At 41.5% G+C, this 461,373-nt stretch carries 450 protein-coding genes, 28 tRNA genes, 6 rRNA genes, 6 pseudogenes, 3 riboswitches and 1 other annotated feature (1 of these 494 only partly in view); of the genes and pseudogenes, 343 read left to right on the forward strand and 147 right to left on the reverse strand.

The genetic code is table 11. The features are described from left to right. Positions 1-133 precede the first annotated feature (133 nt). From MHI08_RS02460 to MHI08_RS02480, 5 genes are all read left to right on the forward strand, one after another. The gene (locus MHI08_RS02460) at positions 134-1,156 is read left to right on the forward strand and encodes an AI-2E family transporter (RefSeq protein ID WP_024425375.1); all 1,023 of its coding nucleotides are present in this window, start codon (positions 134-136) and stop codon (positions 1,154-1,156) included. Between the two features lie 63 nt (positions 1,157-1,219). Then, positions 1,220-1,353, forward strand: a riboswitch (cyclic di-AMP (ydaO/yuaA leader). A gap of 77 nt (positions 1,354-1,430) precedes the next feature. Next, positions 1,431-2,672: a dicarboxylate/amino acid:cation symporter gene (locus tag MHI08_RS02465; protein WP_166644710.1), complete on the forward strand. Its 1,242-nt coding sequence runs from the start codon at positions 1,431-1,433 to the stop codon at positions 2,670-2,672. A gap of 126 nt (positions 2,673-2,798) precedes the next feature. Next, positions 2,799-3,710, forward strand: a complete 912-nt coding sequence (locus MHI08_RS02470) for an ABC transporter ATP-binding protein (RefSeq protein ID WP_025093589.1) — start codon at positions 2,799-2,801, stop codon at positions 3,708-3,710. Next, entirely contained in the window at positions 3,703-4,470 is a 768-nt protein-coding gene (locus MHI08_RS02475) for an ABC transporter permease (RefSeq protein ID WP_024427365.1), read from the forward strand. The genes MHI08_RS02470 and MHI08_RS02475 overlap by 8 nt, the downstream gene beginning before the upstream one ends. Positions 4,471-4,587: 117 nt before the next feature. Continuing rightward, positions 4,588-4,923: a hypothetical protein gene (locus MHI08_RS02480; RefSeq protein WP_024427366.1), complete on the forward strand. Its 336-nt coding sequence runs from the start codon at positions 4,588-4,590 to the stop codon at positions 4,921-4,923. A gap of 98 nt (positions 4,924-5,021) precedes the next feature. Here MHI08_RS02480 and fbpB read toward each other — a convergent pair whose 3' ends face one another. Beyond that, on the reverse strand, positions 5,022-5,171 hold the full coding sequence (gene fbpB, locus MHI08_RS02485) for a Fur-regulated basic protein FbpB (RefSeq protein ID WP_065215285.1): 150 nt from the start codon (positions 5,169-5,171) through the stop codon (positions 5,022-5,024). Between the two features lie 315 nt (positions 5,172-5,486). Beyond that, positions 5,487-5,807, reverse strand: coding sequence for a thioredoxin family protein (locus MHI08_RS02490; protein WP_034283964.1), 321 nt, complete (start codon positions 5,805-5,807; stop codon positions 5,487-5,489). 184 nt (positions 5,808-5,991) lie between these two features. On the opposite strand from MHI08_RS02490, the gene MHI08_RS02495 reads away from it, so the two are divergent. From MHI08_RS02495 to MHI08_RS02525, 7 genes are all read left to right on the forward strand, one after another. Continuing rightward, complete coding sequence (locus MHI08_RS02495; protein WP_041107469.1) at positions 5,992-7,074, forward strand: D-alanine--D-alanine ligase; 1,083 nt, start codon at positions 5,992-5,994, stop codon at positions 7,072-7,074. 80 nt (positions 7,075-7,154) lie between these two features. After that, entirely contained in the window at positions 7,155-8,519 is a 1,365-nt protein-coding gene (gene murF / locus MHI08_RS02500) for a UDP-N-acetylmuramoyl-tripeptide--D-alanyl-D-alanine ligase (protein ID WP_197172316.1), read from the forward strand. A gap of 18 nt (positions 8,520-8,537) precedes the next feature. After that, positions 8,538-9,230, forward strand: a complete 693-nt coding sequence (locus tag MHI08_RS02505) for an alpha/beta fold hydrolase (protein WP_197172313.1) — start codon at positions 8,538-8,540, stop codon at positions 9,228-9,230. A 127-nt stretch (positions 9,231-9,357) separates the two neighbouring features. After that, a complete protein-coding gene (locus tag MHI08_RS02510; protein ID WP_024427370.1) occupies positions 9,358-9,696 on the forward strand; it encodes a hypothetical protein in 339 nt (112 codons plus the stop codon). A gap of 165 nt (positions 9,697-9,861) precedes the next feature. After that, a complete protein-coding gene (locus tag MHI08_RS02515; protein ID WP_024427371.1) occupies positions 9,862-11,361 on the forward strand; it encodes a DEAD/DEAH box helicase in 1,500 nt (499 codons plus the stop codon). Positions 11,362-11,478: 117 nt separating this feature from the next. Further along, positions 11,479-11,958, forward strand: a complete 480-nt coding sequence (locus MHI08_RS02520) for a PH domain-containing protein (RefSeq protein WP_024425383.1) — start codon at positions 11,479-11,481, stop codon at positions 11,956-11,958. Beyond that, positions 11,948-13,444 (forward strand): PH domain-containing protein, encoded by a 1,497-nt coding sequence (locus MHI08_RS02525; protein ID WP_342499962.1) that lies wholly within the window; start codon positions 11,948-11,950, stop codon positions 13,442-13,444. Before MHI08_RS02520 ends, MHI08_RS02525 begins: the two co-directional genes overlap by 11 nt. A 54-nt stretch (positions 13,445-13,498) precedes the next feature. Here the strand turns inward: MHI08_RS02525 and MHI08_RS02530 are convergent, their stop codons facing one another. Next, positions 13,499-14,104, reverse strand: a complete 606-nt coding sequence (locus MHI08_RS02530; protein ID WP_041116754.1) for a rhomboid family intramembrane serine protease — start codon at positions 14,102-14,104, stop codon at positions 13,499-13,501. Between the two features lie 94 nt (positions 14,105-14,198). Between MHI08_RS02530 and acpS the strand changes: the two genes are divergently transcribed. The 14 genes from acpS to MHI08_RS02600 all read left to right on the forward strand — a co-directional run bounded on the left by acpS (position 14,199) and on the right by MHI08_RS02600 (position 25,406). Beyond that, entirely contained in the window at positions 14,199-14,564 is a 366-nt protein-coding gene (gene acpS / locus MHI08_RS02535) for a holo-ACP synthase (protein ID WP_041107455.1), read from the forward strand. Between the two features lie 160 nt (positions 14,565-14,724). Beyond that, the gene (locus MHI08_RS02540; RefSeq protein ID WP_087975235.1) at positions 14,725-15,741 is read left to right on the forward strand and encodes an outer membrane lipoprotein-sorting protein; all 1,017 of its coding nucleotides are present in this window, start codon (positions 14,725-14,727) and stop codon (positions 15,739-15,741) included. Positions 15,742-15,882: 141 nt separating this feature from the next. Then, positions 15,883-17,064, forward strand: coding sequence for an alanine racemase (gene alr / locus MHI08_RS02545; RefSeq protein ID WP_342499963.1), 1,182 nt, complete (start codon positions 15,883-15,885; stop codon positions 17,062-17,064). Positions 17,065-17,563: 499 nt separating this feature from the next. Next, positions 17,564-17,845: a hypothetical protein gene (locus MHI08_RS02550; protein ID WP_003214273.1), complete on the forward strand. Its 282-nt coding sequence runs from the start codon at positions 17,564-17,566 to the stop codon at positions 17,843-17,845. Positions 17,846-17,849: 4 nt separating this feature from the next. Then, a complete protein-coding gene (ndoA, locus tag MHI08_RS02555; RefSeq protein ID WP_024425388.1) occupies positions 17,850-18,200 on the forward strand; it encodes a type II toxin-antitoxin system endoribonuclease NdoA in 351 nt (116 codons plus the stop codon). Between the two features lie 117 nt (positions 18,201-18,317). Next, on the forward strand, positions 18,318-19,148 hold the full coding sequence (locus MHI08_RS02560; protein WP_342499964.1) for an RsbT co-antagonist protein RsbRA: 831 nt from the start codon (positions 18,318-18,320) through the stop codon (positions 19,146-19,148). A gap of 4 nt (positions 19,149-19,152) precedes the next feature. Beyond that, entirely contained in the window at positions 19,153-19,521 is a 369-nt protein-coding gene (gene rsbS / locus MHI08_RS02565; protein ID WP_003214235.1) for an RsbT antagonist protein RsbS, read from the forward strand. A gap of 2 nt (positions 19,522-19,523) precedes the next feature. Beyond that, a complete protein-coding gene (locus MHI08_RS02570; RefSeq protein ID WP_024425390.1) occupies positions 19,524-19,925 on the forward strand; it encodes an anti-sigma regulatory factor in 402 nt (133 codons plus the stop codon). A gap of 10 nt (positions 19,926-19,935) precedes the next feature. Next, the gene (locus tag MHI08_RS02575; protein ID WP_041107448.1) at positions 19,936-20,943 is read left to right on the forward strand and encodes a PP2C family protein-serine/threonine phosphatase; all 1,008 of its coding nucleotides are present in this window, start codon (positions 19,936-19,938) and stop codon (positions 20,941-20,943) included. A 59-nt stretch (positions 20,944-21,002) separates the two neighbouring features. Beyond that, the gene (locus MHI08_RS02580; protein WP_024425392.1) at positions 21,003-21,332 is read left to right on the forward strand and encodes an anti-sigma factor antagonist; all 330 of its coding nucleotides are present in this window, start codon (positions 21,003-21,005) and stop codon (positions 21,330-21,332) included. Next, on the forward strand, positions 21,329-21,817 hold the full coding sequence (gene rsbW / locus MHI08_RS02585; RefSeq protein ID WP_041107445.1) for an anti-sigma B factor RsbW: 489 nt from the start codon (positions 21,329-21,331) through the stop codon (positions 21,815-21,817). The genes MHI08_RS02580 and rsbW overlap by 4 nt, the downstream gene beginning before the upstream one ends. Further along, a complete protein-coding gene (gene sigB, locus MHI08_RS02590) occupies positions 21,783-22,571 on the forward strand; it encodes an RNA polymerase sigma factor SigB (protein ID WP_024425394.1) in 789 nt (262 codons plus the stop codon). Before rsbW ends, sigB begins: the two co-directional genes overlap by 35 nt. Next, on the forward strand, positions 22,571-23,170 hold the full coding sequence (locus tag MHI08_RS02595) for a PP2C family serine/threonine-protein phosphatase (RefSeq protein ID WP_041107442.1): 600 nt from the start codon (positions 22,571-22,573) through the stop codon (positions 23,168-23,170). The genes sigB and MHI08_RS02595 overlap by 1 nt, the downstream gene beginning before the upstream one ends. Before the next feature lie 76 nt (positions 23,171-23,246). Continuing rightward, positions 23,247-25,406, forward strand: a complete 2,160-nt coding sequence (locus MHI08_RS02600; RefSeq protein ID WP_342499965.1) for a Tex family protein — start codon at positions 23,247-23,249, stop codon at positions 25,404-25,406. A 20-nt stretch (positions 25,407-25,426) separates the two neighbouring features. Here MHI08_RS02600 and cmpA read toward each other — a convergent pair whose 3' ends face one another. After that, entirely contained in the window at positions 25,427-25,561 is a 135-nt protein-coding gene (gene cmpA / locus MHI08_RS02605; protein WP_008346893.1) for a cortex morphogenetic protein CmpA, read from the reverse strand. A 99-nt stretch (positions 25,562-25,660) separates the two neighbouring features. Between cmpA and MHI08_RS02610 the strand changes: the two genes are divergently transcribed. From MHI08_RS02610 to MHI08_RS02685, 16 genes are all read left to right on the forward strand, one after another. Then, entirely contained in the window at positions 25,661-26,134 is a 474-nt protein-coding gene (locus MHI08_RS02610; RefSeq protein ID WP_087975233.1) for a SprT family protein, read from the forward strand. A gap of 199 nt (positions 26,135-26,333) precedes the next feature. Continuing rightward, the gene (locus MHI08_RS02615) at positions 26,334-27,311 is read left to right on the forward strand and encodes a thiamine pyrophosphate-dependent dehydrogenase E1 component subunit alpha (RefSeq protein ID WP_087975232.1); all 978 of its coding nucleotides are present in this window, start codon (positions 26,334-26,336) and stop codon (positions 27,309-27,311) included. Between the two features lie 20 nt (positions 27,312-27,331). Continuing rightward, positions 27,332-28,369 (forward strand): alpha-ketoacid dehydrogenase subunit beta, encoded by a 1,038-nt coding sequence (locus tag MHI08_RS02620; RefSeq protein WP_041107434.1) that lies wholly within the window; start codon positions 27,332-27,334, stop codon positions 28,367-28,369. A 17-nt stretch (positions 28,370-28,386) separates the two neighbouring features. Further along, entirely contained in the window at positions 28,387-29,526 is a 1,140-nt protein-coding gene (locus MHI08_RS02625) for a dihydrolipoamide acetyltransferase family protein (RefSeq protein ID WP_342499966.1), read from the forward strand. Between the two features lie 16 nt (positions 29,527-29,542). Then, complete coding sequence (lpdA, locus tag MHI08_RS02630) at positions 29,543-30,922, forward strand: dihydrolipoyl dehydrogenase (protein WP_342499967.1); 1,380 nt, start codon at positions 29,543-29,545, stop codon at positions 30,920-30,922. Between the two features lie 103 nt (positions 30,923-31,025). Then, positions 31,026-32,873 (forward strand): sigma-54-dependent Fis family transcriptional regulator, encoded by a 1,848-nt coding sequence (locus MHI08_RS02635; protein WP_342499968.1) that lies wholly within the window; start codon positions 31,026-31,028, stop codon positions 32,871-32,873. A 222-nt stretch (positions 32,874-33,095) separates the two neighbouring features. Further along, positions 33,096-33,170: transfer RNA gene (locus tag MHI08_RS02640), tRNA-Asn, on the forward strand. Between the two features lie 4 nt (positions 33,171-33,174). Next, positions 33,175-33,265 (forward strand) — tRNA-Ser (locus MHI08_RS02645). A gap of 9 nt (positions 33,266-33,274) precedes the next feature. Continuing rightward, a tRNA-Glu gene (locus MHI08_RS02650) sits at positions 33,275-33,346 on the forward strand. A gap of 20 nt (positions 33,347-33,366) precedes the next feature. Beyond that, a tRNA-Gln gene (locus tag MHI08_RS02655) sits at positions 33,367-33,441 on the forward strand. Between the two features lie 29 nt (positions 33,442-33,470). Continuing rightward, positions 33,471-33,546: transfer RNA gene (locus MHI08_RS02660), tRNA-Lys, on the forward strand. Between the two features lie 7 nt (positions 33,547-33,553). Beyond that, positions 33,554-33,636 (forward strand) — tRNA-Leu (locus MHI08_RS02665). A gap of 48 nt (positions 33,637-33,684) precedes the next feature. Continuing rightward, positions 33,685-33,768 (forward strand) — tRNA-Leu (locus MHI08_RS02670). A 160-nt stretch (positions 33,769-33,928) separates the two neighbouring features. Then, a complete protein-coding gene (locus MHI08_RS02675; RefSeq protein ID WP_197172288.1) occupies positions 33,929-34,729 on the forward strand; it encodes an alpha/beta hydrolase in 801 nt (266 codons plus the stop codon). A 444-nt stretch (positions 34,730-35,173) separates the two neighbouring features. Next, a complete protein-coding gene (locus tag MHI08_RS02680) occupies positions 35,174-35,551 on the forward strand; it encodes a hypothetical protein (RefSeq protein WP_241743497.1) in 378 nt (125 codons plus the stop codon). Positions 35,552-35,895: 344 nt separating this feature from the next. After that, positions 35,896-36,099, forward strand: coding sequence for a cold-shock protein (locus MHI08_RS02685; protein WP_003214229.1), 204 nt, complete (start codon positions 35,896-35,898; stop codon positions 36,097-36,099). A gap of 274 nt (positions 36,100-36,373) precedes the next feature. Here the strand turns inward: MHI08_RS02685 and MHI08_RS02690 are convergent, their stop codons facing one another. Both MHI08_RS02690 and MHI08_RS02695 read right to left on the reverse strand, forming a co-directional pair. Next, the gene (locus tag MHI08_RS02690; protein ID WP_087976933.1) at positions 36,374-36,835 is read right to left on the reverse strand and encodes a CarD family transcriptional regulator; all 462 of its coding nucleotides are present in this window, start codon (positions 36,833-36,835) and stop codon (positions 36,374-36,376) included. 316 nt (positions 36,836-37,151) lie between these two features. Then, positions 37,152-38,201: an NAD(P)-dependent alcohol dehydrogenase gene (locus MHI08_RS02695; RefSeq protein WP_197172285.1), complete on the reverse strand. Its 1,050-nt coding sequence runs from the start codon at positions 38,199-38,201 to the stop codon at positions 37,152-37,154. 195 nt (positions 38,202-38,396) lie between these two features. On the opposite strand from MHI08_RS02695, the gene MHI08_RS02700 reads away from it, so the two are divergent. Then, positions 38,397-38,798: a MerR family transcriptional regulator gene (locus MHI08_RS02700; RefSeq protein ID WP_008346757.1), complete on the forward strand. Its 402-nt coding sequence runs from the start codon at positions 38,397-38,399 to the stop codon at positions 38,796-38,798. A gap of 43 nt (positions 38,799-38,841) precedes the next feature. On the opposite strand, the gene MHI08_RS02705 is transcribed toward MHI08_RS02700, so the two are convergent. Beyond that, positions 38,842-39,570 (reverse strand): glycoside hydrolase family 16 protein, encoded by a 729-nt coding sequence (locus tag MHI08_RS02705; protein ID WP_039176748.1) that lies wholly within the window; start codon positions 39,568-39,570, stop codon positions 38,842-38,844. A gap of 271 nt (positions 39,571-39,841) precedes the next feature. On the opposite strand from MHI08_RS02705, the gene MHI08_RS02710 reads away from it, so the two are divergent. From MHI08_RS02710 to MHI08_RS02735, 6 genes and pseudogenes are all read left to right on the forward strand, one after another. After that, positions 39,842-40,414, forward strand: a complete 573-nt coding sequence (locus MHI08_RS02710; protein ID WP_024425406.1) for a TetR/AcrR family transcriptional regulator — start codon at positions 39,842-39,844, stop codon at positions 40,412-40,414. Positions 40,415-40,493: 79 nt separating this feature from the next. Next, positions 40,494-41,933, forward strand: a complete 1,440-nt coding sequence (locus tag MHI08_RS02715; protein ID WP_197172282.1) for a DHA2 family efflux MFS transporter permease subunit — start codon at positions 40,494-40,496, stop codon at positions 41,931-41,933. 193 nt (positions 41,934-42,126) lie between these two features. Continuing rightward, a complete protein-coding gene (locus tag MHI08_RS02720) occupies positions 42,127-43,020 on the forward strand; it encodes an alpha/beta hydrolase (RefSeq protein ID WP_197172267.1) in 894 nt (297 codons plus the stop codon). 102 nt (positions 43,021-43,122) lie between these two features. Next, positions 43,123-43,251: pseudogene (locus tag MHI08_RS02725) on the forward strand (MmcQ/YjbR family DNA-binding protein); the annotation flags it as partial. A 168-nt stretch (positions 43,252-43,419) separates the two neighbouring features. Next, positions 43,420-44,181 carry an SDR family NAD(P)-dependent oxidoreductase gene (locus MHI08_RS02730; RefSeq protein WP_197202773.1) on the forward strand — a complete coding sequence of 254 codons (762 nt, stop codon included), beginning with the start codon at positions 43,420-43,422 and terminating at the stop codon, positions 44,179-44,181. 75 nt (positions 44,182-44,256) lie between these two features. Next, positions 44,257-44,412: a hypothetical protein gene (locus MHI08_RS02735; RefSeq protein ID WP_197202774.1), complete on the forward strand. Its 156-nt coding sequence runs from the start codon at positions 44,257-44,259 to the stop codon at positions 44,410-44,412. Here the strand turns inward: MHI08_RS02735 and MHI08_RS02740 are convergent. Beyond that, positions 44,409-44,777 carry a UPF0715 family protein gene (locus tag MHI08_RS02740; protein ID WP_342499969.1) on the reverse strand — a complete coding sequence of 123 codons (369 nt, stop codon included), beginning with the start codon at positions 44,775-44,777 and terminating at the stop codon, positions 44,409-44,411. The genes MHI08_RS02735 and MHI08_RS02740 overlap by 4 nt on opposite strands. Before the next feature lie 277 nt (positions 44,778-45,054). On the opposite strand from MHI08_RS02740, the gene MHI08_RS02745 reads away from it, so the two are divergent. Continuing rightward, positions 45,055-46,203 (forward strand): type II asparaginase, encoded by a 1,149-nt coding sequence (locus MHI08_RS02745; protein WP_029707961.1) that lies wholly within the window; start codon positions 45,055-45,057, stop codon positions 46,201-46,203. A 35-nt stretch (positions 46,204-46,238) separates the two neighbouring features. Here the strand turns inward: MHI08_RS02745 and MHI08_RS02750 are convergent, their stop codons facing one another. Together MHI08_RS02750 and MHI08_RS02755 are read right to left on the reverse strand one after the other, a co-directional pair. Continuing rightward, on the reverse strand, positions 46,239-47,123 hold the full coding sequence (locus MHI08_RS02750; protein ID WP_268437328.1) for an alpha/beta hydrolase: 885 nt from the start codon (positions 47,121-47,123) through the stop codon (positions 46,239-46,241). Between the two features lie 56 nt (positions 47,124-47,179). Then, positions 47,180-47,632 (reverse strand): helix-turn-helix domain-containing protein, encoded by a 453-nt coding sequence (locus MHI08_RS02755; protein WP_025093559.1) that lies wholly within the window; start codon positions 47,630-47,632, stop codon positions 47,180-47,182. A 421-nt stretch (positions 47,633-48,053) separates the two neighbouring features. Here MHI08_RS02755 and MHI08_RS02760 point away from each other — a divergent pair, with 421 nt between their 5' ends. The 4 genes from MHI08_RS02760 to MHI08_RS02775 all read left to right on the forward strand — a co-directional run bounded on the left by MHI08_RS02760 (position 48,054) and on the right by MHI08_RS02775 (position 52,031). Continuing rightward, entirely contained in the window at positions 48,054-48,659 is a 606-nt protein-coding gene (locus tag MHI08_RS02760; RefSeq protein ID WP_342499970.1) for a TetR family transcriptional regulator C-terminal domain-containing protein, read from the forward strand. A 31-nt stretch (positions 48,660-48,690) separates the two neighbouring features. Continuing rightward, positions 48,691-49,887, forward strand: a complete 1,197-nt coding sequence (locus MHI08_RS02765) for an MFS transporter (RefSeq protein ID WP_034622721.1) — start codon at positions 48,691-48,693, stop codon at positions 49,885-49,887. 137 nt (positions 49,888-50,024) lie between these two features. Next, complete coding sequence (locus tag MHI08_RS02770) at positions 50,025-51,053, forward strand: acyltransferase family protein (protein WP_025093557.1); 1,029 nt, start codon at positions 50,025-50,027, stop codon at positions 51,051-51,053. A gap of 189 nt (positions 51,054-51,242) precedes the next feature. After that, positions 51,243-52,031, forward strand: a complete 789-nt coding sequence (locus tag MHI08_RS02775) for a GNAT family N-acetyltransferase (RefSeq protein ID WP_339240866.1) — start codon at positions 51,243-51,245, stop codon at positions 52,029-52,031. On the opposite strand, the gene MHI08_RS02780 is transcribed toward MHI08_RS02775, so the two are convergent. Next, positions 52,023-52,496, reverse strand: a complete 474-nt coding sequence (locus MHI08_RS02780; RefSeq protein ID WP_025093555.1) for a GNAT family N-acetyltransferase — start codon at positions 52,494-52,496, stop codon at positions 52,023-52,025. The genes MHI08_RS02775 and MHI08_RS02780 overlap by 9 nt on opposite strands. Positions 52,497-52,537: 41 nt before the next feature. Between MHI08_RS02780 and MHI08_RS02785 the strand changes: the two genes are divergently transcribed. Continuing rightward, positions 52,538-52,807 carry a YesK-like family protein gene (locus MHI08_RS02785; RefSeq protein WP_339240868.1) on the forward strand — a complete coding sequence of 90 codons (270 nt, stop codon included), beginning with the start codon at positions 52,538-52,540 and terminating at the stop codon, positions 52,805-52,807. Here MHI08_RS02785 and MHI08_RS02790 read toward each other — a convergent pair. The 3 genes from MHI08_RS02790 to MHI08_RS02800 form a co-directional block, all read right to left on the reverse strand. Next, positions 52,804-53,343, reverse strand: a complete 540-nt coding sequence (locus MHI08_RS02790) for a GNAT family protein (protein ID WP_024427798.1) — start codon at positions 53,341-53,343, stop codon at positions 52,804-52,806. The two genes, MHI08_RS02785 and MHI08_RS02790, sit on opposite strands and share 4 nt — an antisense overlap. After that, positions 53,340-53,735, reverse strand: a complete 396-nt coding sequence (locus MHI08_RS02795; protein WP_024425420.1) for a VOC family protein — start codon at positions 53,733-53,735, stop codon at positions 53,340-53,342. The genes MHI08_RS02790 and MHI08_RS02795 overlap by 4 nt, the downstream gene beginning before the upstream one ends. Before the next feature lie 68 nt (positions 53,736-53,803). After that, positions 53,804-54,427: a GNAT family N-acetyltransferase gene (locus MHI08_RS02800; protein ID WP_339240870.1), complete on the reverse strand. Its 624-nt coding sequence runs from the start codon at positions 54,425-54,427 to the stop codon at positions 53,804-53,806. A gap of 149 nt (positions 54,428-54,576) precedes the next feature. Between MHI08_RS02800 and MHI08_RS02805 the strand changes: the two genes are divergently transcribed. The 6 genes from MHI08_RS02805 to MHI08_RS02830 all read left to right on the forward strand — a co-directional run bounded on the left by MHI08_RS02805 (position 54,577) and on the right by MHI08_RS02830 (position 58,660). Further along, the gene (locus tag MHI08_RS02805; RefSeq protein WP_339240872.1) at positions 54,577-55,128 is read left to right on the forward strand and encodes a TetR/AcrR family transcriptional regulator; all 552 of its coding nucleotides are present in this window, start codon (positions 54,577-54,579) and stop codon (positions 55,126-55,128) included. A gap of 85 nt (positions 55,129-55,213) precedes the next feature. After that, a complete protein-coding gene (locus MHI08_RS02810) occupies positions 55,214-55,756 on the forward strand; it encodes a dihydrofolate reductase family protein (RefSeq protein ID WP_342499971.1) in 543 nt (180 codons plus the stop codon). Positions 55,757-55,865: 109 nt separating this feature from the next. Then, positions 55,866-56,339, forward strand: coding sequence for a MarR family transcriptional regulator (locus tag MHI08_RS02815; protein ID WP_025093552.1), 474 nt, complete (start codon positions 55,866-55,868; stop codon positions 56,337-56,339). Then, a complete protein-coding gene (locus MHI08_RS02820) occupies positions 56,323-56,946 on the forward strand; it encodes a nitroreductase family protein (protein ID WP_024425425.1) in 624 nt (207 codons plus the stop codon). The genes MHI08_RS02815 and MHI08_RS02820 overlap by 17 nt, the downstream gene beginning before the upstream one ends. A gap of 17 nt (positions 56,947-56,963) precedes the next feature. Further along, a complete protein-coding gene (locus tag MHI08_RS02825; RefSeq protein ID WP_024425426.1) occupies positions 56,964-58,016 on the forward strand; it encodes an LLM class flavin-dependent oxidoreductase in 1,053 nt (350 codons plus the stop codon). Between the two features lie 350 nt (positions 58,017-58,366). After that, positions 58,367-58,660: a hypothetical protein gene (locus MHI08_RS02830; RefSeq protein WP_056768416.1), complete on the forward strand. Its 294-nt coding sequence runs from the start codon at positions 58,367-58,369 to the stop codon at positions 58,658-58,660. A 37-nt stretch (positions 58,661-58,697) separates the two neighbouring features. Here MHI08_RS02830 and MHI08_RS02835 read toward each other — a convergent pair whose 3' ends face one another. Further along, complete coding sequence (locus MHI08_RS02835) at positions 58,698-59,261, reverse strand: XRE family transcriptional regulator (RefSeq protein ID WP_024425428.1); 564 nt, start codon at positions 59,259-59,261, stop codon at positions 58,698-58,700. A gap of 110 nt (positions 59,262-59,371) precedes the next feature. Between MHI08_RS02835 and MHI08_RS02840 the strand changes: the two genes are divergently transcribed. Next, a complete protein-coding gene (locus MHI08_RS02840; RefSeq protein ID WP_342499972.1) occupies positions 59,372-59,959 on the forward strand; it encodes a LysE family transporter in 588 nt (195 codons plus the stop codon). A 4-nt stretch (positions 59,960-59,963) separates the two neighbouring features. Here the strand turns inward: MHI08_RS02840 and MHI08_RS02845 are convergent, their stop codons facing one another. Continuing rightward, a complete protein-coding gene (locus MHI08_RS02845; RefSeq protein WP_172881622.1) occupies positions 59,964-60,515 on the reverse strand; it encodes a GNAT family N-acetyltransferase in 552 nt (183 codons plus the stop codon). 123 nt (positions 60,516-60,638) lie between these two features. Between MHI08_RS02845 and MHI08_RS02850 the strand changes: the two genes are divergently transcribed. Both MHI08_RS02850 and MHI08_RS02855 read left to right on the forward strand, forming a co-directional pair. Continuing rightward, entirely contained in the window at positions 60,639-60,824 is a 186-nt protein-coding gene (locus MHI08_RS02850) for a CsbD family protein (RefSeq protein WP_024427790.1), read from the forward strand. Between the two features lie 148 nt (positions 60,825-60,972). Further along, the gene (locus MHI08_RS02855; RefSeq protein ID WP_025093548.1) at positions 60,973-61,635 is read left to right on the forward strand and encodes an O-methyltransferase; all 663 of its coding nucleotides are present in this window, start codon (positions 60,973-60,975) and stop codon (positions 61,633-61,635) included. 36 nt (positions 61,636-61,671) lie between these two features. On the opposite strand, the gene MHI08_RS02860 is transcribed toward MHI08_RS02855, so the two are convergent. Next, entirely contained in the window at positions 61,672-61,998 is a 327-nt protein-coding gene (locus MHI08_RS02860; protein WP_342499973.1) for an AzlD domain-containing protein, read from the reverse strand. Next, positions 61,995-62,720 carry an AzlC family ABC transporter permease gene (locus MHI08_RS02865; RefSeq protein WP_342499974.1) on the reverse strand — a complete coding sequence of 242 codons (726 nt, stop codon included), beginning with the start codon at positions 62,718-62,720 and terminating at the stop codon, positions 61,995-61,997. Before MHI08_RS02865 ends, MHI08_RS02860 begins: the two co-directional genes overlap by 4 nt. 297 nt (positions 62,721-63,017) lie before the next feature. Here MHI08_RS02865 and MHI08_RS02870 point away from each other — a divergent pair, with 297 nt between their 5' ends. Continuing rightward, positions 63,018-63,893 carry a DMT family transporter gene (locus MHI08_RS02870; RefSeq protein ID WP_122631427.1) on the forward strand — a complete coding sequence of 292 codons (876 nt, stop codon included), beginning with the start codon at positions 63,018-63,020 and terminating at the stop codon, positions 63,891-63,893. 76 nt (positions 63,894-63,969) lie between these two features. Then, a complete protein-coding gene (locus tag MHI08_RS02875) occupies positions 63,970-64,989 on the forward strand; it encodes a S66 peptidase family protein (protein WP_342499975.1) in 1,020 nt (339 codons plus the stop codon). A gap of 35 nt (positions 64,990-65,024) precedes the next feature. Here the strand turns inward: MHI08_RS02875 and gltP are convergent, their stop codons facing one another. Continuing rightward, a complete protein-coding gene (gene gltP, locus MHI08_RS02880; RefSeq protein ID WP_056768426.1) occupies positions 65,025-66,275 on the reverse strand; it encodes a glutamate-aspartate/proton symporter GltP in 1,251 nt (416 codons plus the stop codon). Between the two features lie 369 nt (positions 66,276-66,644). Between gltP and MHI08_RS02885 the strand changes: the two genes are divergently transcribed. The 12 genes from MHI08_RS02885 (at position 66,645) to tsaD (ending at position 75,841) form a co-directional block, all read left to right on the forward strand. Then, a tRNA-Arg gene (locus tag MHI08_RS02885) sits at positions 66,645-66,721 on the forward strand. A gap of 11 nt (positions 66,722-66,732) precedes the next feature. Continuing rightward, positions 66,733-66,806, forward strand: a tRNA-Gly gene (locus MHI08_RS02890). A 134-nt stretch (positions 66,807-66,940) separates the two neighbouring features. After that, positions 66,941-68,489, forward strand: a 16S ribosomal RNA gene (locus MHI08_RS02895). Between the two features lie 182 nt (positions 68,490-68,671). After that, positions 68,672-71,602 (forward strand): 23S ribosomal RNA (locus MHI08_RS02900). 61 nt (positions 71,603-71,663) lie between these two features. After that, a 5S ribosomal RNA gene (gene rrf / locus MHI08_RS02905) occupies positions 71,664-71,779 on the forward strand. Together the 16S, 23S and 5S rRNA genes with 4 tRNA genes alongside form the textbook arrangement of a ribosomal RNA operon. 18 nt (positions 71,780-71,797) lie before the next feature. Continuing rightward, positions 71,798-71,874, forward strand: a tRNA-Met gene (locus MHI08_RS02910). A gap of 4 nt (positions 71,875-71,878) precedes the next feature. After that, positions 71,879-71,955, forward strand: a tRNA-Asp gene (locus tag MHI08_RS02915). 273 nt (positions 71,956-72,228) lie between these two features. Then, a complete protein-coding gene (thiL, locus tag MHI08_RS02920; RefSeq protein ID WP_342499976.1) occupies positions 72,229-73,206 on the forward strand; it encodes a thiamine-phosphate kinase in 978 nt (325 codons plus the stop codon). Between the two features lie 13 nt (positions 73,207-73,219). Next, positions 73,220-73,696 carry a tRNA (adenosine(37)-N6)-threonylcarbamoyltransferase complex ATPase subunit type 1 TsaE gene (tsaE, locus tag MHI08_RS02925; protein ID WP_034622161.1) on the forward strand — a complete coding sequence of 159 codons (477 nt, stop codon included), beginning with the start codon at positions 73,220-73,222 and terminating at the stop codon, positions 73,694-73,696. After that, on the forward strand, positions 73,677-74,366 hold the full coding sequence (gene tsaB, locus MHI08_RS02930) for a tRNA (adenosine(37)-N6)-threonylcarbamoyltransferase complex dimerization subunit type 1 TsaB (protein WP_342499977.1): 690 nt from the start codon (positions 73,677-73,679) through the stop codon (positions 74,364-74,366). The genes tsaE and tsaB overlap by 20 nt, the downstream gene beginning before the upstream one ends. Before the next feature lie 25 nt (positions 74,367-74,391). Beyond that, the gene (gene rimI, locus MHI08_RS02935) at positions 74,392-74,820 is read left to right on the forward strand and encodes a ribosomal protein S18-alanine N-acetyltransferase (RefSeq protein ID WP_024424460.1); all 429 of its coding nucleotides are present in this window, start codon (positions 74,392-74,394) and stop codon (positions 74,818-74,820) included. Next, the gene (gene tsaD, locus MHI08_RS02940) at positions 74,813-75,841 is read left to right on the forward strand and encodes a tRNA (adenosine(37)-N6)-threonylcarbamoyltransferase complex transferase subunit TsaD (protein WP_208945841.1); all 1,029 of its coding nucleotides are present in this window, start codon (positions 74,813-74,815) and stop codon (positions 75,839-75,841) included. Before rimI ends, tsaD begins: the two co-directional genes overlap by 8 nt. A gap of 269 nt (positions 75,842-76,110) precedes the next feature. On the opposite strand, the gene MHI08_RS02945 is transcribed toward tsaD, so the two are convergent. Continuing rightward, positions 76,111-78,033: an ABC-F family ATP-binding cassette domain-containing protein gene (locus tag MHI08_RS02945; RefSeq protein WP_122631704.1), complete on the reverse strand. Its 1,923-nt coding sequence runs from the start codon at positions 78,031-78,033 to the stop codon at positions 76,111-76,113. Positions 78,034-78,171: 138 nt separating this feature from the next. Between MHI08_RS02945 and moaC the strand changes: the two genes are divergently transcribed. Genes moaC through tatC form a run of 4 tightly spaced genes read left to right on the forward strand, consistent with a single transcriptional unit; the run spans position 78,172 to position 80,304 of the window. Next, on the forward strand, positions 78,172-78,663 hold the full coding sequence (moaC, locus tag MHI08_RS02950) for a cyclic pyranopterin monophosphate synthase MoaC (RefSeq protein WP_025092758.1): 492 nt from the start codon (positions 78,172-78,174) through the stop codon (positions 78,661-78,663). Positions 78,664-78,678: 15 nt separating this feature from the next. After that, positions 78,679-79,332 (forward strand): redox-sensing transcriptional repressor Rex, encoded by a 654-nt coding sequence (locus MHI08_RS02955; protein ID WP_008355687.1) that lies wholly within the window; start codon positions 78,679-78,681, stop codon positions 79,330-79,332. A gap of 27 nt (positions 79,333-79,359) precedes the next feature. After that, positions 79,360-79,539, forward strand: a complete 180-nt coding sequence (locus MHI08_RS02960; RefSeq protein WP_008355689.1) for a twin-arginine translocase TatA/TatE family subunit — start codon at positions 79,360-79,362, stop codon at positions 79,537-79,539. A 6-nt stretch (positions 79,540-79,545) separates the two neighbouring features. Next, positions 79,546-80,304, forward strand: a complete 759-nt coding sequence (gene tatC / locus MHI08_RS02965) for a twin-arginine translocase subunit TatC (RefSeq protein ID WP_073204051.1) — start codon at positions 79,546-79,548, stop codon at positions 80,302-80,304. Positions 80,305-80,342: 38 nt separating this feature from the next. Here tatC and MHI08_RS02970 read toward each other — a convergent pair whose 3' ends face one another. From MHI08_RS02970 to MHI08_RS02980, 3 genes are read right to left on the reverse strand one after another with little or no spacing between them, the layout of a single operon-like run. Continuing rightward, a complete protein-coding gene (locus MHI08_RS02970) occupies positions 80,343-80,969 on the reverse strand; it encodes an NUDIX domain-containing protein (protein WP_171464004.1) in 627 nt (208 codons plus the stop codon). Between the two features lie 56 nt (positions 80,970-81,025). Beyond that, positions 81,026-81,220 (reverse strand): YdiK family protein, encoded by a 195-nt coding sequence (locus tag MHI08_RS02975; protein WP_003213897.1) that lies wholly within the window; start codon positions 81,218-81,220, stop codon positions 81,026-81,028. Continuing rightward, complete coding sequence (locus MHI08_RS02980; protein ID WP_073204054.1) at positions 81,217-81,951, reverse strand: CPBP family intramembrane glutamic endopeptidase; 735 nt, start codon at positions 81,949-81,951, stop codon at positions 81,217-81,219. The genes MHI08_RS02975 and MHI08_RS02980 overlap by 4 nt, the downstream gene beginning before the upstream one ends. Positions 81,952-82,180: 229 nt before the next feature. Between MHI08_RS02980 and groES the strand changes: the two genes are divergently transcribed. The 5 genes from groES (at position 82,181) to MHI08_RS03005 (ending at position 86,341) form a co-directional block, all read left to right on the forward strand. Next, positions 82,181-82,465 carry a co-chaperone GroES gene (gene groES / locus MHI08_RS02985; RefSeq protein WP_024426730.1) on the forward strand — a complete coding sequence of 95 codons (285 nt, stop codon included), beginning with the start codon at positions 82,181-82,183 and terminating at the stop codon, positions 82,463-82,465. A gap of 55 nt (positions 82,466-82,520) precedes the next feature. Next, on the forward strand, positions 82,521-84,155 hold the full coding sequence (gene groL / locus MHI08_RS02990) for a chaperonin GroEL (protein ID WP_024424467.1): 1,635 nt from the start codon (positions 82,521-82,523) through the stop codon (positions 84,153-84,155). 567 nt (positions 84,156-84,722) lie between these two features. Next, positions 84,723-85,175: a MarR family transcriptional regulator gene (locus MHI08_RS02995; protein ID WP_342499978.1), complete on the forward strand. Its 453-nt coding sequence runs from the start codon at positions 84,723-84,725 to the stop codon at positions 85,173-85,175. 21 nt (positions 85,176-85,196) lie between these two features. Next, positions 85,197-85,715, forward strand: a complete 519-nt coding sequence (locus MHI08_RS03000; protein ID WP_125587199.1) for a GNAT family N-acetyltransferase — start codon at positions 85,197-85,199, stop codon at positions 85,713-85,715. 20 nt (positions 85,716-85,735) lie between these two features. Then, positions 85,736-86,341, forward strand: coding sequence for an FMN-binding negative transcriptional regulator (locus MHI08_RS03005; RefSeq protein WP_342499979.1), 606 nt, complete (start codon positions 85,736-85,738; stop codon positions 86,339-86,341). Positions 86,342-86,471: 130 nt separating this feature from the next. Here the strand turns inward: MHI08_RS03005 and MHI08_RS03010 are convergent, their stop codons facing one another. Then, on the reverse strand, positions 86,472-87,008 hold the full coding sequence (locus MHI08_RS03010; protein ID WP_025092752.1) for a hypothetical protein: 537 nt from the start codon (positions 87,006-87,008) through the stop codon (positions 86,472-86,474). Positions 87,009-87,253: 245 nt separating this feature from the next. Between MHI08_RS03010 and MHI08_RS03015 the strand changes: the two genes are divergently transcribed. Continuing rightward, a complete protein-coding gene (locus tag MHI08_RS03015) occupies positions 87,254-87,688 on the forward strand; it encodes a hypothetical protein (protein WP_041108742.1) in 435 nt (144 codons plus the stop codon). A gap of 30 nt (positions 87,689-87,718) precedes the next feature. Here the strand turns inward: MHI08_RS03015 and MHI08_RS03020 are convergent, their stop codons facing one another. The 3 genes from MHI08_RS03020 to MHI08_RS03030 all read right to left on the reverse strand — a co-directional run bounded on the left by MHI08_RS03020 (position 87,719) and on the right by MHI08_RS03030 (position 89,474). After that, a complete protein-coding gene (locus tag MHI08_RS03020; RefSeq protein WP_025092751.1) occupies positions 87,719-88,069 on the reverse strand; it encodes a DUF4064 domain-containing protein in 351 nt (116 codons plus the stop codon). 138 nt (positions 88,070-88,207) lie between these two features. After that, the gene (locus MHI08_RS03025; protein WP_087976361.1) at positions 88,208-88,675 is read right to left on the reverse strand and encodes a hypothetical protein; all 468 of its coding nucleotides are present in this window, start codon (positions 88,673-88,675) and stop codon (positions 88,208-88,210) included. Between the two features lie 124 nt (positions 88,676-88,799). Next, a complete protein-coding gene (locus MHI08_RS03030) occupies positions 88,800-89,474 on the reverse strand; it encodes a hypothetical protein (RefSeq protein WP_041108738.1) in 675 nt (224 codons plus the stop codon). Positions 89,475-89,684: 210 nt separating this feature from the next. On the opposite strand from MHI08_RS03030, the gene MHI08_RS03035 reads away from it, so the two are divergent. Both MHI08_RS03035 and MHI08_RS03040 read left to right on the forward strand, forming a co-directional pair. Then, positions 89,685-90,053 (forward strand): RlpA-like double-psi beta-barrel domain-containing protein, encoded by a 369-nt coding sequence (locus tag MHI08_RS03035; RefSeq protein WP_024424478.1) that lies wholly within the window; start codon positions 89,685-89,687, stop codon positions 90,051-90,053. Positions 90,054-90,126: 73 nt separating this feature from the next. After that, the gene (locus MHI08_RS03040; RefSeq protein WP_087976362.1) at positions 90,127-91,176 is read left to right on the forward strand and encodes a hypothetical protein; all 1,050 of its coding nucleotides are present in this window, start codon (positions 90,127-90,129) and stop codon (positions 91,174-91,176) included. 214 nt (positions 91,177-91,390) lie between these two features. On the opposite strand, the gene MHI08_RS03045 is transcribed toward MHI08_RS03040, so the two are convergent. The 3 genes from MHI08_RS03045 to gabP form a co-directional block, all read right to left on the reverse strand. Further along, positions 91,391-91,762 (reverse strand): carboxymuconolactone decarboxylase family protein, encoded by a 372-nt coding sequence (locus MHI08_RS03045; RefSeq protein ID WP_076841144.1) that lies wholly within the window; start codon positions 91,760-91,762, stop codon positions 91,391-91,393. A 275-nt stretch (positions 91,763-92,037) separates the two neighbouring features. Further along, complete coding sequence (locus tag MHI08_RS03050; protein WP_342499980.1) at positions 92,038-93,570, reverse strand: multicopper oxidase; 1,533 nt, start codon at positions 93,568-93,570, stop codon at positions 92,038-92,040. Positions 93,571-93,667: 97 nt separating this feature from the next. Next, positions 93,668-95,056 (reverse strand): GABA permease, encoded by a 1,389-nt coding sequence (gene gabP / locus MHI08_RS03055; RefSeq protein WP_024424482.1) that lies wholly within the window; start codon positions 95,054-95,056, stop codon positions 93,668-93,670. 482 nt (positions 95,057-95,538) lie between these two features. Between gabP and MHI08_RS03060 the strand changes: the two genes are divergently transcribed. The 5 genes from MHI08_RS03060 (at position 95,539) to guaA (ending at position 102,632) form a co-directional block, all read left to right on the forward strand. Next, on the forward strand, positions 95,539-96,438 hold the full coding sequence (locus MHI08_RS03060; RefSeq protein ID WP_044335634.1) for a cation diffusion facilitator family transporter: 900 nt from the start codon (positions 95,539-95,541) through the stop codon (positions 96,436-96,438). A gap of 102 nt (positions 96,439-96,540) precedes the next feature. Next, on the forward strand, positions 96,541-97,503 hold the full coding sequence (locus MHI08_RS03065; RefSeq protein WP_024424484.1) for a MoxR family ATPase: 963 nt from the start codon (positions 96,541-96,543) through the stop codon (positions 97,501-97,503). Between the two features lie 101 nt (positions 97,504-97,604). Beyond that, positions 97,605-98,690 carry a DUF58 domain-containing protein gene (locus MHI08_RS03070; RefSeq protein WP_342499981.1) on the forward strand — a complete coding sequence of 362 codons (1,086 nt, stop codon included), beginning with the start codon at positions 97,605-97,607 and terminating at the stop codon, positions 98,688-98,690. Positions 98,691-98,699: 9 nt separating this feature from the next. Further along, positions 98,700-100,904: a transglutaminaseTgpA domain-containing protein gene (locus MHI08_RS03075; protein WP_342499982.1), complete on the forward strand. Its 2,205-nt coding sequence runs from the start codon at positions 98,700-98,702 to the stop codon at positions 100,902-100,904. Between the two features lie 186 nt (positions 100,905-101,090). Then, a complete protein-coding gene (gene guaA / locus MHI08_RS03080) occupies positions 101,091-102,632 on the forward strand; it encodes a glutamine-hydrolyzing GMP synthase (RefSeq protein ID WP_024424487.1) in 1,542 nt (513 codons plus the stop codon). 79 nt (positions 102,633-102,711) lie between these two features. Here the strand turns inward: guaA and MHI08_RS03085 are convergent, their stop codons facing one another. The 4 genes from MHI08_RS03085 to MHI08_RS03100 form a co-directional block, all read right to left on the reverse strand. Then, on the reverse strand, positions 102,712-103,197 hold the full coding sequence (locus tag MHI08_RS03085) for a YbaK/EbsC family protein (protein WP_342499983.1): 486 nt from the start codon (positions 103,195-103,197) through the stop codon (positions 102,712-102,714). 109 nt (positions 103,198-103,306) lie between these two features. Beyond that, on the reverse strand, positions 103,307-104,362 hold the full coding sequence (locus tag MHI08_RS03090) for an AraC family transcriptional regulator (RefSeq protein WP_342499984.1): 1,056 nt from the start codon (positions 104,360-104,362) through the stop codon (positions 103,307-103,309). Continuing rightward, positions 104,363-106,024 (reverse strand): 2-isopropylmalate synthase, encoded by a 1,662-nt coding sequence (locus MHI08_RS03095; protein WP_342499985.1) that lies wholly within the window; start codon positions 106,022-106,024, stop codon positions 104,363-104,365. Positions 106,025-106,081: 57 nt separating this feature from the next. Continuing rightward, positions 106,082-106,346 (reverse strand) — a binding site (T-box leader). A 219-nt stretch (positions 106,347-106,565) separates the two neighbouring features. Beyond that, entirely contained in the window at positions 106,566-107,453 is an 888-nt protein-coding gene (locus MHI08_RS03100) for an AraC family transcriptional regulator (protein WP_120208711.1), read from the reverse strand. 113 nt (positions 107,454-107,566) lie between these two features. On the opposite strand from MHI08_RS03100, the pseudogene MHI08_RS03105 reads away from it, so the two are divergent. Further along, a pseudogene (locus MHI08_RS03105) lies at positions 107,567-107,752 on the forward strand (GMP synthase (glutamine-hydrolyzing)); the annotation flags it as partial. Between the two features lie 809 nt (positions 107,753-108,561). Here MHI08_RS03105 and MHI08_RS03110 read toward each other — a convergent pair. The 5 genes from MHI08_RS03110 to MHI08_RS03130 all read right to left on the reverse strand — a co-directional run bounded on the left by MHI08_RS03110 (position 108,562) and on the right by MHI08_RS03130 (position 112,385). Then, positions 108,562-108,771, reverse strand: coding sequence for a hypothetical protein (locus tag MHI08_RS03110; RefSeq protein WP_024424492.1), 210 nt, complete (start codon positions 108,769-108,771; stop codon positions 108,562-108,564). A 72-nt stretch (positions 108,772-108,843) separates the two neighbouring features. Beyond that, positions 108,844-109,314 carry a hypothetical protein gene (locus tag MHI08_RS03115; protein WP_024424493.1) on the reverse strand — a complete coding sequence of 157 codons (471 nt, stop codon included), beginning with the start codon at positions 109,312-109,314 and terminating at the stop codon, positions 108,844-108,846. Then, positions 109,290-110,138 carry an SAR2788 family putative toxin gene (locus MHI08_RS03120; RefSeq protein WP_125587204.1) on the reverse strand — a complete coding sequence of 283 codons (849 nt, stop codon included), beginning with the start codon at positions 110,136-110,138 and terminating at the stop codon, positions 109,290-109,292. The genes MHI08_RS03115 and MHI08_RS03120 overlap by 25 nt, the downstream gene beginning before the upstream one ends. Before the next feature lies 1 nt (position 110,139). Next, positions 110,140-111,069: a S8 family serine peptidase gene (locus MHI08_RS03125; RefSeq protein ID WP_024424495.1), complete on the reverse strand. Its 930-nt coding sequence runs from the start codon at positions 111,067-111,069 to the stop codon at positions 110,140-110,142. A 749-nt stretch (positions 111,070-111,818) separates the two neighbouring features. Beyond that, positions 111,819-112,385: a GNAT family N-acetyltransferase gene (locus MHI08_RS03130; protein WP_125587205.1), complete on the reverse strand. Its 567-nt coding sequence runs from the start codon at positions 112,383-112,385 to the stop codon at positions 111,819-111,821. 141 nt (positions 112,386-112,526) lie between these two features. Here MHI08_RS03130 and MHI08_RS03135 point away from each other — a divergent pair, with 141 nt between their 5' ends. Further along, positions 112,527-113,096, forward strand: coding sequence for a hypothetical protein (locus MHI08_RS03135; RefSeq protein WP_024426710.1), 570 nt, complete (start codon positions 112,527-112,529; stop codon positions 113,094-113,096). A 45-nt stretch (positions 113,097-113,141) separates the two neighbouring features. On the opposite strand, the gene MHI08_RS03140 is transcribed toward MHI08_RS03135, so the two are convergent. Then, positions 113,142-113,315, reverse strand: coding sequence for a Fe3+ hydroxamate ABC transporter substrate-binding protein (locus tag MHI08_RS03140; RefSeq protein ID WP_098676695.1), 174 nt, complete (start codon positions 113,313-113,315; stop codon positions 113,142-113,144). A 179-nt stretch (positions 113,316-113,494) separates the two neighbouring features. On the opposite strand from MHI08_RS03140, the gene MHI08_RS03145 reads away from it, so the two are divergent. Together MHI08_RS03145 and MHI08_RS03150 are read left to right on the forward strand one after the other, a co-directional pair. Next, positions 113,495-114,040, forward strand: coding sequence for a sigma-70 family RNA polymerase sigma factor (locus MHI08_RS03145; RefSeq protein ID WP_041116055.1), 546 nt, complete (start codon positions 113,495-113,497; stop codon positions 114,038-114,040). Further along, on the forward strand, positions 114,009-115,463 hold the full coding sequence (locus tag MHI08_RS03150; protein ID WP_342492281.1) for a DUF4179 domain-containing protein: 1,455 nt from the start codon (positions 114,009-114,011) through the stop codon (positions 115,461-115,463). Before MHI08_RS03145 ends, MHI08_RS03150 begins: the two co-directional genes overlap by 32 nt. Before the next feature lie 18 nt (positions 115,464-115,481). Here MHI08_RS03150 and MHI08_RS03155 read toward each other — a convergent pair whose 3' ends face one another. Next, positions 115,482-116,669, reverse strand: coding sequence for an MFS transporter (locus MHI08_RS03155; protein WP_125587207.1), 1,188 nt, complete (start codon positions 116,667-116,669; stop codon positions 115,482-115,484). Positions 116,670-116,770: 101 nt separating this feature from the next. Between MHI08_RS03155 and MHI08_RS03160 the strand changes: the two genes are divergently transcribed. From MHI08_RS03160 to ablB, 21 genes are all read left to right on the forward strand, one after another. Further along, on the forward strand, positions 116,771-117,667 hold the full coding sequence (locus MHI08_RS03160) for a LysR family transcriptional regulator (protein WP_125587208.1): 897 nt from the start codon (positions 116,771-116,773) through the stop codon (positions 117,665-117,667). 115 nt (positions 117,668-117,782) lie between these two features. Further along, a riboswitch (purine riboswitch) is annotated at positions 117,783-117,884 on the forward strand. A gap of 144 nt (positions 117,885-118,028) precedes the next feature. Beyond that, on the forward strand, positions 118,029-119,354 hold the full coding sequence (locus tag MHI08_RS03165) for an NCS2 family permease (protein WP_056767517.1): 1,326 nt from the start codon (positions 118,029-118,031) through the stop codon (positions 119,352-119,354). Between the two features lie 207 nt (positions 119,355-119,561). Further along, a complete protein-coding gene (locus MHI08_RS03170) occupies positions 119,562-119,723 on the forward strand; it encodes a hypothetical protein (RefSeq protein WP_162860200.1) in 162 nt (53 codons plus the stop codon). An 11-nt stretch (positions 119,724-119,734) separates the two neighbouring features. Next, the gene (locus MHI08_RS03175) at positions 119,735-119,914 is read left to right on the forward strand and encodes a YezD family protein (protein ID WP_024424503.1); all 180 of its coding nucleotides are present in this window, start codon (positions 119,735-119,737) and stop codon (positions 119,912-119,914) included. Positions 119,915-120,136: 222 nt separating this feature from the next. Continuing rightward, a complete protein-coding gene (locus MHI08_RS03180; protein WP_342499986.1) occupies positions 120,137-120,928 on the forward strand; it encodes a hypothetical protein in 792 nt (263 codons plus the stop codon). Positions 120,929-121,132: 204 nt separating this feature from the next. Beyond that, complete coding sequence (locus MHI08_RS03185) at positions 121,133-121,687, forward strand: DUF2179 domain-containing protein (protein WP_024424505.1); 555 nt, start codon at positions 121,133-121,135, stop codon at positions 121,685-121,687. After that, positions 121,684-121,884 (forward strand): NETI motif-containing protein, encoded by a 201-nt coding sequence (locus MHI08_RS03190; RefSeq protein WP_012009137.1) that lies wholly within the window; start codon positions 121,684-121,686, stop codon positions 121,882-121,884. The genes MHI08_RS03185 and MHI08_RS03190 overlap by 4 nt, the downstream gene beginning before the upstream one ends. A 79-nt stretch (positions 121,885-121,963) precedes the next feature. Next, positions 121,964-122,065: riboswitch (purine riboswitch) on the forward strand. Between the two features lie 169 nt (positions 122,066-122,234). After that, complete coding sequence (purE, locus tag MHI08_RS03195) at positions 122,235-122,723, forward strand: 5-(carboxyamino)imidazole ribonucleotide mutase (protein ID WP_024424506.1); 489 nt, start codon at positions 122,235-122,237, stop codon at positions 122,721-122,723. Beyond that, positions 122,716-123,858 carry a 5-(carboxyamino)imidazole ribonucleotide synthase gene (gene purK / locus MHI08_RS03200; RefSeq protein WP_111927667.1) on the forward strand — a complete coding sequence of 381 codons (1,143 nt, stop codon included), beginning with the start codon at positions 122,716-122,718 and terminating at the stop codon, positions 123,856-123,858. The genes purE and purK overlap by 8 nt, the downstream gene beginning before the upstream one ends. Then, positions 123,855-125,150, forward strand: coding sequence for an adenylosuccinate lyase (gene purB, locus MHI08_RS03205; protein ID WP_008355754.1), 1,296 nt, complete (start codon positions 123,855-123,857; stop codon positions 125,148-125,150). The genes purK and purB overlap by 4 nt, the downstream gene beginning before the upstream one ends. A gap of 72 nt (positions 125,151-125,222) precedes the next feature. Further along, positions 125,223-125,945, forward strand: coding sequence for a phosphoribosylaminoimidazolesuccinocarboxamide synthase (gene purC, locus MHI08_RS03210; protein ID WP_046314143.1), 723 nt, complete (start codon positions 125,223-125,225; stop codon positions 125,943-125,945). After that, the gene (gene purS, locus MHI08_RS03215; protein WP_003214349.1) at positions 125,938-126,192 is read left to right on the forward strand and encodes a phosphoribosylformylglycinamidine synthase subunit PurS; all 255 of its coding nucleotides are present in this window, start codon (positions 125,938-125,940) and stop codon (positions 126,190-126,192) included. Before purC ends, purS begins: the two co-directional genes overlap by 8 nt. Further along, a complete protein-coding gene (gene purQ, locus MHI08_RS03220) occupies positions 126,189-126,872 on the forward strand; it encodes a phosphoribosylformylglycinamidine synthase subunit PurQ (protein ID WP_024424510.1) in 684 nt (227 codons plus the stop codon). Before purS ends, purQ begins: the two co-directional genes overlap by 4 nt. After that, positions 126,856-129,087: a phosphoribosylformylglycinamidine synthase subunit PurL gene (purL, locus tag MHI08_RS03225; RefSeq protein ID WP_342499987.1), complete on the forward strand. Its 2,232-nt coding sequence runs from the start codon at positions 126,856-126,858 to the stop codon at positions 129,085-129,087. Before purQ ends, purL begins: the two co-directional genes overlap by 17 nt. Next, entirely contained in the window at positions 129,063-130,493 is a 1,431-nt protein-coding gene (purF, locus tag MHI08_RS03230; protein ID WP_327831409.1) for an amidophosphoribosyltransferase, read from the forward strand. Before purL ends, purF begins: the two co-directional genes overlap by 25 nt. 96 nt (positions 130,494-130,589) lie before the next feature. Next, positions 130,590-131,630, forward strand: a complete 1,041-nt coding sequence (purM, locus tag MHI08_RS03235) for a phosphoribosylformylglycinamidine cyclo-ligase (protein WP_342492282.1) — start codon at positions 130,590-130,592, stop codon at positions 131,628-131,630. Next, positions 131,627-132,196 (forward strand): phosphoribosylglycinamide formyltransferase, encoded by a 570-nt coding sequence (gene purN, locus MHI08_RS03240; RefSeq protein ID WP_095407892.1) that lies wholly within the window; start codon positions 131,627-131,629, stop codon positions 132,194-132,196. The genes purM and purN overlap by 4 nt, the downstream gene beginning before the upstream one ends. Before the next feature lie 15 nt (positions 132,197-132,211). After that, positions 132,212-133,750 (forward strand): bifunctional phosphoribosylaminoimidazolecarboxamide formyltransferase/IMP cyclohydrolase, encoded by a 1,539-nt coding sequence (gene purH, locus MHI08_RS03245; protein ID WP_342499988.1) that lies wholly within the window; start codon positions 132,212-132,214, stop codon positions 133,748-133,750. 12 nt (positions 133,751-133,762) lie between these two features. Further along, complete coding sequence (gene purD / locus MHI08_RS03250; RefSeq protein WP_046314136.1) at positions 133,763-135,037, forward strand: phosphoribosylamine--glycine ligase; 1,275 nt, start codon at positions 133,763-133,765, stop codon at positions 135,035-135,037. A gap of 111 nt (positions 135,038-135,148) precedes the next feature. Then, positions 135,149-135,343 carry a hypothetical protein gene (locus MHI08_RS03255; protein WP_024424515.1) on the forward strand — a complete coding sequence of 65 codons (195 nt, stop codon included), beginning with the start codon at positions 135,149-135,151 and terminating at the stop codon, positions 135,341-135,343. Positions 135,344-135,364: 21 nt separating this feature from the next. After that, the gene (gene ablB / locus MHI08_RS03260; RefSeq protein ID WP_056767534.1) at positions 135,365-136,210 is read left to right on the forward strand and encodes a putative beta-lysine N-acetyltransferase; all 846 of its coding nucleotides are present in this window, start codon (positions 135,365-135,367) and stop codon (positions 136,208-136,210) included. Here the strand turns inward: ablB and MHI08_RS03265 are convergent. Next, positions 136,205-137,863: a PucR family transcriptional regulator ligand-binding domain-containing protein gene (locus MHI08_RS03265; protein ID WP_342499989.1), complete on the reverse strand. Its 1,659-nt coding sequence runs from the start codon at positions 137,861-137,863 to the stop codon at positions 136,205-136,207. The genes ablB and MHI08_RS03265 overlap by 6 nt on opposite strands. 191 nt (positions 137,864-138,054) lie before the next feature. On the opposite strand from MHI08_RS03265, the gene MHI08_RS03270 reads away from it, so the two are divergent. The 4 genes from MHI08_RS03270 to MHI08_RS03285 are packed head-to-tail and all read left to right on the forward strand — an operon-like array spanning position 138,055 to position 142,039. Then, positions 138,055-139,419, forward strand: a complete 1,365-nt coding sequence (locus MHI08_RS03270) for an aspartate aminotransferase family protein (RefSeq protein WP_342492284.1) — start codon at positions 138,055-138,057, stop codon at positions 139,417-139,419. A 12-nt stretch (positions 139,420-139,431) separates the two neighbouring features. Beyond that, positions 139,432-140,118 carry a CoA transferase subunit A gene (locus MHI08_RS03275; protein WP_268422441.1) on the forward strand — a complete coding sequence of 229 codons (687 nt, stop codon included), beginning with the start codon at positions 139,432-139,434 and terminating at the stop codon, positions 140,116-140,118. Further along, positions 140,094-140,759: a 3-oxoacid CoA-transferase subunit B gene (locus MHI08_RS03280; RefSeq protein ID WP_268422439.1), complete on the forward strand. Its 666-nt coding sequence runs from the start codon at positions 140,094-140,096 to the stop codon at positions 140,757-140,759. The genes MHI08_RS03275 and MHI08_RS03280 overlap by 25 nt, the downstream gene beginning before the upstream one ends. Before the next feature lie 14 nt (positions 140,760-140,773). Further along, positions 140,774-142,039, forward strand: a complete 1,266-nt coding sequence (locus tag MHI08_RS03285) for a peptidase (protein WP_073204129.1) — start codon at positions 140,774-140,776, stop codon at positions 142,037-142,039. A gap of 32 nt (positions 142,040-142,071) precedes the next feature. Here MHI08_RS03285 and MHI08_RS03290 read toward each other — a convergent pair whose 3' ends face one another. Further along, positions 142,072-142,293, reverse strand: a complete 222-nt coding sequence (locus MHI08_RS03290) for a DUF2892 domain-containing protein (protein WP_024424522.1) — start codon at positions 142,291-142,293, stop codon at positions 142,072-142,074. A gap of 125 nt (positions 142,294-142,418) precedes the next feature. On the opposite strand from MHI08_RS03290, the gene MHI08_RS03295 reads away from it, so the two are divergent. Both MHI08_RS03295 and MHI08_RS03300 read left to right on the forward strand, forming a co-directional pair. Then, positions 142,419-144,161, forward strand: coding sequence for an adenine deaminase C-terminal domain-containing protein (locus MHI08_RS03295; RefSeq protein WP_326134683.1), 1,743 nt, complete (start codon positions 142,419-142,421; stop codon positions 144,159-144,161). A gap of 561 nt (positions 144,162-144,722) precedes the next feature. Further along, positions 144,723-145,037 carry a YerC/YecD family TrpR-related protein gene (locus tag MHI08_RS03300; RefSeq protein ID WP_024424524.1) on the forward strand — a complete coding sequence of 105 codons (315 nt, stop codon included), beginning with the start codon at positions 144,723-144,725 and terminating at the stop codon, positions 145,035-145,037. A gap of 241 nt (positions 145,038-145,278) precedes the next feature. On the opposite strand, the gene MHI08_RS03305 is transcribed toward MHI08_RS03300, so the two are convergent. Then, a complete protein-coding gene (locus MHI08_RS03305; RefSeq protein ID WP_342492286.1) occupies positions 145,279-146,859 on the reverse strand; it encodes an FMN-binding glutamate synthase family protein in 1,581 nt (526 codons plus the stop codon). A gap of 139 nt (positions 146,860-146,998) precedes the next feature. Here MHI08_RS03305 and MHI08_RS03310 point away from each other — a divergent pair, with 139 nt between their 5' ends. Continuing rightward, positions 146,999-147,229 (forward strand): hypothetical protein, encoded by a 231-nt coding sequence (locus MHI08_RS03310; protein WP_024426686.1) that lies wholly within the window; start codon positions 146,999-147,001, stop codon positions 147,227-147,229. A 23-nt stretch (positions 147,230-147,252) separates the two neighbouring features. On the opposite strand, the gene MHI08_RS03315 is transcribed toward MHI08_RS03310, so the two are convergent. Beyond that, complete coding sequence (locus MHI08_RS03315) at positions 147,253-147,618, reverse strand: DUF2283 domain-containing protein (protein WP_024426685.1); 366 nt, start codon at positions 147,616-147,618, stop codon at positions 147,253-147,255. Between the two features lie 554 nt (positions 147,619-148,172). Between MHI08_RS03315 and MHI08_RS03320 the strand changes: the two genes are divergently transcribed. From MHI08_RS03320 to MHI08_RS03345, 6 genes are all read left to right on the forward strand, one after another. After that, on the forward strand, positions 148,173-148,688 hold the full coding sequence (locus MHI08_RS03320; RefSeq protein ID WP_044335902.1) for a hypothetical protein: 516 nt from the start codon (positions 148,173-148,175) through the stop codon (positions 148,686-148,688). A 187-nt stretch (positions 148,689-148,875) separates the two neighbouring features. Continuing rightward, complete coding sequence (locus MHI08_RS03325) at positions 148,876-149,568, forward strand: heptaprenylglyceryl phosphate synthase (protein ID WP_056767551.1); 693 nt, start codon at positions 148,876-148,878, stop codon at positions 149,566-149,568. 57 nt (positions 149,569-149,625) lie between these two features. Next, positions 149,626-151,848, forward strand: a complete 2,223-nt coding sequence (gene pcrA / locus MHI08_RS03330; RefSeq protein ID WP_044335898.1) for a DNA helicase PcrA — start codon at positions 149,626-149,628, stop codon at positions 151,846-151,848. A 40-nt stretch (positions 151,849-151,888) separates the two neighbouring features. Continuing rightward, entirely contained in the window at positions 151,889-153,895 is a 2,007-nt protein-coding gene (gene ligA, locus MHI08_RS03335; RefSeq protein ID WP_342499990.1) for an NAD-dependent DNA ligase LigA, read from the forward strand. Positions 153,896-153,937: 42 nt separating this feature from the next. Continuing rightward, the gene (locus tag MHI08_RS03340) at positions 153,938-155,107 is read left to right on the forward strand and encodes a CamS family sex pheromone protein (RefSeq protein WP_239500415.1); all 1,170 of its coding nucleotides are present in this window, start codon (positions 153,938-153,940) and stop codon (positions 155,105-155,107) included. A 127-nt stretch (positions 155,108-155,234) separates the two neighbouring features. After that, positions 155,235-156,242, forward strand: coding sequence for a phosphotransferase (locus tag MHI08_RS03345; protein ID WP_163115649.1), 1,008 nt, complete (start codon positions 155,235-155,237; stop codon positions 156,240-156,242). 43 nt (positions 156,243-156,285) lie between these two features. Here MHI08_RS03345 and MHI08_RS03350 read toward each other — a convergent pair whose 3' ends face one another. Continuing rightward, positions 156,286-156,984, reverse strand: coding sequence for an MgtC/SapB family protein (locus MHI08_RS03350; RefSeq protein ID WP_169510856.1), 699 nt, complete (start codon positions 156,982-156,984; stop codon positions 156,286-156,288). A gap of 160 nt (positions 156,985-157,144) precedes the next feature. Beyond that, entirely contained in the window at positions 157,145-158,626 is a 1,482-nt protein-coding gene (gene putP / locus MHI08_RS03355) for a sodium/proline symporter PutP (protein ID WP_024426679.1), read from the reverse strand. 423 nt (positions 158,627-159,049) lie between these two features. Between putP and gatC the strand changes: the two genes are divergently transcribed. Genes gatC through gatB form a run of 3 tightly spaced genes read left to right on the forward strand, consistent with a single transcriptional unit; the run spans position 159,050 to position 162,256 of the window. Then, positions 159,050-159,340: an Asp-tRNA(Asn)/Glu-tRNA(Gln) amidotransferase subunit GatC gene (gatC, locus tag MHI08_RS03360; protein WP_024424549.1), complete on the forward strand. Its 291-nt coding sequence runs from the start codon at positions 159,050-159,052 to the stop codon at positions 159,338-159,340. 14 nt (positions 159,341-159,354) lie between these two features. Continuing rightward, entirely contained in the window at positions 159,355-160,812 is a 1,458-nt protein-coding gene (gatA, locus tag MHI08_RS03365) for an Asp-tRNA(Asn)/Glu-tRNA(Gln) amidotransferase subunit GatA (protein WP_342492287.1), read from the forward strand. A gap of 13 nt (positions 160,813-160,825) precedes the next feature. After that, on the forward strand, positions 160,826-162,256 hold the full coding sequence (gene gatB, locus MHI08_RS03370; RefSeq protein WP_024426678.1) for an Asp-tRNA(Asn)/Glu-tRNA(Gln) amidotransferase subunit GatB: 1,431 nt from the start codon (positions 160,826-160,828) through the stop codon (positions 162,254-162,256). 179 nt (positions 162,257-162,435) lie between these two features. Here the strand turns inward: gatB and MHI08_RS03375 are convergent, their stop codons facing one another. Beyond that, positions 162,436-163,281, reverse strand: a complete 846-nt coding sequence (locus tag MHI08_RS03375) for a TetR/AcrR family transcriptional regulator (RefSeq protein WP_025092652.1) — start codon at positions 163,279-163,281, stop codon at positions 162,436-162,438. Between the two features lie 131 nt (positions 163,282-163,412). Here MHI08_RS03375 and MHI08_RS03380 point away from each other — a divergent pair, with 131 nt between their 5' ends. Beyond that, positions 163,413-166,637: an efflux RND transporter permease subunit gene (locus MHI08_RS03380; RefSeq protein ID WP_342499991.1), complete on the forward strand. Its 3,225-nt coding sequence runs from the start codon at positions 163,413-163,415 to the stop codon at positions 166,635-166,637. A gap of 31 nt (positions 166,638-166,668) precedes the next feature. On the opposite strand, the gene MHI08_RS03385 is transcribed toward MHI08_RS03380, so the two are convergent. Continuing rightward, positions 166,669-167,622 carry a nucleoside hydrolase gene (locus MHI08_RS03385; RefSeq protein ID WP_076841116.1) on the reverse strand — a complete coding sequence of 318 codons (954 nt, stop codon included), beginning with the start codon at positions 167,620-167,622 and terminating at the stop codon, positions 166,669-166,671. 182 nt (positions 167,623-167,804) lie between these two features. On the opposite strand from MHI08_RS03385, the gene MHI08_RS03390 reads away from it, so the two are divergent. The 4 genes and pseudogenes from MHI08_RS03390 to MHI08_RS03405 all read left to right on the forward strand — a co-directional run. Further along, a complete protein-coding gene (locus tag MHI08_RS03390) occupies positions 167,805-168,713 on the forward strand; it encodes a diacylglycerol kinase (RefSeq protein WP_024424554.1) in 909 nt (302 codons plus the stop codon). Between the two features lie 61 nt (positions 168,714-168,774). After that, the gene (rlmD, locus tag MHI08_RS03395) at positions 168,775-170,154 is read left to right on the forward strand and encodes a 23S rRNA (uracil(1939)-C(5))-methyltransferase RlmD (protein ID WP_076841157.1); all 1,380 of its coding nucleotides are present in this window, start codon (positions 168,775-168,777) and stop codon (positions 170,152-170,154) included. A 252-nt stretch (positions 170,155-170,406) separates the two neighbouring features. Further along, the gene (locus tag MHI08_RS03400; protein ID WP_041108655.1) at positions 170,407-171,381 is read left to right on the forward strand and encodes a tRNA-dihydrouridine synthase; all 975 of its coding nucleotides are present in this window, start codon (positions 170,407-170,409) and stop codon (positions 171,379-171,381) included. Positions 171,382-171,488: 107 nt separating this feature from the next. Beyond that, positions 171,489-171,938 (forward strand): annotated as a pseudogene (locus tag MHI08_RS03405) (SMI1/KNR4 family protein); the annotation flags it as partial. A 145-nt stretch (positions 171,939-172,083) separates the two neighbouring features. On the opposite strand, the gene MHI08_RS03410 reads toward MHI08_RS03405, so the two are convergent. Beyond that, positions 172,084-172,848, reverse strand: a complete 765-nt coding sequence (locus MHI08_RS03410; RefSeq protein WP_034623071.1) for a MurR/RpiR family transcriptional regulator — start codon at positions 172,846-172,848, stop codon at positions 172,084-172,086. A 148-nt stretch (positions 172,849-172,996) separates the two neighbouring features. Between MHI08_RS03410 and MHI08_RS03415 the strand changes: the two genes are divergently transcribed. Next, positions 172,997-174,586 (forward strand): alpha-glucoside-specific PTS transporter subunit IIBC, encoded by a 1,590-nt coding sequence (locus MHI08_RS03415; protein ID WP_024424558.1) that lies wholly within the window; start codon positions 172,997-172,999, stop codon positions 174,584-174,586. Between the two features lie 17 nt (positions 174,587-174,603). Then, entirely contained in the window at positions 174,604-175,929 is a 1,326-nt protein-coding gene (locus MHI08_RS03420; protein ID WP_056767591.1) for a 6-phospho-alpha-glucosidase, read from the forward strand. A gap of 104 nt (positions 175,930-176,033) precedes the next feature. On the opposite strand, the gene MHI08_RS03425 is transcribed toward MHI08_RS03420, so the two are convergent. Next, a complete protein-coding gene (locus tag MHI08_RS03425) occupies positions 176,034-176,405 on the reverse strand; it encodes a hypothetical protein (RefSeq protein WP_024426669.1) in 372 nt (123 codons plus the stop codon). A 184-nt stretch (positions 176,406-176,589) separates the two neighbouring features. Between MHI08_RS03425 and MHI08_RS03430 the strand changes: the two genes are divergently transcribed. Further along, positions 176,590-177,027 carry an Rrf2 family transcriptional regulator gene (locus MHI08_RS03430; RefSeq protein WP_056767593.1) on the forward strand — a complete coding sequence of 146 codons (438 nt, stop codon included), beginning with the start codon at positions 176,590-176,592 and terminating at the stop codon, positions 177,025-177,027. A gap of 65 nt (positions 177,028-177,092) precedes the next feature. Then, positions 177,093-178,004 carry an NAD(P)/FAD-dependent oxidoreductase gene (locus tag MHI08_RS03435; protein ID WP_342499992.1) on the forward strand — a complete coding sequence of 304 codons (912 nt, stop codon included), beginning with the start codon at positions 177,093-177,095 and terminating at the stop codon, positions 178,002-178,004. A 10-nt stretch (positions 178,005-178,014) separates the two neighbouring features. On the opposite strand, the gene MHI08_RS03440 is transcribed toward MHI08_RS03435, so the two are convergent. Next, positions 178,015-178,221 (reverse strand): hypothetical protein, encoded by a 207-nt coding sequence (locus MHI08_RS03440; protein ID WP_087976398.1) that lies wholly within the window; start codon positions 178,219-178,221, stop codon positions 178,015-178,017. A gap of 114 nt (positions 178,222-178,335) precedes the next feature. Between MHI08_RS03440 and MHI08_RS03445 the strand changes: the two genes are divergently transcribed. Next, positions 178,336-178,983: a DUF3885 domain-containing protein gene (locus tag MHI08_RS03445; protein ID WP_087976399.1), complete on the forward strand. Its 648-nt coding sequence runs from the start codon at positions 178,336-178,338 to the stop codon at positions 178,981-178,983. Between the two features lie 33 nt (positions 178,984-179,016). On the opposite strand, the gene MHI08_RS03450 is transcribed toward MHI08_RS03445, so the two are convergent. Beyond that, a complete protein-coding gene (locus MHI08_RS03450; RefSeq protein WP_024424565.1) occupies positions 179,017-180,345 on the reverse strand; it encodes a 6-phospho-beta-glucosidase in 1,329 nt (442 codons plus the stop codon). A gap of 199 nt (positions 180,346-180,544) precedes the next feature. On the opposite strand from MHI08_RS03450, the gene MHI08_RS03455 reads away from it, so the two are divergent. Continuing rightward, positions 180,545-181,276, forward strand: a complete 732-nt coding sequence (locus MHI08_RS03455) for a MurR/RpiR family transcriptional regulator (protein ID WP_024424566.1) — start codon at positions 180,545-180,547, stop codon at positions 181,274-181,276. 17 nt (positions 181,277-181,293) lie between these two features. Here MHI08_RS03455 and MHI08_RS03460 read toward each other — a convergent pair whose 3' ends face one another. Continuing rightward, positions 181,294-182,493, reverse strand: coding sequence for an MFS transporter (locus MHI08_RS03460; RefSeq protein ID WP_342499993.1), 1,200 nt, complete (start codon positions 182,491-182,493; stop codon positions 181,294-181,296). Between the two features lie 145 nt (positions 182,494-182,638). Here MHI08_RS03460 and MHI08_RS03465 point away from each other — a divergent pair, with 145 nt between their 5' ends. Beyond that, entirely contained in the window at positions 182,639-183,118 is a 480-nt protein-coding gene (locus MHI08_RS03465; RefSeq protein WP_024426664.1) for a YbaK/EbsC family protein, read from the forward strand. A gap of 31 nt (positions 183,119-183,149) precedes the next feature. Here the strand turns inward: MHI08_RS03465 and MHI08_RS03470 are convergent, their stop codons facing one another. After that, positions 183,150-184,058, reverse strand: a complete 909-nt coding sequence (locus MHI08_RS03470) for a LysR family transcriptional regulator (RefSeq protein WP_202739325.1) — start codon at positions 184,056-184,058, stop codon at positions 183,150-183,152. A gap of 103 nt (positions 184,059-184,161) precedes the next feature. On the opposite strand from MHI08_RS03470, the gene MHI08_RS03475 reads away from it, so the two are divergent. Then, a complete protein-coding gene (locus MHI08_RS03475) occupies positions 184,162-185,364 on the forward strand; it encodes an MFS transporter (protein WP_342499994.1) in 1,203 nt (400 codons plus the stop codon). A 62-nt stretch (positions 185,365-185,426) separates the two neighbouring features. Here the strand turns inward: MHI08_RS03475 and MHI08_RS03480 are convergent, their stop codons facing one another. Continuing rightward, on the reverse strand, positions 185,427-186,506 hold the full coding sequence (locus tag MHI08_RS03480) for a DUF3900 domain-containing protein (RefSeq protein ID WP_342499995.1): 1,080 nt from the start codon (positions 186,504-186,506) through the stop codon (positions 185,427-185,429). A gap of 200 nt (positions 186,507-186,706) precedes the next feature. Further along, complete coding sequence (locus MHI08_RS03485; protein ID WP_073204211.1) at positions 186,707-186,856, reverse strand: DUF1540 domain-containing protein; 150 nt, start codon at positions 186,854-186,856, stop codon at positions 186,707-186,709. 356 nt (positions 186,857-187,212) lie between these two features. Between MHI08_RS03485 and rfbF the strand changes: the two genes are divergently transcribed. The 5 genes from rfbF to MHI08_RS03510 are packed head-to-tail and all read left to right on the forward strand — an operon-like array spanning position 187,213 to position 191,994. After that, positions 187,213-187,977 carry a glucose-1-phosphate cytidylyltransferase gene (gene rfbF, locus MHI08_RS03490; protein WP_024424573.1) on the forward strand — a complete coding sequence of 255 codons (765 nt, stop codon included), beginning with the start codon at positions 187,213-187,215 and terminating at the stop codon, positions 187,975-187,977. Between the two features lie 4 nt (positions 187,978-187,981). Next, positions 187,982-188,953: a GDP-mannose 4,6-dehydratase gene (locus MHI08_RS03495; protein WP_342499996.1), complete on the forward strand. Its 972-nt coding sequence runs from the start codon at positions 187,982-187,984 to the stop codon at positions 188,951-188,953. A 12-nt stretch (positions 188,954-188,965) separates the two neighbouring features. After that, positions 188,966-189,877 (forward strand): putative nucleotide-diphospho-sugar transferase, encoded by a 912-nt coding sequence (locus MHI08_RS03500; RefSeq protein WP_024426658.1) that lies wholly within the window; start codon positions 188,966-188,968, stop codon positions 189,875-189,877. Then, the gene (locus MHI08_RS03505) at positions 189,874-191,064 is read left to right on the forward strand and encodes a glycosyltransferase family 2 protein (protein ID WP_024424576.1); all 1,191 of its coding nucleotides are present in this window, start codon (positions 189,874-189,876) and stop codon (positions 191,062-191,064) included. Before MHI08_RS03500 ends, MHI08_RS03505 begins: the two co-directional genes overlap by 4 nt. Beyond that, complete coding sequence (locus MHI08_RS03510) at positions 191,065-191,994, forward strand: putative nucleotide-diphospho-sugar transferase (protein WP_268415995.1); 930 nt, start codon at positions 191,065-191,067, stop codon at positions 191,992-191,994. Between the two features lie 235 nt (positions 191,995-192,229). Here the strand turns inward: MHI08_RS03510 and MHI08_RS03515 are convergent, their stop codons facing one another. Next, the gene (locus MHI08_RS03515) at positions 192,230-193,468 is read right to left on the reverse strand and encodes an MFS transporter (RefSeq protein WP_172881027.1); all 1,239 of its coding nucleotides are present in this window, start codon (positions 193,466-193,468) and stop codon (positions 192,230-192,232) included. Between the two features lie 147 nt (positions 193,469-193,615). Beyond that, positions 193,616-195,655, reverse strand: coding sequence for a penicillin-binding transpeptidase domain-containing protein (locus MHI08_RS03520; RefSeq protein ID WP_342499997.1), 2,040 nt, complete (start codon positions 195,653-195,655; stop codon positions 193,616-193,618). A gap of 256 nt (positions 195,656-195,911) precedes the next feature. Here MHI08_RS03520 and MHI08_RS03525 point away from each other — a divergent pair, with 256 nt between their 5' ends. After that, a complete protein-coding gene (locus MHI08_RS03525; protein WP_034623089.1) occupies positions 195,912-197,327 on the forward strand; it encodes a DASS family sodium-coupled anion symporter in 1,416 nt (471 codons plus the stop codon). A 5-nt stretch (positions 197,328-197,332) separates the two neighbouring features. On the opposite strand, the gene MHI08_RS03530 is transcribed toward MHI08_RS03525, so the two are convergent. Next, the gene (locus MHI08_RS03530) at positions 197,333-197,680 is read right to left on the reverse strand and encodes a hypothetical protein (protein ID WP_249117564.1); all 348 of its coding nucleotides are present in this window, start codon (positions 197,678-197,680) and stop codon (positions 197,333-197,335) included. Positions 197,681-197,772: 92 nt separating this feature from the next. On the opposite strand from MHI08_RS03530, the gene MHI08_RS03535 reads away from it, so the two are divergent. Next, positions 197,773-198,000 (forward strand): hypothetical protein, encoded by a 228-nt coding sequence (locus MHI08_RS03535; protein ID WP_039177063.1) that lies wholly within the window; start codon positions 197,773-197,775, stop codon positions 197,998-198,000. Here the strand turns inward: MHI08_RS03535 and MHI08_RS03540 are convergent. Next, complete coding sequence (locus MHI08_RS03540; RefSeq protein WP_024424582.1) at positions 197,981-198,460, reverse strand: Hsp20/alpha crystallin family protein; 480 nt, start codon at positions 198,458-198,460, stop codon at positions 197,981-197,983. The genes MHI08_RS03535 and MHI08_RS03540 overlap by 20 nt on opposite strands. Positions 198,461-198,525: 65 nt before the next feature. On the opposite strand from MHI08_RS03540, the gene MHI08_RS03545 reads away from it, so the two are divergent. Then, a complete protein-coding gene (locus MHI08_RS03545) occupies positions 198,526-198,783 on the forward strand; it encodes a hypothetical protein (protein WP_003213975.1) in 258 nt (85 codons plus the stop codon). Positions 198,784-198,789: 6 nt separating this feature from the next. Continuing rightward, positions 198,790-199,023: a hypothetical protein gene (locus MHI08_RS03550; RefSeq protein ID WP_008344178.1), complete on the forward strand. Its 234-nt coding sequence runs from the start codon at positions 198,790-198,792 to the stop codon at positions 199,021-199,023. Positions 199,024-199,059: 36 nt separating this feature from the next. Here the strand turns inward: MHI08_RS03550 and MHI08_RS03555 are convergent, their stop codons facing one another. Beyond that, a complete protein-coding gene (locus MHI08_RS03555) occupies positions 199,060-200,451 on the reverse strand; it encodes an amino acid permease (protein WP_342499998.1) in 1,392 nt (463 codons plus the stop codon). A gap of 180 nt (positions 200,452-200,631) precedes the next feature. Further along, positions 200,632-201,705 (reverse strand): glycosyltransferase family 2 protein, encoded by a 1,074-nt coding sequence (locus tag MHI08_RS03560; RefSeq protein ID WP_025092666.1) that lies wholly within the window; start codon positions 201,703-201,705, stop codon positions 200,632-200,634. Between the two features lie 132 nt (positions 201,706-201,837). On the opposite strand from MHI08_RS03560, the gene MHI08_RS03565 reads away from it, so the two are divergent. Beyond that, on the forward strand, positions 201,838-203,721 hold the full coding sequence (locus tag MHI08_RS03565; RefSeq protein ID WP_056767628.1) for an ABC-F family ATP-binding cassette domain-containing protein: 1,884 nt from the start codon (positions 201,838-201,840) through the stop codon (positions 203,719-203,721). 31 nt (positions 203,722-203,752) lie between these two features. Here MHI08_RS03565 and folE2 read toward each other — a convergent pair whose 3' ends face one another. Next, positions 203,753-204,649: a GTP cyclohydrolase FolE2 gene (folE2, locus tag MHI08_RS03570; protein ID WP_342499999.1), complete on the reverse strand. Its 897-nt coding sequence runs from the start codon at positions 204,647-204,649 to the stop codon at positions 203,753-203,755. Between the two features lie 143 nt (positions 204,650-204,792). Here folE2 and MHI08_RS03575 point away from each other — a divergent pair, with 143 nt between their 5' ends. Beyond that, entirely contained in the window at positions 204,793-205,218 is a 426-nt protein-coding gene (locus MHI08_RS03575) for a MerR family transcriptional regulator (RefSeq protein WP_024424586.1), read from the forward strand. Positions 205,219-205,274: 56 nt separating this feature from the next. Next, positions 205,275-206,465 carry an MFS transporter gene (locus MHI08_RS03580; RefSeq protein ID WP_056767631.1) on the forward strand — a complete coding sequence of 397 codons (1,191 nt, stop codon included), beginning with the start codon at positions 205,275-205,277 and terminating at the stop codon, positions 206,463-206,465. A 47-nt stretch (positions 206,466-206,512) separates the two neighbouring features. Here the strand turns inward: MHI08_RS03580 and MHI08_RS03585 are convergent, their stop codons facing one another. Then, entirely contained in the window at positions 206,513-208,066 is a 1,554-nt protein-coding gene (locus MHI08_RS03585) for an ABC-F family ATP-binding cassette domain-containing protein (RefSeq protein WP_025092670.1), read from the reverse strand. A gap of 152 nt (positions 208,067-208,218) precedes the next feature. Here MHI08_RS03585 and MHI08_RS03590 point away from each other — a divergent pair, with 152 nt between their 5' ends. Then, positions 208,219-209,361, forward strand: coding sequence for a DEAD/DEAH box helicase (locus tag MHI08_RS03590; protein ID WP_056767634.1), 1,143 nt, complete (start codon positions 208,219-208,221; stop codon positions 209,359-209,361). A 37-nt stretch (positions 209,362-209,398) separates the two neighbouring features. Here the strand turns inward: MHI08_RS03590 and MHI08_RS03595 are convergent, their stop codons facing one another. Next, on the reverse strand, positions 209,399-210,403 hold the full coding sequence (locus tag MHI08_RS03595) for an NADP-dependent oxidoreductase (RefSeq protein ID WP_024426643.1): 1,005 nt from the start codon (positions 210,401-210,403) through the stop codon (positions 209,399-209,401). Positions 210,404-210,523: 120 nt separating this feature from the next. Beyond that, on the reverse strand, positions 210,524-210,901 hold the full coding sequence (locus MHI08_RS03600; RefSeq protein ID WP_024426642.1) for a YfmB family protein: 378 nt from the start codon (positions 210,899-210,901) through the stop codon (positions 210,524-210,526). Positions 210,902-211,122: 221 nt separating this feature from the next. On the opposite strand from MHI08_RS03600, the gene MHI08_RS03605 reads away from it, so the two are divergent. After that, positions 211,123-211,470, forward strand: a complete 348-nt coding sequence (locus MHI08_RS03605) for a general stress protein (protein ID WP_024424592.1) — start codon at positions 211,123-211,125, stop codon at positions 211,468-211,470. A 959-nt stretch (positions 211,471-212,429) separates the two neighbouring features. Continuing rightward, on the forward strand, positions 212,430-213,086 hold the full coding sequence (locus tag MHI08_RS03610; RefSeq protein ID WP_024424594.1) for a methyltransferase domain-containing protein: 657 nt from the start codon (positions 212,430-212,432) through the stop codon (positions 213,084-213,086). A gap of 35 nt (positions 213,087-213,121) precedes the next feature. On the opposite strand, the gene MHI08_RS03615 is transcribed toward MHI08_RS03610, so the two are convergent. Beyond that, on the reverse strand, positions 213,122-213,247 hold the full coding sequence (locus tag MHI08_RS03615) for a hypothetical protein (RefSeq protein ID WP_254968622.1): 126 nt from the start codon (positions 213,245-213,247) through the stop codon (positions 213,122-213,124). Between the two features lie 119 nt (positions 213,248-213,366). Here MHI08_RS03615 and MHI08_RS03620 point away from each other — a divergent pair, with 119 nt between their 5' ends. The 10 genes and pseudogenes from MHI08_RS03620 (at position 213,367) to MHI08_RS03665 (ending at position 228,159) form a co-directional block, all read left to right on the forward strand. Further along, positions 213,367-214,092, forward strand: coding sequence for a GTP cyclohydrolase II (locus MHI08_RS03620; RefSeq protein WP_024426639.1), 726 nt, complete (start codon positions 213,367-213,369; stop codon positions 214,090-214,092). Positions 214,093-214,124: 32 nt separating this feature from the next. After that, the gene (locus tag MHI08_RS03625; RefSeq protein ID WP_024424597.1) at positions 214,125-214,928 is read left to right on the forward strand and encodes an SUMF1/EgtB/PvdO family nonheme iron enzyme; all 804 of its coding nucleotides are present in this window, start codon (positions 214,125-214,127) and stop codon (positions 214,926-214,928) included. 4 nt (positions 214,929-214,932) lie between these two features. Then, positions 214,933-216,690, forward strand: coding sequence for a WD40 repeat domain-containing protein (locus tag MHI08_RS03630; protein ID WP_024426638.1), 1,758 nt, complete (start codon positions 214,933-214,935; stop codon positions 216,688-216,690). Positions 216,691-216,973: 283 nt separating this feature from the next. After that, complete coding sequence (gene ribD / locus MHI08_RS03635; protein ID WP_224427211.1) at positions 216,974-218,056, forward strand: bifunctional diaminohydroxyphosphoribosylaminopyrimidine deaminase/5-amino-6-(5-phosphoribosylamino)uracil reductase RibD; 1,083 nt, start codon at positions 216,974-216,976, stop codon at positions 218,054-218,056. A 112-nt stretch (positions 218,057-218,168) separates the two neighbouring features. Continuing rightward, positions 218,169-221,300 carry an exosporium glycoprotein BclB-related protein gene (locus MHI08_RS03640; RefSeq protein ID WP_342500000.1) on the forward strand — a complete coding sequence of 1,044 codons (3,132 nt, stop codon included), beginning with the start codon at positions 218,169-218,171 and terminating at the stop codon, positions 221,298-221,300. Positions 221,301-221,439: 139 nt separating this feature from the next. Continuing rightward, positions 221,440-223,035, forward strand: a complete 1,596-nt coding sequence (locus tag MHI08_RS03645; protein WP_342500001.1) for a sensor histidine kinase — start codon at positions 221,440-221,442, stop codon at positions 223,033-223,035. A 3-nt stretch (positions 223,036-223,038) separates the two neighbouring features. Next, positions 223,039-223,734 (forward strand): response regulator, encoded by a 696-nt coding sequence (locus tag MHI08_RS03650; RefSeq protein WP_342500002.1) that lies wholly within the window; start codon positions 223,039-223,041, stop codon positions 223,732-223,734. 3 nt (positions 223,735-223,737) lie between these two features. Beyond that, positions 223,738-224,715, forward strand: a complete 978-nt coding sequence (locus tag MHI08_RS03655; RefSeq protein ID WP_342500003.1) for a tripartite tricarboxylate transporter substrate-binding protein — start codon at positions 223,738-223,740, stop codon at positions 224,713-224,715. Positions 224,716-225,058: 343 nt separating this feature from the next. Further along, the gene (locus MHI08_RS03660; RefSeq protein WP_024426631.1) at positions 225,059-226,357 is read left to right on the forward strand and encodes a citrate:proton symporter; all 1,299 of its coding nucleotides are present in this window, start codon (positions 225,059-225,061) and stop codon (positions 226,355-226,357) included. Between the two features lie 177 nt (positions 226,358-226,534). Next, a pseudogene (locus tag MHI08_RS03665) lies at positions 226,535-228,159 on the forward strand (M14 family metallocarboxypeptidase). A 71-nt stretch (positions 228,160-228,230) separates the two neighbouring features. Here the strand turns inward: MHI08_RS03665 and MHI08_RS03670 are convergent. Beyond that, positions 228,231-228,716 carry a phenolic acid decarboxylase gene (locus MHI08_RS03670; protein WP_008341777.1) on the reverse strand — a complete coding sequence of 162 codons (486 nt, stop codon included), beginning with the start codon at positions 228,714-228,716 and terminating at the stop codon, positions 228,231-228,233. Between the two features lie 112 nt (positions 228,717-228,828). Between MHI08_RS03670 and MHI08_RS03675 the strand changes: the two genes are divergently transcribed. Then, a complete protein-coding gene (locus MHI08_RS03675; protein ID WP_342500004.1) occupies positions 228,829-229,386 on the forward strand; it encodes a PadR family transcriptional regulator in 558 nt (185 codons plus the stop codon). A gap of 104 nt (positions 229,387-229,490) precedes the next feature. Next, entirely contained in the window at positions 229,491-230,597 is a 1,107-nt protein-coding gene (locus MHI08_RS03680) for a nitric oxide synthase oxygenase (RefSeq protein WP_171464052.1), read from the forward strand. Positions 230,598-230,906: 309 nt separating this feature from the next. Here MHI08_RS03680 and MHI08_RS03685 read toward each other — a convergent pair whose 3' ends face one another. Continuing rightward, entirely contained in the window at positions 230,907-232,316 is a 1,410-nt protein-coding gene (locus MHI08_RS03685) for an MFS transporter (RefSeq protein WP_326134668.1), read from the reverse strand. Positions 232,317-232,433: 117 nt separating this feature from the next. Here MHI08_RS03685 and MHI08_RS03690 point away from each other — a divergent pair, with 117 nt between their 5' ends. After that, positions 232,434-233,321 (forward strand): LysR family transcriptional regulator, encoded by an 888-nt coding sequence (locus MHI08_RS03690; protein ID WP_024426626.1) that lies wholly within the window; start codon positions 232,434-232,436, stop codon positions 233,319-233,321. Positions 233,322-233,585: 264 nt separating this feature from the next. Here MHI08_RS03690 and MHI08_RS03695 read toward each other — a convergent pair whose 3' ends face one another. After that, on the reverse strand, positions 233,586-233,858 hold the full coding sequence (locus MHI08_RS03695) for an acylphosphatase (RefSeq protein WP_024426625.1): 273 nt from the start codon (positions 233,856-233,858) through the stop codon (positions 233,586-233,588). Between the two features lie 122 nt (positions 233,859-233,980). On the opposite strand from MHI08_RS03695, the gene MHI08_RS03700 reads away from it, so the two are divergent. Then, positions 233,981-234,631: an MOSC domain-containing protein gene (locus MHI08_RS03700; protein ID WP_073204264.1), complete on the forward strand. Its 651-nt coding sequence runs from the start codon at positions 233,981-233,983 to the stop codon at positions 234,629-234,631. A gap of 40 nt (positions 234,632-234,671) precedes the next feature. On the opposite strand, the gene MHI08_RS03705 is transcribed toward MHI08_RS03700, so the two are convergent. The 3 genes from MHI08_RS03705 to map form a co-directional block, all read right to left on the reverse strand. Next, positions 234,672-234,809 carry a YflJ family protein gene (locus MHI08_RS03705; protein ID WP_064497716.1) on the reverse strand — a complete coding sequence of 46 codons (138 nt, stop codon included), beginning with the start codon at positions 234,807-234,809 and terminating at the stop codon, positions 234,672-234,674. Between the two features lie 134 nt (positions 234,810-234,943). Continuing rightward, on the reverse strand, positions 234,944-235,105 hold the full coding sequence (locus MHI08_RS03710) for a hypothetical protein (RefSeq protein WP_087978305.1): 162 nt from the start codon (positions 235,103-235,105) through the stop codon (positions 234,944-234,946). Positions 235,106-235,227: 122 nt separating this feature from the next. Beyond that, positions 235,228-235,977, reverse strand: a complete 750-nt coding sequence (map, locus tag MHI08_RS03715) for a type I methionyl aminopeptidase (protein ID WP_326349923.1) — start codon at positions 235,975-235,977, stop codon at positions 235,228-235,230. A 187-nt stretch (positions 235,978-236,164) separates the two neighbouring features. Here map and nagE point away from each other — a divergent pair, with 187 nt between their 5' ends. Beyond that, positions 236,165-237,532 (forward strand): N-acetylglucosamine-specific PTS transporter subunit IIBC, encoded by a 1,368-nt coding sequence (gene nagE / locus MHI08_RS03720; protein WP_202739308.1) that lies wholly within the window; start codon positions 236,165-236,167, stop codon positions 237,530-237,532. 18 nt (positions 237,533-237,550) lie between these two features. Here nagE and MHI08_RS03725 read toward each other — a convergent pair whose 3' ends face one another. Beyond that, entirely contained in the window at positions 237,551-238,309 is a 759-nt protein-coding gene (locus MHI08_RS03725; RefSeq protein WP_041106285.1) for a DUF817 domain-containing protein, read from the reverse strand. 195 nt (positions 238,310-238,504) lie between these two features. Here MHI08_RS03725 and MHI08_RS03730 point away from each other — a divergent pair, with 195 nt between their 5' ends. Then, complete coding sequence (locus MHI08_RS03730; RefSeq protein WP_024426621.1) at positions 238,505-239,008, forward strand: DoxX family protein; 504 nt, start codon at positions 238,505-238,507, stop codon at positions 239,006-239,008. 44 nt (positions 239,009-239,052) lie between these two features. On the opposite strand, the gene MHI08_RS03735 is transcribed toward MHI08_RS03730, so the two are convergent. Continuing rightward, the gene (locus tag MHI08_RS03735) at positions 239,053-239,631 is read right to left on the reverse strand and encodes a YjgB family protein (RefSeq protein WP_342500005.1); all 579 of its coding nucleotides are present in this window, start codon (positions 239,629-239,631) and stop codon (positions 239,053-239,055) included. Positions 239,632-239,729: 98 nt separating this feature from the next. Further along, the gene (locus MHI08_RS03740) at positions 239,730-241,712 is read right to left on the reverse strand and encodes an LTA synthase family protein (protein WP_342500006.1); all 1,983 of its coding nucleotides are present in this window, start codon (positions 241,710-241,712) and stop codon (positions 239,730-239,732) included. 579 nt (positions 241,713-242,291) lie between these two features. Here MHI08_RS03740 and MHI08_RS03745 point away from each other — a divergent pair. The 7 genes from MHI08_RS03745 (at position 242,292) to MHI08_RS03775 (ending at position 250,851) form a co-directional block, all read left to right on the forward strand. Continuing rightward, positions 242,292-243,950 carry a pyridoxal-dependent decarboxylase gene (locus MHI08_RS03745; protein ID WP_342500007.1) on the forward strand — a complete coding sequence of 553 codons (1,659 nt, stop codon included), beginning with the start codon at positions 242,292-242,294 and terminating at the stop codon, positions 243,948-243,950. Positions 243,951-243,981: 31 nt separating this feature from the next. Then, positions 243,982-245,706, forward strand: coding sequence for a methyl-accepting chemotaxis protein (locus MHI08_RS03750; RefSeq protein ID WP_342500008.1), 1,725 nt, complete (start codon positions 243,982-243,984; stop codon positions 245,704-245,706). 179 nt (positions 245,707-245,885) lie between these two features. Next, entirely contained in the window at positions 245,886-246,275 is a 390-nt protein-coding gene (locus tag MHI08_RS03755; protein ID WP_024425281.1) for a DUF1992 domain-containing protein, read from the forward strand. Positions 246,276-246,445: 170 nt separating this feature from the next. Continuing rightward, on the forward strand, positions 246,446-247,882 hold the full coding sequence (gene treP, locus MHI08_RS03760) for a PTS system trehalose-specific EIIBC component (protein WP_122631765.1): 1,437 nt from the start codon (positions 246,446-246,448) through the stop codon (positions 247,880-247,882). Between the two features lie 15 nt (positions 247,883-247,897). Beyond that, complete coding sequence (gene treC / locus MHI08_RS03765) at positions 247,898-249,598, forward strand: alpha,alpha-phosphotrehalase (protein ID WP_212052959.1); 1,701 nt, start codon at positions 247,898-247,900, stop codon at positions 249,596-249,598. A 19-nt stretch (positions 249,599-249,617) separates the two neighbouring features. Then, a complete protein-coding gene (treR, locus tag MHI08_RS03770; protein ID WP_034623146.1) occupies positions 249,618-250,346 on the forward strand; it encodes a trehalose operon repressor in 729 nt (242 codons plus the stop codon). Between the two features lie 70 nt (positions 250,347-250,416). After that, positions 250,417-250,851 carry a hypothetical protein gene (locus MHI08_RS03775; protein WP_024425277.1) on the forward strand — a complete coding sequence of 145 codons (435 nt, stop codon included), beginning with the start codon at positions 250,417-250,419 and terminating at the stop codon, positions 250,849-250,851. Between the two features lie 86 nt (positions 250,852-250,937). On the opposite strand, the gene MHI08_RS03780 is transcribed toward MHI08_RS03775, so the two are convergent. Next, a complete protein-coding gene (locus MHI08_RS03780; protein WP_342500009.1) occupies positions 250,938-255,230 on the reverse strand; it encodes a multifunctional 2',3'-cyclic-nucleotide 2'-phosphodiesterase/3'-nucleotidase/5'-nucleotidase in 4,293 nt (1,430 codons plus the stop codon). Positions 255,231-255,484: 254 nt separating this feature from the next. On the opposite strand from MHI08_RS03780, the gene MHI08_RS03785 reads away from it, so the two are divergent. Beyond that, the gene (locus MHI08_RS03785; RefSeq protein WP_024425275.1) at positions 255,485-256,003 is read left to right on the forward strand and encodes a type 1 glutamine amidotransferase domain-containing protein; all 519 of its coding nucleotides are present in this window, start codon (positions 255,485-255,487) and stop codon (positions 256,001-256,003) included. Between the two features lie 106 nt (positions 256,004-256,109). On the opposite strand, the gene MHI08_RS03790 is transcribed toward MHI08_RS03785, so the two are convergent. Beyond that, positions 256,110-256,325, reverse strand: a complete 216-nt coding sequence (locus tag MHI08_RS03790; RefSeq protein WP_003214000.1) for a DUF1128 domain-containing protein — start codon at positions 256,323-256,325, stop codon at positions 256,110-256,112. A 77-nt stretch (positions 256,326-256,402) separates the two neighbouring features. After that, positions 256,403-257,758 (reverse strand): sodium:alanine symporter family protein, encoded by a 1,356-nt coding sequence (locus MHI08_RS03795; RefSeq protein ID WP_342500010.1) that lies wholly within the window; start codon positions 257,756-257,758, stop codon positions 256,403-256,405. A 173-nt stretch (positions 257,759-257,931) separates the two neighbouring features. Here MHI08_RS03795 and MHI08_RS03800 point away from each other — a divergent pair, with 173 nt between their 5' ends. From MHI08_RS03800 to MHI08_RS03810, 3 genes are read left to right on the forward strand one after another with little or no spacing between them, the layout of a single operon-like run. Beyond that, a complete protein-coding gene (locus tag MHI08_RS03800; protein ID WP_342500011.1) occupies positions 257,932-258,402 on the forward strand; it encodes a low molecular weight protein-tyrosine-phosphatase in 471 nt (156 codons plus the stop codon). Between the two features lie 20 nt (positions 258,403-258,422). After that, complete coding sequence (locus MHI08_RS03805; RefSeq protein ID WP_039177147.1) at positions 258,423-258,746, forward strand: YtxH domain-containing protein; 324 nt, start codon at positions 258,423-258,425, stop codon at positions 258,744-258,746. Between the two features lie 27 nt (positions 258,747-258,773). Next, positions 258,774-259,592 (forward strand): YhjD/YihY/BrkB family envelope integrity protein, encoded by an 819-nt coding sequence (locus tag MHI08_RS03810; RefSeq protein ID WP_212048771.1) that lies wholly within the window; start codon positions 258,774-258,776, stop codon positions 259,590-259,592. Positions 259,593-259,801: 209 nt separating this feature from the next. Here MHI08_RS03810 and MHI08_RS03815 read toward each other — a convergent pair whose 3' ends face one another. Continuing rightward, positions 259,802-260,983 carry an MFS transporter gene (locus MHI08_RS03815; protein ID WP_342500012.1) on the reverse strand — a complete coding sequence of 394 codons (1,182 nt, stop codon included), beginning with the start codon at positions 260,981-260,983 and terminating at the stop codon, positions 259,802-259,804. Between the two features lie 75 nt (positions 260,984-261,058). Here MHI08_RS03815 and MHI08_RS03820 point away from each other — a divergent pair, with 75 nt between their 5' ends. The 3 genes from MHI08_RS03820 to MHI08_RS03830 all read left to right on the forward strand — a co-directional run bounded on the left by MHI08_RS03820 (position 261,059) and on the right by MHI08_RS03830 (position 263,419). After that, entirely contained in the window at positions 261,059-261,436 is a 378-nt protein-coding gene (locus MHI08_RS03820) for an OsmC family protein (protein WP_024425269.1), read from the forward strand. Positions 261,437-261,501: 65 nt separating this feature from the next. Beyond that, positions 261,502-262,569 carry a calcium/proton exchanger gene (gene cax, locus MHI08_RS03825; RefSeq protein ID WP_034623163.1) on the forward strand — a complete coding sequence of 356 codons (1,068 nt, stop codon included), beginning with the start codon at positions 261,502-261,504 and terminating at the stop codon, positions 262,567-262,569. An 88-nt stretch (positions 262,570-262,657) separates the two neighbouring features. Beyond that, positions 262,658-263,419: a YfkD famly protein gene (locus MHI08_RS03830; RefSeq protein WP_223255680.1), complete on the forward strand. Its 762-nt coding sequence runs from the start codon at positions 262,658-262,660 to the stop codon at positions 263,417-263,419. Between the two features lie 110 nt (positions 263,420-263,529). Here MHI08_RS03830 and MHI08_RS03835 read toward each other — a convergent pair whose 3' ends face one another. From MHI08_RS03835 to yfkAB, 4 genes are all read right to left on the reverse strand, one after another. Continuing rightward, the gene (locus MHI08_RS03835) at positions 263,530-264,249 is read right to left on the reverse strand and encodes a YebC/PmpR family DNA-binding transcriptional regulator (RefSeq protein WP_264009126.1); all 720 of its coding nucleotides are present in this window, start codon (positions 264,247-264,249) and stop codon (positions 263,530-263,532) included. 131 nt (positions 264,250-264,380) lie between these two features. Continuing rightward, positions 264,381-264,782, reverse strand: coding sequence for a nuclear transport factor 2 family protein (locus MHI08_RS03840; RefSeq protein ID WP_342500013.1), 402 nt, complete (start codon positions 264,780-264,782; stop codon positions 264,381-264,383). Between the two features lie 99 nt (positions 264,783-264,881). Next, positions 264,882-265,718 carry a mechanosensitive ion channel domain-containing protein gene (locus MHI08_RS03845; protein ID WP_342500014.1) on the reverse strand — a complete coding sequence of 279 codons (837 nt, stop codon included), beginning with the start codon at positions 265,716-265,718 and terminating at the stop codon, positions 264,882-264,884. A 7-nt stretch (positions 265,719-265,725) separates the two neighbouring features. Continuing rightward, entirely contained in the window at positions 265,726-266,847 is a 1,122-nt protein-coding gene (yfkAB, locus tag MHI08_RS03850) for a radical SAM/CxCxxxxC motif protein YfkAB (RefSeq protein ID WP_342500015.1), read from the reverse strand. Between the two features lie 146 nt (positions 266,848-266,993). Here yfkAB and MHI08_RS03855 point away from each other — a divergent pair, with 146 nt between their 5' ends. The 3 genes and pseudogenes from MHI08_RS03855 to MHI08_RS03865 all read left to right on the forward strand — a co-directional run bounded on the left by MHI08_RS03855 (position 266,994) and on the right by MHI08_RS03865 (position 269,445). Beyond that, positions 266,994-267,185, forward strand: a complete 192-nt coding sequence (locus tag MHI08_RS03855; protein ID WP_012009274.1) for an SE1561 family protein — start codon at positions 266,994-266,996, stop codon at positions 267,183-267,185. 101 nt (positions 267,186-267,286) lie between these two features. Then, positions 267,287-268,078: a delta-lactam-biosynthetic de-N-acetylase gene (pdaA, locus tag MHI08_RS03860; protein ID WP_024425259.1), complete on the forward strand. Its 792-nt coding sequence runs from the start codon at positions 267,287-267,289 to the stop codon at positions 268,076-268,078. 313 nt (positions 268,079-268,391) lie between these two features. Then, positions 268,392-269,445 (forward strand): annotated as a pseudogene (locus MHI08_RS03865) (IS3 family transposase). Between the two features lie 87 nt (positions 269,446-269,532). Here the strand turns inward: MHI08_RS03865 and corA are convergent. Continuing rightward, positions 269,533-270,492, reverse strand: a complete 960-nt coding sequence (gene corA / locus MHI08_RS03870) for a magnesium/cobalt transporter CorA (RefSeq protein WP_025093503.1) — start codon at positions 270,490-270,492, stop codon at positions 269,533-269,535. A 133-nt stretch (positions 270,493-270,625) separates the two neighbouring features. Further along, positions 270,626-271,135, reverse strand: coding sequence for a hypothetical protein (locus MHI08_RS03875; protein WP_024425256.1), 510 nt, complete (start codon positions 271,133-271,135; stop codon positions 270,626-270,628). Positions 271,136-271,569: 434 nt separating this feature from the next. On the opposite strand from MHI08_RS03875, the gene MHI08_RS03880 reads away from it, so the two are divergent. From MHI08_RS03880 to MHI08_RS03970, 19 genes are all read left to right on the forward strand, one after another. Beyond that, on the forward strand, positions 271,570-272,439 hold the full coding sequence (locus MHI08_RS03880) for a DNA-3-methyladenine glycosylase (protein ID WP_342500016.1): 870 nt from the start codon (positions 271,570-271,572) through the stop codon (positions 272,437-272,439). A gap of 102 nt (positions 272,440-272,541) precedes the next feature. Further along, positions 272,542-273,927 carry a 23S rRNA (uracil(1939)-C(5))-methyltransferase RlmD gene (rlmD, locus tag MHI08_RS03885; RefSeq protein WP_342500017.1) on the forward strand — a complete coding sequence of 462 codons (1,386 nt, stop codon included), beginning with the start codon at positions 272,542-272,544 and terminating at the stop codon, positions 273,925-273,927. A 167-nt stretch (positions 273,928-274,094) separates the two neighbouring features. Next, the gene (locus MHI08_RS03890; protein ID WP_268744564.1) at positions 274,095-274,217 is read left to right on the forward strand and encodes a hypothetical protein; all 123 of its coding nucleotides are present in this window, start codon (positions 274,095-274,097) and stop codon (positions 274,215-274,217) included. A gap of 515 nt (positions 274,218-274,732) precedes the next feature. Next, the gene (locus tag MHI08_RS03895) at positions 274,733-274,954 is read left to right on the forward strand and encodes a helix-turn-helix transcriptional regulator (RefSeq protein WP_342500018.1); all 222 of its coding nucleotides are present in this window, start codon (positions 274,733-274,735) and stop codon (positions 274,952-274,954) included. Further along, positions 274,941-275,978, forward strand: a complete 1,038-nt coding sequence (locus tag MHI08_RS03900) for an adenine-specific methyltransferase EcoRI family protein (protein ID WP_024425839.1) — start codon at positions 274,941-274,943, stop codon at positions 275,976-275,978. The genes MHI08_RS03895 and MHI08_RS03900 overlap by 14 nt, the downstream gene beginning before the upstream one ends. Continuing rightward, the gene (locus MHI08_RS03905; RefSeq protein WP_024425838.1) at positions 275,978-277,069 is read left to right on the forward strand and encodes a DNA cytosine methyltransferase; all 1,092 of its coding nucleotides are present in this window, start codon (positions 275,978-275,980) and stop codon (positions 277,067-277,069) included. Before MHI08_RS03900 ends, MHI08_RS03905 begins: the two co-directional genes overlap by 1 nt. A 5-nt stretch (positions 277,070-277,074) precedes the next feature. Beyond that, a complete protein-coding gene (locus MHI08_RS03910; RefSeq protein ID WP_024425837.1) occupies positions 277,075-277,947 on the forward strand; it encodes a hypothetical protein in 873 nt (290 codons plus the stop codon). After that, positions 277,940-278,440, forward strand: a complete 501-nt coding sequence (locus tag MHI08_RS03915; protein ID WP_200864929.1) for a hypothetical protein — start codon at positions 277,940-277,942, stop codon at positions 278,438-278,440. The genes MHI08_RS03910 and MHI08_RS03915 overlap by 8 nt, the downstream gene beginning before the upstream one ends. Positions 278,441-278,612: 172 nt before the next feature. Then, on the forward strand, positions 278,613-278,930 hold the full coding sequence (locus MHI08_RS03920) for a hypothetical protein (RefSeq protein WP_342500019.1): 318 nt from the start codon (positions 278,613-278,615) through the stop codon (positions 278,928-278,930). A gap of 517 nt (positions 278,931-279,447) precedes the next feature. Continuing rightward, positions 279,448-280,032: a hypothetical protein gene (locus MHI08_RS03925; RefSeq protein WP_342500020.1), complete on the forward strand. Its 585-nt coding sequence runs from the start codon at positions 279,448-279,450 to the stop codon at positions 280,030-280,032. Positions 280,033-280,469: 437 nt separating this feature from the next. Next, positions 280,470-280,619: a hypothetical protein gene (locus tag MHI08_RS03930; protein WP_162860190.1), complete on the forward strand. Its 150-nt coding sequence runs from the start codon at positions 280,470-280,472 to the stop codon at positions 280,617-280,619. A 44-nt stretch (positions 280,620-280,663) separates the two neighbouring features. Then, positions 280,664-280,990: a hypothetical protein gene (locus MHI08_RS03935; RefSeq protein WP_024425833.1), complete on the forward strand. Its 327-nt coding sequence runs from the start codon at positions 280,664-280,666 to the stop codon at positions 280,988-280,990. A gap of 468 nt (positions 280,991-281,458) precedes the next feature. Further along, complete coding sequence (locus tag MHI08_RS03940; RefSeq protein ID WP_162860189.1) at positions 281,459-281,833, forward strand: tetratricopeptide repeat protein; 375 nt, start codon at positions 281,459-281,461, stop codon at positions 281,831-281,833. 276 nt (positions 281,834-282,109) lie between these two features. Beyond that, positions 282,110-282,520 carry a DUF6508 domain-containing protein gene (locus MHI08_RS03945; RefSeq protein WP_342500021.1) on the forward strand — a complete coding sequence of 137 codons (411 nt, stop codon included), beginning with the start codon at positions 282,110-282,112 and terminating at the stop codon, positions 282,518-282,520. 247 nt (positions 282,521-282,767) lie between these two features. Continuing rightward, positions 282,768-283,952, forward strand: coding sequence for a DUF1835 domain-containing protein (locus MHI08_RS03950; RefSeq protein WP_076839089.1), 1,185 nt, complete (start codon positions 282,768-282,770; stop codon positions 283,950-283,952). A 612-nt stretch (positions 283,953-284,564) separates the two neighbouring features. Further along, positions 284,565-286,487: a threonine--tRNA ligase gene (thrS, locus tag MHI08_RS03955; RefSeq protein WP_342500022.1), complete on the forward strand. Its 1,923-nt coding sequence runs from the start codon at positions 284,565-284,567 to the stop codon at positions 286,485-286,487. A gap of 167 nt (positions 286,488-286,654) precedes the next feature. After that, on the forward strand, positions 286,655-287,224 hold the full coding sequence (locus MHI08_RS03960) for a hypothetical protein (protein WP_342500023.1): 570 nt from the start codon (positions 286,655-286,657) through the stop codon (positions 287,222-287,224). Between the two features lie 23 nt (positions 287,225-287,247). Continuing rightward, a complete protein-coding gene (locus MHI08_RS03965; protein ID WP_342500024.1) occupies positions 287,248-288,531 on the forward strand; it encodes a hypothetical protein in 1,284 nt (427 codons plus the stop codon). A gap of 337 nt (positions 288,532-288,868) precedes the next feature. Continuing rightward, positions 288,869-289,150 carry a hypothetical protein gene (locus tag MHI08_RS03970; protein ID WP_024425245.1) on the forward strand — a complete coding sequence of 94 codons (282 nt, stop codon included), beginning with the start codon at positions 288,869-288,871 and terminating at the stop codon, positions 289,148-289,150. A 53-nt stretch (positions 289,151-289,203) separates the two neighbouring features. Here the strand turns inward: MHI08_RS03970 and MHI08_RS03975 are convergent, their stop codons facing one another. Then, positions 289,204-290,712 carry a helix-turn-helix domain-containing protein gene (locus MHI08_RS03975; protein ID WP_070326763.1) on the reverse strand — a complete coding sequence of 503 codons (1,509 nt, stop codon included), beginning with the start codon at positions 290,710-290,712 and terminating at the stop codon, positions 289,204-289,206. A 709-nt stretch (positions 290,713-291,421) separates the two neighbouring features. Here MHI08_RS03975 and MHI08_RS03980 point away from each other — a divergent pair. The 4 genes from MHI08_RS03980 (at position 291,422) to MHI08_RS03995 (ending at position 299,726) form a co-directional block, all read left to right on the forward strand. Then, positions 291,422-297,574: a SpaA isopeptide-forming pilin-related protein gene (locus MHI08_RS03980; protein WP_342500025.1), complete on the forward strand. Its 6,153-nt coding sequence runs from the start codon at positions 291,422-291,424 to the stop codon at positions 297,572-297,574. A 21-nt stretch (positions 297,575-297,595) separates the two neighbouring features. Beyond that, the gene (locus tag MHI08_RS03985; protein WP_286098990.1) at positions 297,596-298,198 is read left to right on the forward strand and encodes a sortase; all 603 of its coding nucleotides are present in this window, start codon (positions 297,596-297,598) and stop codon (positions 298,196-298,198) included. Continuing rightward, positions 298,191-298,517 (forward strand): hypothetical protein, encoded by a 327-nt coding sequence (locus MHI08_RS03990; RefSeq protein WP_286098991.1) that lies wholly within the window; start codon positions 298,191-298,193, stop codon positions 298,515-298,517. The genes MHI08_RS03985 and MHI08_RS03990 overlap by 8 nt, the downstream gene beginning before the upstream one ends. Before the next feature lie 396 nt (positions 298,518-298,913). Continuing rightward, positions 298,914-299,726 carry a leucine-rich repeat domain-containing protein gene (locus MHI08_RS03995; protein WP_286098992.1) on the forward strand — a complete coding sequence of 271 codons (813 nt, stop codon included), beginning with the start codon at positions 298,914-298,916 and terminating at the stop codon, positions 299,724-299,726. A gap of 53 nt (positions 299,727-299,779) precedes the next feature. Here the strand turns inward: MHI08_RS03995 and MHI08_RS04000 are convergent, their stop codons facing one another. From MHI08_RS04000 to MHI08_RS04010, 3 genes are all read right to left on the reverse strand, one after another. Then, on the reverse strand, positions 299,780-300,094 hold the full coding sequence (locus MHI08_RS04000) for a multidrug efflux SMR transporter (protein WP_003217878.1): 315 nt from the start codon (positions 300,092-300,094) through the stop codon (positions 299,780-299,782). After that, entirely contained in the window at positions 300,095-300,439 is a 345-nt protein-coding gene (locus MHI08_RS04005; protein ID WP_003217798.1) for an SMR family transporter, read from the reverse strand. A 274-nt stretch (positions 300,440-300,713) separates the two neighbouring features. Further along, on the reverse strand, positions 300,714-301,292 hold the full coding sequence (locus tag MHI08_RS04010) for a TetR family transcriptional regulator (RefSeq protein ID WP_039183028.1): 579 nt from the start codon (positions 301,290-301,292) through the stop codon (positions 300,714-300,716). A 176-nt stretch (positions 301,293-301,468) separates the two neighbouring features. Here MHI08_RS04010 and MHI08_RS04015 point away from each other — a divergent pair, with 176 nt between their 5' ends. The 4 genes from MHI08_RS04015 (at position 301,469) to MHI08_RS04030 (ending at position 304,452) form a co-directional block, all read left to right on the forward strand. After that, positions 301,469-302,017 carry a VanZ family protein gene (locus MHI08_RS04015; protein WP_342500026.1) on the forward strand — a complete coding sequence of 183 codons (549 nt, stop codon included), beginning with the start codon at positions 301,469-301,471 and terminating at the stop codon, positions 302,015-302,017. After that, positions 302,014-302,478 carry a DUF6884 domain-containing protein gene (locus tag MHI08_RS04020; protein ID WP_103132720.1) on the forward strand — a complete coding sequence of 155 codons (465 nt, stop codon included), beginning with the start codon at positions 302,014-302,016 and terminating at the stop codon, positions 302,476-302,478. Before MHI08_RS04015 ends, MHI08_RS04020 begins: the two co-directional genes overlap by 4 nt. Before the next feature lie 151 nt (positions 302,479-302,629). Continuing rightward, entirely contained in the window at positions 302,630-303,259 is a 630-nt protein-coding gene (locus tag MHI08_RS04025) for a rhamnogalacturonan acetylesterase (protein WP_342500027.1), read from the forward strand. Between the two features lie 152 nt (positions 303,260-303,411). After that, positions 303,412-304,452, forward strand: coding sequence for an NAD(P)/FAD-dependent oxidoreductase (locus tag MHI08_RS04030; protein WP_073204376.1), 1,041 nt, complete (start codon positions 303,412-303,414; stop codon positions 304,450-304,452). A gap of 61 nt (positions 304,453-304,513) precedes the next feature. Here MHI08_RS04030 and MHI08_RS04035 read toward each other — a convergent pair whose 3' ends face one another. Beyond that, positions 304,514-304,840: a YnfA family protein gene (locus MHI08_RS04035; protein WP_103132717.1), complete on the reverse strand. Its 327-nt coding sequence runs from the start codon at positions 304,838-304,840 to the stop codon at positions 304,514-304,516. Positions 304,841-304,976: 136 nt separating this feature from the next. Between MHI08_RS04035 and MHI08_RS04040 the strand changes: the two genes are divergently transcribed. The 4 genes from MHI08_RS04040 to MHI08_RS04055 all read left to right on the forward strand — a co-directional run bounded on the left by MHI08_RS04040 (position 304,977) and on the right by MHI08_RS04055 (position 307,414). Further along, positions 304,977-305,480, forward strand: coding sequence for a hypothetical protein (locus tag MHI08_RS04040; protein WP_342500028.1), 504 nt, complete (start codon positions 304,977-304,979; stop codon positions 305,478-305,480). 90 nt (positions 305,481-305,570) lie between these two features. Then, positions 305,571-306,596: a zinc-binding alcohol dehydrogenase family protein gene (locus tag MHI08_RS04045; protein WP_056767781.1), complete on the forward strand. Its 1,026-nt coding sequence runs from the start codon at positions 305,571-305,573 to the stop codon at positions 306,594-306,596. Continuing rightward, positions 306,593-307,120, forward strand: a complete 528-nt coding sequence (locus MHI08_RS04050; RefSeq protein WP_056767784.1) for a YfiT family bacillithiol transferase — start codon at positions 306,593-306,595, stop codon at positions 307,118-307,120. The genes MHI08_RS04045 and MHI08_RS04050 overlap by 4 nt, the downstream gene beginning before the upstream one ends. A 12-nt stretch (positions 307,121-307,132) precedes the next feature. Beyond that, positions 307,133-307,414, forward strand: coding sequence for a hypothetical protein (locus tag MHI08_RS04055; protein WP_056767788.1), 282 nt, complete (start codon positions 307,133-307,135; stop codon positions 307,412-307,414). A 22-nt stretch (positions 307,415-307,436) separates the two neighbouring features. Here MHI08_RS04055 and MHI08_RS04060 read toward each other — a convergent pair whose 3' ends face one another. Then, a complete protein-coding gene (locus tag MHI08_RS04060; RefSeq protein WP_024425228.1) occupies positions 307,437-307,916 on the reverse strand; it encodes a MarR family transcriptional regulator in 480 nt (159 codons plus the stop codon). A gap of 168 nt (positions 307,917-308,084) precedes the next feature. Here MHI08_RS04060 and mprF point away from each other — a divergent pair, with 168 nt between their 5' ends. The 3 genes from mprF to MHI08_RS04075 all read left to right on the forward strand — a co-directional run bounded on the left by mprF (position 308,085) and on the right by MHI08_RS04075 (position 312,098). After that, a complete protein-coding gene (gene mprF, locus MHI08_RS04065) occupies positions 308,085-310,655 on the forward strand; it encodes a bifunctional lysylphosphatidylglycerol flippase/synthetase MprF (protein ID WP_025093478.1) in 2,571 nt (856 codons plus the stop codon). A gap of 92 nt (positions 310,656-310,747) precedes the next feature. Next, a complete protein-coding gene (locus tag MHI08_RS04070; RefSeq protein ID WP_056767792.1) occupies positions 310,748-311,296 on the forward strand; it encodes a thioredoxin family protein in 549 nt (182 codons plus the stop codon). 334 nt (positions 311,297-311,630) lie between these two features. Next, entirely contained in the window at positions 311,631-312,098 is a 468-nt protein-coding gene (locus tag MHI08_RS04075; protein ID WP_024425226.1) for a DUF393 domain-containing protein, read from the forward strand. 36 nt (positions 312,099-312,134) lie between these two features. Here the strand turns inward: MHI08_RS04075 and MHI08_RS04080 are convergent, their stop codons facing one another. Then, a complete protein-coding gene (locus tag MHI08_RS04080; RefSeq protein WP_024425225.1) occupies positions 312,135-313,391 on the reverse strand; it encodes a transcriptional regulator in 1,257 nt (418 codons plus the stop codon). 271 nt (positions 313,392-313,662) lie between these two features. Here MHI08_RS04080 and MHI08_RS04085 point away from each other — a divergent pair, with 271 nt between their 5' ends. Next, entirely contained in the window at positions 313,663-314,250 is a 588-nt protein-coding gene (locus MHI08_RS04085) for a nitroreductase (protein WP_248351255.1), read from the forward strand. 38 nt (positions 314,251-314,288) lie between these two features. Here MHI08_RS04085 and MHI08_RS04090 read toward each other — a convergent pair whose 3' ends face one another. The 3 genes from MHI08_RS04090 to MHI08_RS04100 form a co-directional block, all read right to left on the reverse strand. Beyond that, a complete protein-coding gene (locus MHI08_RS04090; protein WP_024425223.1) occupies positions 314,289-314,444 on the reverse strand; it encodes a YfhD family protein in 156 nt (51 codons plus the stop codon). A 61-nt stretch (positions 314,445-314,505) separates the two neighbouring features. Further along, on the reverse strand, positions 314,506-314,616 hold the full coding sequence (locus MHI08_RS04095; RefSeq protein WP_017358836.1) for a YfhE family protein: 111 nt from the start codon (positions 314,614-314,616) through the stop codon (positions 314,506-314,508). Positions 314,617-314,668: 52 nt separating this feature from the next. Then, entirely contained in the window at positions 314,669-315,565 is an 897-nt protein-coding gene (locus MHI08_RS04100) for a TIGR01777 family oxidoreductase (protein WP_122632157.1), read from the reverse strand. A 94-nt stretch (positions 315,566-315,659) separates the two neighbouring features. Between MHI08_RS04100 and recX the strand changes: the two genes are divergently transcribed. Together recX and MHI08_RS04110 are read left to right on the forward strand one after the other, a co-directional pair. After that, a complete protein-coding gene (gene recX, locus MHI08_RS04105) occupies positions 315,660-316,451 on the forward strand; it encodes a recombination regulator RecX (RefSeq protein WP_024425808.1) in 792 nt (263 codons plus the stop codon). A 3-nt stretch (positions 316,452-316,454) separates the two neighbouring features. Further along, complete coding sequence (locus tag MHI08_RS04110) at positions 316,455-316,769, forward strand: YfhH family protein (protein ID WP_342500029.1); 315 nt, start codon at positions 316,455-316,457, stop codon at positions 316,767-316,769. Positions 316,770-316,792: 23 nt separating this feature from the next. Here MHI08_RS04110 and MHI08_RS04115 read toward each other — a convergent pair whose 3' ends face one another. Both MHI08_RS04115 and MHI08_RS04120 read right to left on the reverse strand, forming a co-directional pair. After that, the gene (locus MHI08_RS04115) at positions 316,793-316,966 is read right to left on the reverse strand and encodes a YpzG family protein (protein WP_008360604.1); all 174 of its coding nucleotides are present in this window, start codon (positions 316,964-316,966) and stop codon (positions 316,793-316,795) included. Positions 316,967-316,991: 25 nt separating this feature from the next. Next, the gene (locus MHI08_RS04120) at positions 316,992-317,141 is read right to left on the reverse strand and encodes a small, acid-soluble spore protein K (protein WP_003217849.1); all 150 of its coding nucleotides are present in this window, start codon (positions 317,139-317,141) and stop codon (positions 316,992-316,994) included. A gap of 116 nt (positions 317,142-317,257) precedes the next feature. On the opposite strand from MHI08_RS04120, the gene MHI08_RS04125 reads away from it, so the two are divergent. From MHI08_RS04125 to MHI08_RS04135, 3 genes are all read left to right on the forward strand, one after another. After that, positions 317,258-317,530 carry a YfhJ family protein gene (locus tag MHI08_RS04125; RefSeq protein WP_024425219.1) on the forward strand — a complete coding sequence of 91 codons (273 nt, stop codon included), beginning with the start codon at positions 317,258-317,260 and terminating at the stop codon, positions 317,528-317,530. A 299-nt stretch (positions 317,531-317,829) separates the two neighbouring features. Further along, positions 317,830-318,813, forward strand: a complete 984-nt coding sequence (locus MHI08_RS04130; protein ID WP_024425218.1) for a glycosyltransferase family 2 protein — start codon at positions 317,830-317,832, stop codon at positions 318,811-318,813. A gap of 87 nt (positions 318,814-318,900) precedes the next feature. After that, on the forward strand, positions 318,901-321,495 hold the full coding sequence (locus MHI08_RS04135) for a YfhO family protein (RefSeq protein WP_342500030.1): 2,595 nt from the start codon (positions 318,901-318,903) through the stop codon (positions 321,493-321,495). Positions 321,496-321,544: 49 nt separating this feature from the next. Here MHI08_RS04135 and MHI08_RS04140 read toward each other — a convergent pair whose 3' ends face one another. The 3 genes from MHI08_RS04140 to MHI08_RS04150 form a co-directional block, all read right to left on the reverse strand. Further along, positions 321,545-321,961: a regulatory YrvL family protein gene (locus tag MHI08_RS04140; protein ID WP_339240975.1), complete on the reverse strand. Its 417-nt coding sequence runs from the start codon at positions 321,959-321,961 to the stop codon at positions 321,545-321,547. Positions 321,962-322,030: 69 nt separating this feature from the next. Then, positions 322,031-323,194 (reverse strand): oxalate decarboxylase family bicupin, encoded by a 1,164-nt coding sequence (locus MHI08_RS04145; protein WP_061110592.1) that lies wholly within the window; start codon positions 323,192-323,194, stop codon positions 322,031-322,033. Positions 323,195-323,289: 95 nt separating this feature from the next. Further along, a complete protein-coding gene (locus MHI08_RS04150) occupies positions 323,290-323,454 on the reverse strand; it encodes a YvrJ family protein (RefSeq protein ID WP_073204399.1) in 165 nt (54 codons plus the stop codon). A gap of 166 nt (positions 323,455-323,620) precedes the next feature. Between MHI08_RS04150 and MHI08_RS04155 the strand changes: the two genes are divergently transcribed. Both MHI08_RS04155 and rsoA read left to right on the forward strand, forming a co-directional pair. After that, positions 323,621-324,223: a sigma-70 family RNA polymerase sigma factor gene (locus MHI08_RS04155; RefSeq protein WP_339240978.1), complete on the forward strand. Its 603-nt coding sequence runs from the start codon at positions 323,621-323,623 to the stop codon at positions 324,221-324,223. Beyond that, positions 324,171-324,392, forward strand: a complete 222-nt coding sequence (rsoA, locus tag MHI08_RS04160) for a sigma-O factor regulator RsoA (RefSeq protein WP_039177285.1) — start codon at positions 324,171-324,173, stop codon at positions 324,390-324,392. The genes MHI08_RS04155 and rsoA overlap by 53 nt, the downstream gene beginning before the upstream one ends. A gap of 25 nt (positions 324,393-324,417) precedes the next feature. Here the strand turns inward: rsoA and MHI08_RS04165 are convergent, their stop codons facing one another. After that, the gene (locus MHI08_RS04165) at positions 324,418-325,398 is read right to left on the reverse strand and encodes a metal-dependent hydrolase (RefSeq protein WP_163115500.1); all 981 of its coding nucleotides are present in this window, start codon (positions 325,396-325,398) and stop codon (positions 324,418-324,420) included. A gap of 191 nt (positions 325,399-325,589) precedes the next feature. Between MHI08_RS04165 and mutY the strand changes: the two genes are divergently transcribed. Next, positions 325,590-326,690, forward strand: coding sequence for an A/G-specific adenine glycosylase (mutY, locus tag MHI08_RS04170; RefSeq protein ID WP_125587601.1), 1,101 nt, complete (start codon positions 325,590-325,592; stop codon positions 326,688-326,690). On the opposite strand, the gene MHI08_RS04175 is transcribed toward mutY, so the two are convergent. Further along, on the reverse strand, positions 326,677-326,901 hold the full coding sequence (locus MHI08_RS04175; RefSeq protein WP_003217808.1) for a hypothetical protein: 225 nt from the start codon (positions 326,899-326,901) through the stop codon (positions 326,677-326,679). The two genes, mutY and MHI08_RS04175, sit on opposite strands and share 14 nt — an antisense overlap. An 81-nt stretch (positions 326,902-326,982) precedes the next feature. Between MHI08_RS04175 and fabL the strand changes: the two genes are divergently transcribed. The 10 genes and pseudogenes from fabL (at position 326,983) to MHI08_RS04225 (ending at position 336,530) form a co-directional block, all read left to right on the forward strand. Continuing rightward, on the forward strand, positions 326,983-327,735 hold the full coding sequence (gene fabL, locus MHI08_RS04180) for an enoyl-[acyl-carrier-protein] reductase FabL (protein WP_024425211.1): 753 nt from the start codon (positions 326,983-326,985) through the stop codon (positions 327,733-327,735). A 76-nt stretch (positions 327,736-327,811) separates the two neighbouring features. After that, positions 327,812-327,961 (forward strand): annotated as a pseudogene (locus MHI08_RS04185) (gamma-type small acid-soluble spore protein); the annotation flags it as partial. Positions 327,962-328,135: 174 nt separating this feature from the next. Continuing rightward, positions 328,136-328,396: a YgaB family protein gene (locus MHI08_RS04190; protein WP_056766962.1), complete on the forward strand. Its 261-nt coding sequence runs from the start codon at positions 328,136-328,138 to the stop codon at positions 328,394-328,396. A gap of 147 nt (positions 328,397-328,543) precedes the next feature. Further along, positions 328,544-329,074, forward strand: coding sequence for a DUF402 domain-containing protein (locus tag MHI08_RS04195; RefSeq protein ID WP_024425209.1), 531 nt, complete (start codon positions 328,544-328,546; stop codon positions 329,072-329,074). A 95-nt stretch (positions 329,075-329,169) separates the two neighbouring features. Next, on the forward strand, positions 329,170-330,912 hold the full coding sequence (locus MHI08_RS04200; RefSeq protein ID WP_025093468.1) for an ABC transporter ATP-binding protein: 1,743 nt from the start codon (positions 329,170-329,172) through the stop codon (positions 330,910-330,912). 112 nt (positions 330,913-331,024) lie between these two features. After that, entirely contained in the window at positions 331,025-332,047 is a 1,023-nt protein-coding gene (locus MHI08_RS04205; protein WP_056766964.1) for an ABC transporter ATP-binding protein, read from the forward strand. Further along, positions 332,016-332,993: an ABC transporter ATP-binding protein gene (locus MHI08_RS04210; RefSeq protein ID WP_080708071.1), complete on the forward strand. Its 978-nt coding sequence runs from the start codon at positions 332,016-332,018 to the stop codon at positions 332,991-332,993. The genes MHI08_RS04205 and MHI08_RS04210 overlap by 32 nt, the downstream gene beginning before the upstream one ends. Continuing rightward, on the forward strand, positions 332,968-334,554 hold the full coding sequence (locus MHI08_RS04215) for an ABC transporter substrate-binding protein (protein WP_025093465.1): 1,587 nt from the start codon (positions 332,968-332,970) through the stop codon (positions 334,552-334,554). Before MHI08_RS04210 ends, MHI08_RS04215 begins: the two co-directional genes overlap by 26 nt. A 60-nt stretch (positions 334,555-334,614) precedes the next feature. Further along, positions 334,615-335,616, forward strand: a complete 1,002-nt coding sequence (locus MHI08_RS04220) for an ABC transporter permease (RefSeq protein ID WP_107164107.1) — start codon at positions 334,615-334,617, stop codon at positions 335,614-335,616. Positions 335,617-335,633: 17 nt separating this feature from the next. After that, the gene (locus MHI08_RS04225) at positions 335,634-336,530 is read left to right on the forward strand and encodes an ABC transporter permease (protein ID WP_041087363.1); all 897 of its coding nucleotides are present in this window, start codon (positions 335,634-335,636) and stop codon (positions 336,528-336,530) included. Positions 336,531-336,559: 29 nt separating this feature from the next. On the opposite strand, the gene MHI08_RS04230 is transcribed toward MHI08_RS04225, so the two are convergent. Continuing rightward, positions 336,560-337,633 carry an aromatic acid exporter family protein gene (locus MHI08_RS04230; RefSeq protein WP_163115501.1) on the reverse strand — a complete coding sequence of 358 codons (1,074 nt, stop codon included), beginning with the start codon at positions 337,631-337,633 and terminating at the stop codon, positions 336,560-336,562. A gap of 247 nt (positions 337,634-337,880) precedes the next feature. Beyond that, complete coding sequence (locus tag MHI08_RS04235; RefSeq protein WP_212052889.1) at positions 337,881-339,176, reverse strand: glutamate-1-semialdehyde 2,1-aminomutase; 1,296 nt, start codon at positions 339,174-339,176, stop codon at positions 337,881-337,883. Between the two features lie 129 nt (positions 339,177-339,305). Here MHI08_RS04235 and bcp point away from each other — a divergent pair, with 129 nt between their 5' ends. Then, positions 339,306-339,773 carry a thioredoxin-dependent thiol peroxidase gene (gene bcp, locus MHI08_RS04240; RefSeq protein WP_073204419.1) on the forward strand — a complete coding sequence of 156 codons (468 nt, stop codon included), beginning with the start codon at positions 339,306-339,308 and terminating at the stop codon, positions 339,771-339,773. Positions 339,774-339,930: 157 nt separating this feature from the next. Then, the gene (perR, locus tag MHI08_RS04245; RefSeq protein WP_012009347.1) at positions 339,931-340,368 is read left to right on the forward strand and encodes a peroxide-responsive transcriptional repressor PerR; all 438 of its coding nucleotides are present in this window, start codon (positions 339,931-339,933) and stop codon (positions 340,366-340,368) included. A 34-nt stretch (positions 340,369-340,402) separates the two neighbouring features. Here the strand turns inward: perR and MHI08_RS04250 are convergent, their stop codons facing one another. After that, the gene (locus MHI08_RS04250; protein WP_024425201.1) at positions 340,403-340,750 is read right to left on the reverse strand and encodes a YgzB family protein; all 348 of its coding nucleotides are present in this window, start codon (positions 340,748-340,750) and stop codon (positions 340,403-340,405) included. A gap of 189 nt (positions 340,751-340,939) precedes the next feature. Between MHI08_RS04250 and MHI08_RS04255 the strand changes: the two genes are divergently transcribed. From MHI08_RS04255 to MHI08_RS04350, 20 genes are all read left to right on the forward strand, one after another. Further along, entirely contained in the window at positions 340,940-341,818 is an 879-nt protein-coding gene (locus tag MHI08_RS04255) for a nucleotidyltransferase-like protein (protein ID WP_151863193.1), read from the forward strand. Positions 341,819-342,136: 318 nt separating this feature from the next. Then, a 16S ribosomal RNA gene (locus tag MHI08_RS04260) occupies positions 342,137-343,685 on the forward strand. Between the two features lie 182 nt (positions 343,686-343,867). After that, positions 343,868-346,798 (forward strand): 23S ribosomal RNA (locus tag MHI08_RS04265). Positions 346,799-346,907: 109 nt separating this feature from the next. After that, positions 346,908-347,023 (forward strand): 5S ribosomal RNA (gene rrf, locus MHI08_RS04270). A gap of 9 nt (positions 347,024-347,032) precedes the next feature. After that, positions 347,033-347,107 (forward strand) — tRNA-Asn (locus MHI08_RS04275). Positions 347,108-347,111: 4 nt separating this feature from the next. Then, a tRNA-Ser gene (locus MHI08_RS04280) sits at positions 347,112-347,202 on the forward strand. 17 nt (positions 347,203-347,219) lie between these two features. Next, positions 347,220-347,294: transfer RNA gene (locus MHI08_RS04285), tRNA-Glu, on the forward strand. Positions 347,295-347,327: 33 nt separating this feature from the next. Then, positions 347,328-347,403 (forward strand) — tRNA-Val (locus tag MHI08_RS04290). Between the two features lie 15 nt (positions 347,404-347,418). Continuing rightward, positions 347,419-347,495, forward strand: a tRNA-Met gene (locus MHI08_RS04295). Between the two features lie 4 nt (positions 347,496-347,499). After that, a tRNA-Asp gene (locus MHI08_RS04300) sits at positions 347,500-347,576 on the forward strand. 18 nt (positions 347,577-347,594) lie between these two features. Continuing rightward, positions 347,595-347,670 (forward strand) — tRNA-Phe (locus MHI08_RS04305). A gap of 6 nt (positions 347,671-347,676) precedes the next feature. Then, positions 347,677-347,749 (forward strand) — tRNA-Thr (locus MHI08_RS04310). A gap of 15 nt (positions 347,750-347,764) precedes the next feature. Continuing rightward, positions 347,765-347,849: transfer RNA gene (locus MHI08_RS04315), tRNA-Tyr, on the forward strand. A 14-nt stretch (positions 347,850-347,863) separates the two neighbouring features. Beyond that, a tRNA-Trp gene (locus MHI08_RS04320) sits at positions 347,864-347,937 on the forward strand. 29 nt (positions 347,938-347,966) lie between these two features. Next, a tRNA-His gene (locus tag MHI08_RS04325) sits at positions 347,967-348,042 on the forward strand. 9 nt (positions 348,043-348,051) lie between these two features. Continuing rightward, positions 348,052-348,123, forward strand: a tRNA-Gln gene (locus tag MHI08_RS04330). Between the two features lie 7 nt (positions 348,124-348,130). Next, a tRNA-Gly gene (locus MHI08_RS04335) sits at positions 348,131-348,205 on the forward strand. A gap of 5 nt (positions 348,206-348,210) precedes the next feature. Next, positions 348,211-348,281: transfer RNA gene (locus MHI08_RS04340), tRNA-Cys, on the forward strand. Between the two features lie 14 nt (positions 348,282-348,295). Then, positions 348,296-348,384 (forward strand) — tRNA-Leu (locus MHI08_RS04345). 36 nt (positions 348,385-348,420) lie between these two features. Further along, positions 348,421-348,502: transfer RNA gene (locus MHI08_RS04350), tRNA-Leu, on the forward strand. A gap of 214 nt (positions 348,503-348,716) precedes the next feature. On the opposite strand, the gene MHI08_RS04355 is transcribed toward MHI08_RS04350, so the two are convergent. Further along, positions 348,717-349,652, reverse strand: a complete 936-nt coding sequence (locus MHI08_RS04355; protein ID WP_342500031.1) for a hypothetical protein — start codon at positions 349,650-349,652, stop codon at positions 348,717-348,719. 911 nt (positions 349,653-350,563) lie between these two features. On the opposite strand from MHI08_RS04355, the gene MHI08_RS04360 reads away from it, so the two are divergent. Then, positions 350,564-351,358 carry a phosphotransferase gene (locus tag MHI08_RS04360; protein WP_342500032.1) on the forward strand — a complete coding sequence of 265 codons (795 nt, stop codon included), beginning with the start codon at positions 350,564-350,566 and terminating at the stop codon, positions 351,356-351,358. A 16-nt stretch (positions 351,359-351,374) separates the two neighbouring features. Next, positions 351,375-352,079, forward strand: coding sequence for a hypothetical protein (locus MHI08_RS04365; protein WP_224929225.1), 705 nt, complete (start codon positions 351,375-351,377; stop codon positions 352,077-352,079). A 30-nt stretch (positions 352,080-352,109) separates the two neighbouring features. Here the strand turns inward: MHI08_RS04365 and MHI08_RS04370 are convergent, their stop codons facing one another. The 4 genes from MHI08_RS04370 to MHI08_RS04385 form a co-directional block, all read right to left on the reverse strand. Further along, a complete protein-coding gene (locus MHI08_RS04370; RefSeq protein WP_025093285.1) occupies positions 352,110-352,655 on the reverse strand; it encodes a histidine phosphatase family protein in 546 nt (181 codons plus the stop codon). Positions 352,656-352,717: 62 nt separating this feature from the next. Next, on the reverse strand, positions 352,718-352,915 hold the full coding sequence (locus tag MHI08_RS04375) for a hypothetical protein (RefSeq protein ID WP_034624048.1): 198 nt from the start codon (positions 352,913-352,915) through the stop codon (positions 352,718-352,720). A 475-nt stretch (positions 352,916-353,390) separates the two neighbouring features. Continuing rightward, a complete protein-coding gene (locus MHI08_RS04380; RefSeq protein WP_342500033.1) occupies positions 353,391-354,080 on the reverse strand; it encodes a DUF1963 domain-containing protein in 690 nt (229 codons plus the stop codon). Between the two features lie 18 nt (positions 354,081-354,098). After that, complete coding sequence (locus tag MHI08_RS04385; protein WP_034624045.1) at positions 354,099-354,902, reverse strand: DUF2262 domain-containing protein; 804 nt, start codon at positions 354,900-354,902, stop codon at positions 354,099-354,101. Positions 354,903-355,443: 541 nt separating this feature from the next. Here MHI08_RS04385 and MHI08_RS04390 point away from each other — a divergent pair. Together MHI08_RS04390 and lepB are read left to right on the forward strand one after the other, a co-directional pair. Beyond that, a complete protein-coding gene (locus MHI08_RS04390; protein WP_024427404.1) occupies positions 355,444-357,387 on the forward strand; it encodes an LTA synthase family protein in 1,944 nt (647 codons plus the stop codon). 155 nt (positions 357,388-357,542) lie between these two features. After that, positions 357,543-358,109 carry a signal peptidase I gene (gene lepB, locus MHI08_RS04395; RefSeq protein WP_024425343.1) on the forward strand — a complete coding sequence of 189 codons (567 nt, stop codon included), beginning with the start codon at positions 357,543-357,545 and terminating at the stop codon, positions 358,107-358,109. 41 nt (positions 358,110-358,150) lie between these two features. On the opposite strand, the gene MHI08_RS04400 is transcribed toward lepB, so the two are convergent. Beyond that, on the reverse strand, positions 358,151-359,446 hold the full coding sequence (locus MHI08_RS04400) for a homocysteine synthase (protein WP_163115687.1): 1,296 nt from the start codon (positions 359,444-359,446) through the stop codon (positions 358,151-358,153). Between the two features lie 265 nt (positions 359,447-359,711). Between MHI08_RS04400 and MHI08_RS04405 the strand changes: the two genes are divergently transcribed. From MHI08_RS04405 to MHI08_RS04460, 12 genes are all read left to right on the forward strand, one after another. Next, complete coding sequence (locus MHI08_RS04405) at positions 359,712-359,867, forward strand: FbpB family small basic protein (RefSeq protein WP_029706872.1); 156 nt, start codon at positions 359,712-359,714, stop codon at positions 359,865-359,867. 163 nt (positions 359,868-360,030) lie between these two features. Then, on the forward strand, positions 360,031-360,798 hold the full coding sequence (locus tag MHI08_RS04410; protein ID WP_342500034.1) for an ABC transporter ATP-binding protein: 768 nt from the start codon (positions 360,031-360,033) through the stop codon (positions 360,796-360,798). A 14-nt stretch (positions 360,799-360,812) separates the two neighbouring features. After that, positions 360,813-361,805 carry an aliphatic sulfonate ABC transporter substrate-binding protein gene (locus tag MHI08_RS04415; RefSeq protein WP_342500035.1) on the forward strand — a complete coding sequence of 331 codons (993 nt, stop codon included), beginning with the start codon at positions 360,813-360,815 and terminating at the stop codon, positions 361,803-361,805. Continuing rightward, entirely contained in the window at positions 361,802-362,632 is an 831-nt protein-coding gene (locus MHI08_RS04420; protein ID WP_101677431.1) for an ABC transporter permease, read from the forward strand. The genes MHI08_RS04415 and MHI08_RS04420 overlap by 4 nt, the downstream gene beginning before the upstream one ends. 17 nt (positions 362,633-362,649) lie before the next feature. Next, the gene (gene ssuD / locus MHI08_RS04425; protein ID WP_342500036.1) at positions 362,650-363,792 is read left to right on the forward strand and encodes an FMNH2-dependent alkanesulfonate monooxygenase; all 1,143 of its coding nucleotides are present in this window, start codon (positions 362,650-362,652) and stop codon (positions 363,790-363,792) included. Between the two features lie 540 nt (positions 363,793-364,332). Then, complete coding sequence (locus tag MHI08_RS04430; RefSeq protein ID WP_024425336.1) at positions 364,333-364,545, forward strand: hypothetical protein; 213 nt, start codon at positions 364,333-364,335, stop codon at positions 364,543-364,545. A gap of 115 nt (positions 364,546-364,660) precedes the next feature. Further along, positions 364,661-365,407 (forward strand): ABC transporter ATP-binding protein, encoded by a 747-nt coding sequence (locus tag MHI08_RS04435; RefSeq protein ID WP_342500037.1) that lies wholly within the window; start codon positions 364,661-364,663, stop codon positions 365,405-365,407. Continuing rightward, positions 365,385-366,851 carry a hypothetical protein gene (locus tag MHI08_RS04440; protein ID WP_212049131.1) on the forward strand — a complete coding sequence of 489 codons (1,467 nt, stop codon included), beginning with the start codon at positions 365,385-365,387 and terminating at the stop codon, positions 366,849-366,851. Before MHI08_RS04435 ends, MHI08_RS04440 begins: the two co-directional genes overlap by 23 nt. Continuing rightward, positions 366,835-367,740, forward strand: a complete 906-nt coding sequence (locus MHI08_RS04445; RefSeq protein ID WP_044333672.1) for a PqqD family protein — start codon at positions 366,835-366,837, stop codon at positions 367,738-367,740. The genes MHI08_RS04440 and MHI08_RS04445 overlap by 17 nt, the downstream gene beginning before the upstream one ends. Next, a complete protein-coding gene (locus tag MHI08_RS04450) occupies positions 367,737-368,018 on the forward strand; it encodes a hypothetical protein (RefSeq protein ID WP_024425332.1) in 282 nt (93 codons plus the stop codon). The genes MHI08_RS04445 and MHI08_RS04450 overlap by 4 nt, the downstream gene beginning before the upstream one ends. Before the next feature lie 79 nt (positions 368,019-368,097). Then, a complete protein-coding gene (locus MHI08_RS04455) occupies positions 368,098-368,754 on the forward strand; it encodes a hypothetical protein (RefSeq protein WP_342500038.1) in 657 nt (218 codons plus the stop codon). A gap of 127 nt (positions 368,755-368,881) precedes the next feature. Continuing rightward, a tRNA-Gly gene (locus tag MHI08_RS04460) sits at positions 368,882-368,955 on the forward strand. Positions 368,956-369,053: 98 nt separating this feature from the next. On the opposite strand, the gene MHI08_RS04465 is transcribed toward MHI08_RS04460, so the two are convergent. Then, positions 369,054-369,650: a hypothetical protein gene (locus tag MHI08_RS04465; protein ID WP_243837380.1), complete on the reverse strand. Its 597-nt coding sequence runs from the start codon at positions 369,648-369,650 to the stop codon at positions 369,054-369,056. 83 nt (positions 369,651-369,733) lie between these two features. Between MHI08_RS04465 and queG the strand changes: the two genes are divergently transcribed. From queG to MHI08_RS04510, 9 genes are all read left to right on the forward strand, one after another. Further along, on the forward strand, positions 369,734-370,882 hold the full coding sequence (queG, locus tag MHI08_RS04470) for a tRNA epoxyqueuosine(34) reductase QueG (protein WP_024427417.1): 1,149 nt from the start codon (positions 369,734-369,736) through the stop codon (positions 370,880-370,882). Between the two features lie 61 nt (positions 370,883-370,943). Further along, positions 370,944-371,846: an amidase domain-containing protein gene (locus MHI08_RS04475; protein ID WP_342500039.1), complete on the forward strand. Its 903-nt coding sequence runs from the start codon at positions 370,944-370,946 to the stop codon at positions 371,844-371,846. A 43-nt stretch (positions 371,847-371,889) separates the two neighbouring features. Beyond that, a complete protein-coding gene (gene trmL / locus MHI08_RS04480) occupies positions 371,890-372,363 on the forward strand; it encodes a tRNA (uridine(34)/cytosine(34)/5-carboxymethylaminomethyluridine(34)-2'-O)-methyltransferase TrmL (protein ID WP_024425327.1) in 474 nt (157 codons plus the stop codon). 443 nt (positions 372,364-372,806) lie between these two features. Then, positions 372,807-374,702 carry a PrkA family serine protein kinase gene (locus MHI08_RS04485; RefSeq protein WP_024425326.1) on the forward strand — a complete coding sequence of 632 codons (1,896 nt, stop codon included), beginning with the start codon at positions 372,807-372,809 and terminating at the stop codon, positions 374,700-374,702. 139 nt (positions 374,703-374,841) lie between these two features. After that, on the forward strand, positions 374,842-376,005 hold the full coding sequence (yhbH, locus tag MHI08_RS04490) for a sporulation protein YhbH (RefSeq protein WP_076839162.1): 1,164 nt from the start codon (positions 374,842-374,844) through the stop codon (positions 376,003-376,005). A 365-nt stretch (positions 376,006-376,370) separates the two neighbouring features. Further along, positions 376,371-377,003, forward strand: coding sequence for an HlyD family efflux transporter periplasmic adaptor subunit (locus MHI08_RS04495; RefSeq protein WP_024425324.1), 633 nt, complete (start codon positions 376,371-376,373; stop codon positions 377,001-377,003). A gap of 39 nt (positions 377,004-377,042) precedes the next feature. Beyond that, positions 377,043-378,662, forward strand: a complete 1,620-nt coding sequence (locus MHI08_RS04500; RefSeq protein WP_041109865.1) for a DHA2 family efflux MFS transporter permease subunit — start codon at positions 377,043-377,045, stop codon at positions 378,660-378,662. Between the two features lie 17 nt (positions 378,663-378,679). Beyond that, on the forward strand, positions 378,680-379,204 hold the full coding sequence (locus tag MHI08_RS04505; protein WP_024425322.1) for a flavodoxin family protein: 525 nt from the start codon (positions 378,680-378,682) through the stop codon (positions 379,202-379,204). Positions 379,205-379,217: 13 nt separating this feature from the next. Further along, a complete protein-coding gene (locus tag MHI08_RS04510) occupies positions 379,218-379,577 on the forward strand; it encodes a hypothetical protein (RefSeq protein WP_342500040.1) in 360 nt (119 codons plus the stop codon). A gap of 113 nt (positions 379,578-379,690) precedes the next feature. Here MHI08_RS04510 and cspB read toward each other — a convergent pair whose 3' ends face one another. Beyond that, the gene (gene cspB, locus MHI08_RS04515) at positions 379,691-379,891 is read right to left on the reverse strand and encodes a cold shock-like protein CspB (RefSeq protein ID WP_008349061.1); all 201 of its coding nucleotides are present in this window, start codon (positions 379,889-379,891) and stop codon (positions 379,691-379,693) included. Between the two features lie 212 nt (positions 379,892-380,103). Then, positions 380,104-381,195 carry a diguanylate cyclase gene (locus MHI08_RS04520; protein WP_041109867.1) on the reverse strand — a complete coding sequence of 364 codons (1,092 nt, stop codon included), beginning with the start codon at positions 381,193-381,195 and terminating at the stop codon, positions 380,104-380,106. A 97-nt stretch (positions 381,196-381,292) separates the two neighbouring features. Between MHI08_RS04520 and MHI08_RS04525 the strand changes: the two genes are divergently transcribed. Beyond that, positions 381,293-381,673, forward strand: coding sequence for a hypothetical protein (locus MHI08_RS04525; protein WP_024426614.1), 381 nt, complete (start codon positions 381,293-381,295; stop codon positions 381,671-381,673). 33 nt (positions 381,674-381,706) lie between these two features. Here MHI08_RS04525 and MHI08_RS04530 read toward each other — a convergent pair whose 3' ends face one another. Beyond that, a complete protein-coding gene (locus tag MHI08_RS04530) occupies positions 381,707-382,105 on the reverse strand; it encodes a spore coat protein (RefSeq protein ID WP_342500041.1) in 399 nt (132 codons plus the stop codon). 151 nt (positions 382,106-382,256) lie between these two features. Here MHI08_RS04530 and MHI08_RS04535 point away from each other — a divergent pair, with 151 nt between their 5' ends. Both MHI08_RS04535 and MHI08_RS04540 read left to right on the forward strand, forming a co-directional pair. Beyond that, positions 382,257-382,763 carry a YhcN/YlaJ family sporulation lipoprotein gene (locus MHI08_RS04535; RefSeq protein WP_342500042.1) on the forward strand — a complete coding sequence of 169 codons (507 nt, stop codon included), beginning with the start codon at positions 382,257-382,259 and terminating at the stop codon, positions 382,761-382,763. A 156-nt stretch (positions 382,764-382,919) separates the two neighbouring features. Further along, the gene (locus MHI08_RS04540) at positions 382,920-383,795 is read left to right on the forward strand and encodes a hypothetical protein (protein WP_342500187.1); all 876 of its coding nucleotides are present in this window, start codon (positions 382,920-382,922) and stop codon (positions 383,793-383,795) included. A 25-nt stretch (positions 383,796-383,820) separates the two neighbouring features. On the opposite strand, the gene MHI08_RS04545 is transcribed toward MHI08_RS04540, so the two are convergent. After that, positions 383,821-384,465 (reverse strand): spore coat protein, encoded by a 645-nt coding sequence (locus tag MHI08_RS04545; RefSeq protein WP_326350067.1) that lies wholly within the window; start codon positions 384,463-384,465, stop codon positions 383,821-383,823. A gap of 144 nt (positions 384,466-384,609) precedes the next feature. Here MHI08_RS04545 and MHI08_RS04550 point away from each other — a divergent pair, with 144 nt between their 5' ends. From MHI08_RS04550 to MHI08_RS04560, 3 genes are all read left to right on the forward strand, one after another. After that, the gene (locus MHI08_RS04550) at positions 384,610-387,990 is read left to right on the forward strand and encodes a CheR family methyltransferase (protein ID WP_342500043.1); all 3,381 of its coding nucleotides are present in this window, start codon (positions 384,610-384,612) and stop codon (positions 387,988-387,990) included. An 86-nt stretch (positions 387,991-388,076) separates the two neighbouring features. Then, entirely contained in the window at positions 388,077-390,980 is a 2,904-nt protein-coding gene (locus tag MHI08_RS04555; protein ID WP_163115700.1) for a 5'-nucleotidase C-terminal domain-containing protein, read from the forward strand. A 46-nt stretch (positions 390,981-391,026) separates the two neighbouring features. Continuing rightward, the gene (locus MHI08_RS04560) at positions 391,027-391,593 is read left to right on the forward strand and encodes a class D sortase (RefSeq protein ID WP_163115701.1); all 567 of its coding nucleotides are present in this window, start codon (positions 391,027-391,029) and stop codon (positions 391,591-391,593) included. A 37-nt stretch (positions 391,594-391,630) separates the two neighbouring features. On the opposite strand, the gene MHI08_RS04565 is transcribed toward MHI08_RS04560, so the two are convergent. Continuing rightward, positions 391,631-392,539: an RluA family pseudouridine synthase gene (locus MHI08_RS04565; RefSeq protein ID WP_342500044.1), complete on the reverse strand. Its 909-nt coding sequence runs from the start codon at positions 392,537-392,539 to the stop codon at positions 391,631-391,633. A gap of 111 nt (positions 392,540-392,650) precedes the next feature. Between MHI08_RS04565 and MHI08_RS04570 the strand changes: the two genes are divergently transcribed. The 14 genes from MHI08_RS04570 to MHI08_RS04635 all read left to right on the forward strand — a co-directional run bounded on the left by MHI08_RS04570 (position 392,651) and on the right by MHI08_RS04635 (position 409,471). Further along, entirely contained in the window at positions 392,651-392,998 is a 348-nt protein-coding gene (locus tag MHI08_RS04570; protein WP_041109882.1) for a DUF5365 family protein, read from the forward strand. A 308-nt stretch (positions 392,999-393,306) separates the two neighbouring features. Next, entirely contained in the window at positions 393,307-393,972 is a 666-nt protein-coding gene (locus MHI08_RS04575; RefSeq protein WP_342500045.1) for an HAD family hydrolase, read from the forward strand. Between the two features lie 15 nt (positions 393,973-393,987). Then, on the forward strand, positions 393,988-395,526 hold the full coding sequence (locus MHI08_RS04580; RefSeq protein ID WP_012009394.1) for a bifunctional GNAT family N-acetyltransferase/carbon-nitrogen hydrolase family protein: 1,539 nt from the start codon (positions 393,988-393,990) through the stop codon (positions 395,524-395,526). Positions 395,527-395,882: 356 nt separating this feature from the next. After that, positions 395,883-396,299: a VOC family protein gene (locus MHI08_RS04585; protein ID WP_254805884.1), complete on the forward strand. Its 417-nt coding sequence runs from the start codon at positions 395,883-395,885 to the stop codon at positions 396,297-396,299. Between the two features lie 85 nt (positions 396,300-396,384). Next, positions 396,385-397,302: an AEC family transporter gene (locus tag MHI08_RS04590; RefSeq protein WP_024425307.1), complete on the forward strand. Its 918-nt coding sequence runs from the start codon at positions 396,385-396,387 to the stop codon at positions 397,300-397,302. Positions 397,303-397,334: 32 nt separating this feature from the next. Then, positions 397,335-398,927 (forward strand): PucR family transcriptional regulator ligand-binding domain-containing protein, encoded by a 1,593-nt coding sequence (locus MHI08_RS04595; RefSeq protein ID WP_024425306.1) that lies wholly within the window; start codon positions 397,335-397,337, stop codon positions 398,925-398,927. A 255-nt stretch (positions 398,928-399,182) separates the two neighbouring features. Then, entirely contained in the window at positions 399,183-400,523 is a 1,341-nt protein-coding gene (locus tag MHI08_RS04600; protein ID WP_024426604.1) for an aspartate aminotransferase family protein, read from the forward strand. Positions 400,524-400,681: 158 nt separating this feature from the next. Continuing rightward, on the forward strand, positions 400,682-401,239 hold the full coding sequence (locus MHI08_RS04605; protein WP_024425304.1) for a glycerol-3-phosphate responsive antiterminator: 558 nt from the start codon (positions 400,682-400,684) through the stop codon (positions 401,237-401,239). Positions 401,240-401,454: 215 nt separating this feature from the next. Next, the gene (locus MHI08_RS04610; RefSeq protein WP_024425303.1) at positions 401,455-402,270 is read left to right on the forward strand and encodes an MIP/aquaporin family protein; all 816 of its coding nucleotides are present in this window, start codon (positions 401,455-401,457) and stop codon (positions 402,268-402,270) included. A gap of 15 nt (positions 402,271-402,285) precedes the next feature. Beyond that, the gene (glpK, locus tag MHI08_RS04615; protein WP_024425302.1) at positions 402,286-403,782 is read left to right on the forward strand and encodes a glycerol kinase GlpK; all 1,497 of its coding nucleotides are present in this window, start codon (positions 402,286-402,288) and stop codon (positions 403,780-403,782) included. 139 nt (positions 403,783-403,921) lie between these two features. Further along, a complete protein-coding gene (gene glpD / locus MHI08_RS04620) occupies positions 403,922-405,583 on the forward strand; it encodes a glycerol-3-phosphate dehydrogenase (protein WP_024426602.1) in 1,662 nt (553 codons plus the stop codon). Positions 405,584-405,777: 194 nt separating this feature from the next. Further along, a complete protein-coding gene (locus tag MHI08_RS04625) occupies positions 405,778-407,523 on the forward strand; it encodes a phospho-sugar mutase (protein ID WP_251181173.1) in 1,746 nt (581 codons plus the stop codon). A gap of 155 nt (positions 407,524-407,678) precedes the next feature. Then, on the forward strand, positions 407,679-408,824 hold the full coding sequence (locus MHI08_RS04630) for a GAF domain-containing sensor histidine kinase (RefSeq protein ID WP_339241026.1): 1,146 nt from the start codon (positions 407,679-407,681) through the stop codon (positions 408,822-408,824). Then, positions 408,821-409,471: a response regulator transcription factor gene (locus MHI08_RS04635; RefSeq protein WP_024426599.1), complete on the forward strand. Its 651-nt coding sequence runs from the start codon at positions 408,821-408,823 to the stop codon at positions 409,469-409,471. The genes MHI08_RS04630 and MHI08_RS04635 overlap by 4 nt, the downstream gene beginning before the upstream one ends. Before the next feature lie 400 nt (positions 409,472-409,871). Here MHI08_RS04635 and MHI08_RS04640 read toward each other — a convergent pair whose 3' ends face one another. Then, positions 409,872-410,120 carry a YhdB family protein gene (locus MHI08_RS04640; RefSeq protein WP_024425297.1) on the reverse strand — a complete coding sequence of 83 codons (249 nt, stop codon included), beginning with the start codon at positions 410,118-410,120 and terminating at the stop codon, positions 409,872-409,874. Positions 410,121-410,368: 248 nt separating this feature from the next. Between MHI08_RS04640 and MHI08_RS04645 the strand changes: the two genes are divergently transcribed. Beyond that, positions 410,369-410,632, forward strand: coding sequence for a YqzG/YhdC family protein (locus tag MHI08_RS04645; protein ID WP_335374559.1), 264 nt, complete (start codon positions 410,369-410,371; stop codon positions 410,630-410,632). Between the two features lie 111 nt (positions 410,633-410,743). Here MHI08_RS04645 and MHI08_RS04650 read toward each other — a convergent pair whose 3' ends face one another. Beyond that, positions 410,744-412,219, reverse strand: a complete 1,476-nt coding sequence (locus MHI08_RS04650; protein WP_339241029.1) for a catalase — start codon at positions 412,217-412,219, stop codon at positions 410,744-410,746. Positions 412,220-412,378: 159 nt separating this feature from the next. Next, positions 412,379-412,810, reverse strand: a complete 432-nt coding sequence (locus MHI08_RS04655; protein ID WP_024425294.1) for an Rrf2 family transcriptional regulator — start codon at positions 412,808-412,810, stop codon at positions 412,379-412,381. 183 nt (positions 412,811-412,993) lie between these two features. Here MHI08_RS04655 and MHI08_RS04660 point away from each other — a divergent pair, with 183 nt between their 5' ends. Continuing rightward, positions 412,994-414,193, forward strand: a complete 1,200-nt coding sequence (locus tag MHI08_RS04660) for a globin domain-containing protein (protein WP_034623910.1) — start codon at positions 412,994-412,996, stop codon at positions 414,191-414,193. Positions 414,194-414,269: 76 nt separating this feature from the next. Then, entirely contained in the window at positions 414,270-415,682 is a 1,413-nt protein-coding gene (locus MHI08_RS04665) for a SpoVR family protein (protein WP_268423363.1), read from the forward strand. Positions 415,683-415,728: 46 nt separating this feature from the next. Here the strand turns inward: MHI08_RS04665 and MHI08_RS04670 are convergent, their stop codons facing one another. Further along, positions 415,729-417,093, reverse strand: a complete 1,365-nt coding sequence (locus MHI08_RS04670) for an alkaline phosphatase (protein WP_268487222.1) — start codon at positions 417,091-417,093, stop codon at positions 415,729-415,731. Between the two features lie 353 nt (positions 417,094-417,446). On the opposite strand from MHI08_RS04670, the gene MHI08_RS04675 reads away from it, so the two are divergent. Together MHI08_RS04675 and MHI08_RS04680 are read left to right on the forward strand one after the other, a co-directional pair. Continuing rightward, positions 417,447-418,277, forward strand: coding sequence for a LysM peptidoglycan-binding domain-containing protein (locus MHI08_RS04675; protein WP_339241038.1), 831 nt, complete (start codon positions 417,447-417,449; stop codon positions 418,275-418,277). Positions 418,278-418,729: 452 nt separating this feature from the next. Further along, positions 418,730-420,130, forward strand: coding sequence for an amino acid permease (locus MHI08_RS04680; RefSeq protein ID WP_208946535.1), 1,401 nt, complete (start codon positions 418,730-418,732; stop codon positions 420,128-420,130). Positions 420,131-420,194: 64 nt separating this feature from the next. On the opposite strand, the gene MHI08_RS04685 is transcribed toward MHI08_RS04680, so the two are convergent. The 3 genes from MHI08_RS04685 to MHI08_RS04695 are packed head-to-tail and all read right to left on the reverse strand — an operon-like array spanning position 420,195 to position 422,015. Further along, positions 420,195-420,485: a hypothetical protein gene (locus MHI08_RS04685; RefSeq protein WP_024425288.1), complete on the reverse strand. Its 291-nt coding sequence runs from the start codon at positions 420,483-420,485 to the stop codon at positions 420,195-420,197. Next, positions 420,473-421,531 (reverse strand): anti-sigma factor, encoded by a 1,059-nt coding sequence (locus MHI08_RS04690; RefSeq protein ID WP_046310389.1) that lies wholly within the window; start codon positions 421,529-421,531, stop codon positions 420,473-420,475. The genes MHI08_RS04685 and MHI08_RS04690 overlap by 13 nt, the downstream gene beginning before the upstream one ends. Then, positions 421,524-422,015: a sigma-70 family RNA polymerase sigma factor gene (locus tag MHI08_RS04695; protein WP_024425287.1), complete on the reverse strand. Its 492-nt coding sequence runs from the start codon at positions 422,013-422,015 to the stop codon at positions 421,524-421,526. Before MHI08_RS04695 ends, MHI08_RS04690 begins: the two co-directional genes overlap by 8 nt. 371 nt (positions 422,016-422,386) lie before the next feature. Between MHI08_RS04695 and MHI08_RS04700 the strand changes: the two genes are divergently transcribed. Next, positions 422,387-422,989: a 1-acyl-sn-glycerol-3-phosphate acyltransferase gene (locus tag MHI08_RS04700; RefSeq protein WP_024425286.1), complete on the forward strand. Its 603-nt coding sequence runs from the start codon at positions 422,387-422,389 to the stop codon at positions 422,987-422,989. Positions 422,990-423,235: 246 nt separating this feature from the next. On the opposite strand, the gene MHI08_RS04705 is transcribed toward MHI08_RS04700, so the two are convergent. Then, on the reverse strand, positions 423,236-424,567 hold the full coding sequence (locus MHI08_RS04705) for a hemolysin family protein (RefSeq protein ID WP_024426590.1): 1,332 nt from the start codon (positions 424,565-424,567) through the stop codon (positions 423,236-423,238). 58 nt (positions 424,568-424,625) lie between these two features. Further along, positions 424,626-425,066 carry a MerR family transcriptional regulator gene (locus MHI08_RS04710; protein WP_034667702.1) on the reverse strand — a complete coding sequence of 147 codons (441 nt, stop codon included), beginning with the start codon at positions 425,064-425,066 and terminating at the stop codon, positions 424,626-424,628. A gap of 337 nt (positions 425,067-425,403) precedes the next feature. On the opposite strand from MHI08_RS04710, the gene MHI08_RS04715 reads away from it, so the two are divergent. After that, a complete protein-coding gene (locus tag MHI08_RS04715; RefSeq protein WP_339241045.1) occupies positions 425,404-426,786 on the forward strand; it encodes a hemolysin family protein in 1,383 nt (460 codons plus the stop codon). A 90-nt stretch (positions 426,787-426,876) separates the two neighbouring features. Continuing rightward, on the forward strand, positions 426,877-427,269 hold the full coding sequence (locus tag MHI08_RS04720) for a hypothetical protein (RefSeq protein ID WP_024425732.1): 393 nt from the start codon (positions 426,877-426,879) through the stop codon (positions 427,267-427,269). Here MHI08_RS04720 and crcB (MHI08_RS04725) read toward each other — a convergent pair. From crcB (MHI08_RS04725) to MHI08_RS04735, 3 genes are read right to left on the reverse strand one after another with little or no spacing between them, the layout of a single operon-like run. Continuing rightward, positions 427,266-427,628 carry a fluoride efflux transporter CrcB gene (crcB, locus tag MHI08_RS04725; protein ID WP_339241047.1) on the reverse strand — a complete coding sequence of 121 codons (363 nt, stop codon included), beginning with the start codon at positions 427,626-427,628 and terminating at the stop codon, positions 427,266-427,268. The two genes, MHI08_RS04720 and crcB (MHI08_RS04725), sit on opposite strands and share 4 nt — an antisense overlap. Continuing rightward, entirely contained in the window at positions 427,629-428,024 is a 396-nt protein-coding gene (crcB, locus tag MHI08_RS04730) for a fluoride efflux transporter CrcB (RefSeq protein WP_339241050.1), read from the reverse strand. 5 nt (positions 428,025-428,029) lie between these two features. Continuing rightward, the gene (locus MHI08_RS04735; protein ID WP_339241053.1) at positions 428,030-428,746 is read right to left on the reverse strand and encodes a glycerophosphodiester phosphodiesterase family protein; all 717 of its coding nucleotides are present in this window, start codon (positions 428,744-428,746) and stop codon (positions 428,030-428,032) included. A gap of 305 nt (positions 428,747-429,051) precedes the next feature. Between MHI08_RS04735 and MHI08_RS04740 the strand changes: the two genes are divergently transcribed. The 3 genes from MHI08_RS04740 (at position 429,052) to MHI08_RS04750 (ending at position 431,167) form a co-directional block, all read left to right on the forward strand. After that, positions 429,052-429,153, forward strand: coding sequence for a YhdX family protein (locus MHI08_RS04740; protein ID WP_017360338.1), 102 nt, complete (start codon positions 429,052-429,054; stop codon positions 429,151-429,153). 164 nt (positions 429,154-429,317) lie between these two features. After that, a complete protein-coding gene (locus MHI08_RS04745) occupies positions 429,318-430,406 on the forward strand; it encodes a mechanosensitive ion channel family protein (RefSeq protein ID WP_024425736.1) in 1,089 nt (362 codons plus the stop codon). Positions 430,407-430,420: 14 nt separating this feature from the next. Further along, entirely contained in the window at positions 430,421-431,167 is a 747-nt protein-coding gene (locus tag MHI08_RS04750; RefSeq protein ID WP_339241056.1) for an NAD-dependent protein deacylase, read from the forward strand. A 40-nt stretch (positions 431,168-431,207) separates the two neighbouring features. Here MHI08_RS04750 and MHI08_RS04755 read toward each other — a convergent pair whose 3' ends face one another. Next, on the reverse strand, positions 431,208-432,062 hold the full coding sequence (locus MHI08_RS04755; protein ID WP_024426585.1) for a polysaccharide deacetylase family protein: 855 nt from the start codon (positions 432,060-432,062) through the stop codon (positions 431,208-431,210). 296 nt (positions 432,063-432,358) lie between these two features. Here MHI08_RS04755 and dat point away from each other — a divergent pair, with 296 nt between their 5' ends. After that, positions 432,359-433,216, forward strand: a complete 858-nt coding sequence (gene dat / locus MHI08_RS04760; protein WP_339241058.1) for a D-amino-acid transaminase — start codon at positions 432,359-432,361, stop codon at positions 433,214-433,216. 46 nt (positions 433,217-433,262) lie between these two features. On the opposite strand, the gene MHI08_RS04765 is transcribed toward dat, so the two are convergent. Further along, entirely contained in the window at positions 433,263-433,769 is a 507-nt protein-coding gene (locus MHI08_RS04765) for a universal stress protein (RefSeq protein WP_025093324.1), read from the reverse strand. A gap of 556 nt (positions 433,770-434,325) precedes the next feature. Between MHI08_RS04765 and MHI08_RS04770 the strand changes: the two genes are divergently transcribed. Continuing rightward, on the forward strand, positions 434,326-436,083 hold the full coding sequence (locus tag MHI08_RS04770; protein ID WP_339241061.1) for an ABC transporter transmembrane domain-containing protein: 1,758 nt from the start codon (positions 434,326-434,328) through the stop codon (positions 436,081-436,083). Next, positions 436,080-438,095: an ABC transporter ATP-binding protein gene (locus MHI08_RS04775; RefSeq protein ID WP_342500046.1), complete on the forward strand. Its 2,016-nt coding sequence runs from the start codon at positions 436,080-436,082 to the stop codon at positions 438,093-438,095. The genes MHI08_RS04770 and MHI08_RS04775 overlap by 4 nt, the downstream gene beginning before the upstream one ends. Positions 438,096-438,212: 117 nt before the next feature. Here MHI08_RS04775 and MHI08_RS04780 read toward each other — a convergent pair whose 3' ends face one another. The 7 genes from MHI08_RS04780 to MHI08_RS04810 all read right to left on the reverse strand — a co-directional run bounded on the left by MHI08_RS04780 (position 438,213) and on the right by MHI08_RS04810 (position 444,497). Further along, positions 438,213-438,830, reverse strand: coding sequence for an NAD(P)H-binding protein (locus MHI08_RS04780; protein ID WP_248351350.1), 618 nt, complete (start codon positions 438,828-438,830; stop codon positions 438,213-438,215). A 286-nt stretch (positions 438,831-439,116) separates the two neighbouring features. Beyond that, positions 439,117-439,320 (reverse strand): alpha/beta-type small acid-soluble spore protein, encoded by a 204-nt coding sequence (locus MHI08_RS04785; RefSeq protein WP_024425744.1) that lies wholly within the window; start codon positions 439,318-439,320, stop codon positions 439,117-439,119. A 238-nt stretch (positions 439,321-439,558) separates the two neighbouring features. After that, on the reverse strand, positions 439,559-440,665 hold the full coding sequence (gene ugpC, locus MHI08_RS04790; protein WP_024425745.1) for a sn-glycerol-3-phosphate ABC transporter ATP-binding protein UgpC: 1,107 nt from the start codon (positions 440,663-440,665) through the stop codon (positions 439,559-439,561). A 146-nt stretch (positions 440,666-440,811) separates the two neighbouring features. Beyond that, positions 440,812-441,687 (reverse strand): helix-turn-helix domain-containing protein, encoded by an 876-nt coding sequence (locus MHI08_RS04795; RefSeq protein ID WP_339241068.1) that lies wholly within the window; start codon positions 441,685-441,687, stop codon positions 440,812-440,814. A 20-nt stretch (positions 441,688-441,707) separates the two neighbouring features. Next, on the reverse strand, positions 441,708-441,917 hold the full coding sequence (locus tag MHI08_RS04800; RefSeq protein WP_003211787.1) for a YheE family protein: 210 nt from the start codon (positions 441,915-441,917) through the stop codon (positions 441,708-441,710). 152 nt (positions 441,918-442,069) lie between these two features. After that, positions 442,070-443,428 (reverse strand): YheC/YheD family protein, encoded by a 1,359-nt coding sequence (locus MHI08_RS04805; RefSeq protein WP_342500047.1) that lies wholly within the window; start codon positions 443,426-443,428, stop codon positions 442,070-442,072. After that, positions 443,385-444,497, reverse strand: coding sequence for a YheC/YheD family protein (locus tag MHI08_RS04810; protein WP_212040216.1), 1,113 nt, complete (start codon positions 444,495-444,497; stop codon positions 443,385-443,387). Before MHI08_RS04810 ends, MHI08_RS04805 begins: the two co-directional genes overlap by 44 nt. A gap of 215 nt (positions 444,498-444,712) precedes the next feature. Here MHI08_RS04810 and MHI08_RS04815 point away from each other — a divergent pair, with 215 nt between their 5' ends. The 5 genes from MHI08_RS04815 (at position 444,713) to MHI08_RS04835 (ending at position 450,606) form a co-directional block, all read left to right on the forward strand. After that, positions 444,713-445,846 carry a DUF445 family protein gene (locus MHI08_RS04815; protein ID WP_341083411.1) on the forward strand — a complete coding sequence of 378 codons (1,134 nt, stop codon included), beginning with the start codon at positions 444,713-444,715 and terminating at the stop codon, positions 445,844-445,846. A gap of 121 nt (positions 445,847-445,967) precedes the next feature. Continuing rightward, positions 445,968-446,324, forward strand: a complete 357-nt coding sequence (locus tag MHI08_RS04820; RefSeq protein ID WP_202739216.1) for a YlbF family regulator — start codon at positions 445,968-445,970, stop codon at positions 446,322-446,324. Between the two features lie 452 nt (positions 446,325-446,776). Beyond that, the gene (locus tag MHI08_RS04825) at positions 446,777-447,643 is read left to right on the forward strand and encodes a Cof-type HAD-IIB family hydrolase (protein ID WP_039177545.1); all 867 of its coding nucleotides are present in this window, start codon (positions 446,777-446,779) and stop codon (positions 447,641-447,643) included. Between the two features lie 113 nt (positions 447,644-447,756). Continuing rightward, positions 447,757-449,256: a coproporphyrinogen III oxidase gene (locus tag MHI08_RS04830; protein ID WP_076839448.1), complete on the forward strand. Its 1,500-nt coding sequence runs from the start codon at positions 447,757-447,759 to the stop codon at positions 449,254-449,256. Between the two features lie 75 nt (positions 449,257-449,331). After that, positions 449,332-450,606 (forward strand): SidA/IucD/PvdA family monooxygenase, encoded by a 1,275-nt coding sequence (locus MHI08_RS04835; protein WP_226015049.1) that lies wholly within the window; start codon positions 449,332-449,334, stop codon positions 450,604-450,606. A gap of 37 nt (positions 450,607-450,643) precedes the next feature. Here MHI08_RS04835 and MHI08_RS04840 read toward each other — a convergent pair whose 3' ends face one another. The 3 genes from MHI08_RS04840 to MHI08_RS04850 form a co-directional block, all read right to left on the reverse strand. Then, complete coding sequence (locus tag MHI08_RS04840) at positions 450,644-451,867, reverse strand: cation:proton antiporter (protein ID WP_056766068.1); 1,224 nt, start codon at positions 451,865-451,867, stop codon at positions 450,644-450,646. Positions 451,868-451,870: 3 nt separating this feature from the next. Next, entirely contained in the window at positions 451,871-452,368 is a 498-nt protein-coding gene (locus MHI08_RS04845; RefSeq protein ID WP_024425442.1) for a cation:proton antiporter regulatory subunit, read from the reverse strand. A 64-nt stretch (positions 452,369-452,432) separates the two neighbouring features. Then, complete coding sequence (locus MHI08_RS04850; RefSeq protein WP_226015051.1) at positions 452,433-452,759, reverse strand: potassium:proton antiporter; 327 nt, start codon at positions 452,757-452,759, stop codon at positions 452,433-452,435. A gap of 181 nt (positions 452,760-452,940) precedes the next feature. On the opposite strand from MHI08_RS04850, the gene MHI08_RS04855 reads away from it, so the two are divergent. Next, complete coding sequence (locus MHI08_RS04855) at positions 452,941-453,714, forward strand: enoyl-CoA hydratase (protein ID WP_083703964.1); 774 nt, start codon at positions 452,941-452,943, stop codon at positions 453,712-453,714. A gap of 31 nt (positions 453,715-453,745) precedes the next feature. Here the strand turns inward: MHI08_RS04855 and MHI08_RS04860 are convergent, their stop codons facing one another. Beyond that, positions 453,746-453,934 carry a YhzD family protein gene (locus MHI08_RS04860; protein WP_041109960.1) on the reverse strand — a complete coding sequence of 63 codons (189 nt, stop codon included), beginning with the start codon at positions 453,932-453,934 and terminating at the stop codon, positions 453,746-453,748. 171 nt (positions 453,935-454,105) lie between these two features. On the opposite strand from MHI08_RS04860, the gene MHI08_RS04865 reads away from it, so the two are divergent. From MHI08_RS04865 to MHI08_RS04880, 4 genes are all read left to right on the forward strand, one after another. Next, positions 454,106-455,320 carry a DNA repair exonuclease gene (locus MHI08_RS04865; protein ID WP_326148550.1) on the forward strand — a complete coding sequence of 405 codons (1,215 nt, stop codon included), beginning with the start codon at positions 454,106-454,108 and terminating at the stop codon, positions 455,318-455,320. Positions 455,321-455,336: 16 nt separating this feature from the next. Then, entirely contained in the window at positions 455,337-458,123 is a 2,787-nt protein-coding gene (locus MHI08_RS04870; RefSeq protein WP_087975649.1) for an AAA family ATPase, read from the forward strand. Between the two features lie 62 nt (positions 458,124-458,185). Then, positions 458,186-459,133 (forward strand): 3'-5' exoribonuclease YhaM, encoded by a 948-nt coding sequence (yhaM, locus tag MHI08_RS04875; RefSeq protein ID WP_024425447.1) that lies wholly within the window; start codon positions 458,186-458,188, stop codon positions 459,131-459,133. 116 nt (positions 459,134-459,249) lie between these two features. Continuing rightward, complete coding sequence (locus tag MHI08_RS04880) at positions 459,250-459,480, forward strand: sporulation YhaL family protein (RefSeq protein ID WP_024425448.1); 231 nt, start codon at positions 459,250-459,252, stop codon at positions 459,478-459,480. 52 nt (positions 459,481-459,532) lie between these two features. Here MHI08_RS04880 and MHI08_RS04885 read toward each other — a convergent pair whose 3' ends face one another. Then, positions 459,533-460,417, reverse strand: coding sequence for a peptidylprolyl isomerase (locus MHI08_RS04885; protein ID WP_024425449.1), 885 nt, complete (start codon positions 460,415-460,417; stop codon positions 459,533-459,535). A 161-nt stretch (positions 460,418-460,578) separates the two neighbouring features. Here MHI08_RS04885 and MHI08_RS04890 point away from each other — a divergent pair, with 161 nt between their 5' ends. Continuing rightward, the gene (locus tag MHI08_RS04890) at positions 460,579-460,665 is read left to right on the forward strand and encodes a YjcZ family sporulation protein (RefSeq protein WP_008361129.1); all 87 of its coding nucleotides are present in this window, start codon (positions 460,579-460,581) and stop codon (positions 460,663-460,665) included. A 145-nt stretch (positions 460,666-460,810) separates the two neighbouring features. Then, the gene (locus tag MHI08_RS04895; protein ID WP_017360317.1) at positions 460,811-460,900 is read left to right on the forward strand and encodes a YjcZ family sporulation protein; all 90 of its coding nucleotides are present in this window, start codon (positions 460,811-460,813) and stop codon (positions 460,898-460,900) included. A 51-nt stretch (positions 460,901-460,951) separates the two neighbouring features. On the opposite strand, the gene MHI08_RS04900 is transcribed toward MHI08_RS04895, so the two are convergent. Beyond that, entirely contained in the window at positions 460,952-461,137 is a 186-nt protein-coding gene (locus MHI08_RS04900) for a hypothetical protein (protein WP_072368131.1), read from the reverse strand. A gap of 82 nt (positions 461,138-461,219) precedes the next feature. Next, positions 461,220-461,373: the 3' end of a DUF3267 domain-containing protein gene (locus MHI08_RS04905; RefSeq protein WP_024425450.1), read on the reverse strand. 368 nt of this gene lie beyond the right edge of the window; the window shows 154 of its 522 coding nt (coding positions 369-522); its start codon lies beyond the right edge, outside the window; it ends in the stop codon at positions 461,220-461,222.

A 461,373-nucleotide genomic window follows, 5' to 3' on the forward strand; every position in this document is an offset into this window, starting at 1 on the left:
GAAAAACCAATAAAATTAATACAAATCGTAAGACCTCTTTGACCTTTTATTATATAATTTACAGAAAGATCCGATATAATGTATATCAGATACGATGAAAAATAGACTTTAGTCCTGGCAGGTGTGTAACGTAATGACGGCATTTTTAAAATTGTTCGAAAAACCCGGTGTTAAGCGGTTTTCAGTATTTGTAGTATTAGCCACAGCATTATATCTATTAAGAGGAATGATGAATTTAATTCTTTTGACCTTCATTTTCACCTTTTTGATGAATCGGTTGGAAGAGGTCATTAGAGGCTTTTTAAATCGCTTCCTGAAAATAGGACAGAAATCGGTCATTACCATTTTGTATATTCTTCTGGCTGGTGGATTAACATTTGGCGGATTCGTTTTTGTACCAATCATCGCCAAACAGGTAGAGCAGCTATTCCATTTAGGAAAGAAAATTGCAGATCACCCACAAGATTTACCCTTCTTTGACGTCATCACGAACGTATTCGGAGATTTCAAAATATCAGCTTTCTTTGAGAAAGGGTTTAATTTCCTCTATACATACATAACCGATTTCAGCACGTTCAGTATCCAGGTCATTATGTCCTTAATATTAAGCATGTTCTTCCTGTTCGAAAAAGAACGCCTCATTCAATTCATGAACAAGTTCAAAACGAGTAAAATCTCCGTATTCTATCATGAAATTGCCTTCTTTGGACGCAAATTTTCCCGAACGTTTGGAAAAGTACTCGAAGCACAGTTTATTATTGCAACCGTTAATTGTGTGCTAACGACCATTGCGCTAGGCATTATGGGCTTCCCGCAGTTATTTGGATTAGCGGTCATGGTCTTTTTGCTAGGCTTAATCCCAGTAGCGGGTGTGGTTATCTCTCTTATTCCACTCAGCATCATTGCGTATACACTCGGAGGCGGAATGTATGTCCTGTATATTGTGCTGGTGATTGTGATTATCCATGCTATTGAAGCATACTTCTTGAATCCGAAGCTCATGTCAGCTAAAACAGAACTCCCTATTTTCTTCACGTTTATTGTGCTGATCTTCTCTGAACACTATATTGGCATTTGGGGACTTATTATCGGTATCCCAATCTTTGTGTTTATTTTAGATATTCTTGAAGTGACAAATAGGGAAGAAAGTAATTAAAAAGTTCATATGAACCTGTTTACAATTTTCTAAAAATAAGGTATAAATGGTATGAAAATATCATATATCCACACGCTTAATCCTTCTAAAGGAATGGGGGACCCATGTTTTTGGGGTGAATTTTTCTTATCTGAGAAAAAAGGACATCTCTTCGTCCTAACCCGTCAGCTAACCTCATCAGCGTGAAGAGAGTAGACAGTGGTACACGTATGGACACGCAGGCCCACGAGAAAACTCTCTCGTGGGTCTTTTTGACGAGGAAGGGGAGATTTTATTGAAGCTGGCGACAAAAATTATTATTGCCTTGTTTGTAGGTGCAATCACAGGATTGCTGCTCAACCTTTTTGCTCCAAATGTATTCAAAGTGTTAGACCCTTATTTATTTACACCTCTAGGTCAAATCTTCTTAAACCTGATTAAAATGCTGGTTGTACCCATTGTATTCTTTTCGATCACGCTCGGTGTAGCAGGCCTTGGTGATCCGAAGAAGCTAGGCAGAATCGGCGTAAAAACCATTACTTATTTCCTGCTCACTACGACTTTCGCCATTATCATTGGCATTTCATTAGCCTTATTGATTAAGCCCGGAGCCTTCGGTAATTTTGATACAAAAGCGGCTGATTATTCCGCAGAGGAAGCCCCATCAATGGCAGAAACACTACTCAACATTATTCCAACCAATCCAGTCCAATCGTTAGTTGAAGGAAACATGCTTCAAATTATCGTCTTCTGCGTATTTTTAGGTCTTGGCATAGCCATGCTTGGTAAAAAAACGGAAGGCTTGCTGAAGCTGTTTGAACAAGGAAATGAATTAATGATGTATCTTGTCGGTGTTGTAATGAAATTTGCACCGTACGGGACATTCGGTTTGATTGCAACCGCGATCGGCAGTCAGGGACTGGATGCCATGAAAGCGATGGGACTTTACTTCTCGGTCGTGTTAATTGCGCTTATCCTGCATTTCTTCCTGACATATGGATCAACCATTGCTATCTTAGCTAAACGAAATCCAATGGCATTCTTTAAAGGATTTTCACCAGCGATGGTTGTTGCGTTTAGTACATCAAGCAGTAACGCAGTACTGCCGGTATCAATGGAAACAGCGCAAAAGCGTTTAAAGGTGCCAGAGCCGATTTCAAGCTTTGTGCAGCCGCTGGGTGCAACCATTAATATGGATGGCACAGCCATTATGCAAGGTGTTGCGACCATTTTTATCGCTCAAGTGTATGGGGTTGAACTGACGCTTGTTCAAATGCTGACGGTTGTCTTAACAGCTGTTTTAGCAAGTGTCGGTACAGCAGGTGTCCCAGGGGTAGGGCTCATCATGCTGGCCATGGTGTTAAATTCCGTGAATCTTCCTGTTGAGGGAATAGCGCTGATCCTTGGCATAGACCGCTTATTAGATATGGCAAGAACCGTAGTTAATATTACAGGTGACGCAGCATGTGCGGTGATTGTTTCTGAAACCGAAAAGAAACACGAGAAAGAAGCGCCGACACCTAACTTATCACTGTAATAAGCAAGAAGGGCTGGCTGGGTCAGTCCTTTTTTTCATGGATTGATTTGTCTCGCGTGATATACTTTTAACAGAATGAGCGGCCATACATGCCGCCATAGGTTTACATCAGAAGGAGGAACCACTTTGCAGTCTGCTGTTTTAAAAGTAGAGAAAGTCGATAAACAAATTGGCCGAAAAATGATCTTGCAGGATATTTCTATAGACATTGGGCAAGGAGAAATTGTTGGATTACTTGGACCCAATGGGTCTGGAAAAACAACTTTGATTCGATTGATCGTTGGCTTGATGAAAAAAAACAATGGCAACATCATGATCAATGGATATTCACAAGATGAGGATTTTCTTAAAGCGATGTCATCTGTTGGTGCGATCATAGAAAACCCAGAATTTTATTCGTATTTAACAGGCTTTGAAAACCTTGAAATGTATGCAGCGATGCACGATGGCGTGACGGAGGAACGCATTCAGGAAGTGGTGGAAAGAGTTCGTCTTGAGGATGCCATTCATCAGAAGGTCAAAACGTATTCACTAGGGATGAAACAAAGGCTTGGGATTGCACAAGCTATTTTGCATCGTCCGAACCTGCTCATTTTAGACGAACCGACAAATGGACTGGACCCTGCAGGAATGAAGGAATTCCGGGAGCACTTACAAATGCTTGTAAAGGAAGAAGGAACCTCGGTGTTATTTGCGACGCATTTATTGCATGAGGTAGAGGAGCTATGTGACCGAATGATTATCATTCAAAAGGGACAGATCAAAGCTAGTACTCATCTCCGGGATATGGAGGGGAAAGAGCAGGTGCTGATGAATATTCAGCCAGTAGAAAAGGCGGTCTCATGGCTTGACGCACACGACTATACATATGAACGAAATGGAGCGCGTGTACTGCTTCAACTGAACAAAGAACGTGTGCCAGAGCTGAACAAACAGCTTGTGCTGGCGGGGTTTGATGTACTTGAAATGATGCCTCAAAAGCAGTCAATTGAAGAGGCTTTTATGAAATGGACGGAAGGCGGGACGACAGATGCTTAACCTCATCAAGAATGAGCATAAGAAAATCATGAAGAAAAAGATCACATTCATTGCTCTTTTATTGATCGTGGTATTTCAACTGGCCATGGCTCTAACCTTGAAACGAGTCATATCAAGCTTTGGCGGACAAGACACAGTCGCGAACTATTTTGCTTATTCCACGAACGTCGTGTTTATTTTGCAGGTACTTGCTGTTGTTATTGGCGCGACCTTAATCTCAACAGAGTTTCAGAAAAGGACGATCAAGTTTCTATTGATCCGGCCAAAAACAAGACTGCACATTTTTCTGTCAAAATACATCACACTTGTGTTGACAGTCATTTATTTGTTTGTTTTTTATTATGTTTTGGCTTTTCTATTTGGTCTTATTTTCTTCGGTACTGATTTTGATGAAAGAACGGGGCAATTATTTCAGCATACGTTTGCCGTCATTGGATCTCAGTGGGTGGAAGTGATCATGATGGCAAGCTTTGCTTTTATGTGTTCTAGTTTGTTTAGAAACAGTCTTGTTGCCCTTGTGACCTCGTTTTTTGTTTTATATGCGGCGAAATCACTTGTACCGATCATGTCTCTCTTAGAAAATCAGTGGGGGAAAATCCTCCTTTTCGCGAATACGGACTTTACTCAGTACAGCTTTCAAGGACCGCCGCCTTTTCATGGGATGAGCATTTTGTTTTCTCTATTTATAGTAGGGGCTCATTTTGTTTTCTTTATTGGATCGGCTTGGATTCTTTTTTGGAAACGTGATGTAAATGTGTAAAAATTGTGTCAAATAACAAGAAAAATTCGTGACATCTTTGTGAAAACGAGTCTGTATTTCACGATAACCGGCTGATTTTGTCTTATAATAAGAAGGAGTCATGGAGGTGGCACTATCGTGAAAAATTTCATTACGGCTTTACCAATTTTGTTGCTGCTGTCGTTTTCGTTTGTGTCTTTTGCCTTCCAGTTTGATCACCTTGTATATTTCAGACTAGCGCTGGGGATCTTTTCGTTAGCGGGTCTTTTCTTTCTGTATACACTTAAAAGAAACATGAAATGGTTCATGGTCTATTTATATGCGAGCTGGATCGTTCTTGCTGCCGTCACGACATTTGAGGAACCAGTCTTTTCTCAATTTTTCTTCGGTGGTTTAACGATGACAATGGGTTATCTCACATATATGCTCATTTATTTAGGAATGAAGCAGGACCGTGTAGCGAAAGCAAATTAAAACAAAAGCCGATAAAATCGAATAACAGATTTTATCGGCTTTTTTATTTTGTTGAAGCAGACAAAAAGAGCAGTCAGTGATGACTGCTCCTCTAATAGTTATGATTCACGCCCAGCAGCTGCAAGCTGCTTCTGGTGTTTTTTGTCGATGGTTTCGTAAATACTTTCCATCATTTGAGGATCGCGCATGATGGCCTTTTTGTTCTCTTCAATCAATTGCTGATAGGTTTTAATTTTCTTCTTAGACATGTGACTTATCGCTCCCTTATTAGAATGGACGTCTATAGGATTCCACATAGATGAAATTGATAATCATTTTCAATTAGCAACTCCATTATACAAAGACAAATGTCAGAAGTAAAGATTCAATTCAGAAAATTCACGTAACCGACATATTCCAAGCTGGTTCGACGCTGCATTCTTTCCCAGGAAATAATCTTGTCATGACTTGTCGTAAGTGAAACATCAATTTGAAACGTTTTGGCTGTGCAGCTCGTCTTATGAAGAGATTTAAAAAGAAAAAAGACATCAGCAAGAGTTTGCTGATGTCCTTCGTTTCATCAATTAAGAAACGTGCTCTTGAAGAAATTCTGTCACTTCTTCAGGCGATTTTGCATTTGCACTGTGTAAATGACCTGTTTTTTCACCATTTTTGAAAATTAACAGGCTTGGAATACCCATTACCTGATACGTTTCAGCTAATTCTGGGAAATCATCTTTATTTATTTCAAACCATTCATGGTGAGCATAAGCTTCTAGGATGTCTGGAATGAACATGTCCATTCTTGTACAGTCAGGACACCATGTTGCAAAGAATTTAACGATGACTTCTTTGTCTGATTGAATCATTTCATTGAATTGTTCAGTACTTGTGATTTTTTTCAATTTGTCACAACTCCTTTTCAATGTCATTTTAATATAAAATAAAGGCGAATGACATACAAATGCTCGGGAGGCGCTTACAACCTTTACAAATCATTTCAATTACGTAACAACAAAAATTAATTAGAGCATTTTTGCTTGAAAGTGATAAGATAGTAAAGATGAATTTTAGTGGGGGGAGTATCCATTGAAAATAAGTTTAGGATTGATTTACGGCGGAAAGTCAGCCGAACATAATGTATCACTGCAAACAGCCCTTGCAGTTACAAAAGCACTTAACACTGAGAAGTTCGATATACATCCAATTTATATTACAGAAGAGGGTGAATGGTTAAGAGGAGAAAAACTCACTGAACCAGTATCAAACGTCAAAATGCTTCAATTTGAACAGAACGCAAAGACGTTTTTACCAACTTCTTTAAATGAAAGCATGTTTCCACAGCCTGCATCGGCTGATGAGAAAATTGATGTTGTCTTCCCGTTGCTGCACGGACCAAATGGAGAAGATGGCACAATGCAAGGATTACTTGAACTGTTAAATATCCCGTATGTCGGCAACGGCGTTCTCGCGTCTGCCGCGGGTATGGATAAAGTCATGATGAAAGATGTTTTTGCACAAGCAGGACTTGCACAAGCAAAGCACCTTTCTTTCAATAAAAAAGACTACGAGAAAGCGACACCAGACAGCTTAGAACAGGTGGAAAAAGTACTGGGCTATCCATGCTTTGTGAAACCTGCCAACATGGGATCAAGTGTTGGAATTAGCAAATGCCGCAGCAAAGAAGAACTGCAGACTGCATTTGACCTCGCTTTCCAATATGATCGTCGTGTGGTCGTAGAAGAAGGCGTCGTTGGAAGAGAAATCGAGATTGGTGTATTAGGCAATGATGAGCCGAAATGCTCTGTCGTTGGTGAAATTGCGCCTAAAACAGATTTTTATGATTACAAAGCAAAATATGAAGATGGCGATACAGATTTGATCATTCCGGCGAGTGTGTCAGAGGATGAATATAAGACGATTCATGACATGGCGATTAAGGCATTTAAAGCCCTCGATGGATCTGGTCTCGTACGTGCAGACTTCTTCCTTACAGAAAAAGGTGAAGTGTTGATCAATGAAGTGAATACAATGCCTGGATTCACACCATTTAGTATGTTCCCATTACTTTGGAAACACACTGGTGTAGAGTATCCAGAGTTAATTGAAAAGCTGGTGTCACTTGCAATTGAACGTCATCAAGAAAAACAAACCATTAAAACAACTTTTTAATGTGAGCAGCAAGCAGACACTATCCTTAGGTAGTGTCTCTTTTCCTTCAAACGTGAAATGAGAAAGAGAGGCGAAAAATCATGATCAAACGTACAGTGAAACAAATCGCCCAAATGGCTGGTGGAACCCTATCTAATCAAGCTTTTGGCGAAGAGCAGATTCACGGAGTGACAACAGATACACGAAAAGTATCAAACGGCGCCCTGTTTATCCCGCTTATCGGAGAACATTTTAACGGTCACACATTTGCTTCAAAAGCAGTGGAGCTAGGAGCCTCAGCTGTTCTTTGGAATCAAAAAGAAGCCAATCCGCCAGAAGGCGTTCCAGTAATTCTTGTAGAGGATACACTAGCTGCGCTTCAACAGCTGGCGAAATCATACTTAAAAGAAGAAAACCCTCGTGTTGTCGGTATTACAGGAAGTAATGGGAAAACCACAACGAAAGACATGATTCATTCCGTCTTGCAAACAGCGTATCAAGTTCATAAAACAGACGGTAACTTTAATAATCATATCGGTCTTCCGCTCACCATTCTTGCAATGCCAGAAGGAACCGATATTGCGGTTTTGGAGATGGGTATGAGTGCAAAAGGCGAAATCGAATTTTTATCAGATCTCGCTGAGCCGGATGCGGCAGTCATCACAAATATCGGGGAATCTCATATGCAAGATTTAGGATCAAGAGAAGCCATTGCTGATGCAAAATGTGAGATCGTCAAAGGGTTAAAAGAAGACGGTATCTTTTATTACTTAGGTGATGAGCCTTTGCTTCGCGAAAGAGCAAGTTCACTCTCTCAGCGTGTAAAAACCTTTGGAGAAGCAGAGGGCTGTGATATCAAGGTAACGCACATCAACCAGCTTGCAGAAGGAACAGAATTTCAGGTCGAAGGGTATGCCCAAGGTTTTCTCATTCCTGTATTAGGGAAACATAATGTGAAGAATGCACTTGCTGCTATTGCTATTGGCCAGCATTTTGGGCTGAATGAAAGACAAATAGCCCAGGGACTGATGCAAACGAAGTTGACGGGGATGCGTCTTGAGCTGTTTAAAACAGATAAAGGAATCACTGTCATTAATGATGCGTATAATGCAAGTCCTACTTCTATGAAGGCAGCCATTGATCTAGTGGGAGATATGGACGGCTTCGCCAATCGTATTCTTGTACTTGGAGATATGCTCGAAATGGGCAGTGAAGAAGAAACGTATCATTATGAACTTGGCCGTTACATCAAGCCGGAATTTATTGATCATGTCATGACGTATGGCCGTCTAGGTGCATTCATTGCTGAAGGAGCGAAAAAATCATTCGGGGCTGAGCACGTATTCTCCTTTATGGACAAAGAGGACCTGAAGAAAAAACTAACTGAAGTGGCAGGGCCTGACGATGTTGTGCTTGTCAAAGCCTCACGCGGTATGAAATTGGAAGAAGTCATTACTGCACTATAAAAGTGAGAAGGTGACAGAATGATTGGCTGTTTATGTATCCACGGTTTTACGGGTGCCCCTTATGAAGTAGAACCGCTGGCGCAATATTTAAAACAGACGGCAGATTGGGAAGTGCAGTCTGTCACGCTTCCGGGGCATGGGGATGAGCTTCAGTTAAAAGGCATTCTTTATCAAGAATGGATAGCGACAGCTGAACTCGAACTTCTATCCCTTTATCGAACTTGTGACACCGTGTATTTGATCGGCTTTTCTATGGGCGGAATGATTGCTTCTTACTTAGCAGCGAAGTACCCAGTTGCCCGTCTCGTCCTATTAAGTGCTGCGGCTAAATATGTGAACCCAAAACAAATGATGCAAGACACAAGGCAGATGGTGAAGGAGTCCCTGTCAGGGATCATTGATACCAACCCTTTATATGATCGATATCGCCATAAGCTCACAAGCACGCCGCTGTCAGCCGCGATAGAATTTATGAAGCTGGTAAAGCAAACGAAGAATTCGCTTGAGAAGCTTCATCTGCCTGTGTTAATTGTTCAAGGTGAAAGCGACGGGATTGTGCCTGCTTCAAGTGCAGAATTTATTTATCATAAAGTCCCGTCTCGCCAGAAAGAAATGTTTTATTTGCCCGATTGTAAACATCATGTTTGTCATGAGCCATGTGCCCCGCAATTGTTTGAGAAAGTAGAACATTTTCTAAAAAAAGCAATTTAATATATAGAAAAGCTAAAATGTGGCTAAACTAATATAAATTGAATCCCACTTGTTAAAATTTGCATCATTTTTGTCGAATGAGTGACAGGCATATGGTACAATAGGAAAGAAAAGGTGGTTGATTCGGTTGTTTCAATATGACGGAAAAACCTTTATCCCGCAGTCTAATTCGAGTAACGGAGAAGTATCAGCAGGAACCATATTTCAATATCGTCAGGACGGGAATATATTAACGGGCACATATCAAGGCGGCAGTATTGTATCTGGCGTACTTGTAGGAACTGTGAATGAGGATGGAACACTTCATTTTAGATACCACCATGTAAGCAAGGACGGCAGTATGAGAAGCGGGACTTGCAATTCCACTCCAAAGCAGCTGGATAACGGAAAAATTCAACTGTTTGAAAAGTGGAAATGGATGGACGGAGATCAAAGTGAAGGTGAATCTGTCATTGTAGAACAGTAGATATATCCATTTCTGTCTTGTTGAAAAACAAATAGTGTAATGGTAAGATATAAGGTAGGGTAATTCGGGCTTTGTATATAATGGACCTGTCCTTTCAGAAAAGGGCAGTTTTTAATGATCATTCACGAGATTACTGAAACAGCAATTAGAAGGAGTTTGAATAAATTGACTATAACGTTTCAAGATTTTCAATTAAGCGAAAGTCTCATGAAGGCTATTAACCGCATGGGATTTGAAGAAGCAACACCGATTCAAGCAGAAACGATTCCTCTCGGTCTTCAAAATAAAGATGTCATCGGACAAGCACAAACAGGAACAGGAAAAACTGCAGCATTTGGTATTCCTCTGGTTGAAAAAATCGACCCAGCGTCTCCAAATATCCAAGCGATTATCATTGCGCCAACAAGAGAATTAGCGATTCAAGTATCTGAAGAGCTATATAAAATCGGCCAAGACAAGCGTGCACGCGTACTTCCTATTTACGGTGGACAAGATATCGGCCGTCAAATCCGTTCGCTCAAGAAAAATCCTCATATCATCGTAGGGACTCCAGGACGTTTACTCGATCACATTAACCGTCGTACAATGCGTCTTCAAAACGTTGAAACAGTTGTGCTAGATGAAGCAGACGAAATGCTAAACATGGGTTTCATCGAAGACATTGAAGCGATCCTTTCAAATGTACCAAGTGAACACCAAACACTTTTATTCTCTGCGACAATGCCTGCACCAATTAAGCGCATTGCAGAGCGTTTCATGACAAACCCAGAACACGTAAAAGTAAAAGCGAAAGAAATGACAGTATCTAACATCCAACAGTTCTATTTGGATATTCACGAACGTAAAAAGTTTGATACATTGACTCGTCTTCTTGACATTCAATCACCTGAGCTTTCAATTGTCTTCGGCCGTACGAAACGCCGTGTTGACGAATTGACTGAAGCACTTAACCTTAGAGGTTATACAGCTGAAGGAATTCATGGTGACCTGACTCAAGCAAAACGTATGGTTGCGCTTCGTAAATTCAAAGAGGGTTCAATCGATGTGCTTGTCGCAACAGACGTTGCAGCACGTGGACTTGATATCTCAGGCGTAACACACGTGTATAACTTTGACGTACCGCAAGATCCAGAAAGCTACGTGCACCGTATTGGACGTACAGGACGTGCTGGACGTACAGGTATGGCGATGACATTCATCACACCACGTGAAAAAGATATGCTTCGTGCGATTGAGCAAACGACTAAACGTAAAATGGATCGTATGAAAGAGCCTACACTAGATGAGGCGATTGAAGGACAACAGCAAGTAACAGTTGACCGTCTACGCACAATCATCAGTGAAAACAACTTGAACTTCTACATGACAGCTGCTGCTGAATTGTTGGAAGATCATGATTCTGTAACAGTGGTTGCAGCTGCGATCAAAATGATGACAAAAGAGCCGGATGCAACGCCTGTTCGTTTGACAGATGAAGCACCAATGATTTCTAAACGTCATCGTAACAACCGCAGCTCTTCTAAACGCAGAGACGGCGGCGGTGGCGGAGGCTACCGTGGAAAAGGCAAGAACAGCCGTTCATCTTATGGTGATAAAAAGCGTTCTTCAAATGACCGCAATCGTTCTTCTAACGATCGTCGTCAAAAGAAATCTTATAACAACTAACATACAAGAGCGAATCCTTTGCAGGGTTCGCTTTTTTTTTTTATAAGCTGAAATTGAAACTTTTTAGGCTTTGTTACGTAATATATTGATAGAAAAGTAAGAGAATGGGGGAAGAATGTGAGAAAACAGCCGCAACGTCAAATTAGTTTAAATGGTTTAAAGGTATGGCGTCTTCAAAATGGAATTATCTCATTGATTTTCTTACTCATCATCATTGGGGTATTTGTTGCCAGCTACTATTTTCAATGGCCATATTGGATTGGAGCGATCCTTTCTGGTTTATGGGTCTTACAGGTCATTTTTGGCATTTGGCTCATACCAAAAATCCGCCACCACATCTGGCGCTACGAAGTATTCGAAAATGAAATTGAAATACAGCATGGACTCATTCGCGTCACACGTGTCATTGTGCCAATGGTTCGTGTTCAGCATGTTGATACATCTCAAGGGCCGCTTTTAAGGCGCTACCGTTTGGCATCTGTTCAAATTTCGACTGCTGCCACAGTTCATGATATACCGGCGCTAGAATTAGAAGAGGCAGATGAGCTTCGTGATTACATATCTCGTTTAGCAAGGGTGACGGAAGATGATGTCTGAACCAAAACGTGTACATCCCATTTCGATGTTCATTGATTTTATATCAGATGCTGTATCCATGATCAAAAACTTCATTATCCCTTTTTTCGTGTTGATTTTTGTGAACTCGAATTCGAGCATTCGCTTTTATGCATTTATTATTCTTGGTGTGCTTCTTTTGTGGAAAGCCGTTTTTACCATTTTAGAATGGAGACGATTCACTTACCGGATGGAAGACGATGAATTTCGTGTGGAATCGGGTGTGATTACGAAAAAGAAAAAATATATCTCGTTAGAACGAATTCAAACGGTTAATACAAGTGAAGGCATTTTTCAGCGGATTTTCGGTTTAGTGCGGGTTCAAATCGAAACGGCAGGCGGAACGGATGGTCCAGAAGTGAGCCTGACCGCGATTACAAAAGCAGAAGCGGAACAATTAAAGCAGTCGATTTTCAACCGGAAGAAAAGCTTGCAGGAAGAAGAAATGACGGATGAAGCAGGTGATCTGAATGGCCATTTGACTGCGCAAAAACCTATGCAGGAAGAAATCAATGTCTCCTATCGTATGGGTGTGCCAGAATTGCTTTTGGCTGCCACCACTTCAAGCGGTATCGGTGTCATTATCTCAGGGTGTCTCGCCATCTACACGCAAATAGATGAAATTCTCCCTTTGGACGGGTTCTTCAAGCAGTTCTCTTTTTTAAGCCATGCGAGCATTGAAATCTATGCGATTTTGATATTTCTTGCCGTATTGATCGCTTGGATCTTGAGTGTTGGGGTAACAGCACTTCAGTATGCAAATTTTGCTGCAAAACGAAAAGGGAATGACATCATCATTACAAGAGGGCTCATCGAGAGACATCAAATGACCATTCCACTTGCGAGAATTCAAGCAGTGAAAATCAAAGAGAATATGATCCGTGAGCCTTTTGGTTTTGCGACCGTGATGCTTGTTAGTGCAGGAGGTTCAATTACAGAGAAAGAAACCTCTTCCGTCTTATTTCCGCTCATTCGGAAGAAAAAAATAAATGAATTGCTGTCACAATTCACCGATCATTATCATGTAGCACCAGAATCAGAGCTGAAAAAAGTGCCAAAACGTTCACTCAAACGCTACTTGATCTCATATGGTTTTGTGCCGTTACTTGTAGGTGTCATCCTGTCGGTACGCTTTCCGCCATGGGGATATTTGGGACTCATTCCGTTACCACTAGCTCTATTCTTTGGCTATTTAGCTTATAAACAATCAGGATATACAATCAAAGATTCATTGATTCAAATGACATCAAGAGGCATTGGCAAGACCACTGGCATTGTCTTGAGAAAACGAATGCAAAACTATACGATGACGCAATCTTTTTTCCAAAAGAAAGGCCGGGTCGCAAGTATTCACACCTTTGTGAAATCCTCTGCGCTGCTTGATTCCTTTGGTGTGCATCACCTTGAGGAAGAAGATGCGGCACGTGTATTTGATTGGTATTCGTATGAAAAAAATGAATCGTCTTAAACGAAAAATGTCGATCAGCTCCTGCTTGAGGAGTGATCGACATTTTTTATGAGATCAATAGCGTCTTTTTTTCGAATGGAAAAGCAGCGTAATCGGTGCTAGAATCATACCGCCGATCAATCCAAATAAGTGAGCCATGATATTGATGTTCGAATTGACGAACGTCATGATGACAGAAACAGCAAGAATCGTTAAAATCACTTGTGAATTCCCGCGGTCCATCATGTGCGGTTTAAACAGGACAAGGTATAGATAAACCCCAAACAAACCGAAGATCGCACCAGAAGCGCCAACGTGTACATACTCTAAAGGCTCCACCCAATAGGTTCCGAGATTGCCAATGAACCCTGCACCAAGATAAATGATCAGAAATCGAACCTTCCCAAGCAAATGTTCAAGCGCTGGGGCGAATAAGAAAAGGGACATGGAATTAAATAAAATATGCGTGAGACTTCCGTGAAGAAAAATAGGTGTGACGAGCCGCCACCATTCTCCAGCCGCTACACCATAATTGAAACCGACGAGATGATCCTGTCCAAGCTGTATAATAGGGATAGGAACCGCAAATATAAGCCACAGGCCAATTTGTAAAGCAAGGATCGCTGTTACGATTGGATACGATCTAATAAATTGTTGAAAGCTCTCCGTTCGAATAAACATAACAAACCCCTTTTGACTAGATAATGGTAAGTTTATAGTAACACGTTTATGAAGCGAACACTCAAATTAGTACGAGTATCATAGGAGGTACCTCATGATCAAAGGAATAGGCATTGATATTGTAGAGATCGACCGTCTTTCGCGAGTGCTCAGCAGACAGCCTCGTTTACCGGAACGAATTTTGACTTTAAGTGAACAGGACGTCTTTCGTACACTCAATGAAAAAAGACAGCTGGAATTTTTGGCAGGGCGTTTTGCGGCAAAGGAAGCTTTCGCTAAAGCATATGGAACAGGAATCGGTCAGCATTTAAGCTTTCATGACATAGACATTCAAAAAGACGATAATGGAAAACCCTTCATCAAAAGCAAGAAAGCAGAGGGAGATCAGGTTCATGTGTCCATTACCCATACAAAGGAATATGCTGCTGCACAAGTTTTAATTGAAAGGTTGTCAAGCTAGTCTGCATATTGTTTGTCCCCCCTTCATATATTGGGTAGTGCGATAAGGAAGGGCGAGTTGCTAACAGGCTTTGATGGTTCGCGGTACGCAGTTAACTCTTGAGGCGTACTGTTAAAGTCAAACAAGCGGTTTCTTCCTTTTAACACAATTAACGAAGGGGTTGAAAAGGGTGAGAAAAAGCTTTGTTTTGCTTGTAACGGGAATCCTTTTTGTACTGATTCTCTCCGCATGCGGTCAAAAATCTCAGCAGGATATCGTTGGAGATTTAAACAAAAAGGCAGAGGAAATGACATCATACAAAGCCAAAGCAAAAATGACCATTGAGACAGGAAATGACCCGCAGGAGTACCAGGTAGAAATTTGGTACAAAAAGCCGGAGCTTTACCGTGTCTATTTAGAAAATCCGAAAAAGGATCAGAGTCAAGTCATTTTAAGAAATGGCAATGGTGTGTTTGTGCTGACACCTTCATTGAACAAGAGCTTCCGTTTCCATAGTGATTGGCCGAATAATAGCAGTCAGGTCTATTTATTCGAATCACTTGTGAAGGATATTAAAAATGACAGCGCAGCTCAGTTCAAAGCGAAAGAGTCCAAGTATGTGTTCGAAACGAAGACCAATTATCAGCACAACCAAATGCTGCCTACCCAAGAGATTACCTTTCATAAGAAAACAATGGCGCCTGCCAGTGTGAAAGTGCTGGATAGCGACAAAAAGCCAATGGTGAAAGTGGAATTTTCTCACTTTGAATTCAATAAATCTTTTGACAAAGATGCATTTGATGAGAAGAAAAACATGACACTCTCTCAAATGGATGTTGCCACAAGTGCAGACCCATCTGACAGCTTTGCGGTGAAAACACCAGTTGATATGCCAGAAGGCGTGAAGAAGATGGAAGAGAAAGAAATGACGACAGATGCTGGGAAGCGTTATGTGATTACGTACGGCGGCAAGAAATCCTTCACACTCATTCAGGAAAAAGCGCGAGTAGCTGAAGCATCTACGCCTGTCACGATGAACGGCGAGCCGGTCGATCTTGGTATGACAGTAGGGGTTCTGACAGATCAATCCCTCTCATGGACATCTGACGGAGTTGACTACTTAATTTCCTCAAGTGATCTATCGAAAGAAGAGCTTTTGATGGTCGCAAAGAGTGTAGAAGGCCAGTCAGCTAAATAAATGAAGTTCTCAGGCGGAAAGCCTTGATAAATGAAGCATCAGCCCTGTGCAAGGGCTGATTTTCTTTGATTTGTTTCACATTATTCTTGATTTTTAGTATCATATGAAGGGATTGAATCATTCAATAGGGAAGTGTGACTGATGGACACAAATGCCTTTTATAGAGACACATGGGCAGAAATTAATTTAACAGCAATCAAGCACAATGTTTCACATATGAAAGATCATATCGGTCAAAATGTTCAATTGATGGCTGTTGTGAAAGCCAATGCATATGGACATGGAGATATAGAAGTGGCAAGAGCTGCACTCAAAGCAGGAGCAGACTTGTTAGCTGTAGCCTTTTTAGATGAGGCCATTTCTTTAAGAAATCAAGGCATTAAAGCACCGATTCTTGTACTCGGCGCAGTACCGCCGGAGTATGTCAAAACCGCTGTTCGATACAATGTGATCATGACTGCTTACTCCATAGAGTGGCTGAGGGAAGTCGCCCACATGGTGAAAGGGCAGATGGGACAACCCATTCGTTTTCATTTGAAAATAGACAGCGGAATGAACCGTTTAGGTGTGAAAACGTTGGAGCAAGTCAGCGAAGTAAAGAAGCTCGTCAGCGAGCATACTTATTTACAGCTGGAAGGAGTATTTACTCACTTTGCGACCGCGGATGAAAAGGATGAGAACTATTTTGATCGGCAGGTCGACACCTTTCAAACCCTGCTTCAGCCGCTTCATACGGAAAAGCTGCTCGTTCATTGTGCCAATAGTGCAGCGGGTTTAAGGTTTAAAGAAGTGTTGTTTAATATGGTTCGCTTCGGCATCAGTATGTACGGGCTGTCACCATCAGAGGAAATCAAAGATGAACTTCCTTTCAAGCTGAAAGAAGCCATGTCTCTTCATACAAAGCTTGCCCATGTGAAGCTTATTCAAAAGGGTGAGAGTGTCAGCTATGGGGCGACGTATACAGCTAATCAAGATACATGGATCGGTACGGTACCAGTCGGCTATGCAGACGGGTGGATTCGGAAGCTGGCAGGCACGGAAGTACTTGTTGGCGGAAAGCGCCGGAAGATTGCCGGAAGGGTATGTATGGATCAATTCATGGTTGAACTGAAAGAGAATCTTCCGGCAGGGGAGCCAGTCGTTTTGATTGGTGGACAAGGTGAAGAAATGGTATCAGTCGATGAAATTGCAAATAGGCTTGAAACCATTAACTATGAAGTCACTTGCTCCATTGGCCACCGCGTCCCAAGAGTATATATAGAGGACGGCAAAAGGGTGCATGTGCGGAATCCGCTGCTTCAAGGCGGGTCAAGCTTTTTCTAAGCAGCTTTCACAGGAACGATCGTCAAACTGACATCGTTCCTCAGCATGTAGACAAACCCTCGCATTCGGTGTCAGGCCTGCGTGCCGGTGCTCACGAATGTCAAATTCGCTCCGCGCCGGTACTCGTCCTTCCTAGACTGCAAAGGTTTTCTATCACGCTGAAAAGAAGACAAAGGGCTAAAATCAACATCATTTTAGCCCTTTGTCAACAATCTGAGGAACGATCGTCAAACTGACATCGTTCCTTTTTATTCGACAAAAAAGGGGTAAACATTCTCCCTTTTTTAGAGATTTTGGAAATACCGTATGATTTTCGGAAAAAAGCGTATAATGTGAAAGAGGAACTCCATTATCATCTTTGATTTACGGGTGAACAGCCGCTTCATGTTCTAATAAGAAATCATGAAAAAACAGCTTTGCTTGCGCATTGAATAATGGTATGATTAGTCTTGGAATGGATCGAAACGGTATCCGTAAGTTTTGTGGAGGTGTATGTTTTTTGTCTGAATCCAGCGCAACAAACGAAATGAAGATTCGACTACCGGAGGCTTTGATGTCTGAAATCGAACGAGTAGCAGAGCAGGATAAGGTAACAAGAAATGAATTGATCTACCGAGCGACAAAAACGTATATTCGTGAACGTAATATTCGACAAAATCGTGAATCGATGAGACGCGGCTACATGGAGATGGCGAAAATTAATCTGAATATCTCTTCAGAGGCACAATACGCAGAATTTGAGGCTGAGAATACAGTTGAGCGATTAGTCAGCGGGGGTTAAACATTTGATTGTTAAACGCGGTGATGTTTACTTTGCTGATTTATCTCCTGTTGTTGGCTCCGAGCAGGGCGGGGTTCGCCCAGTATTGGTGATTCAAAATGACATTGGAAATCGCTTCAGCCCGACTGCTATCGTTGCAGCCATAACAGCCCAAATACAAAAAGCGAAATTACCGACTCACGTCGAAATTGATGCAAAGCGCTACGGCTTTGAACGAGATTCTGTCATTCTCTTGGAGCAGATTCGTACAATCGATAAACAAAGATTGACAGATAAAATCACACATCTTGATGATGAGATGATGGAGAAGGTTGATGAAGCCTTACAAGTGAGTTTGGCTCTTATTGATTTTTAATATGGTGAGATTTGGTTGCTCTCTTGGGAGCAACTTTTTTTTGTGTTCAATTTTTATTAACGTTATAATGAAGAAAGACTAAAAAGAAGTGCTGTTTATGTACGTAGGGGGTAAAACATGTCGAATCATATCGTGTTAGCTTTTTCAAGAGAGCATCGAGAGGAATTACAAAAAGAGTGGACGGACATTTTTAGACGACTCGGAGAAAAGGAAACGGACATGATGCTGAACGACAATATGTATGAAACCATCTGTTCGGAATATGTTCAATTAATCATTACATCTCTTTCAGAAGGGTATGCTGAAGATTTTGAAGAAAAAGTCCAAACTTTTGCTTTAAAAATTGTTCAAATGGGTATATCACTTAAGTTACTGGCAAATGGTCTAACAGAAATCCGTACTCATTTATATCAAAAAATGAACGATGACAAAAATACAACAGAAGAAAGTCATGACCTCATCTGGCAAATTGATCGATTCATCACACCTATTCATAACGAGATCTTAAACCAGTATTCCATCTCATGGGAGAAAACAGTCAACCTTCAAAAAATCGCGCTGCAGGAACTTTCTGCCCCGCTGATCCCAGTATTTGAGCACATTACCGTCATGCCGCTTGTTGGAACAATTGACACAGAACGTGCCAAAAAAATTATGGAGAATCTGCTCAACGGTGTCGTCAAACATCGCTCACAGGTCGTCTTGATTGATATTACGGGTGTACCTGTCGTTGACACAATGGTGGCGCATCATATCATTCAAGCATCAGAGGCTGTGAGATTAGTAGGTGCGAAGTGCTTGCTTGTCGGTATTCGTCCAGAAATAGCCCAAACCATTGTGAACCTTGGAATTGATTTATCTCAAGTTACAACAAAGAATACCCTTCAAAAAGGAATTCAAACTGCTTTGGAAATGACAAATCGAAAAATTGTTTCATTGGAGGGATAACCCAGTGAGAAATCACCCGAAGATTCCAATCTTAAAACTATATAACTGTCTTCTGATTTCGATACAGTGGGAGCTTGATGATCAAACAGCTCTCCACTTTCAAGAAGACTTGCTGAATAAAATTCATGAAACAGGAGCAAACGGTGTTGTCATTGACCTTACATCCGTTGACATGATTGATTCCTTTATTGCAAAGGTATTAGGTGATGTGATCACGATGTCCAAGCTCATGGGAGCAAAAGTTGTATTAACAGGAATACAGCCGGCAGTCGCTGTGACGCTGATTGAACTTGGAATATCGCTTGAAGAAATTCAGACAGCACTAGATCTTGAACAAGGGCTTGAGACACTGAAGCGGGAATTGGGGGAATAGATATGAAAGACCAATCCTGTGTAAGAATATTGACGGAATGGGACATAGTCGCAGCAAGACAACTGGGGCGCAATGTTGCAAAAGAACTTGGATTTGGAACAGTTGACCAAGCAAGAATTACGACGGCCATTTCAGAATTAGCTCGAAACATCTATTTATACGCTGGTAAAGGTCAGATTTGTATAGATGAAGTGATGGAGCGCGGAAAGCGTGGACTCAAAGTCATCGCAGCCGATGAGGGGCCAGGTATCATGGATATACGTAAAGTAATGGAAGACGGATTTTCAACATCAGGCGGGCTCGGAGCAGGTCTTCCGGGCGTCAGACGACTGATGGATGAATTTAAATTAGATTCTGCACCAGAACAAGGAACGGAGATACAAGCTGTTAAGTGGCTTCGCTAGGAGGGAAACCATGGATTTTAAGGAGGTAATGGAGCAGCGGTACCATCAGCTGCTCAGTCGTTATATCAGTGATTTAACTGAAACATCGCTTTATCAAGCTCAAAAATTTAGCCGTAAAACCATTGAGCATCAAATACCTCCTGAAGAAATAGTGAGTGTTCACCGAAAAGTGATTCAGGAGCTTTACCCTGATTTGCCGGAAGATGTTTTTCATTCACTAGACTTCTTAATTGAAGTCATGATTGGGTACGGACTTGCCTACCAAGAACATTTAACACTCAGAGGCATCCAGCAAGAAATAAAATCTGAAATCGAAATTGCTGCAAATGTTCAGCAAACCCTTCTGGAAACGAAAATTCCAGAAGGAGATACCTTTGATATTGGTGCAATTAGTGTACCGGCAAAACAGATGAGTGGAGATTATTACCACTTTGTGACGGATCACGATACAATCAATATCGCGATCGCAGATGTCATTGGAAAGGGAATCCCGGCTGCGCTCTGTATGTCGATGATTAAATATGCGATGGATTCCTTGCCAGAGTCAGGGAGCGGCCCAACAAAGGTGCTGAAAACCCTGAATCGTGTAGTCGAGCAAAACGTAGACCCAAGTATGTTTATCACGATGTTCTATGGCAGCTATAATAAAGAAACGCATGAGTTTAAATACGCATCGGCTGGTCATGAGCCGGGCTTTTTCTATTGCAAAAAAGAGAACACATTTTACGATTTAGACGCAAAAGGGCTTGTCCTTGGAATCGCACCAGACTTTGACTACAGACAGTATGAGAAGCATTTGGACGTAGGAGACATGGTGATCTTATTCTCTGATGGGGTCACAGAATCCAAGTCAGAGGATGGTTTCTTAGAGCGGGAGGACATCAAAACACTCATATCAGAGCACCTATCCTATTCAGCTCAAGAAATGGTGGATGCCATCTACGCCAGCTTACTCAAACTGCAGGATTTTCAGCTGCACGATGACTTTACTTTACTTGTTCTCAAAAGAAAGGTTTAGAAAGTGAACATGCGGGTATATAAAACTTTAGGAAACAAGAATTTCGAGGTGAATGCATAATGAATATGTCTGTAAAAGAGCATCAAATAGATCAAAAAACGAAAATCAGTGTCAGCGGAGAAATTGATGTGTACTCCGCTCCTGAGCTAAGAGAAACGCTCATGCCTAAAGCTGAGGCGGGAGAGCATCTTGAAATCTGTTTAAAGGATGTTACGTATATGGATAGCACAGGTTTAGGTGTATTCGTTGGGCTGTTTAAAGCGGCTCAAAAAGCAGGTGGCACATTAAAGCTTGAGAACTTGTCAGAACGACTTGTAAGGTTGTTTGAAATCACTGGATTAAAGGACATCATTGACATTTCTGCAAAGTCAGAGGGTGGGGTACAATGAACGAATCAGTAGATCGAATCGAGATGAAAATACCGGCAAAACCAGAATATGTAGGCATCATTCGCTTGACTCTGTCAGGCGTAGCGAGCCGGATGGGCTATGCCTATGAAGAGATTGAGGACTTAAAAATTGCCGTCAGTGAGGCCTGTACAAATGCAGTTCAGCATGCCTACAAAGGTGAAGACGGCGAAGATGGAGAGGTGGCTGTTCGCTTTCTTGTCTACGAGGATCGTCTAGAAATCATTGTCGCTGACAAAGGCGGTAGCTTTGACTTTAAGCAAAAACAGGAAGACCTCGGACCGTACACATCTGCTCATACGGTGGATCAATTGGCAGAAGGAGGTCTTGGTTTATACTTAATGCAAACATTGATGGATGAAGTCGAGGTGCAAGCAAACTCCGGAGTTACCGTGGCGATGACAAAGTTTTTAAACAGGGAGCGAGTTGACCATGACACAACCATCCAAAACTATGAAACTAACTAAAGATGAAGTAGACCGCCTCATCCAAAGCTATCAAACCAATCAAGACGAGCAGGCGCAGCTCACGCTGGTCGAATGCTATACAAACTTGGTTGATATGCTGGCGAAAAAATATTCTAAAGGAAAAAGCTTTCATGAGGACCTTAGACAAGTTGGAATGATAGGTTTACTTGGCGCCATTAAACGATACGACCCGCTCGTCGGTAAATCATTTGAAGCCTTTGCCATTCCAACCATCATCGGGGAAATCAAACGCTTTTTACGAGATAAGACATGGAGTGTTCATGTACCAAGGCGGATCAAAGAGCTTGGACCAAGAATTAAAATGGCAGTCGATCATTTGACAACAGAGACACAGAAGTCACCTAAAGTCCAAGAAATTGCAGAATACCTAGATGTAACAGAAGAAGAAGTACTTGAAACCATGGAGATGGGCAAAAGCTATCAAGCACTGTCTGTTGACCAAGGCGTAGAGGCTGATTCTGAAGGAAGTACTGTGACGATTTTAGACGTTGTGGGCTCACAGGAAGAGGGCTACGAACGTGTGAACCAAAAATTGATGCTTGAGAGTGTGCTTCATGTGCTGTCGGATAGAGAAAAAGAGATTATCAATCTGACTTACTTGCAAAATAAGAGTCAGAAAGAGACAGGCGATTTACTTGGTATATCCCAAATGCATGTATCAAGACTGCAGCGGAAGGCAGTGAAAAAACTGCGAGATGCATTATCAGAAGATGCGTCTATGGAGCTAGGGTAATGAAACAGATTGAACAGCATGAGCATGTAAAAGCCATTATCTATCAATCGAATAAAGAAGGAAAGTCATGCTGCGGGGACAGTTTTTTTATTAAAGCAGATGATGAAGAACTAATTTGTGCTGTAGCAGACGGATTAGGCAGCGGCCAGTACGCCAATGAATCATCTTCTTTAGTCAGCGAAATTGTCGAAGAATATGGACATGAGGATGTGGCGACCCTCATCGACAGATGCAATCAGGCCATGAAAAATAAACGCGGGGCCACTGTGGCCATATTAAAGGTGAATTTTTCCCAGCAGCAATTTACCTATTGTTCGGTTGGTAATATTCGGTTTATCTTGAATGCACCTTCTGGCGATTATATTTATCCATTTCCGACATCAGGATACTTATCAGGAAAACCTAGAAAATATAAAACATACTCCTATCCCTACGAAAAAGGATCGATATTCATTATGTATTCAGACGGACTGAATGTGCCAAACATGCGCATGTGTTTAAAGCATGGACATTCAGTTGAAGACATTGCCAAACAGCTTGAAACATACACACAAGAAAAAAAGGACGATCTCACCTATGTACTTGGTCAGCTCACGTAAAATAGCTGACCTTTTTTCTGTTTTGCCGGTTTTTTTGATACACTAAAAGAGAAGACACAGTGAGAGGATGCAAAGTATGAAGACATCTGACTTTTTATTGAAACAAATTGCGACAGAATTAAAGCTTTCAACAAAACAAATTGAAAGTGTGATCAAGCTTTTAGAGGATGGCAACACCGTCCCGTTTATTGCCCGTTATCGGAAAGAGCAGACAGGCTCACTGGATGAGGTGCAAATTCAAACCATTTCAGAGCGCTATACATATATCCAAAATGTCACGAACCGAAAAGAAGAAGTCATTCGCTTAATTGCTGAACAAGACAAACTAACCGATGAATTAAAACAGAAAATTGAACAAGCTCATAAACTGCAAGAGGTCGAAGATTTATACCGGCCATTCAAACAAAAGCGCAAAACAAAGGCGAATGTAGCCAAAGCAAAAGGGCTGGAGCCGCTGGCGGAATATTTACTCACGCTGCCAAGCGATCAGATCGAGAAGAAAGCAGCTGCTTTTATTAACGAAGAAAAAGAAGTGATAAATGTAGAAGAGGCACTTGAAGGTGCGCAGCACATCATTGCTGAACAGCTGGCAGATGATCCTGATATGCGAAAATGGATTCGCAGTGAAACGTACCAAAAGGGCAGTCTGGTCACATCAGGAAAAGATGTCGAAAGCGATGAGAAAAACGTCTATGAAATGTATTATGATTATCAAGAGCCAATCAAAAAGATTGTTCCACACCGTGTACTAGCGGTCAACCGCGGGGAGAAAGAAGGCATTTTAAAGGCAGCCATCGAACCACCTGCTGAAAATATTCGCTTCTATCTCGACAAACAAGTTCTTAAAGGCAAACAGACGACGGCGAGACCGTTTATTGAAGCGGCAATCGATGATGCGTATAAACGCCTCATTCAGCCTTCCATCGAACGAGAAATACGAAAAGAGCTGACAGAAAAAGCAGAGGAACAAGCAATTCATATTTTTGCTGAAAACTTAAGAAAACTGCTGCTTCAGCCGCCAATGAAAGGGAAACGTGTACTTGGCGTCGACCCCGCATTTCGGACAGGCTGTAAATTAGCTGTCGTAGATGATACAGGCAAAGTCCATCATATTGGCGTTATTTACCCGCATCCGCCCGTGCAGAAAAAAGCGGAAGCGAAACAAAAAGTGAAAGAGATCATTCAATCATCAAACATCGAAGTCATTGCGATTGGAAACGGAACAGCCTCAAGAGAGACAGAACAATTCATTGCAGACTTGATTCAAGAACTGGATCAGCCGGTGTCTTATTTGATTGTGAATGAAGCAGGAGCAAGTGTTTACTCCGCATCAGCACTTGCGCGAGAAGAGTTTCCAGATCTGCAAGTCGAAGAACGAAGCGCCATCTCAATCGCTAGAAGATTACAAGATCCTTTAGCAGAGCTTGTGAAAATTGATCCGAAGTCTGTTGGTGTGGGCCAATACCAGCATGACGTCAGCCAGAAGCAATTAAACAGCTCGTTAACCTTTGTGGTAGAAACAGTCGTCAACCAAGTCGGTGTAAACGTCAATACCGCCTCACAGGCGCTGCTGCAATATGTATCAGGCCTTTCAAAAGCTGTCGCAGGGAATATCATCAAGCGCCGCGAAGAGATTGGGAGATTCACAAGCAGAAAAGAATTGAAGGATATCCCAAGGCTCGGAGCTAAGACATATGAGCAGTGTATCGGCTTCCTTCGCATTACAGATGGACAAGACCCGCTTGATCGTACAGGTATTCACCCTGAGAGCTATAAAGAAACAAAACAGTTTTTACGCATGATTAACATGACGCCAGACGACCTTGGCACAGAGCAGTTAAAAGAGAAAATTGCTGAGGTTAAACTGGACAAAGCAGCCCAGCAGCTAGACATTGGGACAATTACACTTCAAGATATCATTGATCAGCTGACAAGACCTGAGCGTGATCCGCGGGATGAAGTACCAAAGCCGCTGCTCAAGACAGATGTGTTGAAATTGGAAGACTTGAAGCAAGGAATGGAGCTGCAAGGAACGGTGAGAAACGTTGTAGACTTCGGCGCATTCGTTGATATTGGTGTAAAGCAGGATGGGCTTGTGCATATTTCCAAGCTAAGCAACCGTTTTGTGAAGCATCCGCTTGATGTTGTATCAGTTGGTGACATTGTGACCGTATGGGTGGACTCTGTTGACCAGGCAAAAGGTCGTGTTGCCCTCTCCATGCTGAAACCAGAGTAAACAAAAAAACGAGGCGCACCTTAGGATGGGGTGTGCCTTGATGTGACTGAATGTTTTTTTCTATAGAAGTACCAGCATTGATTCAGCAATTTGATTTGATAATGATTTTTCTCATAAAATGCCTTCTGCATCTGATTTTTCAGCCAGTTGGGCATCGCCCATTCCTCCTTTGATCGAAACAGTGGATGTACCTTCAATGTATGCATAGGGGAAATTGTCCCGTTCGAGGTTTTTATAGAAAGGAACGATCTTGATTGAACGAGAGAGAGTTACAGCAGTTAACAGAGCACATTTCCCAGCAGTTCTTTGGCAAGGCATTCCGCCATCAGGCTGTTTTTAATGACCGTCTAAAAACGACAGGCGGGCGATATTTACTTGGTACACACAACATCGAACTGAACCGCCGATACCTAGAGGAGCATGGGCGAGAAGAATTAATCGGGATCATCAAGCATGAGCTGTGTCATTATCATCTGCACCTTGAGGGAAAGGGCTATCAGCATCGTGACCGTGATTTTAAAGCCTTATTAAAACAAGTAGGAGCACCGCGTTTTTGTACACCGCTAAAGACCATGCAAAATAAGCGCCGTGCGGAGAAACGCCATGAATATATTTGCACAGGATGCGGCCGGTCTTTTATTAGGAAAAGACGGTTTGATACCTCTCGTTATGTATGCGGCGTCTGCAAAGGGAAATTAAAGTGGCTGCGCACAACCGATTCATTGTGATAAGCATTCCTCTATGGGGATGCTTTTTTTGTTCCAATAGATGTGTGGACATATTGAGACAAAATGAGACGCATGTCTCATTTTGTCTCTTTTTTCATCGGTGTGATTCGGTCAAATCCTAAGTGTTCATGCGTCGTCATGTTGGCACGATTTTTGCTTGTATAGAAGTGCAAGCAAAAAAGATAGGAGGTTTTACCAAATGGAAATGGCATTGACTAAAGAAAAAGCCGTATGGATGTATCAAAAGATGCAGGAAATCCGCCAATTTGAAGACCGGGTGCACACGCTTTTTACAAAAGGAATTTTGCCGGGGTTTGTCCATCTTTATGCTGGCGAAGAAGCTGTTGCCGTAGGAGTCTGTGCTCATCTGAATGAAAAAGACAGTATTACAAGTACACACCGGGGCCACGGCCACTGTATAGCGAAGGGCTGTGATCTAAAAGGAATGATGGCAGAAATCTATGGGAAAGCAACAGGTCTCTGTAAAGGCAAAGGCGGATCCATGCACATTGCAGATTTTGATAAAGGAATGCTTGGTGCTAACGGAATTGTTGGAGGGGGCTTTCCTCTTGCGTGCGGGGCAGCCCTCACAGCTAAATATAAAAAGACAGAAAATGTAAGCGTTTGCTTTTTTGGGGATGGTGCAAACAATCAAGGAACTTTCCACGAAGGAATCAATCTTGCGGCCATTTGGAAACTGCCTGTCATTTTCATTGCAGAAAACAATGGGTACGGGGAAGCGACACCATTTTCCTATGCTTCAAGCTGCAAATCAATTGTGGATCGAGCGGCCGGTTATGACATTCCTGGGATTCAAGTGGATGGAAAAGATGTGATGGCCGTTTATCAAGCCGCAGAACAAGCAATTGAACGAGCAAAAAATGGAGAAGGTCCGACATTAATTGAATGCATGACATATCGAAATTATGGCCATTTCGAAGGAGACGCCCAGCGTTATAAAACCAATCAAGAAAAAACAGAACACCAAGAAGAGAGAGATGCGATCGCTCTTTTTAAAAATGAATTGATCAAGCAGCAGCTGCTGACGAATGGGGAGCTATCAAATATTGAAGCGGCTGTAGCAGAAGCGATAGATGAAGCCGTTACATTCAGTGAAGAAAGTGAATATCCAGATCAGACCGAATTATTGACCGACGTATATGTTTCGTATCAATAAATCAGAAGGGGGAGAGAAAAATGACAAGAGAAATCAGCATGTCTAGTGCATTAAATGAAGCGATTAAACTTGCCATGAGAAGAGACGAGAATGTCATTTTAATGGGGGAAGATGTTGCTGGAGGCGCTCATGTCGATCACTTACAAGATGATGAAGCATGGGGCGGTGTGCTTGGTGTAACGAAAGGAATCGTTCAGGAGTTTGGACGTGAGCGAGTCCTTGATACACCGATTAGTGAAGCTGGCTATGTAGGTGCGGCCATGGCAGCTGCTTCCACAGGGCTAAGGCCAATTGCAGAACTCATGTTTAATGATTTTATCGGTACCTGTCTAGACCAAGTGCTAAATCAAGGAGCAAAATTTCGATACATGTTTGGCGGAAAAGCAGAGGTACCGATCACGATCAGAACGACACATGGGGCGGGTTTTAGAGCAGCTGCCCAGCATTCACAAAGCTTGTATGCGCTATTTACAAGCATCCCTGGATTAAAAGTAGTGGTGCCTTCTTCGCCATACGATGCCAAAGGATTGCTGCTGGCAGCCATCGAAGATCAGGACCCTGTCATCTTTTTTGAGGATAAAACGCTTTACAATATCACAGGAGATGTTCCAGAACGATACTACACGCTGCCGCTTGGCAAAGCAGATGTGAAAAGAGAAGGCTCAGATGTGACCATTTTTGCAGTAGGCAAACAAGTTCATACAGCACTCGAAGCGGCAGAACAATTAGCTGCACGTGGAATTGAAGCGGAGGTGATTGATCCAAGAAGCTTGTCACCGCTCGATGAAGAGGCCATTCTAACTTCAGTAGAAAAAACAAATCGGCTTGTCATTGTAGATGAAGCAAATCCAAGGTGCGGAATTGCCGCAGATATTTCTTCTTTGGTTGCGGACAAAGGATTCGATTTACTTGACGCTCCAATCAAAAAAGTGACGGCTCCTCATACACCAGTTCCGTTTTCACCACCGCTTGAAGATATCTATTTGCCGACACCTGATAAGGTTGTGAACACCGTCTTAGAGATGGTTGGAAAGAGTCATGACAAGATCTTGAACTAAAGAAAGGAGAGAGGGAGATGGCTGTCGAGGTTGTGATGCCGAAATTGGGCATGTCAATGAAAGAAGGAACGGTATCTGTCTGGAATAAAGAGATCGGAGAAACTGTAAATAAAGGGGAAAGCATTGCAAGCATCAACTCTGAAAAAATTGAAATGGAGATCGAATCACCTGCTGAAGGAACCATATTGGATATAAAAGTGCCTGAGGGAGAAGGTGTACCGCCTGGCACGGTCATCTGCTATATCGGTGAAGGAAATGAACAGATCGAGGAAAAGAAAGAAAAAGACCTGCCGCCAAAACAAAAGAAAGAGAGAAAGAAAATCTCCCCTGTGGCACGTAAGATTGCTCAAAACGCTAATCTGGACATTCATACATTAGTGGGAACAGGTCCAGATGGGAGAGTCACGAAAGCGGATGTGCTTCGGGCACTTCCTGATGAAAAAGAAAAAGAAAAACAACACAATGACCCATCAAAGCATCAGCCAGTCAGCATGATGCGGAAAACCATTGCCTCGCGAATGATGGAAAGCCTGCAAACAAGTGCACAATTAACAATAACGATGAAAGCGGATGTGACAAAGCTGACAGCATTACAGTCTGAGTTGAACGAAACAGCTGGAGCACGACACGATATGAAATTAACCATGACCGATTTTGTAGCCAAAGCAGTGGTTCTTTCCCTGCTAGAGCATCCTGCAATGAACAGTCAATATCAGAATGATAGAGTCGAAACTTTTGAGTATGTTCATCTTGGAATCGCTGCTGCTTTAGATGACGGTCTGGCAGTGCCTGTTATTCGGCATGCCGAAAAACTTTCACTTATTGAGCTGGCGAAGAGCATCAAATCGTATGGCAAAAAAGCACGTGAAGGCAAACTTCTCCACGATGAAATTGAAGGCTCTACCTTTACAATCACTAATCTAGGCGCCTATGGTGTGGAACATTTCACCCCGATTTTGAACCCGCCGGAAGCAGGTATTCTTGGCGTTGGAAAAACGGATCACATGCCTGTTTATCATGGGAATGAATTATGTAAAGGGACGATCCTGCCACTCAGTCTGACCTTTGATCACCGCGTGCTGGACGGAGCGCCGGCATCACAATTTTTATCAACTGTTAAAACGTATTTAGAAAATCCAGTATCCATTCTTTTATAGGAAGAAGGTGAAATGAATGACGCTTGTCATTATAGGAGGCGGGCCAGCAGGATATGTGGCGGCAATAACAGCCGCCCGTTTTGACAGAGAGGTTGTACTAATCGACCAAGGCTTGTTAGGAGGTACCTGCCTGAATGAAGGCTGTATTCCAACGAAAGCACTTTTGCAAAGCGCCGATATGTACGAGCATGTGAAATCAGCTGGACATTTTGGAATTGAGCTTCCAGGGAAGAAGCCTATCATTCATTGGGAGGCCGTTCAAAAGCGGAAGCGGTCAGTCGTCAAGCAGCTGACTGATGGGGTTCGTTATTTGATGAATAAAAACAAAATCAGCGTGTTAAATGGGAAGGCATCATTTCTTTCAGCACATGAGCTATTGATAGAAAGTGAAGGGAAATCTGAAATCATTCAGGCAAAACAAATCATTATTGCTTCAGGATCAAAACCTGCTGCTTTACCTTTCGCCCCATTTGATAGAGAGTGGATCATTGATAGTAAGGATGCGATGACGCTCCCTTCAATACCAGATTCGCTTTGTATCATTGGTGGAGGGGTGATCGGCTGTGAGTTTGCAAGCATCTTTAGCCGAATGGGATCAAAGGTTGTCATGGTGGAACAGGCAGCACACATTTTACCTGAAGAAGATCACGATACAGCTAACTGTCTTCAAGATCAGCTTCAAAAAGCAGGTGTGGAAATTTTGACATCAGCAGCAGTCAAACAGCTAGATGCAATCTCAAAAAAAGTGGTGGTTGAGAAAGATCATGGGGAGCGCTGTGAAATCAAGTCCGATCATTGTTTAGTCGCCATTGGCAGAAAACCGAGGCTGGGAGAGCTGAATCTTGAGCAGATCGGCATTGAATTTGACAGGAACGGCATCTGTGTGAATGAGCATATGCAAACCAATCTCCCGCATATCTATGCGTGCGGTGATGTGACAGGCGGCGTTCAGCTTGCTCATGTTGCTTTTCATGAAGGAACGATTGCGGCATCACATGCATCAGGTGAAGATGTAAAGGTCAATGAACAAGTGATTCCAAGGTGCATCTACACGTCTCCAGAAATCGCTAGTGTCGGTTTAAATGAAGAGAATGCTAGAAAACAATATGGGGAGATTCGAATAGGGAAATTCGCATTTTCTGCAAATGGAAAAGCATTAATTTTAAATCAGCCAGCTGGTCAAGTAAAGGTCATTGTTGAACGGCAATATCAAGAAATTTTAGGTGTATCCATCATCGGACCGAATGCAACAGAACTGATTGGACAAGCGGCGGTAATGATGCATACAGAGCTGACAGCTGATACATTAGAGCAGTTTATTGCGGCACATCCGACACTCTCTGAGGCGATACACGAAGCCTTGCTGCAAACAAATGGACGAGCGGTGCACTGCTGATAGAGAAACTTTCTATCCAAATAACTTCCTGGGTCAGCCAATAATTGAAAGCGTTTTTATAATTATCTATAATGGATAAAAAGCCCCCAGAGGAGAGGATGGAATGAATCCGACGCCTTGCTATTTAAATACTTGGAAACGTTTTGTTCGTGAAGGTTTGCTTGATAGATCTCGTCTGGATAAGAGAGTGATGGAGTCATGGCACAGATGTAAACAAGCAAATGTGAACCCGTATTTAGATAAAGGACAGTCGTTGTTAGAAAAGGAATTATTCAGTATTCAAAAAAAGAAGTACTCACTATTTCTAAATGCCGCTCTTCCTTACTTAAATAAAATCAGTCAGCAATTAAAAGAATCTGACATGATGGCTTTACTCATCGATGCAGATGGTTATGTGCTAAGTCTGACAGGAAGCCAAAGGACGCTGGTAGAAGCGAAAAAAATAAACTTTATGGAGGGTGCGCGCTGGACCGAAGCCGATGTGGGGACGAACGCTATTGGAACGGCACTAGTCATTGGGGAAGCTGTAGCGATCAACGGAACTGAGCATTTTTCAGTCGCTTCCCACCATTGGAGTTGTTCAGCGGCCCCTATTCGTGATGCAGACGGCACGATCATAGGAGTCATTGATATCTCCTGTATGGCGGATCAAAGGCATCCTTTTATGCTTGGAATGGCTTCAACAGTTGCATATGCCATAGAGAGAGAAATTCAGGTCCAGCAAAAAAGGAAAGAGATGGAGCTGATCAGTCATTGTCTCCAGCAGGTAGAAGCGGACGAGCCGTATGTTGTCTGTAATGAGAAAAAGCAGATTGTTTTGGCAAGTAAGCCGATTAGAGACCGATTTTCAGACTGGTATGGAATGGATGTTGAGCTGCTCATGGACGATACATTTGTTACACGGGACAAGCAGATTATTCAGTCAGAACAAGACGGAAAGCTGCTTGGGATGTCTTTTTCTCTTGAAGAAGCAGCGAAGAGCAATATAACCGTTTCTTTTGCTCAATTTCCCGGGGAATCTGGAACAAGTACGACATTTCAGCAGACGCTCAGCGAATTGAAACGAGCGGCACAAACAGATGCAAATGTCTATATTTGGGGAGAAACAGGTACAGGGAAAGAACTGGCCGCTCGAGCGATTCACTTAGCTAGTGAAAGACATAAAGGACCGTTTATTGCCGTGAATTGCGGAGCCATACCTGAAAGCCTGTTAGAAAGCGAACTATTTGGTTATGCGGAAGGGGCTTTTACAGGGGCAAAACGTCATGGAGCAAAGGGGAAATTTGAACAGGCGCATAAAGGAACGCTCTTTTTAGACGAAATAGGCGAAATCCCTTATGCGATGCAAGTGGCGCTTCTTAGGGTCATTGAAGAAAGAAAAGTCGTACCGCTCGGCGGGACACACGAAATCCCTTTGGATATTAGAATCATAACAGCGACACACCGGAATATGAACGAACTGCTGAAGGAAGGAAAAATACGTGAAGATTTGTATTACCGTCTTCATGTTTATCCAATCAACATCCCGCCGCTTAGGGAAAGAAAAGAAGACATTGTTGATTTATATCGTTACTACCAAAAGAAACACCAATGGAATGCAGCATTTCCTGAATCATTTTTTCGTAAGCTGGAAGCGTACCACTGGCCAGGAAACATACGAGAGCTTTTTAATCTGTTTGAACATATAAGGGTACTGTTTCCTAAAGGAGGATGGATTGGTGAATCGCAATATGCGGCGGTATTAGAGACGATGGATCAGAAAAAGCAGAAGCTGCATCTACCAGAATATACAGAGAATCCAAAAGAACTCACGCTAAGGGAACGCATTCAAAAGCAAACAGTGATAGAAGCACTGCACAAAACGAAAGGTCATGTGACAGAAGCAGCGAGGCTGGCAGAGGTGCCAAGAAGCACCTTTTATAAGTGGATGCGGAAGTATAAGCTGTCATGAACCCATAGGGAGCGGAGCAGCAAGGAGGCCTTGGTCTTTAGTTAGAGGTCGGGGTCTTTCTGTCGTGTCTAAACAGAAAACAAAAAGGAAGGAAGAAAGGCTTGACTGTTATATTAGTATATGTTAAATTATAAAAGCCGTCGCTAATGAGACAGGAATGAAACACTTAAAAATTCTTGACACATTTTTCTGGCATAGATATAATGAAACATGTCTTATTATTCCGCAGTAGCTCAGTGGTAGAGCTATCGGCTGTTAACCGATCGGTCGTAGGTTCGAGTCCTACCTGCGGAGCCATAATGGAGAAGTACTCAAGTGGCTGAAGAGGCGCCCCTGCTAAGGGTGTAGGTCGCGTAAGCGGCGCGAGGGTTCAAATCCCTCCTTCTCCGCCATTATTGTATGGCCCGTTGGTCAAGCGGTTAAGACACCGCCCTTTCACGGCGGTAACACGGGTTCGAATCCCGTACGGGTCATGTTTTGTTTTTTGATTCGTTGGGCTATAGCCAAGCGGTAAGGCAACGGACTTTGACTCCGTCATGCGTTGGTTCGAATCCAGCTAGCCCAGCCATTTTTTATATGTTTTTCTGCATAGCAGATGAGCCATTAGCTCAGTTGGTAGAGCATCTGACTTTTAATCAGAGGGTCGAAGGTTCGAGTCCTTCATGGCTCACCATTGTCACGCGGGTGTGGCGGAATTGGCAGACGCGCTAGACTTAGGATCTAGTGTCTTTATGACGTGGGGGTTCAAGTCCCTTCACCCGCATTGTTTTTTCAAACAGTGCACTTATGAATATATGAGCACATCATACACGCGGTCGTGGCGGAATGGCAGACGCGCTAGGTTGAGGGCCTAGTGGGTGAATAACCCGTGGAGGTTCAAGTCCTCTCGGCCGCATCTAAGAAACCAAAGGTTGTAGACCTTTGGTTTTTTTGTGCTTTCTAATTAGTTTGAACAGTGATATATGACAGTTTACGGTGATAACAAGTTCAGTGAAAAAAGAATTTTTCTAAAATTGTGATAAAATATTGAAGAGTAGGAAAGGGGAAATAAATACATGTCAATTTATCATAAAGTCATTGGAGAAGGATATCCTATCGTGATATTGCATGGTTGGACACTTGACCATCAAGTAATGTTACATGCATTGGAACCGGTATTCGAAAAACGAAGCGGTTGGAAGAGAATTTACATAGATTTACCAGGTATGGGACGTTCAAAGCCACATCCGTCTATCCAAAACTCTGATGATATGCTAGAAGCGATATTGCGTCTTTTGGACGAGATTATCCCTGATGAACAGTTTATTGTTTGTGGTTATTCATATGGAGGGTACATAGCCAGAGGTATCGTTCGTTCACGTCAGGAAACTGTTCGTGGATTACTGCTCGTGGCGCCAATGACTATACCAGAATTCGATGAAAGAGTCGTACCAGAGGCGACGGTTTTAAAAAGTGACAGCAGCTTCATAACACAATTGTCTTCAGAGGAGGCAGATGAATTTTGCTCCATGGCCGTTGTGCAAGGAAAAACGGAATGGGAGAGGTTTCGAGATGAAATTTTACTTCCTTCTAAACAAACAAATCATGTCTTCATCAACAACATTCATCAAAATGGTTATGGTTTTACCTTCGATATTTCAACTGAACTTAAGTATCCTACGCTCATTATCACAGGGCGCCAGGACAATGTAGTCGGATACCACGATGCATGGCGGCTGATCAAAGATTATCCAAGAGCCACTTTTGCGGTGCTTGATATGGCTGGTCACAACCTACAAATTGAACAACCCGATGTATTTAACTCATTAGTCCATAATTGGTTAAACAGACTTGAATCGGAAAATGTAAAGAAATAGATTATCTTGTGCAAAATATGTGCAAATCGGAGTCAGGGGTGAATAACCCCGTGGAGGTTCAAGTCCTCTCGGGCATCTCTAAAAAATACCAAGGGTCGTGTACCTTTGGTATTTTTTTGTGTGCTCTTTTACTATAAAGAGATAACAAGATACAGCAATTGTATGCTAAGTGGAAATATGCCCGATCATTTTAATATAAATTTCTCTTTTGAATGAACGATGCCACATCAGATTATCTTAGGTGTGAAATCATATTGCGACTTTAATTAATATCCTCTAAAGAATCGTTGACAATCATGATGCGATTGTTGTCCATAAAAGAACTGAATAAGCTTTTTTATTAAGAGTTTCCTTTCGTCGTTTATATTGTAAAATAAAGGTTATAATGAGATAATTTGATAAAAATAAATTAAGTCGCATAAGATCAACCAAAGGAGTTATTACATGATAAAAAGGTTTTCTCTAGTTTTACTTACTCTCATGATGTCTATAGTTGTTTTGCTAGTGGCTTCCAAAAATTCCCCTGGGGATAATGTCATTTCATTTGATCAGCCTCACATCTTAATAATATCAATTGTAATAATGGTATGTTTATTCATTCCTCCGTTAGTGATGTCCTTTTTCAGTCACTTGATTGTGAGAACTATATCTAGTGTATACCAATGTTTTATTGTTCTATCTTTTCTGGGGCTCATTCCAATAGGATTTCTAATTCCAGATTTTTTAACAATTGTTGTTTCTGTTGTAGGAACTTTAGCCAGCGTAGCTAGTCTTATAGTAACTTTAAGAATTGATAGGAATAAAGATGCTAATCTTAACTAAAATAAAAATGATATCAATTTTCTAAGAGTACAGTAATGTTTCGTTATTCCTTACTTTTAAATAAAGTGAAAGTTGTCTGAAAAATGGATTGACGTTATAAACTTGTTTATTCCTTCGGATTGAACACCTTTTTTTAAAGTCAGAGAAGAACAAAATTGAGTATGATCGTTGATTTTGTTCTTTTAAATCCTAAATTGCAATTATTTCCGATTCATGCTACAATAAGAATAATTATTTTTGTTCGGCGTAAAGGATAGCATGAAGAAAGACTTTTCGTCTTGAGGATACTTTGGGCAAGGATAGTATAATACATTGTGTGGTATACGCACGAGGAGGCAACAAACATGGAACAAGGTACAGTAAAATGGTTTAACGCAGAAAAAGGTTTTGGATTTATCGAACGTGAAGAAGGCGACGATGTATTCGTACATTTCTCAGCTATCCAAGGTGACGGGTTCAAATCTTTAGACGAAGGTCAAAAAGTAACATTTGACGTAGAGCAAGGTTCTCGTGGAGCTCAAGCTGCTAACGTTCAAAAAACTGCTTAATCTTCATTCTTTTAAAACAGGTTCTCTGTAGAGAGCCTGTTTTTTTATGCTTTCACGCATTTTTTCAATAAAAAACCCTACTCAGCATACAAGTAGGGAGATGTTACAAGGTAATCGTAAAAAAATTCATGCTTCAAAGGTTTATCAACAGTATAGCATATTGGATTTACAATATGCGGAATTTGCCTAAATAAATTCTTTTTTTAAATAAAATGAAGGGTGGACATGTTCTTAGAGAACGTGTATTCAAAAATGGTGAGCGTGGAAGAGATTCTTAACAAAAACTTTTTATTTGTTTTTCTGTAATCCCTTTGATGACTTCTAATTCACTTAGCAAAAATTCATGGGCATCATCCAGCATTTTCTTTTCACTAGCATTTAGTGCTTTCTCTTTCTTCATACGCATAAGATCACGCACAACTTCAGCACCATCTTGGATGTTCCCCGTTTTTATTTTGTTTGTATTAATTGTATGCCGTTCTTTCCACGTCAGTAATTGATCTGATTTGCCATGCTGGAAAATGTGCATCACATTCTTTAAAGCCAGTATATCTGTAACAGGTCTTATACGTGAACCTGACATTTTTCGTGTTGGAATCATTACTTTCATATGACTGATTGACATTTTAATCACATAATACTGCTGTTTTTCATCAGAAAATTCTTTTTCTTCTATTGCTTCAATTATACCTGCTCCGTGCATTGGATAAACAATGTTATCACCAATTTGAAACATATTACCCACCTCCATATATTGTATCTACTTTAAGGGTACCACACTTGGAGGTTAAATAATCAAATTTTTAATAATAACATGTTTATTTATTTGTTGTCAATAAATTTGGTTCTGAAAAAGTGGGGTTATTTTGTGGTAATTTTTTTAATTTGAACATATCCTCCGCGCTATAAGAAAAACAGGATATCCACAATTACAGCTCGGACGCCAGCCTTTATATCCGTATCCAGTCATTCAAACGTAAACAGCTGTTTATGAGGAAATCATGGTTAAAAAAAGACCAGCCATTGAGCTAGTCTTTCAAAAAAGAATCCGATCATAATGTAGAAATATCAATCACAAACCGGTAACGCACATCACTTTTCAGCACCCGTTCATACGCTTCATCAACTTGATTAGCGTTGATGACTTCAATTTGTGGTGTGATGTTGTGAGCAGCTGCGAAATCGAGCATTTCTTGTGTTTCTTGGATGCCGCCAACGAGTGAACCAGCAATGCTGCGGCGGCCGGAAATTAATGAAAAGACGTGGAATTGATCCGGCTTAGGCGGTGCACCGACGTTCACCAAGGTTCCATCTACACGGAGTAAGGACAGATAGGCATCCACATTAATGTTGGCAGAGACTGTATTGAGAATGAGGTCATACTGACCGGCTAGTGTCTGAAACGTTTCAGGATCACTTGTAGCAAAATAGTCTTTTGCGCCAAATGATAGTGCTTCTTCTTTTTTATTCAAAGAGCGGCTTAAAACCGTTACTTCAGCGCCAAGTGCGCGTGCGAATTGAATGGCAACATGGCCGAGCCCGCCCATTCCGACGATAGCAACCTTTTTGCCAGGGCCTGCCTTCCAGTGCTTTAATGGTGAATAAGTTGTAATGCCAGCACAGAGAAGAGGGCTTGCGGCATTAAGTGGCAGTTGATCAGGAATGCTGACGACAAATCGTTCAGTCACGACAATTTTTTGACTGTAGCCGCCATAAGTCGGCTCCCCGTCATAGTCACGGCTGTTATACGTTTGGACGACCCCTTTTGTGCAATACTGCTCGTCTCCATTTTGACAATATTCACAGGTGCCGCATGAATCCACAAAGCAGCCAACGCCTACACGGTCTCCGATCTGAAACTTTGTCACATCATCCCCTACAGCTGCAACGACCCCAGTAATCTCATGACCTGGAACCATCGGGAAAATGCCGCCGCCCCATTCATCAAAAGCGCTGTGGATATCTGAATGACAGATCCCGCTAAATTGAATATCAATTAAAATATCATGTGGACGAAGCGCTCTTCGTTCAATGGTCGTCCGTTCAAAATTCGCTTTTGCATGTGATACACTTAAAACGTTTGATTGGTGCGTCTGACACATTCTTGATCATCCTTTCAAAAATAAGATACGATTCTTTCTTCTATACTGTACGTCTTAAAGTGAACTCTAAGTCAATAGAAAACCCTCTTCAGGCTTTTAATAAAAGAATTGAGCCAAAAGCATCTTGCTTTCTTTTTTATAATGGAGATGATGAGGAAAGGGAGATCGGAAGGTAAGAGAAAGAAGGAGGGCATAATGAAAATAGCACAAGCAGCCAAACAGCTCGATTTATCCACTGCGACACTTAGATATTACGAAAATATTGGTTTGATTAGGGAAATCAAACGTGATGATCATGGGATTCGTGATTATACAGAGGATGATCTTCAATGGATTGAATTTATCAAGTGTATGAGAAATGCTGGGCTCTCGATTGATGCGCTTAGAGAATATACAGCCTTATTTTTTGAGGATGATGATCATACGTTATCTTCGCGAAAAAACATTTTGGTCAATGAACGAGAAAGACTCGTCCAAAAACAAAAGGAAATCGAAGAGACCATTAAACGGTTGGATTTCAAAATAGAAAGTTATGAAGATATTATCCACAATCATGAGAAAAAACTCGCTCATCAGCTGAAAACTCATTCTAATTAAACGAAGAAAAACCTGTGACAAGTCACAGGTTTTTTTGATAGAGTTATCTTTTTGTGTAACGCACCCAGTTATAATGTGCATGGAGCGGGGTAACACCGTTGTAGGAACCAAGCCATTCATCGACACCTGCACCATTCCACAGGTTCATCATAATTTTCCCTGGTGTTTGAGGAATTTGTGTGGTGGCGGTATGCTTTAATTGTCCATCGACATACCATTTGATGGAGTTTGGCTGCCAGTCAAATGCATACGTGTGATAAGAGTTCGCTGCATCGAAACCAAGGTTGACGATCTTTTCATGATTTCCTACACCATTGGTATAGTAGTTAAACTGTACCTTTGTCGTATCTTTTCCTAGAAATTCAATGTCAATCTCATCCCAAGGCGTGCCATCAGTCGGTCCCGTATAAGTGAAGAAAGAAGAGACGATTCCCACATTTTTGGCGGGCTTCATGTTGACTTCATATAGCCCATAGCCGTACGTTTGAACGGAGCGGTTTTCTCCGCAGTCAAACTTGTTATAGGAGGGACTTGTGAGTGATAAACGCATTTCACCTGCTGAGGTCATCGACACATTATTTGCACGCCACGTACAGTTAAACATGTTTCCATTCGAGTATCCATCGGCTTTTTGCCATAACCCCGTATTATAGTTGTTAAAAGGTTCATAAAACGATCCACCCGTTTGTGCCGAGGCACCCGCTGTAAATGTGGACAAACTCAAGACTAATCCAGTGACAACCAGCATCAACATTCGTTTCATACGGTACATATTCGCATTCTCCTCTCCTTTTATGGAAGCGCTTTCTTTATTGATCATACATGATTCTTTCAAAAGGGAAAATCGGTCTAAATAATGATAAACAGTGTGCATTATTTAATAGAATTGAAAGAAGGATCATAAGTAAAAAATAATGATTGACATTGCGGACAGTTGTCCGTAAGATAATATCGGGATAATTGTCCTAAGAAAAACCTAAAGTGTTTTGATTTAACACATAGAGATAAGTGTCATGTGGATGAAGGTAAAGAAGGTGAGCATGGTGGAAAAAGATATTGGGGAGGAAATTGAAGAGATCGCATTCTCCTTGTTTCAAGAATTTGGTGTAGAAAATGTCAGCATGCATAAAATTGCGAAAACAGCTGGTGTTGGGCAGGGCACTTTATACCGCCGCTACGCCAATAAAAGTGATTTGTGCCTTTCTATCCTTGGGGAGAGATTTGAACAGCTGATCCCAGCTTTGCATCTTTACTTGAGCAAAATAAGTGATCAGCCGGTCCGTGAACGTTTGCGCTACGTTCTCGAAGAAATTCATCTGATCGTCGGTCACCATTTAGACTGGATTCGAATGCTCACAATCTCTGGGAATTTAGAGCAGACAAGTAAAGTGTATGAGAGTCATTACAGTCAATCACTTAGACAAATCATTCGTGATTTGCTTGAAGAAGCGAGAGAAAAGGGAGAAGCGAACATACAGGATATAGAACTGACAACGTTATGTATGTCCTCTCCAATGACGCCTGAGCTCATGTTTTATATACATGAATCTGGCTATTCAATCGAAAAAATTGCTCAATTTGCTGCAGAAAAACAGATTTTATCCGTCTTTCAATAGACATGAAAGTGGCTCATTTCTGACCACCCTGACTTCCTAAGGTTCATCTAAATTGAAAAAGAAAAGGAGCCAACTTAATATGAACAAACAGAAAGCAGCAGCTTCTGAAATTCGAACGCTGCCCATTATTATTTCTTTTATCACAGCTGGATTTATTGGCCTGTTCAGTGAAACGGCATTAAACATGGCGCTGAGAAGTTTAACGTTAGACTTTGGAATTGAAGCGACGACTGCTCAGTGGTTGACAACAGGATATTTATTAACACTTGGTATTCTCGTACCGATTTCAGGACTCATTCTTCAATGGTTTACGACAAGACAGCTTTTCATTACATCGCTCGTCTTTTCAATCATCGGAACATTTATTGCAGCGGTTGCGCCGGTCTTTAGTATTTTAATGGTAGCACGTGTCGTGCAGGCAGTCGGCACAGCATTGCTTCTGCCGTTGATGTTTAATACGATTTTGGTCATCATCCCGCCTCATAAACGAGGCAGATCGATGGGGATTATTGGTCTTGTGATCATGTTTGCACCAGCTGTCGGCCCGACCGTCTCTGGACTTATTCTGAAATCGTTGACATGGCATTGGATTTTCTGGATTTCACTTCCTTTATTAATTGCTGCACTCGTATTTGGTTATATCTTTATGCAAAATATTACAGAACCAACAAGACCGAAAATCGACATTTTATCAATTGTGCTTTCAACCATTGGTTTCGGCGGAATTGTGTATGGCTTTAGCAGTGCCGGTGAAGGCGGCGGCTGGAGCAGTATGCACGTTATTGTTGCAATCGTAGTTGGTGTCATAGGGATTCTTGTGTTCTCTTTAAGACAGTTGAACATGAAAGAACCAATGCTGAACTTAAGCCCGTTTAAATATCCGATGTTTGTCATTGGGTTACTTCTGATTTTAGTGTGTATGATGGTGATGCTGTCTGCTATGATGATTTTGCCATTGTATCTGCAAACGTCCTTGGCGCTTTCTACATTTACAGCAGGTTTAATGCTATTGCCAGGTGGAATTATCAACGGACTGCTATCCCCAATCATGGGTGGTTTATTTGATAAGTTTGGTCCAAAATGGCTTGTTATTCCAGGTCTTGTCATTGTCGCAGCGACGATGTTTGGCTTTACGAATCTAAGTGTGAATACGTCGATTGGATTCATTGTAACCCTTCATATTGCATTAATGATCGGAATTGCGATGATCATGATGCCTGCTCAAACAAATGGATTGAATCAGCTGCCGCCAGAGTTATATCCGCATGGTACAGCGATTATGAATACATTGCAGCAGGTGGCAGGAGCCATTGGTACTGCGATCGGTATCTCGATCCTTTCATCAGGAGCCCGCAGCTTTATGGAGAATGTGTCTGATCCCGCAAATCCTATGAATCAGCTGCTCGCCTTTACAAATGGCGTCCAGCATGCATTTATCTTTGCAGTGATCATGACGATCATCGGTTTGATTATTGCCTTCTTCATTAAACGAGTGAAGGTAGAACAGCAAGTATCATAAGAAAGATGAAAAGCACTGAGGACATAGAGCCGCAGTGCTTTTTTATTTGCTCAATGCTTGTTTCAAAGAGAGAGAAAAAGGGGAGATAGGTAAAAAGTGAACAAATGAAAATTGCTGCTGGTTTAGTAGGAGGAAAAGAGGAAAAGGAAACGAATGAGTAACTAAGAAATGAATAAGATAGGAGTCTGAGATCATGAACTTAGAAGAACAAATCAAAATCGCTGCTTCATTACGCCAGCCATCTGAAGATTCATTAGCGAGTCAATCGGAACTAAAGCCAGTAAATCCTCCTGAAGTGAACAAAATGGAATATGATATTCCAACAAGTGCTGGCGAAACAAAGGTGTGGGTATTTAAGCCAGTGAACACATCCAAACATATGCTTCCTGTTTTTGTGAATTTACATGGCGGCGGATTTATCATGGGCAGTGCTGAAATGGATAATCCATGGTGTCCAGTCATTGCAGACCGGGCGCAATGTATCGTTGTCAATGTCGAGTATCAGCTTGCACCCGAGCACCCTTTCCCAGCCGCTCTTCATGAATGCTACGATGTACTGAAGTGGCTGTATGAACATCCTGATGAGCTTCAAATCGATCGGAATGCATTAGCCATTGGCGGACATAGCGCAGGAGGAAATTTGGCAACGGCTGCTTGTCTATTGAATATTCAAAGAGGAAATACACTTCCAATTGCCTATCAAGTGCTTGATTATCCGCCGCTTGATCTAGCCACTGATCCAGCACAAAAGCCAGCGTTTGAAGAAGCGATCCCAGTTGAATTGGCGAGACTCTTTAATTCCTTCTATCTGCAAGGCCAAGATCCGCATAATCCGCTCGTTTCTCCGGTTTTTGCAGATCGTTCATCCTTAGCACAAATGCCTCCAGCTCTCGTCATCACAGCAGAGAGGGATTCGCTGGCTGAAGAAGCCGAGCAATATGCTGCCAAGTTAAAAGAAGCTGGAGTAGACGTCACGTACAGACAATTTAAAGGCGTTCCACACGGCTTCACGCACGCCGGAGATTTAGCCATCGCTGAAGAGGCTTGGCATCTGATGGGGGATCAACTAAAGAAGGCGTTTGAATAAAAAAGCAGAGTGATTCAAAAGCACAGGAGACAATGGGCCTGTGCTTTTATTACTGTTTCTGAAAAAGAAAAGTGAATGTAAAAAGGGTCAGATATCTTTCCTCAAGGAATTATCCCTGGCTACTATATGAATAAGACTCATTGAAATTCCATTTACCTTGATGCAGACATTCCATCCTCATTTGTAGTGGAGTTAATTGAACATTCCTACCAATTGGTTTTTCAAAAATGAACAAAAAAATCTCAACATGACATCCTCCAAAATGATTCAAAAGGAAGTGACTGAGGAGCTGTATCTCAGTTAGACATAATGGCCCTTTGACTCTCTTCAAAATTGACTTGAGCGAAACGCTGTCGTTATAATTTAACCAGTTAGAAGACACGAATAGGGGGATATAAAATGGGCTATACAGTCATTACAGGAGCAAGCTCAGGTATTGGATATGAGGTGGCTCTCGCCTTTGCAGCACGAGGGGAAAATCTTATATTAGCTGCACGCCGGCTTGATAAACTCCAAGAATTGAAGATGAAGATTCATGATCAATATCCCGATATCAAAGTAGTCATACAGTCAGTCGATTTAACAAACATAGAGCAAGTGTATTCATTTTATGAGTCATTGTCAGATTATGAGCTGGATACGTTCATTAATAATGCAGGGTTTGGTCACTTTGGCTCTATAGGAGAACAAGATTTAAGTAAAATTGGGGATATGCTTCATCTGAATATCGAAGCATTAACGATTCTATCCACCTTATTTGTTCGTGATTATGAGCAAGTAGAGGGAGCGCAGCTCATTAACATTTCTTCACGAGCCGGCTATACAGTCGTCGGCAATGCGGTCACCTATTCAGCAACGAAGTTTTACGTGAGCGCCTTTACAGAAGGGCTGGCCCTAGAGTTGAAAGGAAAAGGAGCCAAATTACAGGCAAAAGTATTAGCGCCATCCGCGACAGAATCAGAATTTGCAAAGCGTTCATTGGATGTAGACGAATTTGAATATGAAGGCAATTTCAAGAAATATCATACATCAAAAGAAATGGCAGCTTGTATGCTTGAGCTTTATGACAGTGAAAAAACAGTCGGTATCGTGGACGGAAAGACATTCGAATTTGAATTAAAAGATCCGATCTTTTCACACGCTGGTACAGTTATGAAATAAAGGTTCCATCACTGAGGTAGATATCCTCAGTGATTTTTTATGGTGTGATTGACTGTGTGGTCAAGCATAGGAGGAATGTATCAAGTGAAGGCGATGAAGCATCACAAAATTGCCCTTCATTACTATACAGAACAGGATTTTGTACGTCCTAGGAAGATCGCTCAAAATGGATACCGATTAGATGAGAAAAATGCTTTAAAGAAACTAATGAAAAAAACACCTTCGCGTTAGGTGTTTTTTTCATGCATTCTTTGATAAAACAAAGAATCACAAGTCCAGTAGATAAGACTGCTCATGATGATGATGGGTAAAGACGCCTTACTCCCAATTCCATCAATAAAAAAGAGCATGACAACCATTGCAATCAGTAAATACGCAGCTAAATAAAGAGGATGGAAAGCCTTTGGCTGCAAAGAAAACAATAACTGCAAAGGAACCGCAAAAACGAAATAAAAAATAAAAAAGATAGGAATATAAAATATCAGAAACGCAGGCTCAGCTTGAATAGGTGGAAATAAGCAGACAAACAAGCCGAGTAAAATAGAGCTGATGAATAGTGTGATTAGGATTTTGTAAAAGGGTTGAAGCGAATGCAAAATGTATACTCCTTTTTTGTAAAATTTACTATATTTTATCATAAATTCATTATCAAGCGTCGGTTATTTTTAAAGTACGCCACCTTCAATACTCAACTTAATTACAGCAAAATTAGGTAATAAGAATTGAATAAATCATTAATATAACGCCCTTTTTACCTTTATTTGGTTCTATATCTTTGGCCTCATGTCGATGAATGAAGGTATGGTATAAAGTAAAGCCTATAGAAAGAGATTTAGCCATGAAATCCATCAAATGAGGAAAAGAGATGATCCAATGAACATGACAAAATGGTTAGGTGCTGTCCTTCTTTCTGTTTTATTATTGGTGACAGCAGCCTGTGCGAACACAGGCACTCAAGAGAATACTCAAAGCGAAAAAGAAAACGTATCCAATGAAACAAAAGAGAAAAACAAGGCGGTTGAAACAGGGAATAAGTCCTTATCAAATATTAAGGTATTAGCCACGGGCGGGACGATTGCTGGCAGTTCAGACAGTGATACAGATACGACGGGCTATAAATCTGGTTCACTCGGCATTGATAAAGTCATTGCTTCCGTTCCACAGCTGAAGGATATTGCAAATGTCACGGGTGAGCAGGTTGCGAATGTCGGCAGTGAAAATGTTGATAACGCTCTTCTTTTAAAATTAGCCAAGCGAGTGAATGAACTATTAAAAGATGATCAAGTGGATGGCATTGTCATCACGCATGGAACAGATACACTTGAAGAAACAGCTTACTTTTTACATCTGGTTGTTAAAAGTGATAAGCCTGTGGTGGTCGTTGGCTCAATGAGACCAGCATCGGCAATCAGTGCGGATGGCCCGCTCAACTTGTATCATGCAGTGAAAATTGCATCAACCAAAGAAGCAAAGGGCAAAGGGGTCATGGTCACATTAAATGACCGAATTGCATCAGCTCGATTTGTTACGAAAACAAACACGACTACAACCGATGCCTTCAAGTCACTTGAGCAAGGATACATCGGAGAAGTTACTGGTGAAGTGGTGTCCTTTTATAACGAACCGACAAGAAAACATACGACTGAAAGTGAATTTGATGTATCAAAGATAAAAGAATTACCGCAAGTCGATATTTTATATGGCTATCAAAATGATCAAAAATATATGTATGATGCAGCAGTAAAAGCAGGTGCGAAAGGGATTGTCGTCGCTGCAGTAGGAAATGGAACGATGTCAACAGAAGCCATCAAAGGGGCAACAGATGCAGTGAAAAAAGATGTGGTTCTTGTGAGATCAAGCCGTACGGGTAATGGAATTGTCACCCATGAAAAAACGGATGATGAACATCACTTTGTGTCGTCTGATTCATTAAACCCGCAAAAAGCACGTATTCTGCTCATGCTGGCACTAACGAAGACAAAAGATCCAGTTAAAGTGCAAAGGTATTATGAACAGTATTAACGGAGAAAAAGACCCGAAAGACATCGGGTCTTTTTTCATGCATTTTCAGCACGCTCCTTTAAAGAGAGTAAAATATCTCGCCAAATATCGTCTACATCAGTAAGAAAGTGCCCTGCTTGATCGATATAATGGGTTTTGACGTTTGGAATCGCCTGAGCTATTTTTTCTATTTCTACAAATGGAGCCATTGTATCTTCTTTTCCATGCCATACATCAACAGGGATTTGAATATCTTTCATATCGAATGCCCATGGTTTCGAGAGTAAAATGGGTTCACGAATACATTCATCCACCGATTGACGAGTCGCTTCGTATAAATGGGTCATCATCATCTCTAACTGCTCATCGGTTTGAAGGAATTGCCGATCCCACGGATGTAAATGCTTGTTCCCGTTTTTGGCCAGCTTCTTAAATTTCTCTGGTTTGTTCTCAATCATTTTCTTCTGGGAACGATAGCTTGCTTTCAATAGCCAAGGAAACTTCTTACTAAGGAAAAAAGCCAATTTGTTTTCTTTCAGCATACTTTTAGGCGGTTTCCCGTTCTGAAAAGGGGTTGTACTTGAGATCAGTGCAGCTGAAAGGACGCGCTCCGGCAATTGATAGGCACAACCAGCAGCGAATGCGCCGCCTCCAGATACACCCATCACTGAAAAATGTTGAATACCAAGATCATCTGCCACTTCCAGCACGTCTTTTGCCCAGTCTAAAATTGTACGGTCAGGTAGAGGGGTAGATAAACCAAATCCAGGTCGATCAACACAGATGAGACGAATGCCGAGTTCTTGAGAGATTGGATCATCATCTAAAAACATCACTCTTGATCCAGGTGTCCCATGAAAAAAGAATACTGGAAACCCCTCAAGATCACCGTATTGAGTCAAACCGACGTACCGGCCATCTTGTAAATGAATGCTTTGCATATTTTCATCCCTTTAATAGTTTAGATAACTTAAATGTTGATGAGAGAAACACCGTATTAAGGCGCTTCTTTTGCAATCTGATAGATTTTTTCGTATAGAGATAGTAATGTTTTTAAATCTTCTTTTGGAAGCTTTGCATAATATTTTTGTATAAGGTGCAGTTGAATGTCTTCCGTATTCTTGTGATAGTCATGGCCCTTTTGAGCAAAATCAACAATGATTTCTCTTCGGTTATGTGGATTAATTTCTCGTTTGACATAGCCGAGCTTCTCAAGCTTTGATACAAGCTGGCTAGCTGCGCTGGCAGAAATCGAAAAGTAATCAGCTAATTCATTGATTGTTCTCGTTTTCGTGCGCAATAGCTCAAGTGTCAGCTCTTGTTTGGCTGATAAATCTGCATACTCATGTTTTAAAAATCGCTGATACTCTTCTACATAAATTGAGCCTAGAGCATTCGAGTATTCAATGATCTTTTTACCGTAATGAATGATTTCCTCATCCAATGACATCACCTCTTTTCTATTATAGGCAATCTTTATATTTAAGTGAAGTTAAATATAAAGAAAAGTTAAATGAATGACGGATATACTGAAAGGGAGATCATCGGTATATCCACTTTTTCATCAAAAAGGGACAAAGAATACTTCCCATGATTCCCGCACATTCATAAAAAGTCGTTGGCTTGAATTTGAACACGTAGTACGCCAAAGTAGCCATGAAAAGGTCGCAGAAAAAAATACGTATAAGTCCTTTTTGGTGATAGCGCAAATGACTGTTCTGTTTGTTTTCACATGAATCACTCCTTATGAAGTCCAATGCCTTTTTCATTGTATTATGAGGAAAATCCATTTATAATAAAAAAAATAAACCAACTGGTCGGTTTTATTTTTTCCGTATGAAGAAATGCAGGGTAGAAAGGGATTGTGACACATGACAAGTTCACAAAGCGGGGCTGGAAAGAGTGAGAAGACGAAGCAAAAAATCGTCACAGCTTCTCGTGATTTATTTGCGAAAAAAGGATATTCAGAAACATCCGTGCGCGATATTTTAGAGGCTGCTGAGGTGAGTAAAGGCAATCTCTATCATCATTTCAAAGGAAAAGAGTTTTTGTTTCTTCATATTATGGAAGAGGATCACCGTTTGATGATGGAAACGTGGCATGAGGAGAAGAAAACACAGCACCGGGCTGTCGATAAGCTCGCTGCATTTGCAGAGATGCTCAGTCAAATGGGCATTAACTACCCATTAATGAGAGCGAGTGAGGAATTTTGTGCCAGTGCTTTTACATCAGACGAAGTCATGGAGCGGCTGAACAAGATTGATGTCGATTTTGATGATGTGATGAGAGATATCTTACTTGAAGGAAACAAAGATGGCAGCTGGTCGATCCAGCATGTGGAGTCAAAAGTGAAAATATTACTTTCCGTTTTTTATGGATTAGACGTGTTATATAAAAATGACACCATTGAGCAGAAGAAAGAGTTACAAAAAGAGGCGATCTCATTGTTTATTCACGGAATCAACCATCATGAGTAACAAGTGAGTCAGTAAAGGGGAAACAAACATCATGCAAAAACCGATTCGTGAGCAAAAAGCAGTACTCGTGATTTTATTAAGTAATATATTTATTGCGTTTTTAGGCATCGGTCTCATTATTCCTGTCATGCCGCTATTTATGAATGTCATGCATCTAACAGGGAGTACAATGGGATACCTTGTGGCGGCGTTTGCCGTTGCCCAGCTCATCGCATCACCTATTGCAGGGAGATGGGTAGACCGCTACGGAAGAAAGATTATGATTGTGTCTGGGCTGTTTCTATTCGCGTTATCAGAACTCGTTTTTGGTCTTGGAACACACGTGTACGTCCTGTATGTTGCAAGGCTTCTAGGCGGTATTAGTGCGGCATTTATTATGCCGGCTGTCACTGCATATGTCGCAGATATTACGACCGTTCAAGAAAGATCAAAGGCGATGGGCTATGTCTCTGCGGCCATTAGTACCGGTTTTATCATCGGCCCGGGAATTGGCGGGTTTATAGCAGAATACGGCGTACGCCTGCCATTCTTCTTTGCGGCAGGAATTGCGTTTATTGCCGTCATTTCGTCTATGTTTATGCTGAAGGAGCCTTTAACAAAAGAAGAGCGAGAGAAGCAAATGAATGAAGTGAAAGAATCGACTTTCTTTAAAGATTTGAAAAAATCAATTCATCCAAGCTACCTCATCGCCTTTATCATTGTGTTTGTCCTCGCATTTGGACTATCTGCATATGAAACAGTCTTTAGCTTGTTCACAAATCATAAGTTTGGATTTGGTCCAAAAGATATTGCCGTCATCATTACCGTCAGTTCGATTGTGGCAGTCATCATCCAAGTACTTGTGTTTGGTAAACTGGTAAATGCCCTAGGAGAAAAAAGAGTCATTCAGCTATGTCTGATTATCGGGGCTGTCCTTGCTTTCGTTTCAACCGTTGTTTCAGGCTTTTTGGTTGTTCTGATTGTCACATGTGTCATTTTCCTTGCGTTTGATTTATTGCGTCCAGCATTAACGACCTTCTTATCCAAAATCGCTGGCAACCAGCAAGGATTTGTCGCAGGGATGAACTCTACCTACACAAGCCTAGGTACGATTTTCGGGCCGGCACTTGGCGGCATTTTATTCGATCAAAATATTCATTTCCCATTTTTATTCGCAGGTGTTGTCTTATTTCTCGGATTAGGCTTAACCCTTATTTGGAAGGGGAAGGCAACGGTTGAATCTGATTAGATTAGGGGCTCTAACTAGGGCTCTTTTTTTGTTCCTTTTGGATAGATTTTTGAAAATAATCACAAGGTCCCTGTTGATAAGGTGTTATTCATGTTAATCTAATACATGTTTTACCAAATACAGGAGGGGGATTTTCAATGCAAATTAAAGAGATTTTTTTTATTCGGTGTATCTCGTGTTTGAGTGTTGTGCTCATTCATGCAATAGCCATTTTATCTAGTCCTCACTCATCATCGATTCTTGTAGCACTACTCATGTTCAGTACACCGAGTTTTATTTTCATTTCTGAATTTTTATTGGCGCATGCTTATCCAAATGGTACACCTAAAGGATTTATGTGGAAGAGAGTGAAAGCCATCTTTTTCCCATTTGTATTTATTGGGATTGTCGATGGGTTTATGCATTCGGCATCGTTAAATGGAGGGGCAGCTGACTTTTTTAAAAGAGCTTCAGCAAATGTCTTATTGGGAAATTATATTGGTTATTTTGTTCTGATTATTTTTCAATTTTACTTTTTGCACATGTTTTTTCACAAAATTGCTAAGCGTACCTCAGCCAAATGGGTATTGCCGATCTCCTTTATCATCACAGTTGGTTATTTAAGTGTCATGAACCTCGTCAAAATCCCACAACCTCAATTACCTAATCCAATGTTCGGCTTAGAATGGATTCCATTTCCAGGGTGGTTATTCTATTTTTGTTTAGCCTATTATTGTGGAGTGAATTATCAGCAGTTTATCACAAGACTTCATCGTTTTAAGTATGCCGTGTATGGACTTGTTTTGATTTCCGCAGCGACCCTTCTAAGCAATTCATATGTAGGCTTTTTCGAGCCTTCTTCTAAGAGGCCAGACGTTGTTCTTTATACAATCAGTATTGTCTTCTTATGTTTTCTCTTGTTTTCTAAAGTGAAAAGCGTTCCACCTTTCGTAGCTGTCATTAGTCAATATTCATTCACCATCTATTTGCTTCACGGGTATTTTCTAGGTATCTCTGTGTTGCTATGGGGACAATTAAAAGATTATCCATTCTTTGTAGGGACAATCATAATATCAGCACTAGCAATTGCTGGATCTATCCTATTGTCATGGTTAGCGAATCATTATAAATATGGCTATATGTTTGTCGGTAAAATCAACAGAACGAGACGAAAAACAGTCGCTTAACCCTGATATGGAAGGGGAAAGTGACAGAAGAAGCATGAGTAGAATAATATCATCCAGAATGTAAGAGACCTTTTAAATGAGGTCTCTTTTTTAAAAAAATTGCGCCTTTGATGCAAAATCCCTTTTTTGGCAAAGAATTCTCTATGTCAGCTGCTTTTTCTTTATAATGGAAGGATAGGAGGGAGCATCGTGCATCTATTGAGGCAGCAAAAGGCACCATTAATGAAAAAAGGAATTAGACAGATCGATCCGGCATATCCAGTGTTTGTAGATGCGGTCATGGATGGCATGATACAAGGACATCTTTATGTAGATGATGAAGTGCATCCGCTTGTTTATTTTCTCGAAGCTTCATGCGGCATTTATTATGTAGCAGGAAGGAGTGAAGCGGAGCTGTTATGCTGCTCAGCCTTCATTGTGGATGTGTACGAAAGGCAGAAAAGACAAAACGGCCGATTCACCTTATTTTCAGCAAATCCATTAACAGATGCAATGATGAAAAAATGTCTTGGGTTACATCTGAATGAAATGGAAAGACATGCGTACGTTTATTCACAGGCATATTCTCATGCCACTCAGCCTCATCCAGGCTATAGAGTAGAGCGGACAAATGAGCAGGTGATGACTGCAAGCAGTGCTTTCCCTTCTAGCTATTACGAAGCCTATTGGGGAGAAACAGCTCGTTTTCTATCAAAGGGAATCGGGATTGCCATTTTAAATGGAGAGAACGTGGTAAGTGAATGCGTCTCTATTTTTTCAAGTATGGATCGTGCGGAGATAGATATTTGGACAGATGAGTCTTATCGCGGAAAAGGTTTAGCGCTGCTGTCAGCTCAGCATATGATCAGCACCTGTCTTGAAAAAAAGAGGACACCGCATTGGGATTGCGATGTCCATCACCTAGCTTCAATCAAACTGGCAGAGAAGTTAGGCTTTCAGAGGCTCAAAACCTATCGATTGTTTTATGGTTCAAGATGAGAAGGTTTTGAGATACCAAGCATCCATTGCAGAATGCTCAGAGCCTTCAAGCGGTTCTGAAAGAAGAGAAAAGCCATATCGCTGATAAAGGCCTATAGCTGCTGTTAATTCCCGGCGGGTTTCTAAATAACACGCTTCGTAGTATGCAGAGGCATATTCCAGCGCCGTATCCATCAGTTTTTTGCCCGCACCTTTTCCTTGTGCTTTTGGACTTAAATAAAGCTTTTGTAATTCACATACTCCCTTTGTAAATGGAGCAATCCCTACACCGCCCACAATCTCACCCTGCTCTTCAGCAATCCAATAGGCTGCATGAGTCAATGATTGATAGTATTCGAAAAGCTGGTCAAGTTGGGGATCAGTGTAGGCTGTTCCTTCAATCGCTAGATTCGCTGATTCTAGTGACTGGCGGATAATCGCTGCGATATACGGGTTGTCTTTTTGCTCAATGGGTCTAATGTTCATTTGAAGTACCTCCATTGTTATGGGTTAGGAGTTGATATCACATGTTCTGGCTGCAAACCGCCTTTTTTACAATCGTTGTCTTGTGTCTCTCATGGTGGGCAGGGAAAAGACGCCGGCAGCGCCATGCGGGGTTCATTGTCCCAATATGCTTGATTTTATTTGGTTTGGTTTTATTGATTGTTAGTTTTTTTATTGGCAGATGGGAAGGCATGGTGCTTAGTCTAGCGAGTATCTCTATCGTTCTCTCTTCCAGCATTTGTTTAATCATCGTCACTGGAATTCAATTTTTTAAAAAAGATGACCCTTCTTAAGCAGGAGCATCTGTATTCATCATGTTTTTATATTCTTCACGAAGGATGCCCATGATGATGACATCTGAGTATGTACCGTTGAAATAGAGCGCTTGGCGTCTTTTTCCTTCGTATTGAAATCCGGCTTTCTCATAGCTTCGAAAGGCCCTTGGATTGTGGGAAAAGACTTCAAGCTCAAGACGGTTGAGTTCTAATGTGTCAAAGGCAAATGCTTGAACCATCCGAACAGCTTCAGTGCCATAGCCTTTTTGAAAATGCTCTGGCCCGTGAAGCGCAATGCGGAAGCTTGCCGTATGATTGATTGGATCAATGTCCACAATCGCCGCATCTCCAATCATCTCTTTCGTGTCTAGCAAACAAATGGCGAAATCTCGTCTGCTGTCATCCTGCAAAAAGCGAGTATAGGCGGAGCGAATTTCTTCTAGTGTGAACGTTTTGCGTGTGCCAGTCATATAAAGTGTTTCTGCATGCTGGCATCCTCTTTGAATACCAGGATAATCTTGCTCTTCAATCGGTCTCAAAAATATACGAGTCATGACGGATCACCCTCCTCTATATATCGAGAGATTTCAATTAAATTCAGATCAGGATCACGGATATAAACAGATTCAATTGGACCTAATGTACCTGTGCGTCTGACCGGCCCCTCTTCAATGGGGACCACTTGCTTCCGGAGGTGCAGCAGCAAACTGTCCATGTCTAAATCGGTGATAAAGCACAAATCATGAGATCCAGGAAGAGGATGAGCCGCTTTTGGCTCAAATTCATGACCAGCTTCATGGAGGTTGATCTTCTGTAAACCAAAACGAAGCGCTTTACGGCCTTCACCAAAAGTTTCTTCCTTCATCCCTAATACGTTTGTATAAAAGCGAATGGTGTCCTCCATATGTTGTACAGTCAACACGATATGATCAAGTCGTCGTATCATCAGTCTCTCCTCCAAGTATGATCATTGATTGAACTGACTCTATTATATCATCACCTGAAGAGGATACCTTATTTAATCACGGTTTTATAGCTCCAGCTTTCCAAGGACATTTCCTTTCCGCGCAATACCCTTTCATCAAACTCCATCCAGCCATTTTTCCGGTAGAACTGACGATTGGCCTCGTTGTGTGTCATCAGTGTAAACAGTCCGCCGCCTTGCCGGGCGATAAAGGGAAAAAGGCATTGCTTTAACATGCGGCTTCCGAGTTTTTTTCCTTGCTGGTCTTTTGCCACGACAAGTGCTTCTAAATACCAGTAAGGCTGCTTTAAGGAAGAACATGCCTTTTTCGCCTCCTTTAACACACGGAACACATGCTGAATCGCCGATATACCGCCAGTGAAGAGCAGCTTTAACCCACCTGACAACACATAATCCATGACGCCTGGTTCAGGAAGTCGCGGATGCTTTAAAAGGGCAGCAGACACAATTTTCTCGTCCTCAACCCCGACCAAACAGATTTGATGCTGAAAATACACCTTTGTATTGACCAAATGCAGCTGACGAGCGAAAGCAGAACGGTTTGAGACCTTTTCACATAATAGGTCAAAAAATGAATAGTCCTGAAACGAATCATCTAACAACTCTGCCACTTGAGGCAGTTCATCCTCTCTAGCAAGTCTGAAATGAAACATAAGATGGCCCTCCTTTACTGAACATATATAGATTATTGAACATGTGTTGATTATAATAAGAAGTAAACCAATCGAACATCGGCAATGGATGAGATCCTGTTCATAAATAGACATTTGGCGCCTGATTGTTCAACAATGGAGGGGATGTCATGAAGGACAGACGAACAATCAAAACAAAAAGAGCCATTCGGGAAAGCTTCCTTGAACTGTTAAAGAAAAAGGAAGTGCAGCAGATTACAGTATCAGAGCTATCAAGGAAAGCAGATTTAGGCAGGGGAACTTTTTATTTGCACTATCAAGATGTGTTTGATTTATATGAACAGCTTGAGAAAGAACTATTCGATCAGCTCGGGGGGTTATATGATGAATCCTTTCCAAGTCAGGATCCTCTTGATATGCTTTCTTTTTTAAACAAAACGACGGAGTACTTGAAAGAGAATCAATATATGTTGACGTTATTTGTAAAACCAAATGGCCCAACGACAAACCAATTCAAAGCCTTTTTCAAAGAAAAAATCATGAAAGAGTGGCAGCTTGATCAGCGGCCGATTACAGAGAATGAGCAAATAGAGGCCTCTTTTGTCGTGTCTGGGGTCGTGGGTGTACTCGAGGAATGGATTCATGAAGAAATGACCATTGATGCCGGCAAGCTCGCGCATAAATTATACGAGCTTCTCGTCAAGGTGGAACAGGAATCGTAAAAAGGGAGAAAGTTATGTAGCCTTTGTCTTTTCTTTTTGATAAAATAGAATATATGTTCTTATTTGAAGTGAGGGAGTGGTGGGATTGAGTGAGAAAAGGAAGCTGCTTTTTTATGGGGCGATGAGTATCGATGGATATTTAGCGAGAGAGGATCACCGGCTCGATTGGCTGATAGGGACAGAGGGCGAAGAAGAAACGAGCTATGACACCTTTTATGCGTCAGTCGATACGCTGATTATGGGGCGCAATACATATGAACAAGTTCTTCAGCTGTCACCAGATGAGTTTCCTTATGAAGGAAAGACATGTTATATCATGTCACGTACTTTACAAGACAGTCTGGAAGGAACCCATATCATTCGCGAAGATATCTTATCATTTGTGAAAAAATTAAAGAATGAAACAGGCCGGAATATTTGGATTGTTGGCGGCGGGGGACTGCTTCAATCTTGCATACAAGCAAGATTGGTTGATGAGCTTTTTCTTCAAATCGTACCTGTCATGATTGGAAGAGGAATTCCTCTCTTTTCGCCGGCGGATCTGGAATCCAAGTTTTCATTACAGGAAGTAAATCAATATAAACAAATTGCTGAAATGCATTTTATCTTAAAAGAAGAGGATCACTGAACCAAGGTGGTCTTTTTTTTTATGAAATAAACTCGTTGACAAGAAAATATCCTAGTGTTAGGATAAATTTATCTTAGTTTTAGGATTTCTTGAAAAAGGAGTAGTTGCCATGGTGCAGCATGATCATGAATTAGATTTAAGGCTATTCCGCGTGTGGATGAAAGCCTATCAAGCCCTTTTTACAAATATCCAAAAAGACATTGAACGTTATGATATCGGATTTGAGAACTTTCAGATCCTTGAATTGCTCTACAGTAAAGGGCCTCAGCCTGTTCAAAAAATTAGCGATATCCTCTCAATCCCAAGTGGAAGCATGACATATGTCGTGAACAAACTAGAAAAACAAGAACTGGTGAAAAGGCAATGTGCGCCTTCAGATAAGCGGGTATTTCATGTATGGCTGACGGAAAAAGGGAAGCAATTGTTTGACGATATTTTCCCTAAACACACAGAGGTCATTTCGCAAAATCTAGCCTTTATTGAAAAAGAAGAAAAAGAGCAGCTCATTGAATTACTGAAAAAAATCGGTTTAGGTGCAAAACAACTTCGCGAAAAGGGGAAACAAGATGACACTCAGCTTTGATACGTTGGTACGTGAAAGACGATCCGCATCAAATTTTTTGCCAAATATCTCGATTTCGAGAGAAGAGCTTAACAGCATATTTGAAGAGGTCAAGCTGGCACCATCCGCTTTTAACTTGCAGCATACACAATATGTCGTCGTCCAAACAGAAGAGCTGAAAGAACAAGTAAGAGAAGCGGCATTTGGACAATATAAAGTGCACTCTGCTTCAGCAGCGATCATCGTACTCGGAGATCCAAAAGCTTATGAGCACGCAGGGAACATATATGAAGGCCTAAAAATGCTAGGCATTATCAATGCGCAGCAATATGAAGAAATGGTCAGAGAGACCATGAGCTTTTATGTGCAGAGAGGAGCCGATTTCCAGAAGGAAGAGGCGATCCGCAATGCTTCCTTATCTGCCATGCTGTTTATGCTTGCCGCTAAAAATAAAGGCTGGGATACTTGCCCGATGATCGGTTTTGATCCCGAAGCAATGAAAAAGGTATTAAACATTCAATCAGATTTGGTTCCTGTGTTAATGATTACACTCGGAAAAGAAAAAGTAGAGAGCAGACAAGCGAGAGGCTATAGAAAGCCAGTTTCTGAATTTGTGACATATTTATAAGACAGGGGGTTCCCATTATGGAACTAGGAATTAGTACATTTGTTGAAACAACACCCGATTTTCAAACAGGAAAAACAGTCAGTCACGCACAGCGTATTCGAGAAGTAGTAGAAGAAATTATTTTAGCAGATCAAGTCGGTCTCGATGTATTTGGCGTAGGTGAGCATCACCGTGAGGATTTCGCCGCATCGAATCCAGCTGTCGTCTTAGCGGCTGCAGCCACACAAACAAAAAATATTCGTCTGACAAGTGCTGTGACAGTTCTTTCATCAGCAGATCCTGTTCGTGTATTTCAGGATTTTGCAACGCTGGATGGACTATCAAACGGACGTGCAGAAATTATGGCAGGCCGTGGTTCATTTATTGAATCATTCCCTCTCTTTGGCTATGACCTGGACGACTATGAAGAATTATTTGAAGAAAAGCTTGATTTGCTGTTGAAATTACAGCAGTCAGAGCGTGTAACATGGAGCGGAAAGCATCGCCCATCCATTCAGGATGTTGGGGTGTACCCAAGACCTGTTCAAGATCCGCTTCCAATCTGGATCGGCAGTGGAGGAAACCGTGAATCTGTCGTACGTGCTGGATTACTAGGGTTACCGCTTGTACTTGCCATTATTGGCGGAAGTCCTAGACAGTTCGCACCGCTCGTTCAGCTGTACAAGCAAGCGGCAGTGCACGCTGGACATGACCCTGAGAAATTAACTGTAGCATCACATTCTCATGGATTTGTTGCGGCAGAAACAGACCTGGCAGCAGATCAATTCTTCCCATCTACACAGCATGTGATGAACACATTAGCGAGAGAGCGCGGCTGGGGACCTTATACTCGTTCTACGTTTGATGCAGCGAGAACTTTAGAAGGGGCGCTGTATGTAGGAGATCCAGATACAGTGGCAGAGAAAGTCATTCACCTTAGAAAAAATGTAGGCATCACACGTTTTATGCTTCATGTACCGGTTGGTTCAATGCCGCATGATCAAGTGCTGAAAGCCATTGAGCTATTTGGAAAAGAAGTGGCTCCTAAAGTAAGAGAAGAGGTTGCCCGCTGGGAAGCAGAGCAAAAATAAATAAAAAGGCCGATCAAGAGAATAGGCTTGATCGGCCTTTTCTTATGCTTAAGGATCAATAACACATGGTTTCACTGTAGGGCATGAAGCAGCAGAAGCAAGTGGTGTGGTCGTCAAGGTGAAGAGGAAAACAAGTTGAAAACAGATGAGCCATTTTTTCATGAAATCACCTCCGTTCACAATTGTTTCACTAGATTGAGATGAGTATAAATGCATAGAAGTATGTAACGCACTCTATCCAGCATAAGACAATGATATCATAATTTTCAAAAAAATGAAAAAATAAACTTACAAAAGTTCTAAATTATGGTATAGTTTATACGTTCAACAAAAAAGGGAGGGATTTTTTTGTGAAAAAGGTCATGTCTTCTGTTTTGGTTGGAGCAATTGTCTTAACGGGTGCTGGGGTCGCAACTGCTCCAGTGGAAGCAAAGGAGCAAACAAACAGTGAAGTAACGGCTCAGGCCAGTCGAACTGTTTCAGTAACAAGAACATATACGACATCAAACATCCCAGAAAGTATTGTATATGCAGAGGATGGCTGGGTAGGGATTTTAAAACAAACCTCTATTGAAGAATTAGGATTAGGAAAATATAGAGTCACATTTACTGGAACAGTGGTACGCGATCCGGGATTTAATTAAATAAAACGCAAAGCTGACAGGTGGACAAGCCAGCCTGTCAGCTTTTTTCATGAGGATAATAAAGAATCATTTGCATCCGTACCATTTGTTCTCCGGTTTGTTTATACGTGTGCGTCCGGTCCGCTTTAAAACGAATAGAGTCTCCGGCTTTTAAGGTGTATTGTTCATCACCAATGGATAAATCAAGGACTCCCTCAAAAACAGTGATCAATTCCTCTGTTCCCCCAATGTGTTCACTCGCACGAAGCGACCCGCCTCGATCAATTTCCACTCGGTACATTTCAAATTTCCCCCGGTCGTCAAAAGGGAAAGTCGTGTATACACGATATTTTCCATCATCTTCAGTTAAAACCTGTGCATCTTCTTTGCGTACTACCTTGATTTCAGGCTGTGGTGCGTGAATGAGCTCACTAAAAGATACCTTTAATCCGTTGGCGATTTTCCACAAAGTCGTGATGGTAGGGGTCGATTCTCCTCTTTCAATTTGTCCAATCATCGTCTTGCTGACACCAGTTAATTCTGCCATCTTTTCGAGGCTTAATTTTTTTTGATCTCTAAGAAGCCTCACATTTTTAGAAATAATCGATTGTACGTCTTCCATGAAAAAAGCTCCTTTCTCTATTTACTTTATAAAGACCGAACGTTACAATAAAACGTAATGTACGCAATAAAGTAATTAAAGTCTAAATAACGTATAAGGGGGGCGGCATTTTGATTGTATCCATGTTGTTCTATGCTTTTGTTAGCAGCTTTACCCCAGGGCCCAACAACATCATGGCCATGGTCTTTACAAATAAATATGGGGTCAAGCAAACATTTCGATTTTGTTTAGGTGTAGGTATCGGATTTCTCGTCATTTTGTGTTTGAGCTGCTTCTTTAATCTCATCCTTTATCAAGTGATGCCGAAAATAGGCTGGGTTATGGCGTTCATCGGAGCTGCATACATGATTTATTTAGCGGTCAAAATCATGAAAAGTAAAGGCGGGGATGACGAAACACTTGATCGCTACAATCATTTTATCCCTGGTATGATGCTGCAATTTATCAACCCAAAAGCGATCTTGTATGGATTGACTGTGATTTCAACATTTGTTTTGCCATACGGACAATCTAATATGCAGTATGTCATATGGACGCTGATTCTCGCACTCATTGGCTTTCTCGGTACATTCAGCTGGAGCTTATTTGGCTCTTTGTATAAGCGTTTTTTGACTGCTTACGAAAAACCGTTCCAGTATGTGATGGGGCTGCTTCTGATATACAGTGCGATTTCGATGATATGGGGCTATGTGATGTAAGTAGTCAGGAGCTTGGCCGCTGTCTGCCCATCACAACAGTATCATAATATAATCCGTCACTCAGCCGTTTATCGTTTTTTAATACGCCTTCAATCAAAAAGCCGTGGTTCTCATATAACCGAATGGCTTTTTTGTTCGTTTCAAGCACATGAAGGGAGATCTTCTGAATGCCCTGCTGATCTGCCCAGTCGATTGAAGCGGCTAAAAGCTCTTTCCCGATGTGATAGCCCCAAGCATCTTTCTGGATGGCGACGCCAAATGTCACTTTATGAGCAGAGCGCTTGAGTGAATGGCCCTCGCATCTTGAAAAACCAACAATTTTTCCTTCAATAGCAGCGACCAAAAATAAATGCCGGCTTTGCTTGCTATCCTCTTGAATCAAAGCCTCAAATGCTTTTTCATCAAGAAAGGCTTCGCCCGGTTCACGGTCTAAATATTCTGTTTCACCATCGATTTTCAGTCTGAGAGCTGATAACTGTTTGGCATCGGCTGCTGAAGCGGACCGAATATGATAGGTCAACCCACGAACTGTGAATATTTTTTCAGAGATGATCATGAAATAGAACACCAACCCTTCTTCTAATGTCTATCATACCTGAAACGTGTACATCGCACACTCAGATGTTTTGTATCTTTCAAAAAGGCTAAATGAATAGTATCAAACGTGGAGGTGGAACAAATGAGTAAAGAAAAAGGACATATGGATAAAGCGAAAGGAAAAACAAATCAAGTCAAAGGTCAAGTCAAAGAAAAGCTTGGTGAAGCAACCGATCATCAAAACTTGAAAGCAGAAGGGAAAAAGGATCAAGCAAAAGGAAAGCTTCAAGATAAAAAAGGGGATGTCAAAAATAAGCTGAACGAGTAGAACCGAAACAAGTGCGTTACTTCATGTATTCCTCATCACATGTCTTTCATCAAAAAAATGAATAGATGTGTGAAAAGAATTGATTATACGTTCTCACGATCATCATGTAGACTTGAGAGAGAAGACATAATCAAGGGAGATGGATGAAATGGAGCACGTGTGGGGAAAAGTTGACGAGTATATCACAGACAAGTTGATTCCTAAAGATGATGTATTGGAGCAAACCCTTACTCATAATAAGCAAGCGGGTCTGCCAGAAATTGATGTGTCACCAGCCCAAGGGAAAATGCTTTATTTATTAGCAAAAACGAAGAATGCAAAGCGCATTTTAGAAATCGGGACACTCGGTGGATACAGTACTATTTGGCTGGCCCGTGCTCTTGAAGAGGATGGGGAACTCATCACATTGGAGGCTGTCAGCCATCATGTACAGATCGCACAGCAAAACATCAGCAGAGCGGGCTTATCAGAACGGGTGAGCATTTTGGAAGGAAAGGCATTAGATACGTTATCTCAGTTAAAAGAGAAGGCTGCGCTTCCATTCGATTTCATTTTCATTGATGCAGATAAACCGAACAATCCGAAATATCTGAAGTGGGCGTTAGATTTCTCGAAAAAGGGAACAGTCATTATTGCAGACAATGTCGTCAGAAATGGTGCAGTCCTTCATGACTCTGATGAGGATGAACGAGTACAAGGAACTCGTGAATTTTTCGATTTACTCAAACAAGAGCCGAGAATAGAGGCAACAGCGATTCAAACTGTTGGGGAAAAAGGTTATGATGGATTTGTATACGGAATCGTCAAATGAAACAAAGCTTAACCACATGTGGTTAAGCTTTTTCTTTTAGAAAAACCATCTAGCAGCGCCCATCAGCATGACGCCGACAAGAACAGTAAGTGACAGGCTTTTTGTCCAAACAGCAATGAGTACAGTAGGAGTCAAGACAGCAAGATACATCCAGTGAATGGTGACGCCTGTGCCTGTTGATGTATGGATGAAGAGATGCTCTGCAATCAAAGCTGTAAAGATACAAATAGGGATAAACGATAACCATTTCAGCACCACTTCAGGCAGCTGAATACTCCGTACAAATATAAAGGGGACGACTCTCGGAATGACGGTGACGATCATACAACCAACAATGAGCCATAACATAAAGCTGCTAATCATTTATCTGTCACCACCCCAATAGTTGCGACAAGTACAGTTGCTATGAGAACAGCCACATGTGATGGAACAAAATGAAGCAGAACAAACATAGCAATGACCATATACAACACAAGCGACAGGCGATGAGTTAACTTATTTTTGGGTACTGTCTGTAACGAAAGGACTAACAGTGCAGCAAACATCGCTGATAAAGCAAAATCAAGACCAAGCGCTTCAGGATTTGAAATCCAATGTCCAAAAATGCCGCCAAGTATGCAGGCCGCAATCCAGCATAAATACGCCGTTAAGTTCAGTCCGTGCATCCACCTGTTATTCAGCTTTCCTTGCTGCGCTAATTTATTTATCGCTACACCGAAGGATTCATCAGTCAGCAATAGACCGAATCCTATATTTTGTTTCACAGAGTAGCGTGTGAAATGAGGAGCAAGCGTCAGGCTGAGCAATAAATGCCGCAGATTGACAATAAATGTGGTGAAAATAATAGCGGAAAGGGGACTCCCTGTTACAAGCAGTGCACAGATAATAAACTGTGAAGCACCTGCGTAAATAAAAATTGATAAAAGCGCAATATCACATATACTTAACTGTGCGCTAATTCCAACAATTCCGAAGGCAAACCCAATACTCATATAACCGAGCAGGGTTGGCACACAATCTTTTATTCCCTCGAGAAACGGTTCATGTTCCGTGCTGGGAATGTGTTTCCTCGCTTCAATATCCAACGTCCTCTACTCCTTTTCTCCGTGGCCACCTATAGTTTTACTTACTATATGAAAACGAATTCAGCATGTCAATACCCGTTTATCTTCTATTATATGAAGAAAAATGGTGACAAAAAAGGATTGAAGTCAACCAGAATTTGTTATAAAGTAGTCTGAAAATAAAAATAAATGAGGTGACGACAATGCTATGGAAGCCTTTATTTGAACATGATGTACCAAACACCCTCCGTCCATAACGGAGAGTGATCTCCGTTTGTGGATATGGCGATCAATATATCTAGTAACGGAGGGGAAAAGATGAAGGAAAAATATATAGGCGCCCTTTACCTAGCAATCGCTGCAAGTATTTGGGGCGGCATGTACGTTGTTGTCAAAGTAACAGTAGCGGTGGTTCCGCCGCTTGAGCTAGTATGGATGAGATATGCTGTAGCAGGAATCGTGCTGGTATGCACCATTTGGCGCTTGGGCTATTCCTTTCGATTAGATAAAAAAGATATCCCGCTTGTTGTCATGATCGGATTGATCGGAAATTTCCTATCAATTGTGACCCAAGAAATTGGCACCATGTATACGTCGGCACAAATGGGGGCTGTGATTACATCTGCGACCCCTGCTTTTATGGTGCTGTTTGCGTTCTTTCTATTAAAAGAAGCCATGACTGTTCGAAAGTGCGCATCCATCCTGCTTGCGACAGCAGGTGTATGGCTCATGATTGGACCAGTCGCAGTGCAAACAGATGAATTTGTTGGCGGTCTTTCATTAGTTTTCGCTGCTTTAACTTGGGCACTGATGTCTGTTTTGCTGAAACGAGTTCCAGGAAAATACCCTCAAGTCGTGACGACCACATATGCGATCATCATTGCATTCATTGTCTTAACACCAGCTGTTTTATTTCGCTTACCTCATCTAGATGTGGAGCAGATGGCAAGGCCAGAGATTTGGGGCGGCATTCTCTATCTAGGCATCATCTCAACAGCTCTAGCATTCTTTTTGTGGAATAGAGGGCTTCAATTGATGGATGCCTCGAGCGGCGGTCTGTTCTTTTTCTTTCAACCGATCGTAGGGGCAGCTCTCGGCTGGCTGCTTTTAGGTGAAGAGATGGGGATACGCTCATTCATTGGGATTCTATGTATCTTTGCAGGAGTCTATACTGTACTGCGTCAAAAGGAATAAGAAGAGATGTCCCTTATAAAAGGGGCATTTTCTTTAAAATGGGCAGGGAAGAGAGTAGAGGTTGGGGGGAAGCAGAATGATACAATTTCCGCATTTGCAAAAAGGACAAACAATTGGCGTTACAGCACCTTCCTCAGGTGTACAGCCATCTTTACATAACATGTTTCAGCTTTCATGTGAACGAATGAAAAATAGAGGCTACGATGTCATATGTGGAGAGACGGTCTGGCAGCAGGAAAAGGCAAAATCTGCGCCTGCGATAGAACGAGCAAACGAACTTCAGTACATGATGACATGTGAGGAGATTGATCACATCATCCCGCCATGGGGAGGACAGCTGCTTATGGAAGTGTTAGAGCACCTTGATTTCTCATCGATGAAAAAAAAGTGGATTCTTGGTTACTCAGATACGAGTGCACTTCTGCTGGCGTTAACATTAAAAACAGGCATTGCCACAGCGCATGGACCGAACTTAGTCGATCTTCAGGGAGAAGATCTTGATCAAACGACTGTTATGTGGGAGGAAGTACTTTCAACAAAAGAAGAAATGGACATAAGCCAGTTTTCTTCATCTATGTATCAAAAGGAATGGCAGCGTGACGATCCGATTAAACATGTCTTTCATTTAACAGAATCGACCGCTTGGCATACGGTTGATCAACAAGAAAAGATGGTAAAGGGCAGACTGCTGGGTGGCTGCATTGATGTCATACGTCATTTAGCAGGGACACCTTATGGGGACGTCAAAACTTTTCAGAAAACATTCATAAAAGATGAACCGATTCTCTGGTATTTCGAAAACTGCGAATTAAATGCTGCAAGCGTGAAGAGATCGCTTGTTCAATTAAAACTAGCAGGTTGGTTTGATCACTGTTCAGGTATAATGTTTGGGCGTAGTGCTGTAAATGTGCCTGTTGAAGGGTATCAGTATCAGGATGTATATGAAGAATTACAAAAGGAATTACAAATCCCCATTTTTTACGACATAGATTGTGGGCATGTCCCGCCGCAAATGACGCTGATTAATGGGGCATATGCAGAAGTACAGTTGCATCCTCAAGGAAAAGCCGTACTAAAGCAAACATTTTTAGCATAAAAAAGGAAAGGGCGAACCCTTTCCTTCATATCACATTACATCCCTTTTGTTTCTTCACCTGCTTTTGGAACTTCCCACGCCGACTCACGGAATACTTTTTCCCATTTAGATACGACAATACATGCAACGGCATGCCCTGGAACATTCACGCCTGTTCGTGCCATATCCATAATTCGGTCAACACCGGCTATGATGGCAACGCCTTCTGCGGGAAGACCGACAGCATGAGCGGTTGCCAAAAGAACAACGAGTGAACCGGATGGCACAGCTGCAATACCTTTACTCGTTAACACAAGAACAAGCATCATTAAAAGCTGCTGTGACAGACTCATGTCGACACCAAACGCTTGTGCAAGGAATACGCAGGCAACCGATAAATATAAACTTGATCCGTCACAATTGAGAGAAAGACCAGATGGAATCACAAAGGAAACGATTCTTTTTGGACACCCGTATTTCTCCATTCGTTCCATCAATTGAGGAAGGACAGTTTCAGTACTCGTAGTAGAGAAGGCAACAAGGAACAAATCCCAAATCATTTTTAATACTTCGAAGTAGTTAAAACGGAAGATCAGTGCGACCAGAGGGAATAAAGCAAAGAGAATAATGAATAATCCTAAAAATACTGTTCCGACAAGCTTCATCATTGGGATTAATAAAACAATGCCATATTGGCCGACAGAAGCAGCCATTAATGCAAGAACCCCAATAGGTGCTGTCACCATCACCATCTGTGTGAGCTTAAACATAATTTGTGCCACTGATTCAAAGAAGGCGAGAACAGGAGCAGAGGCTTTACCGATTCCGCTTGCCGCTACACCAAATAAGATGGCGAAGAAAATGACAGCAAGTAAATCATTCTGAGCCATAACATCGACGATATTGGTTGGAATGATATCTAATACCATTTGTTTAAAGTCAACGACCTTCTCCGTATAACCATCTAATTCCCCAATATCTTTCTTAGCTAATTTAGAGAAATCGAGGCCAACGCCAGGCTTTAGCCCATTTGCCAATAATAGCCCGATCCCAAGAACAATGGTTGTGATGACCTCAAACCAAATGATCGTCTTTAATCCAAGGCTGCCCATTTTCTTCATGCCGCCGCTGCCGGCTGCACCAATAACAATGGTAGAGAACACGATTGGAACAACGATCATTTTAATCAGCCTGATGAATCCATCTCCAATTGGCCTGAGGGCCATTCCGAAGTCAGGGAAGAAATGGCCGATAAGAGCTCCTATCACCAAAGCGATCATGATTTGAAAAGCGATAAACTTTTTCATCATCTCCTACCTCCTTTAAATGCTTGGAAAAATATTAAGAATTTTCCAATAAATAAAAATTCTATGTGGCCATGTTTTGTCCTCCTTTGTATTTAGAAAGATTTTATTTAAGAATCATTGGAATTATGAAGAAAGAGAAGAAAATAGGGCTATTACATGTCTATTGATCTAAGAAAAAATCAATTTTAAAAAACATGAAACTTTTTTAGAAAAATGTATTGACCCTTTTATATGATTCATGGTATATTTTTATTCGTCGCTGATGACGTATTTGAAACAGAGACGTTCACACACATGCGGCAAACAAATTTTAAAAAGATGTTGACTTAAGAAAAACGATATGTTAAGATAATTAAGTCGCCTGATTAAGCGCCCGTAGCTCAATTGGATAGAGCGTTTGACTACGGATCAAAAGGTTAGGGGTTCGACTCCTCTCGGGCGCGCCAATACAAACCACGCGGGTGTAGTTTAGTGGTAAAACCTCAGCCTTCCAAGCTGATGTCGTGAGTTCGATTCTCATCACCCGCTCCATTTTTGAACATGATCTTTGAAAACTAAACAAGACAAAACGTACCTGTTAATTCGAGTTTTTATAAAAAAATCCTATGATACTTCATAGGTAGTCAGTCAAACGCTGATGAAAAACAAAACTTCGGTTTTGTACTTTTTCGGAGAGTTTGATCCTGGCTCAGGACGAACGCTGGCGGCGTGCCTAATACATGCAAGTCGAGCGGACAGAAGGGAGCTTGCTCCCGGATGTTAGCGGCGGACGGGTGAGTAACACGTGGGTAACCTGCCTGTAAGACTGGGATAACTCCGGGAAACCGGAGCTAATACCGGATAGTTCCTTGAACCGCATGGTTCAAGGATGAAAGACGGTTTCGGCTGTCACTTACAGATGGACCCGCGGCGCATTAGCTAGTTGGTGGGGTAATGGCTCACCAAGGCGACGATGCGTAGCCGACCTGAGAGGGTGATCGGCCACACTGGGACTGAGACACGGCCCAGACTCCTACGGGAGGCAGCAGTAGGGAATCTTCCGCAATGGACGAAAGTCTGACGGAGCAACGCCGCGTGAGTGATGAAGGTTTTCGGATCGTAAAGCTCTGTTGTTAGGGAAGAACAAGTGCGAGAGTAACTGCTCGCACCTTGACGGTACCTAACCAGAAAGCCACGGCTAACTACGTGCCAGCAGCCGCGGTAATACGTAGGTGGCAAGCGTTGTCCGGAATTATTGGGCGTAAAGGGCTCGCAGGCGGTTTCTTAAGTCTGATGTGAAAGCCCCCGGCTCAACCGGGGAGGGTCATTGGAAACTGGGAAACTTGAGTGCAGAAGAGGAGAGTGGAATTCCACGTGTAGCGGTGAAATGCGTAGAGATGTGGAGGAACACCAGTGGCGAAGGCGACTCTCTGGTCTGTAACTGACGCTGAGGAGCGAAAGCGTGGGGAGCGAACAGGATTAGATACCCTGGTAGTCCACGCCGTAAACGATGAGTGCTAAGTGTTAGGGGGTTTCCGCCCCTTAGTGCTGCAGCTAACGCATTAAGCACTCCGCCTGGGGAGTACGGTCGCAAGACTGAAACTCAAAGGAATTGACGGGGGCCCGCACAAGCGGTGGAGCATGTGGTTTAATTCGAAGCAACGCGAAGAACCTTACCAGGTCTTGACATCCTCTGACAACCCTAGAGATAGGGCTTTCCCTTCGGGGACAGAGTGACAGGTGGTGCATGGTTGTCGTCAGCTCGTGTCGTGAGATGTTGGGTTAAGTCCCGCAACGAGCGCAACCCTTGATCTTAGTTGCCAGCATTCAGTTGGGCACTCTAAGGTGACTGCCGGTGACAAACCGGAGGAAGGTGGGGATGACGTCAAATCATCATGCCCCTTATGACCTGGGCTACACACGTGCTACAATGGACAGAACAAAGGGCTGCAAGACCGCAAGGTTTAGCCAATCCCATAAATCTGTTCTCAGTTCGGATCGCAGTCTGCAACTCGACTGCGTGAAGCTGGAATCGCTAGTAATCGCGGATCAGCATGCCGCGGTGAATACGTTCCCGGGCCTTGTACACACCGCCCGTCACACCACGAGAGTTTGCAACACCCGAAGTCGGTGAGGTAACCTTTATGGAGCCAGCCGCCGAAGGTGGGGCAGATGATTGGGGTGAAGTCGTAACAAGGTAGCCGTATCGGAAGGTGCGGCTGGATCACCTCCTTTCTAAGGATATATGGAGCAGCGTACGTTTTCGTCTTGTTTAGTTTTGAAGGATCATTCCTTCAAAACATGTCTCTAGCGAGACAGGATTGTTCTTTGAAAACTAGATAACAATAAGTAATACATTCACATTGAATGCAATGCAAAGTTCATCACACATAGTGATTCTTTCTAAAGTAAGAAATGGTTAAGTTAGAAAGGGCGCACGGTGGATGCCTTGGCACTAGGAGCCGATGAAGGACGGGACGAACACCGATATGCTTCGGGGAGCTGTAAGCAAGCTTTGATCCGGAGATTTCCGAATGGGGAAACCCACTGCTCGTAATGGAGTAGTATCCATACTTGAATACATAGAGTATGAGAAGGCATACCCGGGGAACTGAAACATCTAAGTACCCGGAGGAAGAGAAAGCAAATGCGATTCCCTGAGTAGCGGCGAGCGAAACGGGAACAGCCCAAACCAAGAGGCTTGCCTCTTGGGGTTGTAGGACACTCTATACGGAGTTACAAAGGAATGATATAAGCGAAGAGGTCTGGAAAGGCCCGCCAAAGAAGGTAACAGCCCTGTAACTGAAATGTCGTTCTCTCCAGAGTGGATCCTGAGTACGGCGGAACACGTGAAATTCCGTCGGAATCCGGGAGGACCATCTCCCAAGGCTAAATACTCCCTAGTGACCGATAGTGAACCAGTACCGTGAGGGAAAGGTGAAAAGCACCCCGGAAGGGGAGTGAAATAGATCCTGAAACCGTGTGCCTACAAGTAGTCAGAGCCCGTTAACGGGTGATGGCGTGCCTTTTGTAGAATGAACCGGCGAGTTACGATCCCGTGCAAGGTTAAGCAGAAGATGCGGAGCCGCAGCGAAAGCGAGTCTGAATAGGGCGCATGAGTACGTGGTCGTAGACCCGAAACCAGGTGATCTACCCATGTCCAGGGTGAAGTTCAGGTAACACTGAATGGAGGCCCGAACCCACGCACGTTGAAAAGTGCGGGGATGAGGTGTGGGTAGGGGTGAAATGCCAATCGAACCTGGAGATAGCTGGTTCTCTCCGAAATAGCTTTAGGGCTAGCCTCAAGGTAAGAGTCTCGGAGGTAGAGCACTGATTGGACTAGGGGCCCCTACCGGGTTACCGAATTCAGTCAAACTCCGAATGCCGATGACTTATCCTTGGGAGTCAGACTGCGAGTGATAAGATCCGTAGTCGAAAGGGAAACAGCCCAGACCGCCAGCTAAGGTCCCAAAGTATACGTTAAGTGGAAAAGGATGTGGAGTTGCTTAGACAACCAGGATGTTGGCTTAGAAGCAGCCACCATTTAAAGAGTGCGTAATAGCTCACTGGTCGAGTGACTCTGCGCCGAAAATGTACCGGGGCTAAACGTATCACCGAAGCTGCGGACTGTTCTTACGAACAGTGGTAGGAGAGCGTTCTAAGGGCTGTGAAGCCAGACCGGAAGGACTGGTGGAGCGCTTAGAAGTGAGAATGCCGGTATGAGTAGCGAAAGACGGGTGAGAATCCCGTCCACCGAATGCCTAAGGTTTCCTGAGGAAGGCTCGTCCGCTCAGGGTTAGTCGGGACCTAAGCCGAGGCCGAAAGGCGTAGGCGATGGACAACAGGTTGATATTCCTGTACCACCTCCTCACCATTTGAGCAATGGGGGGACGCAGGAGGATAGGGTAAGCGCGGTATTGGATATCCGCGTCCAAGCAGTTAGGCTGGGAAATAGGCAAATCCGTTTCCCATAAAGGCTGAGCTGTGATGGCGAGCGAAATTTAGTAGCGAAGTTCCTGATTCCACACTGCCAAGAAAAGCCTCTAGCGAGGTGAGAGGTGCCCGTACCGCAAACCGACACAGGTAGGCGAGGAGAGAATCCTAAGGTGATCGAGAGAACTCTCGTTAAGGAACTCGGCAAAATGACCCCGTAACTTCGGGAGAAGGGGTGCTTCTTAGGGTGTTAAAGCCCCGAGAAGCCGCAGTGAATAGGCCCAGGCGACTGTTTAGCAAAAACACAGGTCTCTGCGAAGCCGTAAGGCGAAGTATAGGGGCTGACGCCTGCCCGGTGCTGGAAGGTTAAGAGGAGCGCTTAGCGTAAGCGAAGGTGCGAATTGAAGCCCCAGTAAACGGCGGCCGTAACTATAACGGTCCTAAGGTAGCGAAATTCCTTGTCGGGTAAGTTCCGACCCGCACGAAAGGCGCAACGATCTGGGCACTGTCTCAACGAGAGACTCGGTGAAATTATAGTACCTGTGAAGATGCAGGTTACCCGCGACAGGACGGAAAGACCCCGTGGAGCTTTACTGCAGCCTGATATTGAATGTTGGTACAGCTTGTACAGGATAGGTAGGAGCCTTGGAAACCGGAGCGCTAGCTTCGGTGGAGGCATCGGTGGGATACTACCCTGGCTGTATTGACCTTCTAACCCGCTGCCCTTATCGGGCAGGGAGACAGTGTCAGGTGGGCAGTTTGACTGGGGCGGTCGCCTCCTAAAATGTAACGGAGGCGCCCAAAGGTTCCCTCAGAATGGTTGGAAATCATTCGCAGAGTGTAAAGGCACAAGGGAGCTTGACTGCGAGACCTACAAGTCGAGCAGGGACGAAAGTCGGGCTTAGTGATCCGGTGGTTCCGCATGGAAGGGCCATCGCTCAACGGATAAAAGCTACCCCGGGGATAACAGGCTTATCTCCCCCAAGAGTCCACATCGACGGGGAGGTTTGGCACCTCGATGTCGGCTCATCGCATCCTGGGGCTGTAGTCGGTCCCAAGGGTTGGGCTGTTCGCCCATTAAAGCGGTACGCGAGCTGGGTTCAGAACGTCGTGAGACAGTTCGGTCCCTATCCGTCGCGGGCGCAGGAAATTTGAGAGGAGCTGTCCTTAGTACGAGAGGACCGGGATGGACGCACCGCTGGTGTACCAGTTGTTCTGCCAAGGGCATCGCTGGGTAGCTATGTGCGGACGGGATAAGTGCTGAAAGCATCTAAGCATGAAGCCCCCCTCAAGATGAGATTTCCCATTCCGCAAGGAAGTAAGATCCCTGAAAGATGATCAGGTTGATAGGTCTGAGGTGGAAGCGTGGTGACACGTGGAGCTGACAGATACTAATAGATCGAGGACTTAACCTATATTCTAATGTGAAGCATGAACATTGTTATCTAGTTTTGAGAGAACATTCTCTCCATCAGGTTTGGTGGCGATAGCGAAGAGGTCACACCCGTTCCCATACCGAACACGGAAGTTAAGCTCTTCAGCGCCGATGGTAGTTGGGGGTTTCCCCCTGTGAGAGTAGGACGCCGCCAAGCTTGTTATCTTTATATCATCGCGGGGTGGAGCAGTTCGGTAGCTCGTCGGGCTCATAACCCGAAGGTCGCAGGTTCAAATCCTGCCCCCGCAACCAAAATGGTCCGGTAGTTCAGTTGGTTAGAATGCCTGCCTGTCACGCAGGAGGTCGCGGGTTCGAGTCCCGTCCGGACCGCCATTTTTATGACTTGTAAACGAAAACGTATAGTTTCGTTTTTTTTTATGTCTTTTTCTTTCTAGAAGTACCCAAGATGCAATGAAATGATATGTGTTTGGCTACACTATAAGAAAGAAAAGATAGATTATTTCAACTCAGCCTGGTTTTTTCACACCAGGCTTTCTTTATATCATTTTTAGTTGGAACTGAGACTTATATTCGCTACACTAATACTAACTGTGTTTGACCTCATGTCTACTTAACCAATTGATTGCAAGAAGGGGCTGTCTTTTTATGGATGAATTTGATCTTATTCGCCGAATCACACCTAAAGATACATATCAGCGCTCTTTGATCATGGGCATCGGTGATGATGCAAGTGTTTATCAACCTCATTCACATTGTGAAGAGGTCGTTTGTGTTGATACAATGGTGGAGCATGTTCATTTTCGTTTTGACTTTTCAACACCATTTGAAGTTGGCTTTAAAGCACTGGCAGTCAATGTCAGTGACATCGCTGCAATGGGAGGGACCCCAAAATATTATCTTGTTTCAATTGCGATCCCGCCTCATGGTGATGAGACAATTGTTACGGAGCTTTACGAGGGAATGAAAGCGTTGGCTGACTCCTATCATATGGATTTGATTGGTGGAGATACAGTGGCCACCCGCAGTGACTTTGTCATTACCGTGACGGTCATTGGTGAGGTTTCAAAGGGAAAAGCTTGTTATCGTCACAGTGCTCAGACTGGAGACGTTGTCTTTGTCACAGGTGAACTTGGTTCATCAGCTGCTGGGTTATCAATCTTAATGAACGAAGCAGCCCCTTCTAAGGCGGTCGATGCTGATTTTTTTCTTCAGCGTCATAAAATGCCTCAGCCTCATATTGCTGCTGGACACATTTGTTCAAGTTTCCCGCGGGTCACCTTGAATGATGTGAGTGATGGATTAGCGAGTGAGTTGAATGAGATAGCCGAAGCGAGCTGTGTGATGATCGAGATAGAAGCTGATAAGCTTCCAATTCATCCTAATTTACAGGTGCTGCGCAAAGACTGGCTTGAATGGGTGTTATTTGGGGGAGAAGATTTTGTTTTAACTGGTACGATACCAGAATCTGATTGGGAAAGCTTTGAATCGCAATGTCAAAAAGAAGGCATTCAGATCACACGTATTGGACAAGTCAAAGATGATCAAGCAGCCAGTGTTATGTTAAAAGACAATGATCAACAAACAATGTTAATGAAAAAAGGATATAATCATTTTAAGAAATGAGGTGACATCAACGGTGAAATTAACATGGACGACAAAAGGTGCGGATGAGACGAAACGAATTGCCGCTGCATTGGCCAAACTTGTGATGCCAGGCGATGTATTGACATTAGAAGGAGATTTAGGTGCAGGTAAAACCACTTTTTCAAAAGGTTTTGCGGAAGGCTTAGGAATTACCCGTATCGTCAACAGCCCCACCTTTACAATTATTAAAGAATATACCGATGGCAGACTGCCACTATATCATATGGACGTGTACCGCATGGAAGATGCAGAAGAAGAGATCGGCCTCGAAGAATATTTTGAGGGTGAAGGTGTATGCTTGGTTGAATGGGCACATCTTATTGAACCTCAATTGCCTTCTTCCTATTTAAAAATTGAAATGCTGAGAACAGAACGTGAAGAAGAACGGCATCTCACGTTTGATGCAAAAGGGGAGCGTTATGAGACCCTTTGTAAGGAGATGAAAAAATTTGACCATACTGGCCATTGATACATCAAACCATACACTAGGAATTGCTCTTGTAAGAGACTTCACTGTAATTGGCGAGAGCATCACATACTTAAAAAAGAACCATTCCGTCCGAGCGATGCCCACTGTTGAAGCATTGATGAAAGAATGTGGTGTATCACCAAGCGAACTAAGCAAAATCGTTGTAGCAAAAGGACCTGGTTCTTACACTGGCGTTAGAATCGGTGTTACCATCGCAAAAACACTTGCGTGGACGCTGTCTATCCCGATATCAGCTGTTTCGAGTTTAGAAACACTTGCGGCAAATGGCCAATATTTTGATGGGTATATCTCACCTCTATTTGATGCGAGAAGAGGACAAGTTTATACCGGACTATATACGTTTGAAAAAGGGTTGATCAAAGAGGTCGAATCAGATCAAAATATCTTGCTCACGGATTGGCTTCATGAACTGAAGCAGACAGGAAAGCCTGTTCTATTTCTTGGACAAGATGTGCACCTTCATGAAGAGAGCATTCGCTCCATTTTAGGAGAAACGGCTGTACTGGCAGAGGGGACAGTTCATAACCCAAGACCTTCAGTGCTTGCATTTTTAGGCGCAGATCGTCCTGCTGAAGATGTCCATCAGCTTGTTCCTAACTATATTCGTTTGGCAGAAGCGGAAGTGAAATGGCTTGAAGGACAAAAATAATCTTCACATAGCAGAGATACGACAAATGACAGTAGCGGATATTCCAGAGGTGTATACGATTGAAGTGCATTCGTTTACAGCGCCTTGGAAAAAGGAATCGTTTGTCTATGAGATTCTTCATAACCAATACAGCCATTATTTCCTCATTGAAGAAGATAAGCAGCCTGTTGGGTATTGCGGGGTCTGGATTGTCATGGACGATGCACAAATTACGAACATTGCGATTCTCCCTGAGCATAGAGGAAAAGGCTACGGGGAAGCATTGCTTCGATATGTCATGGAATTTTGCAAAGAAAAAAAGACAGATCATCTTTCTTTAGAGGTGCGGGTTTCGAATACACCAGCACAATCCCTCTATGAAAAGCTCGGTTTCAGACCAGCTTCTATTCGAAAGAATTATTATACGGATAATGGAGAAGATGCATTAGTCATGTGGGTGAATATAAATGAGTGAACAAACAGATCGATTCATATTAGGTATAGAAACAAGCTGCGATGAAACAGCTGCGTCCATTGTCAAAAATGGAAAGGAAATCGTGGCGAATGTGGTCGCCTCGCAAATAGACAGTCATAAACGATTTGGCGGAGTTGTACCCGAAATTGCTTCAAGGCATCACGTGGAGCAAGTCACCATCGTATTAGAAGAAGTGATGGCACAGGCGGGTATGAGCTTTAAGGATTTAGATGCGATTGCTGTCACAGAAGGACCTGGCCTCGTCGGTGCCTTGCTGATTGGTGTCAATGCAGCAAAGGCACTGAGCTTTGCCCATCAAATTCCTCTTGTTGGTGTTCATCATATTGCAGGGCATATTTATGCAAACCAGCTTGTTGATGAATTGGAGTTCCCATGTTTAGCTCTTGTTGTCTCCGGCGGACATACTGAGCTTGTTTTAATGAAGGAGCATGGATCTTTTGAGGTCATCGGAGAAACTTTAGATGATGCAGCTGGAGAAGCGTACGATAAAGTGGCCCGGACGATGGGTCTCCCGTATCCAGGCGGACCTCACATTGATCGGTTAGCGCATGAAGGGAAGCCGACAATTAAGCTTCCTCGTGCATGGCTTGAAGAAGGGTCTTATCACTTTAGCTTCAGTGGTTTAAAATCAGCTGTGATCAACACCTTACACAATGCGTCACAAAAGGGAGAAACGATTGCCCCAGAGAATTTGGCCGCAAGTTTTCAAGCAAGCGTCATTGAGGTGCTTGTTGGGAAAACATTGAAAGCGGCTGAAGCCTATGGCGTGAAGCAGGTCGTTCTAGCTGGAGGAGTCGCTGCCAATAAAGGACTAAGAAAAGCTTTAACCTCAGCATTTACGAAGCTGCCAGAAGTGAAAGTCATTATTCCGCCATTATCTCTTTGCACAGACAATGCAGCCATGATCGCTGCCGCTGGAACCATTGCGTTTGAAAAAGGAATCAGAGGCGATATGGCGATGAATGGCCAGCCAGGGCTGCCGCTAGTCTCATATGAATAAAAACTCCTGTGGATGACAGGGGTTTTTATTTTTTATGAAAGCGATTTATTCACATGTAAACGTTATATATCCACAATTGTTAGAAAATTTCGTTTTAAAATGAAGAGGGTGTGTATAAACACGATCTTTTTTGTGGATATGTGATTAAAACTCTGTGGATAAAGTGGATAAGTCTAATGTATTTAAGAATAATCAAGAAGTTATTGTGGGTATCATTGTGGATAATGAATTTTCTTTGAAAGAAAAAAGAGTACCTTTTAAGGCACTCTTTAAGCTTCTGACAGCTCTTCCCACTCCGCAAAAAGTGATTCCAGCTCTTGATTGAGTGTATCATTTTCTGTTTGAATGGCTTGGACCTTCTCGTGATCTTGAAAAATATCAGGATCACATAGCAGCTGTTCATTTTCACCGAGCTTGTCTTCGACGACAGCAATGCGTTCTTCAATTTCTTCGATTCTGCGCTGCTTTTGTCTTTCTTTCTTTTTCAGTTCTTTTTCTTCCGCATAAGAAAGCTTTGCCTTTTCTGCTGGCTGTGCAGCTTGTTTTTTAAGCGGCTCATTTTCTTGAAGTGCTTCCAGCTCTAATTGTTCATTTTTCTTTTCAAGATAGTAGTCATAATCACCGAGATATTCTCTTGTTTCTGTAGGCGACAGCTCAAATACTTTCGTAGCAAGACGATTGATAAAATAACGATCATGCGAAACAAATAAGATGGTTCCTGGATAATCGATTAGTGCATTCTCTAAAATTTCCTTACTATCTAAGTCCAGATGGTTTGTCGGCTCATCGAGAATAAGAAAATTGGCTTTTTGGAGCATCAGCTTTGCCAGTGCAAGGCGTGCTTTTTCTCCACCGCTTAATGCATGGACAGGCTTTAAAACGTCATCACCGGAAAAAAGGAAGTTTCCTAAACATGTCCGAATTTCTTTTTCATTCATATGAGGATAGTCATCCCAAAGCTCATTGAGCACTTTTTTCGAGGATGTCAGTTTGGCTTGCTCTTGGTCATAGTAGCCGATCGTGACATGAGATCCAAAAGTGATGTCGCCTTTTACTGGTGTTAATGTGTTCGTTAACGTTTTTAAAAGGGTTGATTTCCCGATCCCGTTAGGACCAATGAGTGCCACACTATCCTCGCGTTTAATCTGAAAAGAAAGAGAGGATAGGAGCGGTGTTTTTTCATCATAACGAATATCGAGATCATGTACCTTCAGCACATCATTGCCGCTTTGTCTCGTAATATCAAAATGAAAGTTTGCGGATTTCTCGTCACCTAAAGGCTTATCTAAACGATCCATTCGTTCGAGCTGCTTGCGTCTGCTTTGAGCGCGCTTTGTAGTTGAAGCTCTTGCCAGGTTGCGATCCACGAAATCCTGAAGCTTTGAGATCTCTTCTTGCTGCTTTTCGTATAGTTTCATATCCCGCTCGAGCTGCTCTGCTTTCAGCTCAAGATACTTACTATAGTTCCCTGCAAACTTTTTCATCGAAGTTCTTGAGACTTCATAGACGTGGTTTACGACTTTGTCTAAGAAATAGCGGTCATGGGACACGATGAGAATGGCACCTGTATAATTTTGCAAATACTGCTCCAGCCATGATAAGGTATCAATATCTAAATGGTTGGTCGGCTCATCCAGAATTAAGAGTTCTGGTTTCATTAATAAGAGCTTTCCAAGCGCTAGACGGGTTTTCTGACCGCCGCTTAAGGATTGGACGGTTGTCTCATCTTCAAAATGACTAAAGCCGAGTCCATGAAGAATGGAGCGGACATCTGCTTCATATTGATAGCCGCCCTGATCTTTAAATTCCTGCTGCAGCCTGTCATAGGTTTTCATCAAGGCATCCAGCTCAGAACCTGTGGAAGAAGCCATTTTCTCCTCAATGGTTCTCATTTCTTGTTCCATCTCTTTTAAATGATCAAAAACCGATAATAATTCGTCCTTTAACGTACGTGTAGACGTTACATCGGTATGCTGTGCTAAATAGCCGATCGATAGGTCTTTTGGTTTGATGATCTCACCTTGCTCGTAAGACATTTGACCGGCAATGATTTTCAAAAGCGTGGATTTGCCTGCGCCGTTACGACCTACAATGGCAATGCGATCCCTTGCTTTGACTTCCAATTTTATATTCGTTAAAACGGTATCAGCGCCAAACGATTTGGACAGCTGATTCACTTGTAGAATCATCATGTAACTTCACCTCTGCTATAATATGTTAAGTGTAGCTTATCAGCAGTAAACCGGCAAATGTTACATACAATCGCCATATTCAAATGAAAGACAGATAGGAAAAAATAGTGTATCATTTGAGTGAGGGAGCGTTGAAAGATGAGTCAATTTAGCCACTTTAACGAACAGGGAAGAGCAAAGATGGTCGACATTAGTGACAAATCGTCTACAGTGAGAACCGCCGTTGCTGTTTCAAGCGTTCGTATGATAAAAGAAGTGTTTCATAAAATAGAGCAACGTGAAATTGGAAAAGGAGATGTGCTGTCTGTTGCACAGGTTGCTGGCATCATGGCAGCAAAGCAAACATCTACCATCATTCCAATGTGTCATCCGCTTGCATTAAAAGGCGTGGATATCTCCTTTGATTGGGAGGAAGACGGAAATGCGCACATCCTGAACATACAAGTACAGGTAAAAACAAAAGGAAGTACGGGTGTGGAGATGGAAGCGCTCACTTCTGCTTCAGTATGTGCACTGACCGTTTACGACATGTGCAAAGCGATTGATAAAGGCATGATCATCGGTCCTACCTATCTAATTGAAAAGACAGGCGGGAAAAACGGTGATTTTCACAGAGCATCTGATATTTAAGTTGGAGGACCTTATATGAATATAGATCAGTCAAAAATTCCACAAGCGACAGCCAAACGTTTGCCGCTATACTACCGTTTTTTAAAAAATCTGCATGCATCAGGAAAACAAAGGGTGTCATCAGCAGAGCTTAGTGATGCAGTCAAAGTGGATTCTGCTACCATTCGCCGAGATTTTTCGTACTTTGGTGCACTTGGGAAGAAAGGGTACGGCTATAATGTCGATTATCTCTTGACCTTCTTCAGAAAGACCCTTGACCAAGATGAAATGACCAATGTCATGCTCATCGGTGTCGGGAATTTAGGGACTGCCTTTTTACACTATAATTTCATAAAAAATAATAATACAAAAATTTCAATGGCTTTTGACGTCAATGAGAGTAAAATAGGAAGTGAGATAGGCGGCGTGCCTGTCTATGATTTGGATAAGCTTGAAGAGCATGTTCAAGAGGTAGGAGATATCCCTGTTGCGATTTTGACAGTACCTGCCGTAGCAGCTCAATCCATTACAGATCGTTTGATTGCCCTTGGCATCAAAGGAATCCTTAACTTTACGCCGGCTCGATTGAATGTGCCGGAACACATTCGAATTCATCATATAGATTTGGCGGTTGAACTTCAGTCTCTTGTGTATTTCTTAAAGCATTACTCTGTTACGCAGGAGGACTGACGAAAAGGGGTAAAGGGGGTGGAGCAAATGGGTCCAATCGGTCCTGGGAGTTTGATTCTGATTGCGATTGTAGCGCTCATTATTTTTGGGCCGAAAAAGCTTCCTGAATTAGGAAGAGCAGCAGGAGATACATTACGTGAATTCAAAAATGCCACAAAAGGCTTAGCTGATGATCAGGAAGAAAAAAAGAAAAAAGAAGATCAGTAGAATAGGATGAGCTTCATGAATGTCAAAGATATGCCGCTTATGGAGCATATTGTGGAACTGCGAAAACGTTTAGTGATCATTGCGATGTTTTTTGTTGCCTTTATGGTGGCTGGTTTTTTTCTCGCTAAGCCGGTCATTGTGTATCTACAAAATACCGATGAAGCGGCAACACTCACGCTGAACGCATTTAAGCTTACAGATCCACTGTACGTGTTTATGCAGTTCGCATTTGTCATTGCTTTGGTTTTGACGTGTCCCGTTATTTTATATCAGCTGTGGGCGTTTGTGAGTCCAGGCTTATATGAGAAAGAAAGAAAGGTGACACTTGCTTACATTCCGATTGCACTGCTTTTATTTTTGAGCGGTGTGGCTTTCTCTTATTTTATTTTGTTTCCGTTTGTCGTCGACTTTATGATGCGAATGTCGAATGATTTAAATGTAGAGCAAGTCATTGGGATTCATGAGTATTTTACATTTCTGATGCAGTTAACACTTCCATTTGGCTTTTTGTTTCAGATGCCCGTCGTGTTGATGTTTCTCACAAGACTTGGCATCATCACACCGATGTTTTTATCAAAAATACGGAAGTATGCCTATTTTGTCCTCCTTGTCATTGCCGCACTCATTACACCGCCAGAGCTTGTTTCTCACCTCATGGTCACCTTGCCAATGCTCGTTTTATACGAAGTGAGCATTATCATTTCAAGAGTGACCTACCGCAAAATGCAGCAAACAGAGGAGAAAGAAAGTCATTATGTCTCATAAAAAAGCATCATGATCCTATGAGGATCACGATGCTTTTTCTATTGTGAAAGAAATTGATCGATCGCATGAAAGAGGTGCTCATAATAGGCGGGCTCATGCTGGACAAAATCATGAACACCCACTTCGATGCTTTCCTCACGTCGTTCTTCGTTTGCATCAACTTGAAAGCCCTCGATTCGAATTCTTTCACATGTTCCTGTCAACAGCTGCTGTGCATCAAGCAGCTTGGCTCTGTACAGACCAGCGACTTCTTCTTTCTGTAGATAAACTTCCATGTACTTTTCTTGATACATATAAAGGTACACATGGCAGAACTCACGGTCGATAAACGAAGGCATATGGATTTCATCCTGTATGACACCTGCAAAGGTGAGGTCCTCAAAATGGATGGAAAGACCAAGCTCTTCTTCTACCTCTCTTAAGCCATCAGAAGGCTGTTCATCTGCGAGAAGATGGCCCGCTGCGGTGATATCAAACAAAGAAGGAAAATCCTTTTTTGCGGGACTTCTTAGCTGAAAATAGAGATATACGGTGCCATGCTCTTTTTTAAGAAGCCAAAAATGAAATGTTTCATGCCAAAGACCTTGGGCGTGGACATCTGAACGAGCGGCAGCTCCAATCGTTTCATGTTGATCATTGAAGATGCGAAGTTTTTCATGTTCCATAAAGATACATCCTCCATAAAAAAACCATTTTCCAACCGCGGAAAATGGTTTTTGATTTATTTTTGCTGCTGTTTTTTGAGTTTGACAGAGAAGGCAAACATTTTAAGCGCGATATTGATATTATAGGCCGCAAACACCATCAGCAAAATGCTGTAAAATGACCACATGTCACCTGGGTTTTGAATGGCCATATAGGTGAAAGCGACACCTACGGCAAAATAAATGATGCCCCATACGACTGGGTTTCTCATGAGAAAAAGCCTCCAATAATCATTTGCATGGTTTGAGATTGTTCTTCAATCATTTTTTTCACTGGCTCAATCTGCACAAGAACAACAAGTGAATTCATCAGCATATGAGCGCCGATTGGAACAATGATTCGTTTTGTTTTCGCATATAAAAAGGCAAATGTAAAGCCCATTGCAGTATAGAGCAAGATATGAGCAAAATCAGTGTGGACAGCGGCGAAAACCACTGAGCTGACAAGTGCCCCAATGAAGAAATTCGTTTTTTCATAAATGACTCCAAAAATGATTTTTCGGAAAATAATTTCTTCAAGTATTGGTCCAATCAGGGCGATGACAATGACAAGCCAAGGAACGGCATCCATAATGGATAAAATGGCTTGAGTATTTTCTGATTCACGGCCAATGCCAAATGCATATTGTTCAATCGCCCCCGCAATCGATTGTGCAAAGAGAGAAAGAAAGAAACCGCCAATGATCCATGCGATAGCAGAACCAATTGAAACTGGCGCTTCATTTCGCAGTGAAGCTTTTGGGACGGTTCGAAGGATGAGCAGAATAATGATCAATCCGATACAAAAACTGATGATTGTCCACGTTCCTGATAATTTTGAAAGCTCTGTTTGAGTCATCGGTGATTGAATGAATCCCAGCCATTTCATAATGAGCACATAAGGAAACGCAGAAACCTGCACCAATATATACGTTAAGATGATGTACCAATATTGTTTTTTCAAGTAACGAAAACCCCTTTACTAAAAGAACTAGATTTATTGTAACACAAGTCTCCTTTTTCGATGAAAAGGAAAGAATGTGAGACCAAAAAAGATCGTGAAAGCGTAAAAATTTTTAAAGGTTTTCACTTGAAATTGCAGAAGACATTCTTTATTATAATAAATGTGTTAGCACTCGCTGGTGATGAGTGCTAAAAAAGACTACATATAAAAATTGAGGAGGTTGTTTCTTATGTTAAAGCCATTAGGCGATCGCGTAATCATTGAACTCGTTGAATCTGAGGAAAAAACCGCTAGCGGTATTGTTTTACCGGATTCTGCAAAAGAAAAACCGCAAGAAGGTAAAATTGTTGCAGCAGGTTCAGGGCGTGTACTTGAAAGTGGTGAGCGCGTTGCGTTAGAAGTAAGCACAGGCGACCGCATTATCTTCTCAAAATATGCAGGCACTGAAGTGAAATATGAAGGCAAAGAATATTTAATCCTTCGTGAGAGCGACATTTTAGCTGTTATTGGTTAATCACATAAAAAACATTGAGATAAATTTTTAAAAAGACTGAGGAGGTTTCGTTATTATGGCAAAAGATATTAAGTTCAGTGAAGAAGCACGTCGCGCGATGTTACGCGGTGTAGATGCACTTGCAGATGCTGTAAAAGTAACTTTAGGACCTAAAGGACGTAACGTGGTTCTTGAGAAAAAATTCGGTTCTCCACTTATCACAAATGATGGTGTAACGATCGCAAAAGAAATCGAATTAGAAGATGCATTTGAAAACATGGGTGCAAAACTTGTGGCTGAAGTTGCAAGCAAAACAAACGACGTAGCTGGTGACGGTACTACGACTGCAACAGTTCTAGCTCAAGCGATGATCCGTGAAGGTCTGAAAAACGTAACAGCTGGTGCAAACCCTGTTGGCGTGCGTAAAGGGATTGAAGAAGCAGTGAAAGTAGCACTTGAAGGCTTGCACGAGATTTCTAAACCAATCGAAGGCAAAGAATCAATTGCTCAAGTTGCGGCTATTTCTGCAGCAGACGAAGAAGTCGGCAGCCTAATCGCTGAAGCGATGGAGCGCGTTGGCAACGACGGAGTTATCACAATTGAAGAATCTAAAGGTTTCACAACTGAGCTAGAAGTGGTTGAAGGTATGCAGTTTGACCGCGGATATGCTTCACCATACATGGTGACAGATTCTGATAAGATGGAAGCAGTTCTTGAAAATCCTTACATCTTAATCACAGATAAAAAGATCACAAACATTCAAGAAATCCTTCCTGTACTTGAGCAAGTTGTACAACAAGGAAAACCATTATTGCTTATTGCTGAAGATGTAGAAGGCGAAGCACTTGCAACTCTTGTTGTGAACAAACTTCGTGGTACATTCAACGCAGTAGCAGTAAAAGCACCTGGATTCGGTGATCGTCGTAAAGCAATGCTTGAAGACATCTCTGTTCTAACTGGCGGAGAATTAATCACAGAAGATCTAGGACTTGACCTGAAATCAACTGAAATCGGTCAGCTTGGCCGCGCGTCTAAAGTTGTTGTGACAAAAGAAAACACAACAATCGTAGAGGGCTCAGGAGATTCTGCTCAAATCGCAGCACGTGTGAACCAAATCCGTGCTCAAGTAGAAGAAACAACTTCTGAATTCGATAAAGAAAAATTACAAGAACGTCTTGCAAAACTAGCTGGCGGCGTCGCTGTCATCAAAGTTGGTGCTGCAACTGAAACAGAACTAAAAGAGCGTAAACTACGCATCGAGGATGCACTGAACTCAACTCGTGCAGCAGTTGAAGAAGGTATTGTATCCGGTGGTGGTACAGCACTTGTGAATGTATACAACAAAGTCGCTTCAATCGAAGCAGATGGTGATGTTCAAACAGGTGTAAACATCGTTCTACGTTCTCTTGAAGAGCCAATTCGTCAAATCGCTCACAACGCAGGTCTTGAAGGATCCGTTATCGTTGAGCGCTTGAAAAACGAAGAAATTGGCGTAGGCTTCAACGCAGCAACAAACGAATGGGTAAACATGATCGAAAAAGGAATCGTTGACCCAACAAAAGTAACTCGCTCTGCACTTCAAAACGCAGCTTCTGTAGCAGCAATGCTTCTAACAACTGAAGCAGTCGTTGCTGACAAACCAGAAGAAGGCGGCTCAGGCGGCGGAATGCCAGACATGGGCGGCATGGGTGGAATGGGCGGCATGATGTAATCAGGGTTTCAAAACCTTGTTATATCAACGTCTGAAATTAACTATAGGAGAAGGCCTTTCATCAGTTTGCAAAACTGTTGGAAGGCCTTTTCTTCCATATTAACAGTCATTTGAGTATAGATATTCCTCATAGTATGACTAACCTTGTTGATTAAATAGAAACTTTGAACGGGGGAAAATCCGTCTTTATGCTGCATTTGCAAGGACTATAATAGAGAAAAAACCACTGGTTAGTTGCTATCAATGTTTACACAACCTATAGTAATAGGATCTTTTAAAAAGGTAAAATTCTAATTTTAAACTATGTGGACTCTAACGAATAATGGCTAATAAAACTGGAGAGGTTATGTTATAAAAAGAGGCAGCTGCATAAAGGGAAATTATCTTCTAGCAACGAATATATCGTTATTTTTGTAACGATTACCACTATTATAGGAACGAGGGAAATGAAGAAAATGAAAAGAACACTTTCTAAATGAAGGTGTTTTTTTATTGTGTTTACAACAAAAATAAACTATAATGTTGTTGTGTATTATGTTGTAAATGCAATAAAAGGAGTCATGATAAATGAGAGAGATTTTACGAGAGATTGGCGTCATCGCTCGGGCGCTTGATTCTATAAGTAATATTGAATTTAGAGAGTACGATTTAACGAAGGGGCAGTATTTGTATCTTGTGCGTATTTGTGAGGAGCCTGGTATCATTCAGGAAAAGCTGGCGGAAATGATTAAAGTGGATCGAACTACGGCTGCTCGGGCTATCAAAAAGCTAGAACTGCATGGGTTTATTGAGAAAAAGAATGATCGTGTGAATAAAAAAATCAAAAAGCTGTTTCCAACTGAAAAAGGGGAAGCGGTCTACCCAATGATTAAACGAGAACATGATTATTCGAATCAAGTGGCGCTGGATGGGTTTTCTAAGGAAGAAGCGGAACAGATTTATGAGTATCTTCTCAGGGTGCGAAAGAATATAGAAAAGGACTGGGAAGGTGTGAAAAAAGGGATAAAGAGAGACTACTAATAAATAAGGAGGGGCGACTTTATGACCGTCACTTTCATTCGGTGCAATGAACAACATGTAAAGGAGCTTCAGAAAATTGGAACCGATACATTTATAGAAACCTTTCTAGATCAAAACAAAGTGGAACATATCGAAGCGTACGTGAAGACAGCTTTTCACCTAAACCAGCTGTTAAAGGAATTACAGCACCCTTCTTCACAGTTTTATTTTGTTCAAGTGAATGGGGAAGTAGCTGGTTATTTGAAGATCAATATGGATGATGCCCAATCAGAAGAGATGGGGAGTGAAGCGTTAGAGATTGAAAGAATTTATATCAAGCAGTCCTTTCAAAAGCAAGGATTAGGCAGATATTTAATCGATCAAGCCATTGAAATTGCGAAAAATCATCATAAACAGGATGTTTGGCTTGGGGTGTGGGAGCACAATAAAGCGGCCATCGCTTTCTATCAAAAGCTTGGGTTTGTTCAAACAGGGGTGCACGCTTTTCTCATGGGGGACGAAGAGCAAATGGATTTCATTATGACCAAAACATTGAGCTGATCAAAAAGGAGGAAGGGTACATGCATATCCCATCATTTTTTCGAGTGAAAGATATGGAGAAAATCAAATCATTTATTCAATCTCATTCATTTGCTACAGTTGTGACGACAATGAATGAAAAGCCCATTGCGACACATATTCCAGTGAGTTTTCATCAAGTTGGAGATTCGTATGTGATCTCAGGGCATATGGCGATTGGGAATCCTCAGTGGAAAACGTTTGAAGAGAGCGAGAAGACGCTCGTCATCTTTCAAGGCCCGCATGTCTACATATCTTCTTCATGGTATGAAAAAGAAGCAGTACCAACATGGAATTACCAGGCTGTTCATGTTTATGGAAAGGCGGAACTGCTTGAAAAATCGGAACTGGTTAAGGAATTAACCACAATGCTGGAGACATACGAAAGTCACAGAGAACAGCCGGTGCTATGGGATACGTTGTCTGAGGAACTGTTAGAGAAGCAAATGAAAGGCATTGTAGGCTTTAAGATCATCATTGATGAAGTTCAGGCTGCTTTTAAATTAAGCCAAAATCGCCACGAAAGGGATTATATCCGCATCATTGAACAGCTGGAAGCAGAGGGTGAAGTGGAAATGGCTGAGGAGATGAAAAAGAGTTCCATTTAAGAGACTTCTCGAAAGTTTAGTTAATAAAAAGAATGAAACGTTACTTATAAACAAAAACACTTTCTTCTAGGAAAGTGTTTTTTAGTGGTGATAAAAAAAGCCCTCATCATTCAAGGGCATGAGTGAAAGTTTATTTTACTTTAACTGTGAAAGTCACGTCTTTACTATTCATGTAATCTTCAGTTGTGACATTTCCAAATTTCAGCTTTAATTCTTTGATGTTTTTGACGTTGATCTCTTTGCCTTCAGGAGCTAAGAATTGAATAACACCATCTTGTTTAACGCCACCTTCAACTTCGCCACCAATATCACCGTCAGTCATAAACATATTCGCATCTAATTGCATGCTTCCAGCTACAACTTTTCCTTGATCTGGATAGAAGTTTAGAACTTTATCTGTCGTATTTTCGATATTCATTCCAACATTGATTCGATCCTTCATAATTTTAATCTCGCCAAGGTTTACTTTCATTCCTTGAGCCGTTGTTTTGTGTTTGCTCGCATTTATTTTCTTTGAACCATCGTCTTTTTTGTTTTTTGATTGTGTTTTTGTGCTTGTAGACTCTTTTTCTTTAGATGCACCTGTAGACACATCTTCTGTTGAGCCGCAAGCAGCCAGTGTAAATGTTAGCCCTAAAGCTAAAAATAAAGCATAGAATTTCTTCAAAATGAAAATCCCCTTTTGTTTAATTTATATAAGCGCCATGTGCTTATACATTGACCACGACTATTATAATAGGACAAAAGTACTTTCAAATCAACAAAAAATGATAAAAATAGAAAATAATTGTTTTGGAGTGTTTTTTTATAAACCAGTTAGCTTAAAATTACATAAAATCCACTTCTTGTGACTTAAAACGAACTTGAATTTCCTTATAATAGAATTATTATAAGGGATTGGGAGTGATTGAGATGGAAGGTTCGTCAATCAAGACGGTTAATAGAGAGGATCAACATGAATTCTTGTTTCTGAATATATCTTCAAATACAGTTGGGGCTCTTTCAAAGGAATCTGCTGAGAGGATTCTAAGTGGGAGGGATACCGATGAAATACACCAATTGATGTATGTTCCTATTGAAAATCATGAAGACCTCAAATGGCTGATTCATTCTTTGCATAAAGCTATCATGGATGAAAAAGATGTACGTGTCGTTCTTGAATTGGCTGATCTACTCTATTTCTTTGTTGTCCCTGCTTACAAAGAAGAATTGATGAGCCAAGAAGATTTGTCACACATGGTGAATGATATATTATTTATGTTGGATCTTTGGACAGATGAAAACATAATAGAGTTAGTTGATGCCATTCAATATGAATTACAAAGAGTAGAGAGAAAAGGCTTGTAGAGCAATCTCTACAAGCTTTATTCTCTATTCTTATGCAGTTGTGTTATTGACGACAGGCTCTTTTCTAAACACGCCCATGCAGCCTGCAATGATGATTAATACAGCTGGAAGGATGAAGAACATAGAAATAGAAATAATGCCGCCTACAGCAGATACTAATAATAAAATTCCACCAAGCTTTGCTTTTTTCTTTACAATGACAGATGAGACAATGGCAAGAATAGAGAAAAGCATTGCTGCCCAGCCTAATCCTGTAATTTCACTCGTGCCTGAATCGCTAAATGCTGCATCGATTCCTCCGAAAGCAAGAGCGAACATTGCGCCGAAAAATCCAAAAATACCTCCAATTAAACCTAAAACAAATTCAGTTGTTCTTTTCATGATACTTTCCTCCGTTATGTAAATAAGAATTATTGGTACTTAAGAACCAACACAATCTTACTAATCGGCATTCTTTTCATAATGTTAATAGTTTTGTTAAAAAAAAGAAGAAAATCCATAAAGGATTTTCTTGTCTATTTATTGGGCTCTTTCCCAAGTGATTTTTGTTTCATTTGTTGTTTTCTTTCCTTTTGCGAGCACTTTGCCGTTTTCTTGTTTCACGGTGATGTTTAGGTCATAAAAGGAATAGAGGGCGCCGAGGCTGTCATTTTCCGGTTTATGAAGATTGTTTTCTTTTTCAGTTGATGCTCCAATGGCCAGCGTTTTTGCAAAGTTTAAACCGATGACTTCAGCGTAATCACTATTGGTATCAGAGGAAGCCGTTACGTTTAAAGAAATGACTTTTTTCTTTTGATCCACGGTGATGTCAGTGTCTTTGATAAGTTTAGACTGCTCCATTACTTCTTTTGTTTCTTTTTGAATGCGCTCATTAATCTTTGGAAGAGCTTTAGTTTCTGTTTTTTGTTCTTTTGTCGTATTTGAGCAAGCTGCTAGAATGGAGAGACTTGCAACTAGACTCATGAAAACAAGTAGACTTTTTTTCACGTTCGTTCTCCTTTTTTCGTCGAATGTTGTATGTTTATGTTACCACGAATCTTTGTTTTGATTAAAAGAGAAGTGTTGATAAGCTGTGAACAATAAAAAGCACCCAATGGAGGGTGCTTTTTTCTTATTGTGCTGAAAGGCTTGTACTTAATGGGATAGAAGAAATGACGGTGAATTTAGGAGCTGCGGCACCGGATTCTAAATTTTTACGTAAAAGTGACGATTTGATTGACCCGTCCCAATTTTTATAGACACTTCCTGATGTATTTGCGCGAAGCTGTACATTCGAAAAGCTTGCTTGTGAATAGCTGTTTGTTCCATTATCCTGTACGCCATGTACCATTTTGACAACATCAAGGTTTTTCAGACGGCTAGGGTTGTAAACAGGCTGCTTATAGCGCAGTTTCCCATTGACATATAGTGACACCGTGCCATCACCATTGTTGATGAGCTTTAAGTTGACACGTGCGCCATCTTTAATACTTGAATCGTATTCGCTGTTCCAGTATTTACTGCCGCCTTGTGAGCCGCTGCCCAGAAAAACTTTATAGCCAGAAGACGTTTTTGAAATACCGCTCTCTACAACAGCAGAGCCGAGACCGAGATACCAGTCTGCATAGCCATTTTTAATGGTGGCAGTTTTGGGCAGGACAATATCAGCAGAGATACCTGACCACTTGGCTTCATCTGTTTGCGTCACAATGGCGCCGTGACGAGGACTAGCCGCTGAAGCAGGAAGACTTGAAAACATCAAAACGAAAGCCAAACTTACAATCAAAACGGTGAACCACTTTTTCATGAAAATTCCCCCTTAAATTTGATTCTCTTTTATTATATAAAATGAAAGAGGGGGGGCTCCTTACAATGTTCTGGCTGATTTTGGCGGTATTTAGGAACTTAATCGGTCATAAAGTGGTCAACTTGTATTTGAATTGTAATGTGTCTGTAAAATAACTGGGTTCATCTTCATGTATAATGAGTGCAGAAACCAAAAACGGAGGATTTTTTAATGAATAAAAAGCTTATCACGACAATCGTAACAGTAGCTAGTTTATTTTTAGCATTTAGTTTCTCACATGGAGCAAGTGCAAAAAAAGTAAGCGGCAATATTACTTGGTACAATGGTGTCGGCAAAAAAGGCGCAGATGGAAAAAAACTCGGTCATTGGGATGCAGCAACTAAAATGGGCTTTGACGTACCGAAAAAAGGTACAAAACTAAGAGTGACAACAAAAGCGAAACCACATAAAGTGATTACAGTATATAAATATGATGTAGGCAGAATGCCAAATGCTGTACTAGACGTAAGTCCAAAAGCATTCAAAGCACTTGGGTATAAAACAAGTAAAGGTGTCGTAAAAGGGCATTACACTTATTAATACATAGGCATTTAAAGAAGCGGGAAAAGTTCATTTTCTGGCTTCTTTTCTTGTAGAGAGGGTCTGAAAGGCAATGAAAAAATCAACATGGTGGATCATCACAGTCATTGGCGTCGCAGTGATTGCGGCAGTTATTTTCTTCATGATGAAGCCTGGGCAAGAGGCAAAACATGCAGGGAAAGTCAAAACAAATCAAGATGCAAAAGACGAATTGCTCGTTTCATTTACAGATCAAAAGTTAAACAATACTTATTACTTGCATGATCGGGCGCTTCATACGGAGAAACTGACAGCATATCCTTCGATTGCTTATGATTCTACGAAACAAGTTTTATATTACACGTATACAGATGAAGACACGCAAAAGGTGAGTATTCGGGAATTAAATGTGAAATCTGAAGAAGAAAAAACACTGTTTACGAGTGATGATTCCATCGACAGTATGAGGCTGTCTGGTGATGGAAAGAAGTTATTTCTAAGGTATAACAAGGGTTCTGGAGAGCAATTTTTTGTCGCGTCTTTTGATTTGAAAACACACAAAATGAAGGAGCTGTATCCAGAAAAAAGCAAGGATGATACGGTGAGTTCTTTTGCATATGATCCGACTTCAAATGATTTGGCGATCCAGCATTATTCTTTAAAAGAAGATTATCAAAAAACCGATGAAGCAAATGAAAAGGGCAGAGATCCTGAACCAACAACCATGAAGATCACCCTTCAAACAGGTGAGAAGGGGAAACGCATTGCACGCATCTCACAAACGATCAATGATATTTCATTTTCTCCAGATCATAAGAAATTGATTTATACAGAAGTAAAGGTTCGTAAAGAAAAAGAAATATCCTCGATTAAGATGCTTGATGTAGAAACAGGAAAAACGGCGACACTCGTTAAAAATAGCCAGGATGTTCATATTTTAAGTGCTGCACAGCCGCAATTTTCTACGGACGGGTCGTCTGTTTATTTCTTAGGTGTTGCAAAAAACGCAGAAGAATTAAAGGATGACACTGGACGAAAGGCGAAGGTAAGAACGATTTTTGAATACAATATGAAGAAGAAAACGGTGGAAGCCGCTTGGGAGAAGGATGGCGGAATCGTTAACAATTTCACTGTCAATCGATAAAGGAAACGTTCAGTTATTTATATAACTGGACGTTTTTTTATTTTGTCTCTTGAAATGCTGGAGAAATGGTGGGTCTATAGATGGAAAATCAATTTTTAAGCAGTGATACGAGGGCTATTTTCATATTTTGCTTATGTGACAGAGAAAAAGGAAAAGAGTAATATGAGTGAACATAAAAAAACGAGAGGATTGATGACATCTCGTTTTCTCTGTTTTATTTGTTTTCATCTAATAAGTTTTGAAAGATAAACAGGGCGTTAATGGAGTGAGGGAAGCCAGCAACCTTTGTACAGTGTTTAATAATCTCCATAATCTCTATGACAGAAAGTCCGATATGTAATGCTTGTTGAAAATGAGTCTTTAAGTCTTCATCACAATTGCCTTTTGTGATGAGGGAAGATAATGTGCTGATGGCCTTTTGTTTTTCATCTAATATGAAGTGATTGAATTCTTTTTGTTCACTGAGTTCAATGGTTAGTTGTTCAATGTTTGACCGAATGCTCTCGTTCTCATGAATTGAAAGCTTCTCTCTGTTACCTGCCGCTGTTTCTTGTTTGACCTGGCAAGTCTCTTTTTCTTCATTCAAATTGAACTCCTCCGTTTTTTATCGCAATTTTCCATTTGTTCGTTCATTATGGCTTATGTGCCTTTTGATAGATGTAATGGGTATATAGTAGTATTATCGGTTTGCTGCGTCAACTTTTTAAGTATGGAATGCTCTTCAAAGGAATGATTCATGCGATTTATTTTTCCATTTTGAAATGGATCATAAAAGGGCTAATGAATAGATGTCCGTTAGCCCTTTTGTAATCAGCAGTTTCATACAAGTTCTACGCTTTTAGCGGAAGAGTGGTTTCATTTTTACTGGATGATATCCATCGGCCTCATCATGTCATAATCTTCATGCTCTAAAATATGACAATGCCACACATATCGGCCGCTGTATGGAACAAATCGAGCAACGATCCGAATGACTTCACCTGCATGCGCCTGAATGGTGTCCTTGTAGCCTTGTTCATGTAAAGGAGGCGCTTCGTTTGGTCCTGTATACACAATTTCTCCTGTCGATTGATAGACTTCTGTATCAAATGGCCTTCTGTCTAAAACCCTAAATTGAACAAGGTGCAAATGAATAGGGTGTGTCCCCCTGGTTGGATTGACGATAGACCAAATCTCTAGACTGCCAAGACGAGGATTTTCTGTGACAGGGTCATTCCAAAATTGGTTATCGAGCAATAGGATAGGGCGGCCATATTTATCCTGCGTGCCGGTAAGTGTGAGCGTACGCTCTCTATCAGCTCGACTTGGCCGAAGCGGTGGCAGGGGTTTGAAAATCGGACGTAATGTTTTAGGTACTCTCCCTTTTAGTGGACGTATGACCTTGAATTGCATAATGTTCGCATCTGTTTCAGGATTCACATCCTGTCCGCAGCCGGCTGTATTTTTGAGAGTGATCGTTTTGTTTTCATAAGCTGAAAAGTCGATGATGACATCGAAACGTTCAGCAGGTGCGATGCTAAAGGATTGATGGCGAACGGGTCTTGGCAAAAAGCCACCATCGGAACCAATTTGCAAAATTGTAGCGTCGTTATCTAGATGCAGCTCGTAAGTTCTAGTATTGGACGCATTTAAAATACGAAAACGGTATTTTCGCGGCTCTACTTCTAAATATGGCCATACTTTTCCATTGACTAAGATCGTTTCTCCACAAAAAAAGGGCACAATGGATGGGTCTGGTATGTCACTGTCCTCTGGCGTATCGTTTGGTCTGCTAGGATAAAACAGTGAGCCATCCTCCTGAAACGTCCGGTCCATAATCATTAAAGGAATGTCATAGTCATCTTTCGGCAGCTCTAAGGACTTTTCAAATGCATCTGAGATCAAATAAAACCCAGCTAAACCGGCGTACACATTTAGTCGTGTCAATGCCATCGCATGATCGTGATACCATAATGTGCAGGCTTGCTGATGATTTGGGTAGACGTAAGTCTCTCTTTCAAAAAAAGGGCCGGTTGCTTCAAAGTCCCGTGAAAACCAGGCCTCTGGGTAGCCGTCACTGCTTGCTGGTGTGACACCGCCATGCAGATGAACGACTGTTTTCACCTCTGGTTCATCGTGATGACCGGAGTGGATGGTGTGATCGACAGGCAGAAAATGTTTCGATGGCAATTTGTTCATCCATTTCACTTTGACCTTTTCATTTCGATTGGCTTTAATGGTTGGACCAGGCAAGCTGCCATTATAGGTCCATAGCTTGGTTGGGGGCAGGTCTCTATGAACTTTTAAGAATACCTCCTCCATAGCAATCTCATAATACGTTTGTCTTGGGTTCTTTTTGACGGGCTCCGCGACTTCTGGAATTGGAAGCTCGTCAACAAATTTTTCTAGGTTCATGTTGACTAATCCTCACTTAAATTCAATTTGATACAGTATAAGTGCGGACATCCAAATAGGTGAATAAAATAAAAAAACCCGCTTTTCAGCGGGAGAATTACGGGTGTTTATTTTCAAGCGCCGCATTTGCAGGCACTTTTTTATTCGGTTTAAAGATGAAATAAGCAGCCAGTACGCCAAAGGTAATGATACTCGTCAAAATGAGCTGTGGCCGCATGGATTCGATAAACAGCATCGATGCCAAGATGGCGCAAATGACCAAAATGGTAAAGTACGTGAGGTATGGGAACAGCCACATTTTGATTTTGAGCTGTTCTGGATTTTCTTTTTCGATTTTGCGTCGCATTCTTAATTGTGAAACGGCAATGACCAAGTAAACAAGAAGAGCAATGGCGCCAGATGCATTGACTAAGAACAAAAAGATGGTTTCAGGATAAAAGTAGTTCATCATGACGGCAATGTAGGAAAAGAAGGTACCTGCGACTGTAGCCGCTACAGGAACACCACGTTTGCTGATTTTCATAAAACGTTTCGGTGCTTCGCCTCTTTCTGCTAATGAATAAAGCATTCTGGACGTTGTGTACAACCCGGAGTTTAAACAAGATAAAACAGCTGTTAAGACAATGACGTTCATGACTTGAGCGGCTGATGGAACACCAATGTATTCTAATACCGCAACGAACGGGCTTGTTAAAATACTTGCGGAATTCCAAGGAAGCAAGGTGACAACGACAGCAATTGATCCGACATAGAATACGATAATACGCCATACAACAGAGCGGGTGGCTGTCGTCACAGATTTGACTGGGTCTGCTGATTCACCGGCCGCTATGGCCACAATCTCCGTTCCCATGAAGGAAAAGATGACGACGACGATTCCGAGTAACACAGAGCTGAATCCATTTGGAAGAAAACCGCCGTTCCCTGTTAGATTGGCAAGACCTGAAGTATGATGACCGCCAAAACCAAAGATAAATGCAAAACCAATGAGTAGAAAGAGAATGATGCTGACGACTTTAATTAGTGAAAACCAATATTCAAATTCGCCAAAAGATTTAACAGAAAAGATATTTGTTAATGTTAAGAGGATTGTGAGGATAAGACTTGTGAGCCAAACAGGTGCATCTCCATACCAATATTGAATAATGGCAGCACCGGCAATGGCTTCGATGGCGATGACGATCACCCAGAAGAACCAGTAAAGCCAGCCGATTGTAAACCCGGCCCATGGACCGATGGCATCGCTCGCATATTGTGAGAAAGAACCGCTTGTCGGATAGGCACATGCCATTTCTCCAAGCATTCTCATAATAAAGATCACCAGAAGTCCGGCAAAAGAATAGGAAAGAATGGATCCAGGGCCTGCAGAATGAATGACAGCGCCGCTACCAACAAATAGCCCTGCCCCAATGACCCCAGCAATGGAGATCATCGAAATATGTCTTGTTTTAAGGTTTTTTTGAAGACCGTTTGTCATGTTGGACATTTCTTTACCTCCAAACATTTCTCATGAATAGAGAATTTGTTTTTAGAATATTTTAAATTTTATCATACTGAATTGTCATTCAGCATTGGACAGGTTATCAAACTGACATTTCAAACCTCTTAACATGATGTTAAAAAGTAGAAAGGATTTGAGAGATTATGTTCCCTCTTTTCCCTCTGTTTATTTTTAAAATAGCATAAAAAAGGAAGGAGGGAAGTTGTGTCTCGAAATAAAATTATTCTGATAATTTACCAGAGAAGAGTGATCTGACGATATGTCCATTTCGAAGAGAAATGGAAAAAGGTTGATAGGAGTAGGTCTTGGGGTCATTTGACCTTATAAAAATAAGTTTACTTAGGTCAACACATTTCTATTTATCCTATTTTGCTGACATAAGCGAATCATGTTGCTGTAGACCCACACGGGCTTTGCTTTGTAAGATAAATAATAGAAAAGTGATGTGTGAGGAGGCGCGGTTCAACATGGAGCGCTATAACGAATTAAGACAAGGTGAAACAGGTGCTTGGGTCAGCATCATTGCCTATGTGATCTTATCTGCGGTCAAACTCATTATTGGGTATGTGTTTCATTCAGAGGCCCTTTCGGCAGATGGATTGAATAACACGACGGATATTATTGCATCCCTTGCTGTGTTGATTGGGCTGCGTATTTCTCAAAAGCCGCCTGATGAAGATCATCCGTATGGTCATTTTAGAGCGGAAAATATTGCGTCTCTTGTGGCTTCCTTTATCATGATGCTTGTTGGACTCCAGGTTTTGCTGAGTGCAGGCCAGTCGCTCTTCTCATCTGAGCATCAAACGCCGGATATGATCGCGGCTTGGACGGCAGCAGGAAGTGCTGTTGTGATGTACGGTGTGTATATTTATAACCGCAATCTGTCCAAACGAATTAATAGCCAGGCTCTTCATGCGGCAGCTGCTGATAATAAATCAGATGCGTATGTGAGTATTGGCACATTTGTAGGAATCATGGCTTCTCAATTTCAGCTGGCATGGATTGATACGCTAGCAGCCTTTGTCATTGGCTTAATTATTTGTAAAACTGCGTGGGAGATTTTCAGAGATGCCTCTCATTCGTTAACAGACGGTTTTCATATCAAAGATATGTCTAAATATAAAGAGACCATTGAAGCAACACCAGGAGTAGGCGATTTAAAGGATATAAAAGCGCGTTATCTTGGAAGTACAGTCCATGTGGATGTAGTGGTTGAGGTCGAGCCTAACTTGAACATAGCAGAAAGCCATGATATTGCAGATGAAATTGAACGCAGAATGAAACAGGAGCATGATATTTTACATTCTCATGTTCATATGGAGCCAGCAAGTAAGTCAAAAGAAGAGAAGAAGTCTTTCCCATCGTGAGAAGGCTTCTTTTTTATACGTGCTGATGTTATATGCAAATGCGCGTTGTATGGTAAAGTTAGACTATATGAAATTTGACAGAAACGTGATAGGAGGATCAGGATGGCATTTGATGAACCGATGCATTCAGATTTACAAAAAATCGTAGATAACATCAATAAAGTCATGGTTGGGAAAAAAGACATTGCGATATTAAGCCTTGTTGCGATTTTGGCGAAGGGGCATGTGCTGCTAGAGGATGTGCCTGGTGTAGGGAAGACGATGATGGTTCGTGCTTTGGCAAAATCCATTGGCTGTGAGTTTAAGAGAATCCAATTCACTCCTGACCTTTTGCCTTCAGATGTAACAGGTGTGTCGATTTACAATAAAAAGACGAATGAATTTGAATTTAGGCAAGGACCGATCATGGGCCAGATTATTTTAGCTGATGAGATCAACCGGACCTCTCCTAAAACACAATCAGCATTGCTTGAAGCGATGGAGGAAGGCAGTGTCACAGTGGACGGAGAAACGATGCCGCTTGCGGATCCTTTTTTCGTCATGGCGACACAAAACCCAGTGGAATATGAAGGGACTTATCCGCTGCCAGAAGCGCAAATGGACCGGTTTTTATTCAAACTGCAGATGGGATATCCGACCATGCTCGAGGAGCTGGAGGTGCTCAACTTGCAGGAGAAGCAATCCCCGATTGATACGCTCCAAGCTGTCATGACAAAGGAACATATCCATGCGTTGCAGCAGGCTGTTCAGACCATTCATGTGGATGCATCCATTAAAGAATATATTGTTGAAATTGCTCAAGCGACGCGTAAACACCCATCTGTTTATCTAGGTGTGAGTCCAAGGGGATCGATCGCCTTGATGAAAGCGGCACAGGCGTATGCACTTTTGAATCAGCGCGATTATGTGATTCCTGATGATGTACAGTATTTGGCGACTTATACATTACCGCATCGTATGATTTTGACATCAGAAGCGACATATGAAGGGAAGAAGGCGGAGACACTGCTGCGGCAAATGCTTGAGCAAATTGGCGTGCCAGTTCAAAAGTCGATGACTCAATGAAGTCACGTCATCGTGTAACAATTTCATTATGGTTAAGGGTGATGATGCTCATCATTCTCACTGCGGCAGCCTTTTGTTATGCCATGTTTCAGGGAGGGTTTGTGAGCTGGTTCCTTTTTTATGCATTTTTACCATATGCTTTGTATGCTTTGCTGTTTGCACTTGTTCCGCTTCGCGCGACAGCCAAGAGGACACTACAGCAAACACGCTTAAAGGCGGGGGATGTGCTGTCCGTTGACCTTGAAATCAAGCGGACACATCCATTTCCGTACGTTTACGTCATGATAGAGGATGCTCCGCCAGATACCTTTCACTTACAGGAACAGATTGAAATGAAGCAAATGCTTTTTCCCTGGTTTCGGAAAACATGGCGATTTTCCTATCAATTGAATGATGTCATGCGGGGAGAGCATCATTTGACAGCCGTTAGAATCAAAACGGGTGATATGTTTGGGTTTGTTGAAAAAGAAATCATCATTCCGTTAGAGAAAAAGCTGCTTGTCTACCCAAAAGTGCTGGATATCCCTGTAGAGCCTGCTGAGTCAGTGAGTGAAAATGGAGGCAAAGCGGTTCACTCGTGGTTCAATGAACCGGCCCATGTGACAACAGGCGTACGGGAATATCAGCAAGGAGACCGTTTTGCTTGGGTGGACTGGAAGACGACGGCCAGAAGAGGCCAGCTGATGACGAAGGAATTTGAACAGAATCAAGCAAAGGACCTTGTTGTGTTTGCTGATTTTACTGATCAAGCTGTTTTTGAAACAGTCGTCTCTATTGCGGCATCTGTTCTTCAAACGGCTGTGAAAAAAGGAGTGCCGTCAGGTCTTGTCCCTCTAGGAGATCAGCATGCCTTTCGAGTCGATCAAGGAGAACTTCATTTACAGGACATGCTTTATTATTTAACAAGGGTGCAGCTTCAGCCTTCCCGCGCACTAGAATATAAACCGTTAGCAGCGAGTGAGTACCAGCACTCAGGAAAATATGTCGTCACGGGTCAGCTGCAGGAGGAGCTTGCGGCAAGTCTCTTTGGAAATCGAAACAGGAAGAACATCACCGTGCTTTTAGTGAAGAAAGCCGTTGACCATTTCACGACAAAAGAAAAACAGCTTGTAGACCGGCTCAAGGCCTCTGGAATACGCATCACCCTTTTATTTGAAGACCGGCTGCACGAAAGAACTGTGAGGTGACAAACATTTATGCTGCATTCGCATCTGCGGCAAAGCCGTTTTGAATTGTTCATCTATTATGCTGTAGCTTTTCTGCTGCTATGGGAGTGGCTTCGTCCGCTTCAAGATTTTACAGAGACGAGCCATACGTCTTATTTCATCATTTTTATCGGGCTTACGTGTTTGTTTACGTTCTTTCGTCTGAAGTGGTATGTGACGTTTCCTATTTGTGCTGGACTGATTTTGCTCGCCTTATATTTGATCTTTTATCAATCAGCGCCAGGTTATCCGGCTGCTTTGTTTGCTGATATCAAGGATAATATCACGTTAATGAGTATGGGCATGTGGAGTGATATGTACCCGTCTTTCCGCACATTGTTGTTTTATATTTTGCTGTGGCTGCTTGTCTACTTGCTACATTATTGGGTGGTCTATCAGCAGCGTATCTTTTTCTTTTTACTGATGACGATTGTGTATGTCACGATTCTTGATACGTTTACGCCATATGATGCGACTTTTGCAATCGTTCGTATTATGGTATTTGGCTTTTGTTTGCTTGGGTTGCTGTATTTTGATCGACTGCGTTCAGCTGAGGGCGTTCGGGTGTCACAGAAAACACGTCTAAAGTGGTTTTTGCCTATGCTGGCGCTTGTCCTTCTATCAGCGTCACTGGGTGCTTCTTTGCCAAAGTCTGATCCGAAATGGCCCGATCCTGTTCCGTTTTTTAAGGCGGTCACGAATCAAGATGGGACAGCCGGGCAGAATAAAGTGGGATATAGTGCAGATGATTCGGCGCTAGGCGGACCGTTTAGTGAGGACCGCACACCTGTTTTTAAATGGAGCGGAAAGGAGCCATCATACTTTCGTGTAGAAACAAAAAGTATTTACACAGGAAAGGGCTGGGAGGATGCTTCAAATGATACGAAGCCTACTCGGCTAAAGGACGACACTGTGCCGAATCGGTGGTTTACTGAGCGAGTGAAAACAGAGGAGCATGAAACAAGAATTGATATAGAATCGGATTATCGATTTAATCATGCTGTTTATCCTATTGGAACGATCATGCTGACGCCAATGGAAAACATTCCGCTGCAAATCATGGGCAAAACGGAGAAAATTGTCCCGTCTATGCAAAACCCACCCAAAAATTTAGGGAACTATCAAGTCAGCTTTTTATCTCCTACATTTATTCTGGAGGATTTGCAGAGAATCAAAGTACCGACAAAGAAGCAGGTGAATCAGCAGGTTGGCCGTGAATACTTGCAGCTTCCATCTTCACTTCCAGAGCGTGTGAAAACTTTGGCAAACAGCTTAACGGAAACGAAGGACAATATGTATGATAAAGCCAAAGCAATCGAGGATTATTTAGGATCTGCGAAGTTTTCATATGAAACGCAGAATGTCGCTGTGCCTGGTCGTAATGAAGATTATGTGGATCAATTTTTATTTGATACGATGATTGGCTATTGTGATAATTTTTCAACATCTATGATTGTAATGCTTCGATCGATTGGGATTCCGGCGAGATGGGTGAAAGGGTATACGTCTGGCCAGTTATATGAAACACAAATGGATGGAAACAATGTGTATGAAGTGACCAATAACAATGCGCATTCATGGGTAGAGGTTTATTTTCCAAACAGAGGCTGGGTCACCTTTGAACCGACAAAAGGATTTACAAACCCAGAGACTTTTACGAATGAAGCTGTTTCAAGCGATCAAACGGATGATCAAAAAGAAGAAGAAGATCAGTCTAGTTCTGATGCAAGTGAAGATCAGCAGCAAGACCAGCCGAAGCAGCAGGAGACAGAGCAGCCGGCACAACCAAAGGAACAAACAGCGCAGGCAAAGCCAAATATGGTGCATGTTGGTTGGGTTATAGGTTATGCGGCAGTAGCTATTGTCCTGCTTGGTTTCATCAGCTGGATGCTTTATCGATTCAGAACAAGATGGCTGCCATTCTTTATTGTAAGAAAGGTGAAACGTCTGCCAGAGGATGAAGCATTCTTCTATGCGTATGCAGCTCTATTAAAGCAGCTAGGGCGCAGAGGAATCGAGAAAAAGCCAGGTATGACGCTAAGAGAATTCGCTTCGTTGATTGATGAGAAGAATGGAGATCATCATATGTCAGAGCTGACGCAGCTTTATGAACGTGCGCTCTACCGGCGAGAGGATGCCTCGGCGCTTTGGCAGCAATCGGCAAAGTTATGGGAAAATTTAATAAACAGGAGATAGTCTTGACCGCGTACCTTCCTGTTGTTAGAATAGGTGAATATTAAAACCTTCTAAAATACATGAAATTGAAGCGTTCGGATGTGAGTCTGGGCGCTTCAAAAGCGTGATTCACACTGAGAGCAGGTTTTCTCCTCTCATTTTTTCTGTGCGTTTATAAAAAACTATATTGGACATAGAGGTGACACCATGACAAATTTAGTAAATGAAATGATTTTGGTTCTCGATTTCGGCAGTCAGTACAATCAGCTGATCACACGCCGTATTCGTGAATTTGGTGTGTACAGTGAGCTTCATCCGCACACTTTAACTGCTGAAGAAATTAAAGAAATGGCACCTAAAGGAATCATCCTTTCTGGTGGACCAAACAGTGTTTATGATGAAGGATCTTTCCGCTGTGATGAAAAGATCTTTGATCTAGACATTCCGGTTCTAGGCATTTGCTACGGCATGCAGCTCATGACTCACTATTTAGGCGGGAAAGTAGAAGCGGCCAGCCAGCGTGAATATGGAAAAGCAGATATCCATATTAACGGAACACCTGCTTTATTCAAAGACCTTCCGACTGATCAAGTCGTTTGGATGAGCCATGGTGACCTCGTTGTTGAAGTACCAGAAGGCTTTACAGTCGATGCAACAAGTGCACATTGTCCAAACTCAGCCATGAGCTTAGCTGAGAAGAATTTCTATGGCGTTCAATTCCATCCAGAGGTTCGTCACTCTGAGTACGGAAATGACCTATTGAAAAACTTTGTCTTCGGCGTGTGTGATTGCGATGGCAAATGGTCAATGGAGAACTTCATTGAAATCGAAATGCAGAAAATCCGTGAAACAGTAGGCGACAAGCAAGTATTGTGCGCACTAAGCGGCGGTGTGGATTCATCTGTTGTGGCGGTATTGATCCACAAAGCCATCGGCGATCAGCTGACATGTATTTTCGTTGACCACGGTCTTCTTCGCAAAGGCGAAGCAGAAGGGGTTATGAAAACATTTAGCGAAGGTTTCAACATGAACGTGATTAAAGTAGATGCGAAAGATCGTTTCTTAAACAAGCTAAAAGGTGTGTCTGATCCTGAGCAAAAACGTAAAATCATCGGTAACGAATTCATCTATGTATTCGATGACGAAGCGGACAAGCTAAAAGGAATCGACTACTTAGCACAAGGAACACTTTACACAGACATCATTGAGAGCGGAACAGCAACGGCACAAACAATCAAATCTCACCACAACGTAGGCGGTCTTCCAGAAGACATGCAGTTCGAATTGATTGAGCCACTCAATACGCTATTCAAAGATGAAGTCCGTGCTTTAGGTTCAGAGCTAGGCATTCCTGATGACATCGTCTGGAGACAGCCATTCCCAGGTCCAGGACTAGGTATCCGTGTACTAGGTGAAATTTCTGAAGAAAAACTAGAAATCGTCCGTGAATCGGATGCGATTCTACGCGAAGAAATTGCCAATTTCGGCCTTGAGCGCGACATCTGGCAATACTTCACGGTTCTCCCAGACATCCGCAGCGTAGGTGTCATGGGTGACGCAAGAACATACGACTACACAATCGGTATCCGTGCTGTTACTTCTATTGATGGTATGACGAGTGACTGGGCAAGAATCCCTTGGGACGTGCTTGAAAAGATCTCAACTCGTATCGTCAATGAAGTGAAGCATATTAACCGCGTGGTGTATGATATTACGAGTAAGCCGCCTGCTACGATAGAATGGGAATAAATGTAAAAGAGCTAAAAACCTTTGTGTATCAAGGGTTTCTAGCTCTTTTTTATTTTTAACTGCACTTTTTCCTTCCGTTTTAATGTGTTAATGAATCATTCCATCCCTTACACACATCAATCCATTGTGAATAACCGGAGTATTTTTCTAATTGCTTTATTGTGAGTTCAATAGCACTGTTACTGCTTCCGCAGGCTGGATAGACTGTCTCAAAACGTTTTAGTGAAATATCTAAATAAACAGAAACGCCATTCTTTATAGCAAAAGGACATACTCCGCCAATTTCATGACCGACCAAGTCAACAACCTCATGAGGAGAAAGCATTTTAGCTTTTGTTTTAAAATATTCCTTGAATTTTTTGTTATCAACTTTTGCATCGCCAGAGGTCACAACTAAAATAGCTTGTCCATTTACTAGAAAGGAGAGTGTTTTTGCGATTCTTTCAGGTTCGCAGCCCAATGCAGAAGCAGCCAAGTCTACGGTGGCACTAGATACTGAAAACTCTTGAATTCGAGTATCCATATCATATTGTTTAAAATAATCTTTTACTTGTTTGATTGACATGATGATTTCTCCTTTTTATTTGTATTGATTTGACATTTTCCCGTTTTTAAAATTGTACTTTTAAAGTACAGTCTCTCCAGGTATTAATACAATAGAGTCATTATGATCATTATCTATTATTTAATCGATATTGATGTGGTGTTAGGTGATACTTTCTCTTAAATAAACGAATGAAATGCTCTACATTTTGATAACCAACGGCTGCCGCAATATGATCTACTTGTGAATTGCTGCCAGTGAGCATTTCGCAGCCTTTTTCCAATCTTATTTCTTGTCGAATCTCACTAAATGATTTGCCAAGCTTACGAGCTATATATTTTGACAGGTAAGACTGTGAAAGGTTAAATTTCTCTGCCATCTCCTGGATGGTGATATGCTCACAACATTGCTGAATATATTGGAGCATATCAATAATACGTATATCACGATATTGTTTGACCTGATTTACGTTCATATGACTTGGTTTGAATCTTAATAAGAGACATAATAATATCTCAAACAAATTATTCATAATCAACTGGTAACTAGGGAACCGATTATAATTTTCTGTAAATAGTTGAAGAGAGCAATCTAGCAAATGTTTATCCAAGTGACTATGGAAAATAAGAATATTTTTATTTTCTTTTATATACAATGCATTCAAAAAGAATTCTGAAATGACATTGTTTCCTTTTAACATTTTAAAAAACACTCTTTGAAAAGTACTCTTACGGATCATGATTTGCATAGCGATTGTATTCTCCATTACAATTGGCTTGTGTATGGTGTCAGGAGGAATAAAGGCAATATCTCCTGATTTCAAAGTCATTTTTTTATCTTCCACTTCTACATACATCTCATTTTCCAGAACATAGATTATTTCAAAGAAATCATGGATAGCCGACAATTGAGGCATAAAACGGCTATACTTTCTCACTTCGATATCTTTCTCCTGACCTAACCACATGGTATCTTCCTTTTCAAATTCGTTCTGCCCTTTTTGCAAAAATTCTTCTATATATATTTGCTTATGCATTAAATTGTGTTTATCATAATCCTTCAAAAATAATTGCAATGATTGATTGTCATGCTTTTTCTGTTGGTATTGTTGATAAAAGATTTCTTGCTCGTTATATTCTCTTAAATATTGCATCACTTCATGTTTTTCAAGTTTATCTTTTTCCATCTACATCCAAACCTCTAGTTTATTTACTGCAACCACCAGGGCTTTCACTGTTGCTTCTATAATATCTTTATCAATTCCAGCACCCCAATGCATGTTTCCTTGATATGAAATTCCAATCTGTGCACAGGCTTGTGCTTGAGAATCCTTGCCCAAAGAATTCTGCTCATAGACTTCCAAAACATACTCGAGATGAAAATATGCTTTTAACGCATTACTGATGGCATCTAAACTTCCAGTGCCAGTTCCTTGTATTTCAATTTGTTGATCATCTCTCAGCAAAGTTAAGGTAACTTCCTGCTTCTCTCCTTTATGAAATTGATAATCAAGCAGCTGGAAATGAGGGTGATAATCAACATACTGTTCTTTAAAAACATGATATATTTCTTCGACAGACAATTCCCTACTTGTCTGATCAGATACTTTCTTCGCTTCATAACCCATGGCTTCATTCATTTTATATGGAAGTTGAATGCCATAATTTGTTTCTAGTATATAGCCTATGCCGCCTTTTCCAGACTGGCTGTTGATTCGAATCACATCTGTTTGATAATTCCTTCCCAAGTCAACTGGATCTACTGGGATATAAGGAACGTCCCATTTATCAACATTATTTTCCTTTCTATATTTCATACCTTTAGATATCGCATCTTGATGTGACCCAGAGAATGCGGTGAAAACCATCTCGCCAGAATATGGCTGTCTCTCAGGAACAGTGATTCTTGTTAGTTTTTCATATTTTTTACGAATCGCTTCTAGGTTATTGAAATTCAATTTTGGATCATAACCTTGTGAATACATATTCATCGCCAAGGTAATCAAGTCAACGTTCCCTGTACGTTCACCGATACCAAATAATGTACCTTCGACTCTTTCTGCGCCAGCTAGAACACCAAATTCTGCATCACTCACCCCAGAGCCGCGGTCATTATGAGGATGAACAGATAATGTCACACTGTCTCGGTAAGACAGATTTTTGTGTATATACTCAATCTGACTTGCAAAGATATGAGGCATTGAATATTCAACTGTTGTCGGAATATTGATGATGGCTTTATGAGTTGGTGTCGGTTTCCAAATATCTAAAACACTATTACAAATATCTAACGCATAATCAACTTCTGTTCCTGGAAAGCTTTCTGGACTATATTGAAAATAAATATCACTATTTGTTTTTTCGGCAAGTTCTTTTACTAAAATAGCTCCATCAATGGCAATTTGTTTAATTTCATCTTTTGTTTTCTTAAATACTTGTCTGCGCTGCGCTTCTGAAGTCGAATTATATAAATGAACAATCGCTTTCGGTACTCCCTTAATGGCTTCGAAGGTTCGGCGGATAATATGCTCTCTCGCTTGTGTGATCACCATAATTGTGACATCGTCTGGAATCATATGATGATCAATCAGTGTCCGTAACAGCCTAAACTCCGTATCAGAAGCAGCTGGAAATGCGATCTCAATTTCTTTAAAACCTATCTCTACTAATAACTGAAACATTTCCAATTTTTCTTCTAAGTTCATAGGAATAGGTAATGCTTGATTACCATCCCGCAAGTCCACACTGCACCATATCGGAGCACTTTCTAATGTTTCTTTCTTCACCCAATCATAAGTAAGCTTCGGTGGCAAAAAGTATTTCTTTTCGTATTTTTTGTGGTTAAACATCATCGATTCCTCCTAGAAAATAGAATATAAAAAAAGCCTTTCATCCCCAAGATTTAACTTGGAGACGAAAGACTTCTTCTTACGCGGTACCACCCCTGTTTCATGATAAACAAACATTATCATGCCCTTATTCGGATATAGATTGTTTGATCTTATATCCTTCCCATATAACGGTGGGGTGCCGACCTTAACTACATCAATACTTTTCATTTCACTAAGGCTACTCTAAGGTGAGTTCCCTGCTTTTTTGTTATTGCTTCTCATCAGCCAGCAACTTTCTGAAAACATTTCGGCAAGTACTATTCCTTATCATCGCATTCTCATTTTTCTGATTTTTTCTATTATACCAAGTCTACAAAAAAGAGATAGGGATAGGGATATCTTATTTAATTGATTTTTTTTGTTCTATGGGTGCTTATCTTTAATCCTCTTCACCAAATAAAATTCCGAGGCCACAAATAAAGGTGAGTGAATTCATAGCGAACAATAAAATCGCACCAATTTTTTTCATGGCAATGAACCTCCTCTTAAATTCAGTCTGCTAGCTTTCAAAATTTAAATTCACTGGTTCATCCTCTAAATGATCCACAGTATTTTGTTCTGTCACTGGCACACTTTCATCTACAATTTTAAAACTAAGTTCGTCCATCCAAATGTGACCTTGTCCATGTAGTAATATGCCAAACGCAATGACTTCACTTTTGACTGGAACATCCAATACTACACTAAAATGATTCCAGCCGTTTGTTCCTGTAATGGGGCGGTTCATCATGTTGTCAAACGCAAGAACTTCACCTGAAGAATGGTCAATCCTCATCCATAAACCAGCTGAACCTTTCACATCTTCGCTTTTGACAAAAGCAGAAAATTGAAGGCGTTCTCCACGGTAACGATCAGACTTAATTTGCTGCATCAATGTCGCGAAACCTCGAGCTTTTTCATCCTTGGATTTCAGGTAAGCTGAGGTAGTACCACTGTGTACAATTCTGCCATCCAGACCTGTTTCATAATCAGATGGTGTTTCTCCCGTCATAATCCAGCCAGTAGGTGTGTTCTTATTTGCAGCCATATTCGTTTCCTCCTTATCAATGACATTCCTTAGTAATCTCCGATAACGTGCGGGTGACATATCATATATCTTCTTAAAGGCTCTAGTGAAGGATTCCTGTGAACTAAATCGATACTGCAATGCAATGTCAATCGCCCGTTGATCCGTATGAATTAAATCCTTCGCCGCTTGGGTCATCCGACGTTCCCTTATATAATCGACAACTGACTTCTTAATCACTTTCTTGAATATACGGTGAAAGTGAAACCTAGAATAACCAGCGTGTTTCGCTAGAGTTTGAAGCGGTAAATCATCTTTCAGATGCTGTTCAATATAATTCAATGTTTCTTGAATCGTTTTCTCATGTTCTTGATAGGACAACCGAGCACCTCCTTGCCTTACGAGATTAGTATAGCGGAAATGCTTTTTAGGAAACTTGACTTTTTGTGCTGTGTTGTAATTATAGAATGGACCTTTTAGTCCTAGGTTCAGTAGGACTGAGTATCTGTGTACTGGGTGGAGTTTCTGAAGAAAATCTAGAAATCATCCGGGAATAAGATTTAATTCTACTCGAAGAAATTTCCATCTTAGGCTTTGAGTGAGACATCTGACAATATTTTGAGGTTCTCCCAGACATCCACAACAAAGGTGCCATGGATGACGCCAGAATATACGACTAAACAATTGGTATCGGTGCTATCACTTTGATTAATTACAGTTTCAGCAGAACTGCAAAAAATATTTAATTAGATAAATGTAGGTTGAGGGATATTGAAGGAAAATCAGATGTGAAGGGGATACAATGAATGAACAACTTAAAATTATTATTGATCTCATAATTAAAGCAGATAATACAATTGAAAAGAATATCATATTCGAAAAATTTTTTAATAAATCAGATCATATAAAAATATTCAAATATTAATGAAAGTTTTAAAAATAGGGAAATTAACGGTTATAAAATATTTCTCCTGACTATACAAAAATGTGGATTCTTGATAGTAATTATATTGGAGGGGATTACCGAAAATAAAAGTTGGTAAAGTTGTACATTTTGATTTGAATATTTTGACGTATTTAAACAGGTTATTAAATGATTATAGACAAAATATTCAGAAGAATGAATTTCTCGATTATCTAAATTTTTTTAAAAATAATCAATTCAATTATAATATTACTACTGCATTAATGGAACGCTCAATGTCCGATATAAGTGGTGTTGATAAGAATATTTGGAGGGTACTCTAAAAAAACTGTTGAGCCCATTTTAAATACAGTTTGGGATATTTACCATGTAAGATTAATAGAACAATCTTTTTTTATAGATAATAGTAATAAGGAAGAGATATTTTTATCATAATTTCAGTTCAAGAGATGATGCTTTTAATGAGTTATCTAAAATAAATCAAATAAAGGTTTTTGTAATTAATGATGGAAGACCGCTTGCAATTCGAGATATAGGTATAAAAGATATTTGTAACGACGAATTTTACAATGAGCTTTCATTCTTCATTTTTATTGCTATTTTTGGGCATTCTTCTCTGTTTTGATTTATTAGCCATATCGATCCTACAAATATAGACATCCCAAACATCTTTAAAATAAAACTTGTCAAAAATGTATATCCTTCGATTTCAATACCTAGCATAATTGTGGCTATTATGATTCCTATAAAACCAGCTAAGAAATATAAAATCAAAAATACACCTCCTCTAAAAACATCCTACTAAAACATTGAAAAGAACCCCTAACCAGGAGTTCCTTTCTCTATTCAATATTTTCTTAATGGGATATTTCCAATAAAGTTTTTTAGTGAAATTTTATAATGTTGTTCAATGTCACGTCCAAGGTTTTCATGTAATACCTTCATTTGTTCAATTATATAATTAAGATCGAATACATTATATAACTGTTGAGTTTCCCAAATAGTGGTGAGTCGAGCCTTATTATCAAATGGTATTACTGAAATAATGGGGTCGTCTTCCTCATACTCCATTGTGTAATATCTATACTCTGTAACTTTGTTTTTTTTCTTTATCTTTTTAATCCAGTCGTGCAAAGATGCATAAAATTCTAATAAGGCGATATTTTCTTCAAAATATACTTCGCCATTTATAACTATTTTAAACTCTCCCTCTACTCTTAGAGCTGTTGATGGATCTTTCTTCATGTTCTTTGGAATATCTTTCTCATCAGATGTGAACATATAATCAAATTCTACTTGATTGGATAAGCTGTCCATATTTTACCATCCCAACCTATAACTATTTTTATTTTTGTCTCACCTTTTGTTCCGATTTTCTTTTTCAGATTTGCAGTGATGACAAAGGATAGTTTTTTATTATTGTTTATAGTAAACGAAACATTTTTAGATTGTAAAGCTTCTTTTATCCATTTATTTACTGTGCTCTTGCTTTTGGTATCAAATTTTCTGTATCTACCTTTTGCATTACTAAGATGTTTGTTGCTAACAGAAAACTTAGAAACTTTTTTTATACCTTGTTTAATTACCTGTTTTTTAAAAGTTTTTATTATTAGCTTCTTTCCGTATTTTTTAATAGCATATTGAATACCAAACCTAGAAACAATTCCAACTATTATTGCTGGAACAATTGATGACTGAGCTTCTATGGTGCTAACTTTATACTCTTTTCCTGTTTCATCATCCACAAAGGTTGCTGTAAAATCATTTCCTTCAATCTCTTCAATTAACACGTTGAATTTGTTAGTTTCTTTTTCCCCATTTTCTAACTCTGTAATACCATCAACTGTGATTTCACCTGTCTCATGATTAATTTTCATGTCAGTTTGGACATTCATACTCTCAGCTTCAAGCTGAGTAGATATATTAACTTCATCTAGGCTTTCCTTAACTTCCATTAACATATCTTGTTCTAGCTCTATCCCCAATTCTTTTTCAACATTCACTTCATATTCTTTACTAGCATTCTCTTCTATTCTTAAAGCATCAGAATTAATTTCGCCTGATTTTGCACTTGCAAATTCAGGAACAACTCCACACAAAAACAATGTTAACACAAGAATTTTTATTAAAACCTTTTTCAATCTAATTCTCTCCCTTGTTACAAATAATCATCCCATTGCCATACTCTCTGTCATAACCTAGCTTTCCAAGATCAACTGTATTTTTCTTGAGTGTTTGATGAACATTCTCTTTAGATTTGTATTTTTTAGAATACAAACAGCCTATAGCACCTGTTGCAAACGCAGTTGCAAAGGATGTACCTTTTACCTTTGTATATCCTCCGTGTATATCAGTTGTTTTAATATTTACTCCAGGCGCAGAAAAGTCAATTTTTCCTTTTGCTGAAATTGGATCAATTTTTAGTTTTTCGTTAAGTGAGGATATCGATAAGACGCCTTCATATTTTGCAGGGTATTCAACAGTTAGACCTAATGTATTTCCAGAAGCAGCTGTAATTGTTATATTGTTATCTAAAGCAATTTTTATAACATTTCGTAATTCATCGTAGTCTTTTCCAAATCCGAAACTTATATTAATTATGTCTACCTTTTGCTCAATACACCATTTAATCCCTTTGACAACATCTTCAACTTTTCCTTTGCCATTTTTATTTAGTACCTTGACATCATAAATAATGGGATTCTGTGAAATACCTTTTATTTCTTCACCAGTTGCAGCGATTATTCCGGCAATTGCTGTACCATGACCATAATCATCTTCGATAGATTTTTTTGGTTTAATAGCATTGTACTCATAAAAAGTTAAATCTTTAAACTCTTTATGTGACTTATTAATACCGCTATCAAGGATAGCAATTTTGACATAATTCTTATGATTATTAGGTTTTTCATGACCTATAACTTTATATCCCCATAGCAGGTCTTTTTCCTTCTCTGTCTTGTATGATTTACTATTATCCTCAGAAACATCGCCAGATAGTCCCCAACATAATACAATTGCAAGAATCACTAGGCACGAAACAAATAGTAATAAGGCTTTTGACTTTTTCATTCAAGCTTCCTTCTCACATGCAGTATTTAGAATTAATACAGAATATACCTCCCTTCCCTTTTTATGAAATACAAGAATATATTAACCTATATTTATTTTGATGTAAATGTTATTTAAGGTAATATATCCTTATATATTTAAAATTTCCCATGCGTGTACTACTGTAAATATGCCAGTTCTTCTTCTTGACTCGTTTACTTAATAATTATCTATGATTTTTTTGATTAAAAATGTTTTGCCACTGCCAACTATGACCTGATAACACAATGAGTTTATTCATTACTTGTTGTAACCTCACTCCAACTCCACATGTCCAACGTTCTCCAAAATTGAAAGCGAAACAAGTAAACGTAAAAATAATGTCACTAAAATAGATTTTGAAAATGAAAAATCTAAATTAATCAGTGAAATTGCAAATGGACAAAAGTTCTTTTTTTGGAATATGAATTATTCCAACTAAAACAGATTAAAGAATAGGCTATTTTTATTTGAATCTTGTACTTAGAAAAGAAAAGTAAGTGAAATAGTGTAATTACTTAAGTGTGGATCTGCATTTTGTTCAAAAATTTTTACTATTACTGATACTATAATTATAGAAAGGGTGTTGAATATTGCTGGAATTGTAAGTAAATTAGAAGGGTTACCATGCAAAGAAACTCTAGTCATAAACTTGACTAGAGGTTTCTTACTGGGTAATTGTGCAATTTTAATTCATTCACTTTAACGCTTCTGTTTAAAAATCATTCAGTTTATTTGAAATCCCTCTTCAAAATCGAATAAATAAACACATCATCAAACCCATTCTGACCAAGATCATACTCCCTTAATAAACCCTCTCGAACAAAATCAACATTCTCCAATAATTGAACAGAGGACGTATTTGCTGGATCAATAATCGCTTCAATCCGATTCAGATACATTTCCTGAAACCCATATCGTAACACCGCAGCAATTGCTTCGCTCATGATGCCTTTTCTCCAATGATCGTGGTGTAATTCATAGCCGATTTCCGTGCGGCAGTGCTGTTTTTCTAGGTTGAGAAAGCCGCAGCTGCCGATGATCGCAGGATCATCTTTTAGAGAAATGCCCCAGCGGATGCCTGATTGTTCTTTGAAGATGTCGTGATACCACTTGATTTCTCCTTTTGTGTCTTCAATCGTTTCATGAGCATCAATGCCCATGTAGCGGCACACGGTTTCATTGGATAAGTAGATGTGCATATCCTCAGCGTCTTCGATTGTTGCTTGTTTTAAGATTAGTCTTTCGGTATGTATGGTTGGAAATGATTGCGGGAATATCAGTTTATGTCTATACATATTTTTCTCCTCGTGCAATTTTATTTAAATTATACCTGTACTGGTCGATTTTGTGTAATGCTTTGGTATAATATGTGAGAATGTGATTGCGGGGATAATTCACAAACAGAATTCGATTAAAAGCAAAAGAGGATAATTGAAATGGGTATTTTTCTAATTATGATCGTCATCGTGATGATCATCGTATCTTTAGCGATCTATTTGTTTAAAAAGGGAATCATCCATTCTAAAGTGTTAGTGATTGTAGGTTCTGTTTTAGGAGGAACCGCACTATTTGTTTGGGTGGCTATGTTTTTTAATTTTCACTCTGTATCTTTAACAAATGAATCGCTAGGTCATTTTAAGATTGGTGAAAAATTTGAGAGAGATCATACTTTTGTGGAGAATACTCAATTCTCCCATCCTAAACAGAGGGTCTATATGGAAAAAGAAAATCAAGATTTTGTAGTATCAGTTGATCAACATCATCGAGTTACATCTATTTACAATCAGTCAAAACAGAAAAAACTCAAAACATCTAAGGGAATCACTATTGGAGACGATTATTCATCTGTGCTACAAACATATGGAGATCAATTCAAGAAGCTCTGGTTTGTCGAAGGGTATAGCAAAGGTATACAATATCAAGATCAATCAAACGGTATCATTCTGGAGTTCTTTTTCAATGACAATAAACTAGCACTCATTGAACTTCGTAGTAAGCGGAAATAAAAAAGTAGAAAGTAAAAACAAGCATTTCAATTGAAATGCTTGTTTTTATGTTTCTTTTCCATAACATGTCTTACAATAAAAAACCCCTTCATTCCTGAGCCAAGCCTTTACCTCTGTCATTCCTTTTCTCTTTGGATAGGTCAGCTTGACGTACACTTCTTCGTTTCCTTCTATCTTTTTCTGACAGCTAGCACACGTGGGTTCTTCAAATAGAAACAATCGACTTACTCCTTTTTGTACATATTTCTTCCATTATATCAAATGTTCGACATGTTCTTTGCGGCTCGTTCTTCACTTTCTCTATTTTTATCCGACATATGCTAAGTAAAAGAAATTTCCATTTGTTGAAACCGTTTGAAAGAAAGCTTGCTCTAACAGGTGTAGGAGGTGTGAGTGTGATGAAGCAAGTGCGTCTAATTAAAAAAGCACAAAAAGGGAATGTCCCGGCATTTGAGAAATTAATGCTGATGTATCAAGAGCGTTTATATAAAACAGCTTTTCTCTACACAAGAAATAAAGAGGATTCGTTAGATGCTGTTCAAGAGACGGTATTTAAAGCGTTTAAGCATCTATCTGGTTTGAAAGAACCGGCTTATTTTTCTAGCTGGCTGACGAGAATTTTGATTCATACAATTTTTGCGATGAAGAAAAAACAGCAAGATGTTGTTCCGTTTGAACAGCAACACGAAAGCGTGGAGCGTCATGATTTTTTGGAAGACAAGCTCGATTTAAAAAATGCACTTGAAGTGTTAGATGAGCAATACCAGGTGGTCATTCAGTTGTTTTATTTTCAAGATTATTCAATTTCGATGATTTCTGAGCAGATGGGTGTGCCTGAAGGAACGGTTAAAACTCATTTGTATCGAGCAAGAAAGTTATTAAAGCAAACATTGGAGAAGGAGGAGAGTGTCGATGAAACGAAAAGAAATGAAAAAGCTTTATGATGAGATTGATGTACCAATGGTTGAAGTAACCTCTGCGATTCGCCAAGCAATAGGAGATGTAAAAGCGGAACAGAAAAGACATTGGTTCAAATGGAACTGGAGAACGCCAATATACTCTGTCATTGTTCTCATCGTCCTCATCGTCCTTTATTTTTCTTCAGGTTTTCTTTTTCCTTCTCTTAATACAGCAATGGCACGTGTACCGATTATTGGGCAGTTTTATATGATGTTTCACGATAAAGTAGGAATGTCTCTTTTTCAGAGTGATTTGGTGAAGCATGTCAATGAAGGGGCTGAATCAAGAGGGGTGACTGTGAAAGTAAACAGCGTGTACTATGATGCCGGGCGGCTTGTTTATACGTTTACGGTGGAGAATCTCCATACAAAAGAAGATTCTGTATCGTTCAGAGTGAATGCAGAAAAAATCGATGGAAACTTCCAACTTAATTATGATAAAACAGAGTTGAAAAAATTAAAAGATGGCCGCTATGTTGGGCAGACGGAAGTCTATACAAATGGACAAACGATCAAACAAGGTCAGCAAGTGCCACTCGTCATTTCAAAAATTGGAGATATTGTAGGGAATTGGCGTTTTGAATTACCTGTAGTGAAGCAAAAAACCACTTTATTAGCGGGACAAAAAGACGTGTCTATTTTAAATGGACGTTATCAAATAAGAAACGTAAAGGTAGAAAATGGAGTGAAAGGCTCTGCTATTCAATATGCCATTGATTACAATGGTTTTGCCAAAGATGATAGAGTTAGTATTGATAGAATGAAGGATAATTTAGGGAATGAGTATGAGCTTGAGATTGGAACCGTTTTAAGAAAAAAACAACTGACTTCTGACAAAACTAGAAAAGATCATTTGACAATTTTGAATCAGCCGATCAATCCAAAGGCGACTGAATTGACATTTTACACAGATGTGAGCTACGAACGAGAATACAGCCACATCATTCCTCTCAAGACAAAGCTGCCTGTTCAGTTCAAAACAAAACACCATGGCATCGGAATCAAAATCATTAAGATAGAGCAAAAAGACCGTTCTGTGATTGTTGATTATCAATTTACTGGAGTAGATCAAAAAGAATTAGATCAGGATGTGATGGAGAATATAGGTGAATTCATTGGATTAGGCGATGTTGAAAAGATGAAATCATGGCCCGATCCACAAGCAGACTATGAAAGCGGATATTACTTGAAGGGGAACCATGCGAAGATGACGAATTTAAAGACAGCTTCCATGCAATCCACCTTTGAATTTGATGATAAGAATTTAGAAACTTTATCATTAAAGCATTTTTCTTTTAAAGAATATGGGCTTTACCTTGATTTGTCAGAACTGAATATGTTGGCACCACAGAAAGCAATAAAGGTAACCATTCCAGTCAAAAAAGAAACTTCAAAAGCTAGTCAATAAATAAGAGAGCGAACATGGTTATACATGTTCGCTTTTTGTCTGCTGTTCCGCCAGTCGATTACGGTTGAACGAATACCTAATCAACATCAACGCCACAAAACTAGCTAACCCGCCTATCCAACTTAAATTAGTCACATTTGTATACTGTATAATCACGCCGCCCATTGACGATCCAAGCATCATGCCGATGTTCATAATCGCTGTATTAAAGCTCAGCACGGTTTCTGATGCTTGGGGTTTAAGGGAGATCAGATAAAATTGCTTCGCTGGTGTTGTTGTCCATGTGGCGATGCCCCAAATGGCGAGTGTGATCAAGACGCTAATTGTAGAGAATTGCGTAAAGAATAAGGCAAAGAGAGCGAACATCTGGATCATGATGCTGATCGAGATGGTTCGGTTTGGTCCCCATTGATCAACGGCGAAGCCGCCAAAGCGTGAGCCGATAAAAGCAGAAATGCCTAAGACGAGCAAGGCCATGCTTGTCATTTCAAGTGAAAAGCCGGCGGTCTGTCGCAATAAAGGAGAGATATAAGCAAAGACCATCGTGTAGCCTAAGATCCAAAGGGCGGTCGTTGCTAAGCCGCTGATCACTCTGCGGTCTTGAAGAATGTGTAATTGCTGCTTTAAAGGTAGATGTGAATGTCCCTCTATGCGTGGCAGCAATTGATAAAGAAGCAAGAAGAGACAAGCAGTACCTAGTGCAATGATGAGAAAAATATAGTGCCAATCCACATGACCTGATAGAAATGTCCCAATAGGCACACCAAGTACGAGTGAAACGGTGAATCCAGTGATGACAGTTGCCATTGCACTTCCCTTTTTTTCTGGCGGGGCGATCTGCGCTGCATAATTCGTGGCGACGACAATATATAAACCGCCGCTCATGGCCATGATGACACGAGAGAGCAGGAGCAGCACAAAATGATGGCTGAAAAAGGCGAGCATATTGCCTAAAATAAACACAAAAATAGCTGATAACAAAACCTTTTTTCGGTTCAGTTTCGATGTTGCCATGACTAAAAAGAGAGCGCCTACTGCATAAAAAAGAGAATAGACGGTGATGAGCTGACCGGCAGCAGGAATGGAGATGTGTAAATCAACAGCAATGATATCTAGAATGCCAGACACGACGAATTCTGACGTGCCTGTGACAAATGAACCGACAGCTAAAAGAATAATCAATAGCTGATGAGATGTGTTTTTCATTTTTGAACCCTTCCTTCATGTTGATACGTTGTCTTTAGTTTAAATTCCGTGCTAACATAAGTAAAATTGATGTTTTTCATGAAGGAGATGAGTAAATACTCATGAGCTTTGTTCGCTTTGATATTATCGCAAAAGTTGTGGAGCTTGGCAGTTTTACAGCAGCAGCTGAAGCATTAAATATGACGCAGTCAGCTGTGAGTCATGCAGTGGCGAATTTAGAGTCAGAGTGGGGTGTGTCTTTATTCATTCGTGACCGAAAAAAGGGCATTATGCTAACGGACATTGGTCAAACGCTTCTCCCGCATATTAGAGAAGTGTTAAATAGAGTGGAGAAAATCCAGCAAGAAATTGCGTTAACGAAAAATATTGAAACAGGTATGATTCGTATCGGCACATTTGCCAGTGCCTCTGCTTGTTTATTGCCTAAACTGCTTGTGAGCTATCAGAAAAAACATCCGAAAATCGAATTTAAATTCTATGAGGGAACGTATGAAGAAATATTGGAGTGGCTGGATTCTGGCATCATTGATGTTGGATTCGTTGTAAAAGGTCATGCGGATGAAGCCTTTGATTTAATGCCGCTTATGAAAGATGAGATGGTCGTCGCCTATCACCCAAATCATCGATATGAACAGCAGCCCATTGTGGATATAACAGATTTGGCGGGTGAACCATTTATTATGCCGACTGGCATGTATCAATCACATGTAGAGGATATTTTTTCAGAGGCGCAAATGAAGCCGGCTGTTTTATTTGAAGTTCATGATTGTACGACCATTGCCCGTATGGTCGGGGAAGGACTTGGTGTCACGATAGGTCCGGAGTTGTTTTTAAAAACGCAGCAGCTTGTGCATATTCGCCAGCTGAATGTCTCTCATCATCGTGAGGTTGCGCTCGCCTGTCCGTCGCTCTCTCAAGCTTCGCCGGCAGTGAAAGAGTTTTTCCATGTAGCCGAAGCGGTTTTTGCAAAAGAGAAGGATTTGGGGAAGGGTGTATAAAGAACTAGCTGTGAATTTCCAAATTCGTGTAATAAGACGAATGAAGCGGACATTTCTTTGAAAAATGTTCGCTTTTCGTATTGTGTTTTAAAAATGAAGTTGGTACAATAGACACAGAAATCAAATAGATAGAAGTCGTATAATCGCGGGGATATGGCCCGCAAGTTTCTACCAAGCTACCGTAAATGGCTTGACTACGTCAATTCACACTCGTTTGATATAAATCATGCATTGTTCTTGTTTTATGTCACAGTCTGAATTCACATATGTAGTCAAGCGTCCCAAAATTGTTGGGGCGTTTTTTATTTGACTAGTGAATGGGGCAGGCTAAAGCAAAAGGACATGAAGGGAGTCAGTTGGCTTGAAACAGTTTTTTCAGTTTGATGAATTAGGTACGAATTACCGCAGAGAGATCATCGGTGGTTTAACCACATTTTTGTCGATGGCTTACATTCTGTTTGTTAATCCGATCACACTTGCATTAGTGTCTGTGCCGGATTTTCCAGATAAATTACGAATTGATCAGGGGGCAGTCTTTACAGCGACGGCGTTAGCTTCTGCTGCAGGGTGTATTCTGATGGGATTGATCGCCAGGTATCCGATTGCGATTGCACCCGGTATGGGTCTGAATGCGTTCTTCGCCTTTTCGGTTGTACTTGGCATGGGCATCAAATGGGAAGCTGCACTTTCAGGTGTGTTCGTTTCAGGTTTGATTTTCGTTGCTCTTTCTTTAACAGGTTTCCGTGAAAAAATCATCAATGCCATTCCGGCTGAGCTGAAGCTGGCAGTTGGTGCAGGTATTGGTTTGTTCATTACGTTTGTTGGTCTTCAAGGCTCTGGCATTATCGCCAATAATGATAATACACTCGTTTCGATTGGAAATATTCATAGTGGTCCGGTTCTGTTAACGGTGTTTGGTATCGTAGTGACTGTTATATTAATGGTTCTTCGTGTGAATTCAGGTGTCTTCATTGGGATGCTTGTGACTGCTATTGCCGGGATGATTTTTGGTCTTATACCAGTACCGTCTCAAATTGTGGGAAGTATTCCAAGCTTGTCTCCAACCTTTGGTCAAGCCTTGATTCACTTACCAGAAATATTCTCCATTCAAATGCTTATTGTGATTTTAACGTTCCTTTTCGTTGGATTCTTTGATACAGCTGGTACGCTTGTGGCTGTGGCAACACAGGCTGGTTTAATGAAAAATAATGAGCTGCCACGTGCAGGAAGAGCACTCTTGGCGGATTCTTCTTCAATCGTTGTAGGTTCTATTCTTGGTACATCTACAACAACGTCTTATGTTGAATCTAGCTCAGGTGTTGCTGCTGGTGCGCGTTCTGGTTTTGCAGCTGTCGTCACAGGGATTTTCTTCTTGCTGGCGATGTTCTTCTCACCGCTTTTATCCATTGTTACACCTAATGTGACAGCACCTGCTTTGATTATTGTTGGTGCACTGATGGTTGCTCCGCTGGCGAAGATTGCATGGGATCGTTTTGAAATTGCGGTACCAGCTTTCTTAACGATGATTATGATGCCACTGACTTACAGTATTGCAACAGGTATTGCGGTTGGCTTTATTTTCTACCCGATTACGATGATCTTTAAAGGGAAAGCCAAAGAAGTGCATCCAATCATGTACGGATTGTTTGTCATCTTTATTCTATATTTTGCTTTCTTAAATCATTAATTGAACATCCGAAACAGCAGCTCATGGAAGCTGCTGTTTTTTTGTTAAAAAAATCAAAACATAGTTGACTTATAGGAATTATGTGTTTATGATAAAAAGACATAATTCGCTGATTGGATCACCAAAGGCGCTTTGATTTCCTTTTTAATAGAAGGTTTCAGGGTGCCTTTTTTTCTTGCAGACATTCAAAAGGGGAGGAGATGTCTTTTGTCACGCTGGCTTCGACAGGTGATTGAACGAAAAAAGCAGGTGCTGATTCAAAAGCTCCTTTTATGGGGGCATGAAGAAGGGCAGGAAGCACTCATGCATTACACGATTCATGAGCTGGAAAATGAGGTTCTCTATTTAAAAGAGCGAAAACAAAAATAGGGGGATGAGCGATGGATGAACAAAAGCTGAATTATATTTTATCTGCCTTAAAAGGGATCGACTATGGATCAGTGGTCATCACCATTCATAATGGACATATTACACAGGTTGATACGACCAAGAAGACTCGGTTCCCCGCTCATCAGGAGAATCTCCGGGTTCAGCAAGGAAAGCGGAGTCAATATCGTTGATCATGAATTTCAACATTGATAAAAAGCTGATGGAGGCCGTCAGCTTTTTTGTTTTGTCTTATTTTCTCTCCATTTTAAAACCTCTGCTGCCTTTTATCCGTCTATTCGTATGAACGTCAAGGAATCTTGACTGAATAGAGAGACTCCGCTACTTTAAGAGGAGTCATCCGAACAGTTCATGCACTTTTAGCACTGTAAGGATTGGATAGGAGTTGATATGAGATGTTAGAGAAAGATCAAGATCAGGGGACATCTGAAAAGAAAAACGAAGAGTCATCAATAGATCAAGAAACAAGGCAATCCCGCCTCAGCCGCAGCGCTGCAAAACGAGGAAGAACCTCAAAAACAGCGGATGATGAGCGCTCAGCTATCCAGCGTATACTGCAAGGTGTAGGAGGCGCGTTTAAGCGGTATGGTTCATATGGACTGGCGATGTTAAAATCACCGAGCCGGGCCATTAATCAAGCGGAAACATTGCGTATGAAGTACGCCTGGATCTCGATTGTGTTATTCAGCGTGTTTTTTGCTTTAGGCAACTATGTTCAATTAAAGGCGTCAAAGACCCGTTTATTAGGCTTTGGCATTCATTATTCTTTTGGCGACGCCTTTTTGAGAGTGGCAGTCTTTACACTCATTGTGTTGACATTGATGATGCTTACCGTCTGGCTGCTCGGAAAGTACATGCTAAAAGGCAACATATCACTGAAAGAAGTGATCATGAAGTTTGGTGCTGCGCTTGTGCCGGTGTTGGTTTTATCCATCCTTTGGCTTGTATTTGCCATGCTGAATATTCCATATGTGACCGTCATAATATCTGTGATGATGTTTGTCGGCCTCCAGTTGATTGCGATCGTGCTCTTTCGCTCGATTCAATCGGAGCATGATGCCGAACGTGGAGATTTGATGTATGCGGGCTGGGCCTTTTTATTGGTTGAGCTTGTTATCATCGCGCTGCTCTGGGGCATAGTCGGGGAGTATTTGATTCCATCACTTGTTCCTGTTCGATTTGGATAAAACACAATGAAAACCTCCTTTTTTGAAAAAGGAGGTTTTCATGTTGAGAAGAGAAAAAAACGGGTAAACTCTTGGTAACAAACACCATCCTTGTTGTCGAAAGATATATGTGTTTTGATCGCGTAAATTTGATTGTATCAAGGTATGTTCTCTAGTAGAATATGGGGTGCTTTATTTGATTTTTTAGTGCAGGGGGTTCGAATCGTGCTTCAACAACTTTTATCCAATGCGTTCACCATGGTTTTAATCATTTTAGTGATTAATATTGTTTATGTTTCTTTTTCCACCATGCGTTTGATTTTAACGATGAAAGGCAGACGGTACGCAGCTGCTTTTGCGGGTACGATCGAAATGCTCATTTATGTCATTGGGCTAAGTATCGTTTTAGATAACTTAGATCAAATACAAAATGTCATTGCGTATGCGCTAGGTTATGGGATGGGGATCATTGTCGGGATGAAAATTGAAGAGAAGCTGGCACTTGGCTACACAACTGTTAACGTGATCACAAAAGAATTGGATGTCGATCTCCCAAGACAATTGAGAGAAAAAGGATATGGTGTCACCAGCTGGGTAGCAGGCGGTCTTGAAGGAGACCGGACAGCATTGCAAATTTTAACACCGAGAAAATATGAACTGCAATTATATGAAACGATTAAGACGCTGGATTCAAAGGCGTTTATCATTTCATATGAGCCCAAATCGATTCACGGCGGCTTCTGGGTGAAGGCTGTGAAGAAAAGGAGAATTAAAGAATGACCGCAAAACCAAAGAAGAAAAAATTCTATGTGGAAGACAACATGACGATTGATCAAGTGTTGTCCCAGATGGCAGCGGAAGGCTACTCGCCTGTCCGTCGAATGGAGGAACCGATTTTTCAAGAAAAGAAGGAAAATGGGTCGATTCAGATCATTCCGATTGGGAAAAAAATCGTATTTGAAGGAAAAATAGTCTAAATCCGAACATTAAAACGACGACTTCATAGATTGTTCGATAAATCCGTTGACATCATGAACATCCGTTGTTAAGATAAACATGAAATCAAAACACGAGCCTCATATAATCTTGGGAATATGGCCCATAAGTTTCTACCCAGTTACCGTAAATGACTGGACTATGCAGGATAGTGAACAAAACTGACATGGCGTTTCAAAAGCGAACAGCGCTTACCATGGCCCGGTTTGTGTTGCTTCCTAACATTGCAATACAGACCGGGCCTTTTTGTTCGGCGTTTGACAAGCTGCTTAGGTTTGGGAAGCGTGTCAAACGATACAAAATCGAATATCAGCTTAAAGGTGGGGACAAAATGAAGCCGCTTGTAGGTGTCATCATGGGAAGTACATCTGATTGGGAAACAATGAAAAATGCGTGCGACATCTTAGAGGAATTAAACATTCCGTATGAAAAACAGGTAGTATCCGCACACCGGACACCTGACTTGATGTTTGAATATGCGACTGAAGCAAGAGGTAAAGGACTAAAGGTCATCATTGCCGGTGCTGGAGGCGCAGCACATTTACCGGGGATGGTCGCAGCAAAAACGACACTGCCGGTCATTGGTGTGCCTGTACAATCAAAGGCACTAAACGGGCTGGATTCCTTATTATCCATTGTTCAAATGCCAGGCGGTGTACCAGTTGCTACAGTAGCCATTGGCAAAGCCGGTGCAACAAATGCAGGCCTTCTTGCCGCACAAATGATTTCAGCATTTGATGAAAAGGTCGCAGCTCGCCTTGAAGAAAGAAGAGAACAGACAAAACAGACTGTACTAGAAAGCAGTGATCAGCTTGGCTAAGCAGACCATTTTTCCAAACGCAACCATCGGGATCATTGGCGGCGGACAGCTTGGCAGATACATGGCTGTCAGCGCAAAGCAAATGGGGTACCGGGCAGCAGTTCTAGACCCAGTTGCACAATCTCCTTGCGGACAGGTTGCCGATAAAGAAATCACAGCCGCATATAGTGACCTTGAAGCGATTCGAAAGCTGGCAGACATCAGCGATGTGGTGACTTATGAGTTTGAAAATATTGATTATGATGCACTCAATCAGCTGAAGGAAGAAGCCTATTTACCACAAGGAAGCGACCTTCTCCTTTTAACTCAAAATCGTGAGACCGAGAAAAAAGGAATTGTAGACGCAGGCTGTGAAGTAGCGCCTTACCGCATCATTCATGATGAAAAAGAGCTGGAAGACGCAGTGGACGTGCTTGGTTTGCCAGCCGTGCTGAAAACATGCAGAGGCGGCTACGACGGAAAAGGACAGTACGTCATTAAAGAAAAAGAACAGCTTCAGGAAGCAGCTGCACTGCTCACACATGGAACTTGTATTTTAGAAAGCTGGGTTCCATTTCAAATGGAGCTCTCGGTGATCGTCACTCGTTCTGTTCATGGAGAGATTGCAGTATTCCCAGTCGCTGAGAACATTCATAAGCATAATATTTTGTTCCAAAGCATTGTGCCTGCAAGGGTAGAGAACCGCATTCAGGAGAAGGCGAAAGAATTGGCAACAACACTAGCTGAAAAGCTGGGGCTGGTTGGTACTCTTGCTGTAGAACTGTTCCTGACAAATGACGGAAAGCTGCTCGTCAATGAACTGGCACCGCGCCCGCATAATTCTGGTCATTATACACTCGATTTATGTGAGACAAGTCAGTTTGAACAGCACGTCCGCGCTATATGTGGTTTGCCGCTTGGCGGTACAGCCCTTTTATCAGAGGGAATGATGGTGAATTTATTAGGCGATGAAGTGGACATTCCAAAAGAGCATCCTGAGCTTCTCAAAGAAGCGAAGCTTTATCTATATGGAAAGCATGAAGTAAAAGCCGGCCGCAAAATGGGGCATATGACGTTTATGAAACAGCTCGATGATGAGTGGATGACAAACATCACAAAGATATGGACTGAAAGAGATGGAGGAAACGGGAAATGATCGAACGTTACGCACGACCAGAAATGTCAGCAATCTGGACAGAGGAAAACAAATTTAATGCATGGCTTGAAGTAGAAATTCTCGCTTGTGAAGCTTGGGCAGAGCTTGGCGTCATTCCGAAAGAAGACGTTGTGACAATGCGCAAAAATGCAAGCTTTGATATTGGACGTATTTTAGAGATTGAACAAGACACGCGCCACGACGTGGTTGCCTTTACGCGTGCTGTCTCTGAATCTCTAGGAGAAGAAAGAAAGTGGGTTCATTACGGATTAACATCGACAGACGTAGTGGATACGGCGCTTTCATATCTATTAAAACAGGCGAACGATATCTTGCTCAAGGACATTGAGAGATTTGTTGACATACTAAAAGAAAAAGCAAAAGAGCACAAATATACCGTCATGATGGGCCGTACACACGGTGTACACGCTGAACCGACAACATTTGGCCTGAAGCTTGCTCTTTGGTACGAGGAAATGAAGCGTAACTTAGAACGTTTTAAACAAGCAAAAGCTGGCATTGAATATGGCAAAATCTCTGGAGCTGTTGGCACATATGCGAACATCGACCCGTTTGTTGAGCAATATGTATGTGAGAAACTTGGCATCAAAGCTGCACCAATTTCAACCCAAACCTTGCAGCGTGACCGCCATGCAGATTACATGGCTACTCTTGCTTTAGTCGCAACGAGCATTGAGAAATTTGCTGTTGAAATTCGTGGTCTTCAAAAGAGTGAAACACGTGAAGTAGAAGAGTTCTTTGCAAAAGGACAAAAAGGATCATCAGCGATGCCGCATAAGCGTAACCCAATCGGCTCTGAAAATATGACGGGAATTGCCCGCGTGATCCGTGGATATATGCTGACAGCTTACGAAAATGTACCGCTTTGGCATGAGCGTGATATTTCTCATTCATCTGCTGAGCGCATCATTTTACCAGATGCAACGATTGCACTGAACTACATGCTCAACCGTTTCTCAAACATCGTGAAAAACTTAACGGTTTTCCCTGAAAATATGAAACGCAACATGGACCGCACACTTGGCTTAATTTACTCACAGCGCGTTCTTCTTGCATTAATCGATACAGGCATGGCACGTGAAGAGGCATATGACACGGTTCAGCCAAAGGCAATGGAAGCGTGGGAGAAGCAAGTACCGTTCCGTTCATTAGTAGAAGCAGAAGAAAAAATCACGTCACGCTTAACACCGGAACAAATCGCTGACTGCTTCGATTACAACTATCATTTGAAAAATGTCGATATGATTTTCGAACGTCTAGGTCTTGCGTAAGAAATGGGCCGCCTGCTTGCCAGGCGCCCAATCCTGAAAATTGCCAACATTCAAATTAGGAGGCCAACCTGAATGACTGTGAAACAAGAACTTCTCTACGAAGGCAAAGCGAAAAGAATCTATCAGACCGATGACGAGCATATTTTATATGTCGAATATAAAGACTCAGCTACAGCATTTAACGGCGAAAAGAAAGCCGAAATCGAAGGCAAAGGCAGACTGAACAACGAAATTTCGAGCTTAATCTTTCAAATGCTGCATGAGAAAGGAATCAACAATCACTTTGTGAAACGCCTTACTGAAACAGAGCAGCTCATTCAAAAGGTACAGATTGTTCCGCTTGAAGTGGTTGTACGAAATGTAGTGGCAGGCAGCATGTCAAAACGCCTTGGCATTCCAGAGGGAACGAAACTGGACACACCTTTGATTGAGTTTTACTACAAAGATGATGCGCTCGGCGATCCGCTCATTACAGAAGATCATATTCGCATTTTACATGCAGCGACACCTGAGCAGGTCGAGGAAATGAAACAGATCACAAGACAAGTGAATGAAGAGTTAAAGCAAATCTTCTCAGACTGTCATGTGAATTTAATTGATTTCAAGCTTGAATTCGGAATAGATCACGAGAATCGTATTTTGCTAGCTGATGAGATTTCACCTGATACGTGCAGGCTTTGGGACAAAGATACAAACGAAAAGCTTGATAAAGATGTGTTCAGACGAAACCTAGGCGGCTTAACGAATGCATACGAAGAAATTTTCAAAAGACTTGGAGGCCATAAACATGTATAAAGTGAAAATTTTTGTCAGCTTAAAAGAGAGCGTTCTTGATCCTCAAGGAAGTGCCGTGCAGCATGCTTTGCACAGCATGTCTTATCAGGAAGTAAAGGATGTCCGTATCGGGAAATACATGGAGCTTGTCATTGAAAAATCAGATCGTGATTTAGACACAGTCGTCAAAGAAATGTGCGAAAAATTACTTGCCAACACGGTGATTGAAGATTACCGCTATGAGGTGGAGGAGGTTGTCGCACAGTGAAGTTTGCAGTGATCGTCTTGCCTGGCTCTAACTGTGATATCGATATGTACCATGCGATTCAAGATGAGTTAGGTGAACAAGTTGAATATGTATGGCACGACGAAACGAGTCTTGACGGATTTGACGGTGTACTCGTACCAGGCGGTTTCTCTTATGGGGATTACTTAAGATGTGGTGCGATCGCCCGCTTCTCAAACATCATGCCGGCGGTGAAAAAAGCAGCTGAGGAAGGAAAACCTGTTCTTGGTGTTTGTAACGGGTTCCAAATTCTTCAGGAGCTAGGTATTCTTCCGGGTGCGATGAGACGAAATAAAGACTTGAAATTTATCTGTCGTCCAGTTGAACTCATTGTAGAAAACAACGAAACGCAATTTACAAGCGGTTATCAAAAAGGCGAATCCATTACGATTCCTGTAGCGCACGGTGAAGGCAACTTCTACTGTGACGAAGACACTTTAGCGAAGCTCATTGAACGCGGCCAAATCGCTTTCACTTACGGAGACGATATTAACGGTAGTGTGAATCGTATTGCAGGTGTAACGAATGAAGAGGGCAATGTACTCGGCATGATGCCGCACCCTGAGCGCGCGGTTGATTCATTACTAGGCAGCGCAGACGGACTTAAATTGTTTCAATCTATCGTGAAAAATTGGAGGGACACTCATGTCACTACTGCTTGAACCAAGTCACAAGCAAATTAAAGAAGAGAAATTGTATCAGCAAATGGGATTGAGTGATGAAGAATTCGCTTTAATCGAATCCATTATTGGCAGGCTGCCAAACTACACAGAAACGGGCATTTTTTCTGTCATGTGGTCAGAGCATTGCAGTTATAAAAACTCAAAGCCTGTTTTAAGCAAATTCCCGACAAAAGGAGAGCACGTCCTTCAAGGTCCTGGGGAAGGCGCTGGAATCGTTGATATTGGAGACAACCAAGCGGTTGTATTTAAAATCGAATCACATAACCATCCATCTGCGATTGAACCGTATCAAGGAGCGGCGACAGGTGTCGGCGGAATTATCCGTGATGTATTCTCCATGGGTGCGCGTCCAATTGCTGTATTAAACTCTCTTCGTTTTGGTGAACTGACTTCACCGCGCGTGAAGTACTTGTTTGAAGAAGTAGTGGCAGGGATCGCAGGCTATGGAAACTGTATCGGAATTCCAACAGTCGGCGGAGAAGTTCATTTCGATCAAAGCTATGAAGGCAACCCGCTCGTAAATGCGATGTGTGTTGGATTAATCAACCATGAAGACATCAAAAAAGGGCAGGCCAAAGGTGTCGGCAACACGGTCATGTACGTTGGTGCCAAAACGGGCCGTGACGGAATTCATGGTGCAACATTTGCGTCTGAGGAATTTTCTGATGAATCAGAAGAAAAACGCTCAGCAGTTCAAGTCGGCGATCCATTCATGGAAAAACTGCTACTTGAAGCGTGCCTCGAAGTCATCAAAAACGATGCACTCGTTGGAATTCAGGATATGGGAGCGGCTGGCTTAACAAGCTCAAGTGCGGAAATGGCGAGTAAAGCAGGTTCTGGTATCGAGATGAATCTAGATCTCATCCCGCAGCGTGAGACAGGCATGTCAGCATATGAAATGATGCTCTCTGAATCTCAAGAGAGAATGCTTTTGGTTATTGAAAAAGGCCGTGAACAAGAAATCATTGATATTTTTGAAAAATACGATCTTGAAGCAGTATCAGTCGGTCATGTGACAGACGATAAAATGCTTCGCTTACTTCACCAAGGTGAAGTGGTATGTGAGCTTCCTGTTGATGCACTTGCAGAAGAAGCGCCGGTTTATCACAAACCGTCAAGTGAGCCTGCATACTATCGTGAGTTTTTAGAAACAAAAGTTGAAGCACCTGCTATCACAGATGCAGCCGACACGTTAAAGCAGCTCCTTCAGCAGCCGACAATTGCAAGTAAAGAATGGGTTTATGACCAATATGACTACATGGTTCGGACAAATACAGTCGTTGCACCAGGCTCTGATGCGGGCGTTTTAAGAATGCGCGGAACGAAAAAAGCCCTTGCGATGACAACCGATTGTAACGCACGTTATCTGTACCTTGATCCAGAGGTCGGCGGGAAAATCGCAGTCGCAGAAGCAGCACGTAACATTGTGTGCTCAGGCGCTCGTCCGCTTGCAGTAACAGATAACCTGAACTTCGGTAACCCAGAAAAACCAGAAATTTTCTGGCAAATTGAAAAATCTGCTGACGGTATTAGCGAAGCGTGTCGCAAGCTAAGCACACCAGTTATCGGTGGTAACGTCTCTTTATATAACGAATCAAATGGAACAGCCATTTACCCAACACCAGTCATTGGGATGGTTGGTTTGGTGGAAGATACAGCTCATATTACGACGCAGTCGTTCCAGCAGGCTGGCGATGTGATTTTCGTCATTGGTGAGACGAAGGAAGAATTCGCAGGCAGTGAGCTTCAAAAGATGACAGAAGGCCGTATTTACGGAAAAGCACCAGAAATTGATTTGGATGTAGAGCTCACTCGTCAGGAAGCCCTTCTTGCTGCGATTCAAAACGGACTTGTTCAATCAGCTCACGATGTGTCTGAAGGCGGTCTTGGTGTTGCACTTGCTGAAAGTACATTTGGAACAGACGGTCTTGGCGCTCATATCCAAATTGATTTAAACAGCGAAGCTTCATTATTCAGTGAAACACAGTCACGTTTTGTCGTCACAGTGAAACCAGAGCATCGCGAAGCGTTTGCTGCGGCTGTCAAAGATGCGAAAGAAGTTGGAACGGTCACAAATGATGGGGTATTCACTGTCAAAAATCAAGAAGGACAACAATGGATTCATGCAGCGGTCAACGAGCTTGAACGCGCATGGAAAGGAGCGATCCCATGCTTGCTGAAATCAGAGGCTTAAACGAAGAGTGTGGCGTCTTTGGGGTTTGGGGACACGAAGAAGCCCCGCAAATCACATATTACGGATTGCATAGCCTTCAGCACCGAGGACAAGAGGGTGCGGGAATCATTGCAACAGATGGTGAAAACCTGACGGCACATAAAGGCCTTGGACTGATTACGGAAGTCTTTCAAAACGGTGAGCTAAAGGATTTGAAAGGAAAAGGTGCGATCGGACACGTTCGGTATGCGACAGCAGGCGGAGGCGGCTTTGAAAATGTGCAGCCCCTCTTCTTCCGCTCGCAAAACAACGGCAGTCTTGCCCTTGCTCATAATGGGAACTTAGTGAATGCAACGCAATTAAAGCAGCAGCTAGAGAACCAGGGGAGTATATTCCAAACATCTTCTGACACTGAAGTGCTTGCTCATTTAATTAAGCGCAGCGGCTATGTTGAATTGAAAGAGCAGATCAAAAATGCTCTGTCCATGCTTAAAGGCGCATATGCTTTCTTAATTATGACGGAAACAGAAATGATTGTGGCTCTTGATCCGAACGGCTTACGTCCGCTTTCACTTGGTATGCTTGGGGATGCGTATGTTGTTGCTTCTGAAACATGTGCATTTGATGTTGTCGGTGCCACGTATTTACGAGATGTAGAGCCTGGAGAAATGCTGATCATTAATGATGAAGGCCTGAAATCTGAACGCTTCTCCATGAACATTAACCGCAGCATGTGCAGCATGGAATACATTTATTTCTCAAGACCTGACAGCAATATCAATGGCATCAACGTGCATAGTGCGAGAAAGAATCTTGGCAAAAAGCTTGCCGAGGAAGCGCATGTCGAAGCGGATGTCGTGACAGGTGTACCAGATTCGAGTATTTCTGCAGCGATTGGATATGCCGAAGCAACAGGTATTCCATATGAGCTCGGTTTAATTAAAAACCGTTATGTCGGACGGACCTTTATCCAGCCGTCTCAAGCATTGCGTGAGCAGGGCGTGCGCATGAAGCTGTCAGCTGTGCGCGGGGTCGTCGAAGGAAAACGTGTCGTGATGGTCGATGATTCCATCGTACGCGGAACTACGAGCCGCCGCATTGTGACGATGCTAAGAGAAGCGGGTGCGACGGAAGTCCATGTCCGTATTAGTTCACCGCCAATCGCACATCCTTGTTTTTATGGAATTGATACGTCCACACATGAAGAGCTGATTGCTTCTTCTCATTCAGTGGAAGAAATTAGACAGGAAATCGGTGCAGACTCCATTGCATTTTTATCTGTAGACGGTTTAATGGACGGGATTGGCAGAAAGTATGAGGATCCGCAGCGCGGTCAATGTTTAGCATGCTTTACTGGGAAATACCCGACTGAAATTTATGAAGATACTGTTCTTCCGCATGTGAAGGAAACAGCACTGACGAAATAATCGAATAAAGGAGCAGCAGTCAAGATGATTTGATATGCTGCTCTTTCATTCTGCTGAAAATAAATGGAAGAGAAGCAGCTAAAAGGAGTGAATGGGATGTCAGAAGCATATAAAAACGCCGGTGTCGACATCGAAGCAGGATACGAAGCCGTCAAACGAATGAAAACACACGTAGAACGTACAAAAAGAGCAGGCGTCATGGGTGCTCTAGGCGGATTTGGCGGTATGTTTGATTTATCTGAGCTGCCATACAAAAAGCCCGTTCTTGTCTCAGGAACAGATGGTGTCGGAACAAAATTAAAGCTTGCCTTTTTAATGGATCAACACGATACGATCGGTGTTGATGCCGTGGCAATGTGTGTGAACGATGTGCTGGCACAAGGGGCAGAGCCGCTCTTTTTCTTAGATTACTTAGCAGTTGGAAAAGCAGATCCGATAAAAATTGAATCAATCGTCAAAGGTGTGGCTGACGGCTGTGAGCAGTCTGGTTCAGCGCTTGTCGGCGGAGAAACAGCAGAAATGCCGGGTCTTTACACAGAAGATGAATATGATATTGCTGGTTTTTCAGTAGGCGTCGTTGAAAAGGATGAAATCGTGACAGGAGAGAGCATCAAAGAGGGGCACTTGCTTATCGGACTCAGCTCAAGCGGAATTCATAGCAATGGGTACTCTCTCGTTCGTAAAGTATTGCTGGAAGACGCTGGTCTGGATCTACATCAAACGTATGAACCTTTTACAAGACCGCTTGGAGAAGAGCTTCTTGAACCGACCAAAATTTATGTGAAGCCTGTTCTCAAACAAGTGAAAGCCGGCAAGATTGACGGCATGGCACATGTGACAGGCGGCGGCTTTATTGAAAATTTACCGCGTATGCTGCCTGAAGGGCTTGGCGTTGAGGTTGATAACGGCTCATGGCCAGTACCGCCAATTTTCTCCTTTATTCAAGAAAAAGGACAGTTAAAGGCAGAAGAAATGTTCAACGTGTTTAATATGGGCATTGGTTTTGTCTTAGCGGTAAAAGAAGATGACCTTGTCGAAGTGATCAGAGGACTTGAAGAAGACGGAGAGAAAGCATTTCTCATCGGCCGTGTTCAAAAAGGAGAAGGTGTCACATTCGGCGGTGGAAGCCTCTCATGAAGAAGTTTGCGATCTTCGCCTCTGGAAGCGGGACGAATTTTCAAGCCATTATTGATACATTAAAAAAAGAACAGTGGCAGGCAGAGGCCGCCATTGTGATTTGTGATAAACCGGGTGCAAAGGTGCTGGAGCGTGCTGAGAAAGAGGGCATTCCCTCCTTTGCCTTTACCCCGAAGGCTTTTCCGAATAAAGCCGCTTTTGAACAAACGATCATTGAACAGCTTAGGCTGCATGAAGTGGAATGGATTTTCCTTGCTGGGTATATGAGACTGATTGGTCCGACATTACTTGAAGCATTCAGAGGGAAAATTGTCAATATCCACCCGTCCTTGCTGCCAGCCTTCCCAGGGCTGGATGCCATTGGACAAGCCTATCAAGCAGGCGTCAAAGTGGCGGGCATCACCGTCCATTTTGTCGATGAAGGCATGGATACAGGTCCGATCATTGACCAAGCGTCGATTTACATCGAACAAGGGGAAGAGCTTGAATCGATTGAAAAAAGAATGCATGAACTAGAACACACACTATATCCAAAAGTGATCAAATCACTTTTAGAATTATCTTAATGAGGTGACGAAGGCATGACGATCAAACGCGCATTAATCAGTGTTTCCGATAAAACGAATCTTGTACCTTTTGTGAAAGAATTAACAGAACTTGGCGTTGAAGTGATTTCAACTGGAGGTACACATAAGCTTCTTCAAGAGAACGGCATTGATGTCATTGGAATTTCAGAAGTCACTGGATTCCCTGAAATCATGGACGGACGACTCAAAACACTTCACCCGAACATTCATGGCGGGCTTTTAGCAGTGAGAGAAAACGATGAGCATATGGCACAGATTGAGAAGCATGGCATTCAGCCGATTGATCTTGTTGTCGTGAATCTCTATCCATTCAAAGAGACGATCTCAAAAGACGATGTGACGTATGAAGAAGCGATTGAAAACATTGATATTGGCGGACCGGGAATGCTTCGTGCAGCATCAAAAAACCACCAAGACGTCACAGTGATTGTCGATCCTCGTGACTATGATACAGTCATCCAGCAAATCAAAGAAGGCGGCGTGTCACTCGAGAAAAAATGTGAGCTCGCTGCAAAGGTATTCCGTCATACGGCTGCATACGATGCTCTGATTGCGGATTACTTAACAAACTTTGTGGGCGAAACAGAGCCAGAACAGTTCACTGTCACGTTTGAGAAAAAACAATCCCTTCGTTATGGAGAAAACCCGCACCAAGCGGCGACTTTCTATGAAAATGCACTTCCAGCCAAAGGTTCTTTGGCTACTGCAAAGCAATTACATGGAAAAGAACTTTCCTATAACAATATTAAAGATGCAGATGCAGCACTCCAAATCGTACGTGAATTCACGGAGCCGGCAGCTGTCGCTGTGAAGCATATGAACCCGTGCGGCGTTGGTACAGGAGAAACGATTGCAGAAGCATTTGACAGAGCATTCAAAGCAGATGAGACGTCTATTTTTGGCGGCATTGTGGCACTTAACCGTGAAGTAGACAAGCAAACGGCTGAGGTGCTGCATACGATTTTCTTAGAAATTGTCATCGCCCCATCGTTCAGCCAAGAAGCACTTGACGTGTTAACAGCGAAAAAGAATCTTCGTCTATTAACATTAGATGTAGAAGCAGATCTTGGGAAAAAAGAAAAACAGCTGACAAGTGTCCATGGCGGACTGCTTGTTCAGGATATTGACACGTACGGCTTAGAGGAAGCAACGATTTCTATTCCAACGAAAAGAGAACCAACAGAAGACGAATGGAAAGACTTAAAACTTGCTTGGAAAGTAGTCAAGCATGTGAAATCAAATGCCATTGTCCTTGCGAAAGATCAAATGACAGCAGGAATCGGTGCTGGTCAAATGAACCGCGTGGGCTCAGCTAACATTGCAATTGAGCAAGCTGGTGAAAAGGCAAAAGGAAGCGCACTAGGCTCTGATGCATTCTTCCCAATGGGCGATACAGTGGAAGCTGCTGCAAAGGCAGGCGTCACAGCGATCATTCAGCCAGGCGGATCTATTCGTGATGAAGAATCGATTCAAAAAGCAGATGAATACGGCATCGCCATGGTCTTCACTGGCGTTAGACATTTCAAACATTAAGGGGATGACAGTGTGAACGTATTAATTATCGGCAGAGGCGGAAGAGAGCATACCATCGCATGGAAAGTGAATCAAAGTGAACTTGTCAGCCAAGTATTTGTCGCACCCGGCAATGATGGAATGACAGATGCTGCGAAGCTTGTACCAATCGACGAAGGCGATCATGAGTCATTAATTCGTTTTGCAAAAGAAAACGAAATCGGCTTAACCATTGTCGGTCCAGAGGTCCCTTTAATCGCAGGTGTCGTTGATGCATTTGAAGAAGCAGGTCTAAAAGTATTTGGACCGAATGCAAAAGCTGCGGTCATTGAAGGCTCAAAGGAATTTGCAAAAGACTTAATGAAGAACTACGATATCCCAACAGCCGCTTACGCTGCCTTTACATCGTTTGAAGAAGCAAAGGCATATGTGGAAGAAAAAGGTGCGCCGATTGTCATTAAAGCAGACGGGCTTGCCGCAGGAAAAGGCGTCACAGTGGCTATGACGCTTGAAGAGGCGGTCGATTGTCTGCATGATTTCTTAGAGGATGAAAAGTTTGGCGATGCAAGTGCATCTGTTGTCATCGAAGAATTTTTAACAGGCGAAGAATTTTCACTCATGGCCTTTGTCAACGGAGAAAAGGTGTATCCGATGGTGATTGCGCAGGATCACAAACGGGCCTTTGAAGATGACAAAGGGCCGAATACCGGCGGGATGGGCGCTTATTCACCAGTTCCGCAAATTTCAGATGAAGTGGTTCAGAAAGCCGTGGAAGATGTTGTGAAACCGGCAGCTCGCGCGATGGTGCAGGAAGGGCGTCCATTTACAGGCATTTTATATGCAGGTTTAATGCTGACACCAGAAGGCTCAAAGGTGATTGAATTTAATGCACGCTTTGGCGACCCTGAAACGCAGGTGGTTCTCCCTCGTCTTGAATCAGATTTAGTCCAAGTATTCCTCGATATTCTTGATGGAAAAGATGTGGACTTACAGTGGAAAGACACTGCGGCTGTCAGTGTGGTTCTTGCATCAGAAGGATACCCAGAAGACTATGCAAAAGGCACACCGATCGGTGCCTTGCAAACGACTGTCTCTGATGTCGTGACCTTCCATGCAGGAACAAAAAAAGAAAACGATCAATTCGTCACAAATGGCGGACGTGTAGCGAATGTGACCGCATTTGACGACACATTTGAAGCGGCAAGATCAAGAGTGTATGAAGCGGTTGAAGAAATCATACAGCCAGGTCTATTTTATCGCCGTGACATCGGTGCCCGTGCACTGAAGGCTGCGGGGAAAAACGTTTAATCAAAACACCTTTCTATCTGATGAGATGGAAAGGTGTTTTTTGTTCATGAGAAGGGATGCCGGCGGAATATGAAGAAGTAGTATGGGATGACGAGTTTATGAGGAGGCAGCATGGTCATTCAAGGAATTATTCTATTTGCAATCGTGTTACTTATTTTATTTATACTGTTCTCAAATCTCATCATGTATGAAGCGAGAAAGCAAAACAAAGCCAAAAAAGGCTCAGCCATTCGGTATATGATCATGTCGATTTTTTCTGGTATCGTCATTGTTTCATTTTCCATTTGGATTTTTTTTATTAGCTGATTTATAAGAGAGGATGAGTATATGGTGCAATTGAAGGAACTTGCGAACAAGCGTTTTTCTGCCTCGATCTGTATTGATTCATTTAATGAGCGAATCCGTTTGGATGACTACAGCGGCAGGGTGCGGGATGTGATTCAGTCGGTTCTTCAGGAAGCGGCAGACTCCAAGGCTTCTAAGGTCATTGTGAAAGTCAGGCGTGAGCATATGCCTCTTTTTTTAGAAAAAGGCTTTCGGCTTGAAGGCGTGTTTTCTCATTATTTTCTTGGAAGTGATGCGTACGGCATGTCGCTCTTTCTGACGGAGGATCGAATGAACAGCCCGTATTGGCTGAAGGAAGATGAAATTGTTGCGTCTATTCAGGAAAAGCCTCTCAAAAAAGACCAAGGCACGTGGCAGGATGAGTATGTGATGCGGAAAGCGGATACGCAGGATATTCACAAGCTGGCAAAGCTCTATGATGCCGTTTTTGAAACGTATCCTACGCCAATGAATGAGCCAGATTACATCCAAAAGGTGATGGAGGAAGGGACCGTCTTTTATGCCGTTGAACATGACGGTCACATTGTGAGTGCAGCATCCGCTGAAATCAATGCGCCGTATGGTCATGCGGAATTAACAGATTGTGCGACCCTTCCATCATACAGAAAACTAGGATTCATGCATCATTTGATTCTAGCACTCGAAAAAGAACTTCAATCCATGCACATCTATGTCTTTTATTCTCTCGCACGTGCACTGTCCTATGGAATGAACCAAGTGTTTTATCAGCTCGGCTATACGTATACCGGGCGTTTCCAAAACAACTGCTATATTTTTGACAAAATTGAAGATATGAATCTATGGGTGAAAACGCCGAATGAATCATGAAATGGTTCTCATCTGATCAAGCAGACCAGATAGGCGGTACGCCATGATACTGAGCTGCAGCTTCATCCGATCATCTGTTGATTTGAGGCTGCAGCCTGTTCTCGTTTCAATTTGTTTCAGCCGGTAGCTTAATGTATGCCTGTGAATAAACAATTCTCCCGCAGATTTTTGAATATTTTCATTGTGTGCCAAATACACTTCGAGTGTATGGATCAGGTCAGCGCCCTGTTTTTTCGTATAAAGCAAGGGACTTAACAGCTCCACGTAAAAGTCATGCAAATTCATACCGGCTTCATTCATTTCAAGCAGCATCCCGTATAAGCCGAGCTTTTGATAATGAATGATGCATTCGTCTGTCTTTAAAAGCGGAAGAAGCCTTGCTGCATACTGCGCTTCCTTCGCGCTTTTTGAAAAGAGACCGATCTGGTCATAGGCTCTCCCAATGCCAATCACAATCGGGTGGACGGGAAAAAAATAAGACCAAGTGCTCCGGCACTCTTCTGCTGCACGATACCACTCCGCTTCTTGAAACGCTTTTTTTCCTGCTGGTGTAAGAACAAAAATGGAATCGAGCCTTGTCTTAAGTAAAAAAGGAATATGTCTGCGTTCAAATATCGATGTGAGTAATTGAGATAGGCGCTGCATCATTTGGTGATCGAGCTGTGTGTGCTGATGCTGAAATTGAAAGTAGATGACCACCTGCTCATCGCTCATATCGTATTGCAACTTTGTTGCCTGTTCAACCACATAGCTTTCTTCTGTGTATTGCTGCTGCAAAATATCATCTAACAAATGACCTTGCATTTGGTTTTCTGTATCTTGAATGGCTTTTTGCTTCAGCCATTCAATCGCATACACCGCCCCAGCATGCTCGATGGCAATCGCGTCGAGATGATGCCACGCATCCTTTTTCTTTAAAGATACAATAAATCCGAAAATATCGCCCATCGCAATCACTGGACATGCAGCGAGGACAAACGCACCGCACGTGTCATAAACGAGCCTTCCTTTCTCCTCAGCCTGCTTGAGAAGAGGCGTCGTTTCGATTGGTTCATGATCTGTCAGAAAGCCAAAAGCAGGAGAGTACGTCACTTCATCTTTGATGAGATGAGCTGCTGTTTGATGTAAAAAAACATCAAGCACAACGATGTTCGCCGAAGTGAGATGTGCCAGCTCATCTGTAATTTGCGTGACATTTTTATTGCTGACATTTAAATGGGTCAGTCTTTGGTGAATGGCTGAAGAATATTTAAGCTGATGGAGCTGGCTGCTGACGATTTGCTCTAGGACGGCTTTTGTAATGTCTGAAAAGTTGACATGTGAAGGAATCTCGATGAGTGGAATGCCGCTGTTTTTAGCAGCTTCGATCAGTGATGCCGGAATTTCCGTTAAGTATACGCCTTTATAAATCGCAATGGCCGATAGACGTTGAGATTGAATCAGCTCCTCAAGCCGGGTGCGCCTTTCCTGATTGTCTGCAAGTCCAAAGCCGGTTGTGACGAGCAGTTCCCCTTCTGAAAGCCTTGAAGTATCTTCGATAATTTCCACGATGGTCACCCACTGAATGAGGCGGTCTAGTCCATTTTCCCCAGCAAGCAGCTTTGTTTCCTTCATGATATCGAGCGAGAGTGCATCTTTGACGAGAATCGCCATAGACTCATGACCTCCTTTTGAACACTCTTATACACGATGTATAAAAAATGCGTGTGAAATTCGGGCATGTGGCGAATGGAGGATGACTGCCCTCTTGATTAAGCTAATCTTATAACAAGTATACAAAATTTTCTTGCGATTCATGAAAAAAGAAAGATGCAGCTGCTGACGAGAGAGGGAGGAATGACAAAGTGGAGACCCGGGATTACTTAATCAAACCGATGTTGAATCAGCATTATCCTGTGGCTGTGAAAGGAGAGGGGATTTATTTATATGATCGGGACGGGAAAAAATATTTAGACGGCTCATCTGGTGCTGTCACGGCGAGTATTGGACATGGCATACGGGACATCATTGATGCCATGACAGAGCAAGCGGAAAAGGTGAGCTTTACGTACAGATCACAATTCACAAATGAACCAGCAGAAGAACTTGCCTATGAATTGAGTACGCTCTGCCCAGGGAACCTGAACTGGTCTTTTTTTGTCGGAAGCGGATCAGAGGCAACAGAGACCGCCATGAAAATTGCCATTCAGCATTGGCAGGAGCAGGGGAAGGCTGAGAAGAATCACATCATCTCAAGATGGATGAGTTATCACGGCATCACACTCGGTGCGCTGTCGATGTCAGGACATATTGCAAGGAGAGAGCGCTTTGAACCACTGCTCGAAAAACACCCGGTGCTGTCTTCGCCATACAGCTATCGTTCGTGGCTGCCAAAGGAAGAAAGCAAGCAGGTCGAATGGTATGTACAGGAATTTAAAACCGTCATCCAGCGTATAGGAAAAGAGAGGATTGCGGCTTTTATTGCAGAGCCGATTGTTGGAGCAGCGGGCGCGGCGCTTGTTCCGCCAGATGGATATTTTCAGGCGATGAAGCGAGTTTGTGAGGAAAACGATATTTTAATGATTGCAGATGAAGTCATGACAGGCTTTGGACGAACTGGGAAAATGTTTGCCATGGAACATTGGGGCGTCGTACCAGATATTATGGTACTCGGAAAAGGCATGAGCGCCGGCTATTCACCGATTGCGGCAGCTGTCTCAGCGGATCATGTGATTGCACCGATTCTCAGCGGTTCGGGCTCTGTGATGGCAGGCCACACTTATAGCGGCAATCCGCTTTCAGCAGCCGTCTCACTGGCTGTCATTCGATATATGAAAAAACACCAGCTTTCAGAACGAGCTGATCTGTCTGGCCGATATTTAATGAATGCTTTAAAGAATTTGCAAACAAATCATTCCATCATAGGAGATGTGAGAGGAAAGGGACTGCTCATTGGCATTGAATTTGTCGCAGACCGATTATCGAAAACACCATTTCCTGCCCATGCTCAAATGACACATTTAGTTGTGGAGACGGCCAAACAAAATGGTTTGCTTGTTTACCCAGCAAGCGCTGGAGAGGATGGCGTAGGAGGTGCAGCGGTCATGATCGCACCGCCGCTTTCTATTACGCAGCAGGAGATGGATGAACTGATTCATTTATTCGGGCAGACAATGACGCAGGTCGAGCAAGAAGTCATCAATCGAGGGTTTTTCCCATCTGCCATGTAGGGAGGAAAGAGGATGAACAAAACAGCGAGTCTTGATGAAGTGATCACCCATTTTAAGGACGGAATGACCATTATGTTTGGCGGGTTTGGCGGTGTAGGCTCCCCGCCATCATTGATCAATGCCATCCTAGAAGCCAATATCAAAGACCTGACATTGATCGGAAATGATGCAGGCTTCCCGCAAATCGGTGTTGGCAGGCTGATCACAGAAGGAAGAGTGAAGAAAATCATTGCCTCTCATATTGGCTCAAATCCAATTGCCGGGCAGAAAATGCAGGCAGGTACACTAGACGTTCTTTTTTACCCGCAGGGCATTCTAGTAGAAAAGATCAGGGCAGGCGGCATGGGTTTAGCGGGCATTGTGACAGATGTCGGCATGGATAGCCTCAATCTTGATGAGAAACAATTGGTTCAGCTGGATGGAAAGAAGTATATTCTTGAGCCTGCACTGACTGCGGATATCGCGATTGTGAATGCCCTCAAAGCAGATGAAGCAGGCAACCTGATTTTTGATAAAAGTGCACGGAATACAAACCCGATTGTGGCGATGGCAGGAGACTGGACCATTGCGGAAGTAGAAGAGATTGTGCCTGTGGGCGGGCTTCATCCAGAGGAAATCGTCACGCCAGGCGTATTTGTGAACCAGATCGTGCAATCAAAAGGAGTGAACTGGACATGGGCATGGGAGACATCGATTTAAGACACCGCATAGCCAAACGCGCGGCACAGGAAATTGAAGATGGCATGATTGTGAATCTTGGGATCGGCATCCCAACCCTTGCGGCTGATTACATTCCAGCGCATTACAACGTTTGGCTGCATGCAGAAAACGGCATTATGGGGGCAGGCGCTTCACCAGTACGAGGGGAAGAAGATCCGAATTTGTGCAATGCCGGGGGTTTTCCCATTACGTTAACAAAAGGCGGATCATATATGGACAGCACAACTGCTTTTGGCATCATTCGCAAAGGGATGCTGGATATGACCATTTTAGGTGCACTTGAAGTCAGCAGTCATGGGGATCTTGCCAATTGGATTGTGCCAGGGAAACGAGTGCCGGGTATGGGTGGAGCCATTGAACTTGCGCAAAAAGCGAAAAAGGTGGTGGTTGTGATGAGCCACCTTGATAAACATGGACAATCTAAGATAAAAGCAGCCTGCACGCTGCCCTTAACTGCTAAGTCTTGTGTAGATCTGATTATTACGGATATGGCAGTCATTGAGGTCAAATCACAGCTGCTCATTTTGCGTGAAGTCATGCCGCCGTTTCAGCCGGAAGATGTCATGAGGGCGACAGAGGCGCCGCTCATTTTAGCGCCTGATGTCAAATCTGTTGTGTAGAAAGGATGACCGACTTGCAGCCAACCACACGTATCAGAAACTGGATGAAAGAGCATAAGGAGGAAGCCGTGACGCTTCTTCAGCAAATGGTGCAATGTGACAGCACACAAGGAAATGAGCAAGAAGTACAGCAAATCGTAGCAAATAAACTTTCTGCCATTGGCTTTGATGTTGACGTATGGGACATTGGCGGGGATGACTTGCTGAACCACCCGTATTTTTATTCCCCGAGGCGTTCCTTTAAAGGGAGTCCCAATGTCGCCGGACGATTGAAAGGTAAAGGCGGCGGCAAATCTATTTTATTAAATGGGCATGTCGATGTTGTCCCGGCAGGTGATCACAAACAATGGACATATCCGCCCTACAGCGGGCATATCATAAACGGGAGACTTTATGGACGCGGGGCAACAGATATGAAAGGTGGAAACGTTTCTTTACTCTTTGCACTTGAAGCACTGCATGCGCTTCAGATTCCGCTGAAGGGAGATGTCGTGTTTCATAGTGTTGTCGAAGAAGAGAGCGGCGGCGCAGGCACCCTTGCAGCCATACTGAGAGGATATACAGCAGATGCAGCCATCATTCCAGAGCCAAGTCATATGAAAATCTTTCCGATTCAGCAAGGATCTAAATGGTTCAGACTGCATATTAAAGGAAGGGCTGCTCATGGCGGAACAAGATATCACGGCGTTTCTGCTATTGAAAAGAGCACGATAGTCCTTTCACATATAGCGGCACTTGAAGAAGAAAGAAATCAGCGAATCACTGAGCCGCTGTTTCAGCATATCCCAATCCCGATCCCAATCAATATCGGGAAAATTCAAGGCGGTGATTGGCCATCCTCCGTAGCAGACCTTGTCACAATGGAAGGCAGGCTCGGGGTGATGCCGGGTGAAACGGTAGAACAGGCAGAGAAGGAATTAGAAAATTGGATGGCAGGACTCGGAGAAAAAGATGAATGGTTTCAAGAGCATCCTGTTGAGGTCGAATGGTTTGGTGCAAGATGGCTTCCGGGTTCAATCGATACAGATCATCCGCTTTTAGGTTTATTGAAGGAACAATATGAAGCGGTCATGAAGCAGCCGCCGAAGATCGAAGCCGCCCCTTGGGGAACGGACGGCGGATTACTGTCACAGGCGGCTGGTATTCCGATCATCGTGTTTGGACCTGGAACAACGGAGCTTGCCCATTTTCCGAATGAATCCATCGACATTGAGCATGTGATTGAAGCAGCAGAAATTATTGCAGGTACAATAGTAGAATGGTGTGAAGCAGCGGAATGAGATGAAAATGATCACAAAAAAAGAAGGCTGCCTTACTCAGCCTTCTCTTTATGTGTGTCCTGCTGCTCACACATATATGTCACTGGACAAAAACGAAGAATGCCAGATCCTAGTTTCATACCGCCAAACATGATGCCCAAAAGCAGCATTTTACTCCATGGTTTTCTAGCATATAAGGATCCAGCCACAGTACATATTGTCATTCCGCAGGCAATTCTAATGAGAGCTTCCATTAAGCCGAGATTAGGTTTCATTGAAGGTGAATCTCCTTTTTTAAATTATTTTAAGTGTGATTTCAAGAAATTGTAACGTTTCATTAATGCGTAACGTAGTTCGTTATGTTACGATAGGGCTAATACAAATGAAGGAGAGTATGTGAATGTCCGAACGTACTTTTAATTGGAGAAACAATGACATCCGCACACAAATCGATGTAGTCGACTCAAAATTAGTTCCAACACTCCTTTTAACGAATGGACTCGTGCTTAACCCGTTTTTGAAGCAATGGGTGAAGGCAAATATTTGGATACATGATGATCGAATTGTTTATGTCGGAGCAGAGCTTCCTCAAAATAAATCAGCTAAACGTGTGATTGATTGTGAAGGGAAATACATTGTGCCTGGGTATATAGAGCCTCACGCGCATCCGTTCCATATTTATAATCCCCAATCACTTGCAGAATATGTGTCTCAATTTGGCACAACAACAATGGTCAGCGATAACTTATTTCTTCTTTTGCAAAGCAATGAAAAGAAAGCGCTTTCCACTCTATGTGAATTAAAAAAGCAGCCATTTCAGTATTTCTGGTGGTCCAGATACGATCTTCAAACGGAAGTCAGATATGAAGATGAGATGCTGCCAGTCAACTACCGGAAGGAATGGATTGATCATCCTGACGTCCTCCAAGGCGGCGAATTAACAAGCTGGCCAAGATTGATGGACGGTGATGATCTCATTTTATATTGCATGCAAGAAACGAAGAAGCAGAGAAAACGAATTGAAGGGCATTTCCCAGGAGCTTCTGAGAAAACGCTAACAAAAATGAAGCTGTTTGGCGCGGACAGTGATCATGAAGCGATGAATGCGGACGATGTGTTAAAACGCTTGTCCCTTGGCTATCATGTTTCATTGCGGCATTCTTCCATCCGCCCAGATTTAGTGAACATTTTAAGAGAACTGCATGAGCGTGATTTTAGACACTATGACCACTTTTTCTATACAACAGATGGTGCTGCTCCTCACTTTTATGAGGAAGGCATGATTAACCGTTTGATTTCGATTGCTCTTGAAGAAGGCGTGCCGATCATTGATGCGTATAATATGGCGACATTTAACATTGCAAAATACCATCAAATCGATGATTTATTAGGCGTTGTTGGCCCAGGCCGGCTGGCTTCTATAAATATTTTAGATGATCCAATGAACCCAAATCCTGAAACGGTGATATCTAAAGGGGTTATTCTCAAATTAGATGGCGAGAACCAGCATCAATTCCAAGAAACAAAATGGGAAAATGGCGGGCTTCTTCCATTAGATTTAAGCTACGACCTCACGATGAGTGATTTGCAATTCTCTATGCCGCTAGGTGTCAAGATGAGAAATGCCGTCATCATGGAGCCTTATACAGTGGAAATTGATAACTCAATCAACCAGCTCTCATGTGACCATGATCAAAGCTTCTTTAGCCTGATTGACCGAAAAGGCGAGTGGCGTGTGAATACGATGCTAAAAGGGTTCGCAAATAAAGTGCAGGGCTTTGTTAGCTCATTTTCGCTCACCGGTGACATTTTAGTGATCGGGAAAAATAAAGAAGATATGATGCTGGCACATAAGCGGATGAAAGAAATTGGCGGAGGAATCGTACTCACAGAGAACGGGAAAATTTTGCACGAAATCCCGCTGCAATTATCAGGCTGTGCATCGGCTGAACCATTTGAGACTGTTCTTCAGCAGGAACAAACATTACGCGAGCTGCTCATTGAGCGCGGCTATCCATTTGACTGCCCAATTGATACACTTGTCTTTTTCCAAAGTACACATTTGCCGTATATTCGAGTGACACCAAGAGGAATATTTGATGTCATGAAAAAAACTGTACTCTTTCCGTCTATAATGCGTTAAAATATAACAGAGTGGAGCTGTATCATCTTTGCTGCATTTCTGACTGCTGTTATAGGGCAGAAGTGAGCCATGGTTCTCTTCACTGCCATGTAAGTGATCATGATCTTATGTGGAGCTGTTGACAAAGCAGAGGGCTTTGACATGACGAATGAAGTACTCTAATTGTAAAATGAATTTGCCGGTTACGCTGACCGGCCAACATATTTTGAATAACCCGAGCAAGGCGGGGCGCATATTTGTGGTCTCGCCGAGCTTTCTGCAAAGCCTGTATATGAGGGCAGAAGACCTAACCAAGCAGAAGTCATCTTTATACTGGAAGCAAACAAGTTTGTCAGATTGTCATACAAGGAAAATGACAGAACTTGTCGAATTTGTTTACGATAAAGAAGCTTCGGCTTACGAAAGAACCTGACGGCATTTTCAGCGTAGAACCAAACCTGTCATGATCTGTTCAAAGCTCATTGCTGAGGTTTTAAAAAAATTAGTCAGGAAAGATACCGCTTTCTTAGAAGAAGATCGTGCGAAGCGGTGTGGCAATAGTAAAGGAGAAGATGTATTAAGATGCAAATTGATAAATTAAGGGGCAAAAGCTTAGATCAGTTATTCAACTCCATCTTATCCCTTAAAGACCTGGAAGAATGTTATCGATTCTTTGATGATTTATGTACCATCAATGAAATCCAATCTTTATCACAGCGTCTTGAAGTAGCGCGTATGCTTCGCGAGGGAAACACGTATCATAAAATCGAGACGGAAACAGGTGCAAGCACTGCAACTATCTCACGTGTTAAACGCTGCTTGAACTACGGAAACGATGCCTATACGATGGCTCTTGACCGCGTAGCAGAACAGCAGGAAAATAACGAAACAAAATAAAGCAGCTTTCACTGTAAACAATCCTTTTTACGAAAAATGGACTTGTTTGCAGTTTTTTTATGAAAAGGCGGGCAGGGGCTGATAAAGTGCCCCTGTTTTTTACTTTAGCTCGCCCATAAACCATCTTTCTCCCTCATAGGAGATGCCATCTTCGCTTGAGATGATTTCCTTAAACTCTACTGCTTGCTAACTTTATACGAAAATGTCAATAAAAAAAGGTGCGTTTCCGCACCTTTTCGAGCTAGACAGATGGCTGTGTGCCTGAGAACATCGGCACTTCGCTTGTCTGGCCATTCTCTTGTCTAAAAATAATATGTTTTTCATTAAAATGAATAGGCGATTCTATTCCCGCAGCTGCGGATAAGTTAAACAAACCTTCTCTAAGAGACAGGATATAATTGCACACTCGGTATTTTTTTTCTTCAATCGATAAACCCTTTTGCAGCTTTGGATCAGTCGTGGCGACCCCGACTGGGCATTTATTCGTGTGGCAGACTTGGGCGCGAATGCATCCGACTGAAAACATGAGACCTCTGGCAATATTCACAAAGTCAGCTCCCATTGAAAGGGCAATCGCAATTTTATCAGGCGAGAGAAGCTTGCCAGAAGCAAAGAGCTTCACCTGATCTCTGACACCGTATTCTTTCAATATTTGATGAACCATGGGGAGTGCCGTGAAAATCGGAAGCCCTGCGGAATCTGCCAATTCATGAAAGGACGCCCCTGTACCGCCTTCTCCGCCATCCACTGTAATGAAATCAGGGTGTTTCCCGCTTTTTTTCATATAGCTGGCAAGCTCTTCAATATTTTCTTTATGTCCGACAACAAGTTTGATTCCAACTGGCTTTCCGCCTATGCTCCGAAGCTGTTCAATGAAATCAAACATGTCAGGAATGGAGTGGAACATCTCAAAGCGGTTTGGGCTGTCAATGGATTGGTGAGGCGGTAATTTACGGATATTCGCTATTTCTTCCGTCACCTTTTCGCCGTCAATATGACCGCCGCGTGTTTTTGCTCCTTGTGCCAGCTTGAGTTCAAAGGCTTTGACTTCCTCGTGTTCGCTTTTTTTCTTGAATTCTTCAAAGGAAAATGCGCCATCCTCTGTTCTAACGCCAAATAAACCGGGCCCAATCTGGCAAATGATATCTGCGCCGCCTTTGAGGTGATAAGGAGAAAGCCCGCCTTCACCTGTGTTCATCCACGTCCCACCGGCTATTTTTAATCCTGAGGATAGAGCTGTAATCGCCCTGTCGCCTAAGGAGCCGTAGCTCATGGCAGATTGACCGATCAGTCCTTTCACATGAAAAGGCTTTTGACATGTGTGTTCGCCAATGACTTGTACATCCTCTTGATGGAGAAAGTAAGGATTTGCTTCGACTTCTTTGAAATGTTCACTTCTTCGCAGTAAATTGTCTTGATCAATCTGATACACTTTTGTTTTGATTTTTTCAGATTGATCGATTCGTAGTTCATCTCGCTGCTTTGGAAACAGGACGTTTCGAATGTAATAGCCTGGCTTGTCAAAATCACGTTTTGATCCAAAGCCCATTGTCCGGCTTTTGTACTTTCCAGACATGACCGCCTGCTCGTATTCTCTTCTTGAGAAGGGCAGCTCCTCTCGGTCATTCAGAAACAGATATTGGCGAAGCTCAGGTCCTATTTTTTCAAAAATAAACCGCAGCTTTCCAATGACCGGATAATTTCGCAGAACTGAATGTTCCTCTTGTTTTTCATCCCTCATCCAAATCCAGATCAATAGAATGATTGGAATGATCAAACAAATGACTAGCAATGCGCCGATGACAATTAAAGTTGTTGTCACGAAGATCCCCTCTTTTCTCTTTCATTGCTGTTGTTATTCCACTTTTTAATGAAAGAGAAACCACACCAGCATATTGTGACGTTTAGAAATGAAAAGGCGGGGTAACTTACAAATAAGATCATAAGGGGAGGGAACATACATGAATAAGCGTCCAAATGCGTATGTACTTGCAGGATTAGGGGTTGGAGGAGCTGTGTTATTAGCGGTAAAAAATAAACAGCATCTGAAAAAATGGGCAAGCATGTTCCGGTCAGATGAAAAGATTCCTGAAAAAGCCGGCCACCCAGATCCATTAGATATCCAAGACAACAAAATGGTCGACGAAGGGGCCATGACATCCGTCCATTATTTTAATGAAGCGAGACAATAGTTTGAAAAAACCGTTTTGAAAGATCAAAACGGTTTTTTTCTTGTGATGTTATAGCGAAGAGGATCGACAATAGTAAAACCGATCAGCCTATTGTGATCAGGTGTTGAGAATTGGAATTCAACGCCTGACAGTTGATAGGTTGAGAGAATTTCCTGATTCGTCAAACGTAAAGAAAGATCATCCTCATAAACCGGTACGTTCCGCAGCACTTCGGATTCTTGTGCAAATAACTCCAAGCCAGCCACTCGGCCCTCTTGATCGATATCTACATTGACACATTCATTGACATCTAATTCAATGGTTTCTTTGATTTTCATATGCTCCGCTTGCGGGGTGATATAGATGTATCCGATGTCTATATTTTGTTCATATGTGATCGTTCTTTTCAATGGGGTCACCTGCTTCATTTTAATTTTAACTGTAGCTAATTAACGAGATTTGAAATTATGAATGGGTATCGAAGATAAATTAAAGAATATCAATTATTATAATAAACTAAAATTAAGAACATAGCAGGATGTGCAACGAATGTATATTTGTATATACTTTAATGGGATAAATTAACTATATTGGAGATGAATTATAAATGGCGGATTTGTATTTTTTTGAAAAAATGTCTGAACTGAGCCATATAGTACTTGTGTTGTGCGCATATGCTTTTTATTGGAGACTGAAGAAAACTAGAAATGAGAGGAAGCTCACTAATTTTGAACTTTTTATAAAATATTTTATTTTATTTGGAGTATTAACTTGGGGAATCTCATTTGTGGTTTTAACAGTCTTATAATTCTGCGAAAAAAGTAGCACTATTTATGTAAAAACAAATTATTTCTACCTTAAAACGAAAACCAAACTAACACTATATTTTATTATCAAAAATGACCATAAAATCAAATTTATGGTTTTTTGTTAGGTTATTTTAAGAAAAAGGGGAGTTTATACATTGAAAAAATTATTTGTATTCACATTGGCTTTATTACTTTCTATTGCAACAATAGTGCCAGTAGCATCAGCTGAAAATTCAGTAAATCCTGAGGCTGGATTGAAAGGGTTAACAAAAGAACAAATTGAAAAATCTGTAGCTGAAATAGAGTATATCTTTACTGAAATTCTAGTTTTTGATGACGAAGTAGGTTATGTTGTTAACGAAAAGGAATTAGAAAAAGCTTCATACCCAGTTTATCAAAAAGAAGGCATGATCGCTTTTGCGAACTATATGAATCAACAAAAAGGTATTGCTACTACACAAAAAAACACTGTTCAACGTTGTCTTGAAGATGCTCTTGGTATAACCAAGGGGGCTTTAAATCAGGTTCAAAAGGCTATTGAAAAAGGTGAATGGTTAAGTGTTCTAGGGTTCCTAACTTTAACTGGAATTGCGGTATCACCTCCTGTATTATTTGGCTTTTTCTTGCTATGTGGTGCACCAACAGCACAAGTTGCTCCACTTGAAAAATAAAAAAACTGTGTTCATTTATTAAGAAAGCAGATGCTTAGCATCTGCTTTTTTGTTTCTAAATCTTTAAATCACGCCACCCATTTTCAAAAGAATGAAACTTTTAGCTAAAGGAGGTTACCCATTTTTTGCGGCCTTTGATTTTGTTATAATATTTAAATGGAATGAAACGAATGGAGGAACGTTTTTCATGTATGATGTTACCGAGTGGAAGCATGTCTTTAAACTCGATCCAAATAAAGAAATTTCTGATGAACAGCTAGAAGCGATTTGCGAATCTGGGACGGATGCCATATTGATTGGTGGAAGTGATCATGTGACAGAGGACAACGTGCTTCAATTGATGTCAAAGGTCCGCCGGTTTCTAGTGCCATGTGTGCTCGAAATCTCCACACATGAGATGATTGTGCCTGGCTTTGATCTGTATTTCATCCCAACCGTCTTAAACAGCTCTCACCCTGACTGGATTGTTGGGCTTCATAAAGACGCGATGAAGGAATTCGGTGATTTGATGTCAATGGAAGAGATTGTGCCTGAAGGTTATGTCATCTTAAATGAAGATTGTAAAGCGGCCAAGCTCACAGAGGCAAATACAGCGCTTGATATCGATGACGTCAGGGCATATGCAAGAGTGGCAGAGCATTTGATGAAGCTGCCCATTTTTTATCTGGAATACAGCGGAACGCTTGGAGACATAGAGCTTGTCAAAGAAACAAAAGCAGTGCTTGATGAAACAGTTCTTTTTTATGGCGGCGGCATCGAGAACGCTAAGCAGGCAAAAGACTTCTCCCAGCATGCAGACGTCGTGGTTGTAGGAAACGTCATTTATGACAATTTCAAAGAAGCATTAAAGACAGTGGATGCAGTCAAAAAGTCATCATAGTCAAATAAGACGAAACGGGTTAAAATAGAACGTAAGTTCGAATTGGCGGTGAATGGAATGAATGAAATATCGAATCATCTATTAGAAGGGCTGAATGACGCACAGAAAGAAGCAGTCAAAGCAACAGACGGTCCTTTATTGTTGATGGCAGGAGCAGGAAGCGGGAAGACACGGGTGCTCACACATCGAATTGCCTACTTAATGGCAGAAAAGCATGTGGCTCCGTGGAACATTTTAGCGATTACATTTACAAATAAAGCAGCACGTGAAATGCGTGAACGTGTCCAAGCTATTTTAGGGCCTGGCGCTGATGACATCTGGATCTCTACGTTCCACAGCATGTGTGTCCGCATTTTAAGACGTGATATTGACCGCATTGGTGTGAATCGCAACTTCTCTATTTTAGACACATCTGACCAGCTTTCAGTCATCAAAAACATTTTAAAAGAACGGAATATCGATCCTAAAAAGTTCGACCCGCGCAGTATTTTAGGATCAATCAGCAGTGCAAAAAACGAACTCATTGACGCAGAGGAATACACCAAAACAGCTGGTGATTTCTATGATCAAGTGGTCAGCGATGTCTATACAGATTATCAAAAGCGTTTACTCAAAAACCAATCACTCGACTTTGATGATTTAATTATGATGACAATTCGTCTGTTTGAGCGCATTCCTGAAGTATTAGAGCACTATCAGCGGAAATTCCAATACATTCATGTGGATGAGTATCAGGATACGAACAGAGCACAGTACATGCTTGTGAAACTGCTCGCGCAGCGCTTTCAAAATATATGTGTTGTCGGTGACTCGGATCAGTCTATTTATCGCTGGCGCGGAGCGGATATTACAAACATTCTCTCCTTTGAAAAAGATTATCCATCCAGTGAAGTGATTCTGCTTGAGCAAAATTACAGATCGACGAAACGCATTTTGCATGCCGCAAATACGGTCATTCAAAACAATGCAAACCGGAAGCCGAAAAATCTTTGGACAGAAAATGATGAAGGAGCGAAGATCGCCTATTACCGTGCAGATAATGAATTCGGTGAAGGACAATTTGTCGCAGGAAAGATTCGTCAGCTTCATCAGAGCGGAAAGCGCAAATTATCCGATTTTGCGATCCTTTACCGGACAAATGCCCAGTCTCGTGTCATAGAGGAAACGTTAATGAAAGCCAACATTCAATACAACATTGTCGGCGGCACGAAGTTCTATGACAGAAAAGAGATCAAGGACATTTTGGCATACTTACGCCTAGTGGCAAACCCAGATGACGATATTAGTTTTGCGCGAATTGTCAACGTACCAAAGCGCGGAATCGGTGCGACATCTGTTGATAAAATTGCAGCATATGCGGAGATGAATGACCTGTCTATGTTTGAAGCACTTGGTCAGGTGGATTTCATTGGACTGAGTGCACGGGCAGCCAATGCGCTTGATGAGTTCAAACAGCTCATTGATCAAATGACGAACATGCAGGACTATTTATCTGTCACTGAATTAACAGAAGAAATTCTAGAGAAAACAGGCTATCGTGAAGCGCTGAAGCTCGAAAAAACGATTGAAGCACAAAGCCGCTTAGAAAATATTGACGAGTTTCTATCCGTCACTAAGAACTTTGAAGAACAAAATGAAGACAAGTCACTTGTGACCTTCCTGACAGATCTCGCCCTCGTCGCAGACATTGATAAGCTGGATGAGAATGAAGAAGAAGATCAGGATGCCGTCATCTTAATGACACTTCACGCCGCAAAAGGTCTAGAATTCCCTGTTGTTTTCTTAATGGGAATGGAGGAAGGTGTCTTCCCGCACAGCCGTTCATTAATGGAAGATGCAGAGATGGAAGAAGAGCGCCGCCTCGCTTACGTAGGCATCACACGGGCTGAAGAAGAGCTTTATTTATCAAGTGCGAAAATGAGAACACTTTTCGGCCGGACAAACATGAACCTTGAATCTAGATTCATTCGAGAAATACCAGCCGATTTATTGGACAACCTAAATGAGAAAAAAGAAACAAAAACACCGTTTGGCCAAACAAGAGAAAGACCGCAAAGACGGGGACCTGTCTCACGTCCGCAAACACAAACGATTCAAAACACAGGCGGCGGCAGTATTGGCTGGGCTGTGGGCGATAAAGCGGCCCATAAAAAATGGGGCGTTGGTACGGTTGTCAGTGTGAAAGGCAGCGGAGACAGTACAGAGCTTGATATTGCGTTCCCAAGCCCTACAGGCATTAAGCGTCTTCTCGCAGCATTTGCACCAATCGAGAAGCAATAAACTGATAGGACAAAACGGATGAATTGAAAGGAAGAAGCAGATGGATAAAGAAGCAGCGAAACGCCGGATCGAGGAACTGCACCAGATTTTGAATCAATACAACTACGAATATCATACACTTGATCGTCCAAGTGTTCCTGACGCTGAATATGATGCGCGGATGCGTGAGCTGATCTCTCTGGAGGAAGAACACCCTGACTTAAAAGCAGTGGATTCACCTTCACAAAGAGTAGGCGGCGCTGTTTTAGACGCCTTCCAAAAAGTGCGTCACGGCACACCGATGCTCAGCCTTGGGAATGCGTTTAATGAACAGGACCTTCTTGATTTTGACCGCCGGGTTCGTCAAGCAGTCGGTGACGATATCGCATACAATGTCGAGCTGAAAATTGATGGACTCGCTGTTTCTCTCCGTTATGAAAATGGCGTGTTTGTCCGAGGAGCGACACGCGGAGATGGAACAACGGGGGAGGATATTACTGAAAACCTCAAAACGATTCGTTCCATCCCGCTTAAAATCAAACGCCCTCTGTCGATTGAAGTGAGAGGCGAGGCATTTATGCCAAAACCTTCTTTTGAAGCATTAAATGAAAAAAGAATACAAAACGAAGAAGAGCCGTTTGCAAACCCGCGTAATGCGGCTGCAGGTTCACTTCGTCAGCTTGATACGAAAATTGCAGCGAAACGAAACCTTGATATATTCGTCTACAGTATAGCGGAGCTTGATGAAATTGGTGTTGAAACGCAAAGCGCAGGACTTGATCTTCTCGACGAACTTGGCTTTAAAACAAACAAAGAAAGACGGATGTGCCAAACGATTGAAGAAGTCATCGACCTTATTGAAACATTAAAAGTAAAGCGTGCCGATTTTTCATATGAAATCGATGGAATTGTCATTAAAGTCGATTCACTGGCTCAGCAGGAAGAACTCGGCTTTACAGCAAAAAGCCCGCGCTGGGCGGTTGCGTACAAGTTTCCGGCTGAAGAGGTCGTAACGAAGCTGCTTGATATTGAACTAAGTGTCGGGCGAACAGGCGTGATTACACCAACAGCGATTCTTGAGCCTGTCAAAGTAGCAGGGACGACAGTGCAGCGTGCATCTCTTCATAATGAAGATTTGATCAAAGAAAAGGATATTCGCTATTTTGATCAGGTGATTGTGAAAAAAGCCGGCGATATTATTCCTGAAGTCGCAGGTGTCCTTGTCGATCAGCGTACAGGCGAAGAAAAGCCGTTTCACATGCCAACTGAATGTCCAGAGTGTCATAGTGAGCTGGTGCGAATCGAAGGCGAAGTGGCCTTGCGATGCATCAATCCAGAATGTCCTGCCCAAATACGTGAGGGACTCATTCACTTCGTTTCCCGTAATGCAATGAATATTGATGGGCTTGGCGAGCGGGTCATTACACAGCTCTTCAAGGAACAGCTAGTCTCTCGTGTATCAGACCTTTACCGTTTAACGAAAGAAGAGCTCATTCAGCTTGAACGAATGGGCGAAAAATCTGTCGACAATTTACTGCGCTCGATTGAGCAGTCGAAAGAAAACTCTCTTGAGCGTTTACTATTTGGACTCGGCATTCGATTTATTGGTTCAAAAGCGGCAAAGACCTTGGCGATGCATTTCGAAAACATCGATCAATTAAAGCAAGCAACGAAAGAACAATTACTTGAAGTCGACGAAATTGGTGAAAAAATGGCTGATGCCGTCGTTACGTACTTTGAGAAAGAAGAAATACTCGATCTGCTAAACGAACTAAAAGAGCTTGGAGTCAATATGACCTATACAGGACCGAAGCCGGTAAAAGCAGAAGAAAGTGATTCCTACTTTGCAGGAAAAACCGTTGTGCTGACAGGAAAATTAGAAGAAATGGCTCGAAACGATGCAAAAGCAGCGATCGAAGCGTTAGGCGGCAAGCTGGCAGGTAGTGTGAGTAAAAAAACAGATCTAGTCATTGCCGGAGAAGCAGCGGGGAGTAAGCTGACAAAGGCAGAAGAACTCAATATTGAAATTTGGGACGAAGCTAAAATGCTCGAGGAGCTAAAGAAATAAGAGGAGTGTTTTCTATTGAAAAAGTTGTTATTGCTGCTGACAATGCTCACACTGGTATTGTCAGCGTGTGCACCTTTTGGGGGAAAGGAAGAGGAAGAGGTCACACAAAAAACGGATGAAACGAAGGAAACAAAGGAAACAGCCATCATCCCGATGTACAATATCTCAGACTCCTATTACAAAATGGTACTGCCGTTTAAACAAGGAGCTGCGAGAGGTTTAACAGCGGAGCGTCTCAACACACGCTTGGACATTGATGAATTTGAAACAGGACTCATGCGTCTTGCAACAGAGTCATTTAATACTAACGACTATCTTTTCCAAGAAGGACAGCATTTAGATGAGGACACCGTTCTCAGCTGGCTGGCACGCAAAAAAACAGGCAGTGATCTGAAAAAGGCAGAAAAAGAAGATAAAGACTTTAAGAATCTAGGCTTAAATCCTGCTCTTCCAAACTCAGGTTCAACAAAGTCTAAAAATGAAAATAGTCCCATCTACTTAGCTTCCATGCTAGAGCATAATTACTTAATTCGAAAAGACAAAAACAGCTTACAGCTTGGCGGAGTTGTCATTGGTCTTGCACTGAACTCTGTTTATTATTACCGTGAAAAGATCGGTGACCCGCAGCAAGAGGTGACCATCGATTCATCGAAAAATTCAAAGAAACTTTTGGCAGAGGGTGAAAAAATCGCTGAACAAGTGGTCAAGCGCATTCGTCAAATGGACGGACTGCAAAAAGTGCCTGTCATGATTGCCCTTTATAAGCAAGCACCAAAATCATCTATCGTTCCAGGTAACTTTATCGCCAAAACGGATGTGAAAGCAGGCTCCGCTGATATCGGAAATTGGGATACGATCAATGAGGAGAATGTATTCTTCCCTTCAGATAATGCGAAAAGCAGCTACAAAGATGATTCAGAGCGATTTGACCGCTTCAAGACAAAGGTCGAAGACTACTTCCCGAATTATACTGGTGTTGTAGGAAAAGGCTTTTACAAAAACGGCAACCTGCAAAAAATGAAAATCGAAATTCCAATGCAGTTCTATGGAAAAACGGAAGTCGTAGCCTTCACACAATATTTAACCGGTGAAGTCATGGATTACTACAAGAGTACCAATATCGAAATCAACATTACATCTTCTGATCAACAAGAAGCCTTGATTACGAAAAATGCTGAAGACAAAGAACCGACTGTTCATATATATGACTAAATAAGAGGGATTTCCAAACTCTTGTCAAAATATTAGGAGAAACCAAGAAGAAAGGCAGGTATGTTGATGCTCGTATAATGCTGATTACCGTCAAGAACATTTAAAAAGACGATAAAGGAGAATCAGCATGCATAAAGAAGTAAAAGCACGATACGATGAACAGAAAGTCTTAAAGAAAGCGGCTCATTTGTATGACTTTCAGCTTGACCAAGTCACATTTCTAGCCGATGCAGAAAATTATGTGTATGAATATAAGGCAATGAATGGGGAGAATTATATATTAAAAATCACCCATACCATTCGTCGTTCACCCACATATATTTTAGGAGAAATGGACTGGATTCGATTCCTGGCTCATCATGGTATTTCCGTAGCAAAGCCGATTTCATCAGCAAGAGGAAAAGACGTTGAAACCATTCCTGATCAAGCCGGAGGCGCATTTTTACTTCGTGTGTATGAAAAAGCACCAGGGAGAAAAGTGAATGAAGGAGATTGGAATGGGAAGCTGTTTGAAGCGTTAGGGTCCTATACAGGACGAATGCATCAAATAACAAAACGATATCAAGTAAAAGATCCTCTTTATAAGCGTCAAGAGTGGTATGAAGAGGAGCAATTAAAGCTGGATCAATATATTCCGTCTGATCAAACGGTTGTTTTGCGAAGAAAAGATGAACTGATGCAAAAGCTTCACCAGCTCCGAATTTCGAAGGATGTGTATGGGCTGGTGCATGCTGATTTGCATCATGGAAACTTCCATTATCATCAAGGAGAGATTATCGCATTCGATTTTGATGATATTGGATATCACTGGTTTATCAATGATATTAGTATTTTGCTATACAATGTTCTTTGGTATCCAGTGATTCCATATGATGATAAAGCTGAATTTACGGCAGAATTTATGAGTCATTTTCTAAAAGGCTATCGACAGGAAAATGAGCTTGATGACGCGTGGCTGGCAACAATTCCTGATTTTCTCATGCTGCGTCATATGCTTATTTATGGGCTTTTACATCAAGCATTTGATCTCCAAACAATGACTTCTGACCAAAAAGCCATGCTGTCATGTTTTCGAAAGGAAATTGAGCAAAAAACACCAATTACTCCTTTTGACTTTCAACAGCTGGCCCGATAAAAGAAACCCCTTGCTGTGTCAAACAGCAAGGGGTTTTTTATGACTACACCGTATCACACTTCACGCCAACGACGCCTTCTAGATCTTTAATATCAAAGTACACATCGGTTGTATAGCGGTCTTTATGCACACGTACGCGTACTTCCATGATCGGATAATCCTTTTCCTTTAAATCATCAATTCGAACAGAATGAATACGGATATTGAGGGCTTTCATTTCTTTTAAAATATCGGTCATGCGGTTTCGATCAGAAAGAGACATTCTGATGCGGATTTCTTTTTCCTGCAGGCGAATCGGTCCGATCCGCTGGAAGAGCCATGGTAGAAATTCAACACTAATGAGAATAAAGAAAAGACTGAGGAAGGCTTCTTTATAAAACCCTGCACCTGTTGCAACCCCAAGTCCTGCTGCTCCCCAGATCATCGCAGAAGTCGTGAGACCTGAGATGACATCATTGCTTTTTCGAAGAATTACACCTGCTCCAATAAAACCAACACCTGATATAATTTGCGCCGGTAACCTGAGTGGGTCCATTTGAAGCTTAGAGACTCGAGGGAAATTGTAGGCTGCATCAATGCTGATGATGGTTAAGACGCAGGAGCTGACAGCAATGACAATACACGTTTTTAAGCCGAGGGGCTTTTTCTTCAGCTCTCGTTCAAGCCCGATAATCAGACCGATTAAGGTGGCCACGGCTAATTTTAAGACTGTATCCCATTCAATTGTCCAAAACATGCGTATCGCTCCTTCACTTCATGTACGTTTCACAACATGTATATGATCTTCTCACAGCCCATATGGCTGCACAACTCTTATTTTATTCAGTTTCTGAAGAAAGAAAAGCTTTTTATTTTATTTAAAAAGAGAGTCATCCGCATAGGGCAGATGACTCTTCAATTCTTTATTTTGTTTCTTCCTCAAGATGATCTTCCATTTTGTTGAAAAGCTGTTTTGATGCTTTTGACGGCTTACTTGTCAACAAGCTCACAATAATGGCAGCTAATCCACTAAGCGTAAAGCCTGGAATCATTTCATAAATACCTGTCGCATGGTTGAGGCCAGTTGTAATCCATGTCAGAACCACAACCGCACCAACGATCATTCCAACTAGGGCACCGTGATGATTCATTCGTTTCCAGTATAGGCAAAGCAAGATGACTGGACCAAATGAAGAACCAAATCCTGCCCACGCATAACCGACAAGGTCAAGAATGGTATCACTTGGGTTAAGTGAAAGGCAGAGAGCAATCACAGCGACAACGAGTACAGACATCCGGCCAATCATGACGAGCTCTTTGTCTGATGCTGTTTTTCTAAAGAACGTTCTGTATAGATCCTCTGTCATGGCACTTGCTGTGACAAGCAGCTGAGACGAAATTGAACTCATAATCGCAGCTAAAATGGCAGAAAGTAAAAATCCAGTGATATATGGATGGAACAATACTTTAGAAAAGACGATAAAGATGGTTTCAGGGTCAGCAAGGTTCATACCCGTTTCATGAACATAGGCAACACCCACTAAACCGACAGACAGTGATCCAATCACTGAAATAATCATCCAGCTCATTCCGATTCGGCGTGCTGGTTTTAAATCTTTAACGGACGTAATGGCCATAAAGCGCACAATAATATGCGGCTGTCCAAAGTAACCTAGTCCCCAAGCAAGGAAGGAAATAATGCCAATGACGCTCGTTCCTCTAAAAATATCAAGCAATTTAGGGTCAATCTGTTGAATATCTTGGAATGTAGCAACAGGTCCGCCTAATTGTGTAAAGGCAACGATCGGCACGAGCACTAATGCTAAAAACATGATAGCTCCTTGGACAAAGTCCGTTAAGCTCACTGCCAAAAATCCGCCGAACAATGTATACAAAATGACAATACTTGACGTCAAAATCAGTCCAAACATGTAGTGAGCACCGAATGCTGACTCAAATAAACGTCCGCCTGATACCATCCCAGACGATGTATACAGCGTAAAGAAAATTAAAATGATGACGGCTGAAACAGCTTTTAATAAAGCAGATGAACCTTTGAAGCGTTTATCAAAGAAATCAGGAATCGTAATCGCATCATCCGCAATCTCTGTATAAGAACGTAAACGAGGTGCAAGAATGAGGTAGTTCAAGTAAGCACCAACGATTAAACCAATCGCAAGCCAGGCTGTCGATAAACCCGTTTTATACATTTCACCTGGCACACCCATCAGCATCCATCCGCTCATGTCGGCAGCACCTGCTGAAAGGGCTGTAACGAATGGGCCAAGCCCGCGTCCGCCAAGCATATAATCATTTAAATTATGTGTTTTCCTGAATGCATACCAACCAATGGCAAGCATCCCGATAAAATAAATAGATAAGGAAATTGTAACTTCAATACTCATTTTGTGTTCTCACCTTTTTCGTATTAATTTGACATCACCTCAATCAAAATATACAGAAGTGCGAAGGCAGCTTTTTTGCTTGACTGTCCCGCTCACTGCTATGGTTACTTAACCTAACAGAGTATTCCCAAGTGATCAACCTGCCTAAACCTCTTCATTTTGAAGAAAAAATGTACCGATCGATGATAAGAATCAATATGTAAGCGATTACAAAAATAAACAAAAGTAAAAATTTTCTGAAAAATAAAAGTCGCCTGATGAATATTTCTTTTATCGATTTGATTATAAAGACGGTTTCAAGGGAACGAACCTTTCACGGCACCTGCGTAAAGTTGCTTTAGAACAGTAAAATTTGATATGATAAAGTGTATATGACTTATGATCATGACCACGAGTACGCATCATTTTTGGAGGTGAACCTGCATGTCAAGAATTTCAATAGAAGAAGTCAAGCACGTTGCCCATTTAGCAAGGCTTGCGATTACAGAAGAAGAAGCTGAGATGTTTACAGAACAGCTTGATAGCATCATTTCATTTGCAGAGCAGTTAAACGAGGTAGATACGGAAAACGTTGAACCTACTACACACGTATTAAAAATGAAAAACGTCATGAGAGAAGATGTTCCGAATAAAGGTCTTTCCATTGAGGCAGTCGTCAAAAACGCGCCTGATCATAAAGACGGCTATATTCGTGTGCCATCAATTTTGGACTAAAGGAGGCCCGAGACATGTCACTGTTTGATCACAAAATTTCTGAATTAAAAGAGCTTTTACATAAAAAGGAACTGTCTGTTTCTGATTTAGTGGACGAGTCTTATAAACGAATCAATGAAGTAGACGGAAAAGTACAAGCATTCCTTGCACTGAACGAAGAGAAAGCACGTGCGTATGCAAAGGAATTGGACGAGGCAGTTGGTGAAAAGGACGAGCTTGGCCTATTGTTCGGTATGCCGATCGGTGTGAAAGATAACATTGTTACAAAGGATTTGCGTACTACAGCTTCAAGTAAAATCCTGCAAAACTTTGATCCAATTTATGATGCAACCGTTGTGAACCGCCTAAGAGACGCTGAAGCAGTCACAATCGGTAAATTAAATATGGACGAATTCGCAATGGGGTCTTCTACGGAGAACTCAGGCTACAAAGCGACGAAAAACCCGTGGAATTTAAACACTGTTCCAGGCGGATCAAGTGGTGGATCAGCAGCTTCTGTTGCGGCAGGTGAAGTACCGTTCTCACTTGGTTCAGATACAGGCGGTTCTATTCGTCAGCCGGCATCTTTCTGCGGGGTTGTCGGTCTTAAGCCGACATATGGCCGTGTATCCAGATACGGATTAATCGCATTTGCTTCATCATTAGATCAAATTGGTCCGATTACACGTAATGTAGAAGACAACGCATATGTTCTTCAAGCGATTGCAGGTGTCGATCAAATGGACGCAACAAGTGCAAATGTCGATGTCCCAGATTTTCTTTCTTCATTAACTGGCGACATCAAAGGCTTGAAAATTGCTGTGCCGAAAGAATACCTTGGCGAAGGCGTTGGCGAGGAAGCAAAAGAATCTGTTCTTCAAGCGTTAAAAGTATTAGAAGGACTTGGTGCTTCGTGGGAAGAAGTATCTCTTCCGCACTCTAAATATGCGCTTGCGACTTACTACTTACTGTCTTCTTCAGAAGCATCTGCAAACCTTGCTCGTTTTGACGGCATCCGCTATGGCTACCGTACAGATAATGCAGACAATCTCATTGATTTATACAAAAATACTCGTTCTGAAGGCTTTGGAGACGAAGTGAAGCGCCGCATCATGCTTGGTACATTCGCGCTAAGCTCAGGATATTACGATGCGTACTATAAAAAAGCACAAAAAGTCCGTACATTGATCAAAAAAGACTTTGAAGATGTTTTCGAAAAGTATGATGTCATTGTAGGACCAACAACACCGACTCCTGCATTTAACATTGGTGAAAAGACAAGCGACCCGCTAACCATGTATGCAAACGATATTTTAACGATCCCTGTTAACCTTGCAGGCGTTCCAGGAATCAGTGTGCCTTGTGGATTTGCAAATGGCCTCCCGTTAGGACTGCAAATCATCGGCAAGCACTTTGACGAAGGAACAGTGTACCGCGTGGCTCACGCTTTTGAGCAAGCAACAGATCATCATAAAGCAAAACCTGAACTGTAAGGGGTGAATCAGAATGAACTTTGAAACGGTAATTGGACTTGAAGTCCACGTAGAGCTAAAAACACAATCGAAAATTTTCTCAAGCTCGCCGACACCTTTTGGTGCAGCTGCCAACACGCAAACAAGTGTCATCGACCTTGGATATCCTGGCGTATTGCCTGTACTGAACAAAGAAGCGGTGAACTTTGCGATGAAAGCGGCCATGGCGCTGAACTGTGAAATCGCAACAGATACAAAATTTGACCGTAAAAACTACTTCTATCCTGATAACCCAAAGGCGTATCAAATTTCTCAATTTGATAAACCGATCGGTGAAAACGGCTGGATTGAAATTGAAGTAGAAGGCAAAACAAAACGAATCGGTATTACGCGTCTTCATTTGGAAGAGGATGCTGGGAAATTGACGCATACAGGCGACGGTTACTCACTCGTCGATTTCAACCGTCAAGGCACACCGCTAGTTGAAATCGTATCTGAGCCAGATATTCGCACACCAGAAGAAGCGTATGCTTACTTAGAAAAATTAAAATCCATTATTCAATATACAGGCGTTTCTGACTGTAAAATGGAAGAAGGCTCACTTCGCTGTGATGCCAATATTTCTCTTCGCCCAATCGGCCGTGAAGAGTTTGGTACAAAGACAGAGCTCAAAAACTTGAACTCATTCGCTTTCGTACAAAAAGGCCTTGAATTCGAAGAAAAGCGTCAAGAGCAAGTATTGCTTTCTGGCGGCTTGATCGAACAAGAAACCCGCCGTTATGATGAAGCGTCTAAAAAGACGATCCTGATGCGTGTCAAAGAGGGATCTGATGATTACCGCTACTTCCCAGAACCAGATTTGGTGGAACTGTACATTGATGACGAGTGGAAAGAACGCGTAAGAGCATCAATTCCAGAGCTTCCAGACGAGCGCCGCAAACGCTATATCGATGAGCTTGGACTCCCTGCATACGATGCAATGGTACTCACGCTGACGAAAGAAATGTCTGATTTCTTTGAAGCGACCATTTCAGAAGGTGCAGAAGCGAAGCAAGCATCGAACTGGCTCATGGGTGAAGTATCTGCTTACTTAAACTCTGCTCAAAAAGAGCTGAACGATACAAAGCTAACGCCGCAAGGACTTGCTGGCATGATCAAGCTCATTGAAAAAGGAACAATTTCCTCAAAGATTGCGAAAAAGGTATTCAAAGAGCTCATTGAAAATGGGGGAGATGCAGAAACAATCGTCAAAGAAAAAGGACTTGTCCAAATTTCTGACGAAGGTGCGCTGCTTAAACTCGTTACAGAAGCACTTGATAACAACCCGCAATCCATTGAAGACTTTAAAAATGGTAAAGACCGCGCGATTGGCTTCTTAGTCGGACAAATCATGAAAGCATCGAAGGGCCAAGCTAACCCGCCGATGGTGAACAAGATTCTCCTTGAAGAAATCAAAAAGCGCTAAATCGCAAAAAACCGCCTTATGTAATAGGCGGTTTTTTTTTGCTTGAAATGACAGGGTCTTATCATAGATTCAGACCACCGCCGTATATCAATTTAGAGAATCTTTTCTTATAATGAAGCATAAGCGAAAGTGCACATTCGAAGGGGAAAGGTGAGCTAAATCGAAAACAGCACGTCATGTTACTGAAGAAACAGCTTCAATTGCTCCACTGCTCTTAGAACAGCAGGGTCCTCACACTTTTCTAAATTCGTCAGCATCCCTTGGATGACTGGCTTACGAGGTTCAGCTTTTGCCAGCTCTTCTTCAATCACTTCAATGGATACAACAGTATCATCTGAAAGCAGATGCTCAAGCTTTAACGAACGAAGCTCCTCTTGAAGGGAAGCAGCACTCGGCGCTTCATCATCCCAAATGGTTTGCTTCAAAATCGGCTTCGTCTGAGAACGAAGCAAGCCGTGGACCAGATCATCAAACCGTTCGAGTATAAAGGATGAGAGCTCATCAAATGATAATTGCATTTGATCCTGTAAAAGCAGAACCTGCACATATGATTGGATAATGCCTTGGATCATGACTGACAGGTCAGTTACATATGGTTCGATCTCCTGTCCATAAGTGGTCAAGATGGAAATTTGAATTTCATCGTTCATTTGCTTTTTCACAGTTTTTGAATACTTTTTAATCTGCTGGTTTTCCGGAATAATGTTCTCGCTGAGGATCAGAATGATAAAATCCTTGTTCTCAGCAAAATGCTGGAACTGTTCAGCGATTTGTTTCTGAAAGATCTCTCTCGGCGCGAGATGCTGATTCTCTTTTCGAATCATTTCGATAGTTTGCATCGAAGTGTCGATATAATATTCAAACGCTCGGTTGAAAAGCTGTTCTTTTGATTTGAAATGTAAATAAAATGCGCCTTTTGATATTCCGCATTCATCTGCAATTTCCTGAATGGTCGTAGAAGAAAAACCCTTTTTCGCAAACAATTGGATGCTTGCTTTAATGATTTTTTCTTTTTTTTCGTTCATGAAATAAGGCCCCTTCAGCTTTAGAATGTTACGTCAAACGCAAGTGAAATGGTTGACGGCATTGTATATCACCGTTTATTATGATATAGAATGACCAGTCAGTCAATACATAAAGGAAAATGGAGGATATAATGAATTCGATCATCAATTTTGTATTAAAGAATAAGTTCGCTGTATGGCTCATGACGATTATCGTAACAGTTGCTGGTCTATATGCCGGATTGAATATGAAACAAGAATCAATCCCGAATATCAACACGCCAGTCATTACGGTTTCTACAACGTACCCTGGCGCAACGCCGGACGAAGTATCAGATAAGGTGACAGATCCAATTGAAAAATCGATTCAAAACCTCAATGGGGTCAGCGTGGTCACTTCTAATTCATTTGAAAATGCATCATCCATTCAAATCGAGTACGATTACAACAAAGACATGGATGAAGCAAAAAAGGAAATTGAAGATGCGATTAGCAATATCGATTTCCCTGAAAATGCAGAAAAACCTAAAATCGCACGCTTTAGTATTAATGCGATTCCAATCCTAGCCCTAAGTGTCTCTGGTGATAAAGAATCATTACAAGACCTTACACAAAAAGTAGAAAATGATCTCGTTCCTTCACTTCAAGGATTAGACGGTGTCTCTTCTGTCGAAACTTCAGGACAGCAAATCAAAGAAGTAGAATTTTCGTTTAAACAAAAGAAATTGAAAGAATACGGTCTAGATGAAGATACCGTCCAAAACATGATCAAAGGCTCTGATGTGAATGTACCACTAGGTCTATACACATTTGGCAACAAACAAAAATCAGTTGTCGTGGACGGCAATATTTTAAGCGTCAAAGATTTGAAAAACATGCGTATTCCAGTCACACCAAGTGCAGGCGGCGGTGCGGGAAGCGCTGGAGCTGGAGCACCTTCTAGCGGTTCAGAAAACCCAGGTGCGCAAGGTGCGGAGCAGCAGGCTGGAAGTGCAAGTCAGCAGCAAGCAGCAGCTCAGCAGCCAGCAGGTGGAGGTGCAGCAAGCAGTCAATCTGTAGAGCTGCCGACGATCAAGCTATCTGAGATAGCAGATATTAAAGTCGTAAAAGATGCAGAATCGATCTCTAGAACGAATGGAAAAGACAGTATCGGTCTGCAAATTGTCAAAGGCTCTGATGCCAACACAGTGAGTGTAGCAGAAGAAGTGACAAAAGAGCTTGAGAAATTCAAAAAAGACAACAAAGGCATCAAAGTAAGCACCACATATGATCAAGCAGAGCCGATTAAAGAGTCTGTCAGCACAATGCTGAACAAGGCGATCATCGGAGCAATCTTTGCGATCATTATCATTCTATTGTTCCTGAGAGATATCAAATCAACATTAATCTCGGTCATTTCCATACCGTTATCTCTGTTGATTGCTGTTTTAATATTAAATCAGCTGGATATCACGTTAAATATTATGACACTTGGTGCCATGACCGTCGCCATCGGGCGTGTTGTCGATGACTCGATAGTGGTCATAGAAAATATCTATCGACGAATGGCGTTAAAGGATGAACCGTTAAAAGGTAAGGCACTCGTCAGAGAAGCCACAAAAGAAATGTTTATCCCAATCATGTCTTCGACGATTGTGACAATTGCAGTATTCTTACCGTTAGCATTAGTAGGTGGAATGATTGGTGAACTATTCATCCCATTTGCCCTAACAATTGTGTTTGCGTTGCTTGCTTCACTGCTTGTCGCTATTACAATTGTTCCAATGATGGCACACAGTCTATTTAAAAAGAATCTCTACGGCACAGCGAAAAAAGTAAAAGAGCATAAACCAAGCAAACTTGCTGGCGGTTATAGACGTGTACTTAATTGGACACTCAACCATAAATGGATCACATCAGGAATTGCCATTCTTATGCTTGTCGGAAGCTTATTCTTAGCACCACTTGTCGGTGTCAGCTTCTTACCACAGGAAGCAGAGAAAACGGCCATGGTAACATATACACCTGAACCTGGACAAACGAGAGAGCAAGCAATTGATGAAACGAAAAAAGCTGAAGAATATTTGATGAAACGTGACCATGTCAATACAGTTCAGTATTCACTAGGCTCTTCAAATGCCATGACCGCAAGTGTTGGCGGTAACTCTAACGGTGCATTATTCTTCGTACAATATGATGATGACACGCCAAACTTTGATAAAGAAAAAGACCGGGTGGTCAAAGCCCTTCAAGACAAAGCGTCTAAAGGGGAATGGAAATCACAAAACTTCTCATCTGCTGGTGCAAATAATACCGTGACATACTATGTGTACGGGGACAAAGCAAGTGATATTGAAGGCACAGTAAAAGATGTTGAGAACATCTTAAAAGATGAGAAAAACCTGAAAAATGTCAGCACAAGCTTATCTGAGAAATACGATGAATATACGTTTAATGCAGATCAAGAAAAACTAGCGAAACTAGGTCTAACTGCTTCACAAATCGCTCAAGCAATTGCACCTCAAAATAGTGAAACAACACTGACGAAAGTCACAGAGGACGGCAAAGAACTTGATGTGAAGCTTCAAACGGAAAAAGATGAATATAAGAGCAAAAAAGATTTAGAAAATAAAAAGATCACCACACCAACAGGGCAAGAAGTCCGAATTGGTGATGTCGTCAAAGTAAAAGATGGTACGACTGCAAATACGGTGACAAAACGTGATGGAAAAATCTACGCAGAAGTGTCTGGTGACATGACAACAGACGACGTCTCAAGTGTAACGCAGGATGTTCAGAAGAAAGTCGACAAGCTTGATCTAAAATCTGGCGTAACGATTGACACAGGCGGCGTAAGTGCGGATATTGAGGAATCCTTTACACAGCTGGGCCTTGCAATGCTTGCAGCGATTGCCATTGTGTATCTCGTTCTCGTCATCACATTTGGCGGAGGTCTTGCACCATTTGCGATTCTTTTCTCCCTGCCATTTACGATTATTGGCGCACTGCTTGGATTGTTTATAGCAAAAGAAACCATCAGCTTAAATGCCATGATTGGATTGCTCATGCTGATCGGTATCGTTGTAACTAATGCCATTGTCTTGATTGACCGAGTGATTCATAAAGAACAAGAAGGTCTCTCAACAAGAGAAGCGTTACTTGAAGCAGGTACAACAAGATTACGTCCAATCTTAATGACGGCACTTGCGACAATTGGTGCACTGCTACCACTCGCATTAGGATTTGAAGGCGGAAGCCAGATCGTATCAAAAGGACTTGGTGTTACCGTAATTGGCGGCTTAACAAGTTCTACACTTCTCACATTGGTTATCGTTCCAATCGTGTATGAAATGTTAAGCAAGTTTAGACGTAAGAAAAAGTACGCAGAAGAAGAGTAAGAGGAAGCCCCGCCAATGAGCGGGGCTTTTTTTATGTTGAAATCTGACAAACAGCTTTTCTCATAAGCTCTTCAAATGCGTGGAAAAAGGCATCACGATCGACATGGTCAATCACTTGAATTGATTTTCCATCTGGATGCTCTTCAGTGCGACCTTGTCTAGGCGTTTCGGTATAAACGATTGCGTTCACTTCTTTTGAACGGGTAAATGATGTAGAAGCAAGAGTAATCGTTGTTAGCACGTCCCATAAGTAGTAAGTCGAGTTCGTTTCATGATGAATGAGCGGGGGACAAAAGGCGTAGCACTGTCCGATAAAATCTATTCCAATATAAGAACGAAGAGAAGCCCAGCGCTGACGTACATCAAGTGTAAGCGGGACTTGATTTGTACTTTCAAGCGCGACCATTTCAATAGGAAACGGTTCCTGAAAGACAGTGCTGACAGCATAAGGGTCCCAAAAGGCATTCCATTCTGCTGTCCCATCATGCTCGGGCTCTTCAACATTGCCTTTTTCAAGGAACGTTCCACCCATCCACACCAATTTTTCAATTCTATTAGAGATCGAAGGATCTTCTTCTAAAGCGCGTGCAAGATCTGTGAGCGGACCAGTAAAGAGCAGGGTGACAGGTTCTTTTGCCTTCTTAACCGTTTCAATCAGGTGAAGGTGTGCTGGCAGCTTGGACACTTTTGTATCAACAGTGCCTTTTTCATTTAAAATTGGCAGAGCATCTACATAAAAAGCATGCATACGCCACTCCTTCGGAAATGGATTGACGCCTCTAGAAGTTGAAGCAGCAACTTCAATTTCATAAGGACTGAAGCGATCAATGATTTTTTGAGATGCACTGAGAGCAGGCTCTAAATAACAATCAGCAGGAATCACAGACATTCCAATGACTTTCACATGTTCCATTTGAAGGAGAAGAAATAAAGAGACGAGATCATCAACACCGCCGTCATGATTAAAATAGACAGGCTTTTTCATCGCATATCATCCTTTACAGTGTTTACCTTTATCTTATCAGAATGCTTTCTTGCTGAGGGAGGTTGGCTAGGAGATTTCACATAATTAGGTGGTTGTTTTGTTGCCATTTTCAAATCTCATAGTATAATTAAAGGTTGTTAGTGGTGAAAATAGATTGCATAATGAATATAGGATGATGATGAATGAAACGTGCTCGAATTATATACAATCCGACATCTGGGCGTGAACTCTTCAAGAAGAATTTACCGCAGGTTTTGCAAAAATTTGAACAAGCTGGCTATGAAACTTCTTGTCATGCGACGACATGTGCAGGAGATGCCACGCAAGCAGCAGAAAAAGCCGCACAGAGAGATTTTGATTTAATTGTAGCAGCAGGTGGAGACGGCACGATCAATGAAGTCGTCAACGGACTAGCACCGCTTGAAAAAAGACCAAAACTAGGAATTATTCCAGTTGGAACGACAAATGATTTCGCAAGAGCACTTGGAATTCCACGAGAAGGTGTTTTGAAAGCGACAGATGCCATTATTGAGGGTGTAGCAAAGCCGCTTGATATCGGTAAAGTCAATGGCCATTATTTTATTAATATTGCTGGCGGCGGCCGGTTAACAGAGCTCACCTATGAGGTGCCTAGTAAGCTGAAGACCATGCTTGGACAGCTTGCTTATTATTTAAAAGGCATGGAGATGCTTCCTTCTATCCGCCCGACAGAAGTCGAAATTGAATATGACGGCAAATTGTTTCATGGAGAAATCATGCTGTTTCTTGTTTCACTCACAAACTCAGTAGGCGGCTTTGAAAAACTAGCGCCAGATTCCATTTTAGATGATGGGATGTTTGACCTGATTATTCTAAAGAAGGTCAATTTAGCAGAAGCCATTCGAGTGGTTAGTCTTGCTCTTAGAGGCGAGCATATTCATGATAACAATGTCATCTACGCAAAAGCGAATCGCGTGAAGGTAGATGTAAAAGATAAAATGCAATTGAATTTAGATGGTGAATACGGCGGCATGCTGCCAGGTGAATTTGAAAACCTGTATCGCCATATTGAATTTATTGTGCCAAAAGCAACAGCTGAAAAAATAGGGTGAAGACTGAACTTGGTTCCTTATGGCGGCCAAGTTTTTCTTTGCAAATGAGGTGATAAAATTGGTGAAAATGAAACCGCCTGTTGAAAAGAATGAATACTACAATGTAACCTTCGAAGACTTAACGCATGAAGGTGCAGGTGTAGCGAAAATTGAAGGATTCCCTGTCTTTGTACCAAATGCCCTTCCTGACGAACAAGGGCAAATCAAAGTCACACGAGTCAAAAAAGGATTTGCTTTTGGACGACTCATGGAGCTGACAAAGGAAAGTCAGCACAGGCAAGATGCGCCATGTCCCATTTACAAGCAGTGCGGCGGCTGTCAAATTCAGCATATGAGCTATGAAGGCCAGCTGCTATTCAAACAAAAACAAGTAAAGGACGTTTTAGAGCGGATCGGCAAGCTTGATATGAGCCGTGTAAAAGTTCATCCTGTACTCGGCATGGAAGACCCTTGGAATTACCGAAACAAAGCACAAGTTCCAGTTGGCGAACGGGAAGGCGGACTTGTTGCAGGATTTTATCAGCAGCGTACCCATGAAATCATTGATATGGAAAAATGTTTGATTCAACAGTCAGAAAACGACGAAGTGGTACAGGCAGTAAAAGACATATGCAATGCGTTTGGCATCAAAGCATATAACGAAGAGCGGCACAAAGGCTGGCTGCGTCATGTGATGGTTCGCTACGGTATTGCAACAGGTGAAATGATGGTTGTGTTTGTGACTAGAACGGCTGACTTTCCGCAAAAGCAGCAGGTGATTGAGCAGATTATAGCACGCTTCCCACATGTTCGGTCAATTGTGCAAAACGTGAATTCAAAGAAAACAAATGTCATTTTCGGAGACGAAACAACCGTTTTATGGGGAGAAGAATACATTTATGACACGATTGGCGACATCAAATTTGCCATTTCAGCTCGTTCGTTTTATCAAGTGAACCCAGCCCAAACAAAGGTGCTTTATGACAAAGCGCTTGAATATGCAGAGCTGCAAGGCGAAGAAACCGTCATCGATGCCTACTGCGGAATCGGTACGATTTCCTTATTTCTCGCACAAAAAGCAGGCAGAGTATATGGGGTTGAAATTGTTCCAGAAGCAATTGAAGATGCAAAACGAAACGCTGCCTTAAACGGAATCAATAATGTTGAATTCGCAGTCGGCGAAGCAGAAGCGGTTATTCCGAATTGGTACAAAGAAGGCATCAAAGCAGATACATTAGTCGTTGATCCTCCAAGAAAGGGCTGTGACGAAGCATTACTTGACACCATTTTAAAGATGAAACCAAACCGAGTTGTTTATGTATCCTGTAATCCTGGGACGCTTGCTCGTGATTTGCGTATTCTTGAAGATGGCGGGTATGTGACGGAGGAAGTGCAGCCGGTGGATATGTTTCCGCATACCAACCATGTAGAATGTGTAGCAAGTCTTGTGATTAATCAGTAATGTATTGAGACATCCCGATTTCGTGAAAAACATCGATATCGGGATGTTTTTATTTTTGTATGTTCAATCGGCACTAAAAAATGATATTTGGAAGTGGAATTTATATTTTTATCCCGTAATTCATTACCAAATGTCCTTTTTTGCAATTTTGCCCGGTTCATATTAAAGTATATAATGATAAAAATTGCTGAAAGAATTTACAGAAGGACATGCCCTAAAAGGCGCTATGTCATGAGAGGAATTGGATGAAAGATGAGTAAAAATTTCTGGCGTGATTTACCGCGGCCATTTTTTATATTAGCACCAATGGAAGAAGTGACAGATGTTGTGTTTCGTCATGTCGTGAGTGAGGCGGCGAGACCGGATGTGTTTTTTACAGAGTTTACGAACAGTGAGAGCTATTGCCATCCTGATGGCATTCAAAGTGTGAAGGGGCGTTTAACGTTTACAGAGGATGAGCAGCCGATTGTTGCTCATATTTGGGGAGACAAGCCTGAGAACTTTAGACAAATGAGCATTGGAATGGCGGAAATGGGATTTCAGGGGCTTGATATTAATATGGGCTGTCCTGTTCCAAATGTCACGCAAAACGGGAAGGGAAGCGGCTTGATTCTTCGTCCAGACGTTGCCGCAGAGCTGATTCAAGCAGCAAAAGCTGGGGGATTACCTGTCAGCGTCAAAACAAGACTAGGTTTTACTGAAGTCGATGAATGGCGCGGGTGGCTTAGACACATTTTGGAGCAAGATATTGTGAATTTATCGATCCACCTTCGCACAAGAAAGGAAATGAGCCAGGTGGATGCTCATTGGGAGCTCATTCCTGAGATTAAAAAACTTCGTGATGAAGTAGCACCTGATACGCTTTTAACAATCAATGGTGATATTCCAGATCGTCAAACAGGCTTAAAACTTGCTGAACAGTATGGAGTGGACGGCGTGATGATTGGGCGCGGGATTTTCCATAACCCATTTGCTTTTGAAAAAGAGCCGAAGGAGCATACAAGTGATGAACTGCTCGGTCTTTTAAGATTACATCTTGATCTCCATGATCAATACTCATCACTAGGTTTGCGTCCATTCAAGGCACTGCACCGTTTCTTTAAGATTTATGTAAAAGGATTCAGAGGAGCGAGTTTCTTGAGAAATCAATTAATGAACACATCATCAACAGATGAAGTGCGTGCCATGCTGGATGAGTTTGAAGCGAGAAATCAAGAACAATCATGACCAACAAGAGGAGGGGGAACCCTTCTCTTTTTTTATTGAATAGGACTATTAAACTAGTTCACTTAAATGGTAAAATGAGATAGAAATAACAATTGGAGGTATTTTATTTGAAACCATTTTGGGATAAAGATAGAGAAAGCGAAGAAACATTTAAGAAAATCAATGAGAAAGGCATTGCAAAAGCGGAAAAGAAGCTAGGCGTCATCCTGCCTGATACATATAAGCAACTGATCCTCGAACAAAATGGCGGGTATACATTGCATAACGCTTTTCCAACGGACCAGCCGAATGGATGGGCAGAGGATCATGTATCATTTGATCATTTAAGAGGAATTGCCAAAGACGAAGGCATTATGGATAGTGATTATTTAATAGAAGAATGGGAATTGCCTGAGGGACTTGTGCTCATTTGTGGGGATGGTCATACGTGGATTGCATTGGATTATAGAGAAACAAAGGAGCATCCGCCGATTCACTACTTTGATTTAGAAGATGAGACGGATTTTAAATTAGCGGATTCGTTTGATGAACTGATTGCTGGGCATTATACTGCTGAATAACATGAAAAGGAAAAGGCAGCCGCGAGTAGATATATTTCATTAAAACCGTTGTTATATAGTATTTTTTGAGAGAGACAAAAGAGTCTCTCTTTTTTTTTGCGAAGCAACATTGAATCTCTCTCTAAAACTGTATCTGTTATGTTTAAGTCTTATTATTCAATTGGTTCACTTTCCACTCACTAAATTTTCTGACGATAATATCTGCCACAATGTAAAATGGCAGAAAGCTGGAGTTGTCCACTTTGTTATATAAGTGAAACGGGGTGCTGCTTACATAGATATTAAACATGGCATTTTGTGCAAGGAGGTTATTCCTTAATGTGGTCATGCTGATAAATTTGATATGTCTCGTTTTCACCAATTGAATGATTTCATCTAAATTCTTCGATTCACCCGATAAGGAAATGATAAATAAAAGGTCATCCTCACCAAATTCAATGATTCCATCTGTTAAGTCCCGCTTGCTTCGTAATACTTGAGATTTCTTATGCAGTGACCATAGCTGCCGCTGTACATCATTGGCTAAATCAAGCTGTGCTGTTCCTGTCCCATAAATATAAATATACGGTGCGCGATCAATCAGTTGATTTAATTGATGAAAGTCGAGCTGCTCCATATATTTTCTTGTCTGCCGGATATCTTGATCAAGCAGCTGCATTAAATCCTGTGTTGTCTCTTCAGTGAAAGCATTTAATTTCACATAAGACTTTAAGTCACTGTAGCCGTCGAACCCTATTTTCTTAGCAAGCCGATGGATGGATGAGATGGAAGTATGAGCATAACGGGCAAGGTCCTGAATTTTCATTGTCTTCATTTCTTCAAGATGATCATGGATTGTTTTAATAATGTGCAGGTCATTCTTGTTTAAATCTTCGAAGTGTTTATTAACCAGCTTGTCCAGTATCATGCGATGTGCCCTCCAACATGAAAATATTTTCTTCCTGTGAAAATATAATCTAATGTTACAACTTGATTTCTAAATACGTCAAACCTATTGGTTTTTGTAAGCGCTACCTTTACAGTGATGTTATGGATCAAGCAAAGGGGTTATGCTTATGAATGCAATCAAGCGGTTTGGCAGTGCTATGGTAGTTCCTGTACTTTTATTCGCGTTTTTTGGTATTGTTGTCGGCCTCGCGACTTTATGTAAGAATCCAGCGATTATGGGAGAAATGGCTGGAGAAGGTACGATGTGGTACAAGGTTTGGTCACTGATTGAAAGCGGGGGATGGACGATTTTCAATCATATGGAATTAGCCTTTGTGATTGGATTGCCCATCTCACTTGCAAAAAAAGCGCAAGCACGTGCGACGCTCGCAGCTTTGATGATTTATCTTGTATTTAACAATTATATTCATGCTATTTTGACACTTTGGCCGTCTACTTTTGGCGTTGATTTATCGCAAGGTGTCGAGAACGTAGCGGGTGTAAAAGAAATTGCGGGTATACCTACGCTGGATACAAGTATCATTGGTGCGGTGATGATATCTGGAATCGTCATTTGGATCCATAATCGTTTTTATGATCAAAAGCTGCCTGAAATGCTTGGGATTTTCCAGGGGCTTGTATTTGTTGTCATCATCGGATTCTTTGTGATGATTCCTATTGCTTTTATCGTTGCTTTTGTATGGCCCTATGTTCAGCAGGGGATTCAATCTCTCCAAGGGTTCATGGCACAGTCTGGTTATATTGGTGTCTGGCTGTTTCATTTCTTGGAAAGGGTGTTAATTCCAACAGGACTTCACCATTTTATTTATACACCTTTTGAGTTTGGTCCAGCGGCTGTAAATGGGGGGTTAAAACCATATTGGATTGCTCACTTAAATGAATTTGCGTCCTCCACTTCCGATTTGAAGGATCTTTATCCATACGGATTTTTATTGCATGGGAATATTAAGATGTTTGGCTGTTTAGGGATAGCTTTAGCCATGTATTTTTCAACACCGAAAGAAAACAGAAAAAAGGTTTTGGCATTGGTATTACCCGCCACATTAACAGCGGTATTTGCCGGAATTACAGAACCGCTTGAATTTACATTTCTATTCCTCGCGCCTTATTTATTTGTGATACATGCACTTCTTGGTGCGACCATGGTGACAATCATGAATATGTTTGGTGTTGTCGGAATGATGGGTTCCGGGCTTATTGAAATAGCTGCATTGAACTGGATTCCGCTCTCTTCAAATCATGGAGGGACTTATCTGATTCAAGCGATGATTGGACTTCTTTTTACAGCAGTGTATTTTGTCATATTTAGATGGATGATTGTGAAATTCGATATTCCATTACCAGGACGAAAACATGAGGAGGAGACGAGGCTATATACAAAACAAGATTATGAGAATGCTCATAAAAAAGGTCATGAGCAAAAAGAAGCGCCCGTTTATGCGTCTGAGTATGAAGAGAAAGCCGTGTATTTCTTAGAAGGCCTTGGCGGTAAAGAAAACATTAAAGATGTGACAAACTGTGCCACGCGTCTGCGTATTACAGTGATTGACCCTAGCTTGGTGAAAGATAGGGACTACTTTACAAAGAATAAACTGGCCCACGGCATGGCGAAGAGTGGTCAAAGCATTCAAATCATTGTTGGCTTAAGTGTACCGCAAGTAAGAGAGTCCTTTGAGACAAAACTTTCATTAGATTAAAAAAGGAGCTGGATATGATGAAAAAATTTAATATTACCATCGCTGGAGGCGGAAGTACATTTACACCGGGGATCATTTTGATGCTGTTAGACTATCTAGATGAGTTCCCAATTCATACAATTAAACTCTATGATAATGATGAAGCTAGACAAAAGACGATTGCAGATGCATGTGAGATTATGTTAAAAGAACGAGCACCAGAAGTGCGATTACTGGCAAGCACGGATCCAGAAGAAGCCTTTACTCAAGTCGATTTTGTGATGGCACATATTCGTGTCGGCAAATATGCAATGCGAGAATTAGATGAAAAAATTCCATTGAAGCATGGAGTCGTCGGACAGGAAACATGCGGCCCAGGCGGAATAGCTTACGGAATGCGGTCCATTCCAGGTGTATTAGAACTTGTCGATTATATGGAAAAATACTCACCTGAAGCTTGGATGTTAAACTATTCGAACCCTGCAGCGATAGTCGCAGAGGCAACACGTAAGCTAAGACCGAATGCCAAAATTTTAAACATATGCGATATGCCAATTGGCATTGAAGAATTAATTGCAAAAAATTTAGGCTTATCTTCGCGGAAAGAACTAGAAGTCGATTACTATGGTTTGAATCATTTTGGCTGGTGGACAGATATTCGAGATAATGCAGGAAATAGCTTAATGCCTGAGGTAATTAAGCATGTAAGCCAGCATGGTTATGCAACAGATGGAACATCTGAGCTAGAACAGCAGAAGAGCTGGAACAGCACATTAAAAAAGGCCAAAGATATTCAAGCGCTTGATCCAAAAACGGTACCGAATACGTATTTAAAATACTATCTATTTCCAGATGAAGAAGTGGCACATTCAAATATCGAGTTCACGCGTGCCAATGAAGTGATGGAGGGGCGGGAAGCTTTTGTTTTTAGTGAATGTCAGGCCATCATTGATAAAGGAACTGCAAAGGAAACAAAGCTGACCATTGATGAGCACGCTTCCTATATCGTTGATTTGGCACGAGCCATTGCTTTTAATAAAAAGGAACGGATGCTGATGATCGTAGAGAACAATGGCGCTATTAGGAACTTTGATCCAACAGCCATGGTCGAAATTCCTTGTATTGTTGGCAGCAATGGTCCAGAAAAATTAGTAGTTGGAGAGATTCCAAGATTCCAAAAAAGTCTCATGGAGCAGCAAGTTGGCGTAGAAAAACTAGTAGTAGAAGCATTTGAAGAAGGGTCGTATCAAAAACTATGGCAGGCTATCACATTATCGAAAACGGTGCCGAGTGCTAAAGTAGCAAAAGATATTTTAGACGACTTAATTGTGGCAAATCAAGCATTTTGGCCAGAGTTAACTTAACACGAGAATAAGCAATATGGGCGTGACAGCGCTCATATTGCTTATTTGTTTTTTCAACTGATGTATTGTAAAATGCCTCCTTACCAAAAGGGGGCCGCCATTCCTTACTCTGCGCTCTCCTCAACCTCACGGCTATCCTCTGTTTCACCAATATAAATAGGGCCGTTTGCGTGGTCGATTCGGATTGGCCATTCGTACGGAATTTGAAGACGTCTAGCAATGGCTCTCCAGAATTTTGTGGAATCCATTTCGAATTCTTGAAAGTCTTTTAATAAGTCTTTGTAAGACGAGCCATCAAATTGAATGAACATATCTTGAAGGCGCATGAACGCGACATGTCTCACTTCAAGTGCTGCTGCGGCATCCATTTCTTCTTCTGTTGCTTCTCCGATAATTGTACCTGCGGGCGGAAGCATGTCGTATACGTTAAATTCCTCTTCTTCTTCGTGTGCTGCATTGTGCTGTTGATCTGACATTTTTCTTCACTCCTTCTAGTTCTCAATCAAAACTTTCTTTCGTGCTTACTTCTATTATCGGAAGGAAATGTGAAATGTGGAATGAAAAGTGGAGCAGATTCACAACTCTTGCTTTTTTCTCTTGAATCATCTATGATCAATTACAGATATAAAAGGTCTATAATAGATAGAAAGGAGTTTCCTCATGAAATATTCTAAAGCAACCAACTATGCGCTGCATACGATGGTGTTTTTAACTCTTGCGCCAAAGGGTAAAGCGATTGGCGTTGAGCCTCTTGCTAAGATGCAAGACCTTTCATCAACTTATTTATCTAAAATTTTAACAAAGCTTGTGAAGGCGGGATTGATTGAATCAACTCCTGGTGCAAAGGGAGGTTATACCCTTATCAAACGAAAGGAGGACATTTCGTTTTTAGATGTCATTCAGGCTGTAGAAGGACAAACGAATTTATTTCGCTGCTCCTTAGAGCATGACTCCTTTATGCCTCATGATGGCTGTTTGATTGAACAAGTTATGCAGGATGTTGAAACGAAAATGCAGGAGACATTAAGTCAAAAACGGTTAATTGATATTGCGAGCCAAATTGAACAGACAGAAAAAAATCCATTTTTCAACATGTGATTTTTTTGAACTAATTATAGATATTAAGAGTCTTTAAAATCTTGAATAGAAAAGGAGAGATTGATATGTTATTAGATTGTGCCATTATCGGAGGCGGGCCAGCCGGATTAAGTGCAGCACTTGTTGTAGGGAGAGGCAGAAAGCAAGTCATTGTATTTGATGATGAGCTGCCAAGAAATCGAGTGACGCAGGAATCACATGGATTTATTACAAACGATGGAATGACACCGTTTGAGATCAGACGAGCGGGAGAGGCAGATCTTCAAAAATACCCTAATATCAAAATCAAACGAAGTCGAATTGTTGATATACAAAAGAAAGAGGAAAGATTTACGTTACTAACACACGAGAGAGATAGATTCGAAGCGAAAAAAATCATTTTGGCAACAGGTCTTCAGGATATACTGCCAGAGATCGAAGGAATTCATGATGTGTACGGAAAAACGTTGTTTAGCTGTCCTTTCTGTGATGGATGGGAATTAAAGGACAAAGCACTTGCCCTTATTGCAGAGAATCAGCGAGCCTTGCATATGGCTAAGCTTCTTTCCAATTGGACAAAGGATTTGATCGTGTTTTCGAATGGGCACGTGTTGGCTGAAGAGGACAAGGCACTTCTGACCGCACATTCTATTCAAGTCATTGATGTGCCAATTGTGTCGATTGATCATGACAATGGGCAGCTGCGCTCTCTCCAGCTTGCAAATGGGGAGACAGTGAAAAGGGAAGGCGGTTTTGTCGCAAGTGAATTCAAGCAGTCAGCCCCATTTGCCGAAAAGCTTGGCTGTCAAATGACGAAGAATGCGGGGATTGAAACAGATATCCTTGGACGTACAACCGTCAGTGGTATCTTTGCGTGTGGGGATAATCTAGGCGGTCCTGCTCAGTTAGTTCTCGCAGCAGCAGCTGGAAGCCAGGCAGGAATGGGTGTCATTCATGAACTGGTGCAAGAAGAGTTTCAAGAAAAAACATCTCTATGAAAAGAGATGTTCAGCGATGAACGGTTTTCCGTTTTGCTAAGACGTGAGCTGTCCATTCAAAAAGTGCGTAGATGACAAAGAAGATCAGGATCCAGCTGCTGACATCGACCCATACATTGGTGATCTGAATGATGTTTGCCTGATCAAGTCCAGCCTGTATCCACATGGTGATCAGTGCTGTAAGGAACACTTGTAAAAACCATTTTGATGTTTCCAATTGACCACACCTCCATCTCTTTCTATCATATAAGAAATGACAGTTTATTTCCAATTTGTTTTCCTATATGTTTCAACGGTAAAATGAAAAATAAAACGAGTGAAAGGAAAGCAAATGAGTGATCAAACAAATATGTTTCTAAAAAATCATTTTCCTCATCTTATCCTCACGCCGCCTCTTTTTTATGAGTGGCCTATTGGGCTTCGGTTTGAAGTGGCAGATTGGTCATTAGGAAAAGAATCGATTGTATTAGAAAAAGCGGGAGATCGTGCTTTAGAGATTGTGAAATATGCTTTTGATCCAGAAGACGAGATGCTGCTTGTGACGGATGTGTATACAGATCATAAACATGAATTAACGAAGCGTAAGCTCCATGTCTATCAAAAATATGTGCATCGGCAAGTAAGGAACAGATTGCGTCACGAGCTTTTGACTTATGTACGTCCAGAAATAGAAGATTCACTGACATTAGAGAGATTTACACTCAAATGCCAGCTGCAAGACATTCGATTGCGTCCGCTTCTCCATGCGATGTGCCAGGAGGACTTCTATGCACCGAATCAAATCTTGAAGGGAAAACTGGGGTATGAAATTTACTTAATGAATCTCTCAAAAAAAATGATTTTTCACTTATATGATGATCGAGGCTGTGATCTCATTGCGGCAGATGCTGAGCGTCTACGCCCAGTCTATGAAGGCTTACAGCACTTGCTATTAGACTATGATCGTCCTAAGATGGACCGGCTGTTTGCAGCCAAATAAAAAAACCGCACTTTCGACAAGTGCGGCTTCTTTTTATGCTTCTACTTTATTGAAGAACTGTGGCAAATATTCTTTGTGTGCTTCTAGCATTTCATCTAGGATGCTTTTTGCAATGGCATCTGATGGGACAAGCGGGTTGATGGTCATTGCGACAAGAGCTGTGTTGTAATCGCCTGTCACGGCTGCTTCAGCAGCTACACGTTCAAAGGATTTAATTTGAGAAATAAGTCCTTTGACAGCGACCGGCATTTCACCAACAGCGATTGGTTTAGGACCGTCTTTTGTGATCACACAGTTGAGTTCAACCGCAGAATCATTTGGAATGTCACTAATAGCCCCGTTATTAATGGTGTTTACAGGCTGAATGTCATGCTTGTCGTTATAAATGGATGCAATCAAGTTACAAGCCGCATCACTGTAGTAGGCACCGCCTCGTTTTTCAAGCTGTGGCGGCTTGATGTCGAGATCAGGGTCTTTGTAAAGCTCGAACAAATCATTTTCTAATGCGCGGACGACTTCAGCACGAGTTCCTTCATTTGCTGCTGCTTTCTTTTCCTCAGCCAGCATATCACTTGTTTTGTAGTAGTAACGGTGATACGGACAAGGAATGACGCCAAGCCCTTTTAAGAAATCAGCATCCCACGGAATCGCTTGAATGTTGTTCATCGACATGCTGGAGTTTGGATCAGCCATGTCTTCAATGACTTGATCCATGATGCTTTTGCCATCTAAGAATACATTGAGTCCAAAGACCATATGGTTTAATCCAGCAAAGCTGACTTCGACTCTGCTTGCGTCGACACCAAGCCCTTTGGCGATTCCCATGCGAATGCCGATCGGCACGTTACATAAACCAACGACTTTACGATGGTTTGAATAACGAAGAACGGCTTCAGTGACCATACCAGCTGGATTTGTGAAATTCACAAGCCATGCATTCGGGCAAAGCTCTTCAATATCTTTGACAATATCAAGAATGACAGGAATGGTGCGAAGTCCTTTGAATAGGCCTCCTGGACCATTTGTTTCTTGACCAATGACATCATATTTTAAAGGAATGCGTTCATCTTTCATACGTGCTTCAAGAAGTCCGACACGGAATTGTGTTGTGACAAAATCAGCATCTACAAGTGCTTTTCTGCGGTCTAATGTTAAATGAACCTCGATTGGAAGCCCTGCTTTTTTGACCATGCGTTTTGCAAGGTTTCCGACGATCTCAAGCTTTTCTTTTCCCGCTTCAATATCAACGAGCCAAAGCTCGCTAATCGGAAATTCATCGTATCGTTTAATAAATCCTTCTACAAGCTCTGGTGTATAGCTTGATCCTCCGCCAATTGTGACAACCTTTAATCCTTTTGCCATGTTCTGCACCTCCGAATAATGTAACGCGCAATGTTATAATAGAGAAAAGTCTTTTTTCTTGTTTGTACATCTTTAGCTTATCGTGAGAGCATCGTGTGCGTAAATGACTTCAGTGTCTTTAGGCAAGGGTGCCCTATTTAGAGATTTGTTACATAAAAGAAACACATTGTGACATGTTGTTGGAGAAAGGGGAAGTCAGATGTTTTCAAGTGAGGTCATTTCCAGCTTTAATGAACTAGAAAGCGCTTTATACCGATATATCATGGAAAACAGTGAAAAGGTCGTGTACATGAGAATTCGAGATCTTGCAGATGCTGCACATATTTCCACCTCGTCTGTCCTTCGCTTTTGCCGAAAAGTAAATTGTGAAGGCTTTTCAGAGTTTAAAGTGAAGCTCAAAATGTATTTAGAATCAGAGCAGACACCTTCTTTAAAAAGTACACAGCACTTTCTATATGAATTTATTGAACGAACATTGAAGGGAGACTTTGAGGGGAAAATTAAGGAGGCAGCAAAGCTCATTGCTGAGGCAAAAAATGTGCTGTTTATTGGGACTGGCAGTTCTGGCATTTTGGCGCAGTATGGGGCGAGGTACTTTTCAAGTCTTGAGAAATTTTCATTTTACATCAATGATCCGTTTTTTCCGATGAATATGCAGTATTTAGACAATAGTGTCACCATTGTGCTGTCTGTATCAGGAGAGAACAGTATTACAATTGATCATATTTCGAAGTTAAAAAGAGAAGGCAGCAAGATCATTAGTATTACAAATAACCAGCACTGCACGATTTCGCGCATTTCAGATTTAAATATTGCCTACTACGTCACAGATGAACGGGTCCACAGAGCCAATATCACCACACAGACGCCAGTTGTGTATATTTTAGAAGCCATGGCCCGTGACATGTTTGCGATGTTAAAAGAAAAGTAAAAGAGCCGCTGCATACATCAGCTGCTCTCTTTTTTCTGCTTCATAAAAGCAAGGATGGCAATGCCGGAACAAACGAGGACAAATAGACCGCCCAGCAAATACACAGACCTCGCCCCGTATGCATCTGACATCAATCCAACAAAGAAAATAGACAAACCGACAGATACAGAAGAAAGAACGTAGTGAGCCGAATACACCTTTGATAAATCACGTACTGGCGTTTCCGTTTGAAGAATGGTTTGCTGCGAAACATCTCGGATTTGGTAGGCAGGCCCCATCAAAATACAAAGCAGCAAAGCAAGCCATGGGAGGCTGTTCAGTGAATAGACAATGGTCAGCACTGCATAAATGAATGAACCACCTGCCATAAAGAGAAGAAGCTGCTTTTGAATGAACCGGCTTATCCACGCAGCCAAAAGCCCGCCTATGATGGCACCAGTATAATAAGCGGCATTGATAAATCCCCACCATTCCTCACCTTGCTTTAAATCATGTGTGACAAAGGCAAGCGTAATCGCCCCGATCCACACAGCACCCGCAATATTTTCACAAACATCCATAAAGGTCAGGGTGCGCACCGTTTTATTTCTCCAAATGATCGTCCAGCCATCTTTGAAGCTGTTCATCTTATTTGCTTTTCGAACCGTCTCTTCTTGCTTGAGAACAGGAAAGACAGGGATGAATAATAGATAAGACAACACAATCATGACACAGGTAATCCACATTAAATAAAATGGCCCAATCCATAGGACGAGCATTCCAGTGAACGAATAGCCGGCGATTTGAATCATTTGATGAAAAATGGAGGCTGTACTGTTTGCTTTCACAAGCTGATTTGCTGGTACAAGCATCGGCATGATGGCCTGCATTAAAGGACTGATGAACCCGCCTGTGAGGGAAATCAAAATAAGCGCACTAAACAGCCAGACCATATGCTGCTGAAACAAATGAAATTGGGCTGTAAACACGATGAGCATCCCAAGACGTAAAAGCGGGACCCATTTCAATAGCCGGCCAGCTTGAAAGTAATCGGTTAAAACAGGAGAGAAGAGCCCAGCCAATAGCTGGCATATTGTTCTAATCAGCGGAAATACAGCCGCATAGGCAACAGATTGTGTATCTTGATAAATGACAAACGTGATCGTCATCACAAATAAAATATCACTCAGCATGAGAAGGCTTTTACTGCTTGTATAACACCAAAACTTGTTTCCCATATCAAACCGGCTCCTTTCCAAAAACAAGTTCAGTATAGCATGGTGATGGTGTGTCCAGAGGCTTTTCATTGAAAAATACATCTTAAGGATGAGAAGATTGTGATAAGCTAAATGAAGGACATTGTAAGGAAAGGGGTTCAATCGATTGAAAAAATTACCGGCACATGACTTTTTGGACAAACATGGCATCCCATATGAGGTCAAAACATTTTCTGCCGAAACAGAAAAGGGAGCAGCAAATGTAGCGGCAGCTCTTGGTTTTCGTGAAAGACAAATGATTAAAACATTGATTTTTGAAACAGGAGAAGGAGAGCAGCTGCTTGTGATGGTTGGCGCTGATCAGCATATTAAGTCAGGGAAACTCAAGAAAGCGGCCGGCTCCCGTAATATTAAAATGGCTTCACCGGAGAAGGTTCTTGAAGTGACGGGCTATCGAATTGGTTCGATTCCGCCGTTTTGCTGGCAGCCAGAAGGATTCCGCACCATTATTGAGGCTTCGTTATTAGAAGAGGAAATATTAGGTGTTGGGGCAGGCGAATGGGGAAATGAAATCCTCATCACACCAGAACAATTAGTGAAAGCCTCAAAAGCTGTACCGTTTGACATCGTGCAGCCAGCCGAATAGAAAAAAGTGCCTGTCAGAAGCAGGCACTTTTTTAATTGGTAGCAGGCGTAGTAAATGGACCGATACCTTTCATTTGCAGGAAGGCATCAACGGTTCTATTTTCTTCAAGATCATTCGCCCGTTTGCACACAACAACCGGTCTGACGATCTCAATGCCTTCAATGTACACGCGCCCAATTTCTTGCCGCTTGAGACTGCCATGAACCGCATCACGGGGAACAAGTGTGATGCCATATCCAGCTTTGATCATTTGAATCGCTTCATGAACACCGCTGAATTGTAAATCAACGGTCGGTTTTTTGATTCCTTTCGAGGTAAAAAGAGAAAAGAGCTTATCTCTTGTGGAACTGCCTTCTTCACGCATCAAAAAAGGCTCCTGACTCAGGCGCTCCAGTGGGACGGTTTTTCCGTTTAACGGATGGTCTGCCGGCACAATAAAATCATAGCTTAAATTCGTTAAATGAGAAGTGAGAATCTCCTCATGGTGCAAATCCTCGATCACGGCGATGGCCACATCTGATTCATATTGAAGTAGGCTCTCTAAAACCTGAGCGGAGTTTCCACTTTTTAATTCAATTTCTATCTGTGGTGAAGATGTTTTAAAAGCAGCAAGCCAATCTGGCAGTAAAAAGTTAAGTGGGACATAGGTAGAAGCGATGCGGAGCCGCCCCTTTTTTCCGTTTTGTAAAAGTGTGATCTGATATTCTACTTCTTTTTCAGCCTCGAACACTTGCCGGGCATAAGGGTATAGAATTTTCCCCATTTCCGTAAGTGTAATGCCTCTGCCATTTCGTTTAAAAAGACGGAAACCGATCTCACTTTCAATGCTTCTAAGCTGAGCCGTCACAGCTGGCTGTGTCAAAGATAGCACGTCTGCTGTTTGTGTAACGCTTTTTGTCTCTGCGACCTTTGCAAAAATCCGAAGGGCATGTAAATTCAACTTTGCACCACCTATCAATTATTTTGATGGTTTAATCAAAAACATTCATTAGATTTATTATAAGGCATCCCTTATTGTAAAGATAGCGAAGGGGGAAGGGAAAATGGATCATCGTCAAAAGCAAGTGGTGTCAATATCGCTTATCACAGCATTTGCACTGATTGGAGATTCAATGCTTTATATTGTGCTTCCGATCTATTGGAAAGAGATTGGTTTATCATCTATTTGGGAGGTGGGGCTGCTGTTGTCCATTAACCGATTCATCCGCATCCCGCTAACACCTGTTGTTTGGTGGCTCTATCGGTTTGTCCCAATGAAGACTGGTGTATTGATCGCTATTTTGATTGCTTCAGTGACCACGATGCTATATGGTGTGAGCGGTTTTTGGCTGCTGCTGATTTGCCGCTGCGCTTGGGGGCTGGCATGGACGTTATTGCGTATGAGTGGAATGAGATTAATTGCTGAGATGGAGGAAAGCTCTCAAGGGCATTATACGGGCATTTATAATGGGCTTTACCGGCTTGGCAGTTTATTCGGCATGTTATTTGGCGGAATATTCGCCAGCCTGATCGGCTTCCAGTCCATGACGCTTGTTTTTGGTTTACTCACATTACTAGGAATCATTTTTTATGTCTCTTTGGATGAGATTGAAAAGGGAGAAGAGGGGCAGGTGTATCAAGTCATCAAACAGAGGTGGCTTGCACGGGATGTTGTAAAAGTATTAATGACAGGTATGCTGATCGCACTTGTGATCCAAGGGTTATTCGCATCAACACTCAGTCATGTCATTGAAGCAAGGATCGGTCATGGTGAATTTGCTCTGTTCGGCTTTGTTATCGGAGCTTCGGCTTTAAGTGGAATCATTCAAGCGCTCAGATGGGGGTGGGAACCATTTGTAGCACCGAAAACGGGCAGATGGTTTGATGGGCTTGTGATGAAGGAACGAACGCTTTGCTGGATGTTTCTTTCATTTGGAGGGCTCAGTTTTCTGGCGGTCATGCTGAAGGTAAGCGGCTGGTTTCTTGTGATGCTGCTTTTGATCCAGCTGCTCTCAACAATCTTAACGACATTAACGGATACGCTTGCTTTTCAAAAAGCGTCTGCTCAAACAGATAAAAACCGCTTCCTCGCAAGCTATTCCTTTGTCCAAGATATGGGAGCGGCTCTAGGACCCTTGTGCGGATATACGATGATTCAGTTTTTTGGATCAAGCAGCGTCTTTTGGCTGATGCTCATCATAAGCTTATTGCTTGTCAGCATGTGGGCAAGAGGCAGGGAGCTGCATGTTTCTTCTGATCCAGCGTAATAAATCAAGCGTTATACAAAAAACTGCCTCATGCGCTGTATGCAAGAGGCAGTCGTGTTTTTTTATTCTAGATCTGAATCATAGGCTTTTTGCGTCAGCTGGCTGACCACCTCTTTTAGCCCATTTGGTTTATGAAACTCAACAGGTGTGCTTCCTTTTTCGAAGAGGATTTGATCTGCTTCAACGAGCACGACATATCGATTGTTGAGCTTTGCAATATGGATCGAGTGGCCAAAGTCTGCTAGAAGACCTTTGATCTCCGTTTCGCCTAGACGCATTTTCATTGTGATATCAGGCGTTTGTTCAACAATATGGGAGGCCGCTTGTGTGACCTGCTCTGTATCGAGTGTTTCTCTAATTTCTCGCTTTTCACTCGCTTCCCATATTTCAAGATCCTCTTCAAACTGCTTTAATTCTTCACTTTCATCCTGTAATGTTTCAAAAACCTGTTCCTGTACCATATTCATGACCTGTGATTTCATGATTTCAGGCATGGATTCACCGTATTCGACGAATTTCAAAAAGTCCTCAAAATAACGAGCGTGTGAGGATTGGTGAATTTTCACTTCAGCTTCCTCAGTCATGCCTTCTTCTGGCATAAACGGGTATTGAATCGATTTCATGTTTTTTGTCGTAATAGCCATTTCGACTTTTCTAATCAAGGTAGATGTATCAGCGATAGAAGCCACTTTTTGTTCGAAATCGCATTTCATAATAAAGACAAAGGAATCATCGAAATACTTTTTAGGAACAGCAGAAGCAACTAAAAAAACGCCGCCTCTGACAGCACTTGTATCTAAATATGTGCGAACAAACTGTTCACTGCATTCATTAAACAATTCTTTTGTATCTGCAAATCTCGTTTGATGAAATAGGTTGTAGTTTGGATTTGAATCGAGCTCATGACCAGGCTCTACAATAAATCGGCCAATTTTGGTCGGTACTTGTTCAGATTTAGGGTGTCGGTCCACTTTTCGTTTGACGATTTTTTTCAGTTCACCGTCTAAAAAGTCCTTCAGCTCACTTTGTTCAAATTCTTCTTGATCTAGTGTTTGATAATGTTTAAATCGTTTATTTGCTTGTTCATCTTTGCCTTCGATTTCCACGACAAAGAATGATAGAAAACGTATCGTAAAATCCATTGATTGGTCACCACTTTTTCTTCTTCGGATATGTTGAGTATAGAAAAAGGAGTGAAAATCGTCAACGAATGGAGAAATATCGTGTCATTATTTCCCGAGAAATGTTTATTGAAAAACACTTGATAATAATTATCATTCTTGATAGAATGGTAAAAGAAAAGAAGGAACCTGCCAGTTCCTTCATCTCAGAGAAAAATAGATTATTTTGTTTCAAATGTTTCGCAATCAGTTTCAGCGTTGCGAGTCACTTCAGTCATCGTGTTTTTACCAATTTTAATGGTAGAAGCGGTACAGCTGTTTTCAGCCCAAAAACGGCAAGAGTTCACTTCACAAAGAACGTTTTGTGCCAAGGGAATTCACCTCCGTAATTCATATTGAGAATGAAACAAGCTGCCACTTGAATTCATTCAATCTAGTAGTCTCTTTGTAGAAAGAGGCTGTTTGTGCTGGTTATGCACATGTTTATCATACCATCTACCCTGAAAATATACAATTTAAACTTTGGAAGAGCGAGAATATGAATCTCGCTCTTTTTTTATTTGTAAAAATAGTTAAATGCTAGGTGGCACACTCTCTCATTTCGACATATGAATAGAGTAGATTCAAAACCTGATGTCGGACAAAGTATGGGGGTACATGTACTGATTTTCCGCATAAAGATAGGGTTTTTAATCAAAAAATCTTCATAGAGAGATGAGGGGAGAAGATGAAAGCAGTCATTCTCTGCGGAGGAAAGGGAACGAGAATGAGTGAGGTCACACAAGCGCTTCCTAAACCACTTGCTATGATCGGAGATCGGCCTATTCTATGGCATATTATGAAAATCTATCAGTATTACGGTGTAGACGAATTTATCCTATTGCTTGGATATAAAGGAGAGAAGATCAAAGAGTACTTTCTGAACTACGACTGGCAGCATCACAGCATGCAGCTCGATATGGCGACAGGAGAAATGAAGCTTTTAGGGAAAAAGGAGAACTGGAAAATCACCTTTTTAGATACAGGTGAAGATACGATGACAGGCGGACGTTTAAAGCAGGCACAGGATTACATTGGTGATGAGACCTTTATGATGACGTATGGTGATGGACTGGCCAATATCAATATGTTTCATTTGCTGAAACGTCATCAGGATCTTGGAGCAGCTGCGACTGTCACAGGCATTGAAAAGAAGTCCCAGTACGGGACACTGAAGGTGTATAACGGGATGGCACAATCCTTCTCTGAGAAGACAGACAGTATCGGGATGATCAATGGAGGATTTTTTGTGTTGTCTCCAAAGGTATTTGATTATTTGACAGATGATGATCAATGCGTGTTTGAAGCGGAGCCTCTTCAAAACCTGGCGGATGATGGAGAGCTTGCCGTTTATGAGCATCACGGATTTTGGACAGCAATTGATACGTATAAAAACCTGAAGGAAATCAACGACATGTGGACAGATGGAAAACAACCATGGAAGGTTTGGTGACAGCATGAGCGGATTTTGGAATGGAAAGAACGTATTTGTAACTGGATGTACAGGGCTGTTAGGGAGCTATCTCGTTAAGGAATTGGTTGATCAAGGGGCAAACGTGACTGGACTTGTGCGTGATCAGGTGCCTCGATCGAATTTATATCAAGGCAGTCAATTTGAAAAAATGAATGTGGTGCAAGGCGCATTAGAGGATATGCAGACGATTGAACGTGCGTTAGGAGAATATGAAATTGACACCGTCTTCCATTTGGCTGCCCAAGCCATTGTTGGGGTCGCAAATAGACATCCTGTTTCTACATTTGAAGCGAATATTTTAGGGACATGGAATGTACTGGAGGCTTGCAGAAGACAGCCGCTGATCAAACGAGTGATCGTGGCATCAAGTGACAAAGCCTACGGTGATCAAGAGCAGCTGCCATACGATGAAGACATGCCGTTAAACGGGAAACATCCGTATGATGTTTCGAAGAGCTGTGCAGATCTCATTTCTCATACGTACTACAACACATATGGTCTTCCGGTTTGTATTACACGCTGCGGTAATTTATATGGAGGCGGAGATTTGAATTTCAACAGAATCATTCCGCAAACCATTCAGCTTGTGTTAGAAGGAAAGGCGCCGGAAATTAGAAGTGACGGGACATTTATTCGTGATTATTTCTACATTGAAGATGCAGTGAAGGCTTATTTGCTGCTAGCTGAGAAGATGGAGGAAAAAGGGCTGGCGGGAGAAGCCTTTAACTTTAGTAACGAGATTCAGCTGACAGTGCTTGAGCTTGTGGATAAGATTTTAAAGGCAATGGGAAGTGAACTGAAGCCTCGTATTCTCAATCAAGGAACACATGAAATTAAGCATCAATATTTGTCAGCAGAGAAAGCGAGAAAGCTGCTTGATTGGAAGCCTGATTACTCCATTGATGAAGGCTTAGAGAAGACGATTGAATGGTACCGCGAATTCTTTCAAAAATAGAGGTGTAAATAGATGAACAGCATATATTGTACGGTTCTTTCAAGTGGAAGACTTTATCAAGCCATTGCGTTTTTCTTATCGTTGAAGCAAGTAGAAGATGATGCTGTCATCAAGACGTTATGCATGGATGATGCTGCATTTGATTTGCTTCATCAAATGAATTTTCCGCATGTGGATCTTGTTCATGTACGGGAGCTCGAAACACCAGAGCTGCTGGAGAAAAAAGAGGAACGGGATGCATCGGAATATTGCTGGACCCTAAAGCCGATTTGGATTGAGTGGTTATTTGAACAGGAGCAGGCAGAGAGCGTGACCTATCTTGATGCGGATTTGTTCTTTTATGAGAGCCCTCAGGTGATTTTTCAACATCAGCCGAATGCTTCTGTTTTAATTTCGAGAGGGGATATTGTCATTCCAAGCTTTGATGCAGAGGAAGTGAAGATGCTTCAGAAGCTTTTAGGACGCTATAACTCAGGCTTTCTGCATTTTAAAGGAGATGAAGCCGGACGAAAATGCCTCAGCTGGTGGAAAGAAGAATGCTTAAAAGAATGTAAAAATGCACCGGGAGAAGGCAAGTTTGGCGATCAAGGATATCTAGATCATATGCCGAGACTGTTTGACAAAGTAGAAGATATTGAGACAAAAGGCGTGAATATTGGTCATTGGAACTATGGGCAGCATTCTTATCGGGAGGAGAATGGACGTATTCTTCTGGAGGATGGGCACCCGCTCATTTGCTATCATTACAGCGGCTTTCGGATTGTGAGCAAGGATGAGATGCAGCAAATTCATGAAAAAGGACGAAATGACCTGCCGTTTTTCCAAGAAGCCTATCGGCAAGTGCTTCGCCATGTGATTGAATCTGTGGAGCAGGTCGATCCGCTGTTTAACGGCTATGCCAAACGGGAGGAGGATGACGCATGAACGAAAAGCCAAAGGTAAGCGTCATTATTCCAAGCTATAATGCCAAAGAGCGTTTAGAAGGAAGCCTTTTTTCCTTAACGCTTCAGGAAACAGATATTCCATTTGAGGTCATTGTTGCCGATAATGGCTCAACGGATGGCACGATGGAAATGCTCGAGAATATTGAGGTGAACTTCCCGTTTAAAAAGGTGCGTATTCCTGTCAATCAAGGGATTGCAAAGGGGCGTAATCATGCCATTCGCGAGGCGGAGGGAGATCTGCTCATTTTTCATGACAGTGATATGCTGGCAGAACCGAGATTTATTCAAAAGCATGCAGAGGCTCATGCTGACAGGGAGGATCTTGTCATTTGCGGTGTGTGCTGGAAGCGGATTTATCGCTATTTTTACAAAGCGTTTGATAAGGATCATATGAAGCGGTTGAAAAAGCAAGGACTGTATAAACGGAAAATGGAGGACAAAACACCTCTTTTATCATTGGAAGAAGTCGAAAATGGTGCATTTTTAGAGAAAAGCTTCGATTTGCAGTCTGAGTTTATTGATATTCTGAAAGACATTTTGGAAACGTACCACTATGATTTAGGTTCTTATGAGCTGCCATGGCGATTTTTTATTACAAATAACTCCTCTGTTAAACGTAAGCATGTCATGGCACTAGGGATGTTTGATGAAAATATCGTTCGGTACGGATTTGAGGATTATGATTTAGGGATTCGATTGAATCAGCTTGGTCTCTCCTTTGAATTGCGAGAGGATATCATGAGTGTGCATCAAGAGCATCCAAGTAATTTAACGTCATTTGATGACATCAAATACAACATTTTGTATATGTGTGAGAAGTATAACAATATTGATTCCATTGATGTCCACTTGGCTTTCTCTGGTCCGTTTTCTCACACTGTGACAAATGATATTGTGAAAGAAGTTCGGCAGCTGCGTGAGAATCCAGCATTTGATGACCTGTTATCCTATTTTTTAGAGCTGCTTCATTTGATCACAGAACGGAATGTAGGCATCAAACGGGATAAAAAAGATATGCTGACAGCCAAGCATGTTCCGTTGAAAAAGCTGGCAGAAGCGGCGCAGCTTGCACGTGAGGAGTATGGCTGCATGGTGCTTGTAGAAGCCATTCAAGGGCTGACGAAAGAGCTGTTGCGCGTTGATTTGTTCCAAGTGGATGTGTTGTAAATGGCGTCTTATCACTTTACAACCATTGTGTCGAATACCCATGTTTTTAAGCTTTTGGCACTGATTCATTCGCTTGAACAAAACGCCCATGCCTTCAAGCTGTCCGTTTTATGTGCAGACCCTTTGGCTTATAAAGTATTAAAGGAGTTCCCTCATCCGCATGTTCAATATGAACAGCTTGAGGACATTGAAGATGATACGCTGCGAAAGGCAAAAGAAGATCGAACGTTTCATGAGTATTGCTGGACATTAAAGCCTGCTTTTCTGCTCAAAAATCTTGAGTCCTCAGATGCGGATTATCTTGCCCATCTGGATACGGATTTGTATTTTTATCATGATCCAGAGGCGATTTTTGCAGAGAATCCAAGCGCTCATTTATTTTTGACGGATCATATGAATTCCAAGCGGTTCTATCATTTTTATGAGTTGTCTGGCCGCTTTAATACTGGGTTTGTAGGCTGCCGTAACACAGATGTTGCCAAACAGGCAGTCACGCAATGGAAAGAAAACTGTCTTGCCCATTGTACAGTAGAAATGGATACAGAAAAAAAGACGTACGGAGATCAGCGGTATGTGGAAAGATGGGTTGATGATTTTGAAGGGGTTCATATCGTTGCATCTAAAGGAGCCAATGCGGCGATTTGGAACATTGAAAACTACAAGCTTTCAGTTGTAAAAGGAGATATGTATCTCGACGAATGTCCACTCTTGTTCTATCATTTTTCTGCCTTTACGATCATTGACGAGAATACCTTTAACCTTAATTGGTATTACTATATGAAAGAACAGAAGCTTGTGGATCATTTGTATATTCCGTATGCGGACTTGGTTCATCAAAAGATTAAACAGGTGCAAAAGGTATTTCCAGAATTTAAGCAAGGATTTATTGCAAAGAAGCATGTTCCTGACACGCATTTTTATGAGAGATGAAAAAACCGCTCATTTATTGAGCGGTTTCAGCGTGTAGACAAACCCTCGCATTCGGTGTCACTCCTGTGCGCTGGTGCTCACGAATAACATATTCGCTCCGCAAAAGTAGCTGTCCTTCCTAGACTGCAAAGGTTTTCTATCACGCTGAAAAGAAGACAAAGTGCTAAAATACACATCATTTTATCCCTTTGTCAACAATCGGAAAAAACCGCTCATTTATTGAGCGGTTTTCTTTTTATGATTCATTCCATTTGGAGATGGTTTGGTCGCTGGGAAGTAAGAAGGCTAGGATGCCTAATATCGGTAAAAAGGCAACACCGATCATGGTAGGCGTTAAGCCGAAGGCATCAATGAATGAGCCGAGGGCAACCGATCCGATTGCACCCATACCAAACGCAAGCCCAACAGTTAAACCAGACATTGTGCCAATTTTCCCGGGAAATAGTTCTTGGGCATAAACCACGGTGACAGAGAAGCTTGATGTCAAAATGAGCCCAATCAGCCCGAGTAAAACATAAGCAAAAACCGGTCCGGCAAATGGCAGCAGCAGGGCAAGCGGGAAGGATGCCAATAAGGAAACTAAAATGACGTTTTTCTTGCCAAAGCGGTCTGCAAGCGGCCCGCCTAAAAATGTCCCAATTGCACCTAGAATGAGAAATAAGAAGATATAAGTCTGTGATTCTTTAATCGTCAAACCGTATTGTTCAATCGCATAAAATGCATAGAAATTCGAAATGGCATTTCCATACCAAGAGCGGGCGAAGATGAGAAAGACGATAATGCCAAGTGCAATGAGTGCTGATTTACGATGAATATCAGATCTAGCAGCTTTTGCAGGTGTTTTTTTCGCTTCGGCCCGAATGGTTTGAAGCCTTCCTGCGTACCATCTTGAAATATAAAGAAGGAAACCAACCGCCAACATTCCAACAATCGTAAACCAAGCCACGCCTGTCTGACCGAGCGGGACGAGCATTAATGCAGCGATAAGCGGAGCAAAGGCTTGACCTGTATTCCCGCCTACTTGATAGATGGACTGGGCAAGTCCTCGTCTTGGACCAGCTGCCATGTTGGCAACACGGGAGCCCTCTGGATGGAAGATCGCAGAGCCGAGTCCGATGAAGACAACGCAAAGCAGAATGGTGGCAAACGACGGAGCAAACGCGAGTCCGAATATACCGACAGCACTTGAAAATAAAGCAATCGGAAGTGCATAAGGCATCGGCCGTTTATCTGTGTACCACCCAATAGCTGGCTGCATCACGGAGGAGACCATATTTAATGTAAAAGCAATCAGCCCTAATTGTGTAAAGGTCAGCCCCATTGAGCGTTCCAAAATAGGGAACATCGCAGGAATAACGGCTTGTAATGTGTCGTTCAGCATATGACAAATACCAATAATCAATAAGATAGGATAAACCGTTGAGCCGGTAACAGAATGTTGAGGTTTATCCTTTGTACGAGCAGCAATGGCCAATGAGACTTCCTCCCTTCATTTATCTGTTTTCTGATTTTTTCATTCTTCTCATTTTATTCATAAGGTGAACTATAAAACAATAGCAAATTGTCATGATTTAGAAAAAAAGAGACACAAGCATTTGATTGAGCTTGTGTCTCTAAAGAGTTATTTGTAAAAAGAAGCAATGACAGGCTTCATTTTTTGAACGACGAGTCCGCTGCCGCCGCGGTTTTTCACCCCTTCGATCATGCCGACGAGGACGTAATCTTCTTTTTTAGGATTAAACGCAAGTAAAAATCCATTTTCAGTGCCGTCTGTTGCACCTTGTTTGCTTTTTAATTCTGCCGTTCCCGTTTTAGCGGCAATATCCGCTCCTTCGATTTGTAAGGAGTGGGCTGTTCCGTTTGGACTGGTCACGACCTTAGTCAATGCATCTTTCACTGTGTCTGCCGAGCCTTCTTTGATGATTTGTTTTGGTGATGCTGTTTTTTCATCTTGAATCACTCGAGGGTAGACAAGCTTGCCTCCTGTAGCAAATGGAGAATAGGCATGTACTTGTTCAATCGGTGACATGAGTAATTCGCCTTGGCCATACGCCGAGTCAGCCAGTAAGATATCCGATTGAATACCATCGTTTGATACTTGTGCAGGCTTCATTGTAAATGGCATGTGTAAGTCTTCGCCAAATCCAAATGCTTTTACTTTTTTCTCGTAAGTGTCTTTGCCGATTTCGAGTGCTTCCTGTCCAAAATAAATATTGTCTGAGTACACAAGGGCATCGACCATATTTACTTTTTCTTTATCGTGAACACGTGTGATGCGATAATTTCCCCAAGATTGATCCTTTTGCCATTTCAGTCCATGAATGGTACGCACTTTGTCGGGCTTTGTGACACCTGTTTCCAGCCCAATGGCGGCTGTAATGGTTTTGAATGTGGATCCTGGTGCATACCGGCTCGCATATCGAGCTTGGAATGGAAGGTCTGGATTTTCACTGTATGCCTGATATTGCTTAGGTGTAATCCCGTTTGTCATGAGATTGACATCGTAGGAAGGGGCGCTGACAAGCGCTAATAGATCACCTGTTGATGGATTCATGATTGTGACGGCCCCTTTTTCACCTTTCAGCTGATCATAGGCTTTTTTCTGTAAAGAAGCATCAATCGTCAGCTTCACTGTTTTTCCATCTTTTCGAGCTGATTTTTGCAATGTTTCTTCAATGCCTGTTTCATCATGGACAATGAGAATGCTTCCGCCATCTTGTCCGCGTAAGTTTTTGTCAAATGTAAATTCAAGGCCGGTTTTGCCGATGATTTGATCCGCCTTTAATGCTGGATTTCTTTTGATATCATCCGCATTTGCTTTTCCGACATATCCGGTGAGATGGGCGGCGGCTTTGTTATATGGATAGTAGCGCATTTCCTTCGTTTGATAGGTAACGCCATTTACGTCCTTCGGAATTGGCTTTTGTTTTAACATCGATTTGAGCGGGACAAACGTGTCGTCTGTGACCCATGCTTGTTTCAGCTGATTGTTGATGAGTTCTTCCTCTATATCAAAAGCTTTGCTGATCTTTTTGATATTGCGTTCTTTTTCTTCTCCTGTTCCGAGCTTACCTGGGATGACGCCAAGTGCGTTTCCACCAGTTGTTTCTGCGAGCGTACGTCCTTTTCGGTCGACAATGTTTCCGCGGACAGCAGGGTCAGATTTGACCTTGATGGTATCTCCTTTTTCCATTTGCGGGAAGATGAGATTTGGTTTCCAGTCCACTTTCCACTTGTCATCTTCTTCGGTGAGAATGCCCTTGTAAGACAGCTTATGCAGCTTGCCAAGAGACGTTTTCATCGTTACATCATAGGAGAATTGATACCCATCTCCTTTGTCCTGTTTTTCAACGTTGAGCTTTGAAATGTTCAGATCATAAGCACCAATGCCGTTGAAAATATTGTCGTATTTTTCGGCTAGTTGTTTTTTTGAAAAGTCATTGGCTTTCAAAGATGTACTTGTCACCTCATCTGCCAGCTTCGTAAAGTCTTTCTTCTCCATATGTTTCGTAAAGTTTTGAGCGGCTTTTAAAGCCTCTTTTTCTTTTGAGAAAAGAGTATCTTTTAAGAAAAAGAAAGCAGCAGCAACGACGATGATGCTAAGAAGAGGGATGATGACTTTTTTCTGTTTCCAAAATGATTTTTTTTGATCCGTATACAATGAAAACACCTCAATTTTTTGATTAGATCCTCTATATTTTACAGTGATTGGTCGTGATTTGTATAGTTTCTCCTATGAAAATAGACCAAGGGATCATGTCATGGTTTGGGTAATGGGAGTAAAATAACAGCTATTTATGATGAAAGATATCTTCATTTTTTCTTATGATTTAAAGGATTTCTTAAAAGATCCTCGAATGTTAGAAAAAATATGACAAGCGCTTTCATTAGGGGGAATTGTTATCGTTTATAAAAAGGTGAATTTGATTGGACTTGTTCTTGGACCGACACTCTTTTTGCTCGTTCTTTTTCTCATACCTGAAGATGAATTGACCTATGCTGCGAGGGTAGTCTTGGGCATTACAGCTTGGACGGCCACATGGTGGGTGACTGAAGCACTGCCCATTCCTGCTACATCTTTATTGCCCATCATCTTGCTGCCGACACTTGGCGGGCTTTCTATGGAACAGGCATCAAGGTCTTATGGAGATCCGATCGTCTTTATGTACATGGGAGGATTTATGATCGCAATTGCCATTGAAAAATGGAAATTACATAGAAGAATGGCCTTACACATTTTAAGAGTGATTGGCACAAGAAGTGACCGCATTGTCTTAGGTGTCATGATCGCGACTGCTTTTTTATCTATGTGGATTTCGAATGCAGCGACAGCACTGATGATGCTGCCAGTGGCACTTGCAGTGATTAAAGAGGTCAAGACAAATGAAATCTTATCTGGTCCATCTCTTGATCGATTCAGTAAAAGCATCTTATTGTCAGTAGCGTATTCTGCGTCAATTGGAGGTTTGGCGACACTTGTCGGATCTGTGCCAAATGCGGTGTTTGCTGCGATGTCAAAAAAACTGCTAGATCGAGAGATTATGTTTTTCGAATGGTTTTTGTTTGGTTTTCCAGTTGCGATGATTTTGCTTATTCTCTTATTTTTGTATTTGACGAGGGTACAGTTCAAGGTAGAACACAAAGGTGAAATGAGTGCAGCGTTCATTCAAAAGGGATTAGAGGATTTAGGAAAAATGAAAAGAGAGGAAAAATGGGTATTTGTTGTTTTTCTCATGACGGCGTTCTTATGGATTTTTAAGCTCTTTTTGTTTGGAGGGATGACCGTATCTGATACGTCTATCGCCATTTTCGGTGCCATGCTGTTATTTCTCATTCCAGCAACAAATGGAGAGAGAATATTAGAATGGCAGGATATGAAAGAACTGCCGTGGGGACTTTTGCTTTTGTTTGGAGGAGGGCTTTCGCTCGCTACGGGCTTTGCAGAAACCAATCTAACAGGATGGATCGGAGAAAATTTACGGCATTTAAACGGGCTTTCGTATATCATGCTGTTGATTATTTTAACGGGAGCGATTCTGCTTATGACTGAAATTATGTCTAATACGGCTGTTGCCAATATGATTATTCCGATAACGGTAGGGCTTGGTCTTGCGATTGGAATCGAGCCATATGGGTTAATGGCCGCGGCTGCTTTGGCTTCCTCCTGTGCGTTTATGCTGCCGATTTCCACACCGCCAAACGCCGCTGTCTTTAGTGCGGACGTGCTGAAAATATCTGATATGGTCAGGGCGGGTTTTTGGTTAAATATCATCAGTATTGTGGTGATTGTTCTTGCGGTCTATTTCTGGCTGCCGGTCGTGCTGAAAAGCTGAGCGTCTTAAGAAGAGGAAGGCTTTGATCGAATTGAGACAATCGGTGTTTTTGTTTCTTTTGGCTTCGGTGTTTGTGTAGATTTTTTGAAGCATGTGTCCTTTGGTGTGTAATAGGTTGCCCCAATATTGAGCCTGCCTTGAAGCTGGTCAATAGAAAGCTCCCCAAATTCTAAATGATAATCAATTTTGTCCACGCGCAGGGATTCAATATGGATGTGTGTATCCTCTGAGACAGGAGCAGCTGGTGCAGACATTTTTTGCTCAAGAGCGGCGAGTCTTTTTTCTAGCTCAATGACAGATGGGGATGGATTGGATTCAGTTTTTTTAAAGAGTGATTGAATGAAATGTTTCAAGTAGACCACAACCTTTTCTTCCGCCTTACTCTAGTCTATGGAAAAGCTATCTGATATATACTTATAGAGATGACAAGAAAGGGGAGACGCATATGCTGCCTACTCAGATTCACATTGCTCATATGAAAACGAATTCGATTGGCACAGGATCATCTATGACGTTTGGCTCGACGTTTGTTCGCAATCATTGCAGTACGATCAAACGAAACAATGGCTTTGGGGAACAGAATGCTGATGGCGTGATCACGATCCTGCCAATTGAAACAATTGATGATCGTGATCAAATAGACGCAGTGAGTATCAATATTCGTCATCTATGATGATAGCCGTCGCTTTTCCTTCATCTTTTTGCAGGCGGATGTAAAGTACACCGTCTTTAAAGGCAGCATTCATTTGACCGAGAATCATTTCTGGAAGGCGGATTTTCTTTTCAAACGGACCATACTTCCCTTGTTTTTGGCGAAAGTCCTGCTCGTTAAAAAAGGAAAAACGCTGTCCTTTCACAACCAAATATTCACCATATGATAACACCTGAACATCTTCCTTTCGGTAGCCAGGCAAGTAAATTAAGTATTGAATTTCTGCATGGGTTTCCACCATGTCGATTGGAGGAAACGACGCATCTGATCCCCGCTGATCCTGCTGTGTGAATGTAAATGGAGATGGACCGTTTGCCATAAAGGGGGATCTTTGCTCATCATCGAAGATCATTTTCCAAAAATCATCTCCATGCATTTGCTGGGCAATATCCATCCACTGCTTCATTTTTTCGAAGTCCATGTGAAGACCTCCCGTTAACATACTTGATGGGTGCTTGCATATACCTATAAAAAGGAGGTTTATCTGTGGTTCAACCAACTCCGTATATCAATATTAATATTTTCATGTTAAAAATTAATTCCTTTGAAAATGCGTCGGCGGTGAATGTCGGACAAAATTTGTTAGCAGAGTGGCAAAACTCAGATAAAAAAAATCAGGGTTATGGACAGAATTTTGGAGATGCCAGCGGTTTTGTCGGTACAAAAAGCCATGTAGATGATCGAGATCAAGTGGACTCACCTGCCTCTTTTTCGCCAGCAGCTAAACCCATTCAAAGGAAGTGACGTGTGATGTTATTCTCACCCTCAGTCGTCAATGTCGGTGCTTTTAAAATCAATGCAATGGATCGGGGTGCATCACTGACGCTAGGACCTTATCAGCAGATTGATTATTTTCTCTCGATGAAATTGAATCAAGGTTTTGGTGAGGACAATGGAGATTGTTCACCGCTTGTCATTCCGATTTCAAGCGTGTTAGATCCAGATATGGTGGACTCAAATTCAGTCAAAAACAGCGTGATTTAAACAAAAAAAGAGACCGGGAATCCCCGTGTCTCTTTTCTAATGTGTTTCATTAAGATGGCTTTTTCGTCTTGCATAGGTGAAATAGACAACAACACCGATGATGATCCAGATGAGGAAGGCTCTCCATGTTTCCCATTTCAGTGTGAAAGCCAAGATCATACAAATGACCGCACTAATTATAGGAAGGACAGGGACAAAGGGTACTTTAAAAGCTGTATTCATATTCGGATGTTTTTTCCGGAGTACGATCACAGCGATAGAGATCACCGTAAAGGCCGCAAGTGTACCGATGCTGACTAAATTAGCAAGTGTTGATAAGTTGACGAATCCAACGATACATGACGCAACAGCGCCTGTCAGCCAAGTGTTGGCAACCGGTGTCTTAGATTTTGGATGAACGTTTGAAAAGATTTTTGGCATGAGTCCATCTCGGCTCATGGCAAAGGTTAAACGAACCTGAGCGTAGACAAGTGCAATTAACACTGTCGTAATCCCGATAATAGCACCTGCGGATATAATGCCAGCGACACTATTCAGGCCAACCACTTGAAGAGCAAAAGCGACAGGATCACTGACATTCAGTTTCGTATAGTGAACCATGCCAGTTAAGACGAATGAAACCCCGATGTATAAAATCGTACAAACACCGAGCGCACCGATGATTCCAATTGGCATCGCCTTTTGCGGGTTTTTGACTTCTTCAGATGCATTAGCGATTGCATCAAATCCAAGGTAAGCAAAAAAGACAGTTGCCGCTCCAGCAATCACGCCATGGAAGCCCATTGGCATAAACGGTGTCCAGTTTTCAGGTTTGACGTAAGCAAAGCCTGAAATGATAAAGAGAAGGACGATGGCAATTTTGATCAGCACAATAATGTTATTCAGCTTTGTACTTTCTTTGACGCCTCTTGAGACGATAAAGGTGATGAGCAAAATAATGAGTGCGCCTGGAAGGTTAAAGACGGCCCCATCAGCAGCTCCAGGTGCAGCTGATAAAGCCTTCGGAATGTGCAGACCGAATCCGCTGAGCAGTGATTGAAAATAGGACGACCATCCACTTGCTACAGCAGAGAGGGCAATAACATATTCCAGCATGAGGTCCCAGCCCATTAAGAAGGCAAGAAATTCCCCAAGTGTTGCGTAGGAATACGTATAGACGCTTCCTGACACAGGAATGGATGAGGAGAATTCAGCGTAGCAAAAAGCAGCAAGGGCGCATGCGATCGCAGCCAAAATAAAAGATATAATAATCGCAGGTCCCGCATCATTTGCCGCAGCAACCCCCGTAATGACAAAGATTCCAGTCCCGACCACACAGCCAATGCCAAGCAAGATTAAATCAAACGTATTCAACGAACGGCTGAGCCGCTTTGTTTGACTTTCAAGCATGAGCTGGTCGAGAGATTTTTTTCGAAATAAAGAACTCATGTTGACCTCCTAATGGATAAATCTTTTCGTAAGACGAATGTTAGTATATGCGCAAATGACAATTTAGTCAATTGGTTGAAAAACGCTTTAAATCACTAAAGTGTTAAACGTCACAACCGAATAAGTATATAAAAAGAGACATCCGCCGTGAAATCGAAGGCGGATGTGGTGACAGACGATCTATGTCTGTTCAGCAAATATTTTTTCATTGTACAGCACACTTGGATGAGTTGGATGATGGGCGGAGGAGGCATGGTGATGTATTTTGGCTTGCTCCAGGTCGCCGAGCTGATAATAACAGTAGCAAAGCTGAAGGTGAGGATACCACGTTTTATATTGTGTAAGTGTGAAGGCTGTTTCGTTTTCAGGAGCCTTCAGCGCCTGCTCATACCAAAAGATGGCCGCCTGATGTTTATTTTGTATTTTTAGATGATCCCCGATCCGGCAGCAAAACTCTGGCCGGGGCTGATCATATAAGAAGGATCGTAATAATGAGGATAAGGCCGCTTCCTCGAAACCTACCGCATAATAGCAGTCCGCTAAATATTGGCATGTGCGAATTTCATCCTCAATCCAGCACTGTTTTGTGTTTAAAAATTCATGATAAAAACGAATCGCCCTGACATGCTGACCGTTGTCCCTTAATTCATTGGCAAAATAAAAGAGATCTCGGGGCGTCATGTCCTCTCCTTTTGCCAGCATGTTTTCATAAATTCGCAAGTTGCGCCCAGGCTCACCAAGAGTTGTTTTCTTGCGTTTTTGATGTGTGACGGCGATATCTGCTGGAAAGATGTTTCCATACACTTGAAGAAACTCATGAACGGCCCCATACCACTGAAAGTTCAACGAACGCTTCACAAGGCGATTTCTTCTATATTTGAAATTGACCTGACCGTCTTCATCGAATCCCACATGATAAAACATCGAAACGGCATCCACCGAGGGATCAAGTGTCTGCTTGAGCTGAAGCAGTTTTTGGCGGTCTTCTTCAAGCAGAACATCGTCAGCATCGAGCCATAAAATATACTCTTTCGCTGCATGTGAGAAAGCAAAGTTGCGTGCTTTTGCAAAATGCTGCACCCATTCAAAATCCAGTACCTTTGCTGAAAAAGAATGAGCGATCTCCTTCGTTTGATCTGTTGATCCCGTATCAACGATGATCATCTCATCGACAATGTCTTGAACAGAAGAAAGACAGTCCGCCAGCACTTCCTCTTCATTTTTCACAATCATACATAAGCTAATGGTTATCATCTTTAGATCACCTCTTCATAGTGTATCGAGCATCAAAAGGAAACATTCTTTTCAGCAGCGGGTTTTTTAAAACTAGTTTTCTGCTACTGGCTGATTTAAAATAAAGGAAGAATCTATGTAAGGGCTGATAAAATGAGTTTATTGAATGTTGAAGGATTATATAAAACCTATGGCGAGAAAACGCTGTTTGATCATATTTCGTTTCATATAGAACCGAAGGAGCGCATCGGATTGATTGGACCAAATGGTACAGGGAAGTCAACGCTTCTAAAGGTGATCGCAGGACTTGAATCTTTTGAGGAAGGTGACATCACGAAAGCAGGGACACTTGATATCGAATTTCTTGAGCAAGATCCTGAAATGAGCGGAAATGAAACGATTCTTGACTACATTTTTTCAGGAACGGCACCAATGATTCAAACGATGAAGGCGTATGAACAGGCACTCGCTGATTTAGAGCATGACCCGCAAAATGAGGCAAAACAAGAGGCGCTGATGCGCATGCAAAACCGAATGGATCAGGAAGACGCTTGGGATGCGAACCTTTCAGCCAAAACGATTTTGACAAAGCTTGGCGTGAAAGATGTGAGCCGCTCTGTACATGCATTATCAGGCGGACAGAAGAAACGTGTCGCCATTGCTAAAAATTTAATTCAGCCTGCAGGTTTGCTGATTTTAGATGAGCCAACCAACCACCTTGATAATGCCACCATTGAATGGCTTGAAGGATATTTAAGCCAATATAGCGGTGCTGTCATTCTCGTGACGCACGATCGTTATTTCTTAAACCGGGTGGCCAATCGAATTTATGAGTTAAATCAAGGACAGCTTTATACGTATAAAGGAAATTATGAAGTCTTTTTAGAAAAAAGAGCGGAGCGGGAAGCAGAGGCTCAGGTAAAAGAAACGAAGCGTCAAAACTTGCTTAGACGAGAGCTTGCATGGCTGAGACGAGGAGCAAAAGCAAGAACGACAAAGCAGAAAGCACGAATCGGCAGAGTCGAAGAGCTGAAGGATCAAAAAGGGCCTGATGCGAAGGGAGAGCTTGATTTTGCCATCGGCTCGCACCGCCTAGGAAAACAAGTGATCGAGGCAGAAGACTTATCGATTTCATTTGCTGGCCAGACCCTTGTGGAGCGGTTTACAGATTTAGTCGTGCCGGGTGATCGTATCGGATTCATCGGACCGAATGGAGTCGGCAAAACCACTCTGCTGAACTGTTTAGCGGGTAAAATCGAACCGACTTCTGGACAATTGACCATTGGACAAACCGTTCGTATTGGCTATTACACGCAGGATCACAAGGAAATGAATGATGAGCTGACCATCATTGAGTATATCAAGGAAACAGCTGAGATTGTCAAGACGTCTGATGGCGCCATTGTCACAGCAGAGCAGATGCTGGAGCGCTTCCTTTTCCCAAGATCGATGCAGCGGACGTTTATCCGTAAGCTGTCAGGGGGAGAACGCCGCAGATTGTATTTATTGAAGGTCTTAATGGAAGAACCGAATGTTCTCTTTTTAGATGAGCCGACGAACGACCTTGATACAGAGACCCTCAGTATTTTAGAGGATTATTTAGAGCAGTTCCCTGGCGTCGTCATCACCGTGTCCCATGATCGTTATTTCTTAGACCGAGTGGTTCACCGTCTGCTTGTCTTTGAAGGAAATGGCCGCATTTCACACTTCCAAGGTGCTTACAGCGATTATATGGAACAGGAAAAAGAGCAGAAGCGGACAGAGACAAAGCCTGCTGAAAAACAAGTAGAAGCTGCGCCGAAAAAGAGAAAAAAACTTTCTTATAAAGACCAGCTTGAATGGGACGGGATTGAAGACCGGATACAAGCATTAGAAGAAAAACATCAGCAGCTCGAAGCCGGCATTGCGGAAGCAGGCAGTGATTTTGGGAAAATTCAAGAGCTGATGGACGAACAAAAAGCCGTTGCGGAAGAACTAGAACAAGCAATGGACCGCTGGACAGAACTGTCGCTTATGATTGAGGAATTAAATGAATAAAGAAGTGGAAATAAAAAACCTGTAGAGCGATCTACAGGTTTTTTTGATAGGAGCATTTGGCATACGCATCATGCTGGTGGATGGATTCCTCATTACGGCACTCGACTTGAAAGGATTTAATCCATGGCTGCTCATATAATTCGATGGCAATTAATCTTGTGATATCTTCTACAAAGCGCGGATTTTCATAAGCCTCTTCCGTCACTTTCTTTTCATCAGGTCTTTTGAGCACGGGATAAAGCGGTGCGCTCGCATTGGACTCAATGATATGTAAAAGAGCGGCCTTGATGTCGTCAGGATGCGATGCTTGTTCAAACAATCCTACTAGAATGGAAACAGATCCGCGCTGATTATGTGCACCATATTCACTGATTTCCTTGGAACAGGGACATAATGTCGTGACCTGTGCATCACAGCCGACGTGACAGGTCCATCCGTCCTTTTCATGAAAATGGACGTCATATTTGATAGTCGCATGCATCAAGCCTGACTGACCGGTGACTGGGCTCTGTTTTTCCATGTACCATGGAAAGGCAACTTGAACGGAAGCAGAGGGCTGATTCATTCTCCGGGCGAGCGCTGCCGTCAATTCTTTTAGGGCATTCACATCAAGCGGCTTGCTGCTCTCATAAAACGAGTGCAGCTGTTCAGTGAGACGGCTCATATGAATGCCTTTTTGATGAGCTGGCAGGGAAGTACTCAGTGAAAATTCAGCAGTAGTTGTCTGGCGCTGTGGTGCTGTTTTAGATACGATATGCACCGGATAGGACATGCGGCAGATCCCGACTTGTTCAAGATGAAAATAAAAGTCCTGCTCTGTTTTTTGAATGTCCGTCATGTTCTCTTTTTGCCAAGGCTTTGTGCCAAGACTTGGCGGTACAGATCCGAATAGCTGGTGCCGTTCTTCTTTAGATAGAAATGAGCGCATATAGTACCTCCTTTAAATCGTAATAATTACTATTTATTTTGCGATAAAACAGGGAGGAAATCAAGGGTTAAAACTTTGACGTTTACGTTAAGGTTATAAAGGTGTATAATAAAACATGAATTGATGAGCAGGAGGCACTGGTGATGGAATGGATGAAAATTGATCAAGTGGCGAAAAGAAGCGGACTAACAAAACGGACGATTCGTTTCTATGAAGAGATTGGTTTATTATCAGCACCAAAGCGGACAGAGGGCGGAGTCAGACTTTACTCAGAGGACGACATGGAAGAGCTAGAGAAAGTGATGCAGGCAAAAGAGGTACTCGGCTTTTCTTTACAGGAGCTTCAATCGTTTATGGAAATCGGAAAGCAGCTAGAGCTGAATAAAGAAGGCTACTTGCTGTCGCTTGATCCGAAGGAACGATTAGAGAAGCTGTTAGATATTGAGGCGCAGCTGACTGTGCAGCATCAATTGATTTCAAAAAAGCTTGAAACCATTCAATCCTTTAAAAAGGATCTTGAAGCGATGAAAGAAAGAGCGGCTCATGCAATTGAGCAATTACAAAAATAAACACCTCTGCGTGTTTATTTTATTTTGTCAACATTTGAAGGAAAGGTTCTGATGGAATGAAGGAAGAAGAAGTGTTGAAACAGCGTACAAGTCTGCTTAGGCAGCCAAAAGCCGTTTGGGCTGTTGCCTTTGCGTGTGTGATTTCGTTTATGGGAATAGGACTCGTGGACCCGATTCTGCCAGCCATTGCATCGCAATTACATGCATCTCCAAGTCAGGTGTCTCTTTTATTTACAAGCTACTTACTTGTAACCGGCTTTGTGATGTTTTTCACCGGCTTTATTTCTAGCCGGATTGGTGCGAAATGGACATTATTAGTAGGACTCATTTTTATTATTGTTTTTTCTGCTTTAGGAGGTACTTCTTCAACGATTAATGAATTGATTGGCTTTAGAGGCGGATGGGGCATTGGGAATGCTTTATTTATTTCAACTGCACTCTCTGTCATTGTCGGTGTATCTGTTGGAGGAAGTGCGAAGGCCATTATTTTATACGAGGCAGCATTAGGTCTTGGGATATCGGTTGGACCGCTGCTTGGCGGTGAGCTTGGAACAATTTCTTGGCGCGGGCCTTTCTTTGGCGTTGCCGTGTTAATGCTCATTGCACTTTTAGCGATTACCTTTATGCTTCCACCTATGCAAAAGCCGCAGAAAAAAGTGAAATTTTTCGAGGCTGTCGGGGCGTTAAAATATAAAGGACTTTTAACGATGGCATCTGCCGCTTTCTTATACAATTTCGGTTTCTTTGTGCTTTTAGCGTATTCACCATTTGTGCTCCATCTTGATGAGCATGGACTTGGTTATGTCTTTTTTGGTTGGGGGCTATTCTTGGCTGTGACCTCTGTCTTCTCAGCGCCGGTCATTCATCGCAAACTTGGGACATTGACTTCACTTGTGGTTCTGTTTGCTTCGTTTGCTGTGATCTTATTCGGCATTGGGGTATGGACGTCTCATGTTGTGGTCGTGATATGCGGAATTGTCATTGCTGGGGGAATTCTCGGTATGATCAATACAGTGCTCACAACAGCTGTGATGGGGTCAGCACCGGTTGAACGTTCAATTGCTTCATCCTCTTACAGTGCTGTACGGTTTATTGGGGGCGCGATTGCTCCTTGGATTGCCGGAGTTCTCGCTGAATCGTATACAGCAAGTACACCTTATTATGTCGGGGCTGCTGTTGTTCTTCTAGGCATGATTATTCTGCTCCTTGGACGTAAGCATTTGGTGAATATCCAAACAGGTCATTAATTAGAAAAAGGCCTTATATCTTTTGAAGATATAAGGCTTTTTTGTCGTTATAATACTTTTGTCGTCCAAGATTCGCAATTCCAAGTTTCGGTTGCCACATCTTGATAAAATTCAGGTTCGTGAGAAATCAATAAGACGCTGCCTTTATATTCTTTTAAGGCGCGTTTTAGTTCTTCTTTTGCATCGACATCTAAATGGTTTGTCGGCTCATCGAGAACAAGTAAGTTGGTTTCTTCGTTGATCAGCTTGCAAAGACGGACCTTTGCTTTTTCTCCTCCGCTTAATACAGACACACGGCTTTCAATATGTTTTGTCGTTAATCCGCATTTTGCAAGAGCGGCTCTGACTTCGTATTGCGTGTAAGAAGGGAAGGTGCTCCATACTTCTTCAATACAAGTATTGCTGTTTTGCTCTTTTACTTCTTGCTCAAAGTAGCCAATATGCAAGAATTCTCCACGTTCCACCTCACCAGAAATAGGTGTGATTTCCCCAAGAAGACTTCGGAGCAGCGTCGTTTTTCCGATACCGTTAGCACCGTACAGCGCAATTTTTTGCCCGCGTTCCATTTTCAAATTCAATGGGCGGGAGAGCGGTTCATCATAACCGATGACCAAATCTTTCGTTTCAAATATCAGTTTCCCAGACGTACGTGCCTGTTTAAAGTGGAATTCTGGTTTTGGTTTTTCTGCTGCCAGTTCAATCATATCCATCTTATCCAATTTCTTTTGACGGGACATCGCCATATTTCTTGTGCTGACACGTGCTTTGTTTCTTGCGACAAAATCCTTTAGTTCAGCCACTTCCTGCTGCTGTCTTTTATAGGCTGCTTCAAGCTGCTGCTTCTTAACTTCGTACACTTGTTTAAATTGATCATAATCACCAACATAGCGCGTGAGCTCTTGATTTTCAACATGATAAATCAAGTTGATGACACTGTTTAAAAACGGAATATCATGTGAAATGAGGATAAACGCATTTTCATACTCCTGTAAATAGCGCTTCAGCCATTCAATATGCTGCTCATCCAAATAGTTGGTCGGCTCATCGAGAAGGAGAATTTCTGGCTTCTCTAACAGCAATTTTGCTAGCAGGACCTTCGTACGCTGACCGCCGCTGAGCTCCGTCACATCACGGTCCAATCCGAGATCCGTTAAGCCAAGACCTCTTGCAATCTCCTCGACCTTAGAATCAATGATATAGAAATCATTGTTTGTCAGTGCGTCCTGAATGACGCCAACTTCCTCTAACAGCTTTTCCAGCTCATCAGGATCGGCTTCACCCATTTTGCCATAAATGTCATTCATCGCAGCTTCCATTGAAAATAAATAATGGAATGCATCCTGAAGGACTTCACGGATCGTTCTTCCTTTTTCTAGCACGGTATGCTGATCAAGGTAGCCGACACGGACATTTTTCGCCCATTCGACTTTTCCTGCATCTGGCTCCAGCTTGCCAGTAATAATATTCATAAACGTTGACTTTCCTTCACCGTTGGCGCCGATTAAGCCGACATGCTCGCCTTTTAATAAACGGAAGGACACTTCGTGGAAAATGGCTCTGTCGCCAAAGCCATGACTTAAATCTTTAACAGATAATATCATTTTTTACACCTCAAATAGATTCAAAACGGCTAGTGCCTCTCATGATTATATCGAACTGTCCGGCTCGATAAAAGCATCAAAAGAAAAATTGCGTTTCAAAGCTGATTTTGAGATACTAAAGGATAGATTGAATGAGGATAAAGGAGATCGACATGACGGAAAATTGGGCATTTTTGAAAGAAGCAAAGCCATTTATTCAGGAAAATTTTCAAGCGGCTGGCTTCGAAAAACCAACAGCTATACAAGAAAAAACAGCAGAGTGGATTACGGAGAAGCGTGATGTGATCGCAGAATCGCCAACTGGAACGGGGAAGACACTTGCGTATGTACTGCCGCTTTTAAATAAAATTGATGTCAATATCAAGCATCCGCAAGTCTTAATCTTGGCACCTTCAAGAGAGCTTGTGATGCAAATCTTTGATGTCGTGCAAGAGTTCAAACAAGGATCAAACATCAAAGCGGTTTCCTTGATTGGTGGAGCGAACATCAAGAAGCAGCAAGAAAAATTAAAGAAACATCCGAACATCGTTGTGGCGACACCGGGCCGAGTACAAGAATTAATCAAAATCAAGAAACTGAAAATGCATGAAGTCAAAACGATTGTATTAGACGAAGCAGATCAGCTTCTTGTGCCAGAGCATATGAAAACGATCCAAGGGATCATTAAGTCCACATTAAAAGAAAGACAAATCCTTTGTTTTTCTGCAACGTTGAAAGAAGAAACCGTTCAGCTGATCAAAGAAATGACATCTGAACCAGAAGTATTGAAAATTGCTAGAAGCGAGGAAGAAGCGCAGAAAGTGAGTCACTATTATCTGTTATGTGATCAGCGTGACAAAGTGAAACTGCTGCAAAAGCTATCACGGCTTGAGGACATGCAGGCGCTCGTTTTTGTGCGTGACATTACGAACTTAAGCATTTATGCAGAGAAATTAGCGTACCATCATGTCGACCTTGGTGTCCTTCATAGTGAGGCAAAAAAAGCTGAACGTGCTGTGATCTTGAAATCATTTGAACAGCGTGAATTCTCGCTCCTCCTTGCAACAGATATTGCAGCAAGAGGAATCGATATTGATGATCTACCATATGTGATTCATGCAGATATGCCAAATGAAGAGGGCTACATTCACCGTTCAGGCAGAACCGGACGCGCAGGAAAAGAAGGCGCAGTCATCAGCCTTGTCACACCTCAAGAGCAATCAATGCTGAAAAAAATGGCGAAAAAGCTGAATCTTTCGCTTGAAGAAATTGTGTATAAGCAAGGCCAGCTGCACCTTGCGCCCAAGCAGGCATAAGAAAAGGACCCTCCATTATTGGCAGGGTCCTTTTTTGTTATGAAATTTTGACAAGCTGTTTTCCGACATTTTCCCCTTTGAATAGTCCAAGGAATGCATCAGGAATGTTGTCAAAGCCTTCAATGATTGTTTCTTTATATGTGAGTTTGTCTTCTTTTACCCATTGTGCGAGATCCTTCGCTGCCTCTCCAAAACGATCTGAATAGTTGCCAACGATGAAGCCTTGCATCAATGCGCTTGTTTTGATGAGTTTTGTTTGCACACGCGGCCCGATGTCCTCGCTTGCGCTAATATTATAAGAAGAAATGGCGCCGCACACTGGAATGCGTGCAAAACGGTTTAAATGATTCATCACCGCATCTGAAATCTCGCCGCCTACATTGTCAAAGTACACATCAACGCCGTTAGGACAGGCTTTTGCAATGGCATCATCTAAATCATTTGTTGTTTTATAATTAATCGTTTCATCAAAGCCCAATTCTTTTAAATAAGCGAGTTTATCATCAGATCCGGCAATTCCAACGACGTGTGCGCCTTTGATCTTAGCGATTTGTCCTACAACAGAACCAACAGCTCCTGCGGCTCCAGAGATGACAACCGTCTCGCCTTCTTTTGGCTGGCCAATCGCAAGCAGGCCGAAGTAAGCGGTTTGCCCTGGCATGCCCAAAATGCCTAAATAATAGGACAATGGCGCAATGGACGGATCAATTTTAGTCAGAGATTCAGCTTTGGCAGTGGAATATTCTTGCCATCCAAGGAATCCAAGGACAAAATCACCCTTTTCAAATTGAGGCGATTTCGACTCAACGACTTCTCCGACGACACCGCCCTGAATCACTTCATTTAGCTTGAACGGAGGTGTATAGGATTTTGTATCCTGCATTCGTCCTCTCATATAAGGATCTACAGAAACATATTTCGTTTGAATCAAGACCTCTCCATCTTGCGGCACAGGTATATCTACTGTTTCAAAATGAAAAACATCTTTTGTAGGTAATCCTTTTGGACGTTTAGCTAATTGAATTTGCTTTTGTTGACTCATGTAAAATCCTCCCTTTCACTTACAGCCTAGATTTACATTAACATGATGCTTCTTTTCGTTCAAAACATACGGTCTTTTCAAAACACACACAAAAAAGCAGCCGCCATCTCATCGAAGGGACTACTTTTTCTGAAAAGATACAGAGAGGAGCGGCGGGAGACAGCCAAACAGCTGATACACATCCGCATCACGTTCTTTTAACAAATATTCGTTTGCATTTTGCATGGAGGCTTTCATCATATCGCGCGTCACAAAAGGAAAAAGGATATTCAAGTATGAGGACAACATGTCTTGTGGATCTTGTTCAATTGACTCGATATCTCCAATGTTAATAATGATGGAAAAGAGATAATCAATGGAGATGTGAAAGTGCTGTTCGGCAAACAATGTAAGCGGCTTTGTATTTGCTTCTTCAGGATTCCACTTTTGAAAAAGCTGTTTCACCAAATCACTGACAACCCAAGCATTAAACTGCTGCTCCGCTGAAAAGTAATACATCAGCTCTCCCTCATTTCTAGCCTCCAGTATAAGAATTGTACAACAAATCAACAGGATTGAACATAATAATTCAGAAAATTTAGTCATTTTTACAGGCTTTTTGTCAAAAATAAGTCGATAGACATGGTACGTCGATCAAGCAATTTGGATGTGCTCGTGGAAGGTTTAATGTCAAAAGTGACGGGTAAAAGATTCGTAAGACGTTAAAGGAGGAATATAAAATGAAACCTGTTGTAAGAGAGTATTCAAATGATGAAACACTTCAAAAAGATGTAGAGCAATTAAAGGCACTCGGTGTTGCAAGAGAGGACATTTATGTTCTGTCCCATGACGATGACCGAACAGAGCGTATTGCAAGTAATGCAGATGCCAATACGATTGGCTCAAGAGAAGTTGGACTCAAACATGCGGTTGGGAACATCTTTAGTAAAAAGGGCGATGAGCTCCGCAATAAAATTCATGAAATTGGTTTCTCAAAAGAAGAAGCTGAGACATTTGAAGAACATTTAGACGAAGGGAAAGTCCTTCTCTTTGTCACAGATCATGAAAAAGTGAAAAACTGGGCGTAAACGCCAACCGAAAAAGCCTCTTACTTTTGTAAGGGGCTTTTTTTCATGCTTCCATGTCTGAAAGAGAGACATATATCTTTTTTACGATATTAAGTAAATACAGAAGTATGGAATAAATAGTAAACTCTCTAATTGAAAATGCCGTTATACCAATGAAAATCAAGAAGAATCAGAAAAAATAGTCGAAATATCACAAAAAACCATTCGGGAAATAATCATTGTATCTTTCTATTTTGATTTAAAATTAAATAAAAAACTTGTGTAATTTAGTAGATAAATTTCTTAGTTCTATTGGTTTAAGTTGTATTTTTGTGTAGAAATAAGTGTTTTAAGGTCAAAAAACCACGAAAATTACCTGTATTTTCAATTAGAAAATTCATTTTAATGTTTAGGAAATAATTTGTTGACAAAATAAACTAAAAACAATATATTTGGCTTAATCCAGTCATTATGGAATTAGTTGTTAAATTTCCGGCAGGTTTATTCGAAGCATAATCTAGTGAAAGGGGGTGGCAAGAACCAAAGCGTAAGCGCCTCTTAGATACAAAAATGTCTACTAGAACTGAACAAATCGTCGTTTACTTGAAGAAAAAATGATCGCCATTCTAAACAGTAGATTGATCTTTCTACTAAAAGCACAGTGTAAGAGATTGTCCAAAAGACGTTAAGTCCTTATAAAAAAGAGAAAGCGGTTTCAATAAGAAATGTGAGTTGATCGAACGGTAAAGGAGGTGAACTCATATGAAAAAAAGAGAGAACAAGCTGAGGCGGTGCGGCCTTCGAACGGCTGCATATGAGGATGAATGCTGAAAAAGAAGAGTGAACATGTGGGGTGCTTCTCTTCTTTTTCAGAAAAACAGATTTTCCTAAAAAATCCATCTTTCATTTTAACATAAGGTTTTTGGCTTGAAAACCACCTTTGCCCGAAAAGAAGATTGTGAATTGAAGGAGGTTTCATGATGAAAAAGGCTTTGTACCATGAAGACAGTGGATTGTATTTAGAAAAGATGCGCATGGCATTCCAAGAGCATTATGAGCAAAGAACAGATATGTGGTCTACTGATCCATCCTTAACAGACGCAGCAGTGATGTCATTAAAGGCATGGCGTTCAAGGGAAAAGAATGCACTTGCTTCTGTGCTGGATATCGGGTGCGGCAACGGCCGTGCACTAGAACATTTAAGCGGGCTTTCCGCATATGTCGGTATCGACCTGTATGAGCATGAGGAGTGGGAAGGATTACAGAAAAGAGAAACAGTTCCTGTCCATTTTGTTCATCAAGATTTTATGTCATGGTCCATGGATCAGGGACGCGGGATGCAGTTTGATTTAATTTTAGATCATGGCTGCTTTCATCATCAACATCCTGATGATCATGAACGTTATTTAAAACAGGTCTCTTCTTTACTTCATGAAGGCGGTGTCTTTTCACTTGTTGTCTGGGGAGAACAGTGGAAAACAGGATTAATCGGAGAAGATGGCCGTTTCCATTTTTCATTTTCAGATTCTCAGCTTGGCGAAAAAATTTGTACATCAGGTCTTGAGCTTGTATCCATATCACCGTTACAAGCGAAGGCTGGAATAAGCCAGCATCATGTCATTGCCGTCAAAATCTAGTACAAAGGTGAGTGATTCAAAGCTAGCAGAGGAGTTCATGGGAAGAAAGAGCGTCTGCCAATCAAGAGCGTTTGCTGCTCTGACAGAAAATAAAGCATATGAACCAAAATTTCTGCTCCTTTGTACTGGAAAAGGACAAGGTCTAAAACGATGAGAGACATCGCACATCCATTTCCTTCTGCGGGAGCACACAAGCTGAGGGGTGCGTACACATATTCATCACTCCATCACTGCGCTATGGGAGTCGATTTGGGTGCAGTGATGAATAGGGGGGAGACTAATGAACAAGTTTGTAGATGAATTACAATCAATGATTCATCATTTTACCTTTCAAGATAAACACTATTTGCTCGTGGGGCCTGTGAATTTGCCAATTTCCATTCAACATGAAGAAGTGCCATTTAAGTGGTATGCCTTCGCGCCTGTTGAACGGGATACAAAACCAACGATCGAATCGATTGTCCAAATGAGTACCGCGCAGCAAACCTTTTCCTCTTGTCTCTTATTTGGCGACTTTGAAAATGAACGGCCGCCGCTTGTGCGAATCCATAGTGTCTGCCAAACAGGAGATGTGTTTGGGTCACTGAAATGTGATTGTGGTCCACAGCTTGCATTATCGCTGAAGAAAATCACCGATTACGGAAAAGGCATGCTTGTGTATATGGCCAATCAAGAAGGTCGGTCTATTGGGCTGATGGCAAAAGCGTTGACGTATAAATTACAGGAGATGCAGCTGGATACTTTTGAAGCCAACCGCCTGATCGGCTGCGGGGATGATGATCGGCATTACGAGGAAGCAGCAGCTGTTTTGCACTATTTAAACAAAGGAAAACCATTGCATTTACTAACGAACAATCCAGATAAAGTCGATTCTATTGCAGCTTTCGGTCTTCCTGTTTTGCGGTTTGATCATACGGTCGAAGCCTCTCTCTACAATGAAGCCTATTTAAAGGCAAAAGCAGCCTCAGGGCATATGGTCGATGAGAAGAAATTAATTAATCAATAGACGAGTTTATTGAAAGAAGGCGGGAGAAAAGCGTGAAACCTGATATCAATTGGATTCAAATCCCAAGCGGCTATGCAACGATTGGAAGTAATGAAGAAGATATGAAAAAGGCAGCAGAATTCTGGAAGGACAAGCTGCTCAATCCAACCTACGGCCGTGAGAAAAAATTTCAAAAATGGCTGTACAAAGAATTTCCGTCCTATCAGCCGTATATCAACGAATTTTTTATCTCAGATACGGTCGTCAGCAATGAACTGTATCAAAGCTATTGTGATGAAACAGGCCAGACATACCCGGAGAGTTTAACGAACGAAGAGCTTGGCGGGGGAAAAGATCATCCAGCTTGGGGCATGGACATTGAGGATGCCTTCTCGTTCTGTCAGTGGCTGAGCGGGAAACTTGGGATTGATGTTTCGATTCCTACTGAAGAAGAATGGGAGTATGCTGCCCGGGGAAACACGAGAAATCAATACCCGTGGGGAGATGAGTTTGATCCTTCTTACTGCAATACGCACGAATCAAATATTGAAAAAACGACGCCTGTCCGTCATTACGAAAAGGGCCGATCCTTATTTGGTCTTTATGATATGGGAGGAAACGTCGAGGAATGGGTCAACACCAAATATCACGTTTATGAAGGCGGCATCGAGGTCGTCGATGATTTAACGGAAACACTCGGAAGTGACTACTACATTTTAAAAGGCGGCTCTTTCGCAAGAGGCGGAGATTTATGCAGAGTCGCAAGAAGACACGGGAAGCACCCAGATCCTGTTTTTCGATTTACTGGTTTTCGTTTAGTGACTCGTCAAAAACAACATATAAAGGTGGGAGTGTAAAACTATGCATAGAGGACCAATTACATCTGTTTTATCAACTCAGCACGACCAAATTGTTTACACTGGCGGCTATGACCGCTGTATTTATCAGTGGAACCGGGCGACGGGAGAAGGAACGTTTATTGGCAGTCACGAGCATATCATTAACTCTTTATCTCTTTCTGAAAACGGAAAGTATTTAGCAAGTGCATCGTCAGACTATACCATTCAATTGTATGATACAGGCACACATACCCGAATCCGCACGTTGTTTGGTCATGCAGATGATGTAGAAGCCGTCGCTTTTGCGAAGCAGGATACTTTACTTGTATCCGTGTCCAGAGATAGAAGATGCTTAGTCTGGGATATCGAAACGGGCGCTATTTTAAGAGAATTCCATGGCCATAGCAAAGATGTATTAGCTGTATGGATACATGGTGATAAAGCTTATACAACAGGTGATGATGGATATGTCCTTGTATGGCTGTATGAAACCGGAGAAATTGTAGGGGAAATCGGCCCGTTTGATTATGAGCTCGATACAATCAGCGGCAGCAATCAAAAAGAAGTATTCGCACTTGGCAGAGATGATGGCACTGTTATTATTTACGATGCAGCTACTTTACAGGAGAAGAAAATCATCAAAGCCCATTTACAGGGCGTCAAGCGCGTGAATTTTTCTCCAAGCGGCAATTACTTGCTGACAGCAGGCTACGACCATTTAATTAAGCTGTGGAATTATGAAACAGGTGATTTAGTCGATACACTGCTGCCTCATAAATATCAGTGGGAGCGCTCACTTGTCTGGACAGAGGATGAGAAGTCAATACTAGGGGCCAGCTTTGGAAAAACATATTGTGAATGGTCGATCGAAAAGGGCAAAGTCATATCAGATGAGATCGAAATGGCGACACCATCTATCAATGATATTGCGCTGACTGATGCGGGTGATATTATTACCGCATCTGATGATGGAAAATTCAGAAAAAATGGGATTGAAATCGCCAAATCGACGGGCGTTTTAACAAATGGAGTAGCTGTTGCACGGGATGGAAGCTATTATGCGTGGGGAGATCATGCAAGTCAGGTGCATATTGTTCATGAGTCATTAAAGCAAATGGTTTCGTTTGATCTTAACACAGGTCCGGTCAACAGCGTGTATTTTCACGAGGAGGATCGTCAATTTTATATTGGAACTTATGGCGGTTATGTCCATGTCATTTCGACAGAACACTTAAAGGAAATCGGCCGTTCCAAAGCACACGATTGTGCGGTTAAAGCATTAAAGGTAGAAGGAGATCTTATCATCACAGCAGCAGTTGAAGGAACCATCTGTCTTTTAGATAAAAAGAGTTTGTCCTTAAAAGCGGAATACATTGGTGCGACAGAGCTGTTAAATGATGTCTTTATTGATAGTAAACGAGACCGTATCGCCATTGTCAGCCGCGACAAGAATGTGAGATTGTTTGATTTGCATACAGGAAGAATTTTAGACCAGCATAACGAACACCAGTATTCGATTAAATCGGTCACAGTCACAGACTCAGGCTATATTGTAAGCGGTGATTATTGGGGCTATATCGTTGTGTGGAATCCAGAGCTGGATGTCAACACCGGCCCAATTAGAATTGCCCAAAATGGGATTAGTGCCATCAGACAATTAGGCAATGATGTATATGCAAGCTCATATGACGGCGGGATTTATCACGTTCGAGAAGATGGGACGCATACCGAAGTATTACGCTTATTTGAACAATTTCCGAAAGAAGTAATCTCTCATTAAGAAAAAGAATGTAAGCGGGGGATTCTCATGATAAGTGTTTGCAAGGAACATATGAAAAAAGGTCTGTCTGTACTCAATTGTCCGCATGTGCTCCTCATTAATAAATATGAATGTCGCAAATGCTGTTTTTGTATACAACGAGCATCTTATAAACTTTTTTATTCCTTGCCTTACTATGATCGATCTGAAAAGAAACGGATGGAAAAAATATAGCACATGAGAATAGAACTCCTTCATTCCCTGAAGGAGTTCTTTCCCTTGAAAGAGAGGAAAGGAGACTTACATGAAAGACGATGTTTTTTATATGAAGCTAGCGATTGCCAACGCAAAGGCCATGAAAGGACAAACCTCGCCAAATCCGCTTGTCGGGGCAGTGGTAGTCAAAAAAGGTGAGATCGTTGGAATTGGTGCTCACATGAAGGCGGGCGAGCCGCATGCTGAAATTCATGCGCTGCAAATGGCAGGAGATAAGGCGAAGGGGGCTCATCTATATGTGACGCTCGAACCTTGTTCGCATCATGGAAAAACAGGCCCTTGCTCAGAAGCCATTATAAAGAGCGGGGTGAAACGTGTGGTCATTGCCACTAGGGACCCAAATCCACTTGTAGCAGGTAAAGGGGTCACGATGTTGAAACAGGCAGGGATAGAAGTAGAAGAAGGGGTATGTAAGCGGGAAGCGGACAGCTTAAATCTTCCTTTTTTTCATTCGATACAATCAGACCTTCCTTATGTCATATTAAAAACAGCCATTTCGTTAGATGGGAAAATTGCAACAGCTCATCAAGAAAGCAAATGGATTACAGGGACAGAAGCGAGGAATGAAGTGCAGCAATTACGTCAAGAAGCAGATGCTGTGATAACAGGCGTTGAAACCATTATTCAAGATGATGCAGGTCTTATTGTAAAAGATTCAATCGTGACACAGCCCATTCGTGTCATTTTAGATTCCACATTAAGGATTCCGCTTCATGCGAAATGTTTAAATGATCATATGGCAGAAACCATCATTTGTACCTCAAACAAGTACGATCAAAAAAAATACCATCAACTGGTGCAAAAAGGACATCAAGTATTTGTCACAAGCGGAGAAAATCGGACAGATCTTCATGCGGTGTTACGTATGCTGAAAAGGCGCTCTGTGATGTCGGTGCTTGTAGAGGCGGGAGGCAGTGTGAGCGCATCCTTTTTAGAAGCGTCACTTGTGAACGAAGTCATTATTTATATGGCACCATTATTAATTGGAGGGAAAGATGCACCTACTTTCTTTGAAGGAGAAGGTACGAAATCATTAAAAGAAGCCATCCGTCCGGTAGATATGGATTATAGTATGGTAGGAAAAGATTTAAAAATGACGATGAGACTTTAATGAAAGAAGGACCTTGTGCATAAAGTGCAAGGTCTTTTGATTATTTTAAAAAAATAAAAGTGTACATACACCTTTCCCAGTCATGATGAATACGATGGATGGGGGTGATTCCATGAAAAGATGTAGGCAATGTGGTAAGACATATCCAACTCATTCGACAGACCACTACCAAAAAGGAAGCTGGTATGATGCGTATAAGGATGATGGCTGGGAATGTGATAGTTGTAAAAAAGGGATATCAGAAAAGCCTAGGAAACCAGTAAAAAATCCTTGCTGCGGAAAAGATCCTTGTGTTTGTGTGATTCAAGGTCCGCCAGGCGGGAGAGGAAGAAGAGGCCCAGCAGGTCCAGCGGGTGCAGTGGGTCCAGCGGGTCCGGCAGGCCCAGCAGGTCCAGCAGGTCCAATCGGTCCAACAGGCGTAGGTTTAACAGGCATCTTGGCATTTGATCCAGCAGTAGCACCAACCTACCCAGTAGGGCAAGTGGTGACATACGATGGCAGTACGTACGTCGTCAATTCAGTACCGCCATTAGGTACACCGGATACGTCGGCAGATTATACATTATTAGCTGCAGCGGGGGAAACAGGTACAGGGCCAACAGGTGTCACAGGAGATCCAGGTCCAACTGGAGCCACAGGAGCCACCGGCGTGGGTTTAACTGGGGTTGTACCGTATGATGCTGCAGCAGCACCAGGATATCCATTGGGGCAAGTGGTGACATATGAAGGTGGAACGTATCTTGTGAATACAGCATCACCAACAGGTACACCAGATACATCACCAGATTATACGCTTTTAGCCGCTGTAGGCGCGACTGGCGTTACAGGCGCTACCGGTACGGGAGCAACAGGAGAAATTGGTCCAACCGGAGCAACCGGCGTCACGGGAGCAACAGGAGAAATTGGCCCAACCGGAGCCACTGGTGTTACAGGAGCGACTGGAGAAATTGGCCCAACCGGAACTACTGGCACAGGAGTCACAGGAGCAACGGGTACCACCGGTGCAACCGGAGCAACCGGTGTCACAGGAGCAACTGGTGATACGGGAGCCACAGGAGCCACCGGTGCCACAGGGATTACAGGAGCGACGGGAGTAGGTCTAGCCGGCGTCACAGCGTTTGATCCAGCGGCAGCGCCGACATATCCAGTAGGTCAAGTGGTAACATATGAAGGAGGAACTTACCTCGTCAATACGGCGCCGCCAACAGGTACACCTGATACGTCACCAGATTATACGTTATTGGCCGCTGCAGGAGCGACTGGCGTTACGGGAGCAACAGGAGAAATTGGCCCAACCGGAGCCACTGGTGTTACGGGAGCGACGGGGGAAATTGGCCCAACCGGAGCTACTGGCACAGGAGCAACAGGGATCACAGGCGCGACAGGAGCAACTGGTGCAACCGGCGTCACAGGAGCAACTGGTGCAACTGGGATAACTGGTGATACAGGGGCAACAGGAGTGACCGGAGCGACAGGTGTCGGTTTATCTGGAGTTGCAGCGTTTGATCCAGCAGTAGCGCCAACCTATCCAGTAGGTCAAGTAGTGACATATGAAGGTGGAACATATCTGGTCAATACAGCGCCGCCAACAGGCACACCGGATACTTCTCCAGACTATACGTTATTAGCAGCCGCAGGCGCGACAGGTGTCACGGGAGCGACAGGAGCAACTGGGATAACCGGTGATACAGGAGCGACCGGAGCAACCGGCGTCACAGGAGCCACCGGGGTAACAGGAGATACGGGTGTAACCGGCGTCACAGGCCCAACTGGAGCAACTGGGATAACCGGTGATACAGGAGCGACCGGAGCAACCGGCGTCACAGGAGCAACCGGCGTCACAGGAGCCACCGGGGTAACAGGAGATACGGGTGTAACCGGCGTCACAGGCCCAACTGGAGCAACTGGGATAACTGGTGATACAGGGGCAACAGGAGTAACCGGTGTAGGATTAACTGGTATTCTGACATTTGACCCAGCAACAGCGCCAACCTATCCAGTAGGTCAAGTGGTGACATATGAAGGTGGAACCTATGTTGTGAATACAGCGCCGCCAACAGGCACACCGGATACTTCTTCAGACTATACGTTATTAGCAGCCGCAGGCGCGACAGGTGTCACGGGAGCGACAGGAGAAACTGGTGCAACCGGTGATACAGGAGCGACAGGAGCAACGGGCGTCACAGGAGCCACCGGAGCAACTGGGGCAACGGGTGATACAGGAGCCACGGGAGTCACGGGTACAGGAGCAACCGGTGCAACTGGATTAACTGGAGCAACGGGCGTCACAGGAGCCACCGGGGTAACAGGAGATACGGGTGCAACTGGAGTAACCGGAGCAACTGGGGTAACGGGTGATACAGGTGCGACTGGAGTCACAGGTGATACAGGTCTCACCGGAGCAACTGGAGTAACCGGAGCAACAGGCGCCACGGGAGTGACCGGTGCAACTGGATTAACTGGAGTAACCGGAGCGACCGGTGTCACAGGAGCCACGGGAGCCACAGGTTTAACCGGCGCAACCGGAGCAACTGGAGTAACAGGAGCCACGGGAGCCACAGGTCTAACCGGCGCAACCGGAGCAACTGGATTAACTGGAGTCACCGGAGTTACAGGTCTAACCGGCGCAACCGGAGTTACCGGCGCAACGGGTCTAACCGGTGCAACAGGCGCCACGGGAGTCACAGGTACAGGAGCAACAGGCGCCACCGGTCCAACAGGAGTGACAGGATCGAGTGCGATCATTCCGTTTGCTTCAGGTACACCTGCTGTCCTGACAACAATTGCAGGCGGTCTCGTTGGAACATCCAGCTTGATCGGATTTGGTAACTCAGCGACAGGTGTCAGTATTTTAGGCGGAGTGATTGATTTAACCGGCGCTGCAGGCACTTTACTCAACATGGCGTTCTCAGTTCCTAGAGCCGGAACAATCACATCATTTGCCGGCTATTTCAGTACGACAGCTGCTCTTTCTTTGCTTGGCACAAGTATTACGGTCACAGCTAGTTTGTTTGCTTCACCAACACCAAATAACAGTTTCACTCAAGTAGCGAGTGTCACTTTAGCACCAGCTTTAACCGGTGTTTTAACGCTGGGTGCAATTGCAAATGGTATTGCGACTGGTCTAAATGTACCAGTCACACCTGAAACACGATTGCTTGTTGTATTCTCCGCATCAGCTACAGGTCTATCCTTAGTGAATACCGTAGCAGGCTATGCGAGTGCTGGTTTATCGATCACGTAATAGGCATACAGGGACGACTCGATTTTGAGTCGTCTTTTTTGTTTGAAAGAATTTTCTCTTAACTTAGTAAGAAAAAATGATATCATTTTCTTAGAGTCTATTCGGTGAATCTACTGAATTAGGGGTTGTAGCGGTGAGAATGGGCAAAAGGAAAGTCACTTTACAAACGAAAATTTTGGGGTTAATTATCGGGCTTTTGCTTGTTGTCATTGCATTATTAACCATTTGTTTTGGTTTTTTGCAGACATCAGAAAGGCAGGGGCAAGCTGAACAGCTGGCGGTGCAGACCGCTAGAACGATATCATATATGCCGCCCATTAAAGCATCGGTGGCTCTATCAGCGTCCCAAAATGAAGAACAGGCAGTGCTTGAGCAAATGAAGGAGCAAGTAAGAGCTCATGCCATCTTCATTACCAATCGAAAAGGAAAGGTCCTTGTTCATACGAATCATGAGGACGTAGGAAAAACCATCAGTGTTTCGGAAGGAAGAAGTACTCTCTTATTTGGAGGAACCTCCATATCAACTGATGATTCTAATGGTGAAACCGTTGTCAGAGGCAGTGCACCCATTATGAAAGAAACAGAGGGGCATGAAGAAATTATCGGCACAGTCACCGTCGAATTTTTAAAAAAGGAAATTGATCAAGCGACAGCTCATCAGCTATTGAAGCTTAGCTATATTGCCCTTCTCGTGCTTTTGCCTGGCATATTCGGTGCGATTTTTTTAACGAAGAGTATTCGCAAAGATACATTAGGGCTTGAGCCGCATGAAATTGCTTCGTTGTATCGAGAAAGAGAAGCGATGCTGCTCGCTATAAAAGAAGGGATCATTGCGTTTGACCAGAAAGGCGCGATTACGATGATGAATACATCAGCTGAGCACATGCTGAGCGTCTCATCAAAGCTGCCTCTTCATATTGATCAAGTCTTGCCAAATGCCAAACTTCTTCTCTATTTAAAGGCAGAGACGATTGAACCTAACATCGAAACCGTCGTCAATGATAAAACCTATGTCTTAAATGTGAAAAAAGTAATGCAGGATCATCGAGTATTCGGAGGGATTGTGAGCTTCAGAGAGAAAACAGAGCTGACGAAGCTGCTGGATACATTAACAGAGGTCAGCCAATATTCAGAAGACCTAAGGGCCCAAACGCACGAATTCTCAAATAAGCTGTACGCCATTTTAGGCCTGCTTGAGCTGAAGCAAGTCGATGAAGCCATCGACTTAATTAAAGAAGAATATCATCTGCAAAACCGTCAGCACGATTTACTCATGAAGCAGATTCGGTCTCCTAAAATACAAGCCATCTTACTTGGCAAGTTAGGGAAAGCATCTGAGAAGAAAGTCCATTTCCATATTGATGAAAATAGCTCACTTGAGCCGCTCCCAGCTCATTTAAGTTTATCTCACTTTATCACCATCATTGGCAATCTCGTAGACAATGCTTTTGAAGCTGTATTAAATAAGGAGAAGCGTGAGGTTGACCTGTTCATCACAGATATTGGGTTTGATATTATCATAGAAGTGTCAGATTCAGGTGATGGGGTGAATGAAGAAGAACTGTCACAGATTTTCACAAGAGGCCATTCGTCAAAGGGAGAAGGACGAGGCTATGGGCTTGCGAATGTGAAAGAAGTATTGGACGAGCTTGGGGGCTGGATTGAAGTTGCGAACCAAAAAGAAGGCGGTGCCATCTTCACTGTATACATACCGAAAGGCACAAAGGGGGAATAGATGGTGATTAAGGTACTCATTGCGGAGGATGATTTTCGAATCGCTGCCATTCATGAATCTTATATTCAAAAGATAGAAGGATTTAAGGTCGCTGGAAAGGCAAAGAGTGCAAAAGATATGTGGGAGGCGCTCCAGAGGGAACAAGTGGATCTCATTTTGCTTGATGTGTATATGCCTGATGAGCTCGGCACAAACCTGCTGCCGCTTTTAAGAGAACGCTGTCCTGAAGTAGATGTGATCATTATCACGGCTGCAACGGAAACGACGCTTTTAAGAGATGCGCTTCATTACGGAGTGGTTCATTATTTAATCAAACCGGTGACCGCACAAAAGTTTGCACAAGTTTTAACCGAATATAAAGAGAAGAAAGACATCATCAATTCAAAGGATGAAGTCAATCAAACGATGATCGATCTGTTTTTTGGGCAGATGCAGGAAGAGCCAAAACAAAGGGATGACAGAGATCTCCCCACAGGCATCAATTCACTGACCTTGGATAAAGTGAAAACATTGATGGTATCAGAGAATAGCGGAATTACAGCAGAAGAACTCGGGGAAAAGATGGGCGCATCACGTACAACTGCGAGACGGTATGTAGAGTATCTCGTGACAACAGGGGAATGCCGGGCAGAGCTTGCATACGGAATCATTGGCAGACCTGAACGTAAATATTATCCTGCCAAACAAGCGGAGTCTTAAAAGATGAAAAAAGGAATACTTTTTGTAATCATGCTCTGCCTTTGTATAACACTCACCTTTAATGAAAAAAAAGCCGGAGACTCTTTCCTGCAGCAAAGCTCCTTATATATTGTGGTGTCGGGTGTACCAGAGGGGGGATTTGACCAAACGGCTCAGGTGATGAAATCAGTGCTTGAACAAGAGAAGCTGGTGAACCGGCCTGTGAACATTCTTTATCAAAGAGGCGGAACGGTGGATAAAGGATGGACATACATGATGGAGCGGGAAGCCAACTATATCAGTTTAAATTCAAGTTTATTGTTAAGCCGTAATTTACTTGGCAGCAGTAACGTGACGATGAATGATGTGACACCGCTGGCAATCCTTGCAGAAGAGTGGCAGGTCGTCGCAGTCCCGATGGATTCTCCTTTTGCAAATGGGAAGGAGCTGTTACACGCCCTCAAGAAAAAACCAGATTCCTTAAAAATTGGGTTTGCCCCTGACTTTGGAAATGATGATCAAATCTCATTCGCCCGGGCAGCAGAAATGGCAGGGATTGATCCCTATCGCATTCAATTTTTGAAATTTGACAGTGCAGATGATTTATTTCAGGCGCTCATCAACCATGAAGTGGATGCAGCAACGACTACCATTACAGAGGTTCGTCATGATTATGAAAAAAAGAGGCTGAAGCTCGTAGCGACGACAACCAGCCAGCGCTTAGATGGATTTGAAGATGTGCCGACATGGAAAGAGCAGGGCATTCCGCTCATCTTTTCCCATTGGCGCGGTGTGATGGGTCCTAAACAAATGAGTCAGCATGACATTCGTGAATGGGATCAGCTTCTTCAAAAAATGACGAAAACGAAGTCATGGAAAAAGCGATTAAAGCAAAAGGGCTGGACAAGTCGTTATATGAACAGCAAAGAGGCAAAGATCTTTATGGAGAATCAATTAAGGCAATATGAGCAATTGATACAAGGAGAACAAGCGGTCGAGTGAGACCGCTTCCAGCGTGTAGACAAACCCTTGCATTCGCCCGCATTCCTGCGTGCCGGTGCTCACGAATCTCATATTCGCTCCAGTACTCGTCTTTCCTAGACTTCAAAGGTTTTCTATCACGCTGAAAAGAAGACAAAGGGCTAAAATAAACCCTTTGTTTTTTTCATGGAATCAAAAAAGCCCAATGTTTGAACAAAATGAACAAAAAGCATTTATCGACCGAAAAAGAATTAAAATTCATAATATTTACTTCAATTCTCACCTCAGATATGATGACAAAAAGGGTTGGAAATGGGATACCAACACATTAATGAAAGCGTATACAACACAAGGGGTGAACAATATGTTAGCAATCTTAGGATTTCTTATGATGATTGTATTTATGGTTTTGATTATGACGAAACGTATGTCTGTTTTAACGGCATTGGTGTTAACACCGATTGCATTTGCTCTTATTGCAGGTTTTCATTTTACTGAAATTTCAGACATGATTGTCAAAGGCGTGCAGCAAGTCGCACCAACAGCGGTCATGATCATGTTTGCGATTTTGTACTTTGGCATTATGATTGATGCGGGTTTATTTGATCCAATGGTGGCAAAAATTTTAAAAATCGTTAAAGGCGATCCATTAAAAATCGTGGTCGGAACAGCTGTCCTGACGATGCTTGTTGCACTTGATGGTGATGGAACAACAACGTATATGATTACAACAACAGCGATGCTTCCACTATTTACGCTGCTTGGCATCCGTCCAATTATTTTAGCGGGTATTGCCGGGGTTGGCATGGGAATTATGAATACAATTCCATGGGGAGGAGCTACACCTAGAGCGGCAAGTGCACTTGGCGTTGACCCTTCACTTTTATTTGGACCGATGATTCCAGTCATTGGTGCAGGGGTTCTCAGTATGATTATTGTTGCTTATTTTCTTGGAAAAGCCGAAAGAAAACGCCTTGGTGTGATTGAACTTGACCAGCCGATTCATGCAAATGAAATGGCAGCGGCACTGCAAGATGACATCAAACGGCCGAAGCTTTGGTGGTTTAACCTGGCGCTGACTTTGTTATTGGTGCTGCTGCTTGTATCAGGTAAAGTCAGCTTAACTGTTCTATTTGTTCTTGCTTTCTGTGTGGCAATTATCGTGAACTATCCGAACTTAGATCAGCAGCGTGAGCGAATTGCCGCTCACTCAACAAACGTTTTAGCCATTGCTTCGATGATTTTTGCGGCAGGTGTTTTTACAGGTATTCTAACTGGAACGAAAATGGTCGATGAAATGGCGATTTCGATTGTATCTGCAATTCCAGAGCAGCTTGGCGGCTTTATTCCAGTCATTGTCGCATTAACTAGCGGGATCTTTACTTTCTTTATGCCGAATGATGCATACTTTTATGGCGTACTGCCGATCCTATCAGAAACAGCGGCAGCATACGGTGTCGATAAAATTGAGATTGCGAGAGCCTCTATTATTGGTCAGCCGATTCATATGTTAAGTCCACTTGTTCCATCGACTCATTTACTTGTTGGACTTGTTGGCGTATCACTGGATCAGCATCAGAAATTTGGGATGAAATGGGCGGTGCTGGCAGTCGTCGCTATGACCGTCGTGGCGGTTCTCATTGGGGCCATTTCCATCTGGTAAATAAAAAAGTGTCTGCTGCGGGCAGGCACTTTTTTTAGGTCATATTGCCGGGCAGGCTCCATTCATTTGCCCTAGACAAAGATATGCCTGTTCCTCCAAAAGGTTTATTTTTGAAAAATACTGACACTTTTTCTGTTTTTTTCTTTATAATGCAAATCATTGAAGGGAGAGGATAGCATGTCCAAACGAAAAGGCACGATTCTTTTTGCTGCTGCATGCCTCTTGGCAGGCAGTTTGTCGATGGTGAGCCCAGCTTCAGCTCATGCAGAAACCCCTTATTATGGAAAGAGTTATGAACAGCCGGCTTCAGTGAAAAAGCTATATCCTAAGCCTGGCGAGACGTTTGAAACCCCTGCCTTTCAGAAAAAAGGAGAAGCATTTACGACACAAGAAGAGCTTCAAGCTTTCTTAAAAGACATTGTCCGCAAAAGCCCATATGCCACTCAGAAACAGATTGGAACATCCATTGAAGGCAGGTCCATTCCGGCCCTGTACTTTACAAAGGATCGCTCCATTACTCCACTTTCAAAAAAGCCAACCATCTGGCTCCAAGCACAAATACACGGAAATGAACCAGCCTCCGGTGAATCTGCTCTCGTCATTGCAAAACGATTAGCAGGTGAAGAAGGAGAGCGTATACTCAATCATGTCAATATCATCATTGTTCCAAGAATCAATCCTGATGGTTCTTATGCGTTTGACCGCAGACTGGCAAACGGATTAGACGGAAACCGTGATCATATGACATTAGAATCTCCAGAACTGTCAGCCCTGCATCAAGAATTTAATCGGTATGCGCCAGAGGTAGTTATTGATGCCCATGAATACGATGTGGGTCAAAAGCAGTTTGAAAATATCGGTTCATCAGGCGCTCTCAAATATCATGATTTGCTTATTCTTTCAGGGAAGAATTTAAACATTCCTGAAAGCATCCGGCTGACATCAAATGAGTTATACGTTAATGGAGTTCGTGAAACGCTGACGAATAAAGGATTTTCTAACGATTTGTATTATACAAACACAAGAGGAAAGGATGGAAAGATCGACATCTATGAAGGTGGTACGGATGCGCGAATTGGCCGTAATGCCCTTGCACTTTCGCCAGCCCTGTCATTTCTTGTAGAAAGCAGAGGGATTGGGATTGGAAGAGAGGATTTTGCCCGCCGCGTCGCTGCGCAAGTAGCCACCCATGAAAAAATCATTGAGACCACGGTGAAACATGCGAAACAGGTGAAGCAGCAAATGGTGACGGAGCGGTTGAAGCTGGTCAAAAAAGGACTGCAGCCAAATGATGATGATCAAGTGGTCATTCAAGATGATTTCCAAGCACCTGTCAATGACTCGCTGGAAATGGTTGATATTGAGAAGGGACAAACGACTCAAGTTCCTGTACGCTTTCATAGTGCGAGCGATGCTGTTCCTGTTTTAACAAGAGAACGGCCGACAGCTTATCTCATTCTTCCGGGGCATGAAGGAGTAGAAAAGAAACTCAGAACATTAGGATTAAAAAGTGTCACATTGCCGGCTGGCATGAAAGTGCCGGTACAAGCCTATCAGGTGACAAAGCGAGAGGAAAAGAGCAAAACAGATATTCAGCTTGAAACAAAACTCGTTGACAAGAAACGTCAGCTGCCAAAAGGAACAAAGGTATATGTCACGGCACAGCCGCAAACCAATTTGCTCTCACTTGCCCTTGAACCAGAATCAAAGGTATGTCATCAGGGTTTATTGCTTCAAAAACAGGTGATGAACTGCCAGTCTATCGTTTCGTGCTTCCTCAAAAGACGTTAGGCATTCAATAAAAAAAGGCTAAAATAAAGATCATTTTAGCCCTTTTTCACCAATCTAAAGCGGCACTAGGCGTGCCGCTTTTTTATTTTCGTCCAGCTCTTATTTCATCTGTCATGCCTTCATATGGGGCTTCTGCGATAATGGTTTCGTCATTCACACCTGCATGATGGATATACGTAATGTCCGCAAATTCTGGGACAACATATTTCGGATAGGTTTCGTATTTTTCACGAGATTCTTTCATGAGATCGATGTAGTCATTTTGATAGCAGACGGTGATGTCTGGACGTTCATGCACCCATTTAGGGAAGAAGATGACGCCATGCATGCGTTTTTCTTCAGGCATAAAGTTCAGAGAGACGTCTGTCCCAGTTGGTTCTGTCCAAGAGACTTTGTATACGCCTTTTGTCAGCTTCACAATATTTACTTCTTGATCACGGACCCAGCGTCCTCCAACCATTCCGCTATGAATGCGGTAATCAATGGTGTGATCGTTTTTAATGTAAATCTCATATTCCCAGCCATTTTCATACGTATAAATCATATGAAGTCCAACGAATTGATCCATGTTTATTCCTTCTTTCATTAGAATGATGTTTTTTCAAACATGTTGTGATTTACATGTTTATTTTAAAGTCTATGATATACTATTGTCAAAGAATAAGCGTTGGAGGCCCATCATGAGAGTACTAAAATATGCCATTCTTGGCTTGCTGGATCAGCATGAGCTGACGGGATATGATATCACGAAACATTTTAAGGATTCCCTTGGACAGTTTTGGAGTGCGAAGCACAGTCAGATTTACCCTGAGCTGAAGCGTCTCACAGAGGAAGGGTTTATTGAATTTGATATTCACATACAAGGAAAAAAGCTGGAGAAGAAGGTCTATCAAATCACAGCGGCAGGAAAAGAAGAATTGCGTCAGTGGTTAAGAACAAAAGATCCGATTCCGGAAACAACAAAGGATGAATTCATGCTCAAAACATTTTTCATCTCCTCCATGGACAAAGAAGAAGCGGCTGACCTGTTTGCCTATCAACTTTTAGAGCGCACCAAGAAAGTAGATGTGCTGGAACAAAAGCTGCACGCTTTGACAGAGGAAGACCCTTCTGCTGGATCACTGCATTCAGCGCAATTTGGGCATTACTTAGTGCTGACAAGGGCAATCGAAAGGGAAAAAGGCTATGTACGCTGGCTCCAAAAGACCCTTAAACGAATTGATTCATCTATGATCTAAGGACAATGGTCGGATGATTTGATAAAAAATGGTTTGAAACGAGTGAATTTATCAATAGAAACCGCTACAATGGATATATTCGTATTAAAGTGAGGCGAGTATGTTTGAGTAATCAAGAAGCGTTGTGGAATGAAGCAGAAGCTTTTATTTCTGTATGCTATGAAGAATTAAACAAGTCAAATGAAGAGAAAGCAGCACGTCTGCATGAAATAAAAAAAGAAATTGAGTCTGAAGGAATTTATACGCATACACTAGAGGAATTAGCTCACGGGGCGAAAATGGCATGGCGCAACAGTAACCGCTGCATTGGCCGTTTGTTTTGGTCGACCCTGCAAGTGCATGACTGCCGGCATGTAAAGACAGAGGATGAGGTGAAGGAGGCGCTCTTTCATCATATTGAGTATGCGACAAATGGCGGGAAAATCAAACCGTCCATTACGATCTTTCCCCCAGAGAAAAACAGACAGAAGGAAGTCGTCATTTATAATCATCAGCTCGTTCGTTATGCAGGCTATGAAACGGAATACGGCATCATCGGCGACGAGGCATCTCTTGAATTAACAAAATTATGTGAAGAACATGGCTGGAAAGGGGAGGGCACACATTTTGATATTCTGCCTCTCATGTTTCAGCTTAAAGGTCAGCCGCCTGTTCTGTATGAGCTTCCGAAAGAAATCGTCCAAGAGGTAGAGATCACCCATCCTGAATATGATGGATTCCGTGATTTGGGACTAAAATGGTATGCGGTCCCGATTATTGCTGATATGAAATTAGAGATTGGCGGTATTCATTACAATGCTGCACCATTTAATGGCTGGTATATGGGCACAGAAATTGGCGCACGTAACCTAGCGGATGAAAACCGCTACAATATGCTGAAAAAAGTCGCTTCTCTTTTAGGACTGGACACAACCAAGAATTCGTCCCTTTGGAAGGATAAAGCCATTGTCGAATTGAACGTGGCGGTTCTCCATTCTTATCGCGAAGCAGGGGTAACCATTGTCGATCACCATACAGCAGCACATCAATTTAAGCAGTTTGAAAAACAGGAAGAAAAGGCTGAACGCAAGCTGACCGGGGACTGGACATGGCTGATTCCGCCAGTATCACCAGCTGCTACCCACATATTCCACAAGCATTACGACAATACCATTGTGAAACCAAACTATTTTTATCAGGAAAAGCCCTATCACAGGACAGAAAAAGCCTAGCGAGAGCTATATGTAATTCCATAAAAAGATGTCTTTTATCATAATACATGTGTCCTCTCATATGATGTTGAACATTTAAATTGATTAAAACAAAAGGGATAGATATCTATCCCTTTTTATTTATTTATGATGACCACAAAAGATCTCTTCCTTACTACAACAATGGGCGAAAGTTTGCGCTCTCGCATTCCACTTCTGGATGACTTTCTCACCCTGAGGCTGTTTATCCTTTTGCATTCCCTGCCAAGTTTGCTCCCATGAGGACCATTCCTTGATATTAACAGTTGTTATAACATTCAACTCCAATTTTTATTTTTTGTTTGAATTGCTTGTACTCGGTTCATCCAATTGCTCAGAATATCTGAGCCGCAGACTTATAAATACTAAGACCAATGCAATGACCGTTAGGAAAACCCCCAGCAATCGGAATCCTGTAAAGGTGAACGCACCTCCCATAATGATACCTGTCAACAGTGAAGATAAAATTGTACCCAAGTATCTTGATGTATTAAATAAGCCAGATGCTACACCTGCAATTTCTTTTGGAGAGCTTTTAAACAAAGCTGCCTGCATACCAACAGCGTTTAGCCCGTTGCTAAAACCGAATGCGGCTAACGCCAGGCACACACTGATGACTGGTGAACTTTGCGTCCATGTCACGATCCACACTGCCCCTACTACCATCAGTAATGAGGATACAATCAATGCAGGTCTGGGTCCTGATTTACCGACCCATTTCCCTGCTATTGGCGAAGCTATAATCGAGCTCAAGCCCAAGGTTAACATAAGAATCCCTGTCTGGAATTCACTGATATGACGTACCATTTGCAGGTATGATGGAATCCCAAAAAAGAGTGAATAATAAAGGAAGTTAACTAGCAAGTATTGTATATTGACCCAAGTCATCCCTGGATATTTGGCGAAGGTGCGTAAAGGAATAAATGGCGACACTGTTTTTAGCTCATGTCGCACGAATATTCCCACCGCAACGAGCCCGATTAGCACAACAACGATATTCCACATAGAGAAATGCCCAGATGACTTCGCTGCCAGCAAGCCAACTAGAAGGGCAATCAGACCCACCGCAAAGAGCAGAATTCCTGGCACATCAATCACACCCAGTAATTTTCGAAACGACATGTCACATGAAACCGTTGCTGCTGGTTCATCATTAGGAATCATTTTCCAAGCTAATATAAAGCTCGCCACTACAAACGGGGTATTGACGATGAAGATCGCTGGCCAGTCCCACCATTGAATAAGTACTCCTCCGGCAAAAGGTCCTATAGCTGCCGCACCGGATAGGAAAATTGATAAACCTGCTAAAGCATCTGATTGCTTTTCTGTAATATGAATGCGTACTATAGCTGTTCCAACTGCAATCAGCATACTAGTTCCGATGGATTGTACGATTCTGAACACAATAAGCCATCCGAAATTTGGAGAAAATGGAGCCAGAATAGAAGAAACTAAGGATACAACAAGACCAGCCAGAAATATCTTCCTCCGGCCGAATAAATCACTAGCCTTCCCCATGACAGGTTGGGCGATAGCACTAGCGATATAAAATGAAAACACAATCCAGGAAACAGCAGTAAAATCAATGCTATACACATGTTGCAACCTAGCAATAGCAACAGAAATCATTGATGAATTTAAAGGGTTTAATAATATTCCAAGTCCAACGGATATCATTAACCATCTGCTACGAGAATTCATTTTTTCTCCCCCTTTAAATTTGTTACATTGATATCTTACTTGGCATTTTACATTCATTCCAACGCATTTAAAGTTATGATATCATTGACCAAAAGGAATGATTGGAGAGAAAATGAAATGGAACTCCTTCAACTACAATATTTTCTAGAGGTAGCTCGATTAGAGCATGTAACTGAAGCTGCACGAAGCCTCCACGTTACGCAATCGTCGCTAAGCAAAACGATTCAGCGTCTGGAAGAAGATTTAGGGGTGCCTTTATTTGATCGCACAGGCAGGAAACTGCGTTTAAATGAATTTGGCAACAAATTCATTCGTCGCGCGGAAAGGGCTTTGTTTGAGTTGGAACAGGGAAAACAGGAGATTAGCGATTTGTCTAGAGGAGAATCTGGCACACTAAAGCTTGCGGTAACCACAGCAAGCACTTTGCCTCAGATTATGCGAGAGTTTCGTAAAAAACGTCCTAATATCCAATTTCATGTGCAAATGCTGACCACACTGGAAATGGTCACGCTTTTACATCGAGGCGAAGTCGATTTTTGCTTGTCGTCCTCTCCTTTTCAAGGGGAAGACATCGAATGTCAAGTTGTCTTTGTTGATCCCATTCTTGTAGCAGTTCCTAATGGGCATCGACTGGCAGACCGAACTAGCGTATGTTTAACAGAACTTAAGGATGAATGCTTTGTCGGTATGAAAAGAGGATACGGCACTCGTGATTTAGTAGACTCTGTATGCAAATCGGCTGGAATTGACCTTAAATATGTGTATGAGGGCGATGAACCTACACGTTTGATCAGTCTTGTAGAAGCTGAAATTGGACTTGCCTTCATACCAAGCACAGCAAAAATATCATGGGGAAAGATTAAATATTTGCAAGTTGAGAATCATGAACTTGTACGTGATATCGCTTTATTATGGCATACAAGTCGATACATGACGCAAGCTTCATTGGAATTCCGTAAAGTAGTTCTAGACTATTTTGAGGCAATATCGAACCAGTCCAATTAATCTTATGCATGACTCGTACCGATTCGATGTTTTTACGAGGTCTAAGTCCCAACCAGCCTCAAACATATTTCTACAAGTAGATGGTGATGAACAGTTTACTTGACGGAATCAATGTCCCACGCCTCCGTACGTTCTAGCCTGGCTACTGATAGATTAAATCTAAATAAAAAAAGTTCAACCAGAAAGTTCTGGCTGAACTATATAATACGAAAGTTCCGTCTAACTATCATGAATAGGAATAATGTTTACATATAGCTAGGTTTTTTATGACCGTATTCGAAAATCCTGATAATGAGCAAGCTCGGTGAGCGGCTCCATTTGCATGTCGGTGACTTTTGAAAAAGGACTTCCTTTCCGGACAGTCTCTAAGAAATCAATCACTTTCTGCTGCTCACCCTCTACCTTTAACTCGACATGACCTTCATCTGTGTTGCGTACCCAGCCTTTCATTCCACGATTGACGGCTTCTCCCTGAACAAAATAACGAAAGCCGACTCCTTGCACACGTCCTTTTACAATGGCGTGATAATGAATCATGGTCATCTCTCCTTTTTTCACATCGTACCATAGCCTGCATCTGATCTTCACGCCTCGACTATGATTTGATTGTCAAACGATGTAAAATAAAGGTCAGTAGACAACCAAAGGAGATGGCCATCGTGGGACAAAAGAGATACGACATAGAAGGAATCCAAGTGGGACAACCTATCATTACATATGCGAATGGAAAAGAAATCAAAACAGCCATCAACAAAAGGCGCATTCATGAGCCTGTGTATTTAAGTCAGATCAATTTTGAAGGAGATGGTCAGGGGGATTTGGTTCATCATGGGGGTTATGATAAAGCCGTCTGCGTCTTTCCGTATGATCATTATGCTCACTTTGAACAATTTTTAGGGGTACCATTACAGGAAGCTGCCTTTGGCGAGAATGTAACAGTACGCCAGCTAGTCGAAACGAATGTGCATATTGGCGATGTGTTTCAGCTTGGAGATGCATTTGTTGAGGTGAGCCAGCCAAGACAGCCATGTGTGAAATTGTCTCTTAAGCATGGCAACATGAAGCTTGTAAAGGAAGTGCAAAAAACAGGGTATACAGGCTTTTATTTACGTGTATTGAAAGAAGGCATGGTGCCGCCTGATGCATCGCTTGTACTAGTAGAAAAAGCGTCCCATCACATTACGGTCCATGAGGTCAATGAAGTCAAATATCGTCAAACAAGTCCAGAGAGACTGAAAGCCGTTCTTGAAGTAGATGCTTTAGCAGATGTGGTGAGGAAGTCTTTAGAAAAACGAATTCAGCACATTTAAAAAAAGCCGTACATCATTAAGATGTACGGCTTTTCAGCGTTTATGAGCTGCGTTTCTTTTGCTCAAGAAGATTTGCAAGGAAATATGTTTTTAAGCTTTGAAGCTTTCTTCCTTCATGCTTAGTCACACCAAGCTTCTTTAATTCTTCGACATACCAGCCTTTGCTACCATAATGCATGATAGAAAACTCCTTTCAATTGAAACTGCCTGCATTGTAACATCTCAAAAAAGGACGTGAAAAGCGTGCAGGTGTCAAGAAATGAAAACTGATTCTATCTGCCTATGATCCATGTATATGCTGGAAATATTGATTTATGAATTTGGCGGGTTGAGGGTAACGAGGATCATGCCGACCGTCATAATCATGATGACAACACCAAGATAGGTCATCATGGATTGTTTTTTCTTAATCCCTACAACCGTTAAGATAATACTTTCGATGAAAAAGATAACACCTATGATGATGAACCACATATCAAATAAGACCCCTTTCGCATATCTTTGCCTATTTTACCACAGGCATTTTTGTTTAGTCGTGACAGATTCGTGAAACGGGCATGAAAAAATCCCCTCCAGTGGAGGAGGGGACCCGCTGCTTACAGCTTTGTTAAAATAATCGGTTCGTCTTTAGTGATCACAATCGTATGTTCAATCTGTGCGACTAGACTTTTATCTGGTGTTTTAAATGTCCAGCCATCATCAGCCTGATAAATCGATTCAGCATTTGTTGAAATGAAAGGTTCAAAGGCAATGACTGTGCCATTTTTAAACAAAGCATTATCGAATGGATCATAGTAGTTCAAGATATGGTTAGGTGCTTCATGCAGATTCTTCCCAATGCCGTGTCCTGTCAGGTTTTTAATGACGGTAAATCCTTGTTCTTTCGCTGTATTGTAGACCGCACGGCCAATTTGGTTTTGTCTTTTACCGGCTTTTGCATGCTTTAATCCTTCAAGGAACGCATCCTCCGCACACTTACATAATGCTTCAAGACGAGCATCACCTGTACCTAAAACAAATGAAATGCCTGTATCGGAATAATAGCCGTCCAGTTCTGCTGAGATATCAATGTTCACGAGGTCGCCCTCTTGTAAAATGGTTGTTTCACTAGGGATACCGTGTGCAACTTCATCGTTCACGCTGATACAAGTGGTACCAGGGAAGTCATATTCCTTTTCAGGTGCTGAATTGGCCCCATGTTCTTCTAATATTTTTTTCCCAATCAAATCTAATTCTTTTGTAGACATGCCTGGTGTCGCTTGGCTTTTCATTTCTTCTCTTGCCAAAGCGACAATTCGGCCGACTTTTTTTAAGGCTTCTAACTCATGATCATGTTTGACAATCACTGTTCATTCCTGCTTTCTATATCTTCATTCTATTCAATAGCTTACCACATTTTACGCAAAAAGAGTAAAGAGCGGAATTCAAATGAATGTGGACAAATTGGTATAGATAACTAGACGTGCATATGATATATTTTTTATGAACATCATGAATGATTTGGTCATGATGATGACAAAGGGGGGAAATCAGATGGTGTTTCAGTTTTTTCAAAAGCTAGGAAAATCATTTATGCTTCCAATCGCTGTACTTCCAGCAGCAGGGATTATTTTGGCCATTGGGCGGGAGGATGTATTCAATATCCCGTTTATTCATGCGGCAGGGAATGCAATTTTTGCGAACTTGGCTTTAATTTTTGCAATGGGTGTAGCGATTGGTATTTCAAAGGATGGGAACGGGGCAGCGGCATTATCAGGAGCGATCTCTTATTTTATTTTGTCAGCCGGTACAACGTCGATTAACTCAACCAACAATATGGGGGTATTGGGCGGTATTTTATGCGGGCTTTTGGCAGGTTATGTTTACAATAAATTTAAGGATACGAAACTGCCGGAATACTTAGGTTTCTTTAGCGGAAGGCGGCTTGTGCCTATAATGACCGCACTTTTCACCATTCTATTAGCAGCCGTTTTCGGTTATGTATGGCCGCCGATTCAAAGTGTAATCAATGATTTAGGAGAATGGATTTTAAGTCTAGGTGCAACAGGTGCAGGGCTGTTTGGTTTCTTTAACCGATTGCTCATTCCATTAGGACTTCACCATGTCTTGAATAACTTATTTTGGTTTCAATTCGGTGAATTCAGCGGGGCAACAGGGGATTTAGCGCGATTCTTTAAAGGAGATCCAAGCGCGGGTGTCTTTATGACCGGATTCTTCCCAGTGATGATGTTTGGTCTGCCAGCGGCATGTCTAGCCATGGTTGTAACTGCAAAACCTGAGAAACGAAAAGCAACAGCTGGTCTGATGATTGGGATGGCACTTACATCATTTATAACAGGGATCACTGAACCAATTGAATTTTCTTTTATGTTTTTATCACCCCTTTTATATGGTGTCCATGCTATTTTGACGGGGCTTTCGCTTTTTATTGTGAACACTCTTGGGATTCATAGCGGATTTGCCTTTTCAGCAGGTGCGATTGATTACGTCTTAAGCTTCGGTATTGCGCAAAAACCGATCTTGCTTCTTGTAGTAGGAATCATTTATGGCGTCGTGTACTTTGTCGTTTTCTATTTCCTCATTAAACTATTAAAGCTGAAAACACCAGGCAGGGAAGATGATGACATGGAAGATATCGCAGCGGATGATGCGGTGACGGCAGGAGGAGCGAGTGTGCTCGTAGAGGGGCTTGGCGGCAAAGACAATATCACCACGATTGATCATTGTGCCACACGTCTTCGCTTAACAGTAGAGGATACTAATTTATTAAATGAAGCTACATTGAAAAAAGCAGGTGCCAAAGGGGTGCTGACTTCTGGAAAAACATCCGTACAAATTATTATTGGAACGAATGTAGAATTTGTCGCAGATGATCTCCGTAAGGAAGTCGATCGAGATTAAAAAAAGCGTTCAGCCAGGTCAAATGGGCTGAACGTTTTTTTGTTTACGCTGTTCGATCACTAGCACAATACTGATCACAACGAGTAAGAACCATGAGCTAATTTTCCCTAGATGAACAATGGACCAAGCATGCTGCTGATTTGGATATTGCCATGCGCCTAAAAAGGTGGTGACATTTTCGGCAATCCAAATAAAAAAGCCAATCAGGAGAAATGAAACAACAAGCGGCATTCGAAAGGAAGATGGACCAACCTGAAACGAAACCGACGTTTTCCGAAACACAACAACAAGCAGACATGTCAGCCACCACCTGACATCATAGAGCCAGTGATGCGTAAAGAAATTGAGATAAATGCACAAACTGATGCCAATTGAAAGAAATGGATGAGGCCAGTCGGCCACTTTTACATGAAGTCGTGAAAATGCCTGATAAATATAACTAGCCACACTTGCATACATAAAGCCGCTATAAAGTGGAACCCCAAATATTTTTGTATAAGCTTCTTCTGGATAGGACCAAGAGCCCATATGTACTTTATACACTTCTAAACAGATTCCTATGAGATGAAATAGACAAATGACCTTTAGCTCCGCCCAAGTCTCCAACCGCAGCGTCAGCATCAGGATCTGAGCTGCGATGCAAAGCAGTAGAATGAAATCATACCGGTGAAGAAAAGGAATAGACACCGTCTTTGATAGGGCAAGCGCCGCAAAGATCATGACGGGGAATAGACATGAGATGGCCTGTAAATAAGCAAAATGAAATAGTGTTTTCATACAAAATTAAACCCCTTTTTATTGTCTGAAATGACTTAGACGGTTTTAGCAAGGGAAAAGTTTACCTCAACTAGATATTCATGAACAATTTGTGAATATATATGTGAAAAAGATCACAAATTAGATATAGAATAGTATAATAAGATCATAAAGAAAATATGAAATATTTCACATAATTTAAAAGGAGGCATCATCATGTTTACAAAATTCTTACAAACGAATGTATGGGCAGCCGTTATCCTTTTGGCAGCAAGACTTTATATCGGATGGACTTGGCTGACATCTGGTATTGGAAAACTAACAGGTGGATTTGATGCATCAGGCTATTTGCAATTTGCGATATCTGAACCTGTCGTCAAAGATGGTCATCTTGTGTATCCGTTCTATGTATGGTTTTTAGAAAATGTCGCTTTGCCAAATGCCGGACTATTCAGTGCCATGGTCATGTGGGGAGAAATCTTAGTAGGCCTAGGATTAATTGTTGGATTATTCACAACAACGGCAGCCTTTTTTGGAAGCGTGATGAATGTCTCTTTCTTACTAGCTGGAACCGTCTCTGTGAACCCGCTGCTTCTTCTGATCGCAGTCTTCATCATGGCAGCGAAAGGAAATGCCGGAAAACTTGGTCTTGATTATGTAGCAGGTCCAGTCCTCAAACGAAAACTGAAAAGAAAACCGCAGTTAGAAGTGGCATCATAATAAAAGAAAAGCATCCTGAGTAAACGCTCAGGATGCTTTTTTATTTAAGAATCGGCTTTAATGAGGTTGATATGCAGGACGGTGAGCTCATGCTGACTCATATCTGGATCATGGCCTACTATAAATTCGAGTTCATAATCACCGGTTTGATACACATATTTTTTCTCTTTTGTCTGCGGAATGGTGCTCACTGAATCCGCTGGTCCAAGCTGTTTCTTTAGTAACGAAGGGGTCATACCGCCGATATTTGTTTCTTTTTCTACATTTGTACCGAAATAACGGATTTCATCAATTTTGCCTTTTGCATCATAGTGAAAAGCAAATCCGGGATTTCCCATTTCCGCATGATACAAATCAAAGCTGCTTTGACCTGTTTCTGGATATGGATTTCCGAGCTTATGATGAACGTCTTTTTTTGTTTGAACGCCTATTTTCAGGCCCTTCGCATAGTAGGGCATTTGTCCTTTATGTGCCAGCTTATAAATACTGTTAAGCGCGGCTTTTGGACCTTGAGGAACGGATTGCTCTGCGGCCATGGCGTGTGCTGAGACAGCAGGGTTGAAACCGAATAGGGCAGACGAAGCAAGTGAGGCAGTCACGACAAAAGCTGCTGTTTTCTTCATGATAAATCCCTCCTTCTTCTCCTATACCCGGTGCCATCATGATCAAACGTGAAAAGAACCAGCTGATCAAGGATCGGCTGGTTCTTAGCATGAGAACGTTATTTTGAAGAAGAGCTGGATTCATCTTTGGCGGAAGAGGAATCCTTTTCATCCTGTACTTTCTTTGTATAGTCATAGTCGTTGCGGTCAATCGGTGTAAAGCCTTTAGGCTTGTAGAAACGGAGTAAATCTTCGGTGACAATCTTATCAGATGTCTCCAGCATCTTTTTCACCGTTTCATTTTCTTGTGATGCCTTGTCAGTTGGCTCGATTTTCTCGCCTGTTTTGTTGCTGTAATAGTTATTGCCTACTTTTGTGTAGTCCTTAGACACGAAGTCACCATTTCTAAATGGCACAAGCTCTTTAAAGTTCTTCGATAAGATATCAGAACCAGACATTAAATAGTTCTTCGTATCATCGCCAAGCAGGTGCAGAAGAGTTGGTGCGACATCGACTTCACCAGAGTATTTATGAATCTGTCCGCCTTTTACGCCAGGAACATGGATAAAGAGCGGCACACGCATGAGCTGCGCATTTTCATAATCTCCGATTTTTTGCCCTGTCACTTTTTCCATCGCTTCATTATGATTTTCAGAAATACCGTAATGATCTCCGTACATAATGACGACTGTGTTGTCATAGAGACCTGACTTTTTCAAATCGTTGAAGAACTGTTCAAGCGCTTCATCTAAATAATGAGCCGATTGGAAGTAGTTATCTACGACAGAGTCACCGAAATCACCAGGTTCGAAATCAGTATCACCTTCATCCATTCCAAATGGGAAATGGTTCGATAATGTAATGAATTTCGAATAAAACGGCTGCTTCATGTTTTTAAGGATTGGCATGGATTCTTTGAAGAACGGTTTGTCTTTCAGTCCATAGTTCTTCGTATCCTGCTCGTTCATATCGTAGTACTCAGAATCGTAAAATCTGTCATATCCAAAGGATTTAAACATTTCATTACGGTTCCAGAAGGTTTTCGTATTGCCATGGAATTCTGCTGACGTATATTGATCCTTCTTCAAAATACCAGGAAGTGCTTGATATGTGTTTTGCGCTTTGTTAATAAAAACAGAGCCCTGTGATAATGGGAATAACCCAGTATCCATCATAAATTCAGCATCAGACGTTTTTCCCTGTCCTGTTTGATGGAAGAAATTATCAAAGTAAAACGTTTTGTTGTCGTGTGCCAATGAATTAAGGAATGGCGTTACTTCTTTTCCATTCACCTTATAATCAATGACAAAGTTTTGCAGAGATTCAAGAGAAATTGTAATGACGTTCATGCCTTTCGCTTTCCCGTAATAAGCAGGGTTAGGATCAGCGCTGTTCGCTTTTAAATAGTTCTCTACATCTGTCACGTCATTTGAATTTGCCAGAGCACGCTGGCTGTTTGATTTCACATTTTGAATGGCATCAAACACAGTAAAGTTATAAGCACCTAAATATTTAACTAAATAATTGCGGTCGAACGATCTTGATAAAAGCTCTGGACGATCGATCTCTGCAGCCACTAAGTTTAAAACAAAGATCACAACAGAGGACACAAGGACGAGTCTAAACGATTTTGACTTTTGAACAGGTACAGTGGCTGTACTTGTTTGCTGCTGCCTTTTCATGCGGACTGCAAGTACAATCAAAATGATTGTATCAATAAAGTAAAACACATCAGTCCAACGCATGAGTGAAAATGCACTATCACCTAATTGTCCGCCATTCGTTCCTGCCTGCATCACTGTAGGCAGCGTGATAAAGTCATTGAAGAATCGATAGTACACGATGTTTGCGTATAGTAAAAAAGACATGAAAAAGTGAATCACAATGATAGCGGCAGGCTGCCATTTTTTCTTGAACAATAAAGCAAAGCCAAGAAAGAACAAGCTGGAGCTAATAGGATTCACGAAAAGCAAAATATGCTGAAGCACATTTGATATACCAAGTTTAAATTCGATTAAATACGCTGAATACGTTTTGAGCCATAGTAAGGTGGCTGCAATCAGAAAGAAGCCGAGACCTCTTTTTTGAATAAATGTTTTCATATAAACACTCCTTTTCTCCGTTAAACGGAAGAGGCGGAACGAAAGAAAACGAACCATTAGAATATACCACGAAATGCACAAATAGAAAAGTCATAACCGGTGAAGAGCCTTTGCAAGCCTGTCCGAGTAATAAAAGGAGAGAAAATGAAAATATTCGCCCGTCGAAAAACTTTTTATGAAAATCGACCTATTATTGACAGAAAATTCAGCAATTTTCCAGTTGCTATATCAATAAAACAGGTAAAAAGATACAAGTCTAAAGAATTAATTTGATTTCTACAATGGTCATTTAGAGAGTATTTCCATTGTTTATTAATGTTTATGCAGGTTAAACAAAAAAAATGAGCCATGTAATGGAATAAGACGATGGATAAAAATTCCTCCTATACGATATATCAATATATTTTTGTGTTTCGTGAACATAATGGTTTTCATGTGTTTTTTAAGGGTTTCATTTATTTTAATTAGTGAACAAATTATCTAAATATACTTAAGTGAACATATCGAGACTATAAACTTCTGAATTGGGGTCGATATAGACAGTGACAGGAAATCTTCCATTGAAAGGATTGATAGTATATGACTGTACGAGCAGAGAACCTCGTTCAGAACTGGTTTCCGAGTGAGGACGGAAATGCAGGAGAGCGTAAAGAACTCATCAAATTGATGGAGCAGATCATTTCAGGGGTCGATGACCTGAAAGATCCCAACCGTGCACACCTTAAAGGTGAAAAGAATCGTGGGGAGGACTTTTACAAAAAGCTCACCGAAACAAGTCAAATTCCGATGAACGGCCAGCAAGCGGAACTTGTGAATGAAGAATTACTGAAGCTTTTACATAACCATCCATACCACACCAAGTATTTCTTCACGAACATTTTGCCAATGGCAAGTACACCAGGAATTTTAGGCATGCTGACAGCTATGCTGGTAAACGGAAACAACCTTTGGGATGTTTATGGACCAGCAGGTGCGGAAGCTGAGGTCAGAGTGGTCTCAATGATGTCTAAGCTCATCGGATATGATCCAAATATGAGCGGGGGATACACAACATGGGGAGGTCAAGGAGCGATTTTTTCAGGACTTCGTTTAGCGATCGCAAAAGCTGCGCCGGAGTCACTGCGAAAAGGAGTTCCACAAAATCTTTATGCGTTTTGTTCTGATGCTGCACATTACAGCTTATTTAAGTCAATGGAAGCAACAGGACTTGGCACAAACAACTTAATCAAAATTAAGACGAATAAAGATCATTCAATGGATATGGAAGATTTGCGTTGTCAAATGGAACGTGTTGCACAGAGTGGCGGGATTCCCGTTTATATTGTGGCAACAACCGGAACAACAGATGCCATTGCAATTGATGATGTCAAAGGGGTACGTGAAACAGCAGAAGCGATTGCTGAAAAGTATGGTCTGAAGGTGCCGCATATTCATGCAGATTCGGCGCTGGGTGGATTCTTTGCTTTCTTTAACGAGTATGATGTATCAGAAAACCCGCTGCAATTCTCAGTCGGTGTTCTTCGTATGCTAAAAGAAATCAAAGCGAAATTCCAGCATCTTTCACTTGCAGACTCGATGTGCTTTGATTTTCAAAAGCTCGGCCAAACACCTTACACATCCAGTTTATTCTTAGTGAAAAACGCTGCTGACTTAAAGCGTTTGGACCTGGAAGAACAAGAGACGCCATATGTTGGCCATAGAGGCTACGGTGAATACCATACGGGTTATACGCTTGAGTGCTCAAGAATGGGAAGCTCGATCAGTATGCTGAGTGTGCTCTTAACGTTTGGGGTTGAAGGCTATCAGCGCTTGCTCGGTCAATTCTTAGAAGTGAACCTTGCCTTCAGAGAAGCACTTAGTCGAGAAATTCCGCAAGCAGAAGTCGTGAATGATGACAACGTCGGAATGGCTACATTATTTAGAATTTACCTAGACGGCTCACCGCGTTTTCAAGAAGAGATTTCTGGCGAAGCGACTTCAATGGAAATTGAGCGAAACAATGAATTGAACAAAATGCTGTTTGAAAAACTTGGAGAGAAAAGAGACGAGATGTTCTTTGGCGATACAACGAAGTTTTTACTTGTCAACTCAAAAGAAGGCCAAGAATTCTATCTAAGTGTTAGTAAGTTTTTTGTCATCTCACCTTATACGTTACCAGAGCATATCCCTCATATCGTATCTTATTTAAAAGATGTGATTGCATCTGTTTGTGGACAATTTGAAAATGTACATGCTTAAATCAAATCTGAGAGTGGAGATGTAGGAAAAAATGGCGAAACAAAGGAAATTTGGAGGATACACGATATCCTCTAAAATCATGTCAGTCGTTACCGTAACATTACTCGCAACCGTTGCATTATTCGTTCTAACCTTTTATCTAGTCAGCCAGGATTTATCATCACAGTTATTAAAGCAATTTGATTATCGATTAACAACAGATATTGATACCGCCAAAAAAGAAATCGATAACATCGATGGAAACGTGCTCAGCATTAGCGGGAAGGATGATCCCATTTATGCCGAGATCAAAACGAAATTCACAGAGCTTCAAAAAGATCATACGCTTGAGAACTTATACGTGTTATCTAATAAAGGCGGTAAAGAAAGAATTATCGTATTAACTGGAGAAGACAATGATTTTGACCAGGATTATGCATTCTCAGATGAGATGAAACAAGCTCTTTCTGAAGATAAAATGGTCAAAAGTGATATTTACAAAGATTCATTTGGTACACATAAATCAGTCTTTTTGCCAATTAAGGATTCAGGTGGTGAGCTGACAGGGATTTTAGGCATTGATTTAGATGCGTCTGTCGTGCCTCAAACAACGCAGAAGTTGATGATCTATATCACAGTGGCATCTGCCATTGTGCTTATCGGTGGATTACTCTTCTCATACTTCATGGGAAGAAAGATTGCAAAACCAGCACGTTCCTTGATGGAATCAGCGAATCGAATTGCTGACGGTGATTTAACTGGTATGGTAGAGGTTGAAAGTAAAGATGAGATCGGCCAGCTTGCCGCATCCTTCCAAAAGATGCAGGGACGGATTAAAGAGCTCATTTCGAAAATCTCAAACTCATCTAGTGAAGTGTCGAAAATGTCTTCACAGCTTCGTACGGTGACGACTGAATCAAGTCAAAGTGCGCAGCAAGTATCAGAAGCCATGACGAATATGAGTGAAGGAATCAATGATTCTGTCGCAAATATCACGGATTGTACGACATCCGTTGCTGAGATCGATACGCAAATCGAAGGCGTCACAAAAGAAGTTGATGAAATGAAATCTGTTTCATCTAACGTACAAGAGCAGTCAGAATCTGGTCAAAAATTAGTGAACCATGTGCTTGATCATCTGAATATGCTACATGACAAGATGACCAACTCAAAGCAGGCAGCAGAAGAATTACAATCTCATTCAACGGAGATTGAAAGTGTCATCTCAATTATTACGGACATTTCAGCCCAAACGAATCTGCTTGCACTGAATGCTTCAATTGAAGCGGCACGTGTTGGAGAAGAAGGAAAAGGTTTTGCTGTTGTGGCAGATGAGGTGCGCAAGTTAGCTGAGCAATCAGCGGATGCGGCTAAAACCGTTTCAGACCTTGTCATCGGCACACAGGAAAACAGTCAGCGCGTTCTTGAAAGTGTAGAGGAAAGTAGTAAAGCAGTGGAAGAAGGACGTGAGCAAATGGAAGGCACGTCACAAAATTTCGCTTTGATTTACGACGGTGTATCTCAGTTTTCAAGAAGAACGAACAATTTGCTTGCTTCTATTAAGCAAGTTGAGCAAGCATATCAAACGATTTCTACATCGATTGAGCAAATTTCTGTTGTATCAGAAGAACATGCAGCCAGCTCTCAAGAAGTGGCGGCAGCAACAGAACAGCAAAGTGCTGGTATGCAGCAAATTTCAAGTGCGATTGAACAGCTCTCTGACATGTCAGAGGACTTAGCACAAATGGTCTCAACCTTCAAAGTCGACAATAAATAACGAGAAAGGGCTAAAATATTTTAGCCCTTTTTCTCTTTTCAGCGAAGAAGGGACGAGCACCTGAGCGCAGGATAGACACCGAATGCGAGGGAGTGTCTAGATGCTGAAGCTGGCTCTTGTGAGAGAGCCAGCTTTTTTGCTATGCTTAATCAAATACTTGCGGCGAAAGGAGAAACGCTATGGATTTTGCGCAGAGATTATCAGAAGAACGGATCAAAAAAGCGATGGATAACGGGGCTTTTGAAGGATTATCTGGCTTTGGGAAACCTCTGCCAAAAGATGATGCTGCTCATGTACCAGAAGAACTTAGAATGGGCTACCGCATCATGAAAAATGCCGGATTTGCTGGGGAAGAAACAGCGCTGAAAAAAGAACTCATGACTGTCAAAGAATTACTTCAATCAAGCATAGATGGAGAAGAAAGAAAGAAACTGTCTCTTATCTGTGAAGAAAAACAAAAACGTCTGGATGAACTTACATCTAAGCGCCAAACTTTTGCCCGCCCAGCCTCCTCCTTTTACAAAAATAAGGTCTACGAGAAATTAACGGAGCATAAAAAAAGAGGATGACACGCTGCCTCTCCCTGAGCACATTGAGGGAGCTTTTTTATGTAAGCGCTACATTTTGTTGTTGACTACATGTATATACAAATATAAAATATAAAATATAAAGTAACATGTATATACAAGTTTTTTGGTTCTTTTTTCTTATATAAAAAAACGATCTCGGAGGGGATAGTATGGCTGATTATCAGGCAGCAGCAGATCAGATTGTGAAAGCCATCGGCGGCAAAGAAAATATTGATCAAGCGACACATTGTGTAACAAGGCTGCGCTTTGTGCTGAAAGATGAAGGCAAGGTGGATGAGAAAGCACTTGAACAAATTGATGAAGTGAAGGGATCTTTCTCAGCGAACGGTCAATACCAAGTGGTTATCGGCCAAGGGGTCGTCAATCGAGTATATGCCGAAATGGTCAAAAGGACGGGGATTGGGGAAGCCACAAAAGAAGACGTCAAGCGTGCCTCTGATCAAAAATTAAATCCATTGCAGCGTGCTGTGAAAACGCTTGCGGATATCTTTATACCAATTCTTCCTGCCATCGTCACAGCCGGTTTATTAATGGGGATTAATAATATTTTAACAGCTCCTGATATTTTCTTCGATCAAAAATCGATTGTGGATGTGTATCCGGCATGGGCTGATTTAGCGAATATGATCAACTTAATTGCAGGCACTGCCTTCACCTTCCTGCCAGCATTAATTGGCTGGTCAGCTGTGAAGCGGTTTGGGGGAAATCCGCTTTTAGGAATGGTCCTTGGACTGATGCTCGTACATCCGGACTTGTTAAACGCATGGGGCTATGGAGCGGCTGAGAAGACCGGTGACATTCCTGTTTGGAACTTGTTTGGACTTGAAGTGCAGAAGGTAGGCTATCAAGGACAGGTTCTTCCGATACTCGTCGCCTCCTATTTACTTGCAAAGCTCGAATTATTTATCACAAAACGGACACCTGAAAGTATTCAGCTGTTAGTTGTTGCACCGATTACGTTATTAGTCATTGGATTTTTATCATTTATCGTCATTGGACCTGTTACCTTTGCAATCGGTAATGTTTTAACATCTGGACTTGTAGCCGTATTCCAGCAATTCGCAGCACTTGGCGGTCTATTATACGGCGGACTGTATGCAGCATTAGTCATTACAGGAATGCACCATACGTTCCTTGCTGTGGATATTCAATTGATTAACTCAAAGCTGCACGGCACGTTCCTATGGCCAATGCTTGCACTGTCCAATATCGCACAAGGATCAGCTGCACTGGCAATGATGTTTGTCTTAAAAGATGAAAAACAAAAAGGACTTTCGCTGACATCAAGTATTTCTGCTTATTTAGGAATTACCGAACCGGCGATGTTTGGGGTCAACCTGCGTTATCGATTCCCATTTATTTTTGCACTGATCAGCTCAGGATTAGCCGGTATGTTTATCGCCTCTCAAGGGGTGCTGGCAAGCTCAGTTGGTGTTGGAGGCATTCCAGGAATTTTCTCCATTATCCCGAAATATTGGGGTGCATTTGCAATTGGAATGGTGATTGTACTCATCCTCCCATTCATCGGTACTCTTTTATATGCAAAACTAAAAAAGAAGAAGGATTTTTCAGAAGAACTTAACTAGTGGTGGTGAAGGAAATTGAATCAGCAATCAAATGAACCATGGTGGAAAAAAGCGGTGGTCTATCAAATTTATCCGAAGAGCTTTTTAGATACAACGGGCTCTGGTACAGGGGATATCAATGGCGTGACGAAAAAGCTTGATTACATTAAAGAGCTTGGGGCGGATTGTATTTGGCTCACGCCAATGTATGAGTCCCCGCAGCATGACAACGGCTATGATATTAGTAATTATACAAAAATCCACGACATGTACGGCACAATGACAGATTTTGAACGCATGCTGAAGGAAGCGCATGAGAGAGGAATACGAGTCATCATGGATCTAGCCGTTAACCATACATCCATTTTCCATGAGTGGTTTCAAGCCTCGCGTGAGTCAAAGGATAACCCATACCGGGATTATTATATTTGGAAGGAGCCAAAAGCGGACGGATCTCCGCCGAATGATTGGCAGTCGAAATTTGGCGGCCCAGCCTGGGAGTTTGACGAAGTAACAGGAGATTATTATCTTCATTTATATGATGTCACTCAGGCGGATCTCAATTGGGAGAAGGATGAGGTGCGCGGGCAAGTATATGACATCATGCACTTCTGGTTTGAAAAAGGAATTGATGGGTTCAGGCTGGATGTCATCAACAACATCTCAAAGGATCAGCGCTTCTTAGATGACGCCGGACAATCTGTGCAAGGCGACGGCCGCATGTACTATACGGATGGGCCGAGAATTCATGAATTTCTGCATGAAATGAACCAGGAGGTTTTTTCGAAATACGATAGCATGACAGTTGGAGAAATGTCTTCAACGAATATCGCAGACTGCATTCGGTATACAAGACCTGATCGGCAGGAGCTGGATATGACGTTCAATTTCCATCATTTAAAGGTGGATTATCCAAACGGCGAAAAATGGGCGATCGCACCATTTGATTTTCAAGAATTAAAGTCGATTCTGTCTGAATGGCAGACGAAAATGCATGAGGGCGGCGGCTGGAATGCGTTGTTCTGGTGCAATCATGATCAGCCGCGGATCGTCTCAAGGTATGGTGATGATGACACGTATCATCAGCAATCAGCGAAGATGCTGGCGACCACGATTCATCTGATGCAGGGGACTCCTTATATTTATCAAGGTGAGGAAATTGGCATGAAGAATCCTCGCTTTGAGGACATTTCGTCTTACCGTGATATCGAATCACTCAATATGTACGAAGTCATGCTTGAAAAGGGAAAATCAAAGGAAGAAGCACTCGCCATTTTACAGGTCAAGTCAAGAGATAATGCAAGAACACCAATGCAGTGGACCTCAGAGAAGAATGCAGGTTTCTCAACAGGAACACCTTGGATTGAGCCAGCCCATAACGACATTTCGGTCGAAGCTGCGTTAAAAGACCGGACGTCCATTTTCTATCATTACCAAGCCCTTTGCAGACTGCGTAAAGAACTTGATGTGATCACATATGGCAGCTTCTCCTTACTTTTAGCAGAAGATCCAAAGATTTTTGCTTATGTTAGAGAAAGCAAGGATGAGAAGCTCCTCGTGATCAATCACTTTTATCCAGGGGAGGCGGACTTTACGCTTCCTGATGAGCTTGTGCAGGCTGTAGATGAGATGGAGGGGCAAGTCCTGTTATCCAATTATGAGGATGTGCCGGCACATATCAAGGGATTTACGTTGCGCCCATATGAGTCAATCGTTTATCATTTAACCAAACGCTAGAAAATGGGGCGGAGGGAAAATGAAAGAGAATAAGTTTCGAGTGATTTATGATCAGCTCGCAAGACGAATTGAGCAAGGTGAATGGCAGGATAAAGGCATCCTCCCATCAGAACATGAGCTTTCTATCATGTACGACACGTCCCGGGAGACGGTGAGAAAGGCATTAAATATTCTTGTACAAAATGGCTATATTCAAAAAATCCGCGGAAAAGGCTCTGTATTGCTGAATCGGGAGAAAATGCAGTTCCCTGTATCAGGTCTTGTCAGCTTTAAAGAGCTTTCTCAAACGCTTGGCCGAAAGACAGTCACAACGGTTCATGAATTTGGCTTAATTAAACCGGATCAGTATATTCAATCTCAGCTGAAAATTGATGAACAGACAGACGTTTGGAAAGTCATTCGATCTCGTAATATTAGCGGGGAAGAAGTGATTTTAGACAAGGACTACTTCTTGCAAAAGCATGTCGAAGTCTTGACTAAAGACATATGCGAAGGATCAATCTACGAGTATATTGAGGGAGAACTCGGTGTATCGATCAGCTATGCTCAAAAGGAATTTGTGGTAGAGCCATGTACAGAAGAGGATGCGAAGTACCTTGATTTGAAGGGATTTGACCATGTTGTCGTGGTAAAGAATTATGTGTTCTTAGAGGATACGAGTCTATTTCAATACACAGAAAGCCGTCACCGATTAGACCGCTTCAGATTCGTCGATTTTGCTAGAAGAGAAAAAACGGACAGAGCATAGGCTCTGTCCGTTTCAATTTTTGGAGAAGCGGGGATATACAACGACAAGATCATGATTTATAGGAGGAAAAATGATTAGACTGAATCGACCACTAAAATTAAGGGATTTAGAAATTTTTAGCGTGATGAAAGATCATCGAATATTATGTTACGTGATTATTGAAGATACTCGAAAACCGTTTACGGAAGAAGATCGAAAACTAGAGCCATTATGTTATATGGATGAAGAAGATATACAAGCGATTTTGAATGTGTTTCATATTTCAATTATTAATGATGAAAAGTTAAGTGAAGAGGATTTAACTCTTGTAGAGGATTATTTTGCTGATTTTGTGAATAATACGAACTTAACGAATTTTATTATAAGAGATTATGTTCAAGAGGATTTATATGCCATCGATGATGAAGATGATATCACGTTCTTCAATAGAATGCTGCGTCATATAGGATCAGATAATGTGAAAGAATTTGATAAGCGCAATTGGATTTATTTATCCCAAGATTGAGATGAAAAGAAGACAAAGGGCTAAAATCAAGATCATTTTAGCCCTTTGTCAACAATATGAGGACAGAGCATACGCTCTGTCCTTTTTTAGGATGATACATTTTTTCTTGTACGCTTGCGCTGGTAGTAATATAGGATACCGCCTAAGGCAAGCATAAGAACACCAATCAATACAGCTGTATACATCATCGTTGCTGTATTAGGCAGTGTGCCGCCTGGGAGTCCGGTTCCATCTTGGTTTGGATCTGTACCTGTACCTCCGCCTGGCGCTGAAGTTCCGCCGTCTCCGATAGTTTGATCTGGCGTTGTTCCAGCTGCCCCGCTTTGGTTGAGTACGGTATATTCGCTGAAGTGTTCAGTTTGACCTGATACGACCCCATTTTCGAACGATCCGTTACTTGTTTTGGCATAACGGTTTTTCTTGCGGTCTACATAATATACACCAGGTTTCTTCGCCTTTTGAGGCTCATCTAATGTAAAGGATAGTGTGACAGGATCTTTAAAGGTAGAAACCTTTTTTTGATCTTGTTTGATTTGGAAATCATACGTATCCGTTAATGCATTTTTCACCTTATTCGTCTTTTTCATCCATATATCTGCGCTATTTTCGGACAAATTAGAGAGCGGTAATACGAGTCCCACTTTGTCATGATAGATGGTGACGTTTGGATCTTGCTCTCTTTTCCTCAGCTCGGCTACCTGCGCTTTTGATAGAGACAATTGAACGTTTTTCGCTTCGCTTGCTTTGTCTAAATAGAGCAATGCTTTGTTTGTATGCTGCACATACGTTTGGAATTTCTCATCATCTTGAATGTCATAGGCGCCTTTTCCTTTCGCACGCGGAAGGAACACTTCTTTCACTCGATGATCGATGACAGGAGAAATATGCCCGCCGTCTGCCTGTTCAATTTGCTCTTTGAAGATTTCATAGTCAACATAGCCTAAGTCTTCGCCGTGAGAAGCTTCTGTAAAGACGCTGTAGCCATCTCCGCCTGTGCCGACAAATGCGTTTGTCGCCACGCGGTATGTTTTCTGATCATCAATGTCTGTTAGTTTGCCGTTTTGGTCTTTCAGTTTGACATCAATGAGTCTGCTGCCAGCTGGTTTACTCAGCGTAAACGTATATTCAATGCCGGCTACATGAGGGAATGCGCCGCCGCCTTCCTCAATGCCTGAAAGCCCTTGTTCGAGTGCTTTCTTAATTTGGCTGCCTTTTAAATCTGCGACATAGAGTGTGTTTCCGAATGGCATGACCGTTAAAATATCACCTAATGTGATATCTCCTTTTTCAATGCTGCCTCGAATACCACCGCCGTTTGTGATGGCAAGATCAGCACCAGCAGATTCTTGTGCTTTTTTCAGCATACCGTCAGCAATAAAGTTCCCAAGGTTCGTTTCCTTCGCACGGACATGCTCGCGTTGTCCATCTAAGAGGACATCGGTAGACCCGACTTTTTCCGTTTTTAAATCTTGAATATCTGCCTTGTACTGATCGAGGATCGCTTTTGCATCGGCATCTTCTTTGACAGAGTCATCGATGGTGATGAGGTCAAAAGAAGATTCCTTTGGCTGTACGACTCCTTTTTGATTAAAGGCCACGTCTACTTTTCCTAAGAATTGTCCGTAGTCTTTTACCTGTGCGACAATCGTTGGTTCTTTCTTATTGACGACCTTTAATTTTTCAACAAGGGTGTGCGTGTGACCGCCAATGATTAAATCAATACCGTCTACTTTTTGAGCAAGCTCAAGGTCACGGTTATAGCCAATGTGTGTTAAAGCAATGATTTTGTTGATTTTTTCTTTTGTTTGAATCGTGTTGACTGTTTCTTTTGCTTTCTTGTATGCATCCTTGAATTGAATGTTAGGACCGCTGCTGGATGTAATGGCCGTGTCTTCAGTGGTTAAGCCGAATACAGCCACTTTTTCACCGTTTACATCAAGCAGGATGTATGGGTAAATCCCAGCTTCTTTTTTCTCACCAGCTTTAAATGTCGCTGGCTTTTTCACTAAGCCGCTCAATTGTTTTTCCTTAGAGACATCAACGTTTGATGACACAATCGGGAATGCAGGCTTTTCAAATTGATGACGGTTTTTCGCATCTACATCTGATGCATCACCTGTCAGGAATTGACGAAGAACAGAAGGACCTTTGTCAAATTCATGATTACCAAACGTCATGGCATCATATTTCATTAAGTTCATCAGTTTTAGGTCGGCAAGTCCTTGCCATTTTGTGAAATATAGGTCACCAGAGAAGACATCTCCAGCATCTAATAAAATGTTGTTTTTGCTTTCGGCTCGAACTTCTTTAATCTTTGTTGCACGTCTTGCCGCATCATCAAGGTGTGCGTGTGTATCGTTTGTATGCATCACCGTTATATTCCAGTTGTCTGATGCAGGCGGTTCTGTTGTGCCATCCTCTTTAAAGGCTAGCTTGTACACGCCGAGACCATCTGTGCTGGCGTTACGAACAAAATCAACGCTGCTTGATTTTTCAGCAAACGGCTTAGCTAAAAGAGAAGATTCGAATGTGACTGTTGCGCCCTTGACTGGTGCAATGGACCAGTTTTGATCCGCACTTGGATTGATGGTTTTTTGTTCGATAATATAATCCATCAGCACTTGGCGGTTCTCATCAGCTGAGGCAAGCACCACTTTATCTTGCGTCAGATGCGGGAAGCCCCCGCCGCCAGAAGCTCGATAGTTGTTCGTTACGACTAAAAATTCTTGATTGTCAGAGACTGGTTTCCCATTGTAGGACAGGTTTTTGATGCGGTTTGCATTCGCATTAACAAGAGTGCCTGTTGTGCTGTACTTAGCAGGCTGCGTCACATCGACTTGATAGGTGACACCATCAATCACATCAAAGTTATACGAGCGGTATTCTTCGTTTAAAATAGGCTGTTCATTTGAATCGTTTGGTTTGATCTGATTAAACTGTCCGGCAGACATCTCGAGCCAGTCTTTTACTTCGCTGCCTTTCAGTTTGACAATCTGCACGGTGTTATCGTAAAGGTAGAGATCGCCGATGTTTTTAATCGCTAAATCTCCTTTTGCGATATTCGTATAATAATTCACACCGTTTCGGCCGCCGGCTTTAAACGGGGCGCCTGCAGATAAAATCGGTAAGTTTTTGTATGACGTGTCCTTCATTTTTTCTTGTGCATACCATTTTTGTGCATCTGTCACAATTTGAATAGAAGGGTCATCCATCACTTGAGCAAAAAAGCTGTTAATGTCTGCTTCTGTTTTACCAACAGGTTTTCTCACATACTCAAGTGTGTTTTGATGCGTTGTTTGAATGGCATCTTTCACAGTGCTGTTTTGAGAGGTGACTCCTGCAACAGATTCAATCTTTCCTGTTCCATCTGTGACCTTCCATTTGCTGCCGTCAGGCTCTAATGTTAAATCAATGACTCCGAGGTAGCTTCCCCAGTTTTTTGACATGACGACTGGAATACCGTTGATCGTTCCTTTTGAGACATCGAATTTGTCGACGCCGCTATATTCAGCGCTTGGGAATGTGCCGTGCTGATGGCCGGACACGATCGCATCGATGCCTTTCGTTTTTGTGGCAAGGTCAAAGATCATATTTTCTGACCCTTTAGGTGAAGCGGTTTTTTCAATTCCTGTATGGGCAAGGGCGACGATGATATCTGCGCCTTTTTCCTTCATTTCAGGAATGGTTTCATTGGCAGATTCGACGATATCCTGCACTTGAACTTGTCCATCTAAATTCTTCTTATCCCACGTCATAATTTGTGGTGGAACGAATCCTATGTAACCGACTTTCACAGTTTGGGAAGCTCCGTTTGCATCTTTAAATGTTTTTTCTTGGATCACATAAGGCGTAAAACGGTGTTCTCCATTTAACTTTTTGACGTTCGCATTGACAATCGGGAAGTTAGCCCCGGCAATAGTACCATCAAGAAATGATAATCCGTAGTTAAATTCATGATTGCCAAGTGTTCCTGCATCGTACTTTAGTTTGTTGAGTGTATGAATAATGGGGTGAACCTTTGTTTGATTGATGATACTGTCTTTTTCATTTTTGTAAACGTATTCTCCAAGAGGGGTTCCTTGAATCAGGTCTCCGTTATCAACAAGGAGTGTATTTGGATTTTGTGAACGGTGCTTTTCAATCAGCTCGGCTGTTTTTGCCAAACCAAATTCATTTGTTTCTTTGTCGCTGTAATAATCGTAATTCATCATGTTCGCATGAACATCCGTTGTGGCTAAGATGCTGACTTTTACGGCATCGCCGTTTTCTATTGCTGCATGAGTAGGTACTGCTGGGAGAATGAGACTAATCATCATAATGGAAGTGAGCAGAATAGACAGGTTTTTCCTTCGTTTAGACCTATGTGCTTGCTTCTTCACCTGATCTCCGCCTTTCTAATTTTTTTGACCACAATACCTATTGTAGAAATGTTTCGTTAACTTTTGTAGTTATTTTTTGCAGATTATTGTAAAGATAACATAAATCATACGAATTACCTTGTTGAGGAAATATAAATAAGTCTAAATGCTTATTTTCATCGTAAGGGGTTATCTGATCGGGATAGGATGTTTGATTTCAATGTCCCCGGGTATAGTGTGTAGTGTAAACGATAATCAAGCAGGAGGGTTTCTACATGGGTAAGAAAATTGCAGTTGTATTAACAGATTACTTTGAGGATGTTGAATTCACCGAGCCTGCAAAAGCCTTTAAAGATGCAGGCCATGAGATCACAGTCATTGAAAACGAAAAAGGAAAAACAGTGAAAGGGAAGCAAGGAGAAGCAGAAGTGAGAGTGGATGCGTCCATTGATAACGTGAAGCCTGAAGACTTCGATGCACTTCTGATTCCTGGCGGGTTCTCACCAGACATTCTGCGTGCAGATGACCGCTATGTTCAATTCACAAGAGCATTTATGGACGAGAAAAAACCAGTATTTGCGATCTGTCACGGACCGCAATTGCTCATTACAGCAAAGACACTGGAAGGCAGAGGCGCGACTGGCTATACATCCATTCAAGTAGATATGGAAAACGCAGGCGCAAAATTCAAAGATGAAGAAGTTGTTGTTTGTCAGGATCAGCTTGTGACAAGCCGTACACCTGATGACATTCCAGCATTTAACCGTGAATCATTAAAACTGCTCGCAAAATAAGCAGTTTTGACAGGATAAACAAAGCCAGCACTTTGCGGGGTGCTGGCTTTTTCTGTGCATGGATGGAAGAAAGCGGCGTAAACCGAATCCAGTTTCCTTTGCACGATTATTTTCTTAAGTTTTTTAGCTCGCTTGCGATGGCTTGCATTTCACTTGGGCTGAATGAAGATTTTTTCATCACCATTTGGTGTAGAAATTCAATATCTTCGTACTTGTCTGGACTGAAGTCCTCGGCTTTGATGACTCCAATGTTCAGCATATTTAACTTTTGCGAAATGTCTTCAATCAGCTGATTGACTTCAGCCGCTTTTTGCTCTGACAAGGGCGGCACGTCCTTTCCTGCATATGTGTTGAATAATATGTCTATTTTAACAGAAAAGCAAAAGAATAAAAGGGCTATTAAGACGACACTGAGATGTTTTTCTCCTTTTTCTCCTGCTTGATCTTATCAATGATTCGTTTAGATTCAAACACGACAACCCCTGACAAACCGATGAGGCCGATTAAGTTAGGAACAGCCATCAGTCCGTTTAGCATATCCGCTACGCCCCAGACGAAATCATTCTTAAATACGGCACCGAAAAAGACAGCAATAACAAACACAACACGATAATACATCACATATGAATCTTTCGCCAAATATGTAAAGCATTTTTCGCCATAATAAGACCAGCCAATAATGGTGGAATAGGCGAATAAAAGTAAGCCGATTGCAACAATGATTGAGCCGATTGGACCAAGGAAATGAGCAAAGGATAACGAGGTGAGTGCATCACTTTTTTCTGTGACGTACATATCGGCCATGACAATTGTGATCCCTGTAATAGAACAAACAATCATCGTATCAATAAAGACTTGCGTCATTGACACAAGCGCTTGACGAGCAGGCATATCTGTTTTTGCAGCAGCAGCAGCGATTGGTGCAGAACCGAGACCCGCTTCATTGGAAAATACCCCTCTCGCCACACCCCAGCGGATTACGGTTCCCATCGCACCGCCTGCAACGGCTTGGCCTGTAAATGCATCCGTAAAAATGAGCCCGACGGCACTTGGGACAAGATCCGCATTCATGACAAGAATGATCAGTCCGCAAATGACGTAGAATAAAGCCATGACCGGTACAAAAATAGCCGTCACACGGCCAATGCTTTTAATCCCGCCTAAAATCACGAGGGCAGTAAAGACCGTAATGATAATGCCGGTGATCCATGTTGGAATCTGAAAGGTTGAATTCATGACACCAGAAATCGAATTTGACTGCACTAGATTCCCAATCCCAAATGCAGCCGTGGCGCCAAAAATAGCAAACAGCACCCCTAGCCATTTTTGCTTCAAGCCATGCTCCAAATAGTACATCGGCCCGCCGGACATTTCCCCTTTTTCATTTTTGACACGGTATTTCACTGCGAGAACAGCTTCAGCATATTTAGTCGCCATTCCAAAGAACGCTGCAAACCACATCCAAAACACAGCGCCTGGTCCGCCGGCAATGACAGCAGAGGCGACCCCTACAATATTTCCCGTTCCAACCGTTGCAGCAAGGGCTGTCATTAATGCTTGGAAGTGAGAAATATCACCTTCTGATGTCTTATCTTGCTTTGAAAATGCCAGCTTAAGCGAATAGGGGAGCAGCCTAATTTGAATGAAGAGCACGCGAAAGGTAAGGTAAATCCCTGTCCCCACGATCAAAAACAAAAGCGGCGGTCCCCATAATACATCATTGATACTGCTGACAATCTGTTCTACCCATCCCATATGTATCCCCCTTTATTTGTTTATTTCTCCTAAAGTGTCACCTTTTTTTGTATAATGTGTCAATGCCGATGGGAGTTTTTCTTGCAAAGTTTTCAAAAGAAAAAGGGCTTGATATGATAGAGAAAAGGTTTTCGAAAGCAGTTTCTAGGGAAAAGATAGGAGGAGAATGAAGGATGATTCATGTATTATTCGTATGTCTTGGCAATATTTGCAGGTCACCGATGGCAGAGGCCATGTTTAGAAAACGAGTAGAAGATGAAGGACTAAGCGAGCACTTTGTCATTGATTCAGCAGGCATTGGCGGCTGGCATCAAGGCAGTCCTCCGCATGAAGGAACACGAAAGCTGCTTGATGAAAAAGGGATCAGCTATGAAGGGATGTCCGCAAGACAAATCATAGGTGAGGACATCACAGCATACGACTATATCATTGCGATGGATGCTGAAAATGTAGGGGCACTTCGCAGTATAGCCGGTTATGGGAAACATCACTTTATTGGCCGTCTTCTTGACTTTGTTGAAGACGATGATCGAGATGATGTGCCAGACCCTTATTACACTGGAAACTTTGAGGAAGTACATGATTTAATTGAAACAGGAATTGATCGTTTTTTGACGTATGTAAAGAAAGAGAAACACCTTTAACTGAAAGGAGATCAGACGAGATGGAAGAGAAAAATCAAATCATGCTTCGAGGAGCTGTGATAGGAGCAGCTTGCGGCGCACTGCTGACATTATTTCATCGGCCAACGAGAATTGCGCTTAAAGACAAATGGGATGACTGTCAGGAAAAGCTGGCGGAATACCGTCAGGAGCCAGCCAGAATTTCTGCTTGCGTGAAAGAAAAAATGGAAGAAACGAAGCAGCTGATGCGAACAGTCTCAGATGATTTGTCATTTTTAAATGAACAAGTCAATCAGTTAAAGGAAACAACCCCAAAAGTATTAGAGATTATTGAAGAAACAAAGGATCACTTTCGATCGAAATAGAAAGATTGATCATTGGAGATGAGGCGTATGGGTTTTATTAAAGCGTTAATTGAACGCTTTTTGCTGCATGAAGGACCGGCAAAATCTGCTGAGCTTGCTTACTTCTTTTTGCTTTCATTATTTCCGTTTCTCATCTTCGTGCTGACGCTCGTTGGATATTTGCCGCTGACGTCGAAGGATGTCCTAAGCGTCATCTCTGGTTATGCGCCAGAAGGAGCGCTTTCGATGATTGAATCCATTGCCGAAGAGACACTGAACAGCCGTAACGGCGGATTGCTGTCATTCGGGATTATTGCCGCCCTTTGGTCTGCATCTAACGGGATTAATGCTGTCGTCAGAGCATTTAACCATGCTTACGAAGTTGAGGAAAATCGTTCCTTCATTCTCGTACGTTTAACATCAATTATCTTAACCATAGCAATGGTTCTCACGATTATTTTTGCCTTAATGCTGCCTGTCTTTGGAAAAGAACTTGGCTTATTTCTCGCTAAATTAGTCGGGCAGTCAGATGCCTTTCTCACCATTTGGACGGCCATGAGGTGGATCATTAGCCCGCTGATTTTATTGATTGTGTTTACAGCCTTGTACTATTTCGCCCCAAACATTAGACTGAAATTGAAATTTGTTCTGCCAGGCGCCATTTTTGCCTCAATTGGATGGATTTTGGTGAGCATGCTGTTCTCATTTTACGTAGGCGAGTTTGCGAATTACAGTGCGATGTACGGAAGTATTGGGGGAATCATTATTTTAATGATCTGGTTTTACTTAACCGGCATCATGATTATCCTTGGCGGCGAACTCAATGCGCTTTTACATAAGCGTAAAATTGCACCAGGCAAGGTGTGAAGAAATCCGGGCATCCTAAAGAAGAACGAACATGTTCAATCTTGATGGATGGGGGAATCACATATGTCCAAACAATCGAAAAAAGGCGGAAGCAACACGAAACAAAACAAAGGCCATCAGCCAAAGCACAAAACAAGCGGCAGTGCAAACGGGCAAAATGGTTATCATTAAATGAAAAAACTCCTCTGCATAGGTGCAGGGGAGTTTTTTTAATTAGAAATGGATTCATTGGGACTTTCCACCACTGCCTGCGTTCTCCCAAATCGAACGCAGCAAAACACAAATAATATGACGATGCTGACAAGGTAAAGTAAATTCATTCCTTCAAACGTTTGCACAAAGAATCCTCCGAGTACTGGCCCGAGAATACTGCCTGCACTAAACGCCATTCCGCACATCAAGTTCCCGGCGGGAAGCAGATGCTTTGGCAATAAGTCGGTCATATAACTGATGCCAAGTGAGAAGGTAGAGCCTACAGCCATTCCTGCAATAAAGAAACAGATGGCTACAGCCAAAACGGATTGAATGAAAATCCCTGCCAAAAGGAAAAAGAATGATCCAGCGAGTGTCACACATAAAATGATGCGGCGCCTGCCAAACCGGTCACTGAGCATCCCAAGAGGAAGCTGAAAGACAATGCTCCCAATGGCAAACGCAGGTAAAATAAATGCAACCGCATCTACTGTCACACCGCTTCTTAGCGCATATACAGGGAAGTTACTATTAAGCGTCGTTTCTAAAAAGCCATAGCAAAAAGGCATCATAAAGGCGACCCAGCCAAATTGAAAGGCCTTTTTGAAGCGCTTTAAACTGTTTGTCTGCTCTGACGTTTGCACTTCGCCTGTATCTGGATATGTATTTTTTAAAACAAACACAAGCAGCCAAATACATAAACTAACGGCACCAGAAACAATAAAAGGCAAGGCTGGATTGATCTCAATGAGCGGCGTTAAAAAAGGGCCGGCGGCAAAACCGAGTCCAAATGATAATCCATACAATGAAATATTTCGTCCGCGATTTCTTGATGATGAAGCATAGGTCACCCACGTCTGTGTAGAGAAATGCAGCATATGGTCACCAATCCCGATCATGAGCCGGAGGAAGAACCAGACGACATAAGATTCAAAAAATACAAAGCTAAACAAGCTTAAAAAGACAGCGGCGCCTCCAATGACGATTAATGGCTTAAATCCAAACCGGCGAAGCGGTGCTTCCATAAAAGGAGACGCAAGCAGTACACCGAGATATAAGCCTGTGGCATGCAGTCCGTTTAACGTAGGAGAAGTACCGGCATGTTCAAAGATAATGGAAATGACAGGAAGTAATGCCCCCTGTGAAAAACCAGATACGGATACAAGTAAAATTAAAATCATAAAGTGAATTCTCGACATAAGATGCTCCTTACAAGTTCATGCTTTCATCGTACAATGTAACCATAGGGGTTTCAATAGAAAGGTGGAAAACGAATGACGCTGACATACAAAAAAGATCATTGGATCGCACATATTGAGGACAGGCAGCTGCCTATTTCAGGAACAGAAGAACTGGGGTTCCGCCCATCTCAATTATTCACCTCAGCCATTGCAGGCTGCTTTGGAGAAATGCTTATTCATGTATGCCGTAAAAAGCGAATATCCTATGAAGGGCTGACGATCACACCTGAAACGACAAGGGCAGGGGCTGTAAACAAAATTTCCTGCATTCATTTACATATCTTATTTGAAGACATCAATACATCTGATGAACAAATCGATAAAGTGATCACCCTTGCATTGAAGCATTGCTCAATGGTGCAGTCTGTGAAAGGGAGTATTGATATCACTTTCTCACACGCGCGAATCTAAAATGTATACGATGCCGGCACTCACGAAAGAATAACAGTCAGACATATGTAAAGGAGAATGGCTGTATGAATCGTTTGTTTCTTGTAATTGTCGCAATCGGTGTTCCGCTATCGGTGATTGGCAGTTTTCTTCATTTCCCGCAGGTCATCATGTTTGCCGTTTATTGTATCGCCATTATTGGTCTTGCTAGTTTTATGGGAAGAGCCACAGAAAGTCTTGCCATCATTGCGGGACCTAGAATTGGCGGACTTTTAAACGCCACATTCGGAAATGCAGTGGAATTAATCATATCGTTTTTTGCCTTAAAGCAAGGACTGACGGCCATCGTACTTGCTTCATTAACTGGATCAGTCATCGGAAATTTACTGCTTGTGGCGGGGCTGTCTTTTTTTGTTGGCGGATTAAAATATAAGCGCCAAGTGTTCAATGTCCATGATGCAAGGCACAATTCAGGCTTGCTCATGTTTGCCATCATTGTAGCGTTTGTCGTTCCAGAAGTGTTTTCGGTGGAGATGGCAGAGAATAAACAGTTTGTTTTAAGCATTGGGATCAGCATTGTGATGATTTTGCTTTATGTTGCAGCGCTTTATTTCAAACTAGTCAGCCACCGCGGTGTTTATGTTGCCAAGCAGGAGAGTGGGCAAGGTGAAGCGGAGACGGAAGAAGAAACACCTGAATGGTCTGGGAAGTTTGCCACCGTGATTTTGCTGCTTTCGACGATCGCAGTTGCGTACATTTCAGAGCGCCTTGTTCATACATTTGATACGGTAGGAGAACAGTTTGGCTGGAGTGAGCTGTTTATCGGTGTCATTATTGTGGCCATCGTCGGCAACGCAGCAGAACATGCCTCAGCTGTTATCATGGCGTATAAAAACAAAATGGATGTAGCAGTGGAAATTGCCTTTGGCTCCACGCTTCAGGTTGCCATGATGGTCGCGCCAATCCTTGTCATCAGCTCGCTATTTTTTGATAAGCAGATGCCGCTCATTTTCTCCTTGCCAGAGCTCATTGCGATGGCATCCTCTGTGCTGCTCACGGTGATTTTATCAAATGATGGGGATACAAACTGGTTTGAAGGCGCCACATTACTCGCTGCCTATTTTATTATGGCGATTGGATTTTTCCTTTTATAATCTTTTGTGGATAAGGGACGTCTTTGCGGAAAATACTATGGAAAAATGAATGAGAAAGAGTGATGATATGAAAAAGATGCTCCGCATCATGTTTGTTGTTCTCTTATCCTTAAGTTTTCTATACAGCTTTCCAGCGGAGGCGGCAAAGCCATTTAAAGTGCCATCCTCTGTCGCCAGTATCTCCAAGGAGAATACGTATCCAAACGCGTCACAGGATCAGCCGCTGCTCCAGCCGAGCGAGCTGACGGCTGAATTGTTCAAAACAACAAGTGTACCGATTGAGAATACTCATTTGATTAAAATGCTGAATGAATCCAGCATTTCAGGGACGCCATTAGCTGTTGGATACCGTGCGACCATTTTCCTCGGGAGATGGGCGCTGAGCTACGATTCAAACGAAACGGTCGCCAACTGGGAATACAAAAAAGTGAATACGAACCACATTGATAACAGAGGTGGCAACAAAACAGCCATTGGAAAATACGTTCAAAAGCAGCAAGTGAAAGTAAGCGGCGGGCTCACCGCAAAGGTGCCGAACCCAGAAGATGTGAAAACATTAATGATGCAAAAAGCGATTCAAAAAACAAAGCTGCCTCTCGCTTTTGACACCGTGATTGGTGCAGGAACAAAACGAGATCAGTCATACCACGTCTCTCCGAAAAAAGCAGCATCGCTTCATGCCTATGCACCAGCGATTAACGAAAAAGGTAAGGTCACATACGGAGAAGTGTACCTTGTACTAAAAGGAAATAAACGAAAACTCGTCGTAAAAAACGTGACCTCACAAGGAATCGGCGCTTGGATACCTGTTCAGGATCACTTGACGTTTGGGTTTCAAGGGATGAATTAATCTCCTTATCAATAGGAGAGACATTAACGCTTTATCCATGATTTTTAAAGAAAATAAAAAAGCCATAGTAGAAGTTGAATGAACTCAACGACTACTATGGCTTAAATTTTTTATTCCCCTAAATCCACATTATGATAAACCTGCTGCACGTCTTCAAGCTCTTCTAAAACATCGATCAGTTTTTCAAATTGTGCTTTTGATTCATCATCTAATGTCACTTCGTTTTGCGGGAGCATTGTGATTTCAGCGACAGTGAATTCTTCTACGCCGGCTTGTTTGAATGCTTCTTGTACTTGATGGAATTGATCTGGTTCAGCGTACACAATCACCGTTTCATCTTCTTCCATGATGTCACGTACATCAATGTCTGCTTCCATTAAAAGCTCAAGCGTTTCTTCTTCGCTTTTCCCTTCGACACCGATGACAGCTGTTTGGTCAAACATGTAAGCAACAGAGCCGCTTACGCCCATGTTTCCGCCGTTTTTCCCAAATGCTGCTCGAACATCTGAAGCTGTCCGGTTCACGTTATTGGTGAGGGCATCAACGATTACCATTGATCCGTTTGGACCAAATCCTTCGTAGCGCAACTCATCGAAGTTCTCTTCCGCACCGCCTTTGGCTTTTTCAATGGCACGGTCCACAATATGTTTTGGGACACTATATGTTTTTGCACGTTCTAGGACAAAACGAAGTGCTTGGTTTGATTCTGGGTTTGGCTCACCTTGTTTGGCTGCCACATAGATTTCACGCCCGAATTTTGCGTAAATACGACTTGTACTGGCATCCTTTGATGCTTTCTTTTCTTTAATGTTGTTCCACTTACGACCCATCTTATTCACTCTCTTTCACTTAGAAAATACACAGTATGAGGGTCCCCATGCTGCATGAAATCATTCTGCTATCTATTATACATGAATCAGTCAAGAGGATAGAAGTAAGAGGGTTGAAATGAAGAGAATTGTTAGCTGATGTGCCCCAGCTGTTCAAGCATTTCATGTTTTTCGTGAGCCCGAGTCAGCTCGTCGCACCAAATGATCCTGCCATCTGATAAAGTGAAAAGAGCTGTGACGTCTATTAAACCACCGTCTCCGCTTGCGAGATCAACATGTACCGTGTAACGAAAACACGCTTGCTGCGTTTCTTCATCAAATAACACATCATGAAAGGTGGGGATCACAAGCTGTGTTGTCATTTCTTTTAATGTGGATAGATGCTTTTTAAATTCATCAAGCGTGGACACCTTTCCATCTGTCACTTGCTGATAGTCAGGTGAAAAATAAGCCTCCACCTTTTTTGTATCGAACTTGGTTAATACCTCTTGATACATCTCCTTGATGAAAGAAATTGCTTCTGTTTTTGTCATTCCATACATCCTCTCTATTATTAATCGGTTAACTAAATAACATTATAATTAACCGGTTAACAAAATACAAATAAAAAAATAACCCCATATAGAATGAGGTTATTTTGCAGGCTGGGGATAAGCGAGATCCTCAAGCAATTTGACATCATGCTGATGAAGTTGCTTGATCATTTCTTTTCGCACAGCGAGAGCGGCTTCGAAGTATTTTTCGTCTTCGACCATTCCCTTAACTGTGATTTCAATCCCGCGATTCAGCTTATTCAAGCCCATAATTCCATGAACCTGAAAGGGTTCAATGGCGGTTTGGAATTCATCTTTTTTAAGAAAATCATGATGCATTTGATTTAAATTGTCACATGCTGATTCAAGTGCTTGAAAGGCGATATCAGGGTTTTGATTCGCACTAATTAACACAGATTCCGTAATCCGCATGTAGTGCATGTTATAGTTTTGGATTTGCCGGATATCCCCGTTAGAAATGGTTAACAGCTTGCCGCTCCATTCTCTAATTTGCAGAGAGCGGAGACCAATCTCTTCAATGGTTCCATTAAAGAGGTTATTCACCGTCACATAATCCCCTTTATGAATCTGGCGTTCATAGATGAGAAAAATGCCTGCTAAAATATCACGAATGAGCGTCTGGGCACCAAAACCGATGACGATCCCAGCGACACCAGCACCCGCAAGAATTTTCCCAAAGTCATGAAAGAAAAGAGAAATGACATAGAGCACAAAGCAAATCGACGCGGTGTACTGCGTGACCGATTTCACCAAGCTCTCGATCGTTTTCTTCTTCTTGTCCTCGATAAACTCAGTTCGTTTAAAGAAAATTTGAAGGGCTTTGTTAATCATAAAGACGGCAAGCCAAAGAACGAGTCCAACAAGGAGAATTTCAATATATTTATTTTTGACCACTGTCAGAAATGTATCATCCATCTATCGGTTACCCCCTGGCTGTTCGAGAAGTAAAATCAACATCTTGATAATAGCTGTTTTTCACTAGAACATTCGGACCTAGGCATTGCACGCTTGGGCAATGACAATTCAGTTCTTTTGCTAATTTCGTGTCCATCCAGCGTGTATAGGCTGATTGCAATGTATCAGTTGCAATATTTCCAAGCGGCGGTGTATCGCCAAAGTCTGTCACAATAATATTCCCATCAAAAATATTCACATTCAACCGTGAGCGTCCATCAGGGTCATTTCGCACCGTGACATTTTTCTCCTGGCGCAATCGGTTAAGGAGACGCTGGTCTTCTTCATCTGGGCTGCATGAATAAAATGGCAGGGTGCCAAACAGCATCCATGTGTTTTGATCACGAATATCAAGCAGCTGATGAATCGCATTCCGCATTTGCGGAAGCGTCAAAGATTCAAGGGCGCTGGCGAAATCACTTGGGTACATCGGGTGAACTTCGTGGCGCTGGCATTTCATTTCCTCGACGATTTGCCGGTGGATGTGTTCGATATATGGAAGCGTGCGCTTATTCAGCATGGTTTCAGCGGATACGGTTACACCCGCTTTGACAAGTGCCTGACTATTTTCAATCATGCGGTTAAATAATTTCTCGCGCTGCTCAAAGGTTGGTTTTCGATCCATCATGGCAAAACCGACCGTTGCAAACTCTTCGACAGTGCCCCAGTTATGTGAAATGTGAAGGACATCTAAGTATGGAATAATTTCTTCATACCGCGCCAAATCAAGGGTTAAATTTGAATTGATTTGTGTACGGACGCCGCGTTCATGGGCATACTTTAATAAAGGGACGACATATTCCCGTACAGATTTAAGAGAAAGCATGGGCTCTCCGCCTGTAATACTAAGTGAGCGCAGAAGCGGAACTTCATCTAAACGGCGAAGTAACAAATCAATCGGCAGCGCATTCGGATCCTTAGGCTGTAAGGTATAGCCGACCGCACAATGCTCGCATCTCATGTTACACAGCGTTGTTGTCGTAAATTCAATATTTGTCAGCTTCATTTCTCCGTAATCCTGCACATCGAGATAGGCTTCCCAGGGGTCGTATGCAGGTGTAATCGGACGAAGTGCTGTTTTTTGGTTCATGGTATCTATCTCCTTTTCATTCGGGCAAACGTAGACCCGCCAACAGTTAATTTTAAGCCTCATCACGGTTATACGCAAGGGGGACACAATTGATTTGCAAGGGAAAAAAAGATAAGCTATAAACAAATGCTAAAGGGAGTGTATCGATGGGTAAGGCAGCAGACAGCAAAGAGCAGCAGGTTGATTATTTAAAGAACCGATTAGATATGTTTATGAATGTGATTGATTCATTAGATCCCGAATCAACAGACGTTGAGGATATAGACAGACTGATCCAGATGATTGACGACCTGGAAGCGAAATATGAACGGTTTAAAAACGATTGGAAGGAAGAATAGCTCGCGTGATGCGGGCTTTTTTCTTTAAATTGGCAGGTGAATCGGTGTATGAGTCTCGGTCTTATTCTGCACAATAGAAGAAAAACCGGGAAGTGACGTAAATGAAAAAATACATGCTGATCTGTTTATGTGCGCTTTTTGTTTCCATGCCTCTCTCAGAAGCGGAAGCCGTGTCTAATAAGCCCATCCACTGGGGATTTGCGAAAAGCAAAGAGCACAGGCCGCCGGATGCGGGCAAAGAATTAACGGCACTCTTAAAAAAGTATGATGCCTTCTATTTAGGCAACACGAAAAAGAAAGAGATTTATTTTACCTTCGACAACGGCTATGAAAATGGGTACACACCCAAGATCTTAGACGTGCTGAAAAAACATCAAGTACCAGGCACCTTTTTTGTGACAGGTCATTTTGTAAAGGACCAGCCCGGGCTTGTCAAACGTATGGCAGAAGAAGGTCATATCATTGGCAACCATTCCTATCATCATCCAGATTTAACAACAAAAAGTACGAAAGAAATCAAAGAAGAACTGGACCGTGTCAATGAAGCTGTGTACAAAATCACAGGAAAACAAGATAACCTCTACCTTCGTCCGCCGCGCGGTGTGTTCAGTGAAAGGGTACTAAAAGAAACAAAACAGCTCGGCTACCAAACTGTTTTCTGGTCAGTAGCGTTTGTAGACTGGCATATCCATCATCAAAAAGGAAAACAGTATGCTTATGATCAAATGATGAAGCAGGCGCACCCAGGTGCCATTTACTTACTTCATACCGTCTCAAGAGACAATGCCGAAGCGCTGGATGATGCCATCACCGCTCTGAAAAAACAAGGATATTCCTTTAAAAGTCTAGACGATCTCATGCTTGAAAAGGTATGGCATCTGCCACAGTTATAGAAAGAAGCCTGCAGAAGATCTGCAGGCTTCAGCGTGTAGACAAACCCTCGCATTCTTTGTCAGTTCTGCGCTTCGGTGCTCACGAATGTCAAATTCGCTCCGCTCCGATGCTCGTCCTTCCTAGACTGCAAAGGTTTTCTATCACGCTGAAAAGAAGACAAAGGGCTAAAATCAAGATCATTTTAGCCCTTTGTCAATAATCAAAAAGCCTGCAGAAGAGGGACTGACCCCATAAAGTGAGACAAATAAAAACACCTTTAAATTGAAAAATCGGGTATAGCATATCTGAAAACAATTTGGAGGTGTTTTTTGTATGGGAAAAAGAGTTAGTTATCCGATTAGTGTAAAAGAAGAGGCCGTTCAAATGAGGTTAGCTGGAATCCCGACAAAAGAAATCATGGACAAGTTAGGAATTAAGAATAGAACACAAGTGAAAACGTGGATGAAATGGTATCGCGAGGGTGAAATCCATCGATTTCATCAACCAGTTGGAAAGCAGTATACCTACGGGAAAGGAAGTGAAAAGAGAAGCATTCGTGTCGATTTATGATGCGGTAAAAGACACAGTAAGTGTAAGAGCATTCTGTCAGATGTTTGAGCTCGCAAGATCAACATTTTATCGTTGGAAAAAACAAGATCTCCTGTCAAAACAGCAAGTGTTAATTGACCTCATATCGTCGCTTTGTGAGTCACACCAATATACGTACGGTTATCGTAAAATAACGGCCCTACTGCGAAAAGAAAGGAGAATAAATCATAAGACAGTACAACGCATTATGCAAACCTACGGTTTACAGTGTCGTGTGAAAATAAAAAAGCGTAAACAGACTGGTCAACCTTACTATATTGCAGAAAATCACTTAAAACAGGATTTTACTGCGACAAAGCCACTTGAAAAACTGGTGACAGATATAACGTATTTGCCATTTGGTCAAAAACCACTTTATCTATCCAGCATAAAAGATTTGTATACTAGTGAGATTGTGGCTTATACGATTGGTGATAAACAGGATGTTTCTCTTGTTTTAGATACATTGAAGCAGTTACAGACATTACCTAAAGGCTGCGTACTTCATAGTGATCAAGGTTCGGTCTACACTTCTTATGCTTATCAAAAGGAGATAAAGGAAAAAAGCATTACCATGAGCATGTCCCGGAAGGGAATGCCCGCTGATAATGCCCCCATAGAATCCTTCCACTCCAGTTTAAAAACAGAAGGATTCTATCTCCACCACCTGACAAACACTACAACAGCCATTGTAGAAAAAACGGTCAGGGAGTATATTGATTATTATAACAATATCCGAATTCAATTGAAATTAAACAGCCAGTCACCAAAAGAGTTTCGGCAACTGGCTGTTTTATAAAGGTGTTTTGATCCCTGTCTCAAAAACGGGGGTCAGTCCCAGATCTGCAGGCTTTTTGATTATTTTACGATGAAACAAAAGAGGGTACTATTTAAAAATCCTAAACCACCCTTTATGTTTAAACCACAAAAGCATCCCTGAGACGAGGAGACCCATGAAAATCAGCACGCCAAAATAGCCGTATTTCCAGTGTAATTCAGGCATGTTGTCAAAGTTCATTCCGTACACCCCAACAATAAAGGTCAGTGGAATAAAAATGGTCGACACAATGGTCAATGTCATCATGATCGCATTCATCCGGTTGGAATTCAGCGTCTGATAGCTGTCTCGTAAATCGGCTGTCATATCACGGTTTGACTCAACAATTTCGGTTAGTTTTAATAGATGATCATAAATATCATTAAAATACGCCTGGCGGTTTGTATCGCTTTTCATCATATTTGTGTTCACAATACGATATAAAAGGTCCCTCATCGGGATAATTGTTCTTCGCAGTTTGAGTAAATCTGAGCGAATACCAAATACTTCGTTCATCAACGTGCCATACGTTTTATGCCCTTCTTCATCCTCAATTTCATTCAGCCTGTCTTCAATTTGATAAATAATAGGGAAATAATCATCAACAAGCTGATCAATCAGCATGTAGGCAATATGCTCAGGTCCGCTGTTTCTCGCTTTATCAGACCCTTTGAGCTTTCGAATCACACGTTCAACGTACGGCGCTTCCTTCAAATGAAAGGTCACGATATAGTTTTCACCAACAAACAGATCGACTTCCTCAGAACGAAGCGTTTTTTGATTAAGGGCATGCAGCACGAAAAACAAATACCCTTCATAAAAATCAAGCTTGGGCCGCTGTAAATAATGAAAACAATCTTCGATCGCAAGCGGATGGAAATGAAAATATTCCTTTAAAAGCGCTGCTTCCTTTTCCGTTGGCGCATGAAAATCAATCCAATACCAGGCGATATCGGGGCTTGAAAGCTGCTGCAATGTTGCATGTTCAATCAAGTCGCCGTTTTTTGTCACTGCAAGTTTTCTCAGCATGTGCACCCCTCCAGACTTGCATTATATCATGAAGCAGCGCCGGTGAACTTATACGTTTTCTTCATAAAAAAAGCCGATCTCATTTTTGAGATCGGTTCAATGTGCGTGTATGATTGATGGATAAAACCGAGAATTAAGGACGACGGAAGTTGACGAAACCACCATTACGGTCGAACCAGCCTCTAAATGCCCAGTTGATGTAGCCGCCGTCACCTTTGTTTGTGAAAGATCCATTTTCGAATACCCAGACTCCGTACGTAATACTTCCGTATTTCACAGTAGCAAACGTTTTGACGCCGTTGAAACGAGTCTCATAACCTTGGCTTAAGTTAAATACCATGACATTGTATTTTGCGCCAGCAGCATAGAAAGCAGACTCCATTAATCCTTTCACAAAGCCTTCACGGTTTGTGTTAGCATTTGCAGCATTGATTAATGCATTCGCAATACCAAGTACGTCAAAGTTAATATTAACGTTTCCTGCAGTTGTAGATGCTTTACCTTCAGCAGCTTTGTTTAAAACGGTTTGCTGTAATGTAGTAGAAACAGGTGCTGAAGTTTTTGGCTCAGCAGCGTCAGCGAATACTGGCAGTGTCGAAGAAACAGCAGTGGCAAGAGCAACAGAAAGAATTGTTTTTTTCATTGGTCGGATCTCCTTTGTTTTAAAATTTTGGGTCTTCTTTTTTGTAAAATGTGAAACTAAGTGAAGCCGGTCATCAATGAGGTAAATATGTTCCTGCAAGATAAAACAAATGATTGCCTAATCCGCTAATTTCTTTGTTCACCTCCTTGATATGTCATAATTATACAAATATTTTTAGAATGGAAGATATCACCCAGAGGTTCTATTTCTAATTTAAGGAAAATGAGCCTAAAATGTTGCAGGATGCTGTCGAATTTTAGCTGAATTCGACTAAAAACTTTCATCTATCCAAAAGGAGAATGACCACAAATAAGGAAGATATAACTGATAAATTCTTGTACTCTTTATGTTTAAAAGTATTCAATCTAGAGAATCATTCATGCAAAATGAAACAATCACATCTGCGTATGTTTGCAGAAAGGAAGAGGACATGTATGTGGGAAAAACAGCTGGCGGTAGAACCGCCGTATCATTTCGATCAAGTGCTTAGACGCTTATCAAGTGATCCATTAAAAGCAGTCGATTTGAGTCAAAGAGAAATCAAAGTACCGATCAGATTAGAGCAAAAACCGTACGTGGTCATCGTTCAAGCTACTGGAACAAAGGATGCGCCTATGTTTCGGGTGCGATCAAACGGTCCAGAGGAACCCGTTCTTTCTGAGGTGAAACGGATATTTGGCATGGAGCATCAATTACACATGATTCAAGACCATTTTTCTCAAACCAATCTAGCGCCCATTTTTGAGCAGCATATCGGAACGCCGCTCATGCTTGATTTCCATTTATATCATTGTTTAATGAAATGCATCATTCATCAGCAGCTTAACCTTTCGTTTGCTTACGAGCTCACGAAACGATTTGTCCATACGTACGGCGAGCAAATAGAAGGTGTATGGTTTGATCCTTTACCAGAAACCATTGCCTCTCTTGAAACAGATGATTTGAGAAAGCTTCAATTTAGTCAACGAAAAGCAGAATATGTCATCGATGTATCGAAACGAATTGTGAGCGGCTCACTTTGTTTAGAGGAATTACACGATTTATCCGATCTGGAGGTGGAAGAGCAATTGCTTCCGATTAGAGGGATCGGCCCTTGGACGGTTCAAAATGTGCTCATGAATGGGCTTGGAAGACCAAATCTTTTCCCGATGGCAGATATCGGCATTCAAAACGCAATCAAACGGCACTTCGACCTGCCTGAAAAACCGACAAAAGAAGAGATGGCAGCGCTAAGCAAGGAATGGACACCATATTTAAGCTACGCTTCTTTATATTTATGGAGAAGCATTGAGACAGATAAATAAATGAAAGGAATTTTCTCTCTTTGTCTAAGACGTGATATACTAATGAGATGGAATAAAATGAAGACAACCTATCAAGGGTTCAAATAGAACGGAGAGAATAAAGTGAAAGAAAAACAGCAAGGTGCCCTTTTACAAAAGGGACAGCAGTTCCCGCTTACCATTAAACGCCTTGGCATTAATGGTGAAGGGGTCGGTTATTTTAAAAAGCAAGTGGTCTTTGTCCCAGGCGCGCTTCCAGGTGAGGAAGTGGTAGTTGAAGCAACGAATGTCCAAGCAAAATATGCAGAAGGCACAGTCAGAAAAGTGCGAAAGCGCTCCGAGCATCGAGTCAAACCGCCATGCCCAGTATACGAAGAGTGCGGCGGCTGTCAGCTGCAGCATTTGGCGTATGAGCAGCAGCTAAATGAAAAGCGTGATATTGTCATTCAATCAATGGAGCGCCATACGAAGCTATCGGTTGAAAAGCTTGATATCAGGCCAACGATCGGTATGGAAGACCCGTGGCATTACCGAAACAAAAGTCAGTTCCAAGTAGGTCGCTCTCACAGTGGAGACATCATTGCAGGACTTTATGGACTAAATTCCCATAAGCTTGTACCGATCAAGGAATGTATCGTGCAGCATCCAAAAACGAACAAAACAACAGGCGTTGTCCGCAAAATTTTAGAGAAATTCGGCGTATCGGTCTACAATGAACGGACAAGAAAAGGTGACGTACGCTCGATTGTCGTGCGTGTTGGCTTTGAAACAGGTGAAGTACAAGTCGTTCTTGTCACATCAAAACCTGAATTTCCAAAGAAAAAAGAAATCGCCGAAGCCATTCAAAAACGTCTGCCAGAAGTGACGTCCATTATGCACAATATTAATGGTGAAAAAACGTCGGTCATCTTCGGCCATAAAACATCTCACCTAGCTGGAAATATGGTCATTCAAGAATTTTTAGGAGACGTCTCCTTTGAATTGAGTGCTCGTGCTTTCTTCCAATTGAATCCAAAGCAGACGCTAAAGCTTTACGATGAAGCGAAAAAAGCGGCCAAACTGACTGGAAAAGAAAAGGTTGTCGATGCGTATTGCGGCGTTGGGACCATTGGGATGTGGCTCTCAGATGGCGCCAAAGAAGTACGAGGAATGGATGTCATCAAAGAATCGATTGATGATGCCAAGAAAAATGCCAAAAAACACGGCATGAAAAACGCGACCTATGTAACAGGAACAGCTGAACATTGGCTGCCAAAATGGGTCAAAGAAGGCTTCCGTCCTGACGTCATCGTCGTCGACCCGCCAAGAACAGGCTGCGAGCGCACCTTCTTAGACACCGTCAAACAAGTCAAACCAAAACGCTTTGTCTACGTCTCTTGCAACCCATCCACACTAGCAAAAGACCTTCAATACATGTCAAAAGACTACAAAATCGAATACATGCAGCCAGTTGATATGTTTCCGCATACGGCGCATGTCGAGGTGGTAGCATTAATGTCTAGGAAATAAGTACATCAGTAATAAAAACATTGATATAGCAAGGTTTATAGGGTTTCGCCTAAGTTTATTTTAAATGAATAAACGGGTGGAACCCTTTTTGTTATTGGGGTTTAATTGGTTGAAATTTGGGGTTGAGTTGACAGATTAGATTTTGGATAGGGGAGTTGACAAGATGAATGGATGATAAAAGATGTATCGGTGTTGAGAGGTTGCTCAATGTGGGAGAACATCAAGAACATTATGTTTTAGAAAACAATCATTCAGCGGTTATTTCAAAAGAGCGATTTGAAGCGGTATAAAAGAAAAAGAAGAAGAGAAGTAATGCTGTGAAGACGAAAGATGGCGTAAAAAAGAAGAGGCATAAGTATAGTTCTAAGCAGTAAATAAAGAAGGGATGTTTAGGGAAATTATAGGGGATATAGTGTTCATAAAAAAGCGTAAATGGTAGTACCAAAACAAACGAGAGATATTTATTTATGCTTTATATTAAAACAAGTAACCCAGGTAAAGCAATTCATCTTATACCAATTACAAACGACAATATATATACACATAGTGAAAGTTGCGGCAGGATGGTTCAAATATATGGAACTTTTTCGAAAGGTCAGAATTTGTTACGAATGATAGTCTAAGAAAGAATAATCATTGAGTTTGTAAAATAAACTCAATAGAAATGGAACGTATGTTTTGTTTGTGGTATAATTATAGCAGTGTTTGATAGAGGGAAAGTAACGTTAACGTTAATATTTATCATGTTTATGTTGAATAAAATTGATTTATGGTATTATATACGATGTGTTAAGGGGGAGAGACGATGGCAATTAGTTACAAACCTTTATGGCATTTACTTGTAGAAAAGGGAATGAATAAAGAGGATTTAAAAAGAAGAGCTAATATAACAAGCAATATAATTGCTCGTATGGGGAAGAACTCTTATATTAATTTGGAGTCTATAGAAAAAATCTGTTTAGCATTAGATTGTAAAGTTGACGATGTAGTGTCTATATATAAGGAGGACGAAAATGAAACTGAGTAACTCCAATACATATTTAAATAAAGCAAAGCATACAGAAAATAATAACGAATTTTATACGACTTATGAATCAATAGAAGATGAATTAAAATATTATACTCATCATTTTGAAGGAAAATATGTTCTGTGCAATTGTGATGACCCATTCGAATCAAATTTTTCAAAATACTTTTTGAAGAATTTTAATAGATTAGGTTTGAAAAAATTAGTCACTACTTCTTATGCATTCTCAAATTTGGATGTAGATAGAAGTGCATTATATGATAATAATGGAAATCTACTAGAAAAGGGTAAAGGTTATGTAATGATTATTACGAGAGTACCTAAATATATTACATCCGAGTCTAGTGATGAACAATTGATTAATTGGCTTAAAAAAAGAAAATCTATAAAACAACTAGATGGTGACGGAGACTTTAGAAGTAATGAGTGTATTGAATATCTTAAAGAATCAGATATAATTGTAACTAATCCACCATTTAGTTTTTTCAGAGAATTAATATTGTTAATTCAAAAATATAACAAACAATTTTTAGTTATAGGTAATTCAAATGCATTAATGTATAAAGAGATATTCCCTTTAATAAAAAATAACAAGGTATGGCTTGGTGCAAATTATGGTGATATGTCATTTAGAGTTCCTCAAAATTCAGAAGAGCGAAAAACAAGGTTTTGGATTGATGAAGAAGGGCAAAAATGGAGAAGTTTAGGTAATGCGATGTGGCTTACAAATTTAGATTTAGATCGAAGGCATGAGAATTTAGAATTGACGAAAACTTACAATCCATTTGATTATCCAAAATATGATTCATATAACGCTATTGAGGTGTCTAAAGTTGCAAACATCCCTATCGATTTTGATGGAATAATGGGAGTACCAATTACTTTTTTAAATAAACATAATCCTGATCAATTTGAAATTATAGGTGAAGCAAATCACGGATCAGATAATGAATATGATTTTTTTAAACCAACAATTAATGGACGAGAAATATACAAGCGTGTACTTGTAAGGAGAATACAATAGTGGGACAAATTGAAGAATTTAGAATGTTAGATTTATTTAGTGGGGCGGGTGGAGTCTCCTATGGAATGGAGAAGAACAGCATGTTTAAAACTGTTATTGCTCTAGACAATGATGCTGTTGCTGCCAAAACGTTCAAAAGAAATATGCCTGATTCCAAGGTAGTAGTCGGTGATATAACTGATGAAAAAATAAAGAAAGAAGTAATTACTTTTTCAAGAAAATTAGGAGTAAATATGATTATTGGCGGACCCCCATGTCAAGGGTTTTCTAATAAGGGAAAAAAATTAGGTTTAGATGATTCTAGAAATTTTCTGTTTAGAGAATTTCTGGAATTCGTTGAGTATCTTGAACCTGAGGTCTTTGTGATTGAAAATGTAAGGGGTATTTTAACTACATCGAATGGCTGGTTCAGGAATCAAATTATTCATAAGATTAACGATTTAGGTTATTATGTTAATTATGGTATCTTAAACTCTAGAGATTTTGGGGTTCCACAGTCCAGAGAAAGAGCATTTTTTATTTGTTCGAAATCGAAAATGATGAGACTGCCTAAAGAGACAACTAGCAAGCATAGAACAGTAAGAGATGCTATTGAAGACTTGGCATATTTAAATTCAGGAGAGGGAGATGAAATATCAAAATATGTCACAGAACCTTTAAGTTCTTATCAAAGATATATGAGGAAAGACAGTGAGTACTTATTTAATCATAAAGCTTCAAATCATAAACAAATCGCTATAGAAAAACTAAAGATGATTCCACCGGAAAAAGGGAAGGAGTATCTTCCGAAAGACATGCTAGGTAAACAACTGTTCAAATCTACTTGGGGTAGGTTGAAATGGGATGAGCCTTCTCCCACAATAGATACTAGGTTCGACGCAGCATCCAACGGAACTAATAATCATCCTTTTTTACATAGAGCGATAACTCCAAGAGAGGCAGCTAGATTACAATCATTTGATGATAGGTTTATTTTTTTGGGTGCTAAAGTTCATATCCGTAAACAAATAGGAAATGCAGTACCACCTTTGTTAGCAAAAGCAATTGCCGATCAAATTAGTAAAGAATATTTAGATATAGAAGAGGAGTAGATGATGTGAATGCACAAATGGCATATTTGATTGGAATGGTTTTAGGGAATGGGGAAATACAGCGCACTAATAGAGAAACTACAATAACTATTGATATTCCGTATAAAAACCTAAAAGACGATAGTGGACTTGAAGTATCCGTATATGTAGGCTCTAGTTTAGTGGACATCCGAGGAATTATTGAACCACTAATTGGTCGTGAGTTAATTGTAACTGAAGATAGACATTCTACAAAATTATCTTTTACTAAGAATAATGAAGATTATGCTATACGAGAAATCATGAGGTATGTAGGAAGTGGTGTACATCATAGAAATATGACGATGTCTGATGAGTTATTTCTTATTTCTAACGATGAAAAATTAGAACTGCTTAGAGGTATCGCAGACGTAACAGGTCACATTAGAAGAAGTAATAATGCTTTTGGTCAACCGGGTGCTCATAGAGTTTATATTGAAATCCCTGGTAATTGGTCAATGGTTATTTCGATTGCTAATATGCTTAAAGACTTAGACATCCCTGTACAGACAATTAATTTTGGACACCCAAATTTTAGGGATGGACAATTAAAAAAGTATAATGAAGGAAAAGTAGATTATTGGAAAAAAGAACATCAATTAAAAATTTTTGCAAATGAATTCATTCCGGTTGGTTTTAATATTAAACATAAACAAAGAGCTTTAGAGCAGTATTCTAATGAATTATTAGATCACATGGGACCTACACAAACACATAAGTTTTATTGGGAAAAAAGTAGACGTAACCAAAATAAACCAATCCATCCAGGTGAAAATGATCCTAGTTTACCTATAGAGATTCGAGGAATACATTTTAATTCATGGCAAGATTTAGCTAAGGCATTAGGTTATCATGAATAATGTATTGTTAGAAAAGGATTTGTATCCTTACATGTGTGTATGGTTACAACAAAGACTTGAAGATAAATTTAAGAATGAAAACTGTTCAATTATTGTAGAAGATGTTTCTACAATTAATCTGGATACAGCATTAAATACTTATGGAGTTTTGGAGTTTTATCCTAATATAGTAGGTTTAGGAATTCAAATAGATGTGTTAGGAATAGTTAAATGGCAACATAAAGCATCATTGTTTTTTATTGAAGCAAAGAAAACACATTTAAATTTGCATGATTTAGGGCAATTATGGGCTTATTGTAAGCTTTGTGATCCAGATGAAGCTTTTTTATTATCATCAGCGGGGTTAGGAAGCTTAAGTAAAATTTTAAATAATCTTAAAAGAACGGATTTATTATCTTTTGGAGAAGGAAAAATTATTAAACACATGCAAGTTGGTAAATGGGATACTATTAGAAATACGGTTGATAATAACTCTTTAATACCTAAAATATAGAAGGGTATTTGTATTATTTAAGTTTGGCTTAATGGTAGAAGTATTATATAAATGTTGGATATGTGAATAATGGATAATGATTGTGCCTATTAATAAATTCAAAACCCTTTATGATTACTATATAATAGACATAAAGGGTTTTTTTACTATACATAGAAAAAGGGTCTTGTTCATGGGGTTAGAACATTCATTTATTAATTATGTGGAAGTGGAGTTTTATAATGAGTTGTTTGACGCTCTTCAGGACTTCATTTCTAACCATTCAGATAGATTAAACATTCGTCTGAATATAGTTGAAGAAATTGTTGAGATTGAATTATCAGATATAGTAATTCCAGGATCAATTACTGCCTTCGATATGTTGATAGAGACTTACATAGAAGTAAGTGATACAAACAAGAGAATTGTAGATGAGCGAAAAATAGGAGAACAGTGGTTTATTTTAGAATGCTTAACGGATATGGAAAGTAATTTCAAAAATTTAAAATAAAACAGATTGAAGTATATAATCAAAGAAAAAATCGTACTAAAGTCAACAATAAATTATCGGAATATTTTGTACCTATAATCAAAAAAGAATATTTTGAAAAAGTAGCTGAAGATTTTCTGAAAGAATATTATCCTGAATCATTGATAACGCCTATGCCGATAGAACCGATTTTATTCGCGACAAAAATGAACTTAAAAGTGCTTAATAGAAAAATTATAAAAGATGGTAGTGTATTTGGTCAAATATATTTTAAAGACACGAAGACTTCATTTTATGATGGGGGCACAAAAAGTTATATCAAAGAATATATAGAATCTGGTAGTGTTGTAGTTGATCACGAATGTTATTTTTGCAGAATTTAGGTTCCTATAATAATACGATTGTTCATGAATGTGTCCATTGGCATCTCCATAAAAAGGCGTTTATTTTAAAAAGTCTTTTCGATGAGGAGATTACAAAGATTAATTGTAAATTTTTAGGTTGAGTCAAACGGAACGAGAAAGAATATATTGAGTGGATGGAATGGCAGGCAAATAGTTTAGCGCCTAAGATATTAATGCCTTTGAATATGTTTAAACAAGAAGCACATTCAATAATACGAGAATTAATGGATGAAAATAAGACTAATGATTTACTAGTCATAATAGAAGAAACCATTGATAAATCAGCTGGATTTTTTTGGGTATCTCGTTTAGCAGCAAAAATTAGAATGATTGATGCAGGATATGAGCAAGCAATGGGGGCTTTTAATTTCATAGACGGAAGATATATTCCAACTCATAGTTTTAAAAATGATACACTAGAAAGAAATCAAACTTTTTCAATTGGGGCAGTTGATGCGGGAATATTGTCGCTTATTGATGCAAACTTTGGTGGTCGTTATGTTTACATAGATTCCCACTTTGTATTAAACACTCCCAAATATGTAGAAAAAGATTTATTCGGTAATTTAACATTAACAAATTATGCGAGACACAACATAGGCGAATGTTGTTTAGTAACTTTCCAAGACATTGTAAATAAGATAATTGTTTATTCATCTAACGAGATAGGATTTCATTTGAAATGTGGCATTACATTAAGAGATAGGATTGAACGTTGATGGCACACCCACCTTTTGGTTATGAAATTGTTAACGGTGAATTTTAAGTACATGAGTTTGAAGCAATTCAATTAAAGCAATTAATTCAATCGTATCTTGCTGGAAAATCTTTAAATATGAAACTAAAGGAATAATAAATGTAGAAGTTGGATATAAGTTATCTTGGTATAGTTGGGGAAGAAGTGAAAAAAATATTAATCAAACAAAAAGAATGACCACAGAAGATCTTTTAAGAAAAGTATTTGTATATATATTCCTTGCTTGAAAAAATAGATGAAGAAGAAACGGCTTATTTTATTAGAGAAAAGCAAAGGCTAAAAGAGGAAGAAGAACGATTATGTTGAAGGAAAAGCGAGACAATGAATACACAAAAACACAGCAACTCATAAACAATTCCTTGAATTACTTCTATTCTGAATTAGTTCAGGAGTATGTTGGTGCTGAAATTGATGACAGTGGAATATGAATGGGCAATGAGAAAGGCGAATTGGATTCGTGATTCGGAAAAATATCCTCATGAATTGTTAACAGAGAAGGAAAAAGAAAAACTATTTAACAAGAATACCAACCGTACGAACTTTTGGTGACGAGTTTATTTTTAAGGGAGAAACGAAATGAGTTTATTAAAAAGATGTTCAAGAAAAAGAAAGAAAATCATAGTAAACCAAATAAAGATTTAATAGATGGTTTATCGATAAAATTATCAACAGATGAAAATGAAGTTGTAGTAACTTCATCGCTGATTGGAACAATAACTGGTAGTAAACTAATGATTTTTAAAGATACGGGTGAGGTGTTTTATGTTGGAAAGGGGAGAGGAAATCGCTATAAAGAATATCACGATAGAGCATATGTTGCTGAAAAAATAAAAGAACTATTTGATACAGAATCAAGATTTGTTGCAATAAACTTAACGGAAATAGAAGCAGTAGAGCTCGAAAGCAAGACAATTGACTAATAGAATCACCCCTTTGTTATCAAGGCGAGGGAATCGTTATGATAGGAGCCCTAATACCCCTACTTTTGAATTTGAAAAAGCCCCTGTTTTATACGCGACTGAAATTGATGAACATTATTTTGGGAAGTCTTATAGAGAGTTTGACAAGGTGACTGAAGAAAATTTAAAAGCGGTTATGTTTATAGAGCGTAGTATTCGGAACGAGGTTGAAACGATTTATGGTGGGAAGTGAGAAGATATATTGATGAAGCAACACAATTGTTAAGTATACATGGAAATAGATTATTGAAAACTCAATTTGCAAAATCGGTTACTGCATGGATATAAATTGGAGATGAGGATGTTTATAATTATGAAATTGACCAAGAGAAGGCAGTAGAAAGAATAGAAAGAAATGTACCTACTTACCATTTAGTTGACGTGTGGAAATTTTCAAAAAATAAATATGGAGATATAGAAAGTTTTGAAGTGAAAAATAAAATTGAAATCAAACCTTTTCATAACAGAACTCCACTAAGTGAAATTAAAAACTTAAATAACTGGGAAAAAGGTTTTGATGAAGGAATGCCTTATTGGGAGAAAGGAGATGCAGAAAGAAAAAATGGAAATATTGAAAAAGCAATAAGTTTATTTGATAAAGCTAGATATCATGGATATGAAGCATCTGCATTATACAATTCATATGCAATGGCTTATCGTAATTTAAAAGATTACGATAATGAGATAGCAATTTTGGATAAACCAATTAAAAGGTTTAGTGTAGGAATTAATGAAATAGTCATTCAAAAATGGAAAGATCGTCGAGATAGAAGTATTGAACTTAAAATGAAAAACAAACTATAATTTCTTTGACATGTTTCCACGAACGTACAAAATAGTCGATGTATTTCCGCATACGAGCCTTTTGCTAAAAATCGCAAATACATCAATTCTATCAACTCGTCCCATGTGGAGACGTTGTATCAATGGTTAGAGTGTAAAAAAGTGAAGTGAATAAAGACTGTCCGTGATTTGAATACTGGTGTCTAGCTGGTAGGATAATCACGGATTTTTTTATATACTGATCCGTAGGTGTCGATCAGAGTTTTAATCATATGAATGAGGTAGAGGAGAATGGAAATGAGTCAATTCGAGATTCTAACAAAATACATACCGATGCTCCGCGAGGATCATATCGGAGAATGGGTGATCGATCAAGAAAATGATGGAACAGCTGAACGCCCAATCCAGATGCCTTTTGTCCATTATTCCGAAACGGTCCAACGCTTTATCGAAGATGTCTATACCTTTGCGGAACAACATCAAGAGGTGGAGCTTATCCGCTACAGAGAAATCCTCAAAGAAAATGGCATTGAAGGTGGATTGAACGATATCGAGAATGTGGACATCTCAAATTTAAATGCGCAGTGTGTACTTGCTCTCATCATGGGAGATATGAGAGCTGAGCGGTTTTGCGAGGGTGCCGTATTCAATTTCTTTAAAAGTGAAAACATGTTGAAGTGTCTTGAAAGATTGGATTGTTTGGAGTAAGAGCGGCGGTGAGCGGTTTATTTCAATTATTGATGCGATAAAAATTGAAAAAGAAGATGAACGTATAAAATTCATTTTACAAGATTTCTGTATTGTCCTGATAAAAGTCATATTTGCTTTATTACTTCTGTAATACCTGAGATCATCTCCTGGTCATACTTTTGAATGAAATTGACTCGATAGAATTGACGCAAGCACCATGAATAGGTGAAGATGAAATAAACTGTAAGATAAAGGGAGTCGAATAATGATACATATCATATTTGGGGCGGCAGCTGCCGGTAGTTTAAAACAAGCAATACGTGAAATGAAGCAAGATCAAATAGATAATATTATCGCTTTTGATGATATTTATTCGATTGGACCACTTCTACATTTACACGAACATGAAGGACAAGCGAACCGTATAGAGTGGCTGCGTAACGTGATGTCAAATGAATTTGGCTATTTTGACGACATGGTTAACGATCAGCACAGAATGCTGCAGCAAATAAAAGAAATAAAAGCTGGCAGTCGTATACTCATCTGGACAGGCAGTAATGCCCATGAGCAAATTGGCTTGCGATATGCCGTCTATTTATTAAAAGAAAAAAGGGTTGAATTGTCTGTAATCAATACAACGACAGCATTTGATCAGCTGTTCAATACGAATACAAGAAGAATGATCCTTCGACATTCCGGAGAAATCACATCTGAAAAATTTAAAATTTTGTATGAGAGTAAAGAGCATATTCACCCAGTGACAAAAGAAGAGAGAGAAAGATTACAAAATGAATGGCTTTCACTTGCTAAAGAAAATCATACGCTGCGGATATGGCAAAAAGGACAAATGATCAGCGTACCAGAAGATGAATTTGATGCTTATTTAGTGAAAATGGCTAAGCGGCTTCATCAGTCCGCGCCAGAAGAGGAGTACATCGTCACTCCACGTCTAATAGGAGAAGTCATTGGTCATTTAGATCAGTATATCGGCGATGATTTTATTGAATATCGACTGAAGACATTAATTGATCAAGGGATTTTTGACATGAAAGGAAAACGAACTTCCATGCGTTATTACTCGTTTAAACTGACAGAGTTCGGTCAGCACTTCAAAAAATGGGTGTGCTGTCGAGAGTTTGTAGATCATCCCTTTGTGAAAATTGAAGGAGATTACGGTGGTGAACCTTTTCATTGCGGGCATTGTCAATGTCATTTAGAAAGAGATGATGTACCAGTAAGCGATACCCTTTTCTCAAAGATTTGGAATTGGGTCATACAGTATGGCCGCTGGTTTGACGAAGAGACCGATGATTTACTGCCAAATGGCGTAGACATGGAAAGGAAGTTTAATCAAGAAGGAGAGCGAATCACGAAAGAAGTGAAACGTGAATTATCTCCTGCGTATCAAATTGAATACAGCCCAAGTGAATACGCGCAATATTACATTTAAAGAATGAATTTCGTTATCACTGCACAAAATAATCCTTTACACAATCCATCATCTTCATGTAAGATATGGAGAAATTAAAAGCGAAGAAAAGGACATGAGCCATTTTTACTGGTTACCAGAGAGGGAAGTCACGCTGAAATCTTCCTAACACAGAAAAATTGTCTTACCACCTTTGAGCTGTATTGGGGAAATCACAGTATCCAATATCGTCTACGCCACGTTACGGCACCAGAGCCATAAAGCGAATACGCGTTATGGGAATTTGGGTGGAACCACGGATTACACATTCGTCCCTTTATGAGGGATGGGTGTGTTTTTTTGTACACTCCTATAGGATTATTGCTTTGAAAAGGACATGAGCAGCTTTTATCGGTTACCAGAGAGGGAAGTCACGCTGAAATCTTCCTAACGCAGAAAAGTTGTCTTACCACCTTTGAGCTGTATTGGGGAAAATCGCAGTATCCAGTACCGTCAATGCCACGTTACGGCACCAGAGCCATAAAGCGAATACGCATTATGGGAATTTGGGTGGAACCACGGATTACACATTCGTCCCTTTACGCGGGATGGGTGTGTTTTTTTATTTCAAAAAATAGGAAAGGTGTGTCGGTTATGAGAGAAAACATGGTGAAGATTCAATTTCCAGATGGAAAGATAAAGGAGTTTCCCGCAGGTACGACTGTTGCAGATGTTGCCTCCCATATTAGTCCGAGCTTAAGAAAAAAAGCAGTGGCAGGTAAGATCAATGATCAAATGGTTGATTTAAGTGAAAAGCTATACAGCGATACTCGGCTGTCTATTGTCACACTTGATTCAAAAGAAGGGCTTGAAGTGATGCGCCATACATCTGCCCACGTATTAGCCCAGGCTGTGAAAAGGTTATATGACAATGTCACACTGGGGATCGGACCGGTCATTGAAAATGGATTTTACTATGATATGAAGCTCAATCAATCATTAAGTGTAGAGGATTTAGCAGAAATTGAAAAAGAGATGAAAAACATCATAAATGAGAATCATCCTATCCAAAGAAAAGAGGTCTCTTACAAAGAAGCTGAAACGCTGTTTGCACATGATCCATATAAGCTGGATATTTTAAAAGATTTACCCTCTCAAGAAGCCATCACGGTATATCAGCAAGGAGAATTTGTAGATTTATGCCGCGGGCCGCATGTACCTTCTACAGGGTACTTAAAGTCATTTAAACTAACACGTGTTGCAGGGGCTTATTGGCGTGGAGACAGCAATCAGGATGTATTGCAGCGAGTGTATGGTGTGGCGTTTCAACATCCAAATCATCTAGCTGATTATCTTCATTTCATGGAAGAAGCAAATAAACGTGATCACCGGAAATTAGGGAAACAGTTATCTCTCTTTATGTTTTCAGAAGAAGCGCCAGGTATGCCGTTTTATTTACCAAAAGGTCAGATTGTCAGAAATGAATTAATGGCCTTTTCAAGAGAAGTGCGAGGCAAAGCGCAATACGAAGAAGTGAGTACACCGTTTATGATGAACCAAGAGCTTTGGGAAAAGTCAGGGCACTGGGACCATTATCATGAAAATATGTATTTCTCGGAAGTAGACCATACAAGCTTCGCTTTAAAACCGATGAACTGTCCAGGGCATATGCTCATGTTTAAAAACAGCTTATATTCATACAGAGACCTTCCGATTAGAATGGCTGAGTTTGGTCAGGTGCATCGTCATGAATTTAGCGGAGCGTTAAATGGATTGTTCAGGGTCAGAACATTTTGCCAAGATGATGCCCATATTTTTTTGCGAGAAGATCAAATTGAAGCTGAAATCAAACGGATTTTTCAATTAGTTGATCATGTGTATCGGACGTTTGGGTTTGAGTATTCAGTCGAGCTATCCACTCGTCCAGAAAAAGCCTTAGGGGATGACGCTATTTGGGATATATCCGAAACAGCGCTAAAAAATGTGCTTGATCGTCTAAAGGTCGACTACCAGCTAAATGAAGGAGATGGGGCATTTTATGGCCCGAAGATCGATTTTCATATAAAGGATGCCTTGCAGCGGAGCCATCAGTGCGCCACAATTCAGCTGGATTTCCAAATGCCAGAGAAATTTGATTTAACATATATCAACGAAAAAAATGAAAAGGTTCGGCCAGTTGTGATTCACAGTGCCATTTTTGGTTCTCTAGATCGTTTCCTAGGCATTCTCATCGAGCATTTTGCGGGCGCTTTCCCATTATGGCTAGCTCCAGTACAAGTACAAATCATCCCTGTCTCAACTGTCCACCTTGATCACTGCTTAGAGGTGCAGCAGCAATTAAGAAGTATCGGAATAAGAGCTACAATCGATGAGCGGGATGAAAAACTTGGCTATAAAATGAGAGAAGCACAAATGCAAAAAAGCCCTTATATCGCGGTCATCGGCGATAAAGAAAGGCAAGAAAAAACACTGAATATTAGACAGCACGGAGAAAAAACGTCAAAAGAGCTGTCTATTGAGGACTTTAAACACATGGCAGCTAAGCAAATAAAAGACAGATCGGCTGCTCAGATATGATTTGATATTAAAAAGGATGAGACGTTCATTGAATGATGGGCGTCTTTTCATTTGCAGAAAAGCTGAATCTGTAATGGAAAGGGAAAATATTGAAACATTTTTTCGGTAAAATCGTAATAAAGATAGAGCGTTCAACAGAAACCGTTTAAAACGGAGAGGAGTATTGCATGGAACAAGCAGCACTGAAAAAGATGAGGACAAAACAAATAATCGTCTCTAATTTAATAACCGGCATCATGATCGTCGCTTTTTATATCTTGATTCAACTGTCTGACATTCGATTTACACATTTCTTTCTTTGTTTAGGAATTATCATGCTCTTTCTAAGTATTTATGGTTTTATTAAAAAAGGATCAACAAAGTCTTTCATTCCTATTTTTGAGCAGATAGCCATTTATGAAAAAGAAAAATTGGGAGAAGAGTGGGAAAAAGAAAAGAGGACAGAAAATATTTCGAGAGTGGTATTGAGTGGTCTGATGTTCTTCCAGTCATTTAGTTTCCAAGATGTAACGATTCCATTCTTAAGCATACAGCCTATACTTTTACTTTTCTTATTATTTGTAACTCTAGCTCTTATTAATGTAAGCATGCTTTATCGCTTTAGAAAAATCGACCGATCGACGGAAGCGCATGGATTAAAAAGCTTTACAAAGGAATCAAACATGATGGCAATGGCTTTAGGATTATTATCAGTGATTGTCATATTCGGATTTATCGTCATCTTTTTTCTTCCATAAAACAGAATTTTGAGGTGAAACAAATGAATGCAAACATTCAACAACTGATCGATCAGACAAAGGCGAAATTTGGTTTAGATCTTTACTATTTAAAAAGACACAGTTTTCATCGCTACGTCAATATGTTCAATGAAACGGTTTATACATTGAATATGGAATGGTTTCCCTCTCATGAAGCTGAACCCGAGGACGATGATCTAAACCCGGACGGCACAGCTGTGATTGACGTGAACTTAAATACAGGCCAGATTGAAACGGTCATTTTTGTCATGGACAAAACCTTCGCGAAGAATGGTGTCACATTTAAGAGGCCTTATCCAGCTTATGTCATTCAATGGATCGAACAAGAAACAGGGTTGGTCTATGGTGAGCATTTTCATATGCATCAAAAGGAGAAAGGGGAACTTTTTTTCGAAGAAGCGATAGATGGTGTGAAAGTGACGCCTTCAGGCAGAATCGAAGTGAAATGGGATGAATATGGGCAGCTCATTCACTATATACATCGAGGGCCATTTATGGCAAAAAAAAGACTAAAAACTGAAGAATATGTGCTTTCCATTGATAGGATCGAAAATTTAGCCCAGCAGCAAGTGCAGCGGTTTGATTGGCCATCCTTCGAGCAGAATCGAATCCGCCCTATATATGCGTTAGAAGAAATCTATGTGAAGAACGATGGAACAGGAATGATACCGTTTGAAATTGGACGTGAAGAAACGCATTGTATACATATGCATCAGGTCATGGAGTGGAATGAACCGTTAAACAAAGCCTTTGAAAAAAAGGAAATCGATATAAACGAGGACATTACGGCTGAACAAGCCTTCTCACAGGAGCCTTCACCAGATACATTCCCGATCTCAAAAGAAGAGCAGGCTGCGTGTATAAAAGCGGTTCGAACCTTTTTGGCACAAAAATATTCAAAGGATACAGGGAAGTGGGTGCTAAAAACACTCCACCGCGACCATGGCTGCATCGAAGCGATATTAAAAACGAATGAGCAAGAAGGCTGTGATTTTATGGATAAGATCAAGGTCTTCATTGATGCCGGCACTTTTGAAGCCGTTAATTACATAGACAAAAAAGAGATGTTTCAAGTATGCGGGATACTCAATCCATCTCAAACAGCTAGTAAAATCACCATATCTCAGAAAGAAGCCTTTGAAACATTGAGAGAACGCTTCGAACTTACACCCATCTATGTCTATGACGATGTGCAAAAACAATATGTTTTATGCGGAAAGCTCGACTGTCATGAAGGCGTTGATGCAGTGAGCGGTGAAGTGTTCTCTTTGACAGACCTTTCATAACTTCTAAAAGAACAGTGAGCAACTGTTCTTTTTTATCCCATTTTCCTCTTTTTAGAATAAAAATGGAATTTTGTAGAAGGAAGTTGTCGTTTCATCACGAAAGAAACAGATAAGAATATGATCATAGGTCCATCGGTTGGAATTCGTATTTCAAATAGTAAACGTCATACATATTGAAAACCCATTGCAGTAAAGTTGATCTACAAATCTTTTAGAAATGAAATCATGTCTCTAGTAGTAAGCGAAACTAGGCGGACTAAAATCATAGGATGAGTTGAACATGTTTGTTTTTAGGTAAGCTTAAAGCCATAAATAGAAGAAAGTGAGGATATCTACCTTGAGTACATTGGAAGTGTTTCGTCAGTTTTTGGTTGACCATTATCCTGCGTTACAAGATGAGCTTTGGCTGAAAGATGTTGATACCCTTCGAATTTCTCCTATTCTTCATCCTTTTCTGAAAAGCAAGCTGCCAGAAGGAATCGAAAAATTCACTTGTGTCCTATTCACGCAGCAGACAGATCAAACCGCTGCACCGCTCAAAGTCTACCTTTTATTAGATGAATATGAGCAATCGCTTTACGCCATTGATTTGATGAATGAACAAATAGCGCTTCATTAATACAGAAGCAAAAAAGCTGCTTGAGAGCTCCTCAGCAGCTTTTCTTGTGAATATTAGTTTGTCATATCAACCAATCTTGAGTGCAAGTTGTCCAATTCTTTCTTTGTTGGAAAAGAGCTGATCAGCAGCGTAGGCCGTCCTAATTGATTAGGAAGCTCAGTATCGGTCACAATCATATCAATCCCAAGTCGATCCATTGTCAGTTCATTTAATGTATTTTCTGGACTTGTGAAAATATGAATGAGAGGAGGCAATCTTAATTTAATTAAATCCGCAATCAACAAGCTATGATTATAACCTAATGTTGAAATGACAAAAATGTTCAACACGTTTCTCCGATCCATTTCCAAATGAACAAGCCCCCTCCAGTTAGAAGTAATGATACGAATCAATTCTCGTTCATTTTTCACTAAAGAAGCAAGTATATCGTCTGTTTTTAGCTCTTGGATGATATGAGTAATCCTCGAATAGAAGTAAGGAAGCTGTTTTTTTACCTCTGATAAATACCTCGATTTCTTTTTGAAAAGGAATCCATCTCTTACGGTAATTTCCCTAGAATACACATAATATTGGAGAAGAATCAGTGTCATCGCCTTGCGATTAGCCACCTCTTGATGAAAAATCAACTCCAATTGATTGATAAAGGAATGAATGGCTTCGAAGAGGTGTGGTGTATGCGATTGAAAGAACATCAATTTTTCTTCGACAGTTTCAATTGATTTATAATGGCCAATAGCTGGTTCAATCAATAGTAAAAAGACAAATTCGTGACGATCCAACGTAACACCAAAAGTGTCCTTTGTCATTTGGCAAACGTGTTCTTCCAAGTTTTTGATTTGATTATAGATACCTTTAGCTGTAGATGTTTGTTTTTCCTTATCCAATGAGTACCTATAATTGCGTCGTATTGAAAAATTTTTCCTCACTCGGTGTATGGAAACGGCGAGCCATAGGCAAAATTTATCTATAGCCACATCAGGTAGATTGACTTCGAGCACCTGAAAAAGCTTATGTAAAAAATCAACTGCATCTTGCTTTTGAATATCATCGAATGGCCAAAGCCTGCTCCCATAGACTTCAAACAAAAATTCCACAAAAAATTGACGAATCTCCTTCTCATTTCCATGGAACTGCATACTATCTGGTCGTAACTCAATGTCATACGAGATAAGAAGCGAATTGATTTTATGAATGGTGTTATACAATGTGGATCTACTGATATTCAGCGTGTCCATCCATTCATAGAAAGACCTGTTTTGTTCAAAGAAAACGCCGTCAATCAATCGAATTTCAATCGTATCTTTTAGAATTTCTTTGATATAGTAGTCGACTCGTATCGTCTGTGTATAACAAATGGATATGCCTTGTCTTGGCTTTATGTGGATTAACGGCTCTCCGTTCTCTGTTTGGAACGACTTCATTTGTTCTAAATCGCTTTGAATGGCACGAACGGAACCGATATTTTCATTCGATATCTCTTGAAGGCTCCACCACTTATCTTTTGATACAAGCAGTTTTAAAATTTTTATCCATCTCTTTGATTTATTATCAATGAGCTCCATTAAACAACTAACTCCTTCCCTTGGCTTGCCTCTATATGATGAAGTTCACTTAAAGAACATTTGATTTTCTAAATAGGCATAAAATGATTTTAATGTTTAGGCTAAATCGTTTTGTCTTCACTTTTCATGATAAAAGAGAAAAAAATTAGACGAAAACAAATGTTATTCCCTGATTCTCCATATATTTCTTTTAAAAGGTGATAAGTAAGCCATGAATCCTATAAAAATGGATCATTTTAGATATTTAAGTTTATTTTATTGCTGTTGAAACGGTAAATGTAAGAATAAAACGCAGCAGATTTTTGATTACCATATGAAAGGGAGTAGAAAGGAATGCGATTTATATAATGCTGAACTGACTCACCTTACATACGATATGATACATGCTTGTTTCATATGAACGAACCATATGTGAATACATGCTTATATATGCATGTACACATCGTTTATTGTTCATTCCAGTATAAATATAAAAATTCACATTTAATCTTTTCACGATCCTCTCACTATTCCCCATTTCTATAGACCCCAATCCATTTACTCAATCCACTACTCATGATGACCTTACAAGCTCATGATTGATCAACTCATTTTATTCATAGGGTCTTAAGGTGCAATTTTTAGAAAATATTGATCAGAAGCGGGGTGATTGATCTGACAGTATACTAATGATTTTTTTATCGTTGTTGAAAATTAATTTTAGAAAAGGGTGGATGTATTGAAAAGAATATTGTCGCTGGCACTCATTACAGTGCTAGTCATACAGTCTAGTATATTAGGAGTCTTGCCTTTAGCAGGGGCACAAGCAAAAGAAATTCAAGAAAACATTTATGGGGATATTGAATTTGCTGATAGCGAAGGCAATAAGTTATCAAGCATGGAAGATCAGCAAGTAAGAAAGGCCACTGTGCATTGGTCTATAAAAGGAATTGATCTAAAAAAACAATATCCGTATGTTCTCACTCTTCCTTCAGCCATCCAGGTAGAGAAGGAGCAGAAGGAACCCATTACTGTGGGTAACATACTTGTTGGCGAGTATACCGTTTCAAAACAAAATGAAGTGACGGTGAAATTTAAAGAAGATGTTGAGATCGATCCAAATTTAGAAGGATCAATTGACATCGATGTCACCAGTATAACTCAGCAAGAAGAGAAAACAAAGCAAAATAAGGGTGAAGAAAGCCTTCCAAAAGATGACTCAATCTCATCTGAGAAAGATAAAGCTTCTAACAATCAAGAAGCCGCTCAAACGAAACAAAACGATGAAGATGAATTACTAAAAAACAAAGTGAGCGTATCTAAGCGTGCAGGGCTGCAAAGTGTTTCAAAACAAACGCTGATACAAGAAAATCTCCTCACTGATGCGAAATTAATCTTTGAAGATCAGGAAGGAAATTCAGTTGAGAAACCTGATATCAACTCGCTGATTTCCATTAACTATGAGTGGGCCATCCCGAACGGTCATAGCTATAATGGCGGGGATGAATTCCATTTCAAGGTTCCAGAGGAATTAGTGATTTATGAAAAAATCGATCGTCTTGAGATGAAGTTTAATCAGGCAACCATTGGTTATTTTTCTGTAGATGAGAGCGGAAATGCCTCCATCGAATTCACTGATTTTATTAAACAATATTCAAATATTCATGGAACACTTCAAGTGTGGACGCAATTAGATAAAAAAACTGTCATTACTGAAGAAAAAGAAGTGGTCATTACCCCGATTGAAGGAAAGGATAAAATATCAATCCCGATTCAATACATTCCAAATGGCCCAAACGTCTCTAAAAAGGGAGAACCAAATCGATCTTACAATGCTGAAACCATTCAATGGACAGTAGATTTTAATATGGATTTAGAAGATGTGAAACAAGCGAAACTGTTAGATCCGATTCAAGAAGGTCAAGCGTTGAAAAAAGATTCAATTAAGCTTTATCGTATTGATACAAAGCTAAATGGAGAAACATCGATTGGTCAGCTGCTTGACGAAAACCACTACACAATTGGCCAAACAGCAGATGGTCAAGATTTCACGATTGAATTTAAAGATGACGTTCATCTAGCTTACCGTTTAATGTATGAAACGGATATTACGAATCAGGATCAATCTGCATTTCGTAATAAAGCATCCCTTGTTTCTGGTGATAAAGTGATCAGTTCAGCAGAAGGAACAGTGAATGTGACAAGAGGCAGTCCTTTAAATAAAAAAGCCGCGCACTACGACCCAGTCACACAAACAATTACATGGGAAATTCGTTATAACTATAACGAAAAAAAGATTGCTCAAAAGGACGCTTTGTTAGAAGACTTCTTTAACGGCACACAGGCGCTGATATCTGATTCCATTCAAGTCAAAGAAGTCACAATTGATCAAAATGGCAACGAAGCTGGAACAAAAGCGTTTGAAAATTATGTGGTTCAACCTCAAAAAAAGGATGAACAAAACGGGTTTACCTTGCAATTCAATCAAGATATTCAATCAGCTTATCTCATCACCTATCAAACAAAAGCAACCGAGCGAATTTTTGAAGCTGAAGAGATTATCAATACGGTAACAGCTGGCAAAGAGAGCAAACAAGGGAAGCAAAGAATTGACCAGCAAATCCTAACGAAAAATCATGGAACACCGAATTACAAGACCAAGACCATTCCATGGCGTATCACCTTCAACAAAGATCAACAAACGATGAACAATGTGATATTAAAAGATACGTTTACAAACGAAGGATTGACGCTGCAAAAAGATAGTTTAAAAGTGACGACAGGTAATACAGTGCTTGAAGAAGGCACAGATTATCAAATCGTTGAACATGCAAATGGATTTGATATTCAATTTACGAAAGAAATAAAGACAGAACATACCGTCACATATACAACGTCTTTTGATTATGAAAAAAGAGCAGATAAAGATCAAAAGAACTTGCGTAATCATGTGAAGCTCGAATGGGTAAATGAAGATGGCAAAGATTTGACGAAGGAAAATCAATCTGTCTTCACGCCTGACACATACACGCAGTCAAATGGCTTCAAGAACGGAACTTATGATGCAAAGAAAAAAGAGATCACATGGAATATCGGTGTGAACTATAACTTGAAACATCTAGAAGAGGCGAAAATCGAGGATTTCATTCAAGGAAACCAGCGTTTGCTTAAAGATTCAATCATCGTCTATTCGCTTGATTTACAAGGCGGGGAAAATGGAGCAGAAGAAAAAGAGGTATTAGCGAAAGAACATTATGACATCAAATTCCTTGAAAATGAAAAGGGAGAAACAGGCTTCGAAGTGATTTTCAAAAAAGCCATTGATTCTCCATACAAAATCACGTATCAAACAAGTGTTGAAGGAATGGATTTAGTACAGAAAACCTACGATAATAAAGCGACCCTTTATGATGGGCAGACAAAAGAATCTGATGTGAATGCAGTGGTGTCCATTCCAAATGGGGGGAAATACACGAGCAAATCAGGAAATCAACAAGGAAAAGTCATTGATTGGAAACTGAATATCAACTTTGGTCAATCAACAGTTCAAGATGCGACGATTATAGACCATCCAAGCAGTAACCAAGCCATAATAGAAAACTCATTTCATCTCTATTCGACGACAATAGATGAAAAGGGGCAAGTGACAAAAGCAGAAGAGCTGGAAAAAGGGAAGGATTATGAGCTAGACCTTGAATTTGATCCAGATTCTTTTCAAATTAAATTTAAAGAAGAAATCACAAGGCCATATATTTTAGAATACCAATCTCTCATTTTAGATAAAGTGGGAAGTACACTTCAAAACGAAGTAACGTTTAGAGGTGAAAATGTAAAAGAAATCAAAAAGGAATCCGAAGCCTCAATTGTGGTCAAACGCACCGCTGGCATGGGAGATGGCACAGGATCGATTGGTGCTTTAACCGTTAAAAAGGTAGATGCGAGTAGTGGAAAAGCGCTAAAAGGAGCAAGTTTTTCTCTGACAGATGCTGCGAGCGGTATCGTCATTGGTACAAAGACAACAGATGAAGAAGGAGCTCTTCGATTTAATCGTCTTCTGTATGGTGATTATATCGTGACAGAAGAGAAAGCACCTGATGGTTATATTAAAACCAAGGAACCGATCCATGTCACGATTGATCAGCCTTACGAATCAGGAGATCAAGCGAAAACAGGAAATAGCATGACGGTGCAGAACCAAGAAATCCGCCAGCATGTCAAGTTAACGAAAAAAGACAAAGAGACGGGTGCAGCATTAGAGAATGCAGAATTTGAACTGAAAAATGAATCTGGAGAGACCGTCCAAACCGATTTGAAAACGGACGAAAAAGGAGAAATCCTTTTCAAACATCTTGAGCCAGGTTCCTATTATTTTGTGGAGACAAACGCACCGAAAGGCTATCAATTAAATCAGCAAAAATGGCCGTTCACCATTAAAGAAAATCAAACAGAAACAACGACTGTCACCGCAGTAAATGACATCATCAAAGGATCTGCAGAATTGAGCAAAATAGGTGAAGGCGGAGAGAGACTAGAAGGTGCACAGTTCAAGCTCTTAGATCAAGACGGGCATGAGTTAAAAGATTCGCTTGTCACAGGAGAAAATGGCAAGATCACGATAAACGAACTAAGGCCAGGTACGTATCAGCTCATTGAAACAAAAGCACCAGATGGTTATGTATTAGATGAAACGCCAATCAAATTTGAAGTACCACTTGATCCAAAGGAACCAGTCGTCATTTCGCAAAAGAACCTATATGAAACAAGTGCATTAGAAGTGTTAAAAGAAGGGGAAGATGGCAAGAAACTTCAAGGTGTTCGATTTGAAGTCTTGGATCAATATGACAAAGTTGTGCGTAAAGATTTGACAACAGATGAAGATGGGAAGATTTTGGTCGACAACCTCAAACCGGGCAAATATCAGCTCGTGGAGACAGAGAGTGTTGATGGTTACCAAAAGAATAATAAACCTTATCCTTTTACCATCGAAATCGCACAAAAAACACCAGCAGAGATCAAAGTGATCAATGATCTCAAAACTGGATCTGTTCAGCTCACGAAGCTCGGTGAAAAGGATGATGTGCTTGAAAGAGCAGAATTTAAGCTTGTAGATGCAAATGGAAAAGAGATAAAAACAGGTCTCGTCACTGATCAGAACGGGAAGATCATCGTCAACGATCTGAAACCTGGAACCTATCAGTTTGTTGAAACGAAGGCTCCATTCGGTCATGAGCTTGATGAAACACCTGTCACTTTTGCTATTCCATTTAACCCTGAGAAGCTGGTTAGTGTGACAAAAGAAAATAGCCGCACTACAGGCGGAGTGCTGCTGCACAAAAAAGGCGAAGATGGGAAATCATTAGAAGGAGTTGTCTTTGACCTATCTGATGATAAAGGAAAGATAGTGGCAGGAGGAGAAGGAATCACAACCAATCAGGATGGAAAGATCACCTTCGCAGGGCTAAAACCTGGAACCTATCAATTTGTTGAAAGAAAGAGTCTTGAAGGCTATGAATTGAGTGCGAAACCACTTGTCTTTCAAGTTGAATTAGGTCAAAAAGAGTTGATTCAAGTGGAGGCAATCAATCAGCTCAAGAAAGGTTCTGTTGAACTCACAAAAATAGGAGAAGAAAAAGAAAGATTGAAAGGCGCAGAATTTACCCTTTTCAATGACGATGGTAAAGAATTGATGTCAGGTTTAACAACCAACGAGAAAGGCATCATCACTGTCAACGATTTGAAACCAGGCGCTTACCAATTGGTTGAAACGAAGGCTCCTTTTGGACATAAACTAGATGCAGAACCAGTAGACTTTAAGATTGATTTCAATCCAAAACAACTGGTGAAAGTGACAAAAGAAAATATTCGGACGACAAGTGCTGTGCAGCTTCAGAAAAAAGGAGAAGATGGTCAGTTACTCAATGGAGTGACCTTCGATCTGCTTGATGAGCACGATCAACGTATAAAGAAAGACTTAAAGACAGACAAAAATGGTCAACTAACAGTCGATCAACTGAAGCTAGGCACCTATCAATTTGTCGAAACAGCAAGCATTGCCGGCTATGAATTGGATCAGACACCTGTCTCATTTACGATTCGTTTAGGTCAAGACAAACCAGCAAAAGTAGAAATGATCAACAAACTGACGCCGGGAGCAGTGGAACTGACCAAAATCGATGATGAGGGACATCCGCTGGAAAATGCAGAGTTTGCTCTTCTGAGTAAAGAAGGAAAAACGTTGAAGAAATCACTTGTAACGGATCAAAAAGGAAAGCTTCACATCAACGATCTAAAACCGGGAGAATATCAATTCGTTGAAACGAAAGCACCTCATGGTTATGAATTGGATAATAAGCCGATCCTGTTCACAATTGAGAAAAATCAGCAGAAGCCGCTTCAATTAACAGCGAAGAATCACTTGATCTTAGGAAGTCTGCGTATTATAAAGGTAGACCAGCAGACAGATAGAACCTTAAAAGGGGCAGCCTTTGACATTCGTACAAAAGCCGGGAAAACCATAAAATCTGTGACCACAGGAAAAGACGGAGAAGCGATTGTCAAAGGGCTTAAACCTGGAGAGTATATACTCACAGAGACGAAAGCACCAGATGGTTATGTAGCTTTAAAGAAGCCGCTCGCTTTTACAATTCAAATGGGCGAAGTGGAGATCAAGACAATGATTGTAAAAAATGCACCAGTGAAGAATGAAGAGGAACACACGAATCCTCCAGCCTCAGATAAAGGGGATCAGCATCCGCCTCATGACTCAAACGGTGAGCTGCCAAAGACTGGAGAAGAATGGCTGCGTTACTTGATGTATGCAGGGATTTTACTAGTAGTGTCTGGAACTGTTCTTCTTGTTATCAGAAGAAGAACCATTCAGTAAAAGGAAGGAACGAGTGTATTGATGAAAAAAAGAACCTTATTAGGCAGCTTTTTGGTGGTCACGGGGCTGATGCTCATCTCCGTTCCTTTTCTATATGAGTGGCGAACTTCTCAAGAGACAGCAGCAATGGAGCAGGCATTAAAGATGATTGAAGAAAATGACAGTGATGCCCTTTCTTCTATTCCACATTTAACTGTGTCAGAAGAAGACCTGCGAGATGTGATGGAGCTAGAGATCCCGTCAATTGATTTAAACGAAAAAGTGCTTCCTGTTACATCAAAAGAAAATTTAGGTATAGCACTGACTCAAATTAAATCTCATCAAATGCCAGGTGAAGGGAATTTCACGATTGCAGGGCATAGAGGGTATAGAGGCGATCGTCTTTTCCGTCAGCTGCCAGAGGTGCCTAAAGGAGAAAAAGTTGTCTTACATCATCAAGCTGAAACATACGAATATAAAATTGTCAGCTCAGCTACGATAGACCCGGCGGATGTGGATGTACTAAAGGATCGTGGGAAAAATGAACTGACATTGATCACTTGTACACTTGATGGTCAAAAACGATTTGTCTTAAAAGGAATACGAATCAACGCTTCAAAGGGTGAGCAGCCATCGGATGTATAACATCAACATAATAAATGATGGATGCAATGGAAAAGCAGTGCTCACGACCGATATGTTACACCAATTGTTATCAGAGCATTATCCAACTTTAAAAAACGAACGTTGGGAAGTTGATGTAGATACAATTCGGTCTTCGCCTATTCTTCACCCTTTATTAAAAAGAAAGCTGCCAATTGGTATTGAAAAATTCACCTGTGTTTTGTTCACGCAGCAGACAGCAGCTTTTGGAGAGCCTTTGATTGTGTACTTTTTATTGGATGAGAAAGGCGAATCGATTTACGCAATGGATCTCTTGCTCGAGCAGCAAGACACCCATTAAACGAGAAATAAAAAAGGATTAACGGGTTCGATTTTAAGGTGGGTAAATAAAATCAGTCATATCATGAGGACTCTAATTCGTATATGAATTAGAGTTCTTTTATTTGTTTATATATAGTCGTTTTACTAACTTTATAATCTACTAAGAAGTCCGCTTCCTAGCAGATAGTCTCCAATGACTGCTTCATATTTTAGATGATAAAGATTTTATAAAATGGATTGAAAACAGAGGTCATAATCACGATTGGCGACCAAAGAAGATCATCTAGTTTTTATCCCTTTCCCTGTTTCTTCAGAAGAAATATCAGAAAGTGCTAAAGATAATCATGTGTTGACTCCAAAATACTGATAAAATTTATTTAGATTATTCCTTAATTATAGGTATGGAGGTAAAAGCATGCGAAAAGAAGACCCCCAATATATTTTTCGTAATGATGCACGACCAGAAGTTGTTCATGATTTAGCCGATGTAGATGAAAATTCCACTGAGTTGTTAATCACAGGAAAAACAAAAAATATTGAAAGATTGGAATCTTTTTCTAACCTGATGAAATTGTGGATTTACAAAGTGAACCAAAAGGATTTCAATACGATCTTGAGCTTAGTTAATCCAAAAATGCTCTTTGTGCATGAACTGAGAGTAGAAGATTTATCAATCATCAGTTCTCTTAAAGATGTTGAAGTATTGGCACTAGAATGGAATACAAAGGCACATAGTTTATGGGATTTATCAAAAAACACGTTTTTAAAATCTTTATCCATAACAGATTTTTCAAAGTTGAATGACATAGCCCCTTTGCAAAAAAACACTGGTTTAGAATTGTTACAATTGTCAGGCGGGATTTGGAATACATTAAATATACATACTCTTCAACCTTTAAGATACCTCAAGAATTTAAAATATCTATGCTTATCAAATATAAAAGTGAAGGACGAGTCTTTGGAGCCGATATCGGAATTAGAGGGACTCAAGGAACTTGAAATTTCGAACCAATTCCCGACAGAAGAATATGCCAGGTTATCCGTCACCCTCCCAAATACGAAGTGTGATCGTTTTGCGCCATACATCTTTTTATCAAGTCCTATTGTAGATAAAGATGTGATGGTGATTGGAAAGCGAAAACCGAAATTAAATTCAAAAGTTGATGGGGAAAAGTTGCAAAAATACGAAGAACAATTTAAAGCGTACCAAGAAAAGTATATAAATTAACTGAAAAAGCAATGGAAAATTAATTCCATTGCTTTTTCTTTCTTGTTATTCAATCAAGCAAACAACTTCAGCCCAACCACTCCAATGACAATCAGCAGCAAGCTGAGTATACGAATCATGTTTTTTGGCTCTTTAAATAGAATCATATTAAACAAGACAGAGCCCGCCGTTCCAAGTCCAATCCAGACCGTATAGGCAACAGATACTTGAACGGAAGAAAACGAGGCGTATAAAAACAAAAAGGATAAGGCAAACCCGCCAACAAATAAAATGCCTGTCGTGATTTGCTTTTTCTTACTAAACATATTGAGGCCAATGGTTCCGCCGATTTCGCAGGCAGAGGCCAACAGTACAAAAAACCAGCCCATTTATACCGCTTCTCCTTTCTGCTCATGGGCATCTCCATCAGACACTTTCAGTCCAATAATCCCGAGAATTAAAATGCCCATAAATAAGAGCTTTTCTAATGAAAACGAACCGCCGAACAGCGCATAATCCATCAAAGATGTCCCTATCGTTCCAACTCCGGCAAACACGGCGTACACGGTCCCTGTCGGCAGCTTCTCGCAGGCTTTCATTAAAAAGTAAAAATCAACTGGGATCAGGCAGATAATGATCGCCCATTCCCACACAGCATCAGCCCTATTTAAACCAAACACCCAAAGTAATTCGAATAAACAAGTGAGTGCAACATACATCCAGCTTTTTTTCATTGTATTTCCTCCTAAAAACTTAAAAATGACGATTCGTCATTTTGAAACCGAAAAAGAGCGTACAGCAAGTGCTGTACTCAGATTGTCGACAAAGGGCTAAAATGATCTTTATTTTAGCCCTTTGTCTTCTTTTCAGCGTATAGAAAACCTTGAAGTCTAGGAAAGACGGCTACTTTTGCGGAGCGAATTTGACATTCGTGAGCACCAGCGCGCAGGACTGACAAAGAATGCGAGGGTTTGTCTACACGCTGCGTACAGCAAGTGCTGTACTAAGTTAAGGTGTCTCTATGCCAAGTGCGTAAAGAAGAAATTGCTTCACCTCTCGCTTTTGAATCAGAACCTCTTCTGTATCTGTTTCCGTAAATAAGTACATTTGCTCAGCAGACGATTCGAGTAAACCGATAATGAATTTCGCCGCGTAATGACAGTTCAAATTCGCACGGACTCGTTTGTCCTGCTTTGCTTTTTCTAGAAAAGCAGCGACCCATTTGTAAATCGGCTCATAAATATCTTCCCATTCCTTTAAATGCTCGGTGGCGGCTAAGCCTGAATAGGTGAGGGCAAGGACATCACGGTATTGCCTTGTAAAAGCGAAAATGAATTCAACAAGCGCATCTGCTTGATCGAGGACATCTGCATGCTGAGTGAATTCCTTTTCGATCGCAGGGACCATTTGAGCGATCAGATGTTCAGCGATCGCAGGCATGACGGAAAGCTTTGAAGGAAAATATAAATAAAACGTTCCTTGTGCTACTCCTGCTGCTTTCACAATATCCGAAATGGTCGTCTTTTCAATGCCTTTTTCTTTAAACGCATCAATCGCAGCAAGCATAATCTTTTCTCGTTTCGACATATCATCACCGACCTTAAATGACTGAATGTCATTCAGTTTAGCGAGAAAATGACGATTTGTCAATATGGTTTTCTCTTCATTGAATGTGAGAATAAGTGATGAATAGATGCGGGCAAGCCTGAATAAGCTGTAAATATGGTCAAGCATCATCATGTGAGAAAGGGGCAGCTCTCAGTATGACATCCAGTGCTATGTTTTCCATTGCTTATTTTCTCCTGCTCGTCCCGCTCTATTTACATATGAGGTACAGACAGGCAAAAAAGCACAATCGTTTTATTTATTTACGGACAGAATTGGTCCTTGCCAGTCTGTTTATTTATACGAATGTTTTATTATATTTGACGGTCTTTCCAAATCGTTTTTCCGCCCCAAGGGATCAGGTGAGTGTCAACCTCATGCCGTTGCAGTCCATTTATCAAAATCTTCACGCCTACCATCACGGCTATCCAAATCTTGTCTTTTTAAACTTAGCAGGCAACATATTGTTATTTGTACCACTCGGGTTTTTTCTATATCAAGCCTTTCGAACCATGCGCTGGCAAAAGGCGGTTCTTGGGGGCTTTCTCCTGTCAACCATGATCGAATTGCTCCAATGGATGTTCTCTCAATCTGGTATCATTACAAGAAGCAGTGATATTGATGATATTCTCTTAAATACACTTGGCACAGCGCTAGGCTGTATCGTGTATCAGATTTATCGAAAAAGGAAGGAGAAAATCAAGTGAAGCGAGTTTGTATCATTCCATGTGGCGCGAAGAAAATTTGGGATGTCGATCCAGAAGCAGGGAGCCAGCCAGCGAACCATGTCTATTTAAGTCCTCTGCATCAGCGTACGAAAAGCTATGCTCAAACGTTCTTTTCAGACTGGATGATCTTATCAGCAAAGCACGGGTTCTTAAAGGCAGATGATATCATACATGAAAATTATGATGTGGCTTTTGGTACACCGCATGCTAAGCAGATCACACGAGAAGAACTGAGCCAGCAATTTCATCAAAAAAATCTTTTCGCATATGATGAACTGGTGGTACTAGGTGGAAAGAAATATCGAAAAGTGATCGACCCTTTATTACAGCCTCATCAAAAAGCAAATTATCCGCTGGCTCCATATAAAGGAATTGGCTACATGCTTCAGGCGTTACATCAAGCAGTGGAATCAAAAATAGAACTTCCGCCGCATATTTAACACATTCACATCTACCGGTAAGCAGGGTTTTGATCTTTAAAAAGAGAATAATTGAAATAGCGATGCTGATTGTTTCATATCTTTTCAGCAGCCACTAGCATACTTGTATGCTTGGGTAAATTGGCTCAATGAAAAAGGGAGGCGTATGAACATGACAACCATCTATTTAGCTGGTGATTCGACCGTTTCATCTTATCCAGATCGTCCTGTTCAAGGAGGATGGGGAGAGTTTTTACACCGCTATACAGCGCAAGGGGTGAACGTCGAGAATCGTGCCATTGGTGGAAGAAGCTCAAAAACATTCATTGAAGAAGGACGCCTTGATGACATATTGGTTGACATTCAGCCAGGAGACTGGCTTTTCACGCAAATGGGGCACAATGATGCTTCCAAGGAAAAGCCTGAGCGGCATACAGATCCTTTCACAACGTATAAAAGCTACCTGTCTCAATATATTCATGGAGCAAGAGCAAAAGGGGCAACACCACTTTTATTAACGCCAGTCGGCCGTTTTCATGAAAAAGACGGAGAATTTATCAATGATTTTCCTGATTACTGTGCCGCTATGAAAGAATTAGCCGATGAAGAAGAAGTTCTTCTCGTCGATTTAAATACCGCAAGCCTTCAGTTTTATCAAATTTCCGGCATAGAGAAAACGACCTCTTATTTTATGCTGTCAACAGGAATTGAGGATCGCACGCACTTTACAAAAGAAGGCGCAGATGCGATTGCAAGACTTGTTTCTCTTGAATTAAAAGACCTTGGTTTAACCATTGTGTGATGGATGACAGGACGAGTGAGCGCTCGTCCTGTTCTTTTTTGCAGAAAGCTATTGATTCCCCTCACTAGAGTAGACTACAATAGATACATATGATAATGAGAATCAATATCACTGATAAATAGATCATTCGATGGAAAACTGGAGGGACTCAAATGACAGAGCAGCTTGAATTGTTTGACGTCACCATTATTGGCGGCGGGCCAGCAGGCATGTACACCGCCTTTTATAGTGGGATGCGGGACTTAAAGACGAAGGTACTTGAGTACAACGAAAGCCTTGGCGGAAAAATCCTTCTCTATCCTGAAAAGGTCATTTGGGATGTCGGCGGTTTGCCGCCAACAAGAGGAGAACAGCTGATACAGCAGCTGGAAACACAGGCGAAAACATTTGAACCAGAGATTGCACTGAATCAAAAAATCACGTCATTTGAGCGAGATGAACATAATCACATCATACTGACGGCTGAAAATGGTGATCGTCATTTGACAAAGACCCTCATATTAGCGATGGGTCACGGCATTCCAGTTCAGCGGAAACTTGAAATCGAGCATGCAGACCGCTATGAAGTGACAAACCTTTATTACACTGTCCAGGAGCTCAAGACATTTGCAGGGAAGCGGGTTGTGATTTCTGGAGGCGGCGACTCAGCGGTTGACTGGGCCAATGCCCTTGCACCGATTGCTGAAAGTGTCACCGTCGTGCATCGCCGTGACATGTTTGGCGGACATGAGAAAAACGTCGCCAACATGAAGGCAACTTGCAAACGAATTTTAACCCCGCATGAACTAACAGAGCTGCATGGTCAAGGCGACAAAATTGCTGCGGTCACCATTCAAAACATAGAGACAGGTGAAAAAGAACGAATCGAAACAGATGCTGTGATTGTCAATCACGGGATGAAAGGCGATTTAAGCGTGCTATCAGAATGGGGCCTCAAGCAAGGTGAATGGGGACTGATCGAGGTCAATGAAAAAATGGAAACCAATTTACCGGGCGTCTATGCGGTAGGCGACTTGTGTACACATAAAAGCAAGGTTCGCTTAATTGCCGGCACGTTTGTTGATGGAGTCAATGCACTGAATAGCGCAAAGCTTTACATCGAACCAGAAGCTGAAAAAGTGGCATACGTTTCCTCTCATAATGAACGCTTTAAAGAGAAAAACAAAGAATTACAAACAGCTGGAGCTCGTTAAATCATTCAAATAACATAGCAAAGTGCTGCCCGTATGTGGCAGCACTTTTTATATGGGTCCATTAATTGCGAGGCGCAAATAACATCACACTGACTCCAGCCAAACAGATCAAAGCACCCATCCAGTCATATAGATCAGGTGTTTTTCGATCGACCCACCAGCCCCAAAACACAGCAAGAATGACAAAAACACCGCCATAGGCAGCATAAACCCGTCCGAAAGTCGGGAACTGCTGAAATGTTGGAATGATGCCATATACAACCAAGATGAGGCTGCCGGCGATCCCGAAGCTGACAGGTTTTGCTTCACGCAGCCAAAGCCATACCAAATAGCCGCCGCCAATTTCTGCTAAACCTGCTAATAAAAAAAGAACAATCGTCACCATCATATACGGACACTCCAATTTCTCCAATTTACACCCTATTATGACATGAGGAAAGAATGCGTTCTACCTCAATTGAATGGATAGGAGCGAAGGGGAACATTTCGGCAAATGAAACGTAGTACATATGAAGGTGAAACACATGAAAACATCCATAGAAAAAGACCTATTTCTCTTATCAGTCAGACACGCATGTATTGCCATTTATTTTCTTGTGATCCCATTTGTAGTCCCAATTTTTTATCACCCATCTCCTTTATCGAGTGCGCTTATTGCACTTTTTATAACTCATAACTTAGCAGAAAGTATCATTTGGTTCTACAAATCGAGAAAGATTAGAAAGCACCAGTCTGGCGATCTATCAAAACGCGGGCATGTCTTTAGCCAGCTCGTGCAAAGAGTTGAACAGCTCCTTATCCTCAGTTTTGTCATTGTATTGATCAATGAATGGATACAAGGAAGGGCGGATCTATCTACACTCTCATTCACTCTTTTTCTATTGATCATCGTTTTTCTACAGCACGTCCAGTTTTACTACGTTCAGCTATTTTTTAAATCCAACAGCTGGTTCACTTATGTTCCTTCTTTGCAAAAAGCACGTCCTTCCTACATGGCGAGGGAGCGAAAGGCCCTGAAAAGGTTATAAATGTGCCATCACTCGTTTGATCCAGCCATAAACATCAGAAAATTATGATAAAATGTGGAAAGAAAGAATAGAGAAAGGGAGTGCGAGCGAGTGAAAGCAGTTGGACTATTGGAGTATTTGCCGATTGAGCATGAGCAAAGCCTGATGGATCAGGAGGTCGAAAAGCCTAAGGCGTCTGGAAGGGATGTACTCGTGAAGATAGAGGCTGTGTCCGTGAATCCAGTTGATACAAAGGTGAGATCACCGAAGGATCAGAAGGAAGAAAAACTGAAAATTCTTGGCTTCGATGCAAGCGGTACGGTTGTTGAAGTGGGCGAAGCGTGTACATTGTTTCAGCCAGGTGATCACGTATACTATGCGGGAGATATTACGCGTCAAGGGTCGAATAGTGAATATCAGCTTGTGGATGAACGTATTGTGGCGAAAAAGCCTGCCAATCTGTCCTTTGCAGAAGCAGCCGCGATGCCCCTTACAACAATTACGGCTTATGAGGCTTTATTTGACCGGATGCATATGAAGCGGAATGCTGAAGGTTCAACCTTGCTGATCATTGGTGGTGCAGGCGGTGTTGGGTCTATCGCCATTCAACTAGCCAAATTAGCGAAGGCAAACGTGATCGCTACCGCATCAAGACCAGAAACAAAAGAGTGGTGTCTGTCATTAGGTGCCGATCATATCATTGATCATCACCAGCCGCTTTTAGCGCAGCTCGAGGAAAAAGGAATCGGCGAAGTGGATTTTATTTTATGCTTAAATGATACAGATGGACATTTCAAAGGCATGGCAGAAGCGATAAAACCGCAAGGCACGATCTGTACCATTGTCGAAAACGAACACAACCTAGACATTCAATTACTCAAAAATAAAAGTGCGGCATTTGTATGGGAATTCATGTTCACACGCCCTATGTATGAAACAGCGGACATGATCAAACAGCATGAGCTTTTGACAGAGGCGGGTGAGTTATTTGAGCAGGGAAAAATAACGCATACCTTAACAAAGGTTCTCAGTCCGATCAATGCTGCTAACTTAAAGCAGGCACATCAAACGCTTGAGCAAGGAAAGATGATTGGAAAATTTGTACTTGAAGGATTTGAGAGAGGAGAGAGCGTATGACGTCATTACAATATCCGATTGGCTTATATGAACCGGTTGAAACAAAAACGAAAGCACAGCTTGAAGCATGGATTGATGAGCTGGCTGCAATCCCCGAAGAGTATGAAGCGGTGACCGCACCGCTGACAGATGCTCAGCTTGATACACCTTATCGGCCGGGAGGATGGACTGTTCGTCAGCTCATTCACCACGTAGCAGACAGCCATCTAAATGCATACTTACGATTCAAGCTTGCTCTCACAGAAGATACACCTGACATACGTCCATATGATCAGGAGGGATTTGCCTCACTTCCTGACAGCAAGGCGCCCATCAGTTTATCCCAGCCTTTGATCAGCAGTTTGCATCGCAGGTGGGTCACTTTACTGCGGGGAATGTCAGAGGATGACTTCAACGCTTCTTATTATCATCCATCCGATCAACAAACGGTATCCTTATATGATGCAGCAGGAATGTACGTCTGGCATTCAAAGCATCACCTTGCCCATATCACGGAATTAATCAAAAGAAATCAGTGGAATTAAAGGAGTAAACGCATGTCTGGAAGAAGAATTGTCGGCGCCATGTTTATCTGTATGGCGGCATTGTTTTATATAGCGAAATATGCTCTTTTGGAGATACGCTATAGTAACAGCTTAGGCTCAGAAAGAACGATTGAGGAACTTGAACAGCTGATTCCTGGCGGTACGTGGATCATCATTTTTTTCCTCATCATTGGCTTAGCCTATCTTTTATGGGATGACAGGGAAGTCATTCGTAAAAATCTTTTCACACCAGATCGACAAGTAGAAGAAACAAAAAAGACGGACAACAAGTGACCGTCTTTTTCCCTTTTCATGTTTAGCCGCGTTCAGGACGCAGTGCTTTTTCTAAGATAGCAAGGCCTTCATTGACTTTTTCTTTTTCCTCGTCATTGAGCCGCTGCAGGGAATTTTTGATTTTTTCGTGTCCTTTTTGATAAATACTTCTGAAAATATTTTTCGCTTCCTCTGTCAGTTCTACGACAATGATTCTCCGGTCACGCTCAGAGTGCTTTCGCACGACAAAGTTAGACTGTTCTAACCGGTCAAGCAGACCTGTCATATTGGACAAAGAAGCGCCCATTTTTTCAGCGATTTCGGATACTTTGAGAGAGCCATGGTTATTGAGCAGCATGAGCACCTTCATTTGAGGCATACTCATATCAAGCTTCATCCATTCAGAAACATCTCCAAGACCTGCAGCTGTGAGCACTTTCATATAAAGAACCCATGTCTTTTTTTCTTCTGGAGATAGAATCTCTTCTTTTAATACGGTGGTGTCATGAATATTATATTCCACGCTTGTTCACTTCCTTTAAGCGGCTCTTTTTCTTTATATTACTGATTTTTACTTCTAATTGAAAGGTTCGTCAAGCTTTTGAATGTTAAACTGCATGAATCAAGTGGTATTTGTTGTATAATAATGTTCAGTTGAAATAATGAAGCAACCTAGAAAGTTGGGAAAAACATGTGGAACAAAAAAACGGGTATGACGATCTTAAAAATGCTTTTTCCGATCGTCATTATCCTTGTCTTGATTTTTGTCGCGAAGCAGGAGCTGAGCGGACTTTCCATTAAAAAGACGTTTTATATTATTGACAGCTTGAACCGAATGGACTTGTTTATTCTTGTCTTTCTTGGACTTGTCGCGGTTTTATCGATGTCCTTATACGATTTTATTTTACGAAAAAGCCTTGATATGCCCATCAGCGGCTGGAAAACGATACGCATTTCATGGATTGCGAACTCCTTTAACAGTGTTCTTGGATTTGGCGGTCTATCAGGAGCAGGGCTTAGAACGCTTCTCTATAAGGAGTACATAACAGATACGAAAAAATTGCTGAAAGGCATTGCCCTTTTGACTTCCTCTGTCCTTTTGGGCTTATCTATTTTCAGTGATTTGATCTTGGTCAGGGTGCTTCCTGTTGAAAGTATTATCAGCCAGGAGCCGTGGCTATGGGCATTTGTCATTATCTTTGCCTGTATTGTACCGATTTATATCGTCATGGCATCCATTCGAAAAAGCTCGATCGAGAGCGGTGAAAATGGACTAAAGCATCCAATTTACGCTTATATCGGTGCATCGTTTTTAGAATGGCTGGCAGCTGGACTTGTCATGTACATGGCTGTCGTCTCTATGGGGATGAATGTCGATGTCCGAATAGTCTTAGGTGTATTTGCGATTGCGTCAATCGGCGGTTTAATCAGTATGGTTCCGGGCGGATTTGGTTCGTTTGACCTTATCTTTTTACTGAGCATGCAATACATTGGTTTTGATAAAGAGATGGTGCTGACGGCGCTCGTCTTGTACCGCTTCGTGTACTCGATTTTCCCGTTTATCTTAGGGCTTTGTCTAGCTGCTTACGATTTAACGGGAACGACGCTTAGACGTCTTGAAGGCAATCCGAAAATGGCACCTGCCATTGAAACGACGAACGTTTTAATTGTTTTGCACCGTGCTTTATTAATCCGTTTATTGTACGGATCTTTATCGATTTTAACCTTTGGAAGCGGCTTGCTTATCATGGCATCTGTTGTGCTTCCAGTCGATCGATTAGGTGTGATTACCAGCATTCCACGCTTTCTGTTATCAGGATTTAATGGTCTTTCTTTAATGTTCGGAATCATTCTGATGATTTTGTCCATTGAAGTGTATAAAAGAACGAAAAGATCATACGTGCTGACAATGATCTCTTTAGCAGGCGGTTTTGTGTTTACTTTGTTAAAGGGGTTTAACCTCAGTTTGATTTTTATTTTGCCAGTCATCATGGCTGTGTTTTTCTCTCTTCGAAATCAATTTGTAAAGCAGCAGGCACCTTATTCCTTGTATCAGTTTGTGGCGGCTGCCGCTGGTTATTTATTCGTGCTCTTTAACTATAATGTTATTGGCAACTTTATTTGGACAAAAATTGGGCATTTCTTGAGTAAGGATTACTTGGTGCATAATGAACGGCATATCACGATGACAAGCATGATCGCTCTCATCGGTGTCCCGCTTTTCTTCTTCATTAGTAAACTGATCTTTAATAAGAAAGCATTTCCGATTGGAGAAAAAGCAGATGAGGAAAAACTAAAAACGTTTTTAGAAGAAAAGGGCGGAAATGCCCTCAGTCATCTTGGCTTTTTAGGCGACAAAAAACTATTTTTCTCAAGTGATGGAGAAGCAATGCTTCAGTTTGGGCGAATTGGCCGCTGCGTCATTGTGCTCGGAGATCCATCTGGACGTGAGGCGTCTTATCCGCTTGTACTTGAAGAGTTTTTACAGGAGACAGAAAAAGCCGGCTACCGCGTCGCTTTTTATCAAGTAGAACGAGAAGGGATGGCTCTTTATCATGACTTAGGCTTTCACTTCTTTAAGCTTGGGGAAGAAGCCATGGTCGATTTAGAAACGTTTACTCTGTCAGGTAAGAAAAAATCAAATTTACGAGCTGTGGCGAATAAATTTGAACGAGAAGGCTACACCTTTGAAATGCTGGAACCTCCCTTTTCAAATGAGTTGATCTCAACCTTAAAGCAGATTTCTGACAGCTGGCTCGGAAAGAAAAAAGAAAAAGGATTTTCGCTCGGTTATTTTCAAGAAGACTATCTTCAAAAAGCACCGATTGCGATTCTAAAGGATGAGCAAGGGCAGATCATTTCCTTTGTATCATTGATGCCGATGTATCAAGAAGGGGAGATTTCCATCGATTTAATGCGTCATATGCATGATGCACCGAATGGGATGATGGATGCGCTGTTTATCCACCTATTTCAATGGGCGAAAGAAAGAGGCTACAAATCGTTTAACATGGGAATGGCACCTTTATCGAATGTGGGGACGTTCCATCAGTCCTTTCTTACGGAGCGTTTGGCGAGTGTTATTTTCAACAATGTCAGATACATGTACAGCTTCAGCGGTTTACGGTCATTTAAACAGAAATATAAGCCTGAATGGCGCGGGAAATATTTAGCGTATAAAAAGAATACGTCACTGCCTGTCACAATGGTACTTGTCACCAAGCTGATCGGGATGGACCCAAATCGAAAGCGCCGTCCATAAACCAAAAGACCTTTACCTTTCACTAGGTGAAGGTTTTTTTAGACAAAAGAATAGCAAAAGTGGTAAAGTTGAAGGGTAAGGGGGATGTTCATATGACATTAAATGAATGGTTTACAAAGGGATTAGCTGAACGTACATATGTACACAACATGGAGAAAAACCGGGAAAATCTGCTCACGGTGTACAACCAGTATGCAATTCATCAAAAAGAAAAAGAGCTGCTCCAAAAGCTGCAAAAGAAAAAGCTCAGAGCACTTGTCATCACAGCGGATTGGTGCGGAGATGCGATGGTCAATGTTCCAATTTTCATGCGTATTGCAAATGAAGCACTCATTGATGCGCGCTATTTCATTCGAGATGAGCATCTAGACCTGATGGATCAGTATTTAACGAACGGGACCGCAAGATCGATTCCGATTATCGTCATCATTGATCAGGAGGGGAATGAAGTGGGCAAATGGGGACCTCGCTCAGCAGAGGCGCAGCGCTTTGTCGACGAGAAAAAACCGGACAAAGATGCACCTGATTATGAAGAAGCTTTTCAAGTATTTGCGAAAGAAGCCGCACATCACTATACGACAGACCGCTACTTATGGAAAGATATTGAGAAAGAAATAGTAGAAGTTTTGGCAAAAATATAAACCAAAAGACTACTTCGCCGCAATGGGAAGTAGTCTTTTTTTATCTTGTTTTTGCGTTTTACCTACAAAACCACCGCATAAAGATGTAGAAAACCGCAGAATTCTATCAAATACCGCAGAAAACCGCAAAGCACCACGATTTTCCCAACCACTTTTAGTTGAAAAACCTCATATTATGCTATGAAATCAATGATTTTGCCCTTATCCAAAGGCTCATATAACGCACAACGGTTGGCTTTTTCCCAATACAAGAGGCCCAGCAACTATAGTAATCTAGTTGTAATCTCCTTTGAACGAACTAAAAAAATGATGGAAAAGGACAGGCGATCAATTTATGAAAAAAATTATTTATCTCGATCAAGAAAAAAAGAAGCTCGCTGAATCGAAAAAAAGAGAACAGCGTTCCATTAAATCACTGAGGCTGCTTGTGTTTTATGACGGACAAAGCCCTGCATGTGCAAAAACGATTGATGTGTTAAGATCACTCGATTGGAAAAATCGGATTCACTTTGAATCCTTTAGACACTCGCAGCTGCTCAGGCTGAATAAAATCAGTGAAGAGAAGGCGGAAAAACGAATTGTGTCTATTTCCCTAGCCAAAAATCAAAAGAATTCAGGGATTTATACTTGGCTGCGTATGGCCTGCCATATCCCTGCTTTATGGGGAACGGTCCCATTCATCGTGCTCAGCATCTGGCTTGGCTTTGGACAGCATGCGTACGATTTCTTTGCAAAAAGACGGTATATTCATTCTGTCAAACGGGTGAACCATCATGACACAGATCAACAAGAGACCATTTAATAAATAGAAAAAGCATGACCTTCGATCGGCAGAAGGTCATGCTTTTTTGTAATAGGGAAGATATACTGTTAAATGATCGAGCAATTTCTTTGTATAGGACTTATAGGCCTGCTCATCAAGCTCAGCACCTGCATAGGTAAGCAAGGTCCTAAGAGCAAACAAATATTCACTGTGCAGCTCATTGTGTTCAAAGTAAGGAAGGGCTGCTTCGACCAAATAGGTTTTCAAATCAAGAGGGTTTTCCTCAATCATCAATTTATAGATTTTGATCATATATAAACAGTTTGGCTGAATACGAGGCTGTTTTAACAGCTCGTGTATGTAGGGAAGTGCTTTTTTGCGGTCATATTCAGCATATAGTGTCGCAATTTCATATAGCGTTTCACAGTAACGATCTTCTATCTGTTCTTGATTAAAGTAATTGAGTGAATCTAGTAAATAAGGCACAGCTGAAGAGAAATCACCTTCACGTTTTAAGAGCACCCCGTAATAAAAATAAGCGGACATTTTAATATAGGCATCAGGATGAAGGGACGTGTGCAAAATCACTTCCTTTATATATTTCTTCGCAGTTTGATAGGCTTTTAGTTCAAGTGAGATCACGCCGTGAATGAGTGTACAGTGAATAATCCGCTTGAAATTGTTCTTTTGTCTATATAAATCCATCGCTTGATGTGTCGCTTCAAGCGCATCACCCAGCTGTCCCATGTTTCCAAGGGCTTTTGCATAGTGATAATACAAATCACTTTGTTCGACTGAAGCGTAGGAAAAGCAGCTTTCAAGCTTTTTGAGCCCATCTTCAAGCTGACCAATTTTAATTTGATGAATGCCGTCAAGATATTCAAAAATTTCTTTTTCCGTTTCAATAAAGGTTTTTTCGAATTTTTTGAGCACGCGGTGTGTTTTTAAGGCAAGCGGCTGTTTGTCCGTTAATAAATAAAATTGAAATAAAGACAAATGATACTGAATGCCTAAATCGAGCGAAAAGAACTGCTCCTCGTGCTGAATGATCATTTCTGCATTTTGTTCAGCCTGATCGAGCGCATAGAAGTACATATTCATTTGAAACTCATCCAAGAGTGACAGCAGATGACGCGCCTTTTGTGACAGCTTTTCTTGGCTGATGCCAAGCCGTTCAAGCAGCAAATTGATCGTATCTTGATTGGCCTCCTTTGAGCCATTTTCAATTTTACTTAAATGAGAGACAGAACAAATTCCTTCTGCCAATTCAGATTGGGTCATATTTTGTTTATAACGGTAGAGTTTAATGATTTGTCCAATATTGATTTTCATTCCATCCAGAAGTCTCCCTTCCAATCATGGTTGAAAGCCTTTTGACAAAAAAACCAGATCAGACAAAATGGGAATACTTGAAAATCATTTCATCATCTTGGCTTTTTTCTCAAAATTTGTTTAAAACGTAATATGATTGTAACATTACTTGAAAAAGTCAAACAACTATTTAGACGGGGAGGAGTGATACTTGATTTGCAACTGCACGCGATGATGTTTATAATGTGAATGAGAATCAATTTCAATTAAGTTGATTGAAAGGATGACATATATGCCAGAAACGAAACAACAAACAGACGCGTTAACGGTTCGAGACGCTGTCAGATATAGACGATCGATTCGAAAATTCAAAGACATACCGGTGACGATTGAGCAGCTTCAGCCGCTATTAGAGGATGCAGTCTATGCACCGAACCATAAAATCACGGAGCCGTGGCGCTTTTTATATGCGGTGACGGATGAAGCGAAAGCGACTTTTGTAGAGCGCTTTATTGCTTTCTTTCAGCGCAACAACCCAGATGCAAAAGAAGAAAAAATCAATCAATACAGAGAATACTTTTCTAAGGTTCCAGCGCTTTTACTTGTCGTGCTAAAAGAAGACGAGAACCCTGTCGTGAGAAATGATGATTTTGCCGCTGTCAGCGCACTTATTCAAAATCTTCAGCTGCTTGCGTGGGATCAAGGGATCGGTATGGTATGGAAGAGCGGACGTATTTTATACGACAAAGGCTTTCAACAAGACATGGGATTAAAGGAAAACGAACGGTTTGCTGCGATCCTTCATATAGGTTATCCAGAAGAGGTGCCAGAGGAAAAATCACGCCAGAAAGCATCAAGTCTTCTTACTGAAATCAAATAAAAGAAAAGCAGACCGCTGAATAAGGTCTGCTTTTTTACTTATTGTTTTTTGGCGCGCTGATCGGCCGCTTTCATACGTGCCATTGCTTTTACGTCATTCGGATCTGCAAGTTCTTTGGAAAATTCAACATATTCGCCATCCGTCTCTTGTGCTGCGAGCTCGTGGTTGGATTTTTTGTGTTGGTCTTTTTTCAAAGCCTTTCCCTCCTTTACAAGATCACTTTAGTTATGTGCTTGTTGGAGGGGAATATCCGTCTTATTTGTTTCTTTTTTCTGCTGCTCTTTCCGCTTTTTTGAATTCCTGCTGATACAGGACTTCCTGGGTTTTCTTCAGCTTCGAAGTTGGCTGGTGTTCTTTTTTCTTCATCAAAATCGCCCCCTCATATCATTTCTAATAGGATGGGTGTTTTTGACAACATTTATTCCTTAGAATGCAAAATCGCTTCTTTTAGTTCAGGGTGCAAAAAGTCATAAGAAGAGAGCAGTGCTTTTTTTGGCAGAGCACGCTGACCTTCTAAAACAAGTAATGACATTTCACCAAGGGCTGTTTTGATCACAAAAGATGGTACCTTCAGCCAATGGGGGCGGTGAAGGGCAGAAGCAATGGTTTGTCCAAGCTGTTTCATTTGAACTGGATTCGGTGATGTCACATTGAGCGGGCCTGAGAGGTCGTCATTATGAATCGCATAAGCAATGAGATGTGCCACATCCTCAACATGAACCCATGAAACCCATTGCGAGCCAGAGCCGATTGTCCCGCCGGCAAACAGCTTGTAAGGAAGTGTCATCAGCGGCAGTGTACCTTTTTCGCCTAACACGACGCCAAAGCGGGTGTAGACTGTACGAATGCCGAGTGCTTCAATTTTTTGCGCCTCAGCTTCCCAAAGTTTTGATGTATGACTTAAGAAATCAGTATCTGCAGGAGGTGACTCCTCCGTAAAATCTCCTGTTTGAGAAGTGCCATAAATCCCGACAGCACTTGCTTGAATCAGCACAGATGGCTTTGATTCCTGCGCTTCTATAATGCGTCTTACCTCTTGTGTTGATTTGAGACGGCTGGAGAGGATGCCTTCTTTTGCCTTGTCTGTCCAGCGTGTAAAAATGGATTTTCCAGCAAGGTTAATCCATACATCGATGGCAGGCAATTCATGCTCAGGCGCAGCACCTTCAGTCAGCCACTGCACATAATGTAAATGATTTTGTTCGGATTCCTTTGGATTTCTTGTTAAAATATATAGATGATGTCCCTCAGCAGCGAGCACTTTTGTGACATGCTGGCCGATAAAACCGGTTCCTCCGGTAATGGCGATATTCAATTGACATCTCTCCTCTCATATACATACCTATATCTTTCACGATTTTGAATCAGAAGAAACATCCTGACTGTTTTGGAAAAGGAGTGATCACAGGATGCCCTATATTACAAAAATTTCTGCTCAGAAAAACAATACCGAGCGGGTCAACATCTTTCTTGATGAAAAATACGCCTTTAGCGTTGATTTAGATGTGCTCGTCCAGCATGATTTGAAAAAAGGAAAAGAGCTGGACGAAGCAGATATCATTGAGATTCAATTCGGTGATTCAGTGAAAAAAGGATTTCAGCAGGCCGTTGATTATTTATCCTACCGCATGAGATCAGTGAAAGAAGTCACCGATTATTTAACGAAAAAAGAAATCCCTGCACCTGCTATTAGTGAAATTATACACAAATTGAAGCATTATAAGTATGTAAATGATCTTGAATTTGCAGAAGCCTATGTCAGCACCCACCGGAAAACGAACAGCAAAGGACCGTCCGTCCTAAAAAAAGAATTGAAGCTCAAGGGGATAGATGATGACACGATTGAACAGGCGTTATCGCAATACCCTGATGACCTACAGCTCGAGGAAGCTGTAAAGCAGGTTCTCAAGCTTGTCAAAAAAGAAAAAAATCGTTCTGCAAAAGAGATCGAGCAGCGCATCAAGCTGCAGCTGCAACGAAAAGGATTTTCGTTTGAGATCATTGATAAAGCCCTTCAAGAAGCCTATGATGGACAAGAAGAGGAAAAGGAAGAAGAAGCCCTCCTTTATATGCTGGAGAAGGCAAAACGCAAGGTAGGGTATGACGGATCATTTGAAAAGAAGATGAAAGTAAAGCAATTTTTGTTCAGAAAAGGCTTTGATCTTGATACAATTGATCACGTTTTAGACAAAGGGGAATGACAGATGGGAAAACGCTATAGTGAGATGACAGAATACGAATTGAAGCAGGAGATTGCCGCCCTTTCTGAAAAAGCACGAAAGGCTGAACAGCTTGGCATTGTGAATGAATACGCAGTTTTAGAACGGAAAATCGATATGGCAAAAGCCTATTTATTAAATCCAGCTTCGATTCAAACGAAAACAACTTATCAAATTAAAGACACAGAAGAAGAGTTTTATGTAGAATATTTAAATGGCGTTTTTGCGTGGGGATACAGAGTATCGGCTCCAAATAAGGAAGATGCCCTGCCGATTTCAATGCTGACGCAAAAGGACTGATCCAAAGAGATCAGTCCTTTTCTTTACTTAGAACGCTGTTTACGGACGTTGTTCTGAAGTACGATGTCGTGCTGCGTTTGCTGCGTTTCTCCGTTGACCTGAGAGGCAGAATGCTTTGCATTTGCCCATGGTTGAGGGTAAGCGGTTGTCCTTAATTGAACAAAGTCTGCCATATACGATTTCCCATTTGAACTCATATCTCAAGCACTCCCTTTGGAAAAATTAGCGTTTCCCTGATGCCCTCATACGTTCCTGTGGACGTGTATTCGTTTCACCATTCGGCCGTTTAGACGCATAAGCATCTGTAGCGCCTGGTTCGCCTTCAAACTTGTGATTTACCTGATTTGGAAAGCCTTTTGCTTTATTACGCATATCGATTCCCTCCAAACAATACAAATCATTTGCGTCTTTTGAAGACGTAAGGGTAGTATATGAAAAAAGAAGTTTTTTTAAAAAGGCACATTCTGCTAGATGAAGGAGGAACAGGCATGGAACAATACTTTGAGCGATTAACAGAACAACTTATGGAAAAAAACAATATGCTGACATATGACGAAGCACGTACATGGGTAGAGCTGCTTTGGAGTGATTTTGAAACGACTTATGCAAAGGCTGGCCGCAAGTATAAAGGACAGGAAACAACAGAACGAATTGTCCAAGAGTGGATCGAGAGCTACGGTGCGCAGCTGCATTTATTTCAAAATAAACAATCAAAGGCAAATGAGCATCTGCAACAAAACAATCGAGGGCTGCTTCACTAAAAGGTTGCCCTTTTACTTCCATTCATCTTTTTCAATAATAAGGAAAATATACAAATGACCAAATAACTTTATGAAACAATACCCAGTCTGTGATCGAAATTACAGGCTTTTTACAATGATTAAACTTAAAATTACATTAAATTCATCCTGCTGAAAATCACTGGAAATAAAACTCTGATATAATGAAACGATTGAAGAGACATGTAATTTATGGATAATAAAAAAGGGTTTCGTTTTCTGACAAAAAAGGAATAATGAACATATCAGACTATGTGAAAAAAGTGAAGAGAAGGTGCGATATGGAACGGGAACTGCTCTCTGTTATAATTCCTTCTTACAATGAAGGTGAAAACATCAGACGAATCTTTGAGGCACTCGAGGAAGAGTTTCGCGATTTTCATTATGACTTTGAAATCATCTTTGTAAATGATGGAAGCAAAGACAACACGCTTCAATACATGAGAGAGCTCTCTCGCAAAAGTGCAAAGGTTAAATATATTTCCTTTTCGCGTAACTTTGGAAAGGAAGCCGCTATTTTGGCAGGTCTTGAACATGCAAAAGGAGCAGCTGCGATTATTATGGACGCCGATCTGCAGCACCCGACGTATTTAATTCAGGACTTTGTCAGAGGGTATGAAGAAGGCTATCATCAAGTCATTGCCAAACGGAATCGTAAAGGTGACAGCAAGCTGCGCTCTTACCTGTCATCCATGTACTATAAGGTGATGAACAAGGTAGTAGAAGTGGACTTGCGTGATGGCGTCGGGGATTTCCGTTTAATTTCACGCCAAGCCATCGATGCACTTCTCCAGCTGAAAGAGGGAAATCGTTTTTCGAAAGGGCTTTTTTGCTGGATTGGGTTTGAAGAAAAGGTCATCTATTATGAAAATGTAGAAAGACAGCATGGTGATACAAAATGGTCACTGAAGAAATTATTTAACTATGGCATAGATGGCGTCATTTCCTTTAACAACCGCCCGCTGCGAATTTGTTTTTATACTGGCATACTGATCTTATTTCTCTCATTGATTTACATCGTGGCCACCTTTATTCAAATCGTCAGAACGGGCATTATGGTGCCGGGTTATTTTACTTTGATATCGGCTGTGCTGTTCCTCGGAGGTGTCCAGCTTTTGAGTCTAGGCGTGATTGGAGAATATATTGGCCGTATTTATTATGAAACGAAAAAGAGGCCGCATTATTTAATCCAGGAATCAAATGTGATGGAACAAGAGACAAGCTCAAAGGAACAAGACCGAGTGTTAACACAGTTATTTAAATAACGTGGAGTCAAATAACCGGCAAGCACGAATCGCTTGCTGGGTTGTTTTGTTTCAAAGAATAGTGGATCTTTTGTGGAAAGGATTTAGATGATGAAACGTAGATGGATACTGATAGGAATGTGCCTCATTCTCGCTTTATTAGGACACTCCTTTTTCTTATATGAATATACGCAAGGGCGGTACATGACAGGAGATGGAGACGGGATCTCGCAAATGCTCCCTTTTAAAAAGCTGCTTTACGATGAATACGTCAAAGGGAACTTCTTTTATTCCTATCAATTCGGTCTAGGCGGCGGTACATATACGCAATTAGGTTATTATTTCACAACGTCGACTGTCTTTATGGTCACGGTCGCTGTCGTCTGGCTGATGAATGCGCTCCAGCTTATCCAGTCAACGGACATTCATTTCTGGGCAAATGCCGTCATTTGGCTGAGTGTGATCAAGCTGACGCTTATTCTTTTCATCGCTTACCGTGTGCTTCTTTCAATGGTTCAGCATAGGCTGAGCGCATTAACAGGAGCCGCAATTTACGGACTGTCTATTGTGTATTTTCGGCATCAAACGTTTTGGGAGTTTTTCACCGACAGCATGATGTGGCTCCCGCTTCTTGTGCTTGGGGTTGAGCGGATTTTTAAAACAGGTAAGCCGGCTTGGTTTATTGTGAGTTGCAGCCTGATGCTCATCAACAATTTTTACTTTGCTTATATTCATTTTATCTTTTTAGCGATCTATCTTGTCTTCAGATATATCATCAAGCTTCGAAGTGAGGAGAACGGGTGGAAGGTGTTCTGGACGCTGGCGGTCTCTACGCTGTTATCCTTTGGTATCAGTGCTGCCTTTTTTGTCCCGTCTGTCTATGGATTTCTTCATAATATAAGACCGCCATATGATCAATCTATACCTTGGTTTGATCTGCATGATCATCTGCTGTTTACAAGCAGGGTGTATTTATTACCTGTGATTTTTCTCATTTGTATGTTCCTCGTTCCGCTTTACCGGAACAGGTGGTTTTTCATGTTTACATCGATCAGCGTTCTGCTCATTGTTTTTCACTACAGTCCAAAGATGGCGAGCGTGTTTAATGGTTTTTCAGCACCGCAGTACAGGTTTGAATACATTCTTGCCTTTACAGTTGGAGCGGTCGTAGCCATCACCATCAAGCATTTCTCGCAAATTGAGTGGAAGTGGAAAAAGCGTGCGGTCTTAGGTGCTTGGATCGTGTTTCTTCTCGCAGTCATCTTATCAGAACGAGCAAAGGGAAATATGGATGTTGTTGTATTTACAGGCATAGGACTGCTTGTGATCAGCTTGTTTTTCCTTGTGATTCATGCGGAAAAACGCCAGCACCTTCGTCTCTTTTCAGCTGTGCTCATCGTTGTCAGCTTACTGACAGCAGGCGTGTACCAGCAGGGCTACTTATCTGAAAGAAGCAATATTAAGAGCGTGTCAGATACGTATCTGAATAGTGAGGCGTATGCTGGACATGAGCAAATGAAGCTCATTCAGCAGATTCAAAGCCGCTCTTCAAAAGATCCGCTTGCCCGGATTGACTGGATGAATGGCGTGCGCAACAACACCCCGTTATTTGAAGGCTTTCAAGGCATGAGTGCGTATTCAAGTATATTGAATCAGCATTTGCTCAATTTCTACTGGAATGACCTGCAAATCGATATGGGACGAGAAAGTGTCAGCCGTTATGCAACAATGGGGGACAGGGCGAATTTATACAGTCTGACCTACGGAAAGTATTATATGAGAGACAATACGATGCCTTACTCACCGCCAGCTTATTTTAAGCCAATATTGGAAAGCGAGCATTATAAAGTGTATGAAAATACACGGCCGCTGCCATTTGCAAGAACAACAAGCGCCGTTTATTCAGAAGAATCCTTAAAGAATGCCTCAGCACTTGATAGAGAGCATGCGATGCTGCAAGGTGTGATTTTAGACAAAAAAGGAAACGCTGAAATTGAGCACGCGCCAGATCGAGTCAAGGATACAAAGATTCATACGGAACAAGCCGTATACGAACACGGCGTGCTTGATGTATACGGAGAAACAGGCGGTCTGAATATCACGCTGCCAGATGATATGGCCCGCGCTGGAGATGTGTATGTGAGCTTTTATGTGAAGCGGACAGACCGGAACGAAGGATTTCAGTTATCCGTTGACAACTACGTCACCTCACGAAAAAGCAATACATCCATCTACAAAACAGGCGTCAATGAAGTGACGATTCGAGTCCCTGCGGAAAAAATTCTTTCCATTCGAGTACCAAAAGGGACGTATGAACTCGATCAACTGAAGCTGTATCAAGAGCCTTACCGCATCCTAGAAAAGGCATATGAAAAAGAAAAACAGGATGATGGCAGCCAGCAAGTAAAGCTCGAAAACAACCGCTTTACGATTTCATATGATAACAAACGCGGCGATGATTATATGGTTCTGCCAGTACCATATGAAAAAGGCTGGGAGCTCACAGTAAACGGACAGCAGACCGATATTGAACAAGCCAATTACGCCTTTATCGGTTTTCCAATAGAAAAAGGTAAAAACGAGATTGTGCTAACCTACTATCCGCCTTATATCAGAATTCTCGCGTTGATTTCACTCGTCAGTTTGATCGTTGCGATCCTATATGCACGAAGAAAACACAAGAAACACCACTTTTCATCATAAGTGGTGTTTTTTATCTTCCAAGGGCTGATCGATTATATGAAGCAAATCACTAAGCTTCTTTCTCAAACGAAAACGCATAATCAAACAAAAAATGAAACAACCAAAGACTGAGAGCAAAGAGAATTTCCTCAGAAGTAGACAGTAAAATGCCGCCTACCAATTCATCTGATAAATAGACAGCACCCCAAATAAACAAAAGATGAATTGAAATGGCATAGAGAACGATGGAGCGTTTTTTGGAACGGCACTTTCTAACAATCCTCATGAGCACATGCTCCACATGCTCAAAGGATATCCCAAGTAGCACATAGATGCCCATAAATAAAAGCATCGATAAAATCGATTGATAAAAAGCACCCGTTAAATGAAAGAACAGTACACAAAACAACAAAAATATGTAACAGACAGCCGACGCCGCCATGAGCCATTTCAGCCCTTGCCATAAAGCATGAACAGATTGCTGCATAGTTGAACAAACACTCCTTTACATGAAGATACCTGCAAAAAGGACAGCCTTTTTGCAGGAAGTTATATGTTAATCCTCTTTTTTAGGCGCAGCGATCACAGGATGTTTTTCAGTATCAAGCAGTTTTAAGAAATCTTCACCTTGATCTAAATGATCAAGAACAAGCTGTTTCGGTGTGACCGCAAGCCACTGATTCAGTGAGATATCTGCATAATGATCGCTCTTAAAGATTTCTAAGAAATAAAGCGGTTCGTCGCCTGTATTTTCTACATAATGCCCCATCGCAAATGGGACATATCCAACGTCTCCCGCCTGATAGTTGAAAGTTCTTGCATGTCCATCAGAAGCAAATACCGTCATTCGTGCTTTTCCAGAAATGAAATATTGCCATTCATCCGTATTTGGATGCCAGTGCAGCTCACGAATGGCACCTGGATCAACTTTCACAAGAGCGGATGCAATCGTTTTAGATGCTTTGAAATTGGTAGAGTCCGCAATCCACACTTGTCCGCCGCTTGATGTAATCGGCTCCTGTTTTAACAGCTCATATTTAAAGGAATTCGGGACTTCTCCTTGCTCTGTTTTCACCTTGTCACATTCAAGGGAACCAGGAATTCCTTTTTGGAAAATATACTTTTCTTTCTCTGGCAGCTTGTCAAATTGCTCCTTTGTCATACCGAAGTTCTTGAGCACGACTTCCTCTGGCGTGTGGGCAAGCCAATCGGTTACTTGGAACGTACTATTTTCTGAGAATGACCCATCATCAAACACAAGCAAGAATTCAGCTCCCGGTTCAAGTGCTTGGATAGAGTGCGGCAGGCCAGAAGGGAAGTACCACAAATCACCCTCAGTCACATCCTCTGTAAAATTGCGCCCCTCTGCATCAACCGATGTAATCCGGGCTTCCCCATAAATCATGTACGCCCATTCCGCTTCCTTATGCCAGTGCAGCTCACGAATCGCACCAGGCTTTAGCCGCATATTGACAGATGCAAGACTTTTAGAGATCGGCAGTTCGCGGACTGTTACCTCGCGGGCGTAGCCACCTTTTTCTAAACGATTGTGTGTATCAGAAAAAGAATATTTCAGATTGGAGACCGTTCCATGATCGGTTTCTGGCGGCGTGAGCATATCTGGATTTTGTCTGTCCCGCTCGAGATTACGTGGAATTTTGACCGTTGCTCCTTTTTCTCCTCGAATCGGCTGTGGTATTCCATTTGGCTTTTCACTCATGATAAAATCCCCTTTCAACATCGTATTGTGTGAGGTGACTAAAAGACCTTTCATTTCGCCCTCGTTTTCATAAGGTGAAACGAATCAAGCAGATGTCAATCTGATTCATCATTTTTTTGAGCAGCGACTAATCGTTGGATGAGCTTGCTTAATTCATCAAACTTTCGTTCAAAGCGTGTCAGCAAGTAAACCGTCAAAATGGCAGGGAAGCCAGCCTGACCGAGCTGCTTCAACCATTCCTCTGAAAAAAAGGTCTCCATTTGTCTCACCCCCCAGCGGATACTCGTCTTCTATATAAGTGGTATGAAAGAAGAAAAAGGAAAGCAGAGGGGGATAAAATGAACCATTAGACCCGTTTCACGAAGTTTACTTTTTTTAACTTTTGTCCACTTAATGCTAGTAGAGGGAACAAAGGGGAGGATGCACATGGATTATCGGCTGTTATTGAAAGCAAAATGGAAGGAAATCATTGATCACCCGCTCATTCAGCAGTTTTTAAGCAACCCGAAAAACGAGCAGCTGCTCCGGCAAGTTATGGCAGAGCCAAACGAGGAAAATGCCAAAAAACTAGATTCCGAGTTCAAACAGTTCTATCAGAAAATCCGCATCATCAAGTATATCTCCACAATGATACGCATCTTTTCAGTCGACTTTGACAAACGAGTAAAAAAGAAACAGCAGCGTTTTCCACTCATACTCGATCATCCTGATACGCAAGAAGTGAAAGACCCTGTTCAAACAGATACGTATGAAGCCGTGCTCTTCAACCAGCAAGACTTAGGGGAGCATCTGCAAGACCAAACACTGTACAAGGCCTACCAGCAGCTCACAGACAAACAAAAAATGGTCTTAACCCAAATCTATGTCGAAGGCCAAACGATGAAAGAAATAGCCGATCAGTTAGGAGAAACAAGACAAAACATCTCAAACATTCACAAAAAAGCGCTCAACAAACTAAAAGAAGAAACAGGGGGAGATGTCCGTGCACGAAGACAAAATGACCAATGGAGAAATGGAAGAACTCATTGAAACCTTCACACCCATGATCAAAAAGAAACTACAAAACACGGCATATCAAGAAAGAGAAGACCTCGAACAAGAACTCTATATCAAACTCATCGAAAAAGTAGACCGGCTGATTTACCAAGAAGGACCTGGATTTTGGGAGTTTATTGTGGAATATATGACGAAGTTGTAAGAGTAAAACACAAAAAAAGACTCGCTCACACAGAGCCGAGTCTTAATTTTTTTTGTAGTTTTTCTTCACTGAAAATCCAGCCGGTATAGGAATTTTTGATTTGGTGGTCCATGTCGATATGGCAGATTGCGACAAAAGGATAATGACCTTTGCTTCGGTAGCGCAAATCAATGAACCGCACTTCATAATGATCCTTGTATTTATCTACTTCCCACCGATAGACAGGGGAGAAGGAGAGAAAGGCTGAAATGTTTTCATCTTGTTTGGCAATTTTCATAATTTCAGTATCAGGGACAGGCACACGGTTAAAGGTGTCTAAAATGACGACTTCTCCATTCATGCTGCGCCCAACATGGAAAGAGGATTTACATTTCACGGCAATGCGCCATTGCCTGAACTTCATTGTAGGCGAAATAATAATCTCTTCAATTTCATCGAATCGTGCACGCAGCTGACGTTTAATCTGAAGCTGCATGATCACCCTGACGATATAGTAACAGAATATCACCGCATACAGTGTAATGAACGTATAACCGGGATGTCCGCCAATCGCCCAAACGATAATGGCGACAAGGTGTGTAAAAAAGATAAACGGATCAAACGTATTAATGATCCCAAGAGCGACCCATTTCTTCGAAAATGGACGAATGGCCTGCGTGCCGTATGCGTTGAAAATATCGACAAACACATGAAGCACAACAGCTAATAGTGTCCATAACCAAAGGTGAAGTAAATTCGCCCCCGGCACAAATGGGAATATTACGGCCGGAATCAGCAATGACCAAAACAGTACAGCCGGAATGGAATGTGTAAATCCTCGGTGATTTCTTATATAAACCGCATTATTTTTTAGTTTTAGCACAGTATCAATGTCTGGTGCTTGGGAGCCGGCGATGGTCGCGATCATCACGGCGTGTGCCATGTGTGGATCTGCGCTGACGGCTGGATCTAAAAGTGCAAGTCCCCCAAGAGAAATGCCCATTACTACATGAGTACCAGTGTCCAATTGATTACCTCCTAGTTGTCATGCTTAGGAACAATCATACAAAGTATACGTCTCCAATCAAGACTATGTGCAAAATCACTTTTGCTTTATCCCGATTTAATGTAACATGTTAACGTATCTACAAACAGTATACAACAAATAAGGTTCTATTCAGAACGTTAGCCCTCGGTCCAATAAGAAGGAGTATAGATATGAAAGATATTCAAGAAAAGCTGGACCGCAAAGATATTGCGGGCTTTCAGCATGATTTAATTGATTGGTATGAAAAAGAACAACGAACATTGCCATGGCGTGAAAATCAAGATCCATACCGTGTCTGGGTATCAGAAGTGATGCTTCAGCAAACGAGAGTAGATACGGTCATTCCGTATTTCAACCGGTTTATGGAGCAGTTTCCGACGGTGAAGGATCTCGCTTTAGCTGATGAAGAAAAGGTCATGAAAGCATGGGAAGGTCTTGGCTACTACTCAAGAGTGCGTAATTTACAGGCAGCTGTGAAAGAAGTATATGAATCCTACGGCGGTGTTGTCCCTAATACGAAAGAGCAATTTTCAAAGCTCAAAGGTGTAGGCCCGTATACGAGCGGCGCAGTGCTGAGTATCGCCTATAACAAGCCGTATCCTGCGGTAGACGGCAACGTGATGAGGGTCATTTCTCGTATTTTGTCCATATGGGATGATATTGCAAAACCAAAAACGAGAAATGTTTTCGAATTTGCGGTCGATCAGCTCATTTCCCGGGAAAAGCCGTCAGAATTTAATCAAGGGCTGATGGAGCTTGGTGCGCTCATTTGCACTCCAACTTCCCCTGCCTGCCTCATTTGCCCTGTAAACATGCATTGCTCGGCATTCGAGGAAGGCGTTCAGCATGAGCTCCCAGTGAAAAGCAAAAAGAAAAAGCCGACTGCGAAATCAATGGCAGCAGCGGTGTTATTTGATGACGCAGGCAACCTATATATTCATAAGCGGCCAAGTACAGGCCTCCTTGCGAATTTATGGGAATTCCCTAACATGGAAACAACAAAGGGAAGAAAAACGGAAAAAGAGCAGCTCATTGATTTCTTAAAAGAGGAGGCGGGTGTACAAGCGGAGCTTGGTGATCTAGAAGGCACCATCCAGCATGTATTTACCCACCTCATCTGGAATATTTCTGTTTTCTTTGGACGAGTTACCTCTGTATCTGATGACACGAAGCTGAAAAAAGTCACAACAGAAGAATTTGAGGCATATGCTTTGCCAGTCTCACACCAAAAAATTTGGAAGCTGGCACTTGAGCAGCCTAGTCGTATTTAACCGTTGTCCCGTGGGTATAATCAGCTTCATTTCTGTGCAATCCCCCGCGGTCTTCGATTTCAGAAATGATTTCTCGATACTTAGATTGCCCTTCTTCATTCAAATAAGGTAAAATTTGTTGGAAAGCATGATGAAAGTAAGCAAGCTCAGTATCTTTCCATTGATCCTTGGACATCATGCCAAGCTGGCTTAAATCGCGTCCGACATACATGAATGTAACCTCCTAATAGGAACTTTCCTATTAGTGTGAAGCGAATGAACGAAAACTATTCAAATCAGGAGATGAACCATAATGAGTCAACGTAAATGTGCATTAATTACAGGAAGCAGCAGAGGGGTAGGGAAAGAAGTTGCCCTTCGCCTCGCTGAAAAAGGATATGACATTGTCATTAACTATGCGAGAAGCAAAAAAGCCGCACTTGAAACAGCGGAAGAAATTGAAGCGATGGGCGTTAAAACATTGGTTGTCAAAGCCAATGTAGGCCAGCCTGAGAAAATCAAAGACATGTTTCAACAAATTGATGAAACTTTTGGCCGTTTAGATGTATTTGTGAACAACGCGGCATCAGGTGTTCAGCGTCCAATTATGGACCTTGAAGAAAATCATTGGGACTGGACGATGAATATCAATGCGAAAGCTTTGTTATTTTGCGGACAAGAAGCGGCGAAACTAATGGAGAAAAACGGCGGCGGACATATCGTCAGCATTAGCTCTCTTGGCTCTATTCGCTACCTTGAAAATTACACAGTAGTCGGCGTATCAAAAGCAGCACTAGAAGCTTTGACACGTTACCTTTCTGTAGAGCTGTCACAAAAAAATATCGTCGTCAACGCAGTATCAGGCGGCGCGATCGATACCGATGCACTCAAGCACTTCCCGAACCGTGAAGAGCTTTTAGAAGATGCGAAGAAAAATACACCTGCCGGCCGAATGGTGGAAATTAAAGACATGGTCGACAGCGTGGAATTCCTTGTATCAGGCAAAGCAGACATGATTAGAGGCCAGACGATTATTGTGGATGGCGGACGTTCTTTGCTTGTTTAAAAAAAATCATGAATAGGATGTACACCTTCTGCACAAATTAATGTGCGTGGAGGTGATAATGATGGATCAACAACAAAACAAAACAAACGCGCAACAAGTGAAGAAACAAAACCAAGCTTCTGCACAAGGCGGTCAATTTGGTACTGAATTTGCTAGTGAGACTGACGCACAGCAAGTAAAAAAATACAACCAAAAAGCTGAGCAAAACAAACAACAAAACAGCTAATCACTGAAACAAAGGAAAGCACTTCATATACGAATGAAGTGCTTTTCTTTTTGCCTCTCACCACCATCCGACAAAACCTGTAAAACCTCTACATAAACAGTCAAAGGATTTCTTCCTTCTTTCAAGAAATGGTATACAGACAAAAAGTGGATTCGATGAAAAGGGAGGAGTTAGATGTCTGATTTCGATCAGCTTGTAAAAGAACAAATGCAGCTCATGGATCAGCTGCTCGATGTGCAGGGAGAACTCGATCTATGCTTAGAAACAGAAAAACAATTGCTGCAGGATGAAAAAAAAGAAGAGTGGCATAAGCTTTGTGATCAGATCAAACAGAAACGTGAGGAACTGCAAAAAGTGCAAACCTTATTTACAAAACAGACAGAAGAGGTCATCAATTCATATAAACAGATGGAAAAGAGTTCTAGCGTGATGTAAGTCAGTGTGCCGTTCAATTGGGTTGAATGGCTTTTTCATTTCATTTTTTAATGATGTAACGGTATAATATAATAGAGACATGTTTAGTTGGGAAATTAGGTCTTTGGACTGTTAGGTTTGTTTGTTATAGAAAGTAGGGGAGAAAATATGGGCTATCCCAAGGAAGGAGAAACCATCCAAATTCAAAGCTATAAACATAATGGCTTGATCCACAGGATTTGGAATGAAACCACCATTCTGAAAGCAACGGAATTGTGTATCATTGGTGCAAACGACCGTACAATGGTGACTGAATCCGACGGCCGTACTTGGATGACGAGAGAACCGGCTATTTGCTATTTCCATGCAAAACAATGGTTTAATGTAATTGGGATGCTTAGAGATGATGGGGTATATTATTACTGTAACATCAGCTCTCCTTTTGCGACAGATGATGAGGCAATTAAGTATATTGATTACGATTTAGACGTCAAAGTCTTTCCAGACATGACGTACAATATTTTGGATGAGGACGAATATGCAGATCATAAGAGGCAGATGAATTATCCAAAAGAAATCGATAGTATCTTAAGAGAGCATCTGAATACATTACTGCATTGGATTCACCAGCGGAAAGGTCCGTTTGCTCCTGAATTTGTGGATATGTGGTATGAACGTTTTTTACATTATACAAAATAAGCAAGAGCATCAAAAAACCTGTTTGGCTTTTTAGGCTAACAGGTTTTTGACTGCGTACGGATAAGAGGCACTGATAGATTGGGAAGGAGATTTACATGGGGGTCATTAAACGCTACATGGCTTTTGTAACACCGTATAAAAAACAGATTGCATTGACAATGGTGATCGGAATGATTAAGTTCTCGATTCCCTTAACCTTGCCTCTGCTTTTAAAGTACGTCATTGATGATGTCATTCAAGGCTCGGGGTCAGCTGAAGAAAAGACATCAACTCTACTGATCATAATGGGAATCATGCTCGTATTATTTTTAGTGTTGAGACCGCCTGTTGAATACTATAGACAATACTACGCACAGTGGACAGGCAGTAAGGTATTATTTGATATTCGGGAGAAGCTGTTCTCGCATATTCAAAAGCTAAGTCTTCGTTATTATGCCAACACGAGAACAGGAGAAATTATTTCAAGAGTGATCAACGATGTGGAGCAGACAAAGGAATTTGTCATCACAGGGCTCATGAACATTTGGCTGGATATGATGACTGTACTGATCGTGATCGCTATTATGTGTACACTGGATCTGAAGCTCACCATCGTGTCTGTCATTATTTTTCCGCTATACGCGTTTGCAGTAAAGTATTTTTACGGACGGCTTCGTAAGCTGACAAAAGAGCGGTCACAGGCGCTGGCTGAAGTGCAAGGGCATTTGCACGAGCGTGTTCAAGGAATGCCGGTCATTCGCAGCTTTGCGATTGAAGAATATGAACAAGAGAATTTTCATGATGAAAACAAAAATTTCTTAAACAAAGCAATCAATCATACGAATTGGAATGCCAAAACATTTGCTGTCGTAAATACCATCACTGACATTGCGCCGCTGTTAATCATTGCATTTGCTGGCTACACCGTAATTAACGGGTCGCTTTCGATTGGGACCATGATCGCCTTTGTCGGCTATATTGACCGGATGTACAATCCGATTCGACGTCTCATTAACTCATCCACGACGTTAACCCAGTCCGTTGCATCAATGGATCGGATCTTTGAGTTTATTGATGAGCCATATGAGGTCACAGACCGGCCAAATGCAAAAGAAGCCAATCATTTAAAAGGAGAGGTAGAGTTTAAAAATGTGTCGTTTCGTTATGAACACACGCAGGAAGAGATTCTGCACAATATCTCCTTGAAAGTAGAAAAAGGACAAACAGTTGCCCTTGTAGGAATGAGCGGTGGAGGGAAGTCGACACTCGTCAGCTTAATTCCAAGGTTTTATGATGTCACAAACGGGTCACTTGAAATTGACGGCATTGATATAAAAGAGTACAAAGCAAGAAGTCTTCGAAATCAAGTCGGAATGGTGCTGCAGGATACATTCCTATTCAGTGACACGATTAAAGAAAATATTGCGGTTGGTGACCCAGAAGCATCTTTTGAAAAAATCGTGTCGGCTGCAAAAGCGGCAAACGCCCATGATTTTATTATGTCTCTTCCTGAAGGATATGACACGAAAGTAGGAGAACGGGGCGTGAAGCTGTCAGGCGGACAAAAACAGCGGATTTCCATTGCAAGGGTATTTCTTAAAAATCCACCGCTGTTGATTTTAGACGAAGCGACGTCTGCACTTGATTTAGAAAGTGAGCATTACATTCAAGAAGCGATGCAAAAGCTGGCAAAGGATCGCACAACTTTTATTGTCGCACACCGATTATCAACCATTACACACGCTGACCAAATTGTGGTCATGGAACAAGGCGAAATTGTGGAAAAGGGAACACACGAAGAATTAATGAACCAAGACAGCCACTATCGTCATTTATTTACCATTCAAACATTAAATTAGTAGAAGCCTATCCGATTCTAGCGGATAGGCTTTTTTATGCTTGTCAAAAACATGACATATTTCCCAGCTTGTCTCAATACAATTTTAAAAAGTATGACGGGGTGGTGAATATGTGAAAGAACAAGACGTGCTGCTAGATGTCAAACAGCTGTCCATTGCGTTTCAGCAGAAAAAGCAAAAAGTGCCCATCGTCCATCACATATCGTTCTCGATTCAAAAAGGGGAAACGTTAGGGATTGTGGGCGAATCTGGCTGCGGGAAAAGTATCACAAGCATGTCATTAATGGGATTGAATCAGCAAACCGAAACAACGGGTGAGGTTCATTTCGAAGGGCAAAATCTGCTGTCACTTTCAGAGAAACAGTGGCGAGAGATAAGAGGAAATGACATTTCGATGATTTTCCAAGAGCCCATGACCTCTCTGAACCCATTAATGACCATCGGCAAACAAATGACGGAAGCCCTTTTCACACATCAAGCAATCGGTCAAAAAGAAGCAAAAGCGAAGGCAGTTGATCTTCTTGAAACAGTTGGGTTGAAGCAAGCGGAATCGTTACTTAAAAAATATCCACACGAATTATCAGGCGGTATGCGCCAGCGAGTCATGATTGCGATGGCAATGCTTTGTCACCCAAAGCTCATGATCGCTGATGAACCAACAACTGCACTTGATGTAACCATCCAAGCGCAAATCCTTCGTCTGCTCAAAAAACTGAACGAAGAAATGGATACTGCTATTTTATTTATTACCCATGATCTAGGCGTGGTGCGGCAAATATGCCAGCGAGTCATGATTATGTATGCCGGTCGAATTGTAGAAGAAGGAACCGTTGACCGTATTTTTCAAAAACCTCTGCATCCCTACACGAAAGGTCTTTTCGCCTCAGTCCCATCGTTTAAAGAGAAAAAAGAAAAACTCATCTCTATTGCAGGTCATGTGCCTAAGCCAGGGGCCATCCGGTCCGGCTGTCAATTTGCACCACGCTGCCCATATCAAATGGCGCAATGTCTTGAAAAAGATCCAGCCTTACAATCCATTGAACAGAATCATCGCGTGGCATGTTTTCTAATGGAAGGAGGAGAAGACACTGAGTCACCCACTCTTGCAAGTGAATCAGCTGACAAAACGGTATGACACAGCCGCTTTTTTTTCTAAACATAAACAATCGACTTTGGCTTTAAATCAAGTGTCCTTTCACGTGAAGGAAGGAGAAACGCTTGGCATTGTTGGTGAATCAGGCTGCGGTAAATCAACACTTGGCAAAAGCCTAATGAGATTGACTGAACCGACGTCAGGCTCTATTCAATTAAAAGGGCAGGAGATCACCCTTCTAAAAGAACGAGACATGCGTTCCTTAAGAAAAGATATTCAAATGATCTTTCAAGATCCATATGCTTCTTTAAATCCAAGAATGAAAATCAAAGATATTTTAGAGGAACCACTGATTGTCCATCAGCATGGGACGAAAGCAGAAAGACGGAAACGGGTAAAAGAGATGCTGCACATTGTTGGATTTGATCCTTCCTACGGGGAACGTTATGCGCATCAATTCAGCGGCGGACAAAGGCAGCGTATCGGTATCGCAAGAGCACTTATTACGCACCCAAGTCTTGTCATAGCCGATGAACCAGTTTCGGCTTTAGATGTATCCGTTCAAGCGCAAATTTTGAATTTGATGCTTGAATTACAAAAGACGCTTTCTCTGACGTATTTGTTTATTTCTCATGACCTTGGGGTTGTCAGGTATATGAGCGATCGGATCGCCGTCATGTATGCTGGGCGCATTGTCGAGATGGGGCCTGCCGAGGATGTGTTTCACAGCCCGCTTCATCCCTATACATCGCTGCTTCTGAAATCCATTCCACATATGGATCACGTACTAGAGGCGCAAGATGTGGCAGCAGAAGAGACCACAATGACGGAACGCGGTGGCTGTCCTTTCTACAAAAGGTGTCCAAAAAGATGGGAGAAATGCCTGAAAGCAGTTCCTGCTTTGTATGAGGAGGCACCGGGGCACGCGGCCGCGTGTTATTTATATCAAAAGGAGGAACACAATGAAGAAGACATGGTTATTCAGTAGTTTCATTTTTGTGCTGGCACTGGCGCTCTTTTTAGGGGGATGCTCGTCTTCACCGACATCAGAAGAAAAGGCAACAAAAGATACCCTCGTATTTGGCAGAGGGGGAGATTCCACTTCACTAGATCCAATCACAACAACAGAAGGCGAAACCTTTAAGGTCACAGAGAATATATTTGAAAAGCTTTTGAATTACGGTGAGAAAGACACGACCATCCATCCTGGCCTCGCAACAGAATGGGATGTTGCAAAGGACGGAAAATCATACACGTTCTACTTAAGAGAAGGTGTGAAATTTCACGATGGCACAGACTTTAACGCAGAAGCAGTGAAATTCAATTTTGAACGCTGGATGAATGGAGACGCAGAAAAGTTTCCTTACTATGGTATGTTTGGCGGCTATAAAAAAGATAAAGGGCATGTCATTAAAGACATCATCGTCAAAGGCGAGCATGAAATTGAATTTCAGCTAAAGCGCCCGCAGGCGACATTCCTCAAAAACATTGCCATGTCACCATTTGGCATCGCCAGTCCAGCCGCAGTTGAAAAAAGCGGCGATTCATTTAGAGAAAATCCAGTGGGGACAGGGCCATTCAAGTTTAAAGAGTGGAAGCAAAACGACCGTATCGTGTTAGAAAAAAACGAGGATTATTGGCAGAAGGATAAACCAAAGCTGAATCAAATCATCTTCCGCTCCATTCCAGAAAACTCTGCTCGTTTAAATGCCCTTAAAACAGGCGAGATCGACTTAATGGATGGCGTGAATCCGTCAGATTTAGATGGCATTAAAACTGACAAAGCACTCCAGCTCATTGAAAGACCATCGATGAACGTAGGCTATATCGGACTGACCGTCACAAGAAAGCCGCTTGATAACAAGCTGGTTCGTCAGGCACTCAATTATGCGGTCGATAAAGAATCGATTATTGAGTCATTTTATGGCGGACTTGCTGAGCCAGCAAAAAATCCATTGCCGCCAGCTTTAGAAGGCTACAATGACGACATTGAGCCATATCCGTATGATCCAGAAAAAGCGAAAGAACTATTAAAAGAAGCAGGCTTCCCTGATGGCTTTCGCATCAAGCTTTGGGCGATGCCTGTACCGCGTCCATACATGCCAGATGGAATGAAGGTAGCAGAAGTCATTCAGTCAAATTTTGAAAAAGTAGGCGTCAAAGCAGAAATTGTGACATATGACTGGGCGACCTATTTAGATAAAGCAAGTAAAGGGGAAGCAGATGTGTTCTTATTAGGCTGGACAGGGGACAATGGCGATCCTGATAATTTCATTTACACACTGCTGGACAAAGACAGCATTGGCGGTAACAACTATACATTCTTCGAAAACGATAAAATGCATGACATTCTTATTGAAGCGCAAACAGACACAGATCAAAAGAAACGAAATGAGCTGTATAAAAAAGCGCAGGAAATCATTCATGACGAAGCGCCTTGGATTCCATTGGTGCATTCGATCCCAATGCTTGCCGCTTCTAATGATTTAAAAGGCTATCAGCCGCATCCAACTGGTTCAGAAGCTTTAACTGACGTGTATTTCGAATAAGCAAATAAGGGAGATCATGTATCTCCCTTATCAAACAAAGATAAAGGCGGTGAAAGCTGTTTGTTTGCTTATTGTATGAAGCGGGCAGGAATGCTCATCCCAGTACTGATCGGAATGACATTGGTCGTGTTTTCAATTATTCGTTTTATACCTGGAAATCCAGCGCAGGTCATCTTAGGACAGCGGGCAACGAAAGAGGCAGTAGAACAATTAACGATCCAGCTCGGTTTAGATCAGCCATGGTATGTTCAATACGGTCATTATATGCTTGGCCTTTTAAAAGGGGATTTAGGGACTTCCATTCGAACAGGAGCGGCTATTGCCCAGGAAATGAAGCCTTACTTATTTGCGACGTTAGAATTGACCTTTTTTGCCATGGTGCTGGCGATTGTTGTGGGAGTAAATGCCGGAATCATCAGTGCCTGGTTTAAGCATTCTTTCTTTGATTATGCCGCGATGTTTATTGCACTCATCGGAGTGTCCATGCCGATTTTCTGGTTAGGCTTAATGGGGCAGTGGCTGTTCTCGATCGAATTAGGTGTTTTGCCGACAACGGGTCGAGAAAACGTAAGGAATCCAGTCGAATCGATTACGTATATTCATACACTGGACACGCTTTTGCATGGCCGGTTTGATCAATTCGTTGACAGCATCAAGCATTTGATCTTACCAAGTACAGCACTCGCCACAATCCCTGCAGCGATTATTGCGAGAATTACAAGGGCAAGTATGCTGGAAGTGCTTCATTCAGACTTTATTCGAACAGCAAAAGCAAAAGGAGTACGTTCATTCTTCATCATTTATCAGCATGGTCTGAAAAATGCGCTCATTCCGATCTTGACGATTATTGGTCTTCAGACAGGCCTCTTGCTTGGTGGAGCGATTTTAACAGAAACCATTTTTGCTTGGCCGGGGATTGGCCGGTATATATATGACGCCATCAGTTATCGTGATTACCCAGTCATTCAAACAGGCATTCTCGTCGTTGCGCTTATATTTGTCCTAATCAATTTCATTGTGGACATCTTGTATGCGGTTATTGATCCAAGGATTAAATATTAGGGAGGGAGAGTGACAATATGGAAGCACAAAAAGAGCTTGACTCACCTCAGCCAAAAGATGAACGCCCTCAATCATTGATTCTTGAATCGATGAAGCAGTTCTTTCAGCACAAGCTGGCGGTCATTGGCAGTGTGATTGTCTTTTTATTTCTCATCCTAGCGATCTTTGCACCGCTCATTGCTCCTTATGGAATCAATGAACAATCACTCGGTGAGCGATTTAGTGCCCCTTCAGCTGCACACTGGTTTGGTACGGATGATTTCGGTAGAGATATCTTTTCAAGAGTTGTGCATGGAGCACGGATATCCTTATGGGTCGGCTTTTTCTCGGTTCTCGGGTCTGTCATTTTAGGCACACTGCTTGGATTGATAGCAGGCTATGGCGGAAGAGTGCTAGATGCTGTGATCTCTAGACTGTTTGATATTTTACTTGCTTTTCCTAGCATTCTCTTAGCGATAGCTATTGTCTCCATCCTAGGCCCCTCCTTACAAAATGCCCTTATTGCCATTGCGATTATTAATGTCCCAACTTTTGGACGGCTCGTTCGTTCAAAAGTACTGAGTATTAAACAAGAAGAATACGTGCTAGCAGCAAAGGCGGTTGGGATGTCACACCGCCGCATCGTGCTGCGCCACATTCTGCCAAATAGTATGGTGCCGGTCATCGTACAGGCGACGCTAGCGATCGGAACGGCAATTATTGAGGCAGCGGCTTTAGGCTTTTTAGGATTGGGTGCACAGGCGCCAAGTCCAGAATGGGGGAAAATGCTAGCCGACGCGAGACCTTATCTCGTTCAAGCCCCTTGGACATTATTCTTCCCAGGGATAGCAATCATGCTGACGGTTCTAGGCTTTAACCTGATGGGGGATGGATTAAGAGATACACTAGATCCTAAAATGAAGAAAATAAAATAAGACCGATTCTAGGAATCGGTCTTTTCTGTTTATGCTTCTTTTTCTTCTGTCTCAATTTCACTATCTTTTGGGTGATACGTCTGGAAGCTTGTAATCAATGTATCTAAATGCTCTAGCTCATCACGGTATTCGATGATGCTGGACATGACATTCAGCATGTTGTAATCGAGTAAGTCATTTTCTTGGTTTTGCTGATGCTGAATAAATGATTTCGTTAACGTCTCAAGGCGAAGAGAGCATTCATTTTGAAATTCATCGTCCTGCGGCTTCATTTTTCCGACGAATTTCATCAAGGTGCGCTCATGCCAATACAGTAAATAATCAATTTCATCCGTTAAGCTTTCCCTGAAATGCTCTGGCATCAAATGAATTTCATTTTCTAATTTATGAAGCTTTTTCAGTAAATACAGAGCACGATTTGATGTCATAATGGCCTGTCTGAACAAAACAAGCTTTCTTGATTTGACATAGGTGGTTTTCTTTAAATAGCTTCGTTCCTCTTTGTATAACAAGTAAATATGATCTAATTTGATCATGCGTTCTTTTATTTGATCGATGTCATCCTTTAATGTGGAATGATCAGTAGACTGTCTGGAGGTCAGACGGATCCATTTTAAAATCTCCTCCGTATTTTCCATAATGTGATGAACAAGCTTTGTTTCATACTTTGGCGGCAGGAAGATTAAATTCACTAAAAATGAAGAAAGAACTCCTAACACCACAGTAGCTGTTCGAATTAAGGCAAAGGAAAGGAAATGATCCCCTGCACTTTCTAAAATCGCAATGACGGTTACAAGTGCAATTGGAATGGTGTGTTCAATTTTCAGCTTTAAATTAATGGCGATGACCATGACGGCGGTTAAACCGATAATGACTGGTCCTGTGCCAAAAAGCAGACCGAACGTAATGGCAAGCCCTGCTCCAATAATATTGGCTTGCACTTGATCAACAATGGTTAAAAAAGATCGATAAATTGATGGCTGGATAGCAAATACAGCTGCAATTCCCGCGAAGACGGGCGTTGGCAACCCAAGCCATGTTGCCAGGTAAAGCGCGAGTACAATGGCAATACCAGTTTTTAAAATACGGGCTCCAAGTTTCATTGGTTTTGTCCCTGCATTCCTTTCTTTTCGATAATAGATGATCACTCGTCATTTATCATTCATATTTTGATGAAACAACTAAGTAATATACAGCGGTCTTCCGAAATATTCAAGTGATTTTTGAAAGTTCATGAAAACATCTAAAGAAGGTATTGAGAAGAAATGTAACAGATTCGCACGCTTTTGACAAACAAGAGTTGGTCAATAAAAAAACAGGCGCATGTTTTTACGCCTGTTTTGGACTTCATTATGATTGTTTTAGCTGTGCAAATGCATGATCTACTGCTTTTAGCGTCTCAGAAATATCTTTTTCAGTATGTGCGATCGTTAAGAACCAAGCTTCATATTTAGAAGGAGCGAGGTTAATGCCTTGGGCGAGCATTAATTTGAAGAAACGGGCAAACATTTCGCCATCCGTATTTTCAGCCTGCTCGTAGTTCACAATCGTTTCTGTTGTGAAATAAATTGTGAGCGCTCCTTTTAAGCGATTCACTGTAATATCTACTTGATGCTTTTTGGCACGGGCTAAAATCCCTTCTTCTAACATAGCGCCAAGCTGATCAAGACGCTCGTAAACACCGTCTTCTTTTAACACTTCCAAGCAGGCAATACCTGAAAGAATGGATGCAGGATTTCCTGCCATTGTGCCAGCTTGATAGGCTGGTCCAAGCGGGGCAACTTGTTCCATAATTTCTTTTTTACCGCCGTAAGCGCCGATAGGAAGTCCGCCGCCAATAATTTTTCCTAATGCAGTGAGGTCAGGTTTTACTTGAAGCAAGTCCTGTGCACCGCCATACATAAAGCGGAAAGCGGTAATGACTTCATCATAAATCACCAGTGCGCCTTTTTCATGTGTGAGGTCATTGACCTGCTGCAAGAAACCGTCCTTAGGCTCTACGATGCCGAAGTTCCCGACAATTGGCTCGACAAGGACAGCTGCTACTTCATCACCCCAGCGATCTAATGCTTCTTTATAGCTGTCAATATCATTAAATGGAACGGTAATGACTTCATTAGCGATACTTTTTGGTACGCCCGCAGAATCAGGTGTTCCTAAAGTGGAAGGACCAGAGCCTGCTGCCACAAGCACAAGATCAGAGTGGCCGTGATAGCATCCGGCAAACTTAATGATTTTTGTTCTGCCTGTATATGCGCGTGCCACTCGAATCGTTGTCATCACCGCTTCTGTACCTGAATTGACAAAACGAACTTTGTCCAAAGCAGGCATGGCTTCCTTCAGCATTTTAGCAAAAGTGACTTCATGTTTCGTTGGTGTTCCGTAAAGGACACCTGTTTCAGCCGCTTTTGTGATGGCTTTTGTAATATGAGGGTGGGCGTGTCCTGTAATAATTGGACCGTATGCTGCCAGGTAATCGATATAGCGGTTTCCGTCAACATCCCAAAAATAAGCGCCTTCTCCTCTTTCCATCGCAACGGGTGAACCTCCGCCTACTGCTTTATATGAACGAGACGGGCTGTTGACACCTCCAACAATGTGCTCCAGCGCCTCTTGATGTAATTTTTCTGATTCTGTGAATTTCATAAATAGCCTCCTATCTCAACGTATCACGTCGTCTATCATTATTTTAACATGCCGATGCAAGCGTCCTTAGTTGAATATCCTTTCAAAATTGGATAGGCTAATTAAAAAATAGGTTGGAGGGATTGTGTCATGACAATCGAAGTAGGGCAGCAAGTACCTGACATTGAATTAACCGGTGACAACGGGGAGAAAGTAAAGCTTTCTGATTTTAAAGGAAAACATATTGTTCTTTATTTCTATCCAAAAGATATGACACCAGGCTGTACAACAGAAGCATGTGATTTCCGCGACCGCCATCAAAGCTTTGCAGAATTAGATGCTGTCATTATCGGTGTAAGCCCAGACAGTCAAGACAAGCACCAAAAGTTTAAAGAAAAACATGATTTGCCGTTTATGCTTCTTGTAGACGATGAACAGAAATTGTCTGAAGCCTTTGGCGTATGGAAGCTGAAAAAGAACTTTGGCAAAGAATATATGGGAATCGAGCGTTCAACGTTTCTAATTAATAAAGAAGGCACGCTTGTGAAAGAATGGCGAAAAGTAAAGGTGAAAGACCACGTAGAGGAAGCGCTTGAGGAATTGAAAGCTCACGCTTAATATCCTCACAGGATGAGATCGGCAGTCATGCCGGTCTTTTTTGTAAAGAAGAATAGGTAAAAAAGAGGATTGTAATTGACAAAGTTTCGGCTCTGGGGGTACACTATTTATAAAGATTATAATATAAGAATATTTTTGAAGAGAGGTGCATGATGAAATGGCTGCTCACGAACTAAAAGACGCTTTAGATGCTCTAAAAGAAACCGGTGTTCGAATTACTCCGCAGCGCCATGCCATCTTGGAGTTTCTCGTAAATTCTATGACTCACCCAACCGCGGACGATATATATAAAGCACTTGAAGGAAAATTTCCAAACATGAGTGTCGCAACGGTTTACAACAATTTACGAGTCTTCCGGGAATCTGGATTAGTAAAGGAATTAACGTATGGTGATTCCTCAAGCCGATTTGATTTTGCGACATCTGACCACTACCATGCGATTTGTGAAAACTGCGGAAAAATCGTGGACTTTCACTATCCTGGCCTTGATGAAGTTGAACAGCTTGCATCCCATGTGACAGGCTTTAAAGTCAGTCATCATCGCTTGGAGATCTATGGAACTTGTCAAGAATGTGCGAAAAAAGAAAATCATTAATGAAAAAGCTGACCGTTTAAATGGTCAGCTTTTTTTATGACTTTTTTCGATTGTAGGATTCATCAAACTCTTTACCTTCTAATGCTGGATCAAGTGTAAGCGGCTCTCTGCAATGCATGCACATGTCCACCCGCCCAAGCACTTTTGTTTCCTTTTCACAGCCTGGACAAACGACACGTACTGCCTTCGTAGAAAGCATACCAATCCAAAAGTAAACGGCTGTACTTAATCCAATCGATAAGACGCCAAGCAGCATAAAGAAAGTCGACAGCCAGATCGATTCCTTGAAGAACACACCGATATACATGATCAGAAAGCCAACAAAAACCAAACTAAGTGCAAATGTTCTGATTTTATTAATCTTACTGGAGTATTTCGCCATCCCTAGTCCCCCTTATCTCCAATATAGCACATTTTACCTTTCCCTTTGAATTAGTTATAGAGTTTTGTGAATAAATTGCTTATAATGATTCAATGATCTTTTTTCATGTATTGAAGGAATTTTGATTCTATGAGGAGAAATACATAGCATTAGAGAAGAACTTTACACCCGAGTATTGGAGGAATCACTATGGAAAATCTTCTCCGTCCTATTTATCAAGAGAGAGCAAGCCATCCAGACACATTAGCTGTGATTATAGTAGAAAGAAGACATAAAGTATCTTCTGAGACGGATAACTTTGATGCAGCACTTTTAGTCATCGTAAAAGAAGCGGAAGAGCCGTTATTTATCAAGCACTATGAATCCGATCACCAAACAGCTTCTTTAAACGTTGTCACAGATGATCAACTGAAGGAATGGATTACCCTCGGTACTAACCGCCGAATCATCGATTGGATTTTGAATGGCAAAGTCCTGTTTGATCGAAATGAATATATCTTCAACTTAATTGATGAACTAAGTACCTTCCCGTTTTCAAACCGCAAACTCAAAATCGGTTTAGAATATGGCAAGCTCATTCGCAGATATATAGAAGGAAAAGCATTTTTTGAGTCAAATCAATTCCTTGATGCATATAATTCCATTGTGCATGCCCTGCATCACTTAGCACGTATTGAAGTAATTGATAAAGGCTTCCACCCAGAAGTGACCGTTTGGAACCAAGTGCGTCATATGGAGCCGGAAGTATACAAACTTTATTCAGAACTGATTGAAAGCCATGAAAGCCTGCATAAACGTTTGGAACTTTTATTTTTAGCAAATGATTTTTTGATCCATTCAAAAGCAGAAATTGGTGCCGCTCATTTGCGTCATGTCATGGAACAGAAGGATATATGGCTTTTTGGTGAGCTTCTTAAACACCCTGATCTAAAGTATTTCACGCCTGACCTTAGCGTTATGATTGATTTCTTTGTGGAAAAAGGAATTGTTCAAGTGGAGCCGATTGAGACAAAGGGACAAAAAATCTATCATCGAGGATATTTTGTGAAAAAAGATATTGACGCATGAATATTATGATGGTATATTATTAAACGTCGCTAACGAGCAACTGAGTTGCTTTGAAAGAAAAGCTGACAAAAAGAAATTCTAAAAAACGCTTGACGCACACGGTGCTCAAATGTTATATTAAGAAAGTCGCCTCTGAGCGATAACGAAGATGATCTTTGAAAACTAAACAAGACAAAACGTACCTGTTAATTCGAGTTTTTATAAAAAAATCCTATGATACTTCATAGGTAGTCAGTCAAACGCTGACGAGGCAGGAAATGATCACATGCTAAGTTCGCTACATCGTGTAGCAAAGCATGTGTGATATGCATCCTGCATACCTCGGAGAGTTTGATCCTGGCTCAGGACGAACGCTGGCGGCGTGCCTAATACATGCAAGTCGAGCGGACAGAAGGGAGCTTGCTCCCGGATGTTAGCGGCGGACGGGTGAGTAACACGTGGGTAACCTGCCTGTAAGACTGGGATAACTCCGGGAAACCGGAGCTAATACCGGATAGTTCCTTGAACCGCATGGTTCAAGGATGAAAGACGGTTTCGGCTGTCACTTACAGATGGACCCGCGGCGCATTAGCTAGTTGGTGGGGTAATGGCTCACCAAGGCGACGATGCGTAGCCGACCTGAGAGGGTGATCGGCCACACTGGGACTGAGACACGGCCCAGACTCCTACGGGAGGCAGCAGTAGGGAATCTTCCGCAATGGACGAAAGTCTGACGGAGCAACGCCGCGTGAGTGATGAAGGTTTTCGGATCGTAAAGCTCTGTTGTTAGGGAAGAACAAGTGCGAGAGTAACTGCTCGCACCTTGACGGTACCTAACCAGAAAGCCACGGCTAACTACGTGCCAGCAGCCGCGGTAATACGTAGGTGGCAAGCGTTGTCCGGAATTATTGGGCGTAAAGGGCTCGCAGGCGGTTTCTTAAGTCTGATGTGAAAGCCCCCGGCTCAACCGGGGAGGGTCATTGGAAACTGGGAAACTTGAGTGCAGAAGAGGAGAGTGGAATTCCACGTGTAGCGGTGAAATGCGTAGAGATGTGGAGGAACACCAGTGGCGAAGGCGACTCTCTGGTCTGTAACTGACGCTGAGGAGCGAAAGCGTGGGGAGCGAACAGGATTAGATACCCTGGTAGTCCACGCCGTAAACGATGAGTGCTAAGTGTTAGGGGGTTTCCGCCCCTTAGTGCTGCAGCTAACGCATTAAGCACTCCGCCTGGGGAGTACGGTCGCAAGACTGAAACTCAAAGGAATTGACGGGGGCCCGCACAAGCGGTGGAGCATGTGGTTTAATTCGAAGCAACGCGAAGAACCTTACCAGGTCTTGACATCCTCTGACAACCCTAGAGATAGGGCTTTCCCTTCGGGGACAGAGTGACAGGTGGTGCATGGTTGTCGTCAGCTCGTGTCGTGAGATGTTGGGTTAAGTCCCGCAACGAGCGCAACCCTTGATCTTAGTTGCCAGCATTCAGTTGGGCACTCTAAGGTGACTGCCGGTGACAAACCGGAGGAAGGTGGGGATGACGTCAAATCATCATGCCCCTTATGACCTGGGCTACACACGTGCTACAATGGACAGAACAAAGGGCTGCAAGACCGCAAGGTTTAGCCAATCCCATAAATCTGTTCTCAGTTCGGATCGCAGTCTGCAACTCGACTGCGTGAAGCTGGAATCGCTAGTAATCGCGGATCAGCATGCCGCGGTGAATACGTTCCCGGGCCTTGTACACACCGCCCGTCACACCACGAGAGTTTGCAACACCCGAAGTCGGTGAGGTAACCTTTATGGAGCCAGCCGCCGAAGGTGGGGCAGATGATTGGGGTGAAGTCGTAACAAGGTAGCCGTATCGGAAGGTGCGGCTGGATCACCTCCTTTCTAAGGATATATGGAGCAGCGTACGTTTTCGTCTTGTTTAGTTTTGAAGGATCATTCCTTCAAAACATGTCTCTAGCGAGACAGGATTGTTCTTTGAAAACTAGATAACAATAAGTAATACATTCACATTGAATGCAATGCAAAGTTCATCACACATAGTGATTCTTTCTAAAGTAAGAAATGGTTAAGTTAGAAAGGGCGCACGGTGGATGCCTTGGCACTAGGAGCCGATGAAGGACGGGACGAACACCGATATGCTTCGGGGAGCTGTAAGCAAGCTTTGATCCGGAGATTTCCGAATGGGGAAACCCACTGCTCGTAATGGAGTAGTATCCATACTTGAATACATAGAGTATGAGAAGGCATACCCGGGGAACTGAAACATCTAAGTACCCGGAGGAAGAGAAAGCAAATGCGATTCCCTGAGTAGCGGCGAGCGAAACGGGAACAGCCCAAACCAAGAGGCTTGCCTCTTGGGGTTGTAGGACACTCTATACGGAGTTACAAAGGAATGATATAAGCGAAGAGGTCTGGAAAGGCCCGCCAAAGAAGGTAACAGCCCTGTAACTGAAATGTTGTTCTCTCCAGAGTGGATCCTGAGTACGGCGGAACACGTGAAATTCCGTCGGAATCCGGGAGGACCATCTCCCAAGGCTAAATACTCCCTAGTGACCGATAGTGAACCAGTACCGTGAGGGAAAGGTGAAAAGCACCCCGGAAGGGGAGTGAAATAGATCCTGAAACCGTGTGCCTACAAGTAGTCAGAGCCCGTTAACGGGTGATGGCGTGCCTTTTGTAGAATGAACCGGCGAGTTACGATCCCGTGCAAGGTTAAGCAGAAGATGCGGAGCCGCAGCGAAAGCGAGTCTGAATAGGGCGCATGAGTACGTGGTCGTAGACCCGAAACCAGGTGATCTACCCATGTCCAGGGTGAAGTTCAGGTAACACTGAATGGAGGCCCGAACCCACGCACGTTGAAAAGTGCGGGGATGAGGTGTGGGTAGGGGTGAAATGCCAATCGAACCTGGAGATAGCTGGTTCTCTCCGAAATAGCTTTAGGGCTAGCCTCAAGGTAAGAGTCTCGGAGGTAGAGCACTGATTGGACTAGGGGCCCCTACCGGGTTACCGAATTCAGTCAAACTCCGAATGCCGATGACTTATCCTTGGGAGTCAGACTGCGAGTGATAAGATCCGTAGTCGAAAGGGAAACAGCCCAGACCGCCAGCTAAGGTCCCAAAGTATACGTTAAGTGGAAAAGGATGTGGAGTTGCTTAGACAACCAGGATGTTGGCTTAGAAGCAGCCACCATTTAAAGAGTGCGTAATAGCTCACTGGTCGAGTGACTCTGCGCCGAAAATGTACCGGGGCTAAACGTATCACCGAAGCTGCGGACTGTTCTTACGAACAGTGGTAGGAGAGCGTTCTAAGGGCTGTGAAGCCAGACCGGAAGGACTGGTGGAGCGCTTAGAAGTGAGAATGCCGGTATGAGTAGCGAAAGACGGGTGAGAATCCCGTCCACCGAATGCCTAAGGTTTCCTGAGGAAGGCTCGTCCGCTCAGGGTTAGTCGGGACCTAAGCCGAGGCCGAAAGGCGTAGGCGATGGACAACAGGTTGATATTCCTGTACCACCTCCTCACCATTTGAGCAATGGGGGGACGCAGGAGGATAGGGTAAGCGCGGTATTGGATATCCGCGTCCAAGCAGTTAGGCTGGGAAATAGGCAAATCCGTTTCCCATAAAGGCTGAGCTGTGATGGCGAGCGAAATTTAGTAGCGAAGTTCCTGATTCCACACTGCCAAGAAAAGCCTCTAGCGAGGTGAGAGGTGCCCGTACCGCAAACCGACACAGGTAGGCGAGGAGAGAATCCTAAGGTGATCGAGAGAACTCTCGTTAAGGAACTCGGCAAAATGACCCCGTAACTTCGGGAGAAGGGGTGCTTCTTAGGGTGTTAAAGCCCCGAGAAGCCGCAGTGAATAGGCCCAGGCGACTGTTTAGCAAAAACACAGGTCTCTGCGAAGCCGTAAGGCGAAGTATAGGGGCTGACGCCTGCCCGGTGCTGGAAGGTTAAGAGGAGCGCTTAGCGTAAGCGAAGGTGCGAATTGAAGCCCCAGTAAACGGCGGCCGTAACTATAACGGTCCTAAGGTAGCGAAATTCCTTGTCGGGTAAGTTCCGACCCGCACGAAAGGCGCAACGATCTGGGCACTGTCTCAACGAGAGACTCGGTGAAATTATAGTACCTGTGAAGATGCAGGTTACCCGCGACAGGACGGAAAGACCCCGTGGAGCTTTACTGCAGCCTGATATTGAATGTTGGTACAGCTTGTACAGGATAGGTAGGAGCCTTGGAAACCGGAGCGCTAGCTTCGGTGGAGGCATCGGTGGGATACTACCCTGGCTGTATTGACCTTCTAACCCGCTGCCCTTATCGGGCAGGGAGACAGTGTCAGGTGGGCAGTTTGACTGGGGCGGTCGCCTCCTAAAATGTAACGGAGGCGCCCAAAGGTTCCCTCAGAATGGTTGGAAATCATTCGCAGAGTGTAAAGGCACAAGGGAGCTTGACTGCGAGACCTACAAGTCGAGCAGGGACGAAAGTCGGGCTTAGTGATCCGGTGGTTCCGCATGGAAGGGCCATCGCTCAACGGATAAAAGCTACCCCGGGGATAACAGGCTTATCTCCCCCAAGAGTCCACATCGACGGGGAGGTTTGGCACCTCGATGTCGGCTCATCGCATCCTGGGGCTGTAGTCGGTCCCAAGGGTTGGGCTGTTCGCCCATTAAAGCGGTACGCGAGCTGGGTTCAGAACGTCGTGAGACAGTTCGGTCCCTATCCGTCGCGGGCGCAGGAAATTTGAGAGGAGCTGTCCTTAGTACGAGAGGACCGGGATGGACGCACCGCTGGTGTACCAGTTGTTCTGCCAAGGGCATCGCTGGGTAGCTATGTGCGGACGGGATAAGTGCTGAAAGCATCTAAGCATGAAGCCCCCCTCAAGATGAGATTTCCCATTCCGCAAGGAAGTAAGATCCCTGAAAGATGATCAGGTTGATAGGTCTGAGGTGGAAGCGTGGTGACACGTGGAGCTGACAGATACTAATAGATCGAGGACTTAACCTATATTCTAATGTGAAGCATGAACATTGTTATCTAGTTTTGAGAGAACATTTTTAAAATATCTCTTGATTTATTTTCAATACATAGTATAATATTTTTTGTCACTAAATTGTCTGGTGATGATGGCGGAGAGGTCACACCCGTTCCCATACCGAACACGGAAGTTAAGCTCTTCAGCGCCGATGGTAGTTGGGGGTTTCCCCCTGTGAGAGTAGGACATCGCCAGGCTTTCTTCATTCCGCAGTAGCTCAGTGGTAGAGCTATCGGCTGTTAACCGATCGGTCGTAGGTTCGAATCCTACCTGCGGAGCCAATTTGGAGAGCTGTCCGAGTGGCCGAAGGAGCACGATTGGAAATCGTGTAGGCGGTAACCCCGTCTCAAGGGTTCGAATCCCTTGCTCTCCGCCACAATTTACATAATAAAGGGCCCGTTGGTCAAGCGGTTAAGACACCGCCCTTTCACGGCGGTAACACGGGTTCGAATCCCGTACGGGTCACCATTTTTATAGAATATATACCAGCATTTTTTATTCGGAGGATTAGCTCAGCTGGGAGAGCATCTGCCTTACAAGCAGAGGGTCGGCGGTTCGAGCCCGTCATCCTCCACCATATCTTTTATATCGTCGCGGGGTGGAGCAGTTCGGTAGCTCGTCGGGCTCATAACCCGAAGGTCGCAGGTTCAAATCCTGCCCCCGCAACCAAAATGGTCCGGTAGTTCAGTTGGTTAGAATGCCTGCCTGTCACGCAGGAGGTCGCGGGTTCGAGTCCCGTCCGGACCGCCATTTTTCAAAAGAATACTTGGCTCGGTAGCTCAGTTGGTAGAGCAACGGACTGAAAATCCGTGTGTCGGCGGTTCGATTCCGTCCCGAGCCACCACTATTTGCCGGTGTAGCTCAATTGGTAGAGCAACTGACTTGTAATCAGTAGGTTGGGGGTTCAAGTCCTCTTGCCGGCACTGTTTTTCAAATGTGGAGGGGTAGCGAAGTGGCTAAACGCGGCGGACTGTAAATCCGCTCCCTCCGGGTTCGGCGGTTCGAATCCGCCCCCCTCCACCATTTTTTATTTTCATAGGGGCATAGTTTAAAGGTAGAACAGAGGTCTCCAAAACCTCCGGTGTGGGTTCGATTCCTACTGCCCCTGCCAATTATACTTTATGATTCATTACATCTATGGCGGTTGTGGCGAAGTGGTTAACGCACCAGATTGTGGCTCTGGCACTCGTGGGTTCGATTCCCATCAATCGCCCCATTTTATTATTGGGCTATAGCCAAGCGGTAAGGCAACGGACTTTGACTCCGTCATGCGTTGGTTCGAATCCAGCTAGCCCAGTTGATGTGCGGAAGTAGTTCAGTGGTAGAACACCACCTTGCCAAGGTGGGGGTCGCGGGTTCGAATCCCGTCTTCCGCTCCAATAATGGCGGCATAGCCAAGTGGTAAGGCAGAGGTCTGCAAAACCTTTATCCCCGGTTCAAATCCGGGTGTCGCCTTTTTTGAAAAGACTGCCGGGGTGGTGGAATTGGCAGACACACAGGACTTAAAATCCTGCGGTAGGTGACTACCGTGCCGGTTCAAGTCCGGCCCTCGGCACCATTGTTTTTAATATAAGATGCGCTCTTTAATGATCATGCCGGTGTGGCGGAATTGGCAGACGCGCACGACTCAAAATCGTGTTCCTCACGGAGTGCCGGTTCGACCCCGGCCACCGGTATCAAAAATGCATATAGAATTAAGGCCTCAACTTAAATGTTGGGGCTTTTTTCTTTGTCTTTAATACGACAAAAATAATAACGTAGGACGTAACTTCGTCAAATTGAAATATAATATCATTCGGAGTTTATGGACTCTTCTCCAAACCGGTAAGAGTATATTCTGGTCAATTTTTTATAATTATTTTTCTACTAGTGTACCGATTATTAGGATAATTAAATAAAATTAGTAAGCCTCCAAACAGCACCAATAGGCATTGAACATACATACATTTCTTTTTCATTAGGGCTAAAACGTATACATGTAGGCATATTCAAGCCTTTTATAATGGGAGGAATAAAACGACAGTCTAAGGGCTTTTTAAAAGATTGATCTAAGTCTAATTCTAAAACTGTGCCCTTTAATGGTTGAGTTACGTAAAGTTTAGATGATGTTTTATTAAAATGCATACCCCCAGCCCAATCTAAACCAGTAAATAAAAGGTTTTTTTCTTGCTCAATCAAGTCTAGATAATTATGATTTTCACCTTCTGGAATTGTATAGATATGTCCGAAGAGTGAACAACTTGCTAATAAATAATTTGGTTTATCAATTGCTCTTAGAGGATGTGAATCAGGATCTGGATCTCCACCATCCTTCCATCCTGCACAAGCTATGGAAAAATTCCGCCAATTTTCTGGCCAAGATTTTAAGGGGGTTAATCCTTCAAGACCGGGCATTAAATTAAAAGGAATTCCCTTAATAATTGTTTTTTTGTTATTAAAATCACTAATATCAACAATTTTTAAAGTATGGGTTCCTTCTCTTTCTGTAACAAGAATTTTATCTTTTTCTTTAACTAAACTATATGGTGAATTTGCTGTGGTATAGTTATTTTCGTTTGTCACTAAACCTCCAGAACTTATCTCAGAAATACGATTTCCCCACATTTCTGATATTAAAATTCTCCCATCTGATAATGGTAAAATACTTGATGGTCCCTGTAAGTTTGAAGCGAATGGTTGTACATCTTTGAAGTCACCACCATCAGTAATATCTTTCACTTCACCAGAAGTGTGCTCCGAAACTAAGAGTCTGTTATCATTCGTCCATTCCATATGTGAAGGTGTTCTTAAATTTACTGCAAATAGTTCAAGTTTTGGGATTTTCAAATAAATTTCTCCTTTTAATTGATAAAATTATTATTAGTGACTAGCAGATATATTATGTAACAAATTATTAAGAAGTGTTTTTTATAACTTAAAACTAAAATATCCTCGTTTTTTACTTTGTAAATTCTTAAGAAAATCAAATATCATTCATTAATAGGATTTACATAAATTCCCATTTTATTTCCCTAACTGATTCTAGTTTGATGTTGATGTAAGAATGGATAATTTTATTCTATAATTTAATTATTGGAATGCTCTGATAAAATGAATGGGGGAAACTAAATATAAAAGAAACTCAGAACATAAGTAGCTAATGGCGGAAAGTAAAGTAATTTATAAAATTGTAGACGAGTCTAGGGAAGAATTGGAGAGGCAAGAGAATTTGAAGCGAAGCTAATAAAATATTATAAGCGGCTTGGGCAAGCAAAGTTTAAGAAGGTAAATTACACGTTTTTGAAGACCAAAGGCATAATTGTCAGTAGTCGTGTTAACAAAAAAAATACCATAGTCCGACATTGGTTGGAGCTGTAGATTTAATAAGCATTTTAATTTTTTACGGGGCTCAAAATCGTGTGCTTCATTGAGTGACGGTTCGACACCGCACACCGTTATCAATTAAAAGTTTCATTATCGGTATTTAACCGTCAACCTAACGTTTCCCATTCTGGTAAAACGTTTTTTGTGTTTAAAATGGGATGGTTAGATAGAACATATCAACCTATTAGAAAATAGAGAACATGATATCTTTAGATGATTCAAAATATTTGATAAGATACAATTAGCGATCTAAAGACAGTTGGATCTATAAGATATTTGCCCGGGAAATAACCTAGCAACTGAATTGATCATTGTGGGCAAACATACATCTTTAGCTGACATCAACATTGTGACCCAGTTTGAGGGGAGAATTTATGAAAAAACAAAATGATCATGAGGAGTTATTGACAGGAGGAAATGTCTCAAACGTATATCGTTCGGGAGATACGGTTCGTCGAGAAGTAAAGTCAGACAATATCAATATACGAAAGCTGCTAAAGCATTTAGAAAAAAAGAATTTCTCCTATGCTCCAAAGTTTTTAGGGGTTGATGAAAAAGGTAGAGAGATCTTGTCTTTCATTGAAGGCGAAGCTGGCCATGATCCCTTAAAAGAATACATGTGCTCTCACCAAGCCTTAAAAGAAATAGCGAGAATGCTTAGACTGTATCATGATGCTGTTTGTGATTTTCCCATTTCAGACGATTGGGAACGAATGGACAATACGCCTAACAACATAGAGGTTGTATGCCATAATGATTTTGCTATGTACAATATCATTTTCAATAACGAAAAACCAGTAGGAATTATTGATTTTGATGTAGCTGCTCCTGGTCCAAGGCTTTGGGATATCGCATATACTCTGTATACATGTGTACCTATCAGTAGGTTTTTTCGCACTAAAACAGAAGATATCGTGAACTATCATTCATCAGAACATGCAGACCATATAAAGCATAGAGTGAAACTGTTTTTTGAATCTTATGGGGAGGAAATAGCAGAAGATTATTTGGATATGGTGCTGTTGCGTTTAAAAGGGTTATGTCAGTACATGAAACGAAAAGCGAGTGAAGGGGATATCGCTTTTCAAAACATGATTCATGAGGGGCACCTTGAGCATTATCAAAAAGACATTCAATTCATTCATGAACATAGAAAAGATTGGATGTAAAGAGGCGGCGTTGTTATTGCAAACGAATACGATATTACAGACCATGATTGAAGACGAGGGATCACATGATTATCCTCTTTTTAGACAGTACTGTGTGAAAAAAGAACAGGGCCTGCGTAAAGATGCGCTAAAAGTTCTTCAGGCCTTTATTGAAGAGATGAAAGAGAACGATTTTGAAGTACAGCGTTTATTTGTTGCTTGGCTGTTTGAGAAGATTGAACGGTTTGAGGATGGTCATCATTTGCTTGTGTATCCATTGATAATTGGGGTAATTCAGCCTGTTCTGCAAGAGTGGGAGAAGGTTGACCCAATGGATGTGAGACCATATCGCTGGCAGGGCTTGTTTGTACATCAGGGAGAAGGGCTGCCCTATTTATTGAAAGCGCTAGAGTTTGGAGGCAGCAGTGAGCAGCGTGTCATTGTTCAAATTTGCGAAACCTATTTATCGGCTTTATGGTATTCGTTTCATCATATACATGAAGATCTTTATTTAAGCACCTATGAGAAAGACCAAGAGCGAATTCAAGGTATTGAAGATGTCATGATGCTGATTGAAGATAAGAGGATTCGTACTAATGTTGAAAAACAAGCAGCCTATTATGATCAGCTTTTATCGGACTGGAAGAAATTTCAGCAAACGGAGACAAGAGGCTTCATGAAATGGTGTGCGGAGCGTAAGAAGCCGTATGAGTGGGTAGAGGCTTTTTATTATCAACAATAGATGAGGAAACGGCAGAATTCATTCTGCCGTTTATTTATGCCATATTCGCTTTGCTTCTATATGATCTGGACTAAAATATTTCAGGGTATATACATCTGGATTGCTTAGTTTCTCCCACTCTTCGAATCCAATTGTTGAATCGGCGTGTTTAAGAAGCAGGCTCATGATATTGCCATGTGTGACGAATAGGGTATGATCTGTTTCTAATTTTATTTGTTCGTGGAGTGCTTCTACAATACGATTCATAGCTTCTTGGCTCGATTCTCCGCCTTCACAGGTCATATGTAAGTCTGTAAAACTGAGCTTTAGTTTCTCATACCAATCGTCTATTGGTTTGCTGCTTAATACACGTTCAGAGAGGCGCTGATCGATTTTTATCTCGAGCTGTTTTGCATGAGCAAGAGGCTCAGTAGTTTGGATCGCTCGTTTATAAGGACTTGAGATAATTTGATTGAGATGAATGCTGGAAAAAAACTGTGCCAGTTCATGAGATTGAGTGATGCCTTGTGGTGTTAAAGCTGCATCTTTAGATTGTCCATCTGCTTGGCAGTGTCTGACGATATAAAATGTTTTCATTGGATACACCTTTCATTGAGTATAAAAAAATCATCCAGTATTGGATGAGGATTTACGAAGGTCTAGGTAAGCTTGTTCGTATCTGTTTCTTTATAGGGATCTGTGAGCTTGGAGGTCAGGTCTAGATTGAACAAAAAATCATCGACGGTGTCTGTGCCAAAGGGAAGTGTGGAGAAGTCGATTGGGATGCTGTCTTCTTGCTTTTCTGAAGTGATTTGCTGTACAGGCTGCTTTTTTCTCCAGTTCTTAAACAAGCGCATGTGAGGCCCCCTTTTCTTTGAAAAAGATGGATTTATACATAATATACGGGGAGAGTTGTCCAGGCGTCAAATGTTTTCTTCAAAAGGAATGATTCAATTGATAAACAAGAGCCACAGGAAAGTGCGGCTCTTGTTGTCAGTTTACATTGCATGCTGTAATGCTTGTAGTAATTTACGTTCGCATCTTAAGTTGTAGCGCTTCTTATGGAGTTTCTTCGTTTTAAACCTGCCTATGACACGTCGAACATCGGGATGATAAATGATGAGGTCCCTGCAAGTTTGATCATGTAATAGAGCTTGAAACCAGCTATATTTTTTGAGATGTGCTGCGTTCCTCGAGATATCCTCTTCATCCACTTGTAGAAAAGGGATATATATAGTAAGTGAAAAGATGTCTATAATGAATCCCATTTTGCTTCCTCCTTTCATATGATTCATTACGCTTAGGAGAAGGCAAGGTTTCATTCAATAAACGTTAAAAACAATCCCAATGCATTAACCATTCTTTTAATTCTTTGTTGTAATAGAAATACATCGTGCCGTTATCACCAATCATGAAACGAGGTTTTTCTTCTGAGGCGATTTGCAGCATGAATTCGCCTTGTTGTTGATGGGGCGGGGATTGAATATACGCCCCATATCCACCGATTTTTGTGAACGAATAATTTGTGTATTGATTAAAGAAGTGGTTTGTCGCTTCTTCACTTTCGTTTACTTCTGATAAATCGACGTATGACCATGCTTCTTCCCAGCAAGGAAAGTCCCTTTGCTCACTTTCGTTCCATTGGATTTGAAAGGGTTTGAGTACTCTCACTTCTTCAGGAGTCTCAGCTACTTCTAAACCTTCGATTGATGCATATTCAATGAGCTTCCAGCCTTCACCGTTTTTGGTGATATCAATCGGAAGTGTTTTCTGATTAAGAAAAATTTGAATCAGCTTACATTCATTGAAGCCGTTCATTCCTCCTGGCACTTCTGGTAAATAAATTTGTAAAATCGGAATCATGGCCCCATCTTGATCTGTCGGCCAGCCTTGGTTAGGATCGATGAAAAAATGGCCGGCAAACCAGCTGTGTATAGCTGGATCAGGACGGAAGCCGCCAATTTTGGCGATGGCTGGCGTTTTCCCGATTAGATTTAATTCTTGAAAAGCTTTGATTTCCATGGGTTATTCCTCCAGCCTTTAGCCTGCAATGTGTGCATCATGAAATGTGCCATTTATATTTCCTGTGACAATAATGACATGACCCCAAAATAAATCACCGTCATGATAGTAGACTTCAAACTCTCCCTCAGGGTAAACATGCAGGCTTTCAAGTGAAATGCGGCTTATAAATTGATTCAGTGTGAGTTCTTCTTGCTTTTCAGCTGATTCGTCTTGTTCCTGCCAATCCTTTGCTAGATCTATCAGCTGATTCGCGGCAAATGATTTAATAGAAGAATCCCATTTGGCTTGCTCTTGCATAAGTTGGTTTGCTGTTCGAAGAGAGTCATTTATTTTTTCATCTTCTTCGAGGTTGAAGTAGAGAAGGCACTCTTCATTGCTCCATTGGATCGTCTTTTCAAATAAGTCTAGTCCTTTCACTAACTCAAAGGTGCCAAGTGTATCATCATGATAATACACAGGCTTTTGGGCTTCTTCTAAAATTTCTTGAAGCGCTTGATCCTGTGTATCTGTATTGATTAAAGATACAAGCATGAATTCACCTTCGCCTTTTCGAACCTGAAGTGTAACGATTGATTCTTTATGTAATTGTGCCTGTTTTTCCCTTAATCCCTCGTCATCTGTTAGCCAGCAAAGTCTTACATTTTCGGTTATGATATGACCGTTTTCTTTCCAAGCAATCAGTGGAATAGAAGCGGTCCAAAGAGGTGCCTGGCCTGCTTTTCCTGCCCCTACGCCAGAAGGTCCTGTAACAGCAATGATAGTGACTACATCTTCTGAAAATCTCTCTTCAAAAGTGTTGATTTGTTTGTTAATCTTCATGTGATGTCCTCCAGCCTGATTTTTTTGTCATGAACATATAAGTGTTGTGATCAAGTTCTACCTCTTTATCACACCGCACATCAGTAGGGGAAATCAAGCTTTTTTTGTTTAAAACTGTTTTTTTAGGGAGGTACATGGATTAATGGAGGTTGAGTCACAATAAAAGAAGCAAGGATCGAATTTTGTATAAATTTGGGTAAATGAGTCGAAAAGCCTAGGTTATTCTTCCTTTTCTTTATAATTACTTTGACACGAATAGATGAAAAAAGTAAAGTAATACTGAGTGATTTACAAAACCTTCTTCATCCACTAAAACATGAAGTGTGCGTAAATTTAATGTAAATGGATATTTTTCCTTTTATTTACTCGTATTTTTTTTGAAACTTATGATGCTTCTCATTCGTTATATTAAAGGAGCGCATGTATCCGGCGGAGACAGAGCATCGGCATGCTTGGCGAAGAAGATTTACATTTGCAAAATGAATGTAAATTTTTTATGATTTCATTTATATCAGAACGATGATAAGAAAGAAGAGGTTTTATGAAAAAAATATTTGCAAACAAATATAGCTTTTTTGTTTTGGCTGTCCTTTTATTTTGGGCTAAATCGTACACAGCCTACAAAATGGACTTTAATTTAGGAGTAAAAGGTTCTTTTCAAGAGGGGCTTCTCTTATTGAATCCATTTAGTTCAGCCATCGTGTTTTTTGGACTTGCTCTCTTTTTGAAGGGGCGTAAATCTGCCATTGTTTTAATTGTTATTGATTTTATTATGACCGCACTTTTATATGCAAATGTAGCGTATTACCGTTTCTTTGATGACTTTTTGACTTTCTCAACAATGAAGCAGGCAGGAAATCTTGGGGGAGGCATGACTGGCGGTGTGCTAGCAAGCATTAAGCCGCATGACCTTTTATACTTCCTTGATATTATCATTTTGATTGCGATTGTCATTTGGAGACCAGAAGTGAAGAAGTTCCAAATGAAAAAGACGTTTGCACTGCTGATTGTAGCTGCAGGTATTGGACTGTTCTTTGTAAACCTTCATTTGGCTGAAAAGGATCGTCCAGAATTATTAACGAGAACCTTTGATCATAAGTATGTTGTCAAATACTTAGGTGTTTATAACTATACGATTTATGATGGGGTACAAGCAGCACAAAACGCAACACAGGTAGCCAATGCAAGCAGTGAAGATTTAACGGATGTTGTGAACTATACGTCATCTCACTATGCGAAGCCAAATGCAGAGTATTTTGGTAAAGCAAAAGGCAAAAACATTATTAAAATTCATTTAGAAAGCTTCCAGTCTTTCTTAATTGACTACAAATTAAATGGAGAAGAAGTGACTCCATTCTTAAACAAACTGGCTCATGGGAAAGACGACTTTACGTATTTCGATAACTTCTTCCATCAGACAGGTCAAGGGAAGACATCAGATGCTGAGCTGATGATGGATAATAGTATGTTTGGCTTGCCAGAGGGAGCAGCATTTGTGACAAAGGGTGAAAATACCTTCCAATCACTACCTGCCATCCTAGATCAAAAAGCAGGCTATACGAGTGCAGTACTTCACGGGGACTATAAATCTTTCTGGAACCGTGACACGATTTATAAACATATGGGAATTGATCAATTCTTTGATGCTTCCTATTACAACATGGATGAAGAAAACCTTGTGAATATGGGTCTGAAGGATAAACCGTTCTTCAAAGAATCAATTCCAATGCTAGAATCAATGAAAAAGCCATTTTATGCACATTTAATGACACTGACAAATCACTATCCATTTAATTTAGATGAAAAAGATGCGACAATCGCTAAGGCAACAACTGGCGATAAAACAGTCGATAACTATTTCCAAACAGCAAGATATTTAGATGAGTCATTAGAGCAATTCTTCAAAGACTTGAAAAAATCAGGTATGTATAAAGACTCAGTCATTTTATTATATGGTGACCATAACGGTATTTCTGAGAACCATAACCGTGCAATGAGTGAAATTCAAGGGAAAGAAATCACTCCTTATCAAAATGCACAAAACCAGCGTGTTCCGCTCATGATTCGTATTCCTGGTAAGAAGGGCGGCGTGAACCATACGTATGGTGGTGAAGTCGACGTTATGCCAACACTTCTTCACTTACAAGGTATCGATTCAAATGAATTCGTGAATTTTGGAACAGACTTATTCTCTAAAAAGCATGATGAGACTGTTGCTTTCCGTAATGGAAACTATGTGACACCGAAATACACACTTGTCGATAATACCGTTTATGATACGAAAACGGGTAAAGTGGTGAAACAAAATAAAAAGACAGAGGCGATTAAAGCCCGTGTTGATAATCAGTTAAGTCTTTCAGATAAAGTGCTCTATAGGGATCTTCTTCGATTCCATAAGTTATCTGATTTCAAACCAGTGAATCCATCGGATTATTTCTATGGTAAAGCAAACAAAGAAAAAGAAGCGGATTCTTCTGCTAACTAACTGAGTTTTGGGCAAGCACAGAAAGGTGCTTGCCTTTTTCTCTCTCTTCGCTTGATTTGTTGGCAAAATATGTTTATATTTAGGGAGAAACAAGCGTGACGCCGGCTGGCAGCTGGTGACACACATTTCGTCCTTGGGGAATTCAGGAGGAGCTTATGACAACAAATACAAAAACACAAAAAAAGAAATCAGAATTATGGGGCTGGATCAAAGCCATCTTAATCGCATTTATTGCTGTTTTTATCATTCGGAACTTTTTATTCGCGCCATACATTGTCAAAGGATCTTCCATGTATCCGACATTGCATGATACAGAGCGGGTGTTTGTGAATAAAACGGTTGATTATTTCGGTGATTATAAACGGGGACAGATCATTGTTCTTGATGGGGAAGACCGCAGCACTCATTATGTCAAACGATTGATTGGTTTACCTGGTGATAAAATTGAAATGAAAAATGATCAGCTATATGTTAATGGAAAAAAAGTGGCGGAGCCTTACTTAGCGTCAAACAAAAAGAAAGCAGCTGCAGATGGCACTTTGCTGACACCTGATTTTGGCCCTCTGACTGTTCCAAAAGGAAAGTACTTTGTCATGGGGGACAATCGCCAAAATTCAATGGACAGCCGCAACGGCTTAGGTCTTTTTACAAAGCGTGATATTCAAGGAACTACCTCATTTGTATTTTATCCTTTCCAAGACATTCGCTTACTCAATCATTAATAAACAATAAAAAAGCACACAGCCGTGTGCTTTTTTCTATGTCATTCAGACTGACTTTTTGTAATCGCCTGTTCAAGATCTGCAAGAATATCTTCAATCGCTTCTGTTCCAACAGATAAACGAATGAGCTCTGGTGTGACACCTGTCGCTTTTTGTTCTGCTTCGCTTAATTGCTGATGCGTTGTGCTGGCAGGGTGAATAATGAGGGATTTAGAATCGCCCACGTTTGCGAGATGGGAGAAAAGCTGCACAGAATCAATGAGCTTTTTACCTGCTTCGCGTCCACCTTTAATACCGAATGTGAGGATTGCGCCTTGTCCTTTTGGTAAATAGGTTTGAGCAAGCTCATAGGATTCGTGACTTTCAAGACCCGGATAGCTTACCCAATCGACAAGAGGGTGATCCTGTAAGAATTGTGCTGTTTTCAAGGCATTTTCACTATGCCGCTCAAGACGAAGATGTAATGTTTCTAAGCCTTGCAGAAGTAAAAATGAGTTGAATGGCGACAGAGCTGCCCCTAAATCACGTAAGAGCTGTACTCGTGCTTTTGTGATATAAGCTGCTTCTCCAATCGCTTCTGTATATGTCAGACCGTGATAGCTTGGATCTGGTTCAGTTAGTCCTTTGAACTTATCGCTGTCAGCCCAAGGGAATCGGCCGCTATCAACGATGACGCCGCCAATTGATGTACCGTGACCGCCAATAAATTTGGTTGCTGAGTGGACGACAATGTCTGCACCAAACTCGATAGGTCTTAATAAATAAGGGCTGGCGAGCGTATTGTCCACAATAAGCGGGATATGATGCTTGTGTGCAATGGCTGAGATGGCTTCAATATGTAAAATGTCGCCTTTTGGATTTCCAATGCTCTCTGCATACACTGCCTTTGTTTTGTCTGTGATCGCCGCTTCGAGTTCTTCAAGGTTGGATGAATCGACGAATTTTACTGTAATTCCAAGTTTTTTGAGTGTATGGGCAAATAAATTGTAGGTGCCGCCATAAAGACTGCTTGAGGAAACGATTTCATCTCCGGCTCCTGCAATGTTTAAAATAGAATAAGTCGTCGCTGCTTGTCCAGAAGAAACAGCAAGTGCACCAATTCCACCCTCAAGCTCAGCGATACGCTTTTCAAATACGTCATTTGTAGGGTTCATAATACGTGAATAAATATTTCCCGGTTCCTGAAGACCAAATAAATTCGCTGCATGCTCACTGTCTCTAAAACCAAAGGAGCTCGTTTGGTAAATAGGCACGGCTCTTGAATAGGTCGCTGAATCAAGCTCCTGACCTGCGTGAATGGCTTTTGTTTCTAAACGAAATGGACGTTCCTCTGACATGTGTAAATCCTCCTTTTGTTAGATAAAACCAACTGTTTTGATAAGAAATATTTAATAAGACTATAAATCTTGTTCCCTGCTCGGTCAATCATTTTTTAGATAAATCTGAAAAAACAATAAATATAGTTGACAGGTAGGAATAGTGTGTATTAACATGAGCATACTGAAAACACGAACAAGAATGGCTGATCGGTCAACCGAAGGCTCTATCACTCAAGCATGAGTGAAGAGCCTTTTTTTATTTGAAAAAGAAAGGATGATGAAAATGGAAAAAAAGAAAAAACGAAAAAAATACAGAAAACACATGGATCTCACACTAGACATATTGATTGAGCGGAACAAATATGAGATTTACAGCAGCAAGGAACGAATAGAAGCGATTTACGATCGGATCGATGAAAAACATACAAGGACAAAATAACCATTTTATAAATTTGAGTTGATTTATGGGATTAATATGATTTAGGATGGTGCTAACAAATCAATATGATTAGCTGATCGGACAACGCGAAGGCTCTTATCTCTTTTTTGGGATAAGGGCCTTTCTGTGTATTTATCTGATCGCAAGAGGAGTGAAGGCTTCAATGACGATTTCAATTGATATTGTGGATAAATCCTTTTGGAAAGACAAACAGTCCATTCGGGTACTTGAAGACTTAAGATTGAGCATCATTCCTGGTGAATTTATAACAGTAATAGGTCCGAGCGGATGCGGGAAAAGTACGTTGCTAAAAATCATAGGCGGGCTCGACACAGCGTATGATGGGCAAATTTTGATAGGAGACAGACAGGTCACAGAACCAGGAATGAAACAGGGCTTTATCTTTCAGGAACACCGCCTGTTTCCATGGCTGACAGTCGAAGAAAATATAGCGGCCAATTTCAATTTAAAACAACAGGATGTACGCCGCAAAGTGGATGAACTGATTGAAATTGTTCGTTTAAAAGGATTTGCACACGCTTATCCACATGAGCTCTCCGGAGGAATGTCGCAACGGGTTGCCATTGCGAGAGCACTCCTTCGTGATCCGGAGATCTTATTGCTGGATGAACCATTTGGTGCGCTGGATGCATTCACACGAAAGCACTTGCAGGATGTACTGCTGGACATTTGGAAGGAGAAAAAAACAACAATGATGCTTGTTACCCATGATATTGATGAATCGATTTATTTAGGAAATGAAATTGTGCTAATGCAAGCGAGACCTGGCCGAATCCATAAAATTCTTCCTGTGAACCTGCCTTTTCCGCGTGATAGAACGTCAACCGCTTTTCAAAGCTTAAGACAAAAGGTGCTTTCAGAATTTGAGAAAACAGATGAATTGTTACTAACTGATGGATCAGGGATTTAGGGAGGGGAAATCGCATGAAAAAGAAACAGATGATCGTTATCTTTTTGACTCTTCTGCTTGTTTTAGCAGGGTGTGATCAAGCAGCAGACGGCTCAGAAAACAAGGTGAAAGAAATTAGGATTGGGATTCAGCAAAGTTTGAGCCCGCTGCTTTTAGCAAAGGAAAAAGGGTGGTTTGAACAATCATTTGAAAAAGAAGGAGTGAAGGTAAAGTGGGTGGAGTTTCAAAGTGGTCCTCCCCAATTTGAAGGACTTGCTGCAAATCAATTAGATTTCTCGCAAGTTGGAAACTCACCTGTCATAGCAGGTCAGGCAGCGGGTATTGATTTTAAGGAAATTGGTTTATCTCAGGATGGGCTGAAAGCGAACGGTATTTTAGTGAATAAGAACAGTAAGATTCAAAAAGTAGAAGACTTAAAAGGGAAAAAAATTGCTGTCGCTAAAGGCAGCAGTGGCTTTGATTTTTTATACAAAGTATTAGATCAGGCAGGTTTATCTGCGAAGGATGTTCAGATCATTCAGCTTCAGCCAGATGAAGCGATATCAGCATTTGAAAATGGGTCCGTTGATGCTTGGTCGATCTGGGAGCCGTTCTTATCACTTGAAACGATAAAGAAGGGAGCAAAGCTGCTAGTGAATGGGGAAGCGACCGATTTATATTCTCCAGGTTTCACACTTGTTCGAACTCAGTTTGCTGATCAGCATCCTGAACTAGTAGTGAAATTTTTAAAGGTATATGACCATGCGGTGAAGTGGCAGAAAGCACATCCAGAAGAGGCTGTTACTCTATATGCGCGTTTAAAAAATTTAGATAAGAAGGTCGTTACACAAGTATTAAACAATACGGAACCACTCAATAAGCCCATTTCGAAGAAGATCATCAATGCTCAGCAGCATACCGCTGATTTTCAATATAAAACAAAGGCGATCCAGCGGAAAATTGATGTCAATCAGGTTGTAGATAATTCGTTTATTGAAAAAATGCTGAAAGAGGAGATGGATGAATGAAAGCTATTTTGAATCCGGCTTTAGCATCTAAAATCGAGCGGACAAAGAAAAAAAGGAGAAAAGCTTCTTCTTTATATAAGTTAAAGGGACTGGTATTACCTGTTCTACTTATTGCGGTTTGGCAGATCATAGCTGGTTCTCAAATCGTTTCTTCCACTGTACTTCCTGCGCCTGTCTTGATTGCAGAATCTTTTCGAGATTTATTTCGTTCTGGTGAACTGTTTGGTCATCTATACATCAGCCTTTATCGAGCGATATGTGGATTTTTACTTGGGGGAGGCTTAGGTCTTTTGCTGGGTGTATGCGTAGGGTTTTCTAAAAAAACAGAGCAGTATGTAGATCCGACGTTGCAAATGCTGAGAACCGTTCCGCATTTAGCGGTCACTCCTTTATTTATCCTCTGGTTTGGCTTTGATGAAACGGCAAAAATTTTATTGATCGCACTTGGGGCTTTTTTTCCGATTTATATTAATACTTTTCTAGGTATTCGCAGTGTAGATAATAAGCTGTTTGATGTGGCTCGCGCCTTAGAGTTTAATCTGTATCAAAGCATCACAAAGCTAATTTTACCGGCTGCTCTTCCTCATATTCTTCTGGGTGTGAGGCTGTCATTAGGAATTGCTTGGCTTGGTCTAGTGGTAGCTGAGTTGATGGGTTCAAGCAGCGGCGTCGGCTATATGATTATGGATGCAAGGCAATTCTCTCAAACGGATAAAGTGTTTGTAGGAATTATCATCTTTGCAGTAGTAGGTAAGCTGACAGATTCATTTGTACGTCTGTTAGAAAAGCGTCTGCTCAAGTGGCGCACTAGTTATCAAGGTGAATAATAATAGGGGGCGATGTCATGAATATTTTATGGTTTATTCCAACGCATGGAGACGGCCGTTATTTAGGATCAGCGAAAGGGGCAAGACAGGCAGATTATCCATATTTTAAACAAATTGCTCAAGCTGCTGATCAGCTTGGTTATACAGGGGTCTTGCTGCCTACTGGGAGATCATGTGAAGATCCATGGCTGACGGCAGCTGCTTTAGCTGCGGAAACCACTCATTTAAAGTTCCTCGTGGCTCTTAGACCAGGGCTGATGCAGCCGTCTGTTGCTGCTAGAATGACTTCTACATTGGATCGTCTTTCAGGCGGGAGACTGTTGATTAATGTGGTAGCAGGGGGAAGTAAAGAGGAGCTTGAAGGGGATGGGCTGTTCATTTCTCATGTTGAACGCTATGAGGCAACAGAAGAATTTTTGACAATTTGGAAGCGGTTATTGAATGGAGAAAATGTACAATTTCATGGCAAACATCTACAAGCGGAGAATGGCCGTCTGTTATTCCCACCAGCTCAAACACCCCATCCACCAGTCTTTTTTGGCGGATCATCATCAGCAGGAATTCAAGCAGCCGCCAAGCATACAGATGTCTATTTAACTTGGGGCGAACCGCCTGCACAAGTAAAAGAGAAAATTGCACAAGTGAAGAAACAGGCTGAAAAGGAAGGAAGAACGTTGAAGTTTGGCATTCGTCTTCATGTGATTGTGAGAGATACCGAAGAGGAGGCATGGCAGGCAGCGGAACATCTGATTCGTCATTTGGATCAAAAAACAATTGATGAGGCGCAAAAAGTGTTACAGAGGATGGACTCAGTAGGTCAAAGACGAATGGTGGAATTGCACCAAGGGAGGAAAGACAAACTTGAAATCAGCCCAAATCTTTGGGCAGGCATTGGTTTAGTACGCGGCGGTGCAGGAACAGCACTCGTCGGAGACCCGCAAACAGTAGCAGAACGTATCCTAGAATATGAGTCTCTAGGCATTGATACATTTATCTTTTCTGGATACCCGCATCTAGAAGAAGCTTATTATTTAGCAGAGCTTGTTTTCCCGCTCCTTCCATTCAAGAGATCAGGAGCTACAGGACTCTCTGTGCCAGCTGGTGAAATCATTGGGAACAATCATTTCCCAGATGCAGCCTCTGCTGCTAGTTCCTCATAAATATGAAAAAGCAAAGCAGTCTGCGAAGGCTGCTTTGCTTTTTTTCATAGAATAGCGGGAGTCTTATGTTGTGTACTGCTGAACAAAGTAAGGGCTTTTTTCCCAATCGCTTTTCTTGTATATACACATTTATAGAGTCAAGAAAAGAAGGGAAATATGCCCACTCTTTTATCAGAATGATCAGTAAATATTTCATAATTGGCATTATTGCGACATAAAATCAGGACTTTTTTATCTGATATATCGGGGGAATTCTTTCTATCTCACAAAAAAGAAAGAATAAATATGATAGATGATAAATATGGACTATTTGAAAAAAAGGAGAAAAAAGATGGTGCAAATGACATTAAATGGGTTTTGTGGTTCTTATGGGGTGTCAAAATCTAGTAAATAAGAGAGGGTTTAAACAGATGAAAGGGAATAATTGAATAAAAAGTCACGTTTTAATCAAATGTATGTTCGGTCAAAAATGGGATGTTCTGTAGATGTTTGGAGTGTGACGCCTATGATACGATCATCATAAGCTGGGAGGTGAAAAGTATGACTTATGCAGCGCCGCAAGTTGACTATTCCACTATGGAACCTGCTATTATGGACCAAGCTTGGTTCTTAGTATTTGTTGCTGTTCTTCTTGGATTGGGAGCAACAGTCGTTCTAGGAGCAGCAGTTTGGTGTATCGCAAACGGCAAGGGTAGCTTTACAGGAGCCGTTCAGTGGGAAAGTGGCTTAAAAGTCAAAATTGAATGTAAGTAGCTATACTTAGGATTCATCTTTTTACTTCTTAGATAAGACACCAGGGCTAAACCGTCTGTGGCGGGCGGTTTAGCCTGATCTGTTTTTAAAGAATATGCAGACACTTGGAGGTTATATGTTTACGATCGAGAATTTAACCAAGACGTATAAAAATAACGTGACTGCTGTCAATGATTTTCATTTAAAGATCGACCCTCATCAAATCGTTGCTGTTGCTGGACCGAATGGTTCGGGTAAAACAACGATGATTAACTGTATACTCGGCATTATTAAGCATACAGAAGGAAGGATTCATTTGCAGGGCGTCACTAATGATGAACCATCCTTTAAAAAACAAGTAGCCTATGTTCCAGATGACCTGCTGCTCCCTGAAGCATTGACTGGTGCTGAATATTTAGATTTTGTTTCTTCTATGTATGAATGTAAAACAATTCACAGAAGAAATCAACTAATTGAACTGTTTGATATGGACTCGGCTTTATCAAGACCAATCGAAACCTATTCACATGGAATGAAAAAAAAGACACAGCTGATTGCTGCATTTATGCTTGATAGTCAATTGGTGATCATGGATGAGCCCTTTAGAGGACTTGATATTGAAGCGGTTATAAACACAAAGAAACTGATGAAGCGGTATGCCGAGCACCATGGTGCGATCTTGCTTTCAACGCATGATATGCTTTCAGCGGAAGAGCTGTGCCACAAAATCGCCATTATTTCTAAAGGAAATAAAATGGATGAAGGGACGGTCTCAGCCTTAAAGGAGAAGTATCAATCAAGCACACTGGAACAGGTGTTTCTGAAAGCTTCAATGTTAAGTGATAGGGGTGCACATTTTGATGAAATCATTAATCATTTCTAAAATGATGCTTAAAATGTGGCAGCAGGAGATGTATAAGCTCTTTGATACTCAAACGAAGCGAATCATTGTGGTCTTATTCTTTTTGTTTGCCGTCACAATGGGAGCCATTATCGGATACAGCTTTACAGGTGTCTTTATGAAGGCTTTCTTAAATGGAGATGAACGTTCACTTGGATTACTTGTCGTGTCAATGGCGATCAATGCCTCTATTTTTACAAGCTTGTTATTCGTTTTGATCAAGGTCAGAACACCTGAACAAGACCGGTTTTCTATGCAGCTCAGCTGGTTCCCGCTCTCTACCTTTCAGAAAAGTTTTGGATACTTCATTCCGATGGTGACAGTGGTGGCAGGGCTTGTTTTATTTTTTATCGGCATCCTGCTTTTACCTAATTTTATTGCCCAGGGAATAGGTATTTTCTTTATCTTCACTTTCTTTTTGATGGTGCTTTTGCAGTCGCTTTTTGTCTTAATGCTGCTGCAGTTTATTTACAATATCACTTATTTACTTGTTTTGAAATTAAGATTACCGTTGCAAAAATTTGCAGCGATATTTGTTTTATTGGCACTGGTTGTCACGTATGGATTGACGCACTTTGATATTAGCCAAATTCAGCAATCATATATTCAGTTTGATTATCATTTGATGTATTTGACAGCACCGTTTTTCTTAGCCGCACAAGGAATGCCTCCTGAAGGGGTAAATTATGGGATCTTGATTCTGCTCATCCTCTTATCGGCAGGCGGCGCATTTGTTTCTCTTGCGATGATGCCGATTATGGCAGAGAAAAAAGCGTTAACCTTTTTACACAAGTTGCCATTCTCTTCTTCAAAAAAGTGGTCACTTATTGTGAAGGAAATGAAATCACAGGTGCGAAATGAAGAAAATATTTTAAATTTTCTTATTCTCCTTATTGTGATCTTATTCGTTCGTTATCAGTTTGGATTCCGATTTGAAGAAGAAGCGTTTTTTGTTCTTTGCGCTCTTGCTGGATTAACAGCCTTCAATTCGTTTGGCAATGATAAACGAATGCTGGGCATGTATAAAACATTTGGTCTGAGATCGTGGGAAGTGGCTTTGTATAAGTTTATCGGCCTTCTGCTCGTAGGTGTACTGCAAATTGTTTTATTCATGCTGACAACGCTGACGCTTCCTGATCAGATTTGGCACGCATTGATTGGTGCCGCTGTGTTATGCAATGCGACTGCGCTCTTTTATATGGTAGGTATTTTACTTCCTCTTGATCGAAACAATCCCTATACAGGCATTTTTTCATTTGGAGCGCTTATTTTACTCATGATTCCGATTGTTTTTATTGGAAACTATGTCATAGGGGCGTCGAGTCAAACGCTTCAATGGCTGCTTGTGGCTGCATTTGAGGGTCTGCTCATCTTTGCCATATACAAAGGTTTTTCATGGAGGTATTCACATGATTCAACTTCTTAACAATAAGCTAAAGATTGAGCGGGTACCGGCACTAGCGCCGTATGTGACCTTACAAAAGAGGCATCTCACGGATACGCAGTATGGAAGCACACTCCCGATCAATGAAAGTGCCTATCATATGTTAACGAAAGTGGACGGTAAAAGAACAGAAGCGAGTATTACCGCAGAGCTCGCCGATTTGTTTCAGGTCGATGAGTCGGTGATTGCTCGTGATTTTTATCAGCTGATGACGGGATTGAATCAGCATCACTTGCTGTCTATTCATTATCATTCACCATATCGGATTGTGACAGCCTGCTGTCAATTTTTCAAGCAGTATCAAGTCAAAATGAAGGAACGATTTGATTGTACTGGTCACTCGTTCCTTCACATTTTTGGGACGGCTTTGCTCATGGTGACGCGAAAAATCATCTTTTTCTGGATGCTTTTCATGGTCATGGCAGGGATCGCTTTTTTATTCATTCCTGATCCGTCGATTGCAGCCATTGCGATTTATTTTACGATTATTTATTTCGGGTTAATTACCGGAACCGCCTTACATGAGGCGGCACATGGCTATGCGCATCGAAAATTTGCAGGACGGGATGGTCCTCAAGGCTTTTTTGCGAGTGACATGATGTCAGTGAAGTTTGTAAGGCCCGTATTAGATCCATTTCAGAAAAAGCAGGTATGGATTACGCTGCTTGGACCGCTTGTTCCCGGTGTGATTGGCGCAGCAGGCATCATTGTCACCATTTTATTTCTAAAAGAAAACCCGGTTTCGACAGCTTTTTTCATCTTTTCAATCACGTATTTTATTCAATTACTCTATCTTCTTCCGTTTATGGGGGATGGTAAGTCCATTATGAAGCAGCTATTGCTTGGGGGAATGGGAGGACAACGATCATGAACGTTCAGGCGATGAAACAAGGCGCGATAGTTGGTAGTTTTCTAGGATTCTTAGGCTTTCCGATGCTGACAATCGGTGTACTGTTCTATCATTTATTTCAATCAAAAACGAATGATGCTTTATTATTTAACAGTCTCGCTTTTGAGATGGAAGGCTCGTCCGCATTTACTTTTCAGATCAAGCCAAACTTTTTTATTTATATGATGGTGATTTTTGCTGTGAGTTTTCTCATTGTGGCATTCCTATCAGCCATGAAACAGAAAAAAGCAAAAGGTTAGGAGAATTCTCCTAACCTTTTTTTGTGTTCCGACCAAATTTTAGTATAATAAGAAATAAAAAACATCAAAGGGGATCACAATGGTTAAAAAATGGAGCATTCTTTTATTCACAGTTTTTCTATTAGCAGGATGCGGCGAGAAGGCCGAAGAAACCACGACAACCGAAAAGACGGTTTCGACAATAACAACAGATCCTGCCACTAAAAACCAAGTAACCATCGAACAAATGAAACTCTCAAAAAAAGAAAAAAACTTACTAGAAGCAGCAACGACTAATGAAAAGGTGGCTCTGACACTGAAAGGATTAACGAAGAAGAATAAGAGTATTACGTTTATCGGGAGTCATTACAAAAATGGACGATTAGTGAATAAGGAAGCATCATCTGCTACCTTTACTTTACACCAGGATGGAACCGACCAAACGGTGAATGTACTTCTTCAATTACATCATGAGAAAGATACATATGAATCACAATTTAGTATTTGGTCAAATAAAAAGAATGATGGAATGACGAAAGCGACATCAAGCTTTCCGTTCAAAGTAAGTGACTATGTATTTTCTGCACAATCTGAAACTGTCAAAGTTGCTTCTGGAGGAAAGGCACTGATTGCGTATACAGCGGCAATGGGGAAGGATGGAAGTTCACCAATGCTTGAGGAAATTCAGAAGAATCCAAAGCAAGCGCTGAAAAATAAGTCACATGCATACTTATTTTATATCCAGCTAGATAAATAACTATCGTAATATATACGGAGAATATGAAGTTTTTTGACGAAAAATCTTCATATTCTCTTGACGAATTGTTAAGAAAGTTGTAACATAATAAAAGTCAAAGCGATGACGTTGCTTTTAAAAGATTGATGCGGGTGTAGTTTAGTGGTAAAACCTCAGCCTTCCAAGCTGATGTCGTGAGTTCGATTCTCATCACCCGCTCCAATACATAATTTTGTTTATAACGCAGTATTTCGTTTCTTAGATAAACGAAGTGTTGCGTTTTTTATTATGTCAGTATAATGTGAAAAAGCACTGTGAGGCTACAGTGCTTTTTCAATGAGTTCATATTTGCTTTCTCCGCCATGTATTTGTACAAACATCTTCGTCAAGGATTGAATAAGAGCTTCACTCTTTTCCCGGGAAATAGATGGCGGGAAAAGGATGATTTGAAGAATGTTCTTTGTGTCTTGAGAAATTTGTGCTTTACTTGCTTGAGAAAATAATCCATTCAGTCCTGCGCTGTCCTGCCATTCGATGTGACCAGCCTCATGTTTTGCCAGTGAAAGCGGTCCTTTGATGCGATCGGCATCTAAAGTCAGGATAGGTAAGAAATATTTTAGTGAGAAAAATATCGACAAATCCTGTACGGAATTGGTTGAGTCAATAAATTGTTCCTTTTGGATGTCAGAAAGAAGTGGAAGGAAAGGAACGTCTTTTAAAATATCCGTCCATTCTTTGATGGCTGGTACTTCTTCTAAAACTTTATCTTCGTATTCAAAAAATAAAGATTCTTGAAACAGGCGTAAGCGGCCTTTTAACATTTGAGGTGATGTACCCACTTCAATATGCGAATATTCAATCTGTCCAACATGGATAGACGGGTTTTGATGATGAGAAATTTCCATATGTATCTTCACAGTGACTCACTCCAATCGGTCATGATACACTCGTATTATACTGAAAACAACAGAAGAAACAAAGAAAGGAGGTTTGCAAGGTGATTCATGTTGGAGAATTAAAAGAAGAATTGATTCAATATGCGAAAGAAATTGGTGTCGATAAAATTCGATTTGCAAGTGCCGACACATTTGATTCATTAAAGGACCGCCTCATCTTACATGAATCGTTAGGGTATTTGTCAGGCTTTGAAGAGCCTGACATTGAAAAAAGGACAAACCCTTCTTTGCTGCTTCCGAAGGCCAAATCAATTGTTGCGATAGCGCTCGCGTATCCTTCCAAAATGAAAGATGCTCCTCGAAGTACAAAGGATGCGAGACGGGGGATTTTTTGCCGGGCTTCATGGGGAACGGATTATCATGTTGTGCTGAAAAAAAAGCTTGATATGCTCGAAGAATTTTTGCGAAGCAAACATGTTGATATACGGACAAAATCAATGGTGGATACAGGAGAATTGTCTGATCGTGCTGTAGCAGAACGTGCTGGCATTGGTTTTAGTGCAAAAAACTGTATGATTATCACGCCAGAGTTTGGATCTTATGTGTATTTGGCTGAAATGATCACAAATGTCCCATTTGAACCGGATGAGAAAATTGAAGACCAGTGCGGAACTTGTAATAAATGTGTGGATTCGTGTCCAACGGGTGCGCTGGTGAATCCAGGACAGCTGAATTCTCAGCGGTGTATTTCATTTTTAACGCAGACAAAAGGCTTTTTACCTGATGAGTTTCGTTCGAAAATAGGGAATCGATTGTACGGGTGTGATACATGTCAAACTGTCTGCCCGATCAATAAAGGAAAAGACTTTCATCTGCATCCTGAAATGGAGCCAGACCCTGAAATTGCGAAGCCGCTGTTAAAGCCGCTTCTGACGATCAGCAATCGTGAGTTTAAGGAAAAATACGGTCATGTTTCAGGTTCATGGCGGGGGAAAAAGCCCATTCAGCGGAATGCGATTTTGGCACTCGCTCATTTTAAAGATACATCTGCCTTACCAGTATTAATTGAGCTGATGCACAAGGACCCAAGACCGGTCATTCGGGGAACGGCTGCATGGGCAATTGGCAAAATTGGCGATGATCAGCAGCTCCCAGAGCTGGAAAAGGCCCTTGAGCGGGAAAGTGATGAAGAAGCGAAAGAGGAGATTGTGAAAGGGATTGAGCTCCTGCAGACACCTTTAAATACTAAATAACATCCCTGTGAACATAGAATGAACCAAACAAAGATTTTAAAAAATGTTTGGTGGTGTCTGTGTGAAACAATTATTAGAGAAAACTTTAGAAGACAGGCTGGCGTATTTAATCAATGACCGTGCAATCAAACAGCCGCAGCTTATGTCTGATGTGGAAGCAGTAGAGCGGAAAAAAGAGCTTTTTGCTAGAAGACGGGTTGAGATTGTGAAGGCGAAAGCAAAAACAAAACTTCTCGATTCAGCCATTCAAGATGATGGGGCTCAGCATGTGCAGTACCTTGCTCATCTCACATATGTATGCAAGGATGTAGACGATTCTTTTTATTTAGAGGAACAGGTGGAAAAAAGAGAAGCGTTTCTTTATAACAACATGCTTGTTAAAGATCGGATGATGTTAGAAGAGCGGCAAAGCGAAGAGCATATGGATGAGCGCTTTCAGACCGAAGATCAATTTGGGAGAGCCTTTCATTATGACCGGCGGGCTGCCGTGAAGTATGCGGAGACATATTGGAATAAACGGAATCCAGCCTATAAAAACTTTGAAGATAACTGTACAAATTTTATTTCACAATGTTTGAAAGCAGGGAATGCGCCAACGAGAGGGTATCCGAACCGCGGGTCTGGCTGGTGGGTGCGTCCGCATACGTGGAGCTATAGCTGGACGGTGGCTCATTCGATGAAAAATTATTTAGCGAATTCAAAAGCGGGTTTGAGAGCAAAGAAACTCAAAGAAGCGCACGAGCTTCAAATTGGTGATGTCATTTGCTACGATTTTGAAGGTGATGGAAGGTATAATCATACAACCATTGTCGTTGATCATGACAAAGGCGGAATGCCTCTTGTGAATGCACAGACGTATGACTCCCGCATGCGTTATTGGTCATATGAGGATTCGACTGCCTATACGCCTGCTATTCGATATATGTTTTTTCACATTTTGGACGATGCCGCGAAGGATAGTTAGTGGTATAATGTTGAGCGGAAAAGAAAATTAGAGGTGAACTTTTTTGGGACTTCATGTCGTTTTATATCAACCAGAGATTCCAGCTAATACTGGAAATATTGCGCGTACATGTGCAGCAACAAATACAACCCTTCATCTGATTCGTCCGCTTGGTTTTTCGACAGATGACAAAATGCTGAAGCGTGCAGGACTCGATTATTGGAAATATGCCAATGTGGTCTATCATGATTCACTTGATGAATTGTTTGAGGCACATCCGAAGGGGCAATTTTTCTATATCACTAAATTTGGCCAAAAGCCGCACACAACATTTGATTACTCTCAGCTGGATGAAGACTATTTCTTTGTGTTTGGAAGAGAGACAAGTGGATTGCCGAAAGATTTGATTGAACAAAATATGGACCGTTGTCTTCGTTTACCGATGACAGAGCATGTTCGTTCTCTGAATCTGTCGAATACGGCAGCCATTCTTGTATATGAGGCACTTCGCCAGCAGCAATATCGCGATCTCACATAAGATCATGATAAAAGCCGAGATACTGAACTCGGCTTTTTTATGTGAAATCACTTTTTTTAACATGTTGAAAATGAAAAGGATGTTCCGCAAATGGAACATCCTTTTTTTCATTTACCAGGCTTGCCTTCGTAGCCAGCAGTGAAAATGGATACTAAAAACGTAATGATGACGCCCATCATAATGACCGTTCTCATATAAGCTCCCCCTTATCCCTTTGTTCCGTTCGCTGCCTGTTTCATATGATGTGAAGTTCACCTTAAAAGCAGGAGAAGAAAATCATTTTTCTCCTATTTTTCCTTTATTATGAAGGGTCTTGCGGATGGTTGTCAATTCAGTTTGCCAATTCGTCATTTTGAAGAACGAAAGCATGTAATAGGACGCCTCCGCATAGATTGTAAAACAGTATCTGATTTCTAGCTTCAATCTTGAAAGAGGAGGTTCATATGGATATTTTAAAGAAAATCGAACAGCACAGAGAAGAAGAGCAGCGTCTCAAATGGGAAGGCACATTCAGCGATTATTTAGACATTATTAAGGAAAATCCACTTGTCGCTCAATCTGCTCATTCTCGCGTTTATCATATGATTAAAGACAGCGGGATTGAAGAGGAGAATGGGGTCAGAACCTACAAATTTTTTGATCAGGAGCTGTTTGGGTTAGAGGAATCACTCGAAAGATTAGTAGAGGAATATTTTCACCCTGCTGCAAAGCGGCTAGACGTCAGGAAGCGTATTTTATTACTGATGGGACCAGTAAGCGGGGGGAAATCGACGCTTGTCACTAGATTGAAAAGAGGACTTGAAGAATATTCATTGACAGATCATGGCGCAGTTTATGCGATCAAAGGCTGCCCTATGCATGAAGATCCGCTTCATCTCATTCCGCAAAATCTGCGGGAGGATTTCTATAGAGAATATGGGATTCGTGTGCAGGGGAATTTGTCGCCTCTGAACATGATGAGACTGGAAGAGGAATATGGCGGCAGAATTGAGGATGTAAGGGTCGAGCGGATCTTCTTCTCTGAAGATAAACGGACCGGCATTGGTACCTTTAGTCCGTCTGATCCGAAATCTCAGGACATTGCCGATTTAACAGGCAGCATCGATTTTTCAACCATTGCTGAATTTGGATCAGAGTCAGATCCCCGCGCCTACCGCTTTGATGGAGAACTCAACAAAGCAAACCGAGGGATGATGGAGTTTCAGGAGATGTTAAAGTGTGATGAGAAATTTCTCTGGCACCTCCTGTCATTAACACAGGAAGGGAATTTTAAGGCAGGAAGATTCGCCTTGATTAGTGCAGATGAATTGATCGTCGCCCATACGAATGAAACCGAGTACCGGTCGTTTATTTCAAATAAAAAGAACGAGGCGCTCCATTCAAGAATTATTGTGATGCCAATTCCTTATAACTTAAAGGTCACAGAAGAAGAACGCATTTATCATAAAATGATTTCAGAAAGTGATGTCTCAGATGTGCATATTGCCCCGCATACGCTGAAGGTAGCAGCAATGTTCTCCATTTTGACGAGATTGAAAGAGCCGAAGCGTTCTGATATTGATTTGGTGAAAAAAATGCGTTTGTATGACGGAGAAAGTGTCGAAGGCTTCCAATCAGTCGACATTGATGAGATGAAAAAGGAATTTCATGACGAAGGGATGAGCGGAATTGATCCGCGGTATGTGATTAACCGAATTTCATCTACCATCATTCGAAAGAATATGGAATCGATCAATGCACTGGATGTCCTTCGCTCCTTAAAAGAAGGGCTCGATCAGCATCCGTCTATCTCCAGCGAGGACCGGGAGCGTTATTTGAATTTCATTTCAGTCGCGCGAAAAGAGTATGATGATATTGCGAAGAAGGAAGTGCAAAAGGCATTTGTGTATTCCTATGAGGAGTCTGCGAAAACGCTGATGGATAATTACTTAGATAATGTCGAGGCATACTGCAATAAAAACAAGCTGCGTGATCCGTTAACGGGTGAAGAAATGAATCCTGATGAAAAGCTCATGCGTTCAATTGAAGAGCAGATCGGTATTTCTGAAAACGCCAAAAAGGCATTTAGAGAAGAAATTCTAATTCGTATTTCGGCTTATGCGAGAAAGGGAAAACGCTTTGATTATAATTCGCATGAGAGATTGCGGGAGGCCATTCAGAAGAAGCTGTTTGCTGATCTAAAAGATGTGGTGAAAATCACGACATCGACGAAGACACCGGATGAACAGCAGCTGAAGAAGGTCAATGAAGTAGTGGCTAGATTAATTGATGAGCATGGCTATAATTCAACAAGTGCAAATGAACTTTTAAAATATGTAGGCAGTCTTCTGAATCGTTAATATATGAAGGAGGCATTATTGGCGCATCAGCACCGGTAATGTCTTTTTTAGAAATGATCGTCAACTTGGATGACGAGCAGCATAGGATAAAGGAATCGATGGTTAGAAGAATTGTGCAAATAGGTGAGGAGGGGGATGGATGTCCCGGCAAGAAAAAAGTCAGTTTATTGTGTCTCAGGAAGACTGGTCCCTCCATCGAAAAGGCTATGACGACCAGCAGCGTCATCAGAAAAAAGTCAAAGAGGCGATTAAAAACAATTTGCCGGATCTTGTCACAGAAGAAAGCATCATCATGTCGAATGGAAAAGATGTTGTGAAAATTCCGATCCGTTCATTAGATGAATATAAAATTCGGTATAACTACGACAAAAATAAACATGTGGGTCAAGGCGATGGAGACAGCGAGGTTGGCGATGTTGTTGCGCGTGACGGCTCAGACAGCAAGCAGGGTCAAGGAAAGGGGCAGGGTGCTGGAGATCAAGCTGGTGAGGATTATTACGAAGCAGAAGTCTCATTAATGGATCTCGAGAAAGCACTGTTTCGTGAACTAGAGCTGCCAAACCTCAAGCAAAAGGAGCTTGACGACATCATTGTTGAACAAATTGAGTTTAACGATATTCGCAAAACCGGGTTAACAGGAAATATCCACAAAAAACGAACGATGCTGTCGGCATTTAAACGAAATGCGATGACAGGCAGTCCTTCCTTTTATCCAATCTACCCAGAGGATATCAAGTATAAAACGTGGAATGAAGTGACCAAACCAGAGTCGAAAGCCGTCGTTTTGGCGATGATGGATACGAGCGGAAGTATGGGGCTTTGGGAAAAATATATGGCGAGAAGTTTTTTCTTTTGGATGACACGTTTCTTACGGACAAAGTATGAGACGGTCGATATTGAATTTATTGCCCACCATACAGAGGCGAAGGTGGTAGACGAAGAACATTTCTTCTCACGGGGTGAGAGCGGGGGGACCATTTGCTCGTCTGTCTATCGAAAGGCACTAGAGCTCATAGATGAACGATACCCGCCGTCGAGATATAATATTTATCCTTTTCACTTTTCTGATGGTGACAATTTGACCTCAGACAACGCCCGGTGTGTGAAACTTGTTTCTGAAATCATGAAAAAAGCCAATTTATTCTGTTACGGTGAGGTCAATCAATACAACCGGCATTCTACGTTAATGTCAGCATATAAGCACATTCAGGATGAGAAATTTAAGCATTATATTTTGAAGCAAAAATCAGACGTTTTTCTCGCACTAAAAAAATTTTTTCAGCAGGAAGAAGTTCATTCATAACGAGCACATTTGAAAAAACCTTTCAGCATAAGGGCTGAAAGGTTTTTTGTGTGGAGAAGGAAAGGATCGCCAAAAAAAAAAGTAAAACTTTCTCTTTGACATTTCAATTTTCATTTATTAATATTTAATCTTGTTAAATATAAGTTTTTCAAAAAAGATGCCGATCGTCTTTTCTTCTTTTTCTGCTCTTTGCTCATAAGTGAACAATAAGTATAAATGGGCTGCACACCATGATAGGGGCGGGAGTAGATGAAGGGAAAAGGACAGATTGTTGAGCTTGTTTCATATTCTGTCAGATGATGGGCATTCTAAGTTTGCTAAAGCAGATGACACTATATTTTTATACATGAAAGGAGAAACAAAACATGAACAGAGGGCGTTTATTGCTAACGAACATTATTGGCCTTATTGTGATTCTTGCCATTATTGCCGGAGGTGCTTATTACTACTACGAAAGCACAAACTTTGTCAAAACAGATGAGGCAAAAGTGACAGGTGACATGTATCAAATTACAGCACCAGCAGCTGGACAAATCAAAGGCTGGGATATCAACGAAGGTGACGAAGTTGAAAAAGACAGCACAGTTGCAAAAGTTGAAGGACAAACAAAAACAAACATTAAAGCAGTGGCTGATGGCACATTAGTCAAAAAAGAAGTACAAAACAATCAACAAGTGCAGCCTGGTACAGTTCTTGGTGAAACAATTGATTTAAGCAAGCTTTACATCACAGCAAATATTAAAGAAACAGATATTAAAAACATTGAAAAAGGCGACAAAGTCGACATCGTTGTAGATGGAGATCCTGATACAACATTTGAAGGAACTGTTGAACAAATTGGTTATGCGACAAACTCAACATTCAATATGCTGCCAGCAACGAATTCAAGTGGTAACTATACAAAAGTAACGCAAAAAGTAGCAGTGAAAATTTCAATTAAAAATCCATCAGACAAAGTGCTTCCAGGTATGAATGCTTCTGTCAAAATTTCATCTTAATGATGATTGATATCAAAATATGAAAGGAGGTTGTCTGAGATGGCAAATCAACCTGCAGCGACAAAACAGGGAACAGGCTCCTTGTCTTTACTGATCATTTTAATGGCCGGTTTGTTCGTAGCGATTTTAAACCAAACGCTTTTGAACGTAGCCATGCCCCATTTAATGACAGAATTTAATGTGAGTGCAACGACGATTCAGTGGCTGACAACAGGCTACATGCTTGTCAACGGTGTGCTGATTCCGTTGTCTGCGTTTTTAATCACACGTTTTGGACAGCGCAGCTTATTCCTAGTGGCTATGATCTCTTTTACACTAGGTACATTTATTTGCGGTATTGCGCCAAACTTTTCAACGATGCTTATCGGCCGTTTGATTCAGGCTGTCGGCGGCGGTATCTTACAGCCGCTCGTCATGACAACAATCCTTTTTATTTTCCCTCCGGAAAACAGAGGGAAAGGAATGGGGATTTTTGGTCTTGCGATGATGTTTGCTCCTGCAGTAGGACCAACATTATCTGGTTACATTATTGAACATTATTCTTGGCGTATTATGTTTTATGGACTTGTGCCAATCGGTGCGATTGTCATTATCGCGGCTTTCTTTATGTTTAAAAATATTGTAGAGCCTAAAAAAATCAAGCTGGACAGTCTTGGTGCGATTCTTTCAATCGTCGGTTTTGCTTCCCTTCTATACGGAGTGAGTGAAGCAGGAAGTGATGGTTGGACAGATCCGATCGTCTTATCTACGATTATTATTGGTGCGATTGCGATCATTCTCTTTATTTTCCAACAGCTGAAAGCTGATAATCCAATGCTTGATTTCCGTGTATTTAAATACAGCATTTTCTCATTATCAAGTGTCATTAACATCATTATTACAGTTGCCTTATATACGGGGATGTTCTTACTTCCGATTTATCTGCAAAACCTCGTTGGGTTTACGGCATTGCAATCTGGGCTATTAATGCTTCCAGGGGCACTTGCGATGCTCATTATGTCCCCGATTTCAGGAATCTTATTTGATAAATTTGGACCTCGTCCGCTTGCCATTGTGGGGATGCTCATTACCGTTGTCACGACATATGAGTTTACAAGGCTGACCATTGATACTTCCTATAGTCACATTGTGCTCATGTATGCAGTACGTGCATTTGGTATGTCACTCTTGATGATGCCGGTTATGACAGCAGGGATGAACCAATTACCGCAGCACTTAAACAGCCATGGTACAGCGATGTCTAATACATTAAGACAAATTAGCGGTTCCATCGGTACGAGTTTGATCACAACGATTTATACGAATCGGACGACATTCCATTATTCCAATATGGCGGATCAAACAAATACAGCGGACCCGTTCTTTATGAATTCATTCCAGGCGGCTGTATCGAATGTGATGCATCATATGGGCATGACAGCAGAAGCTGCACAAAAATATGTATCCACCCAGCTCTTTACAAAAGCACAGGTTGATTCAAACGTGATGGGCATCAATGATGCTTACATGTGGGTGACATTATTCTGTGCGGCTGGTGTTATTCTCAGCTTGTTCCTGCGAGATGTTCGTAAGGATAAAAAGCGAAAAGAACAGCAGCATAAGAAACAAGAAATATCACTGCTTCCAGCACCTAAGGAAGCTAACCAAGATGCAAGATAAGTGTGGAGGGACCGTACATGAAAATTTATGTTGTATACGATAGTGAAGGTGACCATACAAAAGCACTTGCAGAAGCGATTGCAGCAGGCGCGGGTGAAACAGAGCAGGCTGAAGTATTCATTGATCACGTGAAAGATGCGGATATTCGCAAGCTCGATCAAATGGATGCGATCATTTGGGGCTGCCCTGGTCACTTTGGTACCATTAGTTCTGGGTTAAAGACATGGATTGACCGTCTCGGCTACTTATGGGCAGAAGGAAAACTAATCGATAAAGTCGGTGCTGTTTTCTGTACAACTGCTACAACACACGGCGGTTTAGAAATGACAATGCATAATTTGATCACACCAATGTTCCACCAAGGAATGCTTGTTGTCGGCCTTCCTGGAAATGTTCCAGAGAATGCTTTATACGGCTCTTACTATGGAGCTGGTGTGACATGTCCGATCGATTCAGATGAATTGATTTCGACTGAAGGCATTGAACTTGGAAAAGCACTAGGAAGACGTGTAGCATCAGTCACTGCATCATTTAAGCGATAAGGAGAGGGTTCTTTTGGCGACGGTTATTGTAGCGTTAGTAGCTGCTGTTCTAGTCATTATTGGATTAGTAGCGTTCAATGTCAGACACGCATCAGCCGATAAGGAAGAGATCAAAGAAGATGTCTCCAATCAGCCTGACGTGCCGCATAGCGAGCCAGAAGCTGTGGCGAGACATGTAGAGCCTGAAGTTGAAAAAAAAGCGTCAGAGCCTTCTCAAACGGATGATGCTGCGTCTGGCGACGATTTCTATAGACAGGCGCTTCAAAAGTTTAAGCAGCCAGAACCACCTGTCAAAGAAGAAGAACCAGAGACAAAAATGAATGATGACATGTATCGTTCTGCTTTGCAGAAGCTAAAGCAGAAGGACAAATAAAAAAGAGAACCCCTCATCAGGTTCTCTTTTTTTATGGCACAAAAAAACCGCCGGCAGAAGCCGGGCGGTTTTCCTTCACTCTATAAAGTGCTAAAAGAGCAGATGCTCTTAAATTACGCTTTGTTAACGTTAGCAGCTTGTGGTCCACGGTTACCTTCAACGATTTCGAAAGAAACTGATTGACCTTCTTCTAAAGTTTTGAAGCCTTCGCCTTGGATAGCAGAGAAGTGAACGAATACATCGTCTTGACCTTCTACTTCGATGAATCCGAAACCTTTTTCAGAGTTGAACCATTTTACTTTACCTTCTAACATGAAATTTCCTCCTAAAGCGATCTTAACGCTTAAATTCACTATTCTTGCTCTTACACAAACTTCAAAGACGAAAACTCTTTCAAAACTTTCTTCATTAAAGATGATACGAACAAAAATAATTACCTTTACTTTACCAGTGTTTGCGGGAAAAAACAACTGTTATACGAAAACTTTTTTAAAAATAATTAGCGCTAACAAATTGAGGAAAATGCCTATGTCAAATGGTCTTTTTTTCTCTCTGAAAAGCTCACTTGATTTCGGCCAGACTCCTTCGCTTTATAGAGCTCCTGGTCAGCTATAATCGGTAATTGCTTGATGTCTGCACCAATTCCTTGAGAATAAGCACATCCAATTGATACCGTAGTGTGGATAGACAGACCGTTTTTTAAATAAATCGGCTGATCGGCTATTTTTTTTCGCAAGCGTTCTGCAATCTGCCATGTTTTTTCAATTGTACAATTTGGTAGAAGGACAGCGAATTCTTCACCGCCAATCCGACCAATATAATCAGAGCTTCTTGTGTTTTTAATCAGCCTTGTACCGATTTCTTTTAAAACAATATCTCCCTCATGATGCCCATATTGATCATTGATGGTTTTAAAGTAATCGATGTCTAGGTAAATAAGGGACATTTGATGGATAGGCTGCTTCAACTTTTTAGTAAAAGCATCACTTAATACCTCATCGAACTTCCGTTTATTTAAAACACCTGTTAAAAAGTCATAATGAGCCTGGAATTTATACAAATTTAACAGCTGATATGCTTTTGTTTGATGCTCAATGACATAAAAGTTAAACAATCCAGCAATATATGAGAAAATCCAATAAGTAGAATGCAGCTGAAATGATGTCTCATGCACGATCAAGATGAACAGGCTTGTGGCAACCACATTACCAATCGTAATGGATAACAGCATTTTCACAACATGATTCATATGACGCTCTGCAATCAAAAAAGAAGCGGCTGCGATAAACATCATGGAAAAAATATTGATGGAAGAAGCGATATTGGCATCAATTAATAATCGGCCAATGATCACAACAAAAGCTGCAATCATTGTTTGGGCGATGCCTCCATAAAAGGCCGTTAAAATAAGGGGAATATGTCTTAAATCGATGATCGCTGGTCCTGTTTTAATAGAGAAGAACATTAAAAGGACACCGAGTAACCCAGAAAGCATGCCTTTGCATATTTGTCTGAGCAAGGTATCTTCTTTCTTCAGAAAATTCTCTTTAAACACAAGTATAAATAAGTAATGGAAAGTGACAAGAATTGTTAAATTAATAAAGAGGTCTCTTAGCAAAATAGAATCACCTTTTTAAAATTACTAAAATTTGTTGCAAAAGAAAAGGGGAAAAAAGATAATTAATAAAAATTTTAATGATGAGGAATTGAAGAAAATGCGAGGAAAACGCTTTCCAGATCAAACGGACTGGCTTTCTTTTTTTGAAAAAATGCCAGATGCCGGATTTGAAAAAGAAATGCCGGTTGAATATCAAGATTTGACTTTTCGGTTCGAGAATCAGGAGGAGCGATTTGTTGTGAACATGTCGCTTGCTATGAAGGAGTTTAGCTTAAACGTCGTTCGAAAAAAGACCGAATCCGTTTTAGGAATATATGATTTTAAAACAGTGCAGCATGTAGAGATAAAAAAAGATCGGAAGGAAGAAAAGGAGCTTTTGCTGATATTAGAGCATCATGACGACTTCATCACAACAATCGAAATCACATTTCTACCTTCCTTTTGTCTTATGGTCAAAGAACATTTTTCAGGAGAATAAACAGGAGCCTCTTTTATGAAGGCTCCTGTTTTATTATTTGTGCTCGATGTCATTGATGACTTGCTGGATCGATTCATCATCCATCACATTCATCACACTTTCATCAATGTGAAGAGATTGCGCATAAGACTCTCTTGGCTGATGAGTTTTTGATGGTGATTGGTGCTGGTTCGTTTGATTTGGCTGGACAGCTGTGAATGCCTGCTTGATCATTTGGCCAACTTCACCTGTTCCTTTTGATTCCTTATGTGAGCGGGACTCATGGCGAGATGAGTTTTGGTGCTGATGGTTTGCGCCTTTCATCATTGAAGACATATTCATTTGTGTCATGCTTTTCAGTCTTCTTCGTAAAACCGGGGAGAATAATGCAATGATTGCTGTTGATACTGCGATCATTGCGCCAGTGCTCATACCTTTTCTTTTTTTAAACAAACGAATCCCTCCATTTGATCGTGATGATCTTTCATCAAGTTTAGGATGACCAATCACAGCTGAATTATGAATTCATTTTGCGGAAAGAGAGGATATGTGCATAAAAAGCCGGCTGGATGAAAAACCTATGAGCAAAAGGAGGGAATAATTGATGAATAAGAAATGGATGCTATCTTTACTGCTCGTGCCAACATTAATCACCGCTGGGTGTGGAATGAACAACCAAGGCGATGAGCGTAGAGGAACAATGAAAAGGCAGTATGAAAATGTCACATATAAGAATGACAACATGAGACAGGATCAGCAAGATGTTCAAACACCTCAGAAGGTCAAAGTGGCAGATAAGGCGTCAGAGCTTGTAGCCAATATGTCTGGAGTGAAGACAGCAAACGTGCTTGTCACAGGAAAAAATGCATTTGTTGCCGTTGTACTTGAAGGCAATAAAAGCGGTGATGTGACGGACGATCTGAAAAAGAAAATTTCAGACAAAGTCAAATCAACGGATCAACAAATCGACAACGTGTATGTATCTGCTAATCCAGACTTTGTCGATCGTATGCAAGGTTACGGAAAACGCATTAATAGCGGAGAGCCGATTTCAGGATTTTTCGATGAATTTACTGAAACAGTTAGACGTGTCTTCCCTGAATCAAAATAGCTACGACAAAAGCCGTATGTCATATGCGGCTTTTTTGTTTGGAACCGCACCTCGCGCACCTGACTGCATAAAGTAAAAAATATATCACCTCTTGTTGATCTTTGTTTCTTCATAGAGAGAGAAAGAGGGTGCAGGATGAATTCAGGTGGGGAGCAAATGAAAGCAGGGCCGTCATTGATTCATAAAAAACTTGTAGGCGGGATGATTGCAGCAGGTCTGATTTTTTATGCTTTCACCGCGTACTTGATTTATGTTGCGTTTCAGCTGACAGGACAATATTTAGAGCAGCAGTCTTCTCCTAAAACGGTTATCACGGAGGGACTCAATAAGCAAGTCTATGAACATATTAGAATCTACTATGCAGAGGAAGAGGATGCTTTTGTTGATCTGACCATAGAGGCCATGAAACAGGCAAAGAAGAGGACAGCGTCAGTGTTTCAGTTTGAAGCTGACAGACCTTTAGACGTTATTTATTTTGATGATAAAGAGACGATCGAACAAATGGCTGGAATTAAGCATATAACCGGATTTTACTCCGATCATGATCAAATGATTGGGTTATATCCAGATAAACGGGAAGCATTATTGAAGAAAGAGACACTGCCTTTATACTTTTTCAATACGCTTTTTATTCATGAGTATGCTCATTTTGTTTTCTATGAAAAGGTCCATTCATATGAAGTATCTCCAGGCATTTTTCCGCTTTGGTTCCACGAAGGAACAGCAGAATGGACGGCCTATGACGTGTTAAATGCTACGTCTGAACGCTTCGACGTGATTCCTTTTCAATCTCTTCATTCTGATCAAGACTGGCAGAACTCCCGGGTGACATATGAGACAGATGTCTATTTACAAAGCTACTATATAATCTATGAGCTGGTGCAGCTTTACGGACGAGACATCATACATGAGATCATGGAGGAAACTGCAAAAACGGGCCAATTTGCTAGCGGCTTTGAACAGGCGACGGGGGAGAGGCTCACAGATTTTGAAGAACAGTTTAAAGCGATGTACCAAAGAAAAAACGGCTGACCAAAGAAGGGGGTCAGCCGTTTTTTTAATGAAGAGGCTTTTGTTGATCGGCCTTGCTAGAAGGCATTTGAACCTGCCCCTGAAGCGGTGCAAAAGCTGACGTCATGGCTGTCATGTCTTGTTTGGAAAGCTGAGGAACTTGATAGTAGCCATGCTTGTTTTGATACAAGAAAATTTCATAGGCCATTTCGATAAAGTTCGGAATCTGCGCAGCAAGCACACGTCTGACAACAGGGTTTGTAACTTCTAATGCGGACATGGAAAGTAACCCAGCGTGTGATTTGACTAGGCTGAGCATATGTCCTGTGATGCCTAAGTCTTTTACATCCTGTAATGACTGATTCGGCTTCTTCGGCTGAGTAGGTTTGATTCCGTATGTCACTTGTGTGTGTTCTTTCATCATATAAGTAGCGGTTTCTTCACTAGGCTTTTGGCCTGTAGAAAAACAATCTACAGTGACATTGTACTGGGATAAAACGAATTGATATTGTCGATCCAGGATGTCGGATAATGCAGGATCTTGAATAAATTGCCGCAGGATCATATATTGATCCAAAATATTAATGGTGCCGGCTAAAATTTCATGTAAATCGAATAACTCATGCCCGCCATGGTTGAGTTCAGGCTGCTGAGCGTTTCCTTGAAACATTGGCTGTTGATCGTTTTGCATTGAGATTCCTCCTTTTGTTTATACAATCTGTTTTAATGTGAGGATGTTTTCACGTTTTCATGCAAAAAACATTATTTACAATTAGAGGGTTTTCTTTCTTTTTGTCGAAAAAAAGTATCAGACGAATGAACATGGGGGTACCAGATGCAGGACAAAATCATTAATCGTTTGATAGAAGACGAACATGTGCAGGCACCAGTGATCGGCATCGGTGTTTCGCCGTTTGAACAGCATCATCTTGAGGCTTTTTTTCAATCGTTGCCACCTGAATTAAATGCCTCTTTTATTGTTGTGCAAAATCATGTGACAGGCGATTGTATCACAGATTTAGAAGCACTTGTTTTACCGATTGGCTACCGGGCAAAAACGATTAAACATGGTGAGAAAGTCATGAAGAAGACCATCTATTTTTGTCCGCAGCATGCGGCTGTGACGTTAACAGAAGATCATCGGCTTCATGTATCAGAGCAGCTGCCAACAAACAAGGCATGCTCTGTCGACTCGCTTTTTAAGTCACTTGCCAGTGTTCAAAAAGAAGAAGCGTTTGCGATCTTTTTTCAAAAAGGTCATTGTGTGGGGAGTGGATTGCTTCGGTTGGTTGAGCAAGGCGGTACAGCCTTATCATGCAGTGAGGTAGAGAGTGGTTTTGACAGCATGTATCATCACACATTCAAAAATCCATCCACCCTTGCAGCTTATATGGCCAATATCATCAATGTCCCGCATGTGGATGAGACGGATCCAGCTTTACTTAGAATCATTGAACGTCTCGAAATGTATAAAGGGATTGCCTTTTCAACCTATGAAAAGAAAAGGCTGCTTTCTGTTATTCAAAAACGCATGCGCACTGCAAACGAACCGATGTCATTATTAACAGAGTACGATCGTTTATTAGAAAGAGAACCAGATGAGCTTGACCGTCTGCATGCCCAGCTCCTAAGCGGCACGACTGCTTTCTTTAGAGATATGGGGGCTTTTCGAGTATGTGAACAGAAGGTGATCCCGTCAATCATTGACCATTCGATGAACAACGGGAAATCTCGGTGCCGAATTTGGATTGCGGGATGTTCGACAGGGGAAGAAGCTTATTCTTTTACGATTTTATTTTTAGAAGAAATGAAGCGAAGAGATGTGTCCATTGAACTTCAAGTCTTTGCGACAGATATCAACCGAAAAGCCATTCAAATAGCTAGTAAAGGTCTTTACTCGATAGAGTCTATGGCAAGCATACCGGAAAAATGGCGGGCGCGATATTTCGAAAAAAAAGGTGACGCTTTTATTGTGAAGCAGTCGCTTAGAAAACATATTGTTTTTGCTCCTCACAATTTATTGATTGATTCACCTTTTATCCACCTCGATTTTATCAGTTGCCGAAATGTTCTGATGTACTTTGAGCCAGAAGTACAAAAACGAGTATTATCCCGATTCCAATATGCTTTAAAAGATCAAGGGGTGTTAATCTTAGGTCCAAATGAAACTGTTCCCAATATTCCTCGATTGTTTCAATTGTTCAATGAGAAGTGGAACATTTACACCTATTCAAATGTTCCTGCATCTAGTGTCCCTTGGGTATATGACGCTCGTGATGCCGAGTTAAAAAAGCGAGCTGCACAATATATGGAAGAAGTGAGCGAAGAATATGACGCATGCATGGTGATCAATGATTGTGACAAAATTCTGGCGATGTCAAATGGGGCCTATTCCTTCTTAGACCATGCAGAGGTGTCAGATCAATCATGTGAATATGTCACACCTGATTATTTGAAAGAGATGTTGAGTCAAACCTTTCAAAAGGTGTGGACAGACGAGACAGAGCTGGTGTTTCAGCATGTCCTCATTTCGGAAAAAGGAAAAAAGCAGTATGCGGATTTTATTGTAAAGAGTTTTGATCACCGTTTTAAAGGGGTATACGTCATTCTCATTCGAATGAATGAGAGAGGGAAAATTCAAAAGAACAGCAGGGAAAAAGGGATGCCAGATCAGAATTCAGTTTATCAGCAGCGTATTGTCGATTTAGAAAATGAACTCAATGAAATTAAACAAAAAGAGCAGGAGGCAAGGGCTCAATTAAAAGTGAAAAACACGCAAATAGCGGAGCTTGAGAAAAAACATGAACATTTTATTAATATCATAAACAACTTAAGGGTAACAAGGGAAGAACTGTATAGACCTTCTGTTAAGCCTCAGCTTGCGACGTTGTTTGTGGACCGGGACATGAATATTCGCTATTACACTCCTACAGCCGCCTCTTTATTTACTTCAGCTCAAATAAGGCAACAGCAATCCTTTCAGGCGATGGCTAAGAAGCTTACGCAGGAAACGCTCTATCATGACATACAATCGGTTATCTCGGACAGGCGCGTCATCGAACGAGAAATTGAAACGAATGAAGGAGAACAATTCACTGTACACATCACACCTATCTTTGATCAAGATCATGAGGGAGCGGTGATGACGTGGATTAAAATGACGGAAATGACAAAAATCAAACAGTCACTCCATCTAGCGGTAACAGCACTGGATAATAGCCATATCCATATTGTTGTTGCAACTGAGGAAGGGGTCATCCAATGCGTGAATCAGCGTTTTTGCCAGTTTGTACAGCAGCATGAATATGACCTGATCGGCAAAGATATTTTTTCTGTCTATCATTCGCTGTGTCAATGTGATGATTTAGAAAAGCAATGGGACGTTTGTTTAAAAGAAGGCAGCTGGACTGGTGAGCTGTACTTTCAGGATTTATCAGGACGTGAACGATGGGAGAGGGTCTCTTTACACCGAATTGATGATCCTGACAAAATGCAGTCAACCGTGATGCGGATTTCAGAGGACATTACCAATCAAAAGCAGTCAGAGAAGATGCTGATGAAGTCAGAGATGCTGTCCGCAGTTGGTCAGCTTGCAGCCGGCATCGCCCATGAGATACGGAACCCGCTGACGTCGTTAAAGGGATTTTTACAGCTGATGATTCAAAGTAAGAAATATCAGAAGGATTATGCAGATGTGATGATGTCTGAATTTAATCGGCTTGAAGCGATTATTAATGAATTCCTTGTGCTCTCTAGAAGCAAATCGGTGAAATTTGAGCCGGTACATGTCAATCTTCTGCTTGAAGAAGTGATCATGGTCGTTGAATCACAGGCGGTTTTAAAAGGCGTGTCTATTCAGAAGAATTTGTCTCCTTCGCTGCCAAACATTCAAGGTATACCGAATGAGCTGAAACAAGTTTTCTTAAACATTCTTAAAAACGGTATTGAAGCGATGGATGGTGTGACAGGTGTTATTCAAGTCACATCCGTATTGGAACATAATCAGATGATGCTGATCTTTGAAGACCAAGGAAAGGGCATACCAGAAGACGAAATAGGGAAACTGGGTGAACCTTTTTATACAACGAAAGAAAAAGGGACTGGCCTTGGTTTAATGATGACGATTAAAATCATTGAAAGCCATGGCGGCAGCATTCGTTTTGAAAGCAAAAGCTTTGAGGGGACACGAGTGATTATTACGTTTCCAATGAGCTGACAGACATAAGATTTACAAGAAATCCATCTACCATCAATATTTACTTAGTACACTATGAGAGATAAAGCTCGGAAGGGGAGGGTCTAATGAAACGTGTTCGATCCATTCGAATGATCTGCTGTCTGGTTTTAGTGATCTTTAGTCTGCAATCCATACTGCCTGGCATGATCACATCAGAACAAGCCATTGCGTCTGAAAAGAAGGAAACGGTTTGGAACCAAAAGAAGTCAATGAAAATCAAGAAAGCCCGTCAACTGATCGGAGAGACGGTGACGGTGAGTGGAATTGTGACAGCAGACCAATCGGCTATAGGCAATGGGAAACTGTCAACGTACATTCAAGACAAATCAGCTGGAATCAATATTTATTCAGCACAGCCCAACAATTTCCCAGAACTAAAAGCAGGCATGAAGGTGACAGTAACGGGGAAGATCACGTCTTATAAAGGACTGATTGAAATTGTGCCGGATCGAGACCGTCTGAAGATCGATGGTGTGAATCAAACTTTGCCAAAGCCGAAGCGAGTCTCCGTGAAACAACTAGAAACGGATCAGGCACGTAAACATGAAGGTAAACTTGTGAAGGTCAAAGGCTATGTTGAATCAAAACCAGAGCAGCCGGCTGGCGGTGGATACAATGTCGTGATCATTGATAAAAAATATCACAGCACCATCCTTAGAGTGATGGTGGATACAAGTGCCATTGATGAAGTAAAGACAGGGAAATGGTATGAGTTTACAGGATTGTTAAGCAGATATGATACGCTGCAGGTGCTTCCAAGACACGAGGGTGATGTCAGTCTGCTGAAACGCCAGCTAAAGCCGCCAAAAATGAAGAAAGAATACGAGGCAACGGTTGATCGGGTGGTAGATGGAGATACGATTCATTTAAAGAAGCCTGTGCTTGGTACAACAAAGGTGCGCTTTGTGAATATGGACACGCCGGAAACGTACCATAAGCCAAAAAATGAATTAGATCAAAACCAGCTGCGTTTTGGACAAAAGGCGGCGGACTATTTAAATACGCTTCTTTCAAGCGGAGATAAAGTCACATTAAAGATTGGTCCTGAAGCGAAGGACGGCTATGGACGTCTTTTAGCTCAAGTGAAAACCAAAAAAGGGGTCAATACGAATTTAGAGCTTGTGAAAAAAGGATATGCCCCTACGTATTTCATCTGGCCGGTTGGAGATGAAAAGGACTATCAGACGTTCCAAAAAGCTGTCAAAGAGGCAAAACAAAAAGGGCTGGGCATATGGAACGAAGCGGACCCACTGCTGGAACAGCCGTTTGAATTTAGGGCACGTGAACAGAAAAAAGGACTGACACGCTACGTCGGTGATTCATCAGCAAAAACCTACGTATCGCCTGGCAGCTGGAAAGAAATCGCTGTAGATAAACGCATCTTTTTTGCTTCAAAAGAAGAAGCAGAACGGGCTGGCTATCAGCCGGCAGAGGAAGCTGGGGAAGTCCCATTAACCATTTTAAGCATGAATGATTTACACGGAAAAATTGATCAACAATACGAGCTGGATCTAAAAGGTGATGGCAACAAAGGAACGTATGGACGGATGGATTATGTGGCGGCTTATATGAAACAAAAACAAGCAGCCCACAAAAATACGATCACAGTCCACGCCGGAGATATGATTGGCGGCAGCTCTCCAATATCGTCTCTTCTGCAGGATGAACCAACTGTTGAACTCATGGAGAACATTGGCTTTGATGTTGGCACGGTCGGCAACCATGAATTTGATGAAGGGGTGGACGAGCTATTACGTATCATAAATGGCGGAGATCATCCTAAAGGCACAAAGGGATATGACGGACAGAATTTTCCGCTCGTTTGTGCAAACTGTGAATACAAGGATACAGGTAAACCACTTTTACCTGCTTATGAAATCATGGATGTCGAGGGAATTCCTGTAGCATTTATCGGTGTTGTGACAAAGTCAGCCGCAGGAATGGTGATGCCAGAAGGGATTAAAGACATTCAGTTTACAGATGAAGTCAAAGCCGTAAATGAAGCCGCGAAGGAATTAAAACAAAAAGGGATCAAAGCCATTGCGGTCTTAGCTCATATGACGGCCTCTCAAAATGGAGATACCATCACTGGAGAAAGTGCGAAGCTGGCTAAAGAAGGCGATGATGAAATTGATGTCATCTTTGCGGGGCATAATCACGAAGTGGTAAACGGAGAGGTCAATGGGAAATTAATTGTTCAAGCCTTTGAATATGGGAAGGCCATTGGCGAAGTCAATGTAACACTTGACCGCAAAACGAAGGATATTGTCAAAAAGAGTGCAAATATCCAGTATGTAGACCAGTCTGGTATTGAAAAGGACAAGGAAGCAGCCGGCATCTTGGCTCATTACGGGAAAGAAGTTGAGCCGATTATTAGTGAGGTAGTTGGAGAAGCTGGTGTCAAAATGGAAGGCGGCTATTCAAATGATGGAGACACGCCGCTCGGTAATTTGATTGCTGATGGTATGAGGTATTCTATGAAAAGTGATTTTGCCATGATGAATGGCGGCGGCATTAGGCAAAACCTTGAAAAAGGGCCGATTACGTGGGGAGATCTGTTTAATATTCAGCCTTTTGGCAACGTCTTAGTTAAACTTGAGATTAAGGGGAAAGACTTGGCTGAGATCATTGAAGCGCAAATTTCTCCTCAATTTGGACCAGATTATAGCATTTCGGGCTTTTCATATTCCTATGATCCGGTAACATATAAAGTAGTCGATTTAAAGCTGCCAGATGGATCAGACGTTGCGCTCGATCAAACATATACACTCACGGTGAATAACTTTATGGCAACTGCAACTGGCAGTAAGTATGCACCGATAGGAAGGCTGGGGAAAAATCCTGAAACAGGTCCAGAGGATTTAGAAGCCACTGTCGCTTTTGTGAAGAGCTTTGAAGGAGCTTCCATTGTGTATCAAAAAGAGGGACGCATTCAAAAAGCAAAACAAGAAGAAAAAGCAGCAAGCTAAAGAGCGTATCATCTAAGAGAAATGTAACAGGTAAAGGAGTTTAAGCATGAAAAAGTGGCTTGCACTTACTGTGATGACAGCAGGAATTGTCTTGCTAGGCTGGGGAATTTGGCAAATCGCCTCTACGCACCTTCAAACAGCACAATCATTAGAAGACGCGAAGAAAGCGGTAGCGGACGATCAAAGGATGTCAAAGAAGCAGTTTTCTCCTGAAGTGGGGAAAGCCTCTGGCATTCTGACGATTCCGAAATTAAAAGCAGACCTTCCCATTGTCGAAGGGACAGATGCGGATGATCTTGCCAAAGGAGTCGGGCATTACAAAGGCAGTTATTACCCTGATCAAAAGGGACAAATCGTCCTATCTGGCCATCGTGACACGGTATTTCGCCGGACAGGTGAATTGAATATTGGCGATCAGCTGAAAATCACTGTGCCGTATGGTGAATTTGTTTATAAAATCACACATACGAAAATCGTGGATCAGCATGATACATCCATTATTACTTTGCAGAATAAAAAGGAAGAGCTGGTGTTAACGACATGCTATCCATTTCATTTCGTCGGCAATGCACCAGAGCGGTACATTATTTATGCCAAAAGAGCATCTGTCTAATGAAGAAAGAGCCTGCTTATCAAAAGCAGGCTCATTTTTAATGAATGATCTCGTCCATGAGCTGAGCCATATCTAGTGGAAGCGGTGCTTCTATGCTCAGTTGCTCACCTGTAAAAGGATGTGTCATGTCTACTTGTTTGGCGTGAAGAGCGCATCTGTTGATATAAGCACGAGCGCCGCCATAAAGTGAATCCCCGGCTAAAGGATGCCCAAGACTGCTAAGATGGACACGAATTTGATGTGTTCTTCCGGTCTCAAGTTGCAGCTTGACGGCTGTCATTTGCAGGCGTTTATTGATGTCCATGACCTGAAAGTGAGTGACAGCACTTTGACCAGTAGGAGAGATTCTTCGTCTGACAGCATGATGCTTGTCACGGCCGATCGCTGCCTCGATAGTGCCTTTCTTTTTCTTGAAAAGTCCTTCTGCGATAGCGATGTAGGTTCGGCTGATCGTTTTTTTAGAAAGCATTTGATCAAGCACAGCATGAGCTAATCTGTGTTTGGCAAAAATGACCGTGCCGCTTGTGTCTTGATCGAGTCTGTGGATATGTCTCACTCGCTTTTCCTCGCCATTTGCTTGAAAATGAAAGGCCACAAGGTTTGCCAGTGTGCCCGTTTGTCCCTTTTCATTCGGGTGCGTTGGTCGTCCAGCGGGCTTTTGCACAATCAATAAGTGCTCGTCCTCAAAGAGCACCTCTAATTCACCATATTCTGGCGTCACATCACTTTCTTCCGTTTCAAATAAATCGATCAGGATGTGATCGCCTGCACTGACTTTTGCCGCGTGATGGGCAGGCTTTTGATTTAAACGTATTTTTTGATGCTCCATCCAAAAATGGATAATCGGTTTTGAGGCCGACACGGCTGTTTTTAAAAACTGACTCAGTGAAGTGTCATGATGCTGCTCACCTGCTTTTAGCGAGAGCGTGTGTCCGTTAATGTTCATGATATCCGTTCCTCTCTCTTTGGGTATATATAGGAAACACTTACCTTGGCGAACGCCTTTTTTTCTGTGCTATTCTGAATGGAGAACTAACGACAGAGAGGTAGATGCCACGTGAGAATAATGAAAGCTGCGACAGACATGCAAGAGCAGGCAATTGAAGAAATATCAAAGGATGTTGAAGATCTTCTATCCCATGCTGTCGGTGAAAACCCAGCTGCGCGTCAACAAGAACGCCCGCTGACCTTTGTTGAAGGGGTTTATAACGGAACGATGGACGATGCTTTTCGTATTTTATCGGGACTTCAGCTATTACATACCATTATTGTAAAACCTAAACGCCATATTACAAAGCGTGATCGTGAGCTATTCGAGCGAAATCGTGATCAGGTCAATGCATGCGGCTTTTCTTTTCCGTTTGATTTAGACGATTTTGCCAGCCGCCGTCTTCAAAATGCGTAAAAGTTGGTGTGAACTTCCTTGTTAACTTACAAGGCTGCCGCACATACTATTTTTAAGGGAACGGAGAAACCTTAAGATCTGTAATACCAAACCCGCTCTTTTTCAACATTGCCTATTTCTCCACGAATCGGAGCGCTTGGATCTCTTGCAGAATAACCGAACACGGGTAGGAGCCTGACAAAATGGTACAGGCTCCTTTTATACATAATTATTTTAGCAGACATTCATCTTTGAAAGTCAATTTTATTCACGATATGATAGCATTGAGTATCATATTAAAGACTTTCGTAAAAAAAGGAGTGGCCTCGTTGGTAAAGGCGATTATATTTGATTTTGACGGATTAATTTTAGATACAGAAACACATGAATATGAAGTTTTACAAGAAATGTTTGCAGAGCATGAGTCGGAGCTGCCTCTTTCTGTATGGGGCAACGTCATCGGGACGCAGGCAGGCTTTAAGCCTTTTGAATACTTAGAAAAGCAGCTAGGAAAGACGCTCGATCATGAGGCACTCACAGCGGACCGGCGTTCTCGTTTTCAAAAGAGAATGAAGGATGAATCAGCACGACCTGGCGTAGAAGCTTATTTACAGGCAGCGAAGGAGCTTGGGATCAAGATTGGACTTGCTTCCAGCTCAGACTATAAATGGGTGTCTGATCACCTGAAGCAAATTGGTCTTTTCGATTACTTTGAATGTATCCGCACGTCAGATGATGTGGAAGAAGTCAAACCTCATCCAGAGCTTTATTTGCAAACCGCAAGCTGCTTAGGTGTAGAGCCAAAGGATTGTGTGGCATTTGAGGATTCAGTGAATGGATCAATTGCTGCCAAACGAGCAGGCATGAAATGCGTCATCGTCCCAAACAAAGTGACGAGCACGCTGCAGTTTAAAGAATATGATGTCAGATTAGAATCCATGGCTGAAATCGAATTGCTCCAGCTATTCCATCAGCTTGAAAAAGAGGATCAGTAAGGGGGCAAAAACATCATGGCAGAAAAACTCGATTTAACGCGGTTTGAAAAAAGAATGGTGATCCGTAATATCCGGGAAGAAGATATTGACCGAATCATCGCCTTGCAGGAGGTATGCTTTCCGGGCATGGACCCTTGGAAACGAGAGCACCTTGAAAGCCATCTTGAGCATTTCCCAGAAGGTCAGTTTTGTGCTGAATTTGAGGGAGAAATCATTGGCTCTTGTTCAAGTTTATTAATTAACTTTGATGAATACGATGACCGTCATACTTGGCAGGACATCACAGATGATGGGTACATCACTAACCATAATCCAGATGGGATGAATATGTATGGAATTGAAGTGATGGTTAGTCCTGAATACCGCCGCATGAAAATTGGCCATCGTTTATATGAAGCAAGAAAAGACTTAGCGAGAAGATTAAATTTAAAAAGCATCATCATTGGCGGACGCATCCCGAATTATCATAAATACCAAGAGGAAATGACGCCTCGTCAATATGTGGAGCAGGTCATGCTTCACCAAATTTATGATCCTGTTTTATCTTTTCAGCTGTTAAATGAGTTTAGCCTCATGCGGATCAATCCGAATTACTTGCCGGATGATAAGGCATCGAGCACATATGCGACGTTAATGGAATGGAACAACGTCGATTATCGTCCGCAATCGAAGAGATATTATAAATCGGCATTCCCAGTTCGTATTTGCGTCATTCAATATGCGATGAAACAAATTCATTCCTTCGAGGAATTCATGAATCAGGTGGAGTATTATGTTGATGTCGCATCAGATGCGTCAGCTGACTTTGCCGTATTCCCAGAAATTTTTACAACGCAGCTCATGTCTTACTTAGAGGAGCGCTCCCCAAGTCTTGCAGTGCAACGGATCACAGAATATACCGAGGATTACATTAATTTGTTCACAGACCTTTCTGTGAAGTACAACATTAACATCATCGGCGGATCCCATTTCGTTGAAGAGGAAGGGAAAATCTACAATATCGCTTATTTATTTAGACGTGATGGAACAATTGAAAAGCAATATAAGCTCCATATCACACCGAATGAAAGAAAATGGTGGGGGATTTCAGCAGGTGATCAAGTTCGGGTATTTGATACAGACTGCGGTAAAATTGCGATCCAAATTTGCTACGATATTGAATTTCCTGAGCTTGCTCGTATTGCAGCTGATAAAGGAGCGAAAATTATTTTTACTCCGTTCTGTACAGAAGACCGCCAAGGCTATTTAAGAGTGCGTTACTGTGCACAGGCTAGAGCGGTTGAAAATCAGATTTATACCGTTATCTCAGGAACAGTCGGAAACCTTCCGCAAACCGAAAATATGGATGTCCAATATGCACAGTCAGCGATTTTTGCCCCATCAGACTTTGAATTTGCAAGAGATGGGATTGTAGGTGAGTGTAATCCGAATATAGAAATGGTTGTCGTTGGCGATGTCGATTTAGAAATTTTAAGAAGACAGCGGCAAGATGGAACGGTACGTCAGCTCAAGGACCGAAGAAGAGACGTGTACCATATTGAATATAAGAAATAATGAAAGGAAGCGCCTGTCACAAGGCGCTTCAGCGCGCAGACAAACCCTCGCATTCGGTGTCAGGTCTGCGCTCCAGTGCTCACGAATGTTTCATTCGCTCCGCTCCGGTGCTCGATCTTCCTAGACTGCAAAGGTTTTCTATCACACTGAAAAGAAGCGCCTATCACAAGGCGCTTCTTTTTGTTGACATTTTTTAAGAGACATAGTAGCAGCACGAGCGCTGCTACCTGTTCAAGATTCATCATCATTTTTTGCCTACATAAGATGGAGAGCTTATTTTTTTATGTGATAAAGGGATGCCGGAGCAAAATCTGAATATACTGAAAGGAGATCATGTGTTCAAAAAGGAGAGGAACATGGGACGACAAGCTAAACATTTATATATCAATTTGCCGGTAAAGCATGTCAAGGAATCAAAGGCTTTTTTTGAGCAGCTGGGTTTTGAGTTTCAAGAGCAGCTGACGAATGATCAGGCAGCTTGTTTGGTCATTGGTGACACCATTACGGTCATGCTGTTAACCCATAAGCATTTTCAAACCATCTCAGAAAAACAATTGGTGGATGCAAGGCAGGGATCAGAGGTCATTGTCTCTATGCGGGTTGATTCACGAAAAGAGGTCGATGAGCTTGTCGAGCAGGCGATGGCAGCAGGCGGGTTACCGTTTAAGGAAAAGCAGGATCATGGGTTCATGTACGGTTGGAGCTTTCAGGATCTTGATGGTCATTTGTGGGAAGTGTTCTATTTGGATGAGGAGAGAAGCGGCCTTTCATAAGGTCGCTTCTTTTTTATTGTTTAACAGTGGTATGATTATGAGGAAACAAAAAATAGGAATTCATCTAGAGAAAAGTAGGTGCAGCATGGAGTTTTTACTTGTCTTACTGCCAGTGTTCGGTATTTTCCTTATCGGGTATATTGGGCAGAAGGCCATTGGTTTTGACATACATACGCTCTCATCAATGTCTTTATATTTAATGTCACCATTTCTTGCGTTTGAAACCTTTTATCAAAACAAAGTGTCGATGGACTATGTGTACCTATCTATTTTTGTCGTCGGACTTTGTCTTTCACTTGTTTTATGTGTCTTTATTTTATCTCGTATTTATGGTTATTCGAAGGAAATGTATTGTGCCATGATTCTGTCGTCAGCATTTATGAACAATGGGAATTACGGCACGCCTGTTGTCCTGCTTGTCTTCGGAGCAGCAGGTTTAGATATTGCCATCGTATTAATGGTGCTGCAGCAGCTTGTCATGAGTACGATCGGTATGTATTATGCAGCAAAGGGCGGAGAGGATGCAGGGGATGGGAAGGTCGTGCTGAAAAAAGTGCTGCGTATGCCGGTTGCATATGGGGCACTCCTCGGTCTATTATTTCAGCTGATGGATCTTACACTACCTAAAGAGGTGATGACGGGTGTCCAGCTTGTGGGAGATGCCGCCATACCGACGATTATGCTTATTTTAGGCATGCAGCTCGCCGTCATTTCTTTTAAGCAAGTGGATTATCGCAATATTTCTTATGCTGTATTGCTGAAGCTGTTTATCTCACCACTCATCGCATTTGGCTTTACACTCATTTTACCGGTAGATGATCTAGTGAAACAAATTATGATCTTAGTTGCAGCCATGCCGACAGCAGCAAATACCACCCTGATGGCTGTACAATTTCGAACGAAGCCTGAGTTTGTCTCAAGCACGACATTTCTCAGTACCGTTTTAAGCATCGTGACATTACCAGTTTTATTATGGATTTTATCTATGCACCCTCTGGGATAGGGGATAGGCGGCAAACAAAGGGGGACATATCAATGAATGCAGATGTTCATTTTCAAGTGAGTGATGTGTTAAAAACAAAGTATTTTGCCCATGCAAAAGTGTTAGCAGGAGAAAAGGGATTGTTTCGGCAGGTCAAATGGGTCCATGTGCTAGAAGTGCCTGCTGTAGAAGATTTGTTAAATGGGGGAGAGCTCATATTAACCACAGCCGCAGGCTTTCATGATCAATTGGATGTGTTTCAAGCATTTTTAAAACAGCTGATCGATTCTGGTGCGGCAGGCTTATGTATTGAATTTGTTCCGCTCAGATTCGATGTGCCGGAAGAACTGATTGCATATGCAGAAGAAAGAGATTTTCCGCTGATTTTGTTTACAAAAGAAGTGAAATTCGTCAACATCACACAGCATCTCCATACGATGATGATTGAACGCCAGTATCAAATGATGGCTGATTTAGAAGCACTATCATCAAAGCTGAATGAGCTTTTGCTGACTCCCCATCCGCAGATGGATATTTTGGATCAAGTGTATCAGCACGTAAGGGGCATTCTTTTACTCATTCCTGTTCAGGGGGAGCCGATTATTTTATGTGATTCCTCCAAACAAACCGAAGAGATGGTCATGAATTATTTACAGTTTGCTTCCTTGCCAAAAGGATACGAAGTGACCAAAAAAGAAGTGCTTGCACTCAAGCAGACATTTGCAGACCTTGTGCTCATTCATCAAACAAACACACTCTCAGAATTCGAACTGCTCGTAATGGATAAAGGGGCAAATGCTCTTGCCCAGCAAACGCTAAGAGAGCTTTATACAGAAGAGCTGAAGAAGACAAAAGAGAACGAATGGCTGCAAAAATGGTTCCAAGAAGAGCATACAGAAAGAGATATTTTAGAGCATCTTGAAGAAACAGAAGGATTGAAAAAGCCAACCGGCTGTGTGGTGATGCTCTTTCAAAAGCATCATCAAATCGAAGAAATCGCAGGAAATCTTTATTTTCTCGTATCTTGCCGCTCTATCTTTCAGCGAGCGGGTTTCCATTTGATTCCTTATGAGCATCAAGGACAAACCTTGTTTATTTTATTGAACACGAGAAAGAAGGAGGATTGGAAAGAGCGTGCAGAGAGGGCTGCGAGCGATATCAAACAATTGTACGAGCGCGAGCAGCCCCGCGGAACTGTGATCAATTTTGGCATCGGTCCATATTGTGAACAGTTTCAGCATATGAGAAAAAGCTTTCAAGCAGCCAAAGAAGTGCTGCATTTAAAGAAAGTGATGCCCCAGCGTGTGGAAAGCCCATTTTATCAAGATTTGCATATGCTCCGTCTCATGCCTGTCATGAAGGAAAGCGGACTGCTTGAATGTATGGTGAAAGAGTATTTGGAGCCTGTCATTTTATATGATAAGCAAAATAGCGGCAGACTTTATCAAACGCTGAATATCTTTTTACAGACAAACGGTTCTAAAAAGGAAACTGCAAGCCAGCTCTATATTGTCAGGCAGACGCTTTATCATAGACTAGATAAACTGCAAGCATTGCTTGGCGAGGATATGATGCAGGCACCGAAACGACAGGCGCTTGAATTTGCGATTCTTGCATATGAATTCCTGCAAGGAAATGACCGTTAACGAGGTATGTTAGATTTGCTAAGCATCCGAGTAGAGTGTCTTACGGTTCTTTTCAATCAGTTGACGATCTGTCTAATGTAATGGGCCCGGCCCCTTTTTTATAATGAAAGTAATGGTTGGTTCTCTCTTACGGGCGGCCTAGTTTCAGTTTCATATGCCTCCCTTTTCAGCCATATAATGAATAGAGGGGCAATGTGCTGCTGAACCGGTTTAAGCTTCTTTAATGATGAAAACGGATACATGGGGGTCGGGAAGATGAAAATACATGAGCAGGCTCAAAATCTTCAGGCGAAAGATGATCAGTTGATCTGGCATCATATGAAAGGGACAAACAAGGAAAATGAAAGCATGGTCATTCACAAGGCAGAAGGCGCATGGGTGACTGATATTCATGGGAATCGCTATTTAGACGGGATGTCAGGTCTTTGGTGTGTAAATGCCGGTTATGGCAGAAAAGAGCTTGCAGAAGCGGCATATGAGCAGCTAAATACAATGCCTTACTATCCGCTGACGCAAAGCCATGTGCCAGCGATTCAGCTGGCTGAAAAGCTAAATGAATGGCTTGGCGGGGACTATGTCATCTTCTTTTCTAACAGCGGTTCTGAAGCCAATGAAGCCGCTTTTAAGATCGCCAAACAATATCATGCGCAAAAAGGAGAGAGCACAAGAACAAAGTTCATCTCCAGGTATCGGTCGTATCACGGTAATACCGCAGCAGCTCTTGCTGCAACGGGGCAGGCGCAGCGTAAATATAAATATGAGCCATTAGGTCAAGGCTTTATCCATGTCGCACCGCCTGATATGTATCGTCATCCTGAGGATCAAGAGACTTTGGCAAGTGCAGCGGCAATCGATCAAGCCATGACGTGGGAACTAAGTGAGACCATTGCTGGGGTCATTATGGAACCGATTATTACAGGCGGCGGTATCTTAATGCCGCCAAAAGGGTATTTGAAGAAGGTCAAAGACATCTGTGAGGCTCATGGAGCGCTTCTCATTGTGGATGAAGTCATCTGCGGCTTTGGCCGGACAGGGAAGCGGTTTGGTTTTATGCATGAAGATGTAAAGCCGGACATCATCACAATGGCAAAAGGGATCACAAGCGGCTATTTACCTCTTTCTGCAACGTGCGTGAAACGAGAAATCTATGAAGCCTACGCAGGGGAAGATACGTATGACAGGCTGCGCCATGTAAATACATTTGGCGGTCACCCTGCTTCTTGTGCGGTGGCCCTTGCCAACCTAGAGATCATGGAAACCGAGAAATTAGTAGAACGGTCTGACACACTTGGGCAAGACATGCTTGAACGTTTGCAAGAGTTAAAAGAGCATCCATTTGTCGGTGATGTCAGAGGGAAAGGCCTGCTGTTTGGTATTGAACTTGTTCAGGATCAACAGTCTAAAAAACCGGCTGATCCACAGGTGGTCGGTCAATTGATTGCAGAATGTAAAAAACGCGGACTGATCATCGGGAAAAATGGTGATACGGTTGCCGGCTATAATAACGTTGCCCAGCTTGCACCGCCGCTAAATATAACAGCCGAAGACGCTTCATTTATTATCAACACGCTAAAAGAAAGCATGGCACAGTTATAGCAGAGAGATTTCTCTGCTTTTTTCTATGGGAAGAGCACATACATTAAGATCTGCTAGGTGCAATCGGCATTGGATACACTAGGTGTATTGAAAAATAGAAGAGATTCTATTACTGTTAGGAGAAGACTGAACCAATACACTATAGAAGGAGACGGCATATGAGTTTTCATGATCAACCCATTCTACCTGCTGTTCGCAATATGAAGCAATTTGAGGAATTTTTAAAAAGTCCATTTACATATGGGGTCTTACTTGATGTGCATTTAGGCCGGCTAAAGGGCATTATGAATGAGGCAAATGCCCATCATAAAAAAATGTTTGTCCATGTCGATCTCATTCATGGGATCAAACATGATGAGTATGGAACGGAATTTATTTGTCAGGAAATGAAGCCGGCAGGAATTATTTCTACTAGGTCTTCTGTCATAGTAAAAGCCAAGCAAAAAAAGGTATATGCCATTCAGCGAATGTTTTTACTTGATACAAGTGCGATGGAAAAAAGCATGGAGTTCGTAGGAAAACACCGCCCAGATTTTATTGAAGTATTGCCAGGGGTCGTACCGGATTTAATTACAGAAGTGCGCGAGCGAGCTGGGATTCCAATATTTGCAGGCGGGTTTATCCGTACAAAAGAAGATGTAGAAAGAGCGCTTGAAGCGGGAGCTACAGCTGTGACAACATCGAATACAGCCCTTTGGAAAGCGTTCCAAAAGTGAAAAAGATAAAATGTGAAAATTGATTGACAACGTTTTCATCCTCTGATACTATAGCACTAAGTTAATATCATGTGATGGAGAAACGGAGATCCACAACAGCGCTTTACTAGGTGACAAATGACCCTGATGTAAAGTATGTTTGTTGTGGATCTTTTTTCTTTATCTTTTTTTACACATTCATAGGGGATGGCAACTGAACCAGAGGAGGAATTTTCATGACACCATTTTGGGGTGAAGTCGTAGGTACAATGCTTCTCATTATTTTTGGAGGCGGTGTATGTGCGGCAGTCAATTTAAAGAAATCGCTCGCATATCAGTCCGGCTGGATTGTAATCGCTTTCGGATGGGGATTTGCAGTAGCCATAGCAGCTTATGCAACAGGTGGAATCAGCGGAGCTCATTTGAATCCAGCACTAACAATTGGGCTTGCGCTAGAAGGAAGTTTTCCTTGGGCTGATGTACCAATGTATATTGCCGGCCAAATGCTTGGCGCATTAATAGGAGCTATTATTGTCTTTTTACATTACTTACCGCACTGGAAAGCAACAGACGATCCAGGTGCAAAGCTGGGTGTATTCTCAACTGGTCCTGCGATTCCGCATACTTTTGCAAACGTACTTAGTGAAGTCATCGGTACATTTGTATTGGTTCTAGGAATCTTAGCGATTGGTGCAAATAAATTCGCAGACGGAATCAATCCGCTGATTGTTGGATTCTTAATTGTCGCAATTGGTCTTTCTTTAGGTGGAACAACTGGTTATGCAATCAATCCTGCACGTGATTTAGGTCCGAGAATTGCACATGCGATTCTGCCGATTCCAGGTAAAGGTCCATCGAATTGGAAGTATGCTTGGGTGCCAGTCGTTGGTCCAATTTTAGGCGGCGCATTTGGCGGTGTTTTCTACAATGCAGCTTTTAAAGCGAACATCACACCAGCCTTTTGGATTGTAAGCGTTATTTTAGTTGTGGTATTGTTAGGACTCTATGTCTCTACGAAAAATCAAACAAATGCTGTAAATGAAAGTATGTAAGGGGAGGAAAACACCATGGCAAAAGAAAAATATATTCTCGCTTTAGATCAAGGGACAACAAGCTCAAGAGCGATCTTATTTGATCAAGAAGGCAAAATTGCACATACAGCTCAGAAGGAATTTAATCAATATTTTCCGAACCCAGGCTGGGTAGAACATAATGCAAATGAAATTTGGAGTTCTGTTCTATCCGTCATTTCAACTGCTTTAATTGAATCAGGCATTGAAGCAGATCAAATCGCCGGTATCGGAATTACGAACCAGCGTGAGACAGCTGTTGTTTGGGATAAACATACAGGCGCACCCGTTTATAATGCAATTGTTTGGCAGTCTAGACAAACGTCTGGCATTTGTGAAGAGTTAAAAGCGCAAGGACACAATGAAACGTTTAGAAATAAAACAGGTCTTCTCATTGATGCTTATTTCTCAGGGACAAAAGTAAAATGGATTTTAGACAATGTAGAAGGTGCTCGTGAGAAAGCAGAAAATGGCGACTTGCTGTTTGGCACAATTGATACATGGCTTATTTGGAAGATGACAGGCGGTCAATCACACGTCACAGATTACTCCAACGCGTCAAGAACGTTAATGTTCAACATTTACGATCTGAAATGGGATGAAGAATTACTTGAGATCCTTGGCGTACCTGCTTCTATGCTTCCAGAGGTGAAACCATCTTCACACATCTATGGTGAAACAACAGACTATCACTTCTTCGGCAGAAATATCCCGATTGCAGGAGCGGCGGGAGACCAGCAGTCTGCACTATTCGGTCAGGCTTGCTTTGAAGAAGGAATGGCGAAGAACACGTATGGCACAGGATGTTTCATGTTGATGAATACAGGGGAAAAAGCAATTAAGTCGGATCATGGTTTATTAACGACAATTGCATGGGGCATTGACGGTAAAGTTGAATATGCTTTAGAAGGAAGTATTTTCGTAGCTGGTTCAGCGATCCAGTGGCTGCGCGATGGACTGAGAATGTTTAAAGACTCAAAAGACAGCGAAGCCTATGCGGAGCGCGTTGAGTCAACAGATGGCGTATATGTCGTTCCAGCATTTGTTGGTCTAGGCACACCATATTGGGACAGTGATGTCAGAGGCGCTGTATTCGGATTAACACGCGGTACTTCTAAAGAGCACTTTGTCCGTGCAACGTTAGAATCACTTGCTTATCAAACGAAAGATGTTTTAGATGCGATGGAAAAGGATTCAAACATCTCATTAAAAACTTTGCGTGTGGATGGCGGAGCTGTAAAGAATGATTTCTTAATGGGCTTCCAAAGTGATTTGCTGGATGTACCAGTAGAGCGTCCAGAAATTAATGAAACGACGGCACTCGGTGCGGCCTATCTTGCGGGAATAGCAGTTGGCTTCTGGAACGACCGTTCAGACATTGCAAAACAATGGAACCTTGACAAGCGCTTTGACCCTAAAATGGAAGAGGACAGCCGTGACTCGTTATACAGCGGGTGGAAAAAGGCTGTAAAAGCAGCTCAAGCTTTCAAATAAACCAAAAGTATGGTATACTTCAAGTAAGTTAATAGAACGGTTGGAGAACTGGAGAGACCGCAGGCACCGAAGTGTAGAAATACGCTTTGGGTGTTTGCGGTCTCTTTTTCTTTACCGTACAACATGGGAGGAACAAGAGATGACTTTTTCTAGCTTAGAAAGAGAACAAATGCTTCAGGAAATGACAAAAAAACCATATGATGTGTTTATCATTGGTGGGGGTATAACAGGCGCTGGTACAGCACTTGACGCGGCTTCACGCGGAATGCGTGTCGGTCTTGCAGAAATGCAGGATTTCGCAGCAGGTACGTCTAGCCGCTCAACGAAACTAGTGCACGGCGGACTTCGTTATTTAAAACAATTTGAAGTAAAAATGGTCGCAGAGGTCGGTAAAGAGCGTGCCATTGTATACGAAAATGGTCCTCATGTGACAACGCCAGAATGGATGCTTCTTCCGATGCATAAAGGCGGGACATTTGGTAAGTTTTCAACCTCTATTGGACTGAGAGTGTATGACTTTTTAGCTGGCGTAAAGCATAGCGAACGCAGAAGCATGCTAAGTGCGAAAGAAACACTTGAAAAAGAACCGCTTGTCAAAAAGGACGGCTTAAAAGGCGGCGGCTACTATGTTGAATACCGTACAGATGATGCACGCCTCACAATTGAAGTCATGAAAGAGGCTGTGAAATTCGGAGCGGAAGCGGTCAACTATGCGAAAGTAAAAGAATTTATTTATGATAAAGGCAAAGTGGTTGGTGTTGTCATTGAAGATGTCATGACGCAGAAAACATACGATGTGTATGCGAAGAAGATCGTCAACGCGACAGGTCCATGGGTAGATCAGCTGAGAGACAAAGACCACTCAAAAGAAGGAAAACACTTACAGCATACAAAAGGAATTCACTTAGTATTTGACCAATCGGTCTTCCCGTTAAAACAAGCGATTTACTTTGACACGCCTGATAAACGTATGGTCTTTGCCATTCCAAGAGAAGGCAAAACGTACGTTGGAACAACAGATACAGTGTACAAAAAACAGCTGGAGCACCCGCGTATGACAAAAGCCGATCGTGACTATGTCATCCAAGCGATTCAGTACATGTTCCCTGACCTCAATATTACAGAAAAAGATGTAGAATCCAACTGGGCCGGTCTTCGTCCGCTCATTCATGAAGAGGGCAAAGATCCTTCAGAAATTTCTCGTAAAGATGAAGTGTGGACATCATCTTCAGGCTTAATCACCATTGCTGGCGGTAAATTAACAGGCTACCGTAAAATGGCTGAGCATATTGTCGATCTAGTACGTGATGGATTGAAACAGGAAACGGGCAAAGATTACGGACCATGTAAAACAAAGCATATGCCAATCTCAGGCGGCCATGTAGGCGGATCTAAAAACATGGCAGCCTTTGTTCAAGCGAAAACAGCAGAAGGCGCATCTGTTGGTTTAACAGAACCGATTGCACAAAAACTAGCTGAAAAATATGGTTCAAACGTCAGCAGTGTCTACAAACGAGTAGAGCAGCTTCAAGGGGAAGCAGACAAACGAAACATTCCAGCATATGTGCTGGCAGAGCTTGTCTATGCGATCGAAGAAGAACTAGCTGTAACACCTGTCGATTTCTTCTTAAGAAGAACAGGAAGCCTATTATTTAATATCAATTGGGCAAAAAAATACGCACAGCCTGTTGTTGACTACATGGCAGAGCGTTTTGGCTGGGATGAAGCAGCAAAACAGAAACATCAAACAGAATTAGATCAACTATTCCATGAAGCAGTCGTACCGCTTGATGCTGAATAAAAAGAAGACAAAGGGTTAAAGCAAGATCATTTTAGCCCTTTGTCAACAATCTCAAAGCCGATCATGTATCGGCTTTTTTTATTTGTGCAACATTTTTTCCAACTGCTAATGATATAGCATGACATAAAGGATGATTCCATATAAAATAACAGTAGATGTTATTTTATTGATGATAAGAGCTGGGGAGGACGACCATGAGTTGGAAGACGAATTATGAGCGATGGATCAATGAGAAGCACCTGGATACTGAATTAAAGGAATGGCTGGAGACGCATCAAGATGACCACCAGGCACTTGAAGACTGTTTCTACAAAAACCTTGAGTTCGGCACTGGAGGAATGCGCGGTGAGATTGGTGCAGGCACGAACCGAATGAATGTGTACACTGTTCGTAAAGCATCAGCAGGTCTTGCTGCGTATATTGCGAAACATGGAGAGGATGCAAAAAATAGAGGCGTCGCCATTGCATATGATTCACGCCATAAATCGCCTGAATTTGCGATGGAAGCAGCCAAAACACTTGCTTCACAAGGCATTCAAACGTACGTATTTGATGAATTGCGTCCGACACCAGAGCTCTCCTTTGCGGTTCGTGAACTGCATGCATTTGCTGGAATCGTCGTGACAGCAAGTCATAATCCACCAGAATATAATGGCTATAAAGTGTATGGTGAAGATGGCGGGCAGCTTCCTCCATTTGAAGCAGATCAAGTCATTCAAGAAGTAGATGCAATTGAAAATGAACTGTCGATTTCAGTTGACTCTGAAGAAACGTTGAAACAGCAAGGGCTGATCAAAATAATCGGAGAAGAAATCGACCATGCTTATATTGAAAAATTAAAAACCATTAGTGTGCACCCTGAGCTGGCACATGAGGTCGATGTCAAAGTCGTGTTTACTCCGCTTCATGGGACAGCCAATCACCCTGTCAGAAACGGGCTGCAGGCTCTTGGATATCAGCATGTCACTGTTGTGCCTGAGCAGGAAAAACCAGATCCACAATTCTCAACAGTGACCTCGCCGAATCCAGAGGAGCATGCAGCATTTGAGTACGCCATCAAGCTTGGTGAAAAACAACATGCAGATATCCTTATTGCCACAGACCCAGATGCTGACAGGTTAGGCATTGCGGTCAGAGATCACGAAGGAGAATTTACCGTCTTAACAGGCAACCAAACAGGCGCTCTGCTGCTCCATTATTTATTATCTGAAAAACAAAAGCTGGGTCAGCTGCCGCCTCGTCCCGTTGTGATGAAAACCATTGTTACAAGTGAGCTTGGGCGCGCTGTAGCATCAGCTTTTGGTGCCGACACGATAGACACACTCACAGGCTTTAAATTTATTGGAGAAAAAATTAAGCAGTTTGAAAAGAGCGGAGAATACACGTTTCAATTCGGTTATGAAGAGAGCTATGGCTATTTGATCGGTGACTTTGCCCGAGATAAAGATGCGGTGCAAGCGGCACTTTTAGCCGTTGAAGTCGCTGCTTTCTATAAAAAGCAGGGCAAGTCCTTGTACGATGCGCTTGTCGATATTTTCAAGCAGTTTGGATTTTACCTGGAAGGATTAAAGTCGTTAACCTTAAAAGGAAAAGAAGGAGCAGAGCAGATTTCAGCGATCCTTCATACCTTTAGAACAAACCCGCCAGCTGCCATCGCAGGGCAGCGCATCACAGTGATTGAGGATTATCAATCAAGTCAAAGACAACTTGTGGCTGAAAAGAAAGAGGAAACCATTCACCTGCCAGCATCAAATGTGCTGAAATACTTCCTTGAGGATGGTTCATGGTTCTGCTTAAGACCTTCCGGCACTGAGCCTAAAGTGAAATTTTATATTGCAGTCAAAGGCACGTCTTTAACAGATAGTGAAGAAAAGTTAAAGCATTTGTCAGAAGAAGTGATGAAAGTCGTTTATGATATTGTGGAAGAAACAGCGAAATAACGAAAGACAAGGCCATCGTGTATGAATACATGATGGCTTTTTCTCAGCCAAAAGGATGAGAAGAAATCATTCTTTTGGAGAAAGAGCTACGAGGGGGCTCATGGTATAATGAGCGTAATGAGAAGTGAAGGCTGCAAATGCCGGGGGTAAACAGTATGGGAGAATACCAAGAGAAGGTTGAAACATTAAAAACGTTAAAAGAAATTGCTGAAAAGCTAAATGAAGGCATGGAAATGAAAGAAACGCTCCATGAAGTGCTCCATATGCTGATGGATGTCACAGGCTTTCATTCAGCATGGATTTATTTTATAGAAAAAGACGGGTCATATGAACTGATGGCAGAGGTTTCCTTACCTGAAGCACTCGCAATGCATCAAAAGCAGCTCATGTGTCAAAATGATTGTTATTGCATCAACCGTTACACAAAAGGCACACTGCAATCAGCCACAAATATTATTAATTGCAAACGGATTGAAACGGCGATTGAAGAAAAGCTTGGGGATACAGAAGGAATTACTCATCATGCGACCGTACCGCTACAAGCGTGTAAGCGTACGTTCGGCTTATTAAATGTGGCAGCAAAAGGAAAAGTCACGTTTACGCAAGAAGAGCTGAATTTGCTTGAAAGCATTGCACTTCAAATTGGCACTGCCATTCAGCGGATGAAGCTTGTGCAAAATGAACAGCAGCACGCACTTTTGGAAGAAAGAAACCGGCTCGCACAGGACTTGCATGATTCTGTCAACCAAATGCTGTTCTCTGTGAGTCTGACGGCAAAGGCTGCACGGCAAATGACAAGCGATCAGAATTTAGGAGAAATGATTGATTTTATTCAGCATTTGTCACAAGACGCTCTGATTGAAATGCGGTCACTCATTTGGCAGCTGAGACCAAGAGGCCTTGAAAAGGGGTTTACGACAGCAATTGAAGAGTATGCACAGCTTTTAGGATTACGCTGCAACTTATCTTTATTAGGCTGTATAGAAATGGATCATTCACACAATGAAACTTTGTTTCGGGTATGTCAAGAAGCACTGAATAACTGTCAAAAACATGCGGAAGTAGAAGAAGTCGAGGTCAAGCTTGAGCAATCAAAAGACACGTTGGAGATGAAAATCATTGACCACGGAAAAGGTTTTCAATATGACGAGCAGATGAGCCTTCCTTCACTTGGGCTGAAAGGGATGTCTGACCGCATCCAAAGAGCAGGTGGTACATTTTGTATCTATTCAGAATTAGGTAAAGGAACCACGATTCATGTAAAAGTGCCATTTTCACAAGAAAGGAAGGGATCGTCATGAGAGTTGTCATTGCAGATGATCATCATATTGTGAGAAAAGGGCTTGTGTTTTTCTTGCAGACACAGCCTGATGTGGACATCGTTGGTGAGGCGTCCAATGGGCAAGAGGCATTAGAGGTTGTCAGAGAAACTCAGCCTGACATTGTCTTAATGGATTTGTCTATGCCTGTCATGAATGGCATTGAGGCAACGAAACAAATGACGCTGGAAATGCCTGACTCCCGCATTGTGATCCTGACAAGCTATGCGGATAAAGATTATGTCATTCCCGCCATTCAAGCAGGGGCGAAGGCCTATCAATTAAAGGATGTGGCACCAGAAAAACTGCTATCAACCATGATTGAAGTACAAAATGGCACCTATCAGTTAGATGGTCATATCACGACCTTTCTCGTGCAGCATCTGACAGAGCCAAAAGAGCAGAAATGGGCATTGATGAAAGAGCTCACCAATAGAGAGCGAGATGTCTTATTTGAGATTGCAAAAGGCAAAAGCAACAAAGAAATTGCCTCATCGCTGTTTATTTCTGAAAAGACTGTCAAAACGCACGTATCCCATGTATTATCAAAATTAGAGCTGGCAGATCGAACCCAAGCGGCTCTGTATGCAGTGGATTATCAAAAAAATCAGCCAAAAGAGCTGCTATGACAGACTAAAACTTTTAAGCGCACATTCAATTCAGTGAATTGAATAAAGAGTTGGTTATTTGACGTGCCCTTTTGCGTAAAAAGAGAAGTATGAACAGCCTAATTTCTAATAGAAAAACAAATAAAAGACTTGATGAGAGTATGCTCATCAAGTCTTTTTTTATTCTAAAGGAGGTGATGAGCTGGTCAATCAAAGGTGAATGTAAAATCTGAGGGGATCAAGTGGAGGCATATGAATTAGTAAGTGATGACAAATTAGAGCTTTAATAAGCTTGTGATCCATACATTATCTCTAACGCTTCCGTCTATTTCATATCAGCCACTTTATGTTCCCAGCACTGAGCACTGCTAATTGTATGGAAAAGGGAAGGGCTAAAAAAATTCATTTTAGCCCTTTTTCTTTATGTGTACATCGGTTGTGAATAAACTTCAGCAGCAGCAGCCTCTGAAGCATGGTCAATGTACTGGAGGAGCCCATATAAACATTTTTCAACATCTGCATCGTTCCGGTTAAATTGATACGCATGTAGGAAATGCTCAATACGTTTCGAGAGCAAATCATCTTGCGTACGTACCATAAGAATAAGTAAATTATCCCATTGCGAGCGATGCGTATAATAAAGTGCTTTATCATAATCCGCCACATTCATTAAACCTTCTCCTTTCCCTTGAGAAGTCCTCATTAGTTTGCTCGGATCATATCGACTTTTTCAGGGGAAAAGTTGGTGTCCGCATCAATCGTGTACCGGGAATTATAGGCTGAATAATTGCTTCATGTATGAAAAAGGACCGGCCAGCTAAACCTAAACAAAACATATATGAAAGTGAGTTCAATGATATCATGCAGCCGAAATTGTGGATGCTTATTGCAGCAGGAATCGTTTTGCTTGGCAGTTTGATGATTCATCCTGCATCAAAAGCAGCGGTGCAGCCGTTTGAAAATTGGGAAAGACTTGCGTACACAGCGTTGCAAGATGAATATAAAGGTGCCGCTTTAAACGATTATCATTACATTGGCCGTACACAAGTAAATGATGAGCAGACAAAAGATGTGTTTCGCGTCACTGTAAAGGAAGGCTCAACTCGCTTTGCCGCACATGCAGAAATTTATTTTCATCCGGTGACCGGTCATTTGATTAGTATTAACGTGTTTCGATTATAAAAAAGCCCCTTTTTTTGTAAAGGGTGCTTGAGGCGTTCAGTCATAAAAGACAAAGGGCTAAAATAAAGATCATTTTAGCCCTTTGTCCAACAATTTTTTTTCGAAATGGAATTACTTCATGCTACCTTGAAGATAAGCGCGAATATCCACACCAAGTGAATCTGCTAATCGCTGGCCGTAATCTTCATCGGCACGATAGAAGTTGCAGATTGCAAGTAATTTTGTTTGGTCATTCACATCTTTCAGATCAGCTGTTAGGTTTTTAATCAATGCTTGTTTCTCTTCTTCAGAGTAGCTTCGATATTTTTCTCCAGCTTGTTTGAAATCGTTCGGTTTTTCAATTTTTTGTCTCACCATACGGTCACCGTGAAGAACTGGCTCACTTTCTTTGTAGTGAGGGTTTTCTTTTGGCTGATCGTCATAACGGTTTGGTTCATAGTTAATATGACCGCTTGGACGAGTCGTTGTCATAAAGCCATCCTGCTGGTTATTGTGTACAGGTGCATAAGGGCAGTTAACCGGAATGCGCATGTAGTTCGCACCAAGACGGTGGCGCTGCGTATCAGGATATGAGAACAGACGGCCTTGAAGTAGTTTATCTTCAGATGCCTCAATTCCTGGAACAAATGCACTTGGCGTGAAAGCAGACTGTTCTGTTTCAGCAAAGAAGTTCTCAGGATTGCGGTTGAGTGTCATGCGTCCTACTTTTTGAAGCGGGTAATCTTCCTCGCTCCACGTTTTTGTTGGGTCACATGGATCATAATCAAGGTCATCATAATCGCTAAGCGGCATAAGCTGAACATATAAGTCCCATGCTGGGAAGTTGCCTTTTTCAATGCGGTCATATAAATCTCTTGTCGCATGCTGGAAATCGTTTGCTTGAATTTCCGCTGCTTCTTCCATAGATAAGTTGCGAATACCTTCAGAAGGTCTCCAGTGATATTTCACATATTTTGCTTCGCCGTATTTGTTCACCCATCTAAATGTATGCACACCAGAACCGCGCATTTCAGCGTAGCTTGCAGGGATTCCTTCGTCAGAGAAAAGCCATGTGAGCATATGAGTGGATTCAGGCGTTAAAGTCATAAAATCCCAATAACGGTCAGGATCTTGAATATTGGTTACAGGATCTGGCTTGAGAGAGTGAACCATATCAGGGAATTTCAATGCATCACGAATAAAGAAGATCGGCAAGTTGTTACCAACGAGATCATAGTTGCCTTCTTCTGTATAAAATTTGACAGCAAAGCCGCGCGGGTCACGCAATGTTTCAGGTGAACCTTTCGGATGAATAACGGTAGAGAAGCGAACAAAAACGTCTGTTTGTTTTCCTTCTTCACTTAAGAAGGCTGCTTTTGTATGTTTCTCCATGCTGTTTTCTACTTCAAACACACCGTAAGCGCCGGCGCCTCTTGCATGAACGACGCGCTCTGGAATACGTTCACGGTCAAAGTGTGCAAGTTTTTCAATCAAATGGTAATCATCAAGAAAGGTAGGTCCGCGGTGACCAGCTGTTCTTGAGTTTTGGTTATCGCCAACAGGCACGCCTTGGTTCGTTGTCAAATTTTTATGATTTGAATTTGTCATTCTTTTCTCCTCCTGTAAACAAAAAAGTGTTTTCTAGCAATCTATATACCCTAATTATATTGAATCAAACATGATAGTCAATATTTATTTATAATAATTTTAAATAAATTATTATTACAAGAAGGTAAAGAAAAAGACGAAAGAATAAATTCTTTCGCCTTAAAGCAGGAGCTCTCTAAGAGCATCTTTGTTTTGTGTTAAATCGTTTAGTGTGTATCGGTCTAGAACGCTTAAATAAGCAGTGAGTGCTTCATGAAGTACATGCTTTAATGAACAAATTGGGGAGATGATGCAGCTGTTTTTCTTTGGATCAAAGCATTCAACCATGACTAAATCATCCTCTGTATAACGGACAACCTCTCCAATATTAATGCTTTCTGGGCTTTTTCCAAGCCTGATCCCGCCATTTCTTCCGCGAATCGTTTCCACATACCCGCGTTTTCCAAGATGATAAATCACCTTCGTCAGATGATTTTTAGAAATGCCATAAACATCGGCGATCTGCTGAATATTTGACAGTTCATTATTTTCTCTCGAAGCTAAATAAATGAGTACCCTTAATGAGAAATCTGTGTAATTCGTAAGTTTCATTTTGACGACCTCTAAACCTAATAGAGTTTTGTATCATCGTAACACATTTTAGACAAAAACTGTTCGAGAAAGTGTAAAATGTGACAACATTTAAAACATGTATTATAAATATTGCTTTTAGAGACTGTCATCTATTACGATAAAGATGTATTTAAAATACTTCTTTTGAAAGAAGGAATGACGATGTTATCTAAAGATCAAATGAATGCAATAAAGCAATCAGCTCCTCTACTAAAAGCCGAGGGAACCAAGCTTGTCACTGTTTTTTATCAAAATATGATTCGCCAGCACCCGGAGCTGCTCAATCAATTTAATAAAACAAATCTGATGAACGGAAGTCAGCCAGAGGCACTTGCTGCGACACTATATCAAGCTGCACTGCACATTGATCGGTTAGAGGAATTACTTCCTGCGGTCAAACAAATTGCCCATAAGCATGTCAGTGTCATGGTCAAAAAAGAACAATATCCAATTGTCGGATATCACCTGATTGAAGCGATGAAAGAGGTGTTTGGCTTAAGAGAAGAAGATGCCACTTTATTAGCTTGGAAAGCTGCATATGACATCATTGCGAATATTTTCATGACCATAGAAGCAGAAATGATGGATGAAAATGTGAAACAGACAGGCGGATGGGCAGATGTGAAGCCGTTTGTGATTAAGAAAAAGAAGCAAGAATCTCCATCGCTTATCTCTTTTTATTTAGTACCAGAAGATGAATCAGAGCTGCCAATGTATAAAGCAGGCCAATACATTACGGTTCAGGCAGATATGCCAGGAGAAGCCTATATGTGCAGCAGACAATACAGCTTATCAGACGAGCATCATCCATCTTATTACCGTATTACAGTGAAGCGTGACGGTCATGTGTCTACATTTTTGCATGATGAAATGGAAGAAGGGGACGTTCTTCAAGTGAGTATGCCGCAGGGAATGTTCTGTTTGCAAGATGACATAAAAGAGCCTGTTTATTTCATCAGTGCTGGGTCTGGTGTCACACCAATGATTGGTTTAGTGAAAACTGCCGCACAAAACAGCCAGACATTCACGATGATTCATGCAGATCGATTAGAGGATGTAAACGCTTTTGAAAATGAGTTTGAACGCGTTCTAGCTTCAGCTTCCTATGGACGCATCATCCTATGTAACGAACAATTTGCGCAGTCTGGAAAGGGTGAACTCGTTGAGAAAGCGGCTTCCCGCATTGACCGTCCATTTCTTCAATCGGTGATCGGAGAAGGGAAAGGCCAATTCTATCTATGCGGTTCCCCGGTGTTTACACAGGAGATCATTCATCATCTAAAAGAGCTGGGAATTCCAGCACAACATATTCATTTCGAATCATTCGGCGGGCAATCCACGAAAGAAATAGAAGTCGTCTAAACGATTGGCGGAACATCATGTTTTTTTATATACGCTCATATAGTAGGGATAAGTCCGATGAGGAGGGATGGTTTCCTTGAGCGTATCTGAAAAACGTCTTTTACAAAGAGCGATTGATGAAATTACAGAAATTGCAGAAGGATTTGGTCTAGATTTTTATCCGATGAGGTATGAAATCTGTCCCGCGGAAATTATTTATACGTTCGGTGCATATGGAATGCCAACACGATTCAGCCACTGGAGCTTTGGGAAGCAATTTCATAAAATGAAGCTTCATTATGATTTAGGGTTAAGCAAAATTTATGAACTTGTCATCAATTCAAATCCTTGCTACGCCTTTCTACTTGATAACAATACGCTTGTTCAAAATAAATTAATTGTGGCTCATGTATTGGCACACTGTGATTTCTTCAAAAATAATTGCCGTTTCCAAAACACAAAACGAGATATGGTCGAAAGTATGTCAGCAGCGGCAGAGCGGATCAAAGAATATGAGCATATCCACGGGACAAAAGAAGTCGAGTCCTTTTTAGATGCCGTATTGGCTATCCAAGAGCATATTGATCCGTCCCTTGTTCGATCAAAATTAAGCTGGAATATGGACGATGAAGAAAGTGAAGATAATAAACCAAAACGTCAAACGCCTTATGATGATTTGTGGGGAATGGATGAGCCGAAAACGCGTGAGAAAAAGAAAACCGTTAAGCAGTTTCCGCCAAAGCCGGAAAAGGATCTTTTACTCTTTATTGAGGCGCATTCCCGCGAGCTGGAGCCGTGGCAGCGGGATGTCCTTACCATGCTGAGAGAAGAAATGCTCTATTTTTGGCCGCAGCTGGAAACAAAGATTATGAATGAAGGCTGGGCATCGTATTGGCACCAGCGGATTATGCGGGAGCTTGATTTGGATTCAAGTGAATCGATAGAGTTTGCGAAATTAAATGCAGGTGTGGTGCAGCCATCTAAAACAGGCATCAATCCTTACTATTTAGGGCTGAAGATTTTTGAAGATATCGAAGAGCGCTATAACAACCCGTGTGAAGAATTAAAAAAAGCAGGGGTCACAGAAGGATCTGGCCGCAGTAAAATGTTTGAAGTCAGAGAAATTGAGTCAGATATTTCCTTTATTCGAAACTACTTAACGAAAGACCTTGTGATGAGAGAAGATTTGTACTTGTTTCAAAAGCAGGGGAGAGACTATAAAGTCATTGATAAAGAATGGAAGGCGGTTCGTGATCAGTTAGTCAGTATGAGAGTGAATGGCGGCTTTCCGTATTTGACCGTGATCGATGGCGACTATTTAAAAAATAACGAACTTTATATCAAGCATTGGTATGAAGGCATTGAACTTGATCTGAAATACTTAGAAAAAGTCCTTCCGTATTTATATCAGCTGTGGGGAAGAAGTGTGCATATCGAGTCCGTTCTTGAAGGAAAAGAAGTGATGTTTTCTTATGATGGAAAAGGGGTTCATAGGAAATATCTTGCATGAAAAAGACAAAAAAGATGTCTCTTAGCAGACATCTTTTTTGTCCATTTTATTGGTTTTTCAGCAGTTTGAAAATGTGTTTTGCTTGATCGGTATTTTCCATTAGACCTTTTAGCTGCTGGCTTGTTGGGCCATACGCAAAGAATGGAACTTCATCACCGGTATGGCCAGATGTTGTCCAGCCTGTATGTGATCTTGTATTGATCACTTCTTCAATCGCATCATCAATTTTAACAGTATCCTTTGTTTCAGCGGCCTTTTGAATAGATGCTATTTCTTCTTTTGTGAAATCAAGATTGATATATTGTTTCAGGGCTGACTCGACAGGCATGCCGCTGACAATTTTGTTTGCGATAAAGTCAGGCGTTTTTTTCGCTGCTTTTACCGGTTGGTAATCCCAGCTCCCTGAACCGTCTGCTCCGAAGGAAAGTCCGCCAGTTGAATGATCCGCGGTCGTGATGACTAACGTGTTTTTATCCTTTTTCGCAAAACGAATCGCTTCTTCAAATGCTTTTTCAAAATCCTTCATTTCGCTCATCGCACTGACAATATCATGATCATGTCCAGCCCAGTCAATTTGACTGCCTTCGACCATAAGGAAAAATCCTTTTTTGTTTTTAGACAGCTGTTTGATGGCTGAGGATGTCATGTCTTGCAGGGAAGGGGTCGTTTGATCACGATCAATGGCTTTATCGAGACCTCCATCAGCAAAAATGCCTAATACTTTTTCATTTTTGTTTTTTTGTAAGGCGGCTTTATTGGTGACATAATCATAACCGGCTTGTTTGAATTCCTTCGTCAGATCACGATCCTTTCGGACAAAATCGACAAGTCCTCCGCCAAGCATGACATCGACTGTATGTTGTTTTCCGATTTTCTCATCGAAGAAATCATCAGCGATGGCTGCTGTGTTTTTCCTAGACACATCGTGAGCGGCATACGCAGCAGGTGTAGCATTTGTTAATTCAGATGTCACGACAAGACCCGTCGATTTTCCTTTTCGTTTGGCTTCTTCTAAAACGGTTTTTAGTTTTTTGCCGTTTTTGTTTACACCAATGGCATTGTTGTATGTCTTTTTACCAGTTGCCATGGCTGTACCAGCTGCTGCTGAATCGGTAATGTTATTTTTAGAGTCGTCAGGGTATGTTTTGTGCATGCCAGTGAGGTAAGGGTCAAACGCTGTTTGCTTTGAAAGGTCACCGTTGTGTTTAAATGAGCGGTAAGTTGAAAGATAAGGTGTTCCCATGCCATCTCCAATCAGCACGATCACATTTTGCACGTCATTTTTCGGCTTCTTTTTAGCCTCAGCTTTGTCAGCTTGTCCAAATTCAATCCCTGAAAAAATGCCAATCGATAGCACAGATGCTGCTGCCACTGCAGCGATTTTCGTTTTCGAGCTTTTCAACACACTCATTCATTTTGCCTCCTCATTGTTTATGTATCGCTCTTACGTTTACAATGGTAGAGCAGAAGTGTGGATTCCTTTTTACAGCACCGTAAAGTTCACTTTAAAATTGTAAAGGTCCACTTTACATAGAATGAACTAAAAAGAGAAATGAATGTATCATTTATCCATGACAAGATGCGATTATTTTGTCATGATTGTGTAATAAAAATGAAATAAAAAGAACCCTAAAAAAAAATAAATTTTGCCGAATTAATAAGCATAATGTCGTAGGAAGTCAAGACTATTTCTTCTGGTATTTGATCCTTATAATAGGGAGTAGATAAAAATTCGGATCAGATAGATACATACAGGAGGAACAAATGAAAAAACAATTGATCACAGCTGCAAGTGCAGTTCTACTTGGGACGATATTATTTGCCGGAGCTGCCTCAGCACAATCAGTAAAAGTTCAAAAAGGTGACTCTCTTTCTGTTCTAGCGAAAAGATACAAAACAAGCGTGAGCAAAATTAAATCAGACAATAAGCTGAAATCTAACGTGATTTATGTTGGACAAACCTTAAAAGTGAATGGCACTTCTTCGAAAAAAGCAGTGAAGACATCAAAAACAACAACAAAAGTAAAAACGGCTTCAGCAACTGCCACTCATAAAGTTGTCAAAGGTGATACATTATCTAAGATTGGCAAAAAATACGGGATGACTGTGAAAGAGTTGAAATCGTTAAATAAACTTAAAACAGACCTCATTAAAATCGGGCAAAAGCTAAAGGTGAAAAAGACGTCTAAAGTAAAGACGAAACCTGTGAAAGAAAAAACAGTCTCTACTTCTTCCTTAAACACGTCTAAGCTTATAGCAGATGCTAAAGCGCAAAACGGTACTCCATATAGATGGGGTGGAACGACACCGAAGGGCTTTGATTGCAGCGGATTTATGTGGTATATCATTAACAAACAAAAAAAGATTTCAAGACAAACAACTGAAGGTTTCTGGGGATCGATGAAAAGTGTATCCAAACCGAAGGCTGGAGATTTTGTCTTCTTTACAACGTATAAATCAGGTCCATCTCACATGGGTGTCTACCTTGGAAACAATAAGTTTATCCATGCTGCTTCTGACGGTGTAACGATCAGTGATATGACATCAAGCTATTGGAAGCCTATTTATCTTGGAGCGAAAACATTTGTAAACTAATTCATTTTAAGAGACTGCTATGAAGCAGTCTCTTTTTTCATATATCATTTATGCCGCAGAACTGGTCTTTTTCTCATAGATCACTATCAGTCTTAAGGCTTTAAAATAACATAATTGTGGACCCGCTTTTAAAAAAAGGGTCTTATTTTTGTTGAATAATAAGTATATGAAAAAAATATAATCTTCCATGTTGTATAATAAATAGAGGGAGACAAACTATCAATTGAATAAGGATTGAAGAAAATCTAACCGTTTTATTGACAATATTTTCGTTGATATATAAGAATTTTCACTCTATTTTTAAAAAAAGTGTTTTCATTTTTTAATTTTCATATATAATAATTTTACGCCACCAATTTATTGTGCTAAATTTAATCTAAATATTCAGAAAATATTGTGAATTATATGAATGTGGCGTCTTTAGACTGATACTAAGTTTTGGGAGTGATGGTATGAGCAATTCATTGTTTAGAAAAAAGAGCATTTCAGAGCTCATTGCGGCAACACAAGGGGAAAAAGCATTAAAAAAGGAATTGGGTTCATTTGATTTAACCATGCTGGGCATTGGAGCCATTATCGGGACAGGGATATTTGTTCTAACAGGTACAGGAGCCGTCACTGCGGGGCCAGGACTTGTGCTATCATTTGTCATCGCAGGTCTTGCTTGTTTGTTTGCAGCACTGTCATATGCGGAATTTGCTTCCACAGTGCCTGTATCAGGGTCTGTGTATACATTTACGTACGCATCAATGGGGGAATTTCTAGCATTCATCATTGGATGGGATTTAATATTAGAATATATGCTGGCCGCTAGTGCCGTTTCAGCGGGCTGGTCAGGCTATTTTGTGTCTTTTTTAAATGGGATAGGGATTCATATACCAGTTGAGTTAACAGCAGCACCAGGTGGTTTAAAAGGGCAAGTGACATATTTTAATCTTCCAGCATTTATTATTTTAATGGTCATCACCTTCCTGCTGTACTTTGGTATTAAAGAATCAAAACGAGTCAATAACATCATGGTTATTATGAAAATTGCTGTGATTCTGCTCTTTATTTTAGTCGCTGTGAAATATGTAAAACCTGAAAACTGGACACCATTCGTACCATTTGGGACATCAGGGGTCTTAAGTGCAGCAGCCCTAGTATTCTTTGCATTTATTGGGTTTGATGCAGTTGCTTCTGCGGCAGAGGAGACAAAAAATCCATCACGCAACCTGCCTAGAGGGATTATTACTTCCTTATTGATTTGTACACTGCTTTATGTCGTTGTCAGTGCGATTATGACGGGCATTGTTCCTTTCATGAATTTTGAAGGAGTATCACATCCAGTGTCTCTCGTTTTACAAGTAGCCGGACAAAACTGGGTGGCTGGTATTGTGGATGTCGGAGCGATTCTAGGGATGACAACCGTAATGCTTGTCATGCTGTACGGCCAGACACGCGTGATGTTTGCCATGTCTCGTGATGGCTTGGTGCCAAAGGTATTATCAAAAGTTCACCCAAAGCATAAAACACCTTACATCAATACACTGTTCTTCGGTACATTGTCAGCATTAATGGGTGGATTTATTCCACTTGATGAGCTGGCAAGCCTAGTGAACATCGGGACACTTTCAGCATTCATTTTGATTTCAGTGGCGGTCATTGTGATGAGAAAAACGCAGCCGGACTTACCACGAGCTTTCAGATGCCCAGCAGTTCCGCTTATTCCGATCTTGGCTATTCTATCTTGCGGATTGCTCATTTATAAGCTGGGTGCAATTACCTTTATTCGTTTCTTAATCTGGCTTGCCATTGGGCTGGTTGTGTATTTCTTATATTCAAGAAAGCATTCAGAATTGAATAAAAAGTAAATGAAAAAAGCCCATGCTGCTTGGCATTAGTCAAGTAACACGGGCTTTTGCTTTTGAATGCTGATTAAAAACCTAACTGAAGATCGACATCGATTGATACGATGGCATAGACACAAACAATGACAAAGATATTCAGTACGACACCGAGGAAACCTGGACCCGTACGGCCTTTTTTAATGAACAGTTCAATAATGCCAAATGGAACTGCGGCCATTGCAAAAGGAAGCATTTGAAAAGAATAAAATGTCACGTTGCTGATAATGGCGAGGTTTAGCATGAGCAGGGATAATATCGCTGTGCCGACAGAAATCCAGCCAAATACATTATGCTCTTTAAAAATTCTTACCAATTCCATAATTCCACCTCGCTCACTTTTGCCGTTTTAATGCGTTTTGTCTTTACAAATTTCTCAATTTCTTTAGAAGGTCCAGTGACCACAGAGCCATAAACGGTGACGCCATTTTGATCGATATAGCGTATACGATTAGACAGATCAAGATCAGGTCTGCCAGAGATCGTTGTTGCCCATGTCGGGTGCTGATTAACATAAGCAAGGGCATCTTTGAATTGATCTACCTCAGTTTTTGATGTGTGCTGAAGCTCTTTTAAAAATTCAGAGTCCTTCCCAGGAAAGCCGATTGGCCGCTGATTTCCACTTAATGAATCCTCTGTTTTAATCGCATTCCACAGCACTTTCATATCGTATTTTTTAGCAAAGGAATAAACGTCCTTTGGTGTGTAAGCTCTGTCATAGGATACATACACTTCACTTACTGTTCCTTCAGGAAGCTTGTCTAACGTAGTGAGTGTTTGTTTTTTTGAGGCATCTGCCTGCGCCGAAGGATGGGTAAAGAAACCCTCCGTTTCGCGTGCGCTGTCACCATAATAAGAGATAGTAGGCTGCTTTAATTTATCGAAAAACATCTCGATTTGTTCACTGCCAATGGCTTCTGTTTTATTGCCAATTTGCTTTTGCAGCTTCAATTCGGTGTTCATCCCAAAAAGCTTGACCTGACCTTTTAAATCCTTCATATCAATGGCCACGTTTGGTTTGGTCAAAGCGACGGTGACAGCGGCAGTTTCCATGAAGTGATTGCCTTTGCTCTCGGCTCCGCCAACGCCGTAGTATAAATAACTTCCTAATGTACAAAGCGGTAAAATAATGAGTGTCGATATGACAGCAAGTACGGAAATACGTAAATATGACTTTCTTTTTCCGTATTGTAAAATGGCTTTTTGCTTCTCAGGACTGATGGAAAAGTCTGTCCAATCCGAGTCGTTCAGTTCCTGGCTTAAGCGTTTTTCGTTTTCTTCAAGCTCTTCCTCAAACGCTATCATTTCTTCCTCATTCATCTCACCATTATTATATTGTTCCCATCGCTTGTTAAACTCTTCATTCATCATTAACACCTCTGTTGTAAAGTGCTTTTAGGCGCTGCCTTGCACGAAATAAAACACTTTTGAAATTTGCTTCAGTAATATTCATGACCTTGGATGCTTCCTTGTAATTTAGTTCTTTTAAATAATACAATGTCAACGCTTCCTTGTAGTTATCTGGAAGCTGCTCTAAATACATGGTGAGGACTTCCTTTATTTCAACCTGTTCAGCAGGGCTTTGTACAGACGTTTGTAAAAGACCGCCAATGAGGTCATCCGATATGGTCACTTCTTTTTTATGTTTCCTGACATAATCAATAAAAGCATTTCGTGCCACCTGAAATAACCAAGGTTTCACTTTGCTATGGTCGTAGGAATGAATATGTATATACGCACGCATAAAGGTTTCCTGCAATAAGTCTTCTGCCAAATGTTTGTCTTTTGTCATGGAGAGCAGAAACCTGTAAACATCGTTCATATACATTTGATAAATTTCATCGATCGTCACTGATTTTTCTCCCCTCTATGTTATACACGCATAAGAAAGGCATAAAGTTGCACGAAACTTCTCATTACCGTACATTACTCATCTCTTTCGCCGAATCAAAATCATTTCTCCTTATCATAGCGAAATTTGCATCATTTATAAAGTATTTTCAATAGAACAAATCAGGAAAAAACATCGAAAAACGACAAAATTGGACACAATTCCTATTCTATTCTCCCCTAAAACCTTGTGCTTGAATACAGTCAGAACGTTCATTTTTAAACGAAAAAAATAGGGAGGACTGGACTGTGTACAAATTTTTAGTACCAGGTAATAAAAAATTTGTTATAATAGAGACAAATCCTTCATTCTTCAAACAAAGGAAGTGCACTATGTATAAATTTTCAGGCTATACCGTCAAACTATTATTTGGTCTCCGAGGTGGAATCAAAGTATATCAAAAAGAGAATCTGCCAACTGATCGGGGGTTTGTCATTGCTTGTACACATGAGGGTTTTGTGGATGTTCTTGCATTAGGCGCAGGAATTCTTCCGTTTGAGATCCACTACATGGCGAAAAAAGAATTGTTTGCAAATAAATGGATCGGTGGATTTTTAAAAAAGATTCATGCCTTTCCTGTTGATCGAGAGAATCCTGGGCCAAGCAGTATTAAAACGCCCATTAAATTATTAAAAGAGGGAAAGATCGTTGGGATTTTCCCAAGCGGAACACGTACAACAGAGGATGTTCCTTTAAAAAGAGGGGCGGTTACCATTGCGCAGCTCGGTAAAGCACCAATTGTTCCAGCCGCATACAAAGGACCTTCAAATGCGAAAAGCCTTTTCAAAAAAGGGAAAATGCGCTTAATCATTGGTGAACCGATTGAGCTGTCTGAATTTGACCATCTGCCGCCAAAAGAAAGATTAGGTGCCATGACAGAAGTATTAAATACAAGAATCAAAGAGCTAGAAGCTCAATTAATGGAAAAGGCATAAGAAAAACGACCGCTTGCTTAGGCAAGGGTCGTTTCAGCGTGTAGACAAACCCTCACATTCGGTGTCAGTCCTGCGTGCCGGTGCTCACGAATACTCAATTCGCTCCGCTCCGGTACTCGTTCTTCCTAGACTTCAAAGGTTTTCTATCACGCTGAAAAAGAAGACAAAGGGCTAAAATAAAAATCATTTTAGCCCTTTGTCCACAATGTGAAACGCCCACTTGCTTAAGCAAGTGGGCGTTTTTTGTTACGAAGCGCCTTCTTCAGCTGCTTCTAATAATTGTTCATTTAACTTTTTTACTTCGATGTATGCCACATGGTGTCCATCGACTTCATTAATAATAAATTCATAGCCTTGTTCACGAATGGCGTCATTTTTCTCTACTTCATATTTCTGAGTAAGGAACCAGCCGCCGATTGTGTCGACCTCTTCATTATCAAGCTGTGTACCTAATAGCAGGTTGACTTGATCAACAAGAACCTTGCCATCAAAGATGTAATGGTCTTCTCCAAGTTTACGCACTTCATTGATTTCATCAATGTCGAACTCATCACGAATTTCACCAACGATTTCTTCAAGGATGTCTTCAACGGTCACAAGACCTGCTGTACCGCCATATTCATCTGATAAAATGGCCATGTGTACACGTTCACGCTGCATTTTGAGCAGTAAATCATGAACAGGAACCGTTTCAATCACATGAATAATCGGATTTACAAACTTTTCGATCGTATCGCTTGTAGAGCACTCACCGCTAATGCAGGCAGTGAGAACCTCTTTAATGTTAAGAACACCGATAATGTTGTCTTTGTCGCCATCTTCAATTGGATAACGTGTATATTTCTCTACCTTTGTTACCTTCAGCATTTCCTCAATGGTAATATCATACGGGAAGCTGACAACTTCGGTACGAGGAATCATAATTTCTTTCGCCAGACGGTCATCAAATTCGAAAATTTTATTTACATATTTGAATTCAGACTGGTTAATCTCGCCGCTCTTATAGCTCTCTGATAAAATAATCCGCAATTCTTCCTCAGAGTGCGCCATGTCATGCTCAGATACTTGCTGAAGACCGAACGCTTTCGTTAACAAACGAGCAGATCCATTTAATACCCAAATGAACGGGAACATCACTTTGTAAAAAATCATCAGTGGTCTAGCAAAAAGAAGGGATACTTGCTCAGCCTTTTGAATGGCGAGTGTTTTCGGTGCAAGTTCTCCAACGACAACGTGTAAAAACGTCATGATACTAAACGCGATAATAAAAGTGACAATAGAACTAGCTGATTGAGGAATGGACAGCTCTGCAAAGAGCGGCGCAAGCATATGCGCAATTGTTTCTTCCCCTAACCAACCAATACCAAGGGCGGTAATGGTAATACCAAGCTGACAGGCTGAAAGGTACTCATCAAGGTGAGTTGTTACATGCTTGACAGCAACTGCTGTTTTATTACCTTCTGCGATTAACTGATCAATTCTTGAGCTTCTTAAGCGAATGATCGCAAACTCTGATGCAACGAAAAACGCGGTTAAAGCTATAAGTAAAGCAACTATGAGTAAATTAACTATGTCCAATTAAGGCCTTCGTTCTGACTTTGAGAACGAAGGTAACACCTCCTGTTTAGTGAAAATTTTAACTTAACAGCAGTAAAAATGATTGGACAGCCGTCATTTTTTCAGGAGTAAGCTGCTCTTTTAGTTTTTCACGTTGTTCTGGCTGAAGCTGCTTACAACGCGCCAAAATGCGGTCCATATGCTCATTCATCCGATCGATATCAGAGGTTAAATGGACAAGTTCATCATGATCTTCCTTTTGAGAAGGGAATTGTTCATCTAATCTGGATTTGATGTCAGAAAGAGCCAATCTCTGCTGTTTGCAAAGAACGATTAATTGTAATCGTTTTAAAGCATATTCATCGTAATAACGATAATTTGAGCAAGATCTAACAGGCGCAAGCAAACCTAGATTTGTATAATAATCTACAGTTCGTTTCGTCACCTGTGCAATCTGTGCTAGTTCACCAATACGATACTTTTTCTCAGCCCCATCTGAACATCTCCTCCTAACCGTCACGTTATAGTTTATGAAAATAGTTTAATATAATTCTAGTCTGAAACACAAGTTAATTGTTCATATTTCCTGCCAATAAGAAGAAACAGAGGAGGATTTCCCTCGATTTAGTCAGTCATGTCAAAAACAGCATGATGATACAGGAATTTTCAGATTATTTATGGTAAGATAAAATGAATACCGTTTCATATATATGTAGAGAGGCGGAATTTTACGTGAACCGGAGGTGGTTAAGTGGGGCCCTCAATGTAGTCTTATTTAATCAGTTAACCGTTTTGCAAAACATAACATCATCAATCAGGAGGTGACTCCTTGTTCTTCTAAGAAAGAGCAAGGTTAAATGGACGATATTGTTAATCTGAGTATAGTCGGTGTTTTGATTGCTTTAACAGCTTTCTTTGTTGCATCTGAATTTGCCATAGTAAAGGTGAGAAGTTCAAGAATTAATCAGCTTGTTGCCGAAGGGTCCAAAAAGGCCATCATGGCGAAAAAGGTGACATCAAGGCTAGATGAATATTTGTCAGCCTGTCAGCTCGGTATTACAGTGACATCCCTTGGTTTAGGGTGGATAGGTAAGCCGGCTGTGAAAGAACTTTTGGTTCGGGGTTTTGGTTTGACAAACATTCCTGATTCAGCAATCAGCCTGATCTCAGCAACACTTGCGTTCTCTATTATTACCTTTTTGCATGTAGTTGTAGGTGAGCTTGCACCAAAAACGCTTGCCATTCAAAAGGCGGAAAAAATGACACTATGGCTGTCAGGCCCGCTGCATGCATTTTATATCCTTATGTTCCCTTTCATTTATGTGTTAAACGGGTCAGCCCGTTTGTTAACTAAAATGATGGGCATCGATATGGGGTCTGAAAAAGAACATTCCCATTCTGAAGAGGAACTGAAGATTTTATTATCTGAGAGCTTAAAAAATGGGGAAATCAACCCATCAGAATATAATTATATGAACAAGATTTTCGATTTCGATAATCGAATTGCCAGAGAGATCATGATACCGCGGAGAGAAATTTGTGCGATTCCAGAAGATATGCCGTTAGATGATATCCTCGCTATCATGACGCAGGAAAAGTATACACGTTTCCCTGTGTTTTTAGGAGATAAAGACCATGTTATCGGCATGCTGAACAAAAAGCAGCTCTTTGCAGATCTTGTGTATCAAGGGGAAAAAGATCAACTGAAAATTCAAGATTATATATATCCAGTGATTGAGGTCATCGACACGATTCCTATTCAGGAGCTTCTCGTCAAGATGCAGCGTGATCGAATGCATATGGCGATCTTAACTGACGAATATGGCGGAACGTCTGGACTTGTCACAACGGAAGATATTTTAGAAGAGATTGTCGGTGATATTCGAGATGAATTCGATGAAGATGAGCAGCCAGTTATTCAAAAAAGAGCCGATCATCATTATGTTTTAGATGGCAAAGTGAGATTGGATGAAGTTCAAGATTTGATCGAGATCTCTTATCATGATGAGGAAATTGATACAATCGGCGGACTCATCTTAAAAGAGAATATTGATATCAGAGAAGGACAATCCGTCTATCTTGATGATATTCGAATGAAAGTGCTGGAAATGGATGGACGCTACGTTAAAAAGATCGATTTGAAAAAAGGCGTCACATCGTCAGAAAAAGGCAGTGCACGCACTGGACTTGATATAAAGGAGCCGCTGCTAGTAAACGAAATGACCTTGAGCGAAAAATAAGCTCAAGGTTTTTTTAGGTATTTAGTCTCTTTTATACGAATGTATGTTCGATATATAATAAGAACAAACGTTCTATAGAGGGGGATGGACATGCTTTGGTATGAAACAGCAAGTATCACGGAGAAAAAAACCTCAATGAAACGAATTGAGTTTCATTTAAAGAATTTCAAAAATTATCAAGCAGCAATCTTAAATATCGAAAGGCAGCTTGAAAAAAGAAGCCCGCATCATCTCGACCACATGACACGGAAAAAGTTAGAAGAGCAAAAAAATCAGTATGAACTCATCGTTGCTTGTATTGAAACGGCATTAAAAGAGTTGGACGAAATAGAGCAGCAGCTCATCGATTACAAATATTTTCGAGATTGGCGGATGGCAAAGTGTGCAATGGAAATTGGCTATAGTGAAAAAACACTCTTTTTGATGAAGCGCCAGCTCATGGATCAGCTGCTCATCAGCTTAGCCGCCATCACCAATATTTAAAGATGCTGTCCTATTTGATAAAACGCAGCAAAGAGACATAAAGATCCGATGATTGTGACCAATAAGTAGACAGCAAGTTGTCCAATTTGCCGCTCATGCAGCATGGACGCAGCCTCTACACTAAATGTAGAGAAGGTTGTAAAACCACCGAAAAACCCAGTACCTATGATCATTAGCAGCGGATCACTGTCAGTCACTGTACCTGTCAGTAAACCTAAACCGGCAGCGCCGAGTAAGTTGATGAGAATAATACTATACGGAAAACGAGTATGAAACTTGGTTTTCTGAATCGATTGACTGAGGAAAAAACGAAGGGCACTGCCTATCCCGCCGGCAACAGCTGTATAAAATACAATCATTTATCTGTTTCCTTTCGGCTGCTCATCTTGTTGAAAGAGGCGCTGAGCGGTGATCAGTCCACATAAGGCAGCGCCCACTCCAGCAATCACTGAGATTAGAATGTACATGATACTTGATGTGAACAGTCCATCCTGTAATAAGAGAACCGTTTCTTTAGAAAAAGTGGACATTGTCGTAAAACCACCGCAAAATCCTGTTCCGATCAAAGCAGCAAGATATTGTTTTCTTTTCCGAAACATAAAATACCCTGTTGAAAAGCCAAGAAGCAGACTGCCTGTCATGTTTTCAATCAGTGTTGCATAGGGGAATGTCTGGCTGACAACGGATTGGCTAAGTTCATATCTGCAAAGAGTACCAACCAATCCACCGATAAATACGGCGAGATATGCTTTCATTTACATCATTTCTCCTTTAGAAAAAATGGCGGGTGATCCGTCACCACTCCATCAATGTGGTATGTTTTCATCCTGTCGGCTGTTTTTTGATCTTTCACTGTCCATATAAAGACATCCATTCCAAATGAGTGGATGCGATCAATCCACCATCTGTTGATCATCGTTTTCTTCATATTAAGGCAATCCGCAAAGGAGCTGTACTCCGCTAATTTCCTTTTCGTCAGTTTAAAGGCAGAGGGTTTTATAATAAAAGCTGTTCGAAGAGAAGGGGCGTAAGCTTTGACTCTTTGAAGTGCATTGGCATCAAAAGATTGAACCATGATGTGACGGGAATAGGCAAACCGGTTGATGATGTCGACAACTGCCTTTTCAATCCCAATCTGCTGTTTTGGATGCTTGATCTCAATCAGTATCCCGACACGCTGACTGTATCTTTCAAGAATTTCCTGTAAGGTGGGAATTCGTTCGTTGGCGTACTGAGAATCAAACCAGCTTCCTGCATCCAATTTCTTCAGCCGATCAAGTGTATAACCTTTCACTAAGCCGCTTCCGTTACTCGTTCGGTCAACAGTATCATCATGGATGACGGCTACGTGCTGATCCAATGTCAGCTGGACGTCTAGCTCAATATAATCCGCACCCTGCTGAACAGCTAAATCAAATGCGGCGATTGTATTTTCTGGGGCAGCGCTTGAAGACCCTCTATGCGCGATAATATACACATGCTCCAGCTCCTGACATAAGTTCTGGTCTTATCATATCAAATTTTTGCTGTTTTTCCTTCTTTACTATATGGTACGAGGGAGAGCTGTATGTAATGGAACATGGCATATGGTGAGAAAGCATCGTGTATGAAAGGCGAAAAGTTGCAGGAATATCCCAAGCTCTTATTGAGTAAATCTGAACTACATCATTTTTTCTTCGATCAATTTTGTCCAAATCGTCAGCGTTCGTCAAAATATTAGTGCTTTCGTCATGTTGACTGAAAATTCTGATGTTTTATAATGATGAAAAGGAGGCGAGATGATTGGGTAAAGGGAGAATTAGAGTGGAAGAACGTATTAAGGCCGAAACGGATGCTGAAATGTTTAAAGCGACTCTCCTTGATCAGGCTCAGAAGAAAAAGTAGTTTGCTGCCCGTCGATATGTCTCTAGCCAAAATTTCATATTTGAACTTCATGCCTCGGGATCAGTCCCGAGGCTTTTTATGTAGAGGTCAGACATTTAAGAGAGGACATGAACGAAGGTTATATTATAAACTAGAGAGGATTGTTTTAAAGGAGAGAGACAGACATGTTTACACAAAAATGGATGGATACATATTTTACAGTAGATATTGCGATCCAAATTGGTATTAGCCTTTGTATTTTATTGCTTTTTTTATTGCTTCGGAAAGTATTTACGAAGTATTTATTTCAGCTTTTGTTTAGGCTGACGAATCGGTCTAAAACGGAGGTCATTAACCAAATTGTTGTGGCATTTGAAAAACCAGCCAGGCTGTTTTTCGTGGCACTTGGTTTATATTTTGCGTTAAGACAAGCGCCATACTTTGAGCATCATATGGATGTCATCATTAAATTGTATAGATCTTCTATTATATTGATGCTGACGTGGGGGCTTTGTAATTTAACCGCTGCATCTTCTTTCTTGTTTCAAAAGGTCAATTCGAAATTTGAATTAGATATGGATGATATTTTAGCACCATTTTTATCAAAGGTACTTCGCTTCATTATTATTGCACTGAGTATTAGTGTCATTGCACAAGAATTTAATTATGACGTAAATGGACTTGTGGCAGGTCTCGGTCTAGGTGGTCTAGCCTTTGCGCTCGCCGCTCAGGATACAGTGGCTAACTTTTTTGGAGGGATTGTTATCATTACAGAGAAGCCTTTTACGATGGGCGACTTTGTGGAGACACCAAGTGTTCTTGGGACTGTGGAGGACATTACATTTCGAAGTACAAGGTTTCGAACACCTGCTGAAGCCGTCGTGACCGTTCCGAATTCTACGCTTTCAAAGGAGCCAATCACAAACTGGACAAGAATGAATAAACGTCAGATTACGTTTTCTGTTCGCGTTTCCTACAATACACCAAAGGAAAACATTGATCAGTGTATTAAGCGTCTCAAACAGATGCTACACGAGCATGATGGGGTGCATAAAGAGACGATTATGGTAAATCTCGATGTACTGGCAGACAGCTATTTGAACTTGTTTTTCAACTTTTACACAAACACGACAGCTTGGTCTGAAAACCTTGATATTAAGCAGGATATTAACTATCGCATCATAGATATTTTCCACGAGGAAGGCGTAGAATTTGCTTTCCCTGGTCAGGCCATTTATATGAAACAAAAAGGTGAGAAGCAGCTGGGTGAATAAAGGAGGAATGGTGGGTGGACCAAACAAAGGTGGATGTGTTAAGAGAGAAATTATCGCAGGCTTCACATATCACAGTACTCTCAGGTGCAGGTATGAGTACAGAATCGGGTATTCCTGATTTTAGATCAACGGGTGGTCTGTGGACAGAAGATACTTCCCGCATGGAGGCGATGAGCCGGTCCTACTTTTTATCAAACCCTCATCAATTCTGGCCAAAATTTAAAGAATTGTTTCAAATGAAAATGAGTGGAGAATATGAGCCAAATAGCGGGCACACCTTTTTAGCCAGCCTTGAGCAACAAGGGAAGCATGTGGATATTTTTACCCAAAATATTGACGGTCTTCATAAAAAGGCGGGAAGCCAGCATGTATATGAACTCCATGGCTCCATTCAAACGGCCACTTGTCCATCGTGTCAGGCGGTATATGATCTGCCTTATTTATTAAAAGAAGAGGTGCCGATCTGTCAAAGGGTTACCTCAGACGGCAGTACGTGTGGACGTGTGCTAAAAACAGATGTTGTCCTATTTGGCGATATGGTCAAACATTTAGACCAAGTGGAGACATCACTTCAGAAAACGGACATGCTCATCGTCATGGGGACTTCCCTGGAGGTAGCGCCAGCAAGGTATATTCCAGAAGATGCAGCTCATGATCCTTCCATCTTCATGGTGATGATGAATTTGAGTGAAACAGAATTCGATCCGCTTTTTGATCTTGTCTTTCATGAGCGAATTGGCGATCTCGTGAAAGCTTTATAAATCATTAAAAAACCCGCATCCTAAAGGTGCGGGTTTTACTTTATTGCTGCAGCGGCTTCATTGTTTCATCAAGGACTTCAAATGTATAGCCCTTTGCCTTTAGCTGCGTAATTAAGCTGCTTAAGTATTTTGCCGTCGCCGGCTGATCATGCATTAAGATGATTTTTGGTTCTTTTGGATTTTTTGTCTCCAGCACTTGCAGCTGATTTAATACCTCTGGTACATATTTTGAGCTTTTATATTTCCAATCAAGACTGTCAATGGTCCAGTCCCAGTAGACAAAGCCTTTTTGTTTTAAACGTGCTTTTTGCTGATCGGTTAAATTTGGGGTGCTGCCATAAGGTGTTCTCACAAGATGGGTATACTCACCTGTGACAGAAGCCAAAATGCGCTGATCTTCCTTCATCTCGTTAACAGGAGAATCTTTTTTTTGATAAAAGCGTTTCACATCATGGGTGATGCCATGGAGCCCTAATTGATGACCTTCTTGATGAAGTCTTTTCACAGCTGCCGGGTGTTCTTTAATCTGCGGTCCGAGCATAAAGAATGTGGCTTTCACTTGATGCGCTTTTAGCACATCTAACAGCTGATTTGAAGTCGCTGATGGACCATCATCAAAGGTTAAAAAGATCGTTTGATCCGTTATATGTTTATCTGAATTGATCTTAAAATGTGCATCTAATGTTTTCCGAGAAGCATCTTTTGCTTTCATACTAGTGCTTGTGTCTCTAAATTGACTGCTCGCAGATAATTTCGCCGGCTGATCTGCTGCCTGCATATTGGTTTTGGACATATCCCAAATAAAAAAGAGGATCAGTGTCAGGATGACAAAACCAATCGCCTTTGAGAGCAGCATTGTGTTTGAAGGTGTCTGTTTTTTTTTAACCCGTTGCATTACAATCGCTCCAATAAATCAAAAATTTGTGTCGAATCATGTAGTGGATTCTGTCTTTTTTCGCTGTTTTTTGTCGTGTTTATATGGAGTAAGTATACAGGAAAAAAGAGCCTATGAATATAGAAGATGCTAAAAAATTGGAATCTTTTTGGTTATCAATCTATATTTGTTACAATGAAAGGTTATCCATTTCATATGATGTGAAATAATTCTGAATAATCATTGAAACGAACCCATTTATCCGCTAAGATAGCATCAGATTCAACCATTATTGCAAAGCGAAGGGGAGATTCCATATGAAAATATTGTACAATGGAGATTTCATTGAAAAAAAGGATGCACATATTGATATTGAGGACAGAGGCTATCAATTTGGTGACGGAGTCTATGAGGTCATCCGTGTATACAATGGTACTTTGTTTACGTTAAAGGAACATACAGAGCGTCTGTTCAAGAGTGCAAAGGAAATTGGCATTCATCTGCAAGGTACAGTATCAGATATGGAAGAAAAGTTACAACAGCTCGTCGCTCACAATCAATTAACAGATGGCGGTGTGTATATTCAAGTCACGCGGGGTGTCGCCCCTCGTAAACATCAATATAGTGATTCTCTTACTCCTCAAATCACGGCATATACGTTCCAGGTGAAAAAGCCTGTTCAAGAGCAGAAAGCTGGGGCAAAGGCCATTTTATCTGAGGATCTTCGCTGGTTAAGGTGTGATATCAAAAGCTTAAACCTTTTATATAACATCATGGAAAAGCAGAAAGCATCTGAAGCTGGTGCGTTTGAAGCAATCCTTGTGAGAGACGGTTTTGTGACCGAGGGAACCTCCTCGAATGTATATGCCGTGATTGATGGCGTGATTCGTACTCACCCTGCAAACAATCTCATTTTAAACGGCATTACTCGTAGAAAGCTGCTGGAGGTATGTGAGGAAGAAGGGTGTACTGTTGAAGAAACTCGTATAAGCAAAGAAGAACTGCTGCGCGCTCAGGAAATTTTCATCAGCTCGACGACAGCTGAAGTCATTCCGATTGTTGAAATAGATGGCGAGCCAGTAGGGGAAGGCGTTCCAGGCAAGTTGACAAAGCGCGTACAGGTAGGCTTCCAGCAAAAAATTAACCATGAAAGTGAAGCATCGATCTCTTCATAAATAAAAAAAGGCTGTAAACCAATGTTTACAGCCTTTTGTGATGCATTTATTTCACAATAAGCACAGGTATATCTGATTTTGCTGATAACTTTTCACTCACACTGCCAAACAGCATTTTTTTCAATCTGCTTTGGTCACGTGCTCCCATGACGATGAGGTCTGCTGATATTTCCTCCGCATATTCGATAATCGCTTCCGCTGGTTCTCCCTCTACAATTTCAATGGCAGCCTCAAACTGCTCCTCATTTAAAAGCATTCTTGCTTCCGCAACGACCTCTTCTGTATGGTCTTCAAAAATCAAGGGACTTTGCTGTTCATCATGAGGTACATATACAGGGGGTGTTTGAAGATCTGCCGTACCGCCGCCGATATAAGCTCCGCCAGTCATTGGGCGCGGCACATCAAACACCTGTCTGTCTGTTTTGCCATCATGTGCATAGGTAACGGTCAGCTTGGCATGTAAGGTTTTAGCTAAAGCGATTGCCTTTTTTAATGCTTTCTTACTGTCTTCATGTCCATCAAACGCAACGACCATCCGATCAGCTTGAAACAATGTCCTCATTCCTTTCAAAAGGAGTCTTTACACTCATGGTATACCCGTTAATAGAAAAAGATACACATGAAGGAGAATGATTTTTGTTAGAAAATTTCATTTATTGAAAAATATTTATTGACAAAATAGTGACAGCCACTATAAGATAAAAAAAGATTCAAGAGCCAAAAGGAGGAAATGTCATGTGCAACATTGGAAGAATGAAATCAAACTGCATGAATGGGTTGATTCACGTGACAATTACACCTTCATTGGTCATGGAAAAGGAACTCGTCTGTTCCAATTGATCGGATGAATCAAGGCGTATGTTGCGTATTTGTCAACATGCGCCTTTTTACATGACGAAAAGAGGCGTACCAGCCAGCTGGTGGCCTCTTTTTTTGTTGAATTCATTTCGCATTTCGAAATAAAGGGATGAAAAACAACAAGTAAATGAAGAGGAGTGAAAGCATGTGAACATGCCAAAATCAAGACAAATGACAAAAGCTCAAAAAACGAAACAAGGTGACTTGCAGGAAAATTTAGAAAGCGGCTAGCTTGAAAAGGAGAGACAAACATGTTTTCAGTATTTGCGAAATTAGGCTGGTTCTTTAAACAAGAGTGGAGGCGTTATACGATTGCTATTACGCTCCTGCTCATTGTGAATGTGCTTGAAATGCTGCCGCCAAGATACCTTGGCCAGGCCGTTGATGACATTCGTTCTGGTCAATTTACAACATCCAGTATTGTGTTTTATGTGACCATTTTTTGCTTACTAGGTGTCGTCGTCTATACACTTACATATTTTTGGATGTATCAGTTATTTGGCGGCGCAAATGTCATGGAGCGTGTGATGCGTGGGAAACTGATGCGCCACTTGCTTAAGATGACGCCTACTTTTTATGAAAAGAAAAAAACCGGCAACTTAATGGCATTAGGTACAAACGACTTGAATGCTGTGGCCTTAACAACAGGCTTTGGCGTTCTGACCTTGGTTGATTCCACTGCTTATATGCTGATGATCTTCTTTACGATGGGGCTGACGATTAGCTGGAAATTAACCTTAATGGCGATTATTCCTATGCCGCTGATGGCGCTCTTGATTGCGTTTTATGGAAGCAAAATCCATGAGCGCTTTACAGTCGCTCAAGATGCATTTGGAGATATGAACGATCGCGTTCTTGAATCAGTGGCAGGTGTCCGGGTCATTCGGTCTTTTGTGCAGGAGAAACAAGATGTCGAACGCTTTCGAGAAATGACAGATGATGTATTTCAAAAAAATATGCGAGTGGCGATCATTGATTCTTTGTTTGAGCCGACAGTGAAATTACTTGTGGGGATCAGCTACTTAATCGGAATCGGCTACGGAGCCTATCTCGTGTTCCAAAGTGATTTAACCATTGGGGAGCTTGTTGCATTTAACGTCTATCTTGGCATGATGATCTGGCCAATGTTTGCGATCGGCGAATTGATTAATATTATGCAAAGAGGAAATGCGTCGTTAGACCGGTTAAATCATACACTCAGCTACAAGCCGGACGTAACAGATGCTGCTCAGCCGAAAACGTTACAAGAGCCTGGAGATATTGAGTTTGATCATGTGACATTCAGATATCCAACCTCATCTAAAAATAATCTCATTGATGTGTCCTTTACCGTTCGAAAAGGACAGACGATTGGGATTACAGGCAAAACAGGAAGCGGCAAAACGACCATTGTCAAACAGCTTCTGCGCCAGTACCCGGCAGGTGATGGGCAAATCTTGCTATCAGGTGTTCCAATCCAAGACATTGAATTAGATCAGTTATTTCAATGGATCGGATACGTACCTCAGGATCATATTCTTTTCTCAAAAAGTGTGGAACAGAATATGCGCTTTGGTCATCGGGACGCGAAACAAGATGAGTTAGCACAAGCAATCAAAGATGCTTACTTTGAAAAGGATCTACGCCTTCTGCCAGAAGGTTTGGAGACCATGGTTGGGGAAAAAGGTGTTGCGCTGTCAGGCGGACAAAAACAGCGAATATCCATTGCACGTGCTTTATTAATTGATCCAGACATTTTAATTTTGGATGATTCATTGTCTGCGGTAGATGCAAAAACAGAAACCGCTATCCTAGAAAATCTAAGACAAAACCGTCATGGCAAAACGACGTTTATTACGACTCATCGCCTATCAGCTGTTGAACATGCGGATCTCATTCTTGTCATGGAAGAAGGACGCATTGTCCAAAAAGGCACTCACAACGAGCTCATCCAGCAGGATGGGTGGTACAAAGAACAATTTTTGCGTCAGCAGCTGACAAATCAGCTGGAAGGAGGGGATGAGGCATGACAACAGGAAGAAGACTCCTTGCCTACGCACTCCTATATAAGAAAGTACTGTCTGTTGCCTTAATCTTTCTAATGATTGCAGTTGGTGCTGAGCTGACAGGACCGTTTATTGGGAAGAAAATGATTGATGATCATATTTTAGGTGTAGAAAAACCGTATGTCGAGGTCAATGAAAAGACAGATAAAACCGTTTATTACCAGGGAAATAACTATATACGAAGCGATCGATTAAACAATGGACTGGATTCTGGAAAGCAAATCAATGTGGTGCAAGTCGGATTCGGCTACTATTTTGTGAATGAGCCGATTCGTTTTGATGGAAACAGAAAGATATCGGGAGATCAGCTCACCATTGATAATGGGAAAGAGCGTGAGACCTATGAGGTACAGCGTTTATCAAAAGAAGAGATTTTTGCTTTTTATCAGCCAGAAATCAGTGGTTTGGTGCAGCTTGTTCTATTTTATCTAGGGCTGCTCATCGTTGCGATTTTCTTTCAGTATGGGCAGCATTACTTGCTCCAGAGGATTGCAAATCGAATTATTCAAAAAATGAGGGTAGACGTCTTTGAGCACATCCAAACGCTGCCGATCCGATATTTTGATAATTTACCGGCTGGAAAGGTTGTCGCGAGAATCACCAATGACACGGAAACCATTCGTGACCTATATGTCACAGTCCTTGCTAATTTTGTGACGAGTGCCATTTACATGATTGGGATTTACATTGCCATGTTTTTATTAAATGTGAAGCTGGCACTCATTTGTTTGGTTGCAGTACCGATTATTTTCCTATGGTCGATGACTTACAGAAAGTTTGCATCCGTGTACAATCACCGAATTCGTTCGATCATCAGTGAAATCAATGCCAAGTTAAATGAAGCCATTCAAGGGATGACAATCATTCAAGCCTTTCGTCATGAAAAAGCGACGCAAGAGGAATTTGATGAGCTGAACAACAATCACTTTCGATATCAGCGAAAGATGCTGCATTTAAATTCACTTCTTTCACATAACTTGGTTAATTTGCTGCGAAATTTAGCATATGTGGCGCTCATTTGGTATTTTGGCGGTGCGTCGCTAAGTGCGACAGGCATTGTGTCCATTGGTGTGCTCTATGCGTTTGTCGATTATTTAAATCGATTGTTCCAGCCGATTACAGGCATTGTGAATCAGTTCTCTAGGTTGGAATTAGCAAGGGTTTCATCAGAAAGGGTTTTCCGATTATTAGATGAACCAGGAACAGAAGTGGAAGAACCTGTTCGGAAGAAGCTGGAGGGACACGTTCAGTTCAAAGATGTCACCTTTGCTTATAATGAAGGGAAAAATGTTTTAAAGAACATTACGTTTGAAGCGAAGAAAGGTCAAACGGTTGCACTTGTGGGGCATACTGGTTCTGGGAAAAGCTCGATCATGAACTTGCTGCTGCGTTTTTATGACATTCAGCAAGGAGACATTCTCATAGATGGAGAAAGCATTTATGATCAGTCGCGTCAAACGCTCCGTAAACAAATGGGCATTGTGCTGCAAGACCCGTATTTATTTTCTGGAACGATTGCCTCCAATGTCAGCTTAGGGAATGAAGACATCAAAAGAGAAACGATTGAATCCTCATTAAAGCAAGTAGGTGCCGCAGAGTTATTGAAGCACCTGCCAGAAGGCTTTGATGAACCAGTCGTTGAAAAGGGAAGCACCCTTTCCTCAGGGGAACGTCAGTTGATTTCATTTGCGCGCGCATTAGCGTACGATCCAGCGATTTTAATTTTAGATGAAGCCACCGCGAACATTGATACAGAAACAGAAGCGATCATTCAGCGGGCGCTTGATGTAGTTAAAGAAGGACGAACAACTTTTGTGATCGCTCACCGATTATCCACTATTAAAAAAGCCGATATGATCTTGGTGTTAGAAAAAGGTGAAATCGTCGAGCGTGGCAGTCATGAACAACTCATGCAGCAAGAAGGGCTGTATGCACAAATGTATGAACTGCAAAAAGGTGCTGTTGCAAACAGCTGATGAATAGTAGAAAAAAAGAGCCTCATTCAATTGGAAGAGGCTCTTTCCTTTGCATGAAAAAGTCGAGGGTTATGTCCTCGACTTTTACTGGTTATATTGTTTGGACAGGCATCATCATCAATAAGCGATGCCTACGCGTTGATGTACAAACTCCTTCGAATTTAACTGCTGATATAAAAAGTGTGCGGTATCTTCAACTGAAATTTTCTTTCCATCTATAGGGAGAAAATCTTTCTCATAGCGATATGACCGTGTCACTTCTCCATCTGGTAAATAGGTTGGACAAATAATGGTCCAATCTAGATCAGTCGATTGAAGGATTTCAAACGCTTTCGCATGCTCTTTAGCTGCTCGGGAAGTGGTCCGCTTTGATTCATTTGTTTCAAAACGGTAAAGCTCCGGCTGCTGCCTTGCTTTTAAAATACCTGCTGTACCAATTGTAATAATTCTTGATGTATTTGTTTGCTTCATGGCTTGTACGATATGCTCCATTGAAACAGATAATGTATCATCACCATCTGTTGATAGACAGCTCACAACAATATCTGCTCCTTTGATTGTCTCAAGCACATCTTCTCGATTTCTTGAATTGCCGGTGACTTGAAACATACCCGCAAGCATTTCTTCTCGGTTTGTCCGAATCAATGAACGAACTATGTAACGTTCATCTACTTGAACGAAACGAAGAAATGCTTGTCCTACACGTCCATGAGCACCGAAAAGAGCTATTTTCATCTGTTCGATCCCTCCACTACATACTATAAGTGAAAAGAACCCAAATTGGTACAACTTTTATGTGATGCTTTTTTTATAAAGATGAAAGGACCGAATACTATGAGCATATTCACATAATAGAGAGATCCCTACAAATTGTAAAAGTTCTAAGTTCATACCAGAAAAAATGTCCATGAAGATCCGCTCCTTTCTACTACATGATATGAGCTGAAAGGAGTTTGGTGAGGGATAAAAAACAAAAAAAGAAGACACCATAAGAGGTGCCTTCTATGATCCAGATATGAAATTAAGCTTTTGTTCCGCCAAGGTTTTGTTGAGCGAAAGACACAAGACGTTTTGTAATTTCTCCACCAACTGAACCGTTAGCACGAGATGTTGTTTCTGCTCCAAGATTTACACCAAATTCAGAAGCGATTTCGTATTTCATTTGATCGATCGCTTGCTCTGCTCCAGGAACTAGTAATTGGTTTGAACTATTAGAATTAGCCATGATGTGATTCTCCTTTTTGTATATGATTTGTTTTTTTTTGGTTGGGTTTGCTGGAATCGCACCAGCGAAATGATCAAGTCATTTGCCACTTGGCGAAACCCAATGCAGTAACTGCTTTGTACTAAGTATTATGGTTATTTCCGAAAAAAACATACGAAAAAAGAACATGGTAAATGTTGTGTTAACATACAAAAAACCATCACCCAATGATGAGTGATGGTGCTGCTTATATATCTTTTTATTCTGCTGAGCGAATGCGCAGCTCTGTATCCGAATCAAAGAAATGAGCTTTGTTCATATTAATCGCAAGAGGGATAGATTGTCCGGCCTGTACATCGGTACGAGAATCAACACGTGCAATAAACGATTGACCATCGATAGAAGAATAAAGCATCGTTTCTGCCCCCATTAATTCAGCTACTTCTACGTCAGCATGAATTTTTGTGCCTTCAGACGCCTCTATAAATACTGGTTCATCGTGAAAATCTTCTGGTCTGATGCCTAAAATGACATCCTTTCCAATATAGCCTTGGCTGCGTAATACTTTCATTTTTCCTTCTGGTACACGAATATGAGTTTTTCCAACCGCAATGGCACCGTCAGAGAGCTTTCCTGTAAAAAAGTTCATCGCAGGTGAGCCGATAAATCCACCTACAAACACATTCTCTGGGTTTTCATATACATCTTTCGGAGCTCCTACCTGCTGAATAAAACCATCTTTCATGACAACAAGGCGTGTTGCCATTGTCATGGCTTCAGTCTGATCATGTGTCACATAGATAAATGTCGTTTGCAGACGCTGATGAAGCTTAGAAATTTCAGCACGCATCTGAACACGGAGTTTTGCATCTAAATTAGAAAGCGGTTCATCCAAAAGAAAAACCTTTGCATCACGTACAATCGCTCTGCCAAGTGCAACACGCTGTCTTTGACCTCCAGACAGTGCTTTTGGTTTCCTGTCTAAATATTGCTCAAGCCCTAATATTTTAGCGGCATTTCGAACCCGCTCATCAATTTCTGCTTTTGGAAACTTCCGAAGCTTTAATCCAAAAGCCATATTATCGTATACATTCATATGAGGATATAATGCATAGTTTTGGAAAACCATTGCGATATCCCGGTCTTTCGGTGCTACATCATTCATCCGTTTTCCATCTAACAGAAAGTCTCCTTGTGATATTTCTTCTAGACCTGCAATCATGCGAAGGGTTGTTGATTTTCCGCAGCCTGATGGACCAACAAACACAATAAATTCTTTATCTTCTATATGTAGATTAAAGTTGTCTACTGCTGTTACCTTGTTATCGTATACTTTATAAATTTGATTGAGCATCATTTCAGCCATTAGATGTCAGCCTCCCCAGTCCCTCTTTTTTGAAAGCGCTTTACTAGTAAATAAAGTGTATAAAATGAGGAAGAGTCTGTAAATGGACAACGTGCACAACATCCTATTTTCATTTTTGGGCAGGGTGCTCATCTTTCGTTCTTTCTTTATGAAATATCAAGTAGAGTCATCATCAAATAAGCAGCTGATGCTTCTGGAAAATGTCGTATATCTAGCCCAGTGCGCTCAATAAATTTATCAATTCGATATTGAAGACTGTTTCTGTGAACATATAATGCTTTTGCTGCTTTGGATGCGTTTAAATTACATTGCATATAGGTCATGAGAGTGCGGTAAACATCTCGGTCAACAATCGCTTCTTTAAAAGCATCTGATATAGCATGAGAGAGGACAGATGCATCATAACAAATGAACGATGGTAGGCATTGATAAAATGTGGCAACCCCTGATCTAAGCTTTTCTCGCTGCATGTGGCATACAAAGAGCTGTTGTTCATTTAATAATCTCATCTGTAAATGGTCATTTGGCAAATGCAGCTGCCCTTGTATAAAGACTGAGTCTGTTAAAAAATCACTTGTAATGGCCAGAGACAAATCATTTAATTGATCTAATTGACTATTTTCTGATGTAGCGTTTGGTTGAATCAGCATAGCTGTTTCAGGGCCTGTCCATATGAAATGAGTATGTTCGAGGCTGTTATTAACAGCCTCTTTTATTTGCTGTCTTTGTTCTTCTTGATGGATCATTTGAAAATAATAAACACGGACGGGATGTTGGACAGTTAGTGGTTTGTTTTCAAAAAGATAGCTGAACCATCTTTGTTCACCCTCGGTTTGTGCTTTTTGAAATAGATCAATCGGTGTAAGAAAAGAGTTGAGAAGAAGTGTTTCTCTTGCTGTAAGCTCCGATTTGTCTACTCCAAATATTTCGCCTTCGTCTGTTTGATACCAAAGAATTTGTTTGTCATGAGTAGGTGTACTGATGATATGGTCTCCGTAAACAAGTTTTAACTTTTCTAACATGGCGGGGCTCCTTAAACAGTTTAATCATAGACATGGAATAGCATTAATTCGTGGATTTCTTCTTTTAAGGTTGGTTCAACTTCATGGGGCGGAAGCTGAGAGCCCCATTCAATATCACCTGTTTTGTGGTAGATGCCTTCATAATGCGCACCATTGTGGAAAAAGGATATTTTCCAGCCTGGCAATTGTGCTTTTTTAAAAAGAGGTTTCCATTGAAAATGAGAAATCATATCATCATTGCCTCCTTGCTTTTATTGATGAAACAATAAACAAACACGACAACACGGAAACAACCTTGAACTTGATTTTATTGTATCTCATCTCATGAAAAGAGCATAGAAAAAGCATAAATTTAAGAGCACGACATGTGGCAAAAGTGTAGTCAGTAGACGTTCGCGTGATTTGAAGTGGTGAGTGCCGTTTCTGAAAGGTAAGATGCGTAACCCATGATTCTTTTCCCAATCAGCCATTCTGATTTTTTCAAAGAGCCATGCTGGAAAATCTCTCGGCCAGGGCGGGAATTGGCCTCAAACATCCAAATGGCGCCTGTTTGATCAATGCCTAAGTCAAAACCGATTTCACCAATATGCCCGGTCATTTTTTTATCTATTACTTGGCTAAGCGTGATGGCAGTATGAGAAAGCTGCTGTAAAATCTGCAAACGTTTCGTTTCTTCTGGAAAGACAGCATAAAGTGTTTTCACCGTTCCGCCGTGTAACTGGTGAGTTGTGATGGTGTGATCTCCAGAAATTTTTGCTGCTGCTGCTGTGACTGTCCAATCACCGTCTTTATTTTTATTCGTATGAACTCTGAAATCCATCGGCTGATTGTCTATTTGAAGAAGCTCAATGCCTTGTTGTGCAATAAAATCATGAATTGCATGATCTTTTCGCAGCCTTTGAACAAACTGATCTATTGAATCATATGGAATAGACCTTCCAAAATTTGTGCATACAGTGATTCTGTGATTTTCCTTTTTTAACTGATAAATACCGTCTCCATGACTTCCGTTCGTCGGTTTTAAGTATATAACTTGATGCAGGTGGAGAAGTGTTTCAATTTTACTTAGAGCGTCCATGGGATCTAATTGTACAGAATGTGGGAGAAAGGACCATGTTTTTTCATCTGTTAATAGCTGTTCATGAATCTCCCATTTATTAAAAAAGTAAGGATTGAACCAAGGGATATCATAGTCTTGGGTGAGTTTTCGCTTCGTTTCTTGAATGAGTGCTGACTGAGCAGCTTTTCTATTTGGAAGCCGGTCATAAATGACTGACGGCAGGGGAAGCTGTTTTTTAACCCATGAATCTTGCTGGTACAACAATCCTTCTACAATTCCTTTTTCCCAATCAATAGAATGTGACCCAAAAAGATAGGCAAAACCAGCATGCTGTCTGAAAGAATGCAGCAGTTTGATAAAGAATTGTGATCTTGTTCCTAATGGCTGCGTGCTTTGCTCAAAACCTGCAGTGAAAATGCCCATCAACGGCCCTATAAAAAGTGTATGGTCAATGATGATCACATCAGCTTTTGATTGGTAAGGAATCAGTAAATCTCTGTATAGATCTTCTGATAATAATATTTTCTTTGGATGCTGATGATAGGAAATGTTGAAGCCATCAACTAAACGAGACCCTAGAGCAAGAGAATAGATGGCCTCTTTCTGTTTATAATGGTCTGGAAGATGAATTGTTTTTTCACTTGTGAGGTGTGGGGCGATGATGCAGCGATTTTTGTTCATAAGAAACCTCCTTCGGTTGAGACATCATCGATTGCGCATGTTCAAGAATGGTACGAATCAACTGATGTTCCTTTTCAGGGTAAGCTTTTAAAAAAGCGGATCGTCCTGGCTTTGATCTGACATTAGATATGAACAGCCTGCCTTCACTTGTATGAAGCAAGTCTACTGCGAATTCAAAGCAAGGAGAGTAGGTTTTATCTATATAAGCTGGAATTGATGCCTGAATGGACGCAAGATCGTCTAAAAGGAGCTCCTTGATGTGTGGCTGCAATGTATGTAGATAGTGTTCAAAGCCTATCACAGGATCTGATTTTTGTGTAAAACTTAAAAGACTATTTTCTGCAGGTGATTTTGTGTGAATCCCCATGCGTTTCCATTGATTTTGTGAATCTTTCATAAGAAAAATCCTGATTTCATTGAATAAAGGTTCTTTTTGATCACTTGTGTTGAAAAATTGAAGGAAATACCGGCCTGCATATTTTTGGCACCAGCGCTCCATCTCTGACGCGCGAGAAAATGTAATGGTTTGATTGGAACTTAGCTGAACGGTGAATGTTGATTTGCCATCAAAGGAAATGAAGTAAGTAGATGCTGCGTGCTGCTGGGAGAGAGGCTGCATTCTATAATAACCGCCAGCCCCGCACTCCCTTACCATATTGATCAGGTCTGAGGGCTCTTTTAATAAAGAGCATCCAGGTAAATATGGCTGTAAAGCAGAGAGGAGACGGAGCTGCTCAAATAGCACCATTTTATTTGAAATGCCGGTATTCAAAAAATCTGTTTTTGGATACTTTTTTAGCCATTCCATGATGGGTTTTGCTTTTTTAGATTGTGCGTCATGCCGGTAAAGACATCGATCGTAAATCAAGTCGGGAATCGGAAACTGTGCGTCGGCAAACCCTTGGTCATTCATATATGTTTGACCTTGTATCAAATTTGAAGCCGGCTTTAAATCAAGTGGTGTAAAACGAACAACCTTTAAACGATAAGAAGAGGCAGCTTTGGCGAGCTGACGTGTAAATGCCTCTTCATACTGCGGAGAAAGGGTTACAATACCTAATGTTTTCATTAAAAAACACCTTCTTTTCAACTTCTTTTTTTACCATTCACAAAAACGTTTTTTTATGATTTTACATAAAGCTTGCGCTCCTTTATCATTACGACAGATCGCTTGATCATATGTCTCGCTGCATACTTCATTTGCTTGGGAACTTGACAACAACTATAATACGTATAGATCAAAACAATAAACATCGGGTGTTGTTTGAAAGGTAGATGACGACTTTGAATATATTCACAACGTTTATCTTTATGATTGTTATCGGCGCAGTCATAGGAGCAGCGACAAACCATCTTGCAATTAAAATGCTTTTTCGGCCTTATAAACCATATTACTTATTCGGAAAACAGCTTCCATTTACACCGGGGCTTATCCCTAAAAGAAGAGACGAAGTAGCCAAGCAGGTTGGTGTCATGGTTATGGAGCATTTGCTCACGCCAGAAGGTATTCAAAAGCGATTTGAATCATCCGAGGCAAAGCAGGAGATCCTGCGTACAGTCCATCGATATATTGACAAAGGCGCAAATATGGAGATAACCGTATTCTCCCTGCTAGAAAGGTTCGGCGTTATAGAGGCTGATGTCAAAGCAGATAAATGGCTCCATCAGTGGTCTGATCAGAAGCTCAAATCACTGCTTGAAACATATAACCAGCAAACTTTATCTGAATTGCTCCCTGTAGAAGTGGAAAACAAAATATCATCGAAAATTCCAGATGCAGCAGATTATATTTTAAAGAGAGGCATTCATTATTTTGAAAGTAATGAAGGCAAAGCAAGGCTCGGCAATATGATTGATGATTTCTTAAAAGAACGGGGAATGCTTGGCAGTATGGTCCAAATGTTTCTAGGGAATACAAGCTTAATTGATCGTGTACATCCCGAAATCATCAAGTTTTTAAGAAACGCAGAAACAAAAAGATTTTTATCCGATTTGCTTGTTCAAGAATGGGACAAGGTGAAGCAATTTTCTCTTCATGAGCTTGATGAAAAATGGAATGTGAAGGAACTTATTTTTAGTGTGAAAAACCAATTGCTTTCTCATTTCTCTACAAAGCTGATATTAGACAAACCCGTCGGGATATATGTCAGTGCTGTCGCGGATGATCTTAAAACACACTTTGCGCCAGTGTTGATTGATAAGGGGATCGGAGCGGCTTCAAATGCTTTAGAGGGTCTGCTTGCAAAGCTGCAATTTGAAGATATCATTCGTGAACAAATTGAACTTTTCCCGCTTGAAAAAATGGAAGAGCTTGTAGTCAGCATCTCCAATAAGGAGCTGAAGATGATTACATTTCTAGGTGGTCTTTTAGGCGGGATGATTGGTGCTATCCAGGCTGTTTTTGTGGCGCTATTCTAAGACAAGCTATAGAAATTTTAATGAATTCATTGTATATATGTGAAACGAAAGCCATAGTTTGTTATAGTGGAGTGGTGTCCGCCGATCATATCGGTGATAACGGATAGAAAGGAGACATAACATGTCTGTAAATCTTTATGATGTTGCATATGACCTTGAAAAAGCATTGCGTCATAGCGAAGAATATTCAAATTTAAGAAATCTTTATGATGAGGTAAACGCGGATGATTCCTCTAAAAGAATGTTTGAGAACTTTCGTGACATTCAAGTAAACCTTCAACAAAAACAAATGACTGGTCAAGAGATCACACAAGAAGAAGTGGAGCAAGCTCAAAAAACAGTTGCTCTTGTTCAGCAGCACGACAAAATCTCTCAGTTGATGGAAGCAGAACAACGTGTGAGTGTTCTTATCGGTGAATTAAATAAAATTATCATGAAGCCACTTGAAGAGCTTTATGGGAATCCAGAAGAAAACTAATGGAAAGGGCGATGTCATTCGCCCTTTTTTGTTTTATCTTTTCTCCTCAATATCTTTTAAAAAAAGGTTGTCGAAGCACATAAATTCTGCGATAATACTTATATTGAAAGTGCTTTCAAAAAGGCGCTCTCAAGGGACAATTGGGTGCGTTTCACTTGGGATTTATGGCGGTGAGCCAAACGAGAGAGAAGCGCTTCTGGGAGAAACGCAAAGCATCATAAGGGGATCTGATATAAGCAATGCTTTGGTGTGTAAATGATAAGGGGATCATGGGGAGCTTCATCACTCCATTGTAACGCATCCAAACCATACATAAAAAAAAGCCTAGGGGTAGGCTTTTTTTATTTATCCATCTATTCATAACCTGGGGCTCTTTCAACTGCATGTTCTAAAGCACCAAGCTAGGGCATATCCTCATCGTAAGTACAGTCATCAAGAAGGGGGATGCCTCAGTGTCAAAAAAACTACTTGCACTCAATATAGATGGGACGTTACTTCGTTCCAATGGTAAAATCCATTCTGCTACAAAAGAAGCTGTGGAATATGTAAAGAAAAAAGGGGTTTACGTGACGATTGTCACCAACCGGCATTTTCGTTCCGCTCAAAAAATTGCCAAGGCGTTGAAGATTCCAACATCAACCCTTGTGACGCATAGTGGTGCATTTATCGCCGATAAACTCGATGAGCCGCTTCATGTGAAAAAATTAACGGAAGAAAAGACATTTAATCTTGTGCAAATCCTTGAAAGCTTCGATTGTAATGTCCGCTTGCTGCATGAAAAATTCTCGATCGGCAACCGGAAAAAAACGCAGTCTCAGCTGATGGGAAAGACGCTCATTCATCCGTCTGATCCAATTTTCTATCCTGTCCAATTTGTTGAATCGTTAAGTGATATGCTGATGGATGAACCAGTCAGTACTCCAGTGATTGAAGTATATTCGACCGCGGAGCTTCAGCCTGAGATTCACAGGACCATTCAACAAGCATTCCCATCTGTTGATCTTATTAGGATCAGTGATGAGAAAATGAATATTGTATGCAAAGGGGTTTCGAAGGAAGCGGGACTTTCTCTTTTAACCTCTGCACTCGGTTTTACTTTAGAAGATACGGTCGTCATTGGACATGGAACAGATGACATTCCAATGCTTGAATTGGCTGGTTTAGGCGTTGCTATGGGAAATGCCCCCAATGATGTCAAGCGTAAAGCCGATTGGGTGACGCGCTCGCATGATGAGCAGGGTGTGGCTTATATGATCAAGGAATACTTTAGAATGCAGCAAAGAGAAGGATTTTTACATCAATTCGATATTAAGAGATAATAAAGTGAAGGCCCTGTCCATCAAGAAATGACAGGGCCTTCGTCTGTTCCCGTCATTGCTTTTCCTACATGAATTTTGTAAAATGAAACAAGTTTGAAGATAAAGGTGATATGATGCGAATTTTAATTAAAGGGCTGTCAGATGAACGATTTCATCGCCCGCTTGTCAATATAGCTAATTTATTTGAAGAAGATAGTGAAGTGATGTTTGAACCAAGTGAATTGGATGATGGTTTGATCATGGAATTTAGCTGGAAAGAAGAAAATGGCATGGTGGAAGCATCTGGCCATATCGATGGATCAGACATCACCAGTCGTTTTTCGCGGGATGTCCCAGAGAGCTTGAACGATAAGGAGCGCTGGAAACAAATCAAAAACACAGTGCTGTCTGTTTATTTACACTTGCTTCAGGAGCACACAGGAATGACACAAAAGTGGGGGATTCTCACGGGAATACGTCCGACGAAATTACTTCATAAGATGCTGAGAGAAGGCATGTCAAAGGAAGATGCACATGCGGCGTTAAAGCGTGATTACTTGATTCATGATGACAAAATCAATTTGATGCAGGAGATTGTCGACCGTCAGCTTAAAGCCATTCCAGATCTGTATGACCTTCAGCAGGAAGTGAGTATTTATATTGGCATTCCTTTCTGCCCCACAAAATGTGCTTATTGCACGTTCCCTGCTTACGCCATTAAAGGACAAGCTGGCAGAGTGGGAACGTTTTTGTTTGGTCTGCATTATGAAATGCAAAAAATGGGCGCATGGCTAAAAGAACATGGGATCAAAGTGACGACTGTTTACTTTGGCGGAGGCACGCCAACGAGCATCACAGCGGAAGAAATGGACTTGCTGTATGAAGAAATGTATCGCTCGTTCCCAGATGTGAAGCATATACGGGAAGTGACTGTCGAAGCAGGGCGTCCTGATACGATTTCGCCTGATAAGCTAGAGGTGCTAAATCGCTACAATATTGACCGGATTAGCATTAACCCGCAATCGTATGAGAATGAAACACTAAAGGCTATTGGCCGGCATCATAGTGTGGAAGAAACGATTGAAAAGTATCACTTATCAAGACAGTACGGCATGAATAATATCAATATGGACTTAATCATTGGATTGCCGGGAGAAGGGCTCAAAGAATTTCAGCACTCCTTGCAGCAGACTGAAGAGCTCAAGCCTGAATCTTTGACTGTGCATACACTCTCCTTTAAAAGAGCATCTGAAATGACGCGCAATAAGGAGAAATACCAAGTAGCAGACCGAGAAGAAATCACACGTATGATGGATGAAGCGGTCACTTGGACGAAATCACATCATTATCACCCGTATTATTTATATAGACAAAAAAATATTTTGGGAAATCTCGAAAATGTCGGGTATTCATTAGATGGGCAGGAAAGTTTGTATAATATCATTATCATGGAAGAAGTACAGACAATCATTGGCATTGGATGCGGTGCAGCAAGTAAATTCATTGATCCACGATCAGGAAAAATTACGCAGTATGCCAATCCAAAAGATCCAAAATCGTATAATGACCGCTATGAACACTATACAGAAGAGAAAATTCAATTCCTTGAATCATTATTTGTTTCTCACGTTTAAACACTGCGATAACGCAGTGTTTTTTTCATTTGTAAAAGGGTATATAAGTGATAAAAAGGTAAAGCAGGTGTACATATGATAGATGTGATCGGAATTGGGATTGGGCCCGCCAATTTAGGGTTGGCCGCTTTGTTAGAGGAGTATGAGGATGTCTCATGCTGTTTTTTTGAACAAGAGTCTGAGTTTGCTTGGCATCCTGGTATGCTGATCAAAGGAACGGATTTGCAAGTTTCCTTTTTAGCAGACCTTGTCACAATGGCGAATCCAAGGAGCAGGTATACATTTTTAAATTATTTACATGAATCAAATAGACTTCACCGGTTCTATACATTTGAACAGTTTGATATCCCGCGGAGAGAATTCAATGAGTATTTATCATGGGTAGCAGGAGAATTAGACAGCTGTCAGTTTGGGATGAAGGTAGAAGAAGTGACGGACTGCCAAGATGGCTACCTTGTGAAAGTCAGACGGCTGAAAGATGGATCGCTTTCTGAGTATCGTGCAAAGCATGTCGTGTTAGGCACAGGAAGCAAACCGATGATTCCAGTCGATGTGCCTGAAGCAGCATACCCATATGTGACCCATAGCAGCCGTTATTTAGATCAGCAGAAAGCACTTCATGAAGCTGAGTCGGTGGCGGTAATCGGCTCAGGGCAGAGTGCAGCTGAAATTTTCTTAGACCTGCTTCAGCATCAAAAGAAAGGGCAGCAGCTTTCATGGTTTACGCGTTCTAGTGAATTTAGAGAGCTGGAGACAGCAGAACTTGGCCAAGAGCTTTTTACACCAAAGTATGTCGAGTATTTTCATTCGCTTCCTTATGAAGAACGTATGAACACATTGCCTAGGCTGACAGGATTAAGAAATGGCATCGATGCATCGACGCTTTCTCGCATTTATCAGGAGCTGTATCATCGCTCCGTTTCAGGTGAAGAGCCATCTGTGCTCATTCAGCCAATGACCGAGCTTGAAGCGATTCAAAGAGGAGAGCATCAGCCTTTGGAGCTGCACCTCAAACAGTGGCAGCTGAAGAAAGAAAAAAGCATAACTGTAGATCATGCTGTATTGGCTACAGGGTATACACCGAATATTCCTGAATGGTTTAGCGCATACGAACCTTTGATTGAATGGGAAAGTGATGAGCATTTTAAAGTGACAGACGACTTCAGGCTTGTGTTCAAAGACAAGCGTTCAAATCATTTCTTTACATTCACGAATCTTGATCATTCTCATGGAACAGCGGCGACCAATTTGAAACTATCGATTTACCGCAACCAGAAAGTCATTCGAACCATTCGCGGGGTCGAGGAAACGCCAGTCAAGCAAGAAACTGCATTTCAGCAATTTGAATAAAACATAGAAAAGGGCCCAAGCATAGGGCCCTTTTTTATTAGATCGTCGTTTCTTTTTTTACTTTTGGTTTTTCAAGTTTCCATTTGAAGATTTTGTTGAGGATTTGATAGATTTTCTTAGATTCTTTCGTTACGAGCGGTCCTAAGATCGCAAGGATTAAGACATACAATGCAGCAAAGGGCTTCAAAGTAGCGGCAAGTCCGCCGGCGATGCCAAGCTCGGCAACGATGATTGAAAACTCTCCTCTCGATACGATGGTTAATCCAATATTAGAAGAGGCTTTATGAGAAAATCCAGCTCTCCGTCCAGCGAACATTCCGGCAGTGAAGTTCCCAATTAAGGTAAGAATCACAGCACCGATCGCAAGCCAGAAGGCATCACCCAATGTAAACGGATCGATACTGAGACCAAAGCTGAAAAAGAACATCGCTCCAAAGAAATCTCTAAACGGAACCACGAGATGCTCGATGCGGTCTGAGTGCTCTGTTTCTGAGAAAACAAGACCAAGTAAGAGAGCCCCAATAGCCTCTGCTACATGAATTGTTTCTGAAAAACCAGCGACAAAGAACAAAGCGGCAAAAATCACAATGATGAACACTTCGTTCGAACGGATATCAAACAACTTATTTAATAGTTTTGGCAGCTTCCGCGCAATGATAAAGAAAAGCATCATATAACCAAAAGCGATTAAAATCGATAATAAGGCACCGCCAACAGTAGTAGCATCTCCAAGGACAAGACCTGATACGACGGATAAATATACGGCAAGGAAAATATCCTCAAACATAATAATCCCTAGAATTAACTCTGTTTCAGGATTTGCCGTCCGTTTCAAATCGACAAGGACTTTGGCCACAATGGCACTGGATGAAATGGTGATCACACCTGCCATAATGAGAACCTCAAGGAATCCAAATCCTGTGATAAAACCGTAGAGCAGTCCTAAGCTGAAGTTGATCAAAATATAAATAGATCCGCCGACTGCAATAGATTTACCCGATTTAATGAGTTTTCCGACAGAGAACTCAAGTCCAAGATAGAAAAGAAGGAACAGGACGCCCATTCTGCCAAAAAACGAAATGATCTCCGTGCTTTCGATAAATTTCAAATCAATGATCCCGATAGTTGGAGCATGCGGCCCAACAATCATTCCGAGGACAATGAGAAAAGGGATGATAGAAAATTTAATTTTATTGGCGATTAAGCTGGCGATGGCGATAAGAATTAGCGCCGTCCCAACTTCAAAGACTAAATGATCCATTCATCACTCTCCCCCTCTAGAAAGAAAATCACGTACCAATCGCTTCAAGTGTTTTCTTTCGCCCGAAATGACCATCGTATCATTTGCTTGAATAATCGAATCGGCACCAGGGTTGAGTAATTTTTCATTTGTATGTTTAATGATCGCAATCACGGTGACTTCATAATTTTGTCTCACATCTAAATCACCGAGTGTATGTCCAACCGCTTTTGCACCTTTTTCCACCTTAAACCATTCAATGATCAAGTCGTTGAAGGCCATTTCAATGGTTTCTAGTGCCTGCGGTTTATACACCATACCGCCGATAATAGCAGCGATTTGCCGGGATTCAGCATCATCGAGTGAAATGGTAGACAGCACTTCATCTGGATCATCATCGTCAAAACGATAAATTTCCCGTCTGCCATCATCATGAATCACAATCGTCATCTTTTCTCTATTTCTCGTTTCAATTTCAAATTTCTTTCCGATCCCAGGAAGATCATTTTCTTTAATGTTCATTTTATCCCTCCGAATTTGATAGGCTGTGTTTTTCAAATAGTAAATGCGGATGAAATAAAATGAATCAGTAGAGGTAATTAGATTGATACATAACGGGGATCGCACACTTCATTTCCAAAAAACATAGATCAATGGACAATGCAGCTGATGGGGCAGGCTTTGGCAGAAAAGTCTTGGCATCCACCATGGATAATCTGTCCTTCAACAGAATGGATGAAGCATGTTTTTTTGAAAATGAAGGTGTCTTCACAGCATTGATTTCTTCATCATAAATGGATGGAGAAATCATGCTAGGTATACTCGCTTCTGCCTGTGAAGCAAAAACGACATTTGAAAAAGGAGAAAACATGACGATGAAGCTAACCAATATTATGATGGAACATCTGATCAATCATCCTCCTCCTTTCAAATTTATTTTCTTTCTTTTTTTACTATATAAAAATATATTTCTTGTTTCAATCATTATGCTTATTTTAGTATCAATTGATCTTGAAATTTTTTATTTAGAGAAAAAGGTTTTACATGATGGAAATGGAAGTAAGTGATGAGCTTTTAAAAGAAGAGGGGGATGGATGATGACATATATCAATTGTCAGTTAGACGGGGATGTTTTTGAAATCGTTTTCAATAGGCCTGAAGCTTATAATTCTTTTCATGTGGACATGTTTGCTGAATTCAAAGAAGCATGTGATGCAGCGGAGGAAAGCAGTGCAAAAGTCGTTGTCATCAAGGGAGAGGGAAAAGGATTTTCAGCAGGCGGAGATATTGGGATGATGCTTAAGCAGGAAAGTGAAGAAGATTTCCATCGTGTGATGGATTTGATCGAGGGAATTACACTTTCTCTAGCTAGTATGAAAAAAGTGACGATTGCGCTTGTCCACGGGTCAGCAGCAGGCCTCGCTTTTAGCTTTGCCCTAAGCTGTGACTACTTGTTTATGCATCAGGATGCAAAACTCGCCATGAATTTTAATGGAGTAGGATTAATTCCAGATGGCGGGGGGCATTTTTTCCTCACAAAAAGAGTGAGTGAGCAAACCGCTAAACAATTGATTTGGAGCGGACAAAAGCTGCCAGCTGAAGAAGCGTTAAAGCTGCGCCTTGCAGACGGGGTGTTTCAGGATGAGGTCGATACGTACCAAAAAGTGTGTGTGAAGCCATTTATGAACATGCCGCTTCAAGCCTTTATCGAAACAAAGATGATCTATTTCCAGCAGTCAGAATCAAAGCTCTTAGCAGTTCTTCAAAAAGAGAGAGCAGCACAGGCAAGACTGAGAAAAAGTCATGATCACAAGGAAGGTATACAAGCCTTTTTAGAAAAAAGACGTCCTGTCTTTCAAAAAGCATAAATGAACATGAGGCCGGCGAAAGCCGGCTTATTTAACGTTCAAATAAAAGCAGCTTTCCTGCTTGATCAACGAGTCGATGAGAATGTTTTGTATATTGCTGTTCCATTAAGCGATGACGTCCTAATTCCTTTGCTTTCTCATCACTATCCGCTGTGATTTTTTCATTTAATAAAGTATCACCCGACCGGTCAAATACGGTTAAAAAGTATGTCTTCTCCATTCCTCATCTTCCTTTCCTCTGTTTTTAATGTAATTAAACATGGAATAAGTCAAAACCTCTTTTTTAGCCCTTAAAAATGTGTTTTTTAGATTGAGAGTGATAGAACGTGCATTCGTAAAAATGGCATGATAAAATATGGACAATGACAGTATCGGACAAGGAGATAGACGTTTGACTAAGCTCACCTTTATTCATGCCGCAGATTTACATTTAGACAGTCCATTTGCAGGAATGTCGACGATACCTAATTCTATATTTAAGCGGCTCAAAGAAAGTACATTTCAAAGTGCTAAGAACATCTTTGATCTTGCCGTTGCGCGGGCGGTAGACTTTGTGCTGCTGAGCGGAGATTTATTTGATGAATCCAATCGCAGCTTAAAAGCACAGCTGTTTTTAAGAAATCAGTTTGTAAGACTGCAAACGCACGGGATTGAAGTCTTTATTATTTATGGGAATCATGATCATTTAGGCGGGGAATGGACACCGATTGAGTGGCCTGAGAATGTACATGTCTTTACGAGCAGTACACCAAGTGAGCACTCCTATTATCGAGGGGAGCAGCTTGTCGCCAGTATTTATGGGTTTAGCTACAAAGAGCGGGCTGTCTATGAAAATATGACATCTCATTATGTCAAAACAACAGACGCTGCCTATCACATTGCAATGCTTCACGGCACATTAGCCGGACAAGAAGGACATGATGCATATGCCCCATTTCAGCTTCAGCAGCTCATAGCACGGGATTTTGATTATTGGGCGCTCGGACATATACATAAAAGAGCCCTCCTGCATGAAGACCCATATATACTTTATCCTGGTAATGTGCAGGGCAGACATATAAAAGAAACGGGAGAAAAAGGCTGTTACTTGATTCACCTTTCCGAAGATTCACGGGCTGCGGATTTTATCAGCTGTGCAGATATCATCTTTGAGAAACTGGCAATAGACATCACAGAAACGGCTCATATGACGGATCTTGTCACACTTGTGGAAGGCAAAATAAATGACCTGAAAGAGGAAGGCGTTCCTCATTTTGTGAGAATTGAATTGACAGGTGATGCACCTTCTTACTTTGAGCATACGCAGCTTGAGATCCTAGAAGAGCTGTTGACTGTTTTTCATGAGCAGGAGGAAGATGAAGACGTGTTCGTTTGGGTGATATCAATTGACTGCCGAACAAATGAGGATATGATCTATCCAGAGGATTCTTTTTTGAAGGAACTAACAGCAGAAATTGCACAGTTTGAGTCATATGAAGAGCTGCTTTCACCGATCAAGCGTCACCCAATCTACAGGAAGTCAGGAAAAGCGCTCACAAAAGAGGATGAATTGGATATAAAAGAAGAAGCACAAAGGCTGCTGACGGAACAGCTGAAGCAATTATGAGAAAAGGAGAGGTATGATGAAAATACGTTCACTCCATATAGCGAATTTCGGGAAATTTTCAAATCGAACCTTTCACTTTTCTGATGACGGTTTTCAGCTAGTTTACGGCCTGAATGAATCGGGGAAAACGACATTGAAGGCGTTTATTGAATCGATGTTATTTGGTTTTTCAAAAAACAAGATATACAAGCCGAAACAAGGATCTTTCTATGGCGGCTCCCTCACTTGCTTAGATGAGGAGTTAGGTGTCATTCACATTGAGAGATCGTCCGATCGAGGCGGTCAAGCACAGGTGTTTTTACCGAATGGTGAAGTGAAAGATGAAGCATTTCTACGAACTCTTTTAAAGGGAACAGATCGCAGATTATTCCAATCAATCTATTCATTTGATGTGTTTGGTCTGCAAAATGTCCAAGCCTTAAACGAAGATCAAATCGGTGAATTTCTCCTTTTCTCAAGTTTATTTGGCTCAGATGCTGCCTCCAAGATGGATAGCAGGCTGCTTAAGCGGCAGGAGCAGCTGTTTAAACCAAATGGACGCAAGCCGGAATTAAACCAGCAGCTTGATCGTTTAAAAGAGCTGGCTGCACAGCTGAAACAAGCTAGATTGGCAGAAGGCCGTTATACAGAAAAAAAACGGGAGCATTCTGAATTAATAGAGACGATCGCAGCGCTTCAAAAGGAAATGAAGCAGACAGAAGAACAGATTCAGCAGTTAAACGAACACATTCGACTTTATCCCATGATAGAGAAGAAGATGGAGTTAAAAAAAGAATTAGCCCGTTATCCAGAACGAGTCAAACGCTTTAGAGCAGAAACAGAGCATGAATTGGATAAATTAGAATCACACCTTCACCCGAAAAAGGCTCAAATGACTGCACTAAAGCAAAAATTAGATCATTTGCAAACCTCGCTGGCACAAGTTCAACCGCTTTATGACAAGGATACATTACTGGAGATGAAGCGTGTTGTTGATGAATCTTCTCATGCTGAACGTGTCAAAAACCGCTTAGCTGAATGTAAAGCAGAACGTGATTCAGTGAAACAAAAAATGGACGAAGCCGCAGCGAAGCTAAAGTGGCAGCGTTCAGTCAAGCTTGATCAGATTGACGACTCCCTTGAATTTGAGTGGGAATTAAAGGAGGCTGTCAGCCAATACGTTCGTTTAATGGACAGAAAGGCACAGCTGGATGACCGGTTTGATCATGCAAGACATGAGCTGGAAGAAGCGGAAACCGCTTTAAAAGGATTAAAGGAACAGCAGGCCAAATCGCACAGTTCAGTGGAAGCTGGGGAAACAAGAACAAAAGAGAAACGGGTTCATTCCCGGGCGTGGTTATTTCCTGTGATGGTGATATTTGATGCTGCATTTCTGCTTGTCCTTTTCTTTTTAACAGAGTGGTGGGTTACTTTCTTATTTGCAGGGTTTTCTGTTTTTGTCTTCTTTGCTATTTACCCATTTTTGAAATCGACACAGGTGAAACACGGAAGCGGCAGGGGAACATTCGATTCCTTCCAAGTGCAGGCAGCTTCAGCTGAAACGCTTGTGAGGCAGAAGGAGCTTTTGTACGAAAGGATCATCCGGCAATATGAAGACTGGGAGCAGGAGCTGGAACCTGTCCAGCAGCAAGTAGAGGAAAAGAAAAGACAGCTGGGCTTGTCCTCAGAGCTTTCTTTCCTAGTAGAAGCCTTCCTTATCCTGAAGCAATTAAAAACGAATACAGCGGGATATGAGGAGCTTAGCCGGGAAATAGACGAGCTTGCCGGCCAGCAATCCAATTATGAGCAAAGGGTGGAAGCGTTAAGCAGTCTTCTGCAACGAAAGGAAGGCACCATTCAAGAGAACATCTCGGCCTTTCAAGAGATGTTGAAAGATGAGGCGAAAAGAGAAAAAGAACGTCAGACATTGGATGTATCGATTCAACATGTGAAACAGCAGATCACGACACTAGAAGGGGAAATTGACTATTACGAAAAACAAATGGACGCGCTTTTTCGTCAAGTAGAGGCAGAGTCCAAAAAAGATTATCAAATTCTTTCCCATCTATCGAAAGAATATCGGGAGCGGCTTTCCCATTTGCAGCAGCTGAATCAAGAGCTGCATAGAAGCGGCTGCTTTGATGAGGAAGAATCGATTGTTCGTAAAGGATTGCGTCTGCTTGAAGAAGAGTGTGCGGAAGCAAAGCAGCACCTGAATAACATACAATCGAATGCGGCGAAAATGGAAAAACGTCTGGCAGAACGAGCAGTGGAAATCCGGCAAATAGAAGCTTCAGGTACGGTGTCTGATTTGACTCATCAGCTTTCAGTTGAGCAGGAGCATGCAAAGCACCTTGCGAAAAAATGGGCGGCGGTTCAGCTTGTTCGCTCCGTCATTCGAGAAAAATTGAATGAACATAAAGAAAAAAGGCTGCCAGCACTGCTGCAAACAGCTTCCCGCTTTATTCAGCCGTTAACGAATGATCGATATGAAGCCATTTTATTTTCACCCGAGGATGACCGGCTGATCGTGAAAAGGATGGACGGACGAATATTCCGCCCAGAAGAGCTCTCGCAAGCAACATGTGAACAAGTCTATCTGGCCATTCGTTTTGCACTCGCCTTGTCTCATCAGCAGGAATGTCAGCTTCCGTTTATGATGGATGACAGCTTCGTTCATTTTGATCATGTTCGTCTAGGAAGAGTGCTGGAGTTGATGAATGAACTCACGCGTTATGAAACACAGCTGTTTTATTTTACCTGTCATCAGCATATGATGCAGGCAGCAGAAGATGGACAGATTACGAGTTTAGCAGTTGAATGATTGACAAATAATGACTTATGTTATACTTATATGAGCAGAAACATGGAAGGAGCTTTTATTGAATGGCTAAAGGGATCATGACCTATGATGTCGGCGAACAAGTTGACCTGCATTTATTAATTAAATCATCTACTAAAGGGATTGCAAGTAATGGCAAACCATTTTTAACGCTCATTCTTCAAGATCAAAGTGGAGATATTGAGGCGAAACTATGGGATGCAAAGCAGAATGATGAAATCACCTACGGCCCGCAAACCATCGTGAAGGTAGTAGGCGACATTCATCATTATCGCGGGAGGAATCAGCTGAAGCTTAGGAATATACGCCCTGTTGCTGAAAACGAGCAAATTCGAATTGATGACTTTCTCGAAACAGCTCCTATTCCAAAACACGATATGATGGATACGATTATGCAATATATCTTTGATATGAAAAACCCTAATATTCAGCGTGTTACAAGGCATCTGCTAAAGAAATATGGACAGGAATTTGCTGATTATCCGGCAGCGACAAAAAATCATCACGAATTTGTCTCTGGACTCGCTTACCACGTTGTGTCCATGCTGCATTTAGCAAAATCCATTGTTGACTTATATCCATCACTAGATCGAGATCTTTTATATTCAGGCATCATTCTTCATGATTTAGGGAAAGTCAAAGAGCTTTCGGGTCCAGTCTCCACGACATATACGGTGGAAGGGAATTTAATTGGCCACATTTCCATTATGGTGACAGAAATTGCGAAAGCTGCGGAAGAGCTTAGCATTGATTCTGAGGAAATTCTCATTTTACAGCACTTAGTCCTGAGTCATCATGGAAAAGGGGAATGGGGCAGCCCGAAACCACCAATGGTGAAAGAAGCTGAAATTCTCCACTATATTGATAATTTAGATGCGAAAATGAACATGATGGATCGTGCGCTTGAGCATGTGAAACCAGGAGAATATACAGAACGTATTTTTGCACTTGAGAATCGTTCGTTTTATAAACCAACCTTCCATCACGAATAATCATGTCAAAACGTCCGTTTATGCGGGCGTTTTTTTCATAACTTGTCTTCTTTTCGCATAAGCATGTAACACAAAGGAAGAGAGGAATGTCCTTAAGAAAAGGAGGCGATGAAAAAATGTTGTTTTTTCCGTGGTGGGTGTATGCATGTATTATCGGCATTATTTTCTGTGCGTATAAATTAATGACAACAGCCAAAGAGGAGCAAGAAATTGATCAATCCTTTATTGAAAAGGAAGGAGAAATTTTTATCGAGCGAATGGAACAGGAAAGAGAGCGCAGACGCCAGAATCAGCAGGTGAAAAGATCACAGGATACTGCGGCACATGAAGATCATTCAATTGCTTAATCTCGTCATACAAAACCCCTCTGCACGATGACGGCAGAGGGGTTTTTTGTGATTACTGGTTCTGTTGTGTCTGCTGATTTTGTGCAGGCTGTTCAGATTTTTCTTTGAACGTTTTTTGAAGCTCTTTATCTTTTACTTTCACATCAGCATCTTTTACTAATTTGTTTAAGATGTTTTGGATTTCATTTGTGTCTGCTTGTTTTTGGTCAAGCAGTTCTTTTTTCAAGTCCGCTTTCATGTCATCATATTTACCGCGTTCTTCAGTCTTTTTAATGATATGGTAGCCGAATTGGGATTTTACTGGCTTGCTGATTTCATTTACTTTTAGTTTGAAAGCTGCTTTGCTGAAGTTCTCGTCCATTTGGCCTTCTTTTGCGAACCAGCCTACATCGCCGCCTTGTGCTGCTGAAGCAGTATCAGTTGAATATTCAGAGACAAGGGAATCCCATTTTTCACCTTTATCTAATTTCTTTTCCACTTCGTCAGCTGTTTTCTTATCAGCTACTAAAATGTGGCTTGCACGGATTTTTCCTTTAAGGTCATCGTAATACGATTTTACTTCTTTATCAGTGATTTTGATGTTAGCTTTGGCAGCCTTTTGAGTCAGCAGCTCATATTTCACTTGATCTTTGATGTAATCTTTACCGAATTCATCTTGAAGCTGTTTTAAACGATCTTCACCAAGTGTCTTTTTATATTCTTCCAATTTCTTATCAATTTCTTTATCAGATACTTTGTATTTGTCAGCAAGAACCTTTTGTTGAACAAGTAGGTTTAGAGCATCTCCACCTGCTTGTTTCTTAAGAGTTGTATAAAGTTCTCCTTTTGTGACATCTCCTGATTTCGTTGTGGCGATCACATCTTTATCACCGCTACTGCATGCGCCAAGAGTTAAAACACTTACTGCTGTTACAGCTGCTAAAGCCATTTTTTTCATTCAAAAAACACTCCTAATCTTTCCAATTTATTTATCATTGCTTGTATCATAACATATTGTGACACGCTGTAAAAAGAAATGCAAATGGAAGGGCATTCGTCTAGTCAAAAAATTGCGAGCGACATACACATATAGTGATCACAAAAAGGAGGCTGAATTATATGGGAGCAGGATATTCTAATGGGTTTGCTTTATTGGTCGTGCTATTCATTTTGCTGATCATCGTTGGTGCAGCATATCTTTACTAATTAAATCGCTGTGACAGAAGGGAGCCGTCCTGCCGTGCGTGAGGGCGGTTCTTTTTTCAAACGATGACAGGTGCCTAAACGTTTTTTATTTTTCTGCATACACTGAGCTTAGAACAGAGGAAGAACTGGCAGGAGGTGTTTTCACATGGGAGGAGAAGTCTTTGCTGGCGGTTTTGCACTAGTCGTCGTATTATTCATTTTATTGATCATCATCGGTGCATCTTGGATTTGCTAATTCAAATATACACAAAAAGCTGCCCTCAAACTGGCAGCTTTTGCTTTGATCTTAAATGGAAATGGTAATTTCAACAAATGATGAGATAAGTAAGATCAGTATCGATACATTGATAAAGCGAAACACCTTATCTTGCCGTTCTTCAGGAATCTCTCTGACAAGGCATAATGTATTAGTAAGCCTGTTTATTGAATACACAATAAACGCGGCAAAGACGATGAAGTAAAATAAAACTATCGGAGATCCCCCCTCTCTATGCTATTCCCATACTACATTACCAAATTTTTTATGAAAAAGATAGAAGTTGGCTTTAAAAACCTCATGATGAGGAAGTTTGGTCAACTAAAATATCAAACTCGTCTTGAGCTTGATCGATGATGCAGGATTTAGGTGCTTTGAGCAGCTTCCATGCAAATAAAAAGTCAGGCAAACAATAGCCTGCATGTATACTAGCGATGATGATAAAATAGTGT

Origin of the sequence: Bacillus sp. FSL M7-0791, from assembly GCF_038627085.1 — a bacterium.
Classification (GTDB): Bacteria; Bacillota; Bacilli; order Bacillales; family Bacillaceae; genus Bacillus; species Bacillus safensis.

Excerpts from the sequence above, each read along its gene's own strand:
- MHI08_RS03430 (WP_056767593.1), top strand. The coding sequence starts at position 176,590 with ATGAAATATTCTAAAGCAACCAACTATGCGCTGCATACGATGGTGTTT.
- MHI08_RS04080 (WP_024425225.1), bottom strand. The coding sequence starts at position 313,391 with ATGAAAATCAATATTGGACAAATCATTAAACTCTACCGTTATAAACAA.
- MHI08_RS04770 (WP_339241061.1), top strand. The coding sequence starts at position 434,326 with ATGTTTTCAGTATTTGCGAAATTAGGCTGGTTCTTTAAACAAGAGTGG.
- MHI08_RS04390 (WP_024427404.1), top strand. The coding sequence starts at position 355,444 with ATGAAAAAAATATTTGCAAACAAATATAGCTTTTTTGTTTTGGCTGTC.
- alr (WP_342499963.1), top strand. The coding sequence starts at position 15,883 with ATGGACACAAATGCCTTTTATAGAGACACATGGGCAGAAATTAATTTA.
- MHI08_RS02945 (WP_122631704.1), bottom strand. The coding sequence starts at position 78,033 with ATGATGATTCTACAAGTGAATCAGCTGTCCAAATCGTTTGGCGCTGAT.
- MHI08_RS03385 (WP_076841116.1), bottom strand. The coding sequence starts at position 167,622 with ATGAAAAAGCCTGTCTATTTTAATCATGACGGCGGTGTTGATGATCTC.
- MHI08_RS03050 (WP_342499980.1), bottom strand. The coding sequence starts at position 93,570 with ATGAACCTAGAAAAATTTGTTGACGAGCTTCCAATTCCAGAAGTCGCG.
- MHI08_RS03495 (WP_342499996.1), top strand. The coding sequence starts at position 187,982 with ATGAGCGGATTTTGGAATGGAAAGAACGTATTTGTAACTGGATGTACA.
- MHI08_RS03560 (WP_025092666.1), bottom strand. The coding sequence starts at position 201,705 with ATGATAACCATTAGCTTATGTATGATTGTGAAAAATGAAGAGGAAGTG.
- MHI08_RS03575 (WP_024424586.1), top strand. The coding sequence starts at position 204,793 with ATGGAATGGATGAAAATTGATCAAGTGGCGAAAAGAAGCGGACTAACA.
- MHI08_RS04845 (WP_024425442.1), bottom strand. The coding sequence starts at position 452,368 with ATGAACATTAAAGAAAATGATCTTCCTGGGATCGGAAAGAAATTTGAA.
- MHI08_RS04085 (WP_248351255.1), top strand. The coding sequence starts at position 313,663 with ATGCCAGAAACGAAACAACAAACAGACGCGTTAACGGTTCGAGACGCT.
- MHI08_RS03640 (WP_342500000.1), top strand. The coding sequence starts at position 218,169 with ATGAAAAGATGTAGGCAATGTGGTAAGACATATCCAACTCATTCGACA.
- MHI08_RS04095 (WP_017358836.1), bottom strand. The coding sequence starts at position 314,616 with ATGAAGAAAAAAGAACACCAGCCAACTTCGAAGCTGAAGAAAACCCAG.
- MHI08_RS03660 (WP_024426631.1), top strand. The coding sequence starts at position 225,059 with ATGTTAGCAATCTTAGGATTTCTTATGATGATTGTATTTATGGTTTTG.
- cmpA (WP_008346893.1), bottom strand. The coding sequence starts at position 25,561 with ATGCCCAACTGGCTGAAAAATCAGATGCAGAAGGCATTTTATGAGAAA.
- MHI08_RS03610 (WP_024424594.1), top strand. The coding sequence starts at position 212,430 with ATGAAAAAGGCTTTGTACCATGAAGACAGTGGATTGTATTTAGAAAAG.
- MHI08_RS04200 (WP_025093468.1), top strand. The coding sequence starts at position 329,170 with ATGGGGGTCATTAAACGCTACATGGCTTTTGTAACACCGTATAAAAAA.
- MHI08_RS03775 (WP_024425277.1), top strand. The coding sequence starts at position 250,417 with ATGATTAGACTGAATCGACCACTAAAATTAAGGGATTTAGAAATTTTT.
- MHI08_RS04040 (WP_342500028.1), top strand. The coding sequence starts at position 304,977 with ATGAAAACATCCATAGAAAAAGACCTATTTCTCTTATCAGTCAGACAC.
- purB (WP_008355754.1), top strand. The coding sequence starts at position 123,855 with ATGATCGAACGTTACGCACGACCAGAAATGTCAGCAATCTGGACAGAG.
- moaC (WP_025092758.1), top strand. The coding sequence starts at position 78,172 with ATGAGTCAATTTAGCCACTTTAACGAACAGGGAAGAGCAAAGATGGTC.
- MHI08_RS04525 (WP_024426614.1), top strand. The coding sequence starts at position 381,293 with ATGCGAGGAAAACGCTTTCCAGATCAAACGGACTGGCTTTCTTTTTTT.
- purL (WP_342499987.1), top strand. The coding sequence starts at position 126,856 with ATGTCACTACTGCTTGAACCAAGTCACAAGCAAATTAAAGAAGAGAAA.
- MHI08_RS03590 (WP_056767634.1), top strand. The coding sequence starts at position 208,219 with ATGACGGAAAATTGGGCATTTTTGAAAGAAGCAAAGCCATTTATTCAG.
- MHI08_RS02765 (WP_034622721.1), top strand. The coding sequence starts at position 48,691 with ATGCAAAAACCGATTCGTGAGCAAAAAGCAGTACTCGTGATTTTATTA.
- MHI08_RS03375 (WP_025092652.1), bottom strand. The coding sequence starts at position 163,281 with ATGAACGAAAAAAAAGAAAAAATCATTAAAGCAAGCATCCAATTGTTT.
- MHI08_RS04595 (WP_024425306.1), top strand. The coding sequence starts at position 397,335 with ATGAATGCAGATGTTCATTTTCAAGTGAGTGATGTGTTAAAAACAAAG.
- MHI08_RS03855 (WP_012009274.1), top strand. The coding sequence starts at position 266,994 with ATGGGTAAGGCAGCAGACAGCAAAGAGCAGCAGGTTGATTATTTAAAG.
- rimI (WP_024424460.1), top strand. The coding sequence starts at position 74,392 with ATGACAGTAGCGGATATTCCAGAGGTGTATACGATTGAAGTGCATTCG.
- MHI08_RS04455 (WP_342500038.1), top strand. The coding sequence starts at position 368,098 with ATGGTTAAAAAATGGAGCATTCTTTTATTCACAGTTTTTCTATTAGCA.
- MHI08_RS03150 (WP_342492281.1), top strand. The coding sequence starts at position 114,009 with ATGAAACGAAAAGAAATGAAAAAGCTTTATGATGAGATTGATGTACCA.
- MHI08_RS03060 (WP_044335634.1), top strand. The coding sequence starts at position 95,539 with ATGGAGCGCTATAACGAATTAAGACAAGGTGAAACAGGTGCTTGGGTC.
- MHI08_RS03795 (WP_342500010.1), bottom strand. The coding sequence starts at position 257,758 with ATGGGATGGGTAGAACAGATTGTCAGCAGTATCAATGATGTATTATGG.
- MHI08_RS02675 (WP_197172288.1), top strand. The coding sequence starts at position 33,929 with ATGTCAATTTATCATAAAGTCATTGGAGAAGGATATCCTATCGTGATA.
- MHI08_RS03740 (WP_342500006.1), bottom strand. The coding sequence starts at position 241,712 with ATGAAAACATTTATTCAAAAAAGAGGTCTCGGCTTCTTTCTGATTGCA.
- corA (WP_025093503.1), bottom strand. The coding sequence starts at position 270,492 with ATGCTGAGAAAACTTGCAGTGACAAAAAACGGCGACTTGATTGAACAT.
- MHI08_RS02760 (WP_342499970.1), top strand. The coding sequence starts at position 48,054 with ATGACAAGTTCACAAAGCGGGGCTGGAAAGAGTGAGAAGACGAAGCAA.
- MHI08_RS02460 (WP_024425375.1), top strand. The coding sequence starts at position 134 with ATGACGGCATTTTTAAAATTGTTCGAAAAACCCGGTGTTAAGCGGTTT.
- MHI08_RS03540 (WP_024424582.1), bottom strand. The coding sequence starts at position 198,460 with ATGGACTTCGAAAAAATGAAGCAGTGGATGGATATTGCCCAGCAAATG.
- MHI08_RS03800 (WP_342500011.1), top strand. The coding sequence starts at position 257,932 with ATGATTCATGTATTATTCGTATGTCTTGGCAATATTTGCAGGTCACCG.
- MHI08_RS03085 (WP_342499983.1), bottom strand. The coding sequence starts at position 103,197 with ATGTCAATCAAACAAGTAAAAGATTATTTTAAACAATATGATATGGAT.
- MHI08_RS03655 (WP_342500003.1), top strand. The coding sequence starts at position 223,738 with ATGAAAAAAGGAATACTTTTTGTAATCATGCTCTGCCTTTGTATAACA.
- MHI08_RS04250 (WP_024425201.1), bottom strand. The coding sequence starts at position 340,750 with ATGGCGAAATACTCCAGTAAGATTAATAAAATCAGAACATTTGCACTT.
- MHI08_RS02750 (WP_268437328.1), bottom strand. The coding sequence starts at position 47,123 with ATGCAAAGCATTCATTTACAAGATGGCCGGTACGTCGGTTTGACTCAA.
- MHI08_RS03040 (WP_087976362.1), top strand. The coding sequence starts at position 90,127 with ATGAAAAAATCAACATGGTGGATCATCACAGTCATTGGCGTCGCAGTG.
- MHI08_RS03095 (WP_342499985.1), bottom strand. The coding sequence starts at position 106,024 with ATGTTTAACCACAAAAAATACGAAAAGAAATACTTTTTGCCACCGAAG.
- MHI08_RS04810 (WP_212040216.1), bottom strand. The coding sequence starts at position 444,497 with ATGAAAACATTAGGTATTGTAACCCTTTCTCCGCAGTATGAAGAGGCA.
- MHI08_RS03810 (WP_212048771.1), top strand. The coding sequence starts at position 258,774 with ATGGGTTTTATTAAAGCGTTAATTGAACGCTTTTTGCTGCATGAAGGA.
- MHI08_RS02770 (WP_025093557.1), top strand. The coding sequence starts at position 50,025 with ATGCAAATTAAAGAGATTTTTTTTATTCGGTGTATCTCGTGTTTGAGT.
- MHI08_RS03875 (WP_024425256.1), bottom strand. The coding sequence starts at position 271,135 with ATGAAAAAAACAATTCTTTCTGTTGCTCTTGCCACTGCTGTTTCTTCG.
- MHI08_RS04635 (WP_024426599.1), top strand. The coding sequence starts at position 408,821 with ATGAGAGTTGTCATTGCAGATGATCATCATATTGTGAGAAAAGGGCTT.
- MHI08_RS03990 (WP_286098991.1), top strand. The coding sequence starts at position 298,191 with ATGTATAACATCAACATAATAAATGATGGATGCAATGGAAAAGCAGTG.
- acpS (WP_041107455.1), top strand. The coding sequence starts at position 14,199 with ATGATCAAAGGAATAGGCATTGATATTGTAGAGATCGACCGTCTTTCG.
- MHI08_RS03325 (WP_056767551.1), top strand. The coding sequence starts at position 148,876 with ATGTATGATGTTACCGAGTGGAAGCATGTCTTTAAACTCGATCCAAAT.
- MHI08_RS02805 (WP_339240872.1), top strand. The coding sequence starts at position 54,577 with ATGAAGGACAGACGAACAATCAAAACAAAAAGAGCCATTCGGGAAAGC.
- MHI08_RS03690 (WP_024426626.1), top strand. The coding sequence starts at position 232,434 with ATGGAACTCCTTCAACTACAATATTTTCTAGAGGTAGCTCGATTAGAG.
- MHI08_RS03065 (WP_024424484.1), top strand. The coding sequence starts at position 96,541 with ATGGCATTTGATGAACCGATGCATTCAGATTTACAAAAAATCGTAGAT.
- MHI08_RS02690 (WP_087976933.1), bottom strand. The coding sequence starts at position 36,835 with ATGTTTCAAATTGGTGATAACATTGTTTATCCAATGCACGGAGCAGGT.
- pdaA (WP_024425259.1), top strand. The coding sequence starts at position 267,287 with ATGAAAAAATACATGCTGATCTGTTTATGTGCGCTTTTTGTTTCCATG.
- purE (WP_024424506.1), top strand. The coding sequence starts at position 122,235 with ATGAAGCCGCTTGTAGGTGTCATCATGGGAAGTACATCTGATTGGGAA.
- MHI08_RS02780 (WP_025093555.1), bottom strand. The coding sequence starts at position 52,496 with ATGAACATTAGACCCATTGAGCAAAAAGACAACCCGTATATCGCAGCG.
- MHI08_RS02870 (WP_122631427.1), top strand. The coding sequence starts at position 63,018 with ATGAAGGAAAAATATATAGGCGCCCTTTACCTAGCAATCGCTGCAAGT.
- MHI08_RS04190 (WP_056766962.1), top strand. The coding sequence starts at position 328,136 with ATGTCTGATTTCGATCAGCTTGTAAAAGAACAAATGCAGCTCATGGAT.
- MHI08_RS04375 (WP_034624048.1), bottom strand. The coding sequence starts at position 352,915 with ATGCGCTTGTTTAAGAACTGGAGAAAAAAGCAGCCTGTACAGCAAATC.
- mutY (WP_125587601.1), top strand. The coding sequence starts at position 325,590 with ATGAAAGATATTCAAGAAAAGCTGGACCGCAAAGATATTGCGGGCTTT.
- MHI08_RS04415 (WP_342500035.1), top strand. The coding sequence starts at position 360,813 with ATGAAAAAGAAACAGATGATCGTTATCTTTTTGACTCTTCTGCTTGTT.
- MHI08_RS03585 (WP_025092670.1), bottom strand. The coding sequence starts at position 208,066 with ATGATATTATCTGTTAAAGATTTAAGTCATGGCTTTGGCGACAGAGCC.
- MHI08_RS04380 (WP_342500033.1), bottom strand. The coding sequence starts at position 354,080 with ATGGAAATCAAAGCTTTTCAAGAATTAAATCTAATCGGGAAAACGCCA.
- perR (WP_012009347.1), top strand. The coding sequence starts at position 339,931 with ATGGCTGCTCACGAACTAAAAGACGCTTTAGATGCTCTAAAAGAAACC.
- MHI08_RS03725 (WP_041106285.1), bottom strand. The coding sequence starts at position 238,309 with ATGAAAACACTATTTCATTTTGCTTATTTACAGGCCATCTCATGTCTA.
- lepB (WP_024425343.1), top strand. The coding sequence starts at position 357,543 with ATGACAACAAATACAAAAACACAAAAAAAGAAATCAGAATTATGGGGC.
- MHI08_RS04870 (WP_087975649.1), top strand. The coding sequence starts at position 455,337 with ATGAAAATACGTTCACTCCATATAGCGAATTTCGGGAAATTTTCAAAT.
- MHI08_RS03805 (WP_039177147.1), top strand. The coding sequence starts at position 258,423 with ATGGAAGAGAAAAATCAAATCATGCTTCGAGGAGCTGTGATAGGAGCA.
- bcp (WP_073204419.1), top strand. The coding sequence starts at position 339,306 with ATGACAATCGAAGTAGGGCAGCAAGTACCTGACATTGAATTAACCGGT.
- MHI08_RS03450 (WP_024424565.1), bottom strand. The coding sequence starts at position 180,345 with ATGGCAAAAGGATTAAAGGTTGTCACAATTGGCGGAGGATCAAGCTAT.
- MHI08_RS03985 (WP_286098990.1), top strand. The coding sequence starts at position 297,596 with ATGAAAAAAAGAACCTTATTAGGCAGCTTTTTGGTGGTCACGGGGCTG.
- MHI08_RS03965 (WP_342500024.1), top strand. The coding sequence starts at position 287,248 with ATGAATGCAAACATTCAACAACTGATCGATCAGACAAAGGCGAAATTT.
- MHI08_RS03710 (WP_087978305.1), bottom strand. The coding sequence starts at position 235,105 with ATGTGGTTCATCATCATAGGTGTTATCTTTTTCATCGAAAGTATTATC.
- MHI08_RS03390 (WP_024424554.1), top strand. The coding sequence starts at position 167,805 with ATGAAACGTGCTCGAATTATATACAATCCGACATCTGGGCGTGAACTC.
- MHI08_RS04880 (WP_024425448.1), top strand. The coding sequence starts at position 459,250 with ATGTTGTTTTTTCCGTGGTGGGTGTATGCATGTATTATCGGCATTATT.
- MHI08_RS04565 (WP_342500044.1), bottom strand. The coding sequence starts at position 392,539 with ATGAACATTAACGGACACACGCTCTCGCTAAAAGCAGGTGAGCAGCAT.
- MHI08_RS04855 (WP_083703964.1), top strand. The coding sequence starts at position 452,941 with ATGATGACATATATCAATTGTCAGTTAGACGGGGATGTTTTTGAAATC.
- ribD (WP_224427211.1), top strand. The coding sequence starts at position 216,974 with ATGAAAGACGATGTTTTTTATATGAAGCTAGCGATTGCCAACGCAAAG.
- MHI08_RS03830 (WP_223255680.1), top strand. The coding sequence starts at position 262,658 with ATGTTTGTTGTTCTCTTATCCTTAAGTTTTCTATACAGCTTTCCAGCG.
- MHI08_RS03130 (WP_125587205.1), bottom strand. The coding sequence starts at position 112,385 with ATGTATAGACATAAACTGATATTCCCGCAATCATTTCCAACCATACAT.
- MHI08_RS03075 (WP_342499982.1), top strand. The coding sequence starts at position 98,700 with ATGCTGCATTCGCATCTGCGGCAAAGCCGTTTTGAATTGTTCATCTAT.
- MHI08_RS03630 (WP_024426638.1), top strand. The coding sequence starts at position 214,933 with ATGCATAGAGGACCAATTACATCTGTTTTATCAACTCAGCACGACCAA.
- MHI08_RS02755 (WP_025093559.1), bottom strand. The coding sequence starts at position 47,632 with ATGTCATTGGATGAGGAAATCATTCATTACGGTAAAAAGATCATTGAA.
- fbpB (WP_065215285.1), bottom strand. The coding sequence starts at position 5,171 with ATGTCTAAGAAGAAAATTAAAACCTATCAGCAATTGATTGAAGAGAAC.
- MHI08_RS03455 (WP_024424566.1), top strand. The coding sequence starts at position 180,545 with ATGTTTTCAAGTGAGGTCATTTCCAGCTTTAATGAACTAGAAAGCGCT.
- murF (WP_197172316.1), top strand. The coding sequence starts at position 7,155 with ATGATCAAACGTACAGTGAAACAAATCGCCCAAATGGCTGGTGGAACC.
- MHI08_RS03920 (WP_342500019.1), top strand. The coding sequence starts at position 278,613 with ATGGGGTTAGAACATTCATTTATTAATTATGTGGAAGTGGAGTTTTAT.
- MHI08_RS04545 (WP_326350067.1), bottom strand. The coding sequence starts at position 384,465 with ATGCAAAACGATCAACAGCCAATGTTTCAAGGAAACGCTCAGCAGCCT.
- MHI08_RS03480 (WP_342499995.1), bottom strand. The coding sequence starts at position 186,506 with ATGGATTTTACGATACGTTTTCTATCATTCTTTGTCGTGGAAATCGAA.
- MHI08_RS03020 (WP_025092751.1), bottom strand. The coding sequence starts at position 88,069 with ATGAAAAGAACAACTGAATTTGTTTTAGGTTTAATTGGAGGTATTTTT.
- treP (WP_122631765.1), top strand. The coding sequence starts at position 246,446 with ATGGCTGATTATCAGGCAGCAGCAGATCAGATTGTGAAAGCCATCGGC.
- MHI08_RS04550 (WP_342500043.1), top strand. The coding sequence starts at position 384,610 with ATGCAGGACAAAATCATTAATCGTTTGATAGAAGACGAACATGTGCAG.
- MHI08_RS04670 (WP_268487222.1), bottom strand. The coding sequence starts at position 417,093 with ATGAGTGTGTTGAAAAGCTCGAAAACGAAAATCGCTGCAGTGGCAGCA.
- MHI08_RS03125 (WP_024424495.1), bottom strand. The coding sequence starts at position 111,069 with ATGAAAAAGTCAAAAGCCTTATTACTATTTGTTTCGTGCCTAGTGATT.
- MHI08_RS03915 (WP_200864929.1), top strand. The coding sequence starts at position 277,940 with ATGAATAATGTATTGTTAGAAAAGGATTTGTATCCTTACATGTGTGTA.
- ablB (WP_056767534.1), top strand. The coding sequence starts at position 135,365 with ATGGTGCAATTGAAGGAACTTGCGAACAAGCGTTTTTCTGCCTCGATC.
- tatC (WP_073204051.1), top strand. The coding sequence starts at position 79,546 with ATGAGCTTCATGAATGTCAAAGATATGCCGCTTATGGAGCATATTGTG.
- MHI08_RS03300 (WP_024424524.1), top strand. The coding sequence starts at position 144,723 with ATGCAAATTGATAAATTAAGGGGCAAAAGCTTAGATCAGTTATTCAAC.
- MHI08_RS04560 (WP_163115701.1), top strand. The coding sequence starts at position 391,027 with ATGAAAAAGTGGCTTGCACTTACTGTGATGACAGCAGGAATTGTCTTG.
- MHI08_RS03500 (WP_024426658.1), top strand. The coding sequence starts at position 188,966 with ATGAACAGCATATATTGTACGGTTCTTTCAAGTGGAAGACTTTATCAA.
- ugpC (WP_024425745.1), bottom strand. The coding sequence starts at position 440,665 with ATGGCTGAAATGATGCTCAATCAAATTTATAAAGTATACGATAACAAG.
- MHI08_RS03310 (WP_024426686.1), top strand. The coding sequence starts at position 146,999 with ATGAATAAGCGTCCAAATGCGTATGTACTTGCAGGATTAGGGGTTGGA.
- MHI08_RS03730 (WP_024426621.1), top strand. The coding sequence starts at position 238,505 with ATGTTTACAAAATTCTTACAAACGAATGTATGGGCAGCCGTTATCCTT.
- MHI08_RS02715 (WP_197172282.1), top strand. The coding sequence starts at position 40,494 with ATGAACAAACAGAAAGCAGCAGCTTCTGAAATTCGAACGCTGCCCATT.
- MHI08_RS04025 (WP_342500027.1), top strand. The coding sequence starts at position 302,630 with ATGACAACCATCTATTTAGCTGGTGATTCGACCGTTTCATCTTATCCA.
- MHI08_RS04055 (WP_056767788.1), top strand. The coding sequence starts at position 307,133 with ATGTCTGGAAGAAGAATTGTCGGCGCCATGTTTATCTGTATGGCGGCA.
- MHI08_RS03935 (WP_024425833.1), top strand. The coding sequence starts at position 280,664 with ATGTTCAAGAAAAAGAAAGAAAATCATAGTAAACCAAATAAAGATTTA.
- MHI08_RS03340 (WP_239500415.1), top strand. The coding sequence starts at position 153,938 with ATGCTCACACTGGTATTGTCAGCGTGTGCACCTTTTGGGGGAAAGGAA.
- MHI08_RS04535 (WP_342500042.1), top strand. The coding sequence starts at position 382,257 with ATGAATAAGAAATGGATGCTATCTTTACTGCTCGTGCCAACATTAATC.
- purS (WP_003214349.1), top strand. The coding sequence starts at position 125,938 with ATGTATAAAGTGAAAATTTTTGTCAGCTTAAAAGAGAGCGTTCTTGAT.
- MHI08_RS03595 (WP_024426643.1), bottom strand. The coding sequence starts at position 210,403 with ATGAGTCAACAAAAGCAAATTCAATTAGCTAAACGTCCAAAAGGATTA.
- MHI08_RS02745 (WP_029707961.1), top strand. The coding sequence starts at position 45,055 with ATGAACATGACAAAATGGTTAGGTGCTGTCCTTCTTTCTGTTTTATTA.
- MHI08_RS03995 (WP_286098992.1), top strand. The coding sequence starts at position 298,914 with ATGCGAAAAGAAGACCCCCAATATATTTTTCGTAATGATGCACGACCA.
- MHI08_RS04585 (WP_254805884.1), top strand. The coding sequence starts at position 395,883 with ATGGGACGACAAGCTAAACATTTATATATCAATTTGCCGGTAAAGCAT.
- MHI08_RS02860 (WP_342499973.1), bottom strand. The coding sequence starts at position 61,998 with ATGATTAGCAGCTTTATGTTATGGCTCATTGTTGGTTGTATGATCGTC.
- MHI08_RS04445 (WP_044333672.1), top strand. The coding sequence starts at position 366,835 with ATGATTCAACTTCTTAACAATAAGCTAAAGATTGAGCGGGTACCGGCA.
- MHI08_RS03670 (WP_008341777.1), bottom strand. The coding sequence starts at position 228,716 with ATGGATCAATTCGTTGGACTTCATATGATTTATACGTATGAAAATGGC.
- MHI08_RS02685 (WP_003214229.1), top strand. The coding sequence starts at position 35,896 with ATGGAACAAGGTACAGTAAAATGGTTTAACGCAGAAAAAGGTTTTGGA.
- MHI08_RS02800 (WP_339240870.1), bottom strand. The coding sequence starts at position 54,427 with ATGTTTCATTTCAGACTTGCTAGAGAGGATGAACTGCCTCAAGTGGCA.
- MHI08_RS04795 (WP_339241068.1), bottom strand. The coding sequence starts at position 441,687 with ATGTTAGAAAAGTTAAAACTTGTTTACGGAGACCATATCATCAGTACA.
- MHI08_RS02700 (WP_008346757.1), top strand. The coding sequence starts at position 38,397 with ATGAAAATAGCACAAGCAGCCAAACAGCTCGATTTATCCACTGCGACA.
- MHI08_RS03135 (WP_024426710.1), top strand. The coding sequence starts at position 112,527 with ATGGGTATTTTTCTAATTATGATCGTCATCGTGATGATCATCGTATCT.
- MHI08_RS02695 (WP_197172285.1), bottom strand. The coding sequence starts at position 38,201 with ATGTGTCAGACGCACCAATCAAACGTTTTAAGTGTATCACATGCAAAA.
- MHI08_RS03895 (WP_342500018.1), top strand. The coding sequence starts at position 274,733 with ATGGCAATTAGTTACAAACCTTTATGGCATTTACTTGTAGAAAAGGGA.
- MHI08_RS03155 (WP_125587207.1), bottom strand. The coding sequence starts at position 116,669 with ATGAAAAACACATCTCATCAGCTATTGATTATTCTTTTAGCTGTCGGT.
- MHI08_RS02580 (WP_024425392.1), top strand. The coding sequence starts at position 21,003 with ATGAATATGTCTGTAAAAGAGCATCAAATAGATCAAAAAACGAAAATC.
- MHI08_RS03890 (WP_268744564.1), top strand. The coding sequence starts at position 274,095 with ATGGATGATAAAAGATGTATCGGTGTTGAGAGGTTGCTCAATGTGGGA.
- MHI08_RS04255 (WP_151863193.1), top strand. The coding sequence starts at position 340,940 with ATGGAAAATCTTCTCCGTCCTATTTATCAAGAGAGAGCAAGCCATCCA.
- MHI08_RS03750 (WP_342500008.1), top strand. The coding sequence starts at position 243,982 with ATGGCGAAACAAAGGAAATTTGGAGGATACACGATATCCTCTAAAATC.
- MHI08_RS03580 (WP_056767631.1), top strand. The coding sequence starts at position 205,275 with ATGAAGGAAGAAGAAGTGTTGAAACAGCGTACAAGTCTGCTTAGGCAG.
- MHI08_RS04895 (WP_017360317.1), top strand. The coding sequence starts at position 460,811 with ATGGGAGGAGAAGTCTTTGCTGGCGGTTTTGCACTAGTCGTCGTATTA.
- MHI08_RS04140 (WP_339240975.1), bottom strand. The coding sequence starts at position 321,961 with ATGCAGCAATCTGTTCATGCTTTATGGCAAGGGCTGAAATGGCTCATG.
- lpdA (WP_342499967.1), top strand. The coding sequence starts at position 29,543 with ATGACGCTTGTCATTATAGGAGGCGGGCCAGCAGGATATGTGGCGGCA.
- MHI08_RS04660 (WP_034623910.1), top strand. The coding sequence starts at position 412,994 with ATGTTATCTAAAGATCAAATGAATGCAATAAAGCAATCAGCTCCTCTA.
- MHI08_RS02960 (WP_008355689.1), top strand. The coding sequence starts at position 79,360 with ATGGGTCCAATCGGTCCTGGGAGTTTGATTCTGATTGCGATTGTAGCG.
- gltP (WP_056768426.1), bottom strand. The coding sequence starts at position 66,275 with ATGAAAAAGTTTATCGCTTTTCAAATCATGATCGCTTTGGTGATAGGA.
- MHI08_RS02635 (WP_342499968.1), top strand. The coding sequence starts at position 31,026 with ATGAATCCGACGCCTTGCTATTTAAATACTTGGAAACGTTTTGTTCGT.
- MHI08_RS03345 (WP_163115649.1), top strand. The coding sequence starts at position 155,235 with ATGCATAAAGAAGTAAAAGCACGATACGATGAACAGAAAGTCTTAAAG.
- MHI08_RS03925 (WP_342500020.1), top strand. The coding sequence starts at position 279,448 with ATGGAATGGCAGGCAAATAGTTTAGCGCCTAAGATATTAATGCCTTTG.
- MHI08_RS04150 (WP_073204399.1), bottom strand. The coding sequence starts at position 323,454 with ATGGAGACCTTTTTTTCAGAGGAATGGTTGAAGCAGCTCGGTCAGGCT.
- MHI08_RS02825 (WP_024425426.1), top strand. The coding sequence starts at position 56,964 with ATGGAACTAGGAATTAGTACATTTGTTGAAACAACACCCGATTTTCAA.
- MHI08_RS04215 (WP_025093465.1), top strand. The coding sequence starts at position 332,968 with ATGAAGAAGACATGGTTATTCAGTAGTTTCATTTTTGTGCTGGCACTG.
- MHI08_RS03015 (WP_041108742.1), top strand. The coding sequence starts at position 87,254 with ATGGAAGGTTCGTCAATCAAGACGGTTAATAGAGAGGATCAACATGAA.
- MHI08_RS03005 (WP_342499979.1), top strand. The coding sequence starts at position 85,736 with ATGCATATCCCATCATTTTTTCGAGTGAAAGATATGGAGAAAATCAAA.
- pcrA (WP_044335898.1), top strand. The coding sequence starts at position 149,626 with ATGAATGAAATATCGAATCATCTATTAGAAGGGCTGAATGACGCACAG.
- MHI08_RS04745 (WP_024425736.1), top strand. The coding sequence starts at position 429,318 with ATGTTTACACAAAAATGGATGGATACATATTTTACAGTAGATATTGCG.
- MHI08_RS04495 (WP_024425324.1), top strand. The coding sequence starts at position 376,371 with ATGAACAGAGGGCGTTTATTGCTAACGAACATTATTGGCCTTATTGTG.
- MHI08_RS04500 (WP_041109865.1), top strand. The coding sequence starts at position 377,043 with ATGGCAAATCAACCTGCAGCGACAAAACAGGGAACAGGCTCCTTGTCT.
- MHI08_RS03600 (WP_024426642.1), bottom strand. The coding sequence starts at position 210,901 with ATGTATTACTTTTCAGCGGAGCAGCAGTTTAATGCTTGGGTTGTCAGT.
- MHI08_RS04175 (WP_003217808.1), bottom strand. The coding sequence starts at position 326,901 with ATGTATGTCGGACGCGATTTAAGCCAGCTTGGCATGATGTCCAAGGAT.
- ligA (WP_342499990.1), top strand. The coding sequence starts at position 151,889 with ATGGATAAAGAAGCAGCGAAACGCCGGATCGAGGAACTGCACCAGATT.
- dat (WP_339241058.1), top strand. The coding sequence starts at position 432,359 with ATGAAAATATTGTACAATGGAGATTTCATTGAAAAAAAGGATGCACAT.
- MHI08_RS03190 (WP_012009137.1), top strand. The coding sequence starts at position 121,684 with ATGACCGCAAAACCAAAGAAGAAAAAATTCTATGTGGAAGACAACATG.
- putP (WP_024426679.1), bottom strand. The coding sequence starts at position 158,626 with ATGAGTATTGAAGTTACAATTTCCTTATCTATTTATTTTATCGGGATG.
- MHI08_RS04890 (WP_008361129.1), top strand. The coding sequence starts at position 460,579 with ATGGGAGCAGGATATTCTAATGGGTTTGCTTTATTGGTCGTGCTATTC.
- recX (WP_024425808.1), top strand. The coding sequence starts at position 315,660 with ATGCCCTATATTACAAAAATTTCTGCTCAGAAAAACAATACCGAGCGG.
- purN (WP_095407892.1), top strand. The coding sequence starts at position 131,627 with ATGAAGAAGTTTGCGATCTTCGCCTCTGGAAGCGGGACGAATTTTCAA.
- MHI08_RS03030 (WP_041108738.1), bottom strand. The coding sequence starts at position 89,474 with ATGAAAAAGTGGTTCACCGTTTTGATTGTAAGTTTGGCTTTCGTTTTG.
- fabL (WP_024425211.1), top strand. The coding sequence starts at position 326,983 with ATGAGTCAACGTAAATGTGCATTAATTACAGGAAGCAGCAGAGGGGTA.
- MHI08_RS02595 (WP_041107442.1), top strand. The coding sequence starts at position 22,571 with ATGAAACAGATTGAACAGCATGAGCATGTAAAAGCCATTATCTATCAA.
- MHI08_RS03815 (WP_342500012.1), bottom strand. The coding sequence starts at position 260,983 with ATGTCGAGAATTCACTTTATGATTTTAATTTTACTTGTATCCGTATCT.
- MHI08_RS04035 (WP_103132717.1), bottom strand. The coding sequence starts at position 304,840 with ATGATGGTGACGATTGTTCTTTTTTTATTAGCAGGTTTAGCAGAAATT.
- MHI08_RS02735 (WP_197202774.1), top strand. The coding sequence starts at position 44,257 with ATGTATCAAGTGAAGGCGATGAAGCATCACAAAATTGCCCTTCATTAC.
- MHI08_RS03755 (WP_024425281.1), top strand. The coding sequence starts at position 245,886 with ATGGATTTTGCGCAGAGATTATCAGAAGAACGGATCAAAAAAGCGATG.
- gatA (WP_342492287.1), top strand. The coding sequence starts at position 159,355 with ATGTCACTGTTTGATCACAAAATTTCTGAATTAAAAGAGCTTTTACAT.
- rfbF (WP_024424573.1), top strand. The coding sequence starts at position 187,213 with ATGAAAGCAGTCATTCTCTGCGGAGGAAAGGGAACGAGAATGAGTGAG.
- MHI08_RS03835 (WP_264009126.1), bottom strand. The coding sequence starts at position 264,249 with ATGGGTCGTAAGTGGAACAACATTAAAGAAAAGAAAGCATCAAAGGAT.
- MHI08_RS03475 (WP_342499994.1), top strand. The coding sequence starts at position 184,162 with ATGGATCATCGTCAAAAGCAAGTGGTGTCAATATCGCTTATCACAGCA.
- MHI08_RS03400 (WP_041108655.1), top strand. The coding sequence starts at position 170,407 with ATGAGTAAAAATTTCTGGCGTGATTTACCGCGGCCATTTTTTATATTA.
- MHI08_RS04005 (WP_003217798.1), bottom strand. The coding sequence starts at position 300,439 with ATGAAAAAAAGCTGGATGTATGTTGCACTCACTTGTTTATTCGAATTA.
- guaA (WP_024424487.1), top strand. The coding sequence starts at position 101,091 with ATGACAAATTTAGTAAATGAAATGATTTTGGTTCTCGATTTCGGCAGT.
- MHI08_RS04700 (WP_024425286.1), top strand. The coding sequence starts at position 422,387 with ATGTATAAATTTTCAGGCTATACCGTCAAACTATTATTTGGTCTCCGA.
- MHI08_RS03505 (WP_024424576.1), top strand. The coding sequence starts at position 189,874 with ATGAACGAAAAGCCAAAGGTAAGCGTCATTATTCCAAGCTATAATGCC.
- MHI08_RS02620 (WP_041107434.1), top strand. The coding sequence starts at position 27,332 with ATGACAAGAGAAATCAGCATGTCTAGTGCATTAAATGAAGCGATTAAA.
- MHI08_RS03975 (WP_070326763.1), bottom strand. The coding sequence starts at position 290,712 with ATGGAGCTCATTGATAATAAATCAAAGAGATGGATAAAAATTTTAAAA.
- MHI08_RS03845 (WP_342500014.1), bottom strand. The coding sequence starts at position 265,718 with ATGGATGATACATTTCTGACAGTGGTCAAAAATAAATATATTGAAATT.
- MHI08_RS04485 (WP_024425326.1), top strand. The coding sequence starts at position 372,807 with ATGGATATTTTAAAGAAAATCGAACAGCACAGAGAAGAAGAGCAGCGT.
- MHI08_RS04130 (WP_024425218.1), top strand. The coding sequence starts at position 317,830 with ATGGAACGGGAACTGCTCTCTGTTATAATTCCTTCTTACAATGAAGGT.
- cax (WP_034623163.1), top strand. The coding sequence starts at position 261,502 with ATGAATCGTTTGTTTCTTGTAATTGTCGCAATCGGTGTTCCGCTATCG.
- MHI08_RS02680 (WP_241743497.1), top strand. The coding sequence starts at position 35,174 with ATGATAAAAAGGTTTTCTCTAGTTTTACTTACTCTCATGATGTCTATA.
- MHI08_RS04650 (WP_339241029.1), bottom strand. The coding sequence starts at position 412,219 with ATGACAAATTCAAATCATAAAAATTTGACAACGAACCAAGGCGTGCCT.
- MHI08_RS03900 (WP_024425839.1), top strand. The coding sequence starts at position 274,941 with ATGAAACTGAGTAACTCCAATACATATTTAAATAAAGCAAAGCATACA.
- MHI08_RS04370 (WP_025093285.1), bottom strand. The coding sequence starts at position 352,655 with ATGAAAACATTTTATATCGTCAGACACTGCCAAGCAGATGGACAATCT.
- MHI08_RS03035 (WP_024424478.1), top strand. The coding sequence starts at position 89,685 with ATGAATAAAAAGCTTATCACGACAATCGTAACAGTAGCTAGTTTATTT.
- purC (WP_046314143.1), top strand. The coding sequence starts at position 125,223 with ATGACTGTGAAACAAGAACTTCTCTACGAAGGCAAAGCGAAAAGAATC.
- MHI08_RS04030 (WP_073204376.1), top strand. The coding sequence starts at position 303,412 with ATGACAGAGCAGCTTGAATTGTTTGACGTCACCATTATTGGCGGCGGG.
- MHI08_RS03255 (WP_024424515.1), top strand. The coding sequence starts at position 135,149 with ATGGTCATTCAAGGAATTATTCTATTTGCAATCGTGTTACTTATTTTA.
- MHI08_RS04775 (WP_342500046.1), top strand. The coding sequence starts at position 436,080 with ATGACAACAGGAAGAAGACTCCTTGCCTACGCACTCCTATATAAGAAA.
- MHI08_RS03435 (WP_342499992.1), top strand. The coding sequence starts at position 177,093 with ATGTTATTAGATTGTGCCATTATCGGAGGCGGGCCAGCCGGATTAAGT.
- MHI08_RS04225 (WP_041087363.1), top strand. The coding sequence starts at position 335,634 with ATGGAAGCACAAAAAGAGCTTGACTCACCTCAGCCAAAAGATGAACGC.
- nagE (WP_202739308.1), top strand. The coding sequence starts at position 236,165 with ATGGTGTTTCAGTTTTTTCAAAAGCTAGGAAAATCATTTATGCTTCCA.
- mprF (WP_025093478.1), top strand. The coding sequence starts at position 308,085 with ATGTGGAACAAAAAAACGGGTATGACGATCTTAAAAATGCTTTTTCCG.
- MHI08_RS04830 (WP_076839448.1), top strand. The coding sequence starts at position 447,757 with ATGCGAATTTTAATTAAAGGGCTGTCAGATGAACGATTTCATCGCCCG.
- MHI08_RS02570 (WP_024425390.1), top strand. The coding sequence starts at position 19,524 with ATGAAAGACCAATCCTGTGTAAGAATATTGACGGAATGGGACATAGTC.
- MHI08_RS03115 (WP_024424493.1), bottom strand. The coding sequence starts at position 109,314 with ATGGACAGCTTATCCAATCAAGTAGAATTTGATTATATGTTCACATCT.
- rsoA (WP_039177285.1), top strand. The coding sequence starts at position 324,171 with ATGTCCGTGCACGAAGACAAAATGACCAATGGAGAAATGGAAGAACTC.
- MHI08_RS02815 (WP_025093552.1), top strand. The coding sequence starts at position 55,866 with ATGGTGCAGCATGATCATGAATTAGATTTAAGGCTATTCCGCGTGTGG.
- MHI08_RS04600 (WP_024426604.1), top strand. The coding sequence starts at position 399,183 with ATGAAAATACATGAGCAGGCTCAAAATCTTCAGGCGAAAGATGATCAG.
- MHI08_RS04050 (WP_056767784.1), top strand. The coding sequence starts at position 306,593 with ATGACGTCATTACAATATCCGATTGGCTTATATGAACCGGTTGAAACA.
- MHI08_RS03945 (WP_342500021.1), top strand. The coding sequence starts at position 282,110 with ATGAGTCAATTCGAGATTCTAACAAAATACATACCGATGCTCCGCGAG.
- folE2 (WP_342499999.1), bottom strand. The coding sequence starts at position 204,649 with ATGCGCTCATTTCTATCTAAAGAAGAACGGCACCAGCTATTCGGATCT.
- MHI08_RS03675 (WP_342500004.1), top strand. The coding sequence starts at position 228,829 with ATGAGAGTACTAAAATATGCCATTCTTGGCTTGCTGGATCAGCATGAG.
- MHI08_RS02790 (WP_024427798.1), bottom strand. The coding sequence starts at position 53,343 with ATGACTCGTATATTTTTGAGACCGATTGAAGAGCAAGATTATCCTGGT.
- MHI08_RS04440 (WP_212049131.1), top strand. The coding sequence starts at position 365,385 with ATGAAATCATTAATCATTTCTAAAATGATGCTTAAAATGTGGCAGCAG.
- MHI08_RS03685 (WP_326134668.1), bottom strand. The coding sequence starts at position 232,316 with ATGAATTCTCGTAGCAGATGGTTAATGATATCCGTTGGACTTGGAATA.
- cspB (WP_008349061.1), bottom strand. The coding sequence starts at position 379,891 with ATGTTAGAAGGTAAAGTAAAATGGTTCAACTCTGAAAAAGGTTTCGGA.
- MHI08_RS04420 (WP_101677431.1), top strand. The coding sequence starts at position 361,802 with ATGAAAGCTATTTTGAATCCGGCTTTAGCATCTAAAATCGAGCGGACA.
- MHI08_RS03265 (WP_342499989.1), bottom strand. The coding sequence starts at position 137,863 with ATGGCGATTCTCGTCAAAGATGCACTCTCGCTCGATATCATGAAGGAA.
- MHI08_RS04110 (WP_342500029.1), top strand. The coding sequence starts at position 316,455 with ATGGGAAAACGCTATAGTGAGATGACAGAATACGAATTGAAGCAGGAG.
- MHI08_RS04610 (WP_024425303.1), top strand. The coding sequence starts at position 401,455 with ATGACACCATTTTGGGGTGAAGTCGTAGGTACAATGCTTCTCATTATT.
- groES (WP_024426730.1), top strand. The coding sequence starts at position 82,181 with ATGTTAAAGCCATTAGGCGATCGCGTAATCATTGAACTCGTTGAATCT.
- MHI08_RS03180 (WP_342499986.1), top strand. The coding sequence starts at position 120,137 with ATGTTAGAGAAAGATCAAGATCAGGGGACATCTGAAAAGAAAAACGAA.
- MHI08_RS04235 (WP_212052889.1), bottom strand. The coding sequence starts at position 339,176 with ATGAAATTCACAGAATCAGAAAAATTACATCAAGAGGCGCTGGAGCAC.
- MHI08_RS04780 (WP_248351350.1), bottom strand. The coding sequence starts at position 438,830 with ATGAAAATAGCTCTTTTCGGTGCTCATGGACGTGTAGGACAAGCATTT.
- MHI08_RS04690 (WP_046310389.1), bottom strand. The coding sequence starts at position 421,531 with ATGAATGAAGAGTTTAACAAGCGATGGGAACAATATAATAATGGTGAG.
- MHI08_RS03415 (WP_024424558.1), top strand. The coding sequence starts at position 172,997 with ATGAATGCAATCAAGCGGTTTGGCAGTGCTATGGTAGTTCCTGTACTT.
- MHI08_RS02970 (WP_171464004.1), bottom strand. The coding sequence starts at position 80,969 with ATGGAACATGAAAAACTTCGCATCTTCAATGATCAACATGAAACGATT.
- MHI08_RS04590 (WP_024425307.1), top strand. The coding sequence starts at position 396,385 with ATGGAGTTTTTACTTGTCTTACTGCCAGTGTTCGGTATTTTCCTTATC.
- MHI08_RS04800 (WP_003211787.1), bottom strand. The coding sequence starts at position 441,917 with ATGATTTCTCATTTTCAATGGAAACCTCTTTTTAAAAAAGCACAATTG.
- MHI08_RS02975 (WP_003213897.1), bottom strand. The coding sequence starts at position 81,220 with ATGAGAAACCCAGTCGTATGGGGCATCATTTATTTTGCCGTAGGTGTC.
- MHI08_RS04820 (WP_202739216.1), top strand. The coding sequence starts at position 445,968 with ATGTCTGTAAATCTTTATGATGTTGCATATGACCTTGAAAAAGCATTG.
- MHI08_RS04655 (WP_024425294.1), bottom strand. The coding sequence starts at position 412,810 with ATGAAACTTACGAATTACACAGATTTCTCATTAAGGGTACTCATTTAT.
- MHI08_RS02995 (WP_342499978.1), top strand. The coding sequence starts at position 84,723 with ATGAGAGAGATTTTACGAGAGATTGGCGTCATCGCTCGGGCGCTTGAT.
- treR (WP_034623146.1), top strand. The coding sequence starts at position 249,618 with ATGAAAGAGAATAAGTTTCGAGTGATTTATGATCAGCTCGCAAGACGA.
- MHI08_RS02705 (WP_039176748.1), bottom strand. The coding sequence starts at position 39,570 with ATGTACCGTATGAAACGAATGTTGATGCTGGTTGTCACTGGATTAGTC.
- MHI08_RS04505 (WP_024425322.1), top strand. The coding sequence starts at position 378,680 with ATGAAAATTTATGTTGTATACGATAGTGAAGGTGACCATACAAAAGCA.
- MHI08_RS02855 (WP_025093548.1), top strand. The coding sequence starts at position 60,973 with ATGGAGCACGTGTGGGGAAAAGTTGACGAGTATATCACAGACAAGTTG.
- MHI08_RS04605 (WP_024425304.1), top strand. The coding sequence starts at position 400,682 with ATGAGTTTTCATGATCAACCCATTCTACCTGCTGTTCGCAATATGAAG.
- MHI08_RS03160 (WP_125587208.1), top strand. The coding sequence starts at position 116,771 with ATGAGCTTTGTTCGCTTTGATATTATCGCAAAAGTTGTGGAGCTTGGC.
- MHI08_RS04155 (WP_339240978.1), top strand. The coding sequence starts at position 323,621 with ATGGATTATCGGCTGTTATTGAAAGCAAAATGGAAGGAAATCATTGAT.
- MHI08_RS03745 (WP_342500007.1), top strand. The coding sequence starts at position 242,292 with ATGACTGTACGAGCAGAGAACCTCGTTCAGAACTGGTTTCCGAGTGAG.
- purF (WP_327831409.1), top strand. The coding sequence starts at position 129,063 with ATGCTTGCTGAAATCAGAGGCTTAAACGAAGAGTGTGGCGTCTTTGGG.
- MHI08_RS03615 (WP_254968622.1), bottom strand. The coding sequence starts at position 213,247 with ATGTCTCTCATCGTTTTAGACCTTGTCCTTTTCCAGTACAAAGGAGCA.
- MHI08_RS03145 (WP_041116055.1), top strand. The coding sequence starts at position 113,495 with ATGAAGCAAGTGCGTCTAATTAAAAAAGCACAAAAAGGGAATGTCCCG.
- MHI08_RS03295 (WP_326134683.1), top strand. The coding sequence starts at position 142,419 with ATGTCCGAACGTACTTTTAATTGGAGAAACAATGACATCCGCACACAA.
- MHI08_RS04860 (WP_041109960.1), bottom strand. The coding sequence starts at position 453,934 with ATGGAGAAGACATACTTTTTAACCGTATTTGACCGGTCGGGTGATACT.
- MHI08_RS04400 (WP_163115687.1), bottom strand. The coding sequence starts at position 359,446 with ATGTCAGAGGAACGTCCATTTCGTTTAGAAACAAAAGCCATTCACGCA.
- MHI08_RS04410 (WP_342500034.1), top strand. The coding sequence starts at position 360,031 with ATGACGATTTCAATTGATATTGTGGATAAATCCTTTTGGAAAGACAAA.
- gabP (WP_024424482.1), bottom strand. The coding sequence starts at position 95,056 with ATGTCCAACATGACAAACGGTCTTCAAAAAAACCTTAAAACAAGACAT.
- MHI08_RS04015 (WP_342500026.1), top strand. The coding sequence starts at position 301,469 with ATGACATCCAGTGCTATGTTTTCCATTGCTTATTTTCTCCTGCTCGTC.
- MHI08_RS03410 (WP_034623071.1), bottom strand. The coding sequence starts at position 172,848 with ATGATACTGGACAAGCTGGTTAATAAACACTTCGAAGATTTAAACAAG.
- MHI08_RS04360 (WP_342500032.1), top strand. The coding sequence starts at position 350,564 with ATGAAAAAACAAAATGATCATGAGGAGTTATTGACAGGAGGAAATGTC.
- MHI08_RS02875 (WP_342499975.1), top strand. The coding sequence starts at position 63,970 with ATGATACAATTTCCGCATTTGCAAAAAGGACAAACAATTGGCGTTACA.
- MHI08_RS03425 (WP_024426669.1), bottom strand. The coding sequence starts at position 176,405 with ATGTCAGATCAACAGCACAATGCAGCACACGAAGAAGAAGAGGAATTT.
- MHI08_RS02475 (WP_024427365.1), top strand. The coding sequence starts at position 3,703 with ATGCTTAACCTCATCAAGAATGAGCATAAGAAAATCATGAAGAAAAAG.
- MHI08_RS04720 (WP_024425732.1), top strand. The coding sequence starts at position 426,877 with ATGCTTTGGTATGAAACAGCAAGTATCACGGAGAAAAAAACCTCAATG.
- MHI08_RS03840 (WP_342500013.1), bottom strand. The coding sequence starts at position 264,782 with ATGACAAAAACAGAAGCAATTTCTTTCATCAAGGAGATGTATCAAGAG.
- MHI08_RS04405 (WP_029706872.1), top strand. The coding sequence starts at position 359,712 with ATGGAAAAAAAGAAAAAACGAAAAAAATACAGAAAACACATGGATCTC.
- MHI08_RS04680 (WP_208946535.1), top strand. The coding sequence starts at position 418,730 with ATGAGCAATTCATTGTTTAGAAAAAAGAGCATTTCAGAGCTCATTGCG.
- MHI08_RS03445 (WP_087976399.1), top strand. The coding sequence starts at position 178,336 with ATGAGTGATCAAACAAATATGTTTCTAAAAAATCATTTTCCTCATCTT.
- MHI08_RS03280 (WP_268422439.1), top strand. The coding sequence starts at position 140,094 with ATGGGCATGGGAGACATCGATTTAAGACACCGCATAGCCAAACGCGCG.
- crcB (WP_339241047.1), bottom strand. The coding sequence starts at position 427,628 with ATGATTGTATTTTATACAGCTGTTGCCGGCGGGATAGGCAGTGCCCTT.
- MHI08_RS04640 (WP_024425297.1), bottom strand. The coding sequence starts at position 410,120 with ATGAATGTGGCGGATTATGATAAAGCACTTTATTATACGCATCGCTCG.
- groL (WP_024424467.1), top strand. The coding sequence starts at position 82,521 with ATGGCAAAAGATATTAAGTTCAGTGAAGAAGCACGTCGCGCGATGTTA.
- ssuD (WP_342500036.1), top strand. The coding sequence starts at position 362,650 with ATGAATATTTTATGGTTTATTCCAACGCATGGAGACGGCCGTTATTTA.
- MHI08_RS04785 (WP_024425744.1), bottom strand. The coding sequence starts at position 439,320 with ATGGCTAATTCTAATAGTTCAAACCAATTACTAGTTCCTGGAGCAGAG.
- MHI08_RS03555 (WP_342499998.1), bottom strand. The coding sequence starts at position 200,451 with ATGAGTTCTTTATTTCGAAAAAAATCTCTCGACCAGCTCATGCTTGAA.
- MHI08_RS04010 (WP_039183028.1), bottom strand. The coding sequence starts at position 301,292 with ATGTCGAAACGAGAAAAGATTATGCTTGCTGCGATTGATGCGTTTAAA.
- MHI08_RS03960 (WP_342500023.1), top strand. The coding sequence starts at position 286,655 with ATGGAACAAGCAGCACTGAAAAAGATGAGGACAAAACAAATAATCGTC.
- MHI08_RS03090 (WP_342499984.1), bottom strand. The coding sequence starts at position 104,362 with ATGGAAAAAGATAAACTTGAAAAACATGAAGTGATGCAATATTTAAGA.
- MHI08_RS04805 (WP_342500047.1), bottom strand. The coding sequence starts at position 443,428 with ATGAACAAAAATCGCTGCATCATCGCCCCACACCTCACAAGTGAAAAA.
- MHI08_RS02560 (WP_342499964.1), top strand. The coding sequence starts at position 18,318 with ATGTCGAATCATATCGTGTTAGCTTTTTCAAGAGAGCATCGAGAGGAA.
- MHI08_RS02505 (WP_197172313.1), top strand. The coding sequence starts at position 8,538 with ATGATTGGCTGTTTATGTATCCACGGTTTTACGGGTGCCCCTTATGAA.
- MHI08_RS03510 (WP_268415995.1), top strand. The coding sequence starts at position 191,065 with ATGGCGTCTTATCACTTTACAACCATTGTGTCGAATACCCATGTTTTT.
- MHI08_RS02575 (WP_041107448.1), top strand. The coding sequence starts at position 19,936 with ATGGATTTTAAGGAGGTAATGGAGCAGCGGTACCATCAGCTGCTCAGT.
- MHI08_RS02720 (WP_197172267.1), top strand. The coding sequence starts at position 42,127 with ATGAACTTAGAAGAACAAATCAAAATCGCTGCTTCATTACGCCAGCCA.
- MHI08_RS03820 (WP_024425269.1), top strand. The coding sequence starts at position 261,059 with ATGACGCTGACATACAAAAAAGATCATTGGATCGCACATATTGAGGAC.
- MHI08_RS03565 (WP_056767628.1), top strand. The coding sequence starts at position 201,838 with ATGAGTTTATTGAATGTTGAAGGATTATATAAAACCTATGGCGAGAAA.
- MHI08_RS04195 (WP_024425209.1), top strand. The coding sequence starts at position 328,544 with ATGGGCTATCCCAAGGAAGGAGAAACCATCCAAATTCAAAGCTATAAA.
- MHI08_RS03880 (WP_342500016.1), top strand. The coding sequence starts at position 271,570 with ATGTGGGAAAAACAGCTGGCGGTAGAACCGCCGTATCATTTCGATCAA.
- tsaD (WP_208945841.1), top strand. The coding sequence starts at position 74,813 with ATGAGTGAACAAACAGATCGATTCATATTAGGTATAGAAACAAGCTGC.
- MHI08_RS04840 (WP_056766068.1), bottom strand. The coding sequence starts at position 451,867 with ATGGATCATTTAGTCTTTGAAGTTGGGACGGCGCTAATTCTTATCGCC.
- MHI08_RS02730 (WP_197202773.1), top strand. The coding sequence starts at position 43,420 with ATGGGCTATACAGTCATTACAGGAGCAAGCTCAGGTATTGGATATGAG.
- MHI08_RS03175 (WP_024424503.1), top strand. The coding sequence starts at position 119,735 with ATGGATGAACAAAAGCTGAATTATATTTTATCTGCCTTAAAAGGGATC.
- MHI08_RS02525 (WP_342499962.1), top strand. The coding sequence starts at position 11,948 with ATGATGTCTGAACCAAAACGTGTACATCCCATTTCGATGTTCATTGAT.
- MHI08_RS04430 (WP_024425336.1), top strand. The coding sequence starts at position 364,333 with ATGACTTATGCAGCGCCGCAAGTTGACTATTCCACTATGGAACCTGCT.
- MHI08_RS04885 (WP_024425449.1), bottom strand. The coding sequence starts at position 460,417 with ATGAAAAAAATGGCTTTAGCAGCTGTAACAGCAGTAAGTGTTTTAACT.
- MHI08_RS02530 (WP_041116754.1), bottom strand. The coding sequence starts at position 14,104 with ATGTTTATTCGAACGGAGAGCTTTCAACAATTTATTAGATCGTATCCA.
- MHI08_RS03785 (WP_024425275.1), top strand. The coding sequence starts at position 255,485 with ATGGGTAAGAAAATTGCAGTTGTATTAACAGATTACTTTGAGGATGTT.
- MHI08_RS03705 (WP_064497716.1), bottom strand. The coding sequence starts at position 234,809 with ATGCATTATGGTAGCAAAGGCTGGTATGTCGAAGAATTAAAGAAGCTT.
- sigB (WP_024425394.1), top strand. The coding sequence starts at position 21,783 with ATGACACAACCATCCAAAACTATGAAACTAACTAAAGATGAAGTAGAC.
- MHI08_RS04120 (WP_003217849.1), bottom strand. The coding sequence starts at position 317,141 with ATGCGTAATAAAGCAAAAGGCTTTCCAAATCAGGTAAATCACAAGTTT.
- MHI08_RS02625 (WP_342499966.1), top strand. The coding sequence starts at position 28,387 with ATGGCTGTCGAGGTTGTGATGCCGAAATTGGGCATGTCAATGAAAGAA.
- MHI08_RS03275 (WP_268422441.1), top strand. The coding sequence starts at position 139,432 with ATGAACAAAACAGCGAGTCTTGATGAAGTGATCACCCATTTTAAGGAC.
- thiL (WP_342499976.1), top strand. The coding sequence starts at position 72,229 with ATGGATGAATTTGATCTTATTCGCCGAATCACACCTAAAGATACATAT.
- MHI08_RS04115 (WP_008360604.1), bottom strand. The coding sequence starts at position 316,966 with ATGAGTTCAAATGGGAAATCGTATATGGCAGACTTTGTTCAATTAAGG.
- MHI08_RS03380 (WP_342499991.1), top strand. The coding sequence starts at position 163,413 with ATGAATTCGATCATCAATTTTGTATTAAAGAATAAGTTCGCTGTATGG.
- MHI08_RS03535 (WP_039177063.1), top strand. The coding sequence starts at position 197,773 with ATGCTGCCTACTCAGATTCACATTGCTCATATGAAAACGAATTCGATT.
- MHI08_RS03605 (WP_024424592.1), top strand. The coding sequence starts at position 211,123 with ATGAAACCTGTTGTAAGAGAGTATTCAAATGATGAAACACTTCAAAAA.
- MHI08_RS02850 (WP_024427790.1), top strand. The coding sequence starts at position 60,639 with ATGAGTAAAGAAAAAGGACATATGGATAAAGCGAAAGGAAAAACAAAT.
- MHI08_RS04555 (WP_163115700.1), top strand. The coding sequence starts at position 388,077 with ATGAAACGTGTTCGATCCATTCGAATGATCTGCTGTCTGGTTTTAGTG.
- MHI08_RS04230 (WP_163115501.1), bottom strand. The coding sequence starts at position 337,633 with ATGAAACTTGGAGCCCGTATTTTAAAAACTGGTATTGCCATTGTACTC.
- MHI08_RS02600 (WP_342499965.1), top strand. The coding sequence starts at position 23,247 with ATGAAGACATCTGACTTTTTATTGAAACAAATTGCGACAGAATTAAAG.
- MHI08_RS03735 (WP_342500005.1), bottom strand. The coding sequence starts at position 239,631 with ATGAAGAAAACAGCAGCTTTTGTCGTGACTGCCTCACTTGCTTCGTCT.
- glpD (WP_024426602.1), top strand. The coding sequence starts at position 403,922 with ATGACTTTTTCTAGCTTAGAAAGAGAACAAATGCTTCAGGAAATGACA.
- MHI08_RS04755 (WP_024426585.1), bottom strand. The coding sequence starts at position 432,062 with ATGCAACGGGTTAAAAAAAAACAGACACCTTCAAACACAATGCTGCTC.
- MHI08_RS04135 (WP_342500030.1), top strand. The coding sequence starts at position 318,901 with ATGATGAAACGTAGATGGATACTGATAGGAATGTGCCTCATTCTCGCT.
- purM (WP_342492282.1), top strand. The coding sequence starts at position 130,590 with ATGTCAGAAGCATATAAAAACGCCGGTGTCGACATCGAAGCAGGATAC.
- MHI08_RS03420 (WP_056767591.1), top strand. The coding sequence starts at position 174,604 with ATGAAAAAATTTAATATTACCATCGCTGGAGGCGGAAGTACATTTACA.
- crcB (WP_339241050.1), bottom strand. The coding sequence starts at position 428,024 with ATGAAAGCATATCTCGCCGTATTTATCGGTGGATTGGTTGGTACTCTT.
- MHI08_RS02615 (WP_087975232.1), top strand. The coding sequence starts at position 26,334 with ATGGAAATGGCATTGACTAAAGAAAAAGCCGTATGGATGTATCAAAAG.
- MHI08_RS04625 (WP_251181173.1), top strand. The coding sequence starts at position 405,778 with ATGAGTTGGAAGACGAATTATGAGCGATGGATCAATGAGAAGCACCTG.
- MHI08_RS04385 (WP_034624045.1), bottom strand. The coding sequence starts at position 354,902 with ATGAAGATTAACAAACAAATCAACACTTTTGAAGAGAGATTTTCAGAA.
- MHI08_RS04075 (WP_024425226.1), top strand. The coding sequence starts at position 311,631 with ATGAAAAAAATTATTTATCTCGATCAAGAAAAAAAGAAGCTCGCTGAA.
- MHI08_RS02785 (WP_339240868.1), top strand. The coding sequence starts at position 52,538 with ATGTTCTGGCTGCAAACCGCCTTTTTTACAATCGTTGTCTTGTGTCTC.
- MHI08_RS04715 (WP_339241045.1), top strand. The coding sequence starts at position 425,404 with ATGGACGATATTGTTAATCTGAGTATAGTCGGTGTTTTGATTGCTTTA.
- purH (WP_342499988.1), top strand. The coding sequence starts at position 132,212 with ATGACGATCAAACGCGCATTAATCAGTGTTTCCGATAAAACGAATCTT.
- MHI08_RS02835 (WP_024425428.1), bottom strand. The coding sequence starts at position 59,261 with ATGGAAGACGTACAATCGATTATTTCTAAAAATGTGAGGCTTCTTAGA.
- yhaM (WP_024425447.1), top strand. The coding sequence starts at position 458,186 with ATGGCTAAAGGGATCATGACCTATGATGTCGGCGAACAAGTTGACCTG.
- MHI08_RS04070 (WP_056767792.1), top strand. The coding sequence starts at position 310,748 with ATGACATTAAATGAATGGTTTACAAAGGGATTAGCTGAACGTACATAT.
- MHI08_RS04580 (WP_012009394.1), top strand. The coding sequence starts at position 393,988 with ATGGCAGAAAAACTCGATTTAACGCGGTTTGAAAAAAGAATGGTGATC.
- MHI08_RS04450 (WP_024425332.1), top strand. The coding sequence starts at position 367,737 with ATGAACGTTCAGGCGATGAAACAAGGCGCGATAGTTGGTAGTTTTCTA.
- MHI08_RS02955 (WP_008355687.1), top strand. The coding sequence starts at position 78,679 with ATGAATATAGATCAGTCAAAAATTCCACAAGCGACAGCCAAACGTTTG.
- MHI08_RS04630 (WP_339241026.1), top strand. The coding sequence starts at position 407,679 with ATGGGAGAATACCAAGAGAAGGTTGAAACATTAAAAACGTTAAAAGAA.
- MHI08_RS03290 (WP_024424522.1), bottom strand. The coding sequence starts at position 142,293 with ATGAAACCTAATCTCGGCTTAATGGAAGCTCTCATTAGAATTGCCTGC.
- glpK (WP_024425302.1), top strand. The coding sequence starts at position 402,286 with ATGGCAAAAGAAAAATATATTCTCGCTTTAGATCAAGGGACAACAAGC.
- gatC (WP_024424549.1), top strand. The coding sequence starts at position 159,050 with ATGTCAAGAATTTCAATAGAAGAAGTCAAGCACGTTGCCCATTTAGCA.
- MHI08_RS03620 (WP_024426639.1), top strand. The coding sequence starts at position 213,367 with ATGAACAAGTTTGTAGATGAATTACAATCAATGATTCATCATTTTACC.
- gatB (WP_024426678.1), top strand. The coding sequence starts at position 160,826 with ATGAACTTTGAAACGGTAATTGGACTTGAAGTCCACGTAGAGCTAAAA.
- MHI08_RS03460 (WP_342499993.1), bottom strand. The coding sequence starts at position 182,493 with ATGGGAAACAAGTTTTGGTGTTATACAAGCAGTAAAAGCCTTCTCATG.
- MHI08_RS03950 (WP_076839089.1), top strand. The coding sequence starts at position 282,768 with ATGATACATATCATATTTGGGGCGGCAGCTGCCGGTAGTTTAAAACAA.
- MHI08_RS03695 (WP_024426625.1), bottom strand. The coding sequence starts at position 233,858 with ATGATTCATTATCACGCCATTGTAAAAGGACGTGTGCAAGGAGTCGGC.
- MHI08_RS04540 (WP_342500187.1), top strand. The coding sequence starts at position 382,920 with ATGAAAGCAGGGCCGTCATTGATTCATAAAAAACTTGTAGGCGGGATG.
- MHI08_RS03645 (WP_342500001.1), top strand. The coding sequence starts at position 221,440 with ATGGGCAAAAGGAAAGTCACTTTACAAACGAAAATTTTGGGGTTAATT.
- MHI08_RS02795 (WP_024425420.1), bottom strand. The coding sequence starts at position 53,735 with ATGATACGACGACTTGATCATATCGTGTTGACTGTACAACATATGGAG.
- MHI08_RS02845 (WP_172881622.1), bottom strand. The coding sequence starts at position 60,515 with ATGATCATCTCTGAAAAAATATTCACAGTTCGTGGGTTGACCTATCAT.
- MHI08_RS04685 (WP_024425288.1), bottom strand. The coding sequence starts at position 420,485 with ATGGAATTGGTAAGAATTTTTAAAGAGCATAATGTATTTGGCTGGATT.
- rsbW (WP_041107445.1), top strand. The coding sequence starts at position 21,329 with ATGAACGAATCAGTAGATCGAATCGAGATGAAAATACCGGCAAAACCA.
- MHI08_RS04145 (WP_061110592.1), bottom strand. The coding sequence starts at position 323,194 with ATGAGTGAAAAGCCAAATGGAATACCACAGCCGATTCGAGGAGAAAAA.
- yhbH (WP_076839162.1), top strand. The coding sequence starts at position 374,842 with ATGTCCCGGCAAGAAAAAAGTCAGTTTATTGTGTCTCAGGAAGACTGG.
- MHI08_RS04125 (WP_024425219.1), top strand. The coding sequence starts at position 317,258 with ATGGAACAATACTTTGAGCGATTAACAGAACAACTTATGGAAAAAAAC.
- MHI08_RS02820 (WP_024425425.1), top strand. The coding sequence starts at position 56,323 with ATGACACTCAGCTTTGATACGTTGGTACGTGAAAGACGATCCGCATCA.
- MHI08_RS04675 (WP_339241038.1), top strand. The coding sequence starts at position 417,447 with ATGAAAAAACAATTGATCACAGCTGCAAGTGCAGTTCTACTTGGGACG.
- MHI08_RS04000 (WP_003217878.1), bottom strand. The coding sequence starts at position 300,094 with ATGGGCTGGTTTTTTGTACTGTTGGCCTCTGCCTGCGAAATCGGCGGA.
- MHI08_RS03550 (WP_008344178.1), top strand. The coding sequence starts at position 198,790 with ATGTTATTCTCACCCTCAGTCGTCAATGTCGGTGCTTTTAAAATCAAT.
- MHI08_RS04435 (WP_342500037.1), top strand. The coding sequence starts at position 364,661 with ATGTTTACGATCGAGAATTTAACCAAGACGTATAAAAATAACGTGACT.
- MHI08_RS04835 (WP_226015049.1), top strand. The coding sequence starts at position 449,332 with ATGATAGATGTGATCGGAATTGGGATTGGGCCCGCCAATTTAGGGTTG.
- yfkAB (WP_342500015.1), bottom strand. The coding sequence starts at position 266,847 with ATGAACCAAAAAACAGCACTTCGTCCGATTACACCTGCATACGACCCC.
- MHI08_RS03000 (WP_125587199.1), top strand. The coding sequence starts at position 85,197 with ATGACCGTCACTTTCATTCGGTGCAATGAACAACATGTAAAGGAGCTT.
- MHI08_RS04645 (WP_335374559.1), top strand. The coding sequence starts at position 410,369 with ATGATTCATCCTGCATCAAAAGCAGCGGTGCAGCCGTTTGAAAATTGG.
- thrS (WP_342500022.1), top strand. The coding sequence starts at position 284,565 with ATGAGAGAAAACATGGTGAAGATTCAATTTCCAGATGGAAAGATAAAG.